At 62.3% G+C, this 456,847-nt stretch carries 423 protein-coding genes, 5 tRNA genes, 3 rRNA genes, 1 other RNA gene, 10 pseudogenes and 1 riboswitch (2 of these 443 only partly in view); of the genes and pseudogenes, 205 read left to right on the top strand and 237 right to left on the bottom strand.

Annotation, left to right across the window (positions count from 1 at the left end; translation table 11 throughout):
• Positions 1–925, top strand: partial view of a selenium-binding family protein gene (locus tag ACSQ20_RS04060; RefSeq protein ID WP_436017676.1) — the 3' portion only. Its footprint begins 470 nt before the window's first position; the window shows 925 of its 1,395 coding nt (coding positions 471–1,395); its start codon lies beyond the left edge, outside the window; it ends in the stop codon at positions 923–925.
• 22 nt (positions 926–947) lie between these two features.
• Positions 948–1,589, top strand: a complete 642-nt coding sequence (locus ACSQ20_RS04055) for a hypothetical protein (protein WP_436017674.1) — start codon at positions 948–950, stop codon at positions 1,587–1,589.
• Between the two features lie 49 nt (positions 1,590–1,638).
• On the opposite strand, the gene ACSQ20_RS04050 is transcribed toward ACSQ20_RS04055, so the two are convergent.
• Together ACSQ20_RS04050 and ACSQ20_RS04045 are read right to left on the bottom strand one after the other, a co-directional pair.
• Entirely contained in the window at positions 1,639–2,874 is a 1,236-nt protein-coding gene (locus ACSQ20_RS04050) for a pyridoxal-phosphate-dependent aminotransferase family protein (RefSeq protein ID WP_436017672.1), read from the bottom strand.
• Positions 2,875–3,019: 145 nt separating this feature from the next.
• Positions 3,020–3,517, bottom strand: coding sequence for a plasmid fertility inhibition factor family protein (locus tag ACSQ20_RS04045; protein ID WP_436017670.1), 498 nt, complete (start codon positions 3,515–3,517; stop codon positions 3,020–3,022).
• Between the two features lie 159 nt (positions 3,518–3,676).
• Here ACSQ20_RS04045 and ACSQ20_RS04040 point away from each other — a divergent pair, with 159 nt between their 5' ends.
• A complete protein-coding gene (locus ACSQ20_RS04040; RefSeq protein ID WP_436017668.1) occupies positions 3,677–4,570 on the top strand; it encodes a crotonase/enoyl-CoA hydratase family protein in 894 nt (297 codons plus the stop codon).
• A 15-nt stretch (positions 4,571–4,585) separates the two neighbouring features.
• Here ACSQ20_RS04040 and fahA read toward each other — a convergent pair whose 3' ends face one another.
• The 3 genes from fahA to ACSQ20_RS04025 are packed head-to-tail and all read right to left on the bottom strand — an operon-like array spanning position 4,586 to position 8,651.
• A complete protein-coding gene (gene fahA / locus ACSQ20_RS04035) occupies positions 4,586–5,902 on the bottom strand; it encodes a fumarylacetoacetase (protein ID WP_436017666.1) in 1,317 nt (438 codons plus the stop codon).
• Positions 5,899–7,245 carry a homogentisate 1,2-dioxygenase gene (hmgA, locus tag ACSQ20_RS04030; RefSeq protein WP_436017664.1) on the bottom strand — a complete coding sequence of 449 codons (1,347 nt, stop codon included), beginning with the start codon at positions 7,243–7,245 and terminating at the stop codon, positions 5,899–5,901. The genes fahA and hmgA overlap by 4 nt, the downstream gene beginning before the upstream one ends.
• Positions 7,246–7,277: 32 nt before the next feature.
• Positions 7,278–8,651: an MFS transporter gene (locus tag ACSQ20_RS04025; protein WP_436017662.1), complete on the bottom strand. Its 1,374-nt coding sequence runs from the start codon at positions 8,649–8,651 to the stop codon at positions 7,278–7,280.
• A gap of 205 nt (positions 8,652–8,856) precedes the next feature.
• On the opposite strand from ACSQ20_RS04025, the gene ACSQ20_RS04020 reads away from it, so the two are divergent.
• Positions 8,857–9,663, top strand: a complete 807-nt coding sequence (locus ACSQ20_RS04020) for an EAL domain-containing protein (RefSeq protein ID WP_436017660.1) — start codon at positions 8,857–8,859, stop codon at positions 9,661–9,663.
• A 51-nt stretch (positions 9,664–9,714) separates the two neighbouring features.
• Here ACSQ20_RS04020 and ACSQ20_RS04015 read toward each other — a convergent pair whose 3' ends face one another.
• The gene (locus ACSQ20_RS04015; RefSeq protein ID WP_436022905.1) at positions 9,715–10,488 is read right to left on the bottom strand and encodes an IclR family transcriptional regulator; all 774 of its coding nucleotides are present in this window, start codon (positions 10,486–10,488) and stop codon (positions 9,715–9,717) included.
• A 172-nt stretch (positions 10,489–10,660) separates the two neighbouring features.
• Between ACSQ20_RS04015 and ACSQ20_RS04010 the strand changes: the two genes are divergently transcribed.
• From ACSQ20_RS04010 to ACSQ20_RS03995, 4 genes are all read left to right on the top strand, one after another.
• Positions 10,661–11,851: an acyl-CoA dehydrogenase gene (locus ACSQ20_RS04010; RefSeq protein ID WP_436017658.1), complete on the top strand. Its 1,191-nt coding sequence runs from the start codon at positions 10,661–10,663 to the stop codon at positions 11,849–11,851.
• A 251-nt stretch (positions 11,852–12,102) separates the two neighbouring features.
• Positions 12,103–12,405, top strand: a complete 303-nt coding sequence (locus ACSQ20_RS04005) for a DUF883 family protein (RefSeq protein WP_436017656.1) — start codon at positions 12,103–12,105, stop codon at positions 12,403–12,405.
• A gap of 132 nt (positions 12,406–12,537) precedes the next feature.
• Complete coding sequence (locus tag ACSQ20_RS04000) at positions 12,538–12,936, top strand: phage holin family protein (protein ID WP_436017654.1); 399 nt, start codon at positions 12,538–12,540, stop codon at positions 12,934–12,936.
• A gap of 70 nt (positions 12,937–13,006) precedes the next feature.
• On the top strand, positions 13,007–13,504 hold the full coding sequence (locus ACSQ20_RS03995; protein ID WP_436017652.1) for a DUF3318 domain-containing protein: 498 nt from the start codon (positions 13,007–13,009) through the stop codon (positions 13,502–13,504).
• Positions 13,505–13,595: 91 nt separating this feature from the next.
• Here ACSQ20_RS03995 and ACSQ20_RS03990 read toward each other — a convergent pair whose 3' ends face one another.
• From ACSQ20_RS03990 to glyA, 7 genes are all read right to left on the bottom strand, one after another.
• On the bottom strand, positions 13,596–14,060 hold the full coding sequence (locus ACSQ20_RS03990; protein ID WP_436017650.1) for a type IV pilin protein: 465 nt from the start codon (positions 14,058–14,060) through the stop codon (positions 13,596–13,598).
• Positions 14,057–14,599, bottom strand: a complete 543-nt coding sequence (locus tag ACSQ20_RS03985; protein ID WP_436017648.1) for a pilus assembly PilX family protein — start codon at positions 14,597–14,599, stop codon at positions 14,057–14,059. The genes ACSQ20_RS03990 and ACSQ20_RS03985 overlap by 4 nt, the downstream gene beginning before the upstream one ends.
• An 11-nt stretch (positions 14,600–14,610) precedes the next feature.
• On the bottom strand, positions 14,611–15,429 hold the full coding sequence (locus ACSQ20_RS03980) for a PilW family protein (RefSeq protein ID WP_436017646.1): 819 nt from the start codon (positions 15,427–15,429) through the stop codon (positions 14,611–14,613).
• A 6-nt stretch (positions 15,430–15,435) separates the two neighbouring features.
• Positions 15,436–15,897: a type IV pilus modification PilV family protein gene (locus ACSQ20_RS03975; RefSeq protein ID WP_436017644.1), complete on the bottom strand. Its 462-nt coding sequence runs from the start codon at positions 15,895–15,897 to the stop codon at positions 15,436–15,438.
• Positions 15,894–16,475: a GspH/FimT family pseudopilin gene (locus ACSQ20_RS03970; RefSeq protein WP_436017642.1), complete on the bottom strand. Its 582-nt coding sequence runs from the start codon at positions 16,473–16,475 to the stop codon at positions 15,894–15,896. The genes ACSQ20_RS03975 and ACSQ20_RS03970 overlap by 4 nt, the downstream gene beginning before the upstream one ends.
• 155 nt (positions 16,476–16,630) lie before the next feature.
• The gene (gene nrdR / locus ACSQ20_RS03965) at positions 16,631–17,110 is read right to left on the bottom strand and encodes a transcriptional regulator NrdR (RefSeq protein ID WP_436017640.1); all 480 of its coding nucleotides are present in this window, start codon (positions 17,108–17,110) and stop codon (positions 16,631–16,633) included.
• A 6-nt stretch (positions 17,111–17,116) separates the two neighbouring features.
• Entirely contained in the window at positions 17,117–18,364 is a 1,248-nt protein-coding gene (gene glyA / locus ACSQ20_RS03960; protein WP_436017638.1) for a serine hydroxymethyltransferase, read from the bottom strand.
• Positions 18,365–18,515: 151 nt separating this feature from the next.
• Positions 18,516–18,613, bottom strand: a riboswitch (ZMP/ZTP riboswitch).
• 240 nt (positions 18,614–18,853) lie between these two features.
• On the opposite strand from glyA, the gene ydfG reads away from it, so the two are divergent.
• The 9 genes from ydfG to ACSQ20_RS03915 all read left to right on the top strand — a co-directional run bounded on the left by ydfG (position 18,854) and on the right by ACSQ20_RS03915 (position 25,238).
• A complete protein-coding gene (gene ydfG / locus ACSQ20_RS03955; RefSeq protein ID WP_436017636.1) occupies positions 18,854–19,600 on the top strand; it encodes a bifunctional NADP-dependent 3-hydroxy acid dehydrogenase/3-hydroxypropionate dehydrogenase YdfG in 747 nt (248 codons plus the stop codon).
• A 63-nt stretch (positions 19,601–19,663) separates the two neighbouring features.
• On the top strand, positions 19,664–20,143 hold the full coding sequence (gene ybgC, locus ACSQ20_RS03950; RefSeq protein ID WP_436017634.1) for a tol-pal system-associated acyl-CoA thioesterase: 480 nt from the start codon (positions 19,664–19,666) through the stop codon (positions 20,141–20,143).
• Positions 20,144–20,231: 88 nt separating this feature from the next.
• Positions 20,232–20,909 (top strand): protein TolQ, encoded by a 678-nt coding sequence (gene tolQ, locus ACSQ20_RS03945; protein WP_436017632.1) that lies wholly within the window; start codon positions 20,232–20,234, stop codon positions 20,907–20,909.
• A 10-nt stretch (positions 20,910–20,919) separates the two neighbouring features.
• Positions 20,920–21,369, top strand: coding sequence for a protein TolR (gene tolR / locus ACSQ20_RS03940; RefSeq protein ID WP_436017631.1), 450 nt, complete (start codon positions 20,920–20,922; stop codon positions 21,367–21,369).
• A complete protein-coding gene (gene tolA, locus ACSQ20_RS03935) occupies positions 21,366–22,349 on the top strand; it encodes a cell envelope integrity protein TolA (protein WP_436017630.1) in 984 nt (327 codons plus the stop codon). The genes tolR and tolA overlap by 4 nt, the downstream gene beginning before the upstream one ends.
• Before the next feature lie 145 nt (positions 22,350–22,494).
• Positions 22,495–23,787 (top strand): Tol-Pal system beta propeller repeat protein TolB, encoded by a 1,293-nt coding sequence (gene tolB / locus ACSQ20_RS03930; RefSeq protein ID WP_436017629.1) that lies wholly within the window; start codon positions 22,495–22,497, stop codon positions 23,785–23,787.
• Positions 23,788–23,807: 20 nt separating this feature from the next.
• Positions 23,808–24,311, top strand: a complete 504-nt coding sequence (gene pal / locus ACSQ20_RS03925) for a peptidoglycan-associated lipoprotein Pal (protein ID WP_436017628.1) — start codon at positions 23,808–23,810, stop codon at positions 24,309–24,311.
• 18 nt (positions 24,312–24,329) lie between these two features.
• On the top strand, positions 24,330–25,082 hold the full coding sequence (gene ybgF, locus ACSQ20_RS03920; protein ID WP_436017627.1) for a tol-pal system protein YbgF: 753 nt from the start codon (positions 24,330–24,332) through the stop codon (positions 25,080–25,082).
• A gap of 80 nt (positions 25,083–25,162) precedes the next feature.
• A tRNA-Lys gene (locus ACSQ20_RS03915) sits at positions 25,163–25,238 on the top strand.
• Between the two features lie 67 nt (positions 25,239–25,305).
• Here the strand turns inward: ACSQ20_RS03915 and ACSQ20_RS03910 are convergent.
• From ACSQ20_RS03910 to ACSQ20_RS03895, 4 genes and pseudogenes are all read right to left on the bottom strand, one after another.
• A pseudogene (locus ACSQ20_RS03910) lies at positions 25,306–25,694 on the bottom strand (DUF1493 family protein).
• Positions 25,691–26,126: pseudogene (locus tag ACSQ20_RS03905) on the bottom strand (STM2901 family protein). Before ACSQ20_RS03905 ends, ACSQ20_RS03910 begins: the two co-directional pseudogenes overlap by 4 nt.
• A 267-nt stretch (positions 26,127–26,393) precedes the next feature.
• The gene (locus tag ACSQ20_RS03900; protein WP_436017626.1) at positions 26,394–27,140 is read right to left on the bottom strand and encodes a glucose 1-dehydrogenase; all 747 of its coding nucleotides are present in this window, start codon (positions 27,138–27,140) and stop codon (positions 26,394–26,396) included.
• Between the two features lie 138 nt (positions 27,141–27,278).
• The gene (locus ACSQ20_RS03895) at positions 27,279–28,217 is read right to left on the bottom strand and encodes a LysR substrate-binding domain-containing protein (RefSeq protein ID WP_436017625.1); all 939 of its coding nucleotides are present in this window, start codon (positions 28,215–28,217) and stop codon (positions 27,279–27,281) included.
• 123 nt (positions 28,218–28,340) lie between these two features.
• Between ACSQ20_RS03895 and ACSQ20_RS03890 the strand changes: the two genes are divergently transcribed.
• Both ACSQ20_RS03890 and ACSQ20_RS03885 read left to right on the top strand, forming a co-directional pair.
• Positions 28,341–29,585 carry a multidrug effflux MFS transporter gene (locus ACSQ20_RS03890; RefSeq protein WP_436017623.1) on the top strand — a complete coding sequence of 415 codons (1,245 nt, stop codon included), beginning with the start codon at positions 28,341–28,343 and terminating at the stop codon, positions 29,583–29,585.
• Between the two features lie 444 nt (positions 29,586–30,029).
• Positions 30,030–30,353: a hypothetical protein gene (locus tag ACSQ20_RS03885; RefSeq protein WP_436017621.1), complete on the top strand. Its 324-nt coding sequence runs from the start codon at positions 30,030–30,032 to the stop codon at positions 30,351–30,353.
• A gap of 10 nt (positions 30,354–30,363) precedes the next feature.
• Here ACSQ20_RS03885 and ACSQ20_RS03880 read toward each other — a convergent pair whose 3' ends face one another.
• Together ACSQ20_RS03880 and ACSQ20_RS03875 are read right to left on the bottom strand one after the other, a co-directional pair.
• Complete coding sequence (locus tag ACSQ20_RS03880) at positions 30,364–31,326, bottom strand: LysR family transcriptional regulator (protein WP_436017619.1); 963 nt, start codon at positions 31,324–31,326, stop codon at positions 30,364–30,366.
• Between the two features lie 41 nt (positions 31,327–31,367).
• Positions 31,368–32,582, bottom strand: a complete 1,215-nt coding sequence (locus ACSQ20_RS03875) for an RNA-guided endonuclease InsQ/TnpB family protein (RefSeq protein ID WP_436017617.1) — start codon at positions 32,580–32,582, stop codon at positions 31,368–31,370.
• Positions 32,583–32,604: 22 nt separating this feature from the next.
• On the opposite strand from ACSQ20_RS03875, the pseudogene tnpA reads away from it, so the two are divergent.
• Together tnpA and ACSQ20_RS03865 are read left to right on the top strand one after the other, a co-directional pair.
• Positions 32,605–32,887 (top strand): annotated as a pseudogene (gene tnpA, locus ACSQ20_RS03870) (IS200/IS605 family transposase); the annotation flags it as partial.
• Between the two features lie 198 nt (positions 32,888–33,085).
• Complete coding sequence (locus ACSQ20_RS03865; RefSeq protein ID WP_436017615.1) at positions 33,086–33,946, top strand: oxidoreductase; 861 nt, start codon at positions 33,086–33,088, stop codon at positions 33,944–33,946.
• A 41-nt stretch (positions 33,947–33,987) separates the two neighbouring features.
• Here the strand turns inward: ACSQ20_RS03865 and ACSQ20_RS03860 are convergent, their stop codons facing one another.
• The gene (locus tag ACSQ20_RS03860; protein ID WP_436017613.1) at positions 33,988–35,016 is read right to left on the bottom strand and encodes a LacI family DNA-binding transcriptional regulator; all 1,029 of its coding nucleotides are present in this window, start codon (positions 35,014–35,016) and stop codon (positions 33,988–33,990) included.
• 169 nt (positions 35,017–35,185) lie between these two features.
• Here ACSQ20_RS03860 and ACSQ20_RS03855 point away from each other — a divergent pair, with 169 nt between their 5' ends.
• Positions 35,186–35,752, top strand: a complete 567-nt coding sequence (locus ACSQ20_RS03855; RefSeq protein WP_436017611.1) for a gluconokinase — start codon at positions 35,186–35,188, stop codon at positions 35,750–35,752.
• An 80-nt stretch (positions 35,753–35,832) separates the two neighbouring features.
• Complete coding sequence (locus ACSQ20_RS03850; protein ID WP_436017609.1) at positions 35,833–37,131, top strand: MFS transporter; 1,299 nt, start codon at positions 35,833–35,835, stop codon at positions 37,129–37,131.
• A gap of 53 nt (positions 37,132–37,184) precedes the next feature.
• Here ACSQ20_RS03850 and ACSQ20_RS03845 read toward each other — a convergent pair whose 3' ends face one another.
• Positions 37,185–38,069 carry a hypothetical protein gene (locus ACSQ20_RS03845; RefSeq protein ID WP_436017607.1) on the bottom strand — a complete coding sequence of 295 codons (885 nt, stop codon included), beginning with the start codon at positions 38,067–38,069 and terminating at the stop codon, positions 37,185–37,187.
• Between the two features lie 305 nt (positions 38,070–38,374).
• Here ACSQ20_RS03845 and ACSQ20_RS03840 point away from each other — a divergent pair.
• Positions 38,375–38,602 (top strand): annotated as a pseudogene (locus tag ACSQ20_RS03840) (transposase); the annotation flags it as partial.
• A gap of 325 nt (positions 38,603–38,927) precedes the next feature.
• Here the strand turns inward: ACSQ20_RS03840 and ACSQ20_RS03835 are convergent.
• Positions 38,928–39,788 carry an MBL fold metallo-hydrolase gene (locus ACSQ20_RS03835; RefSeq protein ID WP_436022903.1) on the bottom strand — a complete coding sequence of 287 codons (861 nt, stop codon included), beginning with the start codon at positions 39,786–39,788 and terminating at the stop codon, positions 38,928–38,930.
• Positions 39,789–39,872: 84 nt separating this feature from the next.
• On the opposite strand from ACSQ20_RS03835, the gene ACSQ20_RS03830 reads away from it, so the two are divergent.
• Positions 39,873–41,132: an FAD-dependent oxidoreductase gene (locus tag ACSQ20_RS03830; protein ID WP_436017605.1), complete on the top strand. Its 1,260-nt coding sequence runs from the start codon at positions 39,873–39,875 to the stop codon at positions 41,130–41,132.
• A gap of 99 nt (positions 41,133–41,231) precedes the next feature.
• Here ACSQ20_RS03830 and ACSQ20_RS03825 read toward each other — a convergent pair whose 3' ends face one another.
• On the bottom strand, positions 41,232–41,810 hold the full coding sequence (locus tag ACSQ20_RS03825) for a thiamine phosphate synthase (protein ID WP_436017603.1): 579 nt from the start codon (positions 41,808–41,810) through the stop codon (positions 41,232–41,234).
• Between the two features lie 86 nt (positions 41,811–41,896).
• Complete coding sequence (locus ACSQ20_RS03820; protein WP_436017601.1) at positions 41,897–42,904, bottom strand: hypothetical protein; 1,008 nt, start codon at positions 42,902–42,904, stop codon at positions 41,897–41,899.
• Between the two features lie 124 nt (positions 42,905–43,028).
• On the opposite strand from ACSQ20_RS03820, the gene ACSQ20_RS03815 reads away from it, so the two are divergent.
• The 4 genes from ACSQ20_RS03815 (at position 43,029) to ACSQ20_RS03800 (ending at position 49,786) form a co-directional block, all read left to right on the top strand.
• On the top strand, positions 43,029–43,892 hold the full coding sequence (locus ACSQ20_RS03815; protein ID WP_436017599.1) for a M15 family metallopeptidase: 864 nt from the start codon (positions 43,029–43,031) through the stop codon (positions 43,890–43,892).
• Positions 43,893–43,957: 65 nt separating this feature from the next.
• Positions 43,958–47,845, top strand: coding sequence for a type VI secretion system membrane subunit TssM (gene tssM, locus ACSQ20_RS03810; RefSeq protein ID WP_436017597.1), 3,888 nt, complete (start codon positions 43,958–43,960; stop codon positions 47,843–47,845).
• Entirely contained in the window at positions 47,842–48,828 is a 987-nt protein-coding gene (gene tagF / locus ACSQ20_RS03805) for a type VI secretion system-associated protein TagF (protein ID WP_436017595.1), read from the top strand. Before tssM ends, tagF begins: the two co-directional genes overlap by 4 nt.
• A 4-nt stretch (positions 48,829–48,832) precedes the next feature.
• Positions 48,833–49,786 (top strand): OmpA family protein, encoded by a 954-nt coding sequence (locus tag ACSQ20_RS03800; RefSeq protein WP_436017593.1) that lies wholly within the window; start codon positions 48,833–48,835, stop codon positions 49,784–49,786.
• Between the two features lies 1 nt (position 49,787).
• On the opposite strand, the gene ACSQ20_RS03795 is transcribed toward ACSQ20_RS03800, so the two are convergent.
• The 10 genes from ACSQ20_RS03795 to ACSQ20_RS03750 form a co-directional block, all read right to left on the bottom strand.
• Positions 49,788–50,438: a hypothetical protein gene (locus ACSQ20_RS03795; protein WP_436017591.1), complete on the bottom strand. Its 651-nt coding sequence runs from the start codon at positions 50,436–50,438 to the stop codon at positions 49,788–49,790.
• A gap of 515 nt (positions 50,439–50,953) precedes the next feature.
• On the bottom strand, positions 50,954–52,057 hold the full coding sequence (gene tssA, locus ACSQ20_RS03790) for a type VI secretion system protein TssA (RefSeq protein WP_436017589.1): 1,104 nt from the start codon (positions 52,055–52,057) through the stop codon (positions 50,954–50,956).
• Between the two features lies 1 nt (position 52,058).
• Positions 52,059–54,722, bottom strand: a complete 2,664-nt coding sequence (gene tssH, locus ACSQ20_RS03785) for a type VI secretion system ATPase TssH (protein ID WP_436017587.1) — start codon at positions 54,720–54,722, stop codon at positions 52,059–52,061.
• Between the two features lie 30 nt (positions 54,723–54,752).
• Positions 54,753–55,838: a type VI secretion system baseplate subunit TssG gene (gene tssG, locus ACSQ20_RS03780; RefSeq protein WP_436017585.1), complete on the bottom strand. Its 1,086-nt coding sequence runs from the start codon at positions 55,836–55,838 to the stop codon at positions 54,753–54,755.
• Complete coding sequence (gene tssF / locus ACSQ20_RS03775) at positions 55,802–57,640, bottom strand: type VI secretion system baseplate subunit TssF (RefSeq protein ID WP_436017583.1); 1,839 nt, start codon at positions 57,638–57,640, stop codon at positions 55,802–55,804. Before tssF ends, tssG begins: the two co-directional genes overlap by 37 nt.
• A 52-nt stretch (positions 57,641–57,692) precedes the next feature.
• On the bottom strand, positions 57,693–58,199 hold the full coding sequence (tssE, locus tag ACSQ20_RS03770) for a type VI secretion system baseplate subunit TssE (protein WP_436017581.1): 507 nt from the start codon (positions 58,197–58,199) through the stop codon (positions 57,693–57,695).
• A 63-nt stretch (positions 58,200–58,262) separates the two neighbouring features.
• Positions 58,263–58,766: an Hcp family type VI secretion system effector gene (locus ACSQ20_RS03765; protein WP_436017579.1), complete on the bottom strand. Its 504-nt coding sequence runs from the start codon at positions 58,764–58,766 to the stop codon at positions 58,263–58,265.
• Positions 58,767–58,841: 75 nt separating this feature from the next.
• Positions 58,842–60,332, bottom strand: a complete 1,491-nt coding sequence (tssC, locus tag ACSQ20_RS03760) for a type VI secretion system contractile sheath large subunit (RefSeq protein WP_436017577.1) — start codon at positions 60,330–60,332, stop codon at positions 58,842–58,844.
• A 19-nt stretch (positions 60,333–60,351) separates the two neighbouring features.
• Positions 60,352–60,888 (bottom strand): type VI secretion system contractile sheath small subunit, encoded by a 537-nt coding sequence (tssB, locus tag ACSQ20_RS03755; protein WP_436017575.1) that lies wholly within the window; start codon positions 60,886–60,888, stop codon positions 60,352–60,354.
• Between the two features lie 46 nt (positions 60,889–60,934).
• Complete coding sequence (locus tag ACSQ20_RS03750) at positions 60,935–61,591, bottom strand: hypothetical protein (protein WP_436017573.1); 657 nt, start codon at positions 61,589–61,591, stop codon at positions 60,935–60,937.
• Between the two features lie 357 nt (positions 61,592–61,948).
• On the opposite strand from ACSQ20_RS03750, the gene tssJ reads away from it, so the two are divergent.
• From tssJ to icmH, 3 genes are all read left to right on the top strand, one after another.
• A complete protein-coding gene (tssJ, locus tag ACSQ20_RS03745) occupies positions 61,949–62,563 on the top strand; it encodes a type VI secretion system lipoprotein TssJ (RefSeq protein WP_436017571.1) in 615 nt (204 codons plus the stop codon).
• Positions 62,564–62,651: 88 nt separating this feature from the next.
• A complete protein-coding gene (gene tssK / locus ACSQ20_RS03740) occupies positions 62,652–63,998 on the top strand; it encodes a type VI secretion system baseplate subunit TssK (RefSeq protein ID WP_436017569.1) in 1,347 nt (448 codons plus the stop codon).
• Positions 63,995–64,792 carry a type IVB secretion system protein IcmH/DotU gene (icmH, locus tag ACSQ20_RS03735; protein ID WP_436017567.1) on the top strand — a complete coding sequence of 266 codons (798 nt, stop codon included), beginning with the start codon at positions 63,995–63,997 and terminating at the stop codon, positions 64,790–64,792. The genes tssK and icmH overlap by 4 nt, the downstream gene beginning before the upstream one ends.
• Here icmH and ACSQ20_RS03730 read toward each other — a convergent pair.
• Together ACSQ20_RS03730 and ACSQ20_RS03725 are read right to left on the bottom strand one after the other, a co-directional pair.
• The gene (locus ACSQ20_RS03730; RefSeq protein WP_436017565.1) at positions 64,789–66,480 is read right to left on the bottom strand and encodes a SulP family inorganic anion transporter; all 1,692 of its coding nucleotides are present in this window, start codon (positions 66,478–66,480) and stop codon (positions 64,789–64,791) included. The genes icmH and ACSQ20_RS03730 overlap by 4 nt on opposite strands.
• A 37-nt stretch (positions 66,481–66,517) precedes the next feature.
• The gene (locus ACSQ20_RS03725; RefSeq protein WP_436022901.1) at positions 66,518–67,213 is read right to left on the bottom strand and encodes a DedA family protein; all 696 of its coding nucleotides are present in this window, start codon (positions 67,211–67,213) and stop codon (positions 66,518–66,520) included.
• 142 nt (positions 67,214–67,355) lie between these two features.
• On the opposite strand from ACSQ20_RS03725, the gene mutL reads away from it, so the two are divergent.
• On the top strand, positions 67,356–69,392 hold the full coding sequence (gene mutL / locus ACSQ20_RS03720; protein ID WP_436017563.1) for a DNA mismatch repair endonuclease MutL: 2,037 nt from the start codon (positions 67,356–67,358) through the stop codon (positions 69,390–69,392).
• A gap of 23 nt (positions 69,393–69,415) precedes the next feature.
• Positions 69,416–70,387 carry a tRNA (adenosine(37)-N6)-dimethylallyltransferase MiaA gene (gene miaA, locus ACSQ20_RS03715; RefSeq protein WP_436022899.1) on the top strand — a complete coding sequence of 324 codons (972 nt, stop codon included), beginning with the start codon at positions 69,416–69,418 and terminating at the stop codon, positions 70,385–70,387.
• An 81-nt stretch (positions 70,388–70,468) separates the two neighbouring features.
• Here miaA and purM read toward each other — a convergent pair whose 3' ends face one another.
• The gene (gene purM, locus ACSQ20_RS03710; RefSeq protein WP_436017561.1) at positions 70,469–71,536 is read right to left on the bottom strand and encodes a phosphoribosylformylglycinamidine cyclo-ligase; all 1,068 of its coding nucleotides are present in this window, start codon (positions 71,534–71,536) and stop codon (positions 70,469–70,471) included.
• Positions 71,537–71,637: 101 nt separating this feature from the next.
• Here purM and ACSQ20_RS03705 point away from each other — a divergent pair, with 101 nt between their 5' ends.
• The 7 genes from ACSQ20_RS03705 (at position 71,638) to panB (ending at position 77,998) form a co-directional block, all read left to right on the top strand.
• Positions 71,638–72,714, top strand: coding sequence for an AI-2E family transporter (locus ACSQ20_RS03705; protein ID WP_436017559.1), 1,077 nt, complete (start codon positions 71,638–71,640; stop codon positions 72,712–72,714).
• Positions 72,715–72,729: 15 nt separating this feature from the next.
• Positions 72,730–73,488: a DnaA regulatory inactivator Hda gene (gene hda, locus ACSQ20_RS03700; protein WP_436017557.1), complete on the top strand. Its 759-nt coding sequence runs from the start codon at positions 72,730–72,732 to the stop codon at positions 73,486–73,488.
• A gap of 11 nt (positions 73,489–73,499) precedes the next feature.
• Positions 73,500–74,186, top strand: coding sequence for an HAD family hydrolase (locus tag ACSQ20_RS03695; RefSeq protein ID WP_436017555.1), 687 nt, complete (start codon positions 73,500–73,502; stop codon positions 74,184–74,186).
• Positions 74,183–75,811, top strand: coding sequence for a polynucleotide adenylyltransferase PcnB (gene pcnB, locus ACSQ20_RS03690; RefSeq protein ID WP_436017553.1), 1,629 nt, complete (start codon positions 74,183–74,185; stop codon positions 75,809–75,811). Before ACSQ20_RS03695 ends, pcnB begins: the two co-directional genes overlap by 4 nt.
• Before the next feature lie 85 nt (positions 75,812–75,896).
• Positions 75,897–76,427 carry a 2-amino-4-hydroxy-6-hydroxymethyldihydropteridine diphosphokinase gene (gene folK / locus ACSQ20_RS03685; protein WP_436017551.1) on the top strand — a complete coding sequence of 177 codons (531 nt, stop codon included), beginning with the start codon at positions 75,897–75,899 and terminating at the stop codon, positions 76,425–76,427.
• Positions 76,427–77,101 carry a deoxynucleoside kinase gene (locus ACSQ20_RS03680; RefSeq protein ID WP_436017549.1) on the top strand — a complete coding sequence of 225 codons (675 nt, stop codon included), beginning with the start codon at positions 76,427–76,429 and terminating at the stop codon, positions 77,099–77,101. The genes folK and ACSQ20_RS03680 overlap by 1 nt, the downstream gene beginning before the upstream one ends.
• 81 nt (positions 77,102–77,182) lie before the next feature.
• Positions 77,183–77,998, top strand: coding sequence for a 3-methyl-2-oxobutanoate hydroxymethyltransferase (gene panB, locus ACSQ20_RS03675; protein WP_436017547.1), 816 nt, complete (start codon positions 77,183–77,185; stop codon positions 77,996–77,998).
• Positions 77,999–78,047: 49 nt separating this feature from the next.
• Here panB and ACSQ20_RS03670 read toward each other — a convergent pair whose 3' ends face one another.
• From ACSQ20_RS03670 to hrcA, 9 genes are all read right to left on the bottom strand, one after another.
• Positions 78,048–80,036 carry a chorismate-binding protein gene (locus ACSQ20_RS03670; protein ID WP_436017545.1) on the bottom strand — a complete coding sequence of 663 codons (1,989 nt, stop codon included), beginning with the start codon at positions 80,034–80,036 and terminating at the stop codon, positions 78,048–78,050.
• 38 nt (positions 80,037–80,074) lie between these two features.
• A complete protein-coding gene (gene dnaJ / locus ACSQ20_RS03665) occupies positions 80,075–81,208 on the bottom strand; it encodes a molecular chaperone DnaJ (protein WP_436017543.1) in 1,134 nt (377 codons plus the stop codon).
• Positions 81,209–81,423: 215 nt separating this feature from the next.
• Positions 81,424–83,385 (bottom strand): molecular chaperone DnaK, encoded by a 1,962-nt coding sequence (dnaK, locus tag ACSQ20_RS03660; protein WP_436017541.1) that lies wholly within the window; start codon positions 83,383–83,385, stop codon positions 81,424–81,426.
• Between the two features lie 144 nt (positions 83,386–83,529).
• Entirely contained in the window at positions 83,530–83,943 is a 414-nt protein-coding gene (locus ACSQ20_RS03655) for a thioredoxin family protein (RefSeq protein ID WP_436017539.1), read from the bottom strand.
• Positions 83,944–84,008: 65 nt separating this feature from the next.
• Positions 84,009–84,596: a nucleotide exchange factor GrpE gene (gene grpE / locus ACSQ20_RS03650; RefSeq protein WP_436017537.1), complete on the bottom strand. Its 588-nt coding sequence runs from the start codon at positions 84,594–84,596 to the stop codon at positions 84,009–84,011.
• Between the two features lie 289 nt (positions 84,597–84,885).
• Complete coding sequence (locus ACSQ20_RS03645; RefSeq protein WP_436023246.1) at positions 84,886–85,113, bottom strand: hypothetical protein; 228 nt, start codon at positions 85,111–85,113, stop codon at positions 84,886–84,888.
• A complete protein-coding gene (locus ACSQ20_RS03640) occupies positions 85,103–85,510 on the bottom strand; it encodes an RNA-binding S4 domain-containing protein (RefSeq protein ID WP_436017535.1) in 408 nt (135 codons plus the stop codon). Before ACSQ20_RS03640 ends, ACSQ20_RS03645 begins: the two co-directional genes overlap by 11 nt.
• Positions 85,511–85,625: 115 nt before the next feature.
• Complete coding sequence (hemH, locus tag ACSQ20_RS03635) at positions 85,626–86,693, bottom strand: ferrochelatase (RefSeq protein WP_436017533.1); 1,068 nt, start codon at positions 86,691–86,693, stop codon at positions 85,626–85,628.
• Positions 86,694–86,884: 191 nt separating this feature from the next.
• Positions 86,885–87,904 carry a heat-inducible transcriptional repressor HrcA gene (hrcA, locus tag ACSQ20_RS03630; RefSeq protein ID WP_436017531.1) on the bottom strand — a complete coding sequence of 340 codons (1,020 nt, stop codon included), beginning with the start codon at positions 87,902–87,904 and terminating at the stop codon, positions 86,885–86,887.
• Between the two features lie 219 nt (positions 87,905–88,123).
• Between hrcA and ACSQ20_RS03625 the strand changes: the two genes are divergently transcribed.
• The gene (locus tag ACSQ20_RS03625; protein WP_436017529.1) at positions 88,124–89,032 is read left to right on the top strand and encodes an NAD kinase; all 909 of its coding nucleotides are present in this window, start codon (positions 88,124–88,126) and stop codon (positions 89,030–89,032) included.
• A gap of 75 nt (positions 89,033–89,107) precedes the next feature.
• Positions 89,108–90,778, top strand: coding sequence for a DNA repair protein RecN (gene recN, locus ACSQ20_RS03620; protein WP_436017527.1), 1,671 nt, complete (start codon positions 89,108–89,110; stop codon positions 90,776–90,778).
• Positions 90,779–90,874: 96 nt separating this feature from the next.
• Here recN and ACSQ20_RS03615 read toward each other — a convergent pair.
• The 6 genes and pseudogenes from ACSQ20_RS03615 to glnE form a co-directional block, all read right to left on the bottom strand.
• A pseudogene (locus ACSQ20_RS03615) lies at positions 90,875–91,264 on the bottom strand (transposase); the annotation flags it as partial.
• A 194-nt stretch (positions 91,265–91,458) separates the two neighbouring features.
• A complete protein-coding gene (locus ACSQ20_RS03610; protein WP_436017525.1) occupies positions 91,459–91,848 on the bottom strand; it encodes a VOC family protein in 390 nt (129 codons plus the stop codon).
• Between the two features lie 245 nt (positions 91,849–92,093).
• Positions 92,094–92,498, bottom strand: a complete 405-nt coding sequence (locus ACSQ20_RS03605; RefSeq protein ID WP_436017523.1) for a hypothetical protein — start codon at positions 92,496–92,498, stop codon at positions 92,094–92,096.
• Entirely contained in the window at positions 92,498–93,334 is an 837-nt protein-coding gene (locus ACSQ20_RS03600) for an SDR family NAD(P)-dependent oxidoreductase (RefSeq protein WP_436017521.1), read from the bottom strand. Before ACSQ20_RS03600 ends, ACSQ20_RS03605 begins: the two co-directional genes overlap by 1 nt.
• Positions 93,331–93,684, bottom strand: a complete 354-nt coding sequence (locus ACSQ20_RS03595) for a MarR family winged helix-turn-helix transcriptional regulator (RefSeq protein WP_436017519.1) — start codon at positions 93,682–93,684, stop codon at positions 93,331–93,333. Before ACSQ20_RS03595 ends, ACSQ20_RS03600 begins: the two co-directional genes overlap by 4 nt.
• A gap of 620 nt (positions 93,685–94,304) precedes the next feature.
• Positions 94,305–97,136, bottom strand: coding sequence for a bifunctional [glutamate--ammonia ligase]-adenylyl-L-tyrosine phosphorylase/[glutamate--ammonia-ligase] adenylyltransferase (glnE, locus tag ACSQ20_RS03590; RefSeq protein ID WP_436017517.1), 2,832 nt, complete (start codon positions 97,134–97,136; stop codon positions 94,305–94,307).
• 88 nt (positions 97,137–97,224) lie between these two features.
• Between glnE and ACSQ20_RS03585 the strand changes: the two genes are divergently transcribed.
• From ACSQ20_RS03585 to aroG, 4 genes are all read left to right on the top strand, one after another.
• A complete protein-coding gene (locus tag ACSQ20_RS03585; RefSeq protein WP_436017515.1) occupies positions 97,225–101,436 on the top strand; it encodes a YhdP family protein in 4,212 nt (1,403 codons plus the stop codon).
• Positions 101,437–101,510: 74 nt separating this feature from the next.
• Positions 101,511–102,350 (top strand): carbon-nitrogen hydrolase family protein, encoded by an 840-nt coding sequence (locus ACSQ20_RS03580; RefSeq protein ID WP_436017513.1) that lies wholly within the window; start codon positions 101,511–101,513, stop codon positions 102,348–102,350.
• 122 nt (positions 102,351–102,472) lie between these two features.
• Positions 102,473–103,939, top strand: a complete 1,467-nt coding sequence (gene tldD, locus ACSQ20_RS03575) for a metalloprotease TldD (RefSeq protein WP_436017511.1) — start codon at positions 102,473–102,475, stop codon at positions 103,937–103,939.
• Positions 103,940–104,270: 331 nt separating this feature from the next.
• Entirely contained in the window at positions 104,271–105,344 is a 1,074-nt protein-coding gene (gene aroG / locus ACSQ20_RS03570) for a 3-deoxy-7-phosphoheptulonate synthase AroG (protein ID WP_436017509.1), read from the top strand.
• 77 nt (positions 105,345–105,421) lie between these two features.
• Here the strand turns inward: aroG and hmpA are convergent, their stop codons facing one another.
• Both hmpA and ACSQ20_RS03560 read right to left on the bottom strand, forming a co-directional pair.
• Positions 105,422–106,663 (bottom strand): NO-inducible flavohemoprotein, encoded by a 1,242-nt coding sequence (gene hmpA, locus ACSQ20_RS03565; protein WP_436017507.1) that lies wholly within the window; start codon positions 106,661–106,663, stop codon positions 105,422–105,424.
• A 100-nt stretch (positions 106,664–106,763) separates the two neighbouring features.
• On the bottom strand, positions 106,764–107,315 hold the full coding sequence (locus ACSQ20_RS03560; protein WP_436022897.1) for a cob(I)yrinic acid a,c-diamide adenosyltransferase: 552 nt from the start codon (positions 107,313–107,315) through the stop codon (positions 106,764–106,766).
• Positions 107,316–107,659: 344 nt separating this feature from the next.
• On the opposite strand from ACSQ20_RS03560, the gene ACSQ20_RS03555 reads away from it, so the two are divergent.
• From ACSQ20_RS03555 to proC, 6 genes are all read left to right on the top strand, one after another.
• Positions 107,660–109,090: an FAD-binding oxidoreductase gene (locus ACSQ20_RS03555; protein ID WP_436017505.1), complete on the top strand. Its 1,431-nt coding sequence runs from the start codon at positions 107,660–107,662 to the stop codon at positions 109,088–109,090.
• A gap of 12 nt (positions 109,091–109,102) precedes the next feature.
• Positions 109,103–110,608 carry an FAD-linked oxidase C-terminal domain-containing protein gene (locus ACSQ20_RS03550; protein ID WP_436017503.1) on the top strand — a complete coding sequence of 502 codons (1,506 nt, stop codon included), beginning with the start codon at positions 109,103–109,105 and terminating at the stop codon, positions 110,606–110,608.
• A 143-nt stretch (positions 110,609–110,751) separates the two neighbouring features.
• Positions 110,752–111,840, top strand: coding sequence for a glycolate oxidase subunit GlcE (gene glcE, locus ACSQ20_RS03545; protein ID WP_436022895.1), 1,089 nt, complete (start codon positions 110,752–110,754; stop codon positions 111,838–111,840).
• 83 nt (positions 111,841–111,923) lie between these two features.
• Positions 111,924–113,159: a glycolate oxidase subunit GlcF gene (gene glcF / locus ACSQ20_RS03540; RefSeq protein WP_436017501.1), complete on the top strand. Its 1,236-nt coding sequence runs from the start codon at positions 111,924–111,926 to the stop codon at positions 113,157–113,159.
• Between the two features lie 98 nt (positions 113,160–113,257).
• The gene (locus tag ACSQ20_RS03535; protein ID WP_436017499.1) at positions 113,258–113,956 is read left to right on the top strand and encodes a YggS family pyridoxal phosphate-dependent enzyme; all 699 of its coding nucleotides are present in this window, start codon (positions 113,258–113,260) and stop codon (positions 113,954–113,956) included.
• 25 nt (positions 113,957–113,981) lie between these two features.
• The gene (gene proC, locus ACSQ20_RS03530; protein ID WP_436017497.1) at positions 113,982–114,794 is read left to right on the top strand and encodes a pyrroline-5-carboxylate reductase; all 813 of its coding nucleotides are present in this window, start codon (positions 113,982–113,984) and stop codon (positions 114,792–114,794) included.
• 39 nt (positions 114,795–114,833) lie between these two features.
• Here the strand turns inward: proC and ACSQ20_RS03525 are convergent, their stop codons facing one another.
• The 5 genes from ACSQ20_RS03525 to ACSQ20_RS03505 form a co-directional block, all read right to left on the bottom strand.
• Positions 114,834–116,591, bottom strand: a complete 1,758-nt coding sequence (locus ACSQ20_RS03525) for a hypothetical protein (protein WP_436017495.1) — start codon at positions 116,589–116,591, stop codon at positions 114,834–114,836.
• A gap of 215 nt (positions 116,592–116,806) precedes the next feature.
• Complete coding sequence (locus tag ACSQ20_RS03520; RefSeq protein WP_436017493.1) at positions 116,807–118,186, bottom strand: hypothetical protein; 1,380 nt, start codon at positions 118,184–118,186, stop codon at positions 116,807–116,809.
• A 550-nt stretch (positions 118,187–118,736) separates the two neighbouring features.
• The gene (gene ubiA / locus ACSQ20_RS03515) at positions 118,737–119,612 is read right to left on the bottom strand and encodes a 4-hydroxybenzoate octaprenyltransferase (protein WP_436017491.1); all 876 of its coding nucleotides are present in this window, start codon (positions 119,610–119,612) and stop codon (positions 118,737–118,739) included.
• A gap of 132 nt (positions 119,613–119,744) precedes the next feature.
• The gene (locus tag ACSQ20_RS03510) at positions 119,745–120,233 is read right to left on the bottom strand and encodes a Dps family protein (protein WP_436017489.1); all 489 of its coding nucleotides are present in this window, start codon (positions 120,231–120,233) and stop codon (positions 119,745–119,747) included.
• Between the two features lie 119 nt (positions 120,234–120,352).
• The gene (locus tag ACSQ20_RS03505; RefSeq protein WP_436017487.1) at positions 120,353–121,801 is read right to left on the bottom strand and encodes a catalase; all 1,449 of its coding nucleotides are present in this window, start codon (positions 121,799–121,801) and stop codon (positions 120,353–120,355) included.
• 60 nt (positions 121,802–121,861) lie between these two features.
• Here ACSQ20_RS03505 and ACSQ20_RS03500 point away from each other — a divergent pair, with 60 nt between their 5' ends.
• On the top strand, positions 121,862–122,056 hold the full coding sequence (locus ACSQ20_RS03500) for a hypothetical protein (RefSeq protein WP_436017485.1): 195 nt from the start codon (positions 121,862–121,864) through the stop codon (positions 122,054–122,056).
• Here ACSQ20_RS03500 and ACSQ20_RS03495 read toward each other — a convergent pair.
• Both ACSQ20_RS03495 and recG read right to left on the bottom strand, forming a co-directional pair.
• Positions 122,049–123,008, bottom strand: coding sequence for a hydrogen peroxide-inducible genes activator (locus ACSQ20_RS03495; protein ID WP_436017483.1), 960 nt, complete (start codon positions 123,006–123,008; stop codon positions 122,049–122,051). The genes ACSQ20_RS03500 and ACSQ20_RS03495 overlap by 8 nt on opposite strands.
• Before the next feature lie 73 nt (positions 123,009–123,081).
• Positions 123,082–125,409 carry an ATP-dependent DNA helicase RecG gene (recG, locus tag ACSQ20_RS03490; protein WP_436017481.1) on the bottom strand — a complete coding sequence of 776 codons (2,328 nt, stop codon included), beginning with the start codon at positions 125,407–125,409 and terminating at the stop codon, positions 123,082–123,084.
• Positions 125,410–125,580: 171 nt separating this feature from the next.
• On the opposite strand from recG, the gene queA reads away from it, so the two are divergent.
• The 5 genes from queA (at position 125,581) to secF (ending at position 131,523) form a co-directional block, all read left to right on the top strand.
• Positions 125,581–126,630 (top strand): tRNA preQ1(34) S-adenosylmethionine ribosyltransferase-isomerase QueA, encoded by a 1,050-nt coding sequence (gene queA / locus ACSQ20_RS03485; RefSeq protein ID WP_436017479.1) that lies wholly within the window; start codon positions 125,581–125,583, stop codon positions 126,628–126,630.
• Between the two features lie 37 nt (positions 126,631–126,667).
• Complete coding sequence (gene tgt / locus ACSQ20_RS03480; RefSeq protein ID WP_436017477.1) at positions 126,668–127,894, top strand: tRNA guanosine(34) transglycosylase Tgt; 1,227 nt, start codon at positions 126,668–126,670, stop codon at positions 127,892–127,894.
• A gap of 115 nt (positions 127,895–128,009) precedes the next feature.
• A complete protein-coding gene (gene yajC, locus ACSQ20_RS03475; RefSeq protein ID WP_436017475.1) occupies positions 128,010–128,339 on the top strand; it encodes a preprotein translocase subunit YajC in 330 nt (109 codons plus the stop codon).
• A gap of 130 nt (positions 128,340–128,469) precedes the next feature.
• Complete coding sequence (secD, locus tag ACSQ20_RS03470) at positions 128,470–130,545, top strand: protein translocase subunit SecD (RefSeq protein ID WP_436017473.1); 2,076 nt, start codon at positions 128,470–128,472, stop codon at positions 130,543–130,545.
• Between the two features lie 27 nt (positions 130,546–130,572).
• Complete coding sequence (gene secF, locus ACSQ20_RS03465) at positions 130,573–131,523, top strand: protein translocase subunit SecF (protein ID WP_436017471.1); 951 nt, start codon at positions 130,573–130,575, stop codon at positions 131,521–131,523.
• Between the two features lie 77 nt (positions 131,524–131,600).
• Here secF and ACSQ20_RS03460 read toward each other — a convergent pair whose 3' ends face one another.
• The 6 genes from ACSQ20_RS03460 to ACSQ20_RS03435 form a co-directional block, all read right to left on the bottom strand.
• Positions 131,601–132,353: a hypothetical protein gene (locus ACSQ20_RS03460; RefSeq protein WP_436017469.1), complete on the bottom strand. Its 753-nt coding sequence runs from the start codon at positions 132,351–132,353 to the stop codon at positions 131,601–131,603.
• A gap of 217 nt (positions 132,354–132,570) precedes the next feature.
• Positions 132,571–133,848, bottom strand: a complete 1,278-nt coding sequence (locus tag ACSQ20_RS03455; protein ID WP_436017467.1) for an MFS transporter — start codon at positions 133,846–133,848, stop codon at positions 132,571–132,573.
• Between the two features lie 105 nt (positions 133,849–133,953).
• Positions 133,954–135,642 carry a Vgb family protein gene (locus tag ACSQ20_RS03450; protein WP_436017465.1) on the bottom strand — a complete coding sequence of 563 codons (1,689 nt, stop codon included), beginning with the start codon at positions 135,640–135,642 and terminating at the stop codon, positions 133,954–133,956.
• A gap of 310 nt (positions 135,643–135,952) precedes the next feature.
• Entirely contained in the window at positions 135,953–136,537 is a 585-nt protein-coding gene (locus ACSQ20_RS03445) for a YceI family protein (RefSeq protein WP_436017463.1), read from the bottom strand.
• A 66-nt stretch (positions 136,538–136,603) separates the two neighbouring features.
• Positions 136,604–137,188 carry a YceI family protein gene (locus tag ACSQ20_RS03440; protein ID WP_436022894.1) on the bottom strand — a complete coding sequence of 195 codons (585 nt, stop codon included), beginning with the start codon at positions 137,186–137,188 and terminating at the stop codon, positions 136,604–136,606.
• A gap of 20 nt (positions 137,189–137,208) precedes the next feature.
• Positions 137,209–137,775 (bottom strand): cytochrome b, encoded by a 567-nt coding sequence (locus tag ACSQ20_RS03435; RefSeq protein ID WP_436017461.1) that lies wholly within the window; start codon positions 137,773–137,775, stop codon positions 137,209–137,211.
• Positions 137,776–138,150: 375 nt separating this feature from the next.
• Here ACSQ20_RS03435 and ACSQ20_RS03430 point away from each other — a divergent pair, with 375 nt between their 5' ends.
• From ACSQ20_RS03430 to ACSQ20_RS03400, 7 genes and pseudogenes are all read left to right on the top strand, one after another.
• Entirely contained in the window at positions 138,151–138,825 is a 675-nt protein-coding gene (locus ACSQ20_RS03430; RefSeq protein WP_436017459.1) for a paraquat-inducible protein A, read from the top strand.
• Between the two features lie 11 nt (positions 138,826–138,836).
• Positions 138,837–139,526 carry a paraquat-inducible protein A gene (locus ACSQ20_RS03425; RefSeq protein WP_436017457.1) on the top strand — a complete coding sequence of 230 codons (690 nt, stop codon included), beginning with the start codon at positions 138,837–138,839 and terminating at the stop codon, positions 139,524–139,526.
• A complete protein-coding gene (locus ACSQ20_RS03420; RefSeq protein ID WP_436017455.1) occupies positions 139,523–141,190 on the top strand; it encodes an intermembrane transport protein PqiB in 1,668 nt (555 codons plus the stop codon). The genes ACSQ20_RS03425 and ACSQ20_RS03420 overlap by 4 nt, the downstream gene beginning before the upstream one ends.
• Positions 141,187–141,924 (top strand): PqiC family protein, encoded by a 738-nt coding sequence (locus ACSQ20_RS03415; RefSeq protein ID WP_436017453.1) that lies wholly within the window; start codon positions 141,187–141,189, stop codon positions 141,922–141,924. Before ACSQ20_RS03420 ends, ACSQ20_RS03415 begins: the two co-directional genes overlap by 4 nt.
• A 114-nt stretch (positions 141,925–142,038) precedes the next feature.
• Complete coding sequence (locus ACSQ20_RS03410; RefSeq protein ID WP_436017451.1) at positions 142,039–143,358, top strand: THUMP domain-containing class I SAM-dependent RNA methyltransferase; 1,320 nt, start codon at positions 142,039–142,041, stop codon at positions 143,356–143,358.
• 173 nt (positions 143,359–143,531) lie between these two features.
• Positions 143,532–143,939 (top strand): VOC family protein, encoded by a 408-nt coding sequence (locus tag ACSQ20_RS03405; protein ID WP_436017449.1) that lies wholly within the window; start codon positions 143,532–143,534, stop codon positions 143,937–143,939.
• A 129-nt stretch (positions 143,940–144,068) separates the two neighbouring features.
• Positions 144,069–144,809 (top strand): annotated as a pseudogene (locus tag ACSQ20_RS03400) (helix-turn-helix transcriptional regulator); the annotation flags it as partial.
• On the opposite strand, the gene ACSQ20_RS03395 reads toward ACSQ20_RS03400, so the two are convergent.
• From ACSQ20_RS03395 to ACSQ20_RS03385, 3 genes are read right to left on the bottom strand one after another with little or no spacing between them, the layout of a single operon-like run.
• Complete coding sequence (locus ACSQ20_RS03395; RefSeq protein ID WP_436017447.1) at positions 144,793–146,247, bottom strand: NAD(P)(+) transhydrogenase (Re/Si-specific) subunit beta; 1,455 nt, start codon at positions 146,245–146,247, stop codon at positions 144,793–144,795. The pseudogene ACSQ20_RS03400 and the gene ACSQ20_RS03395 sit on opposite strands and share 17 nt — an antisense overlap.
• A complete protein-coding gene (locus ACSQ20_RS03390) occupies positions 146,248–146,568 on the bottom strand; it encodes an NAD(P) transhydrogenase subunit alpha (protein WP_436017445.1) in 321 nt (106 codons plus the stop codon).
• 11 nt (positions 146,569–146,579) lie between these two features.
• On the bottom strand, positions 146,580–147,731 hold the full coding sequence (locus tag ACSQ20_RS03385) for a Re/Si-specific NAD(P)(+) transhydrogenase subunit alpha (protein ID WP_436017443.1): 1,152 nt from the start codon (positions 147,729–147,731) through the stop codon (positions 146,580–146,582).
• Between the two features lie 259 nt (positions 147,732–147,990).
• On the opposite strand from ACSQ20_RS03385, the gene ACSQ20_RS03380 reads away from it, so the two are divergent.
• Both ACSQ20_RS03380 and mnmA read left to right on the top strand, forming a co-directional pair.
• Positions 147,991–148,473 (top strand): NUDIX hydrolase, encoded by a 483-nt coding sequence (locus ACSQ20_RS03380; protein ID WP_436017441.1) that lies wholly within the window; start codon positions 147,991–147,993, stop codon positions 148,471–148,473.
• A gap of 45 nt (positions 148,474–148,518) precedes the next feature.
• On the top strand, positions 148,519–149,658 hold the full coding sequence (gene mnmA / locus ACSQ20_RS03375; RefSeq protein ID WP_436017439.1) for a tRNA 2-thiouridine(34) synthase MnmA: 1,140 nt from the start codon (positions 148,519–148,521) through the stop codon (positions 149,656–149,658).
• Here the strand turns inward: mnmA and ACSQ20_RS03370 are convergent.
• Both ACSQ20_RS03370 and ACSQ20_RS03365 read right to left on the bottom strand, forming a co-directional pair.
• Positions 149,642–150,439, bottom strand: coding sequence for a hypothetical protein (locus tag ACSQ20_RS03370; protein WP_436017437.1), 798 nt, complete (start codon positions 150,437–150,439; stop codon positions 149,642–149,644). The two genes, mnmA and ACSQ20_RS03370, sit on opposite strands and share 17 nt — an antisense overlap.
• A gap of 5 nt (positions 150,440–150,444) precedes the next feature.
• Positions 150,445–151,056, bottom strand: coding sequence for a glutathione S-transferase C-terminal domain-containing protein (locus tag ACSQ20_RS03365; protein WP_436017435.1), 612 nt, complete (start codon positions 151,054–151,056; stop codon positions 150,445–150,447).
• Between the two features lie 196 nt (positions 151,057–151,252).
• On the opposite strand from ACSQ20_RS03365, the gene ACSQ20_RS03360 reads away from it, so the two are divergent.
• The 11 genes from ACSQ20_RS03360 (at position 151,253) to ACSQ20_RS03310 (ending at position 166,753) form a co-directional block, all read left to right on the top strand.
• Positions 151,253–152,641, top strand: coding sequence for an aminopeptidase P N-terminal domain-containing protein (locus ACSQ20_RS03360; RefSeq protein ID WP_436022892.1), 1,389 nt, complete (start codon positions 151,253–151,255; stop codon positions 152,639–152,641).
• Between the two features lies 1 nt (position 152,642).
• Positions 152,643–153,902 carry a UbiH/UbiF/VisC/COQ6 family ubiquinone biosynthesis hydroxylase gene (locus tag ACSQ20_RS03355; RefSeq protein WP_436017433.1) on the top strand — a complete coding sequence of 420 codons (1,260 nt, stop codon included), beginning with the start codon at positions 152,643–152,645 and terminating at the stop codon, positions 153,900–153,902.
• A gap of 164 nt (positions 153,903–154,066) precedes the next feature.
• Entirely contained in the window at positions 154,067–155,152 is a 1,086-nt protein-coding gene (dusB, locus tag ACSQ20_RS03350; protein ID WP_436022890.1) for a tRNA dihydrouridine synthase DusB, read from the top strand.
• Positions 155,149–155,382, top strand: a complete 234-nt coding sequence (locus ACSQ20_RS03345; RefSeq protein WP_436017431.1) for a Fis family transcriptional regulator — start codon at positions 155,149–155,151, stop codon at positions 155,380–155,382. The genes dusB and ACSQ20_RS03345 overlap by 4 nt, the downstream gene beginning before the upstream one ends.
• 39 nt (positions 155,383–155,421) lie before the next feature.
• The gene (gene purH, locus ACSQ20_RS03340; protein WP_436017429.1) at positions 155,422–156,990 is read left to right on the top strand and encodes a bifunctional phosphoribosylaminoimidazolecarboxamide formyltransferase/IMP cyclohydrolase; all 1,569 of its coding nucleotides are present in this window, start codon (positions 155,422–155,424) and stop codon (positions 156,988–156,990) included.
• 590 nt (positions 156,991–157,580) lie between these two features.
• Entirely contained in the window at positions 157,581–162,641 is a 5,061-nt protein-coding gene (locus ACSQ20_RS03335) for a trehalase family glycosidase (RefSeq protein ID WP_436017427.1), read from the top strand.
• A 145-nt stretch (positions 162,642–162,786) separates the two neighbouring features.
• Positions 162,787–163,365: an aspartyl/asparaginyl beta-hydroxylase domain-containing protein gene (locus ACSQ20_RS03330; protein WP_436017425.1), complete on the top strand. Its 579-nt coding sequence runs from the start codon at positions 162,787–162,789 to the stop codon at positions 163,363–163,365.
• A gap of 72 nt (positions 163,366–163,437) precedes the next feature.
• Complete coding sequence (ruvC, locus tag ACSQ20_RS03325) at positions 163,438–163,980, top strand: crossover junction endodeoxyribonuclease RuvC (RefSeq protein WP_436017423.1); 543 nt, start codon at positions 163,438–163,440, stop codon at positions 163,978–163,980.
• 63 nt (positions 163,981–164,043) lie between these two features.
• Positions 164,044–164,631 (top strand): Holliday junction branch migration protein RuvA, encoded by a 588-nt coding sequence (ruvA, locus tag ACSQ20_RS03320; RefSeq protein ID WP_436017421.1) that lies wholly within the window; start codon positions 164,044–164,046, stop codon positions 164,629–164,631.
• A gap of 68 nt (positions 164,632–164,699) precedes the next feature.
• Positions 164,700–165,764, top strand: coding sequence for a Holliday junction branch migration DNA helicase RuvB (gene ruvB / locus ACSQ20_RS03315; protein ID WP_436017419.1), 1,065 nt, complete (start codon positions 164,700–164,702; stop codon positions 165,762–165,764).
• Between the two features lie 47 nt (positions 165,765–165,811).
• On the top strand, positions 165,812–166,753 hold the full coding sequence (locus ACSQ20_RS03310) for an oxygenase MpaB family protein (RefSeq protein ID WP_436017417.1): 942 nt from the start codon (positions 165,812–165,814) through the stop codon (positions 166,751–166,753).
• Positions 166,754–166,773: 20 nt separating this feature from the next.
• On the opposite strand, the gene ACSQ20_RS03305 is transcribed toward ACSQ20_RS03310, so the two are convergent.
• From ACSQ20_RS03305 to tyrS, 3 genes are read right to left on the bottom strand one after another with little or no spacing between them, the layout of a single operon-like run.
• A complete protein-coding gene (locus tag ACSQ20_RS03305; RefSeq protein ID WP_436017415.1) occupies positions 166,774–167,454 on the bottom strand; it encodes a histidine phosphatase family protein in 681 nt (226 codons plus the stop codon).
• Between the two features lie 28 nt (positions 167,455–167,482).
• Positions 167,483–167,941, bottom strand: coding sequence for a D-aminoacyl-tRNA deacylase (gene dtd, locus ACSQ20_RS03300; protein WP_436017413.1), 459 nt, complete (start codon positions 167,939–167,941; stop codon positions 167,483–167,485).
• 17 nt (positions 167,942–167,958) lie between these two features.
• Positions 167,959–169,206: a tyrosine--tRNA ligase gene (tyrS, locus tag ACSQ20_RS03295; RefSeq protein ID WP_436017411.1), complete on the bottom strand. Its 1,248-nt coding sequence runs from the start codon at positions 169,204–169,206 to the stop codon at positions 167,959–167,961.
• A gap of 190 nt (positions 169,207–169,396) precedes the next feature.
• On the opposite strand from tyrS, the gene ACSQ20_RS03290 reads away from it, so the two are divergent.
• Positions 169,397–170,554, top strand: a complete 1,158-nt coding sequence (locus tag ACSQ20_RS03290; protein ID WP_436017409.1) for an anhydro-N-acetylmuramic acid kinase — start codon at positions 169,397–169,399, stop codon at positions 170,552–170,554.
• A 20-nt stretch (positions 170,555–170,574) separates the two neighbouring features.
• On the opposite strand, the gene erpA is transcribed toward ACSQ20_RS03290, so the two are convergent.
• The 3 genes from erpA to rplM all read right to left on the bottom strand — a co-directional run bounded on the left by erpA (position 170,575) and on the right by rplM (position 171,982).
• Positions 170,575–170,940, bottom strand: a complete 366-nt coding sequence (gene erpA / locus ACSQ20_RS03285; RefSeq protein ID WP_436017407.1) for an iron-sulfur cluster insertion protein ErpA — start codon at positions 170,938–170,940, stop codon at positions 170,575–170,577.
• Between the two features lie 209 nt (positions 170,941–171,149).
• Complete coding sequence (gene rpsI / locus ACSQ20_RS03280) at positions 171,150–171,542, bottom strand: 30S ribosomal protein S9 (RefSeq protein WP_436017405.1); 393 nt, start codon at positions 171,540–171,542, stop codon at positions 171,150–171,152.
• 11 nt (positions 171,543–171,553) lie between these two features.
• On the bottom strand, positions 171,554–171,982 hold the full coding sequence (rplM, locus tag ACSQ20_RS03275) for a 50S ribosomal protein L13 (RefSeq protein ID WP_436017403.1): 429 nt from the start codon (positions 171,980–171,982) through the stop codon (positions 171,554–171,556).
• A gap of 392 nt (positions 171,983–172,374) precedes the next feature.
• Here rplM and ACSQ20_RS03270 point away from each other — a divergent pair, with 392 nt between their 5' ends.
• Positions 172,375–172,797 (top strand): OsmC family protein, encoded by a 423-nt coding sequence (locus tag ACSQ20_RS03270; protein ID WP_436017401.1) that lies wholly within the window; start codon positions 172,375–172,377, stop codon positions 172,795–172,797.
• 96 nt (positions 172,798–172,893) lie between these two features.
• Here ACSQ20_RS03270 and rnpB read toward each other — a convergent pair.
• The 3 genes from rnpB to pyrC form a co-directional block, all read right to left on the bottom strand.
• Positions 172,894–173,314: RNase P RNA component class A (rnpB, locus tag ACSQ20_RS03265), an RNA gene on the bottom strand.
• A 13-nt stretch (positions 173,315–173,327) separates the two neighbouring features.
• Positions 173,328–174,194 carry a DUF3025 domain-containing protein gene (locus tag ACSQ20_RS03260; protein ID WP_436017399.1) on the bottom strand — a complete coding sequence of 289 codons (867 nt, stop codon included), beginning with the start codon at positions 174,192–174,194 and terminating at the stop codon, positions 173,328–173,330.
• A gap of 15 nt (positions 174,195–174,209) precedes the next feature.
• Positions 174,210–175,295 carry a dihydroorotase gene (gene pyrC / locus ACSQ20_RS03255; protein ID WP_436017397.1) on the bottom strand — a complete coding sequence of 362 codons (1,086 nt, stop codon included), beginning with the start codon at positions 175,293–175,295 and terminating at the stop codon, positions 174,210–174,212.
• Between the two features lie 233 nt (positions 175,296–175,528).
• Here pyrC and ACSQ20_RS03250 point away from each other — a divergent pair, with 233 nt between their 5' ends.
• Entirely contained in the window at positions 175,529–176,434 is a 906-nt protein-coding gene (locus ACSQ20_RS03250) for a class II glutamine amidotransferase (RefSeq protein WP_436017395.1), read from the top strand.
• Positions 176,435–176,507: 73 nt separating this feature from the next.
• On the opposite strand, the gene ACSQ20_RS03245 is transcribed toward ACSQ20_RS03250, so the two are convergent.
• The 5 genes from ACSQ20_RS03245 to ACSQ20_RS03225 all read right to left on the bottom strand — a co-directional run bounded on the left by ACSQ20_RS03245 (position 176,508) and on the right by ACSQ20_RS03225 (position 181,204).
• Positions 176,508–177,233 (bottom strand): amino acid ABC transporter ATP-binding protein, encoded by a 726-nt coding sequence (locus ACSQ20_RS03245; protein ID WP_436017393.1) that lies wholly within the window; start codon positions 177,231–177,233, stop codon positions 176,508–176,510.
• Positions 177,230–177,907 carry a glutamate/aspartate ABC transporter permease GltK gene (gene gltK, locus ACSQ20_RS03240; RefSeq protein WP_436017391.1) on the bottom strand — a complete coding sequence of 226 codons (678 nt, stop codon included), beginning with the start codon at positions 177,905–177,907 and terminating at the stop codon, positions 177,230–177,232. The genes ACSQ20_RS03245 and gltK overlap by 4 nt, the downstream gene beginning before the upstream one ends.
• Complete coding sequence (locus ACSQ20_RS03235) at positions 177,907–178,647, bottom strand: amino acid ABC transporter permease (RefSeq protein ID WP_436017389.1); 741 nt, start codon at positions 178,645–178,647, stop codon at positions 177,907–177,909. Before ACSQ20_RS03235 ends, gltK begins: the two co-directional genes overlap by 1 nt.
• A gap of 98 nt (positions 178,648–178,745) precedes the next feature.
• Positions 178,746–179,675, bottom strand: coding sequence for a glutamate/aspartate ABC transporter substrate-binding protein (locus ACSQ20_RS03230; RefSeq protein ID WP_436022888.1), 930 nt, complete (start codon positions 179,673–179,675; stop codon positions 178,746–178,748).
• A gap of 224 nt (positions 179,676–179,899) precedes the next feature.
• Entirely contained in the window at positions 179,900–181,204 is a 1,305-nt protein-coding gene (locus ACSQ20_RS03225; RefSeq protein ID WP_436017387.1) for a Glu/Leu/Phe/Val family dehydrogenase, read from the bottom strand.
• A 201-nt stretch (positions 181,205–181,405) separates the two neighbouring features.
• Between ACSQ20_RS03225 and ACSQ20_RS03220 the strand changes: the two genes are divergently transcribed.
• The gene (locus ACSQ20_RS03220; protein ID WP_436017385.1) at positions 181,406–183,031 is read left to right on the top strand and encodes a hypothetical protein; all 1,626 of its coding nucleotides are present in this window, start codon (positions 181,406–181,408) and stop codon (positions 183,029–183,031) included.
• Positions 183,032–183,066: 35 nt separating this feature from the next.
• Here ACSQ20_RS03220 and ACSQ20_RS03215 read toward each other — a convergent pair whose 3' ends face one another.
• On the bottom strand, positions 183,067–184,038 hold the full coding sequence (locus ACSQ20_RS03215) for a LysR family transcriptional regulator (RefSeq protein WP_436017383.1): 972 nt from the start codon (positions 184,036–184,038) through the stop codon (positions 183,067–183,069).
• A gap of 412 nt (positions 184,039–184,450) precedes the next feature.
• Here ACSQ20_RS03215 and ACSQ20_RS03210 point away from each other — a divergent pair, with 412 nt between their 5' ends.
• Positions 184,451–185,851 (top strand): MFS transporter, encoded by a 1,401-nt coding sequence (locus ACSQ20_RS03210; RefSeq protein ID WP_436017381.1) that lies wholly within the window; start codon positions 184,451–184,453, stop codon positions 185,849–185,851.
• A 265-nt stretch (positions 185,852–186,116) separates the two neighbouring features.
• Positions 186,117–187,502: an adenylosuccinate lyase gene (purB, locus tag ACSQ20_RS03205; RefSeq protein ID WP_436017379.1), complete on the top strand. Its 1,386-nt coding sequence runs from the start codon at positions 186,117–186,119 to the stop codon at positions 187,500–187,502.
• Positions 187,503–187,578: 76 nt separating this feature from the next.
• On the opposite strand, the gene ACSQ20_RS03200 is transcribed toward purB, so the two are convergent.
• The 5 genes from ACSQ20_RS03200 to edd form a co-directional block, all read right to left on the bottom strand.
• Positions 187,579–188,082 carry a gluconokinase gene (locus ACSQ20_RS03200; RefSeq protein ID WP_436017377.1) on the bottom strand — a complete coding sequence of 168 codons (504 nt, stop codon included), beginning with the start codon at positions 188,080–188,082 and terminating at the stop codon, positions 187,579–187,581.
• Positions 188,083–188,102: 20 nt separating this feature from the next.
• Positions 188,103–188,705, bottom strand: a complete 603-nt coding sequence (locus ACSQ20_RS03195) for a thiamine phosphate synthase (protein WP_436017375.1) — start codon at positions 188,703–188,705, stop codon at positions 188,103–188,105.
• A 154-nt stretch (positions 188,706–188,859) separates the two neighbouring features.
• Positions 188,860–190,236, bottom strand: coding sequence for a GntT/GntP/DsdX family permease (locus ACSQ20_RS03190; protein ID WP_436017373.1), 1,377 nt, complete (start codon positions 190,234–190,236; stop codon positions 188,860–188,862).
• A 217-nt stretch (positions 190,237–190,453) separates the two neighbouring features.
• Positions 190,454–191,089, bottom strand: a complete 636-nt coding sequence (eda, locus tag ACSQ20_RS03185; RefSeq protein WP_436017371.1) for a bifunctional 4-hydroxy-2-oxoglutarate aldolase/2-dehydro-3-deoxy-phosphogluconate aldolase — start codon at positions 191,087–191,089, stop codon at positions 190,454–190,456.
• 12 nt (positions 191,090–191,101) lie between these two features.
• The gene (edd, locus tag ACSQ20_RS03180; protein ID WP_436017369.1) at positions 191,102–192,970 is read right to left on the bottom strand and encodes a phosphogluconate dehydratase; all 1,869 of its coding nucleotides are present in this window, start codon (positions 192,968–192,970) and stop codon (positions 191,102–191,104) included.
• Positions 192,971–193,249: 279 nt separating this feature from the next.
• Here edd and ACSQ20_RS03175 point away from each other — a divergent pair, with 279 nt between their 5' ends.
• On the top strand, positions 193,250–194,092 hold the full coding sequence (locus ACSQ20_RS03175; protein WP_436017367.1) for a MurR/RpiR family transcriptional regulator: 843 nt from the start codon (positions 193,250–193,252) through the stop codon (positions 194,090–194,092).
• Between the two features lie 33 nt (positions 194,093–194,125).
• Here the strand turns inward: ACSQ20_RS03175 and ACSQ20_RS03170 are convergent, their stop codons facing one another.
• The 9 genes from ACSQ20_RS03170 to ACSQ20_RS03130 all read right to left on the bottom strand — a co-directional run bounded on the left by ACSQ20_RS03170 (position 194,126) and on the right by ACSQ20_RS03130 (position 203,529).
• Entirely contained in the window at positions 194,126–194,542 is a 417-nt protein-coding gene (locus ACSQ20_RS03170; RefSeq protein ID WP_436017364.1) for a CopD family protein, read from the bottom strand.
• A 55-nt stretch (positions 194,543–194,597) separates the two neighbouring features.
• The gene (locus ACSQ20_RS03165) at positions 194,598–195,887 is read right to left on the bottom strand and encodes a glutamate-5-semialdehyde dehydrogenase (RefSeq protein WP_436017362.1); all 1,290 of its coding nucleotides are present in this window, start codon (positions 195,885–195,887) and stop codon (positions 194,598–194,600) included.
• 122 nt (positions 195,888–196,009) lie between these two features.
• Positions 196,010–197,104 (bottom strand): DNA polymerase III subunit delta, encoded by a 1,095-nt coding sequence (gene holA, locus ACSQ20_RS03160; RefSeq protein WP_436017360.1) that lies wholly within the window; start codon positions 197,102–197,104, stop codon positions 196,010–196,012.
• Between the two features lie 21 nt (positions 197,105–197,125).
• On the bottom strand, positions 197,126–197,683 hold the full coding sequence (locus ACSQ20_RS03155; protein WP_436017358.1) for an LPS assembly lipoprotein LptE: 558 nt from the start codon (positions 197,681–197,683) through the stop codon (positions 197,126–197,128).
• Positions 197,684–197,748: 65 nt separating this feature from the next.
• On the bottom strand, positions 197,749–200,343 hold the full coding sequence (leuS, locus tag ACSQ20_RS03150; RefSeq protein ID WP_436017356.1) for a leucine--tRNA ligase: 2,595 nt from the start codon (positions 200,341–200,343) through the stop codon (positions 197,749–197,751).
• Between the two features lie 144 nt (positions 200,344–200,487).
• Complete coding sequence (locus ACSQ20_RS03145) at positions 200,488–200,925, bottom strand: ExbD/TolR family protein (protein WP_436017354.1); 438 nt, start codon at positions 200,923–200,925, stop codon at positions 200,488–200,490.
• A 67-nt stretch (positions 200,926–200,992) separates the two neighbouring features.
• Positions 200,993–201,709, bottom strand: a complete 717-nt coding sequence (locus tag ACSQ20_RS03140) for a MotA/TolQ/ExbB proton channel family protein (RefSeq protein WP_436017352.1) — start codon at positions 201,707–201,709, stop codon at positions 200,993–200,995.
• Positions 201,710–201,771: 62 nt separating this feature from the next.
• Positions 201,772–202,569, bottom strand: a complete 798-nt coding sequence (gene dapB, locus ACSQ20_RS03135) for a 4-hydroxy-tetrahydrodipicolinate reductase (RefSeq protein WP_436017350.1) — start codon at positions 202,567–202,569, stop codon at positions 201,772–201,774.
• Positions 202,570–202,683: 114 nt separating this feature from the next.
• Positions 202,684–203,529 (bottom strand): outer membrane protein assembly factor BamE, encoded by an 846-nt coding sequence (locus ACSQ20_RS03130; protein ID WP_436017348.1) that lies wholly within the window; start codon positions 203,527–203,529, stop codon positions 202,684–202,686.
• Positions 203,530–203,692: 163 nt separating this feature from the next.
• Here ACSQ20_RS03130 and fur point away from each other — a divergent pair, with 163 nt between their 5' ends.
• A complete protein-coding gene (gene fur, locus ACSQ20_RS03125) occupies positions 203,693–204,121 on the top strand; it encodes a ferric iron uptake transcriptional regulator (protein WP_436017346.1) in 429 nt (142 codons plus the stop codon).
• 90 nt (positions 204,122–204,211) lie between these two features.
• Here fur and gap read toward each other — a convergent pair whose 3' ends face one another.
• Positions 204,212–205,222, bottom strand: coding sequence for a type I glyceraldehyde-3-phosphate dehydrogenase (gene gap / locus ACSQ20_RS03120; protein ID WP_436017344.1), 1,011 nt, complete (start codon positions 205,220–205,222; stop codon positions 204,212–204,214).
• Positions 205,223–205,324: 102 nt separating this feature from the next.
• Complete coding sequence (gene tkt / locus ACSQ20_RS03115) at positions 205,325–207,400, bottom strand: transketolase (RefSeq protein WP_436022886.1); 2,076 nt, start codon at positions 207,398–207,400, stop codon at positions 205,325–205,327.
• A gap of 251 nt (positions 207,401–207,651) precedes the next feature.
• Here tkt and speE point away from each other — a divergent pair, with 251 nt between their 5' ends.
• Together speE and ACSQ20_RS03105 are read left to right on the top strand one after the other, a co-directional pair.
• Positions 207,652–208,518, top strand: a complete 867-nt coding sequence (gene speE, locus ACSQ20_RS03110; RefSeq protein WP_436017342.1) for a polyamine aminopropyltransferase — start codon at positions 207,652–207,654, stop codon at positions 208,516–208,518.
• Between the two features lie 89 nt (positions 208,519–208,607).
• Positions 208,608–209,348, top strand: coding sequence for a 16S rRNA (uracil(1498)-N(3))-methyltransferase (locus ACSQ20_RS03105; RefSeq protein WP_436017340.1), 741 nt, complete (start codon positions 208,608–208,610; stop codon positions 209,346–209,348).
• A 176-nt stretch (positions 209,349–209,524) separates the two neighbouring features.
• On the opposite strand, the gene ACSQ20_RS03100 is transcribed toward ACSQ20_RS03105, so the two are convergent.
• The 3 genes from ACSQ20_RS03100 to ACSQ20_RS03090 form a co-directional block, all read right to left on the bottom strand.
• Complete coding sequence (locus ACSQ20_RS03100; RefSeq protein WP_436017338.1) at positions 209,525–210,094, bottom strand: barstar family protein; 570 nt, start codon at positions 210,092–210,094, stop codon at positions 209,525–209,527.
• Between the two features lie 7 nt (positions 210,095–210,101).
• Positions 210,102–210,470, bottom strand: coding sequence for a ribonuclease (locus ACSQ20_RS03095; RefSeq protein ID WP_436022884.1), 369 nt, complete (start codon positions 210,468–210,470; stop codon positions 210,102–210,104).
• A gap of 465 nt (positions 210,471–210,935) precedes the next feature.
• Positions 210,936–213,233, bottom strand: coding sequence for an NADP-dependent malic enzyme (locus ACSQ20_RS03090; RefSeq protein ID WP_436017336.1), 2,298 nt, complete (start codon positions 213,231–213,233; stop codon positions 210,936–210,938).
• Positions 213,234–213,413: 180 nt separating this feature from the next.
• On the opposite strand from ACSQ20_RS03090, the gene thiL reads away from it, so the two are divergent.
• The 3 genes from thiL to ACSQ20_RS03075 are packed head-to-tail and all read left to right on the top strand — an operon-like array spanning position 213,414 to position 215,485.
• Positions 213,414–214,433 carry a thiamine-phosphate kinase gene (gene thiL / locus ACSQ20_RS03085; RefSeq protein ID WP_436017334.1) on the top strand — a complete coding sequence of 340 codons (1,020 nt, stop codon included), beginning with the start codon at positions 213,414–213,416 and terminating at the stop codon, positions 214,431–214,433.
• Complete coding sequence (locus ACSQ20_RS03080; protein WP_436017332.1) at positions 214,423–214,962, top strand: phosphatidylglycerophosphatase A family protein; 540 nt, start codon at positions 214,423–214,425, stop codon at positions 214,960–214,962. Before thiL ends, ACSQ20_RS03080 begins: the two co-directional genes overlap by 11 nt.
• A gap of 22 nt (positions 214,963–214,984) precedes the next feature.
• A complete protein-coding gene (locus ACSQ20_RS03075; RefSeq protein ID WP_436017330.1) occupies positions 214,985–215,485 on the top strand; it encodes a CinA family protein in 501 nt (166 codons plus the stop codon).
• A gap of 12 nt (positions 215,486–215,497) precedes the next feature.
• Here ACSQ20_RS03075 and pyrF read toward each other — a convergent pair whose 3' ends face one another.
• The 11 genes from pyrF to ACSQ20_RS03020 all read right to left on the bottom strand — a co-directional run bounded on the left by pyrF (position 215,498) and on the right by ACSQ20_RS03020 (position 226,680).
• The gene (pyrF, locus tag ACSQ20_RS03070; RefSeq protein WP_436017328.1) at positions 215,498–216,337 is read right to left on the bottom strand and encodes an orotidine-5'-phosphate decarboxylase; all 840 of its coding nucleotides are present in this window, start codon (positions 216,335–216,337) and stop codon (positions 215,498–215,500) included.
• Between the two features lie 65 nt (positions 216,338–216,402).
• On the bottom strand, positions 216,403–217,437 hold the full coding sequence (locus tag ACSQ20_RS03065; protein WP_436017326.1) for an aldose 1-epimerase: 1,035 nt from the start codon (positions 217,435–217,437) through the stop codon (positions 216,403–216,405).
• 102 nt (positions 217,438–217,539) lie between these two features.
• On the bottom strand, positions 217,540–218,526 hold the full coding sequence (locus ACSQ20_RS03060) for an SMP-30/gluconolactonase/LRE family protein (protein WP_436017324.1): 987 nt from the start codon (positions 218,524–218,526) through the stop codon (positions 217,540–217,542).
• Positions 218,523–219,311: an SDR family NAD(P)-dependent oxidoreductase gene (locus ACSQ20_RS03055; RefSeq protein WP_436017322.1), complete on the bottom strand. Its 789-nt coding sequence runs from the start codon at positions 219,309–219,311 to the stop codon at positions 218,523–218,525. The genes ACSQ20_RS03060 and ACSQ20_RS03055 overlap by 4 nt, the downstream gene beginning before the upstream one ends.
• 16 nt (positions 219,312–219,327) lie before the next feature.
• Entirely contained in the window at positions 219,328–220,344 is a 1,017-nt protein-coding gene (gene araH / locus ACSQ20_RS03050; protein ID WP_436017320.1) for an L-arabinose ABC transporter permease AraH, read from the bottom strand.
• A 98-nt stretch (positions 220,345–220,442) separates the two neighbouring features.
• Complete coding sequence (gene araG, locus ACSQ20_RS03045; RefSeq protein WP_436017318.1) at positions 220,443–221,954, bottom strand: L-arabinose ABC transporter ATP-binding protein AraG; 1,512 nt, start codon at positions 221,952–221,954, stop codon at positions 220,443–220,445.
• Positions 221,955–222,037: 83 nt separating this feature from the next.
• Positions 222,038–223,039, bottom strand: coding sequence for an arabinose ABC transporter substrate-binding protein (locus ACSQ20_RS03040; RefSeq protein WP_436017316.1), 1,002 nt, complete (start codon positions 223,037–223,039; stop codon positions 222,038–222,040).
• Between the two features lie 135 nt (positions 223,040–223,174).
• On the bottom strand, positions 223,175–223,954 hold the full coding sequence (locus ACSQ20_RS03035) for an SDR family oxidoreductase (protein WP_436017314.1): 780 nt from the start codon (positions 223,952–223,954) through the stop codon (positions 223,175–223,177).
• Positions 223,951–224,631, bottom strand: a complete 681-nt coding sequence (locus ACSQ20_RS03030; RefSeq protein WP_436022882.1) for a 2-dehydro-3-deoxy-6-phosphogalactonate aldolase — start codon at positions 224,629–224,631, stop codon at positions 223,951–223,953. Before ACSQ20_RS03030 ends, ACSQ20_RS03035 begins: the two co-directional genes overlap by 4 nt.
• Before the next feature lie 73 nt (positions 224,632–224,704).
• Positions 224,705–225,733 (bottom strand): 2-dehydro-3-deoxygalactonokinase, encoded by a 1,029-nt coding sequence (locus tag ACSQ20_RS03025; RefSeq protein ID WP_436017312.1) that lies wholly within the window; start codon positions 225,731–225,733, stop codon positions 224,705–224,707.
• Entirely contained in the window at positions 225,730–226,680 is a 951-nt protein-coding gene (locus tag ACSQ20_RS03020; protein WP_436017310.1) for an IclR family transcriptional regulator, read from the bottom strand. Before ACSQ20_RS03020 ends, ACSQ20_RS03025 begins: the two co-directional genes overlap by 4 nt.
• 360 nt (positions 226,681–227,040) lie before the next feature.
• Between ACSQ20_RS03020 and ACSQ20_RS03015 the strand changes: the two genes are divergently transcribed.
• Both ACSQ20_RS03015 and ACSQ20_RS03010 read left to right on the top strand, forming a co-directional pair.
• On the top strand, positions 227,041–227,916 hold the full coding sequence (locus ACSQ20_RS03015; RefSeq protein ID WP_436022880.1) for an IS110 family transposase: 876 nt from the start codon (positions 227,041–227,043) through the stop codon (positions 227,914–227,916).
• Between the two features lie 287 nt (positions 227,917–228,203).
• Entirely contained in the window at positions 228,204–228,725 is a 522-nt protein-coding gene (locus tag ACSQ20_RS03010; protein WP_436017308.1) for a cupin domain-containing protein, read from the top strand.
• Positions 228,726–228,755: 30 nt separating this feature from the next.
• On the opposite strand, the gene mtgA is transcribed toward ACSQ20_RS03010, so the two are convergent.
• The 5 genes from mtgA to mpl form a co-directional block, all read right to left on the bottom strand.
• On the bottom strand, positions 228,756–229,484 hold the full coding sequence (gene mtgA / locus ACSQ20_RS03005; protein WP_436017306.1) for a monofunctional biosynthetic peptidoglycan transglycosylase: 729 nt from the start codon (positions 229,482–229,484) through the stop codon (positions 228,756–228,758).
• Positions 229,481–230,365, bottom strand: a complete 885-nt coding sequence (aroE, locus tag ACSQ20_RS03000) for a shikimate dehydrogenase (protein ID WP_436017304.1) — start codon at positions 230,363–230,365, stop codon at positions 229,481–229,483. The genes mtgA and aroE overlap by 4 nt, the downstream gene beginning before the upstream one ends.
• An 11-nt stretch (positions 230,366–230,376) precedes the next feature.
• A complete protein-coding gene (locus ACSQ20_RS02995) occupies positions 230,377–232,524 on the bottom strand; it encodes an RNB domain-containing ribonuclease (protein ID WP_436017302.1) in 2,148 nt (715 codons plus the stop codon).
• Positions 232,525–232,651: 127 nt separating this feature from the next.
• Positions 232,652–233,230 (bottom strand): YqiA/YcfP family alpha/beta fold hydrolase, encoded by a 579-nt coding sequence (locus ACSQ20_RS02990; RefSeq protein WP_436017300.1) that lies wholly within the window; start codon positions 233,228–233,230, stop codon positions 232,652–232,654.
• Positions 233,227–234,615, bottom strand: coding sequence for a UDP-N-acetylmuramate:L-alanyl-gamma-D-glutamyl-meso-diaminopimelate ligase (mpl, locus tag ACSQ20_RS02985; protein ID WP_436017298.1), 1,389 nt, complete (start codon positions 234,613–234,615; stop codon positions 233,227–233,229). The genes ACSQ20_RS02990 and mpl overlap by 4 nt, the downstream gene beginning before the upstream one ends.
• A 221-nt stretch (positions 234,616–234,836) precedes the next feature.
• On the opposite strand from mpl, the gene ACSQ20_RS02980 reads away from it, so the two are divergent.
• The 10 genes from ACSQ20_RS02980 (at position 234,837) to ACSQ20_RS02935 (ending at position 243,414) form a co-directional block, all read left to right on the top strand.
• Positions 234,837–235,511, top strand: a complete 675-nt coding sequence (locus ACSQ20_RS02980; RefSeq protein WP_436017296.1) for a UDP-N-acetylmuramate--alanine ligase — start codon at positions 234,837–234,839, stop codon at positions 235,509–235,511.
• The gene (locus ACSQ20_RS02975; protein WP_436017294.1) at positions 235,508–236,092 is read left to right on the top strand and encodes a TlpA family protein disulfide reductase; all 585 of its coding nucleotides are present in this window, start codon (positions 235,508–235,510) and stop codon (positions 236,090–236,092) included. The genes ACSQ20_RS02980 and ACSQ20_RS02975 overlap by 4 nt, the downstream gene beginning before the upstream one ends.
• Positions 236,093–236,288: 196 nt before the next feature.
• On the top strand, positions 236,289–236,753 hold the full coding sequence (aroQ, locus tag ACSQ20_RS02970; protein WP_436017292.1) for a type II 3-dehydroquinate dehydratase: 465 nt from the start codon (positions 236,289–236,291) through the stop codon (positions 236,751–236,753).
• 69 nt (positions 236,754–236,822) lie between these two features.
• Positions 236,823–237,287, top strand: coding sequence for an acetyl-CoA carboxylase biotin carboxyl carrier protein (gene accB, locus ACSQ20_RS02965; RefSeq protein ID WP_436017290.1), 465 nt, complete (start codon positions 236,823–236,825; stop codon positions 237,285–237,287).
• An 81-nt stretch (positions 237,288–237,368) separates the two neighbouring features.
• On the top strand, positions 237,369–238,736 hold the full coding sequence (gene accC, locus ACSQ20_RS02960) for an acetyl-CoA carboxylase biotin carboxylase subunit (RefSeq protein ID WP_436017288.1): 1,368 nt from the start codon (positions 237,369–237,371) through the stop codon (positions 238,734–238,736).
• Positions 238,737–238,740: 4 nt separating this feature from the next.
• Positions 238,741–239,637 carry a 50S ribosomal protein L11 methyltransferase gene (gene prmA / locus ACSQ20_RS02955; RefSeq protein ID WP_436017286.1) on the top strand — a complete coding sequence of 299 codons (897 nt, stop codon included), beginning with the start codon at positions 238,741–238,743 and terminating at the stop codon, positions 239,635–239,637.
• Between the two features lie 110 nt (positions 239,638–239,747).
• Complete coding sequence (locus ACSQ20_RS02950; RefSeq protein WP_436017284.1) at positions 239,748–241,001, top strand: DUF3426 domain-containing protein; 1,254 nt, start codon at positions 239,748–239,750, stop codon at positions 240,999–241,001.
• Positions 241,002–241,348: 347 nt separating this feature from the next.
• On the top strand, positions 241,349–241,849 hold the full coding sequence (gene tpx / locus ACSQ20_RS02945) for a thiol peroxidase (RefSeq protein WP_436017282.1): 501 nt from the start codon (positions 241,349–241,351) through the stop codon (positions 241,847–241,849).
• A 102-nt stretch (positions 241,850–241,951) separates the two neighbouring features.
• Complete coding sequence (locus tag ACSQ20_RS02940) at positions 241,952–242,890, top strand: carbohydrate kinase family protein (protein WP_436017280.1); 939 nt, start codon at positions 241,952–241,954, stop codon at positions 242,888–242,890.
• A 38-nt stretch (positions 242,891–242,928) separates the two neighbouring features.
• The gene (locus tag ACSQ20_RS02935; RefSeq protein WP_436017278.1) at positions 242,929–243,414 is read left to right on the top strand and encodes a glycine zipper 2TM domain-containing protein; all 486 of its coding nucleotides are present in this window, start codon (positions 242,929–242,931) and stop codon (positions 243,412–243,414) included.
• A 190-nt stretch (positions 243,415–243,604) separates the two neighbouring features.
• Here ACSQ20_RS02935 and ACSQ20_RS02930 read toward each other — a convergent pair whose 3' ends face one another.
• From ACSQ20_RS02930 to ACSQ20_RS02900, 7 genes and pseudogenes are all read right to left on the bottom strand, one after another.
• Complete coding sequence (locus ACSQ20_RS02930; RefSeq protein ID WP_436017276.1) at positions 243,605–244,210, bottom strand: histone H1-like DNA-binding protein; 606 nt, start codon at positions 244,208–244,210, stop codon at positions 243,605–243,607.
• 25 nt (positions 244,211–244,235) lie between these two features.
• A pseudogene (locus ACSQ20_RS02925) lies at positions 244,236–244,566 on the bottom strand (hypothetical protein).
• An 80-nt stretch (positions 244,567–244,646) separates the two neighbouring features.
• Entirely contained in the window at positions 244,647–245,873 is a 1,227-nt protein-coding gene (locus ACSQ20_RS02920; RefSeq protein ID WP_436017274.1) for a ribonucleotide-diphosphate reductase subunit beta, read from the bottom strand.
• Positions 245,874–246,253: 380 nt separating this feature from the next.
• The gene (locus tag ACSQ20_RS02915) at positions 246,254–249,244 is read right to left on the bottom strand and encodes a ribonucleoside-diphosphate reductase subunit alpha (RefSeq protein WP_436017272.1); all 2,991 of its coding nucleotides are present in this window, start codon (positions 249,242–249,244) and stop codon (positions 246,254–246,256) included.
• 539 nt (positions 249,245–249,783) lie between these two features.
• A complete protein-coding gene (ampD, locus tag ACSQ20_RS02910; RefSeq protein ID WP_436017270.1) occupies positions 249,784–250,371 on the bottom strand; it encodes a 1,6-anhydro-N-acetylmuramyl-L-alanine amidase AmpD in 588 nt (195 codons plus the stop codon).
• A gap of 6 nt (positions 250,372–250,377) precedes the next feature.
• Positions 250,378–250,662 carry a PP0621 family protein gene (locus ACSQ20_RS02905; RefSeq protein WP_436017268.1) on the bottom strand — a complete coding sequence of 95 codons (285 nt, stop codon included), beginning with the start codon at positions 250,660–250,662 and terminating at the stop codon, positions 250,378–250,380.
• Positions 250,663–250,665: 3 nt separating this feature from the next.
• A complete protein-coding gene (locus ACSQ20_RS02900) occupies positions 250,666–251,604 on the bottom strand; it encodes a cytochrome C assembly family protein (protein WP_436017267.1) in 939 nt (312 codons plus the stop codon).
• 143 nt (positions 251,605–251,747) lie between these two features.
• Here ACSQ20_RS02900 and ffh point away from each other — a divergent pair, with 143 nt between their 5' ends.
• Both ffh and ACSQ20_RS02890 read left to right on the top strand, forming a co-directional pair.
• Positions 251,748–253,115, top strand: coding sequence for a signal recognition particle protein (gene ffh / locus ACSQ20_RS02895; protein WP_436017265.1), 1,368 nt, complete (start codon positions 251,748–251,750; stop codon positions 253,113–253,115).
• A 46-nt stretch (positions 253,116–253,161) separates the two neighbouring features.
• Complete coding sequence (locus tag ACSQ20_RS02890) at positions 253,162–253,713, top strand: hypoxanthine-guanine phosphoribosyltransferase (protein WP_436017263.1); 552 nt, start codon at positions 253,162–253,164, stop codon at positions 253,711–253,713.
• A gap of 95 nt (positions 253,714–253,808) precedes the next feature.
• Here ACSQ20_RS02890 and ACSQ20_RS02885 read toward each other — a convergent pair whose 3' ends face one another.
• A complete protein-coding gene (locus tag ACSQ20_RS02885; protein ID WP_436017261.1) occupies positions 253,809–255,554 on the bottom strand; it encodes a proline--tRNA ligase in 1,746 nt (581 codons plus the stop codon).
• 175 nt (positions 255,555–255,729) lie between these two features.
• Between ACSQ20_RS02885 and ACSQ20_RS02880 the strand changes: the two are divergent.
• From ACSQ20_RS02880 to ACSQ20_RS02870, 3 genes and pseudogenes are all read left to right on the top strand, one after another.
• Positions 255,730–256,242 (top strand): annotated as a pseudogene (locus ACSQ20_RS02880) (RNA pyrophosphohydrolase); the annotation flags it as partial.
• Positions 256,243–256,516: 274 nt separating this feature from the next.
• Positions 256,517–257,086: a CNP1-like family protein gene (locus ACSQ20_RS02875; protein ID WP_436017259.1), complete on the top strand. Its 570-nt coding sequence runs from the start codon at positions 256,517–256,519 to the stop codon at positions 257,084–257,086.
• Between the two features lie 136 nt (positions 257,087–257,222).
• Positions 257,223–258,563, top strand: coding sequence for a gamma-glutamyl-gamma-aminobutyrate hydrolase family protein (locus ACSQ20_RS02870; RefSeq protein WP_436017257.1), 1,341 nt, complete (start codon positions 257,223–257,225; stop codon positions 258,561–258,563).
• 15 nt (positions 258,564–258,578) lie between these two features.
• Here the strand turns inward: ACSQ20_RS02870 and proB are convergent, their stop codons facing one another.
• The 4 genes from proB to rplU all read right to left on the bottom strand — a co-directional run bounded on the left by proB (position 258,579) and on the right by rplU (position 261,641).
• Positions 258,579–259,697 carry a glutamate 5-kinase gene (proB, locus tag ACSQ20_RS02865; protein WP_436017255.1) on the bottom strand — a complete coding sequence of 373 codons (1,119 nt, stop codon included), beginning with the start codon at positions 259,695–259,697 and terminating at the stop codon, positions 258,579–258,581.
• A 44-nt stretch (positions 259,698–259,741) separates the two neighbouring features.
• The gene (cgtA, locus tag ACSQ20_RS02860) at positions 259,742–260,857 is read right to left on the bottom strand and encodes an Obg family GTPase CgtA (protein WP_436017253.1); all 1,116 of its coding nucleotides are present in this window, start codon (positions 260,855–260,857) and stop codon (positions 259,742–259,744) included.
• Positions 260,858–261,041: 184 nt separating this feature from the next.
• Complete coding sequence (rpmA, locus tag ACSQ20_RS02855) at positions 261,042–261,305, bottom strand: 50S ribosomal protein L27 (RefSeq protein ID WP_436017251.1); 264 nt, start codon at positions 261,303–261,305, stop codon at positions 261,042–261,044.
• A 24-nt stretch (positions 261,306–261,329) separates the two neighbouring features.
• Positions 261,330–261,641 carry a 50S ribosomal protein L21 gene (gene rplU / locus ACSQ20_RS02850; RefSeq protein ID WP_102609564.1) on the bottom strand — a complete coding sequence of 104 codons (312 nt, stop codon included), beginning with the start codon at positions 261,639–261,641 and terminating at the stop codon, positions 261,330–261,332.
• A 395-nt stretch (positions 261,642–262,036) separates the two neighbouring features.
• Between rplU and ACSQ20_RS02845 the strand changes: the two genes are divergently transcribed.
• The 9 genes from ACSQ20_RS02845 to yacG all read left to right on the top strand — a co-directional run bounded on the left by ACSQ20_RS02845 (position 262,037) and on the right by yacG (position 270,121).
• Entirely contained in the window at positions 262,037–263,029 is a 993-nt protein-coding gene (locus ACSQ20_RS02845; RefSeq protein WP_436017249.1) for a polyprenyl synthetase family protein, read from the top strand.
• 51 nt (positions 263,030–263,080) lie between these two features.
• Positions 263,081–263,157 (top strand) — tRNA-Pro (locus tag ACSQ20_RS02840).
• A 186-nt stretch (positions 263,158–263,343) separates the two neighbouring features.
• Positions 263,344–264,639, top strand: coding sequence for an HlyC/CorC family transporter (locus ACSQ20_RS02835; protein ID WP_436017247.1), 1,296 nt, complete (start codon positions 263,344–263,346; stop codon positions 264,637–264,639).
• An 84-nt stretch (positions 264,640–264,723) separates the two neighbouring features.
• Positions 264,724–265,965 carry a GspE/PulE family protein gene (locus ACSQ20_RS02830; RefSeq protein WP_436017244.1) on the top strand — a complete coding sequence of 414 codons (1,242 nt, stop codon included), beginning with the start codon at positions 264,724–264,726 and terminating at the stop codon, positions 265,963–265,965.
• Positions 265,966–266,330: 365 nt separating this feature from the next.
• On the top strand, positions 266,331–267,401 hold the full coding sequence (locus ACSQ20_RS02825; RefSeq protein WP_436017242.1) for a type II secretion system F family protein: 1,071 nt from the start codon (positions 266,331–266,333) through the stop codon (positions 267,399–267,401).
• 62 nt (positions 267,402–267,463) lie between these two features.
• Positions 267,464–268,372 (top strand): prepilin peptidase, encoded by a 909-nt coding sequence (locus ACSQ20_RS02820; RefSeq protein ID WP_436017240.1) that lies wholly within the window; start codon positions 267,464–267,466, stop codon positions 268,370–268,372.
• 3 nt (positions 268,373–268,375) lie between these two features.
• Entirely contained in the window at positions 268,376–268,987 is a 612-nt protein-coding gene (gene coaE, locus ACSQ20_RS02815; protein ID WP_436017238.1) for a dephospho-CoA kinase, read from the top strand.
• Between the two features lie 94 nt (positions 268,988–269,081).
• Positions 269,082–269,837: a cell division protein ZapD gene (gene zapD, locus ACSQ20_RS02810; protein WP_436017236.1), complete on the top strand. Its 756-nt coding sequence runs from the start codon at positions 269,082–269,084 to the stop codon at positions 269,835–269,837.
• A gap of 74 nt (positions 269,838–269,911) precedes the next feature.
• Positions 269,912–270,121: a DNA gyrase inhibitor YacG gene (gene yacG, locus ACSQ20_RS02805; protein WP_436022877.1), complete on the top strand. Its 210-nt coding sequence runs from the start codon at positions 269,912–269,914 to the stop codon at positions 270,119–270,121.
• Between the two features lie 57 nt (positions 270,122–270,178).
• On the opposite strand, the gene ACSQ20_RS02800 is transcribed toward yacG, so the two are convergent.
• From ACSQ20_RS02800 to secA, 4 genes are all read right to left on the bottom strand, one after another.
• On the bottom strand, positions 270,179–270,625 hold the full coding sequence (locus tag ACSQ20_RS02800; protein ID WP_436017234.1) for an NUDIX domain-containing protein: 447 nt from the start codon (positions 270,623–270,625) through the stop codon (positions 270,179–270,181).
• Positions 270,622–271,488, bottom strand: coding sequence for an ATP-binding protein (locus ACSQ20_RS02795; protein ID WP_436017232.1), 867 nt, complete (start codon positions 271,486–271,488; stop codon positions 270,622–270,624). Before ACSQ20_RS02795 ends, ACSQ20_RS02800 begins: the two co-directional genes overlap by 4 nt.
• A 14-nt stretch (positions 271,489–271,502) precedes the next feature.
• On the bottom strand, positions 271,503–272,732 hold the full coding sequence (argJ, locus tag ACSQ20_RS02790; RefSeq protein ID WP_436017230.1) for a bifunctional glutamate N-acetyltransferase/amino-acid acetyltransferase ArgJ: 1,230 nt from the start codon (positions 272,730–272,732) through the stop codon (positions 271,503–271,505).
• Between the two features lie 112 nt (positions 272,733–272,844).
• The gene (gene secA, locus ACSQ20_RS02785; RefSeq protein ID WP_436017228.1) at positions 272,845–275,652 is read right to left on the bottom strand and encodes a preprotein translocase subunit SecA; all 2,808 of its coding nucleotides are present in this window, start codon (positions 275,650–275,652) and stop codon (positions 272,845–272,847) included.
• A gap of 256 nt (positions 275,653–275,908) precedes the next feature.
• On the opposite strand from secA, the gene ACSQ20_RS02780 reads away from it, so the two are divergent.
• Positions 275,909–276,400, top strand: coding sequence for a DciA family protein (locus ACSQ20_RS02780; RefSeq protein WP_436017226.1), 492 nt, complete (start codon positions 275,909–275,911; stop codon positions 276,398–276,400).
• A 50-nt stretch (positions 276,401–276,450) separates the two neighbouring features.
• On the opposite strand, the gene lpxC is transcribed toward ACSQ20_RS02780, so the two are convergent.
• From lpxC to ACSQ20_RS02685, 19 genes are all read right to left on the bottom strand, one after another.
• Positions 276,451–277,368 (bottom strand): UDP-3-O-acyl-N-acetylglucosamine deacetylase, encoded by a 918-nt coding sequence (gene lpxC, locus ACSQ20_RS02775; protein WP_436017224.1) that lies wholly within the window; start codon positions 277,366–277,368, stop codon positions 276,451–276,453.
• A gap of 717 nt (positions 277,369–278,085) precedes the next feature.
• Positions 278,086–279,291 carry a cell division protein FtsZ gene (ftsZ, locus tag ACSQ20_RS02770; RefSeq protein ID WP_436017222.1) on the bottom strand — a complete coding sequence of 402 codons (1,206 nt, stop codon included), beginning with the start codon at positions 279,289–279,291 and terminating at the stop codon, positions 278,086–278,088.
• Positions 279,292–279,396: 105 nt separating this feature from the next.
• The gene (gene ftsA, locus ACSQ20_RS02765; protein WP_436017220.1) at positions 279,397–280,629 is read right to left on the bottom strand and encodes a cell division protein FtsA; all 1,233 of its coding nucleotides are present in this window, start codon (positions 280,627–280,629) and stop codon (positions 279,397–279,399) included.
• A 40-nt stretch (positions 280,630–280,669) separates the two neighbouring features.
• Positions 280,670–281,431 carry a cell division protein FtsQ/DivIB gene (locus tag ACSQ20_RS02760; protein WP_436017218.1) on the bottom strand — a complete coding sequence of 254 codons (762 nt, stop codon included), beginning with the start codon at positions 281,429–281,431 and terminating at the stop codon, positions 280,670–280,672.
• Between the two features lie 12 nt (positions 281,432–281,443).
• Positions 281,444–282,385, bottom strand: a complete 942-nt coding sequence (locus ACSQ20_RS02755) for a D-alanine--D-alanine ligase (protein ID WP_436017216.1) — start codon at positions 282,383–282,385, stop codon at positions 281,444–281,446.
• On the bottom strand, positions 282,382–283,773 hold the full coding sequence (gene murC / locus ACSQ20_RS02750) for a UDP-N-acetylmuramate--L-alanine ligase (protein ID WP_436017214.1): 1,392 nt from the start codon (positions 283,771–283,773) through the stop codon (positions 282,382–282,384). Before murC ends, ACSQ20_RS02755 begins: the two co-directional genes overlap by 4 nt.
• A complete protein-coding gene (gene murG / locus ACSQ20_RS02745) occupies positions 283,770–284,876 on the bottom strand; it encodes an undecaprenyldiphospho-muramoylpentapeptide beta-N-acetylglucosaminyltransferase (protein ID WP_436017212.1) in 1,107 nt (368 codons plus the stop codon). Before murG ends, murC begins: the two co-directional genes overlap by 4 nt.
• A complete protein-coding gene (ftsW, locus tag ACSQ20_RS02740; RefSeq protein ID WP_436017210.1) occupies positions 284,873–286,147 on the bottom strand; it encodes a putative lipid II flippase FtsW in 1,275 nt (424 codons plus the stop codon). Before ftsW ends, murG begins: the two co-directional genes overlap by 4 nt.
• Positions 286,144–287,646 carry a UDP-N-acetylmuramoyl-L-alanine--D-glutamate ligase gene (gene murD / locus ACSQ20_RS02735; RefSeq protein WP_436017208.1) on the bottom strand — a complete coding sequence of 501 codons (1,503 nt, stop codon included), beginning with the start codon at positions 287,644–287,646 and terminating at the stop codon, positions 286,144–286,146. Before murD ends, ftsW begins: the two co-directional genes overlap by 4 nt.
• Before the next feature lie 31 nt (positions 287,647–287,677).
• Positions 287,678–288,847, bottom strand: coding sequence for a phospho-N-acetylmuramoyl-pentapeptide-transferase (mraY, locus tag ACSQ20_RS02730; protein WP_436017206.1), 1,170 nt, complete (start codon positions 288,845–288,847; stop codon positions 287,678–287,680).
• A 13-nt stretch (positions 288,848–288,860) separates the two neighbouring features.
• Positions 288,861–290,333 (bottom strand): UDP-N-acetylmuramoyl-tripeptide--D-alanyl-D-alanine ligase, encoded by a 1,473-nt coding sequence (locus ACSQ20_RS02725; RefSeq protein WP_436017204.1) that lies wholly within the window; start codon positions 290,331–290,333, stop codon positions 288,861–288,863.
• A complete protein-coding gene (locus tag ACSQ20_RS02720; protein ID WP_436017202.1) occupies positions 290,330–291,856 on the bottom strand; it encodes a UDP-N-acetylmuramoyl-L-alanyl-D-glutamate--2,6-diaminopimelate ligase in 1,527 nt (508 codons plus the stop codon). Before ACSQ20_RS02720 ends, ACSQ20_RS02725 begins: the two co-directional genes overlap by 4 nt.
• Complete coding sequence (locus ACSQ20_RS02715; RefSeq protein WP_436017200.1) at positions 291,853–293,676, bottom strand: peptidoglycan D,D-transpeptidase FtsI family protein; 1,824 nt, start codon at positions 293,674–293,676, stop codon at positions 291,853–291,855. The genes ACSQ20_RS02720 and ACSQ20_RS02715 overlap by 4 nt, the downstream gene beginning before the upstream one ends.
• Positions 293,673–294,071: a cell division protein FtsL gene (ftsL, locus tag ACSQ20_RS02710; protein WP_436017198.1), complete on the bottom strand. Its 399-nt coding sequence runs from the start codon at positions 294,069–294,071 to the stop codon at positions 293,673–293,675. Before ftsL ends, ACSQ20_RS02715 begins: the two co-directional genes overlap by 4 nt.
• On the bottom strand, positions 294,068–295,009 hold the full coding sequence (rsmH, locus tag ACSQ20_RS02705) for a 16S rRNA (cytosine(1402)-N(4))-methyltransferase RsmH (RefSeq protein ID WP_436017196.1): 942 nt from the start codon (positions 295,007–295,009) through the stop codon (positions 294,068–294,070). The genes ftsL and rsmH overlap by 4 nt, the downstream gene beginning before the upstream one ends.
• A gap of 26 nt (positions 295,010–295,035) precedes the next feature.
• Positions 295,036–295,464, bottom strand: a complete 429-nt coding sequence (gene mraZ / locus ACSQ20_RS02700) for a division/cell wall cluster transcriptional repressor MraZ (RefSeq protein WP_436017194.1) — start codon at positions 295,462–295,464, stop codon at positions 295,036–295,038.
• Positions 295,465–295,837: 373 nt separating this feature from the next.
• The gene (coq7, locus tag ACSQ20_RS02695) at positions 295,838–296,479 is read right to left on the bottom strand and encodes a 2-polyprenyl-3-methyl-6-methoxy-1,4-benzoquinone monooxygenase (protein ID WP_436017192.1); all 642 of its coding nucleotides are present in this window, start codon (positions 296,477–296,479) and stop codon (positions 295,838–295,840) included.
• 137 nt (positions 296,480–296,616) lie between these two features.
• Positions 296,617–298,323, bottom strand: coding sequence for a long-chain fatty acid--CoA ligase (locus ACSQ20_RS02690; RefSeq protein WP_436017190.1), 1,707 nt, complete (start codon positions 298,321–298,323; stop codon positions 296,617–296,619).
• A 116-nt stretch (positions 298,324–298,439) separates the two neighbouring features.
• Positions 298,440–300,524, bottom strand: a complete 2,085-nt coding sequence (locus ACSQ20_RS02685) for a molybdopterin-containing oxidoreductase family protein (RefSeq protein WP_436017188.1) — start codon at positions 300,522–300,524, stop codon at positions 298,440–298,442.
• 174 nt (positions 300,525–300,698) lie between these two features.
• Here ACSQ20_RS02685 and ACSQ20_RS02680 point away from each other — a divergent pair, with 174 nt between their 5' ends.
• Positions 300,699–301,901, top strand: coding sequence for a M20 aminoacylase family protein (locus ACSQ20_RS02680; RefSeq protein ID WP_436017186.1), 1,203 nt, complete (start codon positions 300,699–300,701; stop codon positions 301,899–301,901).
• A gap of 48 nt (positions 301,902–301,949) precedes the next feature.
• On the opposite strand, the gene ACSQ20_RS02675 is transcribed toward ACSQ20_RS02680, so the two are convergent.
• The 8 genes from ACSQ20_RS02675 to ACSQ20_RS02640 form a co-directional block, all read right to left on the bottom strand.
• Positions 301,950–305,306, bottom strand: coding sequence for a hypothetical protein (locus ACSQ20_RS02675; protein WP_436017184.1), 3,357 nt, complete (start codon positions 305,304–305,306; stop codon positions 301,950–301,952).
• Positions 305,307–305,843: 537 nt separating this feature from the next.
• Positions 305,844–309,107: a hypothetical protein gene (locus ACSQ20_RS02670; protein ID WP_436017182.1), complete on the bottom strand. Its 3,264-nt coding sequence runs from the start codon at positions 309,105–309,107 to the stop codon at positions 305,844–305,846.
• A gap of 567 nt (positions 309,108–309,674) precedes the next feature.
• A 5S ribosomal RNA gene (gene rrf, locus ACSQ20_RS02665) occupies positions 309,675–309,788 on the bottom strand.
• Between the two features lie 191 nt (positions 309,789–309,979).
• Positions 309,980–312,863, bottom strand: a 23S ribosomal RNA gene (locus tag ACSQ20_RS02660).
• A gap of 355 nt (positions 312,864–313,218) precedes the next feature.
• Positions 313,219–313,294: transfer RNA gene (locus tag ACSQ20_RS02655), tRNA-Ala, on the bottom strand.
• 88 nt (positions 313,295–313,382) lie between these two features.
• Positions 313,383–313,459, bottom strand: a tRNA-Ile gene (locus tag ACSQ20_RS02650).
• 65 nt (positions 313,460–313,524) lie between these two features.
• A 16S ribosomal RNA gene (locus ACSQ20_RS02645) occupies positions 313,525–315,055 on the bottom strand.
• The 16S, 23S and 5S rRNA genes sit together here with 2 tRNA genes alongside, the layout of an rRNA operon.
• Positions 315,056–315,541: 486 nt before the next feature.
• Complete coding sequence (locus ACSQ20_RS02640; protein ID WP_436017180.1) at positions 315,542–316,318, bottom strand: enoyl-CoA hydratase; 777 nt, start codon at positions 316,316–316,318, stop codon at positions 315,542–315,544.
• Between the two features lie 143 nt (positions 316,319–316,461).
• On the opposite strand from ACSQ20_RS02640, the gene paaN reads away from it, so the two are divergent.
• From paaN to paaK, 6 genes are all read left to right on the top strand, one after another.
• Entirely contained in the window at positions 316,462–318,171 is a 1,710-nt protein-coding gene (gene paaN / locus ACSQ20_RS02635; RefSeq protein ID WP_436017178.1) for a phenylacetic acid degradation protein PaaN, read from the top strand.
• A 102-nt stretch (positions 318,172–318,273) separates the two neighbouring features.
• Positions 318,274–319,476 (top strand): 3-oxoadipyl-CoA thiolase, encoded by a 1,203-nt coding sequence (gene pcaF / locus ACSQ20_RS02630; RefSeq protein WP_436017176.1) that lies wholly within the window; start codon positions 318,274–318,276, stop codon positions 319,474–319,476.
• Positions 319,477–319,539: 63 nt separating this feature from the next.
• Positions 319,540–320,331: a 2-(1,2-epoxy-1,2-dihydrophenyl)acetyl-CoA isomerase PaaG gene (paaG, locus tag ACSQ20_RS02625; RefSeq protein WP_436017174.1), complete on the top strand. Its 792-nt coding sequence runs from the start codon at positions 319,540–319,542 to the stop codon at positions 320,329–320,331.
• Position 320,332: 1 nt separating this feature from the next.
• The gene (gene paaI, locus ACSQ20_RS02620) at positions 320,333–320,809 is read left to right on the top strand and encodes a hydroxyphenylacetyl-CoA thioesterase PaaI (RefSeq protein WP_436017172.1); all 477 of its coding nucleotides are present in this window, start codon (positions 320,333–320,335) and stop codon (positions 320,807–320,809) included.
• Between the two features lie 202 nt (positions 320,810–321,011).
• A complete protein-coding gene (locus tag ACSQ20_RS02615; RefSeq protein WP_436017170.1) occupies positions 321,012–322,031 on the top strand; it encodes an IS110 family transposase in 1,020 nt (339 codons plus the stop codon).
• Between the two features lie 284 nt (positions 322,032–322,315).
• Positions 322,316–323,620 (top strand): phenylacetate--CoA ligase PaaK, encoded by a 1,305-nt coding sequence (paaK, locus tag ACSQ20_RS02610; protein WP_436017168.1) that lies wholly within the window; start codon positions 322,316–322,318, stop codon positions 323,618–323,620.
• A gap of 138 nt (positions 323,621–323,758) precedes the next feature.
• Here paaK and mltA read toward each other — a convergent pair whose 3' ends face one another.
• Positions 323,759–324,886, bottom strand: a complete 1,128-nt coding sequence (gene mltA / locus ACSQ20_RS02605; RefSeq protein ID WP_436017166.1) for a murein transglycosylase A — start codon at positions 324,884–324,886, stop codon at positions 323,759–323,761.
• An 86-nt stretch (positions 324,887–324,972) separates the two neighbouring features.
• Positions 324,973–325,347: a Co2+/Mg2+ efflux protein ApaG gene (apaG, locus tag ACSQ20_RS02600; RefSeq protein WP_436017164.1), complete on the bottom strand. Its 375-nt coding sequence runs from the start codon at positions 325,345–325,347 to the stop codon at positions 324,973–324,975.
• A gap of 213 nt (positions 325,348–325,560) precedes the next feature.
• Here apaG and rpe point away from each other — a divergent pair, with 213 nt between their 5' ends.
• The 8 genes from rpe to ACSQ20_RS02560 all read left to right on the top strand — a co-directional run bounded on the left by rpe (position 325,561) and on the right by ACSQ20_RS02560 (position 332,805).
• Complete coding sequence (rpe, locus tag ACSQ20_RS02595) at positions 325,561–326,259, top strand: ribulose-phosphate 3-epimerase (RefSeq protein ID WP_436017162.1); 699 nt, start codon at positions 325,561–325,563, stop codon at positions 326,257–326,259.
• Positions 326,256–327,017, top strand: a complete 762-nt coding sequence (locus tag ACSQ20_RS02590) for a phosphoglycolate phosphatase (protein WP_436017160.1) — start codon at positions 326,256–326,258, stop codon at positions 327,015–327,017. The genes rpe and ACSQ20_RS02590 overlap by 4 nt, the downstream gene beginning before the upstream one ends.
• A 316-nt stretch (positions 327,018–327,333) precedes the next feature.
• Positions 327,334–328,827 (top strand): anthranilate synthase component I, encoded by a 1,494-nt coding sequence (gene trpE / locus ACSQ20_RS02585; RefSeq protein WP_436017158.1) that lies wholly within the window; start codon positions 327,334–327,336, stop codon positions 328,825–328,827.
• Between the two features lie 14 nt (positions 328,828–328,841).
• Positions 328,842–329,432 carry an aminodeoxychorismate/anthranilate synthase component II gene (locus ACSQ20_RS02580; protein WP_436017156.1) on the top strand — a complete coding sequence of 197 codons (591 nt, stop codon included), beginning with the start codon at positions 328,842–328,844 and terminating at the stop codon, positions 329,430–329,432.
• Between the two features lie 43 nt (positions 329,433–329,475).
• Positions 329,476–330,507, top strand: coding sequence for an anthranilate phosphoribosyltransferase (trpD, locus tag ACSQ20_RS02575; RefSeq protein ID WP_436017154.1), 1,032 nt, complete (start codon positions 329,476–329,478; stop codon positions 330,505–330,507).
• Between the two features lie 46 nt (positions 330,508–330,553).
• The gene (trpC, locus tag ACSQ20_RS02570) at positions 330,554–331,339 is read left to right on the top strand and encodes an indole-3-glycerol phosphate synthase TrpC (RefSeq protein WP_436017152.1); all 786 of its coding nucleotides are present in this window, start codon (positions 330,554–330,556) and stop codon (positions 331,337–331,339) included.
• Positions 331,340–331,369: 30 nt separating this feature from the next.
• Complete coding sequence (locus ACSQ20_RS02565; RefSeq protein ID WP_436017150.1) at positions 331,370–331,999, top strand: CYTH domain-containing protein; 630 nt, start codon at positions 331,370–331,372, stop codon at positions 331,997–331,999.
• Positions 332,000–332,004: 5 nt separating this feature from the next.
• The gene (locus tag ACSQ20_RS02560) at positions 332,005–332,805 is read left to right on the top strand and encodes a uracil-DNA glycosylase (protein WP_436017148.1); all 801 of its coding nucleotides are present in this window, start codon (positions 332,005–332,007) and stop codon (positions 332,803–332,805) included.
• Between the two features lie 9 nt (positions 332,806–332,814).
• Here ACSQ20_RS02560 and ACSQ20_RS02555 read toward each other — a convergent pair whose 3' ends face one another.
• From ACSQ20_RS02555 to ACSQ20_RS02540, 4 genes are all read right to left on the bottom strand, one after another.
• Positions 332,815–333,414 (bottom strand): FMN-dependent NADH-azoreductase, encoded by a 600-nt coding sequence (locus ACSQ20_RS02555; RefSeq protein WP_436017146.1) that lies wholly within the window; start codon positions 333,412–333,414, stop codon positions 332,815–332,817.
• A 129-nt stretch (positions 333,415–333,543) separates the two neighbouring features.
• Positions 333,544–335,382, bottom strand: a complete 1,839-nt coding sequence (locus ACSQ20_RS02550; protein ID WP_436017144.1) for a M61 family metallopeptidase — start codon at positions 335,380–335,382, stop codon at positions 333,544–333,546.
• Between the two features lie 75 nt (positions 335,383–335,457).
• On the bottom strand, positions 335,458–336,183 hold the full coding sequence (locus ACSQ20_RS02545; protein ID WP_436017142.1) for a DsbC family protein: 726 nt from the start codon (positions 336,181–336,183) through the stop codon (positions 335,458–335,460).
• A 185-nt stretch (positions 336,184–336,368) separates the two neighbouring features.
• Positions 336,369–337,541: a UbiH/UbiF family hydroxylase gene (locus tag ACSQ20_RS02540; RefSeq protein ID WP_436017140.1), complete on the bottom strand. Its 1,173-nt coding sequence runs from the start codon at positions 337,539–337,541 to the stop codon at positions 336,369–336,371.
• A 249-nt stretch (positions 337,542–337,790) separates the two neighbouring features.
• Here ACSQ20_RS02540 and ACSQ20_RS02535 point away from each other — a divergent pair, with 249 nt between their 5' ends.
• Positions 337,791–338,003, top strand: a complete 213-nt coding sequence (locus ACSQ20_RS02535; RefSeq protein WP_436017138.1) for a hypothetical protein — start codon at positions 337,791–337,793, stop codon at positions 338,001–338,003.
• Positions 338,004–338,023: 20 nt separating this feature from the next.
• On the opposite strand, the gene ACSQ20_RS02530 is transcribed toward ACSQ20_RS02535, so the two are convergent.
• The 4 genes from ACSQ20_RS02530 to ACSQ20_RS02515 all read right to left on the bottom strand — a co-directional run bounded on the left by ACSQ20_RS02530 (position 338,024) and on the right by ACSQ20_RS02515 (position 340,919).
• Entirely contained in the window at positions 338,024–339,274 is a 1,251-nt protein-coding gene (locus tag ACSQ20_RS02530) for an MFS transporter (RefSeq protein WP_436017136.1), read from the bottom strand.
• A gap of 263 nt (positions 339,275–339,537) precedes the next feature.
• Positions 339,538–340,131 (bottom strand): type VI secretion system amidase effector protein Tae4, encoded by a 594-nt coding sequence (locus ACSQ20_RS02525; protein ID WP_436017134.1) that lies wholly within the window; start codon positions 340,129–340,131, stop codon positions 339,538–339,540.
• The gene (locus ACSQ20_RS02520) at positions 340,121–340,663 is read right to left on the bottom strand and encodes a PAAR domain-containing protein (protein ID WP_436017132.1); all 543 of its coding nucleotides are present in this window, start codon (positions 340,661–340,663) and stop codon (positions 340,121–340,123) included. Before ACSQ20_RS02520 ends, ACSQ20_RS02525 begins: the two co-directional genes overlap by 11 nt.
• A complete protein-coding gene (locus tag ACSQ20_RS02515; protein ID WP_436017130.1) occupies positions 340,656–340,919 on the bottom strand; it encodes a PAAR domain-containing protein in 264 nt (87 codons plus the stop codon). Before ACSQ20_RS02515 ends, ACSQ20_RS02520 begins: the two co-directional genes overlap by 8 nt.
• Positions 340,920–341,312: 393 nt before the next feature.
• Between ACSQ20_RS02515 and ychF the strand changes: the two genes are divergently transcribed.
• Positions 341,313–342,407, top strand: a complete 1,095-nt coding sequence (gene ychF, locus ACSQ20_RS02510; RefSeq protein ID WP_436017128.1) for a redox-regulated ATPase YchF — start codon at positions 341,313–341,315, stop codon at positions 342,405–342,407.
• Positions 342,408–342,429: 22 nt separating this feature from the next.
• On the opposite strand, the gene ACSQ20_RS02505 is transcribed toward ychF, so the two are convergent.
• Positions 342,430–343,671, bottom strand: coding sequence for a glycosyltransferase (locus ACSQ20_RS02505; protein ID WP_436017126.1), 1,242 nt, complete (start codon positions 343,669–343,671; stop codon positions 342,430–342,432).
• Between the two features lie 111 nt (positions 343,672–343,782).
• Here ACSQ20_RS02505 and ACSQ20_RS02500 point away from each other — a divergent pair, with 111 nt between their 5' ends.
• Entirely contained in the window at positions 343,783–344,475 is a 693-nt protein-coding gene (locus ACSQ20_RS02500; protein ID WP_436017124.1) for a TetR/AcrR family transcriptional regulator, read from the top strand.
• A gap of 73 nt (positions 344,476–344,548) precedes the next feature.
• On the top strand, positions 344,549–346,216 hold the full coding sequence (gene ettA, locus ACSQ20_RS02495; RefSeq protein WP_436017122.1) for an energy-dependent translational throttle protein EttA: 1,668 nt from the start codon (positions 344,549–344,551) through the stop codon (positions 346,214–346,216).
• A 41-nt stretch (positions 346,217–346,257) separates the two neighbouring features.
• On the opposite strand, the gene ACSQ20_RS02490 is transcribed toward ettA, so the two are convergent.
• Genes ACSQ20_RS02490 through ACSQ20_RS02480 form a run of 3 tightly spaced genes read right to left on the bottom strand, consistent with a single transcriptional unit; the run spans position 346,258 to position 349,007 of the window.
• A complete protein-coding gene (locus tag ACSQ20_RS02490) occupies positions 346,258–346,887 on the bottom strand; it encodes an HAD family hydrolase (protein WP_436017120.1) in 630 nt (209 codons plus the stop codon).
• 24 nt (positions 346,888–346,911) lie between these two features.
• Positions 346,912–348,738 carry an aminopeptidase P family protein gene (locus tag ACSQ20_RS02485; protein ID WP_436017118.1) on the bottom strand — a complete coding sequence of 609 codons (1,827 nt, stop codon included), beginning with the start codon at positions 348,736–348,738 and terminating at the stop codon, positions 346,912–346,914.
• 14 nt (positions 348,739–348,752) lie between these two features.
• Entirely contained in the window at positions 348,753–349,007 is a 255-nt protein-coding gene (locus tag ACSQ20_RS02480) for a hypothetical protein (RefSeq protein WP_436017116.1), read from the bottom strand.
• Positions 349,008–349,285: 278 nt separating this feature from the next.
• Between ACSQ20_RS02480 and hemA the strand changes: the two genes are divergently transcribed.
• The 6 genes from hemA to ACSQ20_RS02450 all read left to right on the top strand — a co-directional run bounded on the left by hemA (position 349,286) and on the right by ACSQ20_RS02450 (position 354,706).
• Positions 349,286–350,572: a glutamyl-tRNA reductase gene (gene hemA, locus ACSQ20_RS02475; protein ID WP_436017114.1), complete on the top strand. Its 1,287-nt coding sequence runs from the start codon at positions 349,286–349,288 to the stop codon at positions 350,570–350,572.
• Between the two features lie 103 nt (positions 350,573–350,675).
• Positions 350,676–351,758, top strand: a complete 1,083-nt coding sequence (prfA, locus tag ACSQ20_RS02470; protein WP_436017112.1) for a peptide chain release factor 1 — start codon at positions 350,676–350,678, stop codon at positions 351,756–351,758.
• Between the two features lie 57 nt (positions 351,759–351,815).
• Complete coding sequence (gene prmC, locus ACSQ20_RS02465) at positions 351,816–352,706, top strand: peptide chain release factor N(5)-glutamine methyltransferase (RefSeq protein ID WP_436022875.1); 891 nt, start codon at positions 351,816–351,818, stop codon at positions 352,704–352,706.
• Positions 352,707–352,810: 104 nt separating this feature from the next.
• A complete protein-coding gene (grxD, locus tag ACSQ20_RS02460; protein WP_436017110.1) occupies positions 352,811–353,122 on the top strand; it encodes a Grx4 family monothiol glutaredoxin in 312 nt (103 codons plus the stop codon).
• Between the two features lie 55 nt (positions 353,123–353,177).
• Positions 353,178–353,777, top strand: a complete 600-nt coding sequence (locus ACSQ20_RS02455) for a UbiX family flavin prenyltransferase (RefSeq protein WP_436022873.1) — start codon at positions 353,178–353,180, stop codon at positions 353,775–353,777.
• Between the two features lie 128 nt (positions 353,778–353,905).
• Complete coding sequence (locus tag ACSQ20_RS02450) at positions 353,906–354,706, top strand: DODA-type extradiol aromatic ring-opening family dioxygenase (protein ID WP_436017108.1); 801 nt, start codon at positions 353,906–353,908, stop codon at positions 354,704–354,706.
• Between the two features lie 4 nt (positions 354,707–354,710).
• Here the strand turns inward: ACSQ20_RS02450 and ACSQ20_RS02445 are convergent, their stop codons facing one another.
• The gene (locus ACSQ20_RS02445) at positions 354,711–356,300 is read right to left on the bottom strand and encodes an APC family permease (protein WP_436017106.1); all 1,590 of its coding nucleotides are present in this window, start codon (positions 356,298–356,300) and stop codon (positions 354,711–354,713) included.
• A gap of 394 nt (positions 356,301–356,694) precedes the next feature.
• Here ACSQ20_RS02445 and ACSQ20_RS02440 point away from each other — a divergent pair, with 394 nt between their 5' ends.
• Positions 356,695–356,898, top strand: coding sequence for a cold-shock protein (locus ACSQ20_RS02440; RefSeq protein WP_436017104.1), 204 nt, complete (start codon positions 356,695–356,697; stop codon positions 356,896–356,898).
• Positions 356,899–356,992: 94 nt separating this feature from the next.
• Here the strand turns inward: ACSQ20_RS02440 and ACSQ20_RS02435 are convergent, their stop codons facing one another.
• Positions 356,993–358,243: an Hsp70 family protein gene (locus ACSQ20_RS02435; RefSeq protein ID WP_436022871.1), complete on the bottom strand. Its 1,251-nt coding sequence runs from the start codon at positions 358,241–358,243 to the stop codon at positions 356,993–356,995.
• 221 nt (positions 358,244–358,464) lie between these two features.
• Here ACSQ20_RS02435 and ACSQ20_RS02430 point away from each other — a divergent pair, with 221 nt between their 5' ends.
• A complete protein-coding gene (locus tag ACSQ20_RS02430) occupies positions 358,465–359,940 on the top strand; it encodes an MFS transporter (RefSeq protein WP_436017102.1) in 1,476 nt (491 codons plus the stop codon).
• Between the two features lie 12 nt (positions 359,941–359,952).
• Here ACSQ20_RS02430 and ACSQ20_RS02425 read toward each other — a convergent pair whose 3' ends face one another.
• Positions 359,953–361,239, bottom strand: a complete 1,287-nt coding sequence (locus ACSQ20_RS02425) for an MFS transporter (protein WP_436017100.1) — start codon at positions 361,237–361,239, stop codon at positions 359,953–359,955.
• Positions 361,240–361,411: 172 nt separating this feature from the next.
• Here ACSQ20_RS02425 and ACSQ20_RS02420 point away from each other — a divergent pair, with 172 nt between their 5' ends.
• Both ACSQ20_RS02420 and ACSQ20_RS02415 read left to right on the top strand, forming a co-directional pair.
• Positions 361,412–362,044: a TetR/AcrR family transcriptional regulator gene (locus tag ACSQ20_RS02420; RefSeq protein ID WP_436017098.1), complete on the top strand. Its 633-nt coding sequence runs from the start codon at positions 361,412–361,414 to the stop codon at positions 362,042–362,044.
• Positions 362,045–362,052: 8 nt separating this feature from the next.
• A complete protein-coding gene (locus tag ACSQ20_RS02415) occupies positions 362,053–362,613 on the top strand; it encodes a DUF1415 domain-containing protein (RefSeq protein ID WP_436017096.1) in 561 nt (186 codons plus the stop codon).
• 58 nt (positions 362,614–362,671) lie between these two features.
• Here the strand turns inward: ACSQ20_RS02415 and ACSQ20_RS02410 are convergent, their stop codons facing one another.
• On the bottom strand, positions 362,672–363,508 hold the full coding sequence (locus tag ACSQ20_RS02410; protein ID WP_436017094.1) for a class I SAM-dependent methyltransferase: 837 nt from the start codon (positions 363,506–363,508) through the stop codon (positions 362,672–362,674).
• Between the two features lie 181 nt (positions 363,509–363,689).
• Here ACSQ20_RS02410 and ACSQ20_RS02405 point away from each other — a divergent pair, with 181 nt between their 5' ends.
• A complete protein-coding gene (locus ACSQ20_RS02405; RefSeq protein ID WP_436017092.1) occupies positions 363,690–364,016 on the top strand; it encodes a DNA-binding protein in 327 nt (108 codons plus the stop codon).
• On the opposite strand, the gene ACSQ20_RS02400 is transcribed toward ACSQ20_RS02405, so the two are convergent.
• The gene (locus ACSQ20_RS02400; RefSeq protein ID WP_436017090.1) at positions 364,017–365,171 is read right to left on the bottom strand and encodes a methyltransferase; all 1,155 of its coding nucleotides are present in this window, start codon (positions 365,169–365,171) and stop codon (positions 364,017–364,019) included. It lies immediately after the preceding gene.
• 483 nt (positions 365,172–365,654) lie between these two features.
• On the opposite strand from ACSQ20_RS02400, the gene ACSQ20_RS02395 reads away from it, so the two are divergent.
• Both ACSQ20_RS02395 and ACSQ20_RS02390 read left to right on the top strand, forming a co-directional pair.
• A complete protein-coding gene (locus tag ACSQ20_RS02395) occupies positions 365,655–366,155 on the top strand; it encodes a hypothetical protein (RefSeq protein ID WP_436017088.1) in 501 nt (166 codons plus the stop codon).
• 155 nt (positions 366,156–366,310) lie between these two features.
• Positions 366,311–366,811, top strand: coding sequence for a hypothetical protein (locus tag ACSQ20_RS02390; protein WP_436017086.1), 501 nt, complete (start codon positions 366,311–366,313; stop codon positions 366,809–366,811).
• 34 nt (positions 366,812–366,845) lie between these two features.
• Here the strand turns inward: ACSQ20_RS02390 and ACSQ20_RS02385 are convergent, their stop codons facing one another.
• The 3 genes from ACSQ20_RS02385 to ACSQ20_RS02375 all read right to left on the bottom strand — a co-directional run bounded on the left by ACSQ20_RS02385 (position 366,846) and on the right by ACSQ20_RS02375 (position 371,773).
• The gene (locus ACSQ20_RS02385; protein WP_436017084.1) at positions 366,846–368,750 is read right to left on the bottom strand and encodes a putative bifunctional diguanylate cyclase/phosphodiesterase; all 1,905 of its coding nucleotides are present in this window, start codon (positions 368,748–368,750) and stop codon (positions 366,846–366,848) included.
• Positions 368,751–369,054: 304 nt separating this feature from the next.
• A complete protein-coding gene (locus ACSQ20_RS02380) occupies positions 369,055–370,632 on the bottom strand; it encodes an MDR family MFS transporter (protein WP_436017082.1) in 1,578 nt (525 codons plus the stop codon).
• On the bottom strand, positions 370,625–371,773 hold the full coding sequence (locus ACSQ20_RS02375; protein WP_436017080.1) for an HlyD family secretion protein: 1,149 nt from the start codon (positions 371,771–371,773) through the stop codon (positions 370,625–370,627). The genes ACSQ20_RS02380 and ACSQ20_RS02375 overlap by 8 nt, the downstream gene beginning before the upstream one ends.
• Positions 371,774–371,910: 137 nt before the next feature.
• Between ACSQ20_RS02375 and ACSQ20_RS02370 the strand changes: the two genes are divergently transcribed.
• The gene (locus tag ACSQ20_RS02370) at positions 371,911–372,690 is read left to right on the top strand and encodes a CerR family C-terminal domain-containing protein (RefSeq protein ID WP_436017078.1); all 780 of its coding nucleotides are present in this window, start codon (positions 371,911–371,913) and stop codon (positions 372,688–372,690) included.
• A gap of 27 nt (positions 372,691–372,717) precedes the next feature.
• Here the strand turns inward: ACSQ20_RS02370 and ACSQ20_RS02365 are convergent, their stop codons facing one another.
• Positions 372,718–374,028 (bottom strand): MFS transporter, encoded by a 1,311-nt coding sequence (locus ACSQ20_RS02365; RefSeq protein WP_436017076.1) that lies wholly within the window; start codon positions 374,026–374,028, stop codon positions 372,718–372,720.
• A 56-nt stretch (positions 374,029–374,084) separates the two neighbouring features.
• Positions 374,085–375,137 (bottom strand): ABC transporter substrate-binding protein, encoded by a 1,053-nt coding sequence (locus ACSQ20_RS02360; protein ID WP_436017074.1) that lies wholly within the window; start codon positions 375,135–375,137, stop codon positions 374,085–374,087.
• A gap of 250 nt (positions 375,138–375,387) precedes the next feature.
• Here ACSQ20_RS02360 and ACSQ20_RS02355 point away from each other — a divergent pair, with 250 nt between their 5' ends.
• Positions 375,388–376,053 carry a response regulator transcription factor gene (locus tag ACSQ20_RS02355; protein WP_436017072.1) on the top strand — a complete coding sequence of 222 codons (666 nt, stop codon included), beginning with the start codon at positions 375,388–375,390 and terminating at the stop codon, positions 376,051–376,053.
• Positions 376,040–377,491 carry a sensor histidine kinase gene (locus ACSQ20_RS02350; RefSeq protein ID WP_436017070.1) on the top strand — a complete coding sequence of 484 codons (1,452 nt, stop codon included), beginning with the start codon at positions 376,040–376,042 and terminating at the stop codon, positions 377,489–377,491. The genes ACSQ20_RS02355 and ACSQ20_RS02350 overlap by 14 nt, the downstream gene beginning before the upstream one ends.
• On the opposite strand, the gene ACSQ20_RS02345 is transcribed toward ACSQ20_RS02350, so the two are convergent.
• The gene (locus ACSQ20_RS02345; protein WP_436022869.1) at positions 377,477–378,421 is read right to left on the bottom strand and encodes a LysR family transcriptional regulator; all 945 of its coding nucleotides are present in this window, start codon (positions 378,419–378,421) and stop codon (positions 377,477–377,479) included. The two genes, ACSQ20_RS02350 and ACSQ20_RS02345, sit on opposite strands and share 15 nt — an antisense overlap.
• A gap of 98 nt (positions 378,422–378,519) precedes the next feature.
• Between ACSQ20_RS02345 and ACSQ20_RS02340 the strand changes: the two genes are divergently transcribed.
• From ACSQ20_RS02340 to ACSQ20_RS02330, 3 genes are read left to right on the top strand one after another with little or no spacing between them, the layout of a single operon-like run.
• A complete protein-coding gene (locus tag ACSQ20_RS02340) occupies positions 378,520–379,824 on the top strand; it encodes a CitMHS family transporter (RefSeq protein ID WP_436017068.1) in 1,305 nt (434 codons plus the stop codon).
• Between the two features lie 13 nt (positions 379,825–379,837).
• Positions 379,838–381,196, top strand: a complete 1,359-nt coding sequence (locus ACSQ20_RS02335) for an acyclic terpene utilization AtuA family protein (RefSeq protein WP_436022867.1) — start codon at positions 379,838–379,840, stop codon at positions 381,194–381,196.
• Entirely contained in the window at positions 381,197–381,511 is a 315-nt protein-coding gene (locus ACSQ20_RS02330) for an AtuA-related protein (protein WP_436017066.1), read from the top strand.
• A gap of 73 nt (positions 381,512–381,584) precedes the next feature.
• On the opposite strand, the gene ACSQ20_RS02325 is transcribed toward ACSQ20_RS02330, so the two are convergent.
• The 6 genes from ACSQ20_RS02325 to ACSQ20_RS02300 form a co-directional block, all read right to left on the bottom strand.
• Positions 381,585–382,259 (bottom strand): DUF799 domain-containing protein, encoded by a 675-nt coding sequence (locus ACSQ20_RS02325; RefSeq protein ID WP_436017064.1) that lies wholly within the window; start codon positions 382,257–382,259, stop codon positions 381,585–381,587.
• 15 nt (positions 382,260–382,274) lie between these two features.
• Positions 382,275–382,640 carry a DUF4810 domain-containing protein gene (locus ACSQ20_RS02320; protein WP_436017062.1) on the bottom strand — a complete coding sequence of 122 codons (366 nt, stop codon included), beginning with the start codon at positions 382,638–382,640 and terminating at the stop codon, positions 382,275–382,277.
• A 74-nt stretch (positions 382,641–382,714) separates the two neighbouring features.
• Positions 382,715–383,398, bottom strand: a complete 684-nt coding sequence (locus tag ACSQ20_RS02315) for a CsgG/HfaB family protein (protein WP_436017060.1) — start codon at positions 383,396–383,398, stop codon at positions 382,715–382,717.
• 165 nt (positions 383,399–383,563) lie between these two features.
• Entirely contained in the window at positions 383,564–384,802 is a 1,239-nt protein-coding gene (locus tag ACSQ20_RS02310) for a glycosyltransferase (RefSeq protein WP_436017058.1), read from the bottom strand.
• Between the two features lie 205 nt (positions 384,803–385,007).
• A complete protein-coding gene (locus ACSQ20_RS02305; RefSeq protein ID WP_436017056.1) occupies positions 385,008–386,000 on the bottom strand; it encodes a hypothetical protein in 993 nt (330 codons plus the stop codon).
• 213 nt (positions 386,001–386,213) lie between these two features.
• Positions 386,214–387,032, bottom strand: a complete 819-nt coding sequence (locus tag ACSQ20_RS02300) for an oxidoreductase (RefSeq protein ID WP_436017054.1) — start codon at positions 387,030–387,032, stop codon at positions 386,214–386,216.
• Between the two features lie 107 nt (positions 387,033–387,139).
• Here ACSQ20_RS02300 and ACSQ20_RS02295 point away from each other — a divergent pair, with 107 nt between their 5' ends.
• On the top strand, positions 387,140–387,577 hold the full coding sequence (locus ACSQ20_RS02295) for a winged helix-turn-helix transcriptional regulator (RefSeq protein ID WP_436017052.1): 438 nt from the start codon (positions 387,140–387,142) through the stop codon (positions 387,575–387,577).
• A gap of 226 nt (positions 387,578–387,803) precedes the next feature.
• A pseudogene (locus ACSQ20_RS02290) lies at positions 387,804–388,564 on the top strand (transposase); the annotation flags it as partial.
• 1,531 nt (positions 388,565–390,095) lie between these two features.
• Here ACSQ20_RS02290 and ACSQ20_RS02285 read toward each other — a convergent pair.
• Positions 390,096–390,368 carry a BrnA antitoxin family protein gene (locus ACSQ20_RS02285; protein ID WP_436017050.1) on the bottom strand — a complete coding sequence of 91 codons (273 nt, stop codon included), beginning with the start codon at positions 390,366–390,368 and terminating at the stop codon, positions 390,096–390,098.
• The gene (locus tag ACSQ20_RS02280) at positions 390,328–390,600 is read right to left on the bottom strand and encodes a BrnT family toxin (protein ID WP_436022865.1); all 273 of its coding nucleotides are present in this window, start codon (positions 390,598–390,600) and stop codon (positions 390,328–390,330) included. Before ACSQ20_RS02280 ends, ACSQ20_RS02285 begins: the two co-directional genes overlap by 41 nt.
• A 196-nt stretch (positions 390,601–390,796) precedes the next feature.
• Between ACSQ20_RS02280 and ACSQ20_RS02275 the strand changes: the two are divergent.
• The 3 genes and pseudogenes from ACSQ20_RS02275 to ACSQ20_RS02265 form a co-directional block, all read left to right on the top strand.
• Positions 390,797–391,048, top strand: a pseudogene (locus ACSQ20_RS02275) (hypothetical protein); the annotation flags it as partial.
• A 1,164-nt stretch (positions 391,049–392,212) separates the two neighbouring features.
• Entirely contained in the window at positions 392,213–392,893 is a 681-nt protein-coding gene (locus ACSQ20_RS02270) for a hypothetical protein (RefSeq protein ID WP_436017048.1), read from the top strand.
• A 559-nt stretch (positions 392,894–393,452) separates the two neighbouring features.
• Positions 393,453–396,581, top strand: coding sequence for a type ISP restriction/modification enzyme (locus tag ACSQ20_RS02265; protein ID WP_436017046.1), 3,129 nt, complete (start codon positions 393,453–393,455; stop codon positions 396,579–396,581).
• 240 nt (positions 396,582–396,821) lie between these two features.
• On the opposite strand, the gene ACSQ20_RS02260 is transcribed toward ACSQ20_RS02265, so the two are convergent.
• Both ACSQ20_RS02260 and ACSQ20_RS02255 read right to left on the bottom strand, forming a co-directional pair.
• Positions 396,822–397,823, bottom strand: coding sequence for a phage portal protein (locus ACSQ20_RS02260; RefSeq protein ID WP_436022863.1), 1,002 nt, complete (start codon positions 397,821–397,823; stop codon positions 396,822–396,824).
• Positions 397,824–397,840: 17 nt separating this feature from the next.
• Entirely contained in the window at positions 397,841–399,622 is a 1,782-nt protein-coding gene (locus ACSQ20_RS02255) for a terminase ATPase subunit family protein (protein WP_436017044.1), read from the bottom strand.
• A gap of 153 nt (positions 399,623–399,775) precedes the next feature.
• On the opposite strand from ACSQ20_RS02255, the gene ACSQ20_RS02250 reads away from it, so the two are divergent.
• From ACSQ20_RS02250 to ACSQ20_RS02105, 30 genes are all read left to right on the top strand, one after another.
• Positions 399,776–400,816 carry a GPO family capsid scaffolding protein gene (locus ACSQ20_RS02250; protein WP_436017042.1) on the top strand — a complete coding sequence of 347 codons (1,041 nt, stop codon included), beginning with the start codon at positions 399,776–399,778 and terminating at the stop codon, positions 400,814–400,816.
• Between the two features lie 36 nt (positions 400,817–400,852).
• Positions 400,853–401,869: a phage major capsid protein, P2 family gene (locus ACSQ20_RS02245; protein ID WP_436017040.1), complete on the top strand. Its 1,017-nt coding sequence runs from the start codon at positions 400,853–400,855 to the stop codon at positions 401,867–401,869.
• Complete coding sequence (gene gpM, locus ACSQ20_RS02240; protein ID WP_436017038.1) at positions 401,869–402,552, top strand: phage terminase small subunit; 684 nt, start codon at positions 401,869–401,871, stop codon at positions 402,550–402,552. Before ACSQ20_RS02245 ends, gpM begins: the two co-directional genes overlap by 1 nt.
• 99 nt (positions 402,553–402,651) lie before the next feature.
• Positions 402,652–403,143 (top strand): head completion/stabilization protein, encoded by a 492-nt coding sequence (locus ACSQ20_RS02235; RefSeq protein WP_436017036.1) that lies wholly within the window; start codon positions 402,652–402,654, stop codon positions 403,141–403,143.
• The gene (locus ACSQ20_RS02230; RefSeq protein WP_436017034.1) at positions 403,143–403,349 is read left to right on the top strand and encodes a tail protein X; all 207 of its coding nucleotides are present in this window, start codon (positions 403,143–403,145) and stop codon (positions 403,347–403,349) included. The genes ACSQ20_RS02235 and ACSQ20_RS02230 overlap by 1 nt, the downstream gene beginning before the upstream one ends.
• Before the next feature lie 15 nt (positions 403,350–403,364).
• Positions 403,365–403,706, top strand: coding sequence for a putative holin (locus ACSQ20_RS02225; RefSeq protein WP_436017032.1), 342 nt, complete (start codon positions 403,365–403,367; stop codon positions 403,704–403,706).
• Between the two features lie 3 nt (positions 403,707–403,709).
• Positions 403,710–403,976: a phage holin family protein gene (locus ACSQ20_RS02220; RefSeq protein ID WP_436017030.1), complete on the top strand. Its 267-nt coding sequence runs from the start codon at positions 403,710–403,712 to the stop codon at positions 403,974–403,976.
• A gap of 1 nt (position 403,977) precedes the next feature.
• Positions 403,978–404,778 (top strand): N-acetylmuramidase domain-containing protein, encoded by an 801-nt coding sequence (locus ACSQ20_RS02215; RefSeq protein WP_436017028.1) that lies wholly within the window; start codon positions 403,978–403,980, stop codon positions 404,776–404,778.
• Positions 404,775–405,230 carry an Rz-like lysis system protein LysB gene (lysB, locus tag ACSQ20_RS02210; RefSeq protein ID WP_436017026.1) on the top strand — a complete coding sequence of 152 codons (456 nt, stop codon included), beginning with the start codon at positions 404,775–404,777 and terminating at the stop codon, positions 405,228–405,230. Before ACSQ20_RS02215 ends, lysB begins: the two co-directional genes overlap by 4 nt.
• Positions 405,115–405,357, top strand: a complete 243-nt coding sequence (gene lysC / locus ACSQ20_RS02205; RefSeq protein WP_436022861.1) for an Rz1-like lysis system protein LysC — start codon at positions 405,115–405,117, stop codon at positions 405,355–405,357. The genes lysB and lysC overlap by 116 nt, the downstream gene beginning before the upstream one ends.
• Positions 405,350–405,787: a phage tail protein gene (locus ACSQ20_RS02200; protein ID WP_436017024.1), complete on the top strand. Its 438-nt coding sequence runs from the start codon at positions 405,350–405,352 to the stop codon at positions 405,785–405,787. Before lysC ends, ACSQ20_RS02200 begins: the two co-directional genes overlap by 8 nt.
• Positions 405,784–406,245 carry a phage virion morphogenesis protein gene (locus ACSQ20_RS02195; protein ID WP_436017022.1) on the top strand — a complete coding sequence of 154 codons (462 nt, stop codon included), beginning with the start codon at positions 405,784–405,786 and terminating at the stop codon, positions 406,243–406,245. Before ACSQ20_RS02200 ends, ACSQ20_RS02195 begins: the two co-directional genes overlap by 4 nt.
• Positions 406,246–406,329: 84 nt before the next feature.
• Entirely contained in the window at positions 406,330–406,962 is a 633-nt protein-coding gene (locus ACSQ20_RS02190; protein ID WP_436017020.1) for a phage baseplate assembly protein V, read from the top strand.
• Positions 406,959–407,315, top strand: coding sequence for a GPW/gp25 family protein (locus ACSQ20_RS02185; RefSeq protein ID WP_436017018.1), 357 nt, complete (start codon positions 406,959–406,961; stop codon positions 407,313–407,315). The genes ACSQ20_RS02190 and ACSQ20_RS02185 overlap by 4 nt, the downstream gene beginning before the upstream one ends.
• Positions 407,312–408,223: a baseplate J/gp47 family protein gene (locus ACSQ20_RS02180; RefSeq protein ID WP_436017016.1), complete on the top strand. Its 912-nt coding sequence runs from the start codon at positions 407,312–407,314 to the stop codon at positions 408,221–408,223. Before ACSQ20_RS02185 ends, ACSQ20_RS02180 begins: the two co-directional genes overlap by 4 nt.
• Positions 408,216–408,827, top strand: coding sequence for a phage tail protein I (locus ACSQ20_RS02175; protein WP_436017014.1), 612 nt, complete (start codon positions 408,216–408,218; stop codon positions 408,825–408,827). Before ACSQ20_RS02180 ends, ACSQ20_RS02175 begins: the two co-directional genes overlap by 8 nt.
• A 10-nt stretch (positions 408,828–408,837) precedes the next feature.
• Positions 408,838–410,253, top strand: coding sequence for a phage tail-collar fiber domain-containing protein (locus tag ACSQ20_RS02170; protein ID WP_436017012.1), 1,416 nt, complete (start codon positions 408,838–408,840; stop codon positions 410,251–410,253).
• A gap of 11 nt (positions 410,254–410,264) precedes the next feature.
• Complete coding sequence (locus ACSQ20_RS02165; RefSeq protein WP_436017010.1) at positions 410,265–410,792, top strand: phage tail assembly chaperone; 528 nt, start codon at positions 410,265–410,267, stop codon at positions 410,790–410,792.
• A 41-nt stretch (positions 410,793–410,833) separates the two neighbouring features.
• Complete coding sequence (locus ACSQ20_RS02160; RefSeq protein WP_436017008.1) at positions 410,834–412,009, top strand: phage tail sheath protein; 1,176 nt, start codon at positions 410,834–410,836, stop codon at positions 412,007–412,009.
• Positions 412,010–412,026: 17 nt separating this feature from the next.
• Positions 412,027–412,536 (top strand): phage major tail tube protein, encoded by a 510-nt coding sequence (locus ACSQ20_RS02155; RefSeq protein ID WP_436017006.1) that lies wholly within the window; start codon positions 412,027–412,029, stop codon positions 412,534–412,536.
• 72 nt (positions 412,537–412,608) lie between these two features.
• A complete protein-coding gene (locus tag ACSQ20_RS02150) occupies positions 412,609–412,896 on the top strand; it encodes a phage tail assembly protein (RefSeq protein WP_436017004.1) in 288 nt (95 codons plus the stop codon).
• Positions 412,897–412,928: 32 nt separating this feature from the next.
• Positions 412,929–413,048, top strand: coding sequence for a GpE family phage tail protein (locus ACSQ20_RS02145; RefSeq protein WP_436017002.1), 120 nt, complete (start codon positions 412,929–412,931; stop codon positions 413,046–413,048).
• Positions 413,045–415,654 carry a phage tail tape measure protein gene (locus tag ACSQ20_RS02140; protein ID WP_436017000.1) on the top strand — a complete coding sequence of 870 codons (2,610 nt, stop codon included), beginning with the start codon at positions 413,045–413,047 and terminating at the stop codon, positions 415,652–415,654. The genes ACSQ20_RS02145 and ACSQ20_RS02140 overlap by 4 nt, the downstream gene beginning before the upstream one ends.
• 15 nt (positions 415,655–415,669) lie before the next feature.
• Positions 415,670–416,104 carry a phage tail protein gene (locus ACSQ20_RS02135; protein ID WP_436016998.1) on the top strand — a complete coding sequence of 145 codons (435 nt, stop codon included), beginning with the start codon at positions 415,670–415,672 and terminating at the stop codon, positions 416,102–416,104.
• Positions 416,101–417,138, top strand: a complete 1,038-nt coding sequence (locus tag ACSQ20_RS02130) for a phage late control D family protein (protein WP_436016996.1) — start codon at positions 416,101–416,103, stop codon at positions 417,136–417,138. Before ACSQ20_RS02135 ends, ACSQ20_RS02130 begins: the two co-directional genes overlap by 4 nt.
• Positions 417,139–417,175: 37 nt before the next feature.
• Entirely contained in the window at positions 417,176–417,658 is a 483-nt protein-coding gene (locus ACSQ20_RS02125) for a DUF2778 domain-containing protein (RefSeq protein ID WP_436016994.1), read from the top strand.
• Between the two features lie 40 nt (positions 417,659–417,698).
• Positions 417,699–418,145 carry a hypothetical protein gene (locus tag ACSQ20_RS02120; RefSeq protein ID WP_436016992.1) on the top strand — a complete coding sequence of 149 codons (447 nt, stop codon included), beginning with the start codon at positions 417,699–417,701 and terminating at the stop codon, positions 418,143–418,145.
• A gap of 395 nt (positions 418,146–418,540) precedes the next feature.
• Positions 418,541–419,563 carry a hypothetical protein gene (locus ACSQ20_RS02115; protein WP_436016990.1) on the top strand — a complete coding sequence of 341 codons (1,023 nt, stop codon included), beginning with the start codon at positions 418,541–418,543 and terminating at the stop codon, positions 419,561–419,563.
• Between the two features lie 69 nt (positions 419,564–419,632).
• Positions 419,633–420,601 (top strand): DUF2971 domain-containing protein, encoded by a 969-nt coding sequence (locus ACSQ20_RS02110; protein WP_436016988.1) that lies wholly within the window; start codon positions 419,633–419,635, stop codon positions 420,599–420,601.
• A gap of 353 nt (positions 420,602–420,954) precedes the next feature.
• A complete protein-coding gene (locus tag ACSQ20_RS02105) occupies positions 420,955–421,572 on the top strand; it encodes a hypothetical protein (protein WP_436016986.1) in 618 nt (205 codons plus the stop codon).
• A 239-nt stretch (positions 421,573–421,811) separates the two neighbouring features.
• Here ACSQ20_RS02105 and ACSQ20_RS02100 read toward each other — a convergent pair whose 3' ends face one another.
• Together ACSQ20_RS02100 and ACSQ20_RS02095 are read right to left on the bottom strand one after the other, a co-directional pair.
• Complete coding sequence (locus tag ACSQ20_RS02100; protein WP_436016984.1) at positions 421,812–422,537, bottom strand: alpha/beta hydrolase; 726 nt, start codon at positions 422,535–422,537, stop codon at positions 421,812–421,814.
• A gap of 53 nt (positions 422,538–422,590) precedes the next feature.
• Complete coding sequence (locus tag ACSQ20_RS02095; RefSeq protein ID WP_436016982.1) at positions 422,591–423,025, bottom strand: helix-turn-helix domain-containing protein; 435 nt, start codon at positions 423,023–423,025, stop codon at positions 422,591–422,593.
• 83 nt (positions 423,026–423,108) lie between these two features.
• Here ACSQ20_RS02095 and ACSQ20_RS02090 point away from each other — a divergent pair, with 83 nt between their 5' ends.
• From ACSQ20_RS02090 to ACSQ20_RS02035, 12 genes are all read left to right on the top strand, one after another.
• Complete coding sequence (locus tag ACSQ20_RS02090) at positions 423,109–423,345, top strand: hypothetical protein (RefSeq protein ID WP_436016980.1); 237 nt, start codon at positions 423,109–423,111, stop codon at positions 423,343–423,345.
• Positions 423,346–423,348: 3 nt separating this feature from the next.
• The gene (locus tag ACSQ20_RS02085) at positions 423,349–423,648 is read left to right on the top strand and encodes a DNA-binding protein (RefSeq protein WP_436016978.1); all 300 of its coding nucleotides are present in this window, start codon (positions 423,349–423,351) and stop codon (positions 423,646–423,648) included.
• Positions 423,636–423,884, top strand: coding sequence for an ogr/Delta-like zinc finger family protein (locus ACSQ20_RS02080; RefSeq protein WP_436016976.1), 249 nt, complete (start codon positions 423,636–423,638; stop codon positions 423,882–423,884). The genes ACSQ20_RS02085 and ACSQ20_RS02080 overlap by 13 nt, the downstream gene beginning before the upstream one ends.
• Positions 423,885–423,969: 85 nt before the next feature.
• A complete protein-coding gene (locus ACSQ20_RS02075; protein WP_436016974.1) occupies positions 423,970–424,188 on the top strand; it encodes a hypothetical protein in 219 nt (72 codons plus the stop codon).
• 6 nt (positions 424,189–424,194) lie between these two features.
• Complete coding sequence (locus tag ACSQ20_RS02070) at positions 424,195–424,395, top strand: hypothetical protein (RefSeq protein ID WP_436016972.1); 201 nt, start codon at positions 424,195–424,197, stop codon at positions 424,393–424,395.
• A gap of 44 nt (positions 424,396–424,439) precedes the next feature.
• On the top strand, positions 424,440–424,634 hold the full coding sequence (locus tag ACSQ20_RS02065) for a hypothetical protein (RefSeq protein ID WP_436016970.1): 195 nt from the start codon (positions 424,440–424,442) through the stop codon (positions 424,632–424,634).
• 3 nt (positions 424,635–424,637) lie between these two features.
• Positions 424,638–424,790, top strand: coding sequence for a hypothetical protein (locus tag ACSQ20_RS02060; protein ID WP_436016968.1), 153 nt, complete (start codon positions 424,638–424,640; stop codon positions 424,788–424,790).
• 2 nt (positions 424,791–424,792) lie between these two features.
• Positions 424,793–425,059 (top strand): hypothetical protein, encoded by a 267-nt coding sequence (locus tag ACSQ20_RS02055; protein ID WP_436016966.1) that lies wholly within the window; start codon positions 424,793–424,795, stop codon positions 425,057–425,059.
• 2 nt (positions 425,060–425,061) lie between these two features.
• Entirely contained in the window at positions 425,062–427,854 is a 2,793-nt protein-coding gene (locus ACSQ20_RS02050; RefSeq protein ID WP_436016964.1) for a toprim domain-containing protein, read from the top strand.
• 320 nt (positions 427,855–428,174) lie between these two features.
• The gene (locus ACSQ20_RS02045) at positions 428,175–428,417 is read left to right on the top strand and encodes a hypothetical protein (RefSeq protein WP_436016962.1); all 243 of its coding nucleotides are present in this window, start codon (positions 428,175–428,177) and stop codon (positions 428,415–428,417) included.
• Positions 428,414–428,803, top strand: coding sequence for a DUF4224 domain-containing protein (locus ACSQ20_RS02040; RefSeq protein ID WP_436016960.1), 390 nt, complete (start codon positions 428,414–428,416; stop codon positions 428,801–428,803). The genes ACSQ20_RS02045 and ACSQ20_RS02040 overlap by 4 nt, the downstream gene beginning before the upstream one ends.
• Positions 428,803–429,831 carry a tyrosine-type recombinase/integrase gene (locus ACSQ20_RS02035; protein ID WP_436016958.1) on the top strand — a complete coding sequence of 343 codons (1,029 nt, stop codon included), beginning with the start codon at positions 428,803–428,805 and terminating at the stop codon, positions 429,829–429,831. The genes ACSQ20_RS02040 and ACSQ20_RS02035 overlap by 1 nt, the downstream gene beginning before the upstream one ends.
• A 76-nt stretch (positions 429,832–429,907) precedes the next feature.
• Here the strand turns inward: ACSQ20_RS02035 and ACSQ20_RS02030 are convergent.
• The 7 genes from ACSQ20_RS02030 to ACSQ20_RS02000 form a co-directional block, all read right to left on the bottom strand.
• Positions 429,908–429,983 (bottom strand) — tRNA-Thr (locus tag ACSQ20_RS02030).
• A 19-nt stretch (positions 429,984–430,002) separates the two neighbouring features.
• Complete coding sequence (locus tag ACSQ20_RS02025; protein WP_436016956.1) at positions 430,003–430,509, bottom strand: ClpXP protease specificity-enhancing factor; 507 nt, start codon at positions 430,507–430,509, stop codon at positions 430,003–430,005.
• Between the two features lie 43 nt (positions 430,510–430,552).
• Positions 430,553–431,164, bottom strand: coding sequence for a glutathione S-transferase N-terminal domain-containing protein (locus tag ACSQ20_RS02020; protein WP_436016954.1), 612 nt, complete (start codon positions 431,162–431,164; stop codon positions 430,553–430,555).
• A gap of 98 nt (positions 431,165–431,262) precedes the next feature.
• Entirely contained in the window at positions 431,263–432,030 is a 768-nt protein-coding gene (locus ACSQ20_RS02015; protein WP_436016952.1) for a cytochrome c1, read from the bottom strand.
• 22 nt (positions 432,031–432,052) lie between these two features.
• Positions 432,053–433,432 carry a cytochrome b gene (locus ACSQ20_RS02010; protein WP_436016950.1) on the bottom strand — a complete coding sequence of 460 codons (1,380 nt, stop codon included), beginning with the start codon at positions 433,430–433,432 and terminating at the stop codon, positions 432,053–432,055.
• Complete coding sequence (petA, locus tag ACSQ20_RS02005; RefSeq protein ID WP_436016948.1) at positions 433,433–434,056, bottom strand: ubiquinol-cytochrome c reductase iron-sulfur subunit; 624 nt, start codon at positions 434,054–434,056, stop codon at positions 433,433–433,435.
• A gap of 227 nt (positions 434,057–434,283) precedes the next feature.
• Entirely contained in the window at positions 434,284–435,030 is a 747-nt protein-coding gene (locus ACSQ20_RS02000) for a Nif3-like dinuclear metal center hexameric protein (RefSeq protein ID WP_436016946.1), read from the bottom strand.
• A gap of 19 nt (positions 435,031–435,049) precedes the next feature.
• Between ACSQ20_RS02000 and ACSQ20_RS01995 the strand changes: the two genes are divergently transcribed.
• Entirely contained in the window at positions 435,050–436,264 is a 1,215-nt protein-coding gene (locus ACSQ20_RS01995; RefSeq protein WP_436016944.1) for a S1C family serine protease, read from the top strand.
• Positions 436,265–436,317: 53 nt separating this feature from the next.
• Here the strand turns inward: ACSQ20_RS01995 and tatC are convergent, their stop codons facing one another.
• From tatC to thiS, 28 genes are all read right to left on the bottom strand, one after another.
• Positions 436,318–437,151: a twin-arginine translocase subunit TatC gene (gene tatC / locus ACSQ20_RS01990; RefSeq protein WP_436016942.1), complete on the bottom strand. Its 834-nt coding sequence runs from the start codon at positions 437,149–437,151 to the stop codon at positions 436,318–436,320.
• A 78-nt stretch (positions 437,152–437,229) separates the two neighbouring features.
• Positions 437,230–437,751, bottom strand: a complete 522-nt coding sequence (gene tatB / locus ACSQ20_RS01985; RefSeq protein ID WP_436016940.1) for a Sec-independent protein translocase protein TatB — start codon at positions 437,749–437,751, stop codon at positions 437,230–437,232.
• Between the two features lie 45 nt (positions 437,752–437,796).
• Positions 437,797–438,042 carry a Sec-independent protein translocase subunit TatA gene (tatA, locus tag ACSQ20_RS01980; RefSeq protein WP_436016938.1) on the bottom strand — a complete coding sequence of 82 codons (246 nt, stop codon included), beginning with the start codon at positions 438,040–438,042 and terminating at the stop codon, positions 437,797–437,799.
• A 129-nt stretch (positions 438,043–438,171) separates the two neighbouring features.
• Positions 438,172–438,534, bottom strand: coding sequence for a histidine triad nucleotide-binding protein (locus ACSQ20_RS01975; RefSeq protein WP_436016936.1), 363 nt, complete (start codon positions 438,532–438,534; stop codon positions 438,172–438,174).
• A gap of 40 nt (positions 438,535–438,574) precedes the next feature.
• Positions 438,575–438,967: a DUF4870 family protein gene (locus tag ACSQ20_RS01970; protein ID WP_436016934.1), complete on the bottom strand. Its 393-nt coding sequence runs from the start codon at positions 438,965–438,967 to the stop codon at positions 438,575–438,577.
• A gap of 49 nt (positions 438,968–439,016) precedes the next feature.
• The gene (locus ACSQ20_RS01965; RefSeq protein WP_436016932.1) at positions 439,017–439,379 is read right to left on the bottom strand and encodes a phosphoribosyl-ATP diphosphatase; all 363 of its coding nucleotides are present in this window, start codon (positions 439,377–439,379) and stop codon (positions 439,017–439,019) included.
• A 17-nt stretch (positions 439,380–439,396) separates the two neighbouring features.
• The gene (gene hisI, locus ACSQ20_RS01960; RefSeq protein WP_436016930.1) at positions 439,397–439,804 is read right to left on the bottom strand and encodes a phosphoribosyl-AMP cyclohydrolase; all 408 of its coding nucleotides are present in this window, start codon (positions 439,802–439,804) and stop codon (positions 439,397–439,399) included.
• Complete coding sequence (hisF, locus tag ACSQ20_RS01955) at positions 439,801–440,586, bottom strand: imidazole glycerol phosphate synthase subunit HisF (RefSeq protein WP_436016928.1); 786 nt, start codon at positions 440,584–440,586, stop codon at positions 439,801–439,803. Before hisF ends, hisI begins: the two co-directional genes overlap by 4 nt.
• An 87-nt stretch (positions 440,587–440,673) precedes the next feature.
• Positions 440,674–441,426, bottom strand: coding sequence for a 1-(5-phosphoribosyl)-5-[(5-phosphoribosylamino)methylideneamino]imidazole-4-carboxamide isomerase (gene hisA, locus ACSQ20_RS01950; protein WP_436016926.1), 753 nt, complete (start codon positions 441,424–441,426; stop codon positions 440,674–440,676).
• 144 nt (positions 441,427–441,570) lie between these two features.
• Positions 441,571–442,209, bottom strand: coding sequence for an imidazole glycerol phosphate synthase subunit HisH (hisH, locus tag ACSQ20_RS01945; RefSeq protein WP_436016924.1), 639 nt, complete (start codon positions 442,207–442,209; stop codon positions 441,571–441,573).
• Complete coding sequence (locus ACSQ20_RS01940; RefSeq protein ID WP_436016922.1) at positions 442,206–442,826, bottom strand: YchE family NAAT transporter; 621 nt, start codon at positions 442,824–442,826, stop codon at positions 442,206–442,208. Before ACSQ20_RS01940 ends, hisH begins: the two co-directional genes overlap by 4 nt.
• An 80-nt stretch (positions 442,827–442,906) precedes the next feature.
• Entirely contained in the window at positions 442,907–443,494 is a 588-nt protein-coding gene (gene hisB, locus ACSQ20_RS01935; protein WP_436016920.1) for an imidazoleglycerol-phosphate dehydratase HisB, read from the bottom strand.
• A 99-nt stretch (positions 443,495–443,593) separates the two neighbouring features.
• The gene (gene hisC, locus ACSQ20_RS01930) at positions 443,594–444,670 is read right to left on the bottom strand and encodes a histidinol-phosphate transaminase (RefSeq protein WP_436016918.1); all 1,077 of its coding nucleotides are present in this window, start codon (positions 444,668–444,670) and stop codon (positions 443,594–443,596) included.
• Between the two features lie 47 nt (positions 444,671–444,717).
• A complete protein-coding gene (hisD, locus tag ACSQ20_RS01925) occupies positions 444,718–446,040 on the bottom strand; it encodes a histidinol dehydrogenase (protein ID WP_436016916.1) in 1,323 nt (440 codons plus the stop codon).
• Positions 446,041–446,094: 54 nt separating this feature from the next.
• Complete coding sequence (gene hisG / locus ACSQ20_RS01920) at positions 446,095–446,760, bottom strand: ATP phosphoribosyltransferase (protein ID WP_436016914.1); 666 nt, start codon at positions 446,758–446,760, stop codon at positions 446,095–446,097.
• Positions 446,757–448,028, bottom strand: coding sequence for a UDP-N-acetylglucosamine 1-carboxyvinyltransferase (murA, locus tag ACSQ20_RS01915; protein ID WP_436022859.1), 1,272 nt, complete (start codon positions 448,026–448,028; stop codon positions 446,757–446,759). Before murA ends, hisG begins: the two co-directional genes overlap by 4 nt.
• A gap of 115 nt (positions 448,029–448,143) precedes the next feature.
• Positions 448,144–448,383, bottom strand: coding sequence for a BolA family protein (locus ACSQ20_RS01910; RefSeq protein ID WP_436016912.1), 240 nt, complete (start codon positions 448,381–448,383; stop codon positions 448,144–448,146).
• Between the two features lie 24 nt (positions 448,384–448,407).
• Complete coding sequence (locus ACSQ20_RS01905) at positions 448,408–449,163, bottom strand: ABC transporter permease (protein ID WP_436016910.1); 756 nt, start codon at positions 449,161–449,163, stop codon at positions 448,408–448,410.
• On the bottom strand, positions 449,160–450,086 hold the full coding sequence (locus ACSQ20_RS01900; protein WP_436016908.1) for an ABC transporter ATP-binding protein: 927 nt from the start codon (positions 450,084–450,086) through the stop codon (positions 449,160–449,162). The genes ACSQ20_RS01905 and ACSQ20_RS01900 overlap by 4 nt, the downstream gene beginning before the upstream one ends.
• A gap of 284 nt (positions 450,087–450,370) precedes the next feature.
• Positions 450,371–450,664 (bottom strand): STAS domain-containing protein, encoded by a 294-nt coding sequence (locus ACSQ20_RS01895; protein WP_436016906.1) that lies wholly within the window; start codon positions 450,662–450,664, stop codon positions 450,371–450,373.
• Positions 450,661–451,308 carry an MlaC/ttg2D family ABC transporter substrate-binding protein gene (locus ACSQ20_RS01890; RefSeq protein ID WP_436016903.1) on the bottom strand — a complete coding sequence of 216 codons (648 nt, stop codon included), beginning with the start codon at positions 451,306–451,308 and terminating at the stop codon, positions 450,661–450,663. Before ACSQ20_RS01890 ends, ACSQ20_RS01895 begins: the two co-directional genes overlap by 4 nt.
• A gap of 113 nt (positions 451,309–451,421) precedes the next feature.
• A complete protein-coding gene (locus tag ACSQ20_RS01885) occupies positions 451,422–452,375 on the bottom strand; it encodes an MlaA family lipoprotein (RefSeq protein WP_436016901.1) in 954 nt (317 codons plus the stop codon).
• Positions 452,376–452,422: 47 nt separating this feature from the next.
• Entirely contained in the window at positions 452,423–452,986 is a 564-nt protein-coding gene (gene mlaD, locus ACSQ20_RS01880) for an outer membrane lipid asymmetry maintenance protein MlaD (RefSeq protein WP_436016899.1), read from the bottom strand.
• A gap of 33 nt (positions 452,987–453,019) precedes the next feature.
• Positions 453,020–453,796, bottom strand: coding sequence for a lipid asymmetry maintenance ABC transporter permease subunit MlaE (mlaE, locus tag ACSQ20_RS01875; protein ID WP_436016897.1), 777 nt, complete (start codon positions 453,794–453,796; stop codon positions 453,020–453,022).
• Positions 453,793–454,620, bottom strand: coding sequence for an ABC transporter ATP-binding protein (locus ACSQ20_RS01870; RefSeq protein WP_436016895.1), 828 nt, complete (start codon positions 454,618–454,620; stop codon positions 453,793–453,795). Before ACSQ20_RS01870 ends, mlaE begins: the two co-directional genes overlap by 4 nt.
• 91 nt (positions 454,621–454,711) lie before the next feature.
• Positions 454,712–455,851, bottom strand: a complete 1,140-nt coding sequence (gene thiE / locus ACSQ20_RS01865; RefSeq protein WP_436016893.1) for a thiamine phosphate synthase — start codon at positions 455,849–455,851, stop codon at positions 454,712–454,714.
• Between the two features lie 22 nt (positions 455,852–455,873).
• Entirely contained in the window at positions 455,874–456,683 is an 810-nt protein-coding gene (locus ACSQ20_RS01860) for a thiazole synthase (protein ID WP_436016891.1), read from the bottom strand.
• A gap of 44 nt (positions 456,684–456,727) precedes the next feature.
• Positions 456,728–456,847, bottom strand: partial view of a sulfur carrier protein ThiS gene (gene thiS / locus ACSQ20_RS01855; protein ID WP_436016889.1) — the 3' portion only. The gene runs 78 nt beyond the window's last position; the window shows 120 of its 198 coding nt (coding positions 79–198); its start codon lies off the right edge, out of view; its stop codon occupies positions 456,728–456,730.

Below are 456,847 nucleotides of genomic sequence, written 5' to 3'. Positions count from 1 at the left end.
CGAAGCGCCTGGCGGCGTCTTGCTGATCGATCATGAAACGTTCGACATCCGCGGCCGCTGGGAAATCGAACGCGGCCCACAAGAGCTTGCCTACGACGCCTGGTGGCACCTCGGCTTCGATACGCTCGTCTCGAGCGAATGGGGCTTGCCCGCCACGTTCGAAAACGGCCTCGTGCCCGAGGTGCTGCTGGGCGGCAACTATGGGCATCGGCTGCATTTTTGGGATCTCAATACGCGCAAGCACAAGCAGACGCTCGATTTCGGCGCCGAAAATCAGCTCGTGTTCGAGCTGCGGCCGGCGCACGATCCGACCAAGGCTTACGGCTTCGTCAATTCGGTGATCAGCCTCAAGGACCTGTCGGCGTCGATTTGGACCTGGTATCGGGACGGCGACAAATGGGCCGCGCGCAAGATCATCGAGATCCCCGCCGAGCCAGCCGATAGTGCGTTGCTGCCGCCGCTGCTCAAAGGCTTTTCGGCCGTGCCGCCGCTCGTCACCGACATCGCACTGTCGCTCGACGACCGCTACCTTTATGTCGCCTGCTGGGGAACCGGCGACCTGCGCCGCTACGATGTGTCGGACCCATTCCATCCCGAGCTGATCGGCTTGGTGCGCATCGGCGGCATCGTCTCGCGCGCGACGCACCCTGGCGCCGATGGCCAGCCGCTGAACGGCGGGCCGCAGATGGTCGAAGTCAGCCGCGATGGCCGCCGCGTCTATTTCACGAACTCGCTTTATGGCGCCATCGACGAGCAGTTCTATCCCGACGGCATCAACGGTTGGATGGTGAAGCTCGACGCGCCGTCCGGCAGCGGGCTCGAGTTCGATCGGGAGTTCTATCTCGGCTGGCACAATACGCATCGTCCGCATCAGATCCGGCTTGAAGGCGGTGATGCGTCGTCAGATTCGTATTGCTATCCATGAGGTGCGCACAGGCGCCGAGGCGATGAGCGCGTCACTCGAGGCAACGCGTGCGGCTGCCGGTTGGGCCGCGGTCTTCGGCAGCGGCGTGTTTCATGGCATGAACCCCGCCATGGGGTGGCTTTTCGCGACCGCGCTCGGCCTGCAGCGCGGTAGCCGCAGCGCGCTTTTTGCGGCGCTGCCGCCGCTGGCGCTCGGCCATGCGGCATCGGTCTTCGTCGTGACGTCGTCAGCGCTCGCGTTCGGGTTCTTGGCCAATGCCGCGCACCTGCAGTTGGCCCTCGGCCTCTTTCTGATTGGCTGGGGCGCCTATCATCATTTCTATGGCCATCGGCACCGTTTGTCGATCGGTATGACGGCGGGCTTCGCGGGGCTTGCACTGTGGTCGGCTGCGACCGCCACGCTGCACGGCGCCGGTCTGATGCTGATTCCCGCCCTGATGCCGATTTGTGCGGGTGCGGGCGCGGTGCCGGGCGGCCCGTTCGGCTCGGCTGTCGCGGCCACGCTCGTGCATACCGCGGTGGCTTCGGTGACGAGCGCTGCCATCGCGTTCGCCGCCTACGAGTACGTGGGCCTCGGCATCCTGCGGCGCGGCTGGATCAATTTCGATTGGTTATGGTCAGCCGCGTTGATCATCGCAGGCGCGCTGCTGCTCGCGCTGCGCTGAAAACTCGAGGCCCTTGGTTGCCGGCGTTGACGGCCGGGGCCGGCACCGTTCAACGCCCGCGCGAGCGTTCCGATAACGACTGTTCGAGCGCCGCGACGCCCGCCGGCAAATCGACGCGCGCCCCCAGATCGAGCATCGTCTTGCCCAGCGCATGCAGCGTGCGGAACAGGTTGTGTTCGCGGCACTGCTCGCCCATTTGCCCGATCCGCACGATCGGCAAGCCGAATGAACCGGAGATCTCCACCTGATGCTGACGCGAGATGTAGCCGCACACGTCCGCCGGGCTGAGCCCGGTAGGCACCTCAATGCCGATGACCGAATTGAGCCGGCACGGCGCGGGCGTATAGAGCGTGAGCCCGAGCGCGGCAACGCCGGCCTGCAACGCCTCCGAACATTTCAGATGGCGCGCGAAGCGCTTTTCGAGCGTCTCCGCGCACACGAGCCGCAGCGCTTCATGCAGCGCGAGCACGCCCGAGACGGGCGCCGTGTAGTGATAGCCGGCGTTGTGCCAAAAATGTTCGGCGAGCGTGGCATCGAGGCACCAGTGCGCATTCGGTTGCTCACGCGTTTTGACACGCTGCCACGCCTCGTCCGAGAACGCGATCAGCGATACGCCCGGGATCGACGAAAGACCCTTTTGCCCACCGGTGATGACGGCGTCGATGCCCCACGCATCCATTTCGAGCGGCATCGTGCTCAATGTGCAAACCGCATCGACGATAACGAGCGCGCCCGCCGCCTTGGCGAGCGCCGCGATTTCCTTGAGTTGATGGTTCCACACCGTATTCGATGTTTCGCCCTGCACGATGGTGACGATCTCGGGCCGTTCGCGCGCGAGCGCCTCGGCCACCTCCGCAAGCTGCGCCACCGCGCGATCGGGCACATCGAGCGTGGCAACGTGCGCGCCGCAGCGCGTCGCCATCTCGGCCATCCGCGCGCTAAAGAAGCCGTTCTTGATCGCAAGCACCCGCGTGCCAGACCACGCGAGGTTCGAGATAGCCATTTCCATAGCCGCCGAACCGGGACCGGCCACGCCGAGGACCCACTTCGAGCGCGTCTGGAACACGTAGCGCGCCATCTCCTTCACTTGACCGATCACCTTCGCCATCGTCGACCCAAGGTGATTGATGACAACGGTATTGGCATGCGCCACAGCGGCCGGAATCGGCACGGGGCCCGCGCCCATCATCAACAGCGGTTCTTCGGGCAGGATTTCGTCAAGCGAGACGACCTCGGGACGGGGAATCGGCGTAAACGGGAGCAAGGTCGAGGAAGACGTGGGCATGATCAGGCGGTTAAGCTGGGCTCTTGAGGGAACGGCCGTGCGAAGCGTGAAAGAAAAGTGCGAATCCACCCGCGGCTCACGGCTCGCGGCTGTGGGAGCCCTCGATCATTGCCCTGTCGGGCCTGTTAGGCAAGTATTTTCGGCTTCAGGCGCCGCACAGCGCGGCCAACAGCGCCGCTTCGCGTTCGTGCACTTCGACGGGAAATGCCTGCGCGCCGGCATGAGCCAGATAACGCGCGCGATGCTGCCCGTTGCGAAATCCGACCACACCCTCGCGCTCGAGTCCGAGCCAGCCCAGCAGCCCGTGCCCGCGGCGCCTGGCGATCGTCACGTAAGGCATGGCCGGGATCTGCGGGTTGCCTGGGTCGAGAAACGCGCGAATGCCGCGAATTTTGCCGCCATGCCAGTTATCGACCGGCGACAGGACGTAGTCGGTATCGTTGCGATCGGCGCATTCGAGCAGTGTGCGCGCATCGACAATCACGACGCGATGGCAGGTTTCGTCATCGCCATCGAAGATGCGTTTCAAGCGGACATGATCGTAGTAGGGATGGCCGTGCAACGGGACAATCCAGACCGGCTCCGAGCCGGCAGCAGCCGCGACGGCGACCGCTGCCGCATGTGGCAAGGCGGACGTAGACATGACGAACTTATGGTCGGTAAAGCGCCGCGCGCGGCCGGTAGGCCGCCCCTTGGCACCGAGCAGGGATAAAGCGCGATAGCGTGTCGCGACATCATGACATAGCCGTGACAAGCACGCATTTCGTCTGATTTTTTTCGCTAGCGACGCGTAGAGGGGGAAATGATGATGATCGAAAAATTTGGCGAGCACGTCAGAATCGAGAGCCGCGAGCAGGGGCGAGTGGGGGGCGAAGCGGCGAACGAAGCGGCAGTCGCCACGATCGTGCTTGCGCGCGCTGCGTGCCGCAACGCCGTCGATGGCCCGACCGCCGCCGCGCTGGCCGCCGCCTTCGCGCGCTTCGACGCCGAGCCGCGCTGGCGCGTCGCCGTGCTGTTTGGCGCGGGCGGCAACTTCTGCGCCGGCGCCGATCTGAACGCGATGCACGACGATGCGCGCCGCAACGCCGTGCAGCCCGACGGCAGCGGCCCTGGCCCGATGGGGCCGACACGCATGCTGCTGTCCAAACCGGTGATCGCCGCCGTCGCGGGCCACGCAGTCGCCGGCGGGCTCGAACTGGCCGCGATGTGCGACCTGCGCGTCGTGGAGGAGGATGCCGTATTCGGCGTATTTTGCCGGCGCATCGGCGTGCCGCTCATCGACGGCGGGACGGTGCGGCTGCCGCGGCTTATCGGCTTATCGCGCGCGCTCGATCTGATTCTGACCGGGCGCGCGATCGATGCCGGCGAAGCGTTCGCGATCGGGCTCGCCAATCGCATCGTGCCTGCGGGAACGGCGCGCGAAGCAGCCGAAACGCTCGCGGCGCAGCTCGCGGCATTTCCGCAGGCGGCGCTCAATGCCGATCGGCGCTCGGCGTATGAAAACAGCATGTGCGACGCGCTCGCCGAGGCGTTGCGCCGCGAAGGTGCGCACGGCTACCGAGCGCTCGTCGACGAAGGCCTGGCGGGCGCGGCGCGCTTCGCGGCCGGCGCGGGCCGACATGGCGCGGCGCTCGAAGCGACGAATGGGGATGCCACCGCTCGCTCGTCGCGATCACGGTCTCGTTCTCGGCCATAAAACGCGCGCTCGATGTCAGCCGCGAGCGGGCAGAATCATCCCCGTGCAAGTGCCGAAGCCGACGCGATAGCCTTCGCCCTGGCACCATCCGGTCAGCGTGAGCTCGTCGCCGTCTTCGAGGAAGCCGCGCGTGCCGCCGCTTGCGAGCACCACGGGGCGCGCGCCGTTCCAGGTCAGCTCAAGCAAGCTGCCGAACGAATCCGGCGTGGCTCCGCTGATCGTACCGGACCCCATCAGATCGCCCACGCGCGTATTGCAGCCTGAGACGGTATGGTGCGCAAGCTGTTGCGCCATCGTCCAGTAGAGCTGCTTGAAGTTGGTGCGGGTAATCGTCGTGGTGGGGGAAGGCGAGACAGGCCGATCGGCACGATGCGGCGTCAAGCGCGCTTCGAGCGAAATATCGAAGGCATGCGCGCCCGTGTGCCGCAAGTAAGCGAGCGGTGGCGGGTCTTGCACCGGCTGCGCGACGCGAAACGGCTCGAGCGCATCGAGCGTCACGATCCACGGCGAGATCGTCGTGGCGAAGCTCTTCGCGTTGAAGGGCCCGAGCGGCACGTACTCCCACTGCTGGATGTCGCGTGCGCTCCAATCGTTGAGCAGCACCATTCCGAAAATATGGTCCTCGGCGTCGCTACAGGCAATCGGCTCGCCCAGCGCATTGCCGCGCCCGATGACGAAGGCCGTCTCGAGTTCGATGTCGAGCTTGCGGCACGCGCCGAACACAGGCCGCGCCGCGCCCGGCGGCAGCAGTTGGCCCATCGGCCGTCGTATCGGCGTGCCGCTCGCGACGACCGACGAGGCGCGGCCGTTGTAGCCAATCGGCATTTCGGACCAGTTCGGCAACAGCGCTTTGCTCGGATCGCGAAACATCGCGCCCACGTTCGTCGCATGTTCTTTCGACGAGTAGAAGTCCGTATAGCCGGGGATATCGAGCGGCAGATGCAGCGTGGCGTCGGCTTGTGCAACGAGCACGCGTGAACGCAATTGAGCGTCGTCGCGCAGCGTCGCACAGGCGGCGTCGAGCAGCGTGCTCAAATGCAGCCGCACGCTGCGCCATGCTTCGCGACCAAGCGCGATGAATCCGTTCAGCACAGGCTGCGAGAAGTGTTGCGCGCCGCCGGCCGGCAGCGCGAGCTGGCCCGCTGCGGCGAGCGCGGCCAGATCGACGATCGCATCGCCGATTGCCACGCCAACACGACGCGCCGCATTGCGCTTGTCGCTGAAAATGCCGAACGGCAGGTTTTGGATCGGAAAGTCGCTCGCCGGATCGTTCGCCGCTTCCAGCCAGCTCTTTTTCGACGCGGCGCGGCTCAATTCGCGTTCGGCGCTCATCGACGCCCCGCATCGAAATGCTTCTCCAGCCCCTGCCAGCATTCGAAATAGTGCGGCTGCAACTGCGCGCTCTCGAGCGCCGCGCGCGTCGGGCGCAACAACGTGCGCGTCTCGAACATGAATGCGAGCGTATCGGCCACTTTTCGCGGCGTGCTCGTATCGGCACTCGACGCCTGCTCGAACGTGTCAGCGTCAGGCCCATGCCCTGACATGCAGTTATGCAGGCTCGCCCCGCCCGGCACGAACCCTTCGGCCTTTGCGTCATAGACACCGTGCACGAGCCCCATGAACTCGCTCGCCACGTTGCGGTGGAACCAGGGCGGCCTGAACGTGTCCTCAGCGGCCAGCCAGCGCGGCGGAAAAATGACGAAGTCGAGCGTGTCGACGCCCGGCGTATCGCTCGGCGCTTGCAGTACCAGAAAAATCGACGGGTCGGGATGATCGTAGCTGATCGAACCGATCGTATTGAAGCGGCGCAGATCGTACTTGTAAGGCGCGTAATTGCCGTGCCAGGCAACGACATCGAGCGGCGAATGGCCGATGTCGGCGCGCCAGAGCAAGCCATTGAGCTTCGCGACCAGTTCGAACGCGCCCTCCCGGTCCTCGAACGTCGCCTCGGGCGTCAAAAAGTCGCGCGGGTTGGCCAAGCCGTTCGAGCCGATCGGGCCGAGATCGGGCAGCCGCAACAATGCGCCGAAGTTCTCGCAGATATAGCCGCGCGCCGCGCCGTCGGGCAACGCGACCGAAAAACGCACGCCACGCGGAATGACGGCGATCTCGCCCGGCTCGATCTCGAGCCGCCCCATCTCAGTGGCGATTGCAAGCCGGCCTTGCTGCGGCACGATGAGCAACTCTCCATCGGCGTTGTAAAAAAATCGATCCTGCATCGACCGATTGGCCGCATAAAGGTGAATCGCACAACCCGACATCGTTTCAGCGCTGCCGTTGCCCGCCATTGTCACGAGGCCGTCGATGAAGTCGGTCGCGATCAGCGCGTCGGGCAACGGCAACGGGTCCCAGCGCAATGGGTTTGGCGGCGTTGGCGGTACCTCGGCGAAGTTGGCAACAAGCCGCGATGGGGCATCGCCTGCGGTGGGCGCGAGTGGCTCGAACGGCTGATGAACCGCCGCCGGGCGGATACGGTATAGCCAACTGCGCCGGTTATGCGCGCGCGGGGCGGTAAAGGCCGTGCCCGAGAGCTGTTCCGCATAGAGGCCGTATGGGGCCCGCTGCGGCGAGTTGCGGCCGACCGGCAGCGCGCCGGGCAACGCCTCGGTGGCGAAGTGGTTGGCAAAGCCGGACTGATAGCGACAACGATCGTGACTAGGCAAGGCGTCCTGCATAAATCTTTCTCCTTCGATCGAATACGCGCGCATCAAACCGCCGCCGCAGTCCCGCGCAAGCGCTTCATGCCTGCGAGCGCCACGACAAAGAGCGTCGACAGCAGCACCGGCACGGCAGCCGCGTGAAAAAGCGCGGCGTTGGACCAGTTCAACGCGATCAGTTGCCCGCCGACGAGCGGCCCGATGACGGAGCCGACGCGGCCGATGCCGAGACTCCAGCCGATGCCGGTCGAGCGCAGCGCGGTCGGGTAGTAATGTCCGGCGAGCGCGTTGACGGCGGGTTGTCCGCCGACAACGCAAAAGCCGGCCGCGAACACCACTACCACGAGCCACGGCAATGCCGGTGCGGCGGTGCCGATCGTGCCGACGAACACGGCCGCCCCGGCGAATGTTGCCATCAACACGCGCAGAAAGCCGAAGCGCTCGATGAACCAGCCCAGCAGCACGGTGCCGACAACGCCGCCCGTTTGCAGCGCCGTGCCGACGAGCACCGCCGTGGCCGGCGCATAGCCCGCATCGCGCATGACGGTCGGCAGCCAGTTCGACAGAAAGTAGAGATCGATCAGATTCATGAAGCTGATCGACCAGAGCAGCAAGGTCACGCCGGCGCGCCCGTCGCGAAAGAGCTCGGCTACCGATGCGCCTGCCCCTGCCCCCGCCGTGCCCCCGGTAGCTGCCTCGCGCACGACGAGTCGCGTCCCGGGGCCGATCGGCAGCGTGGGGGCGAAGCGCGCGAGCCATGCTTTCGCGCGCTCGGTCTTGCCTTTCACGACGAGAAACTGCACTGACTCGGGCAGCGCGGCCAGCATGACGATGCTGAGCACGAGCGGCACCGTCCCGCCGACATAAAAAACCGAGCGCCAGCCGAAAGTGGGAATCAACGCCGCGCTGACGAAGCCGCCCAGCGCCGCGCCCACCGTGAAGCCGCACGACACGAGCATCATGCGTTTGACGCGGTGCGCGAGCGGCGCGAATTCGCCTACGAGCGCCATCGCGTTCGGCATGATGCAACCGAGGCCGAGCCCGGTGACGAAACGCAGCGCAATCAGTTGCTCGATGTTCGTCGTCAGCGGCGTGGCCAGCATCGTGAGGGCGAAAGCCAGCGTCGCGCCGATCAGCACGGGCCTGCGCCCGATGCGATCGGCCAGCACGGAAAGCGCCAGCGCCCCAATCAGCATGCCTAACAGGCTTGCGCTGAAAACGGGCCCAAGCGCCGCTTTCGCGACGTGCCACTCGCCAATCACGCTCGGCGCGACATAGCCCATCGCCTGCGCATCGAAGCCGTCGATCACAAGACACAAGCCCATCAACGCCAACAGCATGAAATGAAACGCGGGACGATGCGTTTCGCCGAGCACACGCTCGACATCGACAACATCGCACTCGGGGGAACGGGAATGGGGCATCGACGAGGTCTCCTCCATAAGTCCATACGTTACGGCGGCTTCTGGGCGCCGCACGACATTTACGGATAGTAAAATGAATTACGTATTGAGTAATCAATGTAAACCCGGATGGAGCGTTGCACGCCAATATCGATATAAGTATCGAATGGATGCCGACTGAGCGCGGCGCTGCTACCATCGGAGTTGCGCCGCTCTCAGCTTTCTCATGATCCCGCCGACCATTCCCGCGCTCATCGAACACGCCGCCGTCCAACCGTTTTTGCGCGAGCATCTCGCGCTCGGCGCCGCGACCCGGTCCGACTTCGCCTACGCACAGGTGCACGAGATGCGCATCGAAAGCGGCTACCAGCCGATCTTCGATGTCAGCATGAACGGCATGCAAACGCTATGGTCGGCCCCGGAGAGCGCAGACCGCTTCGGCGACGAACTCGGCTTTCAGGCGCTGACGCTTGGTGCCGACGGCCGTCCGTTCGAGCACATTTCCGACGACCCGGAATTCGTCTCGCTCGATCGCCTCGTGCGAACGTTGCACGCCATCAATTTCTTCGGCTCGCAACAGCACGGCCTGCTCTTTTTGCGCGTGCACGAGCGGCTGCTCAAAAGCGTCAAGTACGATCACGGCCAGCACTTCTCGTCGGTGCTGATATCGCTCGGGCTCAATCCGTCGCGCGTTGCCATCGAACTGCCGAGCGTGGCCGTCGCGCATCGGACCTTTCTCGGCTATGTGACGAAGAGTTATCAGCGCTATGGCTTCAAAGTGGCCGGCAATCTGCCCAATGCGGGCCACATCATGTCGGTGTCGGATATGGCGCGGCTCGACTTCCTGAAAATCGACGGCGCGGCTGTGCTGCGCGATGCAATGGTCAAGCCGCTCCTGGGCTATGCCAACCGACTGCACATTCCGCTGATCTTCGATCGCGTGGCGACCGAAGCACAATTCGACGCGCTCCAGCAATTCGGCGCGCGCTTCGTCCAGGGGCCGCTGTTCGAGCCGCACGAACGTATCCAATAAGCATCGAGAGCTGGCCGCGGGTGCCGCCTGAATGCAACAAGGCCCAGCGCGTTATCGCGCCTGACCGAGCCGCAGGGCGAGCGCTTTGAGGCGAGGCGCGACAAGTTCGCGAAATATGTCCTCGCTCATCGACGAAGCCGGCCCGCTGCAGCTGAGCACCAGCCATCGCCCGTCGCGCGGGTCGCGAAACGGTGCGGCAACCGCGTTGACGTCCGCGTGCCATTCACGAAACGAAAAACAGCAGCCGTCGCGCGCGAAATCGTCGATCGCGCGTAGCGCCGAGGCTACGAGCGCCGCCGAGCGCCGGCCTTTGCCGGCTGCTTGCCACAGTTCGTCGACGAGCGCCGCGCGTTCGCTTTGTGGGAGCACCGCCAGATAGGCGCGCCCCATCGAACTCGTCAGCATGGAAAGTCGCGAGCCGGCGGCAAAGCCGAGTGTCAATGCCGTTTCGCTGCGGATGGTCTCCAGATAGACCATTTCCGACCCGTCTCGACAGCCGAGCGATACAGCCGCCCCCACTTCGCGCGCGAGCGAGCGCATGTGCGGCCGAGCGAGCTCGAGCGTGTCGGTGCCGGCGAGCAGCGCAAACCCGAGCGACAGCACGCCTGCATCGAGCGCATATTTGCCGAGCGCCTCGTCAAAGCGCAAATAGCCAAGCACCGCGAGCGTGTAGGTGAGCCGATTGACCGTCGCCTTGGGCAGCCCCGTGCGGGCAACGAACTCGCTGTTGCCGAGCATGGTCTCGCCCGGCCGGAACGCGCGCAGCAAATCCAGACCGCGTGCAAGCGCCGTCACAAATCGGCGTTCGTCCACGCCATCCGGCATCAACGCGCCATTGGGTGGGCTGTCGGCGGATCGGGCGGGTATCGCGGCGATGGTGGATGGAGGCATGGTCGAATGCTACACTCGCGAGTGTGGTTTGCAAAACAGTGTTCCGCACAGCGGAACTCAAGTCAAGCCTGGCGTATGTAGCGCCGGCAACGATCTGGAGAAAACGATGGCCGATACCGCGCGGTTCCATTGGGACGACCCGCTGCTGTTGAACGAGCAACTGAACGAAGACGAGCGTATGGTGCGCGACGCTGCGCGCGCGTTTGCGCAAGACAAGTTGCTGCCTCGCGTGACCGAAGCGTTCCGCCACGAGCGCACCGACGTCGCGCTCTTTCGCGAGATGGGCGATATCGGCCTGCTTGGCCCCACGATTCCCGAGCAATATGGCGGGCCGGGTCTGAACTACGTCAGCTATGGGCTGATCGCTCGCGAAGTCGAGCGCGTCGACTCTGGATATCGCTCGATGATGTCGGTTCAGTCCTCGCTCGTGATGGTACCCATCTATGAGTTCGGCTCGGACGAGCAAAAGGCCCGCTACCTGCCCAAGCTCGCGACCGGCGAATGGATCGGCTGCTTTGGGCTCACCGAGCCCGATCACGGCTCCGATCCCGGCAGCATGGTGACGCGCGCACGCGAGGTCGAAGGCGGTTACGCGCTCTCTGGCGCCAAGATGTGGATTACGAATTCGCCGATCGCCGACGTCTTCATCGTCTGGGCGAAGCTTGCCGAAGACGGCAAAGATGCGATCCGCGGCTTCATTCTCGAAAAGGGCTGGAAAGGCCTCAGCGCGCCGGCCATACACGGAAAGGTCGGCCTGCGGGCATCGATCACCGGGGAGATCGTGCTCGACGACGTATTCGTTCCGCGCGCAAACATATTGCCGCACGTAAGCGGGCTGCGCGGCCCGTTCACGTGCTTGAATTCCGCGCGCTACGGCATCGCCTGGGGCGCGCTCGGTGCGGCGGAATCATGCTGGCATACGGCGCGTCAGTACGTGCTCGAGCGCAAACAGTTCGGCCGCCCGCTTGCGGCCAATCAACTCGTTCAGAAAAAGCTCGCCGATATGCAAACTGAGATCACACTCGGCCTGCAGGGCGTATTGCGTCTTGGCCGTATGAAGGACGAAGGCAGCGCCGCGCCCGAAATTACGTCGATCATGAAACGCAATTCGTGTGGCAAAGCCCTCGATATTGCCCGGCTTGCGCGCGATATGCTCGGCGGGAACGGCATCTCCGACGAGTTCGGCGTGGCCCGGCATCTCGTTAATCTTGAGGTGGTCAACACTTACGAAGGCACGCACGATATTCACGCACTGATCCTCGGACGTGCGCAAACGGGCATTCAGGCGTTCTTTTGAACGGCTGCCGACGTTTTACATGGTCTCCTCTTCGTTGGTCATGTACCGCTCTTTGTAAATTACGCTTGTCGGCGCGGAAGTTCTTCAAGCCGCCGATCCTCGCCAGAAGCGCCCGCCCGAAACGATGCACCTCGCGTCGAGGGTCGGGAATGGTTTCTGCATGCGCGTCACCGTGTGGCGGTGTGGCAAACGTTCGCGGGCCGTCCTATCTTTGGTACGATGCACGCGTAGGTGAAAACTAGGGGGCTCTAATGGCGGAAGTTAACAAGGAGAGATTGATGTCCGATATCAAAACCGTCCTCGCGGATGCCGAGGATCTCTTGAAGCAAGCCGCGAATGCCACGGGCGAACGAGCTTCCGAATTGCGCGAAACGGCGCTGGGCCGGCTCAAACAGGCCAAGGAGAAGGCGACTGACGTTCAGGTGGTGGTCGTGGAAAAAGGCAAGAAGGCCGTGCGAGCCACGGACGACTACGTACACGAGCACCCGTGGACGGCAGTGGGCGTCGCCGCCAGTATCGGCATCGTGGTCGGCCTACTGATTAACCGAAGGTAACGGCGCTCGGCCGGCGAAACAACGGTTTGACGCCCGCGCCGGCCACAAGTCTATGCCGGGCGGCACCCACGCGGCACGCGCGGGCGGCTGCTCATCGACCAAGAACGGGTTACGCGCTAACTGCCCAATTCCATGCCAAACGACGACACTCAATCGCCGCGCTCGGCCTCCCATCAGCACGGGCCATTTCGGCGGATGTTCAGCTCCCTCATGGCATTGCTGCACACGCGGCTCGAACTCATTGGGATCGAGTTGGCCGAGGAGCGCGAGCGGCTGCTTGCCGTGCTCTTTCTCGGGCTCATCGCAGTCATGTTTGCGATGATGGCGCTGATCAGCCTGACCGCGCTCGTGGCCGTCGCCTTCTGGGATACCTACCGCTGGCAGACGCTCGCTGGTATCACCGCGGTCTATGGCATCGGCGCACTGATCTGTGCGCTAAAGGCGCGCAGCGGGCTGCGTGAGGCCCCGATCGTCTTTCAGCAAACGCTCAACGAGTTCGAAAAAGATCGCGAGATGTTTCGGCAACCGTAAACGTAAACATGCGTGCAGCACTCACACTCGCGTTCGCCATCTTTCGAATCGTCAAACATTGACTGCCGCCATGAGCCAAACGAACTCGCATCGCGCGTCCCCCTTGCCTACCCGCACTCATTCGCCGGTTAAAGAACTGAGCTCGCCGCAATTGCGCGCGGTACGCAAGGAACTGCTGCTGCTGCGCGCCGAAGTCGAACGCACCGAGTTTATGCAAGCGCGCGTCGAGTTGCACCGGAGCATGACGAGCTTCCGCTGGCTCAAGCTCCTGATGCCCGGTTTCCGGGGCTTCCCCGGTTTTGGGGGCACGCGCGCCAAAGGCTCGGGCAAAGGCTTGAACGCGTCCATCACCGAATGGTTCATCAATCATCCGCTGACCAGTTCGCTCGCGTCGCTCGCGCTCGCGCGGCCGTTACGCGCCACCCTCGCGGCGGGGGCGAAGCCGCTCGTCAAGTGGGGCTCGCTCGGCATGGCCGCCTGGGGAGCTTATCGGCTCATTGCGCAAATCGCGCGGAAGGACCGCGACGCAACACGAACCCGTGAGTCCGAAGGCGCCACCACGCCGTAGGCGGCTGGCTTTCGTCCCGTGCGCGTGCGGGTCCGTCTGCGCCGAGCGTCGGGCCAGCGATATCGTTCCGAATGCGCGTCGACGGACGCTTTCAATGAGCGAGCCAGCAGCGCGCGCCAGGCGGCGCGCGCGCGCCAGGCGCGTGATTCGACCGCTTGCCCGTGGCGTCGAGCACAAAGCTTCCGCAGACATCATCGTGCATCGGGCCCGCATCGACGGGCTGCGCTTGCAGCGTATAGCCGCCGTCGTCACGATTGCCGGACAGCACGTTCAGCCGATATACGGCAACGCCTGCAACGGGCGCCTGATCGAAACCGGACGGCAGCGTATTGATGTCTGCCACACGCGGCGAACGCTCGGCGCGATTGCTCTCGAGGAACTGCGCCGCGCGATAAAGCGCCATCACCGCATCGATGCGATAGCCGCGCGCCAGATACTCGCGGTACGCCGGCATGGCGTACGCAGCGATAGTCGCCAAGATGGCCAGCACGACCACCACCTCGATCAGCGAAAAGCCGGCGCCCCGCTGACGCCCTCCAGCCGGTTCGATATTCAAGGCAACCTCGCGGTAATTCTGCGCCAGTGGCGTTCGTCCAAGCCGGCCTCGCGCACTACCACTAGCTGCAGCCAAACTTCAGCGCTATCGGCTGCGCCGAAGCCCCGCGCCGTCAGCACATGCACTTGCGCGCGAGGCCGGTGCGCCATACGCCAGCCTTCGATAAGGCACTGCGGCGTTCTGGCCGCCCCGGCCCAGTGCGACATCGGTGCAAACGCGAACGGGTCGGCGAAGACGTCCGGCTGCCGCCAGCGCTGCGGTGGTTCAGCGACGGCGGGCAAAGACGGCGCCACGCCGGCGTCGAGCGCGCGCAAGCACAGCGTCAGCGCGGCATCGGCGGCTTGCTCGGCCCGCATGGCGTCCTCGAGATTCGATGCGCGCCGAATGCCGGCAACCGCGATGTCGAACGACGCGGTGGACATGGCCAGAACCATCGAGGCCAATACCAAGGCCGCAGGCAATGCGGCGCCGCGATGCTTGTGCAGCCCGTGCTGCCCGCGCCAAGAGACTGCCCGGCGCATGTCGTTGCGCACCTTCATCGTCGGATCGTTCATATAGGCGAAGACGCATGATTGCGAATGGCGATGCGACGCATGAATACTTGTCGCGCACGCCCGTCATGGCCCCGCCGCACGACGCCATCGCAATCGAGATACTGCGTGGCGTGCAGGCGCTGGTTGCCGCGCACTTGCACGCATAGGTCGATCGCGACGACATTCGACCAATCCGCCGGCGGAATCGATGAAGCATCGGCGGCCGCGGCTGCGCCACTTATCCAATAACGAAGTTTCAAGCGCTCGACGCCAGCCACGATCGGTTGCTTGTTACTCGCCGCGCCACTGCCTTCGCAATAGAGTTCCGGTGTGTCGCCGCCGTGCGGCGTACGAACGAAGAATCGATTCGAAATCACGGTGTACTCGCCGGCCTCGCCGGCGCGTTGCCCCAGGCAATCGGTCGGCTCGCCAGCCCTCGTCGGCCAGGTCGCGACGGCATCGTCGGCATAGCGAACGATTAACCCATCCGAGCCGTTCGCATCCGGGATGCATGCCGAGGCTGCCTGATGACCGATCGGTAGCGCAGACGTGCAACCGAACACGGCAGGCTCAACGAAGTCAGCGAATGACGGTTTGTCAGGCGGCACGTACCCCGCCATCTCTATGTGCCGGCTCATCAGCAATAGCGCGGCGGTACCCGCGTCCCGCATGCCGGCTGCATCGGCTGACAACGCGAATGATTGCCGCTGCCCCCTGTATAGCGACACCGCGGCGACAACGACGACGATACCGAGTGCGGACGCGATGACGACGTCGATCAGCGTTTGCCCGCCATTGACCTTACGCGTCGATTTTCCGGATAGGCGAATGCGCATGGCCACTCACCGTAGAATCGGCGCGACGACACACGCGCGCTCGGGTGCAATGAACGCAGGCGGACATCCGAGTGTCTGCGCAAACCGACCGTCGGCAAACGCACGCCCCGGCGCCCAGCGCACGACTGCGAACGCGATATCGGGGCCGCGCGCGTCCAGCGCGACTTCGCCTTGGGGCAGAAAAGCCGCCGCATGTGTCCGCCATTGCGCAAGCGCCGTCTGGGCACCTAACGGTTCGCGCATGGCGTCGGCGACCGAAGCGGCGATAAGGGACGCGCGCTCGCGCTGCGCCGCCACCCGCTCGGTACGGGCAGCAAAGAGCTGATTGGCCAACGCCGCGCTGGTTGCAATCGCGACAAACGCAAGCGCCATCAGCACCTCGAGCAACGAGCCGCCCCTCAACGAAGACCTCCGCTTCGCCTTCGCCTTCGCTTTCGCCTTGTCGCCTACGCCTACGCCCACACTCATGCCCGGGCTCCACAACCACCGTCGCGAATGCGCGCGCGGCCGCCCGCCGCGATAGCGATGCACCGTCGCGCGCCTCTGTCATGCCCCGTCGACTCAGCTTCGGCGGACACAAGCTCGAAGCTGCGAAATCCGCCGACAACCTGGCCCGCGGGCGGCGTAAAGCGAACATCGGCAGCCGCGCCGCGGATCTGAACGCCCGGCATACGCGCCTGCATGCGAAGCGCCAGCGGTCCGCTGCCTGTGTCTGCAACAACGGCCCAACCCGCCGACCAATCCACCGCGCGGTCATCGGCCGCCCCTCGTGCTTCGGCACGCCGCGCGTCTATGTCGCCATGCGATACGGCCGTGCGGACACCACGACGAATGGCTTCGCTGCGAGCATAGACGAGACTCGCGAGAAATGCGTGGGCGCTGGCGTCCAGACGCATGCGCTGCTGCCATGTTGCAAATGAAGGCGCGGCCATCATTGCCAGCACCAGCAACAATGCACAGACCATCATCGATTCGACCAGCGTGAACCCGCGCAGCCGCGCGTCATGGTCCGCATGTTTGCGGTCTGCCTGAGTTATGCCTCGCATCGCAACGCTCCGTCATTCGATGCAACGAATTTAACGGACGCGGGAAGCCGCCGCCATCGTCCGATCGGACGAGTGGTGAATCTGTAGCGTACGAGGAAAATTGCGCGTTACATCAACGAAACGCGAGTGAAAGTACGATGAAGCAACGGGGCAAATCAGCGCTTGCGCGAAGACTTCGAGGTTCCGGCGCGGCGGAACTCTTCGATCACGTCCTCGAATTCGGACACGTCTTCGAAGCGTCGATAGACCGAGGCAAAGCGCACGTAGGCGATAGTGTCGAGCTGGCGCAATTCGTCCATGACGAGCTCGCCCAGCCGTTCGCTGCGCACCTCGCGCTCGCCGCTGCCCAGCAATTGATATTCGATACGAGCCACCGCCGCGTCAATCGCATCGGCAGCCACAGGGCGCTTTCGCAGCGCCAGTTGCATGCTCGCGACGATCTTGCGGCGGTCGAACTCGGTGCGGCTGCCGTCTTTCTTGACGACTGCCGGCAGCATCAACTCGACCCGCTCATACGTGGTGAAACGCTTGTCGCAGGCCGAGCAGCGGCGGCGGCGCCGAATTGCGGCGCCGTCCTCGGATACGCGCGAGTCGACGACCTGAGTATCCTCGTGCCGGCAAAAGGGGCAACGCATAAATGCTTAGCGATACACCGGAAAACGCTTGGTCAACTGGGCGACCTGCGCGCGTACGCGCTCGAGCGTTGCCGCGTCTTCCGGATGCTCGAGAACGTCGGCGATCAGATTGCCGACCTGCTCCGCTTCGGCCACACCGAACCCGCGGGTCGTCATGGCCGGCGAACCGAGGCGAATGCCGCTCGTCACGAACGGCTTTTCCGGATCGTTCGGAATCGCGTTCTTGTTGACGGTGATATGGGCCGCTCCGAGCGCCGCTTCGGCTGCCTTGCCGGTGATCTGCTTGGCGCGCAAATCCACCAGCATCACGTGGCTTTCCGTACGCCCCGACACAATGCGCAGGCCACGTTTGACGAGCGTCTCGGCCAGCATGCGCGCGTTGTCGACCACCGCTTGCTGATAGGCCTTGAACTCCGGCGTCAGCGCCTCCTTGAACGCGACCGCTTTCGCTGCGATCACGTGCATGAGCGGGCCGCCTTGAATTCCTGGGAAGATCGCCGAATTGATGGCCTTTTCGTACTCGCCCTTCATCAGGATGACGCCACCGCGCGGCCCGCGCAGACTCTTGTGCGTCGTCGTGGTGACGAAATCGGCGTGCGGCACGGGATTGGGGTAGACGCCCGCTGCGATCAGCCCTGCGTAGTGCGCCATATCCACCATCAGATAGGCGCCCACCGACTTCGCGATTTTCGCGAGCCGCTCGAAATCGATGCGCAGCGAAAACGCGGAAGCGCCGCCGACGATCAGCTTCGGTTTGTGCTGCTCGGCAAGTGCTTGCGCCGCGTCGTAGTCGATGTCTTCGGCTTCGTTCAAACCGTAGCTGACGACATTGAACCATTTGCCGGACATGTTGACGGGCGAGCCGTGGGTCAAGTGTCCGCCGTGGGCGAGGCTCATGCCCATGATCGTATCGCCGGGCTTGAGCATCGCAAAAAAGACGCCCTGGTTCGCTTGCGAACCGGAGTTCGGCTGAACGTTCGCCGCGTCAGCGCCGAAGATCGCCTTGACGCGTTCGATGGCCAATTGCTCGACCACGTCGACGTACTCGCAGCCGCCGTAATAGCGCTTGCCGGGATAGCCCTCGGCGTACTTGTTCGTGAGTTGGGAACCCTGCGCAGCCATGACGGCGGGGCTCGTGTAGTTTTCCGACGCAATCAGTTCGATATGCTCTTCCTGACGGCGGTTTTCCTTTTCGATTGCATCCGAGATTTCAGGATCGACGGCGGCAATGGTGCTTTGGGCTCTGTCAAACATACGGATTCCGTTAAGGGTATACAGGTTGGCCGAAAGACGCGCCATGCGTACGCTTCTCGCTGGAGGCGGAGGAGCCGGTCCTGACGTGGCGGAAGTCCGTTACGCGGACAAGGCAACCGCCGCAGCGCAAACGAAACAACAGCGCGCGGTTTTCGGCTGCCCAGGCGAACGGCAAAACGGCACCTTGCGCTTCACGGTGGGTCGCTCCACCTTGGCCCCGGGGGCCTATCGCCAGTCACGCAAGGGATGAGCGCGTTAGTGTATTGGAAGCGCAATCAATAGGCAATTGGGCCAAACTCACGCGGCGCGTCGGCGCGTCCCGGAAGTCATCGAAAGCAATTCGAAATTTATTTGAAAGCGCCAGGACTTTCATACCGTAGAACCGGCCAGGCGAGTATCATCGGCCCGGTTCCCTTTTTGAATCGGTATTTCTTGCCGCAGCGATGGCGGCAGACCGCAATACCTGACCTTGATCAGCGAGGAGCAGCAATGATTGTTTTTGTGACGGGGGCGTCCGCCGGCTTTGGAGCCGCCATCGCCCGCATCTTCGTGAAGAGCGGCCATCGCGTGGTTGCGACCGCACGTCGCCTCGATCGTCTTAACGCGCTAGCCAAGGAGTTGGGCCCGGCGCTGTTGCCGCTGGAACTCGACGTACGAGACCGCGCGGCTGTCGAAGCCATGCCGGCCGCCCTGCCCGCCGAATTTGCCGCCATTGACGTGCTCGTCAACAACGCCGGCCTCGCGCTTGGCTTGGAGCCGGCTCACCGCGCGGATCTCGACGACTGGCATCAGATGATCGAAACGAACTGCGCGGGCCTCGTGACGGTCACCCACGCGCTGCTGCCCGGGATGGTCGAGCGCAATCGCGGCCATATCATCAATCTCGGCTCAACTGCCGGCAGCTATCCGTATGCGGGCGGAAACGTGTACGGCGCGACGAAGGCATTCGTGCATCAATTCAGTCTTAACCTGCGCGCCGATCTATCCGGCACGGCGCTGCGCGTCACCAATGTCGAGCCGGGCTTGTGCGGAGGCACTGAATTCTCGAGCGTCCGGTTCAAGGGCGATGATGCGAAGGTCGCAGGCGTCTATCGCGATGTCGAACCGCTGAGCCCCGAGGACATTGCCGATTCGATCTACTGGATCACCACGCGCCCGGCCCATGTCAACGTGAACACGATCGAACTGATGCCGGTGGCGCAGTCATTCGCCGGCCTGTCGGTGCACCGCGGCTGACGCAGGCGACCGAGCAGCGTGCGAATCCGGTCATTTCGAGATGGCGATGCCGGTTCCGGTAAAATGCCGCGCATGAACATGCCTAGCAGTCGTCCAGAGGCGGAGTTCGGCTTTATTTGGCCGATCCGCGTGTATTACGAAGATACCGATGCGGGCGGCATTGTCTTTTACGCGAACTATCTCAAGTACTTCGAACGTGCGCGGACCGAGTGGCTGCGTGCCTGCGGTGTCGATCAGTGCCGCTTGGAACGGGAGACCGGCATCATTTTTGTGGTTCGCCGCACCGCGCTCGATTACCATGCGCCCGCTCGGCTCGACGATATGTTGACCATTGCGAGCCGGATCGACCGCCTCGGCCGCGCCAGTGTCGACTTCGTGCAAGAGGCGCGGTGCGCAGACCGTTTGCTCGCCGCCGGTTCGATTCGTGTGGCCTGCGTCGAGCGAGCCGCGCTCAAGCCTGCCCCGTTGCCCGCCGATGTCCGTGCCGCGTTGCGCATAAGCCCCGGCGTCTCGTTTCGCGACATGTCAACGGCCGATGCGTGAATACCGTTGAAACTACGTCAATGAACTTGTATGGCCGGCATCGATACCAAGCCCAAGCCCGCCGCTCGGATGCCAAAGCAAAAACTCTATGAATAACACACAAGATTTATCGATCATCTCTCTGGTTCTCAACGCGAGTGTGCTCGCGCAGGCGGTGATGGGGCTGCTGCTGTTGCTGTCCTTGATGTCCTGGACTTTCATCTTTCGCAAGTGGTTTGCGATCCGGCGCGCGCGGGGGCAAACTGAGCAATTCGAGCGCGACTTCTGGTCTGGTGGCGATTTGCAGGCGCTTTATCAAAGCGCCGCGAACAACCGCCATACGATCGGCGCGCTGGAGCGGATCTTCGAATCGGGTATGCGCGAGTTCCTCAAGGGCAAGGAAAAGCGCCTCAACGATTCGGGAGCGATTCTCGATGGCGCGCGCCGAGCGATGCGGGCGGCCTTCCAACGCGAGATGGACGCACTCGAAGCCAACCTCGCGTTTTTGGCGTCGGTCGGCTCCGTCAGCCCGTACATCGGCCTCTTCGGTACCGTTTGGGGCATCATGAATGCGTTTCGCGGTCTCGCCAACGTGCAGCAGGCAACGCTCGCCAATGTGGCGCCCGGCATCGCCGAAGCACTGACCGCAACGGCGATCGGTCTGTTTGCGGCCATTCCCGCCGTCGTTGCCTACAACCGCTACGCGCACGACATCGACCGTCTCGCGATCCGCTTCGAAACGTTTATCGAAGAGTTCTCGAACATCTTGCAGCGCCAGGCGCATTAAGGAGTACGCGATGGCTGGCTCCTCCAATCATTCCAGCATGCGCAGCGGCCGCTCACGGCGCGCGATGTCGGACATCAACGTTGTGCCTTATATCGACGTGATGCTGGTGCTGCTCGTGATCTTCATGGTCACGGCGCCGCTCATCGCGCCTTCGATTGTCAATTTGCCGACCGTCGGCGGTGCTGCGCCGCAACAGCAGACCCCGCCTGTAGTCGTCAATATTCGCCCCGACGGCAAGATGAGCGTGCGTTACAAGGACGGCGCGGGCGCCACGCAGCAAGAGGACATGACGCGCCAGCAGCTGACGAGTTTCGTCAATGACCGCGAAGCGTCGCATCCCGACCAGCCCGTGGTGATCGCGGCCGACAAGACCGTTCAGTACGAAACGGTCATGAACGTGATGTCGGACCTGAAAGCACGCGGCGTCAAACGTGTGGGGCTGCTCGTCAAACCACAATGAAATCCAGGAAGTCCGACGTCTACCCTTTGCAGCCGCCCCGCGAACGCGGGACGACGCGGGCGTTTACGCTCGCGCTCGTGATGCATGTGCTGCTCGGGTTGTTCCTCTATCACGGCATTCATTGGCAAAACAGCACACCGGCCGGCGCCGAGGCCGAGTTGTGGACCGATATCCCTCAACAGCAAACACCACCGCCCGCGCCCACGCCGCCTATGCGCGCCGCGCCACCCGCGCCGCCGGTTCGGGACGAGCAAGCCGACATCGCGCTGCAAGAAAAGAAGCGTCAGCAGCAAGAGGCGGCGGCGCGTGCCGCGTTGCTTGCCGAGCAGCAGCGCCAGCGGCAACTCGCCGACGAGCAGGCGCAAGCCAAGCGGCAGCGCGAGCTTGCGCAACAGCAGGCCGAGTTGGCCGCGCAAAAGGCGGCTGCGGACAAGCTCAAAAAGCAGCAACAGGCCGACAAGCTTCGGCAACAACAGTTGGCCGAGCAGCAAAAGGAAACGGATCTCAAAGCGCAGCAGCTCGAGGCTCAGAAAAAGGCCGACGCCGAGAAAGCGGCCAAAGCCAAGGCGCAGGCGGCGCAACAAGCCAAGCAAAAGCAGCTTGACCAGGAGCGGCGCGCACGCCTGGCTCAATTGCAAGGCATGGCAGGCGAAAGCGCGAGTGGCAACGGTCTGGCAAAGAGCGGGGCCGGCACCGGCTCGGGCGGAACGGCAACCTCGCCCGGCTATGCCGACAAGGTGAAACGACGCGTGCGCCCCAACATCGTGTGGGCCGGGGAGACCGAGGGGCTCGAAACGGTGATCGCGGTGCGCTGCTCGCCCACGGGCACCCTGCTTTCCGCGACGATCCAGCGCGGCAGCGGCAATGCGCAGTGGGACGAAGCCGCACTGCGCGCCGTTCAGCGCTCAGACCCGATGCCGCTCGACGACAACGGGCGTGCACCGGCGAGCTTTACGATCACGATGCGGCCGGCCGGCTAGCGGACGAGCCAGCGGCGTGTCAGGCGGCGCGCGCGGCGCAAGCTTTCCGCAAGCACGATGCAAGCATTGCGCCCGTTCAGGAACGAAACGTGCGCCGGCCGGTCTCTTTGCTGTTGACAACTTCTTGTTCTCGGGAATTTTTGGCATGAGTTTGATGACGAAGCTAGGCTTGAAGACATTGTTGGCGTCGTGCCTGATCGCTGCGGGCGGCGCTGCGCAGGCACAACTGAACGTGCTCGTCACGGGCGTCGGTTCCACGCAATTTCCGATTGCAACCGCGAACTTTGCGAACGAAACGAGCACCCCGCAGCCAATCAGCTCGATCGTGCGGGACGATCTGAAACGCAGCGGTAAGTTCGCGAATATCGACGCGGGCAGCGCTCCTGTAGCCGAGACCGATTCAGTCGATCTGGGTGCCTGGAAGGCGAAAGGCGCTGACGCGTTCGTCTCGGGCAGCGTAACGCCGCTCGCGGGCGGCAATTACGAAGTGCGTTTCAAGCTCTACGATACGGTCAAGCAGCAAAGCCTCGGCGGGCTGTCGCTGACGACTCCGGCGAGCGGCATGCGCATGACTGCGCACAAGATCTCCGATTACATCTACCAAAAATTGCTCGGCACGCGAGGCGTGTTCGCGACGCGTCTTTCCTATGTCGTGAAGAGCGGCAACCGGTACCTGCTGCAGATTTCGGATTCCGATGGGCAGGACGTGCATGTTGCGCTGTCGAGCCCGGAGCCGATCATCTCGCCGTCGTGGTCGCCCGATGGTACGAAGGTCGCCTATGTATCGTTCGAAAAGCGAAAGCCGATCGTCTACGTGCATGATTTGCCGACCGGCCGGCGTGTCATTATTTCGGACCAGAAGGGCAATAACAGCGCGCCGGCGTGGGCGCCTGACAGCCGTACGCTCGCGGTTGCGCTCTCGCGCACCGGCAACACGCAGATTTTCGCCGTCAACGCGAACGGTAGCGGCTTGCGGCGTCTATCGCAAAGCGGTTCGATCGATACCGAGCCCACCTTCTCGCCGGACGGCCAGTGGATCTATTTCACCAGCGATCGCGGTGGTCAGCCACAGATTTATCGGATGCCCGCGCAGGGCGAACAGGCGGGTGCGGCGCAGCGCGTGACGTTTGCCGGCAGCTATAACACGAGCCCGCGCGTGAGCCCCGATGGCAAGCAGCTCGCCTATATTTCGCGCGTTGGCGGAGCGTTCAAGCTATACGTCCAGGATTTGCAAAGCGGCGTGGCAACTGCGCTTACCGATACGACACATGACGAATCGCCGAGCTTTGCGGCGAATGGTCAGTACATCCTTTACGCCACACAGGTGAACGGCCGTGGCGTGCTGGCCGCAGCATCGACCGATGGTCGGACGCGGCAAATCCTGTCCGTTCCGGGCGGAAGCGTGCGCGAGCCGTCCTGGGGTCCGTTTATGCAATGACACACAAAGGAGAGAAAGAAATGATGTCAAAACTTCGTATGGTGTTTGCGGCGTTGCTCGTGGGCGCGCTGGCAGCCTGCCATTCGGGCGTCAAGCTCAACGACAATGCGAGCAAGGGCACTGTTGGCGAGCAGCCAAATCCGAACGCGGTTGCGCCCGTCACCGTCGATGATCTTAACAACCCAAACGGCCCGCTCGCGAAACGCAGCGTTTATTTCGATTTCGACAGCTACGAGGTCAAATCGGACTACACGCAGCTACTGCAGGCACACGCTGGGTATATCAAGAGCCATCCTGATCGCCACATCCTGATCCAGGGCAATACGGATGAGCGCGGCACGAGCGAGTACAACCTCGCGTTGGGTCAAAAGCGCGCGGAAGCGGTGCGTCGTCAGCTCTCGACCTACGGCGTGCCCGATTCGCAAGTGGAAGCCGTGAGCCTTGGCAAGGAAAAGCCGGTGGCGACGGGTCATGACGAGGCATCGTGGGCGCAGAACCGCCGCGCGGACATCGTCTATCAATAACGGAAACAGGCGACGTATATGAAGCACCGTTTTTCCTGGCTGCGCAGTGTCGCAGCCGCCGGCGCGGCCGCCTCGGCGCTGCTGATGGCCGGGCCGGCGCACGCCGGCCTATTCGACGACGACCAGGCTCGCCAGGCAATCCTCGATTTGCGCAGCAAGACGGATAGCCTTGCAAATCAGATGTCTGCGGCGCAACGGACGATCCTCGATCAGTCGAACCGGCTCGACCAGTTGAATCAACAGGTTGCCACGCTGCGCGGTCAAAACGAGGACCTGACGAATCAACTGACGACCCTGCAAAAGCAGCAAAAAGACTATTACACCGACCTCGACGCGCGACTCAAGAAATTCGAGCCGCAGCAGCAAACCGTGGACGGGGTGCAGGGCACAGTGCAGCCGGGAGAAACGGAGACATTCAACACGGCGTCGCAGCAGTTCCGCGCCGGCGACTTCAAGACGGCGGCGGCGTCGTTTCGCGAGTTCATCGCGAAGTATCCGCAAAGCCCCTATCAGCCGACGGCGCAGTATTGGCTCGGGAACGCGTTATATGCACAACGTGATTACAAGGGCTCCACGGCGGTTTGGCAGAACGTCGTAAAGAACTACCCGCAGCATCCGCGGGCGCCGGAAGCATTATTGGCGATTGCCAATAATCAACTCGAACAAGGGCAAAAAGCGCAAGCCCGCAAAACGCTGCAGCAGATCACGTCGCAGTATGCGGGCTCCGATGCTGCGCAATCGGCGCAAACGAAGCTTGGACAGATCAAGTAGGGATAGACGGTGATCAAGCGCTTGCGCGCGTCATGTTGCTTGACGGCCATCCGCTCGCCCTCTATAATCTTTGGTCTTTCGGGTCGTTAGCTCAGCTGGTAGAGCAGCGGACTTTTAATCCGTTGGTCGCAGGTTCGAATCCCGCACGGCCTACCAAGAAATTCAAGGGCTTATACGCGCGAGCGTCGTAAGCCCTTTGTCTTTTCCGATTGCCGACGAAGTGTCAACCGCGCTGTTGCGCTGCGCCGCTCGGCGCCGTTGCCTCAATTTCGGTGGTATCCCACTTCCCACGACGCATGGCTTCGGCCAGCATCCCAACGTCAAAGGTAGGAGCGCCGGCCGGCGAAAACGCTTCACAAACAGCCCCAGGAACGACGAGAGTAGCTGTTGTTGACCTTCCGGCCCGAAGTAGCGCCTGTACGGAAAGTTCTGCGCCTGCACATTAAACGTCTCCGCCCATTTATCAATGAATTCGACGGCGTCAAGCCCTGTAAGGCCGAGGTCTTCCTCAAGGCGCGACGTAGGCTGCAAGTTCAGTCGCCCGCCAAACATAGGTCGACCAAGCTCTTCTCGGGCGAATGCTTCTAGACGCTCCCAAGTTGCATCGTTCATAGGAACATCCGATCGTCGGGTTTCGCGAGGCGGTTGTAGGTCATCACTGTATTACGCATGATCATGAACGCGTCTCGTGCCAAGAACAGCTCTCCGATGACCAGTATCGTTCTGGCCGACGAACGCGCCAAGATTGCGCGGAAACGCGACTCGGACGCCGCTAAGGCCGACCTTAGTAATCATCGGAAGCCGTACCCGCACCTTGAAAGGCAACAGCGTACGAGCAGTTAGCGAAGCGACCGATGTGCCCGCGGTCGCACCTGCCACTTTGCCAGGTACGGACACGTCGGCCTGACCGAGCAGCAAAGCGGACGCGGCAGCCAAGTCATCGAGGCCAAGCTGCTTTCGAGTCTCATCGAGTGCGACGTAGACAAACAGGTCAGCGGGCGTGAGATTTTGATGGATTCCGTATGTGTACCGGTTATCCCCCATTCTTTTCTCCGTTCAACTCGCGTGGGACGCTGCTTTCTCAGCGTTTGGAACCCCGCGCGAAGCCGGTACTGTACAGACCGTGACATGCGGCCGCTGGAACGCCGACACTAGCCGGACGACCTCTTCGTCGTCCAACTGAGCCTACGACAGGCAAGGCCACCGTGACGCGACAAACAAAAAACGGCCGGGCTTTCACGCTCGGCCGCAGTCCGCCCCGTCCGAATATCAGACCCAGACGACGCACACTTCGCGCCTCCCCCCACGCCGCTACCGAAGCCCGCCCGAAACCACAAGTTGCTCGCCCGTCATCCAGCGCGAATCGTCCGAAGCGAGAAACACCGCGACGCCGGCGATGTCCACCGGCTGGCCTGCACGGCCCAGCGGCGTCTGGCTCACGGCATTCGCCTCGAACTCCGATCCGACGATCCCCGCGCTGTGCGTGCCTTCCGTCACGATATAGCCGGGGTTGACCGCATTGACGCGGATTTTGCGCGGCGCCAATTCGTGCGCGAGCACGCCGGTGATCGCATCGACAGCGCCTTTGGTGCCGCTATACACCGCGCTGGCCGGGGGCGTGAGACGCGTGGCAACCGAGCTGACGTTGATGATGCTGGCGCCTTCGCCCAAATGCTTGACCGCCGCCTGAGTGACCAGCAAAAGGCCGAGCACGTTGACATTGAATTGCGTGTGGAACTGCTCCTCGGTCACCTCTTCGATCGGCGCGAATTGATAAACACCCGAATTGTTGACGAGAATGTCCAATCGCCCAAAATGCTCGACGGCGGCGCTCACGATACCTTGCGCCTCGGACGCCTTGGAGACGTCGCCACCGACCGCAACCGCCTTGCCGCCTGCCGACACGATCGCATCGACCACGGCGTCCGCGCCCGCCTTACTGCTCGCATAGTTGACGACGACCGCCGCGCCCTCCGCCGCCAGCGCCTTCGCAATTGCGGCGCCAATGCCCTTGGACGCGCCCGTGACAACCGCCACCTTACCTGCCAACTTGCTCATCGCGTTTCCTCATAGATTTCGTGGTCGTTGTGAATCTGCCTGCACCGCTTGGCTACTCCAAGCGGCACACACTACCAATCTAGGCCCCAGCGCAGGCGCGATAAAGCGGACGGCGACGAATTGACTCGCCGCAAAATCCTAACAATCGAACGCCGATGCAGCCAAGTCGACGCCTTCGCCCTGCTCGCCCAACGCATCGAGCGCGTCGAGCGCGTCCAGAAACCGCCGCACGACCGTGCTCTGCGCTTTCGCCCGCCAGACGACATGAATTTCAACCGCCAACGGCAGCCATTGCATCGGCTTGAACACGACCCCAGGCGGGCTCATCCGCCTCATGCTCGATTGCATGATCGCGGCACCAAGCCCCGCACTGACGAGCCCGAGCGTCGTGGCAACATGCGCCACCTCGAACTGAATATCCGGCCGAAAGCCGCTCGCGACACACGCGGCGAGAAAGCGCTCGCGTGCCGCAGGATTGATCGCTTTGGGCAACGCGATCCACGGCATGCCGTCGAGGTCTTCGGGCATCAGCTCGCGCCGCTCGGCAAGCGGATGATCGTCCGCCAGCGCAAGAACGAAAGGCTCGCGCGTCAGCAAGCGGCTCGCGAACGCGTCCGTGCGGGCGGGCAAGTTGTAGACGAGCGCGAGATCGATGGCCGATCGTTCGAGCGCCTCGGCTTGCTCAGCCGAGCGCATCGCGGCCAGCTTGATGCTCACACGGGGATAGTTCGCGCGGAACCGGCGCAGCGCTGCGGGCAAGCGCCCGTTATGAATGACACCTTCGCAGTACCCGATCGAAAGCGAGCACATCTCGCCTTTGCCGACCTGCCGCGCGCGCGCTTCAATGCGGCTCGCCTGCTCGAGCAGTTCGCGCGCCTCGACGAGAAACGCCCGCCCCGCCGGCGTGAGCCGCACCCGCTGCTTGATGCGTTCAAAAAGCTGCAAACCAAGGTCCGCCTCGAGTTGCCGGATCTGCCGGCTCAAGGGCGACTGCGAGATATGCAGACGCTCGGCCGCACGCGCGACATGCTCGGTCTCGGCGACGGCGACGAAATACCGAAGTTGCTGCAACTCCATATTAAGTCCTTATCAGCATCAAGTATTTCGAATTAAGTCTTGGACAGCATTATAGCGAAACACTAAGCTCGTTCCTCATCCAACCTGCGAACGCCGCTTGCAAACAAGCGAGCAAAAAAGACAATGCAATCAAACGCTGTCATCGATCGCCCCCGTCCCGCCATCGCGCATGGCGTATTGCTCAGTGCGCTAGTGCTGTTGAGCGCGAGCGGCCTCGTCGCCTCCGACATCAACCTGCCCGGCATGCCGCTCGCCGCCCGTGAGTTCGGCACCCCGATCTCCGCGCTTCAGCACACTTTCAGCGTGTACATCATCGGGCTCGCACTGGCTCAAGCGCTTTACGGGCCGCTTTCCGATACCTTCGGGCGTCGCCGGCTCGTGCTGGGCGGCATGCTGCTCTATACGATCGCATCGGTTGCCTGTGCGCTCGCGCCGAACGTGTCGAGCTTTGGTATCGCGCGCATCGCGCAAGCGCTTGGCGCGGGCGCGGGGATGGTCATCGGACGCGCGATTGTCAGCGACATCTTCGATGCGAAAACCGCCGCGCGAATGTTCACCACGATCATGCCGATCGTGGGCGCCTCGCCTGCGCTCTCGCCACTCATCGGCGGGTACCTGACGGTGTGGGTTTCATGGCGCGCGCCGTTTTACTTCACGGCCGCACTCGGCGTCGCGGCACTTCTGCTGGTGGCCGCCTTTATCCCCGAGACAGTGCCCCGTACGCATCGGCGGCGCACCGTGCTGCACACCTTTGCGAGTTATCCGATGCTGCTCGCGCAGGCGCGGTTTTGGTCGTATGCCGTCAATCTGTGTGTGGGATACGCGGCCTACCTCGGCTATCTTGCCGCCTCGCCCGTGATTCTCGAAGCGATGGGGCTCGACGCCAAATCGATCAGCTACTGCTATATCAGTCTTTCCATAGCGTATATCGTGGGCAATCTCATCTCGCGGCATTTCGCCAAGCACTACGCACTGAATCGATTGCTCGGCGTCGGCTATCTGCTGTTCGCCATCGGTGCGCTCGGCCTTCTCGTTCTGGGCCTCGTCGGCATCTCGACACCGCTGCCCATGATTCTCGCGATATCGGGCGTCACGCTCGCCAACGGCTTCCTGGTTCCGCTGTCGTTTGCGGGAGGCGTGACGAGTTTTCCGAAGAACGCGGGCGCCGCGTCAGGGTTGATGGGCGCGATGCATCTGAGCGCGGGGTCGCTCGCAATCTACGCCGTTGCAGCACTGCCCAGCACTGTGTTGGCGCTGAGCCTGTTTGTGGCGACGGTCGCCGCACTGGGCTGCATTGCGTTTCCGATGTTGCTTCGCCTCGCGAACAAGCCACGTGTACCGGTAACGGCAGCGTGCGAATCGAATTAAGGACTACGAAACACGTTCCGTAACGTGGCCAGTCCTTGTGGTTCGGCTCGTTGGACCCACCTTCGCTCGATCGTCGAGCGCAATAGCATCGCAGCGGTATAAAAAGGCACCAAACCGGGAAGGCAACAAGCGGAGGGTGCAATGCCAAGCAGAATCGGAACTTCAGACGGGGGGACGCATGTGCCTTACCCAGGTAAAGACCTCGTGCCGGCAGATGCCGGCGCTGCACGTCATTCCGCGGAGCGCGGAACGCATCGAAGCAGGTTGCGTGCGGTGCTCGGCGGATTGATCCCGCGCGTAACGGTCAAGCCGGTGTCAACGTCGTATGGGAGCGCCGCAACGCAGGTCTCGGCAACATTATTCGGCGTGGTGCATGTCGAAGTAACGAAGTGCCCCATTGCGCAAGTGACAGCGCCGCGGCCCCGACCAAATACAAGTTATTTGATGAGTGGCGTGCAGGGCAGGCTCACGATCGGCGATCCTGCTGGGCACCGTCCCGTCATCCAGGGTCAGCGCGAAACGGTGCGTGCGATTACTTATGATTCGGGGTACCGTCCAAGCGCATTCCCGGGCGATGGCGCGGACGCAGGGGCGACCGGTGAGGCGACGGTGCGCGAGGCATCACGCACGGATGTCGCGATCGGCCGCGTTCACATCGGCACACATTCTTCTGATTCACCGATCGGCCGCCGCGTCTTCGTGGCGCCCGCCCATACGCCGCCGCGCAAACCGCTCAAAGCATTGCCTCGCGGCCAGCAAGCCGATTGAAAGCGAAGAGCTAGCGCGCGCGGCCACTCGCGGACGCCGCACGCGCTGCCTTCAACGCTGCGCGATCGAGATAAAAATCGGTGTTGCCCGCAAGCTGCTCGACCATGAAGTCGATAAACGTGCGCACACGGCGCGGCTCGCCCGCACGATGCCGATAAAAGAGGTACACGCCCTCGCGTTGCGTCACATGCTGCATGAGCAGCGGCACCAGCGCCCCACTGCGGATATGCCTGACGGCAGCAAAGCTCGCGAGTTGACCGATCGCAAGGCCTGACAACACCGCATGCACCTCGGCATCGACGTCGTTCGTACACAGGCTCGGTGCCACTTCGCGATAAATCAGCTCTTTGCCCACCTGAAACTCCCACGGTGCAAGCTTGCCCGTGTTCACACGTCGATAGCCTGTGCAGCGATGCTGCGCGAGCGCGTCGATCGAGACTGGCGCGCCGTGCCGCTCGAGGTAACTGGGTGCCGCGCAGACGATCAACTGCACCGGCAGCAATTGCCGAGCAATCAGGCCCGCCGCCGGCGGCGAGCCGGCCCGCACGCCCACATCGGCACGCTCGGCGACGAGATCGGTGAAACGATCGTCGAACTGCACGTCCAATTGCACTTGCGGATAGCGCGCCGAAAAGTCGGCGAATATCGGCCACAGCATCGATAGCCCCAGCGAGCGCGGCGCACTGACGCGCAAGACGCCGGCAACCTCGTCCTTCGAACGCGTGGCATCAATGAGCGCGTTCGACAGATGCGCGAGCGCCGGATTGACGGCATCGAGGAAGCGTTGCCCTTCCTCGGTCAAACTCAAGCGGCGTGTCGTTCGATGAAAAAGCCGCACGCCGAGTGACTTTTCCAACTGCATCACGGCGTGGCTCGCCGCCTGCGGTGAAATACCTTGGTCGACTGCGGCTTTGCGGATATTACCCAACGTCGCAGCCCGCACGAAGGTGGTAATGGCACGAAGCTCGTTCATTGACATCCTCTCCGCCCTGATGGACGGGGTTCCTACTGCGCTTAGGCCGCGATGGCCTGAATCACATCGGCGGGTTCCTGCTTCTTCGAGCGGCCTGAGCGCACCGTCTCTCCACAGGCTAACAAGCGCTGTCCGCGCTCTAACACATTGATCGCGCCGACGTGATCGGCGTTTGCTTCGTGGCCGCAGCGCACGCACGCAAACAGCGCTTGTGTCTTGCGGTTTTCCGCGGAAATATGGCCGCATGACGGGCACGTGCGGCTCGTATTCTGCGGCGGGACGGCGACGAAAAAGCCGCCGCGCCACGCCGTCTTGTATTGCAACTGGCGGCGAAATTCGAACCAGCCCTGGTCGAGAATCGACTTATTGAGCCCGGACTTCGCGCGGACATTACACCCCGGCGCGTCGGCCGTACCGGCCGCTGATTTGCTCATATTGCGCACCTGCAAATCCTCGACGGCGATCATTGCGTGGTTTTTGCTGATCGTATTCGATGCTTTGTGCAGGAAGTCATTGCGCGCGTTCGCGATGCGCGCATGGATGCGCTGCACGCGGGCCTTCGACTTTTTCCAGTTCGACGAACCTTTGACCTTGCGGGCCATGCGCCGCTGATACTTCGCGAGGCGCTGTTCGTGCTTTTCGAAGCTCGCGAGCGGCACGATATACGTGCCGTCGCTCAGCGTTGCGAAGCGCGTCACGCCGACGTCGATACCGACCGCCGGGCCGTGCGGAACCGGTTGCTCGACTTCGCGCTTCGTCAGGATCGAGACGTACCACTTGCCCGCGCGCAGCGATACGCTCGCGCTGCGCACTTCGCCGAGTACATCGCGGCTATGTCGGTAACGCAGCCAGCCGAGTTTCGGAACCATGATGCGGCCATTGCCGCTATCGATCGCAATCTGATTCTTGTCGGGGAATTGGAAACCGTCGTGCTCGCCCTTGCGCTTGAAACGCGGGAACTCTGCGCGCTTGGCAAAGAAGTTTTGGAATGCGCGATCGCAGTCCTGCGTCGCCATCATAAGCGAATGGCGAGGCGCTTCAGCGAGCCATGGCGTATCAGCGCTGTTGCGCCACGCCGTCAGGTGCTTGCCAATCGCGAACTTTCCGATGAACTTCCCGCCCGCCGCGTGGTTTTCCTTCTGCAACGCCAGCGCCTTGTTATAGACGAACCGGCACGCGCCCGCGAACTGGCGCATCTTGCGCGCTTGTTCGCCGGTCGGCATGAGTTCGAACTTGAAGGCTTGGAGTCGTTCCATAGATCAGAGCATACTTTGGTCTATGACCATCGACAACGATGTTCGACGCGGCAGACACCGCGTTTTCTTGACGCACGCACATTTGGTTTTCGTGACCAAGTACCGGCGTGGCATGTTCACAAAAGAGATCATCGACGATCTGCACGTCGTGTTCACCAGCGTGTACGCCGACTTCGAGGCTGAACGTGGAGTTCGACGGCGAGGACGACCACGTACACCTGCTGGTGAACTACCCGCCCAAAGTTGCCGTGGCCGCGCTTGTGAACAGCCTGAATGGCGTCTCCAGTCGCATGATCCGCAAAAAGAACTACCCGAAGCTGTGGGGCCGTGCGCTTTGCCCCTGAACGGGGGACGATTGCCATGCATTTGTTCAATGTCCCCGGTGTTCGAAAAACCATTCGCAAATTTCATTTGCTAATCAGTCTATCGTTTTGTGGCTAGTCGCGAGTTGGCCTTGCTCCTAATATTCGCTCACTGCTTCAACACCTACAGGAGAAAACACCATGACTTCCGTCACAAACGATTTCCAATTCAAGCGCGTCTGGTTCATCACGGGCGCCTCGCGCGGCTTTGGTGCGCTCATCGCAAAAGCGGCCATCGCGGACGGTAATGCGGTGGTGGCCACTGGGCGCAACATCGACGCGATCGTCGAGCGCGTTGGCGCATCGCCTGCGCTGCTGCCGCTCAAGCTCGATGTCACGGATCAAGCGAGCGCGCACGCAGCAGCCCGCGCGGCTGTCGAGCACTTCGGCCGGATCGATGTGCTCGTCAATAATGCAGGCTTCGGCCTGCTCGGCGCAGTCGAGGAATCAAGCGATGCCGAGGTACGCCGCCTGTTCGACACGAATGTGTTCGGACTCCTGAACGTTACGCGCGCCGTTCTGCCCATCATGCGTGCGCAGCGCTCGGGGCATGTCATCAATATTTCGTCGGTGGCGGGCTATCGCGCCGTGGCCGCGTTCGGTGTGTACAGTTCGACCAAATTCGCGGTCGAAGGCCTTACCGAAGCGCTGCGCGACGAACTCGCGCCGCTCGGCATTCACACCACAGTGGTGGAACCGGGCTACTTCCGGACGGATTTTTTGGACGCAAGTTCGTTGACAGTCGCCGCCAATATTATTTCGGACTACGAAGGAACGTCCGGTGCGACGCGCGTGCGTGCCGCGAGCCTGAACCATCAGCAACCGGGCGACCCGCAACAACTGGCGGTTGCGATGCTGAAACTGGCCGATGCGAACGAACCGCCGCTTCGCTTGCCACTCGGCACCGATACGCTTGCCGCCATCGCGCAGAAAAACGCCTACGTGACGGCGGAAACCGCGCAATGGCAAGCGCTCGCAAAATCGACGGATTTTGCCGCCTGATGTCGGGCACAGCCGTTCGCCACCCTGCCGCAAAAGATGCGCTACGCGCTTTCGCGGACCACGAGGTCGAAGCCGAGATCGATCGTCGGGTGTGCGGGCGGCTCGTTGTCGATCAACGCGAGCAACAACTGTGCGGCCATGCGCCCCATCTGCTCGCGTGGGGTGCGCACGGTCGTCAAGCGCGGCACGGAATCCGCCGACCCGGCGAGATCGTTGAATCCGACGATCGCCACCTGCTGCGGTACACGCACGCCCTGACGGCAAGCCTCGTATAGCGCCCCTTGCGCGAGATCGTCGTTACCGAAAAAGATGCCGTCAACATCAGGGCGGCGCTCTATCAATCGCCTGAAAAGCTCGCCGCCGAGCTGAATCGATGATGGCGCGGGCGTGAGCACCTGCAGATCGGCATCGTAAAGACCCTCGCGGTGCAAAACCCGCCAAAAGCCCTCGCCGCGCTGCATCATCCGCACATCGAGCTGCGCGGCGACAAACGCGTTGCGCCGACAGCCGCGCGCGATCAAATGCTCCCCCACTGCTTCGCCGGCTTTCGTTTGAGAAAACCCGACGCAATAGACGCCATTCGCCGACGCCAGCTCCATCATGTGAACGCAAGGTACACCGCTGTCAGCAATCAGCCGCCGGGCCGCTTCGCTGCGATCGAAACCGGTGACGATCAGGCCGCGCGGCGGTGAAGCCAGGTAATGCCTGATCAAATCGTCCTCGGCGTCGGGCGAGTAATGCGAATTGCCAATCAGCATTTCAAAACCGCGCGGTCTCAACACTGTGTGAATCGCCTCGAGCGCGTCCGTAAACACATTGTTCGACAGCGACGGAATCAAGACCGCGACGTCCTCGCTACGCGCCGATGCAAGCGCGCGCGCCGCCGGGTTGGCCACATAGTTCAGTTCGCGCGCCGCCTCTTTGACCCGCGCAACATATTCCGGCCCCACTGACGACAGCCCCCGCAACGCGCGCGATGCGGTAATCGTGCTGACGCCGGCCCGGCGCGCCACTTCCTCGAGTGTCGGCCGGCCAGTGGCGCGGGTTTTCCTGGGTGTCGTCGTGTTCATCGTGAAGGTAGGATAGCGCTGTCTTGCAAGCTTAACTCAACATCAGCATCAACGGTATCGCCAATGCCGGCTACAACAGCCAGCCTGGGCGGAGCATGGAACGGCCGCGTTGGCCGTAATATTTCGAGCGCGAAAGATAGCGCTATCTCATCTAGCGGAGGAGTTGCTGATGAACGCCATTTCAGCGGTCGTCGTCATGGGCGTGGCAGGCAGCGGCAAAACGAGCATCGCCCAAGCCCTTGCACAGCGTATCGGCGGCCATTACGTGGAGGGCGACGCGTTTCATCCGCGTGCGAACGTCGAGAAAATGGCGCGCGGCGTTGCGCTGACCGACGCCGATCGGGCCGGCTGGCTCGAAAGCCTTGCAATCGAACTGCAACGCATCGTCGCGAGCGGCGCACGCCCTGTACTGGCCTGCTCGGCGCTCAAACGCGGTTACCGCGAGCAACTGCGGCAGGCCGTACCATCGCTCGGTTTCGCGTTCCTCGATATTTCGAAGGAGCAAGCACTCACTCGCATTGCCGCGCGCGCCGGCCATTTCATGCCGACGTCCCTCGTCGATAGCCAGTTCGCCGACCTCGAGCCGCCTATCGCCGAAACGGCCACGCTGACACTTGCGGCAACGTCACCGCTCGATCTACTCGTCGCACGCGCCGCCGCCTGGTGCAGCGCGCCGCTGACGAACCCGCTTTTTTCGCACCACAAAGATAGCGCTATCTCAAGCGCACTTCGTTAAACCCAGCAACAGCGTTCGATCCGAGGCGACGCCTCGGAATATTCGGGAGACAGAAAGTGAGACCCATTGCAAGCAACCACATGACCAAACGCCGCTGGATGATCGGCATCCTGCTCGGCATCGGCGTGCTGATCAATTATTTCGATCGCATCAATTTGTCGGTCGCCGCCCCGCAACTGAAGGAAGCCTTCAACCTTTCGCCGGCTGAAATGGGCCTGCTTTTCAGCGCGTTTTTCTGGCCCTACGCGCTCTTGCAGATTCCGGCGGGTGTCTTGCTCGATCGGTTTGGCGTGACGCGTGTCGGCCGCTGGGGTGCGTTTCTGTGGGGCCTCGCCTCGGCGATTACGGCTTGCGCGGGCGGCTTCGGCGGCGTGTTCGCCGCGCGCGCGATGCTCGGCATCGCCGAAGCGCCGGGCTTCCCCGTCAGTTCGAAAGCAACCGGGTACTGGTTCCCGCGCGGAGAACGCGCACTGGCGACCGCTATTTTTGATGCCGCAGCGAAGTTCTCGAACGTGATCGGCGTGCCGCTCGTGGCACTCGTCGTGGTGCGACTCGGTTGGCGCTGGGGCTTTGGCGTGACCGCGCTTTTGAGCTTCGCTTACTTCCTCGCCTTCTTTTTTATCTATCGTGATCCGAGCAAAGATCCGAAAGTGAGCCAAGCCGAGCTCGATTACATTCGTCGTGGCGGCGCGACGCCCGAAGGCACCCCAAGCGCAAGCGTGTTCGGCATGCTCGGGTATTTGCTGAAGAAATCGAAGGTGTGGGGGCTGACGATCGGATTCGCCGCTTACGGCTACTCGTTCTACTTGTTTCTCACCTGGCTGCCCGGCTATCTCGTGCATACCATGCACATGAGCATCCTGACGTCAGCCGGTTACGCCGCGATTCCCTGGGCAGTGGCAACGGTATCCGATCTCGTCGTGGGCGGCTGGCTCATCGATCATCTGATCCGGCGCGGCAACGACGAAACGCGTGTGCGCAAAGCGGTGCTCGTCACCGGCATGCTATTCGGCCTCGCGGTGCTCGGTGCCACGCAAACGACGAACGCCGGGTGGGCCATTTTCTGGATCTCGATTGCGTTGGGCGGGCTCGCCGCGGCCGCGCCGGTAGGTTGGTCGTTGCCGTCGCTGATCGCACCCAAGGGCGGCGTGGGCACCATCGGCGGCATCATGAACTTCGTCAACAACCTGATGGGCGTCGCCGCGCCGATCGTAACCGGCTATATCGTCGGCTCGACCAACTCGTTCACCAATGCGTTCTTGATTGCAGGCGTGATTCTCGCCATCGGCATCGTCTCGTTCGTCTTCGTGATGGGCCGCATCGAAACCATCGAAGAGCCTGAGAGGCACGACGCGCGCGATCGCACCTCGGTCGCTTGAGCACCGACTGGTGGGCGATGTATTGATCATCACCGAGAATGCGGGTCGAACGATCAAGTCGAGCGCCCGTCATCGTCTCGGTGATCGAGTCGAGGTGGCTCAACAATATAGCGCCCGTCTCCGTTCACCGGTACCCTCCATACGCTACCGTCATCTTCGTAACTGACAAATGAGCGTGACAAATCCTGCGGCCTCGATTCACCCGCTTTACCCTCGTCACCCTTGTCACCCTTGTCACGCCTGAGAAAATCTTTCGGCACAGGCTTCGGCTGCGGCGTTGTTGGGCCCCTCCTCGGGGTGTGAAGCGCTTCAAGAACATCTAACACAGCGTTCTGCGCGCTGATGAGCCGATTACCTTCGGGTGGTGTATGCACTTTCACCATAAGCTCACAGCCGCGCTTTTTGGCAGTGGCATAAGCCGAGTTTTCTGCACCATCGAGTGTGAGCCCTGAAGCTAGTTCCTCAATCGTTATCTTTTCGAGCAATCCCCTGCGAATCGTGACGATTGCATTTGCTAGTGCTGACGAAACGCTCGGCATTGTGAATATAGTGATTCGTTTTCCACGATCAACCATCGTATCCGCTATCTCGGCCACGGCGTTGAATATATCCTCGTCGGCGCGCCCATCCAGGCCAACGGCAATCGCTCCGTTCGATTTCGAAAGAAGCTTGATCAGTGCATTTCTGATTTCCTGAGCCTTGCTGAAATCCCTGATACGCGGGCTTTCCATAAGTGGATGAGCAACTGATGGCGGTCGCACCGATGGCGTGCCGGCGAACGCTTTTGCCCCCCCACCCAGTGGACCGAGGATACTGCCCTCGTTGGGCAAGTTTGCCTTTCCCGAGTGCTGCGCGCCAGAACCGGTGTCGGGCAACGCTTCGGGGAGCACCGGCGCATTTTCGTCGTTATTCGGTGAGGGGGGAGGAGTCGCGCGCATTCGAATGAATCAGGATGAGAAAAATAAAGTTGCGGAGTTGAGAAGTGGCCTTCAAATTCGCCTGTAATAGAGCCTTTTCGCACAAAGCTCATCCCCTCGTTTGATCTAATCAGAAAGACTCTCCAAATATGCGAATAACGCAAAAGGTCAAGGAGAAAAAGCAGAGATGCGGCGCAGCGACCTGAGCTTGCCGGCCTGTCGTTTCTGGCTTTGCCACCACACATAGTCCCCCGTCAGTTTGACAGTAGGCAATCATTCGTCGTCGCTCAGCCCTCGCTGGTACAGGGCGGTAATGAATGATCGCTTACGCACAACGCCCGCTCGAGGTGATGTATCCGATCGTGTATTTCGACACGCTGCGGCTAAAGATCCGCGACGAAGGCGCGATCAAGAACAAGGCGGTGTATCTCGCGCTAGGCATCCGGGCCGACGGCCGCAAGGAAGTGCTGGGCTTGTGGATCGAGCAAACCGAGGGAGCCAAGTTCTGGCCGAAGGTCTTCAACGAACTGAAGAACCGCGGCTTGCACGACATCGAAAAGGATTGGAAGATGCCACCGATCACTTGGCGGCAGGCAATCAATCAGTTCGCCATCTTGTTCAGCGAGCGATTCACCGCCGTCATCAACTGAGATTTTTTAACCGACCTCGGCACACGAAATTCCTGACACCTCCCCATATGCCGCTCACGCCTGGAACGCACGACCCAGCTCAACTCGGTTTCCGGCGCTTCACTGGGTACGACGATCCGGTAACTCGCATTTGCTCACGCAAGGGAAATCCGACGTAACGCATCGGCCTGCAGCAGATCATTACATTCCATCAAGAAAAGGGCCTCGCACTAACCAACACGTCCGCGCATCAAAACAGGTCGATCGGAATCTTCAAATAGCGAACGCCATTCGATTCAGGCGCAGGCATCGCGCCCGCGCGGATGTTGACTTGCACCGACGGCAAAATCAACGTGGGCATGCCAAGTGTACGGTCGCGGCGCGTGCGCATGTCCACGAAGTCAGCCTCCGCGACACCGTCGTGCAAATGAATGTTCTCGCGCCGCTGAACGGCCACCGTGGTCTCGCAGCACGCGGCGCGTGAAGGTGGCGGATAGTCGTGACACATAAAAAGGCGCGTCTCGGGCGGTAACGACAATAGTTTTTGCACCGAGCCGTAAAGTGCATGCGCGTCGCCCCCCGGAAAATCGCAACGCGCCGAACCCACATCCGGCATGAAAAGCGTATCACCGACAAACGCAGCGTCGCCAATCACGTAAGCCATATCAGCTGGCGTGTGGCCCGGCACATGCAACGCGTGCGCCATCAGCGCGCCAATTTGGAACGCTTCGTCGGGTTTGAACAAGTGCTCAAACTGCGTGCCGTCGCCCGCCACGTCAGCGCCGAGATTGAAGATGTCTTTGAAGGTGCGCTGCACGGTGCAGATCTGCTCGCCGATAGCGATCTTGCCGCCGAGCTCACTCTTGAGGTACTGCGCCGCTGAAAGATGATCCGCATGCGCATGCGTTTCGAGCAGCCACTGCACGCGCAGCCGGTGTGCGCGCACGAAAGCAATCACCGGCTCGACAGACGTATTCGATGTACGCCCCGACTTGGGATCGTAGTCGAGTACCGAATCGATGATGGCGCACTGCGAGCCGTCTCCGGCATGCACCACATATGAAAACGTGGACGTGATCGGATCGAAAAACGGTTGAACCAAGGGCAGCATCATACTGCGCTCCATTTCTTCGATAGCTTGCGCGACAATATACGCTCCCTCGACAAACTGGCAAAAGTGCCGGGAGCCAATTCAATGTCGATCTCATTCGATTCGCATGCACCGCTTTCCCGCGCCGGCGACGAGCCCTTCGACGTCGTCATCGTCGGCGGCGGAAGTGCAGGCATTGCCGTCGCTGCCAGCCTCTTGCGCCGGCAGCGCACGCTGAACCTTGCCGTCATCGAGCCGCGCGAAGTGCATGACTATCAGCCGGCATGGACGCTTGTCGGCGGCGGGGTATTCGATGTGCATGAGAGCCGGCGTCCGATGCGCTCGGTGATTCCAAAGGACGCGGTCTGGATTCGCGCAGCCGCAACGCGCATCGAGCCAGATAACAACCACGTGCTGCTCGACGACGGCCGGACCGTGCGGTATCGCCATCTAATCGTAGCGCCTGGGCTGCGACTCGCGTGGGAACGCATCGAGGGGCTGGCGACGTCGCTCGGCAAGCATGGTGTGACGTCGAACTATCGCTACGCGCTCGCTCCCTATACATGGCAGCTCGTGCAATCGATCAAGGGCGGCACAGCGCTTTTCACGCAACCGCCCATGCCGATCAAATGCGCGGGCGCGCCTCAAAAAGCGATGTATCTCTCGTGCGACCACTGGCGGCGCAATGGCCGGCTCGATCGCGTCAATGTCGAATTTCATTCGGCGGCAGCGGTGCTATTCGGTGTTGCGGCATTCGTCGCACCACTGATGCACTATGTGAAGCGCTATCGCGTGAACCTCGTCTTTCATTCGACGCTCGTCGCGGTGGACGGGCCCGACAAGACCGCCTATTTCGATGTGGCAGACGAGAACGGCAAGCTCACGCGCGTGGCCAAGGCATTCGACATGATTCATGTCGTGCCGCCCCAAGTCGCACCCGAGTTGATTCGCGAGAGCCAACTCGCCGATGCAGCCGGCTGGTGTGAAGTCGATCATGCAACGCTGCAACACCCGCGCTACACGAACGTCTTCGCACTCGGCGACGCGTGCTCGGCACCCAACGCAAAGACCGCCGCAGCTGCACGCAAGCAGGCCGTCGTGGTCGCAAGCAACCTGCTCGCTTCGCGTGCCGGCAAGCCGCTGCCGCGCCGCTACGACGGCTACGGCGCCTGCCCGCTCACGGTCGAACGCGGCAAAGCGATTCTCGCCGAGTTCGGCTACGGCGGCCGCTTGCTGCCGACGTTCCCGCTCGATCCGACCAAGCCACGTGCGCTGGCCTGGTTTCTAAAAGCAACGGTGCTGCCGTGGTTCTATTGGATCGGCATGCTCAAAGCGCGCGAGTGGTTCACGAAAACGTTGGATTGAGCGTCGCTTAGCGCTTCGCCGAGGACGCGGGGTTGCCTCGCGCGCCGGACATCCACGGCCGTGGAAACGGGGCGTTGCTCGCCGCCCGCGCGTTTCGTTTCACCAGAACGCCGAAATACCGGCGATGCCATGCGCACCGAACGCGCGTGCCAGCCGGCAATGCGCGTGGCTCATGCCGCCCAGCGCATAGACGGGCACGTGCGTGCCAGCCAGCAGCTCGGCAAAACGGTGCCAGCCAAGCGTCGGCGTATTTGGATGAGTGGGTGTCGGCAAGACGGGCGAGAGCGTGACGAAATCAACGCCGAGCGCTTCCGCATGCACAAGTTGCGCACGAGTGTGACACGCGGCCGACAGCAATTGCGATGCCGGCAGCATTCGTTTAGGAGTCCGCATCAATCGGACACTGTCGAGATGCACGCCATCGGCATGGATACGACGAGCCCCGAAGCCTGGGCCATTGAGAATGACAAGCGCCCCATGGTCGTGGCACAGAGGAATGACACGCGCTGCGAGCAATTCGAATGCATCGACATCCAATTGCTTCGAACGCAACTGCACGAGTCGAATGCCTTGCTCCAACGAACTTTGCAAACGTGCGACGAATGCATCGAACCCCGGCTGCGCCGCGGGCTCAGGCGTGATCAACATCCATTCGGCAAGCGTGCTGGTAGCGTTCATACGCGAACGCTACCAAAATATCGGCGCGCCCGCCAATGCCCGGCAAGCCGCGACGGTGCCGATATCGATGCGCGTACGCCGTGCGATCAATGCGGACCGGCGGATGTACTGGTGGGGCACGCGGGATCTTTGCCCCAATGATCGGCACAGACGTGCCAGCGGCAAAACTGCCCGTCGATCAGCCCGCGGTTGGAGCACTCGGCCACTTGGTCGGCCAAGCCTTGGTTGTGCACGCTCGCCGCCTGAGCGGTAGCGCTGCGCGTTTGTTGCGCGAGCGGTGCTGCGCTCGTGTTGTTCGATGTCTTTAACTGCTTGGCGTCGTAAGGCTTCGTGCGGGCCACAAGCGCCGCGAGCAAGTCGACGTCCTGATCCTCTTTCGACTTGGCGCTCGATTTGGCATCCCGGCGCGGATGCGCGGCTGCCACATGTTCGACACGCTCGGCGTGTCGTTTCTTATCTGCTTCATGAACGCTATGCGCGGCCGCCGTCTTCACCGGCGCGTGCGCGGTCACTGCGCCTTTCGCTTGCGGCACGGGTGCGCTCGCGCCGCTCGCAACCTGCGTACCATCGGTCAGCGCGCGAGACAAGCGAGTGCTGTCTGCCCCGCTCGCGGTTGTGGTCGTGGTTGACGTTGAGCTTATGCTTGCGCCCGACGATGCAATGGCGTTAGCCGGCGCGCTCAAGCGGCCCTGCTCGGGCGTGGTTGCATCGGCGACGATGACAGCGGGCTGCGGCGCGGAAGCTGCGGTCTTTAGCGCATCGGTGCCCGCTGCCGCGGCAAGCTTCTTCGTATCGACGGGCGCGGTAGCGACGGCCTTTTGCGCATCCGTCAAAGCAGCAGGCACGGCCGCGAGTTTGTCGTCATTGCCGCCAGCCGTGCGCTGCCAATGCCATGCGCCGAACGCGCTCAAACCCACCGCGGCAACGAGCACAACGATCCACGGTTTCTTCGAACGGTGCGGCTTGCCCGATTGCGCCGAGACACGGCCTTCCAAATTCGCGAGAATACGCGAATCGTTGTTTGCGGCGCTTTTGGCCGTATCGGAAAGCAAGCTCGGCCGCGCTTTGGAACTGGGACTGTCCGGCGCACTCATTCAGTTCTCGTTGAATCAAGGTTTAATTCGCCGTGATAATGTAATCCGGCCGCCCTTGCAGCAGGCCAGATTCTAAGATCAAGCATTACAAAATACAATTTATTTCCGACCTACGGGGCAGACCTTGATTGCCGTTGCGCTTACCGCTTATTTTGCTCTTGCCGTGACGCTGGCAGCCGTGCTGCTATTGCCTTCGGCGCGCGCTGCGCTATTGAGCACCGTAGTGCAGATACAAAGACACATTGGCCGTCGCACTGCCCGAAGTGTGACTGAAGTGCGGCAGCAATTAACAAAATCAGTAACAATTTCGCAATCAACACTCAGCAATGCGAAAAAAATACTGATTCGCCGTCGCTTGCTGATTTTGATTACGGCAGGTATCCTTGCCGCGCCTCCATTGCTCGCAATTGCGTTACGCGGCAAACAGTTATTCCAGTACGACGGCGATACCCGCGCACCCGACGAGAAAATCGCCGCGCTGCTGCACGGTGAACAACTCGTTCCACCGCCGCCGCTGCCGCCCGAGGTGTTTGCAACACAGGAAGTCGAACAGGTCCGTCCAGCATTGAAGGACGCAAGTCGCGATTGGAATTTGCTCGACGCCGACTTTAGAACGCGCCTGTTGCTCGTGTACAAGATCATGCGCGAGCAATACGGATATGAAATGGCTTTACTCGAAGGTTACCGGAGTCCGGCACGACAAGACCGGCTCGCGCAGCTGGGGGGCGTCACGAATGCGGCCGGATATCAGAGCTATCACCAATATGGCCTTGCCGCCGATAACGCCTTTTTACGAAACGGCAAGCTCGTCATTTCGGAAAAAGACCCGTGGGCCATGCGCGGCTATCAGTTGTACGGGCAAACAGCCGAGCAAGTCGGCTTGACGTGGGGGGGCCGATGGAAATTGATGGATTTCGGACACGTTGAATACCACAAGCCGGGTTTCGTTTTGGGCCGCCCAACAGCCGCCCGCCTCGCCGGTAAGTAATCGGTTCAGGCAATGCCAATGACGCTCGCCGCGCCGCCGTCGCTATTCCTCTAGAAGAACGTCTTATGCAACGCTTTCTCAATGCGCTCACCCATAAACGCACGATGACGGTCATCGGGCTTATCGTCATCGCGGCATTCCTGTTCGGCGGCGCGCAATGGTTCGAGATCCCGCTCGTTTGGCCGGCCGCGGCGTTTGGCGCGGTCCTCGCACTGGTCTTCGTGGTCTGGCTCTGGCGGCGCATTGCGGCGCGTCGGGCTAACCGCAAGCTCGGCGACATGCTTGAACAACAAGCGGGGGCCGACAAGGCAGCGCAGCAGCAACCGGCCAAGCGCGCCGAACTCGACGGCCTGCGCACGCGTCTGGTTGAAGCCGTACGCACCATCAAGACGTCGAAGATCGGACAGATTTCGGGCGGCTCCGCGCTTTATGAACTGCCGTGGTACATCGTAATCGGCAACCCTGCCGCGGGCAAAAGCAGCGCCGTGCTGAACTCCGGCCTGCAGTTTCCGTTCGCCGACAAAACCGATGCCGTCATTCACGGCATTGGCGGCACACGTAATTGCGATTGGTTCTTCACGACAGAAGGCATTCTGCTCGATACCGCCGGCCGCTATTCGGTGCATGAGGAAGACCGCACCGAATGGCTCGGGTTTCTCGGGCTGCTCAAACGCTATCGGCCGAAAGCGCCGATCAACGGCATCATCGTGACGGCCAGCTTGGCCGAGCTGACGACCAGCCGGCCCGACGCCACCATCAACCTTGCACGCAGCCTGCGCCAGCGTGTGCAGGAGTTGACCGAGAAGCTCGAAGTTTTCGCACCCGTCTACGTCATGTTCACCAAGGCCGATCTGATCACCGGCTTCGCGGAATTTTTCAACGGTGGCGAGCGTCACGAATACGATCGCGTCTGGGGCGCGACACTGCCCTATGAACCGGACGAGCGGCGCGACGTACTCGCGTTGTTCGACGAGCGCTTCGAAGAGCTTTACGAAGGTCTGAAGGAAATCAGCGTGGCGCAGTTGTCGATCAACCGGGGCAATAAGCTGTCGCCGGGGCAACTGAGCTTCCCGCTCGAATTCCTCGCGATCAAACCCGCGTTGCGCATGTTTCTCGCCACGCTGTTCGAGACCAATCCGTTCCAATACAAGCCGATTTTGCGCGGCTTTTATTTCACGAGCGCGCTGCAGGAAGGCCAAACCAATAGCGCCGCCGCGCAACGCATCGGACAACGCTTCGGGCTCGGCGGCATCGACAACCTGCCCACTGCCGAGGCCGCTACGTCGAAGAACGGCTTCTTTTTGCGCGATCTGTTTTCGAAGGTGATCTTTGCGGACCGTCAGACCGTCCGCCAATTCGCGAGCCCGGCAAAAACGCGGCTGCGCTACGGCACATTCTTTACCTTCGTGGTCGTCCTAGCACTCGCATTGGGCGGGTGGGCCTGGTCCACGATCGGCAATCAGCAACTGGTCGCCAATGTTCAGGCCGATCTCGACAACATCGTGCGCCTTCAGCAAAACCGCAACGATTTGCAATCGCGTCTACAAGCCATCGATATTCTCGAAGACCGCATCGATCAACTCGAGCAGTTCCGCCGCGATCGTCCCGTATCGGTCTCGCTCGGTCTTTACCAGGGCGATCGCATCGAGCAGCGTCTGTTGACCGAGTACTACCGCGGCGTCAAGCAATTGATGCTCGACCCGGTGGCGCAGAACCTGGCTTCGTTCCTCAAGGAAGTCGACGCCCACCCCGATCAGTTGACGCCGCTCACCCGTGCGCCCGAATCGGGCGCGGTGCCGGTATCGGCGCGCAGCGGCGTGCTCGCGCAACCGGCGCAGAGCGGCCTTTATAGCGATGCCTCGCCGACCAACGTCCAAGATGCCTATAACGCGCTCAAGACCTACCTGATGCTATCGGACAAGCGTCATGTCGAAGCGGCTCATTTGACGGATCAGCTCGCCCGCTTCTGGCGCGGTTGGCTCGAATCGAATCGCAGCAACATGCCCCGCGACGAAATGATCAGGAGTGCTGAACGAATGATCACGTTCTATCTCGCCCGCGTCTCGGACGACGATTGGCCGATGATCGATGCCAATCTGTCGCTCGTCGATCAAACGCGCGAGAATTTGCGGCACGTGGTGCGCGGCATGCCTGCTCGTCAGCGCGTCTACGAGGAAATCAAGGCGCGCGCCTCGACACGCTTCGCGCCGATGACGGTTGCGCGCATCGTCGGTGACAACAACACGAGTCTGGTCGCCGGCAGCTATGCGATTCCCGGCACGTTTACGCGCGACGCATGGTTCCAATACGTGCAGCCCGCGATTCGCGAAGCCGCTACGAAGGAGTTGCAAGCGAAGGACTGGGTGCTCAATACAGCTTCGCAAGACGACTTGACCCTCGAGGGCAGTCCCGAGCAGATTCAAAAGGCGCTCGTCGGCATGTACAAGACCGAGTACGCGCAGCAATGGCAGCGCTTCATGCAAGGCGTCGCCGTTCAGGATTTCGGCAGCTTCGAGCAAGCGGTCGCATCGATGAATCGGCTTGGCGATCCGCAGGATTCGCCGATCAGCAAGATCGTCGAGACCGCCTATGATCAAACCGCATGGGACAACCCCGCCCTCGCCGCAACGACGCTGCAGCGCGCGCAAAAAGGCGTGACAGGCTGGTTCAAGCGCCTGTTCTCATCGCGCGAGCAAGCAGTGCAAAACGCCGGCATCGAGATCGACACCACGGCGTTGGCGCCCTCGATGGGCCCGGTTGGCGCCGCGTTTACGGGGCTTGCGCGCATCGCGGTGAAGCAGGACAACAACTCGCTGCTGCGCGGCTATATGGACACACTCTCCAAAATCCGCACCCGCTTTAACATCATCAAGAATCAGGGGGACCCTGGCCCGGGCTCGCGCCAACTGATGCAGCAAACGCTCGAGGGCAGCGGCTCGGAACTCGCCGATTCGCTGAAGTTCGTCGACGAGCAGATGCTCAATGGCCTGACCGACGAGCAACGCAAAGCGTTGCGCCCGCTGCTGGTGCGGCCGCTGATGCAGGCGTTCGCAGTAGTGATCGGGCCGGCGGGTGACGAGGTCAACAAAGTATGGAACGCGCAGGTGTATCAGCCGTTCCAAGCGTCGCTCGCGAACAAATATCCGTTCACCGCAACGTCGAAAGTCGAAGCCGGTGCCGGTGAAATCGCGCAGGTGTTCGGGCCGGAAGGGGCGGTCTCGAAGTTCGTCGGAACGACGCTCGGGCCGCTTGCCGTGCGGCGCGGCGATACGTTGAGCCCGCGTACATGGGGCGGCATGGGCATCGCATTCGCGCCCGACTTCTCGAGTGGGTTCTCGCACTGGGTGGCACCGCTTTCCGGTGCGGCAGCCGGCAACGGCGCAGCCTCCGCGGAGCCGCAGACCGTCTTCCAAATCTTGCCGCAACCGGGTGCGAAGACAACCGAATACACGCTGACGATCGATGGGCAGCAGTTGCGCTATCGCAATACGCCGGCGCAGTGGGCGAACTTCGTCTGGCCGAATCCGCAAGGCGCGGCCGGGGCCACGCTGAGCGCCACGACGTTCGATGGGCGCACCATTGCGCTTGTCAGCGAACCCGGCCGATATGGCCTCGAAAAACTGATCAACTCGGCGCAGCGCAAGCGCAATGCCGACGGCACATTCGATTTGTCGTGGACACAAGGTGAGGTGACCGTCGCGTTCAGCATGCGCATCGTCAGCACGTCGCAGCCGTCCGGCCGCAGTGGCGACGCCCCGCAGCAGCAAAGTCTGCGCGGCACGCGCTTGCCCGCCTCCGTGGTCGACGTTGCCACGGCGCGCGCCAATGCCGCGGCAGCCAGCGGCTCGACGTCAGCTGTGGCCGCAGCCACCACCGCAGCGGCTTCGAGCCCCTTACCGACCACCCCGGCCTCGGCGAACGCCACGGCCACGAACCAGGGAGCGGCGCAATGACGCAATCGGTCCAGGCGCAATTGGCCTATTTCGGCAAGATCCCCTCGCGCGGCGATTTCGTGAAGAGCACGAACAATCCGCAGTTGCTGCAAACGCTCGATCGGTGGATCGCACAGGCCGTCGAACTGCTTGCGGAAGACCCGCGCTGGAAGATCGTCTACGACAACGCCAAGCCGATGCACTTCGCGTTCCTCGGCTCGCAAAGCAAGCTCGCTATCGCCGGGCACATGATGGCGAGTCACGACGTTTCGTTGCGCCGCTTTCCGCTGCTTGCGGCGACCGCACTGGAGGTCGAGCGGCCGCTGGCCTTTCTTGGACGCAGCCCGCTCGCATTCGCGCGGTTGTGGTCGCGCGCTGCGATGCAAATGCGCGAGCTCTTCGACTGCACCGAACCGAGCGCGGCACTGCAGGCCCTTGGCGATACGCAAGTGACGATCGACGTCGGCCATTCGAATTCGCACGACGGCACGTTCACCGATTTCATCGAGCATCAAACGCTGGCCGGCCTCGAGCAGATGTTGCTTGCAAGCGGCCACCCGGTGCGATTGCGCGGTGCGATGCTCGCGCTTGGCTCGTTACTCAGGCCCGTGATGCAGAGCAAATCGCGGCATCTCGAACGCGGCCTCACGTTGCCGTTGCCGACCGATACGTTTTATCGCAGCCTCGTTGCCACTTTTTGGCTCGAGCTTATTGCGCCATTTCTAGCGCAAGCCGATTTCGAGGTCGCGATTTTTATCGGGACGATTGCAGAGAGGGAGCGGCTCGTGATCGGCTTTAACGGCGCATCTGCGAAGACCCTGCATAGCGTCATCGACCCGCAGGCGTATGCCGCACACAACATCGACATCGACGATCCCGAATGGATCGATGAACACACACAGAACGACCACGGCATCAGCAAGCTCGTCAGCTATCTCGAGCAACCGCAACTCTCGCTGCGTATCGCGCTCGATACGTTCCGTGAAGCGTTTGTAGAGGCTTGATACCATGCATGCGATTTATTCATCTTCTGTTCGCGCCGGCTTGTTGCTGGCATCGCGTTCGGGCGTGCTCGCCATGTTCGCGCTGGCGTGCGGTGCGGCCGCCACGGCGGCGCGTGCCGATAATGCCGGCCCTGCCAATGTGTCTCCGATCGACAATAGCGGCATCACAATCCGTACGACTGTGCTGCCAGGACAGCCGGCACCCGTTGCATCGCCAGCGGCCAGCAGCAGTGCCGCGCGTGTGCCGCCCACTATCAACGCCATGCCAGGGCAAGTCGTCGCAAGCGGCAAGGTGCCCGACGAAGCGACTCGCGCCGCGGTGCTGACACGCTTGCGTGAGACCTATGGCGCGGGCAATGTCGTCGATCAAATCGAAGTCGGGAATGTCGACACGCCGCCGAACTGGGCGGCCAACGTGCAGAAGCTGATTGGCCCGCAATTGAAGCAGATCAGCAAGGGGCAGTTGAAGATCGACGGAACGCAGATCGATGTCAAGGGCGAAGTCGGCAACGAGGCGCAGCGGCAGCAAATCGCAAGCGATATGGCGAGCGCGCTTAATCCGACCTATACGATCAAAAACGGTTTGCGTGTCAGTGCGTCGGAGCAAGGCGTGCTCGATAGCACGCTTGCCAATCGCACGGTCGAGTTCGAGACCGGCAGCGCGCTGCTGACACAGCAAGGCCGCGCGATTCTCGATCAGATGGCGGCTGTTCTCGTGAGGATGACGGGCAAGACCATCGAGGTGATCGGGCATACCGACAACTCCGGGAGCCGTGCGTCGAATATCGCGCTGAGCCAGGCGCGCGCCGATGCGGTGAAGGGCTATCTCGTGGTCAAAGGTGTCGCGCCGCAATCGATGACGACGATGGGCGTGGGCCCGGATCAGCCGATTGCGTCGAACGATAACGATCAAGGGCGCGCGAGGAACAGGCGGATCGAGTTTCGTGTGGGGAAGTGAGTCATGTCTGCGAGTTGAGCCGCGCTTCCCGCGCCTCCAGGTACTTGAGGCAGGCAATCTCATCCGGATGCGTGATGTGACACTTGATAGCGGCGTCCTCCGCCGTCGATCTGTCCAACGACATCGTCAGAAGCGCCTCGGTCAGTCCGCCAGCGCCGACGCGACCCTCCCTGCCTTCGAGGTATGCAACATCGTCTTGGTGCTCAAGGCCATATTTCGCGGCGGCTTGCTTGCCCAACGTATCGCCGCGGCGCATGGCCACCAACGCACCGATCAGCGCCAGGACGGTACTCAATCCTCCTCGGGCTTCCACATCCTTCAGGTACGCCAAGTCTGCAAGGTCCTCCGGATGCGTGATTCCTGCGGCAACGTCTCTAACCGTCTTCTCGGGAGCATCACGCAGTGTCAAGAACACATGGGCCAGTGCTTGGCGGCTGGCCGGGGCCTCTCGCGCCCTTAGCGCTGCCACATCGTCCGGATGCGTAATATCGCATTCCCGTGCGATGTCCGCGGGCGCCCTGTCGCCGGCCTGCACCTCTGCGAATGCGTGAACGAGCGAAAGGGGGCTGGCCCATTCCCCTCGTGGCTTTAGCAGCGCGAGGTCGCTCGGATGCGCAATGTCATATTGCAAAGCAGCGACGTCGGGCGTCATGTCGTGATCATGTATAGCCAAAAACGCCCTGCGTAAAAAATAAACAGTGATGCGCCCTTCCCTGGCCCTCAGATACGCGATATCGTCTTGATGCGAAAGGTGGTACCGTCTGGCGGCTTCCTTCGCCGGGATCCTATCGCGACGCATAGCGACCTCCGCCTGGCCCAGCACAACGCGGCCAGCGAAGCTATCTCCGGCCCTCTCGCCGTCGGCAAACGGTGTCTCTTCACTGTCCGCAGGCACTGCACCACGGCGAGGAAGGTCGCGAATTGGATTAGGCGAAGCGGGGCGATGTGGTTCCGACTGCGCCGACGCATTGGGGACTTCGGCGCCGGTGGAACGCACCGGTTCGCCACCCGGGCTGGACCCGGGAATACGCGGTGATGACATAGAGGTGTTAGCGAGAAGTTTGATCAGGTCAGCACAAGCCTAACGGCATCATCACTATTGCCTTCTCTCCACAGCGAAAGCAGAACCGCCCCTGCGAAACGCGGCGGCCGTCATCGCACGCTCCCTCATTTTTCCTCGGGCTTCACCCCCAATAACTCGCGCAGATGCGCCAACGATCCGTCATCTTTCACCACTGCGGCCAACCATTGATGCAATGGCATATCGGCCCATTCGGCCGCTTTGTCCGCAAGATATGCGGCCGGGCTGTGCGGCTCCGTTGCGCGTAAAAACTGCGCGACAGCGCGCAACTGCGCTACCGCATCGGCACGGTTCTGAATCTCGCCTGAATACCGGGTCTGCGGCATTGTGGCCATCGCCCCCCCTTGATTAACCGATATAGCCGATGTCTTAAACGTAGGCTCGGCACGCTCGGCCACGGGTGCCGGCGCCACCGCCACTGCCTCCGCGCTCACGCCCACATCGCGCGCAAACCGCTCGGCAAGCCCATAAACAAATGCGTAGGAGTCCTTAGCTTGTCTGAAGCTCGGTGCCGCCTCACCCGCATGCGCATCCAGTTCCTTTTCGAGCGCCAGCATCGCCGCTTCGAATGCCTTTAGGTCTGCTAACAATGTTCGATAAAACGCAGCCGGGGTGACCCGCTTGGCCGCATCGATCTGCTCGAACGACGGCTTGCCGCGCAGGATCTCGTCCGCGTGATCGGGGGCGCGCTTTGCGGCTTGCGCAACATTCGTCGCGACTTCCCAATCAATCGCGGTATAGCCACCGCTCGAAGTCTGCGTCAGCGGCATCTCGCGCAATAGCTGCGCCGTGCGTCCAACGAGCCATGTCACGTTGCCGAGCCGATACTCCGCATCGTCGCCATCGGGCAACGGATGCACATGGTCCCAATACTGTGCGCACAGCCCCGTCAGCAGCGTATAGCCCTGCGTCAAGCCGCTCACGCGCTCCTTGATCGCCAGTGCCTCGGTCAACCACGCAGCAAGCCGCAAGTCCTTCGTCTGCGTGCTCAGCAATGCCGAACATCGGTCGATCACGAAGCGCCAATCCGCTTCCTTGATTTCCGTCACCCACTCGCCCTGATCGAGCGAAGGATCATCGAAACGACGCGCATGCTGAATCGCATCGAAATCGCTCGAAAAGAGCAGGTCCTGGCCGCATGAGGACGCACCTTCCAGAGGCGCCAAAAGCAATGCAAGGTCGAGCGCCATCTCACACCACCTTGTATTCGAATTCGCCATCCTCGCCGGCACGCACACCGATCCGCTCGATCCGCTCGCCTTGCGCGACACGTCCGAGCACCTGCTGCGCCAGCTCCGGCAGCAGCGTGCCGTTCAATATATGGTCGACGTTGCGCGCACCGGAATCCACTTCGGTGCAGCGGGCCAGCACGGCCTCGATCAGCGATTCGTCCCACGAGAACTGCGCACGGTGATTGGCGGCGATCCGCTCGCGAATGCGCCCAAGCTTGAGCTCAATGATTTGCGCCAGTACGTCGTCGGAAATCGGATAGTACGGAATCACTTTCACGCGCCCGAGAAATGCAGGCTTGAACGCTTTATATAGTTGCGGACGCAACGTTTCCGAAAGCGCGTCGGCATCGGGCAATTCATCGGGCTCCTTGTTCAAACACGCCTGTATCACGGCCGACGATCCGACATTCGACGTCAGAATGATCAGCGCATGGCGAAAGTCGATTTCACGCCCCTCCGCATCGTCGAGGGTGCCTTTGTCGAAAACCTGAAAGAACATTTCGAGTACATCCGGGTGGGCTTTTTCTATCTCGTCGAGCAGCACGACCGAATACGGGTTGCGTCGCACAGCCTCGGTCAGCACACCCCCTTCGCCATAGCCGACATATCCCGGCGGGGAACCCTTGAGCCCCGACACGGTATGCGCCTCCTGATACTCGCTCATGTTGATCGTGATCAGCTTGCGCTCGCCGCCATAGAGAATATCGGCCAACGCCAGCGCGGTCTCGGTCTTGCCCACGCCCGACGGCCCGACAAACAGGAACACGCCACGCGGTTTGTGCGGATCTTCGAGATTTGCGCTGGCGGTACGCACGCGTTGCGCGATCGCATCGAGCGCATGGTCCTGGCCAATCACGCGCGCCGCCAGCAAATCTTTCAAGCCCAGCACCGTCCGAATTTCATCCTTCACCATTCGTCCCAGCGGAATCCCTGTCCAGGAGGCGACGATCTCGGCCACAACGTGACCATCGACTTGCAACGGCACCATCGGCCTCGATTGCTGCAACGCTTGCAATGCCGTGGTCTGCTCGATCAATGCAGCGCGCGCGGCATCCTTGTTATCGGCGTTGGCCGCTTCCAACTCTGCTCGTAACGTTGCAATGCGGCTGACCAGCGCACGCTCTTCTTCATAACGCGCTTCGTCGAGTGCGAGCGTCGCCTGCTCGGCCGCGTGGGCCGCGCGCAATTCGCGAAGCCGCTCTTCATGTGCCGCCCCGGCCGAGGCAGCGGCCAGCTCGCGTTCGAGCGAGACGATTTCCGCGTCGATACGCTCAATGCGCTTGCGGGCATCATCAATCACAGCAGGCGTCGAGCCTTGTGCGAGCGCCACTTTCGCGCAAGCGGTATCGAGCACGCCAATGGCCTTGTCTGGCAACTGCCGTCCGGTGATGTAACGGTGCGAAAGCCTCACCGCTTCGGTAATCGCTTCGTCAAGGATGCGTACGTTGAAATGCGCCTCCATGCGCCCCGCCAACCCGCGCACCATCGCGGCCGCCAACGTTTCGCCAGGCTCGTCGATCTTCACGACCTGAAAGCGCCGCGCGAGCGCGACGTCCTTTTCAAAGTACTTGCGATACTCGCTCCAGGTCGTCGCCGCGATCGTGCGCAATTCGCCGCGTGCAAGCGCAGGCTTGAGCAAATTCGCCGCATCGTTTTGTCCCGCTTGCCCACCTGCCCCGATAATCGTATGGGCCTCGTCGATAAAAAGCACGATAGATACGACGCTTTTCTTCACTTCATCAATGACGTTCTTCAAGCGATTCTCGAACTCGCCTTTCACGCTCGCACCCGCTTGCAACAGGCCCATATCGAGCACATGCAGCGCGACACCCTTCAATGGCTCCGGTACATCGTTCGCAGCTATGCGCAACGCCAAACCCTCGACCACGGCCGTCTTGCCGACACCCGCCTCACCCGTGAGAATCGGGTTGTTCTGCCGACGCCGCATCAGGATGTCGATCGTCTGTCGTATCTCCGCCTCGCGGCCGATGACAGGATCGATCTCGCCGTCGCGCGCACGCGCGGTGAGATTCGTCGTGTAAGTATCGAGCGCGGGCGTCTTCGATATTCCTGGCCGTGTCGAACCGGGCATGCCGTCTGCGTCTTCGCCTGCGCCGTCCGCTGCTTGGGTCGCGCTCGACGCTTGCGCTTCGCGCGAGCCGGCCGTGACTTCGTCGAATTTATGCTTGAGCGTTTCGATCTGAACTTGCCCGAAAACAGCCGACATGCGCTGCGCAAATTGCGCGAGATCGGGCGCGCTCAACAGCGCGAGAAGCAGGTGCCCCGACCGAATCCGGCCGGTTTGAGAATCGAGCGATGCAATGAGCCACGCCTGCTCGAACAGCGCGATCAAGTGCGGCGAGAACACGGGCGTGCGCGTGTTGCCGGTCTTCAAGCGCGTCAGTTCGTGCTCCAAATCACGGCGCAACGCATCAGCACTGAGCTTGTTCACCCGCAGCACGACGCCGATGTCGCTCGTCGTTTCGTCGAGCAGGGTCAGGAACAGGTGTTCCAAATCGACTTCGTAATGTCCACGCGCGAGGCACAGGCTCGCAGCGCGCGTCGCGGCATCGAGGCATAGCGCGTCGAGCTTGGCAATAAGAGTCTTCAAAGGCGTGGCCATGGATCACATTCCGTTGTCTTTAAGGTCGGTTCAATGAATAGCGTGCAATTCGTAACGCGCGTCATCGCGATCGCGTTCGGCCTCGCGAGTGCAGAGGAACGCATCCCATCCAAGGCGGGCACCGGCACCCAACTGGCTCGCCCCTACCTCGTCTCGCGCCAGCACGAGCGACACCTCGTACTCGATCAACACGCCAGCGGCAATGCTGAGCATCCGTTTGAGCGCCACCGCGTGCGGTGCACCCGGTAAAAATGCTTCGTAGTCCTGCTTGGTCAGCGGCCCGATCACGAGGCGCGCGCGCATGTCGCGCTGCCAGACACGCTCGCCCACGAGCGCACTCGCGCCCAGCTTGACGTTGGCAAGCCCGAGCCGGCTCAGGCGCGTGAGGGGTACGTCATACCACTTGCCGATAAATTGCTCGACCCGCATCGGCACGCGAAAGTAATCGGCCAGTGTGCATTGCAAATACGCGGCCGACATCGGCCGATGTCGCAGCGGCAGCGCGTACCCCGCCATCGCTTCGTCGAAGAGCGCGCCAGCGCCTTGCTGCAACGCTGCGCGTGTTGGCGCGTGAGCGAGCCCGGCGAACGCCAGCAAGAGCGGCAAATAACGTTCATCCTTGTCGAGCTCATAGTGAAACGGCAACCGATACTTCTTCCAAGCTTCGTAAAAAAGCGCGGTCGCGCGATTCGAGAACACATCGAAGAATTCGCGCGCGGCCCGGTCGCGTTGAATGTACTCGCGCTCGACCAACTGCTCGGTGTAATGCAGCGGTAACGCGCCTTGCCCCCCAAGCAGGCCAAAAAACGCGGGCGTGAGTTCCACGCGCGCGAGCGTTCGGTCCGCTAGCGCCGCATCGCGCTGCGCTTCACTGCGAAGCGGCACGTCCGCATGGCCATACGAGATCGCCGCTTCGAGTTCGCTCGGTGCGAACGTCAGCGACAGCGTGTTGCGAAAGCCGATACGGTGCGCGATAGTCTCGCCGGTGCGTTGCGAGAGCTGCTGCGAAAACCAGACCTCGAGTACGCGAACGGCTTGAAAAAACTCGAAGCGGTACGGCTCATCGAGCAGCCGCTGCACTACGCCAGCATCGATTCTGCGCTGCGCGGCTTGCATCGCATGATCTCCTCGCCAGTGCGCTGGGATACGGCAACCAATTGCACAAAGCTGTTCAAATTCACATAAAGCCCAAAGAACCTATCGAGCACTTGGACGAACGAGGCGAGGCTCGTTCCGACGAAATTCGCCTCGTTCATGGTCAGACGGATTTCGGTGCCGCGCACGAACGTGGCGAACGGCTTGCCCGGCAGCCACTGAACAGCGGCGCGCCGCTCGATACCGACGAGCCCTTCGATATGGCGCACGGACACCGGCGTGCGTCGCAGATCGTAAAGGGTCAACAACTCTTTGAGCGCCGCGAGATCGTCTTGCACGAGCGAAACCTGGCTCAGCGCCAGATGAGAGACCAGCCGCCAATGCATCGACGGCCCGCGCTCGACGCGCACGTTCGGTGTCGGCCGACACAGCATCGAAATGGGTGCATCGAAAACCGTCAGGTCTGTGAACAAATCGCCGCCTTCGAGACCGATCGCAAGCCGCGCCGGCAAATCGCGGTTCGTACACGTTAGCGCGAGACTGACCGTGGTCGTCACGGCTTCGGCTGGCGCAAACCCGGCATCCACGAGAGCGAGTTCCGTTTCGTAGCCCGGACTCTTCGCCGCCACCTCGGCGTTACGTCGGGCAAACCAGTAACGGCCGACCTGCGTCGGCTCGTCGTGATGCAGCGCATAGAACGGGCGGAACGGTGTGATCGTCTGTTCGTGTGCGCCCGCTTTAACCACGCGAACCGCATCGATCGAATAGACCTCGTAGGCATGCGCATGCTCGGCATCGGCAATCACCGGGTACGAAACCGCTTGATGATTGACATGAATCGGCTCGCCAGGCTGCGTGAAGAGATTGATGACGGGCGTCGAAAACAGACGCAGGTGCTGCGGCGCGAGTGTCTCGACCAGGCGCGGCGCCTGAGCCTCGCCGCGCGCCTGGCCCAACACGACATGCAACGTCACCCGCCGGCACGGGCCGCTCGCTTTCGAGATCGCCGCCAAATCGAAATCGATGAAATCGAACTTGTCGGGAAACGCAAAGTACTCGGTCAGCAAACGATAGGCAGGGTGCGACTTCGCCGGGTAATCGATCAGCGCCTCGGCTTCGTCGAACCCTGCTTGTGCAAGCGGCACATCGGCGAGCGGCCGCCAGGCGCCGGTGTCGCCTGCTTCGACATAGGCGTGCGTCGCCTTTATGAACAGGCAATCGGCAAGCGCAGCGGTAAACGATTGCTCGCCTTGCAGATAGGCGCGCACGCGCGCAAGCCCGAGCGCATCGAGGCGGCATTCGGCCGATGTGCTTTCGAACGTAAACGAGCAAACACCAAACGCGTGGTTCGGCAACACCGGTGCGTTGGCCGGCAATGCGGCAATGGGCCGGTAACCTGCCGCGACGATGGAAATGGGGGCGAGCGTCACATCGTAGGCCGTACGAAAACGGCAACGCACGCCACGCAGCGCACGCGTTTCGAGCGGTGTGCCACGCGGAATTTTCACTGGCGCAGCAAGCCCGGTCGCCCCTTGCGCACTGAACTGCGCAATCGAGCACGACGGGAAAGGACGTAGATAGTGTGGATACAGTACCTCGAACAGCGCTTCGACGAATTCCGGCGATTCATCGTCGAGCTTTTTATTGATGCGCGCGCCGAGCAATGCGAACGAATCGATCATCCGTTCGACGTGCGGGTCGTCGCTCGCGTCGCCGCTGGCTGCAAGACGCGCCGCGATCTTCGGATACCGATCGGCGAAATCGCGCGAATACTGCCGCAAAAACGCCAGTTCCCGCTCGTAGTAAGGCAGCAACGCTTCCATCGATATTCCCCGAGCGCCAAGCGCCTCGCTCTCTTTTACGCGTGAATCCGTTTTACTCGTACACGCGGGGGCGCGCCGCATCGGCACCGCGCCGCGAACGCGTGACGGAGTATTGCAGCGTGGATGCCTGCAACATCGCATCGAAGCTGACCGGCTCTGCGGCCGGATGCACGACTAGCTTCGCGCGAATCACGAAGCAAAGCGCGTTGGTCGATTGCGTGCTCAACTCGAGCGACACCGCCACCTCACGCAAACGCGGCTCGTGGCGAGCGATCGCTTGCCGGATCGAAGCGCAGATGAACGTGCGATCGGTGTGGCTCGCGAGACTGAGCCCTGCGAAATCGTTCAAGCCGTACGTCAATACCGAACGCTGGCACTCGGTCAGCTTCAGCAATTCGTCTTCGGTTATTACGATGCGCGTGTTGAGCAACGCTTCAACGTCGCGCGCGACGCGGTTTTTCAGTTCCTCGAGCGTCAGTTGCCGCATCGCGGCCGGTGCCGGAGAATGCGGATCGTCGTCGAAAAGCTTGTCGAGCAAGCTCGGTTCGAATCGCTTCATCGTATAAGGCGGCAAGCGAGCGCCGGCCGAAGCCGACACTCGCTTGGCGAGAACATCACATCATCAAACCGCGTAGGTCTTGTCGTTCTTCGTGAGGCTCCACGCGCCTTGCGCGTTGCCACCCTGATTGCCGCCGACCTTTTGCTGCGTGTACTTCCATTGCACGGCCGCGTACTTGAGCGAGAACTGCTCGGTCGGCAAGCCTTCGCCCACCACGCTCGGCGTGATGCTCGAAATAATGACGTACTTGAGCTTCACCTCAAGATACTTGACGCGCTTGCCTTCTCCGTCCGAACGCATGAAGTCGATCGTGACTTCATCGAACGTCGTGCCGCCCGATGCGTGCTGATACAGCAGCGGGCTGACGACATCGATGTCCTTCGTGAACGTCATGTCGGAGTGTTCGCAACGCTCCGCCGTGTGGCCGCCCGCGGTGGATGCCGTGGCCGAACGCGGTTGCGTGATCGTATGTGCCCATGAGCTCAACTCGATCCAGCCGTCGTGATCCTTGTCGGCCGACTCACCCTTGATGGCGGGATTGCCAAATTTCAAGTACATGTCTTTCATGGCTTCTCGACTCCCGAAGTGGCGGTTTAAAAGCGGGCCGGACGCCATGTCCAGGCCCTTTTGAATGGTTTATGTTTATGCGCCTGCCGGCTTTGGCAGGTCTGCGACGAGCCGCAGCGAAATCGACAACTCGTCGAGTTGGAAATGCGGCCGAAGGAACGCGACCGAGCGATAGGAACCCGGCTTGCCAGGAATCTCGGAAACCTGGATCGACGCTTCGCGCAACGGAAATTGCGCTTTTTGCTCCTGCGTGGCGTTGTCGTCGAGCAGGACATACTGCGAGATCCAACGGTTCAGGAAGCCCTCGACGTTCTGGGCCGAAGCGAAGCTGCCGATCTTGTCGCGCATCATCGCTTTCAGATAGTGCGCGATGCGCGAGACGGAGAAGATGTACTGCAGTTGCGCGGACAATACAGCGTTCGCATTCGCGCTATCGGTGTTGTATTTTTTGGGCCGCTGCACCGATTGCGCCGCAAAAAAGGCAGCGTAGTCGGAGTTCTTGCAGTGCACGAGCGGCATGAAGCCCAGATCGCTCAATTCCTTTTCGCGACGATCGGTAATCGCGATCTCGGTCGGGCATTTCAGCGCGATCTCGCCGTCGTCGGTCTTGAACGTATGGGCCGGCAAATCTTCGACCAGCCCGCCGCCTTCGACTCCGCGAATGGCGGCACACCAGCCGAAATCGTCGAACGCAGCCGTGAGCCGCGTCGCAAACGCCCAGGCCGCGTTGCACCAGAGATACTTGTTGTGATCGGTGCCATCGACGTCTTCGACAAAATTGAAGCCGTCAGCCGTTAAGCCGTCTTTCGGGTGAAACGGCAAGCGTCCCAGATAGCGCGGCAACGCAAGCCCGACGTAGCGTGAATCCTCTGCATCGCGGAACGACTTCCACTTCGCGTATTCGACGGTGTCGAACACTTTGCCGAGATCGCGCGGCTTGCCGAGATCGGAGAATGATTCCAGACCAAGCAGCTCCGGCGCCGCCGATGCGATGAAAGGCGCATGCGCCGCTGCGGCCACGTGCGACATCTGCTCGATGAAGTACATGTCCTCGGGCTGGCGCGTGATCTCGAAGTCGCCGACCAACGCGCCGAACGGCGCACCGCCGAACGTGCCGAATTCTTCTTCGTAGATTTTCTTGAAGAGCGCGCTTTGGTCGAATTCAGAGGCCGTTTTGAAGTCGCGTACGATCTCGCGCTTGGACGCATTGAGCGCTTTGATCTTGATCGTCGTGCCGGTGTTGCTCTCCTGGCACAGGTAGTGCAAACCACGCCAGGTGCTTTCCATGCGCTGGAATTCCGCGGCATGCATCACCTGGCTCAGTTGCGCCGATAACAGGCGATCAAGCTCGGCAATGCGCGCATCGATGGTTGCCGACAGGTTGTCGGAGACAACGACCGTCCCTTCGAGCACCTGGTGCGCCAGCTCGCTGATCAAGTCTTTCGCACGCGCATGCTCCGAATCCGACTTGGCAACCTTGCTCTTTTCGACGATCTCATCGAGCAAGGAAGTTGCGGTGCCCGTTTCGGCTTGCGCGACGCTGGCCATGGCCGTTTGCTGATTCATTTCACACCCCGCTTGGAGCTCAGTTGCCTTGCTTGTCGTGTTCGGCGGCGTCGCCACTTTCGCCCGTCGTTCCAGCCAGCGCCTGCACCTGCTGCGTGTTGGCGAGTACGTCGCTCAGCAGGCTTTCGAGCTTGTCGTTGCCGGCCAGCTTGTTGCGCAAGTCGGCAAGCTTCGAGCGCGCATCGAGCAAACGCTTGAGCGGTTCGATCTGCGCCACGACTTGGTCCGGGTTGAAATCCTCGATCGATTTGAAGCGCAGGTCCACCGCGAATGTGCCTGCCCCATCCGTCAGTTCGTTCTTGACTTGAAAAGCCGCACGCGGCTCGACGCCTTTCATCACGTCGTCAAAATTATCGCGATCGATATTGACGAACTTGCGCTCGCGCAGCTTCGGTTGCTCGATTTCGGATTGCCCGGCCAGATCGGCAACCACACCGACGACGAACGGCAACTCCTTGATTTCGATCGCATCGCCCCGCTCGACCTCATAGGTCAACTGCACGCGTGGCGGACGCACTTTCTGCAAGCGCTTTTGGATGCTTTCTTTCTTGGCCATCGACGGCTCCCCGAAGCGGATGAATCAAACAGACTGAACAGACTGATCAACGAAGCGCGCTGAACGGATCGGCCCCATTGCCATTGCCGGCCGCGGGCTTGCCTGCCGGCTCGGCGGGCTTGGCTGCCGGCTCGGCATCCGCCGCCCCTGCCTCCTTGCTGGTATTGGGCGCCGCACGGCGCACGACACGGCGTTTTTTCACAGCGGGCTTTTTCTGCACGACTTCTTCGGGGAAAAGCGTCGCCTGGCCCAGCGTGTCGCGCAACTGATGCGCAAGCGACTGCGCGTCCGACTTCGCGTCGCCGGCAAGCGCGGCGTCCTGCCGCAATTCACCGAGCGACTGCGTCGCGATGCGCAGGCCGCTTACAGCCAACACGCTTTTTGCCGCGCGGTCGGTCGAGTCGCGCTGCAACGCTTCTTGCGCGGCAACGATGGCCTGGCCGTAATGCGCCTGATCGAATTGAATTTGCGCGATGCGTGCCCACGGCTCTTCACGCGTGGGGTCCATTTTGGCCAACTGCTCGTAGAGGCCCAGCGCATGATCCTTGTCGCTGCCCTTGGCCGCGACATCCGCGTCCGCGAGCGCTTTATTAAAAGCTTCGGGCGTCGTTTGATTGGCCGACTTTTGCGTTGCGCAGCCCGCGATAGCGGCGCAAACGAGCACGGCCACAGAGAGTTTTTTTGAAAGTCGCTGTTTCGTCATTTTGTTGGCACCGACTAGCGGTTTATTTAATTCGCCGGGAAACCACAGCTTTGCTTTGCGGCGAGTGCGCGCGTATAGTACCGGCCAAATTTCCATAATTCAACTTCTATCGCGTGATATCCAGTGGAATAGAAAATCGTTGAAGATTGAATAGGAGAAACGCTCTACACGCACGCGAGAGACTCAAGGAAACTATTTCCGAGTCAATTCAAACATAGTGTTAATTAAGCAAAATTTGCCGGGGTTATGCGTTATACAAACTTGTCCGTTCGCACCTCGATGAGCGACGTCAAACCGACTCTGCAGTCGCTTTTCCCACCATTTGGATTGAGCACCGGTGCAAGCCGGACAAGGTCAATGAAGGCTTATTTCGTCCGTGCAATCGTACCGCTCGCGCTGTGCTCGCTGTTGGCCGGTTGTGCCGCGGGGGTGCCGCTATTAGGGGCAGCGGCGTCCACTGTGCTGCAGGCGACCGGCCTCGGCAAGCCCGATGTGCCCGATGCGCAAAAGCCGCCGCGCAATATCGCGCTCACGCTCGCGGCCGCGCCCAACCTGAATGCGGCCAAAGACAATCACCCGCTCGCAGTCGTCGTGCGTCTTTATGCATTGAAAGATCCCACTTCGTTCCAGCAGGCATCATTCGACGCCTTTACCGATCCCGCCAAGGAAAAAGGCGCGCTGGGCACCGATCTGCTCAGCGTGCGCGAAGTGACGCTGATCCCCGGTCAACGCTATCAGATGGTTGAAAAGGTCTCGCGCGAAGCGCAGGCATTCGGCATTGTTGCATTGTTCCGCGACCCGGCAATGCGCCGTTGGAAATTCGCCTTCGACCCGGCGAAATCGGAGAAATCCGGCATAATGGTCGGCCTGCATAACTGCGCAATGACGGTGGCGAACGGCACTGTCATTCCGATTGATCCGGGGCTGCCAATGCCCGCATTGAACTTGCTGTCGTCGGTGTCTTGCGGATGAATGCCGGCGTCCATCAGAGGCCAATGCATCTTGAATGCATCTTTTATGGCCGCATGCGCGGCTCTTTGACTTCACTTGCGGATTGAAGATGAGTTATTCAGCGAAATTGCTATGGGGAGAAGGACTCTTTCTCAGGCCTCAGCATTTCCAGCAACAAGATGCCTATCACGAAGCGCGTCTCGTTGAATCGATACGTGCGATTCAACCGTTCAGCTGGGGCGTGCGCTCGATACGCTTTGACATGGACGCGATCAGCAACAACTCGTTGCGGCTGACCGATCTCTCGCTCGTGTTTCCCGACGGCACACTCTATACGGCGCCGCAAGCCGACGACTTGCCCGAGCCGATTGCGCTCGAGACGCTGCCCGATGGCGTCAGCGACTTCTACTTTTATCTCGCGCTGCATCCATTGCGCGAAGCCGGCAGCAACTACACGAGCGAGCCCGACGACGGCTTCGCGTCGCGCTATGCGAGCAAACAAGCGTCGGTCGCGGATCAGTTCACCGATGCGACAACGGCCAATCTCACGTTTCTAAAAACGCGTGTGAAGCTGATCGGCCATAACGAGCCGCGCGCGCAGCTGGTTACCGTGCCAATCGCACACGTGCGCCGCACAGCGACCTCGGGCTTCGAGATCGATGCGGAGTTCGTGCCGCCATGCATTGCCATCGAAGCGTCACCGGTGCTGCATCAGCGGCTACGTCAGCTGATCGACGCGTTACAAGCGAAAGTGAGCGCGCTTTACGGCTTTCATCGCGAGCCGACGAAGAACATCATCGAATTTCGCTCTGGCGACATCGCATCGTTCTGGCTGCTGCACACGGCAAATGCAGCCGTTGCGTCGCTCGCTCACCTGCTGCACCATGCCGCGTTGCACCCCGAGCGGCTCTTTCAGGAATTGCTGCGCCTCGCGGGCCAGCTGATGACGTTTTCGAAGCAGTACTCGCTCGCCGATCTGCCGATCTACCGCCACGACGAACCGGGGCCGGCATTCGCGCTGCTCGACACGATCGTGCGCGATCTGCTCGAGACGGTCATTTCGACGCGTCACTTTGCGATCACGCTCGAAGAAGTGCGGCCGTCGTTTCATATCGGACGTCTCGACTCGGGCAAGATCGACGATAAGACCGCATTCTTCATCGCGGTATCAGCCGACATGCCGCCGGCCGAACTCGTCGATGCCGTGCCAGCGCGCTTCAAGGTGGGTGCGCCCGACGACGTCGACAAGCTCGTCTTGTCGGCGATGCCGGGGGTGCGTCTCACCTACACGCCGCAAGTGCCGCCGGCCGTGCCGGTGCGGCCGGGCGCCTGCTACTTTGCGCTCGATGCACGCGGTGCGCTCTATGAACGCATGCTGCAATCGCAATCGGCGATGATCTATGCGCCGTCGGGCATCAACGATCTCAAACTCGAACTGATCGCGGTGACATCATGACCGAAGTCCCTTCCCTCTTTGGCGGTAGCGCTGGCGGCAGCAGCAGTCTGCCGCCCACTGCCTCGATGCCGGGTTCCGATGCGGGCTTCCAGGCGCGCTCGCTACGCGACCTGCTCTATGATGGCTTGTTCATGCTGTTTCTGCTCAAGCAAGGGCACGCGCCCGGCGACGCGGCGGAGTTCAGCTCGCGGGTGCAATCGTTCCTCGCCGATTTCGAGCGCGGTGCAAAAAAGCTCAATGCGCCGGCCGACGATGTCTACGCTGCGAAGTTCGCGTTTTGCGCCGCAATCGACGAAGCGGTACTGGCCTCTTCGTTCAAGATCCGCACCGACTGGGAGCGCCGTCCGTTACAGCTCGTCCTCTTTGGCGAACAACTGGCCGGCGAGAAATTTTTCGATCATCTGGAAGCATGCCGCGCACAAGGCGTCGCGCGTCTGCAATCGCTCGAAGTGTTCCATATGTGTCTGCTGCTCGGCTTTCAGGGCAAGTATTTGTTGGAAGGCCCCGAAAAGCTCGCCTATCTCACGGCACGGCTCGGTGACGAGATCGCGCACATGAAAGGCAAGCGCGCCCCGTTCGCGCCGCATTGGCCGCTGCCCGACCAAGTGGCGCACCGGCTCAAGCATGAGGTTCCGCTTTGGACCATCGGCGCGGTGTTCGCACTCGTCGGACTCGGCGCTTATTTCGGACTGCATACTTATTTGCGTGATACGACGCTGCGCACGCTTGCGCCCTATTCGCAGCTCGTCAAGCCGGAAGCCGAATCGGCGAATCTGACCATCTCGCTGCCCTAAGCCCGCGCGTCGAGCACCGATTGGACGCACTCGTCGACGCTCAGCTCGCGCAATGCGTCGGCGGGCAGCGTGTCGTCGACCGCGCGCGCAAGCGCACCGAGCGCTCGCGGCTTTAAGCGCGCGAGCACCAGCGCCTGTCCGCGCGAACGCAATTGCGCCGCCAAAATGCGCAGCGCCTCGATCGACGTGCCATCGACATCGGGCGTTTCCTCCAAGCTCAGCATCACCGTGTGCGGTGCAGGCTCCTGCCCCGCGACAAGCGAGCGCACTTCGTTGGCGACCTGCTCAGCGTTCGCGAAAAAAAGCGGTACGTCGGGGCGCAGGATCGCCACGCCAGCAACCGGATGCGCATCGGCGTGCAACGAAACATCGACGAAGTCGTGACTGTCGCGCAGGCGGCCGAGCACGCTCACCACAGGGGTCGATAAGCCGCGCAGCATCAGAAAAAGACTCACCGCGATGGCAATGATGAGCCCATGCATCACGCCAAACACCAACACGGCGGCCAATGCGGCGACCGCAAGCAGGCGATCGCGCTGCCATACCCAGTAGGGCTTGAATACGCCGGGCGTCACGGAATGACTGACGGCGTGAATGACGATGGCCGCAAGCACCGGCGCTGGCGTGCGCGCGAGTTGCGGCAGCAGAAACGACACGATCAGCGCAATGACGAGCACCGCGCAAAAACCGGCCAGGCGTGTCTGCGCACCGGCGGCCTCGTTCGCCGAGCTGGCCGAATAGCCCGCCCCCACAGGCATGCCCTGCAGCAGCCCCGAGACAATGTTGGCGCCACCCAGCGCAATCAGATCGCGGTTCGCGGACACGGTGTCGCCATGCTTGAGCGCAAACGTACGAATCGAACCATACGACTCGGCGTAGAGAATCAGCATCAACGCGAATGCGAGCTCGACGGTATCGAGCCATTGGCTTTGCTTGAAGGCCGGCAGCCCGAAGCGCACGCCGCGCAAATCGATGGAACCCACGACGGCGATGCCCCAGCGCTGCCAGTCGATCCAATAGCCCGCCGCGATGCCGAGCACGATCACGACGAGCGTCGCCGGAATGCGCGCGCGACGGCCGAGCGCAAACAAAATGGCGAGCGCCATCGCGCCGAGCGCGATGCTGTATCCGTTCCAATGCGGTGCCTGACGCACGAGATCGTAGGCGAGACGCGGCGCATCGGCGAAGTGCGACGTGACGCCAGACATGCTCGCAAGCTGCTTGATGATGATGGTCAAGGCCAGCCCGAACGCGAAGCCGCGCAACACCGGCTTCGCGATGAAATCGGATATGCCGCCCAAACGTGTCACGCCCGCGAGCACGAAGAGCGCGCCCGTTGCGCACACGAGCGCCGCCGCGGCGGCGAGCTGCGCACCGGGCACGGCACTCATCGTCGCCGCGAGCACGGCGGCTGACGAAGAGGTTGCCGAGACGATCGCAAATCGGCTGCTGCCGAACATCGCATACACGAGCAGCCCGGCCAGCAGCGCGACCACGCCCGCTTGCGGCGGCACATTGGCGATGCCCGCATAGGCCACCGCCTCGGGCAGCAGCAAAGCGGCGATCGACAGGCCGGCGAGCACGTCCTTGCCGATCCGCACCGCGGGCGGCCGCGGTGCCCGCGGGCCCGCATAATGGGCCGGGTCTTGGAGATGCGCCGCTGCCGCGTGCCCCGTTTCGATGGTCATTGTCGAGGATGCGCTCCGGCGGCTGCGTTACGTTACTTTACTTGCGCACGACAGGCGCCGCAGCCTTCTTGCGCGACACCTTCCACAGCCCCGCGAGCGCGACCGGCACGATCGCCGCACCAATGCCGACAAGCACGATGATGTTCAAGTATTGCCGGATGAACGGGATATTGCCGAAGAAATAGCCGGCGAGCACGAGTAACAAGACCCACAAAAGCGCGCCCGCTACGTTGAAAAACTGAAAGCGCGCGGCCTGCATGCCGGAGACCCCGGCGACGAACGGCGCGAACGTGCGCACGACCGGAATGAAGCGAGCGAGCACGATTGTCTTGCCGCCGTGACGGTCGTAGAAATCGTGCGTCTTTTGCAGCGCACGGCGATCAAGAAAACGCTCGATATAGCGGACTCGCGTCTTGAAGACGGCCGGGCCGATCGCTCGGCCAATCACGTAGTTCAAACTATTGCCGCCGATTGAAGCGGCGAGCAGCAGCAGTATCAGCCAGGCCAAATTCATCTCGCCGGTTGCGCAAAACGCGCCGCCGATGAAAAGCAACGAATCGCCCGGCAAAAATGGGACGATGACGAGCCCTGTTTCGCAAAAAACGATCAGAAACAGCACCGCGTAGACCCACGCGCCGTATTGATTGACGAAATCGCCGAGAAACGCGTCGATGTGCAGTATCAAGCCGGCGAAATGAAGCAGCGTGTCCAAATGCGTCCCTTTTGAATGAATGTCGAATCAACCGTCGAGCGACGGCGCGAGAGGCAACATGATCGCGCCATCATACCGAAACGTTTCGCAGGATTCGCGAAATGGGGGTAACCGGCAAGGTGGCTCGCCATCGCGCGCATCGCTCAATCGCTATAATCGCGGCATGTCCGAATTCCCTGAATTCCCCGAACCGCCGGCCGGCGCCAGCACCGACGATGCCGGGCGCCCCGTTCCGTCCGCAGCGCCGACGCTGCGGCCCACACCGAACGCCGCGCGCGCGATCCAGCCGCTGCCCGATCAGCTGATCAGCCAGATTGCTGCGGGCGAAGTCGTTGAGCGGCCTGCCTCGGTGGTCAAGGAACTGCTGGAAAACGCGCTCGATGCGGGCGCCAAAACGCTTCGCATCGTGCTCGACGGCGGCGGCGTGAAGCGTGTTTCGATCGCCGATGACGGGTGCGGCATTCCGTCTGCGGAATTGCCGCTCGCGTTGATGCGCCACGCCACGAGCAAAATCCGCTCGCTCGCCGAACTGGAGGCCGTGGCCACGCTCGGCTTTCGGGGCGAAGCCCTCGCTTCGGTCGCTTCGGTGGCCGAAATGTTCATTACGAGCCGCACAGCGGATGCGGCGCACGCCACGCGCATCGACGCCCAGACCGGTGCGCTCGCACCGGCCGCAGGCGGCGTCGGCACGACGATCGAAGTCCGCGAGCTTTACTTCAATACGCCGGCGCGCCGCAAGTTTCTGAAAAGCGAGGCGACGGAGCTCGGCCATTGCGTCGAAATGATACGACGCGCAGCGCTTGCGCGGCCCGATGTCGCCGTCTCGGTATTGCACAACGGGCGCGCGCTCGAACATTGGAACGCGAGCGAGCCGGCTACCCGCGTCGCGAAGATTCTCGGCGAAAGTTTTGCGCTTGCGCATCTGCCGCTGGATGAGCAAGCCGGACCGCTCGCGCTTTATGGCTGCGCGGGTTTGCCGACGGCCAGCCGCGGCCGCGCCGATCAGCAGTACTTTTTCGTCAATGGCCGCTTCGTGCGCGACAAGCTGCTCACGCACGCCGTGCGCGCGGCGTACGAGGACGTGCTGCATGGCGATCGCTATCCGTCTTACGTGCTGTTTCTCGATCTGCCGCCCGAAACGGTCGACGTAAACGTCCATCCGTCGAAGATCGAGGTGCGCTTTAGGGATTCCCGCGCCGTTCACCAGTTCGTCTTCCATGCGTTGCAGCGTGCGCTTGCCCGGCACGCCGGCGCGTCACCCGAGACGACGGCTGGCGGACATTCAGCGAGCCTCGCGGCGCAACCGTGGCCGGCGAGCGGTTCGCAGAACACAGCACCGGGGGCCGGGACGACCGCATTCGATGCGTTGGCTACCAACGGCCCATTGGGCGCAGCGGGCTCGGCCACGCTCCGCCCGGGCACCACGTGGACGCGCGACGCGCGAATGACGCAGGGCCGCTTGCCCGTCGCTCAGCCGCTGGCGTTTTACGATGCCCTCTTCGGGCGCCGGGAAGCGGGCGTTGCAGTGGATTCGCCCGGACCGGGCGCGCTCGAAGCGCGCGATAGCGCGGGGCAGACGCAACCCGAAGTATCACGATTTGCGCAGTCCGGCGACGAGCACCCGCTGGGCTTCGCGCTCGGGCAGATCCACGGCATCTACGTGCTCGCCCAAAATGCGCGAGGTCTCGTCATCGTCGACATGCACGCGGCTCACGAACGCATCCTCTACGAGCAATTCAAGCGCTCGCTCGCCGAGCGCTCGATTGCGGTGCAACCGCTGCTGCTGCCCGTTTCGATGCCGGCCGATGCCGTCGAAATCGGTACAGCCGAGGAGGAGCGCGAGACGCTCGACGCGCTCGGCTTCGACTTGGCGGCGCTCTCGCCGACGACGCTCGCCATCCGCGCAGTACCCGCCCTGCTCAAGGACGCGGACCTGCCCACACTCGCCCGCGCCGTGCTGGCCGATCTGCATGCTTACGGCGGCTCGCGCGTGCTGACCGAGCGGCAACACGAACTGCTCGGCACGCTCGCCTGCCATCATGCGGTACGCGCAAACCGGCGCCTCACGCTTGACGAGATGAACGCGCTGTTGCGCCAGATGGAAACAACCGAGCGCGCCGACCAATGCAATCACGGCCGCCCGACCTGGTATCAACTCACGCTCGTCGATCTCGACCGCCTCTTCATGCGCGGACAGTGAGCGCATTCGATCAGCGCACCGGCATGATTCAGACCGCCATCGCTTGCCTGCTCGGCCCTACCGCGTCGGGGAAAACGGCAGCCGCGCTGGCGTTAGCCCAGCGGCTGCCGGTCGAAATCGTCAGTGTCGATTCCGCGCTCGTCTATCGCGGCATGGATATCGGCACGGCCAAGCCCACGCTCGAAGAGCGCGCTGTTGCGCCTCATCATCTGATCGACATCATCGAGCCGAACGCAAGCTACTCGGCGGCTCGATTTCGCACCGATGCGCTGCGGCTCGTCAGCGAGATTGTGGCCCGCGGCCACGTGCCGCTGCTCGTGGGCGGCACGATGCTGTACTACAAGGCACTCGTGCAAGGGCTCGACGCGTTGCCGTCGGCCGACGCCGCGACGCGCGCGACGCTGGAAGCGCAAGCCGCAGAACTCGGCTGGCCGGCGCTGCACGCCCAGCTTGCGCGCGTCGATCCCGTCACCGCCGCACGACTTGCGCCGAACGACGCCCAGCGCATTGCGCGAGCCCTCGAAATTTTTATGCTGTCCGGCACGCCGATGTCAGCGCTGATTGCCGACGCCGCAAAAAAGAGAGCGCACGAATACGAGCACGAGCACGGCGACACCCGCTACCGCTTTGTGCCGATCGCGATCGAGCCGTCGAACCGCGCCGTGCTGCACGAGCGTATCGCGCGTCGCTTCGATGCGATGCTGGCGGCCGGCTTCGTCGATGAAGTCGCTGGCCTGCGCGCGCGTGGCGATCTCGATGCGACGATGCCGTCGATGCGCTGCGTCGGTTACCGGCAGGCGTGGGCGTATCTTGATGGTGTGATTGATCAGGCGACGATGCGCGAGCAGGGAATTTTCGCGACGCGCCAGCTCTGCAAGCGGCAGTTGACCTGGCTGCGTTCGATGCCGGAGCGCATCGTGATCGACTGCTGCGAGCAGGCCGCGGCGCAGCATGCGGTGCAGGCGGTGGAGCGCGTGCTGCTTGGGGCCGGCTGATACAGATAACAACGCCCGAGCCGAAGCTCAGGCGTGTTCGATCGAGATTGACGAGACTGGCAGCGGTAAGTTACACGCGCTTCAGACGACGACCGTTTGCGCTTCGCCCGCTCGCCGGGCGCGCACCGCACCGATTTTCCAGACCTGCTCGCCGGCCTCGCTCAACAGGCGCATCGCCGCGTCGGCATCGGCGGCAGCGACAACGACGACCATCCCGATCCCGCAATTGAACACGCGATGCATTTCCGCATCGGCCACGCCGCCGTGTTGCTGCAGCCACGTAAAGAGCGGGGGCATCGGCCACGCACGCTGATCAAGTTCAGCCGTGAGAGCCTCGCCGAGCACGCGCGGGATGTTTTCGACGAGACCGCCGCCCGTGATATGCGCCATACCCTTGACGGTGACGTTCTGCATCAGCGCGAGCAGCGGCTTCACGTAGATACGCGTAGGTGCCATCAGCGTATCGGCGAGCGAGCGGCCGTGAAAATCGGCCGACAGATCAGGGTTCGCGCGCTCGATGATCTTGCGCACCAGAGAAAACCCGTTCGAGTGAATGCCGCTCGATGCAAGGCCGAGCACCACATCGCCCGGGGCGATAGTGCTGCCGTCGATGATCTTGCTCTTTTCAACGGCGCCGACCGCAAACCCGGCGAGATCGTATTCGCCATCCGGATACATGCCCGGCATCTCGGCCGTCTCGCCGCCGATCAGCGCGCAGCCTGCGAGTTCGCAACCCTGCGCGATACCTTTGACGACGGTGGCCGCGGTGCTGACGTCGAGCTTGCCGCAGGCGAAGTAATCGAGGAAAAAGAGCGGCTCGGCGCCTTGCACGAGGATGTCGTTGACGCTCATCGCAACGAGATCCTGGCCGACCGTATCGTGCTTGTTCAGATGAAACGCGAGCTTGAGTTTCGTGCCGACGCCATCGGTGCCGGACACGAGCACCGGTTCACGGTACTTCTTCGGCACTTCGAAAAGGGCACCGAAACCGCCGATGCCGCCCAACACGCCGTCGCGCAGCGTCTTCTTCGCAAAGGGCTTGATCGCGTCGACGAGCGCGTCGCCGGCTTCGATATCGACGCCCGCGTCGCGATACGACAGACCTTGAGCCGGATTCTGATCGTCCGGAGCGGATTTCGGTTGATTCATGGGGAAGTGCGAGAAGGACGTAAAATGCGATTTTACCTTATCCAGAGTTGCCGGCCGGCTGGCTCGAACTTCTCTCCGACCACTCCTTCTGGGAAAACCTCTTGTCGCAGAACGCTCCGCTCCTTACCCCCTATCAGCGCCAGGCGCTCTTTTGGGGCACCGTCGCCCTCGGCCTCGGCATCTTGCTATGGCTGTTGAGCCCGGTGCTGACACCGTTCCTGCTTGGCGCCATCCTGGCCTACATCCTGCAGCCGGGCGTCGCCTGGCTCGTGCGGCACCGTGTCCCGCGCGGGCTGTCCGCGCTGCTGATGATGCTCGTCTTCGCGCTGATCGTGATGTTGCTCGCGTTGCTCGTGTTCGCCGTCGTCCAACGCGAGTTGCCACAACTGCAACATCAGGTTCCCGGCCTGATCGTGCGGCTGCACGACTGGGCCCAGCCGAAGCTTGCCTTTCTCGGCTTCGGTGACGTATTCGATTTCTCGAGCCTGCGCGACATGCTCTCGAGCCAGATCGAAAGCAGCGCGCAAGCCGTCGCGCTGGCCGCATGGAAGTCGCTGCGCACCAGCAGCAACGTGATGATCACCCTCGTCGGCGACCTGGTCATGGTGCCGCTCGTGCTCTTTTATCTGCTCTACGACTGGAACATGATGCTCGCGCGCGTCGCGTCGTTCGTGCCGCGGCGGTGGCTGGCGAAGACCACCGAACTCGTCATCGAGATGGACATCACGCTGTCGCAATATCTGCGCGGCCAACTGCTCGTGATGGGCATCCTTGCCGTGTTCTATGCCACCGCGCTCAGCATCGCGCGCTTCGAGATCGCGCTGCCGGTCGGTGTGTTCACCGGGCTTGCCGTCTTTATCCCCTACGTCGGCTACGCGACGGGCCTCGTGCTCGCGTTGCTCGCGGCGCTGCTCCAGTTCGGCAACTGGTATGGTTTCATCGCGGTCGCCATCATTTACGGCATCGGCCAGATCCTCGAAAGCTTCATCCTGACGCCGCGGCTCGTCGGCGAGCGCATCGGCCTGCATCCGCTCGCCGTCATCTTCGCGCTGCTTGCGTTCGGACAGCTGTTCGGCTTTTTCGGGGTGCTGCTCGCGCTGCCGGTCAGCGCCATTCTGTCGACCGCGTTGCGCGAAGTGCGCCGCGGCTATCTGGCGAGCGGACTTTACAAGAACTGACCGATTACGTTCATCGTGACTGTGCATCGCCAACTGACGCTCGATCTGGGCACACCGCCCCCATCGACGTTCGATAACTTCTTCGCCGGCACCAACGCCGAGCTGGTGACGCGCCTGGCCGAACTCGATGGCGCGCTCGCGGCAGGCCCCGTGACCGACCGCACTTTCTATGTCTGGGGCGAGCCCGGGAGTGGCCGCAGCCATTTGCTGGCGGCGCTCATCGATAGCGCGGGGGCGCATCGAGCCCGTTTTCTGGGCCCGCAAAGCGCGCTGACCGCGTTCGCGTTCGACGCGCGCGTGCCGATCTACGCCATCGACGACTGCGACAAGTTTTCCGGCGCGCAGCAAATCGCACTCTTCAATCTGTTCAACGAGGTGCGCGCGCAGCCGTCGGCCGCGCTGGTGGCCACCGGCAATGCCGCGCCGCTTGCGCTCGCCGTGCGCGAAGACTTGCGCACGCGGCTGGGATGGGGGCTCGTGTTCCATCTCGCCCCGCTGCCCGACGAGCGCAAGGCCGCGGTGCTCAAGCACGCGGCGAAAGAACGCGGCATTGCGCTCGCCGAAGACGTGCCGGCCTACTTGCTCACGCATTTTCGACGCGACATGCCAAGCCTGATGGCGCTGCTCGACGCGCTCGACCGCTTCTCGCTCGAACAAAAACGCGCCGTCACGCTGCCGCTTTTGCGTACGATGCTCGCCCAGCCAGCCGCCGAAGACCCCGCCCAACGAGGTGCGGGGCAAGCCCCTGCCGCCCCCGTCGGCCGCTTCAAGTAAAATGCGCCCTCATGACCAATCTCGCTCTCTTCGACCTCGACCACACGCTCATCCCCACCGACAGCGACCACGAATGGGGCCGCTTCATGGTGAAGCTCGGCATCGTCGATGCCGACACGTTCGTTCGTGACGTCGACCGCTTCTACGCCGATTACCAAGCGGGCCAGCTCGACATCCACGCGTACCTCGAGGCCATGCTGACGCCGCTCGCCAAGTACTCGCGCGCGCAGCTCGCCACCTGGCATGAGCAGTTCATGCACGAGGTAATCCGCCCGGCGCTGGTGCCGGCCGCGCTCGAACTCGTGCGCAGCCATCAGGACCAGGGCGACCTTTGCTGCATCGTCACCGCGACGAACGAGTTCATCACGCGACCCATCGCGGACGCATTCGGCGTCGAAATGTTGATCGCGTGCGAAGTCGAAACGGTCGACGGCGCGCGGCACTCGGCCTTTACGGGCCGCGGCACCGGCACGCCAAGCTACCGCGAAGGCAAGATCGTGCGCGTCGAGTCGTGGCTCGCCTCGCTCGGCAAAACGCTGGCGGAATTCGAGCGCAGCTACTTTTATAGCGACTCGCACAACGATATTCCGCTCTTGGAGAAAGTCACCGATCCGATCGCGACCAATCCCGACGCAACCCTGCGCGCCCATGCCGAGGCGAAGGGCTGGCGCATCTTCGATCTTTTTCAACCGTCGTGATCAAGAAACTCATCCGCAAGCTGTTCGGCCAAAGCGAAGCCGCTGCTGAACCCACCGCCGCCAAGAGCGAGGAGCCCGCCGGGCACGGCGCTCCCGGTGCCACCGCAACAACGGCCGCCGCCGGCAAACCGCCGCGTCGCCGGAGCATGCGCGCCGCCGCCGCGGGCGCCGGCGCGCCGGGCCCCGACGCCCCGGTCATTCTGTCGTCCGAGATCCACAAGATCGACCCGGCGCTGATCTCGCGCAATGCCATACGCGTGACCGATACCCTGCAGCAAGCCGGCTATCGGGCGTTCATCGTGGGCGGCGCCGTGCGCGATCTGCTGCTTGGCATCGCGCCGAAGGATTTCGACGTCGCGACCGACGCCACGCCCGAGCAAGTGCAGCGGCTGTTTCGCCGCGCGCGCCTGATCGGCCGGCGCTTTCAGATCGTCCATGTGCAGTTCGGGCAGGAAATCATCGAAGTCTCGACGTTCCGGGCGCTCGTCGATACCCCGCAGGACGCCCCCGAGGGCGCTTCAAGTGCTGCGGTCGTCGCGCCGCCCAAGCGTCTGCGGCGCGACGAACTCGATCGCCGCACGCACGCGGTCGATGCGAGCGGGCGCGTGTTGCGCGATAACGTCTGGGGCGAGCAGCACGAAGACGCCACGCGCCGCGACTTCACGATCAACGCGATGTACTACGACCCGGCAACGCAAACGGTGCTCGACTATCACAACGGTTTGACCGATATCCGCGCCCGCATCTTGCGGATGATCGGCGATCCGGTGACGCGCTATCGCGAAGACCCGGTGCGCATGCTGCGCATCGTGCGCTTTGCCGCGAAGCTTGGCTTCGAAATCGACGAGGCCACGCGTACGCCGATACAGCCGCTGGCCGATCTGATCCATAACGTGCCGGCCGCGCGTCTGTTCGACGAAATGCTCAAGCTGCTGCTGTCGGGCCATGCGCTGGCATGCTTGAAGCAGTTGCGCAAAGAAGGCCTTCATCACGGCCTGCTGCCGCTACTCGACGTCGTGCTCGAGCAGCCGCATGGCGAATCGTTCGTCACGCTCGCACTCAACAATACCGACGCTCGTGTACGCGCCGGCAAGCCCGTCTCGCCGGGGTTTCTGTTTGCCACATTGCTCTGGCACGACGTGCAGCAGCGCGCGCAGCAATACGAGAGCAGCGGAGAATATCCGGTTCCCGCACTGCACCACGCGATGGACGACGTGCTCGATATGCAGACCGAAAAGCTCGCGATCCACAAGCGCTTCTCCGCCGACATGCGCGAGATCTGGGGCTTGCAAGCGCGCCTCGAGAAACGTGCCGGGCGCAGCGCGCTCAAGCTCGTCGAACACCAAAGGTTTAGAGCGGGTTATGATTTCCTCCTGCTACGGTGCGAATCGGGCGAGTTGGATCTGTCGATCGGCCAGTGGTGGACAGCATTCATCGAGGGCGACGCGGCCGCGCGCGAAGCCTTGCTCTCGCAAGGCGGCAAGGAGCGGGCGCCACGCAAACGCCGGCGGCGCGGCGGCGGTAAGGGCCGCAAAGGTGCGGGCACCGATGCGCCGGCCGACCTCGGCGATGCCGGAAGCGGCAGCGGCGACGCAGCAGCAACGCACGACGTGCGGGAGAATTGACGCTGCGGCCGTTGCCACGGCCGCAAGTCGCCCTTAAGTGGGAGTGGTCATGTTGTGAAGTCGTGAAGTCGTAGGAAGCCATGTCATGACGGTTGCTTATCTCGGCCTCGGTGCGAATCTCGGCGATGCCCGCCAGTCCTTGAAGGACGCGGTGGTATGCCTCGCCCAGCAGCACTGTGTCACTGTGCTCGCGAAATCGAGCCTCTACCGGACCGAGCCCATCGACGCTCAAGGCGACGACTACTACAACCTCGTGGTCAAGATCGAAACAGCACTCACGGCGCGCGCGCTGCTCGCGCTATGCCATCACATCGAGCATCAGTTCGGCCGCGAGCGCCCTTTTCGCAACGCACCGCGCACGCTCGACCTCGACATCGTGCTGTTCGGCCATCAGCGCATCGACGAACCCGATCTCGTCATTCCGCACCCACGTGCTGTCGAACGCGCGTTCGTGCTGGTGCCGCTCGTCGAGATCGACCGCGAAGTCGAAATTCCTGGTGTCGGGCCTGCGCAAGCGCTGCTGCCAGCTATCGCACATCAGCGCATCGAAAAAGTGCAGACCTGCCGCTGCGCGATGATGGAGAAGTTCGGCAGCAAAGCCACAGGCGGTTTTTGATGACGCACCCCGCTATCACAGTCGAGCCGCCCGACCGGCGCGCACCTTATCGCTATATCGCGATCGAAGGGCCGATCGGCGCGGGTAAAACGTCGCTTGCCGAACAGCTGGCCGAACATTGGTCGATGCATGCGCTGCTGGAGCGGCCGAAGGACAACCCGTTCCTCGAGCGTTTTTACCGCGACATGGCGCGCTACGCGCTGGCCACGCAATTGCACTTCGTCGTGCAGCGCGTCGACGAGGCCCACGAAGCCGCCGAGGTACTGGCACGCGGCACGCCGCTCGTCGCCGATTACATCGCACAGAAAAACGACATCTTCGCCCGGCTGACGCTCGACGACGACGAGTGGCGCCTCTACCGCAGGTTCGCCTCTCAGGCCGACGTGGCCGCTCCGGTGCCGGACCTCGTGATCTATCTGCAGGCGAGCCCGCAAACACTGCTGCAGCGCGTTCAAAAACGCGCGCGGGCGGAAGAGGCGCCGCTCAGCGAAACGTATCTACGCAAGCTCGCCGATGCTTATGACCAGTTCTTCTATCACTACGACGCCAGCCCGGTTCTGACGGTGAACACCGAGCATCTGAATCCGCTCGAGTCGACGTCGGATCGTGCGCTCATTATCGAGCGCATCGAGACCATGCGCGGCCGCAAAACGAGCTTCGTCAAAGCGCAGTAAGATGTGGCCGGTGCGGCCCGCGGTGCGACGCCCGCGATGTGCCGACCGCTTCCTTCCTCTTCTTCGAGAACAGGACTTCCGATGAGTTACCTGCAGGAAACCAGTCGCCCCAAAGTCACGGTGCCCAAGCTGCAAGCCATGCGCGAGGCCGGCGAAAAGATTGCGATGCTCACCTGCTATGACGCCAGTTTTGCGTCGTTGCTCGATCGCGCAGGCGTCGACGTGCAGCTCATCGGCGACTCGCTTGGCAATGTGCTGCAAGGCCACACCACTACGCTGCCCGTCACGCTCGATGACATCGCCTATCACACGTCGTGCGTGGCGCGTGCTCAGCCGCGCGGACTCGTTGTCGCCGACCTGCCGTTCGGCAGCTACGGCACCCCCGCCGATGCGTTCGCGAGCGCCGTCGAGATCATGCGCGCCGGCGCGCAAATGGTGAAACTCGAAGGCGGCGAATGGCTGGCGGAAACGGTACGTTTTCTGGTCGAACGCGCGGTTCCCGTGTGTGCCCATGTCGGCCTGACGCCGCAATCGGTGCATGCGTTCGGCGGCTTTAAAATACAAGGCAAGACTGAGGCGGCTGCCGCACAGCTGTTGCGCGACGCGCGCGCCGTGCAGGATGCCGGCGCTCAATTGCTGGTGTTGGAGGCGATCCCGTCGGCTGTCGCCGCGGGCGTGACGAACGAGCTGCGCATTCCGACGATCGGCATCGGCGCCGGGCTCGATTGCTCGGGCCAAGTGCTCGTACTGCAAGACATGCTCGGTATTTTTCCGGGCAAGCCGGCGCGCTTCGTGCGAGATTTCATGGCCGGCGCGCCGAGCATTCTCGCGGCAGTCGAGGCGTACGTCAAAGCGGTCAAGGAAGGCTCGTTCCCGGCGCCCGAGCACGCGTTCTGATCGTTTTTGTGCGAGCTGCGGGCGTTGGCGTTGGCGTTGTCAGTTGCCCTCAGGACGATGGGCGGCGCTCGCCAAGGCTCGCCGCGGAGATGACCCTGGCCGGTAACGCCCCGCGCAGCGCATTGCACACGATCACTGCTTGCGCTCGCAGCAGATCGCCCAGCGTCAGCACGCGCTCGGCGGCGCCGAAGGCCGCGTCGTCCAGCAACACTTGACGCATGACACCGGGCAGCAAACCATCCCCCAGTGGCGGTGTCCACCAACTGCCGTCGAGTTTGACGAATACGTTCGAGCGGCCCCCTTCGGTTAGCTCGCCGCGTTCGTTGACAAAAAGCATGTCGAAGCCGCCGTGTGCTTCGGCGGTGCGCCAGCCACGGTCGTATTGCGCACGGCGCGTGGTCTTGTGGCGCAGCAGCCAGTCCGCGGAATCCGTTGGAGCGAAGCCATGCTCCGATGCCAGCAGCACGCCGACGACGGGCTCGTCGAGATTCGGCTGCGGCTGCGGTAGCGCTGGCAGCGGGCCGAGCGGCGCGCTCACCATCTCGACGCGCCCGTCTTTCGACAAAGCGAGCCGCAACCGATACGCGCCCGGCTGTGTCAATCGCGCACAGCGCTCGGCAATCCGAGCACGGACTGCAGGCTCGTCGAAACCGAAGCCCAACTGAGCAGCGCTGCTCGCTAGGCGAGCCAGGTGCCGGTTCAGATGGGCGACACCGTCCGCGCGCGTCGCTCGCATCGTTTCGAACAGTTCGAAACCCGGATCGGCACCGATCAGAAAACGTGCCTTCAATTGGCACTCCGCATATTCGTCCGCCGCGACGCTGTCGAGCACGATTCCGCCACCGATGCCCATCGAGCCGCGGCGCAGACCGCTCGCGGGATGGGGCGCACCAACGCTCAACGTGCGAATCGTCACCGAAAGACAGAAGTCGCCGCACGTCTTTTGATTGGATGCGGTATCTGCGGTATCGCCGGACGCCGGCGCGTCATACCAGCCAAGGGTGCCGGTGTAGAGCCCACGAGGCGTCGTCTCGATCTCGTCGATAAGCTGCATCGTCCGGTGTTTGGGCGCACCCGTGATCGACCCGCATGGAAAAAGCGCACGCAGCAGGTCGGCAAACGTCGTCCCTTCGACGAGTTCGGCTTCGACCGTCGAAGTCATCGCCCAAATGGAGGGATAAGGCTCGACCGAAAAGAGCGCGGGCACATGCACCGACCCCGTCTTGGCGACGCGCGAGACATCGTTGCGAAGCAAATCGACGATCATCACGTTTTCGGCTCGGTTCTTCGGATCGCGGCGCAAGAACGCCTCTGCGCGCGCATCGTCCGTTGGCGTGCTACCCCGCGCGGTCGTCCCCTTCATCGGGCGCGTGCGCAGATGCTCGCCGGCCTTTTCGACGAAAAGCTCCGGCGAACAAGAGACGATCCACTCGTCACGAGGCAGCGCGATCAGTGCGCCGTAGCGCACCGGCTGCCGCGCCCGCAGACGCCGGTATAGCGCCAGCGGCGAGCCGAAAACGTCAAACGCAAGCCGATACGTGTAGTTGATCTGGTACGACTCGCCCGCGCGCAAAGCCTCGTGAACCGCGGCGATGGCCGCAGCAAACTCGTCGGGCGTCACGCTTTGGCCAACGTTGGCAGCACCGGCTACCGATGGTTCGAGAGAGCCGCTGTCCGACTCGCCGTTCCGATCACCATTCCGGTCGCACGTGGCCAACCAGGTGTCGACCTCATCGCGCGCGAGTTTCTCGCACCGCTCGAACAATAAAAAACGCAGCGAGCCTGTGGAGCTGCACTGCGTCCTGCCCGTTCCTTTCAGATGAAGATCGCGGCCGAACTCGTAATCCCCGAGGACAATCGCATGCAGGCCGCTTCGCACATCAGCCGCGGCGGCCTCGCAAGTTGCGTCGAGTTCACGCGCGTCTCGCGCGATATGCTCGCGCACAAAACGCGTGTACAAACGGCTCGAGCGGTGCGCAGCACTGGCGTCGCAGTCATCGAGCAGCGCGAACACCGTGCTGCGCTCATCAGCCTTCATCTAAGCACACTCAAAGCCGCGGCTCGCTCGCACGCGGTTTAATCAAAAAAACTCTTCACCCGGTCGAACCAGCTTTTGCTTTGCGGGCTATGGCGCGAGCCGCCCTCGACCAACGACTTTTCGAATTGCTTGAGCAGGTCGCGCTGCGGTTCGGTAAGCTTGATCGGTGTTTCGACTTGCACATGCACGTAGAGATCGCCGGGGACACTCGATCGCAACCCCTTGATGCCCTTGCCGCGCAACCGGAACGTCTTGCCCGACTGCGTGCCTTCGGACACCGTAAAGCTCGCGCGGCCCGCCAGCGTCGGCACCTCGATTTCACCGCCAAGCGCCGCCGTCGTAAACGGGATCGGCATTTGACAGTGTAGATCGTCGCCGTCGCGCTCGAACACCGAGTGCGGCTTGATATGAATTTCGACGTAGAGGTCGCCCGGCGGCCCACCGTTGACGCCCGGCTCTCCGTTGCCCGACGAGCGGATGCGCATGCCGTCGTCGATGCCCGCCGGAATTTTCACTTCGAGCGTCTTGGTTTCCTTCACCTTGCCGGCGCCGTGGCAATTCACACACGGATCGGGGACGTAGCTGCCGCTGCCATGGCACTTCGGGCACGTCTGCTGGATGCTGAAAAAGCCCTGCGACATGCGCACCGCGCCTGAACCATGACATGTCGGGCAGGTTTCCGGCTTCGTGCCGGGCTTGGCGCCGGAGCCATGACAAATCTCGCAGGCCACCCAACTCGGCACGCGGATTTGTGTCTCGCAGCCGTGCGCCGCCTGCTCCAGCGTGACCTCCATGCTGTAGCGCAGATCCGCACCGCGATAGACCTGCGGCCCCGCGCGACGCCCCGCGCCGCCGCCCGCGGCCTGCCCGAAGATATCGCCAAAAATATCGCCGAATGCGTCAGCGAAACCGCCGAAGCCCTGCGCGCCGGCACCGGCCATATTCGGATCGACGCCCGCATGACCGTATTGGTCGTAAGCCGCCCGCTTCTGCGAATCAGACAGCATTTCATAGGCCTCTTTTGCCTCCTTGAAATGCTCTTCCGAGTTCTTGTTGTCCGGATTGCGGTCGGGGTGATACTTCATCGCGAGCTTGCGATACGCCTTCTTGATCTCATCGTCGCTCGCGTTTTTCGCAACGCCCAGAACTTCGTAGTAATCCCGTTTCGCCATCGGTTCACCGCCGGCCACGCAGCGCGCGCGGCCGCTCCTTTCACATGCTGTGGAGTCTTGCGACTCGTTCGGCATGCCGCCTCGGACGCTTCGTCGCGCTCGATACGGGCATGCCGCCCATAAAGCAATGTGCCCGGAGGACCCGAAAGTCCGCCAGGCGTGTCACCGGCCGGCCGCCCGCAGGGGAACCGGCCGCCGATTCGACCAAGCTGCGCTTAGTCTTTCTTCACTTCCTTGAAGTCGGCATCGACGACATCGTCTTCCGGCCGTTTGCTCGATGCCTGCCCGGCTTCCGAACCACCTGCGCCCGAGGCACCCGCACCGGCGGCCCCGGCAGCCCCTTGAGCCTGCATGTCGGCATACATCTTTTCGCCGAGCTTTTGCGAGACCTTCGAGACGGCTTCGATCTTCTCCTCGATCGCTGCCTTGTCGCTCGAGCCCTGTTTCAACGTGTCCTCGAGTTCCTTGAGCGCCGCTTCGATCTGCTCTTTTTCGCCGCCGTCGAGCTTGTCACCATACTCGGTCAGCGCCTTGCGCGTGCTGTGCACGAGTGCGTCGCCCTGGTTGCGCGCATCGGCCAGTTCGCGCAAGCGGTGATCCTCCTCGGCATTCGCTTCGGCATCTTTCACCATCTTTTCGATCTCGGCTTCGGACAGACCCGAATTCGCCTTGATGGTGATCTTGTTTTCCTTACCGGTGCCCTTGTCCTTCGCGCCTACGTGCAAGATACCGTTCGCATCGATGTCGAACGAGACCTCGATTTGCGGCACGCCGCGCGGCGACGGCGGAATACCCTCGAGATTGAACTCTCCGAGCAGCTTGTTGCCCGCCGCCATTTCGCGCTCGCCCTGGAACACCTTGATCGTCACAGCCGATTGGTTGTCGTCCGCCGTCGAGTAGACCTGCGCGTGCTTCGTCGGAATCGTCGTGTTCTTGTTGATCATCTTCGTCATCACGCCGCCGAGCGTTTCAATACCGAGCGACAGCGGCGTCACGTCGAGCAGCAGCACGTCCGTGCGGTCGCCCGACAGCACCTGGCCCTGGATCGCAGCACCCACGGCAACGGCTTCGTCCGGGTTCACGTCGCGGCGCGGCTCCTTGCCGAAGAACTCCTTCACCTTTTCCTGAACCTTCGGCATACGCGTCATACCGCCGACGAGAATCACGTCGTCGATATCGCTTACCTTCACGCCGGCATCCTTGATGGCGATGCGGCACGGCTCGATCGTGCGCTGGATCAGCTCTTCCACCAGCGCTTCGAGTTTGGCGCGCGTGATTTTCAGGTTCAAATGCTTCGGACCGCTGGCATCGGCCGTGATGTACGGCAGATTGATTTCGGTCTGCTGGCCCGACGAAAGCTCGATCTTCGCTTTTTCGGCCGCTTCTTTCAGGCGTTGCAGCGCGAGCACGTCTTTCGACAAATCGACGCCTTGCTCTTTCTTGAATTCGCCGATGATGTAATCGATGATGCGCTGGTCGAAGTCTTCGCCGCCCAGGAACGTGTCGCCATTCGTCGACAGTACTTCGAACTGCATTTCGCCATCGACGTCTGCAATCTCGATGATCGAGATGTCGAACGTACCACCGCCCAAATCGTACACGGCGATCTTGCGGTCGCCCTTCTCGGCTTTGTCGAGGCCGAACGCGAGCGCAGCTGCAGTCGGCTCGTTGATGATCCGCTTGACCTCGAGCCCCGCGATGCGACCGGCATCTTTGGTGGCTTGGCGCTGACTGTCATTGAAGTACGCGGGCACCGTGATGACCGCTTCCGTCACCGGTTCGCCGAGGTAGTCTTCGGCCGTCTTTTTCATCTTGCGCAGCACTTCGGCGGAAATCTGCGGCGGCGCGAGCTTCTTGTCGCGCACTTCCACCCAGGCGTCTCCGTTATCGGCCTTCATGATCTGGTAAGGCATCAGGCCGATATCCTTTTGCACTTCTTTTTCTTCGAAGCGGCGGCCGATCAAGCGTTTGACCGCGTAGAGCGTGTTCTTCGGGTTCGTCACCGACTGGCGCTTGGCCGGCGCACCGACCAGGATCTCACCGTCTTCCATATAGGCGATGATCGACGGCGTCGTACGAGCGCCTTCCGAATTTTCGATCACTTTGACCTGATTACCTTCCATCAGCGCCACGCACGAGTTCGTGGTGCCGAGGTCGATGCCGATGATTTTGCCCATTTTTCCTAATCTCCTGACTTTCAATCCCTGGGAACGGCACCGCCGACAACCGTGCTGCCGCCCGCTCAAATCCAACCTGCACCCAACATGAGTGCCGCCGCACCGTTTTCAAGCCCATCCGGGCAATGCGGTCTTTAATTTTTTTCAATCACCGCCCGTGGCGCCGATTTTTGCACCTGCCGCCGCGATCTTCGCGTGCGCCGCGGTCACGGCCGCCTGGAACTGCGCGATGCCGTGCCAGCCCGTCGCCCGCCCGAGGCGCTTGCCACAATGGAAGAAGTACCAGGCAGGCACGCCATGGCGCGAAAAGTGGCGCGCCAACTCGCGCTCTTCGTACACGTTGGCGTGAAACCATCTCAGACCGAGCGCACGAACCGCCTCCGGCTGCGCAAGCATCGCCTTTTTTGCCATTTCGCAGTTAAAGCAATCCTCGCCCCAGAAAAAAACGACCGCGAGCGCATCGCCCGCCGACGCCAACGCCGAATCGAGATCGTCGGCCGTCACCGACTGCATCTCGAAAACAGAAAACGCCGTGGCGTCGACCGGATGCGCATTCATCGGAATTTCCTCGCGACAGAGCGGCCCGGCGGCCCGGCGACCGCCGCCATCACCGCGCAGGCCGGTTACTTCGGCTGAGCGACGGTCACGAGCGCCGGACGCAACACGCGATCGGCGATGACATAGCCTTTTTGAAGCACCGAGACCACGGTATTCGGCTCTTGTTCGGCCGGCACCATGGAGATCGCCTGATGGCGATGTGGATCGAATTTCTCGCCGACCGGGTTCAGCGCCACGACGCGGCCCTTTTCGAGCGCGGCCGACAACTGGCGCAACGTGAGCTCGACGCCTTCGCGCAGCTTGACGACGTCGCCGGCGGTGTCCAACAGCGCCGCCTCCAGGCTATCGATGACAGGCAACAGGTGTTCGGCGAAGCTTTCGATCGCGAACCTGCGAGCCTTGGAAACGTCTTCATGCGCACGACGGCGCACGTTCTCGGTCTCCGCTTTCGCGCGCAGGAAATTCTCGTTGAGCTCGGCAATCTTCGCCTCAGCCTCTGCCAATGCAGCCGCTGCAGCCGCCGCGACGTTCTCCGGCTGCGGTTCTACCGCAGCAGCGGCCACGTTCGCCGCCACATCCTCGGGGATCGGCTGTGCCACGGCATCGGCCGGCTTGGAATTCTGGCTGGCCGGATTGTCTTGCGGTTGTTCCATGTCGCTGAATCGTCCTAAAAGTGGAATCAAAAACAGGGCTCGGGCGCGCGTCATCGCGTGGCGTCGCGCGGCAAGACACAATCGGCGGACCGCCGAGTGTTGCCAAAACGCAACTCCGCCCTCGCGCACGTCGATTGAAATGAGGGCAGCCATGTGCATTTCAAGGGCTAAAGACGCATTTGCGCACCGCCGCCGGGCGCCCGAAACGAACCGTAACACCGGTTACCGTGCAAACGCCAAAAGCGCATTGAGGGCTATTCTGGTTTGCCCTAGACTGCCTCCATGCGTGTCATTTCACTGAACCGCGAAACCGCAGCGTCATCCAGCCCATTTCGTCGCTGCCCGTCCCGCTCTTCTTCCCTGGGGGAGTACCGTGAAACTGACCTTTGCAATCGCGGTGGTCGCGCTGGTACTCGTCGCGGGAACCACGACCATCTGCATGTCCGGTGCCGTCACCGATAAAACAACGGAGTACGGCGGTGTTCACGCGACGTTCGAGCAGTTGTTCAATCCCCATCTGAAAGTTTGTCGATAACACGCCTGTCGCGCTTCGTGGGCCGACCGTGCAGCGCGGCCGCGGGCTCGCGGTAGGTGCGCCGCCGCTCGCTCTCCGCCGCGCGCTGCGAGCGGCTCTCGGGTGTTTCCTCGTAAAGCATCTGCGCCACGCTTGCAGGGCCCCGTACTTCGCACACGCCCGCCACCCGTACTTCCCAGACCGTGCGATCAATCTCGATTCGCAACAGATCCCCCACCCGCACTTCCTTGGCAGGCTTGACCGGCGTTCCGGCGACGCGCACGCGGCCCTTTTCGACGGCATCCGCGGCCTGCGAGCGTGTCTTGAAAAAGCGGGCTGCCCACAGCCATTTGTCGATGCGCAAACGCGCACCTGGTTCGGTCGAGATCTTGTAGTTCATCGAAATAGTTCAGACGGGACGCTATCTCTCGCTGCGAACGAATAAGCCTGCGCAACTAGCCTGCCCGGCCGCGAGGCACGCGGCTCGTGCGGTAGGAAATCGACCCGGCCCGGCATCATGCCAGAGCGCCGGCGGGCGCGCTCACGCGCGCGGGCCACCCTTGCAACTGCTGCGCGATGATCTCGGCAAGCGCCGCGATCCACGCCGGCGCGGCGTTCAGACAGGGGACCCGGTGGAACTCCTTGCCGCCGGCCTGCAAAAATTCGTCGCGCACCTCGAGGCCGATCTCCTCGATCGTCTCGAGACAATCCGCGGTGAAGCCGGGGCAAAAAACATCGGCGCGACGCACACCGGCCGCGCCAAGCTCGTGCAACGTCGGCGCCGTATAGGGTTGTAACCATTCGGCGCGGCCAAAGCGCGACTGAAACGTGACCAGGCATTCGCCCGGCGCCAGCGCCAGCGCCGCAATCAACAACGCGGCCGTTTGCCGGCATTGGTCGTGGTAAGGGTCGCCGGCGTCGAGCGTGCGCTTGGGCACGCCGTGGAAACTGAGTATCAGCTTGTCGCCGGCTGCGAAATTGGGACGCCCATGCGCCGCCCAATATTGCCGAACCTGATCGGCGAGCGCGCCGATATAGGCCGGGTGATCGGCATAGTGGCGCACGGTGCGAATCTCCAGTTGATTACGCATGCGCTTGAGCGCCGCAAACGCGGCATCGAAGGCCGTTGCCGTCGTCGACGACGAATATTGCGGATACATCGGCATCAACAATACGCGTTCGGCACCGGCCAGCTTCAGCTGATTGAGCATCGCGCCTATGCCAGGCGTGCCATAGCGCATCGCGTAATCGACGATCACCGGGTAATCGTTTGCATGCAGCAACGCCCGTAACGCTTCCACCTGTTTTTCAGTGTGCACGCGCAGCGGTGAGCCCTCCGGCATCCAGACTGCCGCGTATTTTCTGGCCGACGTGCGTGCACGCCACGGGAGGATCAACCCGCGCAAGATCGGCTGCCAGACCAATGCGGGAATTTCGACCACGCGCGGATCGGACAGAAATTGCGCGAGATAGCGGCGCACCGCGCGCGGCGTAGGTGCGTCGGGCGTGCCGAGGTTGATCAGCAGCACGGCAACGCGGCGAGACGTGGCAGGCTGCGACGGCAGTTCGAGGTCAAAACGCATGGGCTATCGGAAAGGCTTCGCGCCGCGGCAAGCGGTGCCAAACATCGGTTCACGTAACGGCCATTATAGCGACGCGCCCGCACCGGACCAGTTGGCCGTTCGGCCAATGGCGCCCATCGGGCGCTCAACGCATCATGCGCTTCACGCCGAGCGGCAGCGCAGCGTGGCGCGGCCGAGTGCCGCCGCCGTTGCTACGGCTGGCTCAGCGCGGTCGACAACAGCCGCGCCGTGATGTCGACGATTGGAATCACGCGGCTATAGGCCATGCGCGTGGGCCCGATAACGCCGAGCGTACCGACTATCGTGCCGTTCACCTCGTAAGGGGCGGTGACGACGCTCATTTGCTCGATGGGTACGAGCGTCGATTCGCCGCCAATGAAAATCTGCACGCCTTGAGCGTGGCTCGAAACATCCAGTAACTGCAGGAGGCTCGTCTTTTGGTCGAACACGTCGAAAAGCTTGCGCAAACGCGCCATGTCGGACGAAAGGTCTGCTACTTCGAGCAGATTCCGCTCTCCGGAGATGAGCACGGTTTCGCCCGTCTCGGATTCTTCCGTGCTCGCCGTGACGGCGGCGTGCATCAGCGTCGTCATGTCGCCGCGCAGTTCGTCGATTTCCTCGCGCAGCCGGCGTCTCACTTCGTCGAACGAAAGGCCTGCGAAATGCGCGTTGATATAGTTGGACGCCTCGGTGAGCTGCGACGGCGAGTAGTCGCGCTGCGTCGCCATGATCCGGTTTTGCACGTCGCCTTCCGGCGTCACGATGATGAGCAAAATGCGCTTGTCGGACAGGCGCATGAACTCGATCTGCTTGAAGACGTGGCTGCGCCGCGGCGTCAACACCACGCCGGCGAACTGCGACAGGTTCGAGAGCACGCTCGCCGCCGCGGCCACCACCTTTTGCGGCTCGCCCGGCCTCAACGTCCGTTTGACGGCGCGCCTGACGGCTTCTTCATCGGCAACCGACTCCACCGTCAGCATGGTGTCGACAAAAAGACGGTAGCCGCGCGGTGTCGGAATTCGCCCGGCGGAGGTATGAGGGCTCGCGACAAGCCCCATCTCCTCGAGGTCCGACATCACGTTACGGATCGTTGCCGGGCTCAGTTCGAGCCCCGAATAGCGCGAAAGCGTGCGCGAGCCTACCGGCTGACCTTCGACGATATATCGTTCGATCAGCGTTTTCAGCAGAGTTTGTGCACGTGGTTCTAGCATGACGCAAGTTTTAACCAAACACCGATGGCCCCCCGGGTGCGCCCCCGCCCCCGCGCGCTGACCGGCTGCGTACAGCGGCCGGCCTGTCATCGGCACGGCACCATTCTAGCGACAAATCAGCCGCGGCGAACCTGGTGGCTTTACCGTGCCGGTTGCCGCGCCACGGACGGACCGAGGACGACGGTTCTTTTCGAACCTCACCTATGGTGTAATGCCGGCATGGAAATTGGCAGCCAATTCAAGACCGTTGCGCTCGTCGGGCGCAGCAACACGCCCGGCATCGGCGAGCCGCTGACGGCGCTCGCCGCCTGCATCGCGCAGCACGGTTTTCACGTCGTATTCGAAGCCGAAACCGCGCGCAGCATTGGCGCAACCGCTTACGAGTGCGTGACGCCCGCGCAAATCGGGGCACGGGCGGACGTCGCCGTGGTGCTCGGCGGCGATGGCACCATGCTTGGCATCGGCCGTCAGTTGGCGCCCTACCGTACGCCGCTGATCGGCGTGAATCAGGGGCGGCTCGGCTTCATTACCGACATCCCGATCTCGGAAATGCAGCAACGCGTGTCGCAAATGCTGGCCGGAAACTTCGAGCGCGAGGAGCGCACGCTGCTCGAAGCGCGCATCGTGCGCGCCGGGCAGCCGATCTATCACGCGCTGGCGTTCAACGACGTCGTCGTCAACCGCAGCGGATTTTCGGGCATGGCGGAGCTGCGCGTGCTCGTCGATGGCCGCTTCATGTACAACCAGCGCTCGGATGGGCTCATCGTGGCCACACCGACAGGCTCGACCGCTTACGCGTTGTCGTCGCAAGGCCCGATTCTTCATCCGCAATTGCGCGGGCTCGTGCTCGTGCCGATCGCGCCTCATGCGCTGTCGAATCGCCCGATCGTGCTGCCGGACGACTGCAACGTCAGCATTCAGATCATTGCCGGGCGCGATGTCAACGTGAACTTCGATATGCAATCGTTTACCGCGCTCGAACTGAACGACACGATCGAAGTGCGGCGCTCGCGCCACACCGTGCCATTCCTGCATCCGATCGGCTACAGTTACTACGCCACGCTGCGGCAAAAGCTGCACTGGAACGAACATCCGTCCAGCACGGAAGACGACTCCGCGCCGCTTTAGCGCGCCGCGTGAAGACGCCGGCACGTCGAGCCGGCCGTCCATCGAATACGACAACACGACGCCAACACGACCTCCATGCTCCGTCATCTTTCGATCCGCGACTTCGTCATCGTCGCCGCGCTCGAGCTCGAATTCGACCGCGGCTTCACCGTTTTTTCCGGCGAGACCGGGGCAGGCAAATCGATTCTGATCGATGCGCTCGCGCTCACACTTGGCGCACGTGCCGACGCAGACGTCGTACGCACAGGCACCAGCCGGGCCGATATCACCGCGGAGTTCGGCACCGGTCCGCAGGTGGCGCACTGGCTCGACGAGCAAGCCCTCGCTCGTGGCGAACCCGATAGTGTCGATGGCGGCTCGGTGCTGCTGCGGCGCGTGATCGACATCAATGGGCGCTCGCGTGCGTTCATCAACGGCACGCCTGCGACGCTCGCGCAACTGCGCGAGCTCGGCGAAATGCTCGTCGATATCCATGGCCAGCACGCGCACCAACTGTTGATGCGTCCGGACGCGCAGCGCACGTTGTTCGATACGCACGCGGGCCTCACCCCTATCGCGGAGGAAGTCGCGCGCGCTTATCGAAATTGGCGCGATGCGGTCCATGCGCTCGAATTGGCCAAGACCCGCGATCGGGAGCTCGCGCTCGAACGCGAGCGGCTCGCGTGGCAGCTCGCCGAGCTCGACAAGCTTGCGCCGCAACCGGGCGAATGGGAGGAGATCAGCGCCGAGCACCGGCGGCTCGCCCATTCGGCCAGTCTGATCGAGGGTGTGCGAGGCGCGCTCGATTCGCTGTCCGAAGCGGATAACGCGATGCTCGGGCAACTGGGTTCGATCCTGTCGAAGCTTCGCGATCTGGCTGATATCGACCCGGCGCTCGGCGACGCGCTTGCCTCGCTGGAGCCGGCCGAAATCCAGCTGCGCGAGGCGGTCTACTCGCTCACGCACTATGCGCAAAAACTCGAACTCGATCCCGGTCAGCTAGCGCAAGTCGAGATGCGGCTCGACGCGCTCCATTCGCTTGCACGCAAATTCCGTCTCCAACCCGAGGCGCTGCCCGCCGAGCATGAAGCTCGCCGCGCCCAACTGGCAGCGCTCGACGAGGCCGCCGATCTCGACAAGCTGAACGCGGCCGTCGACGCGTGCCGCGCAATCTACCTGCGCGAGGCGAAGCGCCTTTCGAAGGCCCGCGCGCAAGCGGCGAAATCGCTGAGCGCCGCAGTAACCGCCGGCATGCAGGAACTCTCGATGGCCGGGGGCAGTTTCGAGGTCTCGCTTGTGGCGCTCGCCGAAGGCGGCGCGCAGGGGCTTGAGCAAATTGAATTTCGCGTCGCGGGCCATGCCGGCGTGCCGGCGAAACCGCTCGCCAAGGTGGCCTCGGGTGGCGAGCTTGCGCGCATCAGCCTTGCGCTGGCTGTCGTCGCGAGTGCAGCGAGCCTCACACCGACGCTGATTTTCGACGAAGTGGATACGGGCATCGGTGGGGGCGTGGCAGAGGTGGTCGGCCGACTGCTGCATCAACTTGGGCGCGAGCGTCAGGTGCTATGCGTCACGCACCTGCCGCAAGTGGCGGCGCGCGGCGACCATCACCTTCAGGTGGCCAAGGCGGCCGCGCCCGACGGCGGCACGCTTTCGAGCGTCATCTCGCTCGATCATTCGAGCCGGGTCGAAGAAGTCGCGCGTATGCTGGGCGGCCTCGAAATCACGGCAACCACCCGGCGGCACGCGAAAGAAATGCTGGCGGCATAGGGCCGGTATCGTCGGTGACACGCCGTTGCCTCGCACTGCGCGGGCGTCGAAGGCCTGCTGCCCTAACGTCCGAACCGTCCCAATCGCCCTAGCCGTTCAGTATATTGCTTCGTTTTTCTTGGAACCAAGGCGACGGTTGGCGCGAATGACTTTCTGCACGATGTCGTTGGTCTTGGCAGTCCACACGACTGGTTTGGGATCCTGGTTACGCACGGCGATGTACTCCGTGATAGCGAGGATGAGATCGGGAACGCAACGGAACACGCCACGGCGCAAACGTTCGGTACGTGATATCACGAAAAAAGCGCTCCACCATGTTCTGCCACGATGCGGAGGTCGGCGTGAAATGCACGGTGTAACAAGGATGTTTCGCGAGCCACTCCTTGACCTTCGGGTGCTTGTGGGTGGCATAGTTATCGCAGATCAAATGCAGCTCTTTGCCTTGGGAGTCTCGCGCTCAATTTGGCGCAAGAAGTCGAGCCATTCGCATTCGCTGTAACCGTCTCGCTGATCACAACGGGCGATGACAGCACCCGGCCTGGCCATTTGCGAGATCGCTATGCGGGTGCCAACCATTGAGCACCAACCTGAGGCCCTCGGACGCAAGCCGGCGGGCCTTCGCGGCTCCGATTCCGCCATAGGCGCCGGGGATAACCGCGACAGGCCCCACTTCGCGCGGCTCAGTCACCGGCCGAAGGCCCTTCAGCGCGGGTCAGGATTTCCAGCATATGACCGGAAGGATCCAGGAAATAGACGCCGCGGCCGCCATTGTTTGTGTTGATTTCATTCTGCCGCTGCCGCATCGGGTCCGCCCAGAAGCGGATGCCGCTCTTTTGGATGCGGCCAAATATGGCGTCGAATTCCTCGTCGGAGACAAGGAATGCATAGTGCTGTTCCCTGATCGGCTCCGGACTGGTCATGAAGTCGAGGCTGACGCCGTTGGCGGTTTGCACGACGAGAAACGGTCCGAAAGGCTTTGGCGCGGGTAAGTCGAAGGTCTCGACGAGGAAGCGGGCGGCGGCTTCCCGATCAGTCGAGTGAACAATCGTGTGGTTCAGTTCGATGGTCATAAGATGCTCCTTGGCGAGGTCGAAGCTACTTGGGGTGGTGAGACGCGCGGAGGCTGTCCGCCTCAAGGGGCCGCACAGACAAATCTCGGAGGATTTTTAGATCCTCGCGCGAGCCGTGCCGGTTGGCGCGCGCCGGTCTCGGAATGGATATGAAAGCCGGCGAGGTCGCCTGGCGAAGCACTTGGGCCGCGGCGGTGGGGTTCGCGCAGGCAGACCGACGGCGGCATGAGACGTTCCGGCGAATGTCAGACGTAGCGCGCCGAGGCCATGGCCGCGACGGCTACAACCAGAAGGCCGGCGGCGATTCGCTGGCTCATGGCGATCGTGCGCCTTGGGGCGACGGCGTCGCCGTCAGATGCCCCGCGCAGTCGCCGGACTGAAGGCAAGGCTGAGGCCTGCAGCCCGGCCGCCGTCAAGGCGCATGCCGCGCCGAGCGCCAGAACCTGCTCGGACTGGGCGAAGGCGCCGCGATGCAGAAGACCCCAGAGGGCGGCGCCGGACAGGGTGACAAGTGCCGCCGCGCCCAGCTGGGGGAAGGCCAACCGGTCCGCACCGACTCCGCCGGCGCGCGCTAGCACAAACGTCGAGCCCGCCCAGAAGACAGCCGGCAAGACATGCACGACCGTTACAATCAACAGGGTCCACTGCATCACAACCTCGTCTCGAGATAGCTCGATTTATTGTCTGTGCGGAACATCTTCTCCGGCTTGGCGCCGGCAGATTGGCCGCCGTCGATTGGCAAGGTGACGCCGGTGATGAAGGTGCTCTGATCCGAGGCAAGCCAAAGCACTGCGTCCGCAATTTCCGACGCGGTTCCGACGCGCCGCATCGGCGTGCCGATGGCCGCTTGCCGCTGTGCCGCTTCGCCCGCTGCTTCCAGGTGATGTGTGAGAATAGGCCCGGGCGCGAGGACGTTCACTCGAATCCCGTGGTCGGCGTAGTCGAGCGCAGCGACCTTTGTCAGCGCGATGATGCCGGCCTTTCCGGTCACGTAGCCCGCCAGATTCGCGACACCCTGCACACCGGCCAACGACGCCATGTTGATAATCGAGCCGCCACCACTCGCGAGTAGGGCCGGGATTTGGTGTTTCATGCCGAGGAAGGTTCCTCGGATATTGGTCCGGATGGCCCGATCGAACCCTTCGACGTCTGTGTCCGCCAGAGGTTGCGGGTTGGAGCCATCGGTGGCGTTGTTGAAGGCCACATCCAATCGACCGAACTTAACCAGCACGCGATCGACCAGATGCTCGACTGAAGTCTCGTCGCCGATGTCTACGGTGACGAAACCCGCCTCATGTCCCTCGCTGCGGATCTCACCGACGACCGTCCCTAGGGCGTTCGCGTCGCGGGCTGCAAGCATCACCTTCGCCCCCGCCCGGGCCAGGGCCTTGGCGGCTACCGCGCCGATACCTCGGCTCGCGCCGACTACAAGCGCGACCTTCCCGGTCAGCAAGCCGGATCGGTCATCGTTAGTCGCTTTACTCATTCTCTGATCTCCTGATGATCCTGGCTCGGCGGCCCGGTGAAGTCCTTGGCCAGGCGGGTGAGAAGCGTCCGCACCTGCAGCAATTCTTCGTCGCTGAAGCTGCTGCGGATGCGCTTGTCATGCTCCGCCGCGGCGCTGCGGAGCCGATGAAACTTCGCAACACCGGCCGGCGTGAGGCGCGCGACCTGCACCCGACGATTGTCAGGCGGCCGCTCGCGCAGAACGAGGCCTTGATCGACCATCGCATCGAGGTGATGGGTGAGCGTCGGCCCCTGCACCCCGACGCACTGGGCGAGTTCGCCGTGGCTGAGCATTCCCTCGCGCATGAGCGACATCAGGATCAGCCACATCGGCAACGACCCGCCCGCAGCAGTGAGCGCGTCATCGAAGGCTCGACTGAGCTGCCTGGCAGTCTGGCTGAGGAGCAGTCCTATCGGGGTTTCTGGAGGCGGTCCCATTTCAAAAATATAGACATAGAACTGTTCGATGTCTATATTTTTGTGAGGCGATCAGCGTGGTTAGCACGCATTCGCGGCCAAGAATGTCGCGGGCTGGACGGTCGGGCAGCCGTTCGACGTCCCTTTCGCGGGTTTTGTCGGCGGCAATGGCGCGCGGGCGATCAAGGCCATCAAGCATTGTTGGCGCGCGAGCCGCTCAGCAGACCATCCGGCGATCGTCACCCGCTCGTGTCTACTCAGAAGGCAGCAGCCAAGGCCAAGTCCATGCCAGAGCCCCCACCGACCACAAGCAGACGCTCGCCGACACTGGCCATGCCCATCTCCTTCACATTCGGCACACAATTTGATGCTGAGTTGTCAGTGTTCCCGATCTCATCCTCGCTATCAAGGATTACATCGCCGTGCGTAACCAGGATCCTGCCAAGGCGACGACATCTTGCAGAAAGTCATTCGCGCCAACCGTCGCCTTGGTTCCAAGAAAAACGAAGCAATACACTAACGTGCGCAGCGCGTCATCCAAACACGCGCTGCCATAACCGCAACACCGCATCGCGCTCGGCGGCAATCTGCTCGAGCGGCACGCGCGCTTTTTCCATGCCGTCCAACCGTAGCCTGTGCTGCAACCTGCGGTAGGTGCGATAGGCGTTGCCGACGATTTCGGCTTCATGCGGATGCAGGAGCCCAAGCCGCGCCACTTCGCGCAGCAGCGCGATATTGCCGGTATTGCGGATCAGCTCCGGGTCGCGCGCCGCGTGCAGCAGCACCCAATACTGAACGACGAACTCGATATCGACCATGCCGCCCCGGTCGTGCTTGAGATCGAACAGCGCGCTGCGATTCGGATGGCCTGCCTCGACGCGATCACGCATCGCAACGATTTCGGCAGCCAGCGCGCCGGGCTCGCGCGGCATTGTCAGCACCTGCTCGCGGATCGCTTCGAACCGTGCACCGATTTGTTCGTCGCCGGCGCAAAAACGCGCGCGCGTCAATGCCTGATGCTCCCACACCCAAGCGGTATTGGCCGCGTCGCCTTCGCGCAGCTGATAGCGCCGGAAAGCGTCGAGATCGGTGATCAAAAGCCCCGACTCGCCGTTCGGCCGCAAGCGCAGATCGACATCGAACAGCGTGCCGGCGCCCGTCGCCGTCGTCAGCCACGTAATCAGGCGCCGTGTGAACGTGGCGTAAGCCTCGGCTGCCGCGTCGTCGGCGTCGTCGTACAGAAAAATGAGATCGAGGTCGGACGCGTAGCCGAGCTCCTTGCCGCCGAGCTTGCCGTAAGCGATGGCGGCAAAGCGCGGCACCTCGCGGTGGCGCTTTGGAAGTTGTTGCCAGACAGCGCCGATCGTCACGTCGAGCACCGAATCGGCCAACTCGGACAGCCGGTCGCTCACCTGTTCGACGCTCAGCTTGCCCGCCAAATCGATCAGTAAGATCCGAAACACCTCGGCCTGATGCGCATGGCGCAGCAAATCCATCTGTTGCTCGACCCCGTCCGCCGCCGCGAGCCGCGCCCGCAACGCAGCCTTGAATTCGGCCCAATCGAACGGGCTCGCGATGGCCTCGTCATCGAGCAGCTCGTCGAGCAGTTGCGGATGCCGCGTCAAGTAACCCGCCGCCCAGCGCGAGCCCGCCAGCACTGCCAGCACGCGCTCGAGCGCCGCCGGATATTCGTCGAGCAGCGCCAAATACGCGCCGCGCCTGCTCACGGCTTCCAGCAAGTCGAACACGCGCGCGAGCGTCGCGCCGCGCTTCTCAGCGGGCGCAAGCGTCGCCGCGGCCTCCACCGCGCGGCGCGCAATCGTATCGAAGCGCTCGCGGCTGCGCTCCGGCAAGCCCTGATAGCGCGTCGAACGGCGCACGCTGCCCAAACGTGCAACGAGCTCGCCAGCATCGGCGAAACCGCGCGCGGCGAGACGGGCAGTAACCGCGTCGCTTGACGCATCGTCGTCGAGCACCCCGCCCCAAATCTCGGCATCGCACGACTCATGATCGTCAGCGCCGCCACCGCCAGGCGGGCGTGTCTTGTCGGCAAAGATCCGATCGAACTGCCGTTCGACGCGTTCGCGATAGCCGTCGAGTTGGCGAGCAAGCGCCGCGTAATCGGCATAGCCGAGCGACTCGGCCAAACGCGCGCGCTCCGCCTCATCGACGGGCATCGCATGCGTTTGCGCATCGTGCCGATATTGAAGACGATGCTCGAGCGTGCGCAAAAAAAGATATGCCTCGGTCAGCTCGGCGCACACCGGTGCGGCAATCAGCCCGCGCGCCGCGGCTTGGCGCAAGACCGCAAGCGTCGGGCGCACGCGAAAACTCGCGTCCTGCCCGCCGCGAATCAGTTGGAACACCTGCGCGCTGAATTCGATCTCGCGGATACCGCCGCGGCCAAGCTTGATGTCGTCGGCCTTGTCCGGCCGCATCGTCGCGCGGCGCCGCGCCTCCTCGCCAATTTGCCGATGCAGCGAGCGGATCGCACCAATCACGCCGAAATCGAGATAGCGCCGGTAGACAAACGGCTTCGCGATCGATTCCAACTGCGCCGCCAGGCGCTTGGCCGCGGCGCTTTCGCCCTCCGAGACGATCCGCCCCTTGATCCAGGCGTAGCGCTCCCACTCGCGGCCCTGCACATAGAAATATTCTTCGAGCATGCCAAGACTGCATGCGAGCGGCCCCGCATCGCCGTTCGGCCGCAAGCGCATATCGACCCGGAACACATACCCATCGGCGGTGGGCTCGGCGAGTGCGCCAATCAGGCGTCGCCCAAGCCGGGTAAAGAACTCCTGCGTCGAAATGGGCGCGCGCGCGGCGCCCGTGGTCTCGCCGTCGTCCTCGTACACGAAGATCAGGTCGATATCGGACGACACATTGAGTTCCCGGCCTCCCAGCTTGCCCATTCCCACAACGCCGAGCACCAGCCGTTCGCCCTCGGGCCCGCGCGGCTCGCCATACAGCGCCTCGAATTCGGCTGAAAGGCTGGCCAGCGCATGCTGGATCGCGGCTTCGGCGAGATCGGTCATCGTGCCCGTCACCTCGGCCACGTCGGCGAGCCCCGCCAGATCGCGCTCCATCACCGTGCAGAACACCTCTGTGCGCAGTTGGCGCAACACGCGGCGCAGCGGCTCGTCGGCAAGCGGCGCGGCATCGAGCGCATGGTCGGTTGCATCGCCGCACGCACCGCCGGCCGCGCGCTGATCTGCGGCAAGGCGGTAAAACCGAGCATCGATGCGCTCGCGCGTGACGGGCGCGCTCGCCCAGTCGGCGATGCGTTGCGCCAACTCGGGCCGGGCCGCGATGGCACGCGCGGCATAAGACGAATAAGTGGAACTCAGCAGGGCGGTAGCAGTCATGGAGGTAGTGGCTCGTGTCTCGCGAACGCTGTGTTACATTTCGTGGTCCGCGACGCCAACCTACCACACACCCCCGATCTGCCGCAGTATGTCCGACAGCAAGGAATCCGTCGAAAAAGCCGTTGCCGGACCCATGCGCCAAGATCATCTGTTCTTGCGTCGAACCCTCAAAGCCGCGCTCGTGCTCGCGTTCGCCGCGTATTTCGCAGCGGGCGGCGCGTTCATCGCACTTCGCTACGGCGTCTTGCCACGCATCGACGATTTCCGGCCGCGCATCGAAACGTTTGTCTCGGCGAAGCTGCATGCCGAACTGCGCGTCGCCAAGCTCACGCCGTACTGGGCCGGGCTCGAACCCGGTGTCGACGTGACCGGACTCACGATTCGCGACCGCGACGGCAATATCGCGTTGTCGGTCCCCCATGCGACGGCCACGCTGTCGTGGCGCTCCCTGATGCACGGCAAGCCGACGCTTGCGAGCCTCGTTGTCGATCGCCCGGAAGTGCTGGTCGCACGCGCAACCGATGGCACGCTCACGGTCGCAGGCGTGCAGGTGCCCACTACACACACCGGTAGCGATACAACCTTCTCGAACTGGGTGCTTTCGCAGCAAGCCATCATCCTGCGCGGCGGCACGCTACGCTGGCGCGACAGCATGCGCCAAGCGCCCGAGCTCGCGTTGCACGACATTCGCGCCGCGATTATCAACAGCGGCTTCGAGCACCGGGTGGCGCTGCAGGCGCCGCCCGAAGGCACGGTCCTCAAAGGCCCGCTCGACTTCCGGGCGCGCTTTCATCACATGCCGCTCACGGAACTCGGCAAGCCACAGAACTGGAGCGGCGAGGCCTATGTCTCGACCGGGCCCGTCGACTTGCCGATACTCGCGCGGTATGTGAAGAGCCCGATCAAGCTCAACGCGGGACGCATCGACAATGCGATTTGGGCGAACTTCTCGGGCGGCCAGTTGCGTTCGGCGCGCGGCGAGCTGCAAGGTGCCGACATCGGGCTGCAAGTGCGACCGACACAACCGCCGCTCGACGTGCCGCTTGCGCGCTTCGGCTGGACGGCCGAAATCGAGCCGCGGCGCGACTACCGCATTCGGTTGACTAACTTGCGCGCCGAACTGGGGCAGCCGCCTCTCTCGGACGGCACGCCCGTGTCGCGCACGCTGGCGCTCAAGACGCTCTCCGGCCGTTATCGTGTTGCCACGGTCGAGCATGGGCAACTGATGAGCGTGGCGGGCGACCGGGTGGATCTCGGCGTGCTCGCAGCGTTCAGCCGTGCACTACCGCTTCCCGAGCACTTTCTGAATCAACTCGTGCGTTTCGACCCGCGCGGGCTGATCGCCAACTACACGATCGAATTGGAACGCGCGCGCTCCGAAAACGCCCTGCCGGCCAGCGAGCAACGCGTGGAAAGCGCCGCGCCGATCGTGCGGTATCGGTTCAAGGGCGATCTCGAAGGCATCAGCGTCGCGGCGCAGGAACCGCCCCCGGGCCTGTCCGCTGCGGGCCATCCGCGCGCCGGTCTGCCCGGCTTCGAGAACCTGTGGGGCTCGGTCGATGCCAACGAGACGCAAGGTGCGGTGACGATCGACACCGTCAATGCGGCGCTGACACTGCCCGGCGAATTCGACGACCCGCGCCTCGTATTCGACCGGCTGCGAGGCCGCGGCCAATGGACCGTTTCGCCGGCGCCCGGCCAACCGCATAAGGCGTTCGCCGTGACGGTATCCGAACTTGGCGTCGAAAATGCCGATACGGCCGGCAGCATCGTCGCGACCTATACCAATCCGGGCCGTGGACGGGGTTCGCTCGATTTATCGGCCAAAATCGCGCGCGCCAAAGCCGCCAGCGTCCCGCGCTATTTGCCGACGAGCGTCGGCGAACACCTGCGCCATTACCTCGGGCATGGGCTGCAAGCCGGCACCGCGCACGACGCGACGATCGAAGTGCGCGGCGATCTCGACAAATTCCCTTACTCGCGCGAGCCGAAGGCCGGCGTCTTCAAGGTCGTCGCGCCTTTCACCGGGGGCCGCTTCGATCCCTCGCCCTATCCGATGAAAACGCTCAAGAGCGGCGCGCCCGATGTCTGGCCGGCCCTCGACGGCATCGACGGCGTGTTTTCGCTCGCGCAAAACGTGCTGCGCTTCGATATCGACCGGGCGCATTACAAGCGTGTCATGCTTGATCGAGTGAGCGGGCGCATCGATGATTTGGGCAGCCATGCGTCGAGCCTCATCATTGACGGCAAAGCCCACGGTCCGCTCGTCGATTTTCTCGATTACGTGAACGAAAGCGCCGCCGGCAGCATGACAGGGCACGTCGCGCAAAAGCTCCGTGCCAGCGGGATGGCCTCGCTCGATCTGACGCTGACCGTGCCGCGCACGGTCGAACCGCATGTGAGCGTGGCCGGCACCGTCGGGTTGCGCAACAGCAAACTCGAACGCGAGCAGTGGCCGCCGCTCGAGCAACTGACAGGAAACGTGCACTTCACCGAGCACACGCTGTCGCTCGAACGCGTTGCGGGGCGCTGGCTGGGCGGCGAGGTGCGGGCCAACGGCGCGCTCGATGCGAACGGCGCTTATGCATTCGACATCGCGGGCCGGATCGCGGCGGACAGTGCGCGAGAGCTCGACATAGACGGCCCGGCCGGCAAACTGCTAGGCCGTGCATATGGCACGGCGCCTTACGCCATCGACGTGCGTGGCAGGAAAGGCGGGATACCGCAGGTCAGCGCGCATTCGGACCTGAGCGGCCTTGCCCTCGATTTCCCGGCTCCACTCGGCAAGGCACTCGGCACGCCGATGCCGTTCGCGCTATCGGTCCAACCGGCGTCGGGAGACCCGGCCGCAAACCTCGAGTCCGTCGCACGTGCCGATGTGCAGCTGGGACCGCTGACGGCCAACTATCTGCTGCGGCGCGATGCGGCACAGCCGGCGCGCATCGGCGCTTTCTCCGTGATACGCGGCGCGCTCGGTATCGGCGCACCGGCGGAGTTGCCTGCCGCAGGCGTGAGCGCGAAGGCCACGCTGCCGTCGCTCGATGCCGACGCGTGGCGCACGGTCGCGGGCGAGTTGCGCGCGAGCAGCAACAAGCCCGGCGGCGCGGGCGCTCATCCCGTGCCAGACGGCCAGCACACCGCACGACAGTTCATGCCGACGCGTCTTGCCGCGCATATCGACTCGCTCCAGTTGTTCGGGCGCGAATGGACCGGTGTCGATTTCGACGGCAAGGGCACCGACAACGACTGGCAGGCGAGCATTCGCGCCGACCAGCTAGCCGGCACGCTCTCATGGCAGCGCGGCGCGGCGAACAACGAGGCGGGGCGCATCAACGCACATTTCACGAGGGCGACGGTGCCCGTCAAGGTGGGGCACGATATCGTCGGCGAAATGACGGCCGCGGCGCGCGCAAAGATGCCGGCCATCGATCTGCTGATCGACAATCTGACGGTGCGCGAACGCCCGCTCGGGCGCTTGGCCGTGAACGCGCGTAACGTCGACGAAGATGGCGTGCCGGTCTGGCAACTCGACAAGCTCGATCTCGTCAATCCGGCCGGCCATCTGACGGCGAGCGCGAATTGGCGCACCGCGCGCAGGCTCGGGGCGAACGCCGGGGACGCGCCGCGCCGCACGGTGATCGATTTCAAGCTCGACATTGCCGATGCCGGTGCGTTGCTCGATCAGCTCGGCTTGCCGCGCACGGTCAAAGGCGGTGCCGGCACGCTGTCGGGCAAGGCAGGCTGGCTCGGCGACCCGACCGCCGTCGATTATCCGACGCTGCGCGGCGAACTGGCACTCGATCTACATCACGGTCAGATTCTCAAAGTCGATCCGGGCGTCGCCAAACTGCTCGGCGTGCTGAGCCTGCAAAGCCTGACGCGCGTCCTCACGCTGAACTTCAAGGATGTGATCGGCGAAGGCTTGCCGTTCGAGCGCGTGACGGGCACGGGCCGGATCACCGACGGCATCGGCCGCACCGATAATTTCCGTATCGTGACCGCCCCGGCGCGCGCCGATTTATCCGGCACGGTCGATCTGGCGGCCGAAACACAGGATCTGCACGTGGAAGTCACGCCGACGCTGAACGCCGGTTCCGCGGTGATCGCGGCAACGATCGTCAACCCGTTGCTCGGGCTCGGCGCGTTCGTCGCGAACCTCGCGCTGTCGCAGTCCATCGCGCACGCATTTGCGACGCGCTATGCGATAACGGGGTCATGGTCGCAGCCGCGCGTCGAGCGGGTCTCGGGCGATCGCGGTAAGATGGCTGTTCCTGTTCCGACTGATGCGACCGGCAAGTAACGAACGACGCGCCCGCTGCACCCTCCGGCACTTCGCGTACAGCCGCCTGTTCATTGCCTGCCTTCCCGAGACCCATGAGCGATCGACAAGCCATTCCGACGCACTTTCGCGTCGCCGCGCTCCAGATGGTCAGCACGCCCGATCGGGAGCGCAATCTCGCACAAGCTGCTGCGCTCATCGCCGAAGCGGCTGGCGACGGCGCCCAGCTCGTCCTGCTGCCCGAGTATTTCTGCTTCATGGGCCATCACGAGACAGACAAACTCGCGGTGCGCGAAACCTACGGCGACGGCCCGATCCAGCAGTTTCTCGGCGACGCTGCCCGGCGCCACGGCGTATGGATCATTGGCGGAACGCTGCCGTTGGCCGCCACGGGCCCGGCCGACGCCGAACGCGTGCTCAATACGACGCTCGTGTTCGATCCGGCAGGCACGCAAGTCGCGCGCTACGACAAGATCCACCTTTTCAACTTCGAAAAAGGTGCTGAATCGTTCGACGAAGCGCGCACGATCCGTCCTGGCAGCGAGGTACGTACGTTCGAAGCGCCGTTTGGCCGCGTCGGGCTGTCGGTCTGCTACGATCTGCGCTTTCCGGAGCTTTACCGCCGCATGGGCGATGTCGCGCTCGTCGTCGTGCCGTCGGCATTCACGTTCACAACGGGGCGCGCGCACTGGGAAACATTGCTGCGCGCCCGTGCGGTCGAAAATCAGTGTTATGTGCTTGCCGCGGCGCAAGGCGGCTCGCACGAAAACGGCCGCCGAACCTGGGGGCACAGCATGTTGATCGACCCGTGGGGCGAGATCGTCGCGCAACGGACGGAAGACGGCGCGGGCGTCGTGGCGGGCGAGATCGATCGCGCGCGCATCGACGAAGTGAGGCGCAGCCTTCCCGCGTGGCGCCATCGCGTGCTCGCATAGGCGCGTCCCAGTCGTCGTTGCTTACGTTGTTGCGCACGCTGTCGCTTTACGTCGTTGATTCGTATCGTTGACTCATGTCGTTGCCCGACTCACCGCATCCTTTTTGCACCGAACCCATCCGCATGAATATCATCGAACCCGGCATCCGCAATCTGGCGACCGCAAAAGACGTGCTGCTCGCCCCCTACGGTCTCGACGAAGCGCTGCTCACGCGCACGCTCGCCGATATCTTCACGCACCGCGTCGATTACGCCGACCTCTATTTCCAGACGACACGCAGCGAAGCCTGGAGCCTAGAGGAAGGCATCGTGAAGTCCGGCAGCTTCAGCATCGACCAGGGAGTCGGCGTGCGCGCCGTCTCGGGCGATCGCACGGCGTTCGCCTATTCGGACGACCTTTCGCCCGAAGCGTTGCGCCAAGCGGCCGAAGCCACGCGCTCGATCGCCAAGGCCGGCGGCGGCAAGCAGAAGATCAAGGTGGCTAGCGCCTTCACAGGTATCGCGGGCCGCGATCTTTACCTGCCGGCTGATCCGCTCGCCTCGCTCGACGCCACGGCGAAGGTCAAGCTGCTCGAGCGCGTCGAGAAAATAGCGCGCGGGCGCGATGCGCGTGTGACGCAGGTCATGGCGGGCCTCGCAGGCGAATACGACATCGTCCTCGTCGCACGCAGCGACGGCGTGCTGGCCGCCGACGTGCGCCCGCTCGTGCGCGTATCGGTCACCGTCATCGCCGAGCAAAACGGCCGCCGGGAAATGGGTTCGGGCGGCGGCGGCGGACGGTTCGATTACGGCTATTTCACCGACGACATCCTCGCAAGCTATGTCGATGATGCGGTCCATGCGGCACTCGTGAATCTCGATGCGCGCCCGGCACCGGCCGGCACGATGACCGTGGTGCTCGGGCCGGGCTGGCCGGGTGTGCTGCTGCACGAGGCGATCGGCCACGGGCTGGAGGGCGACTTCAACCGCAAAGGCTCGTCGGCCTTCGCGGGACGCATCGGCGAGCGGGTGGCGGCCAAGGGCGTGACCGTGGTCGACGACGGCACACTCCCGAACCGGCGCGGCTCGTTGAATATCGACGACGAAGGCAACCCGACCCAATGCACGACGTTGATCGAAGACGGCGTGCTCAAGGGCTACATCCAGGACTCGTTGAATGCCCGGCTGATGAAGATGCCGGTTACAGGCAACGCGCGGCGCGAATCGTACGCGGCGCTGCCGATGCCCCGTATGACGAACACCTATATGCTCAATGGCGACAAGGACCCGGGCGAAATTCTCGCGTCCGTCAAAAACGGGCTCTACGCGGTGAATTTCGGCGGCGGCCAGGTCGATATCACGAACGGCAAGTTCGTCTTCTCGGCTTCCGAGGCGTACATGATCGAAAACGGCAAGGTGACCTACCCTGTCAAGGGCGCGACGCTGATCGGCAGCGGCCCCGAATCGCTCAAGTTCGTCACGATGATCGGCAACGACATGTCGCTTGATACCGGTGTGGGCGTATGCGGCAAGGAAGGGCAAAGCGTGCCGGTTGGCGTCGGCCAGCCGACGCTGCGCATCGAGAAGATGACGGTGGGCGGCACGCTGTAACGCGGTACGCTGGACATCCGCACTACGGCGCCGAAAATGCGCACCATTTCGGCGCTCGATGCGGATTTTCCGCGTTTTTGGGCCGCGTGGCTTGTCAGTCGTGCTGGCTCGGCGTATAAAGCGAAAGTACGTTTCTAAACGAGCTTCCCGAGTTTCCCCTACCATGAGCCCGAAGTTTTATTTTTACTTCTTTTGGCATCTCAGTCCGTCGGCGGATCGAGAGGGGTGTTAGCGCGCGAGAAGCAAACCCGAATTCCCGAAAAACCGCCGGCCCAGCCCGGCGGTTTTTTTTTCGCCGCGGCCGCATCGAATCGATAAGGAGAGCCCTGAAATGCCCCCGCACAACACCGACGACGTCCGCATTCGCGAACTCAAGGAACTCACGCCGCCGGCTCATTTGATCCGCGAATTTCCATGCACCGAACCGGTCGCCAATCTGATTTATAACGCGCGTTCGGCCATGCACCGGATTTTGCATGGTATGGACGACCGGCTCATCGTCATCGTCGGTCCTTGCTCGATTCACGACCCGGCAGCTGCGCTCGACTACGCGCGCCGGCTCGTGGATGAACGCAAGCGCTTCGCGGGCGAGTTGGAAGTGGTCATGCGGGTGTATTTCGAGAAGCCGCGCACGACGGTCGGATGGAAGGGGCTGATCAACGACCCGTACCTCGACAACAGCTTCAAGATCAACGACGGCCTGCGCGCCGCGCGCGAGTTGCTGGTCGGCATCAACGAACTCGGCGTGCCGGCCGGCACCGAGTATCTCGACATGATCAGCCCGCAGTACATCGCGGACCTCGTGTCGTGGGGCGCGATCGGCGCGCGAACAACGGAGTCGCAGGTGCACCGCGAGCTGGCCTCGGGGTTATCGTGCCCTGTCGGCTTCAAGAACGGGACCGACGGCAACGTCAAAATCGCCGTCGATGCGATCAAGGCATCCTCGCAGCCGCACCATTTTCTGTCAGTCACGAAGGGCGGGCATTCGGCGATTGTGTCAACGGCCGGCAACGAGGACTGCCATGTCATTCTGCGCGGCGGCAAGACGCCCAACTATGATTCGGCCAGCGTCGATGCGGCATGCTCGGCCATCAGCAAGGCCGGGCTTGCGGCTCGTCTGATGATCGACGCGAGCCACGCGAACAGCTCGAAGCAGCACGAAAACCAGATCCCCGTGTGTGCCGATATCGGCCGCCAAATCGCGAGCGGCGACGAGCGCATCATCGGCGTGATGATCGAGTCGCACCTTGTTGCGGGGCGGCAGGATTTGCAAGAAGGCTGCCAGCTGACTTACGGGCAGAGCATCACCGATGCGTGCATCGGCTGGGAAGAAAGTGTCAGCGTGCTCGAAGGGCTCGCTGAGAGTGTCAAGCAGCGCCGCGTTGCGCGCGGGAGTGGCAATTAAAGCGGGCGGTAACCGAAAGGGGTAACTGCGCACCGCGCCTATCGCCGACGTGGCGGGCGCGGTACGCGTACGCCACGTCAGATCGTACCCGAGCCGAACACCTCGGTATGAATGCGAGCCGCATCAACACCGAGCGCAATCAGTGATTCGCGTTGCTGCTGCATGAACGGCACCGGCCCGCAGAGGTAATAGTCGGCGTCGGGCAGCAACGCCGCTTTCGCGCTGGACGAAAAGTCGATACGCCCCGTGAAGTCATAATCGACGCCCTGACGGTCGGCCTCGGACGCTTCTTCGTAGAACACCGCACGCGACACGTTGGCATGGCGCGCGACGACATCGGCGAGCCATCTTTTGAACGCGTGCACGCGGCCGTTGCGGCAGGCGTGCACGAAGGCGACGCGGCGCTTGCTGCTCGTTTCACCGGTTTCACCGGTTTCAGCGGTTTCACCGTTTGCCAGCAGCGTCGAGAGCATCGACATCATCGGCGTGATGCCGACGCCGCCCGACACGAGCACCACCGGCGTCGACTTGTCGAGATCGAGACGGAAGTCGCCCATCGGCGCCGTCACATCCAGAATCGCGCCCACTTCCACGCCCTCGTGCAGCAGCGTCGATACGCAGCCCGCCGGCACATCGACCTTCCCCGCCTCGCGCTTGACGGAAATGCGCAGCCATTGCCCATGCGGCGCGTCGGACAAGCTGTACTGGCGCGGCTGATCGACACCCAGTTCGCCAACGTGGCGCTTCACCGTCACGAACTGGCCCGGCACGAAACGGCATGCCGCACCGCCGTCGGCGGGCGTCAGATAAAACGACGTGATCTCGTCGCTCTCGATTTCCTTGCGCGCGACGACAAACGGCCGATAGCCGGTCCACGACGCCTGCTCGTAGAGCTTCGCCTCAGCACCGATCATGATTTGCGCCAGTTGCGCGTAGGCGGCGCGCCAGGCTTGCAGCGTAGCGTCGTCGACGGCGTCGCCCAGCACTTCCACCACCGACGCCAGCAGATTTTCACCGACGATCGGATAGTGTTCGGGGCGGATGTTGAGGCTCGCGTGCTTGTTCGAGATGCGCCCGACCGCCGAGCCCAGCGCACCGAGATTGTCGATGTTGGCCGCATAAGCGTAGACGGCATGGGCGAGCGTGTCGGCCTGCGAGCCGCTCGCCTGGTGCGTCTGATTGAAAAGATTGCGCAGCTCGGGGCGATTGGCGAACATCCTGCGATAAAAATGCTTCGTGATGGTCGCGCCGTGCTCGGCGAAAACGGGCGCGGTTGCTTTGACGCGAGCAATCTGGTCGGCGGTGAGCGGCGATGTCATGTGTGCTGGACTCCTTCTAAACATGCATTTAGAATACATTTTATAGAAACGGCTAGACATACGACACTTTGTCGCATCGCATCATGGTTTTCGGCTTCGCTCAACCGGTGCGGCCGCGCTGCCAGAGAACGTCGCTCCCGCCGCCCGTGCGGTTCAGCACGCGCGCGAGCACGAAGAGCAGGTCGGAGAGGCGGTTGACATATCGGCGCGGCGCAGGCGCGAGCGGCTGCATGGCGCCGAGCGCCACGATCGAGCGCTCGGCGCGGCGGCAAACCGTCCGGCACACGTGGGCGAGCGCCGCAGCGCGGGTGCCGCCCGGCAGGATGAACTCGACCAGCGGCGGCAGGTTGGCGTTGTAATGAGCAAGCCATTCATCGACGCGCGTAAGATGCGTGTCGTCGATCATCGTGCGGTTCGGAATGCAAAGCTCGCCACCGAGATCGAAAAGATCGTGCTGGACCGTGACAAGCGCGTCGCGCACGTCGTCCGGCAGCGGCTCGCACAGCAGCACGCCGATCTGCGAATTGAGCTCGTCAACATCGCCGATCGCAGAAATGCGCGCGTCGTCCTTGCGCACGCGAGTGCCGTCGCCGAGGCCGGTTGTGCCGTCGTCGCCTGTGCGCGTCGCGATCTTGCTCAAGCGATGCCCCATGCTGCCCTCCTTGCCGTGGATGTTCGCATCGCGCAGCGGCGGTTTGCGCGTTTGTGCGTTTGCGGTTTCGATTGTTTTGCGCGTTTGCTTGGCGAGCGTCAAAGCGCGACTCATTATAGGAGTCGATAACACCATCCCGTACCGATTTTTCCAATCTGCCGCGTGCATTCGGTCGGCGTAAAATGGCCCGATTATTCGATTACGCTGCGCCCTCGCGGTTTGGCGGCCGACCAAGTGCGCCGCATGGGACCAGAGTAGGCGCTAAAGCGCCAACTCTGGTCGACCGCTTTGCATGGGACCAGAGTAGGCGCTAAAGCGCCAACTCTGGTCGACAGGAGACATTCATGAACCACCCCGCGCCCCCAACCGACCTGCGCACACGCCGGCCCTTTCCCGCCGAACTGCTAGCCGAGCTAAAAGCCGCTTTCCCCGAACGTTTATCCACCGCCGAAGCAGTACGCACCCATCACGGCCGCGATGAATCGCCGTTCGATCCGCTACTGCCCGATGCCGTGCTGTTCGCACAGCAAACCGACGACGTGCGCACCGCCGTCAAACTCTGCGCACGCTACGACGTTCCGATCATCCCCTACGGCAACGGCTCGTCGCTAGAAGGGCACCTGCTCGCCGTGGAAGGCGGCCTGTCGGTCGACCTCTCAGGCATGAACCGCGTGCTCGCCATCGACGCAGAAGACCTGACCGCCACCGTCCAAGCAGGTGTCTCGCGCAAAACGCTCAACGAGGCACTGCGCGATACCGGCCTCTTCTTTCCAATCGACCCCGGCGCCGACGCGAGCCTGGGCGGCATGTCGGCCACGCGCGCATCGGGAACGAACGCCGTGCGCTACGGCACCATGCGCGAAAACGTGCTGGGCCTCACCGTCGTTCTCGCCGATGGCCGCGTCATCAAGACAGGCTCGCGAGCACGCAAATCGGCGGCCGGCTACGACCTCACCCGCCTTTTCGTCGGTTCAGAAGGCACGCTCGGCGTCATCACCGAAGTCACCGTGCGCCTCTATCCGCAGCCGGAGGCGGTCTCGGCGGCCGTCTGCTCGTTCGCGTCGATGGGCGACGCGGTTCGCGCCGTCATCGAAACCATCCAGCTCGGCGTGCCCGTCGCCCGCGTGGAGTTCGTCGACGCGCTAGCCATTCGCGCCATCAATCGTCATTCGAATCTCACGCTGCCCGAATCGCCGACGCTCTTTTTCGAATTCCACGGCACTGAGGCGAGCGTCAAGGAACAAGCGGAAACGGTCCAGCAGATCGTCGCCGATCACGCCGGCAGCGGCTTCGCCTGGGCGACACGCCCGGAAGAGCGCAGCCGCCTGTGGAATGCGCGTCACAACGCCTACTTCGCGATGCTGCAACTCAAGCCCGGCTGCCGCGCGCTGACGACCGACGTCTGCGTGCCGATCTCGCGGCTCGCGCAATGCGTCGTCGAAACGGAAGCCGATCTGCGCAATTCTCCATTGCCGTGCCCGATCGTCGGACACGTCGGCGACGGCAATTTTCATGTCGCCATGTTGATCGACCCGGCCAAACCCGAGGAACTCGCCGAAGCGGAGCGGCTGAACAGCCGCGTCGTTGAACGGGCGTTGCGCCTGGGCGGCACCTGCACAGGCGAGCACGGTGTGGGCTTGCACAAGATGGGCTTCCTCGTCGACGAGCACGGCAGCGACGCCGTCGACGTGATGCGCGCGCTCAAGCATGCGCTCGACCCGGGCAACATCATGAACCCCGGCAAAATCTTTTCCTATTCACGCGCAGCATCGTAACGAGGAGCGTCGATGACAGCCGCGGCCCAAGACGATCAACCGATGCCGGCGCATCTGCGCGAGGCGCGCCAGCGCGAAGTGGTTCAAGCGCTGATGGCGACGCTGCCCGCGCATTGCCTGCTCTATCGCGACGAGGACACGGCGCCTTACGAGTGCGACGGCCTCAGCGTTTATCGACAGCTACCGCTTGCCGTGGCGCTGCCCGAAACCGAAGCGCAAGTCGTGCGCATCGTGCAGATCTGCAAACGCTTGTCGGTGCCGATCGTGCCGCGTGGCGCCGGCACCGGCTTATCAGGCGGCGCGACGCCGATAGCGCTAGGCATCGTCGTGTCGCTCTCGCGTTTCACCAAGATCGTCAATGTCGATTCGTACGCGCGCACCGCGACGGTCCAGCCCGGCGTGCGCAACCTGGCCGTTTCGGAAGCCGCTGCGCCGTACGGGCTTTACTACGCGCCCGATCCCTCATCGCAGATCGCCTGCACGATCGGCGGCAACGTCGCCGAAAATTCGGGCGGCGTTCACTGCCTCAAATACGGGCTAACCGTACATAACGTGCTGCGCGTGCGCGCCGTCACGATGGATGGCGACATTGTCGAATTCGGCTCGCTCGCGCCTGATATGCCCGGGCTCGATCTGCTCGCGGTGCTGATCGGTAGCGAGGGCATGTTTGCGATCGTCACCGAAGTCACCGTCAAGCTGATCGCGAAGGCACCGGCCGCGCAGGTGGTGATGGCGAGCTTCGACGATGTCGTCAAAGGCGGCGATGCCGTGGCCGCGATCATTGCGGCGGGCATCATCCCGGCCGGACTCGAAATGATGGACAAGCCCGCCACGCGCGCCGTCGAGGCGTTCGTCGGCGCCGGTTACGACCTCGACGCGGCAGCCATTTTGCTCTGCGAATCAGATGGCACGCCCGAAGAAGTGGCCGAGGAAGTGGCCCGGACGACCGCCGTGCTGCGCGAGCACGGCGCCACGCGCGTGCAGATCTCGCGCACGGATGCGGAACGGCTCAAGTTCTGGTCGGGCCGCAAGAACGCGTTTCCTGCAGCGGGCCGCCTTTCGCCCGATTACTACTGCATGGACGGCACCGTGCCGCGCCGCAGCATCGGCCCGCTGCTGGCGCGCATCGAAAAGATGGAAGCCCAGTACGGCCTGCGGTGCATCAACGTGTTCCATGCTGGCGACGGCAACATGCATCCGCTGATCCTGTTCGACGGCAATGACCCCGATCAACTCAAACGCGCCGAGGATTTCGGCGCCGAGATCCTCGAAACGTGCGTCGAACTCGGAGGGACGGTGACCGGCGAGCACGGCGTCGGCATCGAGAAGATCAACTCGATGTGCGTGCAGTTCTCCGACGCCGAACGCGACGCTTTTTTCGCGGTCAAGCGCGCCTTCGACCCAGCGGGGCTGCTCAACCCGACTAAAGGCATTCCCACGCGAGCACGGTGCGCCGAGTACGGGAAGATGCACGTACGCGGCGGGCTTTTGCCACATCCAGAGTTGCCGCGCTTTTAACGTTGCACGACGTAGCGGCAAATGGGGATCAACCCGAAGCGAGGGGACCCGCGGCTTGCCGGCCCTGGCTAGGCCGGTAGAATGCGCGTGTGGGCCGAGGCAAATACGGCAACCGGATGAACGACATAACGAAGCGGGAAGCCATGCAAGATGACGACGTGCTCGCGTACTGGGCGGAGCGCATCCGCGCGGCCACGGCCGACGAGCGCCCGCTGCGCGTGCGCGGCGCCGGCACCAAGGACTGGTACGGTCAAGCCCTCCATGGAGAGGTTCTCGATACGCGCGTGCATCGCGGCATCGTGGCTTACGATCCGGCAGAACTGGTCGTTACCGCGCGGTGCGGCACACCGCTTACCGAACTCGAAGCAGCGCTCGCCGAACACAAGCAGATGCTGCCGTTCGAGCCGCCTCATTTCGGCCGGGCGGCGACGCTGGGCGGCGCAATCGCAGCGGGCATCGCTGGGCCGCGTCGCGCGACGGTCGGCGCCGCGCGGGATTTCGTGCTCGGTGTAACGATGATGAATGGGCACGGCGAAATCCTTCGCTTTGGCGGGCGCGTCGTGAAGAACGTTGCGGGCTACGATGTCTCGCGCCTGATGGCCGGCTCGCTTGGCACGCTCGGCCTGATGCTCGAGGTCTCGATCAAAGTCTTGCCGCAGCCTGCCGCCGAGGCGACGCTCAAATTCGACATGAACGGCACCGACGCCGTGCGCAAGCTCAACGAATGGTCCGGGCGGCCGCTGCCGATTTCCGCGAGCGCCTGGCGCAACGGCACGCTGGCCGTGCGCCTCTCGGGCGCTGACAGCGCGGTCAAAACGGCGCGTAATGTCATTGGGGGCGAGGTGGTCGATGCTGTCGAGGCCGAGCGTTTTTGGGAGGGCCTGCGCGAGCAGACTGACCCGTTTTTTTCGACGATTCCGCCCAAGTCGGCGCTTTGGCGCCTGGCACTGCCGTCGATCACCGAGCCGATGCAACTGCCCGGCGCGCAGCTGATGGAATGGGGCGGCGCGCAGCGCTGGTGGATCACCGATACCGACGCGCAAACGGTGCGCATCAGTGCCAAGCAAGCGGGCGGACACGCGACGGTCTTTCGCCCGGGCCGCGAATTCGACCGCAGCGTGGGCGTGTTCACGCCGTTGTCCGCGCCGCTGATGAAGATTCACCGAGGGCTCAAGGCCGCCTTCGACCCCGCCCGGATATTCAACCGAGGGCGTCTTTACCCGGATTTCTGACCGGCCGCCCAATCGAATCCAATCGAACGACCGCCTCGGCGACAGCCCGAACAAACAGACGAACGACCGGAACAAGCAACGCCATGCAGACATACCTTGCGGACTTCATTCGCAACACGGCGGACGGCGAAGAGGCCGACGCGATTCTGCGCAAGTGCGTCCATTGCGGCTTTTGCACGGCAACCTGTCCGACTTATCAGTTACTGGGCGACGAACTCGACGGCCCGCGTGGACGTATCTACCTGATGAAGCAGATGTTCGAGGGCGCGCCGGTGACGCACGCCACGCAACTGCATCTGGACCGTTGCCTGACCTGCCGCAGTTGCGAGACTACGTGCCCGTCCGGCGTGCAGTATGGACGGCTCGTCGAAATCGGCCGGGAGCATGTCGAAGCGCAGGTGCCCCGTTCGCTCGGTCAGCGGCTCGTGCGCCGGCTGCTGGCGAGCGTCTTGCCCAACGCGACGCTCTTCGCTCCGGCCATGCGGCTCGGGCAGTACGTCCGGCCTTTTTTGCCGCGCAAGCTGCGCGACAAGGTGCCGCCGCGTCAGCGGTTATTGGCATGGCCGAGCGTGCCGCAAACCGCGCACGAGCGCAAAGTGCTGCTGCTCGCCGGGTGCGTGCAGCCTGCGATGCTGCCCAACATCAACACGGCGACGGCGCGCGTGCTCGATGCGCTCGGCATCGAAACCGTCGTCGCGCCGGAGGCCGGCTGCTGCGGTGCGCTGCGGCTTCATCTGAGTTACCGCGACGAAGCGCTTGACGACATGCGCCGTAACATCGACGCCTGGTGGCCGCATGTCGAGGCGGGCGTCGAAGCCATCGTCATCAACGCCTCCGGTTGCGGAGCGACGGTGAAAGAGTACGGCCACTTGCTGCGCGACGACGTGGCCTATGCCGACAAGGCGCGGCGCATTGCCGAACTCGCACGCGACATCGTCGAGGTGCTCGCGGGCTTCGAGGCCGAACTCGCCTCGCTCGCCCGGCGCCACGGCGTGCATACGGTGGCATTTCACCCACCGTGTACGCTACAGCACGGGCAGCAGATCCGCGGCCAGGTCGAGCGGCTCTTGACATCGCTCGGCATCGACGTGCATTTGCCGGCCGACAGCCATCTGTGCTGCGGCTCCGCCGGCACGTATTCGATCACGCAGCCGGCCCTCGCCTACTCGTTGCGCGATCGTAAGCTCGCCGCGCTTGCCGCGCTCGAGCCGAAGATGATCGTCTCGGCCAACGTCGGCTGCATCGCGCATCTGCAAAGCGGCACGTCGATACCGGTCGCGCATTGGATCGAACTCGTCGAACACGTGCTTTATGCGTGAGCAGCGGTCGATCGCGGGTTGCGTCCGTGCTTGCGTACGTGCTTGCATCCGTATAATCCCGGCATTGCTTTGATCGAATGCAGGAAGCTTTTCGCGCCATGTCCGACCTCGCCGACAACCTCGCCGCCGTCCACCGACGCATCGCCCGTGCCGCCGAGGCGGCTGGACGTGACCCGGCGTCGGTGCACTTGCTCGCCGTTTCGAAGACGTTCCCTGCCGAAGATGTGCGCGCGGCGTACGCCGTCGGCCAGCGCGCGTTCGGCGAAAATTACGTGCAAGAAGCGCTGGCGAAAATCGAGACGCTCGCCGATCTGCGTCCCAAGATCGAGTGGCATTTCATCGGACCGCTGCAATCGAACAAGACGCGCGCTATCGCCGAGCAAGTCGATTGGGTGCACTCGGTCGATCGCTTGAAGATCGCCCAGCGTCTATCCGAGCAACGCCCCGCTCACCTGCGGCCGCTCAATGTCTGCTTGCAAGTCAACATAAGCGGTGAGGCGACGAAAAGCGGCGTGGCGCCGGCCGACGCCCTCGTCTTGGCGCGCGAGATTGCCGGGCTGCCGCGGCTCGCGCTGCGCGGCCTGATGTCGATTCCCGAGCCGGCCGAGGGGCTCGACGCCCAACGCATGCCGCATCGCGCGCTGCGCGCGCTTTTCGACGAACTGCGCGCTGACGGCCTGCCGCTCGATACGCTTTCGATCGGCATGTCGGGCGACCTCGAAGCGGCGGTGTTCGAAGGTGCGACGATCGTTCGTATCGGCACGGCCATCTTCGGCGCGCGCGACTATTCCCACTGACCTCCCTTTTTTCGAACGAGCTTTCATGAAAATCGCATTCATCGGCGGCGGCAACATGGCCGCGGCACTGCTCGGCGGCCTCGTCAAACGCGGCGCGGCCGCTGAAGATTTGTACGCTGTCGACGTCAACGAAGACGCCCGCGCGCGCTTGGCCTCGCAGCTCGGCATTCGCACCGGCGCGGCCGCCGACGAGGCATTGCGGGGCTACGACGCGGTGGTGCTGGCCGTGAAGCCGCAGGTCATGAAAAGCGTGGCCACGTCGCTTGCGCCGCATCTGTCGACGCAGCTCGTGATCAGCATTGCCGCCGGCATTCGGGCGTCCGATATCGCGCGCTGGCTAAACGGCTATCGACGCATCGTGCGCGCGATGCCGAATACGCCGGCGTTGATCGGCATGGGCGTGACGGGTGTCGCCGCGCTCGACGATGTGGATGCGGCCGGCCGGACGCTCGCGTCAGACGTACTGGGCGCGGTCGGCGAGACGGTTTGGTTCGACGACGAAGCAAAGCTCGATGCCGTCACGGCAATTTCGGGCAGCGGCCCCGCTTATGTGTTTTATTTCATCGAGGCGCTGCAAGAAGCCGCGCGAAACTTGGGGCTCGCGGACGAACAAGGCCGTGCGCTGGCGCTTGCGCTGTTCGCGGGCGCGGCGCAGTTGGCGGCTCAGTCCGACGAGCCCGCCAGCGTGCTGCGCGAACGCGTGACGTCGAAGGGCGGCACGACCGCGGCAGCGCTGGCTTCATTCGACGCGCAGGGTGTGAAAGCGGCCATCGTCGCAGGCGTGCTCGCGGCGAACGCGCGCGCGCAGGAAATGGGCGACGAGCTCGGCAAACAATAAGTTGAAGGCGCGCTCACCCCGACCGTACGGCCCGCGGCGCTACGCGCGGGAGTCAATCTCTTCAGTCTTTTTGCGGAGCTGCCGAAGCAAAACCTCGGCCTCTTGCCTCGCGTCCTCAAGCTTTCTGGCCTGATTTCGCTGCCTGGCTTCGCGCTGCGCCCACAGTAGTTGAGCCGCATCTCCTTCGGCGGTTTGCGTTGCGCGCAGATTTGGGTGACCTTTGCGCCATTCGTCATTGTCAGCGACGATCCGCTCGAGCTGAAGTTCGAAGGGGTTGGCCGCGAATGCTTTGTTGATCAACTCCGCTTCGATTTCACAGATTTCCACACCACCCCGTGCCGCTTTGAATCCGCTGATCAACTCGGCGGACGGATTTGCGCTTGCGTTGCACTGTAATCGATACGCCGAGTGCTCGATCTCAGCCAGGCCACGCAGCACATCGTTTGCGTCACGGAAGCTATCGACATCGGCGATCAGTTTATCGAGTGCGATATCCGGCGGAATCGTACTGTAGCGTGACGGCTTGTTCTCGACGCGACTCAAAGCAATGGGAAACTCGTCGATGATTCCCGCCGCTCTGCGCGCGGCAAGGTCCTCCATGACAGCCAGAAAGGTTTCACTCAATGCCTGAACGCCGCTTTGTTTAGCGTTCGCTTCGTCTCCTCGAGCACTGGTCGCCGCTCCGAGCGCGTCGTCGGTCAAATCAATCGGATGTCCGACCGGACACCCCATGGCCGTGACGAGGTTGGAGGCGAAGTTCGGATTGTTCTCGTTATCACGAAAAACGCGCGTCATCGCGCCACGCTGACCACTCAGTTGCTGCCTGAATTCGGAAGCGAGCGCGGGAGTCCCGTCCTCCCACACGACAGGATTTTCGAAAAGCGCGTTGCTTGCTCGAGAGGGTGCAAGGACGCCGAACGCAAGACGTAACGACAACGCCTCTACGATCCTTTGCTGGGTGATGGCTCGCAGCGCCTCCATCGGATCATCCGGTCCACCATTTCTTTGGCCCAGCGCCAACGCAATGGCATCCGCGATCGAATCGATCCCATCTTGCAACGTTGCGAGTGGCGAATTGAATCTGCCGGCACGCGGCTGACCCGAGCGTTGCAGGTCAAGTAGCGTGCGACCGACGATGGCCGGGTTGCTTTCTTTGAGTTTCATCGCCTCGTCGGCAATCAGTTCTTTGGCTGCACGTTTTAGAATCGTCGAGGCACGCAAGATGTCCAACGCAAAAGTCTCGCCGTACTCGCCCACCGGTACGGCCACCGTGCTAACCAGAAACTCGGGATTGCCAAGCGTCAAGTAAAAGCGATCTGCCACTTCGACCGGCAGCATTTCGCGAACTCGGTCGAAGTCGCGCATATCGTCGCTGGCGCCTGTACGGAGTTTCTGTACAAAGTCAATAAACGAACGGCGCTCGTTCATGTCCATTAGCACGGGCATCACGTCGAAAGGCGATACCGTACGGTCGTAAAGGTCCGGCGTTCTTTCCATCAATAATGCGTTTCTGAGATCGTATGGTGCATACGGTTCGCCTTCAATACCGCTGCCGTTGACTCGCAACGTTTCGATCTTGTTGGCAAACGAAAAACACAGTGGCGAAAACACGGACTGCAACTGCCGCAAGATTTTCCGCTTCGCTTCCGTGTCCGCGAGTTCTTTGCGCCGCTCCGTCTGTGTGCCGACAGGTTTGCGTGGCGCATTGGCTAGCGGACCCGGCACCGCACCTCGCGACGACGGTACCACGGAAGAAGAAGGTTTCGCAGTTACTGGGCAGCCGTGTGCGGCTACCACCTGAGTGGGGTCCGAGCGGCTCGGCCCTCGAATGGGTGACGACGACATAACGTAGGAATTTGCGTAGATCAGGGCAGACAAGATATAGCAGGCGCCCACCCGCGCATAACCCAGAGCGCGAAACCACCGTTTGCATAGCGAAGCGCCGCCGAGCCAATTATTGACGTGGCCATATCGCTGCGGCACTGGCCGCCCGGCTGATCAAACGCTTCGCGCTAAGCGCCTGAGTCGATCTGCTCGATCCTATCCCCGAGCTCCCAAAGCTTGATGCTGGCCTGTTTGCGCGAATCCCTAAGCGCTTGCGCCACCTGCGTTCGCCGCTTGGCGCTCGCCGCTTCTCGCTGCGCGCGCTCCTCGGCGGTCTGAGGAGTCCGCGCACCCGGATCGCTTGAGCGCCGTTGTTTAGCCTCCGTGTTGCTCTGTTCCATTTGACGCTCGAGAATGCGGCATGACTGAGCCGCGTCGATGACCAGTTTCTCGAGCGCCGCAATTTCCAACGCATCCAATGAGCGTTTGAACCGGCTGACAGTTTCAGCTGACGGATTAGCCGTTGCCCGGTATTGCAAGCCGCACACCGCGTTCTCCAACTCCGCTGCCTTGAACAGCGCATCGTTTGCGCGCCGGAAGCTATCGACGTTGGCGACCAGTTCGTCGAGTGCAATATCTCGTGGAATCGTACTGAAACGTGACGGTTTATTATCGGTGGAGATCTCGGGGCTCGGAATCTCGTCGACGATTCCAGCCGCTCTGCGCGCAGCAAGATCTTCCATCACGGCGAGGAACGTCTCGCTCAATACCTGCACACCGCTTGTTTTAGCGCTTGCTTCATCCTCGGAAACACCAACGGCCTCCTCGGATTCGCCGCCTTGCGGATCGACAGGATGTCCCACCGGACATCCCATGCCTGTGATGACGCCGTTGGCGAATGCCGGGTTACGCTCCAGTTCGCGAAAAACATCCGTCATCGCATCGCGCTGATCGCGTAACTGCCCTCTGAATTGGGACGTCAGCGCGGGAACACCCTCTTTCCACGTAACTGCATCCTTGAAAAGCGCATTGTTTTCCCGCGTGGGTGCGATTACGCCGAACCCGAGACGCAACGACAACGCCTCTACGATCCTTTGCTCGGTCATGGCGCGCAGCGCGTCCATTGGATCATCAGGCCCGCCATTTTTCCGGCCGAGCGCCTCGATAATTGCGTCCGCAATCGAATCGATGCCGTCCTGCAACGTGGCGAGCGGTGAATTGAATCGGTCAGCGCGCGAGCGTTGCGATTGCATCAGATCGAGTTGAGTGCGGCCGACGATCGCGGGGTTGCGCTCTTTGACTTGCATGGCTTCGTCAGCGACCATTTCCCGCGCCGCACGCTTGAGAATCGTCGCGGCACGCATGATGTCGAGCGAGAACGTCTCGCCGTACTCGCCGACCGGCACCGCCACCACGTTCGTCATGAACTCAGGGTTGCCGAGCGTCAAATAAAACCGATCCGCCATTACAACCGGCGTCATCTCGCGAATCTGGCCAAACTCGGTTTCGCCGGGGTCGGTACCGCGAACCTTATGGACAAATTCGATAAACGAGCGACGTTCGTTCATGCCCATAGGCACGGGCATGACGTTGAGCGGCGGGATCTTGTCGTCGTACAGTGCAGGTGTTCTCTCGATTAACAACGCGTTTCTTAGATCGAATGGCGCATACACCAACTCTTGCCCGCCATCGCGGTTCGCTCGCAACGTCTCGATTTTGTTGGCAAACGAAAAACAAATCGGGGAAAAGACGGACTGCAACTGCCGTAAGGTTTGCCGTCGCGATTCCACATCGGCGAGTTCACGGCGCCGTTCGGCCGATACAGGTGCAGATTTGCCCGGCATATTGGCAAGCGGCCCCGATGCGGTACCACGCGAGGATGGCCTCGTCGACGGCGGGTCCGCCGCAATTGGGAGATTGTCTGCTGGAGGCTGAGTGCGGTCCGGGCGGCCCGGCTCTCCAATAGGCGATGGCGACATAATCTAATGAATCCGCATATAGCAAGGCCGACAAGCTATAGCACACGCCCACGCCCGCGCCATTCAAGCACGCGAATCGATCAACCGCTCAACGAAGCCGGTGCGACGCCTCTCGCCATCCGAGCATCCAAAAACCGACTCAAAACCCACTGACGACGTAATGCCCGGCAATGCCGGCAAAAAGCGCACCGCCGAGCCAGTTGTTATGACGGAACGCGGCGAAACAGGCCATCCGCTCGCGTTCGCGAATAAGCTTGTAATGGTAGGCCGCACAGCCGAGCGCCACGGCCCATCCGGCCCAAAACGGCCAACCGAAAGCCAGCAAAACGCCAAGCACTGCATAAATGCCAAATGTTGCCGCATAGCACAACACGATTGCCGCCACGTCGAAGCGGCCAAACGTAATGGCCGAAGTACGGATGCCGATGCGCAAATCGTCGTCCCGATCGACCATTGCATATTCGGTGTCATAGGCAACCGCCCAGAACACATTGGCCGCCAACATCGCCCAAGCCAACATGGGCACACGGTTTTCGACGGCCGCAAAAGCCATCGGAATACCAAAGCCGAAGGCAATGCCCAAATACGCCTGCGGAATCGCAAAAAAGCGCTTCATGAACGGATAAGTGCCGGCGACGAAGAGCGCGGCAACCGAGAGCGCCTTCGTCAGCCCATTGAGCGGCAAGATCAACATGAAGGCCACGATCGACAAACCAGCCGCAATCGCAAGCGCCTCCCACGCGCGGATTGTCCCTGACGTAAGGGGACGGTTTTCGGTTCGCTTCACATAGCGATCGAAGTCGCGATCGGCGTAATCGTTGATCGCGCATCCGGCCGAGCGCATCAACACGGTGCCCAATGCGAAGATGACAAGCAACGAGAGCGGCGGGCGCCCGTTCGACGCAATCCACAGCGCGTTGAGCGTGGGCCAAAGCAGCAGCAGGCTGCCGATCGGCTTGTCCATGCGGATCAAGCGCAGATAAAGCGGAAGACGAGCAACGAGAGGTGCGAGCATCGGGCGGCCGGAACAAACATCGATTCGCTATTTTAAGGCCCGAAATTCAAGGCCGAAAGTGCAAAGGGCTTTCCAACCGGAAAGCCCTGCACTGAACTGCGGCGGAACTGCTTCGAACTGCTTCGATATGCGTCAGGCCAGCATCGCGCGCAGCATCCAGGCGGTCTTCTCGTGCGTCTGCATCCTTTGCGTAAGCAAATCGGCAGTCGGCTCGTCATGTGCCGCTTCGGTGGACGGGAAAATTGCGCGCGCGGTGCGCACCACGGCCTCTTGCCCTTGCACCAGTTGACGAATCATCTCCTCGGCGCCCGGCACACCGTCAGCCTCTGGAATCGACGAAAGCTTGGCGAATTCCTTGTAGCTGCCCGGCGCGGGCACGCCGAGCGCGCGGATACGTTCGGCGATCGCATCGACGGCCAGTGCCAGCTCCGTGTACTGCGTCTCGAACATCAGGTGCAGCGTGTTGAACATCGGCCCCGTGACGTTCCAATGGAAATTGTGCGTCTTGAGGTAAAGCGTATAGGTGTCGGCCAGCAGACGCGACAGCCCGTCCGCGATTTTCTTGCGATCCTTGTCGCTGATGCCAATATCGATTTGCGTTGTGGTGTTTTTCTTTGCCATGACGGCTCCTTGCAAGCGCGATGTGAACAATGGGAAGTGGCTGATGTCCGGGCTCCGGCGAGGGCCAGTGTAGCCCAGGCATGCGGCGCGGCGCCACAGCGCGCTGCGCCGCCCACTCATTAGGCCTGCGCCGCGCGCAAGCGCTCGATCGCCGCCGCCACCCCGGCGCCATAGGCCGGATCGGCCCGGTTGAAGTGCTCCAACTGCCGCGTCACGATCTCGTGCGGCACGCCGTCGATATGACGTGCGATGTTGTCAAACAGACGCGAGCGCTGCCCTTCGTCGAACAACCGGAACAGCGCACCCGGCTGGCTGTAGTAATCGCTGTCCTCGCGGTGGTCGTAACGGTCGAGCGCACCGCCCGCGAACGGCGGCTCCGCTGCCGTGCGGTCCTGCGCGAATTCGCCGAAGCGGTTCGGCTCGTAATTCGTCGTGCCGCCGAGGTTGCCATCCGTGCGCATGGCGCCGTCGCGATGCGACCCATGCATCGGGCACTTCGGCGCATTGACCGGAATCTGATGATGATTGACCCCAAGCCGGTAGCGCTGCGCATCACCATACGAAAAGAGCCGGCCTTGCAACAGACGATCGGGCGAGAACCCGATGCCCGGCACGACATTGGCCGGCGTGAACGCAGCCTGCTCGACATCGGAAAAATAATTGGCGGCGTTGCGGTTCAGTTCGATCGTACCGACATCGATGAGCGGATAGTCCTTGTGCGGCCATACCTTCGTGATATCGAACGGGTTGATGCTGTAACGCTCGGCCTCGGCTTGCGGCATGACTTGCACGCGAAAGTGCCACTTCGGGAAATTGCCGCGATCGATCTGGTCGATCAGATCGCGCTGCGCGCTCTCGCGATCGCCCGCCACCACGGCCGCTGCTTCGTCGTTGGTGTAGTTCTCGATATCCTGCGCCGACTTGAAGTGGAACTTGATCCAGAAGCGCTCACCGTCGGCGTTGACGAACGAGAATGTATGCGAGCCGAAGCCGTGCTGTTGCCGGTAGTTCTTCGGAATGCCCCGGTCGCTCATCAGAATCGTGACTTGATGAAGCGACTCGGGGTGACGCGACCAAAAATCCCACGCTGCAATATTGCTGCGCAGGTTCGTGTACGGGTCGCGCTTTTGCGAATGAATGAAATCGGGAAACTTGAGCGGATCACGGATAAAAAAGACGGGCGTGTTGTTGCCGACCACATCCCAGTTGCCCTCGTCCGTGTAGAACTTGATCGAAAAACCGCGGACGTCGCGCTCGGCGTCGGCGGCGCCACGCTCCCCTGCTACGGTCGAAAAGCGCATGAAGAGCGGGGTCTGCTTGCCGATTGCCGAGAAAATGTTGGCTTTCGTATAGCGGGTGATGTCATGCGTCACGGTGAACGTGCCGAACGCGCCGGAGCCCTTCGCATGAACGCGGCGCTCCGGAATCACCTCGCGATCGAAATGCGCGAGCTTTTCGAGCAGCCAAACATCTTGCAACGCAATCGGGCCACGCGGACCAGCCGTAACCGAGTTTTGGTTATCGGCGACGGGCGCGCCTGCGGCAGTAGTGAGCTTCCGGTCGGACATGACGAAATTCCTTTTGTTCGTTGCAGGGGGGCGTAAGGGCGGTGCGAATTCAAGCCGCGAGTGCGCGATCGGCAAGCAGAGAAAAAACGACGGCACGCCAATCAGCGCGGCGCACCGATGAATGGAAAACGACTGGCGACATACTTCCTCCAAAAGCGCCGCGACGCTGCGGGCCATGGAAAAAGTGTATTCGATGCTATCGAATACAGTAAATTAATTGATTTTATCTATTCGATAGCCGAACAGATCAGTTGACCGCGACCGGCATGTCGAGCTTGGTCACGCCGGGTAGATCGCAACCGGCGATGGCTTCGCTGATCGCATCGATGGCCGGAATGCGCGTGAAGCTTTTGCGCCAGGCCAGCACCACGCGACGGTCGGGGATGGGTTCGTTGAACGGCACGTAGCTGAGCAAGCCCGCATCAGGACCGCCCGCATGCGCCTTCACTTCCGACACGGACATGCGCGGTAAAACGGTAATGCCGACCCCGCTTGCAACCATATGTCGGATCGTCTCCAGCGAGGAACCCTCGAACGTTTTCTGGATGCCGTCGGCCGTCTGCGAAAACCGCATCAGTTCCGGGCACACGCCGAGCACCTGATCGCGAAAACAATGGCCCGTGCCGAGCAGCAACATGGTTTCCTGCTTGAGATCGTCGGCATCGATCTTCTTGCGCGATTCCCACGCATGCCCCGCCGGCATTGCGACAACGAACGGCTCGTCGTACAGCGGGCGCACCATCAGGCCCGTTTCGGGAAACGGCAGCGCCATGATCGCGACATCGATCTCGCCTTGCTTGAGCAGCTCGATCAGCTTGAGCGTGTAATTTTCCTGCAGCATCAGCGGCATCTGCGGGACGCGCTTGATCATCTGCTTGACGAGCGTGGGCAACAGGTACGGCCCGATCGTGTAGATCACGCCAAGCCGAAGCGGTCCAACCAGCGGGTCCTTGCCCTGCTTCGCGATTTCCTTGATGGCAAGCGTCTGCTCCAGCACGCGCTGCGCCTGCGTGACGATCTGCTCGCCGATCGGCGTCACGCTGACTTCGCTGGTGCCACGCTCGAAAATCTGCACGTTCAACTCGTCTTCAAGCTTTTTGATCGCCACGGAGAGCGTCGGCTGACTGACGAAACAGGCTTCGGCCGCGCGACCGAAGTGCCGCTCGCGTGCAACCGCAACGATGTATTTGAGTTCGGTGAGCGTCATTGGGGACAATCAAAGTGTAAAGCTGATAGGTTTAACTTATACACCGGCTGCGCGAATTCGCCAACCGCCGGGGTCACGCCTTCAGGTAATGCTCTCGCCCGCCCAGCCAGCGGGCAAGGTGCGCGACGACCACCTCGGGATACGCCGACACGAGCGTCGCCGCCGCTTCGCGGGCCGGCTCGATCAGCCATGCGTCGTGCTCGAGATCGGCAAAACGCAGCATCGTCGCGCCCGATTGCCGCGCCCCCAGGAATTCGCCGGGGCCGCGAATCTCCAGATCCCGTCGGGCGATCTCGAAGCCGTCCGTCGTCTCGCGCATCGTCTTGAGGCGCGCGCGCGCCGTCTGCGACAACGGCCCACCGTAGAGCAGCACGCACACCGACGCCGTGCTGCCCCGCCCGACGCGGCCGCGCAATTGATGCAACTGCGCCAGACCAAACCGCTCCGCATGCTCGATCACCATCAGCGACGCGTTCGGCACATCGACACCGACCTCGATCACCGTCGTGGCGACCAGCAACTGCACCTCGTTGCGCGAGAACGCCTCCATCACGGCGGCCTTTTCGGCCGGCGCAAGCCTGCCGTGCACGAGGCCGACACGCAGCTCGGGCAACGCGGCGGCCAGCGTCTCGAACGTTTCCACCGCCGTTTGCAATTGCAGTGTCTCGCTTTCTTCGATCAGCGGGCATACCCAATAGACTTGCCGCCCCGTCAGCGCCGCCTCGCGCACGCGCGCGACCACCTCGTCGCGACGCGCATCGGACACGAGCTTCGTGACGATCGGCGTGCGGCCTGGCGGCAGCTCGTCAATGGTCGATACGTCGAGGTCGGCGTAGTAGGTCATTGCCAGCGTGCGGGGAATCGGCGTGGCCGACATCATCAACTGGTGCGGCTGGAAATCGCGCGCACCGTCGGCCGCGCGGTGCGCTTTCGCGCGCAGCGCCAAGCGCTGGGCCACGCCGAAGCGATGCTGCTCGTCGACGATCACGAGCCCGAGCCGGGCGAATTCCACGGTGTCCTGAATCATCGCGTGCGTGCCGATCACGAGCTGCGCCGCGCCGGACGCCGCAGCCTCGAGTGCCGTTCGCTTGTCCTTCGCCTTGAGGCTGCCCGCCAACCACGCCACACGGACGCCGAGCGGTTCCAGCCAGCCTTGCAGCTTGCGCGCATGCTGTTCGGCGAGAATTTCGGTCGGCGCCATCATCGCCGCCTGATAGCCGGCGTCGATCGCCTGAGCGGCCGCCAAAGCCGCGACGACCGTTTTGCCGCTGCCCACGTCGCCTTGCAGCAACCGCTGCATCGGATGCGGCGCGGCAAGCTCGGCCGAGATTTCAGTCACGACGCGCGCCTGTGCGCCCGTCAATGCGAACGGCAGACCGCGCAGCAAGCGCGACGCCAGCGAACCGGGGCTGCCCTCGCCTTCTTCGCGCTCTTCCCCGGCTTCCTGTTCCCTACGGCGCGGCATCGGCGGCGCGGTACGGCGGCGGCGCTCGTCATGCGCGCGCTTGAGCGACAGCTGTTGCGCGAGCAATTCGTCGAACTTGATGCGCGACCAGGCTGGGTGCGTGCCATCGAGGAGCGCGGCCTCGTCGGCATCGGCGCCCGGGTGATGCAGCGTGCGCACCGCTTGCGCGAGCGGCGGCAACCCGAGCCGGCCGCCATACGCAGTGCCGAGCGGCTCGGGCAGCAACTCCGGCAGCGGCGTGCGTGCCAGCGCATTGTCGATTGCCTTGCGCAAATAGGCTTGAGACACGCCCGCCGTGCTCGGATAGACCGGTGTCAACGCCTGCGGCAAAGGGGTATCCTCGTCGACCGGACGCACGCTCGGGTGCACCATCTCGAGCCCGAAAAAGCCGTCGCGCACGTCCCCGCGCACGCGCAACCGCTGGCCCTCGGCCATCTGCTTGACCTGGGAGCCGTAGAAATTCAAAAAGCGCAGGATCAATGCGTCGCCCGCCGCGTCGCGCAGTTTGACGATGAGTTGGCGCCGCGGCCGGTAGGTGATCTCGTTGTCGAACACGACGCCCTCGGTCTGCGCTGTCTCGCCCGGCTGCAGCTCGCCGATCGGAGTAAGCGAAGTCTCGTCCTCGTAGCGCATCGGCAAATGCAGGACGAGATCGATGTCGCGTGTGAGGCCAAGCTTTGCGAGTTTGTCGACCGGCTTGGCAGGTTTGCGCGAGGCGCCCGCCTGCTCTGTGCCGGCGGGGTTCGGTACGGCGTCCGGCTCGTCATTCGTCTCTTTATTCGACTTGTTATTCGACCCGGCAGCCGCCGACCCGCGGCGCCCACGCGCGTTGCCGGCAAGCGCCGCGCTCGCGGCCGACGCCGGGTCGCGCGCGCCCGGCTCGGGCGTTGCGGCGTCGTCGTACGGTTGCGGCGGATGTTGTCGGGGCAGGGGCATGAGTCTCTTCGCAAGTACAATATCGGCTTTTCAGACGTGAAACGCGCCTTGTGGCCGACGATACGGCCAACCTGGTCAACCCGGTCGAGCCGGGCAAGCGTTTTCGCGATCATAGCGGCTTGCCGGCCCGATCGGGCTCGGGGCCGCGCCGCCCACGCCGACCAACGCAGCATGTTCACGCTTTCCGATTTCGATTTCAATCTGCCATCCGAGCTGATTGCACAAGAGGCGCTGCCCGAGCGCAGCGCGAGCCGTCTGCTCGAGGTCGACGCCGCGCACACGCCCGCGCGCCTGGTTGACCGCCGCTTTGTCGAGCTGCCCGAGTGCTTGTCGCCCGGAGATCTGCTCGTTTTCAACGATACCAGGGTGCTCAAGGCCCGCTTTTTCGGCCACAAGGCCAGCGGCGGAAAAATCGAGGTCTTGATCGAGCGCGTGACAGGCGAGCGCACGGCTTTGGCTCAGATCCGCGCGAGCAAACCGCCCTCGCCGGGCACGACGCTGCATCTGGCCGACGCCTTTGACGTGCTGGTCGGCGAGCGCGTGGAGCCGTTTTACACGCTGCACTTTCCGGCCGCGTGCCTCGAACTGATCGAGCGCCACGGCCGCCTGCCGCTGCCGCCTTACATCGAGCACGACCCGAATGCCGCCGACGAGCTACGCTATCAAACCGTTTTCGCGCAACACCCGGGCGCCGTCGCGGCGCCCACCGCGGGCCTGCATTTCGACGACCGCCTGCTCGAGCAGCTCGCCGCGCGCGGCATCGAACACGCGACGCTGACACTGCACGTCGGCGCCGGCACGTTCCAGCCGGTACGCGTGGAAAACGTCGCCGAGCACAAGATGCATAGCGAGTGGTACCACCTGCCGCCCGCGCTCATCCACAAAATCGCCGCCACACGGGCGCGCGGCGCGCGCGTGGTTGCGGTCGGCACCACCTCGCTGCGTGCGCTCGAAGCCGCTGCGCGCGACGCCGAAGCGGCGGGACAACCGCTTTCGGCCACCTCGGCGGAAACCAATATTTTCATCACGCCGGGCTACCGCTTTCGCGTGGTGGACCGGCTGGTGACCAACTTTCATCTGCCGAAGTCGACGCTGCTGATGCTCGTTTCCGCGTTCGCCGGCATGGAGACGATCCGCGCCGCCTATCGACACGCTATCGATGCGCGCTACCGCTTTTTCAGCTACGGTGACGCAATGCTGCTCACGCGCCGCGAAACGTAGGCAAACGTAGGCAACACACAGGCAACAGGAGTCACGCATGACCGATGGTCATCCCAACGCACACGCACACGAACACACCGATACTGACGATCACCATTGCCATCACGCGGCGGCCGCGGGCGATGCGCCGGATGGCCTTGCTTTCGAACTGCTCGCGACCGACGGTGCCGCGCGGCGCGGCCGCCTCACGCTCAATCACGGCGTCGTCGACACGCCGATCTTCATGCCTGTGGGCACCTATGGCACGGTCAAGGCCATTCAGCCGCGCGAACTCGAAGACATCCAGGCGCGCATCGTGCTCGGCAACACGTTTCATTTGTGGCTGCGCCCGGGCCTCGAAACCATCGCGGCCCACGAGGGCTTGCATGGTTTCATGGGCTGGCATCGCCCGATCCTGACTGATTCGGGCGGCTTTCAAGTGTTCTCGCTCGGCGAGCTGCGCAAGATCACCGAAGAGGGCGTGACGTTCGCCTCGCCGATCAACGGCGACAAGCTGTTCCTCTCGCCCGAAGTCTCCATGCAGATTCAGAAAGTGTTGAATTCGGACATCGTCATGCAGTTCGACGAATGCACGCCTTACGCGACGGCCGGCGTGCCCACTTCGCACGACGACGCGGCCGCCTCGATGCGCATGTCGCTGCGCTGGGCGAAGCGCTCGATCGACGAATTCGCGCGCCTTTCCAACCCGAACGCGCTATTCGGCATCGTGCAGGGCGGCATGTACGAAGACTTGCGCGATGAATCGTTGGCGGGGCTGACGGATATCGGCTTTCACGGCATCGCCATCGGCGGACTGTCGGTGGGCGAACCGAAAGAGGAGATGCTGCGGCTGCTCGAACACATCGGCCCGCGCCTGCCGGCCGACAAGCCGCACTATTTGATGGGCGTCGGCACGCCGGAGGATCTCGTCGCCGGCGTGGCGGCCGGCATCGACATGTTCGACTGCGTGATGCCGACCCGCAATGCGCGCAATGGCTGGCTCTTCACGCGTTTCGGCGACATCAAGATTCGCAATGCGACGCACCGCAATTCGCTGCGCCCGCTGGACGAAAGCTGTGCCTGCTATACCTGCCGCCACTTCACGCGTGGATATTTGCACCATCTGCACCGCGTCGGCGAAATTCTCGGCGCGCAACTGAACACGATTCACAACCTGCACTACTACCTCGAATTGATGCGCGAAATGCGTGCGGCAATCGAAACGCAAACCTTCGGCGCGTTCGCCAAGCGCTTTGCCGAGGAACGCGCAAGAGGGACCGAATAGGCCGAACGTCCGGCCGCGGCGATGCGCCGGTTTCGCAACGGCCGGCGGTGGTAAAATACGCGGCTTTTTTTGATCTTCTCAGATCATTGGCGAACGTTTTTATGGAGAAACCAACGTGTCCTTGATTCCCAACGCATTCGCGCAAAGCGCTGCCGGCGGCAGCGCCGAGTCGAGCATCATGAGCTTTTTGCCGCTCGTCCTCATGTTCGCGGTGCTGTATTTCATCATGATCCGGCCGCAAATGAAGCGCCAGAAAGAGCATCGCAACATGCTCTCCGCCATGGCCAAGGGCGACGAGGTCGTGACGACGGGCGGCGTCGTCGGTAAAGTGACGAAGGTGGGCGAAGCCTACGTCGGCGTCGAGATTGCCGAGGGCACCGAAGTCGTCGTGCAAAAAGCCGCCGTCACGACGATTCTCCCTAAGGGCACGATCAAGTCGCTCTGACGCCGTCTTCATCGCGTCCGGCGCTGCTGGTGCCTCGCCCGCATGGTTGGCTGATCCGCCATGCGTGGCGGCCCTGCCGCCACGCTGCCGCACGCCGCGCCTTTACGCCCACTCCCGTTCGGCTCATCCCATGAATCGTTATCCCCTCTGGAAATATGTCGTGATGGCCGTGGCGCTTGCCATCGGCCTTCTGTACACATTGCCCAACTTCTACGGCGAAGCGCCGGCGGTACAGGTGTTGAGCGGCAAGGCAACCGTCAAGCTCGATTCGACCACGCTTTCGCAAGTCGAAGCCGCGTTGGCCGCGAACCAGATCAAGCCCGACGACGTCACGTTCGATAACGGCGCCACCAACGCGAACATTCGTGTGCGCGTGAAGGACACCGATACCCAACTGCACGTGAAAGATGCGCTGCAAAAGGCGCTGAACCCCGATCCCGCGGACCCGCAATACATCGTTGCGTTGAACCTGCAAAGCGCCTCGCCGCGCTGGCTGACCGCACTGCATGCGCTGCCGATGTATCTCGGCCTCGATTTGCGCGGCGGCGTGCACTTTCTGATGCAAATCGACATGGCCGGCGCGCTCAACAAGCGCCTCGACGCCGACTCATCGGATGCACGCACGTTCTTGCGCGAGAACAATATCCGCGATGGCGGCGTGAATCGCGTAGGCCAATCGGTGGTGATCCGTTTTGCCGATGCCAGCGTCGCCGAAACGGCCCGCACGCAACTCGCACGGTCGATCACCGAACTGCAATGGGCCGCGCGCCCTGCCGCCGAAGGCGGCGGCACCGAACTCGTCGGCACGTTCTCGCCCGCGCAACAACAAAGCGTGCAGGCCGCAGCCGTCAAGCAGAACATCACGACGCTGCACAATCGCGTCAACGAACTTGGCGTCGCCGAGCCGATCATCCAGCAGCAAGGTGCCGAGCGTATCGTCGTCGAGCTGCCCGGCGTGCAGGACACGGCGAAGGCGAAGGAAATCATCGGCCGCACGGCCACGCTCGAGGCGCGGCTGGCCGACCCGGTCAACACGCACCCCGCGCCAAGCGACCCGGTGCCCGCCGGCGACGAACTCTTCACCGAAGGCAATCAGGTTCCGGTGCTGTTGCGAAAGCAGGTGATCTTAACGGGCGATAGCATCATCGACGCCTCGGCGGGCTTCGACGAACACCAGCGCCCGTCCGTGAACATTCGCTTGAACTCGGCGGCGGGCCGGGCCGTGGCCAGCGTGTCGCGCGACAACATCGGCAAGCCGATGGCGATGGTGCTGTTCGAAAAGGGCAAGGGCCAGGTGCTGACGGTGGCGACGATCCAATCGGAACTGGGCGACCGCTTTCAAATTACGGGCCAACCGACACCGCAAGCCGCCGCCGATCTCGCGTTGCTGCTGCGGGCCGGCTCGCTCGCGGCGCCAATGGACATCATCGAAGAGCGCACGATCGGCCCAAGCCTGGGCGCCGACAACATCAAAAAGGGCTTCGACTCGGTCGTCTATGGCTTCGCCGCGATCACGGTCTTCATGGTCGCGTACTACATGTTGTTCGGCGTTGTTTCGGTGATCGGGCTGTCGGTAAACTTGCTGTTGCTCGTCGCCGTATTGTCGATGCTGCAAGCGACGCTGACGCTGCCCGGCATTGCCGCTATCGCGCTTGCGCTCGGTATGGCAATTGATTCGAACGTGCTGATCAACGAACGCGTGCGCGAAGAGTTGCGCAACGGCGCGCCGCCGCAGCTCGCGATCCAAAACGGCTACACGCACGCCTGGGCGACAATCATCGATTCGAACGTCACGACGTTGATCGCAGGCCTAGCGCTGCTCGCGTTCGGCTCTGGGCCGGTACGCGGCTTTGCGGTGGTGCACTGCATCGGCATTTTGACGTCGATGTTCTCAGCAGTGTTCTTCTCGCGCGGCCTTGTCAATTTCTGGTACGGCGGCAAGAAAAAGCTGAAGTCGCTTGCGATTGGCCAGGTCTGGCGTCCGGCCGAAGCAGGCGCGGGTGCCGGCGGTCTGGCCGAGTACAGCGAGGCCGATGCCGACACCGATACCGCTCGCGCGAGCGCCGCCCTGCCCTCCCCGGGCGCTGCTGCGTCGGGCAACACGGGCAAGGGCAAGAGCGGGCAAGGCAAGCGTGAAGGCAAACCCGTACTACGCAACCGTGCACGCGAAGGCGCCGCGCCGCGCAAACCGGGTTCGTCCCGCTAACGGGGCTCCAGGTCCACAGAGAAAAACATGGAATTTTTCCGCATCCGCAAAGACATTCCGTTCATGCAGCGCGCGTTGATTTTCAACGCGGTGTCCTTTCTGACGTTCTTCGCCGCCGTGTTCTTCCTGCTGCATCGCGGCTTGCACCTCTCGGTGGAATTCACCGGCGGTACGGTGGTCGAGGTGCAGTATCCGCAGGCCGTTCAACTCGAGCCCGTGCGCACGACGTTGAGCGCGCTCGGCTACCCTGACGCGCAGGTTCAGACATTCGGCACCTCGCGCGACGTGATGATCCGCTTGCCGCTCAAAGCGGGGCTAACGTCGTCGCAGCAAAGCACGCAGGTCATGGCGGCGCTCACGCAGCAAAACGCGGCCGCGCAACTGCAGCGCGTGGAGTTCGTCGGGCCGCAGGTCGGCAAGGAGCTGGCAACGAACGGGTTGCTCGCGCTGGCCTGCGTCGTGGTCGGCATCATGATTTACCTGTCGTTCCGGTTCGAATGGAAGTATGCGGTGGCCGGTATCATCGCGAACTTGCACGACGTCATCATCATTCTCGGTTTCTTCGCGTTCTTCCAATGGGAGTTCTCGCTGTCTGTGCTGGCAGCGGTGCTTGCCGTGCTCGGCTATTCGGTCAACGAGTCGGTCGTCATCTTCGACCGGATTCGCGAGACGTTCAGGCGCGAGCGCAGGTTGACGGTCATGGAAGTCATCAACCACGCGATTACCAGCACGATGTCGCGCACGATCATCACGCACGGCTGCACGCAGATGATGGTGCTGTCGATGTTCCTGTTCGGCGGCCCGACGCTGCACTACTTCGCGCTGGCGCTCACGATCGGCATTTTGTTCGGCATCTACTCGTCGGTGTTCGTCGCTGCAGCGCTGGCGATGTGGCTGGGGGTGAAGCGCGAGGATCTGCTCAAGGATAAGCGCCAGCGTCACGATCCGAATGATCCGAACGCGGGCGCGGAAGTGTAATCAAGGCGTTTTTCCGCTTATGCGGTATCCATCAAGCAAAAAGCGCGGCCCGCGAATCAACGCGGGCCGCGCTTTTTTTATGCGGGAGCAACAGGCGGCGTCTCGCCATCATCGTTGACGAGCGCCTTGAGAACCCAAGTGAGATTGAAGGCGCTCTCCTCGATAAGGCGAGCGTCGGGCGTACCGTCGGGCAAGTCAACGACGGTTCTCGCAAACTGTCCCCTCTCGATTCGCTGCAGCTGCTTCCAGGGCGGCATGAATTCAACGGGCTCTGTCATTTCAATCGCGCGGATGTTCGTTTCCGGTTTCGGACGATACTGCCACGGGTTATCAGGGTCCTGCTCGAAGGAATTAGCAAAATTCCCGGGCACGTAACGCTCGCCGAGTGGCCCGGTAACGATAGCGGCTTGGTATTTCGCCACGTTTCCTGTTTCCTTTTTGCCGTTGACAACGGTCTCAACGCGGTGCTCCTTTATTGCAAACGTCACCCGCTTCATTGGAATAGGCTCGCGTCGATATTCGGGAGCGGACGTGAAATCGAAGTCTTTGACCGTAATACGGCGATAGAAGATTCCGGGCAGGCGGATAAAGCGAAGGTCCACTATTGGCCCAACTGTCTCTGAGGCACGGTCGCCCTTTTTTGACGAATAGCTGAATTGCCTTGTCATCTTGTGCTGCTCGAAGGGACCGGTGTCGGGCATCAGAGGGGACAACTCGCGGAAGACCGGGCCAAGGGGAGGTCTCGATATAACTTCCTCAGCGCTCATCGGCTCATCGCCGATCCATGAGCAGGACGCAATGCGGTCAAGGGCACGGGTGGATAGGGCCATGGGATTGTTCGCGAAAAATAAATATTGCTGCTCATCGTCAGTACATTGATAGTTCGAGCGAAATATCCCTCATCGGTTCTGCGAACAAGGGTTGTCGCCCGTAGATGGGCCCGAGCGGAATAAGCCAACTACGAGAGCAATATTCGCATCGATCCACGTACGCCAACAAAACCGTCCGAAGCCGTCAGCGGGCCAACGAAACGCCCCGCCCGCTATCTCACTTGGAACCCAGCACCCGCCGCGCCCCGACGAGCGCCGCGATACTCACGGCAGCCGCGAACATCAAGTAAAAACTCGGTGCCACTTTTTCACCCGTGGCGCGAATCAACCACGCGATGATGAACGGCCCGAACCCGCCGAAGAGCGTCACCGCAATGTTATAAGCGAGCGACATGCCCGTTGTGCGCGTGGCAACGGGGAAGATCTCGGAGAGCAGCCCCGGCAGCGCCGCAAAGTATCCGGTCATCAGCACGCCGAAACCGATCAGCACTGTCATCAGCACGGCCGTGGTAGGCCGCGCGACGAGCCAGGCGAACGCCGGATAGATCAGTACGAGCATCAGCACCGCCGATATCAGCATGATGCGCGTGCGCCCATGGCGGTCCGACAGATGCCCGACGAACGGCGAACCAATCATCTGAATCGCGCCGGTCAGCAAGATGGCCGAAAACGCAATCGACGGCGACAGGTTCAGTTGCTTAATGCCGTACGTCGGCATGAACAGCACGAGGTAGGTTGCCACAGTGCCCAGCACGACAATGCCGATCGCAATCGCCAGCCGCGTTTTGTGGGTGGCAAAGGTGTCGGCCAGCGGAGTGCGCGTCGTCTGCGCGGCGAGGAACTCGGGCGTTTCATCGACATTCGAGCGGATGTAGTAGGCGATCGGCCCGAGCATCAGACCAAACACGAACGGCACGCGCCAACCCCACGAGGCCAGTTGCTCGTGCGTCAGCGCGCCATTGAGCACCGCACCGAACACGGCCGCCAGCACCGTCGTGAGCCCTTGGCTCGCCACCTGCCAACTCGCAAAGAAGCCGCGCCGGTGCGGCACATGCTCGGCGAGAAATGCGGTAGCGCTGCCGAATTCGCCGCCAGCGGAAAAGCCCTGCACAAGCCGCGCCGCCACAAGAATCAGTGGCGCCGCCACGCCGATGCGCTCGTAAGTCGGCAGCACGGCGATGATGGCCGTTCCGATCATCATCAGCAAGATCGACAGCGTGAGCGCCGCCTTGCGGCCCGCGCGGTCAGCGTATGCCCCAATGACTATCGCACCCAGCGGACGCATAAAGAAAGACACGCCGAACGTCCCGAGCGTCAGCAGCAGCGACACGGTCTCGTTGCCGGCCGGGAAAAACAGCTTGGCGATCAGGACCGCGAAAAACCCGTAGATAACCAGATCGAACCATTCGAGCGCGTTGCCTATCGAGGTCGCGAGCACCGCGCGCCAGACATGGTTGCGGGTTGCGACAGATCCTGCGCTCAGCGTCTCACTCATACGTGTCTCCCCTGATATCAGCTATCGGGCTATCCGGCGATAGCGGCGGCCGCAGCAAGTATGTCCGGCGAAAATGCCGCGCGCAACGCCTGAGGTATGGAGCGCTTAAAAAGGCTGCACCAACTCACTGGACTGCGTGCCGCCATACCCGCCGAGCCACTTGGGCCGCACCCGGTAGATTCCGTTGTTGCGGTTCGCCGGGAAATAAACGGTGCCATCGGCATCGACCGCCACACTCGTCGGCACATAAGGCTGCGGCGAGCCTGGGCTGGCTTCGAGGCCGATCGGCAATTGCGCGGCCACCGTCCGGCGCAAACCGCTCACAGGATCGAGCTCCGTCAGACGTGCGGCGCCCGCCTCCGCAATCACGAGCGTGCCCCACGGCGTCCGGGCGACGCCTTCGGGCATCGAGAGGCCGCTCGCCACCACGCGTTTGCGCCCGTCGACAAGCCGTACGCTGACGACATTGCCCCCTGCTTCGGTTACGTAGATCGCGCCATCGCGCACCGATGTCATTTGCACGGGGCCGGTAAGGCCGCTCGCCACGACCGTACGCGTGGCAAAATCGGCGCCGCTCAGCCGCGTGATGTTGCCGGTGGCGTATTCGGCGACAAGCACCGTACCGTCGGCTAGCGGCAGCGCATCGTACGGCGCCTGCCAGCCGTCCGTGGTGGCGAGCGTCTTGTTGGTCCTGCGATCGAGCAATTGCACTGTACCGGTCAGCCATGAGCTCAACGCAACGAGGGAATCGGACAGGCCGAGCCCGAGCGGCTCTTGCAGTGTCGAGCCGTCAGCGAACATGCGCGCCACGTCGGTCACCTTGCCTGTCGCCAAGTCGACGTTGCGATAGGCGAACACATCGGCGAGCCACATCGTGCCGTTCGACACCTTGATCCCTGACGGTGCCGCCACTGCGCCATGCGTGAGCACCGTGTCGGCACCGGTCGCCGGGTCGATCGCCTCGACCGAATTGTCGGCCATGTTCGAGACGTAGATGGTCCCTTCCGGGGCGATCGCGAGGTTATCGAGCGAAGGCTTCAAGGTCCGAAACACGGTCTTGCTCCCGGTCGCGAGATCGACTTTGTCCAGCTCGCCCGTCGCCGCATCGACAACCCAAAGGTTACCCTTGCCGTCTAGGTTGGCTCCAAGCGGAAGCTTGAACGTATCGTTGATCAGGCTCACGGCACCGTTCGCCGGATCGATCTTCACGACACGGCCTTTAAACATGAGCGGACCATAGATCATGCCGTCGGGCCCGACCTCGAATCCCTCGAGGCCGCCCAGGTCTTTCGCGATCAGCCTGGGCGGATTGATACCAGAGACGTCGATTTCCCATAGCGCATCCGCGACAAACACCTGGCTTACGTAGAGCTTGCCGGTGTTGCGGTCAAAACCAATGGAATTGATGCCGGGCAGATCGGTGGCGATCGCTCGGATCGGGGCGCTATCGCTCGCACGGTAACGAACGATGCCCATCAAGAAGTTGGTCCATGCCAATTCGCCGTTTGGCCCCACGGCGATATCGTCGGCCTGCCCTTGCGGCCCGCCGATGAAAACCTTGGCCGCTCCGGTGCGGCGATCGACCTGCCAGATCGCATTGCCGAGCACGCTGCCCGCCAGCAGCCGGCCGGCTTTGTCCACGGCCAGTCCGTGCACGCCCGTGAAGCTCGATGGGGAAACGACCGTCTCCGGTGCGCTCCATCTGATCGACGGCAAGCCCGTCGCGGCACACAGCGTGGGCAGGACGAGGAGGAACAGACTAACGAATATGTTCAATGACCGGGACACGTGCATCTCCTTTCTGTCGCCGCCCTTTTGAGGCGGGCAACACTGGGTGTATAAGTGGCGCAGTACCCGCCCCCCACGCCGAAAGACACGCAGCCGGCGATATCGCGACGACGCATCCGGCAGTCACTGTAATCAGCTTCGCAGCGCAACACCTCCGGCAAAAACGTAGGCTTTTATTAATTTTCATTGAACGTTACGGAATGTCGGTAGTGCTTGTCGACCGACTTCCAACGCAAAAAAACCGCCGCGAGCCAGCAGCTCGCGGCGGTTTCTTCCACATCGACGTGCAATGCGATGGGCGGCCAGCGCCCCGAATTTACTGTTGCTGCTTGATGCCTTCGGCCTGGATATGCAGCTCCGTTGCCATCTTGAAGCCGTACTGTTTGCCGAAATCGAGCCCGAAGTCCGAGCGATCAAACGTGGTGGCCGCTTCGACGCCGCACACTTCGCGCTTGAACACCGGATGCGGCATGCATTTGAACGATTCGATCTTGAGGTTCACGGGTTTCGTCACACCATGCATCGTCAGCGTGCCGACCACTTCGACTGGCTTGTCGCCATCGAATTTGATCTGCGTGCCCTTGTAGGTCGCGGCCGGAAATTTGGTCACGTCGAACAATTCGTTGCCGCTCAGATGCTCATCGAGTTTCTTGTTGCCCGTATCGAGCGAACCGAGATCAATGGTCACATCGACCGTGCCCGTCTTCGCCTGCCGATCGAGCGTCACCACGCCGGCGCTCTTCGTGAACTTGCCGCGCCACACAGAAAGGCCGCCGAAGTGGTCGGCCGCAAAGCTCGGATACGTGTGGTTCGGGTCAAGCTGATAGGTGTCGGCGGCAAATGCGATGTTCGAAATCGATGCGCTCAAGGCCGCGGCAGCGATAAGCAGATGTTTTTTCATGAACTCTCCGGATGCGAGCCACCTTCTCGGCGGCGAAAATTAAATATCGTTTAGCAGCGCTGCCGTTCAGCTTTTCTTGGCGGCAACGATATGGAACTTAATGGTCACTTCATCGGCAACGACGGACGTATCCTTCCATTCGCCCGTGCCGATATCGAATTGCAAACGCTTGATCGGCAGCGCGCCGTCGAACACCTGCGTGCCGGCTTGCTGCGTCACCGTGACCGGGATCGCGACGTTTTGCGTCTTGCCCTTGATCGTCAGCTTGCCGCTCACGGTGTATTTGTTGCCGCCCACGGCGGCAATCGCGCTCGAAACGAAGGTCGCGCTCGGATAGCGCTTGGCATCGAACCAGTCGGGGCCGGCCACCTGCGTGTTGTACTCCTTGTCGCCGAGGTCGTAGCTCGCCACATCGACCGTGAACTGCGCGTTGCCTGCAGTGGGCTTGGCCGGATCGAAGCTGACTTGTGCCGTAAATTTCGTAAACTTGCCGTCGACCGGCACGTTCATCTGCTTCGACGTCGCAACGATCGAACTTTTTGCGAGATCGACCAATGCCGGTGCCTGTGCGTTGGCCTGCGCAATGCTCGCGGCGGCAAGCGTCGCCGCGGCAAACGCCCCCAGCATATAGCGGTAAAACGATGCTTTCATTTTCATAACAGTAGTTGAACTCATTTTAAAAACGGGATCATCCGCGACAGCAAGCGGTCCCGGTCGATCCACTGGTGCTTGAGCGCGGCGCCCACGTGCGCGAGCACGAGCGCCGCGAGGCCGTAATCGAGCGTAACGTGCGCGGTCTTCAGAATCGCCTTCCATTCGGGGTCCGGGCTGATGATGCGCGGCAGTGGCACCAAACCGAGATAGACAACGGGCACGTTCGCCGCCGAGCTGTACAGGTAGCCGGTGACCGGCACGGCGATCATCAAGATGTAAAGCAGTGCATGAACGGCGTGCGCTGCGCCCCGCTGCCAGCGGCTCATGTGGGCCGGCAGCGGCGGCGCGCGGTGCGTCGCGCGCCAGACGATACGCGCGGCCGCCAACACGAACGCGGTCACGCCGATCCACTTGTGCCACGAGAAATAACGCAGCTTGGTCGGAGTAAAGCCGGGGATACTCGTCATGACAAGGCCGATCGCGAAGGCGCTCGCGATCAACAACGCGATCAGCCAGTGAAAGGCGATGGCCATGCGCGAATACCCCTGAGGCTCGCCGAAAGTTGACTTGTATTGGGTTGGCATGGTGCAGCGCCAGATGGCATCGGTTACGTTAATGGCTCGGAAAGCGTAGGAGCAGGCAACGATGACATAACGTTTTCGGCTCCGTTCTTATTCCAACGGCCGCCATGCTACCCCAAGCCGAAAACACGCGTGCGTCGCCCCCGGCAGGCAATTGCGCGGCAAACTTCGCGCGAGCGGCGCGCGCCGAGCCGACGCCACATACGGCCTGCCACGACGAAATCAGCATGCGCCGCGCGCAAATGCACTCGCCTCGACGGTTCGCCCAAAGCCCATTTGGTAAGATGGGCGCGGGTTTGCGAGGCACCAAGGCGCGTCGACCCGCCGCCGTGCCGGCCCACGCACACTCGCGTTATGCGAGGAAGACACCTGCTGCTTATGAACCGCCTGAACCTGATTGCATGCCATGAATGCGACGCACTGTTGCGCAAACCGCACCATTCGGCGCAGGGCAACGCGCGTTGTCCGCGCTGCGGCGCAATCCTGTTTCGATCAAGTGCCGCCCATCTCGACAGCATCGCGGCACTGACGCTGGCGGCGTTGATCACGTTTTTGATTGCGCAGGCCTTTCCGATCGTCGAACTCGAACTAAACGGGGTGACGTCGCAGACCACCCTGATGGGTTCGCTGGTTGCGCTCTGGAACGAGGACATGCAGCTCGTGGCTGTCGTCGTGTTTTGCTCGACGATCCTCTTTCCGCTCGTCGAACTCGTTGCGTTGCTTTATCTGCTGATGCCGGTTCGCGCGGGCGTCGTGCCGCCTGCGTTCAACCTCGTGTTGCGCGCGATTCAGTTCGTACGCCCGTGGGGGATGATCGAAGTGCTGATGCTCGGCATTCTCGTCACAATCGTCAAAATGACGAGCCTCGCGCGGGTGATTCCAAACGCCGCGCTGTTCGCCTTCGGAGGTTTGACGTTGATGCTGGCTGTCGTCGTCATGTTCGATCCGCGGGTGCTCTGGGACATCGCGGATGCGCTCGCCGTTCGCCGCGGCGGCTCGCCGGCGCGGGCGTCGCCGGGCGCTCCGCCACGCCGGCACAGTCCGCGCAATTGACAGGCCGCGCCATGACCTACCTGACAGCAGCGCGCGCCGGCCTTGTCAGTTGCCACGCCTGCGGCAACGTCGAAGCACGGGAAAAACGTCCGCATCACGCGCAACACTGCTCGCGCTGCGGTGCCACGCTCCATCGGCGCCACCCCGACAGCATCATGCGCACGTGGGCGCTGCTGATCGCCGCGGCGCTGCTCTACATCCCCGCCAATCTGCTTCCGGTGCTGCACACCAGTTCGCTGTTCGGCAACCAGGACGACACGATCATGAGCGGTGTCGTCTACTTCTGGGTCTCCGGTGACTGGCCGCTTGCCGTCATTGTCTTCGTCGCCAGCATCCTCGTGCCGATGCTCAAGCTCAGCGTGCTCTCGCTGCTTGCGCTCACTGCGCAGCGCCGCTCGTCGTGGCGCCCGCACGAGCGCACCATGCTCTATCGGATCGTCGAGCGCATCGGCCGGTGGTCGATGCTCGATGTGTTCGTCATCACGCTCACCGTCGCGCTCGTGCGCTTCAAGTCGCTGGCCGTCATTACCGCGGGCTGGGGTGCGCTCGCGTTCGCGGCCGTCGTCGTGCTGACGATGATGGCGTCGCTGCAGTTCGACCCCAGGCTCATCTGGGATAGCGTCGATCTCCCCCGCGGCGCCCACCGCAAGGACGGCATCACTCCCGGCCACGGCCGGCCCCATTCAGGACCGACACCATGACCAGCCCGCAAGGACAGCCCCCTCACGATAACGGCGGCCCGCCGGGCGGCTCCGAGCTACCGCCGGAGTTGCCACCCGAGTTGCCCGAGCCCATCGCGGCGCGCCGCGGCGGCTGGCTGCCATCGCTCGTCTGGCTCGTGCCGCTCGTCGCGGCGCTCATCGGCATCGCGCTCGTCGTCAAATCCATCGTGGACCGCGGCCCGATCATCAGCATCAACTTCTCGACGGCGGAAGGCCTCGAGCCCGGCAAGACGAAGGTGAAGTACAAGGATGTCGATATCGGCGCGGTGAAAACCATTCGGTTGTCGCGCGACCACAGCCGCGTACTCGTCGAAGTGGAGTTGACGAAGGAAGCGGAGAATTTCGCCGTCGAGGACACGAAGTTCTGGATCGTGCGCCCGCGCATTGGCGCGAGCGGCGTATCGGGCCTGAATACGCTGCTGTCGGGCTCGTATATCGGCGTCGATGCCGGCCGCTCGCACGAAGCGCAGTCGGAATTCGTCGGCCTCGAAAAACCGCCGGCCGTGACCGGCGACCAACGAGGCCGCCGTTATACCGTCCATGGCGCCTCGCTTGGCTCGCTCGATATCGGCTCGCCAGTTTACTATCGGCGCGTGCAGGTCGGCCAGGTGGTCGCCTTCTCGCTCGACAAGGACGGCACCGGCGTCACAATCGAAGTGTTCGTCAACGCGCCCTACGATCAATACGTCGGCACCAATTCGCGCTGGTGGCACGCAAGCGGCGTCGACCTGCGGCTCGATTCGAGCGGGCTCAAGCTCAATACACAGTCGCTTGCGACCGTCATCGTCGGCGGGCTCGCGTTTCAGTCTCCGCCCGGCGAGGCCGTCGGCGAAGTGGCACCGGATGATTCGGTGTTCCGCCTTGCAGGCAACGAGGCCGATGCGATGCGCGAGCCGGACGGTCCGCCGCTCACCGTCGTCATGAACTTCAATCAGTCGCTGCGCGGGCTCTCGCCTGGTGCGACGGTCGATTTTCGTGGCATCGAACTCGGCGAAGTGACGCAAATCGGCGTCGAATACGACCCGCTCGCGCGCAACTTCACGATGCCGGTGACGATGCATCTGTTCCCCGACAGGCTCGGCAAGCATTTCCGCGAGGCCATCGCGCGCGGCGGCCCGAGCGCCGGCAAGGATCTGCTCGGCAAGCTCGTCGCCCATGGGCTGCGCGGGCAGTTGCGAACGGGCAATTTGCTGACCAACCAGTTCTATATCGCCGTCGATATATTCCCGAACGCCGCGCGTGCGTCCGTCGACATGAACCATACGCCGATCGTGCTGCCGACGGTGCCCAACACGCTCGAGGAGCTGCAGGTGCAAGTGGCCGACATCGCCAAGAAGCTCGACAAGGTGCCGTTCGACGAGATCAGCCAAAATTTGAACGGTACGTTGAAGAGCGCGAACAATCTGTTCAAGCAGCTCGACACGGAACTGGCGCCGCAAGCGCGCGATACGCTGGCCGCGGCGCGGCAGACGTTCGGCACGGCGCAAGCAGCCCTGCAGCAGGACTCGCCGCTGCAATCGGATATGCACCAGGCGTTGAATCAGCTGACGCAAACGCTTCAATCGCTGAACGCGCTCGCCGATTACCTCGAACGGCACCCCGAATCGCTGTTGCGCGGCAAAGCCAAGGATGGCCAACCATGATGTCCGATCGTCTTTGCTCGATTAGCCGCGCGCTCACATTCGCGTTCGCGCGCGCCGCCGCCTGGGCCTGCGTCGCGGCGCTGGCGGCCTGCGCCTCGCCCGCAAGCCGGTTTTACACGCTCGGCGCGGGCGGCGGGGCGCTCGCCGTGCAGCCATCGGCTATGTCGGCCTATGCGGGGCAGGCCGCGCAGCCGGCGTTGCTGATCGAAGTCCCGCCCATCAGCACGCCTGCGGAGGTGTCGCGTAACCAGTTCGTCGTCGAAACGGGTGACACGCGCGTCGACGTGCTGGAGCAAGAGCGCTGGGCCTCGCCGCCCGCCAACGAGATCCGCCGCGCGCTGTCGGGCGATCTGGCTGCCCGGCTCAGCACGTTCGACGTCTACGGCGCGCCGTACCCCGATGCGACGCCCGTCTACCGCGTCACCGTCAACGTACGGCGCTTCGAGTCGTGGCCGGGCTCCCGCGCGGTGCTGGATGCCGTCTGGAGCGTGCGCGCCGTGCGCACGCAGGCGGTAACCACCTGCCGGACGCTCGCCACGGTGCCCGTCGGCGCGGGCTTTGCCGCGCTGGTCGACGGCCACCGGCGCGCCGTTGATCAAATGGCCGACGACATCGCCTCGGTGGTACGCACGCTCGCCTCGCAAGCACCGGGCCGCGCGGCGAAGGCGGCAAGCGCGGGAAGCACCGGTAGCACCGGCGAATGCGCGGCCGGCACGCAGGCTGTCGCGAAATAGCGAGCCGCGGCGTCGCACGGTACGCGCTCAACGGCGCACCGGCGTAGGCGCCGCGCTTCGGGCGGTATGCGCGGGCGCGTACAATGTGCGTCTTTTCCCGCATCGCGCAGCCCTATGCACTCCCCGACGTCGTTTGATTTTTTCGCGCCCTGCCCCCGCGGGCTCGAAGCAGCGCTCGCTGCCGAGCTTGCGGAAATCGCCGCGCGCCCCTACCCGGGTGCCGCGCAAGCAGTTTTCTCGCCGGGCGCGGCTGTGCCGGGCGGCGTCCATTTCCGGGGCGGCTGGACCATCGGCATGGCCGCGAACCTGCATTCGCGCATTGCAAGCCGCGTGCTGCTCAAGATCGCCGAGCGCGCTTACCGCAACGAGCAGGACATCTACGCGCTGGCGGCCGAGCAGCAATGGGAGGCGTGGTTCTCGGCGAAAGAAACGCTGCGCGTCGACCTGACGGCGATCAAGTCGCCGCTGCGCAGCCTCGAATTTGCGACGCTGCGCGTAAAAGACGCGGTCTGTGACCGCTTGCGCCAAGTGAGCGGCGCCCGGCCGAACGTCGACACGGTCCAACCCGACGTGCGCGTCTTCGCTTTTCTGACGGCGAATGCCTGCACCCTTTATCTCGATACCTCGGGCGAGCCGCTTTTCAAACGCGGCTGGCGGCTCGACAAGGGCGCGGCACCGCTGCGCGAAAATCTGGCTGCCGGCATTTTGCGCGTGGCGGGCTGGACGCCCGGCACGCCGCTTTACGATCCGATGTGCGGCAGCGGCACGTTTGTCGCCGAGGCGGGGCAAATGGCGCTGGGCATTGCCCCGGGCGTCGAGCGTCGTTTCGGCTTCGAAAAGCTCAAGCAGTACGACGTCTCCGCATGGCAGGCGATGAAGGTCGAGGCCTTGGACGCGAAACGCGCCGTGCGCGCAGCGACCACCGACGCGCTGCAGATCTTCGGCAGCGACATCTCGGGCGACATGCTCGAAAAGGCGCGTGCGAACCTTGCTCGCGCGGGGCTGCCGGCCATCGCGCTCAAGCAGCTCGACGCTCGTGTCATGACGCCTCCCACCTCGACGCCCGGCATCGTCATCGCCAATCCGCCCTATGGCGAACGCATCGAAGTACGCGGGCGCGGGCCGCGCGGCGAGATCCGCGAGCGCGAGCACCATGACGGCGACGGGTTCCGGCGCGCGCAACCCGACGCACCCGACGCCGAATTCTTCCAAGCGTTCGGCGACGCGCTGAAAAAACGCTTCTCGGGCTGGCACGCGTTCGTGCTGACGGCGGACCGCAAACTGCCAGGGCTGATGCGGCTGCGCGAATCGACGAAGACGCCGCTTTTCAACGGCGCGCTCGAATGCCGGTTGTTTCGCTTCGATCTCGTCACCGGCAGCGTCAAGCCGCGGCGGCCCAGCGAGCCCGGCACGGACGACACCCGGCCGGAATGACGGCGGACAGATGGGCTCAAGCGCCCATCGCCCATCGGCTACCCATCGTCGAAATAGCCCCCCGCTGACATCCTGCTGACAGAACGCTGTCAGCAGCCCCCGTTCAGACTTCTCCTCACGCGCTTTTCCGGCGCACTTGTTCGGCAACCCCGCCGCCTTCGATGGAGACTGTCATGACCGCTGCAACCGCTACCGCAACACGTGTGCTCGCCTGGTTCGAAATCCCCGCTATGGATTTCGAGCGTGCCGTCCGTTTTTACGAAGCCGCGCTGGACACCGAACTGCCACGCGAAGTAGTCGGCGGCGTGCCGATGGCCTTGTTCGCCCATGCTGACGAAGCGGCGACGGGCGGCTGCATCATTCACAATCCGGCGCAGTTGCGCCCGGCTGAACCGGGCGCGGGCGCGCTCGTGTATCTGCATGCCGAGCCTTCGCTGCAAGCTGCACTGGCACGCGTGGAACGGGCAGGCGGCACGAGGGACGGCACGCTCGTCGAATTGCCGAACAATTACGGCTACATCGGCTTTTTCATCGATACCGAAGGCAACCGGGTCGGCCTGCATTCGCCGAATTTGCGCTAAACGCGGGGGGCACGGCCGGTCGCGGCGCAGGCTATCATCGCGTCGTGGCCGGCCGCTCGCCAGGCAGCGCGACTTTGTCATTGTCATGGGTCGCGCTGCTAGCCCGCCCCCTTTCCTTCGCGCCGTTCCTCGCCCCCACCCGTCATGAGCCGTCGAGCCGACCGCCTGTTTCAGATTGCCGAGCTGCTGCGCGGCCGGCGGCTGACCACCGCGCAGCAATTGTCCGAATGGCTGAACGTCTCGCCGCGCACGATCTATCGCGATGTGCGCGATCTGCAATTGTCGGGGGTGCCGATCGAAGGCGAGGCGGGCATTGGTTATCGGCTCTCGCGCTCGGCCAGCCTGCCGCCGCTCACCTTCACGGCCGATGAATTGGCGGCGCTCGCCGCGGGGGCGCGCATGATCGAAACGTGGGGTGGCGCCGCGCTGGCTGCGGGCGCGCGCAGCGCACTGGCAAAAGTCGCTTCGGCGATGCCGGCCGACAAGCGCGCGACGCTCGAGCGGCTCGCGGTCTTCGCGCCATCATTTCATATCGACCAGCAATTCTCGGAGAACGTCGACGCGTTGCATCGCGCGGTGGATACGCGCCACGTGGTGCGCTTTGCCTACCGCGACAAGCAAAACGCGCAGACCGAGCGGCGCATCTGGCCGCTGAGCCTGCTGTACTGGGGCGGGCAGTGGACCGTCGGTGCATGGTGCGAGCTGCGCGCGGATTTCCGCAACTTCGACATCTCGCGCATGACCGACGTCACACTAAACGAGCCGTTCCCCGATATGGCGGGCCGGCGCCTTGCCGATTATCTGCGGCGCGTGCAGGCACCCTCGTCAGCCCGGCGCACAGCCGCGACGCACGTTACTCGACCGACTTGACCATGTCCTCGATGACCTTTTTGGCGTCGCCAAATACCATCATCGTCTTGTCCATGTAAAAGAGCTCGTTGTCGAGGCCCGCATAGCCGGCTGCCATCGAGCGCTTGTTGACGATCACCGTGCGCGCCTTATAAGCTTCGACGATCGGCATCCCGGCAATCGGCGATTTCGGATCGTTCTTGGCTGCCGGGTTGACGACATCGTTCGCGCCGAGCACGAGCACCACATCGGTCTGTCCGAATTCGTTATTGATGTCATCCATCTCGAACACGAGGTCGTACGGCACCTCCGCTTCGGCCAGCAGAACGTTCATATGGCCCGGCATGCGGCCGGCCACCGGGTGGATCGCGTAACGCACGTCCACCCCTTTGTCCACGAGCTTGTCGGTCAACTCCTTGAGCGCATGCTGGGCGCGCGCCACGGCCAGGCCGTAGCCCGGCACGATGACAACGGTCTCGGCATTGCCGAGCATGAACGCCGCGTCTTCGGCCGAGCCCGCCTTCACGGGCCGCTGCTCGGTAGCGCCCCCGGCCGCCGCCGTGCCGGGCTCGGCACCGAAGCCGCCGAGCAGCACGTTGAAAAACGAGCGGTTCATCGCGTGACACATGATGTACGAGAGAATCGCACCCGACGAGCCGACTAACGAACCCGCCACGATCAGCATCGCGTTATTCAGCGAAAAGCCGATGCCCGCCGCGGCCCACCCCGAATACGAGTTCAGCATCGACACGACGACCGGCATATCGGCGCCGCCGATCGGAATGATGATCAGCACGCCGAGCGCGAATGCGATCAGCGTCATGATGATGAACGGCAGCCACGACTGCGTGAGCAGGAAGATGATGCCGAAGCCGAGCATCGCGAGCGCGAGCATCAGATTGATCAGATGCTGTCCGGCATAGATCACCGGTGCGCCTTGAAACAGGCGAAATTTATATTTGCCCGAAAGCTTGCCGAATGCAATGACCGATCCGGAGAACGTGATCGCGCCGACGAAGGTGCCGATGCACAACTCGACGCGGTTGCCGTAGGGCAGGTAGCCGGCATAGGGTGCGTCGGGCGGCACGAGCCCGAACGCGGCCGGCTCGGACACGACGGCGTAGGCAATGGCAACTGCGGCGAGACCGATGAGCGAGTGCATCGCGGCCACGAGTTCGGGCATCTTCGTCATCTCGACGCGCGCCGCGACATAGGCACCGAGCGCCCCGCCCACGACAAGCGCGGCAAAAACGAGCCCCAAGCCGAGCGAGAGGTTCGAGCCGAAGAGCGCGGCCTCCTTGACGATGAGCGCGAGCGTGGTGAGGATCGCAATCGCCATCCCGGTCATGCCGAAGACGTTGCCTGCGCGTGCGCTTTTCGGATTCGAGAGGCCTTTGAGCGCCTGAATGAAGCAAACGGACGCCACGAGATACAGGAGCGTAACGACGTTCATGCTCATTTACGCACCCTCCTTCGACGCCAGCTTTTTCGGTTCTTTCTTCTTGAACATTTCGAGCATGCGTCGCGTCACGAGAAAGCCGCCGAACACGTTGACGGCCGCCAGCAGCACCGCGAACGTGCCGAAGAACTTGCCCGCGCCGCCGATGGTCAAGCCCGTGGCGAGCATCGCGCCGACGATCACGATCGCGGAAATGGCGTTCGTTACCGCCATCAGCGGCGTATGCAGCGCCGGCGTGACGTTCCAGACGACGTGATAGCCGACATAAACCGCCAATACGAAGATGATCAGATTGATGACGGTGTGATTGATGATTTCCATCGCCGCTCTCCTTAGGCTTGGCGCGCGAGCGCACCGTCGCGCGCAATCAGCGTCGCGGCAACGATGTCGTCGGTCATGTCAATGTTGAGCGCACCCTCTTTCGTCACGATCAGCTTGAGAAAATCGAAGAGATTGCGCGCATAGAGCGAAGACGCATCCGCCGCGACCATCGCCGGCAAATTCGTGTGACCGACAATGGTCACGCCGTGCTTCGTCACCACCTTGTCAGCTTCGGTGAGCGGGCAATTTCCGCCGCGCATGCCTGGTTGATCCGGCCGCTCGGCGCCCCGCCCGGCCGCGAGATCAATAACCACCGAGCCCGGACGCATCGCCCTCACTGCATCTTCGGACAGCAGCATCGGCGCATCACGTCCCGGAATCAGCGCGGTGGTAATGACGATGTCCGATTGCTTCGCGCGCTCGTGCACCAACTGCGCTTGGCGCGCGAGCCAACTCGGCGGCATCGGCCGCGCGTAGCCCCCCACGCCTTGCGCGGCGTCGCGCTCGTCCTGCGTCTCGAAAGGCACGTCGATAAACTTGCCGCCGAGCGATTCGATCTGCTCCTTGACTGCCGGCCGCACGTCCGAGGCCTCGATTACCGCGCCCAGGCGCCGCGCTGTTGCGATAGCCTGCAAGCCGGCTACGCCGGCGCCGAGCACCAGCACGCGCGCAGCCTTGACGGTGCCGGCCGCCGTCATCAGCATCGGCAAAAAGCGCGGGTAAAGATCGGCCGCGATCAGCACTGCCTTGTAGCCTGCGATATTCGCTTGAGAAGAAAGTACGTCGAGACTTTGCGCGCGCGTCGTGCGCGGGGCTGCTTCGAGGGCGAACGCGGTCAAGCCGGCCGCGGCAAGCCGTGCGGCGTTTTCGGCATTGAACGGCTCGAGCATGCCGGCGACGACCGCCCCGCGCTTCATCAGCGGAAGTTCGGCCTCGGTTGGCGACTGGACTTTGAGAACGAGATCGGCGCCGAGGGCCGCCGCGGCATCGACGAGCTCAGCCCCCGCGGTGGCGAAGGCTTCGTCGGTGAAACTCGCGGCGCTGCCCGCCCCGCGCTCAATCGTGACGCGATGCCCCGCTGCGACGTACTTCTTGACCGTCTCGGGCGTCGCGGCAACGCGCGCTTCGTGCGCGCGCGTCTCGGCTGGCACTCCGATGTGCATCGTTCAATCCTCCTCACCTTCTCGTTGATCAAGCGAAGCGAAGACAGGCCGACGACGCTTGCCGGCCCCATCATCTCTCCAGATACACGGCACACGGCTGATACGACAGGCACGGTGCGGGCGGCGCATAACCGCGCCCGGCCCGAGCGCACCGATGCGACACTTTAACCGAACTTGGCGGGCGCGACGATAATCGGCGAGAGACGTGCGAGTGGGCACCGTCTGCGGCAGACCTGAGCAGCAGGTAAAATGCGCAGTTATGAAAAATGATCGCTGGGCGCCGCGCGTGACGGTTGCCGCCATCATCGAGCGCGACGGCCGTTTTCTCATCGTCGAGGAAGAGACGGCCGAAGGCTTGCGGATCAATCAGCCGGCCGGCCATTTGGAGGCCGGCGAGACGCTGATGGAAGCCGTCGTTCGCGAAACGCTCGAAGAGACGGCCCACGCATTCGTTCCGCTCGCGCTGGTCGGCGTGTATATGGCGCACCTCGACAAGCCGGCCGGTGGCACCACCTACCTGCGCTTCACCTTTTGCGGCGCAAGCAGCGGCGCGCACGAAGCGCGTACGCTCGACGCCGGCATCGTCCGCGCGCTGTGGCTGACGCCGGACGAATTACGCGCAAACGCCGAGCGCCACCGCACGCCGCTCGTGCTGCGCTCGCTCGACGATTACCTCGCGGGCCGCCGGTTCCCGCTCGATCTACTGCACACGCACTCGGTCGGGCCGTCAGGTACCCAATAGGCACGAAACAGGCGAAAACGCGCCCCAAGATTCAGGTTCAATCCGATGAGCAAGCAAAAAGTGGTGGTGGGAATGTCGGGCGGCGTCGATTCGTCGGTGAGCGCATGGCTTCTGAAGGAAGCGGGCTACGACGTCGTCGGCCTCTTCATGAAGAATTGGGAAGACGACGATGACAGCGAATACTGCTCCACGCGGCAAGATTGGATCGACGTCGTTTCGGTGGCGGACCTCATCGGCATCGATGTCGAAGCAGTGAACTTCGCCGCCGAATACAAAGACCGCGTTTTCGCCGAATTCCTGCGCGAGTATTCGGCCGGCCGCACGCCAAACCCCGATGTGCTGTGCAATGCCGAGATCAAGTTCAAGGCGTTTCTCGATCACGCGATATCGCTCGGGGCCGAGACGATCGCGACGGGCCACTATGCTCGCGTACGCGAGGCCGATGGCCGCTTCGAGTTGCTCAAAGCCCAAGATCACACGAAGGACCAATCGTACTTCCTGCACCGGCTCAGTCAAGCCCAGCTCTCGAAGACGCGCTTTCCACTCGGCGAGATGCCGAAGACGCAGGTGCGCGCGATTGCGGAGCAAATCGGTCTGCCCAATGCGAAGAAAAAGGATTCCACCGGTATTTGCTTCATCGGCGAGCGACCGTTTCGCGAATTCCTCAGCCGCTACTTGCCGACGCGCCCGGGGCCGATGAAAACGCCGGACGGCGTGGTCGTCGGCGAGCACATTGGTCTTGCGTTTTACACGTTCGGACAGCGCAAGGGCATCGGGCTCGGCGGCAGCAAGGCCGGCAGCGGCGAGCCCTGGTTCGTCGCGGGCAAGGACATGGCGTCCAATACGCTCTACGTCGCGCAGGGCCACGACCACCCATGGCTGCTTTCGTCAACGCTAGTCACCGGCAATCCGAGCTGGGTCTCCGGCACGGCACCCGAAGCGAACGCGCGGCTTGCTGCGAAGACACGCTATCGCCAAGCCGACGCGGCGTGCACGTTCGTCGGCAAGGATGCCACCGGCCGCTTCCAGCTTGCCTTCGACGCCGCTCAATGGGCCGTCACGCCGGGCCAATCGGCCGTGCTCTACGACGGCGACATCTGCCTTGGCGGCGGGATCATCGAACAGGCGTCGGCCACGGCGGGTATGGCGGCAGCACCGGCCGGGGCGCTCAACGCCGAGCGCTGAACTTCGTTGCTGCGTGACGCCATGCCGTTTGCACCGCGGCGGCAAGAGCATCGACGCCCGACGTCAGCAGGACGATCACCGCCAGCGCCGCGTAGATGCCGCTCGCATTGAACTGATGAACGGCACGCGTGATGAGAAAGCCAACCCCGGCATGCGAGCCGAGACATTCGCCGATCAACGCACCGGCGAGCGCAAGCCGGCTGCGCGCTCGCAGCGTGACTGAGATGCTTGAGCCGGCGCGCGCGTCGCCGTAAGCGTGCACGCCCACAAGCCAGGCAGCAAGCGCGGCCTTGCTGCTCCCGCTGCCGGGCCCCAGCGCGAGCAGCAACGCGGCCCCGATTGCAATCGATGCCGCCAGCGAAAAAAGTCCTGCTGCGAAACGGAATACCCCGAACAGCGCTTTGCCAAACGGGCCAAGCCGAACCATCCAACCGACGCAAGCACCGGCTATCGAGCCCGCGATCAGACCAACGGCGGCCTCGCCCAGCGTGACGCCAATGTGGATGCCAAGCGGGCCGCTCGAGGTCGCGCCATGCCACCAATCGACGATCTGCATCACGATCGCCGACGGCTGCGAGACGAAAAACGGATCGACGAAGCCGCGCCGCGCGGCGAACTCCCAGCCAACAGCCACGATGACGAGCACCGCTGCGCCCGCAACCGCACCCCATCGCGGCGAGACGTGAGCTGCGAGATCGGAGCGGGCTTCAATCGATGCAGAGTCGACGGCGGCGGCGCCAATGCGTTCCGCGTTCGATGCGCTCGTTCGCCGGCGGGCCATGACGATCAGGCGGGAATGGTGTCGATGAACGACTGGCGTTGCGAGAGCTTGCTGAAATGCTTTTCGAGATTGATGTGCTTCTCGCGCCAATCCAGCTCGGGCATGCGGAAGTCGAGGTAGCCAAGCGCGCAGCCCACGGCGACGTCGGCCAGCGAAAAATGGTTGCCCGCGCACCAGGGCTTGCCGGCGAGGCCCTGCGCGAACGCGTTAAGGCCTTCGTTGATCTTGCGTTGCTGGCGCGCGACCCAGCCAACGCTGCGCTGAGCCGCTTCGCGTTGCGTGCTCTCGATGCGGATCAGCGCGGCGGCATCGAGCACACCGTCGGCCAGTGCCTCCCAGCAGCGCACTTCGACACGCTCGCGGCCCGATTGCGGGATCAGCTTGCCGACCGGCGAAAGGGTATCGACATAGTCGCAAATGACGCGGGAATCGAACACGGCCTCGCCGTCTTCCATGACAAGGCACGGAACCTTGCCAAGCGGATTGAACGTATGAATGGACGTATCAGCTGCCCAGACGTCTTCGAGCACCAATTGGTAGTCGATCTTCTTTTCGGCCAACACGACGCGCGCTTTGCGCACAAACGGGCTAGCCAACGAACCGATTAGTTTCATCATCTGCGTTTCTCGGAGGTGCGACGAGGAGTATACGTTGCCGACGATCATAACGGCGGACAGGGTTGCCGTGCTATCGGCCCAATCGGCCATCGTTGCGGCTGTCGGCGGAATGCAACAGGCCCGGCTGGTGCGGGCAGCGTCCGCGGCGGTCTTCGGCCGCGCGATGCCGCCACCGTTTGAGCGCTACAATCCGACGATGAATCAACCGACCGAAACCCCTCTCGCCGTCCCTGTCGCCGTCTATCGCGAGCGGCGTGAACGCGTGCTAGCCGCCATGCGCGCGGCCGGTGGCGGCGTGGCCGTCGTGCCGACCGCCCCCGAAGTGCTGCGCAATCGCGACACCGACTATCCCTATCGACACGACAGCTACTTCTACTACCTGAGCGGCTTTACCGAGCCGCAGGCGTTCGTCGTGCTCGATGCCGATGCGGGCGCCGGCGAGCCCGCGTCGATACTGTTTTGTCGTACGAAGAATGCCGAGCGCGAAATTTGGGAGGGCTTTCACTTCGGCCCGGAAGCGGCACGCGAGGCATTCGGCTTCGACGCTGCGTTTCCGATCGACAACCTCGACACCGAGATGCCCCGTCTGCTCGCCAACGCCCCGGCGCTGCACTATGGGTTCGGCCGCTCAATCGAGCTCGACGAGCAGGTTCGCCGCTGGCTCGACGCGGTGCGCGCGCAAAGCCGCAGCGGCGTCGTCCCGCCAACGTCGCTGGTCGATATCACGCCGACGCTCGACGACATGCGGCTTTTCAAGGACGCCCATGAGCACGCCGTCATGCGCCGCGCCGCGCAGATTTCCGCCGAGGCACACCGTCGCGCGATGGCCGTGTGCCGCCCCGGCATGCGCGAGCACGAACTCGAAGCGGAGTTGCTCTATACGTTTCGCCGTCGAGGTGCGCAAGCGCCGGCGTACGGGTCGATCGTCGCCGCGGGCGCGAATGCGTGCGTGCTGCATTATCCGGCCGGCAACGCGGCGTTGCGCGACGGCGAACTGGTTCTGATCGATGCCGCCTGCGAACTCGACGGCTATGCCGCCGACATCACGCGCACGTTTCCGGCAAACGGGCGTTTTTCGCCGGCACAACGCGAACTCTACGACATCGTGCACGCGGCACAGCAGGCCGCCATCGACGCCACGCGCGCAGGTGTGCCGTTTGAGGCCCCGCACGACGCCGCGGTGCGCGTGCTCGCGCAGGGCCTGCTCGATACCGGCATTATTGCGCGCGAGCGCTACTCGTCGGCCGACGATGTCGTCGCCGAGCGCGCCTACACCCGTTTTTACATGCACCGCACGGGCCACTGGATCGGCATGGACGTGCACGATTGCGGCGACTATCGCGAGCGCGGCGCGGCGCGCGATGCCAACGGCGCATTGCCGTGGCGTACGTTGCGCGCGGCGATGACGCTTACCATCGAGCCCGGCCTTTACGTGCGCGCGGCCGAAGACGTGCCCGAGCGGTACTGGGATATCGGCATCCGGATCGAAGACGATGCGATCGTCACCGAGCTTGGCTGTGAGTTGATCACGCGCGATGTCCCGGTGCTGGCTGACGAGATCGAAGCGCTGATGCGCAACGCCTGAGATGAACGAGTCCCCTCATCCGCCACACGCCGATACGGCGCACGACTTCGATGTGGCGATCGTCGGCGCGGGGCCGGTGGGCCTGGCGCTCGCGGCCTGGCTGGCCCGCCGCAGCGCAACCGCGAATTTCAGGCTCGCGCTTGTCGATGCACGCGAGCCCGATGACGCGACGGGCGACCCGCGCGTCATCGCCGTCTCCGAAGGCAGCCGGATGCTGCTCGAGCCGCTCGGCGCATGGCCCGCGGAGGCGCACGCGATCGAGCGCATCCACGTCTCCGAGCGTGGGCGCTTTGGCCGTGCGTTGATCGAGCGCGACGAACACGGGCTCGCGGCGCTTGGCTACGTGGCGCGCTACGGCGCGATCGTTCACGCGCTCGCGCTCGCGGTCCGGCGCTCGCCCGTTCACTGGTTCACGTCGACTAGCGCGCTGCCGCCGCAGCACGCACCTGACGACGATACTGTCAGCTTGCCGATCGAAACCGGCGGGGTGCGGCACACGCTGCGCGCCCGCATTCTCGTCAACGCCGAAGGGGGGCTGTTCGGCTTATCGGGCCAGGCGCCGGCCATCGAACGCAGCGACAGCGACAGCGACCGCAACAGCAACCGTAGCGGCGCGCGCGAAACACGCGACTACGGGCAAACGGCGCTCGTGGGCACAATCCGTGTTTCTTCGCCGCAGCCGCATACCGCTTGGGAGCGCTTCACCCACGAGGGGCCAATCGCGCTATTGCCGATGGACGGCGTGCGCCTTGCCGACTACGCGCTTGTCTGGTGCATGACCCCGCAGCAAGCCGCTCGCCGGGCCGGGCTTTCGGACGCCGAACTCGTCGCGGAACTCGGCGAGGCGTTCGGCTCGCGCATGGGTCGATTCGAGTCGATCAAAGGGCGTGCCACTTTTCCGCTCGGCCTTGCGGCCGCCAAGGCCCTTGTCGACGGGCGCATTGCGGCCATCGGCAACGCGGCGCAAACGCTGCACCCGGTGGCAGGGCAAGGGCTCAATCTCGGCTTGCGCGATGCGCACGCGCTCGCCGATGCGCTCGCGCGCGCAGATGCGACACCGGAAGCGCTAGCCGCATTCGGTCGAGCGCGCGCACTCGATCGACGGCTCACGATCGGCGCCACGGATTCACTTGCGCGGCTTTTTACGATGGATCTTGGCCCTTTTTCGGCGCTGCGCGGCCTGGCGTTGACGGCGCTCGAATTCATGCCGCCTGCCAAAACCGCGCTTGCGCGGCAGATGATGTTCGGCCAGCGGCACTAGCGTTCGGCGAGCATCAACGCGAACCGAAGCGAACCGAAGCGGACGGAGCCGAACCAAGCCAAGACGCCGCGCACGCTTGGCCGCTCCCGTTAACGGTAAAATGCGCGTTTCCCTCGACGCTTTCTCGCGCTCGCGCCGCCCCGAGCGCGGGTAGCCGTTTCATGATGCCAACGCTCGGCCCGCACATTCTGCGCAACAACCTGTTCGTCGCCCCGATGGCGGGCGTCACGGATCGGCCGTTTCGCCAGCTTTGCAAGCGCCTCGGCGCGGGCTATGCGGTGTCGGAAATGGTCGCGTCGAACGCGCAGCTCTGGAAGAGCGAAAAGACGATGCGCCGGGCCAATCACACCGGCGAAGTCGAGCCGATCGCCGTGCAGATCGCCGGCGCCGATCCCTCGATGATGGCCGAAGCGGCGCGCTACAACGTCGCGAACGGCGCGCAAATCATCGACATCAACATGGGCTGTCCGGCCAAAAAGGTCTGCAATGTCGCCGCCGGCTCGGCGCTCTTGCAAGACGAGCCGCTCGTTGCGCGCATCGTCGAGTCCGTCGTCGCCGCTGTGGGCATCGGGCCCGATGCCGTCCCGGTGACGCTCAAGATTCGCACCGGCTGGGACCGCGCCCATAAGAATGCGCTGGCCATCGCCCGCATCGCCGAGAACGCCGGCATCGCAATGCTGACCGTGCATGGCCGCACGCGGGCCGACCTCTATCACGGCGAAGCCGAATACGACACCATCGCCGCGGTCAAAGCGGCCGTACACATTCCGGTCGTCGCAAACGGCGATATCGATTCCCCCGCGAAAGCACGCACGGTGCTTGAAGCCACGGGTGCCGATGCCATCATGATCGGCCGCGCGGCGCAGGGCCGCCCGTGGCTCTTTCGCGAAATCGAGCATTTTCTGCGGCAAGGCGAATTGCTGCCGCCGCCGCGCATTGCCGAAATCCGCGAGGTGATGAACGAGCATCTCGAAGATCACTACGCGTTTTATGGGGAGTTCACGGGCGTGCGTACTGCGCGCAAGCATATCGGCTGGTACACTCGCGGGCTTTCCGGCGCCAACGCATTCCGGCACCGGATGAACACGCTCGATACCACACGCGAGCAACTGCTCGCCGTCAACGCGTTTTTCGACGCGCAGCAGGCCCTGTCGGACCGCCTCGTCTACGTGGAAGACGAAGCGGCCCCAACGGACGCACACGGCGACGCAAGCGGCGAGCCGCCCCGCAACGAACCCATAGCAGCATGAGCAAGCACAATATCGAACAATGCGTGCGCGACAGCCTGGATATCTACTTCCAGGATCTCGACGGCGCCAAAGCCCACGACGTCTACGACATGGTGATGTCGTGTGTGGAAAAACCGATGCTCGAGGTGGTGCTCGAGCAGGCGGGCGGGAATCAATCGCTTGCCGCCGAGTATCTCGGCCTGAACCGCAACACCTTGCGCAAGAAACTGCAACAGCACGGCCTGCTGTAGCCGCGCCGCCCACGTCACTTTTCGGTCCTTGTTTCCATCATGATCCAGCAAGCGCTCCTATCCGTTTCCGACAAGTCAGGTATCGTCGAATTTGCCCAGTCGCTTTCGGCGCTCGGCGTCAAGCTGCTGTCGACCGGCGGCACCGCCAAGCTGCTCGCGCAAGCGGGCCTTCCCGTCACCGAGGTTGCCGATTACACCGGCTTTCCCGAGATGCTCGACGGGCGCGTGAAGACGCTGCACCCGAAAGTCCATGGCGGCATTCTCGCGCGCCGCGACCTGCCCGAGCACATGGCGGCACTCGAGGCCCACGGCATTCCCACCATCGATCTGCTCGTCGTGAACCTTTATCCGTTCGTCGCAACGGTATCGAAAGACGAATGCACGCTCGAAGATGCAATCGAAAACATCGACATCGGCGGCCCGACGATGCTGCGCTCGGCCGCGAAGAACCACCGCGACGTCACCGTCGTGGTCGACCCGACCGACTACGCCGCCGTGCTCGATGAAATGCGCGCGAACGGCAACGCGCTCAGCTACCAGACCAACTTCCGGCTGGCGACGAAGGTTTTCGCGCATACCGCGCAATACGACGGCGCGATCACGAACTATCTGACGAGCCTGACCGATGCGCTGCAGCACCGCTCGCGCAATACGTATCCGGCCACGTTGAATCTGGCATTCGAAAAAGTGCAGGACTTGCGCTACGGCGAAAACCCGCACCAAAGCGCCGCGTTCTATCGCGATGTCGCGCAGCCGGCCGGCGCGCTCGCGGGCTATCGGCAGTTGCAGGGCAAGGAGCTCTCCTACAACAACATCGCCGATGCCGATGCCGCGTGGGAATGCGTGAAAACGTTCGATGCGGCCACAGCCTGTGTCATCGTCAAGCATGCGAACCCGTGCGGCGTGGCCACCGGAGCCGATCCGCTCGAAGCATATTCGAAGGCATTCAAGACCGATCCAAACTCCGCGTTCGGCGGCATCATCGCGTTCAACCACGAACTGGACGAAGCGGCGGCGGTGGCCGTGGCGAAACAGTTCGTCGAAGTGTTGATTGCGCCGTCGTTCACCGAAGGGGCCAAAGCGGTTTTCGCGGCGAAACAAAACGTGCGCGTGCTCGAGATTGCGCTCGGCGCACAGCACAATATGTTCGACTTCAAGCGTGTCGGCGGCGGGCTGCTCGTGCAATCGCCCGATGCGAAGAACGTGGTGCCGCACGAGTTGCGCGTCGTAACGAAACGCCATCCGACGCCGCGGGAAATGAACGATCTGCTGTTCGCCTGGCGCGTGGCGAAGTACGTGAAGTCGAATGCCATTGTGTTCTGCGGCAATGGCATGACGCTTGGCGTCGGCGCGGGCCAGATGAGCCGCGTCGATTCGGCGCGCATCGCAAGCATCAAAGCGCAGAACGCGGGGCTTTCGTTGAATGGTTCGGCGGTTGCGTCGGACGCGTTCTTCCCGTTTCGCGATGGGCTCGACGTCGTCGTGGCCGCGGGCGCCACATGCGTGATTCAGCCGGGCGGCTCGGTGCGCGACGATGAGGTCATCGCCGCGGCCGACGAACATAATATCGCGATGATCATGACCGGCGTGCGGCACTTCCGGCACTGAATCGGATCACGGCGGGCGCGCACTTCGCGAAGTGCGCCTCGTCATCTTTGTTTTATCCCGCCCCCCCTTCTTTTCTCCGAGTGCCTCACCGAGCAACGTCGGTGCTGCCTCGCTCGTCGACTTACGCCGTTTGAAGCCCAGGCACGCATCGCATTCGATGTACATATCGACTGCGTTACGCCCCATTGCGATCCGACTGCCAACCTCCACAGCTTCTACACGCGGGCAGACACCTGGCCCGTCGATGCACGAGGCCATTTCCTATGCAGCGCAGGGCCTCATCGCATTCGCTGCCCACTTCGATTCGCATACGCATACGCCGCTTCGCAGCCGCGATTCGCTTGGCCATACGTACCTTCGCGAGCCCTCTCACAACAAGTACTACGAGACATCGCACGGCCATTCGCATCTTCGCCCACTCGCGATGCACAGTGCACGGCGAACGACATAATCATCTCCAAGCCGGTGCACCTATGCCTGCGTTATCGATACGATGCCCGGCTGCACCGCGCTTCGGAATGCAGTGACTCATCGAGCGATGTCAATGAGTCCTCAACGCCGAGACTCGAACAAGCAATAAGGAGACATGCATGTCATCGCCTACCCTCAGTGGTCCCCACACCGCACCGCATCAGACGTTTGCTCAGACGCCCGCCCTCGAGACTGCTGCGCCTGCTCAGGCCGAACAGCAGACGACGCAGCGTAGAGGCGGCCTGCGCGGACGGTTTGATAAGCTTCTGCGCCTGCAGCGGCCGTGCGAGCCGGTGGACCGTAAGCCTGGGCTCGATGCAAAGGTGCGCGCTATATTCGGAGAAGGTTCGGCACAAGTAAAGGATGACCGCTTCGGCATGGAAGGCTCGATGGGCGAACTGTACATGTCGCGCACGGAGATCCAAGCGTTGTTCCCCGGCATAAACAGAACGTTTGTCGACGAACTACTCCTGTCGCGAGCCTCGTCACGCACCGAGATCGAAGCGTTGTACCCGGGCATCGGCGAAGCGGTCAAGGCGTCACAAAAAGATCCGATCGCGACGCGCGCGCAGCAGCTCGAAGCAATGTTCCCGGGCATCAGTAAAGCGTTTGTCGCCGAGATGCTGCTGCCACGCGCGTCGTCGCGCAAGGACGTCGAAAGATTGTTCCCGGGCATCAGCGAAGCAGACACCAACGAAATCCTCGAGTCGTTGAACCGTCGAGCGTTGCCGATGTATGGCAACGCCCCGCGCTATTCGCAGGCGCTCGTGCTGGTGCAGGCGCTCGCACAAGCAACGGGAGGCGACCCGGCACGTGCCGAAGCGGTCATGCAAGCGTGGCGCGATCCGTCGGCGTGGGGCCCAACGACACGGACCGATCACTTGGCGACCCATTGCTTGCTGGCGACAGCACCAAGCGGTTGGGATCTGCTCGAAGCGTTCTCGCCGTCGCCTTACGTCAAGCTCAGCGATTCAGACGAGCAACGCCGAACGATGACAATGGCGTTGACGACGTGCGGTCATCTGCTTAATAACGTGAAGTTCGGCGACTTGGGACGGCAGCGGCCGCAAACGCTTGAAGAAGCTGCGGATCTCGCGCGCGATGTCCTCGACCAAGCCTCGCCGGGAACCGACGAGCCGCGAGAGGACGCCGATTCCGCTTACGGCTACGAAGGTAACGTCATTGCGGCGCGTGCGTTATTGGGCGCGCTCTCGGCCAAGCCGTCGCCAATCGAGTGCGAAGCCATGGTCTTGTTCGACGGCGGCAAGCGCACGCTCGAAGGCGTGGCGGCCATGCGTAACCGTCTGAACGAAATGATGGGCGGCAGCGGTAAGAAGCCCGGCTTCTGGGCGCGTGTACGCGGGCGCGAAACGGCGCCTATCACGGAACAGCGCGTGATGGACGAGCTCGCGCAGAGCATCACCATCATGCTGGCGCAGCATATTGAGACCGCCCTCAAGCCGCCCACGAAAATGGAAAACGGCCGGCGCGTGACCGACGACACGCCTGTCGCGTTGACGGACCAACGCGTACGTGACGCGCTGCATATGGCAGCCCTGAATGGGTTCGCTCAGCGCATTGGCCACAAGCCTTGGGGCGATGGCGAGATAAAACTCACGAAGGGTACATTCAATAGCCTCGTGTCGACTGCCGCGCAGGAACTGGGGGTCACGACGGCCGAATTGCTCGAGCATCCCGCTTGCCGGCCCGCGCACGAGGAATGCCGGACGCTCGAACACGACAAGCTCAGCCAATGGCTGACCGAAGCGCAAATCGGCCCCGCGTCCGAGGACCTCGGCAAGCACCTCACGAAGCTCAAAGCCCTTAGTAAAGGCTGGATGCACAAGAGTGCTGGCGTGGGTGAACTGATCGCGACGTTAAAGCCGGGCTCGTCGATCGCATTCACAGGGCGGGGGGCGATCGGCCCCAACGTGACGCTATGGGCCACCTTGGCGCCGGCGGCATGGGCGGCTAAGGTCGGGCACCCGACCGTCACACCGCTGCCGACCGTTGCAAAGATTCGCGGCCGTGGCGCGGCTGTCATGATGAGCGGCGAAGAGGGGCCCGACGGTGCTTATATCGATATCGACATTGGTACGTTCGACCGGCGCACGCTGACCATGCTCGCAGGCGTCGTCGCGCAGGTTCACACGACGGAGAATTTCTGGTGGAACGTCTTTGAAAAGGGCTTTCACCGTCAGAAGGAGCAAGCGAACGGACTGAAGCTGCGCATCAAGGCTGATGACTTCGAAACCGCAAAACGTCGTGCGCTCGATATTTGGGAGAAGATATCCGATGGCAAATCCGACACCGGCGCCGACACGTGGGAACGGCTCATGGCGGAAAGTCACTGCGATGACGACATCAAGGTATTCGAGCAAAAGAGCGAACATAAAGAGAAGGCCCGCATTGGTCAGGTCATGACGGTGCTCGGACAAAACGTGTTGGTCGGCAGCGAGTTGGCCGTTCCTCCGAACCCGTTGATGCAATGGGGCGTCAATACAGCTTGGGGCGCCGGCTTCCTGCAATGGGCGCGCACGAAGGGCACCCAAACCGGCAGGTCACAAGGTGCGGAGATGCAAGCGCATACGATAAACCGGCGAGAGCAGCACTGGATGAGAGGCCCGCTGATCTACACGTTGCCGATCTTCAATGTCGGCACCTTCGCGTTCGATACCTTTGTAAACGGCGGGCACGGCGCGTGGCTCATCCCGGGGAACCGCACAACCAAAGGGCTCGAGAATAACGCGACACGCGTTTGCGTACCGCCCGCCGGGACAGGCGGTACAGCGTTCCAAGAAATGACGATGAGCGAGCTCGAGTACATGGAGTGGTCGGGGGAATACTTTGGGGAATCGACACCGCGGCCCCCGGCTCATGCAAGCAACCAGATATTGCCGGACCGCTCGGTTGCCACGCCCGGAGCGCGCGATATCGTCGTCCGGCGCTATCTGACCGAAAGCGCGGCCGCACAGCTTCGCGTAAGAATGCACAAGATCCAAATCCTTACGAGCGCTGGTGTCAATAATCTCAGCGAGAGCCAAGAGCGAGCGCTCGAACGCGAGTGCTCGTTGGCCGGTGCAATACTGATCGACGAAAAAAACTATGGTCAGCATGAAGTGTGGGATCAGTATTCCAACCAGCGAGAGAAAATGTCGGGGCTGCCGCCCCTCGCCTTCCAGGCGCAGGCCTTCGAAGGCGCGGCGCGGCGCGAACGCCAGCATCTCAATGGGCGACGGCCCGGCGGCCGCAACACGGTCGTCGGCACGCGCGTGCCCGAGGTCGCGGTGCCGGCTATACATAACAGGCGCGTGGAGGACAGGAATCAACCCGTGCAATACGCGCCACCGGTGCCGCGGCTGGCCAGCTCGCCAATGCAAGACACGCTTCGCGAAATATTTGCCAACTATCCGGCGGAATGGATGCCGCCGGACCCGGTGATCTTGCCAAGCCATATGCAGCTGTTCGGCAGACTGTTTCACCTCGTGCAACTGCGCAACGACAGCAACATCTACCCGAAGGACAGCCCTATTCGCGCCGAACTCAACACGTACCTTTTTGGTCCGGACAGCATGGCGGCAGTCGATTCCGATCCGATGCGTGAGCCGGCGGAGATCATGGCGGACTTCGATCGGCTGTGCCGGCACTATGCGACACAGCGCATGCCAGTAGGTAGGGCGGTGCCAGAGAACCTCGACACATTGCCGGACGAATTCTGGAGGGACTTGGACATCGCGGCGTTTTGGAAGGCTAACTTCCATCGGCCCGTCCGCCCGGTCGAGCGCTTCAACCCACCGAAGCAAAAGACGCTGCGCGCCCACCTGGCACTGATGCGCGACGAGAACCAGCTCGATATGTCGAACCCGCGCCAATACTCGTCTGTCGTCCCAGTGCCGAAGAAGGCAAACGTCCCAACCATCAACCGTTTCCGTCTGGATTTCGGGTGGGACGACATATTGAGCCTGTTCGGCCAAGTAGCCGCCGGCGATATCGAGGGCGTCAAGGAGAAGCTCCACAACACACCGCATCTGATCAGCGTGCTCGGGCTGGAGCCGAATGCCAACGCCACCCATTTCACGGGGCGTGCGCAGCCGAGCACACACGCACTTACCGCGGAAGCCGTTGCCGAGCACCTCGGCAGCAAGGAAGTCCTGGTCAAATGGCTGCATTCGTTTATGGCGGAGTGGTACTCCAAAATGCGCGGTGCGGATGAGTTGGCGCCGGGGCGCATTTTCAACGGTGTCACCATGCTGCCCAATGGCAACATTCTCAGCACCCTGGTGGATTACGGCGCCCCGCAAGGCGCGCGCCCCGAGGGTTACCGCGAAGACAGGGAAATCGCGGAGGAGGCGTTCCAAACCGATCGGATCAATCCTGCATTCACGTTTGGGGAAATGCGGCTCGGCGCCGCAGACGGCGAAGATTTCAACGAAGGGCAGCGCAATCCGACGAATGGCCGCCGCGAGCTGACCTACTCGGTACCGCTGCAAGAAAACGCGCATATGGCAGAACTCGAACGCGTGATCGTGCTGACGCTGCGTGCGACCGGCGATCACAAGATGGCGGATCTGATGGACAAATTCCGCAATCAGCGCATCGCCGCGATGAAAGAGACCTTCTTCGAGCCGCGTAAGGACATTCAATTGGGGCAGCGTCCCACGGGCCTCAAGCTGGCTACGCCTTTGCAGGGCGGCTCATACTACCGGTTGAGGGAAGGCGAGCTGCACCCGTTACTGTCGGCGCAAATGGCGAATGCGTTGTGGGCGGACGCCATCCCGGATGAAGCGCTCGAATGGGCTATCGAGAGCATCGAGACGCTGGCCACACCGGACGGGCTCAGGGCATCGATGGCGCTCAACAGCCACGAACAATGGGATGGCGACAACTTCTGGGCGATGCACGTCTACAAGGCAGTGGTCGGGCTCCAGCGCAAAGGCTATCCCAAACTCGCCGAGCGACTCGCATTGGCGTACACGCAAAACGCTGTTGAAGCCTATAAGAAATACGGCGTCACGGCGGAGAAATACAATCCGAACGGCGAGACGGGCAAGGGCGGCGAATACCCGCCCGAGATGAATATGACAATGACCAACGAGTTCCTCGAGTACCTCGGATCGTTGTTCCCGAGTTGCGCGAAGCTGCTCGACATGGACTTGGAGCAAGTGCCTGTATCCGCCTAACGGGCTATCCAGCGCATCACACTTCGCGTGCGCAGCAGTTGCACACGCGAAGTGCTCGCGCAAAAATACCGGGGCGAGCGCTGGCTCACGCGCATCGACGCCACGCCCGCCCCCGTTTCACCTTCGCGCGAAAGGTATCGACGCCATGTTTCATGACCCGCAAGCCTTCGAATTCATCGGCGCCTTCGAAGCCCAATGGGAAGCCATCCGGGCCGAGGTGGACGCGCTCGATGCACCCGTGCTCGACCTTCACCGCAACGGCACGCACGAGGAATATCTCGAAGTGCTTCAGTTCAACAACGGTTGGATGCCGTCCTGGCAAGTCGGCTCTGATCAGCCGAACGGCGACTGGCTGACTTATGGCTTGTCCTGTCAGGGCCTTTTTTCGAGCGATGCCGGCTTCAAGTACCCAACGCTATATCGGCTGCTCTCGCGCATGGCGGGATACAAGGTCTGCGCGCTATCGCAGATGAAACCTCGTTCGGTCATCGCTCCGCATGCGCATGCGGAGCTCGGCGGCGATCTGTTGACATTCCATCTCGGCATCGACGTGCCGGACAAGCACTGCTACTTAAACGTGGAAGGCGAATTCCGCGCCGAACGCAATCGCCAATCGATCGTATTCGATGGCTCGCGCGAGCACTTCGCCATCAATCTGAGCGAGCATCCCCGCACCATCCTCTACATGGAATTCAGCCGCTCGCAGGCCGCGCTGCGACGCTAAGCCCGACAAACGCAATGGCCGTACGCTCCCGTTCGTTGTAGTATCGCCAAGCACTTCCCACGCTTGGACTTCATGAGAATTCTCGGTATCGACCCCGGTCTGCGCGTCACCGGTTTCGGCGTCATTGAGCAGTCGGGCCAACGGCTGACTTACGTCACGAGCGGCGTCATCCGCACGGCAAACGCCGATCTGCCTTCGCGTCTTTGCACGATCTTCGAAGGCATCACGACGCTCATTGGCCAGCACGCGCCCGATCAGTCGGCCATCGAGAAAGTCTTCGTCAACGTCAACCCGCAATCGACGCTGCTGCTCGGCCAGGCGCGCGGGGCGGCCATCTGCGGACTCGTCGCGGCCGGCGTGCCGGTGGCCGAATACACGGCGCTGCAGCTCAAACAAGCCGTCGTGGGCTACGGCCGCGCGACCAAAGAGCAAATGCAGCAGATGGTCGGGCGCCTGCTCGATTTGCCCGGCCTGCCCGGCACGGACGCCGCCGACGCGCTCGGGATGGCGATCTGCCACGCCCACAGCGGCAGCGCGCTCAGTACGCTGGGCGGCATTGCGCCCGCGCTCGCCAAAAAGGGCCTGCGCGTGAAACGCGGGCGGCTCGTCGGCTGAGTCCCGCCGCACGCGCGGGCGCATGCGCTACACTCGCGCTTTGCTTCTTTCCCCGCATTCCCCATGATCGGTCGCATTGCCGGTACGCTGTTGGAAAAAAACCCGCCTCATTTGCTCGTGGACTGCGGCGGCGTCGGCTATGAAATCGACGTGCCGATGAGCACGTTCTACAACCTGCCTTCGACTGGCGAAAAGGTGGTCCTGCTCACGCAGTTGATCGTCCGCGAGGACGCTCATCTGCTTTACGGCTTCGGCACCGTGCACGAACGCGCCACGTTTCGCGAACTGCTGAAAATCAGCGGCGTCGGCGCACGCATGGCCCTCGCGGTGCTGTCGGGCATGAGCGTTTCGGAACTCTCGCAGGCGGTCACGCTGCAAGACGCCGCGCGCTTGACGCGCGTGCCCGGCATCGGCAAAAAGACGGCCGAACGGCTGCTGCTCGAATTGAAAGGCAAGCTCGGCGCAGATCTCGGCACAGCAGCAGCGGGCGCCGCGGGTTCGCCCTCCGATCACGCGAACGATATCCTCAACGCCCTGCTCGCACTCGGCTATTCCGAAAAGGAAGCGCTCACCGCCGTCAAGAACGTGCCGGCCGGCACCGGCGTCTCCGAAGGCATCAAGCTCGCGCTCAAAGCACTTTCGAAAGGCTGACGCCGCAGCTTCAACGCACCGCTTACGCCACCGCTTGAGCCTTCGGCGCGCGCGGTACAATGACGCGCATGATCGAAACCGACAAGCTCGTCTCCGAGCGCATCATTGCCGCCACGCCCACGTCCTCGCATGAAGAGGTGTTCGAGCGCGCCTTGCGTCCTCGCCAGCTCGACGAATACGTCGGACAGGAAAAGGTGCGCGCGCAGCTCGAAATCTTCATCGAAGCAGCCAGGCGCCGTTCGGAAGCGCTCGATCACGTCTTGTTGTTCGGCCCGCCGGGCCTCGGCAAGACGACGCTCGCCCACATCATCGCGCGCGAAATGGGCGTCAATCTGAGGCAAACGTCCGGCCCGGTCCTCGAGCGCGCAGGCGATCTGGCCGCGCTGCTCACCAACCTCGAAGCCAACGATGTGCTTTTCATCGACGAGATCCACCGGCTTTCGCCGGTCGTCGAGGAAATTCTTTACCCGGCGCTCGAAGACTACCAAATCGACATCATGATCGGCGAAGGGCCGGCCGCACGCAGCGTCAAGCTCGATTTACAGCCGTTTACGCTCGTCGGCGCGACGACGCGCGCCGGCATGCTCACGAACCCGCTGCGCGACCGCTTCGGCATCGTCTCGCGGCTCGAGTTTTATAACGCCGAAGAGCTCTCACGTATCGTCGTGCGCTCGGCCTCGCTGCTCGGCGCGCAAATTCATCCCGACGGCGCATTCGAAATCGCCAAGCGTTCACGCGGCACGCCGCGCATTGCCAACCGCTTGCTGCGCCGCGTGCGCGATTTCGCCGAAGTCAAAGCCGACGGCAACATCACCGCACGCGTGGCAGATGCGGCGCTGTCGATGCTCGATGTCGACCCCGTCGGCTTCGATCTGATGGACCGCAAGCTGCTCGAGGCGATCTTGCAAAAGTTCGACGGCGGCCCGGTGGGCGTCGATAACCTTGCCGCGGCCATCGGCGAAGAGCGCGACACGATCGAAGACGTGCTCGAGCCCTATTTGATCCAGCAAGGTTATTTGCAGCGGACACCGCGTGGGCGCGTTGCCACGCTCGCTGCGTATCGGCATTTCGGCCTCGCCACGCCCGACGCCGCAAGCCCCGTGCGCAGCCTGTGGGATGCCGACGCCGAGTAGCATTGAGCATGCGCCGTCGCGCTTCGTTCGGCCCGCGAGAGTCTGCAATGTCAGAGCGCACCTCCAACCCATCACCTGAGCCAGCCACGTTGCGTGCGGCGCTGACCAAACCGGTCCGCGCCAAGCTCGCTCAGGTCGTCACGCATCTGACCTCGGGCAGCGGCCCCTCGCTCGACTACACTTCGCCGCCGGGCGACCCGGGCCTCTTCGGCCCCGAGTCCGTTTGTTGGCGCGTGCATGCCGACTTCACTGCAATGATGGTCGGCGGCATCAGCGCATTGATGCTGCAATCGCTCCACCCGCTCGCGCTCGCAGGCGTCTGGGATCATTCGACGTTTCGCACCGACATGCTCGGCCGGCTGCGCCGCACCGCCACGTTCGTGGCCGGCACGACCTTCGGCAATCGGCACGACGCGCTCGCGCTGATCGAGCGCGTCAAGCGCATTCACCTTGCGGTCGAAGGCGTGGCGCCCGATGGACGGCCTTATCGCGCAAGCAATCCAGCGTTGCTGACGTGGGTCCATGTGGCGGAGGTCTCGCGCTTTTTGGCAGCGCATCTGCGCTATGTCGACCCCGCTCTGCCGGTCAGCGAACAAGATCGCTATTACGCCGAAACGGCGCGCATCGCCGAGATGCTCGGTGCGAGCGCCGTGCCGTCGTCGTGCAACGAAATCGAGGCCTACTTGAAAGGTATGCAGCCCGCGCTGGAAGCGGGGCCGCGCGTGCAAGAAGTGGTGGCGATTTTGGCGCGGGCCGCACCTCGCGGTGCGCTGATGCGGCCCGCCGGTAAGCTGATGTTCGATGCCGGGGTCGACCTGCTGCCCGATTGGGCGCAGCAGATGATCGGCTTTTCGGCGCTTGGGCGCTTGCGCGGAAGGTTGGCGCGCTCGGGCGTGCGAGCCATTGCGCCCGTCTTTCGGTGGGCACTCGTCAATGGAGCGTCGAAGCGGGCCCGGCGTCGGGCGGCAGCGCCAGTGGATCAAGCCTGATACTTCAACGGCTCAACCACTCAACGCGTTCGCGTGACAGCCCGTTGCTGTACGAGCCCGTCGTCGTCGCTTGCGGCTTCGAGGTGATCGATATCGGCCCAGGCGAGAATCGATATAGCGCCCACTTCGTCGAATTCCACGGTATTGATACTCGCATTGAGCAGCGGATAGTCTCGCGGCGCATCGAGCGGCAACGCACGGGCGCGTCGATAGATGCAATCGAGCACGCCGCCATGGGTCACGCAGGCGATGCGTCCGCCCGGATGCGCCGCGACAATTGCTTCGATCGCATGGGCCACCCGGCGGTAAAACATCCGCGACGACTCCCCGCCTTCGGGTACAAACCCCGGGTCGCGAGTTTGCCATATGGCGTAGGCATCAGGAAAACGCGCAGCGATCTCGGTACTGTCGTGCCCCTGGAACACCCCATAGTCCCGCTCGCGCAGCCCTTCGGCCAGCGTCACCGGCAAGCCAAGCGCCGTGGCCGTTGGCTGCGCCGTTTGCTGCGCCCGCGCCAGGTCGCTCGAATAAATGGCACCGATCGGCTCGCCAGCCACTGCCGCGCTGGCCAACCGGTTAGCCAGACGTCGCGCCTGCGCGTGTCCGCTTTCGGCGAGCGGCACATCGATATGACCCTGGATCCGCTTGATCTGGTTCCAGGCCGTTTCGCCGTGGCGAACAAAAAGTATGCGGGTGGACATATCGATCACAACTCTTTTGGCAATCAGATCAGCCGCGCGTGCGCAGCCAGAAGGTGACGGGGCCGTCGTTGACGAGCGCCACTTGCATCTCGGCACCGAACTCGCCGGTCTCGACGATCGGATGGTTCGCCCGCGCGGCGGCAATGAAGTAGTCAAAGAGCCGCTTGCCTTCGTCGGGCGGCGCGGCCGGTGTGAAACTGGGCCGCAAACCGCTGTCCGTGTCCGCCGCGAGCGTGAACTGCGACACAAGCAGCAAGCCGCCCGCACGGCCCGCGCCATCGATATTCGTCAGCGGCAGATTCATCTTGCCGGCCGCATCGCTGAACACGCGGTAGCCGAGCACCTTCGCGACGAGCTTGTCGGCACAGCGCTCGGTATCGCCGCGTTCGGCGCACACGAACGCCAGCAGCCCAGCGCCGATTTCGCCCGTCACGCGCTCGCCCACGCGCACTTGCGCTTGGCGTACCCGCTGGATCAATGCGATCACGTCGACGCCCGCGTCATTCAGGCCGACAGCGACACGCGCGCGAAACGGCGCTTGCCGACCTGCACGACGTACTCGCCCGTGTCGAGTTTGAGTGCCTTGTCAGACACCGTCGCGCCATCGATCTTCACGCCGCCTTGCTCGATATTGCGCAACGCGTCGCTCGTCGACGGCACGAGCCCAGCCTGCTTGAGCAGTTGTCCGATGCCGAGCGGCGCACCGCTGAGCGTGACGGACGGGATATCGTCGGGTACGCCGCCTCGCGCGCGGTGGTTGAAATCGTCGAGCGCGCGCTCGGCGTCGGCCTGCGAATGAAAGCGCGCGACAATCTCCTGCGCCAGCATGACCTTGAAATCGCGCGGATTACGACCCTCGTCGGCTTCCCGCTTGAATTGCGCGATGTCGTCGAGGCTGCGAAACGACAGCAGCTCGTAATAACGCCACATCAGCGTATCGGAGATGCTCATCAGCTTGCCAAACATATCGGTTGGCTTCTCGCTGATGCCGATGTAATTGTTCTTCGACTTCGACATCTTTTCGACGCCGTCGAGTCCTTCCAGCAGCGGCATCGTCAAGATGCACTGCTGCTCTTGGCCGTACTGCTTCTGAAGTTCGCGCCCGACGAGCAGGTTGAATTTCTGGTCGGTGCCGCCGAGTTCGAGATCGGCGTTGAGCGCCACGGAATCGTAGCCTTGCATCAACGGATAAAGGAACTCGTGAACCGAAATAGGCACGCCGCCTTGAAAACGCTTCGTGAAATCTTCGCGCTCGAGCATACGGGCCACCGTATAACGCGACGCCAGTTTGATCATGCCGTCGGCACCCAGCGGCATCGACCATTCGCTATTGAAGCGAATTTCGGTCTTCTCGCGATCGAGCACGAGCGAAGCCTGGTCGAAATACGTCTTGGCGTTCGATTCGATCTGTTCACGCGTGAGCGGCGGGCGGGTCGCGTTACGGCCGGATGGGTCGCCGATCAGCGAGGTGAAATCGCCAATCAGAAAGATCACCGTATGGCCGAGGTCTTGCAGTTGACGCATCTTGTTCAGCACGACCGTGTGGCCGATGTGGATATCGGGCGCGGTCGGATCGAGCCCCAGCTTGATGCGCAGCGGCGTGCCGGTTGCCATGCTGCGCGCGAGCTTGCGCACGAACTCTTCTTCGATCAGCAGTTCGTCGGCGCCGCGCTTGGCGATGGCCAGCGCGTGAAGAACCTCGTCGGTAATCGGAAAGGTCGAAGCGGGTTGGGCGGTGGACTCGGTGCTCATCGGGACATTGGGGAAACGAAACAAAGACGGAGGGACGCTGCAAAAGCGTAGATTGTCCCATATTCTCGCCGCGCCCCAGCTCCGCAACATCGCTTAACCGAAGCAGCCAATGCGTCGATAATGTCGATTTGCGGCGACGGGCGGGCAAACGCGCTCGGGCCGCGCCCGACCATGACGATCAGGAGCCGCAGTGTCCCGTACTTCCCGTAGCGCAGCACCGCCATTCGGCGACGGCATCTACTTCGGCTTGATGTCGGGCACGAGTATGGACGGTGTCGACGGCATTGCCGTCGAATTCGCCGAAGGCCACGCGCCGCTCGTGCTGGCCGACGCATTCGTCGACTTCGACGACGGCCTGCGCGAGGCGCTCTTCGCATTGCAACAGCCCGGCGACAACGAGATCGACCGCGAGGCCCTGGCCGCGTCCGCACTTGCCGCCCGTTACGCCGTGTGCTGCCATGAATTGCAGCGCTCGGCCAGCCTGGCGCCGACGCGCGTGCGCGCGATCGGCGTGCATGGGCAGACGGTGCGGCATCGCCCTGAAAAAGGCTACACGCGCCAGATCAACAACCCGGCGCTGCTCGCGGAAATGACGCATATCGACGTGGTGGCCGATTTCCGCAGCCGCGACGTCGCCGCAGGCGGCCAGGGCGCCCCGCTCGTGCCGGCCTTTCACGCGCAACTGTTCGGTTCGACTGACGAAACGCGCGTCGTCTGCAATCTCGGCGGCATCAGCAATATCACCGTTTTGCCTGCAGATGCGGCATCCGCCGTCCGGGGCTTCGATTGCGGGCCGGCAAACGTGCTGCTCGACGCGTGGGCGAGCCGCCATCTCGGCACGCCCTATGACGAAGTCGGCCGGTTCGCTGCGAGCGGACACGTCGTCGAGCCGCTGTTGAACGCGCTGCTCGACGAACCGTTTTTCGAGCTTGCGCCGCCGAAGAGCACGGGGCGCGATTTGTTCAATACAGCGTGGCTCGATGCAAAGCTGGCCGCGTTCGCGAATCTGCAACCGGCCGACATTCAAGCGACGCTCACCGCGCTGACGGCCATCACGATTGCGCGCGAGATCGAGCGGCACGCGCCCTCATGCCGCGCCGTGTACGTATGCGGCGGCGGCGCACGCAACCCGGCGCTGATGACAGCGCTTGCGATAGCACTTGGGAAGAGTGGAGTGAACGGCGTATCGGTCAACACAACCGATGAGCTGGGCGTGCCGCCTCACCACGTGGAAGCGATGGCGTTTGCGTGGCTCGCGATGCGATGCATTGCGCGCGTTTCCGGCAATTTACCGGCCGTCACGGGAGCGGCCGGCGAACGCGTGCTCGGCGCGATTTATCCGCGCTGAAAGTTTGGCTTAATGCCGCTTTAAGCCGAGAACGACGACCCGCATCCGCAGGTAGACGACGCGTTCGGATTCTTGATGACGAATTGCGCGCCGTTGATGTCGTCTTTGTAGTCGATTTCGGCGCCAACGAGGTACTGATAGCTCATTGAATCGATCAGCAGTTGCACGCCCGCCTTGTTCATGACGGTGTCGTCTTCGTTGATCGCTTCATCGAACGTGAAACCGTACTGGAAGCCCGAGCAGCCGCCACCTTGCACGAACACGCGCAATTTGAGTTCGGGGTTGCCTTCTTCTTCGATCAGTTGCTTCACTTTGTCAGCCGCTGCGTCGGTAAAGACGAAGGGACTGGGCATCTCGGTCACTGGGGTGTCGGTGACGGCGTTCATTCGAACTCTCCAAAAAAGCTGCTAAGCGCCATTGTAGGGCTCTTCCGAATATCGTGCTGCAAGCCCTTGAATTCAATGGGTGCTTGTTCCGTCGATGCTTCGCGCCCCATATTTCATGAATATTCGATGAAAAAGGCCGCCGACTGCGCGGGGCAGTCTGCGGCCTTTCGGGCATTGCGCCAAGCGTTGGCGCGATGCGCAAAGCGCGATTAACGCTTCGAGAATTGCTTCCTGCGGCGTGCCTTGTGGAAGCCGACTTTCTTACGCTCGACTTCACGTGCGTCACGCGTCACGAAACCGGCGCTCGAAAGGGTCGGCTTCAACGTTGCGTCATAGTCCATCAGCGCACGCGTGATGCCGTGGCGAACCGCACCGGCTTGCCCCGTTTCGCCGCCGCCCGTGACGTTGACCTTGATGTCGAACGTGGCGCCGTGATTCGTGAGTTCGAGCGGCTGGCGCACGATCATCAACGACGTTTCGCGCGAGAAGTAGTCGGCGATGGGCTTGCCGTTGACGACGATGTCGCCCTTGCCTGCCTTGATGAAGACACGAGCAACAGCGCTCTTGCGGCGGCCCGTACCATAGTTCCAATTACCGATCATGTGGGCTCCCGTTAGATCTCGAGCGCTTTCGGCTGTTGAGCCGAATGCGGGTGCGTGGCTTCGGCGTAGACCTTCAGCTTCTTGATCATCGCGTAGCCGAGCGGGCCCTTCGGCAGCATGCCCTTGACGGCCTTCTCGAGCGCGCGGCCCGGGAAACGCTCTTGCATCTTGCCGAACGTCGTTTCGTAGATACCGCCCGGGTAGCCCGAGTGACGGTAGTATTTCTTGTCGGTGGTCTTGTTGCCCGTGACCTTCAGCTTGCCGGCGTTGATGATGATGATGAAATCACCGGTGTCGACGTGCGGGGTAAATTCAGGCTTGTGCTTGCCGCGAAGACGGCGCGCCACTTCGCTGGCGACACGGCCGAGAATCTTATCCGTCGCGTCAATCACGTACCATTCGCGCTGCACCTCATGGGCCTTGGCGGAAAAAGTCTTCATGATCGATCCAAAAAAATTGCCCAGCCCTTTCTCTTTTTCTCCTGCTTATATGTGCGTATCGAGACGCGGCGCAGGCTCTCCCTGTTCTTCTTCCGCGGGCATGGATGCGGAAAAGCCCTGAATTATAAAGGAATTCGACGCGAGCAGTCAAAAAAAAGCCCGAACACTCGGCTCGGGCTTAATCCACCTAAGGAGGAGGGTGGAGGAGACATGCGGAGGTTGCCAAATACCTCAGCAACCGATAAGACACATTCTACAGACCGAACAGCAAACGCGCAAGAAAATTTGCATTGCGAAATGCAATCTCATAATGCAGGATTGTCGGTGAGGGCCGCGGCCGGACAACGCTGCCGCTACAATGCGCGTTGGACTGACAGCGCGGGAGCCTTGAAATGGAATGCAAAGTGAGCTGGATGGGGCCTGACGGCATGGCGTTCGCCGCCGAGACGGGCAGCGGCCATCTGGCCATGATGGACGGCGCACCGGAGGGCGGCGGACGCAATCTGGCACCGCGCCCGATGGAAATGGTGTTGCTCGGCACCGGGGGTTGCACGGCCTATGACGTCGTCATGATTCTCAAGAAAAGCCGTCAGGAGATCGACGGCTGCTCAGTCGCGCTGAAGGCCGAACGCGCCAGCGAAGACCCGAAGGTGTTCACTCGGATTCATTTCCATTTCACGGTCACGGGGAAGAATCTCAATCCGGCGACGGTCGAACGGGCGATCAATCTGTCGCACGATAAATACTGTTCGGCTTCGATCATGCTGGCCAAGACGGCTGAGCTTTCGCATTCGTTTGATATCGTGGAGCGATAGGCCGCGCGTTTTCAACGTGGCCGGTGCTGGCGACATCATCGTCTAACCAATAAAAAAGCCGGAAACCCATAAAGGGCGCCGGCTTTCTGTTGTTTGCTGCAAAGCGGGCCGGTAAGCCGGATTCTGTGCGCACGGCACGCGCCACAAGGGCGAGCGCCGCACGTGGCAGCCATTCCTCTAGGCGCGCCATTGCTGACGCGCTCAAGCTTCCTACCCGCAGGCGAGACGGGGGCCCCGTCTTGCATCGCGAAGATGCGCGCCTGCCTATTTGGAATTGCTCCGGGTGGAGGTTACCGTGCCGGACTGCGTCGCCGCAGCCGCGGTGCGCTCTTACCGCACCGTTTCACCCTTACCTGATCCCGACTTACGCCGGGCCATCGGCGGTTTGCTTTCTGTTGCCCTGTTCCGCGTGTTGCCACGGATGGCCGTTAGCCATCACCCTGCCCTATGGAGTCCGGACTTTCCTCGCCCCTTTCCAGCCGTAACCAGAAAAAGCCGCGACTGCCTGGCCCACTTCGCAACCGGGGAGTCTAGCACGGTCCGGTTGATCGAGCCGCACGACGCCCCGGCCGAAAGACCGTCGCGTCGTCGTAAAAAACGGGCTCGGCGTTCGCCGAAAACCAACCCGGCACGCCCGAGACCGGCAACGGCGCAAACATGCGGCTCGAAAGCGGTACGCAGGCCAACTGCGCTGCGATCGTCGCGTCAAGCCAGGCGCGCTGCTGTGCTGGGTTCCAAGCGAAATACTCGATGGGCGCGTCGACGACCCACGCATGACCCGTGCAGGCTTTATACGGCGCAATCAGCTTTTCGAGCAGCGCATGGCCGAACACACGGACGTGGCAACGCGTTTCCCACGCCGCGCGCTGCGTGACGAACAGCGTGCGCCAATCGAATTCGACCAAAGCACGACGCAGCGCCGCATCCGCCGTCACGAAGATCACCCCGTTTTCGTCAAGAAGGGTCAATGCATCGCGCTCGGCACCGCGTGCGGAGCCCACGCCGTCGCGCTCGATCACGCTTGCCTGCCGTGCGTTGAGCGCCGCCTTCATGCGCGGATAGCCAAACCAGATCAGCGCATTGAAGAAGTCATGCAGATTGTCGCGGGTCGGCACGCGTCCCGTCACTGCGATGTGCGCCTCGTAAGCCGTGCCGGCAGGCAGCTCGGCCTGAGCAATGAATGTCAGCGCCGCGCCGCGTCCGGTCGTGTAGCCCTCGGTGCGCGCGTCGCGCCGCAAAGTCGCCAGATAATCGGCGGGATTCTCGAGCACCACCCGCTGCCAACCCGCCCCGCGCGCAGCGAGCGGCGCAAACCAGGGCGCCGTCCAATCGATTCGCTCGATGCCGGCGAACCTGCCGCCCAAGACGGCCTTGTCGATTGCGTGTGTCACGTCCATGCGTCAACGCCAAACTCAGACGAGCCGCCAGCCGATCTCCTCACCGCCTCGCAGCGGCACAACGGACACATCCCCCGCTTCAAACGTGCTCGGCAGCGTCCAGCTTTCGCGCACAAGCGTCACTTGTTCAGCGCTGCGCGGCAGACCGTAAAAGTCCGCGCCGAAAAAGCTGGCAAAGCCCTCCAACCGATCGAGCGCCCCCGCTTGATCGAACGCTTCGGCATAAAGCTCGAGCGCGTGCAAGGCCGTATAACAGCCGGCGCATCCGCACGCATGCTCCTTCGCCCCTTTTGCATGCGGCGCGCTATCCGTGCCGAGGAAAAAGCGCGGGTTGCCCGACGTCGCGGCAGCCATCAGCGCCACGCGATGCGTCTCCCGCTTGAGCACCGGCAGGCAGTAATAATGCGGGCGAATGCCGCCCTGGAAAATGGCGTTGCGGTTGTAAAGCAGATGGTGCGCCGTAATCGTCGCGCCGAGCACGCCAGCAGCCGCGCCAGCATCGCGCACATAGTCGGCGGCATCTTTCGTCGTAATGTGCTCGAACACCACTTTGAGCGCCGGAAAATCCCGTCGCAGCGGCTCCATCACGCGGTCGATAAAGACCTTTTCGCGATCGAAGAGGTCGATCAGCGGGTCCGTCACCTCGCCATGGACCAAGAGCGGCATCCCGATCTCCTGCATCGCCTCGAGCACCTTCGCACAATGGCGCAGATCGGTGACGCCCGCGTCCGAGTTCGTCGTCGCGCCGGCCGGATAGAGCTTCACGCCATGCACGAAGCCGCTCTCCTTCGCGCGATGAATTTCGTCGGCGGGCGTGTTATCGGTCAGATAGAGCGTCATCAACGGCTCAAACGCGGCGCCTGCCGGCAGCGCCGCGAGAATCCGAGCGCGATAAGCGCGCGCAGCCTCGGTCGTGGTGACGGGCGGCTTCAAGTTCGGCATGACGATTGCGCGGCCGAACTGGCGCGCCGTATGCGGCAGGACGGCCGCCAACATCGCGCCATCGCGCAGATGCAAGTGCCAGTCGTCGGGGCGCGCGAGCGTCAGCGTGGAGGGCGCGCCGGTGGCGGCATCACGCGAAGAGGAGGAGGAGGCAGTCATGGCGACGATCGGACGAACGCAAGGCAAAGAGAAGCGCCGGTGGACGACTAACGGCCGCGGCGGCATAGGGTGAAAAAAATACCGAACCAGCGGCGGACGTGGAAAAACCGCAACGTTTGCCGGCTCGGGCCAGCTGATTTCGCTTTTTTCGGTCAGCGGCTCGGTATATGCTTCAAACACACTATTGTAGCGGGTCCGCGAAGCGGCCCGTTCGATCACCGCGCGCCCGTACCATGTGCCAACTTCTCGGAATGAACTGCGCCGCCCCCACGGACGTCACGTTCTCCTTCACCGGCTTTGCCGCGCGCGGCGGCGTCACCGATCACCATGCCGACGGATGGGGCATCGCCTTTTTCGAAGACAAAGCCTGCCGGCTCTTCATCGATCATCAATCATCGGCCACCTCGCCGATCGCCGAGATGGTGAAGCGCTACCCGATCAAATCGAAAAACACGATCGCGCATATTCGCAAGGCCACGCAGGGCCACATCCTGCTAGAGAATTGCCACCCGTTCATGCGCGAACTGTGGGGCCGGCATTGGATCTTCGCGCACAACGGCGATCTGCAAGACTATCGGCCCTCGCTGACCGGCGTCTATCAGCCCGTCGGCACGACCGATAGCGAACTCGCCTTTTGCGCGCTGATGCAGGGGCTGCGTCAAGCGTTTCCGTGCGCGCAGCCGCCGCTGCACGAGCTTTTTGCCGCCCTCACCTCGCTCACGCGCGAGATCACGAATTACGGCGTGCTCAACTTTTTGATGTCGAACGGTCAGGCGCTCTTCGCCCATTGCTCGACACATCTGCACTATCTCGTGCGGCGCTGGCCGTTCTCCACCGCGCATTTGATCGATGCGGACATGTCGATCGATTTCGCGCAATACACGACGCCCGAAGACCGCGTAGCGGTAATCGCCACGCAGCCGCTGACCGACGATGAGGTCTGGACAGCGTTCGAGCCGGGCGATCTTTTGATGTTCCAAGATGGCGACGTGGTGGCGCGCACGCACATCCCCGTGCCCGCATCGGTGCTCGAAAAAGCACGCAACCCCGCATGCGACGTGAGCGCGTCGGCCACGATGCGAACATCGAGCGACAGCCCCGCCGCCGAAGCCGACGATATCGCCGCGTACGAATCGTGATGTAAAACGGCTGAAAAGCTGAAAAGTTGAAAAGCTGCCCATCGCAAGCGCGACAGGCAGCCAGGCCGCTAGCTCAATGCAAGATTTTGGCGAGAAACTCCTTCGCGCGGTCCGACTTCGGATTCGCGAAGAAATCGTCCTTGCTGTCATCTTCGACGATTAGGCCGCGGTCCATGAAAATCACGCGGTGCGCGACCTTCTTCGCAAACCCCATCTCGTGCGTGACGCACATCATCGTCATGCCTTCGCGAGCCAGTTCGACCATCACATCGAGCACCTCGTTGATCATTTCCGGGTCGAGCGCCGAGGTCGGTTCGTCGAAGAGCATCGCCACAGGGTCCATCGACAACGCCCGCGCAATCGCCACGCGTTGTTGCTGGCCGCCCGAAAGCTGACCTGGGTATTTGTCGGCATGAGCCTTGAGGCCGACGCGATCGAGCAGCTTCATTCCCTTGGTGACCGCTTCGTCCTTCGAACGGCCGAGCACCTTGATCTGCGCAAGCGTCAGGTTTTCGGTAATGGACAAATGCGGGAACAGTTCGAAATGCTGAAACACCATGCCGACCTTGGCACGCAGCTTCGACAGGTTCGTCGCTTTATCTTTCAGCGATTGGCCGTTGATGACAATTTCGCCCTGCTGGAACGGCTCGAGGCCATTGACCGTCTTGATCAGCGTTGATTTGCCCGAGCCCGACGGCCCGCACACCACGACGACCTCACCCTTTTTGACTTCAGTGGTGCAATCGGTGAGCACCTGGAACTGGCCGTACCACTTCGAAACATTCTTGATTGAAATCATCTTGCGACCTTTTTCCGAAGTCCTTTGACGATGCCCGACGCGAGCAGCGAAATCACGAAATAGCACGCGCCGGCAAACAGTACCATCTCGACCATCGTCCCGTCGCGGTCGCCGATATTGGTGGCGGTACGGAAGAAATCCGCGAGGCTGATCACGTAGACGAGCGACGTGTCCTGAAACAGCACGATGGCCTGCGTCAGCAATAACGGCACCATCGCGCGAAACGCCTGCGGCAAGATGACATAGCGCATCGATTGCGCGTAGGTCATGCCGAGCGCGAACGATGCGTTGACCTGCCCACGCGAGACGGACTGAATACCTGCGCGAATGATCTCCGAGTAATACGCGGCCTCGAAGAGCGAAAACGCCACCATCGCCGACGCAAGCCGGATGTCGATGTTGGCCGAGAGCCCGAGCACGTTTTGCAGAAACTGCGGCACGATCAGGAAGAACCACAGCAACACCATCACGAGCGGGATCGAACGGAATACCGTCACGTAGCCCTTGGCGAACCAGCCAAGCGGCGCCACGCCCGAAAGCCGCAACAGCGCGAGCACCGTACCCCATACAACACCGACGACAATCGCCAGCACGGTGATCTGCAGCGTGACGTAAGCACCGGTCATCAGCGTCGGCAACGCGCCCGGAATGCCGCTCCAATCGAAATGATGCATCACTTGCCTCCGATGTAGCCGGGCAGGCGGCTCTTGTGTTCGATGAAGCGCATGATGCTCATCACGACCAGATTGATGAGGACATAGGCCAGCGTCACCGCGATGAACGATTCGTAGGTCTGCGCGGTGTAGTCGACGAGTTGCCGCGCCTGTGCCGACAGATCGAGCAAGCCGATCGTGGACGCCACGGCCGAGTTCTTGAAGACATTCAGGAACTCGGAGGTGAGCGGCGGCACGATGATCCGATAGGCAACCGGCAACAGCACATGGCGATAGGTCTGCCAGTGTGTGAGCCCGAGCGCGAGGCCCGCGGCACGCTGACCGCGTGGCAGCGCTTCGATGCCCGAGCGCACCTGCTCGCACACTCGCGCACCTGTGAACAGGCCGAGACAGATGATCGACGACGAAAAGAACTGTGCCCCGGGCGGCAATTGCTTGAACCAGGTTCCGAGCGAAACCGGCAACAACTCCGGCACGACCAGATACCAGATGAAGAACTGCACGATCAGCGGCACGTTGCGGAAGATGGCGACATAAACGGTGCCGATGCTCGTCAAGGTGCGACTGGGCGCCGTGCGCAGCACACCGAAGAGCGAGCCGACGATCAGCGCGATGACCCACGCCGCAAGCGACACTGTCACCGTCACGCGCATCCCGGAGAGCAGCCATCCGAGGTAAGTCGCGGGCTCGCCGGTGGACACGGGCTGAAGCAAGATGCCCCAGTTCCAGTGATAGGACATGATCAGGACTCCAACGAAAAGAACGGAAGAAGCGGGGCCTCTTCCGTTCGATTCAACTGCCGGTTAGTACGGACGATACCAGCGAATACACTCGCCCGTTAATCGAACGTCTTGTCGTTCGGGCTCTTGAAGAGCGCCTTCATATCCTCGCTCACCGGAAAGTTCAAGTTGAGGCCCTTCGGCGGAATCGGCGATTCGAACCACGTCTTGTAGCTCGCTGCGGCCTTGCCCGACGTCTGGTACTGGGCAATCGCATCGTCGACGACCTTCTTGAACTCGGCATCGTCCTTGCGCATCATGCAGCCGTACGCTTCACGCGATTGCGGCGTACCGACGATAACCCACTCGCCCGGTTCGTGCGCCTTGGCACGCTCGCCCGCCAGCAGCGCGTCGTCCATCATGAACGCGACGGCGCGGCCCGTTTCGAGCGTATGGAACGAGTCGCCGTGGTCTTTCGCGCTGATGATGTTCATGCCCAGGCTCTTCTCCTGGTTCATCTTGCGCAACAGACGCTCCGACGTGGTGCCTGCCGTCGTTACCACCGTCTTACCCTTCAGATCGGCGAAATCCTTGACGCCCGAGTCTTTCTTCGTCATGAGCCGCGTGCCGATCACGAAGAACGTGTTCGAAAACGCCACTTGCTGCTGGCGCTCCTTGTTGTTCGTCGTCGAGCCGCATTCGATGTCGACCGTGCCGTTTTGCACCAGCGGAATGCGGTTTTGCGAGGTGACCGGAACGTTCTTCACCTGCAGATTCGACATGTTGAGCTTTTTCTTCACGGCATCGACGACGTACATCTGGACGTCGCGCGCGTAGCCCACCACATTCTGTTTGTCATCGTAGTAGGAAAACGGAATCGACGATTCGCGATGACCGAGCGAAATGACGCCCGTATCCTTGATCTTTTTCAGTGTGCCGGAATCTTGTGCAAGCGCACTACCGGAAGCCAACGTGCAGAGAGCGGCAAGCAATACGGCGGTCTTCTTGATCTTCATTGTGGTGATCTCCATGGCCAAAACCCGCGCCAGTGTATCAAGTTACGATTTTGAAAGCACCCGCGCCCGCATTAAAAATCACGATGTGATCGACGCATTATGCGGACTCAGTGCGCAAACGATACGGGCGACACCGATCGGTGCCGCCCGCGCCGAGCTGCCCGGCCGCACCGCGTTGTGCGCAGCGTGCCGGACAATAAGGGAAATTCCCGAGCAATTCGATCGATTTCGATCGATGTCGCCCCGATATCAGAGAATCAGGGATAGAGCCCACGCAGTTCGCGTGCCATTAAAATCCGCTTGCACGCCACGGTGAACGCCGCCGTGCGCATCGAGATCTCGTTTTCGCTGGCGACTTGCCACACCGCGTCGAACGCTTCGCGCATCACGCGCTCGAGACGCTGGTTGATTTCGTCTTCGGTCCAGAAAAAGCTTGAGAAGTCCTGTACCCACTCGAAGTACGAAACCGTCACGCCACCCGCATTCGCCACCACGTCGGGAATGACGAGCACGCCGTTATCGTGAAGGATATCGTCGGCCGCCGTGGTCGTCGGGCCGTTCGCGCCTTCAACGATGATGCGAGTCTTGATCTTCGCCGCGTTCTTCTCGGTGATCTGGTTTTCGAGCGCGGCCGGAATCAGGATGTCGGTTTCGATGGTCCAGAATTCATCGTTGACGAGCGGGTCAACGCCGGTGAAGCCGCCCACGCCGCCCGTCTGCGCCACGTGCGCAAACAGCGCGGCTGTGTCGATGCCGCTTGCCTTGTAAAGCGAGCCCGTATGGTCTTGAACCGCCACCACTTTCGCACCCGCTTCCTGGAACAATCGTGCGGCGATGCCGCCCACGTTGCCGAAACCTTGCACGGCTACGCGTGCGCCCTCGATATCGAGGCCGATGCGGCGCGCCGCTTCGGTGCCGACGACGAACACACCGCGGCCCGTCGCTTCCCTGCGGCCCAGCGAACCGCCCAACGCAATCGGCTTGCCGGTCACGACGCCCGTGGCCGTTTGGCCTTGGTTCATCGAGTAGGTGTCCATCATCCACGCCATGATCTGCTCGTTCGTGTTGACGTCGGGCGCGGGAATATCGGTGTTCGGGCCGATGATGATGCCGATTTCGCTCGTGTAGCGGCGCGTGACGCGCTCGAGCTCGCCGCGTGACAACTTGCGCGGGTCGACGCGGATGCCGCCCTTCGCGCCGCCGTACGGCACGTTCACGGCGGCATTTTTCACCGACATCCAGGCTGACAGCGCCATGACTTCGGAAAGCGTTACGTCCTGGTGGTAGCGCACGCCGCCCTTGCCGGGGCCGCGCGAAACGTTGTGCTGGACGCGATAGCCCTCGAAGTGAGCGACGGTGCCGTTATCGAGTTCGATCGGCACGTCGACGATCAGAATGCGCTTCGGGCGCTTGAGTGTTTCGATCCAGCGGGAAAGCGAGCCGAGATACGGTGCGACGCGGTCGACTTGGCGCAGGTAGTTGCCCCAAGGGCCGAGATCGTCAGCGTGCAAATACGAAGGGATGGATTGCGCAGTTGCATCTGACGGCAGTGGCGAAGACATGAAGACTCCAACGGTCACGGAATGAGCGCCATTGTCGAAAAACCGCTTTTTGAAATCCAATGCCGATTGGTCATTGCGTTATGCGTTTTTTGCATAACAGATGACGCTGCGGTTGCGATGACGGTTCTTCGCACCGCCGAGCTTGCGGCCGAGTGAGCGGTGCTAAAAGTGGGGCAAATCGAATGTTGTTTTGGAGAGATCATGACTAACCCCGTCGGCGGCCCAGGCGATCCCGGAGCGGATCCGCGTATTAATTATCAGAATTACCAGCAGCCCCAACAGGGTGGTGCGGGTCCCCTGCCACCACCGCCCCCGACGGCACCTGGTCAGAGTCCGCTGATCGACGGCTTGAAAGCCCGTACCCAGCAAGGCATCGCCGCAGCCCAGAGAGGTTTGGACGCCGCCGCACGTGCGATCAACAATCCGAGGCATGGGGGTGGCGCGCCAGGCCAGTATGGTATGCCACCGCAAGCTCCATACGGCGCCGCACCTCCTCCGCCGCAGCAGGCGCCGTATGGCGCACCGCCTCCGCCGCCGCAGCAAGCCCCGTACGTCGCCGCGCCTCCGCCACCGCAGCAGCAGGCCCCATACGGCGCACCGCCTCCGCCACCGCAGCAGGCGCCGTATGGCGCCGCGCCTCCGCCGCCGCAAGGCACACGACGGGCGCCCTTTGGCATGCCTGGCCCGCAACAGCCGATAGGACAGGGCGCAATTGCGAGACTTTTCGCGTGGGCGGACCGCCTTGCCCAGAGAGGAGTCAGCCTCAACGATGCGAGGCTACAAAAGGCGATTAGCGATCCCGCAACACGCTACCGACTCGAAGGCATTTCGGTAGCAGGCCCGGCCAGCGCGGAGGCCTTTGCGACGGGCAACTTCGTGGCCGTGCAGGACAAATACGGCATTTACTATAACGACCACATTGCGACGTTGCGTTGGGCAGCGATACAGGGTTCTATCGACCGTGGTCGGAAGGTGGACGATGTCGCGAACGACTTCGGAGTCACTGACGCCGAGCCGCTCGCAGCGCTTCATCAATTCGCGCTGAACGGCCCAGCCCGCCGTGACGTCGTTGCAGGCATTAATTACGAAGCGGTTGCTGAACGCTATGGCATCAGGCCGGAGGATCGCGAAACGTTGAAAGGCTACGCGGCCATGGCAGCCGTCGAACGGCACGCCCCCTTGCATCAGGGGCAGATGCTCGAGCAGGTGGCAAAACAATACGGCGTCGAGGTGAACACATTGCGATGGGAGTTGGCGAAAGCCGCCGCGCTGCAACGGGGAGAGCCCGTCGGACAGGTCGCCAATAGGCTGCTATTGGACCGAGGACAGCAGCTTGAATTGGAAAAGAGGCTAATCCACGGGGGCGTGGGTGACGAGGTAAGGCGTGGAGGGAACGTGCTTGCCGTCGCTCAGCAACGCGGAATCACGCTTGCCGTCACGAGCCTGCTCGAGCCCGCGGCCCTTGAGGGCGAGGCCGGTATCGCGCTGCGGCAGGCAGGCGCGTTGGCAGGCGACGTTCAGGTAATCGCGCACCGCTTCGGCATCTCGTACGCGACCGCTTCGTTCACCGCCGCACAAGCGGCCGTCCAGCAAGGATTCAACGTCCGGGTCATGGCCCAACGATACGGCATTACGGAACTCGCTGTCATCGATGTGCTCGACGAGACGTCCGCCAACGGTCCTGCAACCCGCGCATTGCGCGAATGGCGACCGCGCCCAACGGTGGATGTCGTAGCCAACCATTTCGGCATCACGAAGCCCGAGCATCTCGACAAACTGGAAATGATCAGAGCCGAACTGATCCGAGCCGAAGGGGGCGGCGACTAGCCACCCGCACCGACCACCGCCAGCAAGCGTCCCCGTCACTCGACGCGGGACGCCTCCCCACCCGAGCGCAACTCGTTCGCGACCTCGTCCCACAGCCGGCGCACGAGCGCATGTCGCGGATCGTCTCCATTGGCCGCCAGCTTGTCTCGATAAAGCCTGATCTCCATCGTCAACGTGAACCGATCCGCCGCCACGCCGCGCGCCGGACGATCGAGCCGGATCAACTGGCCTGCCGCGACGGCGTCTTCCACCGCGCTATGCGGCAAAAACGCGACGCCATGTCCCGCTAGCGCCATCGCCTTCAATGCCTCGGCCATATCGGTCTCATAAGTGCGATCGAGATAAAGCCGTTCCGGCGCCTTTGCAATGATCACTTCCGTCATACGCCCCAAATAGGCGTTTTGCGTATAGGACAAATAAGGTACCGGCGCCTCAGGCGTGCCCGGCAACTGGTGCCGCGCGCGGCCCGCGCGCAGCGGCGCTGAAAACGGGCTGATCGGTTCGAAGCCGAGTGTCAACATGTCATAGCGAGCCGGATCGAGCGCCACCGGATGGCTAGGATGGTGATAGCCCATCACCAGATCGCACCCGCCTTCGACGAGCGACAGCACCGCATCGTGCACGTTCAACGCCCGCAGCCGCGTATGCACAGGTCCCATGCGCGCTTCGATGCGTTGCAGCCAGAGCGGAAAGTAGGTCAACGAGAGTGTGTGCGGCACTGCGAACTCGATCGTCGCCGCCGGCGCGCCGACATGCCCGCGCAGGACGATGCGCGCCTCGTGCATTTGCGAAAGCATCGTAAGCGCCTGCTCGTAGAAGACTTCGCCCGCCTGGGTCAGCCGCGTCGGATACACCGAACGGTCGATCAGCTCGGTGCCAAGCCACGCCTCCAGCGCCTGAATCCGTCGCGAGAACGCCGGCTGGGTGACATGGCGCAACTCGGCCGAGCGGCTAAAACTCCGCGTTTCGGCCAGGGAGACGAAATCCTCGAGCCATTTCAGTTCCATGCGGGGCATCACCAAAAACCGCAATCGCGGCGATGCCCGCATTCTACCGGCGCGAACGCCCGGGCCGGCCGCTCGCCGAGCGCCGACGCACTCGATAAGGCCAATTCGCCCATTCCGCTTGCCGCAACGCACCATCGTCGCTCCGTGGCGCACGGCCGCAGTGCCTGCTGCGCGTAACTGGTGCGGGAATCGTGGGGCGTGCACAGGCATATACCAGGCCGTGCCCGTCCCGCTTGCCGCAGCGCGCCGCTGCTTCGCTACCCGCACTATGCGCATCGGGCAATTCGTCAGGCCAAGTCAGGCAACTCCACGGCGGCCGCATGGCACGGCCCTTGCGTTACCGGGCCGTCGCGCTGCACCGCAGAAATACGCGCGCACGCACCAACCATGGAATCACTGACGCGAGGCTGTCATGAAGAACCTGCAACACGCGCTACGGAGCGGCAATTGGCGCTCGCTGCTCGCCTGTTTTCTCTATTTCGATACGGGCTTCACGGTCTGGGTCCTGTACGGCCCGCTCGCGCCGTTCATCGGAAAAGACATCGCGATGACAGCGGCACAACAAGGCTTTCTGGTCGCGGTGCCCGTGCTCGCGGCGGCCATCCTGCGTGTCGCGCTCGGTAACCTCTATCAGTCGGCCGATGGCCGGCGCGTCGCGCTCGTGGGTGTGCTGCTCTCGGCCTTGCCGACGATCGTTCTGCCGCTCTGGCCGTCGGTTCCTTCCTATTCGCTGCTGCTCGTGCTCGGCGTATTCCTCGGGATGGGCGGCGCGAGCTTCGCCGTGGCGCTGCCGATGGCAGGCAGCAGCTATCCGCCGAAAGTCCAGGGCCTGGTGCTGGGCCTCGCGGCCGCAGGCAACATCGGCGCGGTGCTCGACGGTTTCCTGTTCCCACATGTTGCCGCAGCCGTCGGCTGGCAGTTCGCAACGGCCGCGGCGCTGCCGTTGCTCGCCATAGCAGGCCTGTCGGTCTTCGCCTGGGCCGAAGACAGCGGCGAAAAAACCGGCAGCGTACTGCGCGCGTCGGGTAGCTTCGTCGCCACGCTCATCGGGCTCATCGTCCTTGTGCTGGCGGTCAAAGCAGGCGTGTTCGGCTCAGGCAAGACCGGCGTGCTGCTGTTGCCGGTGCTCGGCGCGGCCGGCGCCGTGGCGCTGTTGCCGGCCCGTTACCGAACAGTCCTCGCCGAACGCGACACCTGGGTCATGATGCTGATCTACAGCATTACGTTCGGGGGCTTCGTCGGCATGTCGTCGTATGTGACGCTGCTGCTTACCAACCTTTATCAGATGCCGAAACTCGAAGCCGGCCTTTTCATGTCGTTGCTCGCGTTTCTCGGTGCGATGGTGCGTCCGTTCGGCGGCTATCTGGCTGATCGTGTCACCGGCGTGCGCGCGCTGCTCGTGCTGCTCGCGGCGATCTCAGCGGCCGATCTCGCCTTTGCCGCCTGGATGCCCCCGTTGAGCGGCGGCATCGCGCTGCTCGTGGCCCTTTACATCGCCTTCGGTCTAGGTAACGGTGCGACATTCCAGCTCGTGCCGCATCGCTGGAAGGGCAAGACGGGTCTGCTGTCGGGCGTCGTCGGCGCCGCGGGCGGGATCGGCGGATTCTATTTGCCGGTCGTGATGGGCATCGCGAAGGAAAGCACCGGCAGCTATCAAATGGGCTTCGTCACCTTCGGCGCGCTGGCCGCCTGCGCGTGCGCGGCGCTCGTCGCCTTGCGCACGCAGTGGCTGACCTGGGCCGCGCCCGGCACGCTCGCCGCCGTACCTGCCAGTGCGAACCTGAGCGGCCGCCCGGCGGCGGCAAGCGACTAAGCCAGCTTCGTATCAGGCCCTCACGGGCCATGCACCAAAGGGCATGCGCAATGACGCATGCCCTTTTTACTTCTGCTTTGAGTCCACTGAACGCACCGCCTGCCGTGCCGCTTCGATAGGTTTCGCGGCGCGATCCGGCGATCCGATCAGTTCGGCTGCTGATGCCCACGCGGCAATGCGCGGTGCCGCGCGCCGCCAGTGGTAAAATCCGCGATTCCCTTGCCGCTTAACAGATGGGCGCTCGCCGCGCCCCGTTAGCCTCATCATGTCCGATACCCGCGCCGATACGCTTTTTGCCCTCACCGCACTCTCCCCGCTCGACGGCCGCTATGCCGCGAAAACCGAAGCCCTGCGCGACTGGCTCTCCGAAGCCGCCTTCATGCGTCACCGCGTCACGGTCGAAGTGCACTGGCTGATTGCGCTCTCGCAGGCCGGTTTCGCCGAAATCCCGCGCTTCTCGGGGGAATCCGAGCGCTTCTTGCTGGGCTTGGCCGAGCGCTTTTCAGCGCACGACGCCGCTCGGATCAAGGAAATCGAACGCGTGACGAATCACGATGTGAAAGCGGTCGAGTACTGGCTCAAGGAATCGGTGAAAGGCCAGGCCGAACTCGAGCGAGCCAGCGAATTCATCCACTTCGCGTGCACATCGGAAGACATCAACAACACATCGCACGGCTTGATGCTCGCCGGTGCGCGCGAGCACGTCATTCTGCCCGCGCTGCGCTCGGTCCACAGCCGGCTCGTGGCACTTGCCCGCACGCACGCCGATCAGCCGATGCTCGCACGCACGCACGGCCAGCCGGCCAGCCCCACCACGCTCGGCAAGGAAATCGCCAACGTCGCGGCGCGGCTCGCGCGCGCGATCGAGCGTATCGCGCAAGTGCAGATTCTCGGCAAGATGAACGGCGCGGTGGGCAACTACAACGCACATTTGTCGGCCTACCCGGAATTCGATTGGGAAGCGTTTTCGCGCGAGGTCATCGAAAAGCGTCTCAAGCTCGCGTTCAATCCCTACACGATCCAAATCGAACCGCACGACTACATGGCCGAGTTGTTCGATGCCGTCGCTCGCGCCAACACGATCCTGCTCGATCTCGATCGCGACGTTTGGGGCTATATCTCGGTCGGCTACTTCAAGCAAAAAACAAAGGCTGGCGAAATCGGCTCGTCGACGATGCCGCACAAGGTCAATCCGATCGATTTCGAAAATTCGGAAGGCAATCTCGGGCTCGCCAACGCGATGCTCAAGCACCTGGCCGAGAAGCTGCCTGTTTCGCGCTGGCAGCGCGATCTCACCGATTCGACGGTGCTGCGCAACATGGGCGTTGCCCTCGGCTATTCGCTGCTGGCGTACGACGCGCTGATCCGCGGCCTCGACAAGCTCGAAGTCAATCCGCAGCGGCTCGACGAAGATCTCGACAATTGCTGGGAAGTGCTTGCCGAACCCGTGCAAACGGTCATGCGCCGCTACGGCATTGAGAATCCGTACGAGCAGTTAAAGGAGCTCACGCGCGGCAAAGGCATCACGCGCGAAGGGTTGCGGGCGTTCATCGAAAAGCTGGCGGTGCCCGATGACGCAAAAGCACGCCTGTTGGCCATGACGCCGGCAACGTACACGGGCAAGGCTGCGGAACTCGCGAAACGTAGCTGAAGTGGGACGCGCAGGTAAGAGGCCGGGTTGCGACGCGGCCACTTGGCTTACCTTGCTTCTTAGGTCGCTTAGCCGCTCAGCTCGTGCTGAGCCGCGCCACGATCTGATCGACCATCGCCTCCGGCGTGAGCTCGATGCTCACAGTCCAAGCTTCATCATCGCCCGGCGGCTCAAGCGTATCGAGTTGGCTTTGCAGCAACGCAGGGTCGAAGAAATGCCCCGAGCGTGCGGCAAGCCGCTCGCGCAGCACCTCGAACGAGCCTTTGAGATAAACGAAGCGCACGCTGCCATCAGGCGGCACGCCCCCGCGCAGCACGTCGCGGTAGACGCGCTTGAGCGACGAGCAGCCGAATACCGCCGTTTCACCCGCGCGCTCCTTGACCTCGATCGCTGCGCGAATCGCCGCCAGCCAGGGCCAGCGATCGTCATCGGTGAGCGCAATGCCATGCGCCATTTTTTCCTTGTTGGCGGCACTGTGAAAGATATCGCCATCAAGGAAACTGCAGCCGAGCCGCTCGGCAAGCAATTCGCCAATCCGCGTCTTGCCGGCGCCCGAGACGCCCATCACTATCAGAATCATTTTTCCTCCGGCTGGCTGTCTTAGGTAGCCTCATTGACAACGCCTGCCCATAGTGAGCGGATTGCCGCGATGCCATGGGCACCGGCGCTACGCGCGTCATACAAGGTGTCGGCGGTCATGCCTCCCAGCGCGTATACCGGAATCGAAGTCAGCGCCACGAGTTCGCGAAAACGCCGCCAGCCAAGCGGCGCGGCCGTGGTATGGGTGGTGGTTGGCAACACCGGCGAGATGGTGAGTAAATCAGCACCGATAGCGTTCGCATGCAGCACCTGACGCGCGTCGTGGCAAGCAGCCGAAACCAGCAGTGCGGAGGGCAACGGCCTGCTTGCACATGCCATCAGTCGAGTGCTGGTGAGGTGTACGCCGTCGGCTCCTAAGGTCAGCGCGACGTCGGCCGGTGCGTTCAACAGCAAACGGGCCTCATAGCACTGGCAAACCGCGAGAGCCTCGGCGGCCAGCTTGGCGTACTGAGCCGCGGCGAGTGTCTTCGCCCGGAGTTGCACGAGGCGCACGCCCGCTTGCAAAGCCCGGTCCAAAGACGTAATGAAAGCGGCTAGCGGCGCGCCGGTTGCGGGTTCTGGCGTGATCAGATAGGTTGACGGGAACATGGTTGATTGGGGCATGAAAAGTCCGCGATATACGTTAGAAAAACGAGGGCGGCTTGCGTCGTTGTTCCGTTTACGCCGGGCCTACCGAGAGACGAATCTGGCGGAACGCGCCCGATTGCGTGTGTTTGCGTCGAGTCTCGAATCAGCGGCAAACGCAATCACCGTCGCCCTACAGCACCGCCGCCAACGCAAACGTCAGCCCCAGGCCGAGCAGCGAGATGATTGTTTCGCACAGCGACCAGGTCTTGAAGGTCTGCCCGACTGTCATCCCGAAGTACTCTTTGATCAGCCAGAACCCGCCATCGTTCACATGCGAGAAAATCAGCGAGCCGGCGCCCGTGGCAAGCACGAGCAACTCCGGACGCACGTGCACGCTGCCCGCAGCAGCAATGGGCGCAACGATGCCGCAAGCGGTCGTCATCGCAACGGTAGCCGAGCCCGTAGCGAGGCGAATCAACGCGGCCACGAACCAGCCAAACAGCAGCGGCGAAAGCTGTGCCTGCGTCGCCACCGCGACGATCTGCTGCGAAATGCCGCTGTCGCGCAACACGCCGCCAAAGCCGCCGCCCGCGCCAACGATCAGCGTAATGCCGGCGATCGGTGCCAGACAATCGCCACAGAATTTTTGGATCTGCTCGCGCGTGAAGCCACGCTGCGCGCCGAACGTCCAAAAGCTGACCAGCACGGCGATGAGCAAGGCCACGTCGGCGTTGCCGATGAAACGCAGCAAGTCGTTCGGCAGTGTCTTCGGCGCGAAAAGGAGGTTGGCCCAGCTGCCCACCAGCATCAACAGCACCGGCAACAAGATCGTGAACAGTGTCACGCCGAAACCCGGCAGGCTGCGCGTACTTGCCCCACTCGCTGCGCGCTGCTCAGCCGATTCGACGAACTGTGCCGCCAGCGGATTGACATCGGGTAATTTCACGTGCCGATGCACGAGCAGCGCGAAGAGCGGCCCGGCGACAATTGCGGTCGGCACACCAACGACGAGCCCGTACGCAACGGTCTTGCCGATATCGGCGCCATAAGCCTGCACCGCGAGCAGCGCGGCCGGATGCGGAGGAATCAACCCATGCACGACCGACAAGCCAGCAACCATCGGCAAGCCGATCAGAAGCAACGATTTACCCGTGCGCTTGGCCACGTTGAAGGCAATCGGAATGAGCAGCACGAAGCCGACCTCGAAGAATACCGGCAAGCCCACGATGATCGCGACGAACAACATCGCCCAGTGAATGTGCTTCTCGCCGAACCAGTCGATCAGCGTGGTCGCGATGCGCTCTGCCCCGCCCGACTCGGCCATCATCTTGCCGAGCATCGTGCCGAGCCCGACCACGACGGCAATATGCCCGAGCGTGCCGCCGTTACCGTTTTCGAATGACTTGACGATCTTGTCCATCGGCATGCCCGCGGCCATGCCGAGCGCGAGCGAGACGAGGATCAACACCAGGAACGGATACATCTTGTAGCGGGTGATCAAGATGATGAGTACCGCAATCGCGATCACCGCATAGAAAAGCAAGAGCCCGCCGTGCACCGATCCCATGAAAACCCTCCTTTGGCTTGTTATCCGACGAAGGTGAATCTGAGTCGCGCAGGCCTTGCGCGCCGCGCGGTCGTTGCATTGTAGGCCGTGACCGCGAACGACGATAGAACCGGTTCCCCAAAAGAGAAACCCCTTATCGCCGGAATGCGTGATTCACGCTGGGCGAGAAGGGGCTGCATCAGACATCACGCGGCGCCCAGGGCGCCTGGTAATCAATTCAATGCTGGTGAGCGGCAAGCTCGGAAGCCGCTCGCGCGAGCCGCGTCACCTCATCCCAGTTCTGCGCGGCAAGTGCTGCTTTCGGCGTGAGCCACGAACCGCCAACGCAAACAACGTTCGGCAACGCGAGGAACGTCGGCGCGGTCTCTGCCGAGATGCCACCGGTCGGACAGAACTTAAGCGTGGGAAACGGACCGTGAAACGCTTGCAGCATCGGGACGCCGCCCGCTTGCTGCGCGGGGAAGAACTTGACGATTTCATAGCCGAGTTCGAGTGCGATCAGCACATCCGTCGGCGTCATGACGCCGGGCAAGAGCGGCAAGCCCGCGTCCTGAGCGGCCTTATGCATGTCCTTCGTGAGCCCCGGCGAGACGCCGAACTGCGCACCAGCCTTCTTCGCCAGCGCGCAGTGCTCGGGCTTCGTAATGGTGCCCACGCCAACCACGATATCGGCGGCGAGCTGGCTCGCCCGCTCGATTGCCTGCAGACCCGCCGGCGTACGCAGCGTGATTTCGAGCACCTTCACGCCGCCGGCATAAAGCGCGCGCGACACGTGCTCGCCCTGCTCGACCGAGTCGAATGCCAGCACGGGGATCACGGGGCCAAGGCGGACGATGTCTTCGATCTTTTTCATTGTGCTAGCTCCTTATTGCGCGATTGCGTGAATAGATTGGCCGCTCGGCTCGCCAACGAGTGCGCCGAACACCGAGGCGCCCTGCTCGGCCGGCAGAGCAGCCGCGCGGAAAACGCCGAACAGCTCCCGCCCGAAACCGACCTCGTTGTCGGCCTGATGCTTTGGCGCTTCGACGGCGCGCGCCGCCCATTCGGCGGTATCGACTTCGACGTCGAGCAAGCCGCGCTCGGCGTCGATGACGATCATGTCGCCTGTCTGCACTTTGCCGAGCGGCCCGGCCAGCAGTGCCTCCGGCGACACATGGATGACAGCGGGCACCTTGCCCGACGCACCCGACATGCGTCCGTCCGTGACGAGCGCGACGTGAAAGCCCTGGTCCTGCAGCACGCCGAGCAGCGGCGTCAAGCGGTGCAGTTCGGGCATGCCGTTCGCGCGCGCGCCTTGAAAGCGCACGAGCGCGACAAAGTCGCGCTTAAGTTCACCGTTGTCGAACGCTTCTTGCACGGCTTCTTGCGAATCAAAAACGATCGCCGGCGCACGCACCACGCGATGCTCGGGTGCGACAGCCGAAATCTTGATGACGCCGCGCCCGAGCTTGCCCTGCATCAGGCGCAAGCCGCCGTCCGGCTGAAATGGCTCGTTGATCGGCCGCAATACTTGAGCGTCGCCGGATACTGCGGCGCCGGGCGCCCAAGTGAGCGCGCCGTCGACAAGACGCGGCTCCTGCGTGTAGTGCGCAAGGCCCTTGCCCGCCACCGTCGTCACATCTTCGTGCAGCAAGCCGCCTTCGAGCAAATTGCGCACGAGAAACGCCATGCCGCCCGCAGCGTGATAGTGGTTCACATCGGCCTTGCCGTTCGGATAGATTTTGGCCAGCAGCGGCACGACCTGCGACAAGGTATCGAAGTCGTCCCAATCGATCAGGATGCCAGCCGCCCGCGCGATGGCGACGAGATGCAGCGTATGGTTGGTCGAGCCGCCCGTGGCAAGCAGCGCGACGATACCGTTCACGATCGCTTTCTCGTCGATCACATGCCCGATCGGCGTGTAGTTGCCGCGCTCGGCCGTGAGATCGAGCACGCGATGCGCGGCCGCGGCCGTCAGCGCATCGCGCAACGGCGTGTGCGGGTGCACGAACGCGGCGCCCGGCAGGTGCAACCCCATCACTTCCATCAGCAACTGGTTGCTGTTGGCTGTGCCGAAGAACGTACAGGTGCCGTGCCCGTGATAAGCGGCCGATTCGGCCTCGAGCAGCGCCTCGCGTCCGACTTCGCCCATGGCGAACCGCTGGCGGACTTTCGCTTTGTCGTCGTTCGACAAACCGCTTGTCATCGGGCCGGCCGGCACGAATAGGGTCGGCAAATGGCCGAACTGCAGCGCGCCAATCAGCAGGCCTGGCACGATCTTGTCGCAAATGCCCAGGCACAACGCCGCGTCGAACATGTTGTGCGTCAATGCGACGGCGGTCGCCATCGCAATGACTTCGCGGGAAAAGAGCGACAGCTCCATGCCGGGATTGCCTTGCGTAATGCCGTCGCACATCGCGGGCACGCCGCCCGCGAATTGCGCGATACCGCCGTTCTCGCGCGCGGCTCGCTTGATCAGGTCCGGAAAATCCTTGTAAGGCGCGTGTGCGGAAAGCATCTCGTTGTACGACGAGACAATCCCGATATTCGGCGCGCGCTGCGCTTTGATGACGAGCTTGTCGTTACCTTCGATCCCGGCGAAACCGTGCGCGAGATTGGCGCATGAGAGCGCGCCACGTGCCGGGAACCTGCCCTGTGCGGCATCGATGCGCGAAAGATAAGCCGAGCGGGTCGGCCGGCTGCGCAAAGCGATGCGCTTGGTAACTTCGGTCAGCGTGGAATGCGGCGAAACCATGGGAAAACGCTCCTTACCGGAAGATGGCGCGCGGCGCCATGCATGGGGGCGAGGTGGTGGCTACGCACCACCCGGGACAGCTCAGTCATTCGGCGCAGCAAGTTTAGTAGAAAAACTACATCAAAACAATCGCAAATTCGCGGACGCACAGATGCGGCTTTGCAACATTAGCCGCATGAGCGAGATATCTCGCGCTGAATGCATGTAGATTTTCTACACAAAAACCGCAATACTACTGGCGACAACCACCCGCGCTGCGCCGATGCGGCCTTCCTCACCATGCTCGCCCGAATAGAAGCAATGCGCATGCAACTGCGCCCATCAGAACGCAAATTGGCCGACTACATCCTCGACGCGCCTCGCGAAGTGCTCGATCTGGCGATGACGGAGCTAGCCGGCCGAGTCGGCGTGAGCCAGCCGACGATCGCACGGTTTTGCCACGCGCTCGGCTGCGGCGGGTTTCGCGAATTCAAGATCCGCCTTGCACAAAGTATCGCGCAAAGCGTGCCGTCTGTTTACCGCGACGTGCGGCCAGATGAACCGGCATCGGGCGTCATTGCAAAGGTGTTCGACAGGACGATCGGCGCGCTGATCGAGGTGCGCAACAGCTTGTCGGCTGCGAGCGTCGCCCGGGCGATCGATTTGCTTGCGCAGGCGTCGCGCATCGAGTTTTACGGCGCGGGCGGCTCAGGCATTGCCGCGCAGGACATCCAGCATAAGTTCTTTCGGCTCGGTATTCCGAGCGTTGCGTACGCCGACCCGCACACTTATTCGATTTCGGCTGCGCTGCTGGGCGCGGGCGACGTGCTGGTGGCGATCTCGAACACGGGCCGCACGCGCGATATCGTCGAGGCGGCGCAATCGGCGCTTGCCGGCGGCGCCAAAGTGATCGCCATTACGCACAGCAACTCGACGCTCGCGCAGATCGCGACGGTCAGCCTGTCAGCGAACATCGCCGAGGAAACCGATATTTTTTCGCCGATGACGTCGCGCATGTCGCATCTCGCCATCGGCGATATTCTGGCCGTCGGTGTGGCACTGAGGCGCGGGCCCGAACTCGTCGACAAACTCGCTCAGGCAAAGGCGACGCTCACGCGCCGGCGCATCGACCCTGACGCGTAGCGCAACGAAGTTGGCCGCTGGCCGTTGGGGTATTCAAAAAGGCTTGATGACCACGAGCGCCACGGCGGCGAGCATGCCGAGCACAGGCAGTTCATTGAAAAAGCGATACCACCGATGCGAGCGGCGGTTTTCGCCGCGCTCGAAAACACCGAGCAGATGCCGGCAATAGACGTGATAGAGCACCAGCAGTACAACCACGCCGAGCTTGGCGTGGATCCAGCCTTGCCCGCTACCGATGCCGACGGCAAGCCACAGCCACAGCCCGCAGGCCAGTGCCGGAATGGCGATGAACGTCATGAACCGATAGAGCTTGCGCGCCATGACGAGCAACCGGCGGTACGCCGCGGGTTCGGTTTCCATCGCCAGGTTGACGTAAATGCGCGGCAGATAGAAAAGGCCTGAAAACCAGGCCGCCACGAGCACGATGTGAAATGTTTTGATCCAGAGCATGGGCTGTTTTTTTATGCTTGCATGGATTGAGCAAAGTCGACCAACGTTGACCAAGTTAGCGCCGCACTTCACCGTGGCCGAGCACGACATATTTCAGTGATGTGAGCCCTTCGAGCCCCACCGGCCCACGCGCGTGCAGTTTGTCGTTGGAAATGCCGATCTCGGCGCCCAGGCCAAATTCGAAGCCGTCCGCGAAACGCGTCGATGCGTTCACCATCACGCTCGCCGAATCTACTTCGCGCAAAAACCGCATCGCACGGTCGTGATCTTCGGTGATGATTGCGTCAGTGTGGGCCGAGCTGTACGTATTGATGTGATCGATAGCGGCATCGATACCGTCGACAACCTTGATGGCCAACACCGGCGCCAGATATTCGGTGCGCCAGTCCTCTTCGGTTGCATCCACGAGTGCAAGCGCGGCCGCGTCGGCCGCGCCCAGCGTTTGTTCGAGCGCGGTCCGCGCCGCGGCATCGACCCGCAGTTCCACGTTCTTTTCGTGATACAGGCGCGCAAGCGGCGGCAACACCGCGCGGACGATGCCGCGCGCAACCAGCAGCGTCTCCATCGTATTGCAGGTGCCATAGCGATGCGTCTTGGCGTTGTCGCACACGGCGAGCGCCTTCGCGATATCGGCACGATCGTCGACATAAACGTGGCAAATGCCATCCAGATGCTTGATCATCGGCACGCGTGCTTCTTCCATCAGCCGTGCGATCAAGCCCTTGCCGCCGCGTGGCACGATGACGTCGACGTACTCGGTCATCGTGACGAGCTTGCCGACCGCGGCGCGCTCCGCCGTCTCGACGACTTGCACCGCGTCGCGCGGCAAGCCGGCTGCCGCGAGCCCTTCGCCGATCAACGCCGCGAGCGCTGCGTTGGAGGCCAGCGCCTCCGAGCCGCCGCGCAAGATCGCTGCATTGCCGGACTTCAGACAAAGCGCGGCGGCGTCGATCGTCACGTTCGGACGCGATTCGTAGATGATGCCGATCACGCCGAGCGGCACCCGCATGCGCCCAACCTGGATGCCGCTCGGGCGGTACTTGAGGCCATCGATTTCGCCGATCGGGTCAGGCAGTGCCGCCACTTGACGCAGCCCTTCGATCATCGTCGCGAGCGCCTTGTCCGACAGCGTGAGCCGATCGATGAAAGCCGCATCCATGCCCTTTTCGCGCGCCCTTTCGACGTCGCCCGCGTTCGCCTGCTTGAGCGCACCGGCTTCGCGTTCGATCGCAGTTGCGATGGCAGCCAGCGCGTCGTTCTTGGCAGCGCTCGTCGCGCGCGCCATCGCGCGCGACGCTGTGCGAGCGCGACGGCCTACGCCGTTCATGTATTCGTCGATATCCATCGTCATCTCGTCGTCGCACGCCGTGGGCGCGCTTTTCGCCTCTTGCTCTTGCCTATGCCCTATCGGCACATCCATGCGTCGATTGTAAAGGCAACCCACGACATGCGCCCGGCAACGCCCGCTTACGACGCGGCGGCCGCCTGGCGCGCATTGGCACGCTTGCCGGGGCTGGCAACGAGCGCAGCCAACTCAAACAGGCCATCCCAGGCATCGGGCGGCAACGCGTCACGCCAGCGGCCGCCCGGCATTGCGCCCGTCAGCCCCTTGACCTGCCGATCAAGCGCCGCGGCCAGCGCGAGCCCTTCTTCGAGCACGCCTTCCGACACACGTGTCAGCGCCGGCCCGACGAGGCGCTCGCGCGGCCCCCATACACGGTTTTCGCGCAATAGCGTGGCCAGCGGCTTGCCCGCGGCCGCGCCCCGCTTGATGCGCAACAGCGTGCGCAGTTCTTCCGTCAGCGCCCAAAGCACGAGCACGGCTGCTTCGCCTTCGCCCTTCAAGCCGTCGAGCATGCGCGCAAGCCGCCCGACATCGCCCGCCAGCATCGCTTCATTGAGCTTGAAGACGTCGTAGCGCGCCACATTGAGCACCGCATCGTGAACTTGTTCGAACGTCAAGTCGCCCGGCGGGTAAAGCAGCCCGAGCTTTTGTATTTCCTGGTGCGCGGCAAGCAAGTTGCCCTCGATGCGCTCGGCGATAAATTGCAGCGCGCGCCGCCCTTGCTCGCCCGCGGCGACACGCTGCCCCTGCTTGGCAAGACGCTGCGCAATCCAGTTCGGCAACTGCGCCCGCTCGACCGGATCGATTCGCAATGCAACGCCAGCCTCGGTAAGCGCCGCGAACCACGCCGTCTTTTGCGTGGCCGCGTCGAGCCGCGGCAGCGTCACGAGCATCAGCACATCGGGGTTGCCGGCCGCGGCGAGCGTCTTCAACGCGTCCGCCCCCTCCTTGCCCGGCTTGCCCGACGGAATGCGCAATTCGATCAGTTGCCTATCGCCAAAGAGCGACATCGATTGGCTCGCGCCGAGCAGCGAACTCCAATCGAAACTGCGCTCGACCGAGAACACCGACCGTTCGGTAAACCCGGCCGCGCGCGCCGCCGCACGAATGCGGTCGCTCGCTTCCTGCGCAAGCAGGTGCTCGTCGCCGTAGACGACGTAAAGGCCCGCCAACGTCTTGGCCAGATGCGCTTCGAGTGCGTCGAGTCGCAGTTGCATGGAAGGTGGGCTAACGCTCGTTCAAAGCGGCGGCGGCGGCAGCGGCGCACGCGGACCGACGGCAGGCGCTTGCTCGCCCGGCGCCGGATGCAGCGAGCGCACCACCGCGAGACGCCGCGTCAACTGATCGACCGCGTCGTTTTGCATGTCCGCGAACAGCAGCTCCGACTCCTGCGCCTTCGCCAACGTGTACTTGTCGCTGTACGTCATGGCCCGATTCAGCACAATCGCACTCGGCGGAATCAGCAACGCGCCATCCGCCCCGACGAGCGAGTAGCTGAGGCTGTAGTTGAGCTGGTATTCCTCCGCCACGCCGAGCGAATTCAGCGTCAGCGTCGACTGGCCACGGCCTTCCTGCACCGTCAGGATGGCATCGGCATTGGCCGTCGAAGCGACGACGACGGTATCGCTGCCGCCTTGCACCATGCGCGTCAAGCGCGCGGCGACGGGCGGCGTCGCACCGGAGATGGCGAGCCGCTTGAACACATAGTTCTGCTGCCCGCGCAATTGAAAACCGCACGCGACGAGCACCATGACCATGGTGCCGGCGACGAGCGCGAGAAACGATCGGCGAATCACATTGGCTCCCTGAGTAGCTCCGTGAGCACGTTGATATAGGCCCGGTTCGCGCATCGGTGGGTGCATCAAACGACGACGTTCACGAGACGGCCCGGCACGACGACGATCTTCTTCGCCGGCTTGCCTTCGCTAAAGCGCGCGAACATCTCGTGCGCCAGCGCCGCTCTTTCGATCGCTTCGCGGGGGGCATCTCGGGCGACCGTCAGCGCACCCCGGACTTTGCCGTTGACCTGCAGCACGAGTTCGAGCTCGGCTTGCTCTAGCGCTTTTTCGTCGACCTTCGGCCACGGCGCGTCGAGCAACGAGCCCGATTCGTCGGCATAGCCGAGCGAGCGCCACAGCACGTGCGTGACATGCGGCACCACCGGATAAAGCACGCGCAGCAAAATGCCGTAGCACTCGCGCAGCACCGCGCCGCGCGCCTGCTTCGCGCCTTCGATCGCGTTGAGCATCTTCATGGTCGCCGAAACAACCGTGTTGTACTGCAAACGCTGATAGTCGAAATCGGCCTGCTTGAGCACGCCGTGGATCTCGCGGCGCAGCGCCTGCTCGGCTTCGGTAAGCGCGCTTGCATCGAGCACGTCACGCGAGGCGAGCACGCTCGCGCTCGCTTGTCCGAAGCCCCAAACGCGGCGCAAGAAGCGGCTCGCGCCTTCGACACCCGAGCCCGACCATTCGAGTTGCTGCTCGGGCGGTGCTGCGAACATCGTGAACAAACGCGCGGTGTCGGCGCCGTGCTGATCGATCAACGATTGCGGGTCGACGCCGTTGTTCTTCGACTTCGCCATTTTCTCGATACCGCCCAGCGTAACGGGCTGGCCATCCGCATTCAGCGTCGCGCCAATCGGGCGGCCCTTGTCGTCGTGCGAGACGGTCACGTCGGCCGGGTTGTACCACGTCTTCTTGCCGGCGGCGTCCTCGCGATAGAACGTCTCGTTGAGCACCATGCCCTGCGTAAGCAGGTTCTTCGCCGGTTCGCCAAAACTGACGAGCCCCATGTCGCGCATCACCTTGGCCCAGAAACGCGAGTAGAGCAAATGCAAAATAGCGTGCTCGATGCCGCCGATGTATTGATCCATCGGCATCCAGTAGTCGGTCCGCGCATCGACCATCGTCGGCGCGTCCGGACACGGATAGCGCGAGAAGTACCAGGCCGAATCGACGAACGTGTCCATCGTATCGGTTTCGCGCTTCGCGGCCCCGCCGCACTTCGGACATGCGCAGTTGACGAACGCCGCCGATTTCGCGAGCGGATTGCCGGCGCCATCCGGCACGAGATCCTCGGGCAGAACGACGGGCAGATCCTGTTCGGGCACCGGGACATCGCCGCAGGACGGGCAATGGATGATCGGGATCGGCGTGCCCCAATAGCGCTGGCGCGAGATACCCCAATCGCGCAAGCGCCAGGTCACTTGCTTGTCGCCCAGCGCAAGCGCCTTGAGATCCGCCGCAATGGCGTCGACGGCCGCATCGTAACTCAACCCGTCGTACTTGCCGCTCGCGATGCAGACGACGCCTTCCTTATCGCCATACCACGGCTGCCATGCGTCGTCCGAATAGCTGCAACCGGCCTTGGCGATGACCTGTTTGATCGGCAGACCGTATTTCTTCGCGAACGCGAAATCGCGCTCGTCGTGGGCCGGCACGCCCATGACCGCGCCTTCGCCATAGCTCATCAGCACGTAGTTGCCGACCCACACTTCGATCCGTTCATGCGTGAGCGGATGCGTGACGAAAAAGCCGGTGGCCATGCCCTTCTTTTCCATCGTCGCGATCTCGGCTTCGGCCACACCGCCGTGCCGGCATTCGTCGATGAAAGCTTGCAGACCCGGTGTGCTCGGCGCCAAATGCGCGGCAAGCGGATGCTCGGCGGCAATCGCGACGAACGTCACGCCCATGATCGTGTCAGCGCGCGTGGTGAAGACACGCAGCAGCTTCTTTTCGCCATCGAGTTCGTACGGAAACCCAAAGTTCAGACCGAAGCTTTTGCCGATCCAATTTTGCTGCATGATCTTCACGCGCTCAGGCCAGCCGAGACCGTCGAGATCGCCAAGCAGTTCGTCGGCGTAATCGGTGATCCGCATGTAATACATCGGGATCTCGCGCTTTTCGACGAGCGCACCCGAACGCCAGCCGCGCCCGTCGATAACCTGCTCGTTGGCGAGCACCGTCTGATCGACCGGGTCCCAATTGACCGTCCCCGTCTTCTTATAGACGATGCCCTTTTCGAGCATCTTGAGGAACAGCCACTGGTTCCACTTGTAGTAATCGGGCTTGCAGGTGGCCACTTCGCGCGACCAATCGATGGCAAGCCCCATCGACTGCATTTGCCGCTTCATGTACGCGATATTGTCGTAAGTCCACTTCGCGGGCGGCACGCCGTTGGCCATCGCGGCGTTTTCGGCCGGCATGCCGAACGCGTCCCATCCCATCGGCATCAGCACGTTGTAGCCATTCATCCGCAAGTAGCGGTACATCACGTCGTTGATCGTGTAGTTGCGCACGTGCCCCATGTGCAGTTTGCCCGACGGATAAGGCAGCATCGAAACGCAGTAGAACTTCGGCCGAGCCGGGTCTTCCGCGCTCCGATATGCGTTGGACGCGCGCCAATCGGCCTGCGCTGAGGCTTCGATGTCGGCGGGTAAGTATTTTTCTTGCATGGCGTGGTTAAGGCGTGGCTGTCGTGGCGCGGGGCTTAAGTACGTACGGTCAGGCGTGGCGCGAGCTCGCGCAATGGTATGTCGGAGAGCGCATGAGCCCGCTCGCGCGGAAAAGGATCGATTATACCGTCCGCCGTTGCCAAATCAGGGCTTCGCAGACGCGGCGGCTGCGGGCGGCTCGGTCACGAAGCCGATCCGCTCGAGGCCCGCCGCCTGCGCCGCGCCCATCACCTGCGCGATGATGTCGTAACGCGTCGCGCGCGAGGCACGCAAATGGATCTCGGGCGGCTCACCCGATTTGCCGGCCGCCATCAGCGACGCGCGCACGGCATCGAGAGTCGACGGCTTGCCGTTCCAGTAAAGGCGGCCCGCATCGTCGATCGCAAGCGTGATGGTCTGCGGAGTCTGCCGCGCGGGCGCGGATGCCACCTTCGGCAAGTCAAGCCGAATCGCGTGCGTAAAAAGCGGCGCGGTGATGATGAAGATCACGAGCAAGACGAGCATCACGTCGATCAGCGGCGTCATGTTGATGTCCGCCATCGGCGCGGTTTGCTGCTTTCCGTCGAATCCGCCAAATGCCATATGCGCCTCCTTCGAGCGTTGCTACCAAGCGTGCTGCTAGGCGTGGCTAGGTTGCTGCCCGGCTAGCTTACGTTTGCAGTTGAGCGTCGCGCGAATGGCGGGCGACGTCCTTCTCGGGGGCGCAAAGGTAGGCGTGCAGATCGCGTGCGAAGCCTTCCAGCTCTTCTGATAACTGACGTTGCAAGCGGCCGAGGATGTTGTAGGCAAGCACGGCCGGGATCGCCACGACCAGCCCGAAAGCCGTCATGATCAGCGCTTCGCCAACGGGGCCGGCGACGTTTTCGATCATCGCCTGGCCGCTCGCCGCAATGCTGCCGAGCGCATGATAGATGCCCCACACCGTGCCGAGCAGGCCGACGAAAGGCGCCGTGCTGCCGATCGAGGCCAGCAGGACGTGGCCGAATTCGAGGCGCCGTTGCGATGCGAGCAAGGCTTGGCGCAGCGCGCGCAGCACCCGCTCGCCCGCATCGACGCGCGCAATCAACGCGTTCGCGCCAAGTGCATGCGCATGGGCTTGGGATGCGTCCAACGCGGCCGCCGCGAGCGGCGCGAATACGCGCTCCTTGTCGACACTGCGCATGACGAGCACGGCGTCGGACAGCGTCGCCGCTTGCCAAAACAGCGCGAGCGCGCGCGGACCTTGGCGCTTGGCGCGAACGAGCATCCACGTCTTTGCAATCAGAAAACACCAGCTTGCGATCGACATCGCGAGCAGGACATAAGCAACGCCGTGCGTCACGGCATCGCCCGTTTGCAAGTAGTGGAGCATGCCCGTGTTCACCATCGATCTGTACTCCTGAATAGCTTGCGTGCTACGCCGTGCGGCATGGCGACATGGCGGGTGCGCTACTTGAGCCCGAGCACGTCGCGCATGTCGTAAAGGCCGGTGCCATGCCCGGCCAAAAAGCGGGCGGCGCGCAAGGCGCCCTGAGCGTACGACACGCGGCTTGCCGACTTGTGCGTGATTTCGATGCGCTCGCCCGTGCCGGCAAAAAGCACCGTGTGGTCGCCGACGATATCGCCGCCGCGAATCGCCGAAAAACCGATCGTGGATGGATCGCGCTCGCCCGTCACGCCGTGGCGGCCGTAGACGGCGCAATCGTCAAGCGTGCGCCCGAGCGCGCCGGCAACCGCCTCACCCATCATCAACGCCGTGCCCGAAGGCGCGTCGACCTTGTGACGGTGATGCGCTTCGATGATTTCGATGTCGTAGCCTTCGTTGAAATGGCGTGCGGCAAACTCGAGAAGCTTGAGCGTGACGTTCACGCCGACGCTCATGTTGGCCGCGAACACGATGCCGATGGTATCGCCCGCCGCGGCCAGCGCCCGTTTTTGCGCCTCGTCGAAACCGGTCGTGCCGATCACGAGATTCACGTGATGACGCAGCGCGGCCTCGAGATGCGCCATCGTGCCCTCGGGGCGCGTGAAGTCGATCAGGCAGTCGGATGCGGCCAGCACGGCATCGATGTCGTCGGTCAGCACGACGCCGGTCGTCTGACCCAGGAAGGCGCCGGCATCGGTGCCGAGCTGCGGCGAGCCGGCGCGGTCAAGCGCACCGGCAAGCGTCGCATCGGCGTCGTTCAAGACCGCCTCGATCAGCATCCGGCCCATTCGGCCCGAGGCGCCTGCAATCGCGATTTTCATCGGTCTGCCCTTAATTCTGATGACGATAGAAGTTCACGGCACCTCGGCCGCAAAAAGCAAAAAAGCGGGCTGCGCGCGCAGCGCCCGGCCCGCTTTCCGCATACCAACCAACGTTCAGCCGCCCGAGGCCGTCGCGCTTTGTGCCGAGGCCGACGGCTGATTGCGCGGCGCCGAAGAATCGCGGCTTTGCGGGCTCGTCGGCCCTACCGGTTCGGTCTGGTCTTGCTTGGCCGGCGGCGGCGCGCGATGGAACTGGAACTGCGGCACGGCAACCGCCGGCGCGCCAGGCGCGGGTGCTGCGCCCGAGCGGACCGCAGGCGCGGCCGTCGTCGCATTGACCGCACGATTGGCCGCCTGCGCCGCTTGCGCGTTGGCATCGGTGCCAATAACGGCGTTCGCGTTGGCGTTCGTACCGCTCTCGGCCGCAGCGGCTGACGCCGCCTGCGGTGCCGTTGCTGCCGCCGCTGCCGACGCAGCAGCAGTTGCCGAAGCCGCGGCCGCCATGCCTGCGGCTTTCGCCTTCTTACCGCGCTTGTCGCCGTCGATGTCCGCGAGCAGCTCGAGCTCCGACGGGAGGTCTTCGCCGCCTTCCCAACTCACGACCTGGTCACCGTTGAAATGGACGACGAAATCGCGCTGCTGCACGACTGCAGTGGAGCCGCGCTTGAAGTAGAACAGATAGTCCCAGCGATCGGCATGGAACATGTCCGTCAACAGCGGGGTGCCGAGTGCCGTCTTGACCTCGGCGCGCGTCATGCCAGCGCGCATCTTCGCCGCAGCTTCTTGCGAGACGAAGTTGCCTTGCACGACGGTGATCCGATACGGCGTAATGCTTTGCGCGACGCGCTGCGTGATGCTGTCGTAGGTCGAACATCCGGCGAGAAACGCAACCGCAGCGGCTAAACCCACCACGCGACGCGCGCCGGCCCCCCGACACTTCAAAAGAAAATTTCGACTCATTTCGCCCACCGAGCGGGCCCCCTTTCGCATGTGTTGCCTATAACAAACAAGGCCGCGAGAGTTTCATCGACGAACTTCATCGACGCCCTTCGCTGAAGATGACCGGGACAGCAAAAACCCATTACTATTGGAGCCCTGCATTGTACTCTAGGGATGCCCGGCCATGACCAATCCGACCGATCTCAAAAATATCGGGCTCAAGGCGACCCTACCGCGCCTCAAGATCCTCGAAATATTCCAGCGCTCGCCCGTTCGCCATCTGACCGCGGAAGACGTCTATCGAAACTTGCTCAACGAGCAACTCGATATTGGTCTTGCCACCGTTTATCGCGTCCTGACGCAATTCGAGCAAGCCGGCTTGCTGTCGCGCAGCAATTTCGAATCAGGCAAAGCCGTGTTCGAACTCAACGAAGGGACCCATCACGACCACCTGGTTTGTCTTGACTGCGGGCGCGTCGAGGAGTTCTTCGATCCTGAAATTGAAAAGCGGCAGCATGCCATTGCCGAAGAGCGCGGCTTCAAGCTGCACGAACATGCGCTGGCGCTGTACGGCGGCTGCACGAAGGAAAATTGCCCGCATCGCAAGCACTAGCAAACCCGCGCCAGAGCAAAAAAAAGAGCCGCCTGCTGAACTGCGGGCGGCTCTTTTAGTTTTTGAGCGTTTCTTCGCGCTTGCGTTATTTTACTTGGCGTTCGCCAGCGCAATCGCCGTATCGAGCATGCGATTCGAGAAGCCCCACTCGTTGTCGTACCAGCTCGACACCTTCACGAGACGCCCCGCCACTTTCGTCAACGTCGAATCGAAGGTCGACGACGCCGGGTTGTGGTTGAAATCGATCGAGACGAGCGGCGCTGTGTTATAGCCGAGAATGCCCTTGAGTTCGCCTTGTGCCGCTTCCTTCATGATCGCGTTGATTTCGTCGACCGTCGTATCGCGCTTGGCAATGAACGAGAGATCGACAATCGATACGTTGATGGTCGGCACGCGGATCGCATAGCCGTCGAGCTTGCCGGCGAGTTCGGGCAGCACGAGCCCGATGGCTGCGGCTGCGCCCGTTTTCGCCGGAATCTGGCTGTGCGTCGCGGAACGGGCACGGCGCAGATCTTCGTGATAAACGTCGGTCAGCACCTGATCGTTCGTATAGGAGTGGATCGTCGTCATCAAACCCGACTCGAGGCCGACCTTGTCGTTCAGCGGCTTGACGAGCGGCGCCAGGCAGTTGGTCGTGCACGAGGCATTCGACACCACCGTGTGCTCGGCCTTCAGCGTGTTGTGGTTCACGCCGTAGACGATCGTCGCGTCCACATCCTTACCGCCGGGCGCCGAGATCAACACCTTCTTCGCGCCACCCGTCAGGTGGGCGCTTGCTTTCGCCTTCGACGTGAAAAAGCCCGTGGACTCCATCACCACATCGACGCCCAACTCGCCCCACGGCAGCTCGGCCGGATTGCGGTTCGCGAGCACGCGGATCTTGTCGCCGTTGACGACGAGGTAATCACCTTCCACCGCAACGTCGGCATTGAACGGCCCATGCACGGTGTCGTACTTCGTCAGATGCGCGTTTGTGTTCGCATCGCCGAGGTCATTGATCGCGACGATTTCGAGGTCGTGCTTCTTACCATTTTCGTAGAACGCGCGCAGCGTGTTGCGGCCGATACGGCCATAGCCGTTGATTGCAACGCGAATCGTCATGCTGTTTCTCCTGAACTTGGGCTGAAAAAGTCCTGATTTCCAATAGTCCGACGGCACGGCTGGGCGAGACCCCGCGGCCAGACGCCTCTCGTCCTCTTGTTGTTAGCCGAGCGCCGCCTTTGCTGCCGCAACGACGTGCTCGACCGTAAAGCCGAAGTGCTTGAACAGCACGCCGGCGGGGGCCGATTCACCATACGTGTCGATACCAACCACGCTACCTTCGAGCCCGACATACTTGCGCCAGTAGTCGGTCACGCCTGCCTCGATTGCCACGCGGCGCACGCCCTTTTGCAGCACGCGCTCGCGATATTCGGCGTCTTGGCGGTCGAACACCGTCGTCGACGGCATCGAGACCACGCGCGCGGCGATGCCTTCGCGGGCGAGCGGCTCGATGGCTTTCAGCGCGAGCTCCACTTCGGAGCCCGTCGCGATCAGAATGATCTTGCGTGCGACGATTTCCTCGTCCCAATCGCGCAGCACATAGCCGCCGCGTGCGACGTTCGCAATTTGTGCATCGGTGCGCGGCGAAAACGGCAGATTCTGGCGGCTAAAGACGAGGCACGATGGGCCATCGTGCTCGATTGCGTACGTCCATGCCACGGCCGTCTCGACCGTATCCGCCGGGCGCCACAGCTGCAGATTCGGAATCAAGCGCAAGCTGGCCAGATGCTCGATCGACTGGTGCGTCGGGCCGTCTTCGCCAAGACCGATCGAATCGTGCGTGAACACGAAGATCGACGGCGCTTTCATCAGCGCCGCCACGCGCAGCGCATTGCGGCTGTAATCGGAGAACGTCAGAAAGGTACCGCCGAACGGCTTATAGCCGCCGTGCAACGCGATACCGTTGATGATCGCGCTCATGCCGAATTCGCGCACACCGTAGTTGATGTGGTTGCCCCAGACGATGCCCTCGGTGCCCGTTTCGCCCGCGCGTACCGGCTTGCTGGCCTTCCAGTTCGTCAGGTTCGAACCCGTCAAGTCGGCAGAGCCGCCCAGCAGTTCGGGCAGCACCGCAGCCAGCCCCTCGATGGCCTGCTGCGACGCCTTGCGCGTGGCGATAGTCTCCGCACGCTCGTTCGCGCCGGCCACGATGGCCTGCGCCTTCGCCACCCAGTCGGCCGGCAGCTTGCCCGTCGTGCGGCGCTCGAATTCGGCCGCCTCGGCCGGGTACTTCGCACGGTATTGCGCAAAGGCGTCGTTCCAGAGCGTCTCGTTGCGCGCGCCGAGCTCCTTCGCGTCCCATGCCGCATAGACTTCCTGCGGTATCACAAACGGCTCCCAGTTCCAGCCAAGCGCCGTGCGCGCAGCCGCGATTTCCTGTGCGCCGAGCGGTGCGCCGTGCACGTCGTGCCCGCCGGCTTTGGTCGGGGCACCCTTGCCGATCACCGTCTTGCAGCAGATCAGCGTCGGCTTGCCTGCGGCCTTCGCTTCGGTGATCGCGGCATCGAGCGCGTCGACGTTATGGCCGTCGACATGGCGGATCACGTTCCAGCCATAGGCTTCGAAGCGCTTCGGCGTGTCGTCGTGGAACCAGTGCTCGACGTGACCGTCGATGGAGATACCGTTGTCGTCGTAAAACGCGATCAGCTTGCCGAGCTTGAGCGTGCCGGCGAGCGAGCAGGCTTCATGCGAAATGCCTTCCATCAGGCAGCCGTCGCCCAGGAACACGTAGGTGTGGTGATCGACCACCGATGCATCCGGCTTGTTGAACTCGGCCGCCAGCAACGCCTCGGCGAGCGCCATGCCAACGGCGTTCGCAAGGCCCTGGCCGAGCGGCCCTGTCGTCGTCTCGACGCCAGGCGTGATGCCGTACTCGGGGTGGCCCGGCGTTTTCGAGTGCAATTGGCGGAAGTTCTTGAGTTCCCCGATCGGCAAGTCGTAGCCGGTCAAATGCAACAGCGCATAGAGCAGCATCGAGCCGTGGCCGTTCGACAGCACGAAGCGGTCGCGATTGGCCCAATGCGGATTGGCTGGGTTGTGCTTCAGATGGCGCGACCAGAGCGCCACGCCAATTTCCGCCATGCCCATCGGCATACCCGGGTGGCCCGAGTTCGCTTGTTGCACGGCATCCATCGCGAGCGCGCGAATCGCGTTGGCCATCAGGGCGGTAGAGGCGGGAGACGAGATCGTCATGTCGAGTCCGGGGAGCAAGTCGAGAAAGCGAAGGCCGTGCGGCAGACCGCTGCCCGCTGCTCACCGCTCGGGCAGCACCGGTGCGTGGGATGCACCGCGGCGAAGCATCGAGACAGCCAAAAAGCAGCAAAAAGCGAGCAAACGGCACAGGGCCCAAAGCGTGCCATTCTAACAGATGCCCGCCTGGCATCGACCGCCCGGCGCGCGTCGGACCATGCCACGCGCGGGATTCGGGCACCTATAATCGAGAGCACCTCGACTTCGTCGCGCGGCGCCACGCCGCCCGCTCGCCCACCGTGACAGCCCACGCCGCCTCCCCGCTTCTGTTTCGACCGACCGCCGACGTGATCTATGGGTTCCCGCGCGCGCAGCGAATAGCCAGCGTCGTTTCGCCGCACCAGCACATCGAGGTCTGGCAAACGCCGCAATTGGGTACGCTTTTCACGCTCGATGGCCGGCCGATGACCTCCGTCGGCGACGAATTCATCTATCACGAATGCATGGTGCACCCGGCCACGCTGGCCCACCCGCAGCCCAAAAAGGCGCTCGTGCTGGGCGGCGGCGACGGCGGCGCCGCGCGGCAGTTGCTGATGCATCCCGGCATCGAGCGCATCGTCGTTGCCGAACTCGACGAGGCCGTCGTGCAGATGGCGCGGCAGCACCTCTTCGCCGTGCATCGCGGCGCGTTCGACGACGCGCGCGTCGAACTCGTGATGGGCGATGCGGGTAGCTTCGTCGCCGCGACGAAAGAACAATTCGATGTTGTCGTCTTCGATCTGACGCCCCCCGATTCGCCGGCCGCCGAGCTTTATACGCCGGCCTTCTACGCGCGGCTCAAAGCAGCACTGGCGCCGCGCGCCGCGCTGTCGATGCATCTCGGCGCGCCGCATTTTCACGCCGAACGGGTCGCCGCGCTGCTCGATGGCTTGCGCGGCAGCTTCGCCATCGTCGATGTGATCTCGGCGTTCGTGCCGCTGTACGGCTCGCTCTGGTTGATGGCCATTGCCAGCGACACGCTCGACGCCGCAGCGCTCTTTCGGCATGACGTCGACGACCGGCTGCGCGCGCGGCGCATCGACGGTTTGCGCTACTACAGCGCGGCGCTGCACCCGGCACTTTTCACGCTGCCGCACGCGCTGCGCGATACACTCGGCGCTCGCTAGGCGGCATCATCCCGCTCCTCGCTCCCGTCCCGCGGGTCTGCTGCCGCAGCGTTCAAGCCAGATCGAGCCCAGTTCAAGCCCACTTTGCCATGCCTCGTTTTTTTGTCGATACGCTCTATCAACCGGGCGAGCTTGTCGCGCTGCCCGAAGCGGTTGCGCGCCACATTCAGGTGCTGCGCCTTCACCTCGACGATTGCGTCGTCCTTTTTAACGGCCGCGGCGGCCAATACGAGGCAAAGCTCGTCGAAATCGGGCGGCGCAGCGCAACCGTGCGCATAGGCGAATTCGCCGCGATCGAAGCCGAGCCGCCTTATCGGATCACGCTCGCGCAGGGCGTCGCGGGCGGCGACAAAATGGATTGGCTGATCGAAAAAGCGGTCGAACTCGGCGCGGAGCGCCTCGCACCGCTCATCAGCGCGCGCAGCGTGGTGCGGCTCGCCGGCGAGCGTGCCGCACGCCGACAGGCACATTGGCAGGCACTCGTCGAGGCGGCGTGCGAGCAATGCGGGCGCAATCGCGTGCCGGGCATCGAGCCGCCGCGCGAATTCGCGCAATGGCTCGACGCGCTGCCGGCTGCTCCCGATCACGGCGAGTTATGGCTCATGCTGTCGCCGCGCGCGAGCCTGTCGTTCGATGCGTTGCCGGCTGTGGCGCCGAGCGGCGGCATTACGCTGCTGATTGGCCCTGAGGGCGGCCTTGCTCCCGAAGAAGAGGCGGCTGCCGGCGCGCGCGGCTTCATTTCACTGGCGCTGGGTCCGCGCGTGCTGCGCACGGAAACGGCCGGCATCGCGGTGCTGGCTGCACTCGCTGCGCGCTGGGGAGGATGGTGAGCGGGATGGGCTTACGCCTAGCTGTCGCAGCCGCGTAGAGGCGACTGCGCGTCCCGTCGCCTCCGCACTCCTTTCAAAAAAGGGTCCGCTACGAGCGGACCCTTTTTGTTCCTCTCGACGAATCAACCGCGCCGCACGAACACCAGCGCAGCTTCACTGTCGCCCGCGCAGACGCTTTAAGCGAACGAGTAAAAAACGCGGAATGCGACCTTGCGCTCGGCCCAGAATTCAGCCGCCTCGCGAAACACGTCGAGCAGCGTTTCGCGGCCTTCCTTGTCGAATTTCTGCGCGATCGGCAACGCCTCGAGCACGATCACGAACCCCGGCTGCGTGCCGGCTTTATGCACGAGATCGGTGAGGCAGTCATAAAGCGCGTCGTAGTTCTTGCCGAAGTGCTTCGGGAACAGGAAGGAGGTCGAGATGGTCTCGAGCACCTCCTGTTTCGAGTTCGCGCTGCCGCAATACGCGTAGAGGAAATGCTGGCGGAGCCGGCTGGCTTCATCGGCGAGTTCCTGCACGCGAAACGCCCGGATCGACTGCACGATGTTGGGTCGCACCGTCGCGAATAAGCTCATAGGCTCCTCGTTCGATGAATGCCCGGGCTCGCACGCGTGCGGCTCGTGTGGCTTTTGCCCGGCCGCACGCATGCGCATGACACGCTGAAAAAGATTGCCGTCGCCAGCCAAAAAAAGGTCCGTCGCAACTGTGGCGTCGTGCGCGTAGATGTTGTCGCTCATGCCGCTCATCCCGTTGTCATTCAACAATGCGTTTAAAACTGCTGTAGTGGTCGTCTGAATAAAAGCACGGGTCGGTCCGCCTTGGCGGGCCGCCGCAGACGATACGTCGCGCGCCGCGATTTCTCGCGTTCGGCGTAGGGACCGTGTACTCGTGGTAATAGCCGCGCGCAGACCTCGGCAACAAGCGCTCGAAGTTGCCGAACACGACACCATCCTTGGCGTACGGATAAGGCCCGCCGGCCTCGATCAAGTTCAATGTGCCACGCGCCTCGCGCGGCAACCGGACGCGAGCAATCGTGTCACCCGGCCACGCAGCAAGACCTGCTTGCCCGCTCGGCGCCTCGCGCGCGAATGCCGCGCCCGCCCCCGGCCAAGCCGGCTGCATGACCAGCGAACCCACACTGACGAAAACGGCAACGGCCGCAACAAGCCCCGCACGGACCAGACGAGCCCGTTCGTGCTGAGTTTTGCGCGCCGCTCCTCGCTGAGCGCTCATCGATTGGCCGACCCCGCTATTCGATCCTGAACGTGTACGACCACGAAAGGTGAAAGGGTATCCCTAACGGCACGCGGAAGCAATCTTTGTTAGCGTAATGAAAGACTTAGGTGAGAGGGTCGCATCGATTAGTCATGCCGGCACGTACTGTCGCCGAATTTTTTTAGCTTGAACGGGGATTTTTTATCTTGTTTACGTTAAGCTAACACCTGACGGCTTTGGCGGCCACGAGTCTTTGCCTCCTCGTTGGCCGGGCGGTACCGAAGCCGTCGTATCACGCTTTTAGGGTGTTTCTCTCTCTTTTTCGCCCTCGGCGTGCCCTCGCGGGCACGCCGTTTTTTTTGCCTGCTCGTTTTATCGCACCGCGTTCGCGTCGGCCACGAGCAGCGCCGCCATATTCACGATTCGACGCACGGTGGCTGACGCCGTCAGCACATGAACAGGCTTCGCCGCGCCAAGCAAGATCGGCCCGATCGCGATATTGTTACCCGCCGCCGTCTTGAGCAGGTTATAGGCAATGTTGGCCGCATCGATGTTCGGCAACACCAGCAGGTTCGCGTCGCCTTCGAGCGTCGACTCCGGCAGCACTTCGCGCCGCAAGTTGGCGTCGAGCGCTACGTCGCCATGCATCTCGCCATCGATTTGCAACTCCGGCGCACGCTCTTTGATCAGCGCCAGCGTGTCGCGCATCTTCTGCGCCGACGGCGCATTGCTCGTGCCGAAGTTCGAATGCGACACCAGTGCCACCTTCGGCTCGATGCCGAAGCGCCGCACTTCTTCGGCCGCCATCATAGTGATCTCGGCAAGTTGCGCGGGCGTCGGGTCCACGTTCACGTGCGTGTCGACCAGGAAGATCTGCCGGCCCGGCAAAATGAGCGCGTTCATCGCCGCATATACACTGCAGCCTTCGCGCTTGCCGATGACTTGATCGATGAAATGCAGGTGTCGGTGCGTGGTGCTGATCGTGCCGCAAATCATGCCATCCGCCTCGCCTTTCGCGAGCAGCATCGAGCCGATCAACGTGGTGCGCCGACGCATCTCGAGCTTTGCCATCTGCGCACTGATGCCCTTGCGCGCCATCATCTGCGCATAGGCCTGCCAAAATTCGCGATAGCGTTCATCGTGCTCGGTGTTGACGACCGTAAAATCGACGCCGGCCGTCAGACGCAGCCCATAGCGCTCGATGCGGTTTTCGATCACGCCCGGACGACCGATCAAAATCGGCTTCGCGAGTTTTTCGTCGACCACGATCTGCACGGCCCGCAGCACCCGCTCCTCTTCACCCTCGGCAAAGACGACGCGCTTCTTCCCGCCCGGCACGCTGCGCGCCTGCTGAAAGATCGGCTTCATCGTCGTGCCACTGTGATAGACGAATTGCTGCAGATGCTGCTTATACGCCTCCATGTCTTCGATCGGCCGCGTGGCCACGCCCGAATCCATCGCTGCCTGCGCCACGGCCGGCGCGATCTGCACGATCAAACGCGGATCAAACGGCTTTGGAATCAGATATTCGGGGCCGAACGACAAATCTTGAATGCCGTAGGCCGTCGCAACGATATCGCTTTGCTCTTGTCGCGCCAGTTCGGCGATCGCGTGAACAGCGGCAATCTCCATCTCGCGCGTGACTGTCGTCGCGCCCGCATCGAGCGCGCCGCGGAAGATGAACGGGAAACACAAGACGTTGTTGACCTGGTTCGGATAGTCGGTGCGGCCCGTGGCCAGCACCGCGTCCGGGCGCACTTCGAGCGCCAACTCGGGCAGAATTTCAGGCGTCGGGTTCGCGAGCGCCAAAATAAGCGGCTTCGCAGCCATGCCTTTGAGCATCTCCGGCTTGAGCACGCCGCCCGCCGAGAGACCTAAGAAAATGTCGGCGCCTTCCACGACCTCCGCCAGCGTGCGCGCACTGGTTTCGCGAGCGAAACGCTCCTTGTCCGGGTCCATCAACTCCGTGCGGCCCTGGTAGACGACCCCGGCCAGATCGGTGACGGTGATGTTAGAAAGCGGCAAACCAAGATCGACGAGCAGATCGAGGCAGGCAAGTGCTGCCGCACCCGCGCCCGATGCCACGAGCTTGACCTTGCCGATTTCCTTGCCCACGACCTTCAAGCCGTTCGTCACCGCGGCGGCCACGACGATCGCCGTGCCGTGCTGGTCGTCGTGAAACACCGGAATCTTCATGCGCTTGCGGCACTCACGCTCGACGATGAAGCAGTCAGGCGCCTTGATATCTTCGAGATTGATGCCGCCGAACGTGGGTTCAAGCGCGGCAATGACGTCGACGAGCTTGTGCGGGTCGGACTCGTTGAGCTCGATGTCGAACACGTCGATGCCGGCGAATTTCTTGAACAGCACCGCTTTGCCTTCCATGACGGGCTTCGATGCGAGCGGGCCGATATTGCCGAGCCCGAGCACGGCCGTGCCGTTCGTGACTACCCCGACAAGATTGCTGCGGGCGGTGAAACGCGCCGCGTTCAGCGGGTTTTCGACGATCTCCTCGCAAGCGAATGCGACACCGGGCGAATAGGCCAGCGCCAGATCGCGCTGGTTGATCATCTGCTTGGTCGGTGCAATCGCGATTTTGCCGGGGGACGGGAATTCGTGATAATCGAGCGCTGCTTCGCGCAGGTTCGTCTTGGCGGGGTTCGTAGACATAAGGGAGAAAGTCCAGGCTTTAGTGCGGATTAGAATAGGAATTCGACGCATTGTAGCGCCAATCCCCGACCCGGCCGCGAGGCCAACCGTCGGCGCGCCCCGCTCTCTCGCCTCGAACGTGCAGCCCGCTGTGCGGTTTTTCGGCCCCCCGTCTTAGCGACTCGTTCGCCCCCAAACGTCATGCCGCTTTCCGAGTTCTCCCTCATCGACCGATTCTTCGCGAGCCGAGCCCGGCGCGGCACGTCGACAGCCGTGCTCGGCATCGGCGACGATTGCGCGCTGATCGAGCCGCGTGCGCCGAACGCGCCTGATGCCGGCGAGTTGTTGGCCGTTTCGACGGACATGCTGGTGCAAGGCCGGCACTTCCTGCCTGACGTCGATCCGCAGGCGCTCGGCCACAAGGCACTCGCGGTCAACTTGTCGGACTTGGCCGCGATGGGCGCGAAGCCGCGTGCCTTCACGCTCGCGCTCGCGCTCGAAACGCCGAACGAAGCGTGGCTCGCCGCGCTGTCGGATGGCATGTTCGCGCTGGCGGAGCGTTTTGGCTGCGAGCTCATCGGCGGCGATACGACGCGCGGGCCGCTCAACCTATGCATCACTGTTTTCGGGGATGTGCCGCGCGAAACGGCCTTGCGGCGCGACGGCGCGCGCGCTGGCGATGACATCTGGGTCTCCGGCACGCTCGGCGACGCACGGGCCGGCCTCGCGCTCGCACGCGGCGAGTGGCCCTCCGTGCGCTACGATGAAAGCGAGCAAGCGCGCTTGCGGCTGGCGCTTACGCGTCCCGAGCCGCGCGTCGCGCTCGGGCTGGCCCTGCGCGGGCTCGCCGATGCCGCACTCGATATTTCGGATGGCTTGGCCGGCGATCTGATGCATATTCTCGAGCGCTCGCGTGTGAACGCCGACGTGAATGTCGATGCGGTGCCGCACTCCGATGCGCTCACCAAGCTGCCGCGCGACACGCAGCTGCGCTGCATGCTCGCAGGCGGCGATGATTACGAGCTTTGCTTCACCGCCCCGCCGCACGCGCGCGACGCAATCAGCGCCGCCGGTGACGCAACCGGTATCGCGCTCTCGCGCATCGGTACAATAAGCGCCTTACGTCATCCTTCGGACTCACCGGCAATCACCTGGCTCGATGCGTCACACGCACCGCTCGCTCTGGCATTGCACGGTTTCGATCATTTCCATGCAGCGTGACCCTACGACTGGCACTACCGCGCAACACGGTCCTTCGGTATCGCCCCCGCGGCGCGCAACAGCGCGCTTCATGCTGTCGCACCCGTTTCATGCGATTTCGCTCGGTTTCGGCAGCGGCTTGTCGCCCGTCATGCCCGGCACCTTCGGCACGCTCTTTGGTTGGCTTTCGTTTGCCGCGCTAGCCGGGCGCCTGACGGTGCTCGAATGGGCGGCGCTCATCACGTTCGGGTTTGTGGCCGGCATCGGCATCACTGGTTTTACCGCGAAGCGGCTCGGCATCAGTGACCCCTCCGCCGTTGTGTGGGACGAGGTCGTCGCGTTCTGGCTCGTGCTGCTGTTCGTGACGCCCGAGACGTTCGTGGGCCAACTCTGGGCGTTCGTCATCTTTCGCTTCTTCGATATGGTCAAGCCGCCGCCGATCCGCTATTTCGACCGGCATTTCTCGAACGGCTTCGGCATCATGATCGACGACCTCGTCGCAGCGTTCATGACGCTGCTCGTCATCGCGCTTTGGCGCATGACGATCTGACCTTTTCAGCGGGAAGACAGCCATGCCCACCGATTCCGTCGTCTACCAACTCGCCGTGCGCGTCGGCAACAAGCTGCGCGATACACGCCTTTTGCTGACCACCGCCGAATCCTGTACCGGCGGGATGATCGCCGCGGCCATTACCGACATCCCCGGCAGCAGCGGATGGTTCGAGCGCGGCTTCGTCACGTATTCCAATCAGGCCAAAACCGAGATGATCGGCGTGCCCGCCGAGCTGATCGACAAGCACGGCGCGGTCAGCGAGCCCGTCGCGCGCGCCATGGCCGAAGGCGCGTTGCGCAACAGCCGCGCGCAGGTGTCTGTCGCCACGACCGGTGTGGCCGGCCCCGGCGGCGGGACGGAAACCAAGCCCGTCGGCATGGTGTCGTTCGCGTGGAGCAACCGGCTTTATACGTCTGCTGAAACCGTCGTCTTCAAGGGCGATCGGGAACAGATTCGCGCGCAGGCCGCAGCGCACGCGCTGCGCGGCCTGCTTGCGCTGATCGAAGAAAACGAGCGCTGAACGCGCGCCGCGTCATGAACGATAACGATAGAGATTAATCGTATCGCGTGTTTGCCGCGCGGCCTGGGCCGCCGCATCGGCGAAGTCATCACCCTTGCCCGCATAGAGAATCGCGCGCGACGAGTTGATCATCATGCCCGTGCCGTTCGCCGTGCGGCCCGCGCGTACCGTCGCTTCGACATCGCCGCCTTGTGCACCGATGCCCGGAATCAGAAGCGGCATTTCTCCGACCAGGCCACGCACGGCCTCGATTTCCTTCGGGAACGTCGCCCCGACGACAAGCGCCAGCTCGCCGCCCGCATTCCATTTTTCGGCGGCAAGATGAGCCACCGTCTGATAAAGCGGCCGACCGCCGACGTCGAGAAACTGAAGGTCCGAGCCGCCCGCATTCGACGTGCGGCACAGCACGATGACACCCTTTCCGGCATGCGCGAGATACGGCTCGATCGAATCGAAACCCATGTACGGATTGACGGTCACGGCGTCCGCGCGATAGCGCTCGAACGCTTCGCGCGCGTATTGCTCGGCCGTGCTGCCGATATCGCCGCGCTTGGCGTCGAGAATCACCGGCAAGCCGGGATGGTGCGCGTGAATATGCGCGATCAGCGCTTCGAGTTGATCTTCGGCACGATGCGCGGCGAAGTAGGCGATCTGCGGCTTGAATGCGCTCGCGTACGGCGCCGTCGCATCGACAATGGCGCGGCAGAAATCGAAAATCGCCTCGCTGCGATTGGCAAGCGCGCCAGGAAAGCGCGACGGTTCCGGGTCGAGCCCGACGCATAGCAGCGAATCGGTGCGCTGCCAGGCCGCGTTGAGCGTGCGGACAAAAGACGGGGTGAAAGCCAAGGCCATGACGGGACGCTCGCAATGCCGGTTATCGAAAAAGCCCCGTATTCTACCCGCCCCGCGAGTCAGGGCTACAGCCCGACGCGCGCCACGGTGAAGCGAAACTCGCGCGCGAGCCGCTCCCCCGGCGCCAGTACCGTCATTCCATGCTCGTTCGCGCCGCCAGGCAGATTCACCGCGTTGATCGGATGATCGACCGGCTCAAAGCAAAAGAAATCTTCGCCAGCCGGCGTATAGAGCACGTAGTAGTCGGCGTTCGCCGCAATCGACAGCGACAAGCGCTTGTGCGGCCAGACCACCGCCGCGTGACCGCTCCAACCGGTGAACGCATGATTGACGAGCGCGTCGGGCAGCGGGTAGGCGACGCCGAATTGCCAGGCCGGCGGTACCGGCACATGGCGCACCGGTAGCCAGTCGTCGCCGGATAGCCACAGGCCGCTTGCGGCCGCCGACAGATGCGTCGCGCCGTCGCGCGGCAAGAACGGATGCAAGCCGAGGCCGAACGGCAGCGTCTCGCCGCCGGCGTTCTCCACCTCGAGCGAGACGACGAGCGCCATCCCCTCGAGCGAATACGTCAGCGCCGCGCGGTACGCGTAAGGCTCGCTGTCGCTGCGATCGAGTGCCAGCGTCGCGCGCGTGGCATCGTTCGACACGAGTTGCCACGCTTGCAGCCAACCATCGCCATGCAGCGGCAGCGACTCCGCCTTGCAATTGCGCGGCACCGCCACGCTGCGCCCGTCAAACGAAAAGCGGCCGCCGCCGATGCGATTCGAATACGGCACGAGCGGGTAGCAGGCGAGCGAGTTCGGGTCGGTATCGCCCGCAACCGACCTGGCGCGGCGAAAGATCGGCATGGCGGCGTCGCCGTTGCCGCGCCAATCGAAACGCGTGATCGCACCACCCAACGCGGGCGCGATGTCCAGCCTCAGTTGCGGCGTCGAAAGCGACACAGTGGCTTGCTCCAAGCTGCTGCCGAGCCCGCGAGCAAGCGCTGATGTGCTCGGGCCAGGACGCACCGGCTGCGCTAGCGCCGCCAGCTTGGCGCGTCGCGCGGCGGACGGCCCGCCGAGCTTGGTGGCAGGAACGTTGGGATTCGCTGCGGTCATGGTTTGCTCCTCGAGAGGCGAAAAGTCGTCCTGCCTGGGACGCAGTTGGTCGATCTTCGGGTCGATCTTCAAAAGACGGCGACGCTTGCCGCCTTTGTCTCTTTATCTATGCGACGGTTCCCGGCCGATCGCATTCGGATCTTGCGCGTACCCAGTACACGTACCTGGCGTGCGTATGCCTGCGAAAACAGGTTCCGGCAAACCGCGCCGGGCAACCGTCGCAGCAAACACGCTGCCCGCTCCGCGCTCGTGCGAAAGCGTTGCGGCATCGAGCCCGACGCGCGCTGTTGTGACATACAGCGTGCCGAGCTTCGGGCCGCCAAGGGTCACGCAACTGGGCTGGTGCGTCGGTACGATGACGCGCTCCGTTTCGTTGCCACGCGCGTCGTAACGCACGATGCGCCCCCCGCCCCATTGCGCGTTCCACAGTCCACCGTCGGCGTCGACTGTTGCGCCGTCGGGCTCGCCGGTTGCGTCTTCGAGCCGCACAAAGCGGCGTGGCGGGCCAACGTGCCCGTCGGCGCCATACTCACAGCTGAAAATCTCGCGCGTGGGGGAATCGCAGAAATACATCGTCGCGCCATCAGGGCTGAACGCGATGCTGTTCGAGATAGCGGGCGCCGGCAACGGCAGCCGGTGCACCGACAAATCGTGATCAAGCCGATAAAACCCGCCGATCGGCTGAGGCTTCGCCGCCTCGTCCTTCGTGCCGAACACGAAACGCCCCTGGCGGTCGCAACGCCCATCGTTCAAGCGCGTGTTCATGCCGGGCTCGATATCGGCAATGTGCGTGAGCGTATGCGTGACCAGGTCGAAAAACGCGAGATGAGTAGCGAGTCCGACGAGCAGCACATGCGGATCGGCTGTCAGTGCAAACGTTGCCAGCCGCTCCGGCAAACGCCAGCTTGCGTGCTCGCCCGAGGCCGGGTCATGGCGCCACAGGCGCGCGCCTTCGATGTCGGTCCAATAAAGCCGGCGCGTGCGGGCGCACCAAAGCGCGCCCTCGCCCAGCGCGCATTTCGCGCTGACAGCAAGCGTCGCCCGCGACGCGCGCGCGTGGCCGGTATCGTTGCCGTTGCCCACCGTCATGCCCAGCCTCCGTCGACGATGAAATCCTGTGCTGTCACCATGCGGCTGTCGTCGGCCGCGAGGAACAGCGCCATGCGCGCGAGGTCTTCGGGCAGCAGTTCGCCGTCCAGGCACTGCCCGGCTTTCAGCGCACGCAAACCCGCCTCATCGAGCCAGAGCCGCCGCTGCTTTTCCGTCATGACCCAGCCGGGCACGAGCGTGTTCACGCGAATGCCGAACGGACCGAGATCGCGCGCCAGTGCGCGCGTGAGGCCCTCAATGGCTGCCTTCGCCGTTAGATAAACGGGCATGCCGCCGGTTTTCAGCATCCAGCTGACCGAGCCCAGATTGATGATCGAGCCGCCGCCCGCGGCTTTCATGTCATCGACGACCGCTTGCGCCGCGAAGAACTGCGGTCGCAAGTTGACCGCGACACCCGCATCGAACGACTCGGGCGTGACTTCGGCAATCGTGTGGCGCTTGTCGTTCGCCGCGTTGTTCACGAGCACCGCGATCGGGCCGAAGGCGGTGCGGGTATCGGCGATGGCGCCGCGCAACGCGTCGATGTCGGTGATATCGCACGAGAGAAAGAGCGGCGGCGTGCGGGCGTCTCCGAGCGCGTCAGCCAAGGCCTCGCCCGCGCTCGCATCGATGTCGCAAAACGCGACACGTGCGCCTTGCGCCGCGAAGTGCGCGACGAACGCAGCGCCGATGCCGGTTGCGCCGCCGGTGATAAAGACCGTCCGGCCAGCCAGGCTCGGATAGTGCGCGTAGGGGCCGGGTTGTGGATGATCGGGTAATGCCATCGTGAAGTGTCTCCGGTCAGTCGCGCGAACCGCGATTCTTCAGTTGATCGAGCAGCACAGCAGCCAACAGAATCGCGCCGCGCACGAGGTACTGATAAAACGCGTCGATATTGAGCAGATTCATCACGTTCTCGACGGTGCCCATGATGAGTACGCCGATCACGACGCCCGAAATCGTCGCCCGCCCGCCGAGCAGCGACACGCCGCCGAGCACGCAGGCCGAGATCACATTGAGCTCGAAGCCCTGCGCGGCGTTTGGCTGGCCCGACGTGATACGCGAAGCAAGAATGACGCCCGCGAGCGCCGTCACCGCCCCCTGCACGAGGAAAATCAGCACTCGCGTGCGCTCGACGTTGATACCGGCCAGCCGTGAAGCCTCGGGATTGCCGCCGATGGCCAGCGTATTGCGCCCATAGACGGTTTGATTCAGCATCACGCCGAAGACGATGAAGCAAATCAGCGTGACCCAAATCGGCAGCGACACGCCTAGCAACGAGAGTCCGCCGAGCGCGATGAACGCGTCCGACGACACGCCGACCGCCTGACCATGCGACACGATGAAGCCGAGGCCGCGCACGATCTCCATTGTCGCGAGGGTCGTGATCAGCGCGTTGATTCGCAAATACGCGATGACGGCACCGTTCACAAAACCAATGACCGCGCCGGCTGCGACGGCGGCCACAATCGCCAAAAACGTGTTGTCGGTGGCATTGAGCACCATCGCGCAAAGCACGCCCGCGAACGCGACCGTCGAGCCCACCGACAAGTCGAAGTCGCGCGACGCGAGGCAAAACATCATCGTGCAGGCGACCATGCCGATCTGCGAGATCGACAACGCGAGGCCGAGCATGTTGTCGATCGAGAAGAAGTGATCGACGGTCAGCGACGTCGTGATGAACATCACCGCGAAGATCAGGATCAAGCTGTATTCGGTGACTTGCTGCCACCACTTCTGCCGATCGTTCGTCTGCGGAATCAGCGCTTCGGCGACCTGCTTAGCTGCCGCGCTCGCGAGGTTTTCTCTTGCTTGCATTTCGTCACTCCTTCGCCCGTGCATAACGGGTTTGCATTCTGTCTTGTCGAACCGGGCTCGCGCCCGTTGTTCGCGTCATTCGTTTCGTGTTGGCAAACTTACGCCGCTTCTTGCGCTGCGCCCTGCGGCAGCGCAAGGTCCAACAGCGCGGCTTCATTCGCGTCGCCGCGTTCGAGCGTCCCCGAAATCCGGCCTTCGCGCATGACGACGATACGATCCGAGACACCGAGCACTTCCGGCAGCTCCGACGACACCATCACAACCGCGCAGCCGCGTTCGGCCAATTCGTAGATCACGTTATAGATCTCATGCTTCGCACCGACATCGATGCCGCGTGTCGGCTCGTCGAGAATCACCACTTTCAAGCCCGGCTCGGCCAGCCAGCGCGAAAGAATCGCTTTTTGCTGATTGCCGCCCGAGAGCAGACGAATTCGTTGACGACGGCTAGGCGTCTTGATCTTCAGCAGCTTGATGAAGCGGTCGGCCGTTTCGCTCTCTTTCGCGCGATTGAGAAAGAGCCCTGCTCGCAAGTTATGCCGGCGGCAGCTGATGTTGATGTTCTCGGAGACCGACGCAATCGCGACGATGCCCTCCTCCTTGCGGTCCTCCGGGCACAGCACGATGCCGTGGCGAATGGCGTGCGCCGGGCTTTTGACGTCGATGTCGCGGCCATCGAGCGCAATGCGCCCGCCGCGCTTTTTCTCGGCGCCATAGACCAGCCGCATCAGTTCGCTACGCCCGGCCCCGACCAGCCCGAAAAAGCCGAGGATTTCACCGGCCCGCACCTCGAAACTCGCCGGCGCGCTGAGCCCGTGGCCTTCGATGTTTTGCACGGCGAGGCGCGCCGCGCCGCGCTCGCGCGGCCGGTAGTTATAGATGTCGCTGATCTCGCGTCCCACCATTTCCGCCACGAGCGTCTCGCGCTTGACCGTTGCCATGTCGCGGTGAGACGCGACCTTGCGACCATCGCGAAAGATCGTGCAGGAATCGCACAACGCATAGATTTCGTCCATGCGGTGCGAGATGTAGATCAGCGCGCGGCCGTCGGCGCGCAGGTCGCGCACGAGCTTGAAGAGCACCTCGGTCTCGCGATGCGAGAGCGAACTCGTGGGTTCGTCGAGCGCGATCACGCGCGCATTGCGCAGCAGCGCCTTGCAGATTTCGACCATCTGACGCTGAGCGATCGACAGCCGTCCAAGCTTGGCGTTCGGGTCGAGATCGACGCCCATCGCAGCGAGCCGCTCGCGCACGAAGCGCTGCGCGCCGCGCTTGTCGACGAAGCCGAACGACGTCGGCAGGCGGCCGAGCAACAAGTTTTCTGTCACCGTGAGATCGGGAACGTACTGCAATTCCTGGTGGATGACCGCGATGCCGGCCGCGATCGATGCCGCCGCGCTCCCAAAATGCACCTGCTCGCCGTCGATCATCAGGCGGCCCGAGTCCGGCTGGTATTCGCCGCCGAGCACTTTCAGCAGCGTCGATTTTCCCGCGCCGTTTTCGCCCATGAGCCCGTGGACTTCGCCGGCCGCCACTTCGAACGAGACGCCGTCGAGCGCGCGCACGCCCGGAAAAACCTTGCCGATATTGTCAAAACGCAGCGTTGCTGACATGTCACCTTACCTCGCACTGATTGAACGTTCCCGCCGGCCGGACGCGCATTGGGCACCGCGGCCGACGAGAACCGCCGCTACGATTACTTGGCGGCGAGGCCCATCTTTTCACGCACGTCGGCGACGTTCTCGCGCGTCGCAAGCATGCCCGTCGTCAGCGTGAGCTTCGGCGGCTCCTTGCCGGCGGTGATCCAGTCGTACATCAGCGTCGAGGTTTCTTCGCCATGGCGCTTCGGGCTGATGATGACCGTGCCGTAAAAACCCGTCGGGTTCGGCTTCTTGAACTCGTTCAACGCCGAGTCCGAGCCGCCGATGCCGATGCCGATCATGTTGTCGGCCTTGAAGCCCCGGCCTTCCGCGGCGCGCACGGCGCCGAGCACGCCTTCGTCGTTCAGCGCGTAAGCCACCCAGTGCTTGAACTGCGGGTTTTTCGTCAGCGCGATATTGGCGGCGTTAAACGCGTTTTCCGTATCGGTCTTCGCTTGCGGCGCGGCAATCACGTTGGTCTTCGGGAAGCCCGCGGCGATCAGTGCGTCGGTCGCGCCGGAGGTGCGGTCATGCGCGGTCGGCAACTGCTCGTAGGTGATATCGATAGCGCCGACGTCCTTCATATCCCAGCCGCGCTTTTTGATCTCGGCGGCAATTCCGTCGCCCACTTGCTTGCCGATGTTATAGGCGGAAATGCCCATGTGCGGCACCGATGCGATCGGCTTGCCGGCGCCGTCGACGAGACGATCGTCCACCGTCATCATCTTGAGCTTGTCGGCCTTCGCCTTCGCTACGATGCCCGGCCCGAGCTTGACGTCAGGGGTGCAGATGATGAAGCCCTGCGCCTTTTGCGCCGAAAGATTGTCGATCGCGCTCATCACCTTCTCGCCCGACGGCGCACCGATCTTCACCAGCGTGAAGCCCTTCTCCTTGGCCGCGATTTCAGCGAACTTCCACTCGTCCTGGAACCACGGTTCTTCAGGCTGCTTGACCAGAAAGCCGATCTTGACCTGGTCGGCTGCCTGCGCGGCCGGCGCCGCCGCGAACATCGTGCCCGCCGCCACTGCTGCCAGCGTGAGGAATATTCTGCGTTTCATGTGCGTGTCTCCTGTCTATTGAAGGTGTGGGCCGCATTGTTTGTGTCGGATGACTCACGCGGCCGGTGTGTCGTCCGATTTCGGATTTCCTGCTTTCCTTGCGTTTTTACTTCCCCATTCAGTCGTGAAATCAGTTCAGTCGTGAAATACCGCTGAGCGGCCACCGTCGATCGTGATGCAGCTTGCGTTGATGAACGGCGCCTCGTCGGAGGCCAGGAACACCGCTGTCATCGCCACCTCGTCCGGCTGGCCGATGCGCTTCATCGGCTGCAACTCGAGCGTCGTGCGGCGGGCCGCCTCGGCGTCGGCTTGCCCATTCCACCAATCGCGCGTGAGCTGAGTCTCGATATAGCCCGGCGCGATCGCATTCACGCGCACCTGCTTCGCCGCGTATTCGATGCCGAGCGCACGCGTCAGGCCGAGCACACCATGCTTGGCCACCGGATACGGAAAGCAGCCCGGAATGATCTTGAATGCGTGTGTCGAAGCGATATTGACGATGCTGCCGCGCCCGCGCTCGACCATGCCCGGCAAAACCGCGCGACAACCGTTCCATACACCGTCGAGATCGACGGCGAAACAGCGGCGCCAGTCGTCATCGGTCATCGTGAGCGGGTCGCAAAAAACGTTGATGCCGGCATTGTTCACGAGCACGTCGAGCGGGCCAAACAGACGTTCGGCATCGACGACGGCTTCGCGCACGGAGGTGGCGCTCGTCACGTCGGTGCGAACGGCGGTGACACGCGCGTCGGGGCATTGCGTCGTGATCTCGTGACACGTGGCCTGCGCCGTTTGCATATCGAGTTCGGCCAGCACGACGGCCGCGCCTTCGCGTGCAAACGCATGCGCAATCGCCGCGCCGATGCCGCGACCGGCGCCGGTGACGAGCGCGACCTTGCCGGTCAGCCGGTTCATCGAGGCGCTCCTTCGCGTGCGGCGCGCAAGCCGTCGATGAACTCGCGCGCGTGGGCAACGGTCACGCTCGGCGCCTGGCCGGGGCGGTAAAGCGCGGAACCCAGGCCGAAGCCGTCGGCACCGGCCGTGAGGAACGCGGCCATGTTCTCGGGCGCGATGCCGCCCACCGGCACCAACGGCACGCGCTTGGCGAGCACCGCGCGCCACGCTTTCACGGTCGATACGCCGAGCTGCTCGGCGGGAAACATCTTGAGCGCGTCGGCACCTGTGACGAGCGCAGCAAACGCCTCGGTCAGCGTCGCGACACCGGGTGCACAGGCGAGCCCCTTCGCTTTCGCGGCGCGGATCACCACAGTATCCGCATGAGGCATGACGACGAGCTCGCCTCCCGCGTGCGCCAATTCATCGACGAATCGAGCTTGCAACACCGTGCCCGCGCCGATCAGGGCATCGGGCTCCAGCGCGGCACGCAGTGCGGCGATGCTGTCGAACGGCTGCGGCGAATTGAGCGGCACCTCGATGAGCCGAAAGCCGGCATCGTAAAGCGCGCGACCATGCTCCGCGGCCTCGGCAGGCTTGATGCCGCGCAAGATCGCAATCAACGGACACGCGGCAAAAGCGGCGGTGAACGCCGCGTGCGGCCGATACGGTGCGGGAAGGTCGAGATCGGTCTGCATGTCGGAGGTGGCTATGTCGGGTTTCATCGATATCGCTGCGTCAGTTGCGTCGGTTGCTTTATGCCAGCCCGCTCTACGCCGTAGGGCCGCTTGTCGTCGCGGTCTGCAACATGCCCGTCGGTTCGGCGACAAGTCCTGCGCGCGTCGCCATGCGCCACAGGCCGCGTTCGGCGGCTGCCTCGACCAGCGTGGCGTTCGCGCAGCCGAACTGCGTCAGCGCGAGACGGTAGCGCTCCGCGAGCGCCGGCTCGCCGATGAGCCGCAGCGTTTCGTTCGCCAATACCGAGCCGCGCGCAGCCAATACAGCCTGCAGGCCGGAGAGCTCGTGGCCGATCAAGAGCCCCGACAGATAGTCGGGTTGCTGGTCGGCCTGCAATTGCGCCGTGAGCCCGAGCGTGCGGGTGCTGAAAATCGTCGCCAACAACCCCGCCTGCTCCGCGTTTTTAGCGACGCTCAAACCGCGCAGGAACGCTTCGATGTCCGGCACGGCGGGCTGCGTCATCGTGCGCCCGAGAATCGTGTGATCGCGTAACGCAGCAAAAAGCTCGCCCGTCATGAACGTATGGAATGCCTCGATGCGCTCACCGCGCACGATGGCCCATTTCGCATGCGTGCCGGGCAAGCCGACCAAGACGGCCGCGCCGTCGGCGCCGAGTTGCGGGTCAGCGGCGAGCGCGCCGACGATCTGCGTCTCCTCGCCGCGCATCACGTTCGGCAATTCGCCGCGTTCGATTACGCCAGGCACGATGTGCAGCACCGGGCCGCGGGCTGCGCGCACACAGACAATGCCGGCCGCGATGGCGTGCGCCGTCGCCGGCGTATCGACGTAGGGCGCTTCGCGCCAGCCTTGCGCGCTGCCCACCATGCCGGCAGCAATCACCGGTAGATCAGGGGACGCGTCGAGCCAATCCGAGACAACGCTCTCAAACGCGGCGTCGAACCCGCCGACGCGCGGCAGATTCATGATGCCGGCCGTCGATGCACGCGTCGCGAGCACCCCGCCTGTGGCATCGAAGAGGTAAGCGCGCAGCGATGTCGTGCCCCAATCGAGACCGACGAGCGCCGGTGCCGGCTCGATAAACCGTTCGTGCGTGACGCTCATCGTTTGATCCGCCGTGTGCCTTGTGGCGCGCGCCAGCCGAGTTCCTCCGAAATGCCGCGCGCCTCGCGCTGTACCACTGAAACCAATTCATCCATGCGTTCAAGCGACATATAGGGGATCGTACTGGCCACGGAAACCGCGGCGACGATGGCGCCCGACGCATCGCGCACCGGCGCGGCCACGCAGCGGATCGACGCTTCGTTCTCTTCGAGGTCGAACGTGAAGCCGCCCGCGGCATAGCGGACCATCCGGTGCAGGAACACGGGTTTGTCGGGCCGGTTGTCCGGCTTGAACGTCGCGCCTGCCAGCGCGCGACGCGACGCATTGAAAAGCGCTTCCCACTCCTCGGGCTTCGCGTCGAGCATCAGCGCCTTGCCGATACCGGTCGACGCGAGCGGCATCCGATGTCCGACTTTCGAGCGCATTTCGAGCCCGCGCCGGCCGGGAATCTTGTCGATGTAGAGGACGTCGTCCCCATCGCGCACGCCGAGATGGATCGTGTCGAGCGTCGCCTCTCCGAGCCGCTCCAAGTGCGGGCGGGCCACGGCCGTCAGCGGCATTTGTTCGAGCGCGATGGTGCCGAGTTCGATCAGCTTCGGGCCGAGCAGATAGCCGTTCGGTGTCTGGCGCAGATAGCGCGCCTGCACGAGGCTGTTCACGAGCCGGTGCGTGGTGCTGCGCGTCGTGCCGAGTACCGCGCCGAATGCGCGCATATCGTGCACGCCCGCGGCGGCGGCTTCGAGAATCGCCAGCCCGCGCAACAGCGTTTGCGTGCCCGCCTGCTGCCCGGCGATGTCGAGCGGCGTGCTCGACAAATTGACTTCTGCCGCGCCGGGGGCCGGCGTATCCGACCCGTCGATTTCGTCGGGCGTGTCGGATGTATCCGATGTGTGGGCCGCTTGGGGGGCGTTCATAGGCGTCTCCTGGACGGCCTCACGCGGCCGCATGTCGTTTCGCTGGATTGTATGCGCTCGGTTTGGCGTGTTCAACATATGAGTTAGCTACCCATATTTTGGGATTTACCGCCATCCAACTGGCGCGGCCAAACAAAGCGAAGAATCGACAAATCAAGGAGTCGACGCACGACTCGCACGCGCGCCCGACCTGCCCGAAGCGGCCATCCGTTCTATATTGGCAGCGCGCCCGAGCGCGATTTCATCCTTTTCCGGACTGGAGAATGAACTGAACGCGTCCCACCCCGTGAGCGAGTGAGCGAAGGAAAGGAAGGTGGATCCTCACGGGCCAACGGCATCGATGTGCCCAGGTGGAAAATGCACGCATTTCCCAGGCGACCGGAGGATCCAGTGATGAATTCTAGGACAGTGGGCGTGGATATCGCCAAGAACGTGTTCCAGGTGCATTACGTCGACGAGGCAACCGGAGAGATCGTGAACAAGCCGATCAGGCGGTCGAAGTTTCTGGAGCACTTTGCAAACTGTGCTCGGTGCCTGATCGGAATGGAAGCGTGCGGTGGGGCACACCATTGGGCTCGGCAGCTCACGCAGATGGGTCACGAGGTCAGGCTGATGCCGGCCGAGTTTGTGAAGGCGTTCAACATTCGGAACAAGAACGATGCGGCGGACGCGCGAGCGATCTGGCTGGCGGTGCAGCAACCGGGCAAGCCGGTCGCGGTAAAGACCGAGATGCAACAGGCGATGCTGGCGCTGCATCGCATGCGCGAGCAGTTGGTGAAATTCCGCACGATGCAGATCAACGGACTGCGTGGGCTGCTGACGGAATACGGTGAGGTGATGAGTCGGGGTCGAGCCAAGCTGGACAGCGAGATACCGGTAGCGCTGGGCCGGATTGCAGAGCATCTGCCGGCGGCGCTGGTCGATACGCTGCGCGAGCAATGGAATGGGCTGACGAAGCTGGACGAACAAGTCGCCGAGATCGAGCGACGCATGCGCGAGTGGAAAAAGGAAGACCGGGCCGTGAAGGCGATCAGCGAGATTCCTGGCGTGGGTCTGCTCACCGCCACGGCGGCGGTAGCGATGATGGGCGACGCGAAGGCGTTCAGATCCGGGCGCGAGTTTGCCGCGTGGGTCGAACAGATGAAAAAGCGGCGACCGGCGAATGTGGTCATCGTCGCGCTGGCCAACAAGATGGCACGAACGATCTGGGCAGTACTGGCCCATGACCGGCAGTACCGGAAGGACTACGTCAGCGTGAAGCCGGCCTGATCGGCCCACGTGAGGTAGAAGATCAACGTTTAACACAGGGTGAACGTCGAAAGGTTGCGCAGCGTTTCGAGTGTGATGACAAGCCAGGTAGGACCGGGACTCGCTAAACCTATATGGTTGGATGAGCTTCGAGCTCGCCCGGAGAATGAGGTGCGAGTCAGCGAATTTCATCGGGGCCCGCAGCGGCAATACCGGCTGCAAAAAGGCCGGATATAGAGCTGCAGCCCATCCTGTCAGTCAGAACACACGAAAACTGTTGCAAACGGGACGCGTTCATATAGCCAACCATGACGAAGCCTGTCATCAATCTCGCCGACGTTGAACTGTCGCCACGTCCCGCCGCTTTTGCACCGCCCGAATCGATGAACGATCGCTACGGGGGCGTTCGCATCGGAAGGATCGGCCCCGTAGTCGGCGCGCGCAAACTCGGCTACAACCTGACGGCCGTGCCGCCGGGCAAGCGCGCCTACCCGTTTCACGTCCATCGCGTAAACGAGGAAATGTTTTTGGTCTTGGAGGGTACAGGCGTGGTGCGCATCGGCGAGACGACCTACGCAATCGGCGCGGGCGACATCGTCGCGTGCCCACCGGGCGGCGCCGAGTTGGCCCATCAGATCGTCAATACCGGCGACACCGAACTGAAATACCTGGCGGTAAGCACGATGACGACGCCCGAGATCGTGGAATATCCGGATTCGGGCAAGTTCGGCGTGATGGCCGAATTGCCGGGCAAAGCGGGCGAGCCGTCGTCATACTTCCGGTTCGTTTCGCGTCAGGAAGCGAGCCTGGGCTATTGGGAGGACAACTGAGAAGGAGATAAAACGAGATAACGTCGAACGTCAGCGCGGCACTTCGGCAGCACCCATGCGTCGCGCGATGACGGCCGCACGCTGCGAGAGATAGCCCGACGAGCGATGCTGATCAAAGTATTTAGGGCGCGGCAGCATGACAGCCAGCCGGGCCGCTTGCCACCCCGAGAGCTGGCTGGCCGGCGCGCGAAAGTAATAGCGCGCCGCCGCCTGCGCACCGTAGACGCCGTTGCCCCATTCCACCGAATTCAGGTAGATCTCGAAGATGCGCTGCTTGTCCATCACCGTTTCAAGCATCCAGGTGATGATGAGTTCCTGCCCCTTGCGCACGTAGCTTTTCTCGCGCGATAAAAAGAGATTGCGAGCCAGTTGTTGCGTGATCGTCGAGCCGCCTGCCACGATTTTGCCGCGCGACTTATTGCGCTCCCAGGCCTGCAAGATCGCGTCGGTTTCGTATCCGCTGTTATTGACGAAGTTGGCATCCTCCGACGCGATAATGGCGCGCTTCAGATTGCGCGAAATCTTGTCGTAGGGCACCCATTCATGCGCAATCGACAGGTCGGGCCGGTCCTGCGCCAAACGCCATGCGTCGGCGCGCATGAACGCCGTCGATTGCGGGTTCACGAACGTCCAGACCGCAATCTGCGCGAGGTAGTAAACCTGCGTGCCGCCCCATGCAATCGCGGTTACCGCTATCCCATAGAAAATCCATCGGACGAGGCCAGCGCCGCTCGTGCGAGCGCCTTTCGCTTTCGTCATGATCGCGAAGCCGCGAGGATCGTACGCAATTCGAGGAGCACCGGCGCCGTCGCTGGACGCACGGCGCGCCAGACGAAGAACGATTCGGCGGCCTGCTCGACGAGCATGCCGAGGCCGTCGGCCGCTTGCGCACCGAGCGCTACCGCATGGCGCATGAAAACGGTCGGCTGCGGTCCGTACATCATGTCGTAAGCGAGGGTGCCCGCGCCGAAAGCACGCTCGTCGCATTCGGGCAACGAATCGTCGAGGCTGCCGGCCGTCGCATTGATGACGATGTCGTAGGCGTGCGGTGCGATGGCTTCGGGCCCGCCGCCCGTCAACACGCTTCCTGCCTTGTGCGCGGCAGCGGAGAACTGCTCAACGAGGCCGTCAGCCTTGGCGGCCGTGCGGTTGACGACGACAAGCTCGGCAGGTGCGCGCTCGAGCAACGGCAGGATCACGCCGCGCGCCGCCCCGCCAGCGCCGAGCAACAAGATACGCGCATCGGCTATGCGCACCCCGCGATTCGCCTCGATATCGCGCACGAGACCGACCCCGTCGGTGTTGTCGCCACGCAGGCCGTCGGTATCAAAGCGCAACGTGTTGACGGCACCAGCCGCCTCCGCCCGCGCGGAAAGCGTTTTGGCCAGCGCATGCGCCTCGAGCTTGAACGGCACGGTCACATTGAGGCCGCGCCCGCCGGCCGCGGCAAACGCACGCACGGTCGCGGCGAAGCCGTCAACCGGCGCCAGCAAATGGCGATATTCGACGGGCTCGCCCGTTTGCGCCGCAAAACGCGCATGAATGAAAGGCGACTTGCTGTGCGCGATGGGGTTGCCCACGACGGCATAAAGCTCGCAGCCGGACACAGCCGGGGCGATAGGTGCGATCGGCGCGTCCATAGTCGTTTTCGCTATTCCGTCAGATGGGCGGACCGGCTCGCCGAGTCGTCCGTGCGGGTATCGTCTGCTGCCGGCGAATCGGTGCCGTCGGTGCCGTCGGTGCCCGCGTCGACATCGGCGCCCGTATCCGTCTCGGCGAGCGCTTCCGCTTCGCTATCGGCAGCGTTGTCGGGCGCATCGATCAGCGCGTCCTCGCCGCTCTCGCTCTCGCTGTCGTCTTCCTCGGCCAGATCGGCCCCGGTCGCGCCGGCCAGGCCCGGCGCATCAAGCACGCGCAGCGGGCGCACGGAAGCCTCGATCGTGAGCTCGTCGATCGACATGACTTCGAGCACCACCCGCGTACCGCGCGCATGCACGCCGAGCCCGGGCACGTGCAGCAACAGCGGCACTTCCTCGAGCCGCACAAGATCGCCCTTCACAACCGCCGCGACGACCTCGCGCTTGCCTTCTTGCTTGAGCCAGCGCAAGCACCAGAAATACTCCATGCGCCGCTGGTGATCGGCATACGCCGCATAGGTATCGTCAAAGCCCTGCACGACGGCGAACAAATCCGCGTCCTTCGGCTTGAACGGTGCAACGAGCTTCGCCGCGACGCCATGCTGCACGCAGGCGAGCAACTGCCATTGGTTGACCAGATCGACATAGCGACGCAATGGCGACGTGCTCCACGCATATTGCGCAACACCGAGCCCTTCGTGCGGGGCGGCCGTCGTCTGCATCCGCGTGCGCTTCGGGCCCGCCGCGGCAAACGTGCGTTGCGTCCGATAGACGCCCGGCACACCGTGATCGTGCAAAAACGCACCCCAGGTCGAGTTTGCGAGAATGGCAAGTTCGGCCACGATCAGGTCGAGCGGCGAGCCGCGCCGGCGCGGCGTGATCGTCACATGTTCGCCGTCGACGTAGAAATTGAAATCGGTATTGCCGGGCACCTCGCGCCTGAGCCCATAACCGGCGCGCGCGGCCTGCCGCTTTTCGAACAGCGCCTGCGCGAGCGGCCAGAGGATCGCGATGTCCTCCTTGTGCGCATAGGTGCCGGTGCCCGCGGCAAGGGCCTCTTCGGTCACGTCGGCATCGAGCGTGTTATGACGCAGATTGCTCTTCACGAAGACGCGTTCAGCGCGCGTTTCCGTGGCGACGATCTCCTGCGTTTCGCGGTTCACGATGATGTAAAGCGACAGCGCGGGGCGCAGCCCGCCTTCTTTGAGCGTGAACGCTTCGACGACTTCATCGGGCAGCATCGTGATCTTGTCGCCGGGCATATAGACCGTCGACAGCCGCGCGCGCGCAATCATGTCGACCGCATCGCCGCGCGCAATGCCGAGCGCCGGCGCGGCGATGTGCACGCCAACCCGAACGCGCGAATCGGCGAGCACTTCCACCGAGAACGCATCGTCGATTTCCGTCGTCGTCACGTCGTCGATCGAAAACGCCTCGGCATGGGCCGTCGGCAAATCGTCGGGCAGCGGGCCGGGTGTCACGCCCGAAGGAAAACCGGTACCGTGCGCAAAGTACTCCGAGAGAAAACGTGCCTCGTGCAAAGCACGCGCGGACGCAATCCCGCCGCACTCGAGCATGAGCCGTGCGGGCGACATCCCGCGTGCGGACGCCGCGGCCTCGAGCGCCTTGTATTCGATCGAATTCTTGTCGGGCTTCGTGAGCAACGTCAGCGCCTTGCCGGCGAAAGCGTCGGGCAGACGGCCCTGCTTCAGTTCTTCCTCGTAGCCGGCCTGCACAAGCGCCTGCTGGCGCTTGCGCTCGAGCCCGGCCAGCGCCATCTTCAGCTGCTCAACAGGTGCCCGTTGATAAAGCCCGCGCCCCTTGCGACGAAAGTAGACCGGCGCGCCGTGCATGCGCAAGACAAGCGCCGCACGCTCGACGGGGCCCGCCGATGCACCGAAGTACTCGTCGGCGAGCGCGCCGAACGAAAATTCGTCGGTGGGTGCGCACTCCCATAAAAAGTCGAGTTCGATCAGCTGCGCGGCCGCATCGGCCTGCCGCAGCAGTTCGTCAGCAGCCGGCGCACCGAATTCGATCAGCACATCCTTGGCCCGCACCTTCGTCCGTCGTCCACCCGGCAATTCGACCTGCAGCGCCTCGCCTTGTCGCGACAGCACGCTGCCGACCTTCAAACCGCCCGATTCCTCAAAAAAAACATTCACTCGATATTCTCGCTAGAACCTGTTTTCGGCAGCGCGTACTAATGCGGCGACTATGACCGCAATGGGCCGCAATCCGCGCGCCCGCTGCCGATGCCAATCCGCTGTGACGCCGCCGCAATGCCGCGCGCTACGCGCGTCTCGCCGGCAACACGCCACAAAAAGCGAGTACGTCGTCGACGTACTCTGCAAAATCGCTGATCGCATGGTCACCGCCCTCGATCAGTTTCGTTTCGACGCCCGGATAATGCGCAAGCATTTCCCGATAGTCGAGCACCTCGTCGCCCGTGGCGGCGATCAAATAATAGCGTTGCGGGCGCGTCACCGACGCCACGCCGAGCATACGCAGCTCGTCGAGATGGCGCGGCGTGACGACGATGCTGCCGCCGCCATGCCACAGCGGCTGCTCGCCGAGGTAGGCCGACAAGTCGCGCTGCGGCAACACCGCCGGGTTGAGCAGCACCGCTCGCCAGCCATGCTTTTCGGCAAGGTAGGTGGCGAAATAGCCGCCGAGCGAACTGCCGATGAGCGTGACGTCGCGCTGGCCCGCGGCGGTCGCTTCCACCAGCGCCACCGCCCCGAGCGGCGACACCGGCAGCATCGGGCAGCGCCACTCGGCACCGCGGCCGAGTGCGGCGAGCCGCTCGGCCATCAGCTGCGCCTTGAACGAATTCGGCGACGAGCGAAAGCCATGCAGATAGACAATCACGCAGCGCCCCGCTCACCGAGCGCATCGAGCAACTTCTGATGCACGCCGCCGAACCCGCCGTTGCTCATGACGAGCACATGGTCACCCGGGCGCGCCGCCGCCACGACCGCGGCGGTAAGCGCATCGAGACTGTCGAATGCACATGCCTTCGCGCCGAGCGGCGCGAGCGCATCGCTCAAGTTCCATCCGAGCGCGTCGCGCCCGCTGGGCGCGCCGTAGCCGAAGACGAGATCGGCCGCGGCGAGGCTCGACGGCAACATCGCCTTCATCACACCGAGCTTCATCGTGTTGGAGCGCGGCTCGAGCACGGCCAAAATGCGAGCTTGCGCCCCGATGCGGGCGCGCAAGCCGGCGATGGTCGTCTCGATCGCGGTCGGATGATGCGCGAAATCGTCGTAGACGACCACACCCTCGACACTGCCGCGCACTTCCATGCGGCGCTTCACGTTGCGAAAGGCCGTCAGCGAGCGGGCGGCCTGTGCCGACGGCACGCCGACATGGCGCGCCGCCGCGATCGCCGCGAGCGCGTTCAAGCGGTTGTGCTCTCCTTGAACCTGCCACTCGACGATACCCGCAGGCTGCCCCTGCCAATAGACGGCATAACGTTCATCGACGGCTTCGTCCGGCGTCACGGGCAGCGCCTGCCACCCTCCATCAACGCCGAAACGCTCGACTTCGCTCCACACGCCGCGCGCCAGCACACGTTCCAACGCGCTGTCGCGCCCGTTCACGACGAGCCGCCCGACGCTCGGCACCGTGCGCACAAGATGATGGAATTGCGTTTCAATCGCAGCAAGATCGGGAAAGATATCGGCGTGATCGTATTCGAGATTATTCAGAATCGCGGTCCGCGGCCGGTAATGGACGAACTTGGAGCGCTTGTCGAAAAACGCAGTGTCGTATTCGTCGGCTTCGATGACGAAGAAGCTCGAATCGGTCAGCCGCGCCGAAATGCCGAAATTGAGCGGCACGCCGCCGATCAAAAAGCCCGGGTTCAATCCCGCGTCTTCGAGCAGCCACGCGAGCATCGAGCTTGTCGTGGTTTTGCCGTGGGTACCCGCCACCGCCAGCACCCATTTGCCCGCCAGCACATGCTCGCCGAGCCATTGCGGCCCCGAGACATACGGCAGCCCGCGATCGAGAATCGCTTCCATCAGCGGGTTGCCGCGCGTCACGACATTGCCGATGACAAAAAGATCGGGCGCCAGATCGAGCTGTTCGGCGCCGTAGCCTTCGACGAGCTTGATGCCCTGCGCCTCGAGTTGGGTGCTCATCGGCGGGTAGACGCCGGCGTCGCACCCCGTCACGGTATGGCCCGCGGCGCGGGCGAGCACGGCGAGGCCGCCCATGAACGTGCCGCAGATGCCGAGAATATGGATGTGCATAACGATATCGAGCCTGTCGAACTGCGGAGCGTGCCGGAAAAACCGCAGAAAGAAGCAGCCGGAAGGCTCGACCGGTGACTACGCGCGGGCGCCGCCACTGACTCCGAGCGCGTTCCAGCGCATCTCATAAAAGGCCGTTATTGTACCCGACACCTTCGCTGGCATTCCGTCGCCAAGCGCCGCGCAACGGCTTGCCGGCGGCGATCGAGTATGATTGCTGGATGGTTCGCAGATCTCACGTCGACCCGCAGCGTGTGCGGGAGGAAATCGCGATGGCCGCTGCACGGCTGATCGCGGAGGAAGGGCTCGACTATTCGAGTGCCAAGCGCAAGGCGGCGCGTCAAGTTTTCGGGCAGGCCCGCGTGGCGGGCGAATGGCTGCCTGACAACGATCAAATCGAAGAGGAAATCCGCGAATACCAGTCGCTTTTTCAGTCCGACAGCCAGCCGGCCGTGCTGCGTCATTTGCGCGAAGTTGCATTCGACTGGATGAAGCGTCTCGTCCAATTCAATCCCTATTTGACGGGCGCCGTGTTGAACGGCACGGCGGGCGAACACTCCGACATTCACCTGCAGGTGTTTTGCGATAATCCGAAGGAAGTCGCAATTTATCTGCTCAATGCGAATATTCAATACGACGTTTCGGAAACGCGCCATTTCGGCGGCCGCAGCCCGGTCGAGACGCTGAGCTTTCTTTGGCGCGACACCCGCGAAGATGCGCCGATCGGCATGCATATCGCGCTTTACGATACCGACGACCTGCGCGGGGCCGTACGCGCCGACGCCCGCGGGCGCACGCAACGCGCGAATACGGAAACCGTGGCGACCCTGCTGAGCCAGGGCGACGCCAGCGCGGCAATCGGCTCAACGCCTCCACCGACGCAATCGAAACCATGACGAGAGTGAAAATCGCCGCGGGGGCCGTGGCAGTGACCGCGGTGCTGATTGCGGGCGGCGTCGTCGGCACTCACATGCTGCGTGAACGGAACGCGGACGTCGACACGAATGTGCCCGCCGCCGGTGCGGCAACGACGCCGGCGCTCGCGCAGGCGCAACCGGACGCCGTCGCCCAACTGCTCGCCGCGCCGCTTGCCGCGCCCGACGGCAAACCGGGTGGGCTCGCCGCATTCAAAGGGCAAGTGTTGGTGGTCAACTTCTGGGCGTCGTGGTGCGGACCGTGCGTACGCGAAATGCCGGCGCTTGCCGGCCTCGCTCGCCAATACGCGGGCAAGGGCGTGCAATTCATCGGTATCGGCGTCGATTCCGAAAAGAACGTGCAGTCCTTTCTGCACAAAGTGCCCGTCGACTATCCAATCTACGTCAGCGGTTTTGGCGGTGCGGACCTGGCCAGACATTTTGGCAATCTCGCCGGCGGGCTGCCCTTCACCGTCGTAATTGACGCCAACGGCGCCGTACGGTCGACAAAATTAGGCGAAATCTCGCCGAACGAGCTGCGCCGCACGCTCGATGCACTATGATGCAGTTTCCGCACTTGGCCGAGAGTTGCGGGCAATTACAGCCACGCTAAAAGAAATTCACGCTAGATCGAAGCGAGTTGGCCAATCCCGGGCGCTTGCTTAGCCATTGTCGCGCGACGTTTTTCCGCTGCGCGCTGGACAGATTTCTTTAAAGGGCGCTAAAGTGCGCCCAATTCCGCGGAAAAGACAAGCCACCATGACACGACTGCTGGTACTGCACGGCCCCAACCTCAACCTGCTCGGTACGCGAGAGCCTGGGGTCTACGGCAGCGTGACGCTTGAGCAAATCGATCAAGCGCTTGTCGAACGCGCGAAGCAAGCAGGGGTCGAGCTTGCCACGTTTCAGAGCAATCACGAGGGTCAGCTCGTCGATCGTATCCATGCGGCACGCGCGGAAAACGTCGAGTTCATCATCATCAACCCGGCGGCATACACCCATACGAGCGTGGCAATTCGCGACGCGATCAAGGGAGTCGACATTCCCTTCGTGGAGATTCACCTGTCGAACGTGCATCGACGCGAGCCGTTCCGGCATCACTCGTACTTTTCCGACGTGGCCGAAGGTGTGATCTGCGGCTTGGGCTGGAAAGGTTATCTCTACGCGCTCGAGTTCGCGCTCGAGCGTATCGCCGGCTCGGGCCCGGGCGCGGCGCGCAGCTAGTCTCGATAAAACCAATTCGGCATCGGCGCTTGTGTCCGATGCCCCATGCAATAAAAAAGGGGATTCCCTATGGATCTACGTAAGCTGAAAACCTTGATCGACCTCGTCTCCGAGTCGGGCATTTCGGAGCTCGAAGTCACCGAGGGTGAAGGCAAAGTCCGCATCGTCAAGAACGCCGCCCCGGTTTACGTCCAATCGCCCAACGCCTATGCGCCGCAAATGGCGGTCCCGATGCAGGCGCCGAGCACGGCCCCTGCAGAAGCGCCGCCGAGCGCACCGGTCGTAGCGCCTGTTCAGCAAGGCCATATCGTCACGTCACCGATGGTCGGCACGTTTTATCGCTCGCCGTCGCCGGGCGCGGACTCGTTCGTCAATGTTGGCGACACGGTCAAGGAAGGGCAGACGATCTGCATCATCGAGGCGATGAAGCTGATGAACGAAATCGAGAGCGACAAGGACGGCGTAATCAAGGAAATCCTCGCCGAGAACGGGCAAGCCGTGGAATATGGGCAGCCGCTATTCGTGATCGGCTGACGGCGAGCGAGTCTCACGCACCCCGGCCTGCGTCCTGCACGGGCCGCGCTTAAGCGTCCACTGAAGAGTCGAACCATCGCCATGTTTGAAAAAATTCTCATCGCCAATCGCGGCGAAATCGCGCTGCGCATCCAGCGGGCGTGCCGCGAACTGGGCATCAAAACCGTTGTCGCCTACTCCGAGGCCGACAAGGAAGCCAAGTACGTCAAGCTCGCCGACGAAGCCGTCTGCATCGGGCCCGCGCCGTCGCCGCAAAGCTATCTCAATATGCCGGCACTGATCAGCGCGGCCGAGGTCACTGACGCCGAGGCTATCCACCCCGGCTATGGCTTTTTGTCGGAGAACGCCGATTTCGCCGAACGCGTCGAACAGTCAGGCTTCACCTTCATCGGCCCGCGCCCGGAGACCATCCGGATGATGGGCGACAAGGTGACGGCCAAGCAGACGATGATCAAGACCGGCGTGCCCTGCGTGCCGGGCTCGGAAGGCGCGCTGCCGGACGACCCGAAGGAGATCGTCAAGATTGGGCGAGCAGTCGGCTATCCGGTGATCATCAAGGCGGCCGGCGGCGGCGGCGGGCGCGGCATGCGCGTCGTGCATACGGAAGCGGCACTCGTGAACGCGGTGAACACGACGCGCGAGGAAGCCGGCCGTGCGTTCGGCAATCCGCAGGTCTATATGGAGAAGTTTCTCGAGAATCCGCGCCACATCGAAATCCAGGTGCTGGCCGATTCGTTTAAGAATGCCGTATGGCTTGGCGAGCGCGACTGCTCGATGCAGCGGCGGCACCAGAAGGTCATTGAAGAAGCGCCCGCGCCGAACATCGCGCGCCGCCTGATCGACCGCATCGGCGATCGCTGCGCGGACGCCTGCAAGAAGATGGGTTACCTGGGCGCCGGCACGTTCGAGTTCCTATATGAGAACGGCGAGTTCTATTTCATCGAAATGAACACGCGCGTGCAGGTCGAGCATCCGGTGACGGAGCTCATCACCGGCATCGACATCGTTCAGGAACAGATCCGCATCGCCGCCGGCGAAAAGCTGGGCTATCGTCAGCGCGACATCGTGTTTCGCGGCCATGCGATCGAATGCCGCATCAACGCCGAAGACCCGTTCAAGTTCACGCCTTCGCCGGGGCGCATCACATCGTGGCACGTACCGGGCGGGCCGGGCATCCGCGTCGATTCCCATGCGTACAATGGCTATTTCGTCCCGCCGAACTACGATTCGATGATCGGCAAGCTCATCGCTTACGGTGCGACGCGCGACCAAGCCATCCGGCGCATGCGCATCGCGCTGTCGGAAATGGTCGTCGAAGGCATCCAAACGAACATTCCGCTGCATCGCGAATTGATGCTCGACGGCGGTTTCGTCGAAGGCGGCACCAGCATCCATTACCTCGAAAACCGGCTCGCGGCGAAGCAGCAAGCCGCGCCGGAAGAAGCTTGAGCCGATGACTTATCGGGAATTGATCGTCGAACTCGATCGTGCGCAGGCCGAAGCGTTTTCGGATGCGTTGCTCGCGCTCGGCGCGCTGTCGGTATCGGTCGAAGACGCCGACGCCGACACCCCCGACGAACAGCCGCTCTTCGGCGAGCCGGGGCTCACCCCGAAGCGCACGGCATGGCAGCGCTCGCGCGTGATCGCGTTGCTCGCGCCCGAGCACGATCCGGGCGTCGTGGCCGCGGCTGCCGGTAACGCGCTCGGACTCGCGGCCGTGCCGCCGTTCGAGACGCGCGATGTTGCCGATCAGGATTGGGTGCGTCTCACGCAATCGCAGTTCGAACCCATCGCAATCGGCAAGCGCATCTGGGTCGTGCCGTCCTGGCACGCGGCGCCTGACCCTGACGCACTCGTGCTCGAGCTGGATCCCGGGCTCGCTTTCGGCACGGGCAGCCATCCGACCACGCGTCTTTGCATGGAGTGGCTCGAGGAATCGGTCGAGCAGGGTCGGTCTGTGCTCGATTACGGCTGCGGTTCCGGCATACTCGCGATCCTCGCGAAGAAATGCGGTGCCGAACCGGTCTTCGGCATCGATATCGACCCGCAAGCCGTCGAATCGGCGCGCAAAAACAGCGCCCGCAACGGCGTCGAACTCACTTATGGGTTGCCCGATGCCTGCCCGCCGATCGAGTTCGATATCGTCGTCGCCAATATCCTGTCGAATCCGCTGAAGTTGATGGCGTCGATGCTGTCGTCGCAGGTCAAACCCGGTGGACGGCTCGCGTTATCGGGTGTGCTCGCACGCCAAGCCGACGAAGTCGCCGCGGCTTACGCGCCGTGGATCGCGCTCCGCGTATGGCGCGAACTCGACGGGTGGGTGTGTCTCACTGGCACCAAGCCGGCGTAAAAATGGACGTCGAACGGCAGCGGCGCGCCAAGAAACGGGGTGTGCCGGGAAAGTCTTTAGAATAGCGTATCGATCCACGCACCGGTCCTCGCGGCCGGCACCGGTCCACTATGGTTCTTGCCACCCGCTGTCCCCACTGCGAAACGGTTTTCCGCGTACAGGAGGCGCAACTCGCGCGCTCGAATGGACGCGTACGCTGCGGGCACTGCAATGAAGTGTTCGTCGCATCGGATAACCTGCTCGATCCCACCGCGCTGGCGTCGCGCGATACGAGCGATGCCAACGCAACGCACGCTGCCGACGATACCCACGCAACGACGCGCCCGGCGCAACCCGCATCGACCGACGAGGCCCCGCTCCTCACACCAATCGAATCGGCACCGCCAACACCGCCGAAGCCTGTGCCCGAACCCGTCGCCGAGCCGGCACCTCCGATCTCGCCTGCCGGCGAAGAGGAGCAAAAGACCGCCCCCGTCGAGCCCGCCACGCCTGCGCCAACGGGGGCACCTGAAGCAACTGAAGCACTCGAATCCCATCCCCACGAAACAACGCCACGACAGTCATCAACGTTCGCGGGCTTTGGCGATACAGTGCCCCCGCCCGAACCTGCCGTTTCGACGGCCGCGCCGCGCGAGCCAGAGGCGTTGTCCGAGCCTCGAGACGAGCACGCAGATCGAATGCCACACGCGCACGGCTTCAGCAGCGCAGCGCCTTCGGCACGCGACGACGAGCCACGCCTGCCGCCGGACGACCTCGCTCCTGTCTGGCGCGCCGATCCCGAGCCGCGTTTTCGGATGCCGCCTACGCCTGGCCGGGGGCCGGAAGCCGACGACGACCGCGTGCATTTCGCCGTCACACGCGAGCGGCGAGCCGCTGCGCCGCGGCACACGTTACGCCGCGTCGCGGGCGTTTTCCTGTGCCTCGTGCTGCTGGTGCTGCTGCTCGCGCAACTCGCCTGGTGGCGCAGGGAAGCCGTCATGGTCTACTGGCCCGATTCGCAGCCGCTCTTCGTGCGCGCGTGCGCGCAGCTCGGCTGCCAAATCGCACCGCCGCGCGATATCGACGGCCTACAAGTCGAGGCGTCGGACCTGCGCCAAGTGGACGGCCCGCACCGGCTCGAACTGCACGTGCCGTTGCGCAACCGTTACAACGTCGCACTCGCCTATCCGGCGATCGAGCTGACGCTTTTCGACGCGAAAAACGAAGTCGCGATCCGCCGCGTGCTCTGGCCGCAGGACTACCTGCCGCCCGGCACCGCGGTTGCAACGGGGCTGCCGGCACATGCCACGCAGACGATGATCGTACGGCTCGACAGTGGTAACGCGGTGGCCACCAACTTCCGCGTGCAAATTTTCTACCCCTAACCTAGGGCCTGTTCACGCTAATTACAGGCTTGCGCTGGCCGCCAGAAGGGCCGAGCGCAAGGAATGTGATGCCCCGCAGGAAATCCCCTTGGGGGACGAAGGGAATACTCGACGTATTCACAAGGAGCATGACGCGGCGATCGGCCCTTCTGGCGGCCAGCCCCGCGAAGGATTTTTCGATTAGGGGAACGTGCCTTGGGGGACGCCCGGCAAGGCACGTTCGCAAGCCTGTAATTAGCGTGAACAGGCCCTAGTAGGCAGCGCAACCGCGGGCCGGCCACCGTCGAATCGGCCGCGCCCTTTTTTTCGCATTCGCGATAACCCGAGACGAATTTCTGGAGCACAACATGAGTCAAGTTACGCTGGGCGGCAACCCAATCGAAGTGGGCGGTACGTTTCCGACGGTGGGCCAAAAAGCGCCCGACGTGTCGCTGGTCGGCAAAGATCTGAAACCGGTGACGCTTGCCGATTTCTCCGGCAAGCGCAAAGTGCTGAACATCGTGCCAAGCCTCGACACGCCGACTTGCGCCACCTCCACGCGCAAGTTCAACGAAGCGGCCGCCAAGCTGGCCAACACTGCGGTGATCGTGGTTTCGGGCGACCTCCCGTTCGCCGCTTCGCGCTTTTGCACGACCGAGGGCATCGAGAACGTCGTGACCGCATCGACATTCCGCAGCCATGATTTCGCGAAGGCATACGGCGTCGATATCACGAGCGGCCCGCTGGCCGGTTTGACGGCGCGCGCGGTCGTCGTACTCGACGAAAGCGATAAAGTGCTGCACGCGGAGCTGGTCGGCGAAATCAAGAACGAGCCGAACTACGACGCCGCACTGAATGCATTGAAGTAAGTAAGTTGCACACGCATTGACGAAGCGCTGCGCGAGTGTCGTGCGGCGCTTCGTCACGTGGTGCTGCCGGTTTCGTTTCCCTCTTCCCTTAGGAACTTCGCCTTGGCTACGCTGATCTGCGGCTCGCTCGCCTACGACAACATCATGACTTTCCAGGGGCGCTTTCGCGACCACATCTTGCCCGAGCAAGTGCATATCCTGAACGTCAGCTTCCTCGTGCCGACGATGCGCCGCGAATTCGGCGGCTGCGCCGGCAACATCGCTTATGCACTCAAGCTGCTGGGCGGCGATGCGCGCGTCATGGCCGCGCTCGGCGCCACCGACGCTCAGCTTTATCTCGACAGGTTCGACAGCCTAGGCCTGTCGAAGGACCATATACGCGTCGTGCCCGACACCTATACGGCGCAAGCAATGATCACGACCGATCTCGACAACAACCAGATCACGGCGTTCCACCCAGGCGCGATGATGCAGTCGCATCTGAACCGCGCCGACGAAGCGAACGGTGTCACGCTCGCGATCATCGCGCCGGACGGCTATGAAGGCATGGTGCAGCACACCGAAAAATTGGCGGCGGCCGGTGTACCGTTTGTCTTCGACCCGGGCCAGGCGCTGCCGCTGTTCTCGGCCGAGGCACTGCGCCGCGCAATCGAGCTTGCCAGTTATGTGGCCGTCAACGACTACGAAGCAAAGCTCGTCAGCAACAAGACCGGTTGGTCGCTCGACGACATTGCCGGCCGCGTGAAAGCACTCGTCGTCACCTACGGTGAAAACGGTGCGCAGATCCATCACGCGGGGCAATGTGAAGCCATCCCCGCCGTCGCGCCCGCGCGCGTGGTTGACCCGACCGGCTGCGGCGATGCCTTTCGCGGCGGCCTGCTCTACGGCATCGAAAATGGAATGGACTGGGCCACGACCGGCCGCTTGGCAAGCCTGATGGGCTCGCTCAAAATTGAACAATCGGGCCCGCAAACCTATGCGCCGTCGCGCGCTCAAATCGATGCGCGGTTCGAGCAGGCATTCGGTTACCGCCTGAGCTAACCTTTTGGAATGTGGACTTGGAGTTGGAGCAAGACAAAATGAAAACATCAGCTCATATAGCTCATGTGGCGCTCGCCACGGCGCTCGTCAGCACGCTGGCGATCACGGGATGCGCCTATAACAGCAGTTCGGCGGACGTCTATTCCGCCAATCAGGCGCAGCGCGAGCAGATGGTGCGCATGGGTGTCGTCGAGAGCGTGCGCGCCGTGACGATCAGCTCGAACAACGGGCAACCGAGCGGAATCGGGGCCGTCGGCGGCGGCGCACTTGGTGCGGTGGCCGGCAGCACGATCGGCGGCGGCAAGGGCTCCATCATCACTGCGATCGTCGGGGGGCTTGCCGGCGCAGTCGCCGGCAATGCCGTCGAGAACGGCGTGGCCAAGCGCAGCGGCGTCGAAATCACCGTGCGGCTCGATAATGGCGACCTGCGCGCCATCACGCAAAGCGCAACGGGTGAGGTCTTCCGCGCCGGCGATCGGGTGCGACTACTGTCGAGTGGCGGCGTGACGCGCGTCACGCATTGACGCATTTGACGCATTTGACGCATTTGACGCATTTGACGCATTGAAACGAAGCACACCGTCAGCAAGGCGGCAGTCGTCTATCAAAAAAAAACCCGTCACCGCTTGAACTGGTGACGGGTTTTTGACTGCATGGGCGCGGCGCACGTTACCAATGCGCCGTGGCCCTCACTGCTACCTCGTCCTGCTTCGATTACGGACGCGAGCCGGTCGGGAACGGCCAAGCCGCTGCCGGGTTCAACGCCGTCTTGACGCTCGGCGCAGCCGGGGCCGCAGCAGGCGTCGCAGGGGCAGCAGGTGTAGCGGGCGCAGCCTTCTTCGCAGCGGCCTTCTTCGCAGGGGCAGCCTTTTTCGCAGCAGCCTTCTTCGCAGGGGCGGCTTTCTTGGCGGCAGCCTTCTTCGCGGGGGCAGCTTTCTTAGCGGCAGCCTTCTTCGCAGGGGCTTTCTTGGCAGCGGTCTTCTTCGCCGCAGCCTTCTTCGCCGGTGCAGCCTTCTTCGCTACGGCCTTTTTCGCTGCGGCCTTCTTGGCCGGTGCAGCCTTCTTCGCTACGGCCTTCTTAGCGGCAGCCTTCTTCGCCGGCGCGGCCTTCTTCACTGCCGTCTTCTTGGCAGCGACTTTCTTCGCCGGTGCAGCCTTCTTGGCTACGATCTTCTTTGCTGCGACTTTCTTGGCCGGGGCGGCCTTCTTCGCTACGGTCTTCTTCGCTGCGACCTTCTTCGCGGGAGCAGCCTTCTTCGCTGCAACCTTCTTGGCCGGAGCAGCTTTCTTCGCAGCGGGCTTCTTCTTGGCGAGTGCCATTGTTTTCTCCTTCAGGTTTCGAGAGTCAGTTTGAACTACACCCTTCTTCAAAACCCGCTTCCCGCTGCGCGCCGGTGAGGGCGCGCGCTGCGAAGCGGGCTATTCATCGGCGTACGCAGGTATGGCGCGCTTACGCTAATGAATACGGCGAGGCGTGCGGTGCCCGATGGCACAGCACGCCCAATCCAGTCGGCGGCACGGCATATCGCGTCCGTACCTACCGGCAATCGCTTGAGTCGGGCTGACGGCCATAGGGCCGCCAGCTTTTTCGGGGGGTAGTTCGCCCGTCCCACTGAAGGGTTCGCAAAGTGCTTGTCATGTTTTTGGACGGACTTGCCGCCGGGCACGCTCTGCATCAGGCGTTCTTGCTCCTAACCATGTTTGCCGCGATTCGTTTCGCGGCCACCCCAACTATTTCGCAGGCACAGCGCCGCTGTCATTCCCAGGACAGCGCTCCGCCCGTTTGATATTCGATAACACGCGTCTCGAAGAAGTTACGTTCCTTCTTCAAGTCGATCATCTCGCTCATCCACGGGAACGGGTTCTCCTCGTTCGGGAACAGCGGATCGAGACCGATCTGCTGGCAACGCCGATTGCAGATGAAGCGCAGGTAACTTTTGAACATCGAAGCGTTCAGCCCAAGCACACCGCGCGGCATCGTGTCTTCCGCGTAGCGATACTCGAGATCGACCGCTTGCCGGAACAGCACGCGGATTTCCTCGCGGAACGCGGGCGTCCACAGGTGCGGGTTTTCGAGCTTGATCTGGTTGATCAGGTCAATGCCGAAATTGCAGTGCATCGACTCGTCACGCAGGATGTACTGATACTGCTCCGCTGCGCCCGTCATCTTGTTCTGACGGCCGAGCGCGAGAATCTGCGTAAACCCGACGTAGAAGAAGAGTCCTTCCATCACGCAGGCGAAGACGATCAGCGACTTCAACAGACTCTGGTCCGCCTCGAGCGTGCCCGTCTTGAAGGCCGGGTCGGTCAGCGTATGGATGAACGGAATCAGGAATTGGTCCTTGTCGCGAATCGACTTGACCTCGTGGTAGGCGTTGAAGATCTCGCCTTCGTCGAGACCGAGCGATTCGACGATGTATTGATAGGCGTGCGTGTGGATCGCTTCTTCAAACGCCTGCCGCAGCAGGAACTGCCGGCACTCGGGCGCCGTGATGTGGCGGTACGTGCCCAGTACGATGTTGTTCGCGGCAAGCGAGTCGGCCGTCACGAAGAAGCCGAGGTTGCGCTTGACGACGCGGCGCTCGTCCTCGGTCAACCCGTTCGGGTCTTTCCAGAGGGCGATGTCGCGGGACATGTTGATTTCCTGCGGCATCCAATGATTCGCGCAGCCGGCCAGATACTTCTCCCAGGCCCACTTGTACTTGAACGGCACCAGTTGGTTGACGTCGGTCTGGCCGTTGATGATGCGTTTGTCGGCAACGTTGACGCGCGCTTCCGATGGAGCGGCCGGTGCGGCCACTTCAGCCGCGTAGGGGGCAACGGCAACGTCGCCCGCGAAGATGTCCTGCGCCAACGGAGCTTGCGTCGCGCTGAGCGTCGCTGCTTGCGTTCCGACGGCCGAGCCGGAGAGGTTGCGCAATGCATTCGATTGCGAACCGCTCGAGGGAGTTACGGCAGTCGTCTCGTCATCCCAGTTGAGCATAAATTATCACCATCAATTTAGAACGGTTTGTACCATCTTTTCACGAGCGATAAAAGGGTTCGCTCATGAAAATTTCTCTTTTCGATTCACGCTGCGACCTGCATACAACACTTTGATCGATGCATCGTTCACTCGACGTCACTCGCGATGTGTTCGACGAGCGTCCAAATCAATGAATCGATATGGTCGATCGCGCTTGCTTGAGCACATCAGCGAGCGATGACGAAGCAAGCTTTTCGATCGACAAGCGGGGCATCGATATCGATCATGCGCGCATGCCGGTCGTTGTTTTCTTAACTGCCAGCATCAGCGATGCCTGCTTTGTTCGACTCGCACCGCGCGCATAGCGCGCAGCGCGAACGCAGCTTCGTTGCACGACGTTACTGGCAGGCCTCGCACTCGTCGAAGCCCGGGTCGCCCGGACGCATCATGCAAACGGGACCTTCTGCTTCCGGCTGCGCGGCAACGCTGGCTGCCGCCGCGTTCATGCCGCCCGTCGACGAGCCCGCACCGCCCGCGGCACCGAACCCGCCTGCCGCACTGCCGCCACCCGCACCACCCACGCCGCCATCATCGGAGCGCACCGCGTTGAGCGCGCCGTGCGCCACAGTCGATTTCTCGACGTGCGTCGCCCCCATCGTGCGCAGGTAGTAGGTCGTCTTCAAGCCGCGCAGCCAGGCCAGCTTGTACACTTCGTCGAGCTTTTTACCTGATGCGCCGCCCATGTAAATGTTCAGCGATTGGGCCTGATCGATCCACTTTTGCCGGCGCGCCGCTGCTTCGACGAGCCACTTCGGATCGACTTCGAACGCGGTCGCGTAGATCGCGCGCAGATCGGCCGGCACCCGATCGATGCGCGAGAGCGTGCCGTCGAAGTACTTCAGGTCGGCAACCATCACCTCGTCCCACAGCCCGCCGGCCTTCAAGTCGCGCACGAGGTAATCGTTCACGACCGTGAACTCGCCCGACAGGTTCGACTTCACGTACAGGTTCTGGAACGTCGGTTCGATACAGGCCGACACACCGATGATGTTGGAGATCGTCGCCGTCGGGGCGATCGCAACGCAGTTCGAGTTGCGCATGCCGTGGGTGGCGATGCGCGAGCGCAGCGTCGTCCAGTCCATCGATTCGCTCGCGTCGATCTCGACGTAGCCGCCGCGTGCGTCGGCCAGCAGCTTGAGCGTGTCTTGCGGGAGGATGCCGCGGTCCCACAGCGAGCCACGGTAGCTGGAGTAGCGGCCACGCTCCTCGGCGAGCTCCGTCGACGCGTAGTAAGCGTAGTAGCAGACGGCTTCCATCGAGCGATCGGCGAATTCGACGGCTGCATCCGAAGCATACGGCGTGCGCAGCAGGTGCAGACAGTCCTGGAAGCCCATGATGCCGAGGCCCACCGGACGATGCTTGAGGTTCGAGTTGCGCGCCTTCGCCACCGCGTAGTAATTGATGTCGATGACGTTGTCGAGCATGCGCATGGCCACGCTGACGGTCCGCTTGAGCTTGTCGTGATCGAGCAAGTAGCTGCCGTCGGCCTGCTTGATCATATGTGCGACGAGGTTCACCGAGCCGAGGTTACAGACAGCGATTTCGGTGTCGCTCGTGTTCAGTGTGATTTCCGTGCACAGATTCGACGAGTGGACGACGCCGACGTGCTGCTGCGGCGAGCGCAGGTTGCACGGGTCCTTGAACGTGATCCACGGGTGACCCGTCTCAAACAGCATGCCGAGCATCTTGCGCCAGAGCTGGGCCGCCGGAATCTTCTTGAACAGCTTGATCTCGCCGCGCGCCACCTTGTCTTCGTACGCCGTGTAAGCGGCTTCGAATTCCACGCCGAACTTGTCGTGCAGATCGGGGCACGTCGACGGCGAGAACAACGTCCAGTCGCCGCCCTCCATCACGCGCTTCATGAAAAGATCGGGAATCCAGTTCGCCGTATTCATGTCGTGCGTGCGGCGGCGGTCGTCGCCCGTGTTCTTGCGCAGCTCGAGGAATTCCTCGATGTCGAGGTGCCACGATTCCAAATACGCGCACACCGCGCCCTTGCGCTTGCCGCCCTGGTTGACCGCGACGGCCGTGTCGTTGACGACTTTCAGGAACGGCACGACGCCTTGCGACTTACCGTTGGTGCCCTTGATATGGGAGCCGAGCGCACGCACGCGCGTCCAGTCGTTGCCGAGGCCGCCAGCAAACTTCGAGAGCAGCGCATTTTCCTTGAGCGCTTCGTAAATGCCGTCGAGGTCGTCGGCCACCGTCGTCAGATAGCACGACGACAGTTGCGAGCGGCGCGTGCCGGAATTGAAGAGCGTCGGCGTCGAGCTCATGAAGTCGAATGTCGACAGCACGTTGTAAAACTCGATGGCGCGCGCTTCGCGGTCGATCTCGTTTAATGAGAGCCCCATCGCCACACGCATAAAGAATGCCTGCGGCATTTCGATACGGGTACCGTCGCTATGTAAAAAGTAGCGGTCGTACAGCGTTTGCAGACCGAGGTAGCCGAATTGCAGATCGCGGTTGGCGTCGAGCGCGGCGCCAAGACGCTTTAAGTCGAACTGCTGCAGCTTCTCGTCGAGCAGCTCGGCTTCGATGCCGCGCTTGATGAACTGCGGGAAGTATTCGGCGTAGCGCTCGTTCATTTCATGCTGAGTCACTTCTTCGCCGAGAATCTCACGGCGGATCGTGTGCAGCAGAATACGCGCCGTCACCTGGCTGTAGGCCGGGTCCTTTTCGATCATCGTGCGCGCCGCGAGAATCGCCGAGTCGTAGACCTGGCTCAGCGGCACGCCGTCGTACAGGTTCTTGACGGTCTCGGCGACGATCGGCTCTGCGCTGACCGCGGCGCCGAGGTGCTCGCAGGCCGATTCGATGATGCCCGTCAGCGCGTTCATGTCGAGCGCTCGCGTGACCCCGTTGTCGACGACGTTCAGCCCCGACGTGTGCGCCGACGCCTGCGGCGCATGCGCGCGCTCCTGATTACGCTTTTCGCGGTACAGCACGTAGGCGCGGGCCACGTTGTGCTCGCCGCCGCGCATCAGCGCAAGCTCGACCTGATCCTGAATGTCTTCGATATGGAACGTGCCGCCGTTCGGACGGCTGCGCACGAGGGCGCGCACGACGTTCTGCGTAAGCTGCTCGACAAGTTCGCGCACGCGCGCCGAAGCGGCGCCCTGCCCGCCGTTGACGGCGAGAAACGCCTTCGTCACGGCGATCGCGATTTTGGACGGCTCGAACGACACGACGCTGCCATTGCGGCGAATGACCTTGTAATCGGCGAACGTCGCTTGCGGCGCAAGCGGCTGCGTATGAGCAGATTGTCCGCCGACGGCGCGGCCGCTCGGCCCGCTCTGCTGGCTCGTCATGTTGTCGGTCGTTTGCATGTGCAAAGCTCCTGATCTTTGATGTGCGGCGATGCCGCGGATTGGAACAACCGTCGCGCCACCCCGAGCGCGAACGATGAGGTGCGGGGAAAAAAGCAACGCAAGTGAGATGTCAGGCGAAACGGCACGCAGTGGACGATGGCCTTCTTCGTTGTTCTTGCGACGTGCTCGCGCCCCTTTCGTGCGCCCTTCCTTCCCCGAAAGGACGAAGGTGCAGAAGCGATGGTCCTGCGCTTTCGTCCGTGTTTTTGCGACGCGCGATGCGTTGCATCGCTGCAGTGCCTAGCCCCCGATTTTGAGGCACGAGCGTTAGCCCTATGCGAAGGCCTGCTGGCGTCTCGACACAATATCTTGTGAAATTATGTGCCGTTCACACCAAGTATAGTAGAGCGATTGATCATCTCAAAAGGGTTTATTTGCCCGCCGGCCCTTGACATTTGCATGTTGCGGACCGGGCAAGGGCCGACGCAAAACGCAAGAGGCATACGGGTTTTGCCGGTTCGGGCGCATCGCAAAAACAGCGCACGCGAGTGGCTTTATCAACGATGCTGGTAGGGGAAATACCGATCCGCTAGCGCGGCGTCGCGCGCGAACCGCTGCCAATCGAAGTGCGGTCCGGGGTCGGTCTTTCGCCCCGGCGCGATATCGGCGTGGCCGGCCAGCGCTTCGATCGGATAGTGTTCGACGAGCGCCTTCACAAGCGCTGCCAGCATCGCGTATTGCGCCGGCTCGAACGGGGTGTCGTCGGCGCCCACGAGTTCAATACCGATCGAGAAGTCATTGCAGCGCGGCCGGCCAAAGAAATCGGATGCACCGGCATGCCACGCGCGCGCTTCGCAAGAGACGAACTGCACAAGCGCCCCATCGCGCTCAATCAGAAAATGCGACGACACGCGCAAACCGCGCAAGTGCGCGTCGAAGTACGGATGAGCCGAGCAGTCGAGACGATTTTGGAACAGCTCGACGATCGCATCGCCGCCGAATTCGCCGGGCGGCAAACTGATGTTGTGAACGACGATCAGCGACGGCATGGTGTCGGCCGGCCGCGCTTCGCAATTCGGCGACGGCGCTGCGCGCGCCGCCGTCACCCAACCGTCGCCGCCGACCGCAAGACTCTCAGCGCTCATCGGTTCTCACCGCGAGCCAGCGGTGTTGGCCGCATAGGGCCGCGCATGCTCCGCGCAACAGAAGTACTGTTGCCCGACGGAGATGGAGTCGCCTTTGGGCGCATGAACGCCGCATGCGGCACACCGCACCATCGGCTCCGCGAGCGAGCGCGGCGCTTCGCGCGCATGCGCCGCGTGTGGACCACGCGCTGCATCGCTGCGCCCGGGGCCGCCTGCCTGCGCCGTGCGCAGCGCCTTGACGAGCCAGCGCCCCACCAGGACGAAGAGGATCAGAAGAAGAATTTGTCGCATCGATCAGACCACGGGACGGTGCAAGAGCACCTCGAATACAAAGCGAGAGCCGACATAAGCCAACAGCAAAGCCACAAACGACGCGAGCACCCAGCGCAGCGCCGCGCGTCCGCGCCAGCCAGACATACGCCGGGCCGCGAGCAGCGCGCCGAACATCAGCCACGAGAGGAAGGCGAACACCGTCTTGTGATCGAAGGTCAGCGCGCGATCGACGAGCTGCTCGCTAAAGAGAATGCCGGAGATCAGCGTCAACGTCAGCAGCACGAACCCTGCCGCGATCAGGCGAAACAGCAGCTTTTCGAGCGTGAGCAGCGGCGGTAGTGTATCGAGCCAGCTCGTGAACCAGCCGCTCGACGCCCGGTGTTCGAGCGAGCCGCGCAACCCATGCAGGCGCCGCTCCGCGAACAGCGTCAGCACGGCGTGCAGCGCGGCGATGGTCAGCAGTCCATAGGCGATGTTCGCGATGACGAAGTGCAGCTTGAAAAGCGGCGCGGCCGCGTACGGCAACACGCGCACGCCGCCGAACAAAAGCGGCAGCAACGAAGCCACGCAAGCGAGCGGCACCACGAGCAAACGCAGCCCATCGAGCGGAAAAAAGAAACTTTCGATCCAATAGATGCTGGCCCCAAGCCAGAACATCGCGGAGAGCGCAAACGCAAAGCCGAACACCATCGCGTCGTGCGGGAAGATCGTCGTGTGCAACAGCAGGCCATGCGCGAGCAGCGCGACGAACAGCAGCACACGCCCCGGCATCGTCATGCCAGACGCGGCGGCGAATGGCGGCGGGGCTGGCATCGGAGGTACACTCGAAAGCACAGCGCGCGGCCCCGTGTGCCCGCCGAAGGCCGCGGCCCCGGCGCCCGCAGCCCGATAGGCGCGCCAGCCGGCCACGGCAAGGCTGCCGTAAAGGAGCGCGGTGAGGGCATACAGTACAATGTCCATATTCTGCAGTTTACACTAGCGTCTGTTTATATATGGCGGGCAGCGCCTGTCGTCACCCGTTATACGTAAACAGACGCTTGGCCCATTCGCGCGTGCGCCGGCAAGCCGCCACGCACGGTTGACCGTTCCGTTCCTCCGCTCCCATGCTCGACACTCTCACTCAACGGATGGCGCGCGTCGTTAAAACGCTGCGCGGCGAAGCCCGTCTCACCGAAGCCAACACCCAGGAAATGCTGCGCGAGGTGCGCCTCGCCCTGCTCGAAGCCGACGTGGCCCTACCCGTCGTGCGCGAATTCATTGCCAAGGTGAAGGAAAAAGCGCTCGGCGAGGAAGTCGTCGGCAGTCTGTCGCCGGGTCAGGCGCTCGTCGGTGTCGTGCAGCGCGAGCTCACCGCCGTCATCGGGGGCGACTACGAAGGCCGCGCCGCCGAACTCAACCTGGCCGTGACGCCGCCCGCCGTGATCCTGATGGCGGGCCTGCAAGGTACCGGCAAGACGACGACGGTCGGCAAGCTCGCCAAGCTGTTGCGCGAGAAAGACAAGAAAAAAGTGCTCACCGTCTCGTGCGACGTCTACCGGCCCGCCGCGATCGCGCAGCTCAAGACGGTCACCGAACAGGTCGGCGCCGAATTCTTCCCGTCGCAACCCGATCAAAAGCCGGTCGACATCGCGTTGGCCGCCGTCGATTGGGCCAAGCGTCACTACCACGACGTGCTGATCGTCGATACGGCCGGCCGGCTCGGCATCGACGACGCGATGATGCAGGAAATCACCGCGCTGCACGGCACGTTGAATCCGGCGGAAACCCTGTTCGTGGTCGACGCGATGCTCGGTCAGGACGCGGTGAACACGGCCAAGGCGTTCAACGATGCGCTACCGCTCACGGGCGTCGTGCTGACGAAGCTCGACGGCGACTCGCGCGGCGGCGCAGCGCTCTCGGTGCGGCACGTGACCGGCAAGCCGATCAAGTTCGTCGGCGTGGCCGAGAAGTTGGACGGGCTCGAGGTGTTCTACCCGGAGCGCATGGCCAACCGCATTCTCGGCATGGGCGATATCCTCGCGCTCGTCGAAGAAGCGCAGCGCAACGTCGACGTCAAGGCTGCGCAAAAGCTCGCCGACAAAGTCAAAAAAGGCGGCGACTTCGATCTCAACGATTTCCGCGCGCAGCTCTCGCAGATGAAGAGCATGGGCGGACTGTCCACGCTGATGGATAAGCTGCCCGCTCAATTTCAGCAAGCGACGGCCGGCGCGGACATGAGTCAGGCGGAAAAGCAAATGCGGCGCATGGAGGGCATCATCAACTCGATGACACCGAAGGAGCGCGCCAAGCCCGAACTGATCAAGGCCACGCGCAAGCGCCGGATCGCTTCCGGCGCGGGCGTGCAGGTTCAGGAGGTGAACCGTATGCTCAATCAATACGAGCAAATGCGCACGATGATGAAAAAGCTCAAGGGCGGTAATCTGCAAAAGATGATGCGCGGCATGAAGGGTATGCTGCCCGGCATGCGCTGACGTCTTCCACCTCCACACTCACTATATACGCCGCTCATTCGACGCCATGAATCGCGAAGAAGCCCTCCATATCTTTCGCCACTCCGAGCAGATCGTCTCGGCCGACGAGGTGAACGCGTCGATCGAGCAGATGGCGCAAGCCATCCGCGCGGAGATGAACGATACGTTCCCGCTCGTGCTGTCGGTGATGGGCGGCGCCGCCGTCTTCACCGGCATGCTGCTGCCCCGCCTCGATTTCCCGCTCGAATTCGACTACATCCATCTCACCCGCTACCGCAATACGACGCAAGGCAGCGCTGACATGCAATGGCGGGTGGCGCCGGCCGAATCGGTCAAAGGCCGTATCGTGCTGGTGCTCGACGATATTCTCGACGAAGGCGAGACGATGGCCGCCATTCGCGACCGCATCCTGGCGATGGGCGCGAAGCGCTTTTTGAGTGCGGTGCTGTGCGAGAAGACTCTGTCCAAAGGCAAGCCGCTTTATCCCGATTTTTGCGGCTTCAAAGTGCCGGATCGCTATGTGTTCGGCTGTGGGATGGACGCGCGCGGCTACTGGCGCAACCTGCCGACGATCCGCGCGCTGACCGACGGCGCCTGAGTGCGTCAGACATCAATCGTCGGTCATTAATCACTAGCCACCGGCAAGGGCGCCAAGAGGCTCCCGCCAGTGACGCCCGACCGCTCCTTCGCCCCTCAGCCCGCGACCGACGAATACCCCGCACGCACGCGTGCGGCAGCGAACGCAGCCGCTTCGTCGATGGGTACCAGCGTCGGCTCGGCATCGCGTCGGCCCTGGTACTCGATATTTCCCTCCTTCAAGCCGCGCTCACCAATGACGAGCCGATGCGGCACACCAATCAGCTCCCAGTCGGCAAACATGACGCCAGGCCGTTCGCCGCGATCGTCAAAGATTACGTCGATACCCGCTTCGGTCAGTTGTGCATAAAGCGTGTCGGCCGCGGCGCGCACCGTGTCGCTGCGCTCATAGCCCATCGGGCAGAGTACGAGCTCGAACGGCGCGATCGCTTCGGGCCAGATGATGCCGCGCTCGTCGTTGTTCTGCTCGATCGCCGCGCCGAGAATGCGCGTGATGCCGATGCCATAGCAGCCCATTACCATCGGCCGCGGCTTGCCCGTTTCGTCGAGGAACGTCGCGCCCATTGCATCGGAGTATTTCGTGCCGAGCTGAAAGACATGACCGACCTCGATGCCGCGGCAAATCTCGAGCGCGCCCTTGCCATCCGGCGACGGGTCGCCCGGCCGCACGTTGCGGATATCGGCGACGACGGGCTCGGGCAAATCGCGGCCCCAGTTCACGCCCGTGGTGTGGTAATCGGTTTCGTTCGAGCCGACGACGAAATCGCTCATGCACGCGACGGTGCGATCGGCGATCACCTTGACCGGTTTTTTCGTGCCGATCGGCCCGAGATAGCCGGGCGGCGTGCCGAACCACTCGACGATTTCGGCCTCGGTCGCGAAGCGGAAATTCGCGAGCCCCGGCAGCTTGCTTGTCTTGATTTCATTGAGATCGTGGTCGCCACGCAGCATCAGCAACCAAATCGTCGGCTCGGCGCCTTCGTTGTCCGTGGCGAGCACGATCGACTTGATGGTGCGCGCGAGCGGCAGGCCAAGAAATTCGGCGACTGCTTCGCATTTCGCCTTGCCCGGCGTCGCCGTCTTCGTCATCGGCTCGCTGGGCGCCGCACGTTGTGCGCCGAGCGCGAGCGCTTCGGCCGCTTCCACGTTGGCCGCAAACTCCGAGTTCGGACAGTAGGCGATGTCGTCCTCGCCGGTGTCGGCGATCACGTGGAACTCTTGCGACTTGTTGCCGCCGATCGCACCGCTATCGGCCGCCACCGCGCGGAATTCGAGGCCGATGCGCGTAAAAATGCGCACGTAGGCGTCGAACATCTTGCGATATGACTCGTCGAGACCGGCCTGATCCTTGTCGAACGAATAGGCGTCTTTCATCGTGAATTCGCGCCCGCGCATCACGCCGAAACGGGGACGAATCTCGTCACGAAACTTCGTTTGAATCTGGTAAAAATTCACCGGCAACTGCCGGTAGCTCTTGATCTGATTGCGGGCGATGTCCGTCACGACTTCCTCGTGCGTCGGACCGAAGACGAAATCGGTTTGCTTGCGATCCTTGAAACGCAGCAACTCCGGCCCGTATTGCACCCAGCGCCCGGACTCCTGCCAAAGCTCGGCTGGCTGAACAGACGGCATCAGCAACTCGAGCGCGCCGGCCCGGTTCATCTCTTCGCGCACGATGGCTTCGACCTTGCGAATCGAGCGCAGCCCAATCGGCAAATAGTTGTAGATGCCACCCGCGACGCGCCGGATCATGCCCGCGCGCACCATCAACTTGTGGCTGACGACTTCCGCGTCGGCCGGAGCTTCCTTCAAAGTGCCAATAAAAAAACGGGACGCTTTCATTCAGTTTTTCCAAAGCGGCGGCCCACGGTGAGCCGCTCAAAGAGGGGAACGAGTGGGTTCGAACTGCGCGGCACGCGCCTTGCGTCACGCGCGACCCGTACTGGTGCATGCCGATGCGGAAGACTCGTTATCTGTTTATAATCAAAGCAATTTTAAAGGATTCGAAGGTGGTTGTATGCTTGATCGCGAAGGCTTTCGCCCGAACGTCGGCATCATCCTCTTGAACGCGCATAACGAGGTGTTTTGGGGTAAGCGGCTGCGTGAACATTCCTGGCAGTTTCCGCAAGGGGGCATCAAATATGGCGAAACCCCCTTGCAAGCAATGTATCGGGAGTTACACGAAGAAACCGGCTTGCGTCCGGAACATGTCAAGATCGTCGGCCGCACGCGCGACTGGCTGCGTTACGAGGTGCCGGACAAGTTCATCAAGCGCGAAGTACGCGGGCACTATCGCGGCCAGAAGCAGATCTGGTTCTTGCTGCGGATGGTCGGTCGCGATTGCGACATCTGCCTGCGCGCTACCGATCACCCGGAGTTCGACGCTTGGCGTTGGAACGAATACTGGGTGCCGCTCGATGCCGTCATCGAGTTCAAGCGTGATGTCTATCAATTGGCGTTGACCGAGCTGTCGCGATTCCTGCGCCGCCCGGCGTCGCGCCACGACAAATCGCGTGGCCAGAGCGGGCCGGCGCGGCAACCGCACATGCCGGCCGACGCCTGCACAGCCGCAGGCGCGCCCGAGCAGATGGGCGCGTCGGCGGGCGTGATCGTCATCGAAACATCAGCCGAAAACACGGACGACATCCGCTGTTCGACATCTTCCACTGTCCTGATCGTGCCTGAATAGGCACTTCACGCCCAATCCGGGCGCCATTGCGTCCGTGCAAACGCCCTGAACACCTCGAACGGACGCTATCATTCGGTTCTCCGAATATCGCGCCCGTTTTTTCGAGGATCCCATATTGAAAGCGACGACACTTGCCGTGGCTTGTCTAGCCGCCAGCGCGCTGCTGGCCGGCTGCTCGCACACGCCGGCCAAATCCGCCGCCGCATCCAACAAGGATGACAGCACGTTCACTTATTTGCTCGATCGCCAGGGAAAGTGGACGGAAAACAAGGTCGAGGCGCTGCCTCCGTTGCCGCAGGCAGCCGACCTCCTGCCGTTCGACGTTTCGCAAAATACCCCGCTCAAGTTTGCCGTCGACGGAAAATCGATCGACGTGGGCTCGGATGGCGTCGTGCGCTACACGGTGGTCGTCACGAGCCCCTCCGGTGCACGCAATGTCAATTACGAAGGCATCCGCTGCGACACCTATGAATGGCGCCAGTACGCGGGGCTCGACGCCGATCACAACGGCTGGGACCGCAGCGTCGCCACGCGCTGGCGGCGCATCGAGAACGGCGAATTGAACGCTTATCACGCTTCGCTATATCAGGATTACTTCTGCGCGAACAAGATGCCGGCCGCGCCCGCGAAGACGATCGTCGATAACCTGCGCCACGGCCGCACGGTGTCGTCGCTCATTCACTGAGACGCAGGACACGCGACGCAGCTAAAGAATTTTCGCATTCCATGCTACCGGCATTCGCGCCATCCTTCCGATTGCGATGGATACCACCTTCAGGTGGGTCCTTTGGTCCTTGACTCTGTCGGAAGGAGCTTCCCGTATGAACGCCAGAGTGCGCCCCGAACTTCACAATCTCACTCTCGCGGCACTGCGAGCGGGCGCTATGGCGCCGCAAACCCTCGCAACGTGGGCGCCTAACCTCGGCGGCGCGAGAATCCACGTTGGCGTTCCTTTTCGCACCGACGGCTCCGGCGGTGCGCACACGAACCACGATTGCGCAGCCATCAACGCACTCAACCGGCTGGTGAACAGCGACGGCAGCGCTCGGTTCGGCGTCGAGGTCGCTCCCGTCACGTTGCCGCGCGGGGCAGCCGGCGCCGAGAGTCCGCCTCGCGAAGCCAAGTGGTCAGATCTCGATGGCATCGACCTGCTCTACATCGCCGGCGGACCGACGGCCAACGATACGCAGGAAGGGTCGTCGAGCGCCCCGACACAGTATCAGGAAGAAAGAGACTTCAACCGCATCCTCGAACCCATCCGCAAGCGCGGCGAAAAGGACGATGCGTTCGGAAAGCGCGTTGAAAAATATGAACGGGTAAAGCTCGAGCATACAACCCGAACCCAGTACGAACTGCGGTTGCTCGAAATCGCCCGAAGTCGCGGAATTCCCGTGCTGGCTGTATGCGCCGGCTCTTGGCGTCTACTCGAAAGCTATAACGGCAAGGTGCGGACGTTGGACGTCAATACCCGCGCCCGCCATAAGGCGAAGAACTCGAGCGACACCTGGAAGTTGGAGCACGGCGTACGCGTGCGCGGTAATACGATGCTGCGCTCGCTGACAGCCGGTGGGCGCGATACCGACCGTGATATCAACGGCGTGAATTCGACGCATTGGGCTGTCGCGGCGACCGATGCCACGTCAGCGAACGGCACCGGGGATGCCGCGGATACCGCGACCATGACTTACCCTACACTCGCGCGTCGACCGCTTCCGGACGGGCAAACAGCCGCTCCCAAAAGCCACTCGGCCGAGTGGCTCGAAGTCAGCGCTGTCGATCAAGACAGCCCGCATACGGTGGAAGCATTCGAATCGCTCTACGGCGCACCGACGATGGGCATTCAATGGCACCCCGAATGTTACTTGCCGGGGATGCCGGGGGCCGGCGACATGAGTCCCGGCACACCCGGAGCGCTTAGCACTGCGTTAATCGAATTCATGGTATTTGCGGCCCAGGCACGCCGACGAAAACAGCATGTGATCGCATCACTGCAAGCCAAAGCGACAGCCACGGCCGCACTACAGCAGGCTGTCGCGCTGACACCGGCCAGGCCGGCGCAGGCGTACAACGCCCTCACACAGGCGCTGCGATTTCTGCCCTTCGCCCAATGGACGCCACCGATGCGCGCGCTGCAACAAGAAATCATCCGCAAATGCGACTAGCCGGGCGGTTGCGCGCTAGACCAAAACGAGGTTGTCGCGATGAATGAGTTCGGGCTCGAGCATATAGCCGAGAATCGGTTCGATCTCGGCACTCGGCTTGCGGTGGATCAGCTTCGCTTCCGCACTGCTGTAGTTCGTGATGCCGCGCGCCACCTCGCGCCCTGCAACGTTGACACAGGCAATCACTTCGCCACGCGCGAACGCACCGCGAACGTTGACAACGCCGATCGGCAGCAGACTCTTGCCGCCCGCGGTGAGCTTGTCGACCGCGCCGTCGTCGATGACGACATGCCCGCGCACCTGTAGGTGGTCCGCCATCCATTGCTTGCGCGCAGCAAGCCGCGCCGTACGTGCAATGAGCTGCGAGCCGATCGCCTCGCCGGCCGCGAGCCGCACGAGCACGTCGGGCTCGCGGCCGCTCGCGATCACCGTATTCGCGCCGCTACCTGCGGCGCGCTTGGCGGCAAGAATCTTCGTCAGCATGCCGCCGCGGCCGATGCTTGTGCCGGCACCGCCCGCCATGGCCTCGAGTTCCGGGGCGCCAGCATCTGCCTCGCGCACGAGCTGAGCGCTCGGGTCTTTGCGCGGGTCAGCTGTGTAGAGCCCGGTTTGATCGGTGAGAATGATCAGCGCGTCACCTTCGATGAGATTGGCAACCAGTGCGCCGAGCGTGTCGTTATCGCCGAACTTGATTTCGTCGGTGATGACCGTGTCGTTTTCGTTGATGATCGGCACAACGCCCAGCCGCAGCAGCGTAAGCAACGTGGAGCGCGCATTCAGATAGCGCTCTCGATCCGCCAGGTCGGCGTGGGTCAACAGAATCTGCGCGGTGCGGATACCGTGCTCCGCAAAGCGGGATTCGTAGACCTGCGCGAGACCCATCTGCCCCACTGCGGCAGCTGCCTGCAACTCGTCGATCTCGCGTGGCCGCTTGGCCCAGCCGAGTCGCTGCATGCCCTCCGCGATTGCTCCTGAACTGACGAGCACGACCTCCTTGCCCTGCGCGCGCACTTGCGCGATTTGCGCGGCCCAGCGCCCGATGGCCGTTTGATCGAGCCCCCGCCCGTCGTTCGTCACGAGACTGGACCCCACTTTGACTACCAAGCGTTTCGAATCGGCGATGACAGAGCGCATCGTGCGAGAGTCTCCCATTGAATGACGCGGCGACGCCTGACGGGTTACTGGTGCGGCGTCGCAGGCCCGCTTGCCGAACCGGGCGCGGCATCCTCGCGAAAGCGGACATCGGCAGCCAGATCTTCGGCTTGTTCGGCGTGGTGCGCCTCTGAGTGCGCCGCGAGGTAATCGAAAATCGCGTAGCAAAGATGTTCGCAGCCGAGGCCCGTCAACGCCGATATCTCGAAGACGGGGCCGGTCCATTCGAATCGTGCGAGGAAATCGGCAACGCGTGCTTCGCGTTCCTCCTCCGGCACCATATCGAGCTTATTCAGCACGAGCCAGCGCGGCTTTTGATAGAGCGCTTCGTCGTATTTGCGTAGCTCGCCGACAATCGCGCGCGCTTCCGAAACCGGGTCGACGGTTTCGTCGAACGGTGCCAAATCGACGAGATGCAGCAGCAAACCGGTGCGCTGCAGATGGCGCAGAAACTGGTGACCGAGGCCCGCACCCTCTGCGGCGCCCTCGATGAGCCCCGGAATATCGGCGATCACAAAGCTCTTGCTTGGCCCCACGCGCACGACACCCAGATTCGGGGCCAGCGTGGTGAACGGATAATCGGCGATTTTCGGCCGAGCGTTCGAGACCGATGAGATGAACGTCGACTTACCGGCGTTCGGCATGCCGAGCAGCCCGACGTCGGCCAGCACTTTCAGCTCGAGCCGCAGCATGCGGCGTTCGCCGGGCTTGCCTTCGGTTTTCTGCCGCGGTGCACGGTTCGTACTCGACTTGAAATGCAGGTTGCCGAGGCCACCCGCTCCACCCTGCGCAATCAGCACCGTCTGCTCGTGCTCCGTGAGGTCGGCAATCAGCTCGCCCGTTTCCTGATCCGTCACCACGGTGCCGACAGGCATGCGCAGCACGATGTCATCACCGCCCTTGCCGTAGCAATCGGAGCCTCGGCCGTTTTCGCCGTTGCGGGCCTGATGCTTTTTCGCGTAGCGGTAATCGATCAGGGTGTTGATATTGCGGTCCGCGACCGCGTAGACGCTGCCGCCGCGCCCGCCGTCGCCTCCATCCGGGCCACCGAACGGGACGAACTTTTCGCGGCGCATCGACGCGCTGCCGTCGCCGCCGTCGCCGGCGATTACTTCGATCCGCGCTTCGTCAATGAACTTCATGAATTGCTCCGTCCCGTGTTTCCGTTATTGTGCCGCGCCGGCCGATGATGACCAAGCCGGCCATTCGGCCAACGCCGGCCAGCCGTCGTTACGTTTGCTACGTGCAACACGCACCTGCAACGAAAAAGGCCCCGCCAACTTCGCGGGGCCTTTTTCGGCTGGTCGCGCCCGGGTCCGATCGATCTTAGACCGCGGCCGGAACGACGTTGACCAAGTGCTTCTTGTCGGCGCCTTTCGTCGTGAACTTGACGTGGCCATCGATCAACGCGAAGAGCGTGTGATCTTTGCCGATGCCGACATTGTTGCCCGGGTGCATGCGCGTACCGCGTTGACGCACGATGATTCCGCCCGCGTTGATCGACTGGCCGCCGTACACCTTCACACCGAGGCGTTTTGACTCGGAGTCGCGGCCGTTGCGGGAAGACCCGCCTGCTTTTTTGTGTGCCATCTGTTTGCTCCTTGACCGGTGCGCTTACGCGTTGATCGCGTCGATGCGCAGTTCGGTATAGTTCTGGCGGTGGCCCGCGTGCTTCTGGTAGTGCTTCCGGCGACGCATCTTGAAGATGGTGACTTTGGCATGCCGACCGTGCGATACAACGGTAGCCTTGACGGAAGCCCCACTGACCAGCGGCGTACCGAACTGAATCGATTCGCCTTCGCCCACTGCGAGAACCTGGTCGAGCGTGATTTCAGCGTCAATGTCTGCCGGTATCTGTTCTACTTTCAATTTTTCGCCGACGGCAACCTTGTACTGCTTGCCCCCGGTTTTTATGACCGCGTACATTGAGAACCTCACTCTGTATTCCGCCGCCGTATCGATCGACACGACGGCCGTTTTCACGTGTTTCCACGTACTCTTTACACCTGCGATGCAGCACATGGCTGCGCTACATCGCTGCTGTACTGCCTCTGTACTGCCTCGCTGTACTACCTATTTACCGCTTGTTTCTCCACGCACCTCGCGTGAAAACGCGTGATTATACATAGAGTTAGCGGCGCGGTCAAAAGCTGGCCTACGCGCCGGCGGCGTACGTGCTGTGCGCGTCATCGCGCCCCACATTCCTTTACAGCATGTCCCGCCTGCCGCGGCGCACCGAAGCGGTCTGCGATGTGCATCGCACGCGTCTTGCAACCGCTGATAACCCTTTATAATCCGCGGCACTACCCATTTCTCTCATCATGTCGTCGACCGCCACCACCGCCCCCAGCGCCACTAGCCTACTTGCCCCAATCACCGAAGACATGGAGCAGGTCAACCGGGTCATCCGGCAACGCTTGGCCTCCGAGGTGATGCTGATCAATCAGATCTCCGAGTACATTATCGGCGCGGGGGGCAAGCGGCTGCGCCCGGCGCTGCTGTTGCTCGTCGCCCGCGCGCTCGGCGAGACCACCGGCTACCGACACGAGTTGGCAGCAGTCGTCGAGTTCATTCACACGGCAACGCTGCTTCACGACGACGTGGTCGACGAATCGGACCTGCGCCGCGGCCACAAAACCGCCAACGCGCTGTTCGGCAACGCCGCGAGCGTCCTCGTCGGCGATTTTCTGTATTCGCGTTCGTTCCAGATGATGGTCGGCGTGGGCAAGATGCGCGTGATGGAAATCCTGGCCGAAGCGACGAACATTATTTCCGAAGGCGAGGTGCTGCAGTTACTCAACATGCATGACGCCGATGTCGACGAGGGGCGGTACATGCAGGTGATCCGCTACAAGACGGCGAAGCTCTTCGAGGCGGCCGCGCAGATCGGCGCGGTGCTCGCCGGCGTCGACGCGACGACGGAGGCCGCCGCGGCCGAATTCGGGCGCCGCATCGGTACCGCGTTTCAGATCATGGACGATTGGCTCGACTACACGGGGAGCGCGGAATCGATGGGCAAGAATGCCGGCGACGACTTGCGCGAAGGCAAGCCCACGCTCCCGCTCATCTATCTGATCGAACGCGGCACGCCCGAGCAGTCAGCGCTTGCACGCCAGGCACTCGAACAGGGCGGCACAGACCGCTTTGATACGATCTTCGAGGCCATTACGCGCTCCGGCGCGCTGGACCATACGCTCGCGTGCGCCAAGCGCGAAGCGGAGGCCGCCAACGCCGCGATTTCTTCGTTCCCAGATTCCATTTACAAGGAAAGCCTGCTAGAATTATGCTCTTACTCAACGGCGAGACAGTCTTGAAAGAGACTCGCCGGTCGGCATAGTCCACGAGTGCAGTCATGCAGTCTTTTTCGGGGTGTAGCTTAGCCTGGTAGAGCGCTACGTTCGGGACGTAGAGGCCGGAGGTTCGAATCCTCTCACCCCGACCAGATTCAGTCGGAAAAAACCGCGTACTTGGTTACGCGGTTTTTTTTCGTCCCAATGTCCATGCGGGCGGACATCGCATGGCATGGGTGCCCATGGGCCATTTTTAGCCAACCGGCTGACTGGGCCACGGTGAACGCTCTGCTATATTCTCGCCATCCCCCACCTTTTTCCGCCTTCTAGCACAACGCGTGGAACACCTTCCTTTATGGGCGCAAGTAGGCGCCGTCTTCGTACTTCTCTTTGTTTCCGGCTTCTTCTCGATTTCGGAAACCGCCATGATGGCGCTAAACCGCCATCGCCTCAAGCATCTCGCCAACAAGGGCGTGTTCGGGGCTAAAACCACGCAAGGCCTGCTGGGCCGCACCGACGAGCTGCTCGGCGTGATCCTGATCGGCAACAACCTGCTCAACACGATCATCCCGGTGTTGACCACCTCGATCGCATTGCGCACGTTCGGCAGCAACAACCTGGTATTGTCCGTCGCCACCGGCATCGTCGCGTTTCTGATCATCGTGTTCGCGGAAATCACGCCGAAGATTGTCGGCGCGACGTACCCCGAGAAAATCGCGCTGCCGGCGGGGTTCATCATTGCAGCACTGATGCGCGTGCTCAAGCCGGTGGTCTGGTTCGTCAACCTCTTTTCCAACGCGATCCTGCTCGTGCTGCATATCAACACGAAAGGCGGCCGCGATCAACGGCTTTCCACCGAGGAATTGCGGACCATCGTTCTCGAGTCGGGCAACTTCATGCCGACCAAACACCGCAGCATCCTGCTCAATTTGTTCGATCTCGAAAACATTTCGGTCGACGATGTGATGATTCCGCGGCGCCGTATCGAAGCACTCGATTTCGAGGCGCCGTTCGACGATATCCTGCGGCAGATCGAGACCTGCTATCACAACAAGTTGATCGTGTACCAAGGCGATATCGACCGCGTGCTCGGCGTGCTGCACGTACGCAAGACGCTTGCCGCGCTGCATAAGCAGGAGCTCGAGCGCGAAACGCTACGGGAATTGCTGACCGAGCCATATTTCGTGCCCTCCGGCACGCCGGTGTTTCAGCAGCTTCAGTACTTTCAGGAGACGCGCCAGCGCACGGCGCTCGTCGTCAACGAATATGGCGAGCTGCAAGGGCTCGTGACACCCGAAGACATTCTGGAGGAACTGATCGGCGAGTTCACGACCTCGATTCCGCGCGGAGCGGGTTCGAGGCGCGGCTGGAATGACGAAGGCGAGTGCATCGTTGCGGGCACCATGCCGCTGCGCGAGCTCAATCGCTGGCTGCAACTGAGCCTGCCGACCGACGGGCCGAAGACGTTGAACGGTCTTCTGCTCGAGACGCTCGAGGAAATTCCTGAAGGCGACGTGTGCGTGCGTATCGGCGATGTTCACCTCGAAGTGATGCAAAGCGACGACCAGGCCATTCGCACGGTCAAGGTCTTCAAGCCCAAGAGCCGTCAGGCGGCGAGATCAGCGCGAGGTTAGCCGATCGGCCGAATATCGGCCAACGCTTGATAGCGCGATGATCCCCTTATCGTGTTCGATAGGCGGCGCTCTTGCCGGTTTTCGTTGTCCTCATCTCTCTCATCCCCCCTTATTGCACCCGCCGCGATTGCTGCAGCTTCGGCACCCGCCGATGCAAGCGAGGTGCCGGTCGTCCGTCTACTGGCCGACGTCCTCGCTCAAGCCTCGCAGTTGCGTGCGTCCGATATCCATGTCGAACCTGGCGACGCTAGCTGGCGCATCCGGCTGCGTATCGACGGCGTGTTGCACGAGCTACTTCGCCCGCCGGCGTACCTGCGCGACGCGTTCGTGACACGCCTCAAAGTGCTTGCGCGGTTGGACATCGCCGAGCGCAGAGTGCCGCAGGATGGCCGATTGCGGCTTGCCGTCGCGCCCGGCGTGATCGAGAACTACCGGGTCAGTTCGTTACCGACACTGCTTGGAGAAAAGCTCGTGCTGCGCCGGCTCGAAGCGCTGCCTGCTGACCTGTCGCTTGGCACACTGGGCTTCGATTCAGGACAAAGGTTGCTGATCGAAGCAGCGCTTAACGCACCGCACGGCCTCATTCTCGTCACTGGTCCAACGGGTAGCGGCAAGACGCTTTCGCTCTATTGCTTTTTGCAGATGCTCAACGCCTCTTCTCGCAACTTGTGTACGGTGGAAGATCCGGCCGAAATTCAGTTGCCCGACATCAACCAGGTCAACGTCCGCGAGCAGACGGGCCTTACGTTCGCCACTGCACTGCGTGCGTTTTTGCGGCAAGACCCCGACGTGGTCATGGTCGGCGAGATTCGGGACGCGGAGACGGCCGACGTCGCGTTGAAGGCGGCGCAGACGGGGCACCTCGTTTTGTCGACGCTGCATACGAACGATGCGCCCGGGGCCATTACGCGCCTCATCGATATCGGGATTGCACGGTACCGGCTCGCCGCGGCGCTGCGGCTTGTCACCGCGCAACGGCTCGTGCGCCGCTTATGTGAACGGTGCCGCGAAAGCGGACATGAATCACCGGCTGCGTTACATGCGGCGGGCTTTGCCATGCATGAGATCGGCGGTTGGACGCCGTACGTGGCGCGCGGGTGCGAGGCATGCCATGGCATCGGCTATCTAGGGCGCGTCGGTGTGCATCAGGTTTTGAATGTGTCAGCCGCGATGCGTGAACTCATTGTTGGCGGCGCGAGTTGCATCGAGCTCGCGCGGCGGGCGCAGTTGGACGGGGCAATCTCGCTTCGGCGGGCCGCACTTGCTCGTGTGCGCGACGGCACGACGACGCTCGCGGAAGTCGTCAGTTCGACGGAGGCGGTATGAGAATGCGCCCTAACGCTCACATTCGTTTGTCGACCGGAGTTAGCGCTTCAGCGCTTACTCCGGTCCCATGCAGCGCGTCGACCCAAGTTAGCGCTTCAGCGCTTACTCCGGTCCCATGCAACGCGTCGACCCAAGTTAGCGCTTCAGCGCTTACTCCGGTCCCATGCAACGCGTCGACCCAAGTTGGCGCTTTAGCGCTTACTCCGGTCCCATTCAGCCCGCCCCCCAACGAGCCAAACGGCCCGTCCGAGCGGAGGTTCGCCTGGAGAGGCGTCGAACTCGACGGCACGGCTCGGCGCGGCCGCATTATCGCGACAAACGCCGCCGCGGCGCGGGCTGCGTTGCGTCGCCGCGGTGTCGTTGTCATGGCGCTCGACGAACGTGGCCGAGCCGCGGCGCCAAAAGCGAACGCGCGCGACATCACCACCTTTACCCGCCATGTCGCGAGCATGTTGCGCGCGGGGCTGCCGCTCGCTCAAACGCTGGAGGTGATTGCACGTACGCCCGCTCGAAGCGGCGTTCCGCGCCTGGCAGGCGCACTCGCGCGCAGCCTCAATGCGGGGACCACCTTTGCCGCAGCGCTCGCCCATTACCCCCCGCAATTCGATGCGCTCTATTGCCAGCTCGCAGCGGTGGGCGAAGCGTCGGGCTCGCTCGCTCCGGTGCTCGAGCGAATGGCGCAAGAACGTGAACGCGCCGCCGTGCAGCGCGCCAAGGTGCGAGCCGCGCTTGCCTATCCCACGGTCGTTCTGCTTTTTGCGATCGCAATCACTGGCGCGCTGCTGGCCTGGGTCGTGCCCGCGTTCCAGCAAGTCTTCGAGGGCTTCGGGGCCGCTCTGCCTGGCCCTACGCGTGCTGTCATCGCGCTATCCGACGCCGCGCTGCATTACGGTGGCGCATGCGCCGCTGCGCTCGCCGTCGCACAACTCGTCCTGTTGTTCGCCTTGCGGCGCTCGCATGCCGCACGGCTTGCACTCGGTAAGCTGACGCTCGCCATCCCGCTCATCGGCCGAACGATAGCGGCGCTCGCAGCGGCCCGCTGGTGCAGGGCGCTCGGTACATTGCTTGCTTCGGGCATCCCGCTCGCCGACGCCCTTACTTCGCTCACACATGCCACAGGGCACGCGGTATTCGATGCCGCCAGCATCGAAATTGCGTTGCGGCTCGAGCGCGGCGAGCGATTAGCTGCAGCCATGCATGCCACGTCGACCTTTCCCTCGACGATCATCGAACCGGTGGCGGTGGCGGAAGAGTCCGGCGCGCTCGATGCTGTCTTGCTCGATGTGGCAGCGCTTGCCGAGCGTGAGGTCGATGAAGCGGTCGGCATACTGACGAGCGTCGCCGAGCCGCTCGTCGTCATCATGCTGGGCTCGCTCGTTGGGGGCCTCGTCGTCGCGCTATATCTGCCCATCATCGAACTTGGCAACGTGGTGTAGCATCCAGCCCATAGCTCCCTATTACTCCCCCATTGCCCCACGACCAGACCGCGACTCCATCCGTGCACGCGCTCATCGCCCACACCTCGCTTTCGAGCGCCACAGCGCAGTTTGGTGCTTCGTTCGCCGGCCTGCCGCCAGCGTGGCAATTCGCGTTTGCCGCCGTGTTCGGACTCGTGATCGGCAGCTTTTTGAACGTCGTCGCACACCGGCTGCCAATCATGCTCGAACGTGCCTGGCGCGCCGAAATCAGCGAAGCCACCGGACAACCGGCCGACGACGACGGGCTGCAGCCGCGCTATAACATTTGCGTACCTCGCAGCGCCTGCCCCCATTGCGGACATATCCTGCGTATCTACGAGAACATCCCCGTCGTGAGCTATCTGCTGCTGCGGGGTCGATGCTCGGTCTGCCGCAAGCCGATCAGCATTCGCTATCCGTTCGTCGAGCTCGCAAGTGCGGCCCTCGCGGCGCTCTCGCTATTCGCATTCGGCGCAACCGGCACGGCGTTCGCGGCGTTCGCGCTGTGCGCAGCGTTGCTCGCGATGAGCATGATCGACATCGAGACGCACCTGCTGCCCGACTCGCTGACGCAGCCGCTGCTGTGGGCCGGGCTTGCCGTCAATTTGAGCGGCACGTTCGCGAGCTTGCACGCGGCTGTCATCGGTGCGATCGTCGGGTATGGCGTTCTCTGGTGCATCTATTGGCTCTTCCGCTTCGTGCGAGGCATAGAAGGGATGGGCTACGGCGACTTCAAGCTGCTAGCGGCGTTGGGCGCCTGGCTCGGTTGGACAGCGTTGCCGCAAATCGTGCTGATTTCAGCGGTGACGGGTGCCATCGTCGGGCTCGTCGCGGCGTGGCTCGGACGCATGCGCTTCGAAGAGCCGCTGCCATTCGGACCATTTTTGGCTGCAAGTGGCATCCTCACACTGTTTGTCGGCTCGCCGTTTCTTCACTTGTTTGGAGGCTGAACCATGTTCGTTGTGGGGCTGACAGGCGGCATTGGCAGCGGTAAGACGTTTGTCGCCGATCTGTTCGCCGCGCGCGGTGTCGCTATCGTCGATACCGACGTCATCGCACACAGCATCACCGCGCCCCGCGGCCCGGCGATGCCTTTCATCGCTCGCGAATTCGGCCCAACTTTCATCGCCGCCGATGGTTCGCTGGAACGGGCAAAAATGCGTGCGCTGGCATTCGCCGACGATGCCGCGCGCGCACGCTTGGAGGCGATCACGCATCCGCTCATCCGCGCGGAGACCGAACGCCGAATGAACGCCGCAAACGGGGCTTACCTGATTGTCGTGGTACCGCTGCTCGTCGAGTCGGGCGCGTGGAAGTCGCGCGTCAATCGCGTGCTCGTCGTAGACTGCGACGTCGAGACGCAAATTGCCCGCGTGATGCACCGCAACGGCTTCTCGCGCGAGCAGGTACTTGCCATCATTGCCCGCCAGGCACCGCGCGAAGCGCGGCTCGCCGCGGCCGACGATGTCCTTCTCAACGAAAACATCCAGGTGCAGCAGCTCGACGAACAGGTCGGGCAATTGCACACGCACTACCTCTCACTCGCGCTCGCCGCGGCACGATGATACGCATCGCGCGCAATTCCGCGATTGCGAGGGGGCATCGGCAGCATTAGAATGTGCTGCAAACCATCATCCATGACGCCAGAGGCGAGCGCGCTTGATTCTTTACGAGTATCCGTTCAACGAGCGAATTCGCACACTGCTGCGTCTCGAAGACCTGTTCGAGCGCTTCACGTTCTTCCTTAACCAAGACGACGCGAGGGAGCACCACGTCGCACTGACGACGTTGTTCGAGATCGCCGAAGTCACGGGCCGAGCAGATTTGAAGTCCGACCTGATGAAGGAGCTCGAGCGCCAGCGTCAGACCCTGGCGTCCTTTCGCGGCAATCCGGGGATCGAACAACACGCGCTCGAAACGGTGCTCGGCGAAATCGAGCAGACGCTCAACGGCCTTGCACAGATGCAGGGCAAGACGGGCCAGCATCTGACAGACAACGAATGGCTTGCCAGCATCCGCAGTCGGGCAATCATCCCCGGCGGCACCTGCAAGTTCGATCTGCCGTCCTATTACGCATGGCAACAAACACATCCCGATCAGCGCCGGCACGATATCGCCAAATGGGTCACGCCGCTGTTGCCGCTGCGCGACGCCGCTGCCATCGTGCTGCGGCTTGCCCGCGAGTCGGGGCAAGCGTCGAAAGTAATGGCGATGCAAGGCAGTTATCAGCAAATGCTGTCGGGCCGAACCTACCAATTGATGCAAGTCCGCATCACCCCGGAATTACGGGTCATCCCGGAAGCCAGCGCGAACAAATACATGCTGTGGGTGCGCTTCACTGTCCAGGATGGCGATATGCGCCCCCGCTCGGTCGATGTCGATGTACCGTTTCAGTTGACGCTTTGTAGCCTTTAGAAACCTCCAGCAAGCGCCCGGCACTAATCAGCAGTTAGCGAACCGTGACGCGGCAAGATAATTTTCCCGAACGTATGGTCTCTATTGTCAAATGCCCGACATGCGGAAAGGACGTCCGCTGGGCCCCCGAAAACCGTTTTCGCCCGTTCTGCTCGGAGCGCTGCAAGCAGATCGATCTTGGCGCCTGGGCCAACGAAAAATACCGGATAGGCGGCGGGAACGCACCGTCCGACGACGACGATCCTTTGAGCGGCAATCCTTTGGGCGGCGATCTGAACCACTGAATCACTGAACCACCGAGCTCACCGAGCACCAAGCGGCCGGCCAAGTGCCCGCTCGATTCAAGCGGCGCCGTCTGCGCCGAGCAGTTCGAGGACAGGAATGGCTGCGGGCAGCAACGGCTCTACCTGAACGGGCAAGCGCTGCCAACTGAATGCCTGGCCTTCACGGCCGTGAGGCTCGCCGGTCCACCCTGTGACCTTGCAGAAGTAAAGGCGCACGTATGCGTGCGGATAATCGTGTTCGAGCGTGTGCCAAAGGTGGCAGGCGTTCACCTCGATACCGAGTTCCTCGTGAAGCTCGCGCGCAAGCGCCGCCTGAACGGTCTCGCCTGGCTCGAGCTTTCCGCCCGGGAACTCCCAATATCCCTCGTACGGCTTGCCCGCAGGACGCTGCGCGAGCAAATAGCGGCCATCGGGCTGCACCAATACGCCAACGGCCACTTCGGTTACCGGCCGGTTAGGGGACGCGCCCGGCGCCGCCGGCAGCGAAGTACTGTGCTCTGTCATGGCTGCGCCCGCTTGCCCGACCAGTCGCGCGCGAATTGCCAGGCCACCCGGCCCGAGCGCGAACCGCGCTCCAGCGCCCAGACCAGTGCGTCGCCGCGTGCAGCGTCGACTTGCGCGTCACCGCAGCCGAAGTGGCGCAACCAATGGCCGACGATACTAAGGTAATCGTCCTGCTTGAACGGGTAAAAGCTCACCCAAAGCCCGAACCGTTCGGATAGCGAAATCTTCTCCTCGACGACTTCACCCGGATGGATTTCCCCGTCCGGCATGTGTTTGTACGTCTCGTTGTCGCTCATGTATTCGGGCAGCAGATGGCGCCGGTTCGATGTCGCATAAATGAGCACGTTGTCGGATTGCGCGGAAACCGAGCCGTCGAGCGCGACTTTCAGCGCTTTATAGCCGGACTCGCCCTCCTCGAACGACAAGTCGTCGCAAAAAATAATGAAGCGTTCGCTGCGCGTGGCGATGAGATCCGTGATGTCGCCGAGGTCGTGCAAATCGTCCTTGTCGACTTCGATCAGACGCAGGCCAGCGTCAGCATAGGCGTTCAAGCACGCCTTGATCAGCGATGACTTGCCCGTGCCGCGCGCGCCCGTCAGCAGCACGTTGTTGGCGGGCAGCTTGTTCACGAACTGGCGCGTGTTCTGCTCGATAAGCGCTTTTTGACGATCGATGTTCTGCAAATCGTCGAGCGAGATCGACGAAATCGCCGTGACGGGCTGCAAATAGCCGCGCCCTTGGCGCTTGCGCCAGCGAAACGCTACCGCGGACGACCAATCGATATCAGACGCGGCCGGCGGCAGCATCGCCTCGATGCGCGCCAGCAGCGTGTCCGCGCGTCTCAAAAATTGTTCGATGTCCATGGAAACAGGCAATGTCACGAACGGTAATCGGCGTTGATGCTCACATACTCGTGCGACAAGTCACACGTCCAGATGGTGGCTTCGGCATTGCCGCGGCCCAACACGACGCGGATCGTGATTTCGCTTTGCTTCATCACGCGCTGGCCGTCTTGCTCGCGGTAACCCGCATAGCGCCCACCCGCCTTCGCCACCAGCACATCGTCGAGATACAGGTCGATCTTGGCGACGTCGAGATCGGCGACACCCGCATAGCCGATCGCAGCGAGAATGCGCCCGAGATTTGGGTCCGACGCATAGAACGCGGTTTTGACGAGCGGCGAATGGCCGATCGAGTAGGCAATCTGTCGGCACTCGGGCACGCTAGTGCCGCCTTCGACGCGCACCGTCATAAACTTCGTCGCGCCTTCACCATCGCGCACGATCAACTGCGCGAGCGTTTGCGCCACTTCGGTAACGGCCTGACGCAGCGCGGCATAAGCGGGCACCTCGGTCGACGTGATCGGCGGCAAGGCTGACTTGCCGGTCGCGATCAACATGAACGAATCGTTCGTCGAGGTATCCCCGTCAACGGTGATGCAATTGAACGAACGATCGGCGACGTCTTTGACGAGCGCATCGAGGACCGGTTGCGTCACGGCAGCGTCGAACGCCAAAAAGCCGAGCATCGTCGCCATGTTCGGTTTGATCATGCCGGCACCTTTGCTGATACCGGTCAGCGTGACCGTATGGCCCTCGATGCTGACCTGGCGCGACGCCGCTTTCGGCAACGTGTCCGTGGTCATGATGGTCTGCGCGGCCTCGTACCAATGCGCCGCGCGCACATTTGAAAGCGCAGCAGGCAGGCCGGCTTTGAGTCGCTCGATGGGCAGCGGCTCGAGAATCACTCCGGTCGAAAAAGGCAGCACTTGTTCGGGCGCGATACCGGCCAGTCGGGCCAGTTCGGCGCATGTCTCGCGCGTGTGCGCCAAACCGGACTCGCCGGTACCCGCGTTCGCGTTACCGGTATTGACGACGAGCGCTCGAATCGACTTGCCGAGCGCAAGATGCTCGCGGCAGACGGTTACCGGGGCGGCGCAAAACCGGTTCGACGTGAAGACGCCGGACACGCTCGCCCCTTCGTCGATTGCAATGACGAGGACATCCTTGCGGTTCGGCTTGCGAATGTTCGCTTCGGCCCAGCCGAGCGTCACGCCCGGGACAGGATGGAGTTGCTCGGGTTCGATCGAAGGAAAATTGACAGCCATCGTCTAAGGACCTATCGGAGACGTGAAAGACCGGCAGCGCGACGGGTTGCCCCTTACGCGCCGACGGATGCACCACTCGCGCCGTGCATCGCGCGTCGACATCACGCGAACGTCATGCGAGCCGGCCGTGGCATTGCTTGTACTTCTTGCCGCTGCCGCAAGGGCAAGGATCGTTGCGGCCCACCTTGGGCACGCCGCCCGCGGCTGCCGCCTGCGGAGCGGGCGCCGCATGGCTCATCGCATGATCGATCATTTCCGCTGTGGCATCGGCTGCCGCGAGCGACGCCGGCGCGGCCGCCGCTTCGGCAAATTCGGCGTGGCGAAATTCGACGTTCTCTAGATGGCCGCCTTGCTCTTCATACTGCTCGGCCGCTTCCTCGAGTTGCTCGGGCGACTGGATGCGCACATTCATGACGATGCGCGTCACTTCGGTCTTGATGATGTTGAGCAATGCTTCGAAGAGTTCAAACGCCTCGCGCTTGTATTCCTGCTTCGGATTTTTCTGCGCGTAGCCGCGCAGATGGATGCCCTGGCGCAGATGATCGAGTGCGGCCAGATGTTCGCGCCAGCAGCGATCCAGCGTTTGCAGCATGATCGAGCGCTCGAACGCGCTGAACGACTCACGGCCGACGAGCGCCACCTTCGATTCGTAGCTTTCGTCCGCCGCCGTAACGACAGCATCGAGGATGTCGTCGGCGTCGAGCGAGCCCGATTCGTTGATCATCTCCTGAATGGCCAGATCGAGTTGCCAGTCATTGCGCAACACTTCCTCGAGCTCAGGGGCTTGCCATTGCTCCTCAATGCTGCCCGGCGGGACGAACTGATGAACGACGTCTGTAATCACCGCATGGCGCATCGCGGTAATCGTCTCGGTGATGTCGTTCGCCTCGAGCAATTCATTGCGTTGCTGATAGATGACCTTGCGCTGATCGTTGGAGACATCGTCGTATTCGAGCAATTGCTTGCGAATATCGAAGTTGCGCGCTTCCACCTTGCGCTGCGCCGATTCGATCGAGCGGGTGACAATGCCTGCTTCGATCGCTTCGCCCTCAGGCATGCGCAGCCGCTCCATGATCGAGCGCACGCGGTCACCCGCAAAAATACGCAGCAGCGGGTCTTCGAGCGACAGATAAAAACGCGACGAACCCGGGTCCCCCTGACGGCCCGCGCGGCCGCGCAGCTGATTGTCGATGCGGCGCGATTCATGGCGTTCGGTGCCAATGATGTGCAAGCCGCCCGCAGCCTTGACTTGATCATGCAGCGCCTGCCATTCGTCGTGCAGCGCTTGAATCCGGCTGGCCTTTTCTTCGGGCGAGATCGCCTCGTCCGCTTCGAGCAGTGCAGCCTGCTTTTCCGCGTTGCCGCCGAGCACGATGTCAGTGCCGCGGCCGGCCATGTTCGTCGCGATCGTCACGCGCTTCGGACGCCCCGCCTCGGCAACGATCGCGGCTTCGCGCTCGTGCTGCTTGGCATTGAGCACCTCGTGCGGCAAGCCGGCCTTCGTCAGCAAATTCGAGAGCAGTTCCGAATTTTCGATCGAAGTCGTGCCGACCAGCACCGGTTGCCCACGCTCGTAACATTCGCCGATGTCGCGAATCACGGCGTCGTAGCGCTCGCGCGCCGTCTTGTAGATCTGGTCTTGCCGATCGATCCGCTTCGGTGGCCGATTCGTCGGAATGACGACCGTCTCGAGCCCGTAGATCTCGTTGAATTCGTACGCTTCCGTATCAGCCGTACCCGTCATGCCGGACAGCTTCACGTACATGCGGAAATAGTTTTGGAACGTGATTGAGGCGAGCGTCTGGTTCTCGCTTTGGATCTTCACATGCTCCTTGGCTTCCACGGCCTGGTGCAAACCGTCCGACCAGCGGCGACCCGGCATCAGCCGGCCCGTGAATTCATCGACGATGATGACTTCGCCGCTTTGCACGACGTAATGCTGATCGCGGAAAAAGAGGGTATGCGCCCGCAGCGCCGCATACACGTGGTGCATCAGCGTGATGTTCTGAGGTGCGTAAAGGCTCTCGCCCTCGCCGATCAAACCCCATTCGGCCAGCATCCGCTCGGCCTTTTCGTGTCCGGACTCGGTCAGGAACACCTGGCGCGCTTTTTCGTCGAGCGTGTAGTCGCCCGGCTTTTCGACGCCAGTGCCATCGGCACGCTCCTCGCCGATTTGGCGCTCGAGCAGCGGCGGCAGTGCATTCATGCGCACATAAAGCTCGGTGTGATCTTCGGCTTGGCCCGAGATGATCAGCGGCGTGCGCGCTTCGTCGATCAGAATGGAGTCGACCTCGTCGACGATCGCGAAATTCAGCGAGCGTTGCACACGTGCGGTGGTCTCGTAGACCATGTTGTCGCGCAGGTAGTCGAACCCGAATTCGTTGTTCGTGCCGTACGTGATATCGGCCGCATACGCTTCTTGCTTCGCGGCGTGATCCATTTGCGAGAGATTCACGCCGACCGAAAGGCCGAGGAAGTTATAGAGCCGGCCCATCCATTCGGCATCGCGCTGGGCGAGGTAGTCGTTCACCGTCACGACGTGCACGCCGCGGCCCGATAACGCGTTCAGATACGCCGCCAACGTGGCGACGAGCGTCTTGCCCTCGCCGGTGCGCATTTCGGCGATCTTGCCGTAATGAAGCACCATGCCGCCGATCAACTGCACGTCGAAATGCCGCATCTTCAGCACGCGGCGGCTGGCCTCGCGACAGACCGCGAATGCTTCGGGCAGCAGCTTATCGAGCGACTCGCCGCTCAATACGCGCTGGCGGAACTCCTCCGTTTTGGCGCGCAGTTGGTCGTCGGTCAGCTGCTCGATTTGCGGTTCGAGCGAATTGATTACCGCGACGGTCTTTTGATACTGCTTGATCAGACGCTGATTGCGGCTGCCAAAGATCTTTTGGAGAAAACCGGTGGTCATCGGGTCGGGTTTGCGTCGCGGCGTCGTCGGCTCGGCTTCGCACTTCAGTGCGGCCCGCGGGCGCTCCCGCAGGCATGCCGAATCGGGGTGCCCCGGCGGCTTATTCCATGGTGAATTTCGAATCGCGCATTTTAGCACGCGAGCCTTGATCCACCGTGTCGTCCGCCGCGCTGGCACAAGTGCGGGCGGCGCGGGCCGCGGGTACAATGGCGATCAAATTGGTACGCACACTCGCGTGCCGTCCGAACCGAGACAGATGAGCCGCTTCTCGCCCTATACCAAGCCTGTGCGCCCGCCTCGGCCGCAACCGGTCGCCGAGGTGCTCGGCCGTACCGACGCGTTTGCCGCGCTGCGGGCGGGCGTCGAGCAGACTGCAGCGCTACAGCGCGATCTCGGCGCGTTGCTGCCCGACTATCTCGCGGCGAGCGTCGAGCCCGGCTTCATCAAAGATGGCGCGCTGACGCTGTTTGCCGCGCACAGCGCGCTGGCGGCGCGGCTGCGCCACTTGGAACCGCGTTTGCTCGCTGACTTGCAGCAGCGAGGCTGGAACGTACACGCGCTCGCAGTCAAAGTGCGGCCGCGTCCCGCAGCGCAGCCGCCCAAAACCAAAGAGGCGCGCATGACCCCAGCCGCGACCGTAGCGCTTGCAGCGCTCAGCGAGACACTGCCGGCTTCCCCGCTACAAGCAGCGCTCGCACGGATGGCCGCGCGTCATCGCAAGCCGAACCCAGACGACAAAAAAAATTGAGCGGCTCGAAAGCCGCTCAATTTTTTGATGCTCGTTGCTGCGCTGCCCGATCAGGCAAACGCCGTTTGCGCCTCGTAGCCGAAACCGCGCGGTGCTTGCCGCACGTCGTCGAACGTGACGACCTCGTAGGCTTCCTCGTGCGCAAGCAACTCGCGCAACAAAGCGTTGTTGAGGCCGTGCCCCGACTTATGCGCGGTATAGGACGCAAGCAGCGGATGGCCGATTACATACAGGTCGCCAATCGCATCGAGCATCTTGTGCTTCACAAATTCGTCGTCGTAACGCAGGCCGTCGTTATTGAGAATGCGGTACTCGTCGAGCACGATTGCGTTATCCATGCTGCCGCCGCGCGCGAGACCCAGCTCGCGCATCGTTTCGACTTCATGGGCGAAACCGAAGGTGCGGGCACGCGCAATTTCGCGCACATATGACGTAGTGGCGAAATCGACCGAAAGCGCTTGGCCCGTTTTATCGACGGCCGGATGGCGAAAATCGATCGTAAATTGGAGTTGAAACCCAAAATAAGGATCGAGTCGCGCGAATTTATCACCGTCGCGTACTTCGACTGGCCGGGTGACCTTAATAAACTTCTTTGCCGCGTTCTGTTCCTCGATGCCTGCCGACTGCATCAGGAAAACGAACGACGCGGCGCTGCCGTCCATAATCGGAATTTCTTCCGCGGTCACGTCGACATAAAGATTGTCGATGCCAAGACCGGCGCACGCCGACATCAAATGCTCGACGGTGGAAACGCGCGCACCGTCTTTTTGCAGCACCGACGCGAGGCGCGTGTCTCCGATCGACATGGCCGACGCCGGAATATCCACAGGGTTCGGCAAATCGATGCGCGAAAACACAATGCCGGTATTCGCGGCAGCAGGACGCAGCGTCAATTCGACCTTGTGCCCGGAATGCAGGCCAATGCCGACTGTCTTGACGATCGATTTGATTGTGCGTTGCTTCAGCATGGTGGTTTGTCGATTGCTGTTCTCAATCGAAATTGATCTCTCATAGGACGAATTATATCTCATCCGGCCTTGGCTGTCTGGGCAGCCTACGTTTCAGTCTGTTTCGGGTCATTACCGCGGTGCGTCCGCTTAGCCCGTGCCTGCAATGCTAGACCGCCCGCTATCCGCGTTGGCAGCCATTCGCGCGCCGTTTGCCGCCTTTACGAACGGTCACATAAACCACGCGCGCAGCATTGTCGCGCGTTGTCGTCATACAACGCAAGCAAGTATCGTGTCCGGTTCCGCGCTATCGAGCGACACCGGGAGCAGCGCGCAAAAAACCCTCCGCGAGCCGTTCTTCCGGCTTCGCGACAACCCTGCCGCGCTCGGCCACGCTACCCGCGCATCTGGCCCGCAATGCACGGTTTCGCTCAAAAAATACGCTCAGCGCACGACGCGCCCGGCATATTTCATCTGGCCGCTCGCTGCCATGCACGTCGGTCGCAGAGCGTCTCGGCTATCCGCGTGCGCCGGGCATTGCGACCGCGTACTGCCGCTGCCGGTCGGGTACGCGTCGACGCGAGGTCGACACGTCTGGCCGATGCACCGCGCACCACCGCGCCGGCCGAACGTCCGACAGGACGCGGCCGCCTTGCGCTGTTGTCGTTCAACATGCTCACCCCTTCTACGCGCGCTTCATCGCGTCGATCAACATGCGACGCGCTCGGCGTCGCATATTCAGTCAGCTTGCTTGCGCAAAAACGCCGGGATGTCGTATGTATCGACGCCCTTTTCCTGCAGCGCCTGCACATGAGAAGCCGCCGTTTCCCGCGAATTGCGCCACACCGCCGGTGTGTCGAACGCGCCGTAATCGCCCGAGGATGCATGCGACGCGGCATAACTGGACGGCGCCACGTTCACGGGCTGGTTGTCGGTGCCCGTGCGCAATAGCGTCATCGGCGCGGCTTGCTGCTTCTTCGCCGCGCTGGCCGCCGTGCGTCCGAGACCCGTTGCCACCACGGTGACGCGCAGTGCATCGCCCATTGCGTCGTCGTAGACCGCCCCAAAAATCACCGTTGCGTCTTCCGCCGCATAGCTCTTGATGGTGTTCATCACCTCGCGCGTTTCCGACAAACGCAGCGAACGGCTCGACGTGATGTTCACGAGCACACCGCGCGCACCCGACAGATCGACGCCTTCGAGCAACGGGCTAGCCACGGCTTGTTCGGCCGCGAGCCGCGCACGATCGACGCCGGCAACCGTCGCCGTGCCCATCATCGCCTTGCCCTGTTCGCCCATGACCGTCTTCACATCTTCGAAGTCGACGTTGACGAGGCCATCCACGTTGATGATTTCGGCGATGCCGGCAACCGCGTTGTTGAGAACGTCGTCCGCGCACTGGAAGCACTTGTCCATCTCGGCGTCATCGCCCATCACCTCGAACAGCTTGTCGTTCAGGACGACGATCAGCGAGTCGACGTGATCCTCCAGTTGCTGCGAACCAGCCTCTGCCACGCGCATGCGCTTGCCGCCTTCGAATTCGAACGGCTTGCTCACGACGCCGACGGTCAGAATGCCCATCTCTTTCGCGATCTGCGCGACGACCGGTGCTGCGCCCGTGCCGGTGCCGCCACCCATGCCCGCGGTGATGAACACCATATGCGCGCCGCGCAGTGCGTCGGCGACGCGCTCGCGCGCTTCTTCCGCCGCAGCGCGCCCCATGTCCGGCTTGGCACCGGCGCCCAGCCCCGTGCTGCCGAGCTGAATGACATGCGAGGCGCGCGAGCGCGACAGCGCCTGTGCGTCCGTGTTCATGACGACGAAATCGACGCCCTGTACGCCCTTGTTGATCATGTGCTGAACGGCGTTGCCGCCAGCACCACCTACGCCAACCACCTTGATGATGGTGCCGTTGGTTTCCGTTTCCAGCATCTGGAATTCCATATTGCCTCCGTCAAGAAAAAGATCCTGCTCTTCCGCCGTTATTCGGCAGGGGTCGGGCAACCCCCGTCGCGCGCAAGCCGTCGGCACTCGCGCGAATTAGAAGCTTCAAAAATTGCCCAAAAACCAGTCTTTCATGCGTGAAAACACTTGCCCCATCGAGCCAGCCTGCACGGCGACCTTGCGCCCGCGCATCCGTTGAGACGAGCCTTCCACCAGCAGCCCCATTGCCGTCGAGTAGCGCGGATTGCGCACGACGTCGGCCAAGCCGCCCGCATACTCCGGCGCACCGATGCGCACCGGCTTCAAAAAAATGTCTTCGCCGAGCTCGACCATGCCCGGCATCATCGATGCACCGCCCGTCAGCACGATGCCCGAGCTCAAGAGTTCCTCGTAGCCCGATTCGCGCACCACTTGATGCACGAGCGAAAAGAGTTCCTCGACACGTGGCTCGACCACCGCGGCCAGCGCTTGTCGCGACAGCGTGCGCGGCCCGCGTTCACCGAGCCCCGGCACTTCGATCATCTCGTCCGGATCCGCCAACGCCTGCTTGGCAATGCCATAACTGACCTTGATGTCCTCGGCGTCCGGCGTCGGCGTGCGCAGCGCCATCGCGATATCGCTCGTGATTTGATCGCCCGCAATCGGAATGACAGCGGTGTGGCGAATCGCGCCTTCGCTGAAAATCGCGATATCGGTCGTGCCGCCGCCGATATCGACGAGCACGACGCCGAGTTCCTTTTCGTCCTCGGTCAGCACCGCAAGCGACGACGCGAGCGGCTGCAAGATCAGGTCATTGACCTCGAGCCCGCACCGGCGCACGCACTTCACGATGTTTTGCGCGGCCGAAACGGCGCCCGTCACAATGTGCACCTTCACTTCGAGCCGGATGCCGCTCATGCCGATCGGCTCGCGCACATCCTCCTGCCCGTCGATGATGAATTCCTGCGTGAGGATGTGCAGCACCTGCTGGTCGGTCGGGATGTTGATCGCCTTCGCGGTCTCGATGACGCGCGCCACGTCCGCCTGCGTCACCTCCTTATCCTTGATCGCCACCATCCCGCTCGAATTGAAGCTGCGGATATGGCTGCCGGCGATGCCCGTGAACACGTTAGTGATCTTGCAATCGGCCATCAGTTCCGCTTCTTCGAGCGCGCGCTGAATAGACTGCACCGTTGCCTCGATGTTCACCACGACGCCCTTTTTCAGCCCCTTCGATTCGCTTTGTCCGAGCCCGATGACCTCGTAATGGCCTTCGCCCCTCAACTCGGCGACGATCGCCACGACCTTGGCCGTGCCAATGTCGAGGGCAACCAGCAGATCCTTATAGTCTTTACTCATAGCGTGCTCGTGCGTGTGATGTCTGGTCGTATTGCATACGTTATTTCTTTGCCTTGCTCTTACCGCTGCCGTCGTCGATGAACCGCATCCCCGCTGCGCGGATCGCGAAGCCATTCGGATAACGCAAGTCCGCGTATTCGATCTCGTTGCCCCAGCGCGCCGTGACCGCTTTCCATGCCGCCGCAAGCCGTTGTGTCCGCTCCGCGAGCGTCGATGCATTGCGCTCACGACCGTATTCGATCTGCGTACCGTTCGACAGTTTCACGGTCCACGCATAACGCGGCGATAAAGTTACGTCGTCCGGCACCGCGCCGAGTGGTGCCAGCCATTTCTTGAAATCGAAATAGCGCGCGACGACCTCTTTCGCGGTACCCGGCGGGCCGTCGAACGACGGCAAATCCTGATCGAGTTCGCCTTGATTGGCCGTAAAGAGTTCGCCTTCGACACTGACGAGCTGGTCGTTGCCCCAGGTCCCGAGCGGCTTGTACTCTTCGAGCGTCACGGCGAGCGCATTGGGCCACACGCGCCGTACACTCGCGCGCCGCACCCACGGCATTTGCTCGAACGCCTGACGCGCGGCATCGAGATCGACCGTGAAGTAGTTCCCGCGCAAGCGGCCCACGACACTCGCGCGCACCGTCGGCGTATTGATGTGCTCGGTATCTCCGTCGATGCGCACTGCCGACAACGCGAACGACGGCCGTTGCATCAGCCAGACGCCGCCAGCCGCGACGAGCGCCGCCAACACCAGCGCGAAGAGCGCGTTGGCGGCGAGGTTGAGCTGGCGAACGTTGTTCCACATGATCCGGTTGCGTCAATCCTCTAGGGTGAGCGCCAAGATGGCGACGACGAGCGCTTGATAGTCGATGCCGACCGCGCGCGCCGCTTTCGGCGGCAGCGAATGATCGGTCATGCCGGGCGAGGTGTTCACTTCCAGGAAATACGGGTTGCCTACCGCGTCGAGCATGAAGTCGGCGCGTCCCCAGTCGGTACAGCCCAGCACGTCGAACGCGCGGCGCGACAGCGTTTTCAGCTGCGCTTCGACATCGGCTGCGAGCCCGCAGGGAATCAAATATTGCGTATCGTCGGCGACGTACTTCGCGTGATAGTCGTAAAACTCGCCGACCGGCACGATGCGGATGATCGGCAAATCGAGGTCGCCCGCGATGCAGCTCGTGTACTCGCCGCCACCATCGATGCTCTTTTCCACCAGAACGATCTTGTCGTACTTGGCCGCTTCCTCGAGTGCCGCCGGCAGCGCATCGGCCGTCTTCACCTTCGTTACCGCCACACTCGAACCTTCGCTTGCCGGCTTGACGAAAACCGGCAAGCTCAGCTTCGCGGCAATCGCGCTTGCGCGTGCGGCATAGTCGTCGCCGCGCATGACGATCTCGAACGGCGGCGTCGGCACGCCGGTTTGCTGCCACACCAGTTTGGTGCGGAACTTGTCGAGCCCGAGTGCGGAACCCAGCACGCCGCTACCGGTGTACCGAATGCCGTAGAAATCGAGCGCGCCCTGGATTTGCCCATTTTCACCGTAGCCGCCGTGCAGCGCGTTGAACGCGCGCACGAAGCCCTCTTCCTTGAGCGCCGACAACGGGCGCTCGGCGGGGTCGAACGGGTGCGCGTCGATGCCCGCATCGCGCAAGGCTTTCAGCACCAGGCGCCCGGACGTCAGCGAGACCTCGCGTTCGGCCGACTCGCCGCCCGTCAGTACAGCCACTTTGCCAAAACGTTTCGGATCGATACTGCTCATGTCTTCACCTCTTGCGCGAGCCGACCCGGCACGGTGCCGATCGATCCCGCTCCCATCGTGATCACCACATCGCCGTCGCGCACGATGGCGGACAGCGCCTGCGGCACCTCATCGATCGCTTCGACGAACACCGGCTCGACCTTGCCCGCCACGCGAATCGCCCGCGCGAGCGCGCGGCCATCCGCGGCGACGATCGGCGCTTCGCCGGCCGCATAGACTTCGGTCAGCACGAGTGCGTCGACGCTCGACAGCACATTGACAAAATCCTCGAAGCAATCGCGCGTGCGCGTATACCGATGCGGCTGAAACGCGAGCACGAGCCGTTGGTCCGGAAAAGCGCCGCGTGCAGCAGCAATCGTCGCGGCCATCTCCACCGGGTGATGGCCGTAATCGTCGACGAGCGTGTAGCTGCCGCCGGCCTCGACACGTACCTCGCCGTAGCGCTGAAAACGCCGCCCAACACCGGTGAATTCCGCCAGCGCGCGCTGGATATCGGCATCGGCAACTTCGAGCTCAGTCGCAATGGCGATGGCGGCCAGCGCGTTTTGCACGTTATGCGTGCCAGGCATATTCAGGACGACATCGAGCGGCGCCGCATCTTCGCGCATCGCCGTGAAGAACATCTTGCCGTCGCGCGCGAACACGTTTACCCCACGCACCTGCGCATCGGCCGCAAAGCCGTAGCGGATGATCGGTTTCGAAACGAACGGCAGAATTTCGCGCACATTCGGATCGTCGACGCACAGCACGGCGATGCCGTAAAACGGCAACCGGTGCGTGAATTCAATGAACGCTTGCTTGAGCCGCGCGAAGTCGTGCCCGTAGGTGTCCATGTGGTCGGCGTCGATGTTCGTTATGACTTCGATCACCGGCAATAGATTGAGAAACGACGCGTCCGACTCGTCGGCCTCCGCGACGATGAAGTCGCCCGTGCCCAGCCGAGCGTTGGCGCCCGCGCTCGTCAGGCGTCCGCCGATCACGAAAGTCGGATCGAGTCCGCCCGCGGCGAGCACGCTGGCGACAAGGCTCGTCGTCGTGGTCTTGCCGTGCGTGCCAGCGATCGCAATGCCCTGCTTGAGGCGCATCAGTTCGGCCAGCATGACGGCGCGCGGCACGATCGGCACGCGCAAGCGCCGCGCGGCCAGCACTTCGGGGTTATCGCCGCGTACGGCCGTCGAAATCACGACGGCGTCCGCGCCATCGATATTCGTGGCGTCGTGTCCGATCACGACGCAAGCGCCTAGCGCAGCGAGCCGCTCGGTCGTCGCGCTCTTGGCGAGGTCCGAGCCGCTCACGTGATAGCCGAGATTGACGAGCACCTCGGCAATACCGCTCATGCCGGCGCCGCCGATGCCGACAAAATGAATATGTTTGACGATGTGTTTCATTGCTTTCCTTCCTCGCGCGCGAGCGCGACAGCCGCGCAGACCTGGGCGACCCGATCGGTGGCGTCGGGTTTCGCAAGCGCACGTGCACGGGTCGCCATCTCGGCTAACGTCTCGCGCGTGAGCGTGCGCAGCCAGTCGGCCAGCGCGGTGGGCGACAAGTCGCGCTGCTGCACGAGCACAGCGGCGTTGCGCTCGGACAGAAACCCGGCGTTAGTGGTTTGGTGATCGTCCACGGCGTAGGGAAACGGCACGAACAGCGCGGCAACACCCACGGCCGCGATCTCGGCAACCGTCATCGCGCCCGAGCGGCAAATCACGAGATCGGCGTCGGCGTACGCGGTGGCCATATCGTCGATGAACGGAACGAGTTCGAGCGTCTCGCCGGGAACGAAGCCAGCGGCCGCATAGTTCGACCGCAGTGCGTCGATGTGCTTCGCGCCCGCCTGATGCACGACATGCGGCCGCGCCTCAGGCGCCAGCAGCGCAAGCGCGCGCGGCACGACTTCGTTCAGCGCGGCCGCGCCGAGGCTGCCGCCCACGACCAGCAGCTTCAGCGGGCCTGTGCGGCTCGCGTACCGCACGCGCGGCTCGGCGGTTTGCGTGAGCGTGTCACGCAACGGGTTGCCGGTCCATTCGGCGTTCGGCAGCGCATTCGGAAAGGCGACGAGCACGCGCCGGGCGAGCTTGGCCAGGACCTTGTTCGCCAAGCCGGCCACGGAATTTTGTTCGTGTAACACGAGCGGACAACGCGCCAGCGCGGTCATGATGCCGGCAGGAAACGTGATATAGCCGCCCATGCCGAGCACGACATCGGGCCGCACACGCGCGAGCGCACGGCGGCTTTCGAGGCAGGCGCGCACGAGGTTCGCCGGAAGCATCAGCTTCGTCTTAAGTCCCTTGCCGCGCAAGCCGCCGAACCGGACGTACTCCATCGGAATACCGTGTTTTGGTACGAGCGACGCTTCCATTCCCGCCGGGTTGCCGAGCCAGACGACACGCCATCCCCACGCGCGCATCCGATGTGCGACCGCGAGCCCCGGAAACACGTGCCCTCCGGTGCCGCCGGCCATCACCATCAGCGTGCGCTGGGGCGTCGTGCTCATACCTTGCCCCCTCGCATCAGCACGCGGTTTTCGTAATCCACGCGCATCAGCACCGCCACCGCGATGCAGTTGAGCACGATGCCGGAGCCGCCATAGCTGACGAGCGGCAACGTCAGTCCTTTCGTCGGCAAGATGCCGAGGTTGACGCCGATATTGATGAACGTCTGCACCCCGAACCACAGGCCGAGCCCCTTGGCGACGAGCCCGGCGAACGTCCGGTCGAGCGCGAGCGCTTGCCGGCCGATTTCGAACGAACGCCGCACGATCCAGTAAAACAGCAGGATGACGAGCAGCACGCCGATGAACCCAAGCTCTTCGCCGATGACGGCGAGGATGAAGTCGGTGTGCGCTTCGGGCAGATAGTTGAGCTTCTCGACGCTGCCGCCCAACCCGACGCCGAACCACTCGCCGCGGCCGAACGCGATCAGCGAGTGCGTGAGCTGATAGGCCTTGCCCTGTGCGTAGCGGTCGTCCCATGGATCGAGATAGGCGAAGATCCGCTCGCGCCGCCACGGCGACGCCCACACCAGCAAACCGAACGTGCCGACGGCCGTCGCAACGAGCCCGCCGAAGAGCTTGCCGTTCACGCCGCCGAGAAAAAGCACGCCCATCGCAATGGCCGCAATTACCATGAACGCGCCCATATCGGGTTCGAGCAGCAGCAGCGCGCCCACCACGCCGACCGCGAACGCCATCGGCAAAAAGCCTTTGGCGAAGCTCTGCATATATTCCTGCTTGCGTACCGTGTAGTTCGCCGCATAGATCGTGACGGCGAGCTTCATGACTTCCGACGGCTGCATATTCATCAGGCCGAGCGGCAACCAGCGGCGCGCGCCGTTCACGCCCTTGCCGATATGCGGAATCAGCACAATTACGAGCGTGACCAGCGCAAGCAAGAAGAGTTTGGGCGCGTATTTGTCCCAGACCGAAACCGGAATGCGGAACGCGACCGCCGCGGCGGCGACGGCCACGATCAGCGAAGCGACGTGCCGCAGCAAAAAGGCGTAGTCGCGGTAGGCCGCATATTTCGGCGAATCCGGCATCGCGATCGACGCCGAATAGACCATGACCACCCCGAGACCGAGCAGGGCAATGGCCGCCCACAGCAGCGAATGATCGTAGTCGAGCATCCGAGAGCGCATCGGGCGCATGCCGCTCACGGCACTGGCGAGGCCGCCCGCCTGTGTGTGCGCAGCCGCCTCCTTGCGCCCCGCCGACGCGCCGCTGCGCTCGGTGAATAGTCGTTGCCCCAGGCGATCGGACCAGCTCATAGCATCGTTCCCCGTTGCGCCGCGATGTCTTCGACCGCGCCGCGAAACACGTCGGCCCGATGCGCGTAGTTCTTGAACATGTCGAAACTCGCACACGCCGGTGACAACAGTACGGCGTCGCCGGGCTCGGCGAGGCGGCTGGCGGCGACAGTCGCAGCTTCCAGCGTCGGATGATCGGCCAGCGCAACACCGCTATCGGCGAGCGCAGCCCGAATGGCGGGGGCGTCGCGGCCGATCAGCATGACGGCACGGCACCAGCGCGCAACGGGGCGAGCGAGCGGCGCAAAATCCTGCCCCTTGCCGTCTCCGCCGACGATCAGCACCGTGCGCTGCGCGAGGCCGTCGAGCGCCGCTACCGTCGCGCCGACATTGGTGCCTTTGCTATCGTCGACGTAATCGATTCCATCGATCGACGCGATCAATTCCACCCGATGCGGTTCGCCGCGGTATTCACGCAAGCCATGCAGCAGCGTGGCCGCCGGAAGTTCGATGGCGCGCGCGAGCGCAAATGCGGCAAGCGCATTCGCCGCGTTGTGCAGCCCGCGAATACGCAACGCGTCAGCGGGCATCAGGCGCTTCATCGTCAGATCGATCGGGCTCGCCGTATCCTGCCTGCGCCGGCGCGACGAGACCGGCTCGTCAGCGGGGTCGCGCGCGTCGGCCTGGACCAGCCAGTTGATGCCGTTATCGCGCAACAGACCGTAATCGCCGACGCGTTCGGGCTCGCCGAGCCCAAACGTCGTCACGCGCACGGCATCGCCCGACGTTGCGAAGGCCATCGCGCGCGGGTCGTCCCGGTTGAGCACGCGCACCGTGTGCACGCCGAAGACCCGCCCTTTCGCCGCGGCGTAGGCGTCGAAGTCACCGTGCCAGTCGAGGTGATCCTGGGTGATGTTGAGTACCGCGGCCGCGTCGGGGTCGAACGTGTGCGCCGTTTCCAACTGAAAGCTCGACAGTTCGAGCACCCAGATATCGGGCAACGCGGTGCGCTCGATCGCCTCGCTCAACGTGTCGAGCATGGTCGGGCCGATATTGCCGGCCACCGCCACCTTCTTGCCGGCACGTTCGCATAGCAAGCCGGTCAGGCTCGTCGTCGTGGTCTTGCCGTTGGTACCCGTCACCGCGAGAATTTTCGGCGCGTAACCGTTCGCACGCAGATGCGCGAGCGCTTGCGCAAAAAGTTCGAGCTCGCCCCAAACGGGGATGCGCTGTTCCGCGGCGCGCGCAACCAGCGGCGCCAACTCCGGCGAAATCGGCGAGAGCCCGGGGCTCACCGCCACGAGTTCGATACCGCCATCGAGGAGCGCAGCGGAAAACGGCCCGCCGACGAATTCGGCGTCGATACCTTCGGCTTCGAGCAACGGCTGGTTCGGCGGCGCTTCGCGCGTGTCGGCAATGCGCAGGCGGCACCCGTGCCGCGCGCACCAGCGCGCCATCGCGAGACCCGATGCGCCGAGTCCCAGCACGAGCACCATCGGACTTTGCCGATCTCGAAACATCTCGCCAAACATCGTTTGCTTTCCCTTTCCTTTAACGCAGTTTCAGTGTCGACAGGCCGAACAGGCACAACATCAACGTGATGATCCAAAAACGGACGACGACCTGCGTCTCTTTCCACCCCGACAGCTCGAAGTGGTGATGCAGCGGCGCCATCTTGAAAATGCGTCGTCCTTCGCCGAAGCGACGCTTGGTGTACTTGAACCAGATCACTTGCAGCATGACGGAGAGGGTTTCCGCCACGAAAATGCCGCCCATGATGAAGAGCACGATTTCCTGGCGGACGATCACGGCGATCGTGCCGAGCGCCCCGCCCAATGCAAGCGCGCCGACGTCACCCATGAACACTTGCGCGGGGTGCGTGTTGTACCAGAGAAACGCGAGCCCCGCGCCGCCCATCGCCGAGCAGAAGATCAACAGCTCGCCGGCGCCGGCGATGTGCGGAAAGAGCAAATACTTCGAATAAACCGAGCTGCCCATCACGTAGGCGAACACGCCGAGCGAGCCGCCCACGAGCACCACCGGCATAATGACGAGGCCGTCGAGGCCATCGGTGAGGTTGACCGCATTGCTCGCCCCGACGATGACGAAGTATGTGAGCGCGATAAAACCCCACACGCCGAGCGGATAAGTAATCGACTTCAAAAACGGCAGCATCAGGTCGGCGCGCGCGGGCAGCCCCATCGAGAGCCCGCTTCTGACCCAGGCCATGAACAAGTCGAACACGCGCACGTTGCTCGCCTCGGACACGCTAAAGGCAAGGTACACGGCAGCAAAAAGGCCGATCACCGACTGCCAGAAATACTTTTCGCGCGACGACATCCCGCGCGGGTCCTTGTAGACCACCTTGCGGTAATCGTCGATCCAGCCAATCACGCCATAGCCGAACGTCACGAGCATGACGATCCAGATAAAGCGGTTGGTCAGATCCGCCCAGAGCAGCGTCGACACGGCGATGCCAATCAGGATGAGCACCCCGCCCATCGTCGGCGTGCCCGATTTGACGAGGTGCGTTTGCGGGCCGTTCGTTCGCACGGCTTGGCCGACTTTCAACGCCGCCAATGTGCGAATCACCCACGGGCCGCAGACGAGCCCGATCAACAGCGCGGTGATGGTGGCCATCACCGCGCGGAACGTCAGATAACTGAACACGCGCATAAAGCTTGCGTCGTTCTGCAGCCATTGCGCCAGCGCCAGCAGCATGCTTGTCCTTCTGTCAATGCACGCCGGGCACGACGCCCGACGCGGGAGGGTTTGATTGAGTCAGCGCATCGACGACGCGCTCCATCCGCATAAAGCGCGAGCCCTTCACCAGCAGCGTGGCACCCGCGCCCCATCCGGCTTGCTGCAAATGCGCGACGAGCGCGTCCGGGTGCTCGAAGTGATACGCGTCGCCCGCGCTGGCCGCGGCCTTCGGTTCGACGAATGCGGCAATTGCGTCGCGCACCGCGTCACCAAGTGCGTAAAGCGCATCGATGCCGCGCTCGCGTGCGTAAGCGCCGATCTCGCGATGAAACGCCGGCCCGTGATCGCCGACTTCACCCATGTCCCCCATCACCAACACGCGCGGCGCCGGCATCGACGCCAGCACGTCGATTGCGGCACGCATCGAATCGGGATTGGAGTTGTAGGTGTCGTCGATGACGGTCGCACCGGCAAGCGCACCGCACACGGCGCGCTTGTTCTGCAGCCGCCCGTTGACTGGCGAAAACGACTCGAGGCCGCGGCGAATCGCATCGAGCGGCACCTTTGCGGCGAGTGCCGCAGCGGCCGCCGCCAGCGCGTTGCGCGCGTTATGTGCGCCGAGCACCTGTAACTTCGCTTCAAATGCACCTGCCGGCGTCTGCGCGCGCAAGCGGTTGCCGACGAATTCGCCGATGAGCGCCGCACGCGGGCTTGACTGCGCCACCGCGGCATCCACGCTGGTCGTCAGTGCGAAATCCATGATTGGATTTCCCGTCGCTGCCGCGCGCCAGATACCGGCATAGGGATCGTCGGCCGGGAAGACCGCGACACCGTCGGGCCGCAGCGCTTGGATCACGCTCGCATGCTCGAGCGCGACCGCCTCGACCGTCTCCATGAATTCCTGGTGCTCGCGCTGCGCGTTGTTGACGAGCGCGATCGTCGGCTCGGCGAGCTTCGCGAGCGTCGCCGTTTCGCCCGGGTGGTTCATGCCGAGTTCGACGACGGCCAGTTCGTGGTGGGCGGCAAGGCGAAGCAATGTGAGCGGCAAGCCGATTTCGTTGTTGAAATTGCCTGCGGTCGCCAGTCGGTTATCTTCACCAGCCGCCGCCGCGAAAATCGACGCGATCATCTCTTTAACGGTCGTCTTTCCGTTACTGCCGGTGACGGCGACCAGCGGCAGCGCAAACCGGCGGCGCCAGCCGCGCGCCAGCGCGCCAAGCGCCGCTCGCGTGTCGGCCACGACAATCGCGGGCACACCCGGCTCGCCCGCGTGGCCCCATTGAGCCGGCACGTGCGATACGAGCGCAGCAGCCACGCCGCGGGCCGCCACGTCAGCGAGAAAATCGTGTGCGTCGAAACGCTCACCTTTCAATGCTACGAAAAGCTCGCCCGGGCCGGCAGTGCGGCTGTCCGTGCCGACGCGCTCGAACGCAGCCGCTTCGTCGCCCAAAATCGTGGCGCCCGGAATCAGCGAGGCCGCTTGTGCCAGCGAAAGCATCGTCATTCGCCGCCTCCGCGTACGTGCGTGGCCCGCGCAGCGAGTGCGAGGCGCGCGTGATCCTGATCCGAAAAGACCCGCTTCTTACCCATGATTTCCTGCGTGGCTTCGTGCCCCTTGCCGGCCAGCGCCACAACGTCTTCGCGCGCCGCGCCGCGCACCGCCTGCAAAATCGCGTTCGCCCGATCTTCGATCGCCCGGGCGCGACCCGGCTCCGCCATGCCGGCCACGATCTGTTCAATGATCGCGCGCGGCGCTTCGCTGCGCGGATTGTCGCTTGTCACCACGACGATGTCGGCTAGCCGCTCGGCGATTGCTCCCATCAGCGGACGCTTCGTCATATCCCGATCGCCGCCGCAGCCGAACACGCATACCAGCTTGCCGCCGCGCGCTTGCGCAATCGGCCGCAATGCCTCGAGCGTTTTATCGAGCGCGTCAGGCGTGTGCGCGTAATCAACGACGACGAGCGGCTCGTCATTCGCAAGCCGTCCGCCGAGCCGCTGCATCCGCCCATTCACAGGCGCAAGCGTCGCGATGCGGGCGAGCGCCGCGGCCAACGGCACATCGGCCGCCAGCAGTGCACCCAGCACACCGAGCAGATTACTTACGTTGAACATGCCCAGCGTGCCGACTTCGACCTCGGCGTCACCCCAATCGGACGACAGATGAAATGCCGTTCCCGTCGGCGTCGCGCGGACGTTGGTCGCACAAATCGAGGCGTCGGCGTCCAGAGCATCGTTCGGCACGCCGATGCCGTAAGCGATCGTTCGGACCCGCCCTTGCGCGCGCGCGAGCAAGCGCCGCCCGGCCGCATCATCGCGATTGATGACGGCCACGCGCAGCGTCGGCCAGTCGAAAAGCCGCGCCTTCGCCGCCTCGTAGGCCTCGAAGGTCTGGTGATAATCGAGGTGATCTTGCGTGAGATTGGTGAAGACGGCGATATCGAATGCCGTGCCGTTCACGCGCCCTTGATGCAGCGCATGCGAGGACACTTCCATCGCGACGGCCTTGGCCGCCGCTGCAGCCAGCGCTGCAAGGCTGCGCTGCAACTGCGGCGCGTCCGGTGTCGTAAAGCCTGTGTGCACGAGGTGGCCCGGCATGCCGCTACCCAACGTGCCGATGACCGCGCACGGCACGCTGTGCGCCGTCAATGCCGCGGCGATCCATTGCGAACACGAGGTCTTGCCGTTGGTGCCGGTGACACCAATGACGCGCATCGATTCGCTCGGCGCGCCGTACCACGCGCTGGCAATTTGGCCGGCCAGCACGTTCAGCCGTGGCACCGCCAGTGCCCGCGCCGCGTCGACGCTGCCCGAGAAGCCCTCTTGCTGATAGAGCACGGCGGCCGCGCCGCGCTTGAATGCATCAGCGATATGAGGCCGGTTATCGGCGCCGTCCACCGCATAGGCGAAAAAGACGTCACCAGGGACGAGCGTGCGTGTATCCGCGTGCAGATGCGCGCCCGCAGCGGCGTGCGTGCGCAGCCAAGCCAGCGCGTCGTTCACGTTTCGATCGACGGGGGCGCTCATCGCACGACTCCCGGCTGGTTGCGTGAGTCGGCGGACACGGCCACGGCACGCTCGCGCGCGGGCTGCGCCGTTTTGCCGACATCATCCGACACGACAAGCTGCTTGACCGGCATATCGGGCGGCACATTCAACGTTCGCAGCGTATCGCCGACGATCGACGCGAATACCGGCCCCGACACATAACCGCCGAAGTGGCTGCCCGAAGTCGGCTCGTCGATCGATACCGCGACGACGATGCGCGGGTTCGGCATCGGCGCCATACCGACGAACGACGCACGGTACTTCGAGCGATCGTAGCCATGCGCGACATGCTTGTACGCCGTGCCGCTCTTGCCACCGACGCGATAGCCGGGCACCGCTGCCTCGGGCGACGTACCCTGCGACGACACGACGCTTTCGAGCATGCCGCGCACTTCGCGCGCCGTCTGCGGCGAGAAGATTTGCGGCGCCGCGACGCCCTGGCTCGGATCGGTCTTGAAAATCGACAGCGGCATCAACTGCCCGTCGTGCGCGATAGCCGTATAGGCGCGGGCTAGCTGGAAGAGCGAAGCCGAAAGGCCGTAGCCGTACGACATTGTCGCCTGCTCGATGCGGCGCCAGCTCTTCCACGGACGCAACCGGCCGGCCGCCGCGCCCGGAAAACCGACCTTGGGCGCCTGGCCGAGCCCGACGCTCGTATACATGTTCCACATCTCTTCGGGCTTGAGCGTCATCGCGATCTTCGTCGCGCCGATGTTGCTCGATTTCTGAATCACGCCGCCTACCGTCAGCACCCCGAAGCCGCTATCGTCGGTGATGGTGGCGCCGTCGAGTGTGAAGTGTCCATTGCCGGTATCGACGAGCGTGTTCGGTGTCACGCGGTGCAAATCGAGCGCGAGCGAAACCGTAAAGGGCTTCATGATCGAGCCGGGCTCGAAGACGTCGGTAAGAATCCGGTTGCGCAATTGCTCGCCCGTCAGATGCGAGCGTTCGTTCGGGTTGTAGGTCGGATAGTTGACGAGCGCGAGCACTTCGCCGCTCCGTACATCGATGACCACCGCCGCACCGGCCTTTGCCTTCGATTTTTCGACCGCCGCCTTGAGGTCGGCATAGGCGATGTACTGAATTTTGCTGTCGATCGAGAGATCGACATCTTTGCCGTTGTGCGGCGGAATCTGCTGATCGACGTCCTCGATGATGCGGCCCATGCGGTCCTTGATGACGTGCCGCATGCCGGGCATGCCGGAGAGGATTTTCTGGTCGCCGAGCTCGATGCCTTCTTGCCCCTCGTCTTCCACATTGGTAAAGCCGACGAGGTGGGCCGTAATTTCGCCTTCTGGGTAAAAGCGTTTGTATTCTTCGCGTTGATAGATGCCGGGAATGCCGAGCGCCATGACCTTGTCGGCGGTTTCGACGGGTACCTGACGCTTCACATAGACGAACGTTTTGTCGCCGGACAGCTTCGCACGCAGGTCTTTGCGCGTCATGCCGAGCAGTGAGCCGAGCGCAGCGACCTTGTCGGCAGCGAGATCCTCCGGCACCGATTCGGGAATCGCCCAGATGGCGCGAACGGGCAGGCTCGTGGCCAGCACAAGCCCGTTGCGATCGAGAATCTTGCCGCGCGTGGACGGCAGTTCGATCGTCCGTTGATAGCGGCTTTCACCTTGCTTCTGATAGAACGCGTTACCCGGACCTTGAATCCAAAAGGCCCGCGCGGCGAGTGCGACGAACGCCATGAAAAGCAGAAACACCACGAGCTTCGAGCGCCACATCGGCAACCGGACGGACAGCACGGGGCTCGCGGAGAAGGTCACGCCTTTGCGGTTGGCTCCTTGCTTCATCGCGTGCCTCCGCGGCTCGCCGGCGCATGCAGTTTCCCCGTACGGGATGCAGACGCCTTCGTGCCTGCATTGGCATTTGCCGCGCTTGCGGCAACCGTCGGAATGGCCACATCGCTCGCCTGCGTGGCACCGGGCGCAAGTGTCAGGTATTGCGTACCTCCGCTCACGATCGAACGCATCTTCAGCGAATCGGTGGCAAGTTGCTCGATGCGGGAGGTTTTCGAAAGCGCGCTTTGTTCGTATTGAAGCTGCGCGTAGTCCTGCTGAAGCTGACGCTCCTCGGCTTGCGCGCGCTCGAGCCGCACGAACAGCCGGCGCTGCTGGTTCGTGGCATTGACAACCGATAACGCGCAACCGAGCAGCACGATCAGCAAAAAGATATTGAGGCGACTCATGGCGCGATGCGCTCCGCGACACGCATTACCGCGGAGCGGGCACGCGGATTGGCATCGAGCTCGGCCGTGCCGGCGAATATGCGACTGATCACTTTGAGCGGAGGGCTCGGCAAATCGACGGCGCGAATCGGCAAACGACGATCAACCGCAGGCGCCTTCGCGTGCGCCTGCATGAATCGCTTCACGATTCGATCCTCGAGCGAATGAAAGCTGATGACCACCAGCCGCCCCCCTTGCTCCAACAACGACAATGCAGCCTCTAAAACGACTTGCAGCTCCGCAAGCTCTTGATTGATGTAAATCCGTATAGCTTGAAAGGTGCGGGTTGCCGGGTCCTTACCCTTCTCACGTGTCTTGACGGCGTGAGCCACGATTTCGGCAAGCTCGCCCGTGCTGACGAGAGGCCCGAGACGACCGGACTCTGCCCGGCGAGCAACAAGCGCCTTTGCAATCTGAACAGCAAACCGTTCTTCCCCATAATCTCGAATGACCTCCGTCAGTTCCTGCTGCGTTGCCCGTGCGAGCCAATCGGCTGCGGATTCGCCGCGCGTCGGGTCCATGCGCATATCGAGCGGACCGTCCGAGCGGAAGCTGAAACCCCGTTGCGGGTCGTCGAGCTGCGGCGACGACACCCCCAGATCCAGCAATACCCCCGACAATTTCGCAATGCCGCGCTCGGCCATCGCAGACGAAAGCGCCGCAAAACTCTGATGCACGATCTCGAACCGCGTGTCGCCGATCGCCTGCGCCGTTGCAATGGCTTGCGGGTCCTTGTCGAACGCGATCAACCTACCCTGCTCGCCAAGCTTCGCGAGCACCGCCTGGCTATGTCCGCCACGCCCGAACGTGCCATCGACATAGACACCGTCCACTCGCGTGACGAGCGCATTGACCGCCTCTTCGAGCAACACCGTCTGATGCCGCAGCTCGTTTCCCATCGCAGCGTCCTATCTATAAACCGCGATCAGAACGTGAAATTCTTCAGCGCTTCGGGCATACCCTGGGCCATCGCGGCCTGTTCCTTGGCCGCGTAGGTCTGTGCGTCCCACAACTCGAAGTGACTTCCCATGCCGAGCAACATGACTTCCTTTTCCAACCCCGACGCCATTCTCAATTCCGGTGAAACGAGGATGCGGCCGGCGCTATCGAGATCGACATCCGACGCATTACCGAGAAAAATCCGCCGCCACCAATGCGCGTCCATCGGCAGCGCGGCGATTTTCGCGCGAAAGACTTCCCATTCGGGGCGTGGGAACAGCAATAGGCAGCCGTCCGGGTGCTTTGTCAGCGTCACCCGTCCTTGTGCCTCGCCTTGCAGCGCTTCGCGATAACGAGAAGGCACCGACATCCGGCCTTTCGCATCGAGCGTCAGCGCCGACGCCCCTTGGAACACGTCCTCTTCCCCTCGGGGCCTCGCCCCTTCGATTCATCATCAAACCGGCCGAAAATGGTCCGATCAATCCACAAAAATACACTTTCTCACACTGTCTCCCACTTTAGAGGAAGGGCTTTAGCGGGTCAAGGGAGAACACCATTTTTTCGGTGAATTTTGTTTGTAAGAACAAGGACTTACGTGCCGTCCTTAACGAACATCCCGGAAAATGGAAAAACGTTATAAATGAACGGACTACTGCGTGTTGTGAAGGTGGTATCTGAGGAGCATGCGACACACGTCTGAACCGGACGGCGCGAAAGGCGGAGTGGCGGGAGGGGGAATCGCGAGGATGGCAGCGCATCGACACGCCGCCAGCATGCAAAGCTCGACGTTACACGTAATACGCGGTACGGGTCATGACTTTCGACGCGGTGCGCATTAGCGCGCGCACCGGAAAGGGTAAATCCACACCGCCGGCGTCGGCGGCCGCTTTCGCATGTGCCATCTCGTCAGCACGCATTTGATCGACAACAGCGCGCGAGAGTGCGTCGGCCTCGGGCAAAGACTCGAGATGCGCATCGAGATGGCGCTCCACCTGCCGCTCCGTTTCGGCCATAAACCCGAGGCTCGCTTTATCGCCGAAGCAGCCCGCCGCAAAACCAATGGCAAGCGAGCCGGCATACCAAAGCGGATTGAGCAGGCTCGGACGCGAATCGAGTTCCTTGAGCCGAGCCGCCGTCCATGCAAGGTGGTCCTCTTCTTCGCGTGCCGCTTGTTCGAACGCCGCTTTGAGCGACGGGGAACGCGTTGCGAGCTTTTGCGCCTGATACAGCGCCTGTGCGCAGATTTCACCAACGTGGTTCACGCGCATGAGTCCGGCGGCATGCGCGCGTTCGGCGAGCGTCATCTGCTCGCCGGCCGGCGCGTCCGGGGTCGGCGCCGGCGCCGACGGCATCGGTCGACTCATCCGGCTCACACCCGCAATCGACCGCAGCCCTCGGTCAAATTCGGTGACCCATTCATCCAGCGTCATATCGTTCTCCGTTGCATCGGCCAGCCGGCGCGTCATATATGCGAAGCTAGCTCAACGGAGTATTTTAGACGATGTGGCAGCACCAGCATCACGCCGCGTTACCACACTTCACGGCGCACGCGACCCGCACGATGAAATCACGCACGCACCACGGGCGCCGCCGAAGCCGCTTCGACAGGCCCATCGCGCAACTCCCGCCGCAAAATCTTGCCGACATTGCTTTTGGGCAATTCGCTGCGGAATTCCACGATCTTGGGCCGCTTGTAGCCCGTCAGCTGTTCCTTGCAAAACGCGAAAATATCGGCCTCCGACAACGCGGGGTTTTTCTTCACGATGAAAAGCTTGACCGCTTCGCCCGAATGATCGTCGGGCACACCGACCGCGGCCACTTCCAACACGCCCGGATGCTTGGCGACGACGTCTTCGACTTCGTTCGGATAAACGTTGAAACCCGATACGAGGATCATGTCCTTCTTGCGGTCGATGATCTTGAAAAAACCTTGCTCGTCCATCAGGCCAATATCGCCTGACTTGAAAAAGCCGTCGGCCGTCATGACTTTCGCCGTCTCGTCGGGCCGGTTCCAATAGCCGGCCATGACCTGCGGGCCGCGAATGCAGATCTCGCCGGGCTGCCCTACAGGCACCTCGTTGTTGTCGTCGTCGCGAATCGACACTTCCGTTGACGGCAGCGGCAAGCCGATCATTGCGTTGTAAGCGGTTGCGGTCACCGGATTGCAGATGGCCGAAGGCGATGTTTCCGAGAGCCCGTAGCCCTCGACGATCGGCACCTTCGTGCGTTCGAACCAGCGCCGGGCAACGGCGTCCTGAACGGCCATCCCACCGGCATTGGCCACCAGCAATTTGGAAAAATCGAGCTTGTCGAAATCGGGGTGATTCAGTATCGCGTTATAGAGTGTATTTACCGCAGGAAATGTGTTGATCGCATAACCGTGCAATTGCTTGATCATCCCGCCGATATCGCGCGGATTCGGAATCAGAATGCCCAGGCCGCCCGCACGAATCGTCAGCAGGCAGCAGACCGTCAGCGCGTAGATGTGATAAAGCGGCAAGGCAATGACGTTGATGATCTGATCGACGTCCGGGTGTTTCAGGTGCGCCGGCTCGTGCCAAGCCGCCGATTGCAATACGTTCGCCACGATATTGCCGTGCGTCAGAACGGCCCCCTTCGCTACGCCCGTCGTGCCGCCGGTGTATTGCAGAAAAGCAATGTCAGTATGGCCCAGTTGAACGGGCTCGAAGCGGCGTCTTGCGCCATCGGCAAGCGCATCGTTGAATTTGACATGCCCGGGCAAACTCCACGCCGGCACCATTTTTTTCACGCGCCGCACGACGAAATTAACAATCAAGCCTTTCGCGCCCATCAGATCGCCCATCGATGCCATGACGACATGCTTGACCGCTGTATTGCGCACCACCGCCTGCAATGTCGCCGCAAAATTCTCGAGCAGGATGATCGCCTCGGCGCCGCTGTCCCTGAGCTGATGTTCGAGCTCTCTCGGCGTATAAAGCGGATTGACATTGACCACCACGTAGCCGGCCCTGAGGATCGCGGCAATTGCCACAGGGTACTGCAACACGTTCGGCATCATGATCGCGACGCGCGCGCCCGGAGCAAGCCCCTTCGCCTTTAGCCACCCAGCCAGCTTGCGCGAGGCATTGTCGAGCTCGCCGTAGGTCATCGCACAGCCCATGCAGACGAACGCCCGCTTGGCCCGATGGGCTCGGAAGCTTTCGTCCAGTAAATCAGTCACCGACGCATACTGCGACGCGTCGATGTCGGCAGGGACGCCGGGCGGGTACGACTTCAACCAGGTTCTTTGCATGTGGCGTCTCCCCAAAATTTTCGAATGGTCGTGCGAAAAAGCGCATCCTATCCGGTCGCCCTTCGCGAAACAACCGGATTAGATCTCGACTTCCAACTCTGTCGCCGGCCCGGCCCTCAAGTTCGGACGCGTTCCACCTCGACCAGACAGTCGTAAAAAGTCGCCGATCCCCCGAGATCGGTCAGCGCCTGGCTCGTCACCTGATTGGCATTGCGCCCATCGGGCGACAGCTTTTTCCACCAGATCGACAAGCCCACCACCATACCGGTACGTGCCCGTTCCGTTACCCGGGCGCGCAGCGTCATCGACCCGCGATCGTTGTATACCCTCACCGTATCGCCGTCGGCAATGCCGCGCGGTGTGGCATCGAACGGATGAATATCGAGATACGGCTCGCGCTCGGTCGCGCGCAGGCTTTCGATATTCACGAAACTGCTATTGAGGAAGTGGCGGGCTGGCGGCGAGATCATCGCAAGCGGGTAGCGCTGCGCTCGCTGCGGCGCGGCCTCAGCTGACTCGTATGGCGGCAGATAGTCGGGCAGCGGATCGCGGCCCTCTTCGGCCAGCAGCGTGCTCGAAAACTCGCACTTGCCGGATGGCGTACGGAAGCCGCCTTCCGCGAACGGCGCGTCGGCAATGTCCAGCTTGAGCCAGCCCGTAGCTTCCAGCGCCTGCCAGTTCGTCGCTTTAAGGGTGGGGTCGTCCCATCGCAGCGCGGCACGGGCGATCGTTTCGTCGTCCTCATAAAGCGCCGGCTCGTCGAGTCCCATTCGGCGAGCCAGGCCGCGAAAAATCTCGGTGTTCGGCCGCGCCTGTCCGACCGGCGCGATAGCCGGTCGATTCAGCATCACATGCGTGTGCCCGTACGATTTGTGAATATCGAGATGCTCGAGTTGCGTGGTGGCCGGTAAGACCAGATCGGCGTAGTCGGCGGTGTCGGTCTGAAAATGTTCGAGCACCACCGTGAAAAGATCTTCCCGCGCAAACCCTGCCGCGACGCGTTCAGCGTCTGGCGCCACAGCCACCGGATTCGAGTTATAGACGATGATGCCTTCGATCTTGGGCCCGAAAACCGCATCGCCCGGGTGCAGCAACGCATCTCCGATGGCATTCATGTTGATCGCGCGCGGCAAGGCCGTCGGCCAGCCGGGGAGTAGATCCGGCCGCTGCAGCGCGTGTTGATCGACCGGCGCCCAATTCGACGCGGACAGCAGCAGCCCCCCCGCGCGGTCGCGCCATGCGCCCGTGAGCGAGGGCAGGCAGGCAATCGCGCGAGTGGCGTTACCACCGCCACGCACGCGCTGCATGCCGTAATTCAGACGAATCGCGGCCTTGCGCGTTCCGCCATACAGGCGGGCGAGCTCGACCAATTCGTCTTCCTCGATGCCGCAAATTTGCGCGACGCGCGCCGGAGGATAAAGGCCCGCGCGCTCGCGCAGCGCTTCGAAGCCGAGCGTGTAGGAGCGAATATAGTCGTGATCGAGCAAATCTTCGCCAATCAGCACATGGATCATTCCGAGTGCGAATGCCCCATCGGTCCCGGGACGCAGCGCAATGTGCTGGTGACATTTCTCCGCGGTAAGCGAGCGATAAGGGTCGATCGCAACCAGCCGTGCGCCGCGCCGTTTGGCCTCTTGCGCGCGCGTCCAAAAATGAAGGCTCGACGCGATCGGGTTCGCTCCCCAAATAAGAATGAGCTCGCTTTCCTCGAAAAACTCGACGTGCATGCCGAGGCTGGCGCCGTAGGTGTACCGGAGGCCCGCCGCGCCCGCCGCGGAGCAGATCGTTCGTTCGAGTCGCGACGCGCCGACTTGATGAAAGAAGCGTTGCGCGATGCTCTCGCTCTGGACCAGCCCCATCGTCCCGGCGTAGCTGTATGGCACCAGTGCCTGCGGCTCGCGCGCCACGATTTCCCCAAAACGTTCGGCGGCAATCGAAAGCGCCTCGTCCCATCCGATCGGCGCGAACCGCCCTTCGCCCTTTCGCCCGATCCGTTTGAGCGGCACCGTCAGTCGTTCGGCGTGGTGAACGCGCTCGGCATAGCGGCTGACTTTCGTGCACAGCACGCCCTGGGTCGGGGGGTGATCCGGGTCGCCCACGACTTTCACGGCTCGGCCGTCCTTCACCGTCACGCGCATTGCGCAGGTATCGGGGCAGTCATGCGGACAGACGGCGCGGGCAAACTCGGCGGGGGCATTCATCTTGTTATCCTGGTGAAAGCGATTTGCATAGCGAAGCAATTCTATTACTTCCGCGCGCGAGCGCACCAAATTGGCGTGCGACGAGTTGGGCGTAGAATGGAGCGAGCGGCGTGTACAGTCCGTTTGCCATCCATTCAGCCTTTCGATCCCATTTCAGTCGAAGTCGAACGCATCATGAAACTCCTTCCTGAAGTCCTCGCGGCACGCGAAGAAATCCAATCGCTACGACGAACCATCCACGCCCATCCAGAGCTTCGGTACGAAGAAATCAAAACCGCGGACCTGGTCGCACAGCAGCTCGAACAATGGGGCATCGACGTGCATCGGGGGCTGGGCAAAACGGGGGTTGTGGGAGTGCTCAAGCGTGGCAACGGTGCGCGATCGGTCGGTCTGCGCGCCGACATGGATGCATTGCCGATACAAGAACTGAATAGCTTCGACCATCGTTCGCAGCATGACGGCCGGATGCACGCGTGCGGCCATGACGGGCATACAGCGATGCTGCTGGGTGCCGCGCAATACCTGTCCAAGCACGGCGAATTCGACGGCACGATCGTTTTCATCTTTCAGCCGGCCGAGGAAGGCGGTGCCGGCGCCCGCGCGATGATCGACGACGGTCTCTTTTTGAAGTTTCCGGTCGATGCGGTATTCGGCCTGCACAACTGGCCGGGACTGGCCGAAGGCACATTCGGCGTGACGGAAGGTCCGATCATGGCGTCGAGCAACGAATTCAGGATCGACGTGCGTGGAGTTGGGGCTCATGCAGCGATGCCGCATAACGGCCGGGATCCTGTCTTTGCCGCCGTTCAGATCGCGAACGGGCTGCAGAGCATCATCACGAGAAACAAGAAACCGATCGATACGGCAGTGCTGTCGATCACGCAGATTCACGCCGGGGATGCCGTGAATGTCATTCCCAACGATGCGTGGCTGGCGGGGACCGTGCGCACCTTCACGGTCGAAGCGCTCGATTTGATCGAATCGCGCATGCAGAAGATTGCGGACGCCACGGCCGCCGCATACGATTGTTCGGCGACGGTCGCATTCAACCGCAACTATCCTCCGACGATCAACCACCCGGAAGAGACACGCTTTGCCGCCGAGGTGATGCGCGAGGTGGTTGGCGCACAAAACGTTGATACGGCCGTCGAGCCCACCATGGGCGCCGAAGATTTCGCGTTCATGCTGCAGGCCATGCCCGGCTGCTACGCGTTCCTTGGCAACGGTGAGGGCGGGCATCGCGAGGCCGGGCACGGCGCCGGGCCCTGCATGCTTCACAACGCAAGCTACGATTTCAACGATGCTTTGTTGCCGGTTGGTTCGACCTACTGGGTGCGACTCGCGCAGCGGTTCTTGGCGCGCGCAGATAAAGGCTGACGGCGCGGGGCGCGGCTAGCCGGCCCGGCGCTATGGGGGGCTGGACGCCTAGTGGGCGATTTCATGCCGGCTATCGGTTTGACGTTTGATAAATGCAAGCACGTCATCAATGAACTGCCTGCGCGCCGATTCGTCCGTCATGTAAAACATGTGTCCCCCGTCGTACACATGAAATTCGATTCGCTCCGCCACATCGGGCGGCAAATGATTGAGCGCATAAACATGTGCGGTTGCCGGAGTTCGGACGTCGTACTTGCCAGCGCCCACCAGCCATCGCAATTTCGGATTTTTTTGTGATGCCCGAATGAGGTAGTCTTGAACCCGCGCGGCCGCGTTGTTATTTTTGCCCCAGCCCCAACGCGCAAACAATGGGGCCAACACAACGTAAGGGCGATTGAGGTCTTCAATGGGGCGGTATCCCACATCGTTTCTGAGGAATTTAGTCAGCGCCTTTTGATACTTCGCGACGAGCTCATCGAGCACATAGGCGAAGGGATCGTTGCCTGCGTCGTCCGGCACGGGCCGGGTTTTCATGCGGCCATCGAGCGCCGCGACCACTTCGCCCGGAACCAGCATGGTGCAAAAATCCATCTGCGATGTTTGCAGATGCTTTGCCTTGATGAACTCGGGCGAGAGACCGATGTAATCGGAAAGCGTCTGCGCGATCGCTGAAAACCGTTCGGGATCTTCGCGCTCGAGCGCCGTGCCTTTCGCAATCGCGGGCAAATAGTCATTGAACGCAAACCTTTCGACTTCGGCGAGAAATGCATCTTCGTCGGGATATCGCACCTTCATTTCAGGAAGGTGATGACGGGCGGTTGCAGCATAGGGAACGAGCGCGCACGCGTAAGAGATTGCAGATTCGGGCTCGAAGTCGATGAGTTGATAGCTCATGGCTCCTGACACGAAGATCACTCCACCGGCGGTCATGCCATTGTCGATCAAGTTTTCGATTGCTCGGCCCCAACGCTGCACGCCATAGGAAGCGCCTATCGCAAAAATGGGGCTGTGCTTCAAATAAGGTATGAGCTCATCGTCCTCGCTACACCGCCTCACAAATTCTGCCGTGATTTCCACGTCGTCATCGATGTTGAAATAGGCCTCCTCTTCGCCGTCGGTCAAGGCGTCTCCGGTGCCCAGGGCATCAACGAAAAGCAGACGCGCGCCCAGTAGCAGCGAATGATTGTTGGTCACCACCTGCCCTTGCTCGTCGACGATGATTGGGCCAAGACCGCCGCCCAGAAACCAAGCGGGGCTCGCACCCGGCCCACCGCCCTGGACAATGACCGTCGGCTCGTCGGGCCGGGCGTCGTCTCGCTCGAATACGATCGCAGTTTTCTTGACGAGCGGCTTGCCTGGCAACGATACGTATGTCTCGATCCGGCGCCCCGTGTAAAGAACGTCGTGGCCGTCGACTGAAATCCTGCCGTGAAATACTTTCGGCGCTCTCGCAATCTTGTGGCGACGGTAGACGCGATGAACGCCGACTGCCAGTTTCGAATACGGATGCGTAGTGAGCCCTCGTTCGTAATCGTGCAATGCGCCGGGTTGCGTGATCAGTCGGGCCTCATCGGCTCGCGCGAGTTGATGCCAGTCCGGAAAAGTCAGCATCGAACGCAAGGTCCGCAACGCGGCGACATCTGCGGGATCGTAGGCAACCGAAAGCGCCGTTTCGATGCTCATACGCGCGACCACGAGCGCTTGCGGCGCACCCGCATGGCGGCGCGAAATGAAGTACCGCGTCTTCGTCGAAGTTCGCTCGTCGTTGAAATCGCCAACATGACCGAGGATGGGGCCAGCGAAGCCTAGTTCCCTGTATGCCACTTCGAACGCGCCTTTGGCGCGCGGGCCGTTGCGTTCGACCGATTGCGCGGGCAAACGCCACATGCCGGTCTCGGGGTCTTGAACGAGCCAGATCATCTCGTCGAGTTCGAGCATGATCGCGGACGCTCTATGCATGGAAGCGTAATCTGGCACATACGGGTGCCGCTGATCGACCTGGGCATTCATCGCGGCATATTTGCGCCGCATCTCATCCAGTTCGCCGGCGGAAACCGTGTTGAGCGGCACGCCGTTGACATGTCGCAGCGGCCGCAGGGTGGGGGTGAATACAGTGGTTTCTGGCGGCGATCCCCTTCCCAAGAGCTTTTCCCAGTAGTACGGGTGAGTGCGGTCCAGCGGCTCGGGCAGCGTATACATGTCGGGCCTAGCTTCGCTTGCCCGTGCCGGCAGAACCAGCAACGGCTTGAAAGGCTGATCCGTCCGAAGCGCGCCGCGCGCGAATGGGTCCGGTATAAACGGCGAATTTTTTTCCGTCGGCACGAACACGTAGACGTATAACGGGGGGGCACCCGGGTTGCCCGCGTTAATGATCGTTTCCTCTGCTGCGCCGAAGATGACCGGGGGTAGTGCAGCGTCCGCATTCGGCCTCGCCTTCATCAGCCCAGTTGCGCCATAGTGACTCAACAGGATCATGGAAACGTCGTCCAACTCGCTATAGACGCGCACGAATTGCGGATCGTCTTGTATCTCGTAGCCGTAGCCGTTGATCGCGGCGAGCTTATTCGAACCCGGTGAAATCGTTTCTTTGGTTCCATCAGCATCGATATAAAAGACAACTTCCGGGAATTGCGACTTGATAAACTCGAGTGCCGCGTGCAATGGCCATGATGCGCCCCGCAGATACTCTATGGCCGGATCGTCGTGGGGCACGGCTGACGTTAGTGGCACCGGCGCCGTCTCGTAACCGCCGCGCGAACCGAATACCGCGCTTCGCATTTGGTCGCGGCGTCCCGCGAGCAGCTCAGCTGTTTCGTTGCCCAAGCGGGTGGCGGATTGTGCACCGTCGTCGTAACGAAAGTTCCCATTGACGATTTCCGCGATTTCAGTGTCGCTGTAGCGCAAGACGTGACGCGCACCTTTTTTGACAAACTCATCAGGTAGTGCGCGAAAAATCTCGAGAGTGCGGGGATGCGGCGTAGGCATCACGCCGCGTCCGAATCGCCAGTTGTCGAGGTCGAAATGCGCTTTGCGATGGCCGAGTTCGTCGTGCGTCAGTATCCCGAGAAGATTGAGGCGAACCGCCCGGTTGCTGGCAGGGTCGATTCCGAGAGCCCTGCCGACGAGGTCAAAGCCGAGCCATTCGTCGAGCATGTGGCCTTCGTAGATTCCATTTGTCCGTGCGCGCTCCGGGGTGCTCAGCAAAGTGAGTGATCTGTCCAGTTCCGGTCGTGCGCGCCGCGCGATGGCGGGCGGCATATCTTCTGCGTCGACGTGGCGATACTCGGTGGCCGCGAAGCTCGCACGGCGAAGGAAGACGCTTCCGGTCACCAGCGAGTTGCAGACAGGACCGGGGCACGGTGACACGCCCCAAAACGCGCCGTCCGCTGCTCGATATACATCCATCCGAGGTGGTCCGAGTACCGTGGAGATGTGCTCCAAATCGGCCAATCTCAAAGCCGGCGGCACCAGTGGGACGTCGCGCGAGGCGAGCGGAAGGGACGTTTGTCCGGGTCCGATCGCGGCGGGATGGGCGAGCGGGCTGCCTTTACTGCTTTTGCGATCGGGAAACGCAAGTCCCGCGAGGACCGCCCCTGGGGACGGGCTGCGGAGCGGCGCGAGGTGTTGCTCTTCGTCCGCGCGCGCATCGCTCCCGGTGCCACCTGCTGACCACCTGGTGTCATCAATGGGGTTGCTATGGTCGCCGCCGATTTCCATTGTTCGTTCGTCGTTGTCGCTGGTAGCGGCATCGTATTCGAACGCGGGTACCACACGGTGGACATAGCGAAGTCCCGGTAAATGTGGCGAAGAGCGAAAGCGGCGATGCTGCGCCGCTGAACATCGAACGGTCGACGTTATTTGCAAGAGACCGCGTCTGAAACGCGCTTTCATACTGCAGCTCGTACCATGCGGCGACGACGCGGATTGCCTTAGCGGTCCGCCTCACTCCGGGCTATCGGTTTGACGTTTGATAAACGCAAGCACGTCGCCGATGAACTGCCTGCGTGCCGGCGGATCCATGTAAAACATGTGTCCGCCATCGTACGTATGGCCCTCGAATCGCTCAGCCACATCGGGCGGCATATGATTGAGCGCGTAGCGCTGCACGACTGCAGAGTTCCGAAAGTCATGCTTGCCTGCGGCCACCATCCATCGCAATTTGGGATTTTTTTGTGCAGTTCGAATGACGTAGTCCTGAACCCGTAGGGCCGACATATTTTGTTTACCCCAATCCCAGCGCTTGAACAACGGACTCAACACAACGTAAGGGCGATTGAGGTCTTCGATTGGGCGGTATCCCACATCGTTTCTGAGGAATTTGGTCAGCGCGTTTTGATACTTTGCGACGAGCTCATCGAGCACATAGGCGAAGGGATCGCTTCCCTTGTCGCCCGGCATGGGTGAGGTTTTCATGCGGCCATCGAGCGCGGCGATCACTTCGCCCGGAACCAGCATGGCAGCGAAGTCCATCTGCGATATTTGCAGTTGCTTGGCCTTGATGAACTTGGGCGAGAGACCGATGTAATCGGAAAGCGTCTGCGCGATAGCTGAAAACCGTTCGGGTTCTTCGCGCTCGAGCGCCGTGCCTTTCGCAATCGCGGGCAAATAATCGTCGAACGCAAACTTTTCGACTTCGGCGAGAAATGCATCTTCGTCGGGATATCGCGCCTTCATTTCAGGAAGGTGGTGACGGGCGGTTGCAGCGTAGGGGACGAGCGCGCACGCGTAAGAGATTGCAGATTCGGGCTCGAAGTCGATGAGTTGATAGCTCATGGTGCCCGACACGAAGATCACCCCACCGACGGTCACGCCATTGTCGATCAAGCTTTCGATTGCTTTGCCCCAACGCAGCACACCGTATGACGTGCCTACCGCAAAAATGGGGCTGTGCTTCAAATAAGGCATGAGTTCATCGTCTTCGCTACACCGCATCACAAATTCCGCAGTGATGTCCGCGTCGTCGTTGATATTGAAATAGGCCTCCTCTTCTCCGTCGGTAAAGGCGTCGCCGGTGCCCAGGGCATCAACGAAAAGCAAACGCGCGCCCAATAGCAGCGAATGGTGGTTGGTAATCACCTCCCCGTCCTCGCCAACGACGATTGGACCGAGACCTCCGCCGAGATACCAAGCGGGGCTTGCGCCCGGTCCACCGCCCTGGACGATGATCGTCGGTTCGTCGGGCGCAGCGCCATCCCGCTCGAATACGATCGCGGTCTTCTTGACGCTCGGCTTCCCTGGCAACGATACGTATGTCTCGATCCGGCGCCCCGTGTAAAAAACGTCGTGGCCGTCGACTGAAATCCTGCCGCGAAATACTTTCGGCGCTCTCGCAATCTTATGACGACGGTAAATGCGATGGACGCCAACGGCCAGTTTCGAATAGGGATGCGTAGTGCGCCCTTGTTCAAAATCGTGCGATGCGTCGGGCTGCGTGACCAGTCGGGCTTCATCGGCCTGTGCGAGTTCATGCCAATCCGGAAAAGTCAGCATCGAACGCAAGGTCTGCAATGCAGCGACATCCGCGGGATCGTAGGCAACCGAAAGCGCCGTTTCGATGCTCATACGCGCGACCACGAGCGCTTGCGGCGCACCCGCATGACGGCGCGAAATGAAGTACCGCGTCTTCGTCGAGGTACGCTCGTCTTTGAAATCGCCAACATGACCCAGGATGGGGCCAGCGAAGCCTAGTTCCCTGCATGCCGCTTCGAACGCGCCTTTGGCGCGCGGGCCGTTGCGTTCGACCGATTGCGCGGGCAAACGCCACATGCCGGTCTCGGGGTCTTGAACGAGCCAGATCATCTCGTCGAGTTCGAGCATGATCGCGGACGCCCTATGCATGGAAGCGTAATCTGGCACATATGGGTGTCGCTGATCGACCTGGGCATTCATCGCGGCATATTTGCGCCGCATCTCATCCAGTTCGCCGGCGGAAACCGTGTTGAGCGGCACGCCGTTGACATGTTGCAGCGGCCGCAGGGTGGGGGTGAATACAGTGGTTTCGGGCGGCGATCCCCTTCCCACGATCTTTTCCCAGTAATGCGGGTGAGTGCGGTCCAGCGGCTCGGGCAGCGTATACATGTCGGGCAGAGCTTCGCTTGCTCGCGCCGGCAAGACGAGGAGCGGCTTGAACGGCCGATTTATGCGAAGCGTGCCGCGCGCGAATGGGTCCGGTATAAACGGCGAATTTTTTTCCGTCGGCACGAACACATAGACGTATAACGGCGGGGCACCCGGGTTGCCCGCGTTAATGATCGTTTCCTCTGCTGCACCGAAGATGACCGAGGGCAGTGCAGCGTCCGCATTCGGCCTCGCTTTCATCAGCCCAGCTGTGCCATAGTGACTCAACAGGATCATGGAAACGTCGTCTAACTCGCTATAGACGCGCACGAATTGCGGATCGTCTTGTATCTCGTAGCCGTAGCCGTTGATCGCAGCGAGCTTATTCGAACCCGGTGAAATCGTTTCTTTGGTTCCATCGGCATCGATATAAAAGACCGCCTCCGGAAATTGCAGCTTGATAAACTCGAGTGCCCCGTGAACAGGCCATGATGCGCCCCGCAGATACTCTATGGCCGGATCGTCGTGGGGCACGGCTGACGTTAGTGGCACCGGCGCCGTCTCGTAACCGCCGCGCGAACCGAATACCTCGCTTCGCATTTGGTCGCGGCGTCCCGCGAGCAGCTCAGCTGTTTCGTTGCTCAAGCGGCTCGCGGATTGTCTAACGTCGTCGTAACGATAGTTCCCATTGACGATTGCTGCGATTTCAGTGTCGCGGTAGCGTGCGACGTGACGTGCACCTTTCTCCATGAACTCCATGGGCAGCGCACGAAAGATTTCGTGGGTGTGAGGGTCCGGGGCAGGCATCGCGCCGTTGCCGAATCGCCAGTTGTCAAGATCGAACTGTTTGCGATTACCGAATTCGTCATGCGTCAGTATTCCGTGAAGATTGACGCGAACCGCTCGCATGCTGGCAGGATCGATTCCGAGGCCGCCTCCGACGACGTCGAAGCCAAGCCACTCATCGAGCATGTGGCCCTCGTAGATGCCATTCATGCGCGCAAACTCCGGCGTACGCAGTAACTCGAGCGACGTATTTAACTTCGGTACGGTGCGCCAAGCGATGGCAGGGGGATTATTGCCGTCTTCGACATGGCGATACTCCGTTGCCGCGAGACCTGCGCGGCGGAAAAAGACGCTTCCCGTCACCAGCGTGTTGCAGACGGGACCGGGGCACCGCGACGCGCCCCAAAACGTGCCATCCGCCGCTCGATATAGGTCAATCCGCGGTGGTCCGGGTACCGTGGCGACGTGCTCCATATCGGCCAATCTCAAAGCCGGCGGCACAAGCGGGATGTCACGCGAATCAAATCGCAGGGCTGCCTGTAGTGGCCCGATCGACGAGGGATGGACGGGTCGGTCGTCTTTTCTGCCGATTCGATGAGCCGACGCAAGTCCCGCAAAAACCGCGCGTGATGACGGGCTCGAGGAAGGCGCAACGCGCCGTTGCCCTTCGGCGTGCGCATCGCTTCCCGTGCCGCGTGTTGGCCACCCGGTGTCGTCGATAGAGTTGTTATGATCGCGGCCGATTTCCATCGTTCGTAGCTCGTTGTCGCTGGTAGGCGGCATCGTATTCGAACGCAGGTATCACGCGCCGAGCGTGGCGAAGTTCAGGTAAATGCGACGAAGATGATCAAGCGGGCCTATACGCGCCGTAAAAACAGCAACCCCCCGTCAGCACGGAGGCTGAACGGGGGGTTGGATACGGCATAGGGAGCCTGACGATTACCTACTTTCACACGGGCAATCCGCACTATCATTGGCGTGGAGTCGTTTCACGGTCCTGTTCGGGATGGGAAGGGGTGGGACCGACTCGCTATGGTCATCAGGCATGACTTGTAGCTGGGTGCTTGGGTGAGCACGGGCCAGCCAATCTGGGAAGAAGAGTAATGGTTACAGCGGGGTGGTGATTGTGGTTGGCAAACGCGCCTCAAACCTGGGTTGGCGTGTGGCCCCCTGACGGGGGTGAGCCCAGAGTAATCGCTAAAGCGATAACTCTGAGCGCAAAACGCTCCGGTTATAGGATCAAGCCTTACGGGCAATTAGTATCGGTTAGCTGAACGCATTACTGCGTGTACACACCCGACCTATCAACGTTCTGGTCTGGAACGACCCTTCAAGGGGCTCGAAGCCCCGGGGATATCTCATCTTAAGGCGAGTTTCCCGCTTAGATGCTTTCAGCGGTTATCTCTTCCGAACATAGCTACCCGGCGATGCCACTGGCGTGACAACCGGTACACCAGAGGTTCGTCCACTCCGGTCCTCTCGTACTAGGAGCAGCCCCCTTCAAATATCCAACGCCCACGGCAGATAGGGACCAAACTGTCTCACGACGTTTTAAACCCAGCTCACGTACCTCTTTAAATGGCGAACAGCCATACCCTTGGGACCGGCTACAGCCCCAGGATGAGATGAGCCGACATCGAGGTGCCAAACACCGCCGTCGATATGAACTCTTGGGCGGTATCAGCCTGTTATCCCCAGAGTACCTTTTATCCGTTGAGCGATGGCCCTTCCATACAGAACCACCGGATCACTATGACCTGCTTTCGCACCTGCTCGACTTGTCGGTCTCGCAGTTAAGCACGCTTATGCCATTGCACTATCAGCACGATTTCCGACCGTACCTAGCGTACCTTCGTACTCCTCCGTTACGCTTTGGGAGGAGACCGCCCCAGTCAAACTGCCTACCATGCACGGTCCCCGAGCCCGATTCAGGGCCCAAGGTTAGAACCTCAAACAAACCAGGGTGGTATTTCAAGGACGGCTCCACGCAAACTAGCGTTCACGCTTCATAGCCTCCCACCTATCCTACACAGATCGGTTCAAAGTCCAATGCAAAGCTACAGTAAAGGTTCATGGGGTCTTTCCGTCTAGCCGCGGGGAGATTGCATCATCACAAACACTTCAACTTCGCTGAGTCTCGGGAGGAGACAGTGTGGCCATCGTTACGCCATTCGTGCAGGTCGGAACTTACCCGACAAGGAATTTCGCTACCTTAGGACCGTTATAGTTACGGCCGCCGTTTACCGGGACTTCAATCAAGAGCTTGCACCCCATCATTTAATCTTCCGGCACCGGGCAGGCGTCACACCCTATACGTCCACTTTCGTGTTTGCAGAGTGCTGTGTTTTTATTAAACAGTCGCAGCCACCAGTTTATTGCAACCCCTTCACCCTTCTGGCGCAGGCCAGTCAAGCTACAGGGGCGTACCTTATCCCGAAGTTACGGTACCAATTTGCCGAGTTCCTTCTCCCGAGTTCTCTCAAGCGCCTTAGAATACTCATCTCGCCCACCTGTGTCGGTTTGCGGTACGGTCATTGTGAGACTGAAGCTTAGAGGCTTTTCTTGGGACCCCTTCCGATTGCTTCGCAGCTTAAAGCCGCTCGCGCCACACCCTTGAATTACGCGCCCGGATTTGCCTAAGCGCCTTCTCCAATGCAGCGACCGGGACGTCCAACACCCGGACAACCTTCCGCGATCCGTCCCCCCATCGCATCTCACAATGGTGCAGGAATATTGACCTGCTTCCCATCAGCTACGCATTTCTGCCTCGCCTTAGGGGCCGACTCACCCTACGCCGATGAACGTTGCGTAGGAAACCTTGGGCTTACGGCGAGGGGGCCTTTCACCCCCTTTATCGCTACTCATGTCAGCATTCGCACTTCCGATACCTCCAGCACACCTTTCGGTGCACCTTCGCAGGCTTACGGAACGCTCTCCTACCATGCGCACTTGCGTGCGCATCCGCAGCTTCGGTATATAGCTTAGCCCCGTTACATCTTCCGCGCAGGACGACTCGATCAGTGAGCTATTACGCTTTCTTTAAAGGGTGGCTGCTTCTAAGCCAACCTCCTGACTGTTTTAGCCTTCCCACTTCGTTTCCCACTTAGCTATATTTCGGGACCTTAGCTGGCGGTCTGGGTTGTTTCCCTCTTGACACCGGACGTTAGCACCCGATGTCTGTCTCCCGTGATTGCACTCTTCGGTATTCGGAGTTTGCTATGGCGAAGTAATCCGCAATGGACCCTTCAACCATGACAGTGCTCTACCCCCGAAGGTGACACACGAGGCACTACCTAAATAGTTTTCGGAGAGAACCAGCTATTTCCAAGTTTGTTTAGCCTTTCACCCCTATCCACAGCTCATCCCCTAACTTTTCAACGTTAGTGGGTTCGGTCCTCCAGTACGTGTTACCGCACCTTCAACCTGGCCATGGATAGATCACTTGGTTTCGGGTCTACGCCCAGCAACTGAACGCCCTATTCGGACTCGCTTTCGCTACGCCTGCCCTATTCGGTTAAGCTTGCTACTGAACGTAAGTCGCTGACCCATTATACAAAAGGTACGCCGTCACCCGTTTCCAGGCTCCGACTGTTTGTATGCATGCGGTTTCAGGATCTATTTCACTCCCCTCCCGGGGTTCTTTTCGCCTTTCCCTCACGGTACTGGTTCACTATCGGTCGATCACGAGTATTTAGCCTTGGAGGATGGTCCCCCCATCTTCAGACAGGATTTCACGTGTCCCGCCCTACTTGTCGTACACCTAGTCCTTCCTCGTCGTTTTCGCCTACAGGGCTATCACCTGCTATGGCCGCACTTTCCAGAGCGTTCGGCTAACGTCGAAGATAACGTGTACCGGCTGATCCCATTTCGCTCGCCACTACTCTGGGAATCTCGGTTGATTTCTTTTCCTGCGGCTACTTAGATGTTTCAGTTCGCCGCGTTCGCTTCTCATGACCTATGGATTCAGTCATGGATACTCCATTCGGAGTGGGTTTCCCCATTCGGACATCTTCGGATCAATGCTCGTTTGCCAGCTCCCCGAAGCTTTTCGCAGGCTACCGCGTCCTTCATCGCCTGTGATCGCCAAGGCATCCACCACATGCACTTGTTCGCTTGACCCTATAACGAGAGCGTTTCAACCATACATCCTTCGATGCACGCCTTCACGCTTGCGCTACAGGTTTGAGTTTTGCGTTTGCCGTATTCCAAGCCATCTTTCGATAACTTTTCATACTGATACAATCACTACCCTGATATCTTTCGCATCCATCTCATAGATGCGTCCAATATCCATTACTTCTTCTTCCAGATTGTTAAAGATCGACAGTCGACACTCGCGTGCCGTACTCAATGGCTCAATCGCCAATGACAAAGACTCGGGCCGCACTTGGCACAAACACTTGTCATTGGAGACGCCCCATCCCCTTCGGGGACCGCGCTCTCGTAAGCGCTAAAGCGCTAACGATAGAGGGGGTGGTGGAGGCAGACGGGATCGAACCGACGACCCCCTGCTTGCAAAGCAGGTGCTCTCCCAGCTGAGCTATGCCCCCGCATAACCAATGCATTCCCAGGGCATCCGCCGCACCCCCTACGGGGATGGGATGCTCGTAAGTGCTAAAGCACTGACGATCATCGACATGGTGGGTCTGGTTGGATTCGAACCAACGACCCCCGCCTTATCAAGACGGTGCTCTAACCGACTGAGCTACAGACCCCTGAGTCTGTCTATCTTCACAGTCGATAAGCGTGAGCGCTCAACTTTAAGCGCACTTCGCTCGAGAAAGGAGGTGATCCAGCCGCACCTTCCGATACGGCTACCTTGTTACGACTTCACCCCAGTCATGAATCCTACCGTGGTGACCGTCCTCCCGAAGGTTAGACTAGCCACTTCTGGTAAAACCCACTCCCATGGTGTGACGGGCGGTGTGTACAAGACCCGGGAACGTATTCACCGCGGCATGCTGATCCGCGATTACTAGCGATTCCAGCTTCATGCACTCGAGTTGCAGAGTGCAATCCGGACTACGATCGGTTTTCTGGGATTAGCTCCCCCTCGCGGGTTGGCAACCCTCTGTTCCGACCATTGTATGACGTGTGAAGCCCTACCCATAAGGGCCATGAGGACTTGACGTCATCCCCACCTTCCTCCGGTTTGTCACCGGCAGTCTCCTTAGAGTGCTCTTGCGTAGCAACTAAGGACAAGGGTTGCGCTCGTTGCGGGACTTAACCCAACATCTCACGACACGAGCTGACGACAGCCATGCAGCACCTGTGCGACGGTTCTCTTTCGAGCACTCCCACTTCTCAGCAGGATTCCGTCCATGTCAAGGGTAGGTAAGGTTTTTCGCGTTGCATCGAATTAATCCACATCATCCACCGCTTGTGCGGGTCCCCGTCAATTCCTTTGAGTTTTAATCTTGCGACCGTACTCCCCAGGCGGTCAACTTCACGCGTTAGCTTCGTTACTAAGGAAATGAATCCCCAACAACTAGTTGACATCGTTTAGGGCGTGGACTACCAGGGTATCTAATCCTGTTTGCTCCCCACGCTTTCGTGCATGAGCGTCAGTATTGGCCCAGGGGGCTGCCTTCGCCATCGGTATTCCTCCACATCTCTACGCATTTCACTGCTACACGTGGAATTCTACCCCCCTCTGCCATACTCTAGCCTGCCAGTCACCAATGCAGTTCCCAGGTTAAGCCCGGGGATTTCACATCGGTCTTAGCAAACCGCCTGCGCACGCTTTACGCCCAGTAATTCCGATTAACGCTTGCACCCTACGTATTACCGCGGCTGCTGGCACGTAGTTAGCCGGTGCTTATTCTTCCGGTACCGTCATCCCTCTACCGTATTAGGGCAAAGGTTTTCTTTCCGGACAAAAGTGCTTTACAACCCGAAGGCCTTCTTCACACACGCGGCATTGCTGGATCAGGGTTGCCCCCATTGTCCAAAATTCCCCACTGCTGCCTCCCGTAGGAGTCTGGGCCGTGTCTCAGTCCCAGTGTGGCTGGTCGTCCTCTCAGACCAGCTACGGATCGTCGCCTTGGTAGGCCTTTACCCTACCAACTAGCTAATCCGCCATCGGCCGCCCCTTGAGCGCGAGGTCCGAAGATCCCCCGCTTTCCTCCTCAGAGCGTATGCGGTATTAATCCGGCTTTCGCCGGGCTATCCCCCACTCCAGGACACGTTCCGATGTATTACTCACCCGTTCGCCACTCGCCACCAGGGTTGCCCCCGTGCTGCCGTTCGACTTGCATGTGTAAGGCATGCCGCCAGCGTTCAATCTGAGCCAGGATCAAACTCTTCAGTTCAATACCTGTTACTGTTTTCGATTCTTCTCAGAATCGGTCGCTCACTCAACGTACTGACAGTTCTCGAACCGTCTTTCAACGGCTCTAAACCTTCCTCAATACTGTGTGAGACTTGATGCTTTCGCTTTACCGTCGAGCCCCGAAAGGCTCAACTGCGCACTCGCCATCAAGCGCCCACACTTATCGACTGTGAATTGTTAAAGATCGCACCGCTTAACCAGCCCAGCCTTCCTTCGGGTTGCCCCTCCAGCGCCTTGCCTGTCTTGCGTCGCTGCGTTTGCAGCACAGAAGCGAGATTATGCGGCCCGTTACTACTATCGTCAACTGGTTTTTAGCGCTTCCTGAACTCCCGCGCTCCCCACCCGACAACTATCCAACACGCACCGCAGCCTCGCTTCCCTTCTTCCCCCGCGCCCTGACGAACGCGCGAAAGGGCGCAATTCTAGTGCCCTTCCCGCAGCCGCGCAAGTGAAAAACGGCGCGCGTTCAACGATGCTTGAATACAGGCTTGCGCTTCTCGACGAACGCAGCCATTCCCTCTTTCTGATCCTCCGTCGCAAAGAGCGAATGAAAGAGCCTGCGCTCGAACCGGACGCCTTCCGATAGCGTCGTCTCATAGGCTCGATTCACCGATTCCTTCACCATCATCACGGCTGGCAGCGGGAACGCAGCGATGGTAGCGGCGGCAGTCAGCGCCTCGTCCAGCAGCGACGACGCAGGCACAACGCGAGACACCAGCCCCGCCCGCTCCGCCTCCTCCGCATCCATGAACCGTGCCGTCAAGCACAGGTCCATCGCCTTCGCCTTGGACACCGCGCGCGGCAACCTCTGGGTTCCCCCCGCCCCCGGCATCACGCCGAGCTTGATCTCCGGCTGCCCGAATTTCGCGGTATCCGCTGCGAACACGATGTCGCACATCATTGCCAACTCGCAACCGCCACCGAGCGCAAACCCCGCAACCGCCGCGATGATCGGCTTACGCATCGCGGCAACGGCCTCCCAGTTGCGCGTGATGTAATCGCGCTTGTAGACGTCCATATATGAATACGTCGCCATCATTCCGATGTCGGCGCCAGCCGCGAACGCCTTTTCACTACCGGTCAGCACGACCGCGCCAATGTCGTCGTCAGCGTCGAATGCCGCCAGCGCCGCACCAAGTTCATCCATCAACGCATCGTTAAGCGCGTTGAGCGCCTTGGGGCGATCCAACGTCACGAGCCCCACGCGCCCGCGCGTCTCCACCCGAATGTTCTCGTACGCCATTTACATCCTCCTATGGTTTCCCTCTACGAACCGCGAAAACGCTCAATATCTCCACGCGAACGATGGTAACATTCGCCAACCAACCGGTCGGTCAATGAATGATCGGACGTCATTCCTCAACACCAGCCTGTTCCGTCTCCGCCATGACCCATCCTCTTTTTGCCAAGCACGAAGACACGTTAGAGCACGCGCTCGCCGCCATTGAAGCACGCGGCTATTGGAGCCCTTTCACCGAAATGCCCAGCCCCAAAGTGTACGGGGAAAGCGCCAACGCTAACGCTGAGGCCACCTTCAAGGCGCAGCTCAATCGTACCTTCGAGCTCGATCAGCCCAGTACCGGCGAGACCGTAGGCGCCGAGCTGTCTCCATACGGCTTTGCACTTGGCATCCGCTATCCCAAAGCCGATCCGGACACGCTGATCGCCGCCGCGAAAGCCGCTGAACCCGCCTGGCGCGAGGCGGGTCGCGAAGCATGGATTGGCGTCAGCCTCGAAATTCTCGCTCGCCTGAACCAGGCCAGTTTTGAAATCGCCTACAGCGTCATGCATACCACCGGCCAAGCGTTCATGATGGCGTTCCAAGCGGGCGGCCCGCATGCGCAGGACCGGGCGCTGGAAGCGGTGGCTTATGCCTGGAACGAGCTGCGTCGCGTGCCGGCCGAGGCTCACTGGGAAAAGCCCCAAGGCAAGAACCCGCCGCTTGCGATGCACAAGCGTTATACGATTGCGCCACGCGGGCTTGCACTCGTGCTCGGCTGCTGTACGTTCCCGACATGGAACGGCTATCCGGGGCTCTTCGCCGATCTCGCCACGGGCAACGCCGTCATCGTCAAACCCCACCCGGGCGCCATTTTGCCGCTTGCAATTACCGTACGCATCGCGCGTGACGTGCTGCGCGATGCGGGCTTCGATCCCAACGTCGTCACGCTGCTCGCGACCGAACCAGACGACGGCGAGCTGGTCAGACGCCTCGCCGTGCGCCCGGAGATCAAGCTCATCGACTTCACCGGCAGCACGGAAAACGGCAACTGGCTCGAGCGCAACGCGCACCAGGCACACGTCTTTACCGAAAAAGCCGGCGTGAATCAGATCGTCGTCGACTCGGTGGACGACCTCAAAGCAGCCGCGCGCAATATTGCATTCTCGCTCGCGTTGTACTCGGGCCAAATGTGCACTGCGCCACAGAACATCTACGTGCCTCGCAAAGGCGTGCATACACCCGAAGGACATTTCAGCTTCGAAGAGGTCGCGCAAGCCCTGATCACCGCAGTCGAAAAACTCGTTGCGGACCCGACCCGCGCCGTCGAGTTGCTCGGCGCGATTCAGAACGACGGCATCGATCGCCGCATCGATGAAGCGCGCTCGCTCGGGCCGATACTGATCGACAGCATCGCGATCGATCATCCGTTGTTCCCGCAGGCTCGGGTGCGAACCCCGTTGATATTGAAATTCGATGCGGCGCACGATCTTCCTAAATTCAGTGGCGAATGGTTCGGCCCGATCTCGTTTGTCGTTGCGACGGATTCCACCGAGCAATCGCTCGAACTTGCGGGCTCGATTGCCGAGAAACACGGTGCCCTGACGCTTTCCGTCTACAGCACCGACGCGGCAATCATCGAAGCCGCTCACGAGGCGTCCGTCCGAGGCGGGGTTGCGTTATCGATCAACCTGACCGGCGGCGTGTTCGTCAATCAATCAGCCGCCTTCTCCGACTTTCACGGCACAGGCGCCAACCCGGCCGCGAATGCTGCGCTTACCGACGCCGCGTTTATTGCCAACCGCTTTCGCATCATTCAGAGCCGTGTCCATGTTGCACCGCTTGCCGCCACGGCACCAGTTGGCCAAACGGCATAGGCCAAACGGGCTAATGGCAACCGGCCGCGTGCTTCACTAATATGAGTCGAATGCCTGCTTCCCATGCAAGCGGTGCGAGGCAACCATGTATCGAGACACCCGATGAACGACGCATATATTTGTGATGCCATTCGCACGCCTTTCGCCCGCTACGGCGGCGCTTTAAGAGACGTGCGCACCGACGATCTGGCTGCCGTGCCAATCCGCGCGCTCGCCGAGCGCAACAGCGGCGTCGACTGGCGCATGCTCGACGATGTGATTTTCGGCTGCGCGAACCAAGCCGGCGAAGACAACCGCAACGTCGCCCGCATGGCAACGCTGCTGGCCGGCATGCCGGTCGAAGTGCCCGGTGCCACACTTAACCGGCTGTGCGGCTCGGGCATGGATGCCATCGGTACGGCCGCTCGCGCGCTCAAGGCGGGCGAAGCGCGGCTCATAATCGCAGGCGGCGTGGAAAGCATGACGCGAGCACCCTTTGTGATGCCGAAGGCCACCAGCGCGTTCTCACGTCAGGCCGAGATCTATGACACGACAATCGGCTGGCGCTTCGTCAATGCCAAGTTGAAACACGGCTACGGCATCGACTCGATGCCGGAGACCGCGGAAAACGTCGCGGCGCAGTTCGAGGTCAGCCGCGCAGATCAGGACGCGTTTGCATGGCGCAGCCAACAGCGGGTGGCACGAGCACAGCAGGCGGGCATGCTGACCGATGAAATCGTCGCCGTCGACATTCCGCAAAAACGCAGTGACGCCATCCGTTTCGTTCGGGACGAGCATCCCCGCGAAACGTCCATCGAATCGCTCGCGAACCTCAAAGGTATCGTGCGCCCGGACGGCACCGTCACTGCAGGTAACGCATCCGGCGTCAACGACGGCGCATGCGCGCTCTTGCTCGCCAACGCTGCGGCGATCGACCAGTACGGGCTACGCCGTCGCGCGCGCGTGCTCGGCATGGCAACTGCCGGAGTCGAGCCGCGCATCATGGGCATCGGGCCGGCCCCCGCTACACAAAAGTTGCTTGCCCGGCTCGATATGTCCTTGAGCCAATTCGATGTCATCGAGATCAATGAAGCATTCGCGGCGCAAAGCCTGGCGGTCATGCGCCTGCTCGGCCTCGCCGACGATGAACCTCGTGTCAATCCGAACGGCGGTGCGATCGCGCTCGGCCATCCGCTGGGCGCATCAGGCGCGCGTCTTGTCACCACCGCGCTTTATCAGCTGGAGCGCGTCAGCGGCAAGTACGCGCTTTGCACGATGTGCATCGGCGTGGGACAAGGCATTGCGCTCGCCATCGAGCGACTTTGACGCTTCACTGTCCGCCGCATGACGCCGGACCTACCGACACGTTAGCAGCGAAGGAGACAACCGATGCCCTACGAAACGATCCGCGTCGATATCGACCTGTCCACGCACATCGCCACGTTGACGCTGGCTCGGCCGGACAAGCTCAATAGCTTCACGCGGGCAATGCACGCGGAGCTGCGCGCGGGGCTAGACGAAGCCGAAGCCTTGGGCGCCCGCGCCATCGTGCTGACCGGCGCCGGCCGCGGCTTTTGCGCCGGCCAGGATCTCGCCGATCTCAGCTTCACGCCGGGCGCCATGACCGATCTCGGCTCGCTCATCGACGAGCACTTCAATCCGCTGATTCGACGGTTGCAAGCGATGCCGTTGCCCGTGATCGCCGCTGTCAACGGCATCGCCGCCGGGGCCGGCGCCAATCTCGCGCTCGCGTGCGACATTACGCTTGCCGCAAGATCCAGCAGTTTCGTTCAGTCATTCGTCAAGATCGGGCTCGTCCCCGATTCAGGCGGAACCGCGTTTCTGCCGCAGCGAATCGGCATGGCCCGGGCGCTCGGGCTGGCAATTACCGGCGACAAACTCAATGCGGACGAAGCGGCACGCTGGGGGCTCGTTTGGCAGGTCGTCGATGACGCAGACCTCCTCTCGGCCGCGACACGGCTCGCCGTCCAACTTGCACAACAGCCAACGCGGGCTATCGCGGCCATCAAGCGCGCGATGCGAGCCAGCACGACGCATACCCTCGATGAACAGCTTGATCTCGAACGCGATTTGCAGCGCGAACTCGGTGCGTCGCATGACTATGCCGAAGGTGTCGCCGCCTTTATCGAAAAACGCGCGCCGCGCTTCGAGGGGCGTTGAGATGTCCTCGGTCGATACTTCCCCTAAGGGCCTCGATCAAACGTCCGACGAACTCGCTCGATCGGTTGCGAAAAAGATGTATGAGTCCGATGCCTGCAGCCGAGCGCTCGGCTTCGAACTGGTAGAAGTTCGCACCGGCTATGCGCGCATGCGTGCCACCGTGCGCCCCGATTTTCTGAATGGGCACGAGATCTGCCACGGCGGCCTCATTTTTGCGCTCGCTGACTCCACCTTCGCATTCGCTTGCAACTCGCGCAACGTGAATACGGTTGCAGCAGGTTGCTCGATCGAGTTTCTTCGCCCTGTCCACAGCGGCGACTCACTCGTCGCCGAAGCGGTCGAGCAAGCGCTCTCCGGCCGTAACGGCGTCTACGATGTTCGTGTCACGAATGGCGCCGGCGAAATCGTGGCAATGTTTCGCGGCAAATCGACGCAAATTCGAGGCAGCGTAATTAGCGACGGCCGACAAACCGGCTAGCGACCTTGAACCAAGCCAGCGAGCGGAGCGCTCCGACGCACCGTCTCGCGTATCAGACGTCTATCAGATCGAGGAGAATGAAATGAACGCGTCCCACCCGATACCGTGAGAGCAAAGCAAGGAGGTGGATCCTCACGGGCCAACGGCATCGAAGTGCCCAGGTGGAAAATGCACGCATTTCCCGGCAACCGGAGGATCCACGATGAACAGTATGGCCATGGGCGTCGACATCGCCAAGCAGGTTTTTCAGGTGCATCACGTTGATCCGGCAACTGGAGAGATCGTGAACAAGCCGATCAAACGAGCGAAGTTCCTGGAGTACTTCGCGAACCGTGGACCGTGTCTGATCGGGATGGAAGCGTGTGGCGGAGCCCACCACTGGGCCCGGCAACTGACGCGGATGGGTCATGAGGTCAGGCTGATGCCGGCCGAATTCGTGAAGGCGTTCAACATTCGGAACAAGAACGATGCGGCGGACGCGCGGGCCATCTGGCTGGCGGTGCAGCAGCCGAGCAAGCCGGTGGCCGTGAAAACCGAAATGCAGCAGGCGATGCTGGCGCTGCGCCGCATGCGCGAGCAGTTGGTGAAATTCCGCACGATGCAAAGCAACGGACTGCGCGGATTACTGACGGAATACGGCGAGGTGATGAGCAAGGGACGCGCGAAGCTGGACAGGGAAATACTAGTGGCACTTGAGCGGCTCGCGCAGCGTCTGCCCGCGGCGCTGATCGATACGTTGCGGGAGCAGTGGAGCGGGTTGACCCGGCTCGACGAGCAGATTGCCCAGATCGAACGGCGGATGCGCGAATGGAAAAAGGAAGACCGCGCGGTGAAGGCGATCAGTGAGATACCCGGCGTGGGGTTGCTCACGGCAACAGCGGCGGTCGCGATGATGGGCGACCCGAAGGCGTTCAGTTCGGGCCGGGAATTTGCCGCGTGGGTGGGTCTTGTTCCGAAGCAGACTGGCTCGGGCGGCAAGGTGAACCTGCACGGAATCAGCACGCGGGGTGACACGTATCTGCGCACACTGCTGATCCACGGCGCGCGAAGCGTGTTGACCCATGCGAAAGAGCCTGGGCTATGGGTCGAGCAGATGAAGAAACGGCGGCCGGCGAACGTGGTGATCGTCGCATTGGCCAACAAAATGGCGCGCACGATCTGGGCGGTGCTTGCCCATGACCGGCCATACCGCAAGGACTACGTAAGCGTGCAGCCAGCCTGAACGGCTCGCGCGAGGTAGAAGATCAACGCTTAACACAGGGTGAACGTCGAAAGGTTGCGCAGCAATCGAGTGTGATGACAAGCCAGGTAGGACCGGGACTCGCTAAACCTGAATGGTCGTAAGAGCGTCGAGCTCGCCAGGAGAATGAGGTGCGAGTCAGCAAATTTCATAGGGGCCCGCAGCAGCAGTATCTGCTGCTGCGGGCCGGATATAGAGCTGCAGCCCATCCTGTCTGTCGAACACACGAAAACTGTTGCAAACGGGACGCGTTCATATAGACGACCATGAATGCCGCGCTGCCGCTCGAGCCAATCGAGACTGCAAGCCGTGACGAGTTGACCGCACTTCAGCTCGAACGTCTTAAATGGTCGCTGGCCCATGCGTTCGAAAACTCCCGCGCCTATCGCCGCAAGTTCGAGGACGCCGGTGTGACGCCACACGATCTCGAAACGCTCGCCGATCTCTCGCGTTTTCCCTTCACAACAAAAGCCGACCTGCGCGACAACTATCCGTTCGGTATGTTCGCCGTCCCGCAGGAGCGCATTTCGCGCATTCACGCCTCATCGGGTACGACGGGCAAACCCACTGTTGTCGGCTATACCGCGCGCGATATCGACACCTGGGCGAACCTCGTAGCCCGCTCGATCCGCGCAGCCGGCGCCCGCCGCGGCGACAAGGTCCATGTGAGCTACGGGTATGGACTCTTCACAGGCGGTCTCGGGGCACACTATGGCGCGGAGCGGGCAGGGCTGACCGTCATTCCGTTCGGCGGTGGCCAGACGGAAAAACAGGTGCAACTGATGCACGACTTCAAGCCAGACATCGTCATGGTCACGCCGAGCTACATGCTCGCGATCGCCGACGAATTCGAGCGGCAAGGGCTCGATCCGGCGCAATCGTCTCTGCGAATCGGTATTTTTGGCGCCGAACCGTGGACGAACGAAATGCGCCTTGCGATCGAACAGCGCATGGGTATCGATGCCGTCGACATCTATGGCCTGTCGGAAGTCATCGGCCCCGGGGTAGCTTCCGAATACGTCGAAACAAAAGACGGTCCGACGATCTGGGAAGATCACTTCTATCCGGAGATAGTCGATCCCGAAACCGGTCAGGTGTTGCCCGATGGCGAGTTGGGCGAACTGGTCCTGACCTCGCTTACGAAAGAAGCGCTACCGATCGTGCGTTACCGTACGCGCGACCTGACCCGGCTGTTGCCGGGCACCGCGCGCACGATGCGGCGAATGGAAAAGATGACGGGCCGATGCGACGACATGATGATCGTACGAGGCGTCAACATCTTTCCGACTCAGATCGAAGAGCTTCTGCTCAAACAGCGCGCGCTCGCACCGCACTATCAAATCGTATTGACAAAGGAAGGGCCACTCGACGTCATGACGCTCAATGTCGAGCCCTTGAGCGCCGCCGGCGCGGACGGCGCAACACTGGACGCCGCACGCGCGGCGCTTTCGCACGACATCAAGGCGCTCATCGGCGTGGCGGCAATGGTCAAGGTACTGCCCGTCAACGGCATCGAGCGGTCGGTTGGAAAGGCGCGGCGGGTCGTGGACAAGCGCAAGTCGGGCAACTGAAATGCAGCCTGCGCCACCCGCCACTGCAAGTCGGCCGACAGGCGAGTGGCTTTGGCGCCACGCTCGACTCGCGCCATCAAGACAATCGCACCAGTCGCACCCGGGCGCAGGCAAGCCGCCAAACAAACGCCACAAACGCTACGAGTTCGGAAGCAATAACCACATGCGCCCGGACTGCTTCATCTTGCCGGCGAGTTCGCCCGCATCGTCCCCGAGCCCCCAGAAGTAATCGGCACGAACACCGCCCTTGATCGCCGTGCCCGTGTCCTGAGCGAACACGAGCCGGTTCATCGGCGCATTCGTCATCGGACGCGTCGTCTGCAGGAAAACCGGGGTACCCAGCGGTATCGATGCCGGGTCCACCGCAATCGAGCGCTGCGGCGTGAGCGGCACACCAAGGGCGCCAATCGGACCTTGATCCTGACTTGCCAGCGCCGGATCGGCCGGTGGCATCTCGCGGAAAAACACGAAACGGGGGTTGGTATCAAGAAGGCCGTCGACTCGCGACGGGTTCGCGCGCGCCCACGCTTTGATGCCCTGCATCGTCGCCTGGGCGGGCGTCAACTCGCCATGGTCGAGCAGCCAGCGCCCGATCGACTTGTAGGGCTGGTTGTTGCTACCGCCGAAGCTCACTCGCATGACGCCGCCCTCATCGAGCACGATGCGTCCCGAGCCTTGAACCTGCAGGAAAAACGCCTCGATGGGATCGTCGACCCACACGAGTTCATTGCCGGCCAGCACGCCCGCGCGCTCCAGTTGGGCACGCGACGGCATCGCAGCACCGGGCTGGTAGCCGGCAGGCCAGCGATAGAGCGGATACTGATAAGGGCCACGGCGGACTCGCGCGCCGTGTAGCAGCGGTTCGTAGTAGCCGGTCACGAGCCCGTCGAGCGTGCCGTCGCCGTTCGCAAATTGGAACGGCGTGAAGTACGCCTCGAAAAAGCTTCGGGCGCTCGCGATATCGAGATCGTCGAGTCGTGCGGCGGCATCGCAGGCGCGCTGCCAGCGCGGTTCGCGGCCGAGGCGCGCGCAGTTCTCCCGCAACGCAGCAGCAGCGCCGATCAATGAATCGTCTTCCCAGCCCGGCAGTTGCTGCCAAGCGATCGGCGTGAGGCGCGCCGCTGCCAGTTGGCCAGAGACAATCGCCGCACCGCTCGGCACCGACGACACCGGTGGACGGACGACCGAGCCGCCACCGCAAGCAACGAGCAGCATGGCGAACACCACAGCCAGCGTGCGGCCAGCCGCCCCCAGATCAATGCGCATACGTTTGCTCTTTTTCGATCAAAACTTCGCGCCTGGCAAAGCCGCGCGTTTCGGCGCGTCGAACGCCACCCGACGCTGCGTGACCATCAGTGCAGCGTACGCGGCATCTGAAGGGTGAACTCGGGCACCAAGGCTTCGAAGCGCTCGCCGTCTTCCGCCACGCAGAAATATTCGCCCCGCATGGTACCGACGGGCGTCGCGATCACCGCCCAGCTCGTATATTCGAACTGCTCGCCCGGTTGCAATAACGGTTGATGCCCAACCACGCCGAGCCCCTTTACCTCCTGGGTCTTGGCCTCGCTGTCGGTAATCACCCAATGGCGCGCGATCAATTGCGCCGGCACTTGGCCCGTATTGCGAATCGTCAGCGTATAAGCAAACGCGTATTGGTGACGTTGCGGGTCGGACTGCTCAGCTAGGTAACGGGTCTGCGCCGACACGCTGAATTGATACTGGTTCATCGTGATTCTGGTTCCACTCTGATAGGAATCCGAAAGGACGCGCCACCCCGCGGGCTGTCGCCGCGTTCGCTTTCGGAATGGCATTCTGCGCGATGGCGCCCTTGCCTGCAACCGAGCAATGATCGGCTCGTAACAAAGCCTGCAATAAAGCCAGGCACAGTAAAATGGCGACTTTCCCTGCCGCCGCCCGCCGACAATGAGGATTGACGCGCCATGACGCAATTCCGTATCGCACCTAGTATTCTGTCGGCTGACTTCGCCCGGCTGGGCGAAGAAGTCAGCAAGGTTGTCGCCGCTGGTGCCGACTGGATCCATTTCGACGTAATGGACAACCACTACGTACCGAACCTGACAATCGGCCCTTTGGTATGCGAGGCGATCCGGCCACACGTGCAAGTGCCGATCGACGTGCATCTGATGGTGCGCCCCGTCGACCGCATCGTGCCGGATTTTGCCAAAGCCGGCGCCAATCTCATCAGTTTTCATCCAGAAGCGTCGGAGCATATCGATCGGACGCTCTCGCTGATCCACGATCACGGCTGCAAGGCCGGCTTGGTGTTCAACCCGGCCACGCCGCTCAACTATCTCGATCACGTGATGGATCGTGTCGATCTCGTACTCATCATGTCGGTAAACCCGGGCTTCGGCGGCCAATCGTTCATCCCCGAAGCACTCAATAAGCTGCGGGCCGCGCGTGAGCGCATCGACGCCCATCGGCACAAGACCGGCCGCGAGATTCATCTGGAAATCGACGGGGGCGTCAAGACCGACAACATTGCCGACATCGCGCGTGCAGGGGCCGATACCTTCGTCGCGGGCTCGGCGATTTTTGGCAAGCCGGACTACCGGGCCGTCATCGACGAAATGCGTCGCCAGCTCGCAGCAGTAGCCGCACCGGAGGCTCGGGCATGAACAGCACCGCCACCCACGCCTCTTATGACACGCCGCGCCTGGCGAGCATGCGCCTGAAAGCCGCGATCGTCGACCTCGACGGCACGATGGTCGATACGGCCGACGACTTCACCGCCTGTCTGAACGGCATGCTCACCGAACTCGGGGCCGAGCCCCCCATCACCCGCGACGAAGTGGTGGGCTACGTCGGCAAAGGCTCGGAGCACTTGGTTCGTGCCGTGCTGTTGGCCCGCTTGACGTCTGATGAAACGCGCGCGTGCTTCGATAACGCACTCGCCATCTATCAAGCGCACTACGCAGTGATCAACGGGCGCCACACGCAGCTTTACCCCGACGTGGAGCAAGGCCTCGCGGCACTCGGCGGCGCGGGGCTCAAGCTCGCCTGTGTGACGAACAAGCCACGGCGTTTCGCCGTTTCGCTGCTCGAGCGATACGGGCTCGCCAAGTACTTTTCGGTGATCTTCGGCGGCGACAGCTTGGCGCGCAAGAAGCCCGACCCCGCGCCGATGCTGGCGGCCTGCGCTGCGCTCGGCGTCGCGCCGAGCGAAAGCGTCGCGATCGGGGACTCCGAAAACGACGCTCAGGCAGGCCGGGCGGCAGGCATGGCGACGCTGACAGTGCCCTATGGCTACAACCATGGCAAAGCTATACAAACGATAAATTCGGATGGTATAGTCGCGACGTTGTCCGCAGCCGCCAAGGTCATTGCGGACCACCACGCGAATCTCGACGCAACGGCTCAATTGCCGGCAACATAATCATCGTCATCACCTCATGTTTCTGAGCAAAAAACGGAGTTCGAGCTGCATCGACCGGGGAGCCTGGCCCTGGCGTCGCTCGTCACGCTAACCTCTCTCCGAGGTATGCTGGATCTTGCATCCAGCGCCGTTTTTTGCTTTGCCGCGCACCCGCGCTCCAACCGCTGCATTGCCCGAATTGCCCGGACAGTCACAGCCTCCGGCCAAAGCGCGATTTTCGAGTCGCCAATCGGGCCTGCGGCCGAACGGTTTGCCGCGCGCTTCACATCCCCGTTATGCGATGTCTGAGCGCCGGTCGTACGAACAGGATCGGAACATGACCGAACTAGAATTCAAGTCACTTGCAACCGAAGGCTATAACCGCATTCCATTGATCGCCGAGGCACTGGCCGATCTCGAAACGCCGCTCTCGCTCTACCTCAAGCTTGCGCAGGCCGAGCGCAACGGCGCCAATTCATTTTTGCTCGAATCGGTAGTCGGGGGCGAACGGTTCGGGCGCTACTCGTTTATTGGGCTGCCTGCACGCACGCTCGTGCGCACGAGCAACGGCGCGACCGAAGTCGTGCGCGACGGCAAGGTCATCGAGACGCACGAAGGCGACCCGTTCAATTTCATCGCGCAATTTCAGGCACGCTTCAAGGTGGCGCACACGAGCGGGCTGCCGCGCTTTTGCGGTGGCCTCGCCGGCTATTTCGGCTATGACGCGGTGCGCTATATCGAAAAGAAACTCGCACATTCCGCGCCGCGCGACGACCTCGGGCTACCCGACATCCAACTGTTGCTGACGGAGGAGTTGGCCGTCATCGACAATCTCGCGGGCAAGCTCTACCTGATCGTCTACGCGGACCCGACGACGCCCGAGGCCTACGCGCGCGGCAAGCAGCGTCTGCGAGACTTGCGTCATCGCCTGCGCGCCACGGTCCAGCCGCCCGTCACTTCGCCAAGCGTGCGCACCGAGATCTACCGCGAGTTCGCGCAGCACGACTATCTTGCGGCCGTACGCCGCGCGAAGGAATACATCGCAGCGGGCGAGCTGATGCAGGTTCAGGTCGGCCAGCGCCTCGTCAAGCCGTATCGCGACAACCCCCTTTCGCTGTATCGTGCGCTGCGTTCGCTGAACCCGTCGCCGTATATGTACTTCTACAATTTCGGCGATTTCCAGGTGATCGGTGCATCGCCCGAAATTCTCGTGCGACAGGAAAAACGCGGCGACGATCAAATCGTGACCATCCGGCCGCTCGCGGGCACGCGGCCACGCGGCAACACGCCCGAGCGCGACGCCGAACTCGCAACCGAGTTGCTCAACGACCCAAAGGAAATTGCCGAGCATGTGATGCTGATCGACCTGGCCCGCAACGACGTGGGCCGCATCGCCCAGACCGGCTCGGTCACCGTGACCGACAAAATGGTCATCGAAAAGTACTCGCATGTGCAGCACATCGTGAGTTCGGTGGAGGGCAAGCTCAAGCCAGGCGTGACGAATTTCGACGTGCTGCGCGCAACGTTCCCGGCAGGCACGCTGTCCGGCGCCCCGAAGGTCCGCGCGATGGAACTGATCGACGAACTCGAACCCGTCAAGCGCGGGCTGTACGGCGGCGCCGTCGGCTACCTTTCGTTCACCGGCGAAATGGACCTCGCCATTGCGATTCGCACCGGCATCGTTCACAGCGGCAACCTCTACGTGCAAGCGGCAGCGGGTATCGTTGCCGATTCCATCCCCGAATCCGAATGGCAGGAAACGGAGAACAAGGCGCGTGCGGTGCTGCGCGCCGCCGAGCAAGTACAAGACGGCCTCGATAGCGACTTCTGAACGGGAGACAAACCATGTTGCTGATGATCGATAACTACGATTCGTTCACCTACAACCTCGTCCAGTATTTCGGGGAACTCGGCGAAGACGTCCATACCTATCGCAACGACGAAATCTCGGTCGACGAGATCGGTCGGCTGAACCCCGATTACATCTGCCTGTCGCCGGGGCCGAGCAACCCGCAGCATGCCGGCATCACGCTCGACGTGCTGCGCCGCTTCGCCGAGACCAAGCCGATTCTCGGCGTGTGCCTCGGACATCAGGCGATCGGCGAGGCCTTTGGCGGGCGCGTGGTGCGCGCGCAGACGATCATGCACGGCAAGGTGAGCCGGATCGAGACGGACGGCAAAGGCGTCTTCGCCGATTTGCCGAAGCATTTCGATGTGACGCGTTATCACTCGCTTGCCATCGAACGCGATACGCTACCCGAGTGCCTCGAAGTATCGGCGTGGACGGAGGACGGCGAGATCATGGGTGTGCGGCACAAGACGTTGCTCGTGGAAGGTGTGCAGTTTCATCCGGAATCGATTCTCTCCGAGCATGGTCACGCGCTGCTCGAGAACTTCCTCACGATGGCGAAAACCGCTCGCGCTGCCGCCGTGTGAGCTTAGCGCCATCTTTTCTTTGCTCCTGGAAAAGGACGAGATCATGACGATCACTCCGCAAGAAGCGCTGCAGCGCACGATCGAGCATCGCGAAATTTTTCACGACGAGATGCTGCACCTGATGCGGCTCATCATGCGCGGCGACCTGTCTCCCGTCATGGCGGCGGCGATCATCACCGGGCTGCGCGTCAAGAAGGAGACGATCGGCGAAATCGCGGCGGCGGCCACTGTCATGCGCGAGTTCGCAACCCTCGTTCGCGTGGCCGATAACTCGAACTTCGTCGACATCGTCGGCACAGGCGGCGACGGCGCCAACACGTTCAATATCTCGACCGCCACCATGTTCGTCGTGGCGGCAGCCGGCGCGAAAGTCGCCAAGCACGGCGGGCGCGGCGTATCGAGCAAATCGGGCAGCGCCGATGTACTCGAAGCGCTGGGCGTAAACATCGACTTGCAACCCGCAGAAGTGGCAGCGTCGATTGTCGAGACTGGCATGGGTTTCATGTTCGCGCCGAACCATCATCCGGCCATGAAAAACATCGCGCCGGTGCGGCGCGAGCTCGGCGTGCGGACCATCTTCAACATTCTCGGCCCGCTCACGAACCCGGCCGGCGCGCCGAACCAGTTGATGGGCGTCTTTCATGCCGACCTCGTCGGCATCCAGGTTCGCGTCATGCAGCGGCTCGGCGCCAATCACGTGCTGGTGGTGTATGGCAAGGACGGCATGGACGAAGTGTCGCTCGGTGCCTCGACGCTCGTGGGCGAGCTGCGCGACGGGAAAATCCACGAGTATGAGATTCATCCTGAGGACTTCGGCTTGCAGATGGTGTCGAACCGGACGCTGAAAGTGAACGACGCCAACGAATCGAAAAAGCTGCTGATCGACGCGCTCGAAAACCGTCCGGGTGTGGCACGCGAGATCGTCACGCTCAACGCGGGGACGGCGCTCTATGCGGCCAACATCGCGGCATCGATTGCCGATGGCATTCAGGTTGCGCGCGAAGCGATCGCCTCGGGGCGCGCGCGTGCGAAGGTCGACGATCTCGCACGCTTTACGCAGCAATTCAAGCGCTAAAAGCCGCGGCATGCGCGCAAAGAACAATGAGGCAAGGACAACCATCATGAGCGATATTCTCGAACGCATCATCGCCGTCAAACGCGAAGAAGTCCGGGCGGCACATCTGAGCGCGCCGCTAGAGGAACTGCGGCTCGAAGCATCGACGCGCGAGCTGCGCGATTTTGTTGGCGCGTTGCGCGCGAAACATGCAGCGGGACGTCCGGCCGTCATCGCAGAAGTGAAGAAAGCGAGCCCGTCCAAGGGCGTGCTGCGCGAGCACTTCGTGCCGGCCGAGATCGCTCGCTCGTACGAGCGCGGCGGCGCCGCATGCCTTTCCGTGCTCACCGACGTACGCTTCTTTCAAGGCAGCACGGCGTATCTCGAAGAAGCGCGCGCTGCCTGCAGCCTGCCGGTGCTGCGCAAGGACTTCATCATCGACCCATATCAGATCGTCGAATCGCGCGCGATGGGCGCCGACGCCATCTTGCTGATCGCCGCGGCGCTCTCGACGCCGCAGATGCAGGAACTCGAAGCATTCGCGCATTCGCTGAACCTCGCGGTGCTCGTCGAGGTGCACGATGCAGCCGAGCTCGGCGAAGCGCTGACGTTGAAGACGCCGTTGATCGGCATCAACAACCGCAATCTACGTACGTTCGAAACGTCGATCGATACGACGCTCGATATGCTGGAAAACGTGCCCGATGATCGCATCGTCGTCACCGAATCGGGAATCTTGTCGCGCGCCGACGTTTCGCGCATGCGCGACGCGTCGGTGCACACGTTCCTCGTCGGCGAAGCGTTCATGCGCGCCGACGATCCAGGCGCCGAACTCGCCGCGATGTTCTCCTGAATCATTTTTGGTCCGCCTGCGATCTTACCTATGGGCATCGAACGCGAAATCAAACTGGCGCTGCCCCCCGGGCAAGGCGATGCAGCCGAGCGCTACTTCACCGCACGCACGGGCGAAGCGGGGCATGACGTGCTGCTTGAGAACACCTATTTCGACACACCCGCGCTCGTTCTCACGCACGCCAAGATCGCGTTGCGGTTGCGCCGTACGCCGAGCGGCTGGCAGCAAACATTGAAGGCGGCAGGCACCGCGGCGGCAGGACTGCATCGCCGCCATGAGTGGGAGATGCCCGTTGCCAGCGAGGCGCTCGACATCGATGCGCTCGCCCGGGCGTGCGACGATGCTGCAGCGCGCGAAGCGTTGCGGCGTGCCGCCCCCGAACTGATCGCGCTGTTTCGGACGGTCTTTACGCGGCGACTATGGCGATTGAACGTTGGCGCTGCGTTGATCGAAGCCGCCATCGATCGCGGTGAAGTCACGGCCGAAGTAGATGGCCAGTTGCGGCGTGCGCCGATCAGCGAGATCGAACTCGAACTCGTCGAAGGCGATGAATGTGCGCTCGGAACGCTCGCAGCGGAGCTAAGCGCGAGCGTTGCGGGGCTTGCGCCCGAGAACGTGAACAAGGCGCAGCGCGGCTATGCGCTGCTGGGCTCGGGCTGATCGACATGCCGCGTGCCTCGTCATCCACTTCCAACACCGATCAGATCGGCCTTTTCGAAGCACCACGCGCGATTGAACCTGGCCTTTGCGCGCCGCTCGAGGATCAATTCGATGCGCTGCCGGCCGACTGGCGCGCGCACCTGCGGCCCTTTCTCGCAAGCGACGCGTATGCCCCGTTATGCCGCTTCGTCGATGAGCAGTGCGCCGCCGGGAAAACGGTGTATCCGGCCGATGTCTTTCGCGCACTGCGTCTGACGAGCCCGGATGCGGTCGAGGTCGTGATCGTCGGGCAAGATCCGTATCACGGCGACGATCGCGGACATCCGCAAGCGCATGGGCTCGCGTTTTCGGTGCCGGCGCCGGTTCGGCCGCCGCCGTCGCTGCGCAACATCTTCAAGGAGATCGCGGCCGATTTCAGCTACGAGATGCCGCAGCACGGCTGTCTCGACGCGTGGGCAAAGCAAGGCGTGCTGCTGCTCAACACGGTGTTGACCGTTGAGCGCGGCAAGGCGGCAAGCCATGCGAAACGCGGCTGGGAGCGATGCACCGACACGCTCATTCGCGAACTCGCGCATCGGCATGAAGGGCTTGTCTTCATGCTGTGGGGCGCGCACGCGCAGGCCAAGCGCGCACTGCTCGATTCGAGGCCGCATTGCGTGCTCGACGCGCCGCACCCTTCACCGCTGTCAGCGCATCGAGGCTTTCTCGGTTGCCGCCATTTTGCGCTGGCCAACGACTACCTGGTCGCAAACGGGCGCAAGCCCATCGATTGGCGGCTACCGCCACAAGAGCAAGCCTCGAACTGACACGTCCGCTTACGCGGCCGCCGCGATTGCCTCACGGGCACTGGCAAAGGCCGCATTCGCCGCGTCAGGGCCCATGTTCAGGCCTTCGGCATAGATGAACTGCACGTCGGTCACGCCGATAAAGCCCAGGAACGTCTTGATGTACGGCGATTGCGTGTCGGCGGGTGTGCCGGCGTACTTGCCGCCTCGCGCCGATACCACGAACACTTTCTTGCCCTGCACAAGCCCTTCCGGACCATTCGCCGTATAGCGGAACGTGACACCCGCGCGCGCGATCCAGTCAAAGTAAGCCTTCAGCTGCGAGGACACGCCAAAGTTGTACATCGGCGCGCCAATGACAACGATGTCCGCCGCCTGCAGTTCGACAATCAGCGCGTCGCTGCGCGCGATAATCGCGGCTTGCTCTGGCGTGCGTTGCTCAGCCGGCGTAAAGAACGCGCCGAGCACCGAGTCGTCAAGGTGCGGCAGCGCGTCAGCAAGCAAATCGCGTACGACGACTTTTGCACCGGGGTTGGCGCTTTGCAGCTTGGCGGTCAGTTCGGTGGCAAGCAGCGTCGAATTCGCGCCTTGCGAACGCGCGGCCGAATTAAGTTGCAAGATCGTGGTCATGTTGGGCTCCGATGTTCTGAATGGTCTGCGCGTTGAGTCGCGCGAGTGAAGTCATTGTGTTTTTTTCGGCCTATCTCGGAAAGGGGGCCGGCAGCGAAGCATTGTTGCAGGAATAGGACAATGCGCGGACTACGGCCGCGCGTCACTGAGCCAACGCTCGCGTGCCTGACGGGCGGCGGCCCGAGCTTTATCGTCGGTGACGACCTTGTAGCGCGTGGTCTCCGGGCCATCGAGCTTCACGCGCGACACACGCAGTTCCTCCCGGCGAAACGCGTGGATTTCGACCGTCATGCCGGGCAGATAGCGAGCCAGCAAGCCGTCGAGATTCGATGCGGTGACGCGCAGGCCGTCGAGCGCAACGAGTACGTCGCCGGCCGACAGGCCCGCCTTTTGAGCCGCACTGCCGTCGTGGACCGCCGCCAGCACGCATTCGGCGCCGCCACGGATGCGCACGCCGAGCGACGGCTTGGCCGTTCGCGCAACGCCGGCTTTGCTACTGCCGTTGCCCGCATCAGGCGCGAGCGTGATGCCGAACGGCACGAACAGGGTATCGAGCGGCAGGTCACGCGCGCCGTTCACCGCATCATCGAAGAGTGGACCGAGATCGACCCCGGTCGCCTCGGCAATCAGCGCCTTGACGTCGTGCTCGCCGACCCCGGTGGCCCGCCGCCCATGCCGATAGAAATCGCGCCCATAACGCTGCCACAGAAGACGCATCACGTCGTCGAGCGATTTGCGCTGATTCGTTCGGGCGCGGATCGCCAGATCGAATGCGAGCGCGACGAGCGAGCCTTTCTGGTAGTAGCTGACAATCGCGTTCGGCGCGTTTTCGTCCTGACGGTAGTACTTGATCCATGCGTCGAACGAGCTTTCCGCAACGCTCTGCTTGAGCCGCCCGCTGCCGCGCAGCACGCCTCCAATGGTCTTGCCGAGCAGCGCGAGATATTCCGACGGACAAATCGCGCCGGCGCGCACCAGCATCAGGTCGTCGTAGTAGGACGTGAAGCCCTCGAAAAGCCACAGCAGCGATGTGTAGTTCTCGCACGACAGGTCGTACGGCACGAACGCGGCTGGCTTGATGCGCTTGACGTTCCAGGTATGGAAATACTCATGGCTGCATAGTCCGAGGTAGGTCCGATAACCCTCGGTCATGTCAGGGCGGCCCTGCACAGGCAGGTCGGCACGGTTGCAGATCAATGCTGTCGAGGCGCGGTGCTCCAGCCCGCCATATCCATCGCCGACAGCCAGGGTCATGAAAACGTAGCGTTCGACGGGTGCTTTTTTCGAACGCGGCTCAAACAGCGCAATTTGCGCTTCGCAGATGCGTTGCAAGTCGGCCGCGAGGCGCTCGGTATCGACGCGCGTCGCGCGCCCGGCGATAACGATGTCGTGCGGCACGCCGTGCGCGGCGAACGAGGTCAGCGCGAAGTGGCCGAGTGTGACGGGATGGTCGATCAGCTCGTCGTAGTTTTGTGCCTCGTATTCGCCGAAGCTATAACGCTTGGTGCCGCGCCCTTCCGCCAGTGCCGTGACCACGCGCCAGTTCCGGTAAGCCGGCCCCGACGGCTTGCGGATGTTGACCAGACAGGGTGCGTCTTCGTGGCCAATCGCGGCGAGAAAGACGCTCGAACCGTTGAAAAAACCTGTCGTATCGTCAAGGTGAGCCGCGCGGACCGAGACATCCCATGCGTACACCTCGTAGCGCAACCTCAAAGCCCCGCTCTTGACCGGAGCGGCCAGCCAGGTCTGCTTGTCGATTTTTTCGATGCGGACTTTGCGACCGGCTTCGTTGAAAGCCTGCAACGTGACGATGTTTCGCGCGAATTCGCGCACCATGTAGCTGCCCGGTATCCACGTCGGCAATGTGAAACGCTGGCCTGCGGGGTCCGGCGCGGCAAGCGTCAGCGTGACCTCGAACATGTGCGCGGCGGGATGCTTCGGAACGATAGCGTAGCGAATGGGCTTCATCGGCGGCAGCGTCAGGTATCGATGGGTGGCGAGAGGCTTGGGGGTTTATCGTTGCTTATCGTTGCATCACGACGCTCAGCGGCTCTTGCCAAGCGCCTTTTCGAGCGCATCGGCCGACACCGCGCCCGGAAGCCGGCGGCCATCGGCCAGAATGATCGTCGGCGTGCCCGTCACGTTCATGCTGTGACCGAGCTCGAGGTTCTTGTCGATCGCGCTTGTATCGCACGTGCTGCCGCCCGACGGTGCGCGATGATCGAGCATCCAAGCCTCCCAGGTCTTCGCGCGGTCCGCCGCGCACCAGATCGCTTTCGACTTGGCCGTCGAATCGTCCGACAGCACCGGGTAAAGGAAGGTGTAGACGGTCACGTTGTCGATCGACTTGAGCGACGCCTCGAGCTGTTTGCAGTACGGGCAATTCGGGTCCGAGAATACGGCAATTTTGCGGCTGCCATTGCCTTTGACGACTTTTACGGCATTCGCAAGCGGCAGGCTCGCGAAATCAACCTTGTTGAGTTCGGCCAGGCGCGCTTCGCTTAAATTGCTGCGCGTTTTCGTATCGACGAGATCGCCGACGAATACGTAATCGCCACGTGCATCGCTATAGATGATGTGCGAGCCGAGGTTGACTTCATAAAGCCCGGCAACGGGCGTTTTCGCGATGCCCTTTATTTGAATATCGGGCAAGCGGGCTTGCAGCGTCGCCTTTAGGTTATCCGTGGTCTGATCAGCGCGCGCCGAGCAGCCGAGCGTCATCGCAGCGATGACAGCCGCGTACGCGGCATGGCGCAAGATGGTAGGCATGGTGTTGGCAGTCCTTATGATCGGTGTACCGCGCGTTCGTTGCGCGCGGCGGATGAAGTCGGTTGGATTGATTGGTCGCTTTGTCGTTCGTTCTACTTTGTCGTTCGTTCTACTTTGTCGTTCGTTCTACTTTGTCGTTCGTTCTACTTTGTCGTTCGTTCTACTTTGTCGTTCGTTCTATCGTCCTAGCCCAGCGCGGCGGAGACCAGCCAACGCTTGACCAGCGGCTGTGCGCCCACGAATGACATGCCCGTGTTGCGCAACGAACGCGCCAGCATGCCGGGCAGCGAAAACAGGCGTTGCAAGCCGTCCGTAGCCAGCGTGAGCGCGCCGATGTCCTCTCGGCGCGAACGCTCGTAGCGGCGCAGCAGCACGATGTCGCCGAGATCGCGGAACGGCTCTTTTCGCGCGACGACGTCGACGAGCGACGCCACATCGCGCAAGCCGAGATTCATGCCCTGCCCCGCTAGCGGGTGAATCAGATGTGCGGCATCGCCGACGAGCGCGACGCGCGGCGCAACGAGCCGGTCGACGCGTTGCAGCGAAAGCGGAAAACCATGCGCCGCGCCCACGCATTCAAGCTCGCCGAGGCGGCCGCGCGTAACGCTTTCGACCGCCGCGCCGAGCTGGGCCGGCGCAAGTGCGAGCAATTCGCGCGCGTGGTCCGTCTGCGCCGACCAGACCAGCGATACATGGCCTTGCGGCAGTGGCAACAGCGCAACGACTTCGCGCTCGGTGAACCATTGATAGGCGGTTTCGCCATGCGGCTGCGCCGCCTTGAAGTTGGCGACGACGCCCGTTTGCCGGTAATCCCGCCGTCTGACCGCGGCGCCCATTTGCGCGCGCACCCAGGAATGCGCGCCGTCCGCGCCGACGATCAAATCGGCTTCGATAACCTGGCCGCTCGCAAGCGCGAGCGTCGCGGCGTCGGCTTTCACGTCGAGCCCCTGCGCGCGCGTATCGAACCAAGCGACTTGCGGCTGAAACCGCAGCGCGGCATCGAGGGCGTGCTCGATCAACGACGATTCGACAATCCACGCGAGCTGAGGTACAGCGGCTTGAAAGGCGGAGAAATGGAGTTCGGCTTGTGCGTCGCCGTATACGCGCATGTCGTAGACGGGCGACAGGCGGTCGTGATCGAGCGCCTGCCAGACGCGCAAGCGCTCCAGCAGCGCTTGCGAACTGGCGGAGAGCGCGTAGATGCGTGCGTCGAACGGCGTGTCGGCTGTACGCGGCGCGGCCGGTTGGGCGATCAGCGCAACCCGCAGGCCGGTTTGCGCGAGCGCAAGCGCGGCACTTTTGCCTATGAGTCCACCGCCGACGACGGCGACGTGAAACGTCTGATGATGGGCGATCATTTCCGCATTATATCTGTGCAATGCCCCGCGGTTGGGCATGGGGGCCTTCGGAGCAAGGTGCGGTGACGCACATTTGGGCGTTAGTCTGGCCCCGAACGTCGAATGCTGGGCGGGTTTGCCGTGTTATTCGGTCGAAAGGAAGTTATATGCGATTGTCATATTGGCGCTTTCGAGTCTCTCGCCTATATCGGAAACTTATTTGGTGGATAAAATGCTCAGATAAAAATTATCCGAGGGCCGATTATGCTCGTGAACCGGATTCTCGATCGAATTGCGCTAATACTGACCGCCAGCGCTTGCGCACTGGGTGCGTGGGCCTTCTATCACTACACCGGCCAGTGGTCAGGGCCGATCATCATGACGGTCGGGATCGTCGGCCTGTTTGTGGAAAACCACCGGCTGCGCAAGCTACTGGCGGAACACGGCATCGAGTCCCGGCTGGGACGACGGCGGAACAACTGACGATGCAAACGGGACGCGTCCTACCTGCGAACGCTCTGTCTCGTCACCACAAGCAGACCGATCGCCGAAGCAGCTACGACGCCCGCCATCGCAACATAGAGTTCGGCAACAGAGGCGCCACCGTATACGCTCGGCGTGGCAAAAATCAGCAATCCGACACCGCTTGTCATCAGGACACTGTTGGCACGAAAACGACCGAGCAAGTGTCGCGGACACTCAGTCAGGAATCGAGTCTCGCTTCGTATGCGCACGAGAGCGAAGCCGGCACCGAGAGAAAAATGCGTTGTCAGAAGAGCCGGGAAAGCGGAAAGAAGCGGGATTGCTGCAAGAACGACAGCCATTGCCCCGACCACGATGAAATCCAGCTGCATCGAACTCGGGAAATTTGCCGCAAACCTGGCAAGCCACAAGCCGACGAGGAGCGCGCCGATCGACCATGCGGCTTCGATCATCGAATAATTGACGCTGGTGCCGCGGAAATAGACGCCGATCAGTGCCGGCAGCAATGCGTTCGTAATCTGTCCGATTGAAAACGCCAGCGCAGCGCAGGTCGCTATCGCGAACAATCGGCGGTGCCGCAGGTAGAGCATCGGCCCTGCGGAAAATGCTCCGCGTTTCCACGTAGATCGAACGCTGTCGCGCGCAACGTTCAAAGCAGGGAGCAGACAGAAACTGAGTCCGGCCAAAAGTGCACCGCACAGCGAAATGACGAGAAAGGCATGGCTGCTATCGGCTTGAGAGACGATAAGCCCCCCGAACGCCGTCCCGAAAATCAGCGCTATCTGCGCGGTCGAATTGAGCATCGCCAGGTGTCGAGGTCGTTCAGACTGCGGAAGATGAGTCTTCAGGAAGTAGTCCATCGCGCCGCCCAACACCGCGCTGGACACGGTAGCGATGACCACGGCGACAGCGATGCCCTCGAACGTCGTCAGACTGCTCAGCATCGTTTGCGTAACAAGCGGGGCTGCTCCGGCAACGACGATGCCAACGTGCCCGAAGAAGAGCATTGTTTTTTTGCGAGCGAAGTAGTCGACCATTGCTCCGATAATCGGCGACAGGACCAGGCTGGCGACGGTCGAAATCAACAGAATCTTTCCTGCGGCGTCAGCGCGCCCCGTGCTCTGCACTGCCGACCAAGCGACGACGACCAATTGATAGCCGATTCTGAAGAAGTTGATTGCGGCTAGCGCGGCGAAAAGCCGAATAGAGGGGTTGCGCGTCGCGCCCGCAGCTTGTCGAGGGAGTTCGACATTCAGAACATCATCGCTCATGGCCTCGGCGCTTCGATGTCAGTGGTAACCGGAACAACGTCACTTTCGCAAAGAGCCGCCACAAAGCACCGCACCAAAGATCGCAAAAATCAAGGACGCTATTCCCCACGCTAGAAAGAAGGCATTGGCAATGTTGGGGCTCGTATCGAAGAGGCTACCCTTTCCTCGGAGGAGGATCGCGCCGTAACAATACAGCGCTCCCCAACATGCAACACTGGCTGCAGCGCATCCGAGGATCCCACCCGATAGCGCTTTAATGATTTTCATTGAATCTGGAAAAATAGAATGGTTTTTGATTTCCGGAAATCCGACCATATACCCGGAATGACGAGATTCCAGCCAACACGCAGGCCAGTTCCAAATCCGGTGAGTTTTTCGCCATTCCAAAGGTCGATGTGCCCACCCGTCAAACTATCCGCAGAATCGCCATCCTGTTGCCAATACCCGTTAAAAAATACGATACCCGTTCTGCCTTTAACCTTGCTGACCCAATCTGGACCGGTGATATTCTCGGCTGCAGACAAACCAGCAATCGGTCGCATCTTTAACCACTCGGCTAGCTCATACGCACGGGTTGCTGTTGCCTTGCCGTCAAGCAAAAGGCGTCCGAGCGTCGGCTTCCCTGGCATGGGCCTGACGAGTCGCTGAGAGAACGATTTCATGGCGATGCCGACACGGTGGAACATCACGCTCATCCGAATCGCACATTGATTCTTGTATTGTCCGTTGGGGTCATCGTATGGGTCGCCAGCAGGATACATATTCCACAATTCCTGGAAAGTCAGCACCTTGAGCGACACTTCTTTGATCGAATTCGGCGTCGCGTTCGTCGTTACAACTGTCGTCTTATTCGGCATTGGCCAGTCCTTCCTGTTTGGCGAGGGCTTCGTCACCCCAATGCACCGAGTAGGCTCCAGACGCATCGGAATAGACGCGTGGCAAACGTCCGTTGCTATCGAGACGGCCCGCAATAGTTCGTCCGTCGATCGCCTCGATGAGATACGGATAACCTTCAAGCGCAGCACTTGAAGCAACGGCGACCTGTTCGTCATAAATGCGGTCGCCGGCCTGCATCGGCGCACCGCCGCTGCCTGCGCCCGCTGCTTCGGTACGCGTTTCAAGAAAGATTCCCGGGTTGCGGCCGACAATAACGCGGTTCTTCTTGCACGGGCACAGCACTAGATCGCCATCGACCACGACATCGCGTCCTTTTTCTGACATCCCTCTGCCAGTGCCGAAAATCTTGAATGCGCCCTTGCAGTTACCGCAACTGGCTTCGTCGCCGCTTAGCGCGACCTTCTTTCCCTCGTCATGAATCGTCGACGAAAAAGCCATCACGAGTCCGCCCGTCGTGGTCGGATCGCCGTGCCGTATCGCGGCCTTACGCATGATCGCTACCTGCGTCTAGCGTGCCGCCCAAAGATCGCGCCAGCGCGAGTGGTACACCACACCACTGTGCGGCGCAACCCGCACCATCGACAATGGTGGCCTCGCTGCCATCGTCATACGTGACGACATCGCCAACGCGCGCCAGCCCCCGCGCTTCGGCATGCGTCGTTACGCGGCTGATGCGGCCGCCGCCCGCGGTACGCGAACCGATGGTTGCAAACAGATAGGTCGTTTCCTTCTTCTGATGTTCTTGCATCGCTAAAGCGCTCCCGCGGTTGGTGCTTCTATGGAATGTTTCGAGACGCTATGCGATGCGGGGAGTGAAAGAGGTCAACCGCCATAAGATTCAGACGCTGCGGCATCTGAAAAGCATGAAACACTCGTCCTGCGAATGGTTGCCTCCCGCTCGTCGGGAACCGCAAAATCCTCCCCGACCGTCCCGCCCCCTCGCCGACCCGACCACCCGAAAGCGTTACAATTGCCACTTTCCGAGCGCAAGCCGAGCGTGGAATGGGATCGATCAGCATCCCCCTCCGTACCGCTTGTCTCGTCCCCGAATTCACCTTGCGGCTGCCGCGCTTTTGTCCATCGCCGGACAGCAAAAGATGCGACGAGCAACCGCAACAGATTGATCCAGAAAGGTCTTTCAATGAGCCTCAAATGCGGCATCGTCGGCTTGCCTAACGTCGGCAAGTCCACCCTCTTCAACGCCCTGACCAAGGCGGGCATCGCCGCCGAGAACTATCCGTTTTGCACGATCGAGCCGAACATCGGCGTGGTCGAGGTGCCCGATGCGCGGCTCGATGCGCTGGCCGAAATCGTCAAACCCGAACGGGTCGTGCCGGCTGTCGTCGAGTTCGTCGATATCGCCGGGCTCGTGGCCGGCGCCAGCAAGGGCGAAGGCCTCGGCAATCAGTTCCTCGCCAACATCCGCGAAACCGATGCGATCACGCACGTGGTGCGCTGCTTCGAAGACGAAAACGTGATCCACGTCGTCGGCAAGATCGACCCGCTCTCGGACATCGAAGTCATCAACACCGAACTCGCACTCGCGGATCTCGCCACCGTCGAAAAAGCGCTCTCGCGTTATTCGAAAGCGGCCAAGTCCGGCAACGACAAAGAAGCCGTCAAGCTCGCCGCCGTGCTCGAAAAAGCGCGCGCGCAACTCGACACGGCCAAGCCGGTCCGCGCGCTCGACCTGTCGGACGACGAAGCGGCACTGCTCAAGCCGTTTTGCCTCATCACGGCCAAGCCCACGATGTATGTGGCCAACGTGAAAGACGACGGGTTCGAAAACAACCCGCATCTGGATGCCGTGCGCGAACACGCGCAAGCCGAGGGCTCGCCCGTCGTCGCCGTGTGCGCGGCCATCGAAGCCGAAATTGCCGATCTGGCCGACGAGGACAAGGAAGTCTTCCTAGCCGATATGGGCATGGACGAGCCGGGCCTGAACCGTGTGATCCGCGCGGGCTTCAAGCTGCTCGGCCTGCAAACGTACTTCACGGCCGGCGTGAAGGAAGTGCGCGCATGGACCATCCATGTCGGCGATACGGCACCGCAAGCGGCCGGTGTGATTCACACCGATTTCGAACGCGGCTTCATCCGGGCGCAGACGATTGGGTTCAACGATTTCGTCACCTTCAAGGGCGAGCAAGGCGCGAAAGAAGCCGGCAAGATGCGCGCGGAAGGCAAAGAGTATGTCGTCCATGATGGCGACGTGATGAACTTTCTCTTTAACGTCTGACGCGTCGCCGCGATACCCGCTCTCACTTCCCGCGCGCACGCACGATAGCCTCGATCGTCGTAACCGCGCGCGCAGTACCGTTTTCCGTCGCCATTCGAGCAGCCAGCGCCGCGGCACGCTGCCTCGCGGCAGGCCGCAGCGCAAAAGCGATACCGTCCGCAAAGGCTGCGGGCGCGCACTTGTTTGCATCGATAGGTGGCCCTGCCACGCCGAGCGCCGTAAGCCGATGCGCCCAGAAAAACTGATCGGCCGCAAAAGGCACAACGACCGAAGGGACGCCGGCCCTCACAGCCGAATGCGTCGTACCCGCGCCGCCGTGATGAATGACGACCGACACGCGGGGAAAAAGCCACGCATGAGGCGTATCGCCAATCACGTGGAAATTCGATGGCAACGCTCCGTGGCCAATGCCGCTCCAGCCCGGATAAAAAAGTGCGCGGCGGCTGCCCACGGCCGCAACCAGCGCATCGAGGAACCGGGGCGTATCGAACCCGGCCATGCTCCCAAAGCCCACATAAATCGGCGGCTCGCCAGCCGCAAGGAACGCGTCGAGTGAGGCTGGCGGCGTCCATGCGGCCGCCGGCCCCACCCACTGGCCACAGATCTGTGCGTGATCGGGCCAGTCGTCAGGGCGCGGCAACAAGGTAGGCGAAATACCGTAGAGAATCGGATGCTCGGTCCATACGCGGGAGCGCTTCGGCAAGCCGCATACGGTGGCGCGCGCCGCGTTCGTCGTCGTGCGAAACGCCCGCCACAACATCGCGTTCACGAAGCGATGGCTCACACGATTCAAAAAGCGTGGGACCATTGTCGGTCGCAAGAACGGAGAAGCGAACGCGGCGGTGGGCGAGATCGGAATCATGCTCGCCCCGATCGCCGGCACACGTCGACTCTCGGCAACCGAAAGACCCACGAACGATGCGAGCGCCGAAACAATCACGGCGTCACAACCGGCACTGGCATCGGCGGCCTGTGCCATCCACGCTGCGGTGTTTTCGTTGGCAATACGCGCAAGTGCCTCGGCCGTGGCACCAAAGCCGCCCTTCCTGACGATTGCATCAGCGAGCGCCTCCCCCGGCATCAGCGCCTGCCGAATGTCGCCAGCAAGTGCTGCCGCTGGCACACCCAGTGTGCGGGCCGCGCCGAGCGTTGCAGCATCGGCCAAAAGCTGCGTCTCGTGGCCCGCGTCCATCAGCGCTCGGCATAATGCGGCGAGCGGGCGCGTATCGCCCTCCGTTCCATATGTCACGACGGTAAATTTCATCGTTTCGTTGCTCCGTTGGCGTACGCGGGCGGTCGAATGTCCTGCGCCCGCCGATCAATTTTGACCATCGTATACTAATGCACATCGTGCATTTTTTCAGAAACGAGCGCAATGACACTATCCAACGATGCGGGCCGCCGCGAGCGCAAGCGCCATCAAATGCTCGATCATCTGGCGGCCACGGCCGCGGGGCTATTCGAGGCGCTCGGCTACGAAGCCGTGACGATGGAGCGCATCGCGAGCGAGGCCGACGTCGCGAAACGCACGCTATACAATCACTTCCCGACCAAGGAAGCCGTGCTCGCTCACTGGATGCATGCGAAGCTCGAAGCCGACCTTTCGCATCTCGGCGAGCAAATCGCGCAGTTGAACGGCTTCGCCGCGCGCATATCGTGCGTGCTCGATGCGTCCGCAAAATGGTGCGCGCAGCATCCGACCTATCTCGCAGCCTATTTGCGCTATCGGTTTCTCGAGATCGGAGCGACGGCCGGGGAAACAGGCGCAAGCGGTGCGCAAGACGACATCGCTGTGGCTTGGCGCGAGTTGATCGCCGATGGGCAACGCACGGGCGAGTTGGGTGCGCACTTTTCCACGTCGCAGTTGACAGCGTGGTTTCATCACCTCTACCTTGGCACGCTGATGCGCTGGCTCAATGTTCCGGGCCTCGATCTGCGCGACGAATTGCACGCTGCGCTGGCCTTGTTTCTCGAAGGCGCCACGCATACCGGCGCTGCGGGTGCGAATCAGCCGAAGCAGCTGAACCAGCCGCTCCGGCCGAAACACCGACGCGCGGCGCGAAGATGACGCCCACCGCCTTTGCCTGCACGGCCGCTAACGTGTAAGACTAGCGCTTTCTCCCTATTTCGTTTTTCCGCACATGGCCCAATACGTTTTCACCATGAATCGGGTCGGCAAAGTCGTGCCGCCCAAGCGTCAAATTCTCAAGGACATCTCACTGTCCTTCTTCCCGGGTGCAAAGATCGGCGTACTGGGCCTGAACGGCTCGGGCAAATCGACGCTCATTCGCATCATGGCCGGCGTCGATCACGACATCGAAGGCGAAGCCACGCCGATGCCGAATCTGAATATCGGCTATCTGCCGCAAGAGCCGCAGCTCGATCCGGATAAAACGGTCCGCGAAGCGGTGGAAGAAGGCCTCGGCGACGTCTTCAGCGCGCAAAAGAAGCTCGACGAGATCTACGCCGCCTACGCGGAACCCGACGCCGACTTCGACGCGCTCGCAGCCGAGCAAGCAAAGTACGAAGCCATTCTCGCGGCAAGCGACGGCGGCAGCCCCGAGCAACAGCTCGAAGTGGCCGCCGATGCGCTGCGCCTGCCGCCGTGGGATGCGTTGGTCGCGCATCTGTCCGGCGGCGAAAAGCGCCGCGTCGCGCTCTGCAAGTTGCTGCTCGAGAAACCCGACATGCTGCTGCTCGATGAGCCGACCAACCACTTGGATGCCGAATCAGTCGACTGGCTCGAGCAGTTCCTTACGCATTTTCCGGGCACGGTCGTGGCAGTCACCCATGATCGCTACTTCCTCGACAACGCGGCCGAGTGGATTCTCGAACTCGATCGCGGCCACGGCATTCCATGGAAGGGCAATTACAGCAGCTGGCTCGATCAGAAAGAAACGCGGCTAAAGCAGGAAGAAGCGTCCGAATCGGCTCGCCAAAAAGCGATTAAGAAAGAACTCGAATGGGTGCGGCAAAACCCGAAGGGCCGGCAGGCGAAATCGAAGGCGCGTATCGCGCGTTTCGAAGAGCTGAGTAGCCAGGACTATCAAAAACGCAACGAGACGCAGGAAATCTTCATCCCGGTGGGCGAGCGGCTCGGCAATGAGGTCATCGAGTTCAAAAACGTGAGCAAGGCCTACGGCGAGCGCCTGCTCATCGACAATCTGAGCTTCAAAGTGCCGGCCGGCGCGATCGTCGGCATCATCGGGCCGAACGGCGCGGGCAAGTCGACGCTCTTTCGCATGCTCACAGGCCAAGAGACGCCCGATTCAGGCGAAATCGCAGTTGGGCCGACGGTCAAGATGGCCTACGTCGGCCAAAGCCGCGATGCGCTCGACGGCTCGAAAACGGTATTCGAGGAAATCTCCGGCGGCGCCGATGTGCTGACGGTCGGCCGATATGAAACCCCGTCGCGCGCCTACATCGGCCGGTTCAACTTCAAAGGCGCCGATCAGCAAAAGCTGGTGGGCAATCTGTCAGGCGGCGAACGGGGCCGCTTGCATCTGGCCAAGACGCTGATCGCCGGCGGCAATTTGCTGCTGCTGGACGAGCCGTCGAACGATCTCGACGTCGAAACGCTGCGCGCGCTGGAAGACGCGCTGCTCGAGTTCGCCGGCTCGGTCATGGTGATTTCGCACGATCGATGGTTCCTCGACCGCATTGCGACGCACATCCTCTCGTTCGAAGGCGAATCGCAAGCGGTGTTCTTCGATGGCAATTATCAGGAGTACGAAGCGGACAAGCGCAAGCGCCTCGGCGAAGAAGGCGCAAAGCCGAAGCGGCTGCGCTACAAGCCCATCACACGATAACGATAAGCAAGCGCCGCGCATGCGGCGCGCTCATACTCATGTCAGGTGCCGACGGCGACGCCAAGTTCGCGCAGACGCGCCTCGGTCGTCGCCGCGCTCGTATGATGCACGCCCTGCCAGCCGAGCGAAGTCGCGGCACGGGCGTTCTTGATGTTGTCGTCGATGAAGACGATCTCGTTCGGTGCCACGCCCGGCAAGTGCCGCTCGATACGCGAGAACATTTCGGCGTAAATGGCCGGGTCCGGTTTGACGAGTTTCACATGGCCCGACACGACGATATCGCGAAAGCGCCGTAATACGTCGAACCGCTCCCACGCCCACGGGAACGTCTCGGCCGACCAGTTCGTGAGCCCGAAAAGCGGCACGCCGGCTGCCTCCAGTTTCTCGACAAGCGCCGCGCCTTCAGCGATCACGCCGCCTATCATTTCGTGCCAACGCGCATAAAACGCACGAATCAATGCTTCATGCTCGGGAAAACGCGCGACGAGTTCACCGGTGCCTTTGTCGATCGGCTGCCCGCCGTCTTGCTGCACGACCCAATCCATCGAACAGACCTCGGTCAGAAACCGCCGGCGCTCGAATTCGTCCGCAATCAGTTTGCGATACAGATAGTCGGGGTTCCAATCGATCAGCACACCGCCGAAATCGAACACGACAACTTTTGCAGCCATGCAGCACACTCCCGCAGGTTCGAATCAAATGGCGCGCGTGCGCGCCTCGAGCCATGCCTTGGCATCGCCCGACAGATGGGGCGATACGCGCTCGCGCACGGTCTCGTGATAAGCGTTGAGCCAGGCGCGCTCGTCGTCGCGCAACAGCGTGAGCGCAATTGCGCGCGTGTCGATCGGGCACAGCGTCAGCGTTTCGAAGTCGAGGAATGCGCCAAATTCGGTTTCGCCGGCCGCGCGGCTCAAGACGAGATTCTCGATGCGCACGCCCCACAGGCCCGGCCGGTAAATCCCCGGCTCGACCGACGTAATCATCCCTTCCTCCATCGCCGTATAAGCCTCGGCGCTCGCGTAGTGAGAGATGACCTGCGGGCCCTCATGGACATTCAGAAAGTAGCCGACGCCGTGCCCCGTGCCGTGACCGTAGTCGATGCCCGCTTCCCAGATCGGCGTGCGCGCGATCGCATCGAGCATCGGCGAACGGATGCCGCGCGGAAAGCGCGCGCGTGACAGCGCGATCATGCCTTTGAGCACGAGCGTGAAGTCGCGTTGCTGCGCCTCGGAGACCGTGCCGACCGGCACCACGCGCGTGATATCGGTCGTGCCGCTCAGATATTGGCCGCCGGAGTCGATGAGCAGCAGCCCGTTGCCGGCGATCCGCGCATGGGATGCCTCGGTAGCCCGATAGTGTGGCATGGCGCCGTTCGCATTGAAGCCCGCAATCGTCGCGAAGCTCGGGCAAATGTAGCCCGGCTGCCTTACCCGCGCGGCCGTGAGCCGTTCGTCGATCGTGAGCTCCGTGATCGTCTCGCGTCCGAGCGCCGGCTCGAGCCACGCGAAAAATTCAGCGAGCGCCGCGCCGTCTTGTTCCATCGTCGTGCGCACATGCGCCGCTTCGGACGCCGTCTTGCGCGACTTCGCAAACGTCGACGGATTGACGGCCTCCACCACCGCCACCGTCTGCGGCACGGCCTGACGCAGCCCGTGCGTTACGCGGCGCGGGTCGATCAGCAGCGTCGCGCCGGCGGGCAGCGCGGCGAGCGCGGCGCTCGCGCGTTCATACGTCTCGATGGCGATACCATCCCGCGCCAGCACGGCCGCAAGCTCGGCCGAGATTTTGCCGGCACTCACGAAGAGCGTCGCGGTCTCGAGCCCGATCAGCGCATGCCCGACGAAGACCGGATTGAAGCTGACATCGGCCCCGCGCAAATTGGTGAGCCAGGCCAGATCGTCGAGCGTGGAAACGAAATGCCATTGCGCACCCTTTTCCCGCATCGCGTGGCGGATCATTTGAAGCTTGGTCGTGCGATTCACGCAAGCGTAAGGCATGCGGTGCTCAAAGACGGCGCCCGCCGGCAACCCAGGGCGCGCCGGCCAGGCGGTCTCGAGCAAATCGATGTCGGTACGCAGCGCAATGCCGCGCGCGCCAAGCGCATCGGCCAGCGCACGCGCCGCGGACAATGCCAGCACGGTGCCGTCCACGCCGACGGTCGCGCCGGCCGGCAACCGCTGCGCGAGCCAATCAAGATGCGGCTGCGATTGCTGCCCGGCCGTCATTTTCATCAGTTCCACGCCGGTGCCTGCAAGCTGCGCAGCCGCCTGCACCCAATAGCGGCTGTCGGTCCATACGCCCGCGAAATCGGCTGTGACGACGAGCGTACCCGCCGAGCCCGTGAAACCCGACAGCCACTGCCGGCCCTGCCAACGCTCCGGTAAATATTCGGACAGATGCGGGTCGGACGATGGCACGACGTACGCGGCGACGCCCTCGCGCACCATCGCGTCGCGCAGCCGCGCAATGCGCGCAGCAATAGCCTCGTCGAGTACGGTTGAGTCGGAATGTCGGTTGTTCATAGGTTCACCTGTTTTTATCGGCGAGCGGCGAGGCTGACCGTCACCGCAACGGCGATCAGCGCGACAGCCGTGCAGATCGGCCATTCGAGCACGCCACCATCGTAAAAGAGGCCCGCCACATTGCCCGCCATTTCAGCGGCGCCCGCCGCAACGACGCCGACGAGCACTGCGACAAACGGGCGCACGCGGCTTGCCCGGTACCGCGGGTGTAAGCGCCAGCCGGCCAGCCCAACGACGATGCCCAGCACGATCAACCCCGGCCAGCCCATCAGGCGCCTCGCGTCGGTCTGGACGCGCAATGGGGTGCGAGGAAGCGCCGCAAGGTGGTGAATCGCATGGTCGTGTCTGTCGATGTGAAGCTGGGCGTAACGGATGGAGAAAGGATGCGTTCGAGCAAGGTACCGGTGGCAGATGCGCCCGCTGCTATGCAAGTAAGCCGCGTGGCATGCGGCCGAGGGCACCGTCTCAAAAACATGGAACCGTTATAATACCCGGCTGGAATCCCAGTGCCGCCCTATTAACCTGGCGGTTACGCCTGCCCCCGCATATGCAACTGCTCACGATCGGAATCAATCACCACACGGCGCCCGTCGCGTTGCGCGAGCGTGTGGCGTTCCCGCTCGAAGCAATCGAGCCCGCGCTCGGGGGGTTGCGCACGCTGTGGGCCGGGCGCGCCTCGCTCGGTGCGCCCGAGGCCGCCATTTTGTCGACCTGCAACCGAACCGAGCTTTACTGCGCGACGGACGACCGCGCGCCCCGCGAAGCGGCCATCGAATGGCTCGCGGGTTATCACGGCATGGATGCTGCCGAGCTTGCGCCGCACGTCTACGCGCTGCCGCAATCGGAAGCCGCGCGCCATGCCTTTCGCGTGGCGTCGGGGCTCGACTCGATGGTGCTCGGCGAAACGCAGATTCTCGGCCAGATGAAAAGCGCGGTGCGGGCTGCGTCAGACGCTGGCGCGCTCGGCACCTACCTGAATCAGCTGTTCCAGCGCACGTTCGCCGTGGCCAAGGAAGTTCGCGCGACCACGGCCGTCGGCGCCCAGTCGGTTTCGATGGCCGCCGCGGCCGTGCGCCTTGCCCAACGCATCTTCGACACCATCTCGAACCAGCGTGTGCTGTTCATCGGCGCGGGCGAAATGATCGAACTGTGCGCCACGCACTTTGCGGCTCAGTCGCCGCGCGAGCTCGTTGTTGCGAATCGCACAGCCGAACGCGGTGCGAAGCTGGCCGAGCGCTTTCGCGGGCATTCGATCCCGCTCTCCGAGTTGCCCGCCCGCATGCACGAATTCGACATCATCGTCTCGTGCACCGCGTCTACGCTGCCGATCATCGGTCTGGGTGCAATGGAACGCGCCGTGAAGGCACGCCGTCGCAGGCCGATTTTCATCGTGGATCTGGCGGTGCCGCGCGATATCGAGCCTGAGGTCGCCAAACTGCCTGATGTGTTTCTCTATACCGTCGACGATCTGGGTGCGATCGTCCGCGAAGGCAACGCGTCGCGGCAAGCGGCCGTGGCCGAGGCCGAAGCGATCATCGAAACGCGGGTGCAGCAATTCATGCAGTGGCTCGATGCGCGCAGCGTCGTGCCGGTGATCCGCCACATGCACACGCAAGCCGACGCGCTGCGGCGCGCCGAACTCGAACGCGCGCACAAGATGCTTGCGCGCGGCGACGACCCGGCCGCCGTGCTCGAGGCAATGTCGCTCTCACTGACGAACAAGCTGATTCACGGACCGACGCACGCGCTGAACCGCGCGAGCAGCGATGACCGCGCCACGCTGGTCGAGCTGCTCGGCGGCGTTTATCGGCACGCGAAACCGTCCGAACATTAGCGACGCTGCGCGTTCTTGGCTCGCAAGCCGCCGTGCAATTCGCCGTCGCGCACCGCCTCCGCCTTATCGATTCCTCTTCCTTCCGGGAGCCCCGCTCCATACCATGAAAACGAGCATGCAACAGAAGCTCGATCAGCTGACGACACGGCTGGCCGAACTGAACGACCTGCTAAGCCGTGCCGACGTGACAGCGAATATGGACCAGTACCGCAAGCTGACCCGCGAGCACGCCGAGATTGGCCCCGTCGTCGCCCATTACGCCCAGTGGCGGCAAGCCCGCACCGATGCGGCCACCGCGCAAGAGTTGCTGGCTGACGTGTCGATGCGCGAATTTGCCGACGAAGAGGTGCGTGCGGCACGCGACAGGATGGGGCGGCTCGAAAACGAGTTGCGCACGATGTTGCTGCCGAAGGACCCGAATGACGAGCGCAACATCTTTTTGGAAATTCGGGCGGGCACGGGGGGCGACGAATCGGCTCTCTTCGCCGGCGATTTACTGCGCATGTATCTGCGCTATGCCGAACGGCAGCGCTGGCAAGTGGAGATGATTTCGCAAAGCGCATCCGATCTCGGCGGTTACAAGGAAGTGATTGCACGCATTGCGGGCCAGGGCGCTTATTCCCGGCTCAAGTTCGAATCGGGCGGGCACCGCGTCCAGCGCGTGCCGGCCACCGAGACGCAGGGGCGGATTCATACGTCAGCCTGCACGGTCGCGGTGATGCCGGAGGCCGATGAAATCGGCGAAGTCGAAATCAATCCGGCCGACTTGCGCATCGATACCTTTCGCGCGTCGGGCGCGGGCGGCCAGCATATCAACAAGACCGATTCGGCCGTGCGCGTCACGCACTTGCCGACGGGCATCGTGGTCGAATGCCAGGACGACCGCTCGCAGCACAAGAACAAGGACCGAGCGCTGAAGGTGCTCGCCGCGCGCATCAAGGACAAGCAGTCCCACGAGCAACATGCGAAGGAAGCGGCCACGCGCAAGAGCTTGATCGGCTCGGGCGATCGATCGGAACGCATTCGCACCTATAACTTCCCGCAAGGGCGGCTGACCGATCATCGGATCAATCTGACGCTGTACAAGCTCGAATCAATCATGGACGGAGAACTCGACGATCTGATAGCCGCACTCGTCAGCGAACATCAAGCCGAGTTGCTCGCCTCGCTCGGCGATGCGGACTGAACGGCGAACGGTGAACGAGATCGAACGCGTTCACGCGCATCGCTTCTTGCGGCCATGATGACCTCTCGGAACTCCCCGGTCTCTCGCGCAACAGGGACAGCCCAGACAGCGGCAGCGCTGCTGCGCGCCTCGCCGCTGCCGGCGCTCGAAGCGAGGATCTTGCTCGCGCACACGCTGGGCTGGCGGCGAACGGAACTGATCACGCGCGACGATGAGCCGCTCGGCGAACCGGAAGTCCTCGCGTTTCATGCGCTCGAGACGCGCCGTGCCGCGGGCGAGCCGATAGCACAACTGATCGGCAGCCGCGAGTTTTACGGCCTCCAGTTCGAAGTCACACCCGACGTGCTGATTCCTCGCCCGGAGACCGAGCTGCTCGTGGAAACGGCGCTAGCCGCAATCGAAGGCGTCAGCGCGCCGCGCGTACTTGATCTTGGTACTGGCAGCGGCGCGATTGCCATCGCCATTGCGTCGGCCCGGCCCGACGCGCGCGTATGGGCGCTCGATCGCTCCGAACACGCGCTTGCGGTCGCGGCGCGCAACGCCGCCAGGCTGCTCGACCCGCGGCGCGCCGGCGGCACGTTGACGCTGCTGCAAAGCGATTGGTACGCCGCGCTCAATGCAGCTTTGTCGTTCGACGCGATCGTTAGCAACCCGCCATACATTGCGGCCGGCGACCCGCACCTGGCAACGGGCGACCTGCGCTTCGAGCCGCGCGGCGCGCTGACCGACGAGGCTGACGGGCTCTCTGCGATCCGCCTGATCGTCGCCCGCGCACGAGAATTTATTGCGCCGGAAGGTGAGCTCTGGGTGGAGCATGGTTACGACCAAGCCGCTGCCGTGCGCGCGATCTTCGTCGAGAACGGCTTCGCCGCCGTGTGCTCGCGCGCCGATCTGGCCGGCATCGAGCGCATCAGCGGCGGCACGGCGCAGCGCGCTGTGCGGGGCTGACCGGCGCCCCGGACAGCGCCGGCCCGACGCCGCGAAATCCGTTATCATTTCGAATTATCTTCCCCGTTCCACACGCCGTGCCTGCCACGGAGTCAAGGCCAGCCATGAATACGCAACAACGCATCAAGCAAATCGTCGACGAAAACGCTGTCGTGCTCTTCATGAAGGGCAACGCGCAGTTCCCGATGTGCGGCTTCTCGGGGCGCGCCGTTCAAATTCTGAAGGCATGCGGCGTCAATCAATTCCAGACCGTCAACGTCCTCGACGACGACGAAATCCGCCAGGGCATCAAGGAATTTTCGAACTGGCCGACCATTCCGCAGCTTTATGTGAAGGGCGAATTCGTCGGCGGCTCGGACATCATGATGGAGATGTACGAATCCGGCGAGCTGCAGCAACTGTTCGCGGCGGCCTGAGCTAGAGACCGAGGCCGAGACCCGATTGGCGTCCGCCCCTGCTGCGCCGCACGCGATGCAAGCGTCCAGCCAGCCCCCGCGCCGGCTCATCGTCGCGATAACGGGCGCCACGGGCGCCATCTACGGGGTGCGCCTGCTCGAAACGCTCAAGCAACTGGGCGGCGTTGAATCGCATCTGCTCATTTCGAGCGCCGGCTGGCTCAATCTGCAGCATGAGTTGAATCTGACGAAAAACGACGTCCATCCGCTTGCCGACGTCGTCCATTCGGTGCGCGACGTGGGGGCCAGCATTGCGTCGGGTTCGTTCGCGACCGACGGCATGATCGTGGCGCCTTGTTCGATGAAGACACTCGCGAGCATTGCGCACGGGCTGGCCGACAACCTGATCGCGCGTGCGGCCGATGTCACGCTCAAAGAGCGGCGCCGGCTCGTGCTGCTGGTGCGCGAAACGCCACTGAACCTCGCGCATCTGCGCAACATGACAGCAGTGACAGAAATGGGCGGCGTGGTGTTTCCGCCGCTACCTGCGTTCTATAACAAGCCGGCATCGATCGACGATCTCGTGAACGACACCGTCGCACGCGTGCTCGACATGTTTGCACTGGGGCCGGCGCTGACGGCCGCGTGGCCGGGGCTGCGCGGCGAGCCCGAATAGCGGCCGGGGTTATCCGCGATAAGCGTTGCCGCTGGTTGCGGACCTTTGTTGCGGGCCTTTGTTCCGCCCTTTATCGCCCGAGGCCCGTTCTCTTCCTTCTACGCTCGCTGCAATGCGGCCACTACGTCATGTCTCGTCTACCCTCGATTTATCTGTCCCACGGCGCGCCGACGCTGCCCATCGACCCGTCGTTGCCGTCGGGCGCCTTTCAGACGCTGGCTACCGACTTGCCGCGCCCGCGCGCCGTGCTGATGCTGTCGGCGCATTGGTGCACGCAAGCGAGCGTGGCCAGCACTTCACCGACGCCCGAGACCATCCATGATTTCCGCGGCTTTCCAGCCGCGCTTTACGAGATCCAGTACCGCGCACCCGGCGCTCCTGCGCTTGCGCAGCAGGCCGTTGCGCTGCTGCAAGCGGACGGTATCGAAGCGGCCACGGCCGAGCACGGGCTCGATCACGGCGCCTGGGTGCCGATGCTGTTGATGTACCCGGAAGCCGACGTGCCGATCGCGCAGCTATCGATCCAGCCGCGCCGCGACCCGGCGCATCATTTCCGCGTGGGCCGCGCGTTGCGCTCGCTTGCCGATGACGGTGTGATGATCGTCGGCTCGGGCCAGATCACGCACAATCTGGGGGCGGCAGATTTCGGCGCGGACCCCGAAGATGCGGACCCGCGCGTGGCGGAGTTCACCGAGTGGTTCGAGGCGCGGCTCGCGGCGCGCGACGTGGACGCGCTGTGCGAGTACCGGCGGCAGGCGCCGCACGCCGTGCTGATGCATCCGACCGACGAGCATTTGCTGCCCGTCTTCGCGGCATTGGGCGCGGCGCCTGATGACTATGAACTTCGGATCCAATCGCTTGGCACTTATCAGCGGGCACTCGCGATGACGAACTATGTCTTTAGCGCGCCCGAGGTGAAGGAAAGCTAAGCAATTAAACGCCGACGCCCTCGAGGATGTCTTCCTCGGGCTCGCGTTCGTCCAGATAATGCGTGCGATAGCCGCTATTGACGCCCCAGTAATAAAAGACGAGCGAGATGGCGGCTACGATGCCCATATCCCATCCGTATGGCAACACACCGGTGCCGCCGAATTCCTTGCTGCCGATCAGCGAGAGCAAGGCCATCGTCGGCAAGTACGCCACGAGCCACCTGGCGGCCTTCCAATCGCGGCCCCAGCCGCCCCAGCCAGATTTGCCCTGATAGTAAAAGTAGACGGGCAGCGCCACGACCATCAGCAAAATGATTTCGCCGGTAAGCGGCCATTTCGCCCAATAAAGCACCAGCGAGGCGCACACGAACGCGAACGGCGAAATCACGCGCATCAGCGGCAGGCGCAGCGGGCGCGCAACCTCGGTCGCCGAGCGGCGCAGCGCCATCAAGCTGACCGGCCCCGTCAGATATGAGATGACGGTTGCGACCGAAATGACGGCCGCGAGCGAACTCCAGCCACGGAAGAAGAACAGGAAGATGAACGAGACGAGCAGGTTGAACCACATCGCGTTGCGCGGCACGCCATAAAACGGGTGCACGTTGCCGAACATCTTCGGCATCGTGTTGTTGCGCTCCATCGCGTAGATCATGCGCGTCGTCGTGGCCATGTAGGTCGTGCCGGTACCGCTCGGGCTAACGAAGGCGTCGACGTAAAGCATGATCGCGAGCCAATTGAGGTTCAATGCGATGGCCAGTTCCGCGAACGGCGAGGCGAAGTTGAAATGTCCCCACCCTTTGGCGACATCAGCGGGGTTCACTGCGCCGATATAGGCGACCTGCAAGAACACATAGATGACGAGCGCCAGCAAGATCGAACCGATCACGGCAAACGGGACGCTCTTGGCCGGGTTGCGTGCTTCTCCTGCGAGATTGACCGGGCTTTGGAAACCATTGAAGCTGAACACGATGCCGCTCGTCGCCACGGCCGTAAAGACGGCCGACCAGCCGAACGGCGCGAAGTCGCTTGCCTGGCCAAAATTCCCCCGATGAAAACCGGTAAACAAACCAATGATCGTGAGGCCCGGGATCAGAAACTTGAAGACGGTAATGGCCGTATTAGCGCGTGCGAATACCTTCACGCCCCAGTAGTTGAGCATGAAATAGACAATAACGAGTAACGCGGAAAGCCCTATGCCCATTGGAGTCAATGATTCGTCGACAAAGAGCGCATGGGCCCAGGGGTAAGGCCAGGTGCTCATGTATTGGATCGATGCTTCCGCTTCGATCGGAATCACGGAAACGATTGCGATCCAATTCGCCCAAGCGCTGATGAAGCCGACCAGGGCGCCATGCGAATAACGTGCGTAGCGAACCATCCCGCCGGATTCCGGGAACATCGCGCCGAGCTCGGCATAGGTCAGCGCAATGGCGAGAATCACAATGGCACCGATGACCCATGCACAGATTGCGGCGGGCCCGGCAATCTTCGCGGCCTTCCAGGCGCCGAAGAGCCACCCGGACCCGATGATCGAACCTAGTCCCGTGAGCATGAGCGCGACGGGACCGATGTTCCGTTGAATAGAACTTTTCACAACCTCTCCTTACGAATATCGAATTGCCGAGGGCGCATGCACATCGCCCCTTATGCGGCGGCCCACAGCGCCGCAACCGGGCGCAACCCAGCCACGCGGCGCGTAGTTTACCGGCTGCGCCCAATAAAGGGGCATGGAATGATCTGGCACTGTGAAAAAACGGCGGCGCTGACTAAGGCGCGGGCGAGCGAGATAATCCCCTCGCTGCTTTGCGGAATTAAGTTGACCTCTCAGAACTTTCGCCGTATAACGTCGGGGCAGGATTTCAAGTGGCGCGTGTGAATCGGTCTTTCGTAGTTCGCCTTCAGGTACTCCGGTTGGTCCTATTACCCTTCCTTGATTTTCATGCACCTCGGGCTTCGGCCTTGTTCACTCATTTTTAGGAAACAGTAATATGGAAACCGGTACCGTCAAGTGGTTCAATGACGCGAAAGGCTTTGGCTTCATCACGCCAGATGGCGGCGGCGAAGATCTCTTCGCGCATTTCTCGGAAATTCGCGCAGAAGGCTTCAAGTCGCTTCAAGAAAACCAAAAAGTTCAGTTCGAAGTGAAGACTGGCCCCAAGGGCAAGCAAGCGGCTAACATCAAGCCCCTGTAAGTTCGTTTAAGGTCTGGGTCTTTACCAGACCACCAAAAACCCCGCTTCACGTGCGGGGTTTTTTTGCATTTGGCGCTTGCATTGGCATTGACGTTCACGCGAACACCGCGCGCGCGTAAATGCCCAAGCCCGTTGCAACGCTCGCAAGCCGGTCACCGAACACCGGATGCGCATGGCCGAAGGCTTCGGCCAGCGCACGCGTCAGGAATGCCAGCCCGGTCGAACCACCCGTGAAATAGATGGCCTGCACATCCCGATGCGCCACGCCTGCGCGGCGCACGGTTTCGTGCGCGGCCTCGACGATGCGGCGCGTTTCTTCGATCGATGCCTCGACAAGCTCGGCCTCGTCAAATGCGAGCCGCAACTCGGCTTCGACTTGATCGAGATCGATCGACGTCGCGCCGCCCGCCGCTACGCCGATCTTCGCTTCTTCCGCCCGCGCGGCGAGCGCATGACCCAACCGCTGCTCGACCACGCGAAGCAACCGCTCGTGATGCGCCACGTCGACATAAAGGTGGCGCGTCAACCGCAGCTCGCCGATGCGCTTGCCCGTGTAGACCGTGTTGATCAGATGCCATGTCGCGAGGTCGAAGTAGATTCGACTTGGCACCTCGCGCCCTTCCGGGTCGAGCGCTTTGTAGCCCAACTCGCGCATGATCGTCGCGAGCTCCACGCGCCGGTCGAAATCAGTGCCCGCGACGTGAACGCCATGATGCGCGAGCACATCGTCCTTGCGCTCGATGCGACCCACGCGCTCGGGGCCGACGCGCACGAGCGAAAAATCCGAGGTGCCGCCGCCGATGTCGGCCACGAGCACGAGCCCTTCGTTCGTCAAACGCGATTCGTAGTCGAACGCCGCCGCAATCGGTTCATATTGGAAATGCAGCTCGCGCAGGCCGGCGCCCCGTGCGGCGGTCTCCAGTTGCTGCTGCGCGAGTAAATCGGCGCGTGGGTCGTCGTCGACGAAAAACACCGGGCGACCGAGTACGGCGCGCGTAATCGGGGCCTGTGCGCGTGCTTCAGCTCGCGTTTTCAGATAAGAGAGAAACAGCGTGACGACGTCGGTGTACTTGATGGCCGAGCCATCGCCGAGTTCGGTCGTACCCTCCGCCAGCGTCGAGCCGAGAATACTTTTCAATGAGCGCATCAGGCGCCCATCGAAACCATCGATGTAGGCCTCGAGCGCCGCACGACCATAGGCGCACGTATTTTCATCAGTATTGAAAAAAACGGCGGTCGGCAATGTCGCATGGTCGCCCTCGACCGGCGCAAGCTGCACCGTGTCCGCTGCAGGCAAGGCGACAGCCGAATTCGACGTGCCGAAGTCAATCGCGCAATAAGTCATCGCTGGCATGGCGTCACGCTTCACGCATACGGGTGGGGAGCGGCTTTTTATCACGAACGCAGTTCGCGGGCAACCGAGCAACACGAGCAAGGTCGATACCGAGCGCCCCGATATCGGCCAAATCCGCTCGCGGCGACCGGCCAGGAACGAGGCTTGCTCACCTTTGCTACTCGCCCCTCATCGTGCGCCTTGCGGCGTGCTTTCACCAGGAGATTGATCGCGTGAGCCGGCCCGCACTCGACACCGTCACCAGCCCCAGTGCCGCAGACATCATCGAAACCGATCTGCCGTCGCGTCTCGATCGCCTGCCGTGGGGGCGCTTTCATACGCTGATTGTGGCGGCGCTCGGGGTGACCTGGCTGCTCGACGGGTTGGAGGTCACGCTCGCGGGGGCGGTCGCTGGCGCACTGAAGGCTAGCCCCGTGCTGCGCTTTTCGAACGCCGACATCGGGTTCGCGAGCAGTGCTTATATCGCCGGCGCGGTGCTCGGCGCACTCGGCTTCGGCTGGCTGACCGACCGTCTCGGCCGACGCAAACTCTTTTTCATCACGCTGTCGCTCTACCTCGCGGCAACCGCTGCCACGTCGCTCTCGTGGAACCTCGCAAGTTTCGCGCTTTTCCGTTTTCTGACGGGCGCCGGTATCGGCGGCGAATATGCGGCCATCAATTCGACGATTCAGGAGTTCACGCCCGCCCGCGTGCGCGGTTGGACCGATCTCGGCATCAACGGGACATTTTGGGTCGGCGCGGCGCTCGGTGCCGGTGGTTCGCTGGTGCTGCTGGACCCTCGGCTTTTTCCGGGCGATCTCGGCTGGCGGGCCTGCTTTTTTATCGGCGCGGCGCTCGCCTTTGTCATTGTGTTCATGCGCATGTGGGTGCCGGAAAGCCCGCGCTGGCTGCTTACGCACAACCAGCCGCACACGGCACGCGAAATCGTAGAGGCCATCGAGGCACGCTTTCATCGCGCGGGCCGTGCTCCGACCGCTGAGGCGGTTCGCACGTTGCGACTCGCCAAGCGCACGCATACGCCGCTTCGCGAAGTGTTTCACGCGCTATTCGTGCTCCACCGTCGGCGCTCGCTCGTCGGACTGTCGCTGATGACGGCGCAAGCCTTTTTCTATAACGCAATTTTTTTTACCTACGCGCTCGTGCTGACCGAGTTTTATCACGTGCCCGGCGCGCACGTCGGTTGGTATCTGCTGCCGTTCGCGCTCGGTAATTTTCTCGGGCCGCTGGTACTCGGGCGCGCCTTCGACACACTCGGCCGCCGGACCATGATCGCGTTCACTTACGCGATTTCAGGTGTTCTGTTGATCGGCAGCGGCTACCTGTTCGAGCGGCAATGGCTCGACGTCGTGCAGCAAACCGCGGCATGGATGGTGATCTTCTTCTTTGCCTCGGCCGCCGCGAGTTCCGCTTATCTCACCGTGAGCGAATCGTTCCCGCTCGAAATCCGCGCGCTCGCCATCGCCATCTTCTATGCGCTCGGCACGGGCATCGGCGGGGTCGCCGGGCCCGCGCTCTTCGGATATCTGATCGACACGCATGAGCGCAGTGCCGTCTTCGAAGGCTATCTCGTCGGCTCGGGCCTGATGCTCGCCGCCGCGCTCGTAGCCGCGATATGGGGCGTCGACGCAGAGCGCAAGTCGCTCGAGCATGTTGCGTTGCCGCTTTCCGCGCTGCGCGACGAGGAATGATTCGTTAGTTAGTTAGCCTGCCGGGCTCAAGCCCGTGACCACACGGCGGCGTGCAATGCGCAACACGACGAGCGCGGCGACGAGGCACAAGCTGCCGGAAACCGTCGACGCGACGGTGTACGTCCCGAGGCTCGCGCGCAGCAGGCCGGCACCATAAGCGGCGAATGCGGCGCCCAGTTGGTGGCCGGCCACGATCCAGCCGAACACCACCGGCGCGGCCTCTTTACCGAAAACATCGGTCGTCAGCCGCACGGTGGGTGGAACGGTGGCGATCCAGTCGAGCCCGTAGAACATCGCGAAAAGCGGCAGACCGTAGAAGTCGAAACCGAACGCGTGCGGCAAAAAAATGAGCGAAATGCCGCGCAGCCCGTAATACCAGAACAGCAAAACACGGCTGTTGAAGCGATCGGAGAGCCAGCCGGACAGCGTCGTGCCGACCAGATCGAAGATGCCCATTGCCGCCAACAATGATGCGCCTTGCACCTCGGTCATACCGTAGTCACCGCACATCGCTATCAGATGGGTGCCGATATAGCCGTTCGTACTCGCGCCGCAGACGAAAAAGCTGAAGAAAAGCAGCCAGAAATCGCGCGAGCGGCTGGCTTGCAGCAACGTGCCGAAGGCAAGCGCAAGCGGGTTTTGCATCGTGCCGGCGGCAGCAGGCGGCGCGTCGGGCGACTCGCCATAGGGCCGCAGCGCGACATCGGCGGGCCGCTCCGGCAGTAGGAACAAGACGAGCGGCACAACGATGCCGGCTGCCGCAGCGACGATCAACACGACAGGCCGCCATCCATAATGCTGCGCGACCGAGGCGAGCATCGGCAAAAAAACGAGCTGCCCGGTGGCCGAGCTCGCCGTCAGCAGGCCCATCACGAGCCCGCGGCGCTTCACGAACCAGCGATTGACGACCGTCGCACCCAGCGTGAGCGCCGCAACGCCCGTGGCGCCTCCCACCATCACGCCCCAGATCAGCACCATTTGCCACGGCGCGCTCATTAGCGATGACAACGCGACGCCGCCCGCCATTACCATCAGCGCGCCGAGCACGGTGGGCCGCACGCCGAAACGCTGCATCGCCGCCGCCGCGAACGGACCGGTGAGCCCATACAGCGCGATATTGACGGAGATGGCGAGCGAAATCGTCGCCCGGCTCCAGCCGAACTCGTGCTCGAGCGGCAACATCATCACGCTCGGCGTCGCACGCGTGCCGGCCGCCGCCAACAAGACAAGAAATACGACCGCGGCGGCCAGCCAGCCATAGTGAAACCGCCCTCCAATTCGTTTAGCTGCCCAATTCATCGGCACTCCTTTTTGATGACGCGCGGCACGGCGGCGCGTGGTTATTCGTTATCGATACGTTCCGACTTCCGACCTGCTCACCGTTGTTGTGACCGGCCTGTAACAAACATGAGTTGCCATCGTAGTGACTGATCGGTAACATGTCAAGCGAGTCACCCGAAGGAAGCCTGACATGAGCCGTACCATCACAGACCAAGCGCCAGCCCCCGCGCGAGCCCGTCCCCATACCGCCGGGTCGACCGCGCAGCAATTGCTGCTGCGTGCCGCCGGCGAGCTTTTTTATCAGGAAGGTGTGCGTGCGGTGGGCGTCGATGCCGTAGTGGAACGTGCCGGCGTGAACAAGATGAGCCTGTACCGGCAATTCTCATCGAAGGACGAATTGGTGGTGGCCTACCTGGAACAGGCAAGCGTGCGTTTTTTTGAACGTTTTGAGCGCAGCGTCGCCCAGCACCCGGGGAACCCCGTCCGGCAGATCGCCCAGTATTTCGAAGACCTTGCCAAGCGCGCGTCGATGGAGGGCTACCGTGGGTGTCCGTTCGTGAACGTATCGGCCGAATTTCCCGACGCACAGCACCCGGCGCGGCAATGCGTGGGCCGCAACAAGGCGCAATTGATGGAGCGCTTAACGACGCTTGCACGCGAAGCCGGCGCGAACGACCCCGATTACTTGGCGAACGCATTGGCCTTGGTGATCGAGGGCGTCTATGCGGCAAGCCAGACGTACGGCCCCGGCTGCGGGCCGGTCAAGGCTGCGCCGCGCCTTGCTGCACAACTGGTTGCCGCGGCCTGCCCGGTCAAATCGTAAGGCCCATCATGACAATCTGCCTCGCTTCACACGACGCGGTCGTCACCGCGACACGCCACTGGCTCGAACGTGCGGTCATCGGCTTGAATCTGTGTCCGTTTGCGAAAGGCGTGTATACGAAAAACCAGATCCGCTACGCACCGAGCGATGTGCGCGACGTCGAAGGCGTGCTGACCGACCTTGAAACCGAATTGAAGCGACTGAATGAAACGGACGCGGATGAACTCGACACCACGCTGCTGATCTTTCCGCACGTGCTGGCCGATTTTGATGAATTCAACGATTGCTTGGTCCTGGCGGATCGGCTGGTGACGCAGCTTCGCTTGCAAAGCGTGCTGCAAATTGCCAGTTTTCATCCGCAGTATCAGTTCGAAGGCAGCGCGACGGACGATATCGAGAACTACACGAATCGAGCGCCCTATCCGATCCTTCACCTGCTGCGCGAAGCGAGCCTGACACGCGCGGTGCAAGCGTTCCCGGACGCCGCCGATATCTACGAGCGCAACATCGACACGATGCGCCGCCTCGGCCACGAGGGCTGGCGCAGGTGGATGAGCGAGGACGACTGACCGCTTGCGGCTGACAATCTGACGCGACGTTGGGCGATGCCGGCGCACTATCCGCGCACTACGCCGCCGCGAAAAACCGTTCGCGAAGCGTATCGAGGCCCAGCGCGTCGAGCACTTCGGCGAGCCGCTCGGCGGGACGGCGGCGCGGCAGGTCTTTGTACTGGCCGATGATCAACTCGTTTTTCATCGAATGTTCCCAGCCGACGAGTTCGGTCACGCTGACCTGGTATCCATGCGCTTCGAGCTGAAGGCAGCGCAGTACATTCGTGATCTGCGCGCCGAACTCGCGCGTGTGCAGCGGATGGCGCCAAATTTCAGTAAGGGCGTTCGCAAGCGATTTGCCCTTGTTCCGACGCAGCACGCCCGCCACCTCGGCCTGGCAGCAGGGCACGAGCACGATATACCGCGCTTTTTTGTGCAACGCAAAGCGGATCGCATCGTCAGTGGCTGTGTCGCACGCATGGAGCGCGGTGACGATATCGACGGCTGGCGGCAGGTGCGGCGAATCGATCGATTCGGCCACCGAAAGGTTCAAAAACGACATGCCCTTGAAACCGAGCCGCGCCGCAAGCTCGGTCGACTGGCTGACAAGCTCGGCACGTGTCTCGATGCCATAGACGTGCGAACCCTCATCGCCCGCAAGCGACTTGAAAAAAAGATCGTAGAGAATAAAACCAAGGTATGACTTGCCGGCGCCGTGATCGACGAGCAGCACGCGCCCGTTGTCGCGCCGCGCCTCTTCAAGCAGCGGCTCGATAAATTGAAAAAGATGATAGACCTGCTTGAGCTTGCGGCGGCTATCCTGGTTCATCTTGCCGTCGCGTGTCAGGATGTGGAGCGCTTTTAACAGCTCGATCGACTGATTTGGGCGGATTTCGTAGGTTTTGGAAGACATCGTCGAAAGGCGCTGAGGTAAGTCGCCGCAAACGTGCGACAGCCTACAGAACTACAAGAGTAATCGCGTCAGTTTACCGAAAAGCGCGCAGCCGACGACTCGCTGCGTTGGAATATTTCGTGCTCGCACGGGGCTGACCGATTGCGTTGTGACGCATCAAGTTGACGAAAGGACGATAGGCATGGCTACGATACCCAACGGAGACGCCGAGCAAAAGTTTCAGGCCATGCTCGCCACACTCCTCGTGCCGCCAACGGGCTGGTCGGAAAAACAGCAAATCGAGCTCGAGATGGCGCGCGACATCTCCAACGAGATGCTGCATCTCGCCGAAGCAATGCGCGATTCGGACGACACCCGGCTCGAAACGCTGCTGACGCTGCTCAAGTACGCGAAAGTGGTCGACTTTATCCTGACGACGCTGGCTTCGCGGCGCGATATCCGGCCCCAAACGCTGCGCGTCATCTTCAAACTGGCCGGGTTGACAGTCGACGAGGCCTATCCGGGTTGACTACTGCGCCGTTTTGCGCGCCACGAGCCGCCATAACGAGGTGACCTCGGCCGAGCGAGCCCGATAAAGCGGGTCAGTGGCGTCCGTTGCCTTCGGATGCAGCGGCTTGATATCGTCGCGCCGCAGCACTTCGAGCCCACCTGCCTCGATCATTGCAACGAGCGCCTCACGCGCGCGAAGCCCGAGGTGTTCGGCAAAATCCGACAAGATCAGCCACCCTTCCCCGCCTGGCTCGAGATGGGCCGCTAGCCCAGCGAGAAAGCCGCGCAGCATCTGGCTGTCGGGGTCGTAAATGGCGCGCTCGACCGGTGAGCTCGGCCGTGCCGGCAGCCAAGGCGGATTGCAGACGACGAGCGGCGCACGCCCGGCAGGAAAGAGATCGGCCTGTACGACCTCGATTTGCGCCGCATAGCCGAGCCGCACGATGTTCTCGCGCGCACACGCGAGCGCGCGCGCATCACTATCGGTCGCGACGACCCGCTTCACGCCCCGCTTGGCAAGCACGGCCGCCAGCACGCCCGTGCCCGTCCCGATATCGAATGCAAGCGAGTTGGCAGGCAGCGGCGCGCGCGCGACGAGCTCGAGGTATTCGCCGCGCACGGGCGAAAACACGCCGTAATGCGGGTGAATGCGCGCGCCGTCGAGCACTCGGATTTCAACGCCCTTCTTGCGCCATTCGTGTGCGCCAATCAGTCCTTGCAATTCTCTCAGCGACACGATTGAAGGCGCATCGGCCGCACCGTACGCTTCGAGACAGGCCTCGCGTGCGTCCGGCGCGCGTCGCAGCGCGATCGTGTAGTCAGGCTCCAGCGGAATCAGCAGCATCCCCAGCGTGCGCGCCCGCTGCGCTTGGGCTTGGCGATGCAGATTGAAGGCATCGAGCGCGGCATCCGCCGGTTTGCGGGGTTTGCGCGGCTTGCGCTCGATGCGGCGCGCCATTGCCTGCAGCAATTGCCGCGCATTCTGAAAGTCGCCGCGCCAGAGCAAACCAACCCCCTCGCAGGCCAGGCGATAGGCCGCATCGGCCGTCGTGCGGTCATCGGCAATCGTCACGCGGCGCGGCGCGGGGTTGCCGGCTTCGGAGCGCCACTGCGCCTGCCGGGTAACGCCATCTTCGGTCCAGACGAGCTGGGCCACGGTTGTATCGGAAGTCACGGAGTCCTTGGACTTATTCAGAAGCAAAATGGCCGCGCGACGCGCGCCGCCGCCCTTTTCAAGATGACACGATACCGCGCTCGCGCCTTGATATGGCGCTCACCGGGCAACTTGATAGATCAAAAATACGCGATTTGGTCTGACATTTGGCAGGTCGCGCCGCTCAGCGACCGCGCAGGCGGTTCAATTCGAGATGCGACGAGGCATTCACGAGTCGTCGTACTGACCGACAAGATGGTGCGGACGTTTTTTGGGGCGGTACTCGCCCATCACGCGCCGTACCGGAAGGACTACGTGAGCGTGAAGCCAGCTCGATCGGCTCACGCGAGCTTAGAAGATCAACGTTTAATACAGGATGAACGTCGAAAGGTTGCGCAGCAATCGAACGTGATGACAAACCAGGTAGGGCCGGGACTGCAGCCCATCTTGCCCGTCGGAACATACGAAAGCTGTTGCAAACGGGACGCGTTCATATAGCAGGCGATGATGATTTCGAATCCGAGCGCGGGCAACCTCACCGCGCCAAACATTGGTGAATACTGGGTTGGTCAAGGCGGCATCTACGCCGGCGTCATGCCCGATTATTCCGGTCACGAGCCCAAGCATTTGATCTTCTCGGTCGACGAGGCAACCCGTGTGAAATGGGGCGGCTACCTGGTGCCCGAGCCCAACGCGAGGGACCGCGACGACGGCGCCGCGAACACGAACGCGCTAGTCGCATCGTCAACGGCGCATCCGGCTGCCCGGTGGGCCGATAACTACGAAAAGGACGGCCGCACGGACTTTCACTTGCCCTCGCGTACCGAGTGGGATGTGGCAGCCGTGACGATTCCGGACGCGTTCGTGCGAACCGATTGGTACTGGTCGAGCACGGAATATTCAGAGACGGCGGCGTACGGTCACAACTTCAATGGCCACCCGTTGGGGCATATGTACAAAACCTTTCCGGGCCGTGCGAGAGCGGTGCGGACCATTCCCGCCTAAGCCACCGGCGCCGCGCGCCAGACGTATTTCGTCCGATATCGTCTCCATGCGCTCGCATACACGCGCGTTCGCCATTCCAATGGCGAACGCGGGCGCGAGCCGCCCGTCGTTTATCGAAATCCATCGTACCGACTACGCATGTCAAGGAGAAACGAATGACTGTATCGCCCCACGCACCCGCGGCGACTCGAGCGCCCGCCATCGGCGAATACTGGCCCGGACAAGGCGGCATCTATGCCGGCGTCATGCCTGACTACGTCGGCACAGAGCCGAAACACCTGATCTTTTCTCAGGACGAAGCGGTGGACGTCAAATGGAGCGCCGACGCCAGAGTTGAGCCAGGCGCGCAAAGCCCGTACGACGGCGCGTCGAACACGCAGGCGCTGCTCGCGTCGCGCGCCGAACACCCGGCCGCCCAATGGGCCGACGCGTACGAAAAGGACGGCCACACCGATTTCCATTTGCCGTCGCGCCGCGAGCTCGACGTGGCCTATGTGACGATTAACGATCAGTTCGAGGCAAAGGATTGGTACTGGTCGAGCACCGACCGCGATGCAACGATGGCGTACGGACGCAACTTCGCCGGCATCGACCTCGACATGCTGTTCAAGATCATCCCTGGCCGCGTGCGCGCGGTGCGGACGATCCCCGCCTGAGCGAGGGCAACGCTCCACGCACCGGCCACGACGCTCAGACCGCCAAGCGACCGGCGCCGCGCGCGGCGGCGTGGGGGTGTCTCGGCAACGGGCCGCCTTCGAGCAGCAAACGCGTGGCGCCCGCCACGTCGAGCGGCTTGCTGTAAAGAAAGCCTTGCGCGTCGACGCAGCCGAGCGACAACAGAAACTCGCGCTGCGCGAGCGTCTCCACGCCTTCCGCAATGACGTTCAGCCCGAGCGTCTTTGCAAGCGTGATGATCGCGGTGGCGATCGCGCCGGTGTCGCCATTGCCAATGCCGTGAACGAACGTTCGATCGATCTTGATCCGATCGACGGGCAGCGTACGGAGTTGGCCGAGGCTCGAATAGCCCATGCCGAAATCGTCGATGGCGATACTGATGCCCGCGCGCCGAAATTCGCCGAGCCGGCGCGCCGCGATGTCAGGCTGCAGCATCAACGCGGTTTCCGTCACTTCGAGCTCCACGCAGGCCGGGTTCATTCCCGCATCGCGCAGAATTCTCCCGAACGTCTCGACGACATTCGCTCGCTGCAATTGCAGTGGCGAGACGTTGACCGAAATCCGCGGGAGCTTCACGCCCATGCTCCGCCACTGCGCTCCCTGGCGGCATGCCTCACCGAGCACCCATTCGCCAAGACGCGAAACGAGACCGGACGCCTCGGCGACAGCGACGAAGTCGGTCGGGCTGATTTCGCCCAGTTCCGCATCGTGCCATCGAACCAGCGCTTCGAGGCCGAGCAACTCGCCGGTGCGCATATCGACCTGCGGCTGGTAGTGCAGCGATAACGCGCAGGCATCGATGGCATGGCGCAGGCGTGTGGACAGCCTGAGCCGCGCGTCAGCGTCGACGCGCATCTTCGCGCGATAAAACTGATAGCAGTTGCGGCCGCGGTTCTTCGCCGCGTACATCGCGATATCGGCGGCCCGGATCAGCGTTGCGGCATCGCGCCCATCGCCCGGGAACACACTGATGCCGATACTCGCTCCGACCAGCAGATCGTGACCGCCGACCGCAATCGGCGTGGCCACTGTCGCCAATACCGCATCGGGCAATCTGCGCCACGTCTCGCTGTCATGGTGGCCATGGCCGCGCGCGACGATGATGAATTCATCGCCACCGTAGCGGGCCACCACGTCGCCCTCGGGCGCGCACGCAGCGAGCCGCGTCGCCACTTCGATCAGCAATTGATCGCCGATGGCATGACCGAGCGCGTCATTGACGGTCTTGAACCCATCGAGGTCGATGAACAGCACCGCGATGCGCTCGCGCGCCGGGTCGGCCTTCGCGACGATAGCCTGCAGTGTATTGGCGAGGCTGGCGCGGTTCGCGAGCCCGGTGAGGCTGTCGTGCTCGCTCAGCTCGCGCAGCCGCCGCGATCGTTCAACGAGCTTCGCTGACATGTCGAACGTGGTCTTCGCCAAGGTGAGCGGATAAACCACGGCCACCGGCACCCATGCCATTGCAATTAGCGAGTCCACATGAAACGGATGTATCGGCCCGCCGTTGAATGCCATTCCGACTAGCAACCCGCCAATGCTCGCAACGACACCAGACAGAAAGAGCCGCCAGCCGCCGATGGCCATGTTGTCGAGCGCAAACATTAGCAGGATGACGATCGTGCCGATCGGCTCGAAGTGGATGGCCGTCACAAGCCAGCCGCCCAGCGCGGCGTCGCAAAGGAGATGGGTCCGCTCGCGCACCAGCGGCTCGGCCGCGTGCCGCCCACGCAAGTAGGCGGCATGCGGCCAGACGAGGCAGATTGCAAATACGGAAGCGCTAAGCCACAACGGGGCATGCTGCGAACGCAGCAAAAGAAAGAACGGCAGCAAGCCCATGACATAGCCGAGCGAGCGGATTTTGTAGACGCGCCGCACCAAACCCGCACCCCGGCCCCTCTCACTCGGCTCCGACGTCAGCACGGTGTTCCCCCAAGGCTTGGCATTGTTATCCGAAGAGTAGACGATCGCCGCGCACCGCATATGTGCTTCGCCGCTATCAGACGCTGCTTTCGGCCCGCACTTCGGTTTGCGAAACACTCAGCACTCTGAAGCAAAACGAGTGCCCGTGCCCATGCTGAAGGGGCCGTATCGGAAGACAAAGCGTGCGCCACGCCTGCGAGCCGAAGCACACGACTTTTTTGCAACTGCGCCAGATCTTCGAGTAAAGCAGCTCGGGGCACAACTATCGACCTCGGCATCCATCCCCCAGCGCCTACGGCTGAGATCAATGGCTGCTGGCGGACCGGCTACCCGCCGGCTGGGCGGGCATCCTCAACACCAGCGCGAGCGGCACGCAGACGAGCATCGCAAAAGCCAGCACGTAGAAGGTTTCCGCGAAGGTCATGACAGCCGCCTGCACGTCGATTTGGGCAGCGAGCTGGCTCAAAGCCTGCATCTTCGCGTATGCGAGGTCGCCGCTGCGAGCGAGCCAGCCTGCGGCATTGGCCGCCAGCCGTTCTTGTCCCAGCACGGAGTTGCCCGTTAGCGATTCACGAATGGCTTCGGCATGAAAGCTGTTGCGCCGGTCGATCAGCACGCCGATGATCGCGAGCCCCATCGATCCCCCGAGGTTGCGCGCCATGTTGTAAAGGCCCGCGGCGTCGGCCGAATCCTCTTTGGACACCGATGCCATCGACGCTTGATTGAGCGGCATCATCGCGAGCATCTGCCCGACGCCGCGCAGCAGTTGCGACCAAACGAAGTCATGACCGGCGCTTTGCGCGGTCAAACCGGTGTCGATCCAGCAACTGAGCGCGAAGCAAAGCAGCCCGCTCACGACCAGCACGCGCAAATCGACCCTGCCGAGCAGCCGCGGCAGGATCGGCATGACCATAAACGCGGGGAGCCCCGCGAGCAGCATGATGCCGCCCGATTGCTCGGCGTTGTAGCCGGCAATCAAGCTCAGAAACTGCGGCACCAGATAGGAAATGCCGTAAATCCCCGCGCCGACGGCAACGACAATGGCGATCACGCTGGCATAACGCGGGTTGTTCAGCAGCGAAAGCCGCATGATCGGCCGGGGCGCGACGAATTGCGAAATGCCGATCAGCACGAAGCCGAGCATGGCGATAGCGCTGATCGCCACGATCTCGTTCGATTCGAACCATTGCAGGCGTTGCCCTTCTTCGAGCACGACTGTCAGCGAGCTGAGCCCGATCGACAGCCCGATGATGCCGGTCCAGTCCGCATCGACGAATGCGCGCCAGCAGGGGCGATCAGCCGGCAAACCGGCGATCAACAGCGTGACGAGCGCAGCGCACACGGGCAGGTTGATGAAAAAGCACCATCGCCACGAGACGTTTTCGGCGAGCCACCCGCCCAGCACCGGGCCTAACAGCGGCCCAAGCAGCACGATCAGGCCGAAAATCGTCATGCCGATCGGCAACTGCACGCGCGGCAGCCGCGTGCGGATGATCGTCTGCGCAGTCGGGATCATCGCGCCGCCGGTGAACCCCTGCCCGATGCGCCCCGCGATCATCAATACGAGCGACGTCGACAGTCCGCACATCATCGAAAACGCCATGAACAATGCGGCATTCGCGAGCAGGAAATTGCGCAGGCCGAATACGCGCGTGAGCCAGGCTGCAAGCGGAATCATCACGATTTCCGACATCAGGTAGCCCGTCGAAATCCAGGTGCCTTCGGTGCCGGTGGCGCCGACCGCACCTTGAATCTGCGGCAACGCCGAATTCGTGATCGAGATGTCGAGCGTGGCCATCAACGCACCGAGCGAGCCGGCGGCGACGGCAACCCAATCCACCGCGCTCGCCCGCTCGGCGCCAACCGGCACGGTATCAGCCATCAGCGTTCTCGGCGACGACACGCTGGTCGTCATCGCGCGCCGAGCGCGTGTCGACATCGACGGTAACCGACCATCCCGGCACCAGGATATTGCGCGTTTGCGGACCGGTTTCGATGCGGATGCGCACCGGCACGCGCTGCACGATCTTCGTGAAGTTGCCGGTTGCGTTCTCGGGCGGCAGCAGCGCGAATTGCGCGCCCGTGCCCGGAGAAAAACTGTCGACGACACCATGCAACTCGACGCCATGCAGCGCATCGATATGGAGCGTTGCGCGCTGACCCACGCGCATGCGGCGCATCTGCGTCTCCTTGAAATTGGCCGCGAGATAGACGCTTTTCACGGGCACGATCGTCATGAGCCGCGTGCCCGGCTGAACGTATTGGCCAACCCGCACGCTGCGATCGCCGACGCGCCCCGCCAGCGGACTGACGAGCGTCGTGTTCTCGAGATCGAGCTTGGCCTGACGCTGGCTCGCGCGCGCCGCTTCCAACTGCGCCCGCGCCTGGGCGATCTGCGCCGTCATCGATGTCACCTGCGTTTGCGCGGAACGGATGGCGGCAGCCTTGGCGTCGACGGTAGCGCGCGCCTGATCGCGCGTGCTCGTCAATTCGGCCAGACGCTCAACCGTTGCCGCGCCGGCCGCGGTGAGCGGTGCGTAACGGCGCACGTCGGCCTCGGCGTGCACGCTGGCCACACGTGCCGCCTGCCACTCCGCTTCAGCCTGTGCCACTTTCGCCACTTGCTGGTCGATGTCGGCGCGCGCTCGCGCGAGGTCGGCATCGCGCGCGTCGACCGTAGCCTGCGCCTGATCGGCTGCGGCTTGATACTGGCGCGCGTCGAGGCGCGCCAGCGGCGCCCCAGCGGCAACGGCCTGGTTGTCGCCCACCAACACCTCGGCGATATAGCCGCCGATTTTCGGCGCAATCGTCACGCTGTCGGCCTGCAAGTACGCATCGTCGGTGCTCTCGATGAAGCGCCCCACGCGCCACCAATGTCCGAGCCAAACCGCGCCGGCGACCAGGAGCACGACCAGCAGCGCAAGCAGCCATCCGCGTTTTTTCGGGCGCGCAGGCCCCGCGACAGGGTGCGCCGATGACGGCGCAGTTTGTCGCTCAGCAACGGCGTTGGTCGTGGCCGACATGATTTGTGATCCGCCTTGATTCGTTGAAAGTGAGCACGAACGAAATTATTCCAGTCGGAATAATTGTGTCAAGTGATATATTTTTGCCACTTGTATTTTTTGCACCTTCGTATCGGCTGGTCGAAAGGAGAACGAACATGAGCGAAGCGAAGCGCCTTCGCCACCCCGCCGAAGGCGGCTATGCGCGTGGCGAAGAAACGCGGCTGCGCATTATTGGTGCGGCAATCGAGGTGTTTGGCGAACGTGGCTTCGAAGCGGCATCGACCCGCGATATTGCGGCGCGCGCCGGCGTCAACGCGCCCGCGTTGCAGTACTACTTCGCCAATAAGGAAGGGGTGTATCGCGCGTGCGCCGAACATATCGCGTGCGCGGTCTCGACGCATTTCGAGCCTGTCTTGCAACGGGCTCGCGCAACGCTTGCGTCAGCAGGCGACGACACGCCTGCGTTGATCGATGCGTTCATCGCCATTCAAGAGGCCATCGCCGACCGGATCTTTCTGTCGCCGGCCACGTCGAGCCAGCGGCTTTTTTTCGTGCGCGAGCAAGCGGGGCAAGAGCCGCCTGGAGCGTCAGACATTCTGGAGCAACGCATGCGCGGCCCGCTGAACCGTGTGGGGCTGGCGTTGATCGCCCGGATTGGCGGCACCGCGACCGACGATCCGATTACGGCCATCCGATTGATGAGCCTGCACGGTCAGATGATGCCGTTTCACGTGGCGCCGCGCGCCGCGCTGACGCTGCTCGGCTGGCCGCAGTTCGACGCCGATAAACGCCTGTTGATCAGAACCACGGTGCAAGCGAACGCGCGCGCGTTATTGGAGATGTGGAGCGCCGAACGCTTGGAGCCTGCCGTCATAACAAAAGGCAAAAGCTCGGCGCCGAGCAAGGCTACGAAGCGCCCACGGACGCGCTCGTGAACGCGCCCGTGTGGTCAATGGCCCACGCTACGCCTGTGCCACCACGAGTTGGCGCTCGGTGCGAAACCACGCCACGACTGCACCGATACATAGGAGTGCTAAGCATACGATCGGCACGATCATCGGGCCGAACGCGCTGCCGCTCATCTTGCCCGCATAGGGCATCAGGTTCTGGCTGAAAAAACCGCCGAGATTGCCGATCGAGTTGATCGCCGCCACGCTCGCCGCTGCGCGCGCGCCGCTGAAATAACGCGGCGGCATCGACCAGAAACAAGGATAAAGCAGCGGGATGCACGCGCCACCGAGTACCAATGCGATAAAGCGAAGCGCTGTAGTGGGAAGCAACAAGCTGCCCACGAAACCGAGCGCGCTGATTGCAGCCACCACTGCAATTGCCTTGAGAATCCCATTGCTGCGGCGCAGCCGGCTCGGCAAATAGAGCAGCAGCAACACGGCGATACCCCACGGCAGCATGCTCAACAATCCATTCGTGGTGCTCGATACGCCAAACGACTTCACGAGTGTCGGCAGCCAATACGTCACGCCATAAAGCGAGGTCGACATCAGCATATAGGTTGCAGCAAACAGCATGACGCGCGGATCGAGCAACGCTTTCCACGGATGTTCGCGCGCAGCATCAGCTGGCTTTTCACGCTCGAGTGCCGCCAGCGCAATCTGCTTTTCCCGCGCGTTCAGAAAACGGGCTTCGGCAAGCGTTGCCGGCAACAGCTTGAAGACAGTCAGCGCAACGAACACGGCGGGCAGGCCCGTTGCGATAAATACCCACTGCCAGCCGGCCAGCCCGCCCACGCCGTCCAAACTCAGCAGCCAGCCGCCGACGAGCGAACCCAGCATATTCGCCAACGCGCTGCCGAGCGTGAAAATACCGAGCACGCGCGTGCGGTAACTCTGAGGAAACCAAAGCGTGAGGTAATAGATGACGCCCGGATAAAAACCGGCTTCCGCAATGCCCAGCGCCAAACGCAACGCGCAAAAGATGCTCATGGACGTGGTAAATCCCATCAGCACCGTAATGACACCCCACGTGAGCATGATGCGCGCGAGCCAAAGCCGCGCGCCGAAGCGATGCAATGCGAGCGTGCTCGGCACTTCGAACAGCAAATAGCCGATAAAGAAGAGTGACGAGGCAAGGCCGAACGCGGCCTCCGTCATCCCCAGGCTGTGCACCATCTGCAACTTGGCAAAGCCGACGTTTTGCCGATCGATAAACGAAATCAGAAACATGATGACGAGAATCGGCATCAGCCGCCGCGCCATTTTCGCCATTACGTGGCGCTCCTCCGCGCCCGGCCGATCAGCGGTATCGTTTGCGTTCACTGCTCACTCCTCGTGTGTCTTGTGTCTCGATTGAATGTCGAAGGGACGCCTACGCGTCATGCGCCCTGCTTGGTGGTTTCATCCGACGCCGCATATCGAGCGAGCATCGGCACGAACATTTCCTGCCAGCGTCGCGGCTTGGCCTTGATCGTTCCGGCCATGAACAGAAAATCGACGTAATCCATCAACTGATTGGGCTGCACCGAAAAATCGGTGTCCGGGTCGGCGAGCATTCGCACGACGTCTTCTACGCTTACCTTCACGCTCGACGCCGCTACATAGATCGCGGCCGCGGCACGCAGGTCAGCCGCGATGAATCGGTTCGCTTCATCAAGCGCATCGAGGAACGTCGCGGCCAACGCCGGTTCGGCGTCGATGAGCTTCTTGGGCGCGAAGACCACATCGAGCGTGAGCGGACCCAGCACATCACGCGCGCTCAGCACGCGGCGAATATCCGGCGCCCGCAACTCCAGATAACAAAACGGGGGCGAGGTGAAGTGGGCCGTCACGCCCTGCGATCGATGAATCAATGCCTCCATGGCCTGCGGATGCGGCAGATTTACGGTCATCGCATCGAGCCGCGCGAACGCACGCGCGCCGAGCAGTTTCGCAACCGACATTTGCAGCACGACGGCTGATAACGACGTCCGAATGCCCGGCACGGCAATTCGATCGGTGGCCGAAAAATCGCGAATCGATCGGATCGACGCCTTATTCGTGTTGAGCCAGAGCGGCGCGCGACTCAGCCCGCTGATGCCAATCACCTCCACGTTGGGAATGCCGCGAGCTCGCGCCCACAGCTCGATGAAGCCCGGCGCACCGGTGCCCGCAAAATCGAGCGTACCGGCCATCATCGCGTCGTTGACCGAGTTACCGCCGTCGAGCAACACCCAGCTAACGGAAACGGGCCCAACACCGCGGCGTGCCGCATGCTTTTCGAAAAGCGCGAGCTTTTCCATGACGAGCAACGGCAGATAAAGCACGCCATAGCCCTTCGAGATGCGGATCTCGCGCGAGCGCGCAAACACAACGGCTGGCGCCATCGCCGGTGTCATCACAGCGCTCAGCGCCGCGATCGTCAACGCGCGGCGGCGGCGGTCGGCACTCATCGGCAAGACGTCGCCTCGCGTGTGCTGCGTGGTATCAATTTCGTCTCCTCGTCAGGGCTCGCGGGCTTCGTCTATTCGCGCCGATAATGTGCATGCACCGCCAGCTCGTTTTTCATGACGAGGATCGTAACGGTCGAGTCTGAGAAAATGCTGACAAGCCCGATTCGGGAAAACCCGCGTTCCGCTCGGTCCGAATGAAAGCGATGGCAATAGCAACACCAACAGCAACACGAACGGCAGAGATAACCTGATGCGCATTCTCGTCGCGGAAGACGACGCACACATCGGCGACGCCATCCGCAATCGCCTAAGCCGGCTCGGGCACGCCGTCGACCTCGAAACGGACGGCGCAACAGCCTATGCGCTGCTTGGCACCGAACACTTCGACCTGGTCGTGCTCGACGTGATGCTGCCCTCGATGGACGGTTTCACGATATTGCGTCGCCTGCGCACGGCCGGCGGCACGACACCGGTGCTGTTGCTGACCGCCCGCTCGACCGTCGACGACCGCGTAAGCGGCCTAAGCCTGGGCGCCGACGACTACCTCGTCAAGCCGTTCGACTATCGCGAACTCGATGCCCGCGTGCAGGCGCTGCTGCGCCGGCGCAGCGGGCATGCCAACGATCTGATCAAAGTGGGCCAGCTCGTCATCGATCGAAATGCGAGGCTTGCTGAACTCGACGGCAAGCCGCTCTCCCTCTCGCGCCAGGAATTCGCGCTGCTCGAGATTCTCGCCAGCCGTCCGCAGCGCATTTTCTCGAAGGACGAACTGCTGAATCAGCTCTTTAGTTATGGTCGCGAGCCGAGCGTGAATGCGGTCGAACAATATGTCACGCGCTTGCGCAAGAAGCTGCAGGCAAGCTCGGTCGAAATTCGCACCGCACGCGGAATGGGGTATCAAATTGCGGCCATCTGAGTGGTTCGCGAAGACGCTTTTTGGCCGCACACTGCTTTTTATCGCGCTGGTCGTGGCCTCGGGCGCGGTCGCGCTCGCGGTCATCGCGCGCTACTACGCGGGCGTCGCGGCCGAGCGTGCCTATGATCAGCTGCTCTCGGGCGCCGCCATTCAAGTGGCCGAGAACCTTTACGTGCAAGGGGGCGTGCTGGCGCTGAACCCTCCAGTGGCGGCGTTCGCAACGTTATCGAGCTACGACATCGTCTATTACAAAGTCGTCGATTCGCGCGGCATCGTCGTAGCCGGGTATTCCGATTTGACGAGCCGCGCCGCATTGAGCGAGGCGCAACAAGGTCCGGTCTTCCAAAACGGACAGTACCAACATCAGCGCGTGAGAATCGCGACCGTCGCGCGGTATATGCCCGAGGAGGCCGTGCCCGGTTGGGCCGTGATCACCGTCGCGCAGACAACCCACGCACGCGCTCAGCTCACGAACGAGATGAGCTTCAAAGTGTGGACGCTGATCGTGCTGATGAGCCTGCTCGCCATCGGCGCGAGCGGGCTCGCCATCAAACGCGGCTTGCGCCCGCTTGCGCAGATCGAAGCCATCATCGCCGCACGCGACACCGCCGATCTGCGGCCCGTCGCAGTCGACACGCCAAGCGAAATCAACGCCATCATCGGCGCGATCAACACGCTGATGCAACGCTTGGCGCAGCGTATGACGTCGATGCAGCGTTTCATCGCCGATGCCGCGCATCAAATGCGCACCCCGCTTGCGCGCCTCGATGCGCAAATCGAGTTGCTCGGTGCGGATATCGATTCCAACTCCAACGCCAATTCCAATGCCGCTCATGCGCGCGAACGGCTCGATGCACTTCGGCGTACCTGCACCGACGTCGGCCGGTTGACCGGACAGTTGCTCAATCACGCGATGGTGATTCACCGCTCCGAAATCGTCGCGTTGCAACCGCTCGAACTGAATGCGCTCGTCAAGGAGGTACTCGGGCGTGCTATTCCGCTCGCCGACGAGCGCGATGTAGCCGTTGCCTTTCGAAGCGATGCGGCACAAACGCTGATTTTCGGCGATGCCATCAGCCTGGGTGAGGCGTTGTCGAACGTCCTTCACAATGCACTTTTGCACGGGGGCGCCGACGACATCGATGTTTCGGTGTCCTCAACAAAAACATCAGTAGAACTAACGATCCGGGACAACGGGCGCGGTATTCCGCAATCACAATGGGACACCGTGCTGTTGCCGTTCGTGAGCCTGCAGCAAGACGGCTCCGAGCGCAGTATCAGCCGCGGCACGGGCTCGGGCTCGGGCTCGGGCCTGGGGCTCGCCATCGTCAGCGAGGTAATGAAAGCGCACGGCGGCGGTATCCGGTTTTCGTTTCCCGCCGCAGGTGGGTTCGCGCTGACGCTGAACTTTCGGCCCTACGTTTCAAGCTCGGCGTGAGGCCCGCGACGTCGACGTTACACGACGCGGCGGGCCCAACGTCTTGCTCATCGCGTCGCGTATCACGTCGGCGAATGCCATAGCGGCGCGCGGCAGCGTGCGCCCCCGTTTTTTGACGAGCGCGATTGGGCGCACAAAACGCGGGTCGTCGATGGGCCGCACGACGAGCGCGCGCTCTGCGCGAATCTCGCGGGCGGACGCCGGCAAAATGGTAATGCCTAGCCTCGCGCGTACCATCGCCACCGCGGTCATCATGTACGTGGGCTCGCAAGTCAGCACGGGCGCGCGGCCGGCCTCGTTCAGCGCCGCATCGACGACGGCTCGCACGCTCGTGCCCGCCGCCGTCAAGACGAGCGGATGCTCGACGATATCGTCGAGCGCGATCTTGCGCTTCGTCGCCACGGGATGGTTGCGCGGGCACACGACGCATAGCCGGTCGGTCGCACGGTACAGCACCTCGAGCGAGGCATCGACCGTGTCGCCTCCCGTGACGCCGAGGTCGGCGTCCTCGTTGCGCACCAAGTGCTCGACCATGCTCGCGACCACATCGCGGATCTCGAACGTCACGCCGGGCTGCATCTCGGCGAACGCGCGCACGCACTCGGGCAATACACTCGCGGCAAACGACGGCAATGCAGCGAAGCGCACCCTGCCGCGCGCGCCGTCGGCAAGCGCTCGCGCATCGTGCAGCAGGTTCTCCATGTCGTGCAACGACTTCTGCAATAGCGGCAGCAACTCCCGCCCGAGCGCGGTCAGCGCCACGCTGCGGCTGTTCCGATCGAAAAGCCGCGCGCCGACCACCTCTTCGATCCTTCGAATCTGCACCGTCAAAGCGGGCTGCGACAGATGCAGCCCCGTGGCCGCCCGGGTAAAGCTACCAGTTTGCGCCACCGCAACGAATGCACGAATGTCGCGCAAATTAAGATCTATCATCGTTTGTGATTGCTGCAATCAAATCATTTCAATTGTTTTATCGCTGCAGCGACCCTACGCTTGACGGCAACAAAACACAATATCGGAGACACACCGTGCTAGCCCCGCTCGGAGCGCTCACTATCGTCGTGTTGCTCGCGGCGATCCTTTCAAAGCGGATGTCGCCGCTTGTCGCACTGATTGTCGTGCCAGTCGCCGCGTCGCTGATTGGCGGATTTGGCCTCCATACCGGCAAATTCGTCATCGACGGGCTCAAAAATCTCGCGCCGGTCGTCGGCATGTTCGTGTTCGCGATTCTTTATTTCGGCGTCATCACCGATGCCGGCACGCTCGATCCGATCATCGACCGCATCCTGCGCACCGTCGGCACACGCCCCACGCGTATCGTGATGGGTACCACCTTACTCGCGCTGTTGATCCATCTCGATGGCTCCGGCGCGGTCTGCTTTCTCGTGACGATTCCCGCGATGCTGCCGCTTTACGATCGTCTCGGCATGGATCGGCGTGTACTGGCCGCATCGGCGTCGATGGCGGCCGGTGTCAATTTTCTGCCATGGACCGGGCCGATGATCCGTGCATCGGCAGCGTTGCATGTGCCCATCTCGGCGCTTTTCAATCCGCTGATTCCCGTGCAGATCGTCGGGCTCGCGTTCGTGTTCGGCGCTTCCTATTGGCTGGGGCGCCGCGAAGAAAAACGGCTTGGGCTCACCGTCGCCGGCGGCGCGGTTGCGCTGCCCGCGCGCGCGTTGAGCGACGAACAACAAGCGCTGCGGCGCCCGCGCAACTTCTGGTTCAACATCGTGCTGACGTTGCTCGTGCTCGGCACAATGGTCGCGATGGGCGAAAAACTCCCGCCCGCCCTTGTATTCATGGTTGGCCTGTGTATCGCCTTGCTCGTCAACTATCGCGATGTCGACATGCAGCGCGAGCGCATCGACGCCCATGCCCGCGCGGCGCTGATGATGGCCGGCATCCTGCTGGCGGCCGGCGCGTTCACCGGCATCATGCAGGGCAGCGGCATGCTGAGGGCGATGGCGCAGGTTGCCGTCGGCTTCGTGCCGCCGGGCATGGCCTCACATATTCCCGTCGTGCTCGGCGTGCTGTCGATGCCGCTCAGCCTGCTGTTCGACCCCGACTCGTTTTACTTCGGCGTGCTGCCCGTGATCGCAGAGGTCGGCGCGCAGCTCGGCGTGCCGGCGGTGAAGATCGGCCAGGCGGCGCTGCTCGGGCAAATGACCACCGGCTTTCCGATCAGCCCGCTCACGCCGGCCACCTTTCTCGTATGCGGCCTGACGCGCGTCGATCTTGCCGATCATCAGAAGTTCACGTTTCCGTTGTTGTTCGGCGCATCGCTCGCCATGACCGCCGCGTGTGTTGCACTGGGCCTCTTCCCTCTTTGAAATGCAATCGATGATGACAGCAAAGAAGCGTCGCGACATCGTGCGGCTCGGTGCGGGTGCCGGCTATTCCGGCGATCGGATCGAGCCCGCCGTCGAGCTCGCGGAATACGGCAAGCTCGATTACCTCGTTTTCGAGTGCCTCGCCGAGCGCACGATCGCGCTTGCGCAACAAGCCCGCCGTCAGCATCAAGACCGTGGCTACGACCCGCTGCTCGAAGCAAGAATGCGTGCGGTGTTGCCCGCGGCACGGCGCAACGGCGTGCGGATCATCTCGAACATGGGCGCGGCCAACCCGATCGCCGCCGCGCGCAAGACCGTACAGATTGCGCGCGAGCTGGGCATGCAAGGCTTGAAAATCGCTGCGGTCAGCGGTGACGATGTGCTTGACGCGGTCCTACAAGGCGATTTCCATTTCGAGGAAAGCGGCGAGCCGATTGCGTCGATTCGCGAGCGCATCGTCTCTGCAAACGCATATCTCGGCGCGGCACCGATTGTGGCTGCGCTCGACGCACAGGCCGACATCGTGTTGACCGGCCGCGTGGCGGACCCGGCGCTTTTTGCGGCGCCGCTCATGCATGAATTCGGCTGGGCGTTCGATGACTGGCAGCGGCTCGGCGCGGCAACCGTCGTCGGACACTTGCTCGAATGCGCGGGGCAGATCACCGGCGGCTATTTTGCGGACCCCGGCTATAAAGACGTGCCGGCGCTTGCACGGCTCGGCTTTCCGATCGGCGAAGTCAGCGCGGACGGCACTGTCGTCATCACAAAGGTCGCCGGGGCAGGCGGCCGTGTCACCGAAGCCACGTGCAAAGAGCAGTTGCTCTACGAGATTCACGATCCGCAACGCTACCTGCAGCCCGACGTCGTGGCCGACTTCACCGGCGTGCGCGTCGCCGAGGTGGCGCCCGACCGCGTGCGCATCGACGGTGCGCGAGGTCAGCCTAGCACCGCGACATTGAAGGTGTCCGTGGCGTATCGCGACGGCTATATCGGCGAAGGGCAGATCTCCTACGGCGGGCCGGGCGCCGTGGCGCGCGGCCGGCTCGCACTCGATATCGTCCGCGAGCGGCTCGGTGCAACGCATGTCGACGTGCGCGAGTTGCGCGCCGAGTTGATCGGCGTCGACGCGCTCTATGGCGCGTCGCGCGATGGTGCACGCGGCGAGCCCTACGAGGTGCGCGTGCGAGTGGCGGGACGAACGACGAGCCATGACGAAGCGCAACGCGTGGCCAACGAGGTCGAGACGCTCTATACGAACGGCCCCGCAGGCGGCGGCGGCGCAAGCCGCAGTGTGCGGGAAGTAATTGCGGTCCAATCGGTGTTGTTGCCGCGCGAAGTCGTGCAGCCAACGTTCGAGATCATGGAGGTCTGAATGAAACTACGCGAACTGGCGCATTCGCGAACCGGCGACAAAGGCGACACGCTCAATGTCTCGGTGATTTGTCACAACGCCCATCATTACGCCCACGTGCTCGCTCATCTGACACCCGAGCGCGTGAAGGATCATCTGCGTGAGGTTGTGCGCGGCGATGTCATACGCTACGAACTGCCGTTGATCGGGGCGCTGAACTTCGTGCTGCGGCAGGCACTTGGCGGAGGCGTGACGCGTTCGCTGGCCCTCGATGCACATGGCAAGTCGATAAGCAGCGCGTTGCTCGATCTCGACTTGCCGGCACCTCTGAACTGAAACGCACGCCCTTGCCGCGTAACGTCGGCAAGGGCGGCGTGACGGTTAGCGTGATGGTTGATTGGCGTCGCGCTTAGTCCGTGCCGTACTTCGGCGAGCGCGGGCCATAGAGCAAACCGTTCGGCGGGCCCGCATGAAGCAAGCGGCTGCTCGTCAGCCCGGCGACGTCATGGCTTTCGTCCGCAAGCGAATGCGCGATCTGCTTGACGGCCGCCTGCACGAGCAAGCCGACGAGCCCGCCAGCGTTGATGTTGGTGTTCGTGCCGATCTCTTTGCCCGTTGCGCGGCCGGTGCCTTGCCAGAGCACGTCTCCCGTTCTCAGGTCCACGAGCTTGGCCGATGCCGCCACGATCGACGTGCTGTCGAGCACCATGAAGACCGACCCATACTGACTGACCTTCGTGTATAGCGCCGCATCGGTACCGAAGATTTCGCGCAGTTTGGCGGGCGGCGCCGACTGGATGTCGGTGGGCGTCGTCAGCCCGTTATGCTTGAACGTTTCCTCCATGACCGCGACGGGCACCACGTAGTAGCCCGCTTCAGCCACCGGCTGCGTCATTTGCGACAGCACGCTGTAGGGCGCCTGCACGTCCGACGTCTCGTTGATCGGCGGCAGGATCAAGATCGAGCGAGGTTCGCTCTTCTTGAACGCGGTGTAATCGAGATGCTGTGCGGGTGTCACGCAGGCGGCAAGCAACGCACTGATGGACAACACAAATAAAAGCTTCAAAGAAAGGAATTTGGACATGGTTGCGTGCCTCTATTATTTTGGTTTTTTCATCAGGAAATCCATGAAGGTCGTGGCCTCCGGGAATTGCTGTTTTTCCGCGGAGAACGCTTGCATGGCTAGCTCGTCCTTGCCCACGCTGGCGTACAGCATGCCCAGATGCGCGTGAAATCCCGGCGGTGTCGCATGACCTTTCGCAAGAATTTGCTCGCGCGCTTTTTCGAGCGCTTCGATTTGCGCTTCAGGTGCCTCTTTGCCTTTGAAGTATTCGTAGACCTGCGGTTGATAGCCGGTCCATTGATAAAGCGGCTCAGTGCCCTGGTTCGCGGCGCACCCGCCAAGCACGATTGTGGCCACCAGCGCCGGTAAGGCGAGGCCCCGAGTCATGGTCTTGTAGTTCATCGTTATCGTTGTCGTTGCGAAACTGTGAATAAAGCAGGAAGCGAAGCTGCCGCTTCCTTGATTCCTTGCTTGCTTTAACGAGTCGTTTTCAGCGCGCCCGCGTCCACTTGTTCGACCAAATGGTTGACGGCTTCCTGAATCGCAAGATCGAGCACCTTCCCGTTGAGCGTCGAGTCGTAGCTGGCTGTTCCGCCAAAGCCGATGACTTCGCGGTTCGACAAGCTGAATTCGCCCGCGCCCTGGCTCGACAGCACGACTTCGGACGTGCTGGTGTTGACGACGTTGATGCTCACCTTTGCATAGGCGATCTGGCTCTTGCCGCGGCCCAGGATGCCGAACAATTGGTGATCGCCCACTTCCTTGCGGCCGAACTCCGTGACGTCGCCGGTAATGATGTAGTTCGCGCCCTTCACGGTTTGCTGCTTCTTCATGAAGCCGGCTTCCTGCTTGCTCTCTTCGAGGTTTTGGCGATCGAGCACGTTAAAGCGCCGGCTTTGCTGCAAGCGCGTGACGAGAATCGTCTTCGCCTGGCTGCCAAGCCGGTCGATGCCGTCCGAGAACAAGCCGCGCATATAGTTCGATCGGTTGTCGAATTTGCCGAGTGCGATTTCGACAGGCTTGCCGGTGAACGGCGTCTGCGCGCTGGCCACGGGCGGCACGGCGAGCGTACGCGACGATTCAGTGGCGCATCCGCTTAACGCCGTGGCAATCAAGGCTGCGATGAGGACGTTGGCTTTGTTGGTTGGTCTCAGGTGCATACGTGCGTAACCCCTTTTTTTAAAATGCCTGCTTTGCGAACACAGGCTGGCTGACTAGACCATCTCGGTGATGGTCGAATTGAATTTGTTTGTTCGTTTGATCGGGCGGCCGCTTTGACTTGTCCGCTTGTCGTCAAGCGAGCCGACAGCGGGGTCCTCCGGCCGTCATGCCGCCAATTTGCGACGCGCGGCGTTGATCTGCTCGATGCAGTCGTAAAACCGGCGATTGCTTTGAGCGATGTCGTAGAACTGAGCACGTTCCAGCGCCCGTTGCGACGATGACTCGCGCAGCGCATCGTCCATCAGCAGTCGAGCCATTGCATCCGCCAGCGCTTCGGCGTCACCCACCGGCACGAGCGTGCCGGCCTTGCCGTGATCGAGTATTTCGCGCGGCCCGGTCGGGCAGTCGGTCGCGACGATCGGTTTGCCGAGTGCGAGCGCTTCGATCAGCACCATCGGCATACCTTCGTATTTCGAGCTGAGCACGAGTACCGACGCGCCAACCATCACAGGGTGGGGGTTGTCCAGGTGACCCAGGAAGTGCACACGCGCAGCGATGCCGAGTTCGCTTGCGAGATGCTCGAGTTCGCCGCGATGCGCTCCGTTTCCGACCACGACGAGATGCTCGTCGAGCGCATACTTTCGCACCATCGATGCGTAGGCGGCGAGCAACGTGCGGTGGTCCTTTTGGATCTCGTCGAGGCGCGCAACCGAGACGATATAGCGATTGCCGCCAGCGACGATTGGACCGTTATTGTCGGTCGCGCGCGCTTGAATCGCACGCACGTCGACCGCGTTGGGCAGCACCGTGACATGCTCCAATTGCGGGCCGAATATCCGGTGAGCCTCGTCGGCCATGTGCTGATTGAGCGCAGCGAGACAATCGTAGCGCCGATACTGATGCAGCAACCGTCGAATGCGACGGGCGCGGCCGTTCAACCGCGCGTCGAAACTGAAGTGATTGACGCCCAGCCAGACAACGCCGAATTGCCCGCACAAGCGCCGCAACGACAAATCGAAATCGACGATCACATCGACATTTGAGGCCACCGCCTTGATACGTCTGCCGACATGCGGACGCAGCACGAACGCCGCGTGCAGGTCACGCGCGACGCGCCCGAGCTTTGATAGACGGTTCTGGTAGCGCTTGGCCTGAAAGTAGTCGAGCCACGGCCGGTCGGCGAGAATTTCCACTGGGACATCGGCGGGAATCAGGGCGCGAAACCGGTTCTCGTAGGCGGGAGAGGTATGCGTGACCGATAACGAAATACGGAATACGCTGCGGTCCAAAACATTTAACCACTGCAATAACGCGCTTTCGATGCCGCCGTCGTTGAAATCGGTGATATGAAAATGAATGCGAATGTGCCGGTCTTTCTCCGGCGCAAGGGCTGGTTGATGCATATGGCCGCCGCGTTTTTCGAACCCCGTGTGAGGCGGCGATCATATTGCATTGGCCGCCTCGCGTTTTCTGTACCGCACCGAATTTGCTAGGCGCGCCATCGGTTTGCGGAAACCGCCGATTATAGAGCATCGACTTTGCAACGCAGTGACCGCACGCGGTTAGATCGGATGATTTGACTTCGGACGGCTATCCGCTATCGGCCGGCTATCGGCACGCTTTGGCCAACGCCGATAACGGGCGGGCCTGCGATTCGGGCAGATCGAACGGACCATCCCCGAATGATCTGATGATGGAGCCCTTTTCGCCCAACAGCAAAAACGTGCTGCCGAGCCCTTGCAGCAGATAAAACGGCTCGGTGGCGTTGGGCGGGTCGGTGTTGCCCGCGCTGCGCGGGTCGGCCAGCGCAACAGAACGATACGCCGACAGCATAGATTTGCCCTCGCACGCCCAGGTTTGCAGCTTCCGTATGGACACCGCGCGCGCATCGTATTGATAGGGGATGTGTCCGGTGACCGCCGCATACGCTTTGACGAACGCGCGAGCGCCATCGGCCCTGGCGGGGCCGAGCACCAGGCCTTGCAACAGCGAATAGACACACGCGGCGAGCAGCGTCACCGATACGATCAGGACCAATGTCAGCGTAATCGGCCGCAGCGGTCTGGCCGCACGTGCTGGCGAGCGCCTCATTGCCAGACGACGCACGCCGCGCCGACCGAGGATGCGCCATCTCAAACGTGCCGCGAGTACGGCGCGCTGCTCGGGCGGCACGCCGCGGCCCGCCGCGCGCGCAGCATGCGCGAAACGTTGCCGCAATCGCAGGTGATCGCAGCCGTCTTGTCGTTGCCTGCGACGCCTGACGCTTGCGGCGCGGCCCGCCCACCAGTCCGGGACGACCACGTTCGCCCACAGATACAGCGTGGCGAAGACAAAGACGAACGCCGCTGTGCGCCAAACGCTTTGAAGCTTCACGCCTGCGAGAATCGTGTCGTACAGATCGGGCCGAAACATCATGCCGGGCACGCCCGCCACTTCCGCCCAGCCGTCGAGATACGATCGGCCCACCGCATAGCTCAGCGCGGCAGTAGCGGTGAACACCAGCGCGATCCCCTCGAAGATGTGCTCGGTAAGATAGGCCCACATGCGGGTGCCGGTCTTGGGGGGCTGCTGCACCAGGCTTTCGAAAGTACGCGTCGTCACGGAACAGATCTCCGTTCGGTTGATTATTTCGATCGTTGAGGCGCCGGGTCATCCGGAGATAATCGGCGCCGCACGATCGGTATAATCAACTCTACTTTTGAGCCTTTTTTAAAACAACCGATTATCGATAAAAACGTTTAATCGATCGCGCGCCAAAATGGTTTATTTGGTCGAATCACGCATTAAATTCAATATATGAGACTTAGCCCTTAATCAGTTCGACAAACCGAAGTCCTTCCGAATGCCTGCGTCGAGCATGCTTGCCGGCGCGAATTTACGAAGCAACTGCAAGCGGCTCGCACGGCCACCCGCCGTGTACCGGCGTTTCGGATTAACCGCATTGGCAGCCTTCAGCACCGTGTCCGCGACGATGCCTGGTTCGTCTGCATTCGCCATATTCTGCGTGAGACGCTTCATCACAGTCGTGCGGACATTGCGATATTCGTCCAGCATGGCGTCGGGCTGCAATAAATTCGCATCGAACGACGTCTTGGTAAAGGCCGGCTCGATGACCGACACCCGGATGCCCTGCGTACGCAATTCATGATCGAGCGATTCGGAATACCCTTCAATCGCATGCTTGGTCGCGGCATAAAGCGCCCCATAAGGCATCGGCAGAAAGCCAAGCACCGAGCCGATGTTCAGGATGCGGCCGCCGCCTTGTTGCCGCATTAACGGAACGACGGCGCGTGTCATTCGAATCACACCGAAAAAGTTGGTATCGAAAATCGACCGGGCTTGATCCATCGAGCTTTCTTCCGCGCCCGCCGGCGCGACCCCGAAACCGGCATTGTTCACAAGCAAATCGATGCGCCCCGCACGCTGCATGATCTCGCTGACGACAGCTTCAACGGATTCCTCGCTAGTCACGTCGAGCGTCAGCATCTCGAACGGCAGTTGCCCCGGCTGCGTTGCGCGCCGGCTGGTACCGAAGACCTTGTAGCCCGCCTTCGCGAGTCGTTCGGCCGTGGCTTTGCCAATGCCGGAAGACGCCCCCGTAACCAGGGCGACAGCCATATCCTTCTTGCTCATGATCCGAATCTCCATACGCGGTTGATCGTCCGTCATCCAAAGGCGGTGACTATCGATTTGAAACCGACTATACTACCGATTCGAAAGTAAGTCACTATCAAAACAGTATGGACAACGAAAATTTTTGTGATGTGACGTGCCCGATCGCGCGCAGCCTGGCTGTTGCGGGCGATGCGTGGAGCATTCTGATCCTGCGCGATGCGCATGCGGGGCTTACGCGCTTCGATCAGTTTCGCAAGAGCTTGAGCATCGCTCCGACGATCCTGACCCGGCGGCTTGCGTCGCTCACGGAGCATGGACTGCTGGAGAAACACCGCTATTCGGAGCGCCCACCGCGCGAGGAGTACCGGCTGACTGCAGCCGGGCGCGATTTTCTGCCGGTGCTTTTCGTAATCGGTGCATGGGGGCGCGAACACCGTGGCGGAGGCAAGCTCACGCGCTTTTTCGATGCTGAAAGCGGAACGGAAATTCAGCCGGTGGTCATCGACGAGGTCACGGGGGAGAAAATTGGGACTCGCCCGATACGTGTGGTCGTGCCGGATTGAACCGTGCTACGCGTCTCCCGACTATTACGAGAGCAGGCGCCCGGGGGGCTTCGCATTGCAATGACGCGCAATCTTTGCGCTTTCGTCGGCCGCACGGTCCCGGTGCTTGGAGTGGTGACGCTGTCGCGCACCACATCCCTGATCATGCGGCACACGATGGTGACCTGCCCTGGGAATCTGAGACCAGCTTGAACTAGGATAATGGCGCATCCACGTGGAGCGCGTCATGAAGAAGAGTCGATTCAGCGATGAGCAGATTGTTCGGATTTTGCGGGAGGCGGACAGTGCGCCGATTGCCGAGGTGGCGAAGCGCCACGGCGTGAGTGACGCGTCAATCTATGCGTGGCGCAAGCGTTTCGGAGAGATGGTCAGCGACGACGTGAGGCGTCTGAAGGCCCTGGAGCTGGAGAACAACCGGCTGAAGAAGCTGGTCGCGGAGCGGGATCTCGAGATTGAGGTCATGAAGGAGATTTCGGGAAAAAAGTGGTGAGCGCACAGGTGCGCCGCGAGCAGGCCCGCTATGCCATTTCGCGCGGGTTGAGCCAGCGGCGTGCATGTGCGCTGATCCAGGTCAGCCGCGCCAATCTCGGTTACGTGAGCAAGATGCCGGGAAAGAACGCTCTGGTGGTTCAGACGATGCAACGGCTCTCCGGGGACTATCCGCGTTTCGGCTCGCGCAGGATCCGCATCATGCTCGGTCGCGAAGGCATCGTCGTTGGCAAGGAACGCTGCAGCCGGTTGTGGGCACAGGCGGGGCTGCAAGTGCCTCGCAAGCGGCGCCGACGCCGTATCGCCGGCTCGCGCCCGCGGCCACTTGCACCGCAGATGCGCAATGCGGTGTGGAGCTACGACTTTGTCTTTGACGCGTGTGCGAATGGCCAGCAGCTGAAGTGTTTGACGGTCGTAGACGAATACACGCGTGAATGTCTGGCAATCGACGTTTCCGGCTCGATCCGGTCTGCACGCGTCATCGAGGTGTTGAGCCGGCGGTTCACCCCATGTCGGCGCCACATGACCAGGTCGGGGTAGTAAAACGTGTAGTCGTCAGAGAGCTCCTTGCGTTGTAGCAGCCGACTCAGGTCGTTGGCAACGGAATACAAACGATTTATATCGAGTGGCCCAAGAACGTGGAGATACGTGTTTTCCGCAATAGGTAAGGCTGCGACGTTGATCTTTCGTAACGTTTCTGTCAGGTCATGTTTGAAGTCGTGATCGTGATTGTGGACGAAGAGCAGGCCACGGACCTCAAACGCTTCCGACAGGTCTATTACGTGCCGCTTCCGCCATTCCTCCGACACGCAAGCACATTGCACGGAGATGGCTAGCGATCGCAAAGCGATGCGCAGGTTGCTTTGGTTAATCGAATCCTTGCCGTAACTCTTTAGATCCGTGTTCAGGTAAATCTTCCTGCCAAGGTATGGGTCGTCGTAATAGAAGACAACGTCTGTCGGATGCGTGGCCTTCTTTGCTCCGCTCGCAGTTTTATGCTCGTCGTTGACGCAAGCGAAGTTTGGGTTAGTTGCCGGATGGCTCTTCCATCCGAAATACTCGAAAATGTCCTCGGAGACCCGCGTCGCAATTTCCCCGATGTTGTAGGTTTCGGCCATGATGATGACGCTTATTAGTTGTGGGTAAGTCGCCTACATGTTAAGTGTGCCGCTTCCGAGTCGCGCGCGGCTCTTTTGTAGAACAGGCGCATAATTGTAGAACAAAAAAAGCGGCCCCCATCTCTGGGGCCGCCTCTGTATCGGTGCGGCTGCAGGACTCGAACCCGCCCTGATATTTAACGGAAAGTGATCGTGACGTGGCGCAACACAAATTAGTTTGTATTCAGTAGTTTTCCAGTTGCCTGATTCTCGTTTTTGGATGACGGCCAGGTGCCCTTCTGACGGCGCAGCGTACCAACACTGTACCGGGAGGGCCTAAAAAGCGACAAGGGGTTACGCAAACATCACGTAACCCCTTGAATCTACTGGTGCCGGCTGCAGGACTCGAACCCGCCACCTGATGATTACAAATCCTCGGTAATTTCCTTATATATCAATCAAGTGCGCGCTTTTTGCGTTTCCAAAACCTCCGCATTCACGGTCCTCGAAGGCTTGTCTGGCAAGCGCCGATGTTAAATTGGGAACGCCCGCTTGCTTGGCTGGTAGCAAAATATCAAGTGACCGCCCGAAGGGTACTTGGCCCCCTTACCCATGTGATAGGGGGCCACGTTTGCGTGTTGATCTGGCTTTGCAACCCCCGCTGCAAGTGCCGCGCAAACCCGCGGGACGACGGGAGCATCTGGTACACAAGCGGATGCCGCCCACTTCACGCGCGCACGATCCGTACTCTGCCGGGTCACGTCGTGCACTGCCTTCGGAGTTTTGTCTACGCGCCGCGGCCCTTTATAAATCAATGCCTTGCGCAACTCGCAAACTGCAAAACCAAGGCTAGCCAAGGTCAATCGAGGTTGTCCCAGCCCGGCCAAGCTGAAATTTCACTGTACCGCGCTGACTACCGGGGTGCGCCTTTTCTAGGCGAGCTTGTGCGCTTTGAGCCAGTCTTTCAGCGCGGCATTCATGCGCGTCTGCCAACCCCGTCCCGTTGCTTTGAAGGCCTCGAGCACGTCGTCGTCGAGTCGGATCGTCGTCGCCGTCTTGTGACTGCCAACCGGCCGACCACGTCCGCGGCGCACGAGCTTGTCTCCGATGTATTCGTCCGCCTGTTCAAAAAATTCGTCGGTCAGCTCCGGGGCGTCGTCCGGATCAACCCACTCGGTATGCATAGCGCGTTTGCTCACGGTCATTTGCTTTCCTCATGCTGACGATACGGCGAGCCTCGCCGCGCGGAGTCCATACGATAATGACCATCCGGCCATCCACCTTTCCAACCGTGATATAGCGCGATTCCCCGTAGTCTTCACGCGTGTCCTCGACCGTGAAGTGGCGTCCGGCGAACACGTCGGACGCTCGCGCGAAATCCAGCCCCCGCTCGGTTAGCGTTTTGTCGCGTTTGTTAGCATCGAATTCGATCTCCATGCAATTTATTGTACTTACAACAAAGCCAGGGAGCAAGGATTTTTGTGTGTACATTTATAATGCAACGCGACGTCGCCTTGCGCCCCATGGGGCATCGCGATTTCCGTTGATGCGAACTTCGTTTGCATGTGATTCGCCACTACCTGACGAAGACGTTCGCAGCCGGCGATCTGGGCGTAAGCCATGGGCGGCACCCTGGGCGAGTTGGCACGTGCAGCGCGGTACGCCGTTGCAAGTGCTCAAGGAGAGCGGTGGATGGGAAACGATGGAGACCGTGCGGAGGTACACACACCTGTCGGCAGACCGTCTGGCTCAGTGGATGACACCTCTGACGAGCGCTGCAGAGCCCGAAGCAACAACGGCCCGCTCGCCGCGCAAACAGCAGTACTCGAAACGCCCAGGCCCCGCTCTTGGCGGAAGCGATCTGATAAACGGGCCGGTTGCTTGATCCGCGAGCCCTGCCTCACTATCATTGCCTCGTGTTCAAAACAACGAACACCCGGATTGGCATCCGGAAATACACTGGGCAGGCGCCCGAGGGAAATCAGTTGGATTTCCCTCGGGCGCCTGCACGTCTTGCGCCTCCTATGGTCGGGCCTTGACGGGGGAGCCTTCGGGCTCGCCGGTTCCCAGTGTTCCGGTATGCCAACCTTGTCTCGTGCCCGGCCACCTCGATTGGCGTTGCGGTCCGGGTCGTCAACTCGCACAAGGAGCCCGCCGCATGCGTCATCCCCCCATCGCCCACCCCGCGCTTCAACCGTCCTCCCTTGACACCGCGATGATTCGCATCGACAGTCTTAGCGCCCTAGCCGGCCTGCTCGCTGATGAGGATGTCGCTTTAGTATTCGCCCGACTTTCTGTGCAGGAGCAAGTCGCAATATTCGGTACTTTCGAGACGGGGCTCGAGGAAGCTCGGAGCGCCTTAATGCGCACGGTGGGAGCCGAACATTAAGTCGGCTGTTCGGCCCCGAAAGGCGTGATCGGCGTTGCCATCGAGGCTTTACATCGCCGTCGCTGCAGGCAGACCCGAGATATTTTTTTGGAAGCATTCGGGGCGGACTGCGGCAGTCGACGGCCGGCCTTCGACTTGCTCTCGTCGCCACGCATCATGCGATCACCGGCCGAGCGTCGCCCGCACTGCGTAAATCGCGCTACTAAGCATCAAAGTGCACGATTAATTCGGCGCCCAAAGCGCTCGCGGAGTCAGCCAATATGCGCCACGGAGCCCCGCGGCTGGCGCATAAGAATCAATCAGTGAAGCGAAGCTCGCAGGCGGGAGGGGGACTGCGTTTTCGCGGTCACCGTCGCGTCCTTACCCCCATCAAGACATGCTATAGAAGACAGCAGTCAGCCATGAAGGGACGTTCGTCCGAAGAGTCGCTCAGACATTCAGGCGATGGCTCTACTCACCAATCGGCCACTCGATCGTCGATCGCGCGGGCGCTTCTTTCCTTATAGCAACGAGTTACCGGCTTCGAGCGGGACAGTCAACGCGGCTATGCGGCATAGGGTAGGATTCTTGAGTTTGATTGCAGAGCCCGAGCAAGACAGGTGATGGCGCATCGCATTCGCCCAGCGTCGCCGACTTGCATCCATAAATGAGGGGACATGCATGGACAACCAAGCAAAGATGTCGGTCTACAGGCATTTGTCTAAAATGTGGGCAAATCACTTTTTCGATACCGGCGAACTACTGCTGACTACGCTGCCGAAGTGTCGGGAACACGAGGAGGAGAATCGGCGAGACGGAACTGATGGGAAGCTCTCATTTGCGATTCTGGACGGGCAGCAGATCATGGCCGGTCTTAGTATTGCCGGCGAGCGCAGTTATCTACTCTGCACCAGTCGCTCGTGTGCTGAGCCGATTCAGCAGCGCTTCGGAGCCGATAGCTGGATCGAGATCATCGACGTACAGGGATTCGCGCAAGCCGTTTGTCGAGCGGTGGGGAACGATACGCGCCTCATGTTCGCGCCGTGCCGCTACTCGGTGGACAAGTCGGTGACCATCAACGCGGCTACGCCTATCGCGGATGACTTTGCCGAGATGTGCGCAGCCGTAACGACAGGTAAGACAGAGAACATCGAGCAACTATTTTACGAAACCAACGCGCGGCTCAGTGCGAGAGCAGAAGCCTTCGAGCATGATGTTTACTTCCTTAAGCCGGCGGACCCATATCAGATTGAAGAAGAGTTTCGCTTTGTCTGGACCATCGATGCAGCAGTGTCCGGGCCAAAGGTGTTCGACTGCTCCGAAGCCAGGCAATTCTGTCAGCCGGCCCGGCTGGTCGGCTGAGGAAAAATACGCAATAAGGTACAACAAGCCAGCGGCCGCGAAGAGGCCTTTGCTTCTCCGGCGTACTCAGAAGATCCGCACTTGGAAGCCGCCATCGTGACCGCCCTGATTTGAACGTTGCCCATGGGGGCCGTTTCAGCCGACCGCGTCGGGCAGCAGTCGGCCAGGAGTGGACGGTCGACGTCCGTCCGTGAATCGGCGACAATCTCGGCTTTCTCTTGATGGACAGCCAAGACGACGACATTGGTGAAGTCAACGCACTCGTTGATGAACTTTGCTCGTCTTACGGATGACATGCCGCGATCAATTATGACTCTCGGGCCCGGGGCGATTAGGATTATGCGAACGAAATTGACAGGACCGTTTTCTCGACGTAACCGATATTCAGCATGTGGCGTCCCGCTAGCACGCCTCCTTGCTCATTGTTCGTGCAAACGACTGGCGACCTCGCAAATTTAAGGTGGATCAGATCTGAAACGGTGTTATTTTGTTTCAGCGGCCTACCATCATGATCGGGTTATGCCGTGGCATTCAAAGGCAACCACATAAATAGACAACAATGAGCCAACTCTTAATTAGCGCGTATCTCAAACAACTTGATCTAATTAAAAAAGTCAGCGGGAGTCATCGCGAGACTATCGTCCGTGAGGCATTCAAAGATTTACTCAAAGCCTGGGGCAGGCAATACGACTTAGTTTTTCTCGCTGAGTATCCGCTCAAAACCGCAGCTAAAAAGAATATTGCTTTGGATGGCGCGGTAGTGCACGAATTGCGGATGCCTCTTGGTTATTGGGAAGCCAAGGACGAGAAAGACGATCTCAACAGCGAGATTGTGAAGAAGTTCAAAAAAGGCTATCCGCAAGACAACATCATCTTTTCAGACGATGTGACCGCGGTGCTTATCCAGAACAAGAGTGAGGTATTTCGTTGCCACGTGACGGATACCGTCAAGCTCGCCCAATTGCTAAAGCTTTTTTTCGGTTTTGAACGCCCTGAAATTGCGAATTTTCGGGCGGCTGTAACACAGTTCAAGGTCGATCTCCCCACTGTTCTGCTGGCCCTACGTGGGATGATTGAACACGAACATAAGCAAAATGCCAAGTTCCGGAAAGCAGACGCCAAATTTTTAGAGCACGCCAGGGACGTGATCAACCCGAACTTAACCAGATCTGATGTGCGTGAAATGTTGATTCAGCACATATTAACTGAAGAAATTTTTGCAAAGGTGTTCGATGATAGCGACTTTCATCAGCACAACAACGTAGCGAGAGAGCTTTATGCACTGGAAGCGGAATTCTTCACTGGAAACTTGAAGAAACAAACGCTGAAAGGGTTGGAGCCTTACTACGCGGCTATCCGTTCGGCGGCTGCCCAAATTAGCAGTCACGGCGAAAAGCAAGCCTTTCTGAAAATTATTTACGAAAATTTCTATAAGGTTTATAACAAGAAAGCGGCTGATCGGCTGGGCGTCGTGTACACGCCGAACGAAATCGTGCGGTTTATGATCGATGGCGCTGACTGGCTTACGGAAAAATATTTCAATAAAAGCATTATCGACAAGGACGTTCAGATCCTTGATCCAGCGACAGGTACCGGCACGTTCATCTGCGAACTGATGGAACACTTTCGTGGTCAACCAGCTAAGCTAAAACAAAAGTATCTGAACGAGCTATACGCCAATGAGGTGGCTATACTGCCTTATTACGTCGCCAATCTGAACATTGAGGCCACTTATGCAGCGATCACCGGCAGTTACGAAGAATTTCCTAACCTGTGCTTTGTCGATACGCTGGACAACGTTGGTCTTCATACCGCAGCCAAGGGCACGTCCGGTCAGCTATTCGGGAGTGTGAGCGAAGAGAACGTCCTTCGTATAAAACGGCAGAACAGCAAGCGTATCAGCGTTGTCATTGGCAATCCCCCCTACAATGCGAATCAAGCGAATGAAAATGACAATAACAAAAACCGGACATATCCGAGCATTGACGCTCGGATCAAGCAAACGTACATAGCTGAAAGCACTGCCCAGAAAACCAAACTTTACGACATGTACGCTCGCTTTTTTCGGTGGGCTAGCGACCGCTTAGATGATAACGGCGTACTCGCTTTTGTCACGAACCGCAGCTTCATTGAGAGCCGTACATTCGATGGCTTTCGAAAAACGGTTCGTCAAGAGTTTAGCGAAATATACATCGTTGACTTAGGGGGGGATGTTCGTGCTAATCCCAAGCTAAGTGGCACAAAAAATAACGTCTTCGGCATCCAGACGGGCGTCGCCATAAGTTTTATGGTCAAACACGCATGCCCGCCGAAAGACAAAAAACCCGCGCGAGTCTTTTATATTCGGCGTCCCGAATTGGAAACATCCGATGAAAAACTCGGTTTTCTAGCGCATAACGCACTGAGTAACCTAACCTTTGATCAGTTGCAGCCAGATACGGCTAACAATTGGGTCAACTTGACGGACAATGACTTCGAGTCATTGTTGCCGCTCGCGAGCAAGGCAACGAAAGCGGCAAAGACGGCAAGCAAGGAGCGAGCGATTTTCAAACTATTCACAAATGGCGTAAACACCGCGCGAGATGACTGGGTGTACGACCACGATGCCCCCACGTTGCAGGCCAAGGTCGAATTCATGATAGGTGTTTACAACAAAGAGTTCAAGGCTACTCAGCAGCGAGGGAAAGTCGACGAAAAACTGACCAGCAAGGTCATTAAATGGAGTGCCGGCTTATTTGGGAATGTGGGACGAATTGCCGCGCCACCGTTTTCTAGCGAAACGGTAACTAGATCTGCGTATCGTCCGTTCTTCGAATTGAAATACTATGCTGATCCCATTTTTTCAGACCGCCTGACGGGAGGGCACGGCGAGTGTTTCGGAAAAGATTTTAGCCTTACACCTATGTGTTTTGCGTTGACCGCTCCGGGCGCTGCGGTGTCTTTCAGTGCGCTCGCCGTTGCGGGGCTTGCTGACTGGCATTTCCTTGGAGACACGCAGCTATATCCAATTAGACGAACCGCAGATGGAATTGAGGTTGACAACATCACCGACTGGGCACTTAAGCAATTCAACAGTCACTACAATAAATCCGATGCTCTGACAGCTTCCTGTGCCACGGGAAAAAATGCCAAAGCGAAACGCAAAATCTCGAAGGACGCGATTTTTTACTATTGCTATGCGGTCCTGCATGATCCAATTTATCGAGGTAGATACGCGCAAAATTTGAAGCGCGATTACCCGCGGATTCCCTTCTACTCAAATTTTTGGCAGTGGGAATCTTGGGGAAAAACACTCGCATCGTTACATGTCAACTATCGAACGGCGGACCTTTTTAAAATCGAACGGAGCGACACCCCTGATAAAGCGGCCCGCGCAGCAGGGATGATGCCGAAAGTAATACTTCGCGCCGACAAGGTGGCAGGCACTATTGAGATTGATAGCGAGACGACGTTGACTGGCATCCCACCCGAAGCGTGGGATTACAAAATCGGTAGCCGCTGTGCCCTCGATTGGATTCTCGATCAATACAAGGAAAAAAGACCGAATGATCTGACCATTCGCGAAAAGTTCGATAGCTATCGATTCGCAGATTATAAGGAAGAGGTCATCGAACTACTTGCACGCTTAACCACCATCAGCATCGAGACGTTGCGCATCGCACGGGCGATGGAAAAAGCGGCGCGATAATACAATACAGCCGGCAGCGTTGTATTTCTCTGGAACGGGGCGCAGCGAACGGTCTATCCACGCTCCCTGCCAGCAGAAGTCGCTGGGCCGTCGCATCGATCTTGAGGCAATGTCCGTTTCCGAGGAGATTGATCGACTGCTCTGGGTCGATCCGAGTCGTTCGAAAACAGCTATCGCGGAGCGCCCAGCACTCACAATTGGCGTTCTCAATGCACCCGCATAGAACGCGTCGCTCGGCACCTAGGCGACCCTTGGCATCCCGATCGAATACCGGTTGAACCGCACAACCTCGTCGCCGATCCAATCATTGAGCTGCGCGAATCGCCGCTGCAATGGTTCGATTTCGTTACAGCCGAATACCTCGGCGGCCGTGTCGGCCGCGCCAAACCCGCCGGTATTGCTCGGCACGATCCCCATGAGCTGCGGCGGAATACGATGCGCCGCGAGCAAATCGTCGCGCGTGACATTCTTGATATTGAAGAACTCGTCTTTCGCGGTGACTTCGGACACCGGAATGAGCTGGATGCCGTCTTTCTTCCCGTTTGGCGCATACATGAACAGATTGCGGAAATTGCCTGGTCCCTTGCTGTTTTTCAGCGCCTCGCGCATATTGTCCACATCGGTTTGACTCTGTGCCGCGTCCGTCATGTACAAGATGAATCCGGCATGAGAACCATTCTCGTAGTACCGCCGGCGAAAGAGTGTCGCCGACTCGTTCAACCATGCCGCGTGCAGCGCGCCGAGATATTCGGGCAAGCCGTACACCTCCTGGTTAATGTCCGGTTCCATCAAGTGATGCACCGAGTCGACCACGAACTCATGCGAAACCTGCCATCCGCTGACCTGATAGAAGCGCTGTAGGTCCGTCGCACGGCGTAGATACTTCGCAGGCGCACGCCTGAGCGCGAGCGGCTTGCCAAGCCGATTATCTTGCCGCTCAAGGTATCCATTGCCGAACGTGAGGAAGTCGAGCGCCCACTTGTCGAATTCCTCACGCGTGAGCAACTTGTGCGGAATGAACGTCGCCGATAGCACGTTGCGTTTGAAGTAGATCGCCGAGCCGTGATGGACGCCAGCGCGAAACGTCTTTGCCAGACCTGACCAGGACACCGGCGGCTCGAACCAATTGCCGGCCGACCACGTTTCGACGTAATCCAGAATCTCGGCGCGATCCATCACCGGCACGGCGTCGCCGAAGGTGAAGGCCTCGGCCCTCGGCGGCGCTGAGGGTGCGGCGTGCATGTTGCGATTTCGCTTGCTCAATTTGAGAACTCCATAAAGCCAGTGTTGTTCGCAGTGACGCCCTCCAGCGGCTCGTTATCGAGCGCGTGCAGGCACGCCCAGGCAAGGTCGGCATGCCCCGTTTCCTCGCTGCGGCTCGCCTCGTATGTGACCTTCTTGCCGCTCGCGGTCATCGTCTTTCGGATCGCCATGAACGATTGCGCCAGGTCCGTCCAACCGGCATCGAATTCGAGCCGACCCTTGCCAATAACCGACAGGCCTTTGAGCACGAACCGGCCTTTGACTTCCGGCGAGTAGTTGAGCGCGACCGCGCTAGGGTAGAACTGCTTGACGAGCTGATAAACGCCTTGGCCGATGCCCGTCGTATCGATCGCGATATACGCCACGTTGTATTGCTGCGTGATCGAACGAATGGCCTCGGCCTGCGCCTCGAAGTCCATGCCGCGAAACTGACACTTGTGCAGCACACGAAACTTGCCGCCCGGCACCGCCGGCGGAGCAACGACAACCAGGCCGGCGGAGTCACCCGAAAGCGCAGGGTCATAGCCGACCCAGACGGGCCGATAGGCGAATGGGCGAGGCGCGAGCGGCTTGAAATCGTCGGCCCATGCCTCCCACGAGTCCACCATGCAGCGCTGCAGCTCGGCGAGCGGGAATATTGACGCTGTATCGTCGATGAACTGACACATCAAGAGGTTCGCGTATTCCTGCGCGCTGTATTCGAGCCGCAGCTCGTCGACGTCGAACAAGTCGCACCCGCCGGCGAGCGCATCCTCGACCGTGACGATCTGCCGAAACTGCCGATCCTCGCAAAGACGGCCCAGCTCGAGCGCCTTGTGCGAGACATCGAGGTGGATGTGATCGACCTTCGCGCGGCCCCTGTTGAAGTGCTCGCCGCTCCAGAACGTGTACGCCTCGTGCGTGATGCTCGACGGCGTTGAAAAGTACGTCTTCCGCCACTTCTTGTGCATCGCCATACCCGAGGCGACCTTGTTGAGCTGGCGAAACCCGCTGACCCAAAAGTATTCGTCGAAATAGAAGTTGCCGTGATAGCTCTGCGCGGTCTTCGCGTTCGTGCCGAGGAAATACAGAATGGCCTCATTCGGCAGAATGATCGGCTCGCCCGTCAATTCCACGTCGGCGGCTTCACGCGCGAACTGGCATATGTACTGCCGGAACACGTGCGCCTGAGCCTTGCTGGCCGATAGAAAAATCTGATTGCGGCCTGTCTTTAAAGCGTCGTCCAGCGCTTCGCGCCCGAAATACCACGTCGCGCCGATCTGCCTCGACTTGAGAATGTTGCGTGTGCGCTGGTGCCCGTTGCGATACCAAACCTTCTGATAATCGAACAGGGAATCGAGAAAGGCCTCATGAAGCCGCGCGATTTGCTCGTCGCTGAACGCGTTACGCGGCGCACGCTCCTTGCGAGGCGCCCTGTTCCGCGCCTCGATGTTCGGGTTCAGGTCACTTTCCTTCCCCGTTTCCCCGTACTTGCGCACGCGCGCGAGGCGTTCGACCTGGCGCCCGAGCAGATCGATTTCCTTGAAATCACTGCCGGTCTTTACCGACTTCGCAATGAGCACCGCAAGCCGCGTTTCGAGCGATGACTCGATGCGCTCGATCGGCGTTGACTTGTCCCACTGGCCGCGCTGTTTCCACGCCTCCACCGTCGCTCGCTTCAAATCCATGTGCCGCGCAATCGACGTGATTCGCCATCCCTGCCAGTAAAGCGCACGCGCCATTCGGCGAGGATCGGCGTTCGATTCCAGGGCGGGGGAAATGTCGGCTGTCTCAAGCATGGCGGCAAGTTTCCCGTGCCGCGCGCGCGCAAGCACGCGCGCCTCTATGTACCCGAAGCGCGAACAAACGCCCCTCGTTGAGCCATCGCATGCGGGCTCGCAAGATATCAACTCGCGTTGAATCCCTTTTCGAAAATGTCGGAGATCAAAACGATGCAATCTCGCAAGCTGTCGCTCGTGTCGCTCGCCATTGCGGCGATCGCGTTCGCTTTCACGCTCGATGCGCACGCGGCGACGTTCACCGTGGACAGCGTTATCGATCACGTCGAGTTGCTCGGCGCGCTCGCATCGCATGGCACAGGCCTCGGCGCGCTCGGCATCGGTGCCGCGACAATCGGCTCAACTGTATCGGCTAACGACGTGAAGCTCGCGAAGTCGAAAATGTTCCGCATTGCCGTCGAAGGTGCGACGACGGACGGCCGCACGATCGAGCGCGCATGGCTCGAACAGATTGCCGCGAACTACAGCCCGTCGAAGTACGGCGCGCGCGTGAATCTCGAACACTACCGCGGCATCGTTCCCGATGGCCCGTTCAAGGCATACGGCGACGTGCTCGCGGTCGAAACCCGCGAGCTCGACGGCGAGTTCGCCGGCAAGCTGGGCCTTTACGCGCAAATCGAGCCAACGCCTCAGCTCGTTGCGATGACGAAGGCCAAACAGAAAATTTACACGTCGTGCGAGATCGACCCGCAATTCGCCGACACAAAACAGGCCTACCTCGTCGGCCTGGCTGTCACCGACAGTCCCGCCAGCCTCGGCACGCAAATCCTCGCTTTCGCTGCTCAGAATCCGGCCGCGTCACCGTTCGCCAGCCGCAAAACCTCGCCGACGAGCCTCTTTACGGCCGCCGAGGAAGCCGTGATTGAGTTTGAAGACGCGTCGCAACAGGGTGCACTTCCGGCGCTGTTCGCCCGGGTGAAAGAACTGCTGAGCGGCGCGAAAAAGAAGGAGGCAGTCGACGACTCCCGATTCGTCGACGTGGCGCAAGCCTGCGAAGCGCTCGCTTTGCACGGCGCCGAACAGACCGCATGCATCGAGGCACTCACCAAAGAACTCGCCAGCGAACGCCAATCGCGTGAGAACGATCGCAAAGCGTTCGATGAGCTCGTCGTGCAGCTCGCGAGCACCGGCAACGGACAACCGCAACGGCCCGCCACGACCGGCGCCGGCGCGGCCGTTTCGACCGACTGCTAAACGCAATCCCCTTTCATCGCCCGGAGAAATCAGCACATGCGCACGGAAGCCCGCCAGGCCTTTAACGCCTACCTCGAAAAGATCGCCAATCTGAATGGCGTACCGCGTGCGACGGAGAAATTCGCCGTCGCACCCAGCGTGCAGCAAACGCTTGAAACCCGCATTCAGGAATCGAGCGACTTTCTCTCGCGCATCAACATGTTCGGCGTGACGGAGCAGAACGGCGCAAAGCTCGGTCTCGGCGTCGGCTCACCGATCGCCAGCACGACCGATACGAGCCTGAAAGACCGGCAGACGGCCGATGTGTCGGACCTCGACGAGCGCGGCTACAACTGCACGCAGACGAACTTCGATTCGCATGTCACCTACGCGCTGCTCGACGCCTGGGCGAAGTTTTCCGACTTTCAGCAACGCTTGCGCGATGCCATCGTGCGCCGTCAAGCTCTCGATCGCATCGCAATCGGCTTCAATGGCACGTCGCGCGTAGCAACGTCCGATCGCACGAAGAACCCCTTGCTGCAAGACGTCAATAAGGGCTGGCTGCAGCGCATGCGCGAGCAGGCCCCGCAACGCGTCATGCACGAGGGCAGCAAGGCAGCCGGCAAAGTGCAAGTCGGGCCAGATCTCGACTATGAGAACCTAGATGCGCTCGTGTCCGATCTCCTCGCGAGCATGATTGATCCATGGCACCAGGACGACACTGCGCTCGTCGTGATCTGCGGCCGCGCGCTGCTGCATGACAAGTATTTCCCGCTCATCAACAAGACGCAGGCTCCGACCGAAATGCTCGCGGCTGATGTGATCCAAAGCCAAAAGCGCATGGGCAACCTTCCGGCGGTAACCGTGCCGTTCTTCCCGGCGAATGCGTTGCTCATCACGAGTTTCGACAATCTCTCGCTGTACTACCAAGACGGTGCGCGTCGTCGCACGATCGTAGACAACGCAAAGCGGGATCGCATCGAGAACTACGAATCGAGTAACGACGCATATGTCGTCGAAGACCTCGGGCGCGCGGCGGTCGCCGAGAACATCGAACTCGTAACGGAGGTGTGATGGCTAGCCCCGCCCGTCGCCACTTTCAACGCGTATCGGCAAGCCTTGCCGCGGCCTCGGCCGCGCCTGGCGAAACGCTCGCCGGGAGCGCTTACGAGCTGATGCTCGCGAAGCTGGCAACCGATCGCCGGCGCCTCAAAAGCATCATGTCGATCGAGCGAAAGATCGAAGTGAAGCGCGTCGAGCTGCTACCCGAGTATGTCGACTACGTCGCCGGTGCGCTGGCCGGCGGGCGGGGCGCACAGGACGATGTTTTAACGACCGTCATGATCTGGCGCGTCGATGCGGGCGACTACGCCGGCGCGCTCGATATCGCCCGGTATGCGATCGCGCATCGCATGACGCTGCCGGATCAATACGATCGCCCCCTCGCAACTGCGGTCGCCGAGGAATTCGCCGAAGCGGCGCTCGCGTCCTTCAAGCACGGCGAGACGGCAGCCGTCGGCCGCTCGCAACTCGTCGAAGTCTCGCAGCTCACCGAATCGGCCGACATGCACGATCAAGTGCGCGCAAAGCTGCACAAAGCGCTTGGCTATGCGGCCGAGCGCGACGGCGACGGGGCGGGCGCTCTCGAACATCTTTGCCGAGCGCTCGAACTCGACTCGCGCGCCGGCGTGAAACAGGACATTGCACGGCTCGAAAAGGCCGTGAATGCGACCGGCCACGGCGCCGGCCGCACGTAAAGAGCCTATCCGGCCTGGGCGGCGCCGGCCGACGATCGCAACGCCTGACGGAAACGCGATCCGACGCCGGCCCACCGCCCACCTTTCAAAGTCGAGGCCATGACGACATTCAACGCGATCGCATCACCAACCCTCACACCCGAGCCCACACCGTCGGCCGACGCGCTGATCGTCGATAACGTCGCTTGGTTTCCGCCGATCGACCTCGCGGATATGCGGGATGCAGTGCGCCTGGTCGGCACGGTCACGACCGCGCGACTGCGCGAGGCCGTGATCGCTGCAGTCGATGAAGTCAATCGCGAGCTGGCAAGCTGGCGCTCGCCGCTCGAGGCTGCGGGGGTCGCTTCGCTGGCTGAGCTGCCGGCGGACACCATCGGCGGTAAGAGCGTGCAGCTCTGGCGGTATCGGCGAGCGGTCTATTTCCTCGCTCGGGCGGATCTGGTCGAGAAATATCGCGACTTTGACAGCACGAAGTCGGGTGCAGCCGACGCCGAAGAGCTGATGCCGACGATCGATGCGGACCGACGAAATGCACGCCAGGCGATCAACGACATCCGTGGCGTCCCGCGCACCACTATCGAGCTGATCTGATGCGCGTCTACGCACAACAAGGCGACACAGTCGACTCGCTTTGCTTTCGGCACCTCGGGCGCACCCAAAGCGTCGTCGAAGCGACGCTCGAAGCAAACCCAGGCCTCGCCGATTACGGCCCCGTTTTGCCGATCGGCCTGGTCGTCGACCTGCCCGATCCGCCGAACGATCAATCGACGGTCCAGCTCATCAACCTCTTCGACTAACCCGGAGTCGCCAACATGGCCGAACCCAGCACCACCGCGCTCGCAGCTGTATCGGCCGGCATTGGCTTTGCGAGCCTCTTCCCCGGCATCGACGGCAACGCGCTCATCGGCGCATTTGCGGGCGCGGCGCTCGTCGTCGTCACGTCGAAAGACCTGTCGCTCGGCAAGCGCTTCGCCTACCTCGTGATTTCCCTGATCGCGGGCTATCTGGCCGCGCCCGAAATGGTGCGGGCGACGCCGGTCAAGAGCACCGGCGTCGCGGCGTTCTTCGCTGCCGCACTGGCTATCACGGTGACGCTGCAACTGATCGAACGCATCAAGTCGTTCGACCTGCTCTCGCTGTTTCGGAAGGGTTGACCGATGCATAACCTTCTCGCACTGATCGCACTGTTTGCGTACAGCGTCGCCTCGCTGCGCATCCTTGCCTATCGCCGCGAAGGTGCGCGGCACCGGCACCACATTTCATGGTTCGCGTGGCTGCTTCTAGCCGTGCTTGGCGGCTCAGCTATCGAGCTGATCGTCCACGCGAAAACCGTGGGCTTCTTCGAAGCAGCGCGCGCCGTGACCTTCACGATTCTCGTTTTCGGGGCGCGTGGCAACGTCGCCCGCCTCTTGCGGAGTGCATGACATGATTCTCAGAGAAGGCGATATCGGCAACGACGTTGCGCTGCTGCAAAAACGCCTCACGCGCGCTGCCTTTGCCGTTGCGGAAACACACGTATTCGATCAGGCAACCGAGGCGGCCGTGATGGCGCTTCAGTGTGCGCGCGGCCTCGTCGTCGACGGCATCGCCGGCCCAAAAACGCTGATCGCTCTCGCCGGCACCGCGATGCCGGGCCACCTGGCCGACGCCGACCTCGTGAAAGCCGCCGATGCACTCGGCGTTCCGGTCACGGTCATTCGCGCGGTCAACGAAGTCGAATCGCGAGGCGCGGGCTTTCTGCCCGAAGGTCGGCCGAAAATCCTTTTCGAGCGACACGTGTTCTATCGGCTTTTGCGAGTCCGCGAGATCGATTCCGACGTGCTCGCCGCGAAGTATCCGAACATCGTATCGAGCAGGCGGGGCGGATACATGGGAGGCGCCGCCGAGTACACACGCTTGGCAATCGCGGAGGGCATCCATGCCGACGCCGCACACGAGTCCGCGAGCTGGGGCGCGTTCCAAATCATGGGCGAGAACTGGCACGCGCTGAAATACGACAGCGTCGCGGATTTCGTCGCTTGCATGCAGCGCAGCGAAGCCGACCACCTCGACGCCTTCGTGCGGTTTATCGCGGCGAATCCGGCCTTGCTTTCCGCGCTCAAGGGTAGGAAGTGGGCAGCCTTCGCCAAGGGCTACAACGGCCCGGATTACGCGCGCAATCTGTACGACGTGAAGCTCGCGCGAGCATACGACAAGTATGCCGAACTCGAAAAGGCGGCCGCATGAACCCGATCGCCGCAAGGCTGGCCCCGTTCGCGCTGCGCCTGGGGGTGATCGCGCTCATCGCGCTCGCCGTCGTCGCCGGCTGGCACTACGTGAAGAGCTTGCGCACCGAGCTGGCCGACGCGCAAAGCGACGCACGCAGCGCCAAAGAAGCGCTCGGCCGGCGCGACGCCGCAATCATCGAGCTACAGCGCAAGGCGCGCGACGACGCGAAAGCGCTCGCGCAGCTCGAGCGGCAACGCCAACGCATCGTCGCCAGCCTGGCGCGATCCGAATCCGACTTCGAGGCTTTGAAGCATGAAAACGAGACCCTCCGCGCCTGGGCTGATAGTCCTCTGCCTGACGACGTTATCCGCTTGTATGAGCGCCCCGCCGTCATCGGAGCCGACGAATACGATGCGGCAATGCGCGCCCGTCACGCGCTGCACGCTTCCCGCGACAGCACCGCGGACTAACGACGATCTGCGCAAGGCGATCGACATGACTCAAGCGGCCTGGGCTGAATGCGCCGCGCGCGTCGACATGATTGCAGCGTGCCAAGAGGAAGGCTTCTCTGTAACCGGCAAGGCCGACCATGAATAAGGCAATCAGTCTGCGCCGCGCCCTTACCGAGGCGGCGCCCTCGCTCGCAGTCGATCCCGACAAGCTGCTCGTGTTCATCGACGCAGGCAATATCGTCGGCACCGGCGCTCCCTCGCTCTCGTTCAATTACGTCTATACGCTCAACGTCATCATCGAGGACTTCGCCGGCGACGCGGACACGCTTTTCGTGGCGCTCATGGCCTGGGTCCGGCGCTACCAACCGGACATTCTCAACAACGACGATTTGCGTCAGTCAGCCATTGCTTTCGAAGTCGACCAGCTCACGCAGACAACGGCCGACCTATCGATCAAACTCAAGCTCACCGAAAGCGTCGTCGTGAGCGTCGACGCGTCGGGTGCGCGAACGGTCAAGCACGTTGACGAGCCCGTTTATGAATGGGACGTGCCCGGCTTGGTCTTCGCGCAATGAGCAAGCTCGACGCCCTCGAATCGTGGGCCGGCGGACTGCTCGCGCGGCTCGCCCCCGCCGCGCGACGCACGGCGACACGCGAGATCGCGCGCGAACTGCAGCGCAGTCAGCGCGCCCGCATCGCACGGCAACGAAACCCAGACGCAAGTCCCTACGAAAAGCGCAAGCCGCGCTCGAAGAACCGCCTTCGCGACAAGGTAGGCCGCATCAAGCGAGCGGCAATGTTCGCGAAGCTTCGCCAGACCCGCTATCTGCGCGCTGAGTCTGATGCGCGAGGCCTAGCTGTCGGCTTCGCTCGCCGCGTTGCGCGCGTGGCTCGCGTCCATCAATTCGGCGAGATCGACCGTGTCGCGAAGAGCGGCCCCGACTACAAGTATCCCGCCCGCGTGCTGCTCGGATTCACTGACGCAGACCGCGAAAAGATCCGCGACATACTGCTCAAACACCTCGCGCGATAACCGCTCTACCTCTCGAATCTGTACCGGCCACGCTGACAAACGGCACGTGATGACGCACGCACGCGTGCTCGGCAACATGGAGGCATGAACGCAAACGAATCCACACGCCAATTTCTGAACGGCATTCGCAAGGGCGCCGTCGCAGCAGTTGAGGGTGCGCTGTGCCGAGTAGAGAGCGGCGACTTAACCACCGACTGGATTCAATGGTTCGTACCTTTCGCTGGAGAGACGATCGAGTGGCTTGCGCCCTCGATCGGCGAGGGTGTCATGCTGCTCTGCCCGAGCGGCGACCCAGCGCAAGCTGTCGCGCTGCGCGGTTTCTACTCCGAAGACTTTCCCCCGCCAAGCACTGACCCTGCGAAGCACGTCCGCAAGTATCGCGACGGCGCGACCGTCGAATACGACACCTCGGCTCACTCTCTCAAAGCCACGTTGCCGGGCGGTGCTACCGCCGAAATCACCGTGCCCGGCTCGGTCGTTGTCAAAACGACCGACCTCACGCTCGACGCGACGACGACGACCGTCACGGGTTCGATGACCGTCAAAGGCGCATTCGCGTTCGAGTCGGGCATGACAGGCAAGGGCGGCACGAGTTCGACCGTGAAGATCGACGGCGAGGCCGACTTTACCGGCGAGGTGAGATCACAAGGCGTCAGCCTACCGAAGCACACGCACCGCGAGCAAGGCGACGGCGCACTCGTGAGCGATCCGCAATGAGAGGCATGAACGCATCGACTGGCCGCAGTATCAGCGGCCTAGCACATCTCTATCAGTCCATCGGGCAGATATTGAAAACGCCGACCGGTACGCGCATCGCGCGCCGGTCGTTCGGCTCCGACCTGATCGATCTGATCGACGCGCCGAACAATGCAACCTCGCGCGTGCGCCTCTATGCGGCCGTGGCGACCGCGTTGATGCACTGGGAGCCGCGGTTCACGCTGACCCGCGTACAGCTCTCGGCCGATGGCCTGATGCAAGGGCAGACCGTCATTGATATCGAGGGTTATACGAACGAGACCGGCGCCACCGTTTCGACGAGCGTCGACCTTGCAACTGGCGCGACGAAATGAGCGCGATTGATCTCTCTTCGTTGCCGCCCCCGGATTTCGTCGAAGTCATAGACTACGAAACGATCCTTGCCGCGCGCAAGGCGCGTTTCATTTCGCTCTACCCCAAGACCGAGCAGGCTGAAATCGCCACGACGCTGGATCTTGAATCGGAGCCGGTTGCTCGCCTCTTGCAGGAAAGCGCCTATCGCGAAACGGTGCTGCGCCAGCGCATCAACGACGTAGGTCGAGCAAAGATGCTGTCCTATGCGAAGGGCGCTGACCTCGAAAACATCGCGGCCGAGTATCACGTCCAACGTCTGACGATCACACCCGAGGACACGACTACCACGCCCCCGACAATGGCGGTTACGGAAAAGGACCCCTCGCTTCGCGAGCGCACGCAGGAGGCGTACGAGGGCCTGTCCACGGCCGGGCCGAAGGGCGCATATGTGTCGCACGCCCGGAACGCTGACGGGCGTGTGTCCGACGCAACGGCTATCAGCCCCGAGCCGTGCGATGCCGTCGTCACGATCCTTTCGACCCAAGGCGACGGAACCGCGAGTCAAGAACTCATTGATATCGTCAAGGCAGCGCTTAACGACGAAGACGTGCGCCCGGTCGGCGATCGCCTCGTGGTGCAGTCCGCAAAAATCACGCGATACGCGATCGACGCGTCGCTGGTGCTCTTTTCGAACGGTCCCGAGGCGGAGCTTATCCTCGCTGCAGCCGCCAAGCGCGCCGACGCTTACGTTAAAGCACAGCGCCGGCTCGGCCGCGACATCAACCGGTCGGCAATTACAGCCGCGCTTCACGTCGAGGGTGTATCGCGGGTCGACTTGAGCGAGCCGGCCACCGACATTCCGCTCGACAAGACGCAAGCGGCCTTTTGTATCGGCGTAACGATCGCCAACGGTGGCACCGATGACTAACCTACTGCCCCCGAACGCCACGACGCTCGAACGCAACGTCGCCGCGACGAACGCCGCGATTGAAGAAATTCCTGTCCCTCTTCGCGACATCAACGATCCGGCCAGGTGCGCGCCGGAGCTGCTGCCCTACCTCGCGTGGGCACGCTCGGTCGATCGTTGGGATTCGAGCTGGTCGACAGCGACGAAGCGCTCGGTCATCGCTGCCTCTTTCTTTGTTCATAAGCGAAAAGGCACGATCGGCGCGCTTCGTCGCGTGGTGGAACCGCTCGGCTATCTGATTCAGGTGCGTGAGTGGTGGCAAGAGAATCCAGTCGGCCGGCGCGGCACGTTCCGCCTCAATATCGGCGTGCTCGAAACCGGCATCGACGATGCAATGTACGCCGAACTCGAACGCCTAATTGATGACGCGAAACCCCTCACACGTCACCTCATCGGGCTCTCCATCGCGATGGAGTCTCGCGGTTCGGTCTTCATTGGCGCGGCGGCCTTTGATGGCAACACGCTCACCGTCTACTCCTATGTACCGACTGAAATCGAAGTAAGCGACGCGGTGCGAGCGGCAGGCGCGACTCACACCGTTGAAACCCTGACTGTTTATCCCTGAGGCCGGACCGATGGCACAGACCTATTTCGTCACCCTGACCGACGCTGGCGAAGCAAAGCTTGCCAATGCTGCCGCGCTGGGCATGCAGGTGAAATTCGCCCACATGGCGCTCGGCGATGGCAACGGCGCGACACCCATTCCGGACCGGCAGCAAAAGGCGCTCGTCCACGAGGTGCGTCGAGCGCCTCTCAACACCCTGTCGGTCGACCCAAAGAACCCGAGCCAAGTTATCGCGGAACAGGTTATACCCGAAGACGTCGGTGGCTGGTGGATTCGAGAACTCGGCCTCTATGACGAGGCGGGCGTGTTGTGCGCGGTCGCCAACTGTCCGCCGACATATAAGCCGATGCTCGCCGAGGGCTCCGGCCGAAATCAAATCGTTCGCATGGTCCTGCTCGTGGCGAGCACAGACGCCGTGACGCTCAAGATCGATCCGGCCGTCGTACTGGCGACCCGCGAGTATTGCGACAACGCAGTGGCCGTTGCCATCTCGCAGCTCGACAGCAAGCAAAGCGTGCGGGCAGCAACGACGACTGCGATCGAGTTGAGCGGGTTGAAGAGGATCGATGGGGTTTCGCTTATCGTCGGCGAACGCGTGCTCGTCAGGAACCAAGCCGCTGGGAAAGACAACGGCATCTATGTCGTGTCGGCGGGCGCCTGGACTCGATCGAGCGACGCTGACGCCGCGCTCGAAGTGACGCCGGGCATGCTGATACCGGTCGAGGAAGGCGCGACAAACGGCGACGCGGTGTTCCAGCTCGTAACCGCCGCACCGGTCACGCTCGGCACGACCGCACTCGCCTTCGAGAGGGTAACGGGCAAGACTGGAGTCAGCGCAGGAACATATCGGAGTGTGACCGTCGACACATGCGGACGCGTCACCGGCGGAACAAATCCAACGACGTTGGACGGATACGGCATCACGGCCGACGTGCAGGCTCTCGTCGATGCCACGCGTCAACGTGACGCCGGCCGCATCGCATTCTTCGCCCGGCCAACCGCACCACCGGGCTGGCTCAAGGCGAACGGCGCCGCCGTCTCACGCATGGCCTATGCAGCGCTCTTCGACGCTATCGGCACCACCTTCGGCGCCGGCGATGGCAAGTCCACGTTCAACCTTCCCGACCTGCGTGGAGAGTTTGTCCGCGGCTGGGATGACGGCCGCGGCTTGGACAACGGCCGAGCCTTTGCCACCGCTCAGGTTCATGCAATCCAGTCGCACGCCCACGTCGTGCCCGCAGTCGACGTGACAAACCCGAACTCCTCCTTCATCAACCAAGATCACACCGGAGATTCGCTAGCTGCTACCGACAACGTGGAAGCAATCAACTCCTTCCCGCAGCCGAACCGCTACTTAACGCACGCGACGGGGTCCAGCGAAACTCGCCCCCGCAACATTGCCCTGCTCGCGTGCATTCAATATTGAAAGGACAGCTTGTGAATGTCTATCACTATGATCCGTCGACCGGCGAGTACGTCGGCCAGTCTACGGCGGACGCATCTCCGCTCGAGCCCGACGTGCACCTAGTTCCTGCGTGCGCAACCGAGGTAGCGCCACCGGCGTGCGCGAGTGGCAGCATCGCCGTCTTTCACGACGGCGAATGGTCCGTCGTCGACGATCATCGAGGCAAAACCTTCTGGCGTCCCGATGGCACACAGATGGCGATGCAAACGCTTGGGCCGCTGCCGGCCGATGCACTTATCGAGGCGCCCAAGCCCACGCCGGAAAAAGTTGCGAGCGCCCAACGCGGGGCTAGGGACGCAGTCCTCGCCGCTACGGATTGGATCGTCACCCGGCACCAAGACGAATTGCTGATCGGCCACGGTACCACGCTCGACCAAGGGCAAATCGACACCCTGCTCACATACCGCCAAGCGCTACGCGACCTGCCCACCGCCGAACATTGGCCGTATGTAGATCTGCCGGTGTTGCCAGATTTCGTTGTAGCGGCCAATTCCAGATAACGGCGTTGCCCTTCTCATCCTTTACGTCGGAGCAAATTGACATGGCGCAGGACTATCACCACGGGGTACGCGTTCTCGAAATCAACGAGGGTACGCGTCCGATTCGCACCGTATCCACGGCTGTTGTCGGCTTTGTCGCGACAGCCTCGGACGCCGATCCGGCCGCCTTTCCGCTCAATACGCCCGTGCTAATCACGAACGTCGTATCGGCCCAATCGAAAGCGGGTACCAAGGGCACGCTGCGCAAGGTGCTCAAGGAGATCGCCGCGCAAACGAAGCCGATCACCGTTGTCGTGCGAGTTGCAGAAGCTGCCACGGACGCAGAGACGACGAGCAATGTCATCGGCGGTGTCGACGAGAGCGGTAAGTACACGGGCCTCAATGCGCTCTTGACGGCGCAGGCCTCGCTCGGCGTTAAGCCTCGCATTCTGGGCGCGCCATACCTCGACACCCAGCCCGTAGTGACCGCGCTAGTGACAATCGCCCAAAAGCTGCGTGGCTTTGCCTACGCATGGGCGAACGGCTGCGCGACGAAAGAAGCTGCTGCAGCCTACCGCGCACAATTCAGCGCGCGCGAAATCATGATCATCTGGCCGAGCTGGCTCGCCTTCGACACAGTCACGAGCACGACCGCCGAAACGTCGGCGGTCGGTACTGCGCTGGGTCTACGCGCGAAGATCGACGAAGAAATCGGCTGGCACAAGACAATTTCGAACGTCGGCGTCAACGGCGTCACCGGAATCAGCAAAGACGTTTTCTGGGACCTGCAAGACCCCGCCACGGATGCCGGCTACCTCAACGAACAGGACGTGACGACGCTCATCAATAGCGGCAAGGGATACCGTTTCTGGGGCTCGCGCACCTGCTCGGACGATGTGCTGTTTGCCTTCGAGAACTACACGCGTACGGCGCAAGTGCTCGCCGACACGATGGCCGAGGCACACATGGAATACGCCGACAAGTCCCTGCACCCGTCGATCGTTCGCGACATGATCGAAAGCATCAACGCAAAATTCCGGCAGTTCGTCGGCGAGGGCTATCTGCTCGGCGGCTCGGCTTGGTACGACGAAGAACCCAACACGGTCGACTCGCTAAAGAGCGGCAAGCTCTACATCGACTACGACTACACGCCCGTTCCGCCTATCGAAAACTTGCTGCTTCGTCAGCGCATCACCGATCGCTATCTCGCCGACTTCGCCTCGCGCGTGCAGGCATAACAAAGGAGTGCCCAAACATGGCTTTGCCGAAGAAACTCAAAGCGATGAACCTCTTCAACGATGGCGAGAGCTACATCGGCCAGGTGACAGAGGTAACGCTGCCCAAACTGACACGGAAGACCGAGTCCTATCGCGGTGCGGGAATGAACGGGCCTATCGAGATCGACCACGGCCAGGAAGGCATGAAGCTCGAATGGACCTGTGGCGGCCTGATGAAAAGCGTGCTTACGCAATACGGCATCACCAAGCACGACGGCGTTCAAGTGCGCTTCACCGGCGCCTACCAGGCCGAAGACGGTGAGCGTCCAGACTTCGTCGAAGTCGTCATTCGAGGACGGCATACCGAAATTGACTTCGGCAATCAGAAGCCGGGCGAGGACACCTCTTTCAAGGTTACGAGCGCGGTCAGCTACTACAAACTCTCGATCAATGGCACGACGCTCATCGAGATCGACCTCCTCAACATGATCGAGAACATCAACGGGACAGATTTGCTCGCCGACCTTCGCAGCGCGATCGGCATCTGACCTCGCCCGTGCCATCTTTCCCTATCGCCTCACCAGACGACACCGACAGCCGAAGCCTGAACGGAGAAAAAAATGACTCAACAAGCCTCTAAGCCCCATACCGTCACGCTCGACACGCCCATCACGCGCGGCGAGCAGACCATCACTGAAATTGCGCTTCGCAAGCCGAGCGCTGGCGAACTGCGTGGCACCTCGCTCAATGCGCTCGTCAATCTCGACGTCGACGCGCTCGGTAAAGTATTGCCCCGAATTTCGTCTCCCGCGCTCACCGAGTACGACGTGCGCGAACTCGACCCAGCCGACCTCGTTCAATTGGGGGTCGCATTCGCCGATTTTTTGCTTCCGAATCGGGCACGCTGAAACACGGCATACCCGATCAAGTAGACGACGCGATGGCCGATATCGCGAGCGTCTTTCATTGGACGCCTTGCGATATGGACGGCTTCACCCTGGCCGAGCTGGCCGACTGGCGTGAGCGGGCGCGCTTGCGCTCGCCGTATGGAAGCGAATGACGATGGCATCCGGTAACGACCTCAAATTGCGCGTGCTGTTCGATATGATCGACGGCGCCACGAAGCCGATGCGTGCCATTATGAATGGCAATAGGGGCTTGGCGTCGGCGTTGAAGGCGACACGCGGCGAGCTTGGAAAACTGCAGGTTTCGCAAAAAGACGTTACTGCATTCCGCACGCTGCAAGACGGCCTCGGAAACATATCGGCAAGCGCCGCAGCCGCACGCGATCGTGTGAAGCATCTGTCGCGCTCATTGCGCGCGTCTGGCCCACCCTCGCAACAGATGATCGCGGCACTCGGCACCGCTCGGCGCGAGCTGCGGCAGCTTACTGCCGGCCAGAAAAAACAGACCGCTGGCCTCGAGCAAATGACACAGCGCTTGACCGCCGCCGGCGTGGACCTGTCGAATTTGTCGACGCATGAGGCTGAACTTAAGACGAAGATTGCCGCGACAACCGCGGTCATGGGCGCGCAGCAAGACAAGCTGATCGCGCTGACGGCGCGCACGAAACGGCTCGCCGAGGCACGCGAGAAGCTGAACAAGCGGCGCGAGCTAGCCGGCAACATGGCCAGCGCCGGCACGAAGATGATGGCAGGCGGAGCTGTTGTCGGCGCCGCAACGTTTGTTCCAGTCGCGGCATACGCCCGAGCCGAAGACTCGGCCACCCAGCTCGCAAGCGCGCTGATGCGCGCAGGCGGCACCGTACCGCCCGCGTTCGAGAAGATCAACGCGCTCGCGATGAAGCTCGGCGACCGACTGCCCGGCGCGACCGCGGATTTCCAGGACATGATGACAATGCTTACGCGCCAAGGTATCAGCGCGCAAGCGATTCTAGGCGGTATGGGTGAAGCGACGGCATATCTCGGCGTGCAACTCAGGAAGACGCCAGCCGAGGCGGCCGAATTCACGGCCAAGCTGCAAGACGCGACCCGCACGACTGAAAGGGACATGCTGTCGCTGACCGACGTGATTCAGAAAGCATTCATGCTCGGCGTCGACGACAACAACATGCTGCAAGGCTTCGCGAAGCTCGGTCCCGCGATGGACACGATCAAGCAAAAGGGCCTCGAAGGAGCGAAGGCGCTCGCTCCCCTGCTTGTCATGGCCGACCAATCCGGCATGGATGGCAGCGCGGCCGGCAACGCCTACCGCAAGGTGTTTCAGCTCGGGATGGACGCGAAGAAGGTCGCGAAGGCGAACAAGCAACTCGCGCCCGCGCAACGCCTCGACTTCACGAACGGCAACGGCGAGTTCGGTGGGCTCGACAAGATGTTCGCACAGTTTGAAAAGCTCAAGGGTCTCGACACGCAAAAGCGCCTCGGCGTCACGAAGGGAGTTTTCGGGGACGATGCCGAGACCCTTCAGGTCATTTCCCTGATGATCGAGAAAGGCAAGTCCGGCTACGACGAGGTCCAGGCGAAAATGGCCGCGCAAGCCTCGATGCAAGAGCGCGTGAACAAGCAGCTCGGCACGCTCAAAAACCTCTGGGAAGCGGCAAGCGGCACCTTCACCAATGGGCTCGTCGCGTTCGGCGAAGCGGTCGCACCCGAAATCAAAAGCGTCGTCGACTGGCTCGGCGACATGGCGCAGCGCATGGGCGCATGGGCGCGTGAAAATCCGCGCCTCGCGAACGGACTCATGAAAGTCGCCGCGCTCGCCGCTGTTGTCATGGCGGCTCTCGGCGGGCTCACCGTCGTCCTCGCCGGCGTGCTCGGCCCGTTCGCCGTCGTGCGCTACAGCATGGCGATGCTCGGCCTGCAAGGCGGCATCCTCTTGCGCGTGCTCGGGCTCGGCGCTGCGGCCTGGCGCGCTTTCTCGGCGGCCGCGATGTTTGCCGGACGTGCCATGCTGATGAATCCGATCGGTCTAGCGGTCACGGCGATCGCCGCGGCGGCTTCTTTGATCTATCGGTATTGGGAGCCAATCAAAGCGTTTTTCGGCGGCCTGTGGGCACAGATTCAACAAGCCTTTGCCGGCGGTCTCTCGGGCATCGGCGCGCTCATCCTCGACTGGTACCCGATAGGACTGTTCTACCAAGCGTTCTCGGCCGTGCTGCAATGGTTCGGCATCGAGATGCCTGCGAAGTTTTCAGAGCTGGGCGCCAACCTGATTGGCGGGCTCGTCAACGGCATCACGAGCAGTCTGGGCGCGGTGCGAGCGGCGATTGCAAACGTCGCCGACAGCACCATCGGATGGTTCAAGGAGAAGCTCGGCATTCATAGTCCGTCGCGCGTGTTCGGCGAACTCGGCGGCTTCATTACACAAGGCGCGGCAATCGGTATGGAGAGCGAGCAGGGACGCATTGCGAAAGCGGCCGTCAGCCTGGCAACGCTTGCGGCGACCTCATTTGCGGCGCCCGGCATCGCCAATGGAGCCAGCGCGAGCTTCGGCGGGCGTGGCGTGGCTGTTGATACCTACGCGCCCCTGCAAACCCGTCAGGCGGCCGGAAATCCGGTCGGCGGTGTATCGGCAAGCGGGGGCGACACCTACGTTTTCCAGATTTCCGGCGCCGATCCGAAAGCAATCCGCGCCGAAATCGAGGCGCTACTGCGTCAGAAAGAGCGCGAGAAGCGCGCACGCGCTGGCTCCCGACTGACGGACTAACGGAGAAGGAACGGCATGCTCGCTTGTCTCGATCAATTTGCGTTTCAACTCTCGACGGCCGCCTATCTCGAGCTGCAGCGCCGCACCACTTGGAAGCACCCTAGCAGCTCTCGCGTAGGCGCACGTAACGCTCGGCAATTCAACGGCCCAGGCGACGATACGATCACGCTGACCGGCCTACTGTCGCCGGACAACGACATTGGCTCGCTCTCGTCACTAAAGAAGCTGCGCAAGATGGGCGACGACGGCGAGGCTTACGTCCTCGTCGATGGCGCTGGTCACGTGTACGGTGCGTTCATCATCGAGAGCGTCGAAGAGAGCCAAACGCTGTTCAAGGTGAACGGCACGCCTCGCCGAGTCGAATTTACGATCAATCTCGCGCGCGTCGACGATGGATTGATCCGCGACAAGTTCGACACGACAAAGCGTGATTCGCGGGCGAAGCAATGAAGCAATTGACGCCGATCTATCGCGTCACGCTCAACGGATGCGATCTGACGGAGAAGATCGAGCCTCGCTTGATTAGCTTGTCGCTATCCGAGTCGCGCACGGACGACGCCGATTGCGTAACGCTCACGCTCGACGACAGTGACGGCAAGCTCGCGCTCCCAAAACGCGGCGAGGTCATACGCCTCGCGATCGGGTGGGAGGATACCGGACTCATCGAGAAGGGTTCGTTCACGATCAACGAGGTTGAGCACGCCGGCGCACCGGACACGATCACTGTTCAAGCACGCTCGGCCTCGCTAACCGCGGGCATGGGCGCGCGCATTGAAAAGAGCTGGCACGGCGTCACGATCGCCGATATCGTTCGCGCGATCGCGAGCAAGCACAAGCTCAATCCGGCCGTTGCCGACGTGCTCGGAAAAATCGCGATCGCTCACATCGATCAGACACACGAGTCGGATATGTCGTTTCTGACTCGCTTGGCGAAGCGCTACGACGCCGTGATGAACGTGAAGGATATGCACCTCTTGTTCATGCCGATCGGACACGGCACGAGCGCAAGCGGCAAGGCTCTACCGTCGGTCGAGCTGACTCGGAAGAACGGCGACCAGCACCACTACCACGTGTCGGAGCGCGAGAACTATGCAGCCGTGCGCGCGCACTATCACGCAAGCGGCAAGGCGAAGCGCAAGTCCGTTGTCGTCGGCGGTGAAAACAACACGAACACCAAAGTACTACTCGAAACATACGCCAACGAAGCGGACGCACGCGCAGCGGCAATGGCCGAATACAACCGAACGCAACGGAGCCAGGCGACCATGAGTTACACGCTCGCGCTCGGCCGGCCCGATATCTATCCGGAGGTCCCGGTTTTTCTCACCGGTTGGAAACCGGAAATCGATCAACAGACGTGGCTTGCGAAGAAGGTGACGCACTCGATGGCCGACGGTGGATTCACGACCGGGCTCGAACTTGAAATGAGCAATGACCCGACAACTGCACGACATCGCTCGCACTTCCGAAAAGGCGGGAAATAGGGGTAAATTAGCGCATCGCAAATTGACGGATGCCCATATGCCCGTTGCATGCACTTTCTTTTTGAATCGGCGCGGTATGTCGACCCTCCTATGCCCAGGCTTCGGTTCAGTGCCCGCATATTCCGGCATGGGGAAGCACATCGACGATCCGGACGCCACTGCATTGGAGAAGGAAGGCCCCCTACCCGCCGGGACCTATTTCATCGTCGATCGTGAAAGCGGCGGCCGATTGGGATGGCTCAACGATTTCGTGGCTGACGCGAGAGCTGGCACGAATCGCTCCACGTGGTTCGCGCTCTACCGCAACGACGCAACAATCGACGATTGGACGTTCGTGCAGGGGGTGCGCCGAGGCAATTTTCGCCTGCATCCGTCTGGATGGTGGGGCATGAGCGAGGGCTGCATCACGCTGCCGCATCCTGGACAGTTCGATAAGCTGCGTCAGTTCCTCAAAGCACAGCCAGCGCGAAAGATCCCTGGCACAACGATCAATTACTACGGAACTGTCACGGTTCGCTGAGTATCGCGGATGCCGCTACCGTTTTGGGAAACAAACGTCTATGCGCAAACTATTTCCGGCTCTCGCACGCGCCCTCGCGGCAGGACTGCTCACGGTATTTGACGTGGCCCCGTTCGTTCTACTTCTGCCATTTCAGCATACGGACCTTTCTACCAGTATTAGCCTCATCGTGATTTTGGCTTTGGGCGCCGGCGCCGCGTGGCTCGCCGTCAAGCTTGCACGAGAAAGAAGCCGCACCTTGTTAATCGTTCTCTCGACGGGAGCGATGCTAAATATCCTGACTCAGGTCGTCACCCGCGTGCTTCCGTCAGCGATTCTCGATAGGCTGGCACCCGGCGTCATTGCACCGCTGTTCGGCCTTGACGGCGAATACGCCTTCGATGCGGCTGGCTATGAGTTATGGTGGGAGATATGGCTGTTCCTCGCGGTGGTTGCCTGCGCGATTGCATGGGCAATCCGGCACGGGATACAGACAAGGACTCAGTGATACCTGGCTGCCGGCCAGCTCGATCGTTGGCGCCCGTCTTCCGCTATTCGCTCGGGCGTGCGTGACCTATACTCGGTACCGGCCATACAAACTCAGACACGCGCGACAAGATGCCTTTTCGCCTAGCGAGCGGGGTCGCAGAATAGCCCGTTTCGACCGTTCACATTCGTCGTCGCTCGGGCGTTTAGGCGTCGGCCCCGCCCTTGTAACCGGTCGTCCGACTGCCCATGCTGACGAAAATTCAGCCTCCCCGTGCGGCAGTGGCCCGCCTGCTATGACAAACGAGGACGCAGCCGGGTTCGCTAACGCGCGCCGATCGGTTGTATTTCCCAGGTCGGGAAGAGAGCTTGGGTTGAGCGATAATACATTGCCCCTCTTTCGAAAGGCTTTACGCCATGCTCTCACCCATGTTAGTGCAGTACTTGGTCGGCCTGTGTTGTCTCCGCTACGACCCGGAAGCAGTCGACGTCACAATTGGCGACATGGTTTTGGATGAAGCCGCAGAAAAGGAGCGGGACGTCGATATAACGGTTACGATCATTGGCGACAACGGAGAAGTGTCGGCGTTTAAAGCGTCGGAGGTTAAGCACGAGGGCAAGCCGCTTGATGTGGCTACCGTGGAGCAGTTGATCCTCAAATTGAATGACATGCCTAGAGTGACGCACAAGGCGATATTTTCAACCTCCGGATACACGGACGGAGCTCGAAAAAAAGCAGCTTCGCATGGCGTCGATCTTTACACTCTGCAGCCATGGGAAAATCGAATCGATAATGATTTCCCGGATTTTCCCGGTGTTGGTACACCCAGCGAATTTCTTAGCCAGTTCTCGGGTAGTCTCTTGTGTTGGCCACAGTGCAAGTTATCCATTACGTGTGCCCCCGGCTCCCCGCCGTCCTTTACGATTAATGACGAGGATCGAATTTATGATCGTGGTGGGTCTGCGCACCCTGCGTACCTGACCTTCGGTGAATACAAACGCGCGATCCTGCTGAGATCCACGGAGATCCTTTACGTGCTCGAGCCCGCACAGACGGTCCTTCATACATTTCCCTATGGGCTTCGCGAGCAAGGTGATTTTTCTTTGAGCCCCGCATGGCCACACACGCACACATTGGACGTGGGCGCGGACGAGGTTTACGCGAGAATCGGCGGAGGATCGCCGTTTCGGTTTGATTCGATCACTATATCCGGGGAACTTCAATGGCAGCGCCGGAATTCCAAGCTTGAATTCAATATTTTGAAGCGCGTGACCGACGACGCTGTTTTTGCAGGTGCGGCCGTCGCTGCCTACGGGATCGACGACGAACAAATGTTCGCAATGATTTTTCCAGATAAAGGCCGTGAGTTGGGCATTCATCTTTTTCATATCCCTGAAAAGCAAAAAAACATAATTCGTAAATTGAAGATAAAAGGCTAGTTCCACGATAAGAAGGACGGTTTCGAATATCGGTAGAAGCAAAGAAGTGAAGGCGGGAGGAAATCCACGATGAGCGACGACTTTGATTATGCGGCGTACTTTCACCCCGTATGGGAAGACCAGCGCCCCGCTGACAAGCGTTTTCCGCAATTCAGGCCGTTGATTGCCCACTATTGCTCGATTACCACGCTCGAGGCAATCGTCAAGAACGAGCAGTTCTGGTTCTCGAATCCACTCTACATGAACGATTACGAAGAACTGGTGTTTGGGCTGGCAAACAGCCGCAGCCGGTTTCTGCAGAACATCTCTGTCAGAAATGCCTTGAAGACCCCGGAGCGATACGATAGGTTTCGCGATCAGGTTCTCTGGATCTATGAGCAGTTCGACAAGGGTCTGTTGTTCGACATCTACATTGCCTGTTTCGCCGAGCACGATGCGGCCGACAATGATGGTCTTCTGTCAATGTGGCGAGGATATGGTGCGAGTGGTAGTGGGGCGGCCATCGTGTTTAATACAGCGGTGCTATCGGAGATCCCGCGTTCACCGCTACGCATAGACCCGGTCACCTACGGGACCAGCGAAGAGCGGCTTCTATGGATCGATCAGATTCTGGATAAATTCGCCGAACTAGTAGCCGCGCGCAACATCCCGGAAGATGCCTTTCGCGCCTGCGCCTCGGCACTTTTTGAGCGATTTCTCGCGTTCTCGGTCTTCACCAAGAATCGCGGCTTCCGGGAGGAGAAGGAATGGCGGGTGGTGTATTCGCGGCACTACGATCCGAACCAGATTCTCACGGATATGCTCGGCTACTTCATCGACGGTGGAACGGTCGAGCCAAAGCTGAAATTCAGGATTGCGCCACTCGAAGGCGCCGCCGCTGGCGTCACGCTGGAGCAGCTTGTTGTGAAGATCATCTTGGGTCCCAACGGCGCATCGGTCCGTTCCACCATGGCTGTGCAGCGAATGCTGGAAACGCTCGGCAAGCCGGCATTGGCCGAGCGCGTCGTGACATCGTCTATACCGTACCGCGCGAAGTAGATCGTGCCCAATGGCATCAATAAGCGGGGGGCGGTACGCAAATCGCCCGCGTAGGACGGCCGGACGTCAGAATTCGAAATAAGTCGCTCGTGATCGACCACGCGCATGACCGCTTCGCAGCAAGAAGAGACAAAGCGGCGCGCCGTCGCGGAGCGGCACAGAAGGGTCTGGCTGCACCTTCCCCTCGGCCCCGACCGTCGAGACGGCATCGTCGGCCGGGGTATGGCCATAAGCAGCCGTTCGACATGATCGCCTAAATCGTCGAAAATCGATCATCAGACCTTTCATCCCGAACGATTTAGACGCCTGCGCACATAATCTCGACAACCTTTGAATAACTGTTAGGGGTCGACATGCCTCAGCCGCTCTCGCGCGTCGCGCCAGACGCCAGCATCGTAATTGGTAATGCTGGCGATCGCCCGCTCGCAAGACACCCGGACCTAGCTGTACTAGCCATCGAGGCGGTCGCTTCCTGGTCAAACGTGGAAAGCTTCATGCTCGGGCTCTTTGTGGAGCTTTTTGGTGGCCATAACGCGCTAGCTACCGAAGTGTTCCTCTCTCTCGAAGGGCAGGCCGCGAAGTCCGCCGCAATTGCTGCCGCGGCGGCCTCGGTGCTAAAGGATCGCGTCGCCGAACTCTCTGTACTCCGGGCGATCCTCGCAATTGTGAAGACGAACGAAAAGGACAGAAATAAGCTTGCTCACTGGACGTGGGGGGACAGCCCTAATCTGCCAGACGCGCTGCTACTCGTAGATCCACGCACGACGGTGCACGAACTCGACCGCTGCGACGTGTATGTCTATCGAACTCAAGATTTTTTAGCGATCACGCAAGCCAATGATCGTCTATGCGGATACGGCCTCCGCTTTCGATTCATTCTTCAAGGGCACGTGGCAAATCGAGGAGGCCATCTGCTCGCGGAGCTTGCCGCGGAGCAAGACATTCAAGACCGGCTAGCGCGTCGACAATAGGCCTATCTTGCAATCAGGTGTGAAGCGGCGCTGAACATTACTGATGCTTCTGTCTAACGTTGAACGGCCACCTTCCGGAACCGTGACTGACCGCTCAGGTCGATCGGGGCCGCCCGCTGCGCAAGCGGCCTTGTAGCGAATGTCATTGTCTTCCCTGTGTCCGCGATCGACGCACGTGCAGGCGAGCCCCAATATTCCGGCGGCCGTCAATCTTTGTGTTGAATGGATAACGTTGAGTGCTACCGCAAAGCGAGCGAATTCCACCTGCCGGCATGCTCCGCCGTTTCCTCGCACCGTTGCCTTATGCCGTCCTGACGAACCACGCTGCCAACGCTGTACCGACTACCGTCGTATTCGCAATGCGGCGGAGGTTTGGGCGTCTCGGCCTGCGCTGCTATGCCGAGTTGACCGCTCGTGGCGATATACAGCACTGCGCCAGCCGTGATCGCCCCTATTACCATCGAGAGCTTTTCTATCGAGAAGGCTCCCTTTTCGGGACTCAGCGCAGACGGACTCGCTGGCTGCACAACAGTAGAAGTAGCTGCATCCGAAGGCGGACAATCCATCGGCACCGAAACGTTTGGCTGCCGAGCATCGCCCTGCGTTTTGGCTTCGCGTTGCGTCGGAGTTGATCGAGTCCGCTCCGTCGTCCCATCCCTGATCCATGTGTCCAGATACCGAGTGACACCCTTATACAGGTCATGAGGCATCTCATCCATGCTTTGAAAACTGAACACGGTCATCAAGCGACGGTACACGATCAGCCGCTCGACACCGGTCTTTTCCTGCAGTAGAAAAACCCGGCGAGCAATGGCGGCGCGCTGGCGTTCGCTGATGTACCGCAGTCCTTCCGCGTTCGGGTCCATGCCGCTGTTGACGTGAATATTGACGTTGGCTTGTGCGCTGTTGGCTTTAACGTCGCGGCCGGCTACTTGCCCGACCTCTCCCTCAAACTTCTGATTCATTGATTTGTTTTTCTCCCGCGGCTGGCCCTGCCGCTCTTGCGCTCTCTCCAGCGCTAGTCCTTCGGCGCGTCTCCGCGCTTCTTGCGTGAACCTCTCATGTCGATCGTGAATGGCCCCTTCACATCGCCGCTAACCTGCTGACCGATATTGGCGCCGCTGAAATCCTGCTTGTATTTGGCTGGCGCAGTACCGGCGGCCAATGCCGCCAGCGCCGCAGCCCGCACCGCATCGGGAGCGTCGCGGTATCGGCGGACCAAGTCTACTTCGTCGGCCGACAGCGACGACGTGTTGCGCTCTCCAGTCAGGACATAAAGAAGGTCGACGCCGAGCGCCGCGACGCGCGCCAAGTACTCAGCGTCCGGTGCGCGCTCGCCCTTCTCATACAACACCTGAGTTTTTTCCGTTACCCCGCCGTTCTCCGCGAAGGCCCGTTGAGACAAAGCAGTGCGCTTGCGCTGCTCGCGCAAGCGGTCGCCAATCGTATTCATTCGGTGTGTTTTTACGTTGCATACACACCGAACGGTGTGTATTATTTGCGTTGTGCAAGGTTAATGACAGGAAGTATATCGCCATGTCCCTGAGGAAAGCGCCCGTCAAACGCTCGCCGCAAGGCGTTTTGTCCAGCAAGCCAGTCTATATGCGACTCATGCCGGACGAACGCCATGCACTCGAAGAACTGTCCGCCTCACAGAATCGCTCGACGTCCAGCGTCGCGCGTCTGATCTATCTCGAAGGCATCGAGCGATACAGAGTGAAGGTTAGCGCTAGCGCAATACAACTGCACTCAAATCTGCCTGGGAGGTGTTGAGCCATGCGCACCCCTGCCCTTATCGAGCCGGCGCTGCGTCAAGCGCTGCACGGCCCCAAACGCCACGACGTCCAGGCCGCGCTCGGTTGGGACGATTCCCAGGTCAGCCGCTTCCTGAGCGGCGGGCAAGGAGTCGTTATCGACAAGATCGACATACTTGTCGCCTGCATTGGCTTCGTACTCGTCACACGCAGATACCTCGATGCCGTCGCCACGCTCGGCGAAGTCGGCATGCACTGCGAATGCGCACGCCGCGGCTACGGCGAATGCCGTCCCGAAGGGAGCTTTTCATGCGAATCCTGAACCGCTGCCCGCATTGCCGCGCACGCGCGATCGCGCGCAGCAGCCGCGAAATGTCGCTGACGTTTCGGGAAGTCACGTACCAGTGCAACAACCCTGAGTGCGGCCACACCTACGTCGTCAACATGGAGTTCGCACGGACGCTGTCACCGTCTGCGACCCCGAACCTGTCGCTGAGCTTGCCGTTCTCGCAGCACGTGCGCGAACGCCTCGCGCAGCAGCTCGAACTGCCGGTATAGCGCCCTAACCCGAATCCCTCGTTTCCCCTCGCATCGTGCCTACGCGGCGCGAGGGGCTTTTTTTGCCCAAAGAAAGGAGAACTGCATGGCAACTACCGCTTGCGCGCCACTCATGCTTCCGTTCGATCCCGCCTCCTTGCCGATCGAAAAACGCTGCGAATACCTGCGCGTGCTCTGGAACGCCGATATCGATCCGTTCGTGTTCATCGGCACCGCTCGGCGGCTGGGCTACGTCCTCGCCGCGCGGTGGGATTGGGACGCCGGCATGCCAGCGCTCGCCCCCGTTCTCACGCTCCTTCATTGAATCGGAATGCGCGAGCCCCTTACCGATTCTGAACTCCGCGCCGCGTGGAAACGCCTTCGCATGCGAGGCGACTTCGATTCCTCGATGAAGCACGAGGCGGTGCGTCGCGTCGTCGAAAGCGCCGCCCGTGCCATGCAGGCACGCGACAACACCCGGAGCGCGCGAAGCAAGGCCGAGCATCACATCGCAAGTCGCTTCGGCGAATAGCCGAACCTGCGCCGGGCACCGGCGCATTGATAAGGAACACGTTCATGAAAGCCTACGTTTTCGGCATCGGCATATTGCTGATGCTCTCTTTCTCATTTGCCGGCCTGACGTTCACGGCGGCAGGCGCCATGCGCCGATTTCAACTGCAATTCGGGCCGTTGCTGTCGCTCGCCGTTGGCTTCGGCGCGCTCATCGCACTGGTTGCCGCATTGACCTGGTCGGTTCCTGCTCGGGGGTGACATATGCAATCGATTGAAAACATGCGCCGTCAGTTCATGCTCGAAATGATCGATGAGCTTAGAAACCTGACGCAAGGGACATGGGCGTGCGTGCTCATGAAAATGGAGATATCCAGCCTGCTACAGGGCCTCGGCGGTATAGCGGGGGAGTGGTGAACATGGCATATGACCGCGCTTTTGCTTCGCCTCACGACGCCGCGCTTCGGGCCGCCATCGCAGCAGCCGCTGGCGCGCTCCACTTCGACAACCGGCCGGGCAGCCTGCAACGCCAGTGCACGCTTGGCCTGTTCGTGGCCGCTCTAAGCGACCGGCTCGCCCTCGCCTTTCCGCAATCGGCAGACGCGCTCAACGCCGTCGTATTCAGCCCGTCGACGCACGGCAATCCGACCGAGAAACCCCTGCGGCAACCTGAACAACACGCGTAACGATGGCTACGATCGACGAACTGAAACAACGCATCGATTTGCACGACCTCGCCGACCGCCTGGGCCTCAAGCGCGGCCGCGGCGGCGACAAGGCGCTCTATCGCTCCCCGCAGCATGAGGACAAGAGCCCATCCCTGTCGATCTATGTCGACCATCCAAAGCACGGCACCGGCTGGCGCGACCACAGCGCCAACGTCGGCGGCTCGTGCGTCGACTTGGTGATGCACGCGCGCGGCGGCACCGTCGCGGACGCCGTGCGCTACCTGCACGAGACCTACGGCATCGCGTTCGACCGGCCGGCACCGGCCGAGCGGCGCGAGAAATCGACCGTCGAGTACATCGCCGATCGATGCCTCGCGGAGCGCGATCAAGTGCGCGAGTACCTCGCCGGCCGCGGCATTTCGGCAGCGGCGATCGACACGGCAATTGCCACGCGCTCGCTCGGCTTCAACACGTGGACGAGCCCTAAAGTTGCCGCCGGCGAAGTCGGCCACGGCGGGCCGGCCGCCACGTTCATCGTGCGTGCACCTGGCGACGGCCGGGTCGTCGGCGTCGATATGCGTTACCTCGATCCGGCGCTTAACGGCGGCGTCAAAACCCAATCGCAAGGCGACAAGGCGGGCTACTGCTGGACGGCCGACATGCGTCGGCTCGACAAGGCCCACCGCGTCTACATCGTCGAGAGCGCGATCAATGCGCTGTCGGTCGACACGTGCGCGATGCCAAGCACGGCCGCGCTCGCTCTACGCGGCCTCGCCAACGTCGATGCCGTCGATTTCACGCCTCTGCGCGGCAAGCAAGTCGTGATCTGCATGGACAACGACGAGCCGTTTCCGGACGGCCATCGCCGCGCTGGCCATCGCCCGGGCCCGGAAGCCGCATGGGCGCTGTACGAACGGCTCACGGGCCTCAACATCAGCGCCATGCTCGTCGACCAGTCTGAATGGCTCGCCGATCTGGCGGACGGCGAAACGACCCGCAAGCCAATTAACGACGTGAACGACTACCTGCAACTGCGCGGCCCCACCGGGCTGGCGCACGCGCTCGAACAGCTCGAGCCGTGGCTCATCGCCGGGATGGCTGGCGACACCACGCGCCGCGGTCGGCCACGCATCTACCTGCCGTCGCATGACTTCGCACAGTACTGGCGATTCCGCGTTCGGCCCGACTTCACGAGCCACATCACGAAAATGGACCGCAACGACGAAACCGGCATCGAGACGCCCGCCATGGCGGATCTGTGCGGCTTCCGCATCGCCAGTATCAGCCGTGTATCGGTTGCAAGCGCGACGTCGACCATGACCGGCGACTCGGACCAAGCGCCGACCGTCTACTTCGCCGTGTCCGTACAGGCACCACGCCACGGCGGACAACTCATCCGCCGCGTGATGCTCGACGACCAGCTCCATAACGTCGACCAGTGGGGCAAGTTCGGGCCGATCTGGACGCCGGCACCGTTCAAGCGAATGGTCAACATCCTCGAGCGCGGCGCCGACCTCGGCGCACGCCAAGCAGCGAATTTCGTCGGGCTCGCATGGCGCGACGGCCGACTGATCGTCAACGAAGGCCCGGACTGCTATTTCACAGAAGCCGAGAAGCAGTGCCCGTATCACAACTTATCTTTTCCGAGCGGGCCGGTCAGCGATGCGCGTCGCGTCATCACCGCCTACCAAACCACGTTTAAACAGAACGCCGCGACGATCCCGTTGGTATGGGCGCTCGGCGGGCACCTCAAGGCCCTGCTCGGCTTCTGGCCACACATCACGATCCAGGCCAATAAAGGCGCTGGCAAATCGACGCTCATCAAGCGCCTCGAGCGCTCGCTTGCATTCACGATGTTCTCCGGGCAATCGCTGCAGACTGAGTTCCGGCTGCTGACGAGCGTCAGCCATACAAGCCACCCGGTCGGATGGGAAGAGCTGTCCGCGCGCCGGCAAGACGTTATCGACAAGGCTGTCGGGCTGCTGCAAGAGAACTACCAGTACACGGTGACACGCCGCGGCACCGACATGACGGAATACCTGTTGTGCGCGCCCGTCATGCTGGCCGGCGAGGACGTGCCCGTGCGCAGCCTGCTCGGCAAACTCGTGCGCACCACGCTGACCGGAAAGCGCGGCCCGCTCTTGCCCGCCGAGCTGCCTCGCTTCCCCGTTCGGCAGTGGCTCGAATTCCTTGCCAGCATGAACAAGCGTGCGGTGCTCGACCAGTACGCGGCACTACTCAACCAGGCGCTGGCCAATTGCCGAGCGAGCGGCGAGGACGATGGTGCGAAGCGTATGGCGGGCAATTACGCCGCCGTCGCGCTCGCTTGGCGCTACCTATGCGAGTTCGCCGGCATGGACCCGAGCGAGGGCGACTTCCCGCGCGATCTGCTCACCGAAATGAACAGCCACATCGCCGAAACAAGCGCCGATCGCGAGCCTTGGGTCTGGATCATGGAAACCGTCCTCTCGGAAATCGACGGCGGCAACTACAAGCATCCGTACACGTTCGATGTCGTCGACGGCGAGTTCTCCCTATTGCTACGCACGGGCCACGTGATGGACCACATCGCGCACACGAGCGCGCTGCGCGACAAATGGAACGCCCTGCCCGTCAAGTCCGACCGCGTGTTCAAGAACCAACTCAAGCACGCCGGCGTCATTGTCGGCGAGAAGGAGGTCGAGCGGCGCATTTACACGCGGCGCGTGCCGTACCTCACGCCGATATCGCTGCAGCGCCTAGCGGAGTTTGGGCTGCACGTGTCGGTGCGCGAGGACTTGGCCACCGATGCACGGCAAGGGCGAGCCGCATGACGCGCGCTCCGCTTCTGCGGCAGCCACGCGGCCGCATCCCTTTCCTCGTCCGTTCCAGCCGCTCAGCGACCCTAAATTCAAGTTTGTGGGGCGTGCGCCAATGCGCGCAGCAGCCGGCGCGCGTCGTTCCGCCGCCGCCGTGCTGCCCGCTTCCCCCCGCTCCCCCCGCGAGTCGAAACGGCCGAGGAACAGCTCAAGCCGGGAGGGAGCGGGGCCGCGCCGGCGGTTTCTGCCGCAGGGGGCAGACAGGCAGCGCGGATAACTCGTGGTTTTCACCCGGGTCCGCTCCTAAGTCATTGATTGTTGAGAGGACCACCTCCATGAAACGCCGTGAATTTGCCACGAGTCACGCCGCTTTTGCCATGAGGCCGATTTCCGCGCCGGCCGCCGTCGCCCGATTCATTCCTCTCTCTACTTCATTGAAAAAGAAGAAGAAAGAAAGCGAGGGAGGACAAGAAATCAGCAGGAACGCCATGCCACGAGTCACGTCCGTTTTGCCATCAGTCGCGGACGCTGCCTATTTTTTAGGCCATGAGTTATCGGGGGTTGCCAGGTGGGAATGATGGCAATTAATGACACAACAAACACTTCAAAATCAAATGGTTATAAGCATTACAAGTTCAAACCATCATTCCATGCGTTGCGCTGCATGTGCCTCCCTTTCGTGATGAAAATCGCTATGCAAAAATACGCCGGCCGCAGTACGGAATTTGACCGCGGCAACATGTACCTGGGCCGTCTCGAGCTGCGCGAACTCACCGGAACACCTATCCGCTCGCGTCAAATCCTCTGGCTCGCGAAGCAAGGCTGGCCGCACGTCGTCGACGTGCACGGCCGTGTCCTTGTGGCGCGCGCTTATCACGATAAACAGATGGGCATCACAGAACCAAAGACCTCCCGATTCACCCCGACGCGCGCGCCCGCGCCGTTGAACTTGGGGGCCGTGTAATGGGACGCAGAGCGCAGACAGCCGGCGCGGTGCCGCGCTTCCGTTCACGGAAGAATGCTGACGGTACCCTTCGCTACTACTACGACCACGGGGTATTCGAAGGGCGTCGCGTTCTTGAGCCGCTCGGCACTGACCGCGTAGTTGCGCTCCAGCGGTGGGCGGAGCTAGAGGGGAAGCGACTGCCGGCGTCTGACGTAGCGCGCCATACGTTCGCAACGCTTGATCGCGAATACCGGCGGAGGGAATTGCCGCAAAAGGCGCCGGCTACTCGTCGCCTCTACGATCTGATCCTCACACGCCTTACGTCGGTCATCGGTGATCGCGAGCTCGACAAACTGACGCCGGCCGACGTGTCGAATATCTGGCAGGCCACGGCGGAAAAACGCGGTGTCGTGACGGCGAACCGGACAAAAGCGGTCCTCTCCCTTGCCATGAACTGCGCCCGGCTGTGGGGCATGATGGCGATTGCCAACCCTTGCTCCGGCGTACGAGGCAAAAAGGAGCGCGGCAGGAAGGACGTGTTGATCGACGACGAGTTGTACGCCCAAGTCTATGCTGTTGCCGATGAACCATTGCGGAATGCGATGGAACTCGCCGACCTCACGGCTCAACGCCCGTCGGACGTGCTCGGCGTGAAACGCACGAACATCGTCAAGCAGAACCTCGTTTTTCGGACTGGCAAGACTGGCGCCTATGTTGTGATCGAAATCACCGGCGAGTTGAAAGCGCTGATCGACCGTCTGCTCATGTGGCGGGGGGCAAAGGTTGACGTGTCGCCGTATCTACTGCGCGACGAAGAAGGCTACCCGCTCACGAAAGGACAGCTTCGGTCACGATTCGACAAGGCGCGTGAGAAAGCTGGTATCCAGAAGGCACAATTCCAGTTTCGGGACCTTCGCGCGCGGGGCGTTACCCACAAGGTGATCGACGAAGGACTCGAAGCAGGACAGCGCCTTGCCGGACACAGCGGCCCCGGAATGACCGCTCACTATGCCCGGGGCTCGCGGCCGGTGAAACCATCGCGCTGATGAGTTTTGGAAACGCGAAGGCCCGATTGGAAACGTCGGGCCTTCGCTGAAACAGGCCGCAAAGGCCCGTGGATATTGGTGCCGGCTGCAGGACTCGAACCCGCCACCTGATGATTACAAATCAACTGCTCTACCAGATGAGCTAAGCCGGCAAGAACGCGAGATTCTACTTCATTTCACGATCTTGAGGTGCCCTTTGCCGCCGCCCTTCGACCCGCCGTCGTCGTCATCTGACGACGGGTCATGCCCGGCGTCTGACACTTCCGACGCGGGAGACGGAGCAGCGTCTTCGGCCAACTCACTACTGCGCACTTCCCCGGGCCTATCGGCCAACTCAGGCACAGCGCCCCCCGCCCCGCCCACCGCGGACTCAACCGGAAACGCCATACCCTGCCCGTTCTCGCGCGCATAGATTGCCAGCACATTTGCCACCTGCACTTCGATCTTGTGCGCCTTGCCCGAAAACCGCGCGCTGAACTCGATCCATTCGTTGCCCATCTGCAATTGGCTCGTCGCCTCAAAGCTGATGTTCAGAACGATCTCGTCGTTATGCACGAACTGGCGCGGCACACGTGTCTGGCTGTCGACCCGAACAGCGACATGCGGCGTATACCCGTTATCCGTGCACCACTCGTAAAGCGCGCGCAACAGATACGGTTTCGTCGGAATTTCTTGCATCGACTATCCTCATTCGCAAACGCGCCCAAAACGCCCAACCGCATCAGCGGCGCATCACCTTCTCCGACGGCGTCAGCGCCTCGATGTAGGCCGGCCGGCTGAAAATCCGCTCGGCATACTTCATCAACGGCGCAGCATTCTTCGAAAGCTCGATGCCGTAATGATCCAGACGCCACAGCAACGGTGCAATCGCCACGTCGAGCATCGAAAACTCTTCGCCCAACATGTACTTGTTTTTCAGAAAAATCGGCGCGAGCTGCGTCAAGCGGTCGCGAATCGCCAAACGCGCTTTCTCGTGATTCTTCTCGGCTGCCTTGCCCTTCTCGTTCTCGAGCGTGCCGACATGCAGAAACAATTCCTTCTCGAAGTTGAGCAGGAACAGCCGCGCGCGCGCGCGCTGCACCGGGTCAGCCGGCATCAACTGCGGATGCGGAAAACGCTCGTCGATGTACTCGTTGATGATGTTCGACTCGTACAGAATCAGGTCGCGCTCGACCAGAATCGGCACCTGCCCGTACGGGTTCATCACCGCGATATCTTCCGGCTTGTTGAAGAGGTCGACGTCACGGATCTCGAAATCCATGCCCTTTTCGAACAGCACCAGCCGGCATCGCTGGGAAAACGGGCAAGTTGTGCCGGAATACAGAACCATCATGTCTAAAGTTTCCTCAAAAAGCTGAATGGCCAGCACGCCGAAAAGCCCGCCGAAGCGAGCTCCTCGTTGCGCCGGCCCTCACACCATCACGGGCGTGGTTATTTAACGTCCTTCCAGTACGCCGCGTTCAGCCGCCAGGCAAAAAACGTCAGTACACCCAGGAACAGCAGCACCCATACACCGAGTTGCCGGCGTGCATGCTGCGTGGGCTCGGACATCCAAGTCATGTAGGCGACAAGGTCGGCCACGGCAGAATCATAATCTACCCGGGACATCGTCCCCGGTTTTGCCTCCTCGAAGCCAGCGAAACGATGCTCTTTCTCCCCGGTCTCGGCGTTCACGTCATCTTCGAACTTGGCCGTCTGCACGCCCTGCAATTGCCACAGCACATGCGGCATGCCAACGTTCGGGAACACCATATTGTTCCATCCGGTCGGCCGCGTTTCGTCGCGATAAAAGCTGCGCAGATACGTATAAAGCCAGTCCCGGCCGCGCGCACGCACTTCAACCGACAGATCGGGCGGCGTTACCCCAAACCACGTCTTCGCATCTTCGGGACGCATCGCAACCGTCATCGTGCTGCCGATTTTATCGTTCGCGAACAGCAAATTCTGCTCGATCTGCTTTTGCGAAAGGCCAAGCTGCGTCAACGCGCTATACCGCACGAGGCTCGCCGAGTGACAACTCAAGCAATAGTTTACAAACAATTGTGCACCATGCTGTAACGACGCGAGACTCTCCGTGTTATCCGGCGCACGATCGAGCCGGCCCTCCTCCTGCGCCGACGCGGGCGCCGCGGCCATCGCAACGGACAGCGCAAGCGCCACCGCGCCCGCACGCGCGAGCTTCGAAAGCAATGTTTTCATATCGTCTTATCCTCGCTCGCGATTAATGGGGCTTGTACCGTACGCGCTCGGGCGGCGTTTTGAACGTGCCGCGCGCCGTCCAAAACGGCATGCCGAGGAAGAACGCGAAGTAAACCAATGCGCAGACTTGTGCAATCAACGTTGCCGCCGGCGACGGCGGCTTCGTCCCCAGGTAGCTGAGCGTCAGAAACGCCAGCACGAATATCCCGTAAAACACCTTGTGGAACAGCGGCCGGTAACGGATCGACTTCACAGGGCTACGGTCGAGCCAGGGCAGAAAGCACAGCGAAATCACCGCTGAGCCCATCACGACGACGCCCCAGAATTTCGACTGCGTCAGATACATCGCGACGATAACCAGCACAGCAAGCACCGGCAGCCCGATACGCCACTTGCCGCGCGCACGAATTAGCGCAAGCAGCCCGAGCAACGCGATCACGATCATCAACACGATCTTGAACGGGTCGGTGGTCGCACGCAGCATCGCGTAAAACGCGGTGAAGTACCACACCGGTGCGATTTCGGGCGGCGTTTGCAGCGAATTCGCGGGCACGAAGTTGTTCTGCTCGAGAAAATATCCGCCCATCTCGGGTGCGAAGAAAATAATCGCGGCGAACACGATCAAGAACACGCACACGCCCATAAAGTCGTGCACCGAATAATACGGGTGGAACGGAATGCCATCGAGCGGACGCCCATCCGGACCCTTCTTCGCCTTGATCTCGATGCCGTCAGGATTGTTCGAGCCCACTTCATGCAGTGCCACGATATGCACGAACACGAGACCAATCAGCACGAGCGGAATCGCAATCACATGAAACGCGAAGAACCGGTTCAACGTGACGTCGGAGACAACGTAATCGCCGCGAATCCACAGCGATAAATCGGGGCCGACGAACGGAATCGCCGAGAACAGATTCACGATGACCTGCGCGCCCCAATAAGACATTTGCCCCCACGGCAACAGATAACCGAAGAACGCTTCGGCCATCAGGCACAGAAAAATGCCGCAGCCAAAGAGCCACACCAATTCGCGCGGCTTGCGATACGAGCCATACAGCAGCCCGCGGAACATGTGCAGATAGACGACGACAAAAAACATCGACGCACCGGTCGAGTGCATGTAGCGAATCAGCCAGCCCCACGGCACCTCGCGCATGATGTATTCGACCGACGCAAACGCGAGCGTCGAGTCGGCCTTGTAATTCATCGTCAGGAAGATGCCGGTGACGATCTGATTGACAAGCACGAGCAACGCAAGCGAGCCGAAGAAGTACCAAAAATTGAAATTCTTCGGTGCGTAATACTCGGACAGATGGGCCTTCCATGTCGACGTCATCGGGAAGCGCCGATCGATCCAGCCGGTCAACCCGGTCGTCCCCACGTCTTTTTCCATCGCCATTTACGCTTCTCCTTTTTCGTCCTTGCCGATCACGAGCGTGGTCGCCGACGTGAACATGTAGGGGGGAACATCAAGGTTCTGCGGAGCGGGCTTGTTCTTGAAGACCCGGCCGGCCAAGTCGTAGGTCGAACCGTGACAGGGGCACAGGAAGCCGCCGGGCCAATCGGCGGGAAGGTTCGGCTGCAGGCCCGGAGTGAACCGCGGCGTCGGCGAGCAACCCAGGTGCGTGCATACCGCCAAAACGACCAGAATGTTCTTGTGATCCGCGCGCGAACGGTATTCGTTCTCGCAGTACGACGGATCCGCCATCGTGAACGGGTTTTTTGTGCGCGGATCGGCGACTTCGTTGTCGGCCTTCGCGACGTCCTGGAGCATGTCGGGAGTACGATTGAGAATCCACACGGGCTTGCCGCGCCAAGCAACGGTCTTCATCTCGCCCGGCTTCAGTTCGCTGATATCGACCTCGACCGGCGCACCGGCGGCCTTGGCTTTTTCGGATGGTGCTAAAGAGCTCGCAAACGGTATGACAGCGGCAACACCTCCAATGCCGCCTGCTACAGACGTCGTGATCAGCCACGTACGGCGGCGACTGTCGACGACGCCTTCCTCTTCTTTATCTCGCATTACACGCCCCACTTCTGAGTTGGATTTCCGTCACGCTTTTTGCCACCGCCGCTAGTTTGCGGGAATGGAGTCGGCATTTACAAGAGCCGTCCGACAAAATCCGTGCAAACCGCTTGATCGATAAGGGTTTTCCCGGCAACAACCGGTTGATTTCCGAATTGATTCGCACTTCTTTAAGCGTTTCGTGTATTCAGACTTTTTATTGCAACGCAATAAAAAACCCGATATCAAACCGGATTATCGATGTCGATAAAGAGGTGTTCTAAGTCGAACTGCTCCGACAGGTGGGCCCCCAGCGCCTGCGCACCGAAGCGCTCGGTCGCATGGTGCCCCGCCGCGAGAAATGCAACCCCGCTTTCGGCGGCGATGTGCGTCGTCTGCTCCGAAATCTCACCGGTCAAAAAGACATCGGCCCCGGCGTCGATAGCCGCTTCAAAGTAGCTTTGCGCCGCGCCCGTGCACCACCCGATGCGCCGCAACTCCCGATCGGGGTCGCCAAGCACGAGCGGCGCGCGCCCGAGCGTCTGCTCGACTTGCGCAACGAAATGCGCCAGCGTGATCGGCATCGGCAATGTGGCCAACCAACCCAGGTCGTCGGCGCCGAAGTGCGCATCGCCGATCCATCCCATGCGCGCACCCAATTGCGCGTTATTGCCGTAGTCAGGGTGCGCATCGAGAGGCAGATGGTAGGCGAAAAGATTCATGTCGTTGGCGATAATCGTGCGCAACCGCCTAAATTTGCGCCCGGTGATCTGCGGCATTTCGTTTCGCCAAAAGTAGCCATGGTGTACAAGCATGGCATCCGCCCCCCATTCGAGCGCCGCTTCGACAAATGCAAGCGAGGCGGTCACGCCGGTGGCAAGCTTGTCGATGCGGCGGCGCCCTTCGACTTGCAGCCCATTAGGGCAGTAGTCCTTGAAGCGGGCCGTATCGAGCATGTCGTTCAAGTACAATTCAAGTTCGATCCGATCCATAGAAACCTCGATTCTTCAAATGCTTAGACGCTTTTGGCTGTTCTTTGCCCAAGCGGTGACGGTGCTGCTCGCGCTGATATTCATCGTGGTGACGCTCAAGCCCCAATGGCTGCAGCGCCAGGGGCAATTCGGCAAGCAACTCGCTTCGCCGATCGTCGCGCTGCGCCAAGTCGCGCCTGGCGCGGGTTCAGCCACACCCGCCACCTCCTACGCCGAGGCAGCCCAAAAAGCCATGCCGGCCGTGGTCAACGTGTTTTCAGGCAAGGGTGGATCGCTGCCACCGAATCCGCAGGCCAACGACCCGCTGTTTCGTTACTTCTTCGGCAACCCCAAAGGCGGCAAACAACAACAGCAGCAGGACGAACCCGCGACGAATCTGGGTTCCGGCGTAATCGTCAGCTCGGAAGGCTACATTCTAACGAACCAGCACGTAGTGGACGGCGCGGATCAGATCGAGATCGCGCTGGCCGATGGCCGCCGGACCACGGCAAAGGTGGTCGGGGTCGACCCGGAAACGGATCTCGCGGTGCTCAAAATCAACATGACGAGCCTGCCCATCATCACGCTCGGGCGCACCGAGGAGGCCCGCGTCGGCGACGTGGTACTGGCGATCGGCAACCCGTTCGGCGTCGGCCAGACGGTCACGATGGGCATCATCAGCGCACTCGGGCGCAACCACCTCGGCATCAATACGTTCGAGAACTTCATTCAGACCGATGCGCCGATCAACCCGGGCAATTCGGGCGGCGCGCTTGTCGACGCGCAAGGCAACCTGCTCGGCATCAACACGGCGATCTACTCACGCTCAGGCGGCTCGCTCGGCATCGGCTTCGCCATCCCGGTCTCCACCGCTAAAAGCGTGTTGGAGAGCATTATCACCACCGGCACGGTCACCCGGGGCTGGATCGGGGTCGAGCCCCAGGACGTCACGCCGGCCATCGCCGAATCGTTCGGGCTCGAACAAAAGGGCACGATCGTAGCGGGCGTGCTGCAAGGCGGCCCCGCGGATAAGGCCGGAATCAAGCCCGGCGACGTCCTGCTCGATGTGAACGGCCAGGAAATCACCGATACGACGCGGCTTTTGAACGTCATCGCGCAAATCAAGCCCGGCAGCGACGCCAAAGTCCGGCTGATGCGCAAGAGCAAGCAAATGGAGCTCGACGTGATGATCGGCAAACGCCCGCCACCGCCGAAGCAGGGCAACGGCGACGAAGGGCAGCAACAGGACGAATGAGGCTGGCGGTGTGGCGTGCGGCGTGCCGCGTGCCCGCGTCGTTGCCTGCATAACTAGCTCGCCGCGCTTTCGCTCTCGCCGTCGCCGTCCGCTGCGGACCGGTCCTTGCCGACAATCAGGCGTGCGGCGACGATGCCCGCTTCGTACAGCACGATCAGCGGCACGGCCAGGATCAGTTGCGAGAACACGTCGGGCGGCGTGACAACCGCCGCCACCACGAAGGCGCCGACGATCACATATGGCCGGATATCCCGCAGCTTCTTGATCGTCAGCACGCCCATGCGCACGAGCAGCACAACCACGATAGGCACTTCGAACGTCACCCCGAATGCGAGAAACATCGTCAGCACGAAGCTGAGATAGTTGTCGATATCGGTGGTCATCTCCGCGCCGAGCGGCGCGTTGTAGTGCGCCATGACGCGAAACAACGTCGGGAACACGACGAAGTAAGCGAACGCCATGCCGCATAAGAACAGCGCGTAGCTGCTGCCGACGAGCGGCGCGACGAGCCGCTTCTCGTGCTGATAAAGCCCGGGCGCCACGAACGCCCAGACTTGGTAAAGCACCACGGGCAGCGCAATCACGAATGCCACGAGCATCGTCACTTTCATCGGCACAAAAAACGAGCCAGTGACATCGGTGACGATCATCTTGCCGCCGGCCGGCAGGTTCTGCATCAACGGCCGCGCCAGCAACCGGAAAATGTCAGGCGCCCAGTAGACGAGGGAGACGAAAATCACGACGACGGCAATGCCGGCCCGGATGATCCGGTCGCGCAACTCGACGAGATGCGAGATGAAGGTCTCTTGTGTGCCTTCGTCCTCGTCTGCATTCGGGTTGGGATGCTGATCCTGATGCTGATTTTGGTTCGGGTTGGGGTCGCTCACACCGGCCCTCGTTGGAAGTTCGACGCGTACGGCATCGCTTGAGGAAAGACGGAAAACGTCAGGAGGATGCCCATTCGGTCAGAGAAAACGTCTGGGCGTGCGCAGGCTCGGCGGCGTATGGCGCGCAACGCGCGCCGCGCCCGATTGCACATGCGTGCGCAACCCGTTGGCCCGCTTGTACCAGACGGGTGTTGCAAGCCGCTTCGCTCGCCAGCTGCGCCGCTTGGCAACGGACAGCGCTGCGCCGCGTGCCGCAGCCGTACCGTCTGAATCGCCTGACGCCGCCCCGCCGGCGATACTCGGAGACACATTTGTGCCGAGTTGCCAAGCCTCGTTCAGCTCAGCCTCATGGCGACGGACATTCTCGTGAATCGTATTTTCCACGTTGCGCGCCGCCGATTGGAATTCAGTCTTCACGCGGCGCAGCTCTTCCAATTCGATTTCGCGCGTGACTTGGGCTTTGACATCGTTGATGTAGCGCTGGGCACGGCCGAACAGGGCCCCGGCCGTGCGCGCCACGCGCGGCAGCCGCTCTGGGCCGAGCACGACCAGCGCAACCACGCCGATCAAAGCCATTTTGGTCAGACCGAGGTCAAGCATCGCGTTGGCGCTATCCGGGGAACGCTGGCAGCGTGGCGCCCGGCATCAGCGGTAGTCGCTCGAACGGACTTTTTCCTTGGCGTCGACATCGACGGCGCCGGAATTGGGCAGCTCGCGCCGCTCACTGCCGGCCGCAGGTGCCGCCGGCTCGTCGCTTTCCTTCATCCCTTCCTTAAAACCCTTTACCGCGCTGCCCAGGTCGCCGCCGATGTTGCGCAGCTTCTTCGTGCCGAAAACGAGCGCCACGATCAGCAGCACGATCAGCCAGTGCCAAATACTCAACGAACCCATGAAAGTCTCCCAAACCCCGCCGCGACATGGCAATCATATCCGGCCCAACGATACCGGCCTCGCAGCCGCAACCAGCGCGCATATGCCCCGCATAGGCGCCGCCGCATCAACCCCGCCCCCCGCTTCTTCTTACCCCATGCGCAGCCACGGCCGCGGCCCCGCCAGCAGGTGAGCGTGCAGGTGATACACCTCTTGCCCGCCACCCGGCCCCGTATTGATCACCGCTCGAAAGCCCGTTTCGCCGCCCGTGTAAGCGCAGCCGAGTTCGGCGGCCAAGCGCGACACCAGAACCATCATTCTACCAAGCAGCGGGGCATCGCTTTCGGTGCAATGCGAGAGCGTATCGATATGTTTTCTCGGAATGACGAGAACGTGCGTTTCGGCCGCGGGACGAATGTCCTTGAACGCGACGAACTCGTCGTCTTCATGGACTTTCGTGCTCGGGATCTCGCCCGCGGCGATCTTGCAGAAAAGACAATTTTCGTGACTCATGGTCTTCCCGGTTACTACGCGACACTGACAAGCGGCGGTGTCAGAACCACGCGCGCGACGCCAGCGGTTTATTGTCGTAAAGATACAGCCAGCCCTTGACGATACGGTAAAGCATCCAAATCGATACCGCAGCAAGAATCGGAAAACCGATTATCGCGACGATCAGCATGCCACCGATGATATAGCCGGCCAACGCAATCCAGAACGTGCGAATCTGCCACTCGAAGTGAGCGGCGTAGGGCGTGCCGGCCGCATCGGGGCGTTTGACGTAGTCGATGATGATCGCGATCAGCCCAGTTATACCGCCCGTGAACCAGTGCAGCGCATAAAGCGCATAGAGCACGTGCGTCAGCGTACGAAGATTGCGTTCGCGGTCGACGTCAATCGTCACCGGATAAGGTGCCGGGGCACGTTCGCCTTGCGGGTCTTCCATCTTGGCTCTCCTCGGTTCGCCAGTGAAGCTCTGGCGGGGGCGGGCTTCGTCAGCCGCCGTTTTCTTCGCGCTCGCGGCGCTTTCTAAGCGCCTTTTCTTCAATGCCCGACAGCCCTTCCCGCCGCTCGAGTTCGGCGACAACATCAGCGGGGCTCAAATCGAAATGCGACAGCATGACGAGGCAGTGAAACCACAGATCGGCCACTTCGCCCACCAGTGCAACACGCGCGCCGCCCTGACGGACGTCTTTTGCGGCGAGGACCACTTCCGTGGCTTCTTCGCCGATTTTCTTCAGCACGGCGTCGTCGCCGCGATGAAACAGGCGCGCTACATACGAGCTTTCCGGATCGCCGCCCTTGCGGCTATCGATGACGGCGGCAAGCCGCATTAGCGTGTCTTCGGTCGATGGCATCGGTGAGGTGGGCTGCATTATCGGTAGATCTGATCGGGGTCTTTCAGCACCGGGTCGACAGCGATCCAGTCGCCTTCGTCGGCCGTGCCTTCGAATTTTTGGAAAAAGCACGAATGGCGGCCCGTATGGCAGGCGATGCCCGAAACCTGCTCGACTTTCAGCAGGACGACATCTTCGTCGCAATCGAGCCGCACTTCATGCACACGTTGAACGTGACCCGACTCCTCGCCCTTGAACCATAAGCGTTGGCGCGAGCGCGAGAAGTACACGGCGCGGCCTGTCTCGATCGTCTTGGCAAGGGCCTCGCGGTTCATCCAGGCGAACATCAGCACGTCGTTCGTCGCCACTTCCTGCGCGATGACGGGCACCAGGCCATTGACGTCCCATTGCACCTTGTCGAGCCACGGTTTGTCAGGGGTCGTCATGTCAGTCTCACAGAGATGCCTTGCCCGGCCATAAAGCGCTTCGCCTCGCCGACCGTATGCTCGCCATAGTGGAAAATGCTCGCGGCCAGCACCGCGTCGGCGCGCCCTTGCACGATGCCGTCCGCCAGATCCTGCAGCGAACCCACCCCGCCCGAGGCGATCACCGGCACCGGCACCGCGTCCGACACGGCGCGTGTGAGCGCCAGGTCAAAGCCGCTTTTCGTGCCGTCGCGGTCCATGCTCGTCAGCAAAATCTCGCCCGCACCGAATTCGGCCATTTGACGCGCCCATTGAACGGCGTCGAGCCCGGTGCCCTTGCGGCCACCGTGCGTGAAGACTTCCCAGCGCGGCGCGTCGTTCGCGCCGCCTGCGGCCGCTACGCGCTTCGCATCGATTGCCACGACAATGCATTGCGAGCCGTATCTCGCAGCGGCATCGCGCACCAGTTGCGGGTTCGCGACAGCCGACGAGTTCATGCCGACCTTATCAGCCCCCGCGTTAAGCAGCCGCCGCACATCTTCGACAGCGCGCACGCCGCCGCCGACCGTCAGCGGAATAAAAACCTGCGAAGCGACGGCCTCGATGATCGGCAAAATCAGATCGCGCCCGTCGGACGTCGCGGTGATGTCGAGAAAGGTCAGTTCGTCTGCGCCCTGCGCGTCATAACGGCGCGCGATTTCAACCGGGTCGCCGGCGTCGCGTAATTCGACGAAATTGACCCCCTTCACGACGCGACCGGCGGTGACGTCAAGACAGGGAATGATGCGTTTAGCTAGAGCCATGATGGTTCAAGTGCTGCTGATAGGACCGCCCGCGCGAACGCAGGCAGCGTCGTGCCATCTACATGCGTGGCGTGCCGTGCGGCCGTTTTATGCGTCGTCCGACTCGCGCGACGTATCAGCACGCGTTTGCGCAGCAGCGAAATCGAGATCGCCCGAATAAATCGCACGCCCGCAAATCACGCCTTCGATACCTTCGTCCTCGACCTCGCACAACGCGTCGATATCGGCAAGGTTCGAGAGCCCGCCGCTCGCAATGACCGGAATCTTCACGGCTCGGGCCAAGCGCACCGTGGCGTCGATGTTGACTCCTTGCAGCATGCCGTCACGGCCGATATCGGTATAGATGATCGATTCGCAGCCGTAATCCTCGAACTTCTGGGCCAGATCGACGACTTCGTGGCCCGTCAGCTTGCTCCATCCGTCCGTGGCGACCTTGCCGTCGCGGGCGTCGAGCCCCACGATGATATGACCGCCGAAGGCCGTGCAGGCGTCCTGCAAGAAGCCGGGGTTCTTCACCGCGGCTGTGCCGATGATGACGTAGGACAGCCCTTCGTCGAGATAGCGTTCGATCGTTTCGAGGTCGCGAATGCCTCCGCCCAACTGGACGGGGATTTCGCCGGCGACTTCTTCGATGATCGAGCGGATGGCTTCCTCGTTTTTCGGCTTGCCGGCGAATGCGCCGTTCAAGTCGACGAGATGCAGCCGCCTCGCGCCCCGATCGACCCAGTGACGGGCCATCGCGGCGGGATCTTCGGAAAAGATCGTCGCCTGGTCCATATCGCCTTGTTTGAGGCGCACACACTGACCGTCCTTGAGGTCGATGGCGGGAATCAGCAGCATAGCTATCGAGTGAAATCTGGAATGGGTTGGACGTCGTCGGCACGCGCCCGGCCCGTCAAGCGTCAGGGGGGCCGGGCCGTTTCGGTAGTTTAGTACAGTCTTTCAACACGCCAAGCGCCAAACGGGCGCAAAAACGCGCGAAAATCATGGGTTCCAATAAACGAAGTTACGGTAGACCCGAAGCCCCGTTTCGGCGCTTTTTTCGGGGTGAAACTGCGTGGCAAAGAGGTTCTCCCGCGCAACGGCCGACGTAAACACCGCGCCGTAATCGGTTTCGCCCACACTATGGGCCGGATTGTCCGGAACCACATAGTAGCTGTGCACGAAATAAAAAAAGCTGTTGTCGGCCACGCCCTCGAACAGCGGGTGCGGTCTGACCTGCCGTACACGGTTCCAACCCATTTGCGGCACTTTGAAGCGCGAACCGTCGTCTTGCAGCCGGCCTTCGAGCGCGAAACGCACAACCTTGCCCGGCATCAGCCCAAGCCCGTTCGTGTCGCCTTCGGCACTCCAGTCGAACAGCATCTGCTCGCCCACGCACACGCCCATCATCGGCTTGGTCCGCGCCGCTTCGAGCACTGAATCAAGCAAACCCGACTCGCGCAGGCCGCGCATGCAATCAGGCATCGCGCCCTGGCCCGGCAGCACGATGCGATCGGCCGCGCGAATGCCCCCGGCAAGCGCGACGATCGCCACATCCGCCTCCGGAGCCGCCTTCCTCAGCGCCTGCTGCACCGAGCGCAGGTTGCCCATCCCGTAATCGACAATCGCAATCTTTTTCATCGCAAATTAGGCAGTAACGCCTTCAATCCGTCGACGATGAACTCCACCGCCAGCGCTGACAACATCAAGCCCATCAACCGCGTGCCGACGTTGATGCCGGTTTGCCCGACCCAGCGTGCAATCGGCTCGGCCAGCCGCAATGCACCGAAGCAGATGACGGCGAGCACAGCACCGATGGCGACCAAACCGAGGCGGTCGTACCAGTGATGAGCGCCCGCCGCATAGACGATCACCGTGCTGATCGAGCCCGGCCCCGTCAGCAACGGAATCGCAAGCGGCACCACCGCGATGCTGTTCTTCGATTCGGCCTCGTTGCGCTCTTCCGGCGTCGCACGTGCGTTGCCGATTTGCGCGTTAAGCATGTTGATCGCCATCAGCAACATGATGATGCCGCCGCCCACTTCAAGGGAGCCGACCGAAATACCGAAAAAACTGATGATCTGCTGGCCAAGCAGGGTCGTCACGGCGATCACGCAAAACACCGAGATCGAAGCAATGCGGATCGTGCGCCGCCGCTCCGCATCGGAATTGTCCGACGTCAGGCTCAGGAAGAACGGCACGGCGCCGACCGGGTTGATCAGCGCCAGCAGCGAAATAAACGATTTCAGGAGGTCCATCGATGTGCGCGGCGCGTACGCCGCTCAAGTCATGCCCGTTCGTGGGTCGCTCGCGAGCCGTGGCGAGCCTTATCGAAACCTCAGAGACTGCCCTTGGTCGACGGAATCTGCCCCGCCGCGCGTTCGTCCAGCTCCACGGCCATGCGCACCGCACGACCAAATGCCTTGAAGACCGTTTCCATCTGATGATGCGCATTCGCGCCGCGCAGATTGTCGATGTGCAGCGTGATCTTCGCGTGATTCACGAAGCCGCGAAAGAATTCGCCGGCCAGATCGACATCGAACGTGCCGATGCGCGCCCGCGTGAACGGCACGTTCATTTCCAGCAGCGGCCGGCCCGAAAAATCGACCACCACGCGTGAAAGCGCTTCATCGAGCGGCACGTAGGCATGACCGTAGCGGCGAATGCCCTTTTTATCGCCGAGCGCCTGGGCAAAAGCCATGCCCAGCGTGATGCCGGTATCTTCGACGGTATGGTGATCGTCGATGTGCAAGTCGCCATGCGCCTCGATCTCGAGATCGATCAGGCCATGACGGGCGATCTGATCGAGCATGTGGTCGAGAAACGGCACCCCGGTAGCGAGCTTTTGTTCGCCGGTGCCGTCCAGATTGATCTTCACGCGGATCTGCGTTTCGCTGGTATTGCGAACGACTTGCGCAACGCGCATGTAAAACCTCGAATCGAGCAGGATAAAAACAGGGATGGGGGCATTTTACCTGCGTTTTCGACGAAAACCTCCGCCGCGTTGGCGCAAAGCGCCAGCCCGCTATTTCAGCACGAGCGCCAATGCCGCCAGCAACTGCGCATTTTCCTCAGCTGTGCCGACGGTCAAGCGCACGCAATTGTCCAGCAGCGGATGGACCCGCGACACGTTCTTGATCAACACACGCGCCGTGCACAGCGTCTCGAAGACGGCATCCGCATCGGGCACGCGCACGAGCAAAAAGTTGCCCGCGCTCGGAAATACCGTCGCACCGGGCATCGCGGCAACCGCTGCGGCCAGCTTCGCGCGCTCGCCGCGCAGCAAAGCCGCTTGGGCCTCGAGCACATCGACGTGATCGAGCATAAATTCGGCTGCCGCCTGCGTCAGCACGTTCACGTTATAAGGCGGGCGGACCTTGTCGAGTTCGTCGAGCCAGGCCGCGTCGCCGACGAGGTAGCCGAGCCGAATGCCCGCCAACCCGAGCTTCGACACCGTGCGCATCACGACGACATTGTCGAATTCACGCACGCGCGGCAGCCAGCTGCGCTGCGCGAACGGTTGGTAAGCCTCGTCGATTACGACAAGGCCGTGGCGCTCGCCGGCCGCAGTGATGATCCGCTCGATATCGGCATCGAGGTACAGCGTCCCCGTCGGATTGTTGGGATACGAGAGGTAGATCACAGCCGGCTCGTGCTCGGCGATGGCAGCAATGACCGCTTCGGTATCGAGCGTGAAATCGGGCCGGTGCGGCACGCCGATAAATTCAAGCTTGGCGAATTTGGCCGACATCTGGTACATGACGAATCCCGGCACCGGCGCCAGCAGCTTCGCCCCCGGCTTCGCGCAAGCCATGGCGATCATGCTGATGATTTCGTCCGAACCGTTGCCAAGCAGCACGCCGCAGTGCTCGGGCACACCCATGACCCGCTTGATCTTGTCGATCAGCGCCGCCGGCCGCGGCGCCGGATAGCGGTTCAGCGCAACGCCCGCGAGGTGCTCGCCCAACTGCGTGGCCAGCGGCTCTGGCAGCGTGAACGGATTTTCCATCGCGTCGAGCTTCACGAAGCCGGTCGCGTCGGGCACCGGGTAGCTCGTCATCGCCAATACGTCGGCGCGAATGATGTCTTGTGGTCGGGTCATGGTTGGGTTGCAGGCATTGCGTTCGTTGGCGCTCGTTGGCGTTCGGCTCAGCCGGTTTGCTTCATGCGGTACTCGGCGCTCTTCGCGTGCGCGGGCAGCCCTTCACCGTAGGCCAGCTCCGCCGCGATCTCGCCAAGCGTCTGCGCCCCCTCCCCGCTCACTTCGATCACGCTCGAACGTTTAAAAAAGTCGTACACGCCAAGCGGCGACGAAAAACGCGCGGTGCGCGAAGTGGGCAGCACGTGGTTCGGCCCGGCGCAGTAATCGCCCAGACTTTCGCTCGTGTAGCGGCCGATGAAGATCGCGCCCGCATGGCGGATTTCATTCGCCCATTGCTGCGCGTCAAGCGCCGAGATCTCGATATGCTCGGGCGCGATCTGGTTTGCGATCGAGCACGCCTCAGCCATATCGCGCACTTTCACCAGCGCACCGCGCCCTTCGAGCGAGCGCTGAATGACCTCGCGGCGCGGCATCGTCGGCAGCAGCTCAGCGATTGCGCCCTCGACGCGCGTGATGAACGCATCGTCCGGGCACAGCAGGATCGATTGCGCGAGCTCGTCGTGTTCCGCCTGGGAGAAGAGGTCCATCGCGATCCAGCGCGGGTCGGTCGTGCCATCGCACAGTATGAGGATTTCGGACGGCCCGGCAATCATGTCGATGCCGACTGTGCCGAACACGCGGCGCTTGGCCGACGCGACATAGGCGTTGCCGGGCCCGCAGATCTTGTCGACGGCCGGCACCGTCGCCGTACCGTAAGCGAGCGCGCCGATGGCCTGCGCGCCGCCGATCGTGAAGACGCGATCGGCGCCGCCCAATAGCGCCGCGGCCAAAACGAGCGGGTTTTGTACGCCGTCGGGCGTCGGCACGACCATCACAATCTCGCGCACGCCGGCCACACGCGCTGGAATAGCATTCATCAGCACCGACGACGGATAGGCCGCTTTGCCGCCCGGCACGTAAATGCCGGCGCGATCGAGCGGCGTGACCTTCTGGCCGAGCACTGTGCCGTCCGCTTCCGTGTACTGCCAGCTATGGCTGCCGCATTCGAGCTTCTGCTTCTCGTGATACGCCCGCACGCGCGCGGCGGCCGCCTCAAGCGCCGCGCGCTGCTTCGGCTGAAGGCTGTCCAATGCGGCCTCCAGCGCCGTCTGCGGCAACTCGAGCGCCGCGACGCTGGGCGCGTCGAGCCGGTCGAAGCGGTTCGTGTATTCGAGCACGGCCGCGTCGCCACGCGCTTTCACGTCGGCAAGAATCTGCCCGACCGAGCGTTCGATGGCTTCATCCTCACTCGCCTCGAAGGCGAGCACCGACGCAAGCGCCGGGCCAAAATCGGTGGCGCTCGAATCGAGTTTGCGAATCTTCAAAGACATACGGGTATCCGTTCCGTTAAGGCGCGCAGCGTCGCGTCGCGTCGTTCGCGTTGCTCACGCGGGCGCGTCTCCGCTCGTCGATGCGCGTTCGAACGCATCGAGAAACGGTCTGAGCGCCGCGCGCTTCAACTTGAGCGCAGCCTGGTTCACCACGAGGCGAGAGGAAATTTGCATGATCTCTTCAACCTCGACGAGATGGTTCGCGCGCAGGGTGCCGCCCGAGCTCACCAGGTCGACGATCGCATCGGCCAGCCCGACCAGCGGCGCAAGCTCCATCGAGCCATAAAGTTTGATCAAATCGACATGCACGCCCTTCGCCGCAAAATGTTCGCGCGCGGTTTGCACGTACTTCGTCGCGACCCGCAAGCGCGCGCCCTGGCGCACCGCGTTGGCATAGTCGAAACCGGCCTTCACCGCAACCGACATCCGGCAATGCGCGATATTGAGGTCGATCGGCTGATACAGCCCGCTGCCGCCGTGTTCGAGCAGCACGTCCTTGCCCGCCACGCCGAAATCCGCCGCACCGTATTCGACGTAAGTCGGCACGTCCGTCGCGCGCACGACGATGACGCGCAGGTTGGGTGCGCTCGTCGTCAAGATCAGCTTGCGCGAGGTTTCCGGGTCCTCGGCAACCTCGACGCCGGCCGCCGCCAGCAACGGCATCGTTTCCTCGAAAATGCGCCCCTTCGACAGCGCAAGCGTCAACGGCACGGCACTCATGCGCGGCCTCCGGCATTCGCCGAAACGCGGCGCACGTTCGCACCGATGCGCGTCAGCTTGTCTTCCATGCGGTCGTAGCCGCGATCGAGGTGATAGATGCGGTCGACGAGCGTCTCGCCCTGCGCGCACAGCCCCGCAATCACGAGGCTCGCCGAAGCACGCAGGTCGGTTGCCATGACCGTCGCGCCCGAAAGCGCCGGCATGCCGGTCACGAACGCCGTGTTGCCGTCCACCGTGATATGCGCGCCGAGCCGGTTCAGTTCCTGCACGTGCATGAAGCGGTTCTCGAAGATGGTCTCGACAACCTGCGCGCTGCCCTTGGCAATGGCGTTGAGCGCCATGAACTGCGCCTGCATGTCGGTCGGAAACGCAGGATATTCGGACGTGCGCACGGCAACGGCATGCGGACGCCGGTTCATCCGCACACGCAGCCAATCGTCGCCCTCTTCGATCGTCACGCCGGCTTCGCGCAATTTGCTGATGACGGCATCAAGCGTATGCGGGCGCACCTGACGCAGCGTGACGTCGCCGCCGGCCGCCGCGACGGCACACAAAAACGTGCCCGCCTCGATGCGGTCCGCAATGACGGTATGGTAGGCGCCGTGCAATTTCTCGACACCCTGGATCACGAGCCGATCGGTGCCGATGCCGTCGATCTTCGCGCCCATCGCCACGAGCAAATGCGCGAGATCGCCCACTTCCGGTTCGCGCGCCGCGTTTTCGAGCACGGTTTCGCCATCGGCCAGCACCGCCGCCATCAGCAGATTCTCGGTGCCGGTCACCGTGATCATGTCCGTCACGATGTGCGCGCCTTTAAGCCGCGTGGCCCGTGCTTCGATATAGCCGTGCGCAAGCTCAATGTGCGCGCCCATCGCCTGTAACCCACGAATATGCTGGTCGACCGGGCGCGCGCCGATGGCGCAGCCGCCCGGCAGCGACACGGTCGCCGTGCCGAAACGCGCAAGTAGCGGCCCGAGCACGAGGATCGACGCGCGCATCGTCTTCACCAGTTCGTAAGGCGCCACCGGGTTGTCGACGTGGGTCGCATCGAGCGACATCGCCCCGCCCGAGGTCTCGGCGCGCATGCCCATCTGCTCGAGCAACGCGAGCATCGTGCGCACGTCTTTCAGGTCGGGCACGTTCTCGAGATTGACCGGCTCGGCAGCGAGCAGGCTCGCGCAGAGAATCGGCAATGCGGCGTTCTTGGCGCCCGAGATGCGCACTTCGCCAGAAAGCGTCCGGCCGCCTTCGATCGCAAGCTTGTCCATGCTGAGCTGTCCCTGGTTGACGTCGCCTTCCGTCCGCTTTGCCTGTGCGGCGCGGCTGCCGGCCGCCCGCATATCGTCTTGAGTGTCTTGAGTAATGCGCACTAACTTTCCTGGATTATTTGTCTTGCCATTCCGCGGGGGTGAGCGTCTTCATGCTCAGCGCGTGGATTTCGGCCTTCATGCGCGCACCGAGCGCAGCATAGACGAGCTGATGGCGTTGAATCGGGCGCTTGCCCTCGAACGCGTCCGATACGATCGTCGCAAAAAAATGCTGTCCATCGCCCTCGACCTCGAGATGCTTGCAGGCAAGCCCTGCTTCGATGTATTGCTTGACTTCATCGGGAGTCGGCAACATGGTGAGCACTCCTATCTGTCTGATTCAATGACGCAGCTTGTAGCCCGTTGCGACGAGACGCATCGCGAGCACGGCAACCAGCGCGAAAAATACGGCAACGACACCGAGGCTTGCGAGCGGATCAACATCCGACACACCGAAAAAGCCATAGCGAAAGCCGTCGATCATATAAAAAAACGGGTTCAGCCTTGACACGTCGCGCCATAGATCAGGCAGCGTATGCGTCGAGTAGAACACGCCCGAGAGGAACGTGAGCGGCATGATCAGAAAATTCTGGAACGCGGCCAACTGATCGAACTTCTCCGCCCAAATGCCCGCGATGAGCCCCAACGTGCCGAGAATCGCCGAGCCAAGCACGGCGAACGCGACGATATAAAGCGGCGCGGCGAACGATGTCGGCACAAACCAGATCGTCACGACCAACACGCCGAATCCGACCACCAGGCCGCGCACGGCCGACGCAAGCACATAGGCGCCGAATATTTCCCAGTGCGTGAGCGGCGGCAGCAGCACAAAAACGAGGTTGCCGGTGATCTTCGATTGGATCAGCGACGACGAACTATTGGCGAACGCGTTTTGCAGCACAGTCATCATCACGAGCCCCGGGATCAGAAAGCTCGTGTACTCGACGCCCGCATAGACTTCGACATGGTCACGCAACGCATGACCGAAAATCGTCAGGTAAAGCAGTGCCGTGATGATCGGGGCAAGCACGGTCTGGAACGACACCTTCCAAAACCGCAGGATCTCCTTATAGAACAGCGTGCGAAAGCCGCTCATGCGAGCCCCTCGACCAACTCGGGTCCGTTCATCAATTGAACGAAGACGTCTTCGAGATCGGCCTTGCGCACGTCGATTTCGTCGAACATGCAGCCCGCGGCGCGGCAGCGCGCGAGAATGCCTTCCACTTCGTCGTAACTCGACAAGCGCAGCAAATGCTCGCGCGCCCCTGGCGCCGACGGCTCAACTTCCAGCGCACGCAATTCGGACGGCAACAGCCCCGCCGAAAAACGCAAGAAAAGCTGCATGCCGGCAAAGCGTGCGAGCAGCGCGTGCGTGCGGTCGAGCGCGACAATCTCGCCGCGCCGCAGCATCGCGATGCGGTCGCATAGCGATTCGGCCTCTTCCAGATAATGCGTCGTCAGCACGATGGTGTGGCCTTCACGGTTGAGCCGCGAAATGAATTTCCACAGCGTCTGACGCAGTTCCACATCGACGCCGGCCGTCGGTTCGTCGAGCACGATCACGCGCGGCCGATGCACGAGCGCCTGCGCGACCAGCACACGCCGCTTCATGCCGCCCGAGAGCGCGCGCATATTCGCATCGGCTTTCTCGGTCAGATCGAGATTGGCCATCACTTCGTCGATCCAGGCGTCGTTGCGATGCAAACCGAAGTAGCCCGATTGGATTCGCAGCGTTTCGCGCACCGTGAAAAACGGATCGAAAACGAGCTCCTGCGGCACGACCCCGAGCGAACGGCGCGCCAACCGGAAGTCGGACACGACATCGTGCCCGAGCACCGAGACGCTGCCTTCGTCGGCACGGGCAAGCCCGGCAAGAATGCTGATCAGGGTGGTTTTGCCGGCGCCGTTGGGACCGAGCAGGCCGAAAAATTCGCCTTCGTCGACCGTCAAGCTGACGCCCTTGAGCGCTTGCAGTGTCTTGTAGCGCTTCTTGACGTTGCGGATCTCTATGGCTGACATGGATGTGCGCGACCTTTGTCGATGGCGCGCCTTTGTTTGGACGTGAAAAACGGACGCTGCGGGGCAGCCACGCCCCGGCGATGGCCCCGAAAATCGGTGCCGATCGGATGCCCGGAAAAACGGTTGATTATAGGCTAAGTCCGGCGGGCCGACTTACAGCCGCAGCGGTTGAGGGGCAACCGGACACAGGAGGCACAGGGGCGCAACGGATGCAATCGCCGAGGAACGTCTGAACGCCGCCTTGGCCGCACCGGGCAGCAAGACGCGACGTCGACCCGGCGTGCTCAGGCGTTCGAGGGAGGCGGCGTGGCGAGGATGGCGTCGACGCCGTAGACGCCGGCGAGGCTGATGAGCCCCTCGGGCATATTGACGACGTCGAACGCGCCGCCACGCGCAGCGGCCGCGCGCTGCCAAGCCAGCAGCACGGCGAGCGCCGATGAATCGAATTCCGCGAGGGCCGCGCAATCGGCGCCCACGGCACCGCTCGCGATGCTGGCGAGACCGTCCGCGAGCGCGCGCTTGGCGCTCGCGTGCGTGAGTACCGTGCCGACAGCAAAGCGGCTCGTCTGTTCGCTCACGACGGCTGCTTTCCCGCGGCGAGATCGTTGTTGCGCTGCGTCAGGAACTGGATCAGCCCCTGCACACCGCTTTCGTTGATCTTCGCGGAGAACTGCTGCTGATAGGCCTGAATGAGCCACGCGCCCGCTACGTTCAAGTCGTACACGCGCCAGCCCTGGGGCGTCTTGTAGAGCCGATAGTCGAGCTCGACCGGCTGGCCGTTGTTCATCACCTGGCTGCGCACGACGACATCGGTGTCGCCCGGGTTCGCGCGGAACGGCATGAACTGCACCTGCTGGTCGCGAACCTGCGACAGCGCGCCGGAGTAGGTCCGAATCAGCAGCATCTTGAATTGCTCGACCATTTGGTCTTGCTGCTGGGGCGAGGCCGAGCGCCAGGCCCGGCCCATCGCCAGTTGGGTCGTGCGGCGGAAATCGGTGTACGGCAGGATCTGCTGATTCACGACCTGCGTGATCCGGTTGATATCGCCGCTTTTGATCGATTTGTCAGCACGGATCGTATCGAGCACTTGGTTCGTGACGGTCTTGATCATGCCGTCGGGCGAGTTCGTGTCGACACCGTTCGGCGCGCTTTGCTGCGCGAACGCCGCGCCTGCGAACGAAATGAATGCCGTAAAAAGAGGAATCAGAAAAAATCTTTTCATCGTCAACCCTGAAGTTAAAAAGCCTGAGGTTGGAAGGCCGGCGCGCCGGGTAAGTTCAAGCTGCAACGTGCGCGACTCGGCAAGTTTCGTGTCCAAGTGTTACCACGGCAGCGTTATTTCAGACGAATCAGCGGCAAACCGGTGCGCTGCGGCGGCGGGACATACTGCTGCCCCGGCACCGTGTCGCTGTTCGGACCGCCGAGCGCCGCCGGCACAGCCGCATCGGATGCACCCGACGCCGCCGCGGGCGCTTGCGCCGACGGCGCCGAAGCGGGCGCTGTCGGTTCAGCCGCACTGCCTGATGCCGGCGCCACCGCTGCGGCCGGCGCCGCCGCGCCCACGCCGTCGTCGTCGTACTTCGGCAAAGGCTGCGCGCCGTCGCCATCGCTGCCGGTAATCAGATAGCGGCGACGCTGCAGGTACGCATTGCGCACGAACGAATATTTGTCGAGCGCGGCACCCGACAGCACATCGACCGTCGTCAGCAAATTCGCGCGCGTATTGACGAGATTCACGCCATAGAGCGCCCAACTAACCGACGACGGTTCCACGTACGTTAGCGGATTGCCATAGTAATCGACGATGAGCCCGCCTGCATCGCGCACCGTGCTCGGCCCGAGCAGCGGCAACACGAGATACGGACCCGACGGCACGCCATAATGGCCGAGCGTCACGCCAAAATCGGCCGCATGTTTCGGCAGCTTGGCCGCCGACGCCACGTCGAACAGGCCGCCGACGCCGAACAGCGTGTTGATCGTGACTCGCATGATGTCGCCGACGCCATCAGCAATCTTCAGCTGCAGCAACTCGTTCGCGGCGATGTAGACATCCCCGATATTCGAGAAAAAGTTCGTCACGCTGTTACGCACCGGCTGGGGCACCGCCCATTGATAGCCCTGTGCAACCGGTTTCAGAGCGTACTTGTCGAGCGTGTCGTTAAACGTAAACACGCCTCGATTGAAGCTCTCCAGCGGGTCGCCCGGTGTGGGCGTCTGAACTGACGCGCACCCGGCAAGCACCGCCGCCGCAATTGCCAACGTCACGTTTTTGGCGCGCGTGGTCTGCATTATTGTTCTCCGTGATGTTCCGTGCCAAGCGATACGACGCGCCCGCCTCAACCACCGGCGCCCGGCGCCGGGGCACTGGCCGACGCGGGTCCGGATGCTGCGGGTACTGCTGGTGGTGTTGCTGGTGCCGGCGGGGCTTTGGCTCCGCCGGCATCGGCCGCCTTGCCGTAAAGAAACTGCCCGATCAAATTCTCGAGAACAATGGCCGATTGGGTCATCGTGAGCGTATCGCCGGCCTTCAGCATCTCAGTGTCGCCGCCGGGCGTCAGGCCAATGTACTGCTCGCCGAGCAAACCCGACGTTTGGATCTTGGCCGATGAATCTTTCGGAAACGGATATTGCTTGTCGATATCGATCGAGACGACCGCCTGGTAGGTGTTCGTATCGAAGCCGATCGACGTGACGCGCCCCACCACGACACCGGCGCTCTTCACCGGCGCGCGCACCTTGAGCCCGCCGATGTTGTCGAATTTGAGCTTCACCGGATAGGTCGGCTGAAACGACAGCGAACTCATGTTGCCGGCCTTGAGTGCCAAAAACAGCAGCGCGATAAAGCCCAGCACTACGAACAAACCGACCCAGAAGTCGAGAACAGTCTTTTTCATCGTCATCCTAAGAGAGAGCCGCGCGCGACACCGTCTGCGTTAGCTGAACATCAATGCCGTGAGCAGGAAATCAAGGCCGAGCACGGCGAGCGACGCATACACGACCGTGCGAGTCGTCGCGCGCGAAACGCCCTCGGGCGTCGCCTTCGCTTCGTAGCCTTGAAACAGCGCGATGAAGGTCACGGCGAAACCGAATACCACGCTTTTGACGACGCCGTTGCCGACGTCCGCCCAGACTTCGACCCCGCCTTGCATCTGCGACCAAAAGGCGCCCGAATCGACGCCGATCATCAGCACGCCAACGACATAGCCGCCGAACACGCCGACCGCGCTGAAAATAGCGGCGAGGATCGGCATCGCGATGATGCCGGCCCACATGCGCGGCGCAATCACGTTCGCGAGCGGATCAATGGCCATCATTTCGAGCGCGGTCAACTGCTCGCCAGCCTTCATCAGGCCGATTTCGGCTGTCAGCGACGTGCCGGCTCGGCCGGCGAACAGCAACGCGGTCACGACCGGCCCCAGCTCGCGCACGAGCGAGAGCGCCACCAGCAGCCCGAGCGCCTGCTCGGAGCCGTAGCGGTTCAGCGTGTAATAACCCTGCAAACCGAGCACGAAGCCGACGAACAAGCCCGAGACCGCGATGATCACGAGCGAATAGTTGCCCACGAAGAAGATCTGCTTGATGACGAGATGCGGCCGGCGCAGCAGTGCAAAAAATTCGAGCAGGAGGCGCACGAACATCCGCGTCCCGTACCCAGTGCGCGCAATGCCGCGCAGCACCCAACTGCCGAGGGTTTCGATGACACCGGTCATACGCGCGCTTCTCCCATGCCGAAATCCGCCGCGAGCGGCGTATCGCTCGGATAGTGAAACCGGAACGGGCCGTCGGGCGCGCCGTCGATGAACTGCCGAACGGATGGATCGGCCGATTCGCGCAGTTCGGCGGGTGTGCCGTGCGCCAGCACGCCGCCGTTCGCGAGGAAGTAGACGTAGTCGGCGATCTGAAACGATTCGGACACGTCGTGCGTGACGAGAATCGACGTCGCGCCAAGCGCCCGGTTCAGCGTGCGAATCAGATTGGCCGTAATGCCGAGCGAAATCGGGTCGAGGCCGGCGAACGGCTCGTCGTACATGATCAGTTCAGGGTCGAGCGCAATGGCACGTGCAAGTGCGACGCGCCGCGCCATGCCGCCGGAAATCTGCGAGGGCGAAAGCGCGCGCGCGCCGCGCAAGCCGACGGCGTTCAGCTTCATCAGCACGAGGTCGCGAATCAGAGGCTCGGGTAAATCGGTGTGCTCGCGCAGCGCGAAGGCGACATTGTCGAACACCGACATATCGGTGAACAATGCACCAAATTGGAACAGCATCCCCATTTTGCGGCGCAGCGCATAAAGCCCCTCGCGGCTTTGCTTGCCGATGTCCTGGCCGTGAAACAGCACCTCACCGCGACGCGCCCGTTCGAGCCCGCCGATCAAACGCAGCACCGTTGTTTTACCGCAGCCCGAGCCGCCCATGACTGCAACGACCTGGCCGCGCGCAAAGCGCAGGTTCAGGTTCGAGAGGACGAGCCGCTCGTCGTCGTAGCCGAAATCGACGTTGCGCAACTCGAGAATAGGCTCGGAGGAAGATGACGGCACGAAGCAGGCGCTCCTTTTACGCGGAAGCGGAATTATAGGGCCTCAGCGTAAACGTTGTTGTGACACTGCGCGCTTCCGGTAAAAACCGCGGTTATTGATTCGCAAACACGGCCTCGAGTTCGGCCACGGCGGCAGCCGGGTCGGTTGCGGCCGTCACGGCGCTGACCACCGCCGCACCGCCCACGCCGGTGGCCAGCACAGCCTCGAGCGTGCCAAGACCAATGCCGCCGATCGCCACGAGCGCCACCTTGCCGTTGAGGAGCCGCACGTAGCGTGCAAGCCGCGCGGTGCCCTGCGGCGCGGTGGCCAAGGTCTTCGTCGCCGTCGGGAATATTGAGCCGAACGCCAGATAGCTCGGCCCGAAGTGCAGCGCGCGCAACATTTCGTAATAGCCATGCGTCGATAGGCCGAGCCGCATGCCCGCCGCGGCAATGGCATCGAGATCGGCCGTATCGAGGTCCTCCTGGCCGAGATGCACCCCGTATGCACCGGCGGCAAGCGCCTCGCGCCAATGATCGTTGATGAATACGCGCGCATCGTGGCGGCGCCCCGCCGCGACGCTTTTGGCGATGTCTTGAGCCAACTGCGCGGGCGACGCGTCCTTCACGCGCAGCTGCACCGTTTTCACGCCAAGGGCAAGCAAGCGCTCGACCCACTGCGCGCTCGGCACCACCGGATAGAGCCCCAGCCGCGCCGGGCAAGCGTCAAACAGCTGTTGCGGCGGCGCGATCAAGCCCGGAATGCGCGGAAAACGCGTCAGTTCGACGGGCCAGGCGTCCTCGCCGCGCGTTTCGTCGCCATCGCGCCAGGCCAGCGCCAGAACAAGCGCATCGGGCGGCTCGAAGCCGCAATCGAGAAAGCTCGCCAATGCCGCCAGCCAGTCTTCGGCAAGCGCACCGGCGCTATCGAGCGGGTAACGCTTGTCTGCGAGCATGAGGCAGGCGCCTTGCGCGCCCGCCTCGATCACGCCAGCCCCGTTCGCAAGCCACGCAGCCGAATCGTCCTGACGGCTAACGGTATCGGCGGCACCGGTCACCGCAACGATCAAATCGCCGGCGCCCGGCTCGTCGGGCGGAGTCAGGCAGATGCGCCAGGCCACGTCCGCACGCGGCCATTCGCCCAAGCGCGCGCGAATGCGCTCGGCGGCTTCCGTCAGCTCGTCGGCCGGCGGCCAGAAATACTCGCGACGAGTCAATGGCAGGGTTCGGTTCGCCGGATTCATGGTGCCCATTAGATACGCCTTCAGCCTGGGTTCAGCGTTGATCCTGGTGCCAGAATGGCATGCCGACGACGGGCGTGCTCGCTTGCGCGCTGTCGCGCTCGTCCATCGGCCCGGCGAGATAAGCGGCGCGCCCGGCCTCGACGCCCATCGCGAACGCGCGCGCCATCGCGGCGGGCTCGGTCGCCTGGGACACGGCCGTATTGAGCAGCACGCCGTCGAAGCCCCACTCCATGACCTGACACGCGTGTGACGGCACGCCCAATCCGGCGTCGACGATCAACGGCACGTGCGGCAGACGCCGGCGCAGGACCCGCAGGCCATACGGGTTCACGATACCCTTGCCGGTGCCGATCGGCGCGCCCCACGGCATCAGCGCCTCGCAACCCGCGTCGATCAGCCGTCGCGCGACAACGAGATCCTCAGTGCAGTAGGGCAGCACCTTGAAGCCGTCTTTGGTGAGCCGGGCCGCGGCCTCGACGAGTGCGATCGGGTCCGGCTGCAACGTGTAGTCATCGCCGATGACCTCGAGTTTGATCCAATCCGTTTCAAAGACTTCCCGTGCCATGTGCGCCGTCGTCACCGCTTCGTCGACGCTTTCGCACCCAGCCGTGTTCGGCAGCAGCGGCACCGCATGGCGCTTGAGTAGATCGAAAAAACCGGCCTCCGCAGTATTGCCCTGCATCTGACGGCGCAGTGCGACCGTCATCATGCCCGGGCGCGCCGCCTCTATCGAATCGGACAGCGAGCGCAGCGACGGGTACCGCGAGGTGCCAAGCAGCACGCGGCTCGCAAACGACGTGCCGTACAGCGTGAGCGGATCGACAGCAGGGACGGAAGTCATCGAAACAATCCTCAATAGGAGACGTCAATCGAAACGAAGCGTGCTCAGCCGCCCGCCACGGGGTGCACGATATCGAGCCGGTCGCCATCGGCGAGCGCGCGAGCGGGATGCTGCGCCCGCGCGACGAACTGGCCGTTCAGCGCGACGGCAAAGGGCGGGCGGGC

Origin of the sequence: Trinickia sp. LjRoot230 (assembly GCF_964253315.1) — a bacterium.
Classification (GTDB): Bacteria; Pseudomonadota; Gammaproteobacteria; order Burkholderiales; family Burkholderiaceae; genus Trinickia.
This window is presented reverse-complemented; position numbering and strand designations above follow the sequence as displayed.

Excerpts from the sequence above, each read along its gene's own strand:
- ACSQ20_RS04055 (WP_436017674.1), top strand. The coding sequence starts at position 948 with ATGAGCGCGTCACTCGAGGCAACGCGTGCGGCTGCCGGTTGGGCCGCG.
- ACSQ20_RS04050 (WP_436017672.1), bottom strand. The coding sequence starts at position 2,874 with ATGCCCACGTCTTCCTCGACCTTGCTCCCGTTTACGCCGATTCCCCGT.
- ACSQ20_RS04045 (WP_436017670.1), bottom strand. The coding sequence starts at position 3,517 with ATGTCTACGTCCGCCTTGCCACATGCGGCAGCGGTCGCCGTCGCGGCT.
- ACSQ20_RS04040 (WP_436017668.1), top strand. The coding sequence starts at position 3,677 with ATGATGATGATCGAAAAATTTGGCGAGCACGTCAGAATCGAGAGCCGC.
- fahA (WP_436017666.1), bottom strand. The coding sequence starts at position 5,902 with ATGAGCGCCGAACGCGAATTGAGCCGCGCCGCGTCGAAAAAGAGCTGG.
- hmgA (WP_436017664.1), bottom strand. The coding sequence starts at position 7,245 with ATGCAGGACGCCTTGCCTAGTCACGATCGTTGTCGCTATCAGTCCGGC.
- ACSQ20_RS04025 (WP_436017662.1), bottom strand. The coding sequence starts at position 8,651 with ATGCCCCATTCCCGTTCCCCCGAGTGCGATGTTGTCGATGTCGAGCGT.
- ACSQ20_RS04020 (WP_436017660.1), top strand. The coding sequence starts at position 8,857 with ATGATCCCGCCGACCATTCCCGCGCTCATCGAACACGCCGCCGTCCAA.
- ACSQ20_RS04015 (WP_436022905.1), bottom strand. The coding sequence starts at position 10,488 with ATGCCGGATGGCGTGGACGAACGCCGATTTGTGACGGCGCTTGCACGC.
- ACSQ20_RS04010 (WP_436017658.1), top strand. The coding sequence starts at position 10,661 with ATGGCCGATACCGCGCGGTTCCATTGGGACGACCCGCTGCTGTTGAAC.
- ACSQ20_RS04005 (WP_436017656.1), top strand. The coding sequence starts at position 12,103 with ATGGCGGAAGTTAACAAGGAGAGATTGATGTCCGATATCAAAACCGTC.
- ACSQ20_RS04000 (WP_436017654.1), top strand. The coding sequence starts at position 12,538 with ATGCCAAACGACGACACTCAATCGCCGCGCTCGGCCTCCCATCAGCAC.
- ACSQ20_RS03995 (WP_436017652.1), top strand. The coding sequence starts at position 13,007 with ATGAGCCAAACGAACTCGCATCGCGCGTCCCCCTTGCCTACCCGCACT.
- ACSQ20_RS03985 (WP_436017648.1), bottom strand. The coding sequence starts at position 14,599 with ATGAAGGTGCGCAACGACATGCGCCGGGCAGTCTCTTGGCGCGGGCAG.
- ACSQ20_RS03980 (WP_436017646.1), bottom strand. The coding sequence starts at position 15,429 with ATGCGCATTCGCCTATCCGGAAAATCGACGCGTAAGGTCAATGGCGGG.
- ACSQ20_RS03975 (WP_436017644.1), bottom strand. The coding sequence starts at position 15,897 with ATGAGTGTGGGCGTAGGCGTAGGCGACAAGGCGAAAGCGAAGGCGAAG.
- ACSQ20_RS03970 (WP_436017642.1), bottom strand. The coding sequence starts at position 16,475 with ATGCGAGGCATAACTCAGGCAGACCGCAAACATGCGGACCATGACGCG.
- nrdR (WP_436017640.1), bottom strand. The coding sequence starts at position 17,110 with ATGCGTTGCCCCTTTTGCCGGCACGAGGATACTCAGGTCGTCGACTCG.
- glyA (WP_436017638.1), bottom strand. The coding sequence starts at position 18,364 with ATGTTTGACAGAGCCCAAAGCACCATTGCCGCCGTCGATCCTGAAATC.
- ydfG (WP_436017636.1), top strand. The coding sequence starts at position 18,854 with ATGATTGTTTTTGTGACGGGGGCGTCCGCCGGCTTTGGAGCCGCCATC.
- ybgC (WP_436017634.1), top strand. The coding sequence starts at position 19,664 with ATGCCGCGCATGAACATGCCTAGCAGTCGTCCAGAGGCGGAGTTCGGC.
- tolQ (WP_436017632.1), top strand. The coding sequence starts at position 20,232 with ATGAATAACACACAAGATTTATCGATCATCTCTCTGGTTCTCAACGCG.
- tolR (WP_436017631.1), top strand. The coding sequence starts at position 20,920 with ATGGCTGGCTCCTCCAATCATTCCAGCATGCGCAGCGGCCGCTCACGG.
- tolA (WP_436017630.1), top strand. The coding sequence starts at position 21,366 with ATGAAATCCAGGAAGTCCGACGTCTACCCTTTGCAGCCGCCCCGCGAA.
- tolB (WP_436017629.1), top strand. The coding sequence starts at position 22,495 with ATGAGTTTGATGACGAAGCTAGGCTTGAAGACATTGTTGGCGTCGTGC.
- pal (WP_436017628.1), top strand. The coding sequence starts at position 23,808 with ATGATGTCAAAACTTCGTATGGTGTTTGCGGCGTTGCTCGTGGGCGCG.
- ybgF (WP_436017627.1), top strand. The coding sequence starts at position 24,330 with ATGAAGCACCGTTTTTCCTGGCTGCGCAGTGTCGCAGCCGCCGGCGCG.
- ACSQ20_RS03900 (WP_436017626.1), bottom strand. The coding sequence starts at position 27,140 with ATGAGCAAGTTGGCAGGTAAGGTGGCGGTTGTCACGGGCGCGTCCAAG.
- ACSQ20_RS03895 (WP_436017625.1), bottom strand. The coding sequence starts at position 28,217 with ATGGAGTTGCAGCAACTTCGGTATTTCGTCGCCGTCGCCGAGACCGAG.
- ACSQ20_RS03890 (WP_436017623.1), top strand. The coding sequence starts at position 28,341 with ATGCAATCAAACGCTGTCATCGATCGCCCCCGTCCCGCCATCGCGCAT.
- ACSQ20_RS03885 (WP_436017621.1), top strand. The coding sequence starts at position 30,030 with ATGAGTGGCGTGCAGGGCAGGCTCACGATCGGCGATCCTGCTGGGCAC.
- ACSQ20_RS03880 (WP_436017619.1), bottom strand. The coding sequence starts at position 31,326 with ATGAACGAGCTTCGTGCCATTACCACCTTCGTGCGGGCTGCGACGTTG.
- ACSQ20_RS03875 (WP_436017617.1), bottom strand. The coding sequence starts at position 32,582 with ATGGAACGACTCCAAGCCTTCAAGTTCGAACTCATGCCGACCGGCGAA.
- ACSQ20_RS03865 (WP_436017615.1), top strand. The coding sequence starts at position 33,086 with ATGACTTCCGTCACAAACGATTTCCAATTCAAGCGCGTCTGGTTCATC.
- ACSQ20_RS03860 (WP_436017613.1), bottom strand. The coding sequence starts at position 35,016 with ATGAACACGACGACACCCAGGAAAACCCGCGCCACTGGCCGGCCGACA.
- ACSQ20_RS03855 (WP_436017611.1), top strand. The coding sequence starts at position 35,186 with ATGAACGCCATTTCAGCGGTCGTCGTCATGGGCGTGGCAGGCAGCGGC.
- ACSQ20_RS03850 (WP_436017609.1), top strand. The coding sequence starts at position 35,833 with ATGACCAAACGCCGCTGGATGATCGGCATCCTGCTCGGCATCGGCGTG.
- ACSQ20_RS03845 (WP_436017607.1), bottom strand. The coding sequence starts at position 38,069 with ATGCGCGCGACTCCTCCCCCCTCACCGAATAACGACGAAAATGCGCCG.
- ACSQ20_RS03835 (WP_436022903.1), bottom strand. The coding sequence starts at position 39,788 with ATGCTGCCCTTGGTTCAACCGTTTTTCGATCCGATCACGTCCACGTTT.
- ACSQ20_RS03830 (WP_436017605.1), top strand. The coding sequence starts at position 39,873 with ATGTCGATCTCATTCGATTCGCATGCACCGCTTTCCCGCGCCGGCGAC.
- ACSQ20_RS03825 (WP_436017603.1), bottom strand. The coding sequence starts at position 41,810 with ATGAACGCTACCAGCACGCTTGCCGAATGGATGTTGATCACGCCTGAG.
- ACSQ20_RS03820 (WP_436017601.1), bottom strand. The coding sequence starts at position 42,904 with ATGAGTGCGCCGGACAGTCCCAGTTCCAAAGCGCGGCCGAGCTTGCTT.
- tssM (WP_436017597.1), top strand. The coding sequence starts at position 43,958 with ATGCAACGCTTTCTCAATGCGCTCACCCATAAACGCACGATGACGGTC.
- tagF (WP_436017595.1), top strand. The coding sequence starts at position 47,842 with ATGACGCAATCGGTCCAGGCGCAATTGGCCTATTTCGGCAAGATCCCC.
- ACSQ20_RS03800 (WP_436017593.1), top strand. The coding sequence starts at position 48,833 with ATGCATGCGATTTATTCATCTTCTGTTCGCGCCGGCTTGTTGCTGGCA.
- ACSQ20_RS03795 (WP_436017591.1), bottom strand. The coding sequence starts at position 50,438 with ATGACGCCCGACGTCGCTGCTTTGCAATATGACATTGCGCATCCGAGC.
- tssA (WP_436017589.1), bottom strand. The coding sequence starts at position 52,057 with ATGGCGCTCGACCTTGCATTGCTTTTGGCGCCTCTGGAAGGTGCGTCC.
- tssH (WP_436017587.1), bottom strand. The coding sequence starts at position 54,722 with ATGGCCACGCCTTTGAAGACTCTTATTGCCAAGCTCGACGCGCTATGC.
- tssG (WP_436017585.1), bottom strand. The coding sequence starts at position 55,838 with ATGCAAGCCGCGCAGCGCAGAATCGATGCTGGCGTAGTGCAGCGGCTG.
- tssF (WP_436017583.1), bottom strand. The coding sequence starts at position 57,640 with ATGGAAGCGTTGCTGCCTTACTACGAGCGGGAACTGGCGTTTTTGCGG.
- tssE (WP_436017581.1), bottom strand. The coding sequence starts at position 58,199 with ATGAAGCGATTCGAACCGAGCTTGCTCGACAAGCTTTTCGACGACGAT.
- ACSQ20_RS03765 (WP_436017579.1), bottom strand. The coding sequence starts at position 58,766 with ATGAAAGACATGTACTTGAAATTTGGCAATCCCGCCATCAAGGGTGAG.
- tssC (WP_436017577.1), bottom strand. The coding sequence starts at position 60,332 with ATGAATCAGCAAACGGCCATGGCCAGCGTCGCGCAAGCCGAAACGGGC.
- tssB (WP_436017575.1), bottom strand. The coding sequence starts at position 60,888 with ATGGCCAAGAAAGAAAGCATCCAAAAGCGCTTGCAGAAAGTGCGTCCG.
- ACSQ20_RS03750 (WP_436017573.1), bottom strand. The coding sequence starts at position 61,591 with ATGACGAAACAGCGACTTTCAAAAAAACTCTCTGTGGCCGTGCTCGTT.
- tssJ (WP_436017571.1), top strand. The coding sequence starts at position 61,949 with ATGAAGGCTTATTTCGTCCGTGCAATCGTACCGCTCGCGCTGTGCTCG.
- tssK (WP_436017569.1), top strand. The coding sequence starts at position 62,652 with ATGAGTTATTCAGCGAAATTGCTATGGGGAGAAGGACTCTTTCTCAGG.
- icmH (WP_436017567.1), top strand. The coding sequence starts at position 63,995 with ATGACCGAAGTCCCTTCCCTCTTTGGCGGTAGCGCTGGCGGCAGCAGC.
- ACSQ20_RS03730 (WP_436017565.1), bottom strand. The coding sequence starts at position 66,480 with ATGACCATCGAAACGGGGCACGCGGCAGCGGCGCATCTCCAAGACCCG.
- mutL (WP_436017563.1), top strand. The coding sequence starts at position 67,356 with ATGTCCGAATTCCCTGAATTCCCCGAACCGCCGGCCGGCGCCAGCACC.
- miaA (WP_436022899.1), top strand. The coding sequence starts at position 69,416 with ATGATTCAGACCGCCATCGCTTGCCTGCTCGGCCCTACCGCGTCGGGG.
- purM (WP_436017561.1), bottom strand. The coding sequence starts at position 71,536 with ATGAATCAACCGAAATCCGCTCCGGACGATCAGAATCCGGCTCAAGGT.
- ACSQ20_RS03695 (WP_436017555.1), top strand. The coding sequence starts at position 73,500 with ATGACCAATCTCGCTCTCTTCGACCTCGACCACACGCTCATCCCCACC.
- folK (WP_436017551.1), top strand. The coding sequence starts at position 75,897 with ATGACGGTTGCTTATCTCGGCCTCGGTGCGAATCTCGGCGATGCCCGC.
- ACSQ20_RS03680 (WP_436017549.1), top strand. The coding sequence starts at position 76,427 with ATGACGCACCCCGCTATCACAGTCGAGCCGCCCGACCGGCGCGCACCT.
- panB (WP_436017547.1), top strand. The coding sequence starts at position 77,183 with ATGAGTTACCTGCAGGAAACCAGTCGCCCCAAAGTCACGGTGCCCAAG.
- ACSQ20_RS03670 (WP_436017545.1), bottom strand. The coding sequence starts at position 80,036 with ATGAAGGCTGATGAGCGCAGCACGGTGTTCGCGCTGCTCGATGACTGC.
- dnaJ (WP_436017543.1), bottom strand. The coding sequence starts at position 81,208 with ATGGCGAAACGGGATTACTACGAAGTTCTGGGCGTTGCGAAAAACGCG.
- dnaK (WP_436017541.1), bottom strand. The coding sequence starts at position 83,385 with ATGGGCAAAATCATCGGCATCGACCTCGGCACCACGAACTCGTGCGTG.
- ACSQ20_RS03655 (WP_436017539.1), bottom strand. The coding sequence starts at position 83,943 with ATGAATGCGCATCCGGTCGACGCCACGGCGTTTTCTGTTTTCGAGATG.
- grpE (WP_436017537.1), bottom strand. The coding sequence starts at position 84,596 with ATGGAACAACCGCAAGACAATCCGGCCAGCCAGAATTCCAAGCCGGCC.
- ACSQ20_RS03645 (WP_436023246.1), bottom strand. The coding sequence starts at position 85,113 with ATGGGGATTGAACAACTGCTCGAACGTCGCGTGAACACCGCCGTACTC.
- ACSQ20_RS03640 (WP_436017535.1), bottom strand. The coding sequence starts at position 85,510 with ATGAACTACAAGATCTCGACCGAACCAGGTGCGCGTTTGCGCATCGAC.
- hemH (WP_436017533.1), bottom strand. The coding sequence starts at position 86,693 with ATGCGTTTTGACCTCGAACTGCCGTCGCAGCCTGCCACGTCTCGCCGC.
- hrcA (WP_436017531.1), bottom strand. The coding sequence starts at position 87,904 with ATGCTAGAACCACGTGCACAAACTCTGCTGAAAACGCTGATCGAACGA.
- ACSQ20_RS03625 (WP_436017529.1), top strand. The coding sequence starts at position 88,124 with ATGGAAATTGGCAGCCAATTCAAGACCGTTGCGCTCGTCGGGCGCAGC.
- recN (WP_436017527.1), top strand. The coding sequence starts at position 89,108 with ATGCTCCGTCATCTTTCGATCCGCGACTTCGTCATCGTCGCCGCGCTC.
- ACSQ20_RS03610 (WP_436017525.1), bottom strand. The coding sequence starts at position 91,848 with ATGACCATCGAACTGAACCACACGATTGTTCACTCGACTGATCGGGAA.
- ACSQ20_RS03605 (WP_436017523.1), bottom strand. The coding sequence starts at position 92,498 with ATGCAGTGGACCCTGTTGATTGTAACGGTCGTGCATGTCTTGCCGGCT.
- ACSQ20_RS03600 (WP_436017521.1), bottom strand. The coding sequence starts at position 93,334 with ATGAGTAAAGCGACTAACGATGACCGATCCGGCTTGCTGACCGGGAAG.
- ACSQ20_RS03595 (WP_436017519.1), bottom strand. The coding sequence starts at position 93,684 with ATGTGGCTGATCCTGATGTCGCTCATGCGCGAGGGAATGCTCAGCCAC.
- glnE (WP_436017517.1), bottom strand. The coding sequence starts at position 97,136 with ATGACTGCTACCGCCCTGCTGAGTTCCACTTATTCGTCTTATGCCGCG.
- ACSQ20_RS03585 (WP_436017515.1), top strand. The coding sequence starts at position 97,225 with ATGTCCGACAGCAAGGAATCCGTCGAAAAAGCCGTTGCCGGACCCATG.
- ACSQ20_RS03580 (WP_436017513.1), top strand. The coding sequence starts at position 101,511 with ATGAGCGATCGACAAGCCATTCCGACGCACTTTCGCGTCGCCGCGCTC.
- tldD (WP_436017511.1), top strand. The coding sequence starts at position 102,473 with ATGAATATCATCGAACCCGGCATCCGCAATCTGGCGACCGCAAAAGAC.
- aroG (WP_436017509.1), top strand. The coding sequence starts at position 104,271 with ATGCCCCCGCACAACACCGACGACGTCCGCATTCGCGAACTCAAGGAA.
- hmpA (WP_436017507.1), bottom strand. The coding sequence starts at position 106,663 with ATGACATCGCCGCTCACCGCCGACCAGATTGCTCGCGTCAAAGCAACC.
- ACSQ20_RS03560 (WP_436022897.1), bottom strand. The coding sequence starts at position 107,315 with ATGGGGCATCGCTTGAGCAAGATCGCGACGCGCACAGGCGACGACGGC.
- ACSQ20_RS03555 (WP_436017505.1), top strand. The coding sequence starts at position 107,660 with ATGAACCACCCCGCGCCCCCAACCGACCTGCGCACACGCCGGCCCTTT.
- ACSQ20_RS03550 (WP_436017503.1), top strand. The coding sequence starts at position 109,103 with ATGACAGCCGCGGCCCAAGACGATCAACCGATGCCGGCGCATCTGCGC.
- glcE (WP_436022895.1), top strand. The coding sequence starts at position 110,752 with ATGCAAGATGACGACGTGCTCGCGTACTGGGCGGAGCGCATCCGCGCG.
- glcF (WP_436017501.1), top strand. The coding sequence starts at position 111,924 with ATGCAGACATACCTTGCGGACTTCATTCGCAACACGGCGGACGGCGAA.
- ACSQ20_RS03535 (WP_436017499.1), top strand. The coding sequence starts at position 113,258 with ATGTCCGACCTCGCCGACAACCTCGCCGCCGTCCACCGACGCATCGCC.
- proC (WP_436017497.1), top strand. The coding sequence starts at position 113,982 with ATGAAAATCGCATTCATCGGCGGCGGCAACATGGCCGCGGCACTGCTC.
- ACSQ20_RS03520 (WP_436017493.1), bottom strand. The coding sequence starts at position 118,186 with ATGAACGAACGTCGCTCGTTTATCGAATTTGTCCATAAGGTTCGCGGT.
- ubiA (WP_436017491.1), bottom strand. The coding sequence starts at position 119,612 with ATGCTCGCACCTCTCGTTGCTCGTCTTCCGCTTTATCTGCGCTTGATC.
- ACSQ20_RS03510 (WP_436017489.1), bottom strand. The coding sequence starts at position 120,233 with ATGGCAAAGAAAAACACCACAACGCAAATCGATATTGGCATCAGCGAC.
- ACSQ20_RS03505 (WP_436017487.1), bottom strand. The coding sequence starts at position 121,801 with ATGTCCGACCGGAAGCTCACTACTGCCGCAGGCGCGCCCGTCGCCGAT.
- ACSQ20_RS03495 (WP_436017483.1), bottom strand. The coding sequence starts at position 123,008 with ATGACGCTCACCGAACTCAAATACATCGTTGCGGTTGCACGCGAGCGG.
- recG (WP_436017481.1), bottom strand. The coding sequence starts at position 125,409 with ATGCCCCTGCCCCGACAACATCCGCCGCAACCGTACGACGACGCCGCA.
- queA (WP_436017479.1), top strand. The coding sequence starts at position 125,581 with ATGTTCACGCTTTCCGATTTCGATTTCAATCTGCCATCCGAGCTGATT.
- tgt (WP_436017477.1), top strand. The coding sequence starts at position 126,668 with ATGACCGATGGTCATCCCAACGCACACGCACACGAACACACCGATACT.
- secD (WP_436017473.1), top strand. The coding sequence starts at position 128,470 with ATGAATCGTTATCCCCTCTGGAAATATGTCGTGATGGCCGTGGCGCTT.
- secF (WP_436017471.1), top strand. The coding sequence starts at position 130,573 with ATGGAATTTTTCCGCATCCGCAAAGACATTCCGTTCATGCAGCGCGCG.
- ACSQ20_RS03460 (WP_436017469.1), bottom strand. The coding sequence starts at position 132,353 with ATGGCCCTATCCACCCGTGCCCTTGACCGCATTGCGTCCTGCTCATGG.
- ACSQ20_RS03455 (WP_436017467.1), bottom strand. The coding sequence starts at position 133,848 with ATGAGTGAGACGCTGAGCGCAGGATCTGTCGCAACCCGCAACCATGTC.
- ACSQ20_RS03450 (WP_436017465.1), bottom strand. The coding sequence starts at position 135,642 with ATGCACGTGTCCCGGTCATTGAACATATTCGTTAGTCTGTTCCTCCTC.
- ACSQ20_RS03445 (WP_436017463.1), bottom strand. The coding sequence starts at position 136,537 with ATGAAAAAACATCTGCTTATCGCTGCCGCGGCCTTGAGCGCATCGATT.
- ACSQ20_RS03440 (WP_436022894.1), bottom strand. The coding sequence starts at position 137,188 with ATGAAAGCATCGTTTTACCGCTATATGCTGGGGGCGTTTGCCGCGGCG.
- ACSQ20_RS03435 (WP_436017461.1), bottom strand. The coding sequence starts at position 137,775 with ATGCCAACCCAATACAAGTCAACTTTCGGCGAGCCTCAGGGGTATTCG.
- ACSQ20_RS03430 (WP_436017459.1), top strand. The coding sequence starts at position 138,151 with ATGAACCGCCTGAACCTGATTGCATGCCATGAATGCGACGCACTGTTG.
- ACSQ20_RS03425 (WP_436017457.1), top strand. The coding sequence starts at position 138,837 with ATGACCTACCTGACAGCAGCGCGCGCCGGCCTTGTCAGTTGCCACGCC.
- ACSQ20_RS03420 (WP_436017455.1), top strand. The coding sequence starts at position 139,523 with ATGACCAGCCCGCAAGGACAGCCCCCTCACGATAACGGCGGCCCGCCG.
- ACSQ20_RS03415 (WP_436017453.1), top strand. The coding sequence starts at position 141,187 with ATGATGTCCGATCGTCTTTGCTCGATTAGCCGCGCGCTCACATTCGCG.
- ACSQ20_RS03410 (WP_436017451.1), top strand. The coding sequence starts at position 142,039 with ATGCACTCCCCGACGTCGTTTGATTTTTTCGCGCCCTGCCCCCGCGGG.
- ACSQ20_RS03405 (WP_436017449.1), top strand. The coding sequence starts at position 143,532 with ATGACCGCTGCAACCGCTACCGCAACACGTGTGCTCGCCTGGTTCGAA.
- ACSQ20_RS03395 (WP_436017447.1), bottom strand. The coding sequence starts at position 146,247 with ATGAGCATGAACGTCGTTACGCTCCTGTATCTCGTGGCGTCCGTTTGC.
- ACSQ20_RS03390 (WP_436017445.1), bottom strand. The coding sequence starts at position 146,568 with ATGGAAATCATCAATCACACCGTCATCAATCTGATCATCTTCGTATTG.
- ACSQ20_RS03385 (WP_436017443.1), bottom strand. The coding sequence starts at position 147,731 with ATGCACATCGGAGTGCCAGCCGAGACGCGCGCGCACGAAGCGCGCGTT.
- ACSQ20_RS03380 (WP_436017441.1), top strand. The coding sequence starts at position 147,991 with ATGAAAAATGATCGCTGGGCGCCGCGCGTGACGGTTGCCGCCATCATC.
- mnmA (WP_436017439.1), top strand. The coding sequence starts at position 148,519 with ATGAGCAAGCAAAAAGTGGTGGTGGGAATGTCGGGCGGCGTCGATTCG.
- ACSQ20_RS03370 (WP_436017437.1), bottom strand. The coding sequence starts at position 150,439 with ATGGCCCGCCGGCGAACGAGCGCATCGAACGCGGAACGCATTGGCGCC.
- ACSQ20_RS03365 (WP_436017435.1), bottom strand. The coding sequence starts at position 151,056 with ATGATGAAACTAATCGGTTCGTTGGCTAGCCCGTTTGTGCGCAAAGCG.
- ACSQ20_RS03360 (WP_436022892.1), top strand. The coding sequence starts at position 151,253 with ATGAATCAACCGACCGAAACCCCTCTCGCCGTCCCTGTCGCCGTCTAT.
- ACSQ20_RS03355 (WP_436017433.1), top strand. The coding sequence starts at position 152,643 with ATGAACGAGTCCCCTCATCCGCCACACGCCGATACGGCGCACGACTTC.
- dusB (WP_436022890.1), top strand. The coding sequence starts at position 154,067 with ATGCCAACGCTCGGCCCGCACATTCTGCGCAACAACCTGTTCGTCGCC.
- ACSQ20_RS03345 (WP_436017431.1), top strand. The coding sequence starts at position 155,149 with ATGAGCAAGCACAATATCGAACAATGCGTGCGCGACAGCCTGGATATC.
- purH (WP_436017429.1), top strand. The coding sequence starts at position 155,422 with ATGATCCAGCAAGCGCTCCTATCCGTTTCCGACAAGTCAGGTATCGTC.
- ACSQ20_RS03335 (WP_436017427.1), top strand. The coding sequence starts at position 157,581 with ATGTCATCGCCTACCCTCAGTGGTCCCCACACCGCACCGCATCAGACG.
- ACSQ20_RS03330 (WP_436017425.1), top strand. The coding sequence starts at position 162,787 with ATGTTTCATGACCCGCAAGCCTTCGAATTCATCGGCGCCTTCGAAGCC.
- ruvC (WP_436017423.1), top strand. The coding sequence starts at position 163,438 with ATGAGAATTCTCGGTATCGACCCCGGTCTGCGCGTCACCGGTTTCGGC.
- ruvA (WP_436017421.1), top strand. The coding sequence starts at position 164,044 with ATGATCGGTCGCATTGCCGGTACGCTGTTGGAAAAAAACCCGCCTCAT.
- ruvB (WP_436017419.1), top strand. The coding sequence starts at position 164,700 with ATGATCGAAACCGACAAGCTCGTCTCCGAGCGCATCATTGCCGCCACG.
- ACSQ20_RS03310 (WP_436017417.1), top strand. The coding sequence starts at position 165,812 with ATGTCAGAGCGCACCTCCAACCCATCACCTGAGCCAGCCACGTTGCGT.
- ACSQ20_RS03305 (WP_436017415.1), bottom strand. The coding sequence starts at position 167,454 with ATGTCCACCCGCATACTTTTTGTTCGCCACGGCGAAACGGCCTGGAAC.
- tyrS (WP_436017411.1), bottom strand. The coding sequence starts at position 169,206 with ATGAGCACCGAGTCCACCGCCCAACCCGCTTCGACCTTTCCGATTACC.
- erpA (WP_436017407.1), bottom strand. The coding sequence starts at position 170,940 with ATGAACGCCGTCACCGACACCCCAGTGACCGAGATGCCCAGTCCCTTC.
- rpsI (WP_436017405.1), bottom strand. The coding sequence starts at position 171,542 with ATGATCGGTAATTGGAACTATGGTACGGGCCGCCGCAAGAGCGCTGTT.
- rplM (WP_436017403.1), bottom strand. The coding sequence starts at position 171,982 with ATGAAGACTTTTTCCGCCAAGGCCCATGAGGTGCAGCGCGAATGGTAC.
- ACSQ20_RS03270 (WP_436017401.1), top strand. The coding sequence starts at position 172,375 with ATGGAATGCAAAGTGAGCTGGATGGGGCCTGACGGCATGGCGTTCGCC.
- ACSQ20_RS03260 (WP_436017399.1), bottom strand. The coding sequence starts at position 174,194 with ATGGACGTGACACACGCAATCGACAAGGCCGTCTTGGGCGGCAGGTTC.
- pyrC (WP_436017397.1), bottom strand. The coding sequence starts at position 175,295 with ATGACTGCCTCCTCCTCCTCTTCGCGTGATGCCGCCACCGGCGCGCCC.
- ACSQ20_RS03250 (WP_436017395.1), top strand. The coding sequence starts at position 175,529 with ATGTGCCAACTTCTCGGAATGAACTGCGCCGCCCCCACGGACGTCACG.
- ACSQ20_RS03245 (WP_436017393.1), bottom strand. The coding sequence starts at position 177,233 with ATGATTTCAATCAAGAATGTTTCGAAGTGGTACGGCCAGTTCCAGGTG.
- gltK (WP_436017391.1), bottom strand. The coding sequence starts at position 177,907 with ATGCATCATTTCGATTGGAGCGGCATTCCGGGCGCGTTGCCGACGCTG.
- ACSQ20_RS03235 (WP_436017389.1), bottom strand. The coding sequence starts at position 178,647 with ATGTCCTATCACTGGAACTGGGGCATCTTGCTTCAGCCCGTGTCCACC.
- ACSQ20_RS03225 (WP_436017387.1), bottom strand. The coding sequence starts at position 181,204 with ATGTCTTCGCCACTGCCGTCAGATGCAACTGCGCAATCCATCCCTTCG.
- ACSQ20_RS03220 (WP_436017385.1), top strand. The coding sequence starts at position 181,406 with ATGACTAACCCCGTCGGCGGCCCAGGCGATCCCGGAGCGGATCCGCGT.
- ACSQ20_RS03215 (WP_436017383.1), bottom strand. The coding sequence starts at position 184,038 with ATGGAACTGAAATGGCTCGAGGATTTCGTCTCCCTGGCCGAAACGCGG.
- ACSQ20_RS03210 (WP_436017381.1), top strand. The coding sequence starts at position 184,451 with ATGAAGAACCTGCAACACGCGCTACGGAGCGGCAATTGGCGCTCGCTG.
- purB (WP_436017379.1), top strand. The coding sequence starts at position 186,117 with ATGTCCGATACCCGCGCCGATACGCTTTTTGCCCTCACCGCACTCTCC.
- ACSQ20_RS03200 (WP_436017377.1), bottom strand. The coding sequence starts at position 188,082 with ATGATTCTGATAGTGATGGGCGTCTCGGGCGCCGGCAAGACGCGGATT.
- ACSQ20_RS03195 (WP_436017375.1), bottom strand. The coding sequence starts at position 188,705 with ATGCCCCAATCAACCATGTTCCCGTCAACCTATCTGATCACGCCAGAA.
- ACSQ20_RS03190 (WP_436017373.1), bottom strand. The coding sequence starts at position 190,236 with ATGGGATCGGTGCACGGCGGGCTCTTGCTTTTCTATGCGGTGATCGCG.
- eda (WP_436017371.1), bottom strand. The coding sequence starts at position 191,089 with ATGAAAAAGATCGAAGACATCGTCCGCCTTGGCCCCGTGATCCCCGTG.
- edd (WP_436017369.1), bottom strand. The coding sequence starts at position 192,970 with ATGGTTTCGCCGCATTCCACGCTGACCGAAGTTACCAAGCGCATCGCT.
- ACSQ20_RS03175 (WP_436017367.1), top strand. The coding sequence starts at position 193,250 with ATGCTCGCCCGAATAGAAGCAATGCGCATGCAACTGCGCCCATCAGAA.
- ACSQ20_RS03170 (WP_436017364.1), bottom strand. The coding sequence starts at position 194,542 with ATGCTCTGGATCAAAACATTTCACATCGTGCTCGTGGCGGCCTGGTTT.
- ACSQ20_RS03165 (WP_436017362.1), bottom strand. The coding sequence starts at position 195,887 with ATGGATATCGACGAATACATGAACGGCGTAGGCCGTCGCGCTCGCACA.
- holA (WP_436017360.1), bottom strand. The coding sequence starts at position 197,104 with ATGCAACTGCGACTCGACGCACTCGAAGCGCATCTGGCCAAGACGTTG.
- leuS (WP_436017356.1), bottom strand. The coding sequence starts at position 200,343 with ATGCAAGAAAAATACTTACCCGCCGACATCGAAGCCTCAGCGCAGGCC.
- ACSQ20_RS03145 (WP_436017354.1), bottom strand. The coding sequence starts at position 200,925 with ATGGCATTTGGCGGATTCGACGGAAAGCAGCAAACCGCGCCGATGGCG.
- ACSQ20_RS03140 (WP_436017352.1), bottom strand. The coding sequence starts at position 201,709 with ATGGTGAACACGGGCATGCTCCACTACTTGCAAACGGGCGATGCCGTG.
- dapB (WP_436017350.1), bottom strand. The coding sequence starts at position 202,569 with ATGAAAATCGCGATTGCAGGCGCCTCGGGCCGAATGGGCCGGATGCTG.
- ACSQ20_RS03130 (WP_436017348.1), bottom strand. The coding sequence starts at position 203,529 with ATGAGTCGAAATTTTCTTTTGAAGTGTCGGGGGGCCGGCGCGCGTCGC.
- fur (WP_436017346.1), top strand. The coding sequence starts at position 203,693 with ATGACCAATCCGACCGATCTCAAAAATATCGGGCTCAAGGCGACCCTA.
- gap (WP_436017344.1), bottom strand. The coding sequence starts at position 205,222 with ATGACGATTCGCGTTGCAATCAACGGCTATGGCCGTATCGGCCGCAAC.
- ACSQ20_RS03105 (WP_436017340.1), top strand. The coding sequence starts at position 208,608 with ATGCCTCGTTTTTTTGTCGATACGCTCTATCAACCGGGCGAGCTTGTC.
- ACSQ20_RS03100 (WP_436017338.1), bottom strand. The coding sequence starts at position 210,094 with ATGAGCGGCATGAGCGACAACATCTACGCGCACGACGCCACAGTTGCG.
- ACSQ20_RS03095 (WP_436022884.1), bottom strand. The coding sequence starts at position 210,470 with ATGCAGCCGGCTTGGCCGGGGGCGGGCGCGGCATTCGCGCGCGAGGCG.
- ACSQ20_RS03090 (WP_436017336.1), bottom strand. The coding sequence starts at position 213,233 with ATGTCTACGAACCCCGCCAAGACGAACCTGCGCGAAGCAGCGCTCGAT.
- thiL (WP_436017334.1), top strand. The coding sequence starts at position 213,414 with ATGCCGCTTTCCGAGTTCTCCCTCATCGACCGATTCTTCGCGAGCCGA.
- ACSQ20_RS03080 (WP_436017332.1), top strand. The coding sequence starts at position 214,423 with ATGCAGCGTGACCCTACGACTGGCACTACCGCGCAACACGGTCCTTCG.
- ACSQ20_RS03075 (WP_436017330.1), top strand. The coding sequence starts at position 214,985 with ATGCCCACCGATTCCGTCGTCTACCAACTCGCCGTGCGCGTCGGCAAC.
- pyrF (WP_436017328.1), bottom strand. The coding sequence starts at position 216,337 with ATGGCCTTGGCTTTCACCCCGTCTTTTGTCCGCACGCTCAACGCGGCC.
- ACSQ20_RS03065 (WP_436017326.1), bottom strand. The coding sequence starts at position 217,437 with ATGACCGCAGCGAATCCCAACGTTCCTGCCACCAAGCTCGGCGGGCCG.
- ACSQ20_RS03060 (WP_436017324.1), bottom strand. The coding sequence starts at position 218,526 with ATGACGGTGGGCAACGGCAACGATACCGGCCACGCGCGCGCGTCGCGG.
- ACSQ20_RS03055 (WP_436017322.1), bottom strand. The coding sequence starts at position 219,311 with ATGGCATTACCCGATCATCCACAACCCGGCCCCTACGCGCACTATCCG.
- araH (WP_436017320.1), bottom strand. The coding sequence starts at position 220,344 with ATGCAAGCAAGAGAAAACCTCGCGAGCGCGGCAGCTAAGCAGGTCGCC.
- araG (WP_436017318.1), bottom strand. The coding sequence starts at position 221,954 with ATGTCAGCAACGCTGCGTTTTGACAATATCGGCAAGGTTTTTCCGGGC.
- ACSQ20_RS03040 (WP_436017316.1), bottom strand. The coding sequence starts at position 223,039 with ATGAAACGCAGAATATTCCTCACGCTGGCAGCAGTGGCGGCGGGCACG.
- ACSQ20_RS03035 (WP_436017314.1), bottom strand. The coding sequence starts at position 223,954 with ATGAACCGGCTGACCGGCAAGGTCGCGCTCGTCACCGGCGCCGGTCGC.
- ACSQ20_RS03030 (WP_436022882.1), bottom strand. The coding sequence starts at position 224,631 with ATGCAGACCGATCTCGACCTTCCCGCACCGTATCGGCCGCACGCGGCG.
- ACSQ20_RS03025 (WP_436017312.1), bottom strand. The coding sequence starts at position 225,733 with ATGAGCGTCACGCACGAACGGTTTATCGAGCCGGCACCGGCGCTCGTC.
- ACSQ20_RS03020 (WP_436017310.1), bottom strand. The coding sequence starts at position 226,680 with ATGCGGCCGCGTGAGGCCGTCCAGGAGACGCCTATGAACGCCCCCCAA.
- ACSQ20_RS03015 (WP_436022880.1), top strand. The coding sequence starts at position 227,041 with ATGAATTCTAGGACAGTGGGCGTGGATATCGCCAAGAACGTGTTCCAG.
- ACSQ20_RS03010 (WP_436017308.1), top strand. The coding sequence starts at position 228,204 with ATGACGAAGCCTGTCATCAATCTCGCCGACGTTGAACTGTCGCCACGT.
- mtgA (WP_436017306.1), bottom strand. The coding sequence starts at position 229,484 with ATGACGAAAGCGAAAGGCGCTCGCACGAGCGGCGCTGGCCTCGTCCGA.
- aroE (WP_436017304.1), bottom strand. The coding sequence starts at position 230,365 with ATGGACGCGCCGATCGCACCTATCGCCCCGGCTGTGTCCGGCTGCGAG.
- mpl (WP_436017298.1), bottom strand. The coding sequence starts at position 234,615 with ATGCACATCCATATTCTCGGCATCTGCGGCACGTTCATGGGCGGCCTC.
- ACSQ20_RS02980 (WP_436017296.1), top strand. The coding sequence starts at position 234,837 with ATGGTTCGCAGATCTCACGTCGACCCGCAGCGTGTGCGGGAGGAAATC.
- ACSQ20_RS02975 (WP_436017294.1), top strand. The coding sequence starts at position 235,508 with ATGACGAGAGTGAAAATCGCCGCGGGGGCCGTGGCAGTGACCGCGGTG.
- aroQ (WP_436017292.1), top strand. The coding sequence starts at position 236,289 with ATGACACGACTGCTGGTACTGCACGGCCCCAACCTCAACCTGCTCGGT.
- accB (WP_436017290.1), top strand. The coding sequence starts at position 236,823 with ATGGATCTACGTAAGCTGAAAACCTTGATCGACCTCGTCTCCGAGTCG.
- accC (WP_436017288.1), top strand. The coding sequence starts at position 237,369 with ATGTTTGAAAAAATTCTCATCGCCAATCGCGGCGAAATCGCGCTGCGC.
- prmA (WP_436017286.1), top strand. The coding sequence starts at position 238,741 with ATGACTTATCGGGAATTGATCGTCGAACTCGATCGTGCGCAGGCCGAA.
- ACSQ20_RS02950 (WP_436017284.1), top strand. The coding sequence starts at position 239,748 with ATGGTTCTTGCCACCCGCTGTCCCCACTGCGAAACGGTTTTCCGCGTA.
- tpx (WP_436017282.1), top strand. The coding sequence starts at position 241,349 with ATGAGTCAAGTTACGCTGGGCGGCAACCCAATCGAAGTGGGCGGTACG.
- ACSQ20_RS02935 (WP_436017278.1), top strand. The coding sequence starts at position 242,929 with ATGAAAACATCAGCTCATATAGCTCATGTGGCGCTCGCCACGGCGCTC.
- ACSQ20_RS02930 (WP_436017276.1), bottom strand. The coding sequence starts at position 244,210 with ATGGCACTCGCCAAGAAGAAGCCCGCTGCGAAGAAAGCTGCTCCGGCC.
- ACSQ20_RS02920 (WP_436017274.1), bottom strand. The coding sequence starts at position 245,873 with ATGCTCAACTGGGATGACGAGACGACTGCCGTAACTCCCTCGAGCGGT.
- ACSQ20_RS02915 (WP_436017272.1), bottom strand. The coding sequence starts at position 249,244 with ATGCAAACGACCGACAACATGACGAGCCAGCAGAGCGGGCCGAGCGGC.
- ampD (WP_436017270.1), bottom strand. The coding sequence starts at position 250,371 with ATGAGCGCTGAGAGTCTTGCGGTCGGCGGCGACGGTTGGGTGACGGCG.
- ACSQ20_RS02905 (WP_436017268.1), bottom strand. The coding sequence starts at position 250,662 with ATGCGACAAATTCTTCTTCTGATCCTCTTCGTCCTGGTGGGGCGCTGG.
- ACSQ20_RS02900 (WP_436017267.1), bottom strand. The coding sequence starts at position 251,604 with ATGGACATTGTACTGTATGCCCTCACCGCGCTCCTTTACGGCAGCCTT.
- ffh (WP_436017265.1), top strand. The coding sequence starts at position 251,748 with ATGCTCGACACTCTCACTCAACGGATGGCGCGCGTCGTTAAAACGCTG.
- ACSQ20_RS02890 (WP_436017263.1), top strand. The coding sequence starts at position 253,162 with ATGAATCGCGAAGAAGCCCTCCATATCTTTCGCCACTCCGAGCAGATC.
- ACSQ20_RS02885 (WP_436017261.1), bottom strand. The coding sequence starts at position 255,554 with ATGAAAGCGTCCCGTTTTTTTATTGGCACTTTGAAGGAAGCTCCGGCC.
- ACSQ20_RS02870 (WP_436017257.1), top strand. The coding sequence starts at position 257,223 with ATGAACGCCAGAGTGCGCCCCGAACTTCACAATCTCACTCTCGCGGCA.
- proB (WP_436017255.1), bottom strand. The coding sequence starts at position 259,697 with ATGCGCTCTGTCATCGCCGATTCGAAACGCTTGGTAGTCAAAGTGGGG.
- cgtA (WP_436017253.1), bottom strand. The coding sequence starts at position 260,857 with ATGAAGTTCATTGACGAAGCGCGGATCGAAGTAATCGCCGGCGACGGC.
- rpmA (WP_436017251.1), bottom strand. The coding sequence starts at position 261,305 with ATGGCACACAAAAAAGCAGGCGGGTCTTCCCGCAACGGCCGCGACTCC.
- rplU (WP_102609564.1), bottom strand. The coding sequence starts at position 261,641 with ATGTACGCGGTCATAAAAACCGGGGGCAAGCAGTACAAGGTTGCCGTC.
- ACSQ20_RS02845 (WP_436017249.1), top strand. The coding sequence starts at position 262,037 with ATGTCGTCGACCGCCACCACCGCCCCCAGCGCCACTAGCCTACTTGCC.
- ACSQ20_RS02825 (WP_436017242.1), top strand. The coding sequence starts at position 266,331 with ATGGCGCTCGACGAACGTGGCCGAGCCGCGGCGCCAAAAGCGAACGCG.
- coaE (WP_436017238.1), top strand. The coding sequence starts at position 268,376 with ATGTTCGTTGTGGGGCTGACAGGCGGCATTGGCAGCGGTAAGACGTTT.
- yacG (WP_436022877.1), top strand. The coding sequence starts at position 269,912 with ATGGTCTCTATTGTCAAATGCCCGACATGCGGAAAGGACGTCCGCTGG.
- ACSQ20_RS02800 (WP_436017234.1), bottom strand. The coding sequence starts at position 270,625 with ATGACAGAGCACAGTACTTCGCTGCCGGCGGCGCCGGGCGCGTCCCCT.
- ACSQ20_RS02795 (WP_436017232.1), bottom strand. The coding sequence starts at position 271,488 with ATGGACATCGAACAATTTTTGAGACGCGCGGACACGCTGCTGGCGCGC.
- argJ (WP_436017230.1), bottom strand. The coding sequence starts at position 272,732 with ATGGCTGTCAATTTTCCTTCGATCGAACCCGAGCAACTCCATCCTGTC.
- secA (WP_436017228.1), bottom strand. The coding sequence starts at position 275,652 with ATGACCACCGGTTTTCTCCAAAAGATCTTTGGCAGCCGCAATCAGCGT.
- ACSQ20_RS02780 (WP_436017226.1), top strand. The coding sequence starts at position 275,909 with ATGAGCCGCTTCTCGCCCTATACCAAGCCTGTGCGCCCGCCTCGGCCG.
- lpxC (WP_436017224.1), bottom strand. The coding sequence starts at position 277,368 with ATGCTGAAGCAACGCACAATCAAATCGATCGTCAAGACAGTCGGCATT.
- ftsZ (WP_436017222.1), bottom strand. The coding sequence starts at position 279,291 with ATGGAATTCCAGATGCTGGAAACGGAAACCAACGGCACCATCATCAAG.
- ftsA (WP_436017220.1), bottom strand. The coding sequence starts at position 280,629 with ATGAGTAAAGACTATAAGGATCTGCTGGTTGCCCTCGACATTGGCACG.
- ACSQ20_RS02760 (WP_436017218.1), bottom strand. The coding sequence starts at position 281,431 with ATGTGGAACAACGTTCGCCAGCTCAACCTCGCCGCCAACGCGCTCTTC.
- ACSQ20_RS02755 (WP_436017216.1), bottom strand. The coding sequence starts at position 282,385 with ATGAGCAGTATCGATCCGAAACGTTTTGGCAAAGTGGCTGTACTGACG.
- murC (WP_436017214.1), bottom strand. The coding sequence starts at position 283,773 with ATGAAACACATCGTCAAACATATTCATTTTGTCGGCATCGGCGGCGCC.
- murG (WP_436017212.1), bottom strand. The coding sequence starts at position 284,876 with ATGAGCACGACGCCCCAGCGCACGCTGATGGTGATGGCCGGCGGCACC.
- ftsW (WP_436017210.1), bottom strand. The coding sequence starts at position 286,147 with ATGAGCTGGTCCGATCGCCTGGGGCAACGACTATTCACCGAGCGCAGC.
- murD (WP_436017208.1), bottom strand. The coding sequence starts at position 287,646 with ATGTTTCGAGATCGGCAAAGTCCGATGGTGCTCGTGCTGGGACTCGGC.
- mraY (WP_436017206.1), bottom strand. The coding sequence starts at position 288,847 with ATGCTGCTGGCGCTGGCGCAATGGCTGCAGAACGACGCAAGCTTTATG.
- ACSQ20_RS02725 (WP_436017204.1), bottom strand. The coding sequence starts at position 290,333 with ATGACGATGCTTTCGCTGGCACAAGCGGCCTCGCTGATTCCGGGCGCC.
- ACSQ20_RS02720 (WP_436017202.1), bottom strand. The coding sequence starts at position 291,856 with ATGAGCGCCCCCGTCGATCGAAACGTGAACGACGCGCTGGCTTGGCTG.
- ACSQ20_RS02715 (WP_436017200.1), bottom strand. The coding sequence starts at position 293,676 with ATGAAGCAAGGAGCCAACCGCAAAGGCGTGACCTTCTCCGCGAGCCCC.
- ftsL (WP_436017198.1), bottom strand. The coding sequence starts at position 294,071 with ATGAGTCGCCTCAATATCTTTTTGCTGATCGTGCTGCTCGGTTGCGCG.
- rsmH (WP_436017196.1), bottom strand. The coding sequence starts at position 295,009 with ATGGGAAACGAGCTGCGGCATCAGACGGTGTTGCTCGAAGAGGCGGTC.
- coq7 (WP_436017192.1), bottom strand. The coding sequence starts at position 296,479 with ATGACGCTGGATGAATGGGTCACCGAATTTGACCGAGGGCTGCGGTCG.
- ACSQ20_RS02690 (WP_436017190.1), bottom strand. The coding sequence starts at position 298,323 with ATGCAAAGAACCTGGTTGAAGTCGTACCCGCCCGGCGTCCCTGCCGAC.
- ACSQ20_RS02685 (WP_436017188.1), bottom strand. The coding sequence starts at position 300,524 with ATGAATGCCCCCGCCGAGTTTGCCCGCGCCGTCTGTCCGCATGACTGC.
- ACSQ20_RS02680 (WP_436017186.1), top strand. The coding sequence starts at position 300,699 with ATGAAACTCCTTCCTGAAGTCCTCGCGGCACGCGAAGAAATCCAATCG.
- ACSQ20_RS02675 (WP_436017184.1), bottom strand. The coding sequence starts at position 305,306 with ATGGATGTATATCGAGCAGCGGACGGCGCGTTTTGGGGCGTGTCACCG.
- ACSQ20_RS02640 (WP_436017180.1), bottom strand. The coding sequence starts at position 316,318 with ATGGCGTACGAGAACATTCGGGTGGAGACGCGCGGGCGCGTGGGGCTC.
- paaN (WP_436017178.1), top strand. The coding sequence starts at position 316,462 with ATGACCCATCCTCTTTTTGCCAAGCACGAAGACACGTTAGAGCACGCG.
- pcaF (WP_436017176.1), top strand. The coding sequence starts at position 318,274 with ATGAACGACGCATATATTTGTGATGCCATTCGCACGCCTTTCGCCCGC.
- paaG (WP_436017174.1), top strand. The coding sequence starts at position 319,540 with ATGCCCTACGAAACGATCCGCGTCGATATCGACCTGTCCACGCACATC.
- paaI (WP_436017172.1), top strand. The coding sequence starts at position 320,333 with ATGTCCTCGGTCGATACTTCCCCTAAGGGCCTCGATCAAACGTCCGAC.
- ACSQ20_RS02615 (WP_436017170.1), top strand. The coding sequence starts at position 321,012 with ATGAACAGTATGGCCATGGGCGTCGACATCGCCAAGCAGGTTTTTCAG.
- paaK (WP_436017168.1), top strand. The coding sequence starts at position 322,316 with ATGAATGCCGCGCTGCCGCTCGAGCCAATCGAGACTGCAAGCCGTGAC.
- mltA (WP_436017166.1), bottom strand. The coding sequence starts at position 324,886 with ATGCGCATTGATCTGGGGGCGGCTGGCCGCACGCTGGCTGTGGTGTTC.
- apaG (WP_436017164.1), bottom strand. The coding sequence starts at position 325,347 with ATGAACCAGTATCAATTCAGCGTGTCGGCGCAGACCCGTTACCTAGCT.
- rpe (WP_436017162.1), top strand. The coding sequence starts at position 325,561 with ATGACGCAATTCCGTATCGCACCTAGTATTCTGTCGGCTGACTTCGCC.
- ACSQ20_RS02590 (WP_436017160.1), top strand. The coding sequence starts at position 326,256 with ATGAACAGCACCGCCACCCACGCCTCTTATGACACGCCGCGCCTGGCG.
- trpE (WP_436017158.1), top strand. The coding sequence starts at position 327,334 with ATGACCGAACTAGAATTCAAGTCACTTGCAACCGAAGGCTATAACCGC.
- ACSQ20_RS02580 (WP_436017156.1), top strand. The coding sequence starts at position 328,842 with ATGTTGCTGATGATCGATAACTACGATTCGTTCACCTACAACCTCGTC.
- trpD (WP_436017154.1), top strand. The coding sequence starts at position 329,476 with ATGACGATCACTCCGCAAGAAGCGCTGCAGCGCACGATCGAGCATCGC.
- trpC (WP_436017152.1), top strand. The coding sequence starts at position 330,554 with ATGAGCGATATTCTCGAACGCATCATCGCCGTCAAACGCGAAGAAGTC.
- ACSQ20_RS02565 (WP_436017150.1), top strand. The coding sequence starts at position 331,370 with ATGGGCATCGAACGCGAAATCAAACTGGCGCTGCCCCCCGGGCAAGGC.
- ACSQ20_RS02560 (WP_436017148.1), top strand. The coding sequence starts at position 332,005 with ATGCCGCGTGCCTCGTCATCCACTTCCAACACCGATCAGATCGGCCTT.
- ACSQ20_RS02555 (WP_436017146.1), bottom strand. The coding sequence starts at position 333,414 with ATGACCACGATCTTGCAACTTAATTCGGCCGCGCGTTCGCAAGGCGCG.
- ACSQ20_RS02550 (WP_436017144.1), bottom strand. The coding sequence starts at position 335,382 with ATGAAGCCCATTCGCTACGCTATCGTTCCGAAGCATCCCGCCGCGCAC.
- ACSQ20_RS02545 (WP_436017142.1), bottom strand. The coding sequence starts at position 336,183 with ATGCCTACCATCTTGCGCCATGCCGCGTACGCGGCTGTCATCGCTGCG.
- ACSQ20_RS02540 (WP_436017140.1), bottom strand. The coding sequence starts at position 337,541 with ATGATCGCCCATCATCAGACGTTTCACGTCGCCGTCGTCGGCGGTGGA.
- ACSQ20_RS02530 (WP_436017136.1), bottom strand. The coding sequence starts at position 339,274 with ATGAGCGATGATGTTCTGAATGTCGAACTCCCTCGACAAGCTGCGGGC.
- ACSQ20_RS02525 (WP_436017134.1), bottom strand. The coding sequence starts at position 340,131 with ATGCCGAATAAGACGACAGTTGTAACGACGAACGCGACGCCGAATTCG.
- ACSQ20_RS02520 (WP_436017132.1), bottom strand. The coding sequence starts at position 340,663 with ATGCGTAAGGCCGCGATACGGCACGGCGATCCGACCACGACGGGCGGA.
- ACSQ20_RS02515 (WP_436017130.1), bottom strand. The coding sequence starts at position 340,919 with ATGCAAGAACATCAGAAGAAGGAAACGACCTATCTGTTTGCAACCATC.
- ychF (WP_436017128.1), top strand. The coding sequence starts at position 341,313 with ATGAGCCTCAAATGCGGCATCGTCGGCTTGCCTAACGTCGGCAAGTCC.
- ACSQ20_RS02505 (WP_436017126.1), bottom strand. The coding sequence starts at position 343,671 with ATGAAATTTACCGTCGTGACATATGGAACGGAGGGCGATACGCGCCCG.
- ACSQ20_RS02500 (WP_436017124.1), top strand. The coding sequence starts at position 343,783 with ATGACACTATCCAACGATGCGGGCCGCCGCGAGCGCAAGCGCCATCAA.
- ettA (WP_436017122.1), top strand. The coding sequence starts at position 344,549 with ATGGCCCAATACGTTTTCACCATGAATCGGGTCGGCAAAGTCGTGCCG.
- ACSQ20_RS02490 (WP_436017120.1), bottom strand. The coding sequence starts at position 346,887 with ATGGCTGCAAAAGTTGTCGTGTTCGATTTCGGCGGTGTGCTGATCGAT.
- ACSQ20_RS02485 (WP_436017118.1), bottom strand. The coding sequence starts at position 348,738 with ATGAACAACCGACATTCCGACTCAACCGTACTCGACGAGGCTATTGCT.
- ACSQ20_RS02480 (WP_436017116.1), bottom strand. The coding sequence starts at position 349,007 with ATGGGCTGGCCGGGGTTGATCGTGCTGGGCATCGTCGTTGGGCTGGCC.
- hemA (WP_436017114.1), top strand. The coding sequence starts at position 349,286 with ATGCAACTGCTCACGATCGGAATCAATCACCACACGGCGCCCGTCGCG.
- prfA (WP_436017112.1), top strand. The coding sequence starts at position 350,676 with ATGAAAACGAGCATGCAACAGAAGCTCGATCAGCTGACGACACGGCTG.
- prmC (WP_436022875.1), top strand. The coding sequence starts at position 351,816 with ATGACCTCTCGGAACTCCCCGGTCTCTCGCGCAACAGGGACAGCCCAG.
- grxD (WP_436017110.1), top strand. The coding sequence starts at position 352,811 with ATGAATACGCAACAACGCATCAAGCAAATCGTCGACGAAAACGCTGTC.
- ACSQ20_RS02455 (WP_436022873.1), top strand. The coding sequence starts at position 353,178 with ATGCAAGCGTCCAGCCAGCCCCCGCGCCGGCTCATCGTCGCGATAACG.
- ACSQ20_RS02450 (WP_436017108.1), top strand. The coding sequence starts at position 353,906 with ATGTCTCGTCTACCCTCGATTTATCTGTCCCACGGCGCGCCGACGCTG.
- ACSQ20_RS02440 (WP_436017104.1), top strand. The coding sequence starts at position 356,695 with ATGGAAACCGGTACCGTCAAGTGGTTCAATGACGCGAAAGGCTTTGGC.
- ACSQ20_RS02435 (WP_436022871.1), bottom strand. The coding sequence starts at position 358,243 with ATGACTTATTGCGCGATTGACTTCGGCACGTCGAATTCGGCTGTCGCC.
- ACSQ20_RS02425 (WP_436017100.1), bottom strand. The coding sequence starts at position 361,239 with ATGAATTGGGCAGCTAAACGAATTGGAGGGCGGTTTCACTATGGCTGG.
- ACSQ20_RS02420 (WP_436017098.1), top strand. The coding sequence starts at position 361,412 with ATGAGCCGTACCATCACAGACCAAGCGCCAGCCCCCGCGCGAGCCCGT.
- ACSQ20_RS02415 (WP_436017096.1), top strand. The coding sequence starts at position 362,053 with ATGACAATCTGCCTCGCTTCACACGACGCGGTCGTCACCGCGACACGC.
- ACSQ20_RS02410 (WP_436017094.1), bottom strand. The coding sequence starts at position 363,508 with ATGTCTTCCAAAACCTACGAAATCCGCCCAAATCAGTCGATCGAGCTG.
- ACSQ20_RS02405 (WP_436017092.1), top strand. The coding sequence starts at position 363,690 with ATGGCTACGATACCCAACGGAGACGCCGAGCAAAAGTTTCAGGCCATG.
- ACSQ20_RS02395 (WP_436017088.1), top strand. The coding sequence starts at position 365,655 with ATGATGATTTCGAATCCGAGCGCGGGCAACCTCACCGCGCCAAACATT.
- ACSQ20_RS02390 (WP_436017086.1), top strand. The coding sequence starts at position 366,311 with ATGACTGTATCGCCCCACGCACCCGCGGCGACTCGAGCGCCCGCCATC.
- ACSQ20_RS02380 (WP_436017082.1), bottom strand. The coding sequence starts at position 370,632 with ATGGCTGATACCGTGCCGGTTGGCGCCGAGCGGGCGAGCGCGGTGGAT.
- ACSQ20_RS02375 (WP_436017080.1), bottom strand. The coding sequence starts at position 371,773 with ATGTCGGCCACGACCAACGCCGTTGCTGAGCGACAAACTGCGCCGTCA.
- ACSQ20_RS02370 (WP_436017078.1), top strand. The coding sequence starts at position 371,911 with ATGAGCGAAGCGAAGCGCCTTCGCCACCCCGCCGAAGGCGGCTATGCG.
- ACSQ20_RS02360 (WP_436017074.1), bottom strand. The coding sequence starts at position 375,137 with ATGAGTGCCGACCGCCGCCGCCGCGCGTTGACGATCGCGGCGCTGAGC.
- ACSQ20_RS02355 (WP_436017072.1), top strand. The coding sequence starts at position 375,388 with ATGCGCATTCTCGTCGCGGAAGACGACGCACACATCGGCGACGCCATC.
- ACSQ20_RS02335 (WP_436022867.1), top strand. The coding sequence starts at position 379,838 with ATGACAGCAAAGAAGCGTCGCGACATCGTGCGGCTCGGTGCGGGTGCC.
- ACSQ20_RS02330 (WP_436017066.1), top strand. The coding sequence starts at position 381,197 with ATGAAACTACGCGAACTGGCGCATTCGCGAACCGGCGACAAAGGCGAC.
- ACSQ20_RS02325 (WP_436017064.1), bottom strand. The coding sequence starts at position 382,259 with ATGTCCAAATTCCTTTCTTTGAAGCTTTTATTTGTGTTGTCCATCAGT.
- ACSQ20_RS02320 (WP_436017062.1), bottom strand. The coding sequence starts at position 382,640 with ATGAACTACAAGACCATGACTCGGGGCCTCGCCTTACCGGCGCTGGTG.
- ACSQ20_RS02315 (WP_436017060.1), bottom strand. The coding sequence starts at position 383,398 with ATGCACCTGAGACCAACCAACAAAGCCAACGTCCTCATCGCAGCCTTG.
- ACSQ20_RS02310 (WP_436017058.1), bottom strand. The coding sequence starts at position 384,802 with ATGCATCAACCAGCCCTTGCGCCGGAGAAAGACCGGCACATTCGCATT.
- ACSQ20_RS02300 (WP_436017054.1), bottom strand. The coding sequence starts at position 387,032 with ATGAGCAAGAAGGATATGGCTGTCGCCCTGGTTACGGGGGCGTCTTCC.
- ACSQ20_RS02295 (WP_436017052.1), top strand. The coding sequence starts at position 387,140 with ATGGACAACGAAAATTTTTGTGATGTGACGTGCCCGATCGCGCGCAGC.
- ACSQ20_RS02285 (WP_436017050.1), bottom strand. The coding sequence starts at position 390,368 with ATGACCGTGAGCAAACGCGCTATGCATACCGAGTGGGTTGATCCGGAC.
- ACSQ20_RS02280 (WP_436022865.1), bottom strand. The coding sequence starts at position 390,600 with ATGGAGATCGAATTCGATGCTAACAAACGCGACAAAACGCTAACCGAG.
- ACSQ20_RS02270 (WP_436017048.1), top strand. The coding sequence starts at position 392,213 with ATGGACAACCAAGCAAAGATGTCGGTCTACAGGCATTTGTCTAAAATG.
- ACSQ20_RS02265 (WP_436017046.1), top strand. The coding sequence starts at position 393,453 with ATGAGCCAACTCTTAATTAGCGCGTATCTCAAACAACTTGATCTAATT.
- ACSQ20_RS02260 (WP_436022863.1), bottom strand. The coding sequence starts at position 397,823 with ATGCACGCCGCACCCTCAGCGCCGCCGAGGGCCGAGGCCTTCACCTTC.
- ACSQ20_RS02255 (WP_436017044.1), bottom strand. The coding sequence starts at position 399,622 with ATGCTTGAGACAGCCGACATTTCCCCCGCCCTGGAATCGAACGCCGAT.
- ACSQ20_RS02250 (WP_436017042.1), top strand. The coding sequence starts at position 399,776 with ATGCAATCTCGCAAGCTGTCGCTCGTGTCGCTCGCCATTGCGGCGATC.
- ACSQ20_RS02245 (WP_436017040.1), top strand. The coding sequence starts at position 400,853 with ATGCGCACGGAAGCCCGCCAGGCCTTTAACGCCTACCTCGAAAAGATC.
- gpM (WP_436017038.1), top strand. The coding sequence starts at position 401,869 with ATGGCTAGCCCCGCCCGTCGCCACTTTCAACGCGTATCGGCAAGCCTT.
- ACSQ20_RS02235 (WP_436017036.1), top strand. The coding sequence starts at position 402,652 with ATGACGACATTCAACGCGATCGCATCACCAACCCTCACACCCGAGCCC.
- ACSQ20_RS02230 (WP_436017034.1), top strand. The coding sequence starts at position 403,143 with ATGCGCGTCTACGCACAACAAGGCGACACAGTCGACTCGCTTTGCTTT.
- ACSQ20_RS02225 (WP_436017032.1), top strand. The coding sequence starts at position 403,365 with ATGGCCGAACCCAGCACCACCGCGCTCGCAGCTGTATCGGCCGGCATT.
- ACSQ20_RS02220 (WP_436017030.1), top strand. The coding sequence starts at position 403,710 with ATGCATAACCTTCTCGCACTGATCGCACTGTTTGCGTACAGCGTCGCC.
- ACSQ20_RS02215 (WP_436017028.1), top strand. The coding sequence starts at position 403,978 with ATGATTCTCAGAGAAGGCGATATCGGCAACGACGTTGCGCTGCTGCAA.
- lysB (WP_436017026.1), top strand. The coding sequence starts at position 404,775 with ATGAACCCGATCGCCGCAAGGCTGGCCCCGTTCGCGCTGCGCCTGGGG.
- ACSQ20_RS02200 (WP_436017024.1), top strand. The coding sequence starts at position 405,350 with ATGAATAAGGCAATCAGTCTGCGCCGCGCCCTTACCGAGGCGGCGCCC.
- ACSQ20_RS02195 (WP_436017022.1), top strand. The coding sequence starts at position 405,784 with ATGAGCAAGCTCGACGCCCTCGAATCGTGGGCCGGCGGACTGCTCGCG.
- ACSQ20_RS02190 (WP_436017020.1), top strand. The coding sequence starts at position 406,330 with ATGAACGCAAACGAATCCACACGCCAATTTCTGAACGGCATTCGCAAG.
- ACSQ20_RS02185 (WP_436017018.1), top strand. The coding sequence starts at position 406,959 with ATGAGAGGCATGAACGCATCGACTGGCCGCAGTATCAGCGGCCTAGCA.
- ACSQ20_RS02180 (WP_436017016.1), top strand. The coding sequence starts at position 407,312 with ATGAGCGCGATTGATCTCTCTTCGTTGCCGCCCCCGGATTTCGTCGAA.
- ACSQ20_RS02175 (WP_436017014.1), top strand. The coding sequence starts at position 408,216 with ATGACTAACCTACTGCCCCCGAACGCCACGACGCTCGAACGCAACGTC.
- ACSQ20_RS02170 (WP_436017012.1), top strand. The coding sequence starts at position 408,838 with ATGGCACAGACCTATTTCGTCACCCTGACCGACGCTGGCGAAGCAAAG.
- ACSQ20_RS02160 (WP_436017008.1), top strand. The coding sequence starts at position 410,834 with ATGGCGCAGGACTATCACCACGGGGTACGCGTTCTCGAAATCAACGAG.
- ACSQ20_RS02155 (WP_436017006.1), top strand. The coding sequence starts at position 412,027 with ATGGCTTTGCCGAAGAAACTCAAAGCGATGAACCTCTTCAACGATGGC.
- ACSQ20_RS02150 (WP_436017004.1), top strand. The coding sequence starts at position 412,609 with ATGACTCAACAAGCCTCTAAGCCCCATACCGTCACGCTCGACACGCCC.
- ACSQ20_RS02145 (WP_436017002.1), top strand. The coding sequence starts at position 412,929 with ATGGCCGATATCGCGAGCGTCTTTCATTGGACGCCTTGCGATATGGAC.
- ACSQ20_RS02140 (WP_436017000.1), top strand. The coding sequence starts at position 413,045 with ATGACGATGGCATCCGGTAACGACCTCAAATTGCGCGTGCTGTTCGAT.
- ACSQ20_RS02135 (WP_436016998.1), top strand. The coding sequence starts at position 415,670 with ATGCTCGCTTGTCTCGATCAATTTGCGTTTCAACTCTCGACGGCCGCC.
- ACSQ20_RS02130 (WP_436016996.1), top strand. The coding sequence starts at position 416,101 with ATGAAGCAATTGACGCCGATCTATCGCGTCACGCTCAACGGATGCGAT.
- ACSQ20_RS02125 (WP_436016994.1), top strand. The coding sequence starts at position 417,176 with ATGCCCGTTGCATGCACTTTCTTTTTGAATCGGCGCGGTATGTCGACC.
- ACSQ20_RS02120 (WP_436016992.1), top strand. The coding sequence starts at position 417,699 with ATGCGCAAACTATTTCCGGCTCTCGCACGCGCCCTCGCGGCAGGACTG.
- ACSQ20_RS02115 (WP_436016990.1), top strand. The coding sequence starts at position 418,541 with ATGCTCTCACCCATGTTAGTGCAGTACTTGGTCGGCCTGTGTTGTCTC.
- ACSQ20_RS02110 (WP_436016988.1), top strand. The coding sequence starts at position 419,633 with ATGAGCGACGACTTTGATTATGCGGCGTACTTTCACCCCGTATGGGAA.
- ACSQ20_RS02105 (WP_436016986.1), top strand. The coding sequence starts at position 420,955 with ATGCCTCAGCCGCTCTCGCGCGTCGCGCCAGACGCCAGCATCGTAATT.
- ACSQ20_RS02100 (WP_436016984.1), bottom strand. The coding sequence starts at position 422,537 with ATGAATCAGAAGTTTGAGGGAGAGGTCGGGCAAGTAGCCGGCCGCGAC.
- ACSQ20_RS02095 (WP_436016982.1), bottom strand. The coding sequence starts at position 423,025 with ATGAATACGATTGGCGACCGCTTGCGCGAGCAGCGCAAGCGCACTGCT.
- ACSQ20_RS02090 (WP_436016980.1), top strand. The coding sequence starts at position 423,109 with ATGTCCCTGAGGAAAGCGCCCGTCAAACGCTCGCCGCAAGGCGTTTTG.
- ACSQ20_RS02085 (WP_436016978.1), top strand. The coding sequence starts at position 423,349 with ATGCGCACCCCTGCCCTTATCGAGCCGGCGCTGCGTCAAGCGCTGCAC.
- ACSQ20_RS02080 (WP_436016976.1), top strand. The coding sequence starts at position 423,636 with ATGCGAATCCTGAACCGCTGCCCGCATTGCCGCGCACGCGCGATCGCG.
- ACSQ20_RS02075 (WP_436016974.1), top strand. The coding sequence starts at position 423,970 with ATGGCAACTACCGCTTGCGCGCCACTCATGCTTCCGTTCGATCCCGCC.
- ACSQ20_RS02070 (WP_436016972.1), top strand. The coding sequence starts at position 424,195 with ATGCGCGAGCCCCTTACCGATTCTGAACTCCGCGCCGCGTGGAAACGC.
- ACSQ20_RS02065 (WP_436016970.1), top strand. The coding sequence starts at position 424,440 with ATGAAAGCCTACGTTTTCGGCATCGGCATATTGCTGATGCTCTCTTTC.
- ACSQ20_RS02060 (WP_436016968.1), top strand. The coding sequence starts at position 424,638 with ATGCAATCGATTGAAAACATGCGCCGTCAGTTCATGCTCGAAATGATC.
- ACSQ20_RS02055 (WP_436016966.1), top strand. The coding sequence starts at position 424,793 with ATGGCATATGACCGCGCTTTTGCTTCGCCTCACGACGCCGCGCTTCGG.
- ACSQ20_RS02050 (WP_436016964.1), top strand. The coding sequence starts at position 425,062 with ATGGCTACGATCGACGAACTGAAACAACGCATCGATTTGCACGACCTC.
- ACSQ20_RS02045 (WP_436016962.1), top strand. The coding sequence starts at position 428,175 with ATGAAACGCCGTGAATTTGCCACGAGTCACGCCGCTTTTGCCATGAGG.
- ACSQ20_RS02040 (WP_436016960.1), top strand. The coding sequence starts at position 428,414 with ATGATGGCAATTAATGACACAACAAACACTTCAAAATCAAATGGTTAT.
- ACSQ20_RS02035 (WP_436016958.1), top strand. The coding sequence starts at position 428,803 with ATGGGACGCAGAGCGCAGACAGCCGGCGCGGTGCCGCGCTTCCGTTCA.
- ACSQ20_RS02025 (WP_436016956.1), bottom strand. The coding sequence starts at position 430,509 with ATGCAAGAAATTCCGACGAAACCGTATCTGTTGCGCGCGCTTTACGAG.
- ACSQ20_RS02020 (WP_436016954.1), bottom strand. The coding sequence starts at position 431,164 with ATGATGGTTCTGTATTCCGGCACAACTTGCCCGTTTTCCCAGCGATGC.
- ACSQ20_RS02015 (WP_436016952.1), bottom strand. The coding sequence starts at position 432,030 with ATGAAAACATTGCTTTCGAAGCTCGCGCGTGCGGGCGCGGTGGCGCTT.
- ACSQ20_RS02010 (WP_436016950.1), bottom strand. The coding sequence starts at position 433,432 with ATGGCGATGGAAAAAGACGTGGGGACGACCGGGTTGACCGGCTGGATC.
- petA (WP_436016948.1), bottom strand. The coding sequence starts at position 434,056 with ATGCGAGATAAAGAAGAGGAAGGCGTCGTCGACAGTCGCCGCCGTACG.
- ACSQ20_RS02000 (WP_436016946.1), bottom strand. The coding sequence starts at position 435,030 with ATGGATCGGATCGAACTTGAATTGTACTTGAACGACATGCTCGATACG.
- ACSQ20_RS01995 (WP_436016944.1), top strand. The coding sequence starts at position 435,050 with ATGCTTAGACGCTTTTGGCTGTTCTTTGCCCAAGCGGTGACGGTGCTG.
- tatB (WP_436016940.1), bottom strand. The coding sequence starts at position 437,751 with ATGCTTGACCTCGGTCTGACCAAAATGGCTTTGATCGGCGTGGTTGCG.
- tatA (WP_436016938.1), bottom strand. The coding sequence starts at position 438,042 with ATGGGTTCGTTGAGTATTTGGCACTGGCTGATCGTGCTGCTGATCGTG.
- ACSQ20_RS01975 (WP_436016936.1), bottom strand. The coding sequence starts at position 438,534 with ATGAGTCACGAAAATTGTCTTTTCTGCAAGATCGCCGCGGGCGAGATC.
- ACSQ20_RS01970 (WP_436016934.1), bottom strand. The coding sequence starts at position 438,967 with ATGGAAGACCCGCAAGGCGAACGTGCCCCGGCACCTTATCCGGTGACG.
- ACSQ20_RS01965 (WP_436016932.1), bottom strand. The coding sequence starts at position 439,379 with ATGCCATCGACCGAAGACACGCTAATGCGGCTTGCCGCCGTCATCGAT.
- hisI (WP_436016930.1), bottom strand. The coding sequence starts at position 439,804 with ATGACGACCCCTGACAAACCGTGGCTCGACAAGGTGCAATGGGACGTC.
- hisF (WP_436016928.1), bottom strand. The coding sequence starts at position 440,586 with ATGGCTCTAGCTAAACGCATCATTCCCTGTCTTGACGTCACCGCCGGT.
- hisA (WP_436016926.1), bottom strand. The coding sequence starts at position 441,426 with ATGCTGCTGATTCCCGCCATCGACCTCAAGGACGGTCAGTGTGTGCGC.
- hisH (WP_436016924.1), bottom strand. The coding sequence starts at position 442,209 with ATGAAAAAGATTGCGATTGTCGATTACGGGATGGGCAACCTGCGCTCG.
- ACSQ20_RS01940 (WP_436016922.1), bottom strand. The coding sequence starts at position 442,826 with ATGGACCTCCTGAAATCGTTTATTTCGCTGCTGGCGCTGATCAACCCG.
- hisB (WP_436016920.1), bottom strand. The coding sequence starts at position 443,494 with ATGCGCGTTGCGCAAGTCGTTCGCAATACCAGCGAAACGCAGATCCGC.
- hisC (WP_436016918.1), bottom strand. The coding sequence starts at position 444,670 with ATGACCCGACCACAAGACATCATTCGCGCCGACGTATTGGCGATGACG.
- hisD (WP_436016916.1), bottom strand. The coding sequence starts at position 446,040 with ATGTCTTTGAAGATTCGCAAACTCGATTCGAGCGCCACCGATTTTGGC.
- hisG (WP_436016914.1), bottom strand. The coding sequence starts at position 446,760 with ATGAGTGCCGTGCCGTTGACGCTTGCGCTGTCGAAGGGGCGCATTTTC.
- murA (WP_436022859.1), bottom strand. The coding sequence starts at position 448,028 with ATGGACAAGCTTGCGATCGAAGGCGGCCGGACGCTTTCTGGCGAAGTG.
- ACSQ20_RS01910 (WP_436016912.1), bottom strand. The coding sequence starts at position 448,383 with ATGTTGCCGACTCCCGATGAAGTCAAGCAATACATCGAAGCAGGGCTT.
- ACSQ20_RS01905 (WP_436016910.1), bottom strand. The coding sequence starts at position 449,163 with ATGAGCGGCTTTCGCACGCTGTTCTATAAGGAGATCCTGCGGTTTTGG.
- ACSQ20_RS01900 (WP_436016908.1), bottom strand. The coding sequence starts at position 450,086 with ATGTCAGCCATAGAGATCCGCAACGTCAAGAAGCGCTACAAGACACTG.
- ACSQ20_RS01890 (WP_436016903.1), bottom strand. The coding sequence starts at position 451,308 with ATGAAAAGATTTTTTCTGATTCCTCTTTTTACGGCATTCATTTCGTTC.
- ACSQ20_RS01885 (WP_436016901.1), bottom strand. The coding sequence starts at position 452,375 with ATGCAGACCACGCGCGCCAAAAACGTGACGTTGGCAATTGCGGCGGCG.
- mlaD (WP_436016899.1), bottom strand. The coding sequence starts at position 452,986 with ATGACGATGAAAAAGACTGTTCTCGACTTCTGGGTCGGTTTGTTCGTA.
- mlaE (WP_436016897.1), bottom strand. The coding sequence starts at position 453,796 with ATGACCGGTGTCATCGAAACCCTCGGCAGTTGGGTGCTGCGCGGCATT.
- thiE (WP_436016893.1), bottom strand. The coding sequence starts at position 455,851 with ATGGGCACCATGAATCCGGCGAACCGAACCCTGCCATTGACTCGTCGC.
- ACSQ20_RS01860 (WP_436016891.1), bottom strand. The coding sequence starts at position 456,683 with ATGACTTCCGTCCCTGCTGTCGATCCGCTCACGCTGTACGGCACGTCG.